Source organism: Enterobacter sp. WPR_3_1, assembly GCF_003635055.1.
Taxonomy (GTDB): Bacteria; Pseudomonadota; Gammaproteobacteria; order Enterobacterales; family Enterobacteriaceae; genus Enterobacter; species Enterobacter ludwigii.
In genome coordinates this window covers 113,686-573,874 of the sequence record NZ_RBXU01000009.1, presented here as the reverse complement: position 1 = coordinate 573,874, position 460,189 = coordinate 113,686, and the positions used below count along the sequence as shown (strand labels likewise).

Genomic DNA, 460,189 nt, shown 5'->3' with positions numbered 1-460,189 from the left:
GTAAAAATCTCTCTCACAATTATGAGCTGCTTGCGCGCTTATCGGAATTCCATCATTTCGACCTGCCATTGCTGGTTGGTATGTCGAGAAAGTCGATGATTGGTCAGTTACTGAATGTAGGGCCGAGCGAACGTCTGAGCGGAAGCCTGGCCTGCGCTGTAATTGCGGCGATGCAGGGTGCGCACATTATTCGTGTCCATGACGTTAAAGAAACAGTAGAAGCCATGCGTGTAGTGGAAGCTACACTGGCAGCGAAGGAAAACAAACGCTATGAGTAATCGTAAATATTTTGGTACCGATGGTATTCGTGGGCGCGTGGGTGATGCGCCAATCACCCCTGATTTTGTACTGAAACTGGGCTGGGCAGCGGGTAAAGTCCTTGCACGTCATGGCTCTCGTAAAATCATCATTGGTAAAGATACCCGTATCTCCGGGTATATGCTGGAGTCAGCGCTGGAGGCCGGTCTGGCTGCCGCGGGGCTTTCCGCTTCCTTCACTGGCCCAATGCCAACGCCTGCTGTGGCATATCTGACGCGTACTTTCCGTGCTGAAGCAGGGATTGTGATTTCGGCCTCGCATAACCCGTTTTATGACAACGGCATTAAATTCTTCTCCATCGACGGCACTAAGCTGCCGGATGAAGTGGAAGAGGCGATCGAAGCGGAGATGGAAAAAGAGATCACCTGTGTCGACTCCGCCGAGCTGGGTAAAGCGAACCGCATTGTCGATGCCGCGGGTCGTTACATCGAATTCTGTAAAGGTACTTTCCCGAACGAACTGAGCCTGGCCCATCTTAAAATTGTGGTGGACTGCGCCAACGGTGCGACCTATCACATTGCGCCGAATGTTTTCCGCGAACTGGGTGCGAACGTGATTACCATCGGCTGTGAGCCCGATGGCCTGAATATTAACGAACAGGTGGGTGCGACTGACGTTCGTGCTCTGCAGGCACGCGTTCTGGCGGAAAAAGCCGATCTGGGCATCGCACTGGATGGCGACGGCGATCGCGTGATCATGGTCGATCACGAAGGTAATAAGGTCGACGGCGACCAGATCCTCTATATCATTGCGCGTGAAGGTCTGCGTCAGGGCCAGCTGCGCGGCGGGGCAGTAGGCACGCTGATGAGCAACATGGGTCTGGAGCTGGCGCTGAAACAGCTGGGTATTCCGTTTGTCCGTGCAAAAGTGGGCGACCGCTATGTGCTGGAAAAACTGCAGGAAAAAGGCTGGCGTATCGGGGCTGAAAACTCAGGCCACGTGATCCTGCTGGATAAAACCACCACCGGAGACGGTATCGTCGCTGCGCTGCAGGTTGTTGCCGCCATGGCGCGCAACCATATGAGCCTGCACGATCTCTGCAGCGGCATGAAAATGTTCCCGCAGATCCTGGTGAATGTGCGTTTCACCGCCGGTAAAGGCGACCCGCTGGAAAATGAAAATGTGAAAGCGGTGATGGCTGACGTTGAAGCCGCGCTGGGCAACCGTGGGCGTGTGCTGCTGCGTAAGTCTGGAACTGAACCGCTGATCCGCGTAATGGTGGAAGGCGAAGACGAGGCGCAGGTGAATGAATTTGCACACCGTATTGCGGATGCCGTAAAAGCTGCATAGTTTTTCACGTTAAGTGATTAAAAAGGCGGCGCTTGCCGCCTTTGTTGTGAGCAATTGATGGCTTTTTGCTGTTTTTTTCCGCAGTTGATACAATGCGTCAAAATTGCCCTTGCGAAGCACATTCGCTTTGGTTAGTATTCACACCCGCTTCAGTGGGAAACAAAAATCCTGCTAATTGGTCGAAGCATTGGTATGCGGCAAATCCGCAAGGAACAGGTTGATTATGTACGAAGCTCTTTTAGTTATTTTCCTTATTGTAGCCATCGCTCTCGTAGCGCTGATCATGCTGCAGCAAGGCAAAGGCGCTGATATGGGAGCCTCCTTCGGAGCAGGCGCTTCCGGTACGCTGTTCGGTTCAAGTGGTTCTGCGAACTTCATGACCCGCACAACGGCGATTCTGGCTACGCTGTTCTTCATCATCAGTCTGGCGCTTGGCAATATCAACAGCAACAAGACCAGCAAAGGAAGCGAGTGGGAAAATCTGAGCGCGCCAGCGAAAACTGAGCAGACTCAGCCAGCTGCACCGGCTAAGCCGACCAGCGATATCCCGCACTAAGTATTCAGTACCGAGGTGGTGGAATTGGTAGACACGCTACCTTGAGGTGGTAGTGCCCTAACGGGCTTGTGGGTTCGAGTCCCATCCTCGGTACCAATATTCCAGAAGAAAGACGTCGAAAGACGTCTTTTTTTTCGTCTGTAGATTTCGTCTGTAGAAGGGGCGTTTTCGTCGGCGGGTACGTTCGTGCCAGCGGGACCGGTTCTGTAGCGGTCGTAAAAAAGGCGCCCAGTGGGCGCCTTTTGCATTTCTGCGTAAGCCTTACTTCTTAACGCTGTGCTCCAGGTTTTCAACCTGCGGCAGGCCATTACCGGCGCTTGCGGAGAGCAGGCCATTCTCAACGTAGTTGAACAGCTTCTCACGGGTATCGGTGATGTCCAGGTTACGCATGGTCAGCTGGCCAATACGATCGTCCGGAGAGAACACGGATTCACCTTTCTCCATGGTCAGACGCTCTGCTTTATAAGTCAGGTTGTCGGACACGGTGTTCAGAATCGAGTAGTCATTCCCGCGACGCAGCTCCAGCGTCACTTCGCCGGTGATCGCGCTTGCCACCCAACGTTGCAGTGCATCACGCAGCATCAGGGCCTGTGGGTCGAACCAACGGCCCTGGTACAGCAGTTTACCGAGCTGACGACCATGAGAGTGATACTGCTCGATGGTGTCTTCGTTGTGAATACCGGTCAGGAGACGTTCATAAGCGATGTGCAGCAGCGCCATCCCAGGGGCTTCATAGATGCCACGGCTTTTTGCTTCAATAATACGGTTTTCAATTTGGTCGCTCATGCCCAGACCGTGACGGCCACCGATACGGTTAGCTTCCAGCATCAGTTCCACATCGTCAGAGAAGGTCTTGCCGTTCAGGGCAACCGGATGGCCGCGCTCGAAACGCACGGTAACTTCTTCCGCCTGGATTTTGACGTTTTCGTCCCAGAACTTCACACCCATGATCGGGTTAACGATCTTCACGCTGGAGTTCAGGAATTCCAGGTCCTTCGCTTCGTGCGTCGCACCCAGCATATTGGAATCGGTAGAGTAGGCTTTCTCAACGGACATCTTATAGTCGAAGCCACAGGCGATCATAAACTCGGACATTTCATGACGGCCGCCCAGCTCGTCGATAAAGTCGGTATCGAGCCACGGTTTATAAATCTGCAGCTCGGCGTTGGTCAGCAGGCCATAACGATAGAAACGTTCGATATCGTTTCCTTTATACGTACTGCCATCACCCCAGATGTTTACGCCATCTTCTTTCATGGCGGCAACCAGCATGGTACCGGTCACTGCACGGCCCAGCGGGGTGGTATTGAAATAGGTCAGGCCGCCGGTAGTATTATGGAAAGCACCACACTGAATAGCAGCAATACCTTCAGCGACCAGTTGCTTACGGCAGTCAATCAGGCGCGCGTTCTCTGCGCCATACTCTTTAGCGCGACGAGGGATTGCATCATAATCGTCCTCATCCGGCTGACCCAGGTTCGCAGTATATGCATACGGAACCGCTCCCTTCTGGCGCATCCACAGCAGTGCAGCGCTGGTATCCAGGCCGCCTGAAAAAGCGATGCCAATACGTTGTCCTACCGGAAGATGCTTGAGAATCGTCGTCATAAAATAAAACCCTGCTTGATTGACTGATTAAGAGACCGCTTTCGCTCTCGATGCATGTTTATGCAAAATAAGTGAGTATTCATTTAATCATCTTTTGTCGATGACCGGAAGAGACTCGTGCGTTTTTTGTAAAATTTTCCCTTTGTCTGACCTGGCGGAAACTGGCTTGACAGGTGGGGTTCACTATCAATATACTAAACGCCGATTTTACGTCCCGTCTTCGGTACCAAATCCCAGCATTATTTGCAAATTCTCTCCAAAACGCGTAGAATTTGCCACGTTTCAGGCGCGGGGTGGAGCAGCCTGGTAGCTCGTCGGGCTCATAACCCGAAGGTCGTCGGTTCAAATCCGGCCCCCGCAACCACTTTCCCATAAAGTTCTTTTTCAAATATACTGTGAAGACTTAGAGCCTTCGTAGCTGGATTTGAAAAAATTCTTTCGGAGAGTGCTCCAGGCCGCAGTTGCGGCTATAGGGTTCAGTTATCTAAAGCCCCGATTTATCGGGGTTTTTTGTTATCTGACTACAGAATAACTGGGCTTTACGCCCTTTTTTTATGTCTTGGGGGTGGGCTTGTCCACATTAGAGCAAAAATTAACAGAGATGATTACTGCACCGGTCGAAGCACTGGGCTACGAACTGGTCGGCATCGAATTCGTTCGCGGCCGTACATCGACGCTGCGCATCTATATTGATAGTGAAGATGGCATCAATGTTGATGATTGTGCTGATGTTAGCCACCAGGTGAGTGCGGTTCTTGATGTTGAAGACCCGATTACCGTTGCGTACAACCTGGAAGTTTCCTCACCCGGCCTCGATCGCCCGATGTTCACGGCCGAGCACTATGTGCGCTTTACCGGTGAAGAAGTGGCTCTCGTTCTGCGTATGGCCGTACAGAACCGCCGTAAATGGCAGGGAATTATCAAAGCCGTTGATGGTGAAATGATCACGGTTACAGTCGAAGGCAAAGATGAAGTGTTCGCGCTGAGTAATATCCAGAAGGCGAACCTGGTTCCCCACTTTTAACAGTCTGGATTGAGGTGAAAAGCCCGCGATGAACAAAGAAATTTTGGCTGTTGTTGAAGCCGTCTCCAACGAGAAATCACTGCCGCGTGAGAAGATTTTCGAAGCGCTGGAAAGTGCACTGGCTACAGCAACCAAGAAAAAATACGAACAAGAGATCGATGTTCGCGTAGAAATCGATCGTAAAAGCGGTGACTTCGATACATTCCGTCGTTGGGTAATCGTTGAAGAGGTGACCCAGCCGACGAAAGAGATCACCCTGGAAGCGGCGCGTTTTGAAGACGAAAGCCTGAACGTGGGTGACTATGTTGAAGATCAGATTGAATCTGTCACCTTCGACCGTATCACCACGCAAACCGCAAAACAGGTTATCGTCCAGAAAGTCCGTGAAGCTGAGCGTGCGCTGGTTGTCGATCAGTTCCGCGATCAGGAAGGTGAGATCATTACCGGCGTGGTGAAGAAAGTAAACCGCGACAACATCTCTCTGGAAATCAAATCTGAAGGGCTGCCAGGTAACGCTGAAGCCGTTATCCTGCGTGAAGACATGCTGCCGCGTGAAAACTTCCGCCCGGGTGACCGTATTCGTGGCGTTCTGTATGCCGTACGCCCTGAAGCGCGTGGTGCACAGCTGTTTGTGACCCGTTCCAAGCCAGAGATGCTGATTGAACTGTTCCGTATCGAAGTACCGGAAATCGGCGAAGAAGTTATCGAAATTAAAGCGGCTGCCCGCGATCCGGGTTCACGCGCGAAAATCGCGGTGAAAACCAACGACAAGCGTATCGACCCGGTCGGTGCTTGCGTAGGTATGCGCGGTGCGCGTGTTCAGGCGGTTTCTACCGAACTGGGCGGCGAGCGTATCGATATCGTCCTGTGGGACGACAACCCGGCGCAATTCGTGATTAACGCAATGGCTCCGGCGGATGTGGCGTCTATCGTTGTTGACGAAGACAAACACACCATGGATATCGCTGTTGAAGCGGGCAACCTGGCGCAGGCAATCGGCCGTAACGGTCAGAACGTACGCCTGGCGTCACAGCTGAGCGGCTGGGAACTCAACGTAATGACCGTTGATGACCTGCAGGCTAAGCATCAGGCTGAAGCCCATGCGGCGATCGATACCTTCACGAAATACCTGGATATTGACGAAGATTTCGCCACTGTTCTGGTTGAAGAAGGTTTCTCTACCCTTGAAGAACTGGCCTATGTGCCAATGAAAGAGCTGCTGGAAATCGACGGTCTTGATGAAGCCACCGTTGAAGCCCTGCGTGAACGCGCTAAAAACGCACTGACCACCCTGGCACTGGCTCAGGAAGAAAGCCTTGGCGATAAGAAGCCGGCTGATGACCTGCTGAATCTGGAAGGTCTTGATCGTGCGATTGCGTTCAAGCTGGCTGCCCGTGGTGTTTGTACGCTGGAAGATCTCGCTGAGCAAGGCGTTGATGACCTGGCCGATATCGAAGGTTTAACCGACGAGAAAGCCGGCGAACTCATCATGGCCGCACGTAATATTTGCTGGTTCGGCGACGAAGCGTAATAAACTGTAGCAGGAAGGAACAGCATGACTGATGTAACTGTAAAATCGCTGGCTGCTGAGATTCAGACCTCCGTGGACCGCCTGGTACAGCAATTTGCTGATGCAGGGATCCCGAAGTCCGCTGATGACTCGGTGAACGCGCAAGAAAAACAAACCTTGTTAGCGCACCTGAACCGTGAACACGGTTCGACGCCTGACAAGCTGACGCTGCAGCGCAAAACGCGTAGCACGTTGAATATCCCTGGTACCGGTGGTAAAAGCAAATCGGTACAAATTGAAGTCCGCAAGACACGCACCTTTGTAAAACGTGATCCGCAAGAGGCAGAACGCCTTGCTGCGGAAGAGCAGGCACAGCGTGAAGCGGAAGAACAAGCTCAGCGTGAGGCAGAAGCGACTGCCAAACGTGAAGCAGAATTAAAAGCTGAACGTGAGGCCGCAGAAAAAGCGAAACGCGACGCAAGTGATAAAGTGAAGCGTGAAGCTGCGGAAAAAGACAAAGTGAGCAATCAACAGACCGACGAAATGACAAAAACCGCCCAGGCTGAAAAAGCCCGCCGTGAAAATGAAGCTGCCGAGCTGAAGCGTAAAGCGGAAGAAGAAGCCCGCCGCAAGCTTGAAGAAGAAGCTCGCCGTGTAGCTGAAGAAGCGCGCCGTATGGCTGAAGAAAACGAGAAGAACGGTGTGAACCCTGCTGAAGCGTCTGAAGACACCAGCGATTATCACGTCACCACTTCTCAGCATGCGCGCCAGGCAGAAGACGATAACGACCGTGAAGTTGAAGGTGGTCGTGGCCGTACTCGCAGCACCAAAGCTGCTCGCCCAGCCAAAAAAGGCAACAAGCACGCTGAATCTAAAGCTGACCGTGAAGAAGCACGTGCAGCGATCCGCGGTGGTAAAGGCGGCAAGCGTAAAGGTTCCGCACTGCAGCAGGGCTTCCAGAAGCCAGCTCAGGCTGTTAACCGTGACGTAGTGATTGGTGAAACCATCACCGTTGGCGATCTGGCCAACAAAATGGCGGTTAAAGGCTCTCAGGTCATCAAAGCGATGATGAAACTGGGCGCAATGGCCACCATCAACCAGGTTATCGACCAGGAAACTGCGCAACTGGTAGCCGAAGAGATGGGCCACAAAGTTATCCTGCGTCGTGAAAACGAGCTGGAAGAAGCAGTAATGAGCGACCGTGACACCGGTGCAGCGGCAGAACCGCGCGCGCCTGTAGTGACCATCATGGGTCACGTTGACCACGGTAAAACCTCTCTGCTCGACTACATTCGTTCGACGAAAGTGGCCTCCGGTGAAGCGGGTGGTATTACCCAGCACATCGGTGCGTACCACGTAGAAACCGACAACGGCATGATCACCTTCCTGGATACCCCGGGCCACGCAGCGTTTACCTCTATGCGTGCTCGTGGTGCTCAGGCAACGGATATCGTTGTACTGGTTGTTGCTGCAGACGACGGCGTGATGCCACAGACCATTGAAGCTATCCAGCACGCGAAAGCGGCGCAGGTGCCTCTGGTGGTTGCAGTGAACAAGATCGATAAGCCAGAAGCTGACATGGATCGCGTTAAAAACGAACTCTCCCAGTACGGTGTTATGCCGGAAGAGTGGGGCGGTGAAGCGCAGTTCATCCCAGTATCTGCGAAAGCCGGTACCGGTATCGACGACCTGCTGAACGCTATCCTGCTGCAGGCTGAAGTTCTGGAGCTGAAAGCGGTTCGTAAAGGTATGGCGAGCGGCGCGGTTATCGAATCCTTCCTGGATAAAGGTCGTGGTCCGGTTGCAACCGTTCTGGTTCGTGAAGGTACGCTGCATAAAGGCGATATCGTTCTGTGTGGTTTCGAATACGGTCGTGTTCGTGCGATGCGTAACGAACTGGGCCAGGAAGTTCTGGAAGCAGGTCCGTCCATTCCAGTGGAAATTCTGGGCCTGTCCGGTGTGCCGGCTGCGGGCGATGAAGTGACCGTCGTACGTGACGAGAAGAAAGCGCGTGAAGTTGCACTGTATCGTCAGGGCAAATTCCGTGAAGTTAAACTGGCTCGTCAGCAGAAATCTAAACTCGAGAACATGTTTGCGAACATGACCGAAGGCGAAGTTCACGAAGTGAACATCGTTCTGAAAGCCGACGTTCAGGGTTCTGTGGAAGCGATCTCCGACTCCTTGCTGAAACTGTCTACTGACGAAGTTAAAGTGAAGATCATCGGTTCTGGCGTAGGGGGTATCACCGAAACCGACGCCACCCTGGCTGCTGCATCCAATGCAATCCTGGTCGGCTTCAACGTACGTGCTGACGCGTCTGCACGTAAAGTGATTGATGCTGAAAGTCTGGATCTGCGTTACTACTCCGTCATCTATAACCTGATCGACGAAGTGAAAGCTGCGATGAGCGGCATGCTGTCTCCAGAGCTGAAACAGCAGATCATCGGTCTGGCTGAAGTGCGTGACGTGTTCAAATCACCGAAATTTGGTGCGATCGCGGGCTGTATGGTTACCGAAGGTATCATCAAACGTCACAACCCAATCCGCGTACTGCGTGACAACGTGGTTATCTACGAAGGCGAGCTGGAATCCCTGCGCCGCTTCAAAGATGACGTTAACGAAGTCCGTAACGGCATGGAATGTGGTATCGGCGTGAAGAACTACAACGACGTTCGCGTTGGCGACATGATCGAAGTGTTCGAGATCATCGAAATTCAGCGTACGATTGCTTAATCATCGATGCAGGCCGGGTAAGCAAAGCGCCACCCGGTAATAATTTTAAAAGGGGCTTTTTGCCCCTTTTTTGTCTGGAGAATTTATTATGGCGAAAGAATTTGGTCGCCCGCAGCGCGTAGCGCAAGAAATGCAGAAAGAGATCGCCCTCATCCTGCAACGTGAAATTAAAGATCCACGCGTGGGTGTGATGACCACCGTGTCCGGCGTGGAAATGTCCCGCGACCTGGCGTATGCCAAAGTGTTCGTGACTTTCCTGAACGATCAGGACGAAGCCGCGGTAAAAAACGGCATTAAAGCGCTGCAGGAAGCCTCTGGCTACATCCGCTCTCTGCTCGGCAAAGCGATGCGTCTGCGTATCGTGCCTGAGCTGACCTTCTTCTACGACAACTCTCTGGTCGAAGGTATGCGCATGTCTAACCTGGTGACCAGCGTGGTGAAACATGACGACGAACGTCGTGTTAACCCAACGGACGACAGCAAGGAGGACTAATGAGTCGTCCTCGTCGTCGCGGTCGCGACGTGCATGGTGTGCTGCTGCTGGACAAACCCCAGGGCGCTTCCAGCAACGACGTGCTGCAAAAAGTTAAGCGTATTTTTAACGCCAACCGTGCGGGCCACACGGGCGCGCTCGATCCGCTGGCGACCGGCATGTTGCCGATCTGCCTGGGGGAAGCGACAAAGTTTTCCCAGTACCTGCTGGACTCCGATAAGCGCTATCGGGTCATCGCCCGACTAGGCCAGCGCACGGACACCTCCGATGCCGATGGTCAGGTGGTAGAAGAGCGTCCGGTGACCTTCAGCGCGGAGCAACTTTATGCCGCGCTGGAAAGTTTCCGTGGCGACACGCTGCAGGTACCATCAATGTATTCGGCGCTGAAGTACCAGGGTAAAAAACTGTACGAATATGCACGCCAGGGCATTGATGTTCCTCGTGAACCCCGTCCGATTACCGTGTACGAACTGCTCTTTATTCGTCACGAAGGCGATGAGCTGGAGCTGGAAGTTCACTGTTCGAAAGGCACCTATATTCGTACCATCATTGACGACCTGGGTGAAAAGCTGGGTTGCGGTGCGCACGTGATTTACCTGCGTCGCCTGGCTGTCAGCACGTACCCGGTTGAGCGAATGGTGACCCTTGAACATCTGCGCGAGTTGGTTGAGCAGGCGGAAGCGCAGGAGATTGCGCCTGCCGATTTGCTCGATCCGCTGCTAATGCCAATGGACAGCCCGGCGGCCGATTTCCCGGTTGTTAATCTTCCTTTAACATCCTCCGTTTACTTTAAGAACGGAAACCCGGTTCGTACCACCAGTGCTCCTTCTGAAGGTCTGGTACGCGTGACCGAGGGGGATGAAGGTAAGTTTATCGGCATGGGTGAAATGGATGGCGAAGGGCGCGTCGCGCCGCGTCGCCTGGTCGTTGAGTATCCGGTTGAAGCCTGATAGCGATAACGGCTCGCCTTGCGATAAGCAGGGGAGACGAGTAGAATATCGCGGCTTAACGTTCGGCAAATTGTTTAACATATTGCGGGACGTATACTGGGATTGCTGAATTAGAGATCGGCATCCTTACATTCTTTATATTCTGGAGTTTGAAAATGTCTCTAAGCGTTGAAGCTAAAGCTAAAATCGTTTCTGAGTTTGGTCGTGGTACTAACGACAGCGGTTCTACCGAAGTTCAGGTTGCACTGCTGACTGCACAGATTAACCACCTGCAGGGTCACTTTGCAGAGCACAAAAAAGATCACCACAGCCGTCGTGGTCTGCTGCGTATGGTTTCTCAGCGTCGTAAACTGCTCGACTACCTGAAACGTAAAGATGTTGCACGTTACTCCGCGCTGATCGAGCGTCTGGGTCTGCGTCGCTAAGTCTTGCGAGTTTCAGAAAAGGGGGCCTGATGGCCCCTTTTTTCAACCAGACGGCAGCAATTCACTGGAAACTATTGTATTGTTGCTATAAATGATCTTCATTGCAGAGGTTCGCGCGGCTAATGAGAGGCTTCACCCATGGGGGTGTTGGTTGTCATTAGTCGCGAGGATGCGAAGAAGGTCGGGTTAAATCGTCAGCACACCGGTGGTGTGCTGTCATACATTTAAGAAAGGACAGAACTTTGCTGAATCCGATCGTTCGTAAATTCCAGTATGGTCAACACACCGTCACGCTGGAAACCGGCATGATGGCACGTCAGGCTACTGCTGCCGTTATGGTAAGCATGGATGACACTGCGGTATTCGTAACCGTAGTTGGCCAGAAAAAAGCAAAACCAGGTCAGGACTTCTTCCCACTGACCGTTAACTACCAGGAGCGTACCTACGCTGCCGGTAAAATTCCGGGTGGCTTCTTCCGTCGTGAAGGCCGTCCAAGCGAAGGCGAAACCCTGATTGCGCGTCTGATTGACCGCCCGGTTCGTCCGCTGTTCCCGGAAGGCTTCGTGAACGAAGTGCAGGTTATCGCGACCGTTGTTTCCGTTAACCCACAGGTTAACCCGGATATCGTTGCGATGATCGGTGCTTCCGCGGCCCTGTCACTGTCTGGTATTCCATTCAATGGCCCAATCGGTGCTGCACGCGTTGGTTACATCAACGACCAGTACGTGCTGAACCCAACGCAGGAAGAGCTGAAAGAAAGTAAGCTGGACCTGGTTGTTGCTGGTACTGAAGCGGCTGTGCTGATGGTTGAATCCGAAGCGGAACTGCTGAGCGAAGACCAGATGCTGGGCGCGGTGGTCTTTGGCCACGATCAGCAGCAGATCGTTATTCAGAACATCAACGATCTGGTTAAAGAAGCGGGCAAACCACGTTGGGACTGGCAGCCTGAAGCCGTCAACGACGCGCTGAATGCACGCGTTGCTGCGCTGGCTGAATCTCGTCTGAGCGATGCTTATCGCATCACCGACAAACAGGAGCGTTATGCTCAGGTTGACGTGATCAAAGACGAAACTATCGCAACGCTGATTGCTGAAGACGAAACGCTGGATGCTAACGAGCTGAGCGAAATTCTGCACGCTATCGAGAAAAACGTGGTTCGTAGCCGCGTCCTGGCGGGTGAGCCGCGTATCGATGGCCGCGAAAAAGACATGATCCGTGGCCTGGACGTGCGTACTGGCGTTCTGCCACGTACTCACGGTTCTGCACTGTTCACCCGTGGCGAAACGCAGGCGCTGGTTACCGCGACCCTGGGGACAGCACGTGACGCGCAGAACATCGACGAACTGATGGGCGAGCGTACTGACAGCTTCCTGTTCCACTACAACTTCCCTCCATACTCCGTAGGTGAAACCGGTATGGTGGGTTCACCTAAGCGTCGTGAAATTGGTCACGGTCGTCTGGCGAAGCGTGGTGTGCTGGCAGTGATGCCGGATGCTGACAAATTCCCGTACACCGTTCGTGTGGTTTCTGAAATCACCGAATCTAACGGTTCTTCTTCCATGGCTTCCGTGTGTGGCGCATCTCTGGCGCTGATGGATGCAGGCGTGCCAATCAAAGCCGCCGTTGCGGGTATCGCAATGGGCCTGGTGAAAGAAGGCGAGAACTTTGTTGTTCTGTCTGACATTCTGGGCGACGAAGACCACCTGGGCGATATGGACTTCAAAGTTGCGGGTTCCCGCGACGGTATCTCTGCGCTGCAGATGGATATCAAAATTGAAGGTATCACCAAAGAGATCATGCAGGTTGCGCTGAACCAGGCTAAAGGTGCTCGTCTGCACATCCTGGGCGTGATGGAACAGGCGATCAACGCGCCACGTGGCGACATTTCTCAGTTCGCTCCGCGTATCCACACCATCAAGATCAATCCAGACAAGATCAAAGATGTTATCGGTAAGGGCGGTTCCGTTATCCGTGCTCTGACCGAAGAGACTGGCACCACTATCGAAATCGAAGATGACGGTACGGTGAAAATTGCAGCGACCGACGGCGAGAAAGCGAAATTCGCTATTCGCCGCATCGAAGAAATTACTGCAGAAATCGAAGTGGGCCGTATCTACAATGGTAAAGTGACCCGTATCGTTGACTTTGGCGCGTTCGTTGCCATCGGTGGCGGTAAAGAAGGTCTGGTTCACATCTCTCAAATCGCTGACAAGCGCGTTGAGAAAGTGACCGATTACCTGCAGATGGGTCAGGAAGTCCCGGTTAAAGTTCTGGAAGTTGACCGCCAGGGCCGTATCCGTCTGAGCATTAAAGAAGCAACCGAGCAGTCTCAGCCGGCTGCTGCGCCAGAAGCATCGGCAGCAGAACAGCAAGGCGAGTAAGTTGCATTTGCCCTCCGCTTCGGCGGAGGGCCTATTATCAGGCAGGACGCCTTGTTAAGCCGCCGGGGGACAGGACGTTCATCCAATAGTTGTCTTCGGGAGTGGGAAATGAAGCCTTTTTTGCGCTGGTGTTTCGTTGCGACAGCTTTAACGCTGGCAGGATGCAGCAACTCTGCCTGGCGTAAGAGCGAAGTCCTCGCAGTGCCATTGCAACCGACTTTGCAGCAGGAAGTGATTCTGGCACGCATGGAACAAATTCTTGCCAGTCGGGCTTTAACCGATGACGAACGCGCACAGCTTTTATATGAGCGCGGAGTGTTGTATGATAGTCTCGGTCTGAGGGCATTAGCGCGGAATGATTTCTCACAAGCGCTGGCAATCCGACCTGATATGCCTGAAGTATTCAATTACTTAGGCATTTATTTAACGCAGGCAGGCAATTTTGATGCTGCCTATGAAGCGTTTGATTCTGTACTTGAGCTTGATCCAACTTACAACTACGCGCACTTGAATCGCGGTATCGCCCTGTATTACGGCGGTCGTGATAAGTTAGCGCAAGATGATCTGCTGGCGTTTTATCAAGACGATCCTAATGATCCTTTCCGCAGTCTGTGGTTATACATCGTTGAGCAGAAGCTCGATGAGAAGCAGGCAAAAGAAGCACTGAAACAGCGCTTCGATAAATCGGACAAGGAACAGTGGGGATGGAACATTGTCGAGTTCTACCTGGGCAACATTAGCGAAGCAACGCTGATGGAACGCCTCAAGGCGGACGCAACGGATAACACCTCGCTCGCTGAGCATCTCAGTGAAACCAACTTCTATTTAGGTAAGTACTACCTAAGTCTGGGGGATAAGGACAGCGCTACGGCACTGTTCAAATTAGCGGTTGCTAACAACGTACACAACTTCGTTGAGCACCGTTATGCATTGTTGGAATTATCGCTCTTGGGCCAGGAGCAAGACGACCTGGCAGAATCGGACCAGCAATAGCTGACGACATAAACATCAGCCCGTAATCTTTTGATTGCCATCACCTTAACTGGTGAGGGCGTTGTTGTTCGTCAATACATCTACTTTGAGCCGGTTCACACTTTTCAATGAAAATTGCTAATCATTTTCACGATGAGCTAAGTAGACTGGCCGCCATTGACATTGAGGCACTCGTACTACATGGCTGAATTCGAAACCACTTTTGCAGATCTGGGCCTGAAGGCTCCTATCCTTGAAGCCCTTACCGATCTGGGTTACGAAAAACCATCTCCGATCCAGGCAGAATGTATCCCACATCTGTTGTCTGGTCGTGACGTGCTGGGCATGGCCCAGACTGGTAGCGGCAAAACCGCAGCGTTCTCGCTGCCGCTGCTGCACAACATCGATCCGGAACTGCGTGCACCGCAGATCCTCGTCCTGGCTCCAACCCGTGAACTGGCTGTTCAGGTTGCAGAAGCTATGACTGATTTCTCTAAACATATGCGCGGCGTAAACGTGGTGGCCCTGTACGGTGGCCAGCGTTATGACGTGCAGTTACGTGCCCTGCGCCAGGGTCCACAGATTGTTGTCGGTACGCCGGGCCGTCTGCTGGATCACCTGAAGCGCGGTACCCTTGACCTCTCTAAACTGAGCGGTCTGGTACTGGATGAAGCAGATGAAATGCTGCGTATGGGCTTCATCGAAGACGTAGAAACGATTATGGCGCAGATCCCGGAAGGTCATCAGACCGCTCTGTTCTCTGCAACCATGCCAGAAGCGATTCGTCGCATTACCCGCCGCTTCATGAAAGAGCCGCAGGAAGTGCGCATTCAGTCCAGCGTGACCACTCGCCCGGACATCAGCCAGAGCTACTGGTCTGTATACGGTATGCGTAAAAACGAAGCGCTGGTTCGTTTCCTGGAAGCGGAAGATTTTGATGCGGCGATTATCTTCGTTCGTACCAAAAACGCGACCCTGGAAGTGGCTGAAGCGCTGGAGCGTAGCGGCTACAACAGCGCAGCGCTGAACGGTGACATGAACCAGGCTCTGCGTGAGCAGACGCTGGAGCGCCTGAAAGACGGTCGTCTGGATATCCTGATTGCAACCGACGTGGCAGCACGTGGTCTGGACGTTGAGCGTATCAGCCTGGTTGTTAACTACGATATTCCAATGGACTCCGAGTCCTACGTTCACCGTATCGGTCGTACCGGTCGTGCGGGTCGTGCAGGTCGTGCGCTGCTGTTCGTTGAGAACCGCGAGCGTCGTCTGCTGCGTAACATTGAACGCACCATGAAGCTGACCATTCCAGAAGCGGAACTGCCAAATGCAGAACTGCTGGGCAAACGCCGTCTGGAAAAATTCGCCGCGAAAGTCCAGCAGCAGCTGGAAAGCAGCGACCTGGACCAGTATCGTGCGCTGCTGGCACAGATTCAGCCTACCGCTGAAGGCGAAGAGCTGGATATGGAAACACTGGCCGCAGCACTGCTGAAAATGGCACAGGGCGAACGTACCCTGATCGTGCCACCAGATGCACCGATGCGTCCTAAGCGTGAGTTCCGTGACCGTGACGAGCGTTTCGAACGTCGTGGCGACCGTAACGATCGTGGTCCACGTGCTGACCGTCCAGAGCGCAGTGGCGAAGAGCGTCCACGTCGTGAGCGTCGTGACGCTGGCGAAATGGAACTGTACCGCATTGAAGTGGGCCGTGATGATGGTGTTGAAGTTCGTCATATCGTTGGCGCGATCGCTAACGAAGGCGACATCAGCAGCCGTTACATCGGTAACATCAAGCTGTTCGCATCTCACTCTACTATCGAGCTGCCAAAAGGCATGCCGGGCGAAGTACTGCAGCACTTTACTCGCACCCGCATCCTGAACAAGCCGATGAACATGCAGCTGATGGGCGATGCCCAGCCACGTACTGATCGTGGTGGCGAACGTCGTGGCGGTGGTCGTGGTTTCGGTGGTGAACGTCGTGAAGGCGGTCGTAGCGAAGGCAACCGTGCTGGCGCAGGCGAAGGTCGTCGTTTCTCTGGCGAGCGTCGCGAAAGCCGTGGCCCACGTCGTGAAGAAGGTACCGCTCGTCGTCGTTTCGGTGACGCGTAAGACTTTCGTTTCTGACGTAAAGTAATCTATACAGCCCCGATAAACACTGTCGGGGCTTTTTTTATTCCTTTTGTACTCTTGTACTGGTACAGTGCTGCGCATTAACATGCATAACCGCATTATTGACTGGAGAAAAGGCTGTATGGCGACACTTACCACCACCCAAACGTCACCTTCGCTGCTTGGCGGCGTGGTGATCATCGGCGGAACCATCATTGGTGCCGGGATGTTCTCCCTGCCTGTGGTTATGTCCGGTGCGTGGTTCTTCTGGTCGCTGGCGGCACTGGTGTTTACCTGGTTCTGTATGCTTCATTCCGGGCTGATGATCCTCGAAGCCAACCTGAACTACCGCATTGGCTCCAGCTTCGACACCATCACTAAAGACCTGTTAGGCAAAGGCTGGAACCTGGTAAACGGCCTCTCCATTGCCTTTGTGCTCTACATCCTGACTTACGCGTACATCTCAGCAAGCGGCTCCATTCTGCATCACACATTCTCGGAGTTGTCGCTGAACGTGCCGGCAAGAGTGGCGGGCTTGTGCTTCGCGCTGGGCGTCGCGTTTATCGTCTGGATGAGCACCAAAGCGGTGAGCCGCATGACGGCGATTGTGCTGGGCGCGAAGGTGATCACCTTCTTCCTGACCTTCGGCAGCCTGCTTGGGCACGTTACGCCGGCCACGCTGTTCAACGTGGCGGAGACGAATACCGCTTACACGCCGTACCTGCTGATGACCCTGCCGTTCTGTCTCGCATCATTTGGTTACCACGGTAATGTGCCGAGCCTGATGAAGTATTACGGTAAAGATCCACGCACGATTGTGAAGTGCCTGATCTACGGCACGCTGCTGGCGCTGGCGCTGTACGTGATTTGGCTGCTGGGGACGATGGGCAATATCCCGCGTCCTGAATTTATCGGCATTGCGCAGAAGGGCGGTAACATTGATGTGCTGGTACAGGCGCTGAGCGGCGTACTGAACAGCCGCAGTCTGGATCTGCTGCTGGTGGTGTTCTCTAACTTTGCCGTCGCGAGCTCTTTCCTCGGCGTGACGCTGGGCCTGTTTGACTACCTGGCCGATCTGTTTGGTTTTGATGATTCTGCTATGGGGCGCTTTAAAACCGCGCTGCTGACTTTCCTGCCACCGATTGTTGGCGGTCTGCTGTGGCCGAATGGTTTCCTCTATGCCATCGGCTATGCCGGGCTGGCGGCCACCATCTGGGCGGCGATTGTGCCTGCGCTGCTGGCACGCAAATCACGTAAACGCTTCGGCAGCCCGAAATTCCGCGTCTGGGGCGGAAAGCCGATGATTGCGCTGATTCTGGTGTTCGGTATTGGCAACGCGCTGGTGCATGTCCTGTCGAGTTTTAACCTGCTGCCGGTGTATCAGTAACACCACCTGTCACCCTCTCCCGACGGGAGAGGGTGACAAACCGCGCTAACCTGACACTTCCTCTTTCACCTGCATCGCCAGGTCAAACGAATGCAAGCGTGCCTGATGATCGAAAATCTGGCCGTTAACCATAATTTCATCCGCCTGCGTCTCACGCAGCACCGCCTCCAGCCCGTGACGCACTTTTGCCTTATCCCCCACCAGCGACATGCTCAGCGCCTGCTGAACGCCATACTGTTCGGATGCCGACCACAGCTGATGCATATTCTCCACCGGCGGCGGCAGCTGGCCGGTCTCACCGCGACGCAACTTCACAAAAGCCTGTTGCATGGAGGTGAACAGGAATTCCGCATCGCGATTGCTGTCGGCGGCAACGATGTTGATGCACACCATCGCATACGGTTTTTCCAGACGCTCTGAAGGTTTGAAGTTTGTGCGATAGAGGTGAAGCGCCTGATGGAGCATATCTGGCGCGAAGTGTGAGGCAAAGGCGAACGGCAGCCCCAGCTGCGCGGCAAGCTGCGCGCTGTATAGGCTGGAGCCCAGCAGCCACACCGGGATCTTCTCACCGTAGCCTGGCACCGGGCGCACGTGCGGGTTAGGGTCACTCGCGTCAAACCAGTCCACCAGTTCAGCCACATCGCGCGGGAAGTTATCGATGTCGCCGCTCATATGGCGACGCAGGGCGCGCATGGTCGGCTGGTCGCTGCCCGGCGCACGGCCAAGACCCAGGTCGATACGGCCAGGATAGAGGGTATTCAGCGTACCAAACTGCTCGGCAATCACCAGCGGGGCGTGGTTCGGCAACATCACGCCACCGGAGCCAAGGCGCAGCGTGGTGGTATTCGCCGCCAGGTAACCAATCAGCACGGAGGTCGCCGCACTGGCGATACCAACCATATTGTGGTGCTCAGCCAGCCAGTAACGGTGATAACCGCGTTTTTCTGCCAGGCGAGCGAGATCGAGAGAGTGGGTAAAGGCTTCTCGTGCTGAGGAGCCTTGAGGGATCGGCGCCAGATCCAGCACCGAAAACGGAATGGTTTGATCAGTCATAACAGCTCACTTTGTCGACGGTGAATCTTTTAATAGTGCATTAAAATTTAATAACCGTTGTTAACAAAGTGAGCTTTTACATTTCTTCTTCAGCCCTGTAGCTCCAGCCCGGGGAGGCGTTTCCAGTAGCCGTTACAGTCGCTGTTAGCGGTTAACGGCAGCGGGGCATCACCGTTTTCATTGGCGCGGAAGGCATCCAGCATGGCGAATACGCCCGTATCCACCGGTGACAGGCGCACCATGTCGACCAGACCGTTCATCGACGCCAGTTCATTGCCGAGGTTATACACATAGCCGCTCATGGTCTGGATACCGTTCAGGACGAACACCTGCTGATTTTCCTGCGACAGCATGCTGCGCCCGTTCGGGTACTTGATGCAGCAGGTTTCACACTCGTCTTTCGGGCGGTCTTCAGAGCGGGCGGTGAAGCAGCGGGCAGAATAGGCCAGCGGCAGATGACCATAGCTCAGTACTTCCACCTCAAACTGATTGCGAATGCCCAGCGTTTCGCACTGGTTGAGCAGGTTAGCCAGCCAGTCGCGCGAGAGTTCGACCGGCATGCACCAGCGCGTCATCCCCTGTTTAAGCAGCAGGCGCAGCGTCACGGCGTTATAGCAGTTCAGCGCATGGCCTGCGACAAACGGCAGCCTGCGTTCGGCGCACATGTTCACTACGCCCAGATCGCTGGCTTCCAGCAGGAATTCACCGTTCTCTACGTAGCGTTTGAGTTCACCCAGTTCGGAGGAGGCCTGGACGAGGGCGAGCGTTGAGAGCACCACCTGTTTACCGCTTCCGGCGAGGCTTTTCGCCATATCCAGCCAGTCGCCCGCTTTGGTGGCGCGGCGCTTGCTGCATACCGCTTCACCGAGGTAAATCACATCTGCGCTGCTGGTTGCGGCCTGGTGGTAAAAATCTTCCAGCGTCTCTTTTGGCCAGTAGTAGAGCACCGGCCCTAATGAATATTTCATGATTATCTCACTGCCATTTACGGTGATACGCGCCAAGCGTGGTTTGTGTACCCTCGGACATCGCACCGAGTGTCTCCATCCACGCCGGTTGCGGTGCGTAGTTCTGCGGGTCTGCCATGCAGCGATCGATAGCCTGGCGCCAGACTTTCGCCACCTGGCTTACGTACGCCGGGCTGCGCTGGCGGCCCTCAATTTTCACCGAGGCGATATTGGCGGCCAGCAGTTCTGGCAGCAGTTCCAGCGTATTAAGGCTGGTTGGCTCTTCCAGCGCGTGGTAACGCTCGCCGTCTACCAGATAGCGGCCTTTGCACAGCGTCGGGTAACCGGCATTTTCGCCATCCTGATAGCGGTCAATCAGCACGTCGTTCAGGCGCGATTCCAGCCCCTGCGGCGTTTGTTGCCAGCGAACAAAGCGGGCGGGCGAGCAGGCCCCAACGGTATTGGGGGATTCGCCGGTTAAATAGGAAGAGAGATAGCAACGGCCTTCGGCCATGATACACAGGCTGCCAAAGGCAAAAACTTCCAGTGGTACTGGCGTGACGCGCGCGAGTTGCTTAACCTGATGAATAGAGAGCACGCGTGGCAGCACCACGCGGGCAACATCAAAGTGACGATGATAAAAACGCACCGCCTCTTCGTTAGTGGCAGATGCCTGAACGGAGACGTGACGCTCAATATGGGGATAGCGTTCTGCCGCATACTCAAGCATAGCGAGGTCGGCGAGGATCAGCGCATCGGCGCCCAGCTGTGCTGCCATATCCACCGCGCGTTGCCAACGGGCGTAGCCATCAGGATGGGCGAAGGTATTGATGGCGATATGCAGTTTGCGGCGGTGCTGGTGGACGAAGGTAACGGCTTCCTGAAGCTTTTTCTCCGTAAAGTTGAGGCCAGCAAAATGGCGGGCGTTGGTATCATCTTTCAGCCCGATATAGACCGCATCGGCCCCATTTTCGATGGCCGCCTTAAGCGCCGGAAGATTTCCGGCTGGGCAGAGCAGCTCCATAATTTATCCTGATGTAGTCGATCGCAAATTTGTTAACGAGCTGGGATTTTAATTAACCCATACGCGACAATTTTTGATTTAAGGCAGCTAATGGCGTATTGATGGCACCAATAATGAGGTACACCTGACGACAGTTTGTTGATTTACGCCGCTATGTTGTGCTTCGGATATGGCAAAATAGCAGGACTATAGCTATCAGGGAGTAAAGCTCGTGCTGGATAAACTGCGTTCACGTCTCGTACAATTTGGTCCATCAATGCTGAGCGTGCCGGTAAAACTGGCCCCGTTCGCGCTTAAACGCCAGGTGCTGGAGCAGGTGCTGAGCTGGCAATTCCGCCAGGCACTGCAGGACGGTGAGCTGGCGTTCCTGGAAGGGCGCTGGTTAAGCATTGACGTCCACGATATCGGGCTGCGCTGGTTTACCTCTGTTGAGAATGACCAACTGATAGTCCGTGAGTCCGCCGAGGCGGATGTGAGCTTTAGCGCCAGCGCCAGCGATCTGCTGATGATCGCCGCGCGTAAGCAGGATCCGGACACACTCTTCTTCCAGCGCCGCCTGGTTATCGAAGGCGATACGGAACTTGGTCTGTACGTGAAGAATTTAATGGATGCCATTGAGCTGGAGCAGATGCCGAAAGCGCTGCGTGTGATGTTGATGCAAATGGCAGATTTCGTTGAGGCGGGGCTGAAAACCCCGCCGGAAAGTAAACACACTTCAGTAGGTGAGCCATGCTGATTCGAGTCGAAATTGGGATTGATGCACCGAGTATCGATGCGTTGTTACGCCGCTCTTTTGCGCGGGATGACGAAGCGCAACTGGTCCACGATCTCCGCGAAGACGGCCTGATTACGCTGGGGCTGGTTGCCACCGATGACGAAGGTCAGGTGGTGGGCTATGTTGCCTTCAGCCCGGTTACCGTTCAGGGCGAAGAGCTACAGTGGGTAGGAATGGCACCGCTGGCGGTTGATGAGCACTACCGCGGCCAGGGGCTGGCGCGCCAGCTGGTTTACGAAGGGCTGGACTCGCTCAACGAATTTGGCTATGCCGCCGTGGTGACGCTGGGAGATGCTACGTTCTATGGCCGTTTAGGCTTCGAGCCGGCAGCGCATTACGATCTCCGCTGCCGCTGGCCGGGAACGGAATCCGCCTTCCAGGTGCACCGTCTGGCGGATGACGCGCTTAATGGCGTGAACGGTCTGGTTGAGTACCACGACCATTTCAATCGCTTTTAATCAGGCTCTCGCGAAGCGCCTCAAAGGAGCCGTCTCCGGTGACGAGGCGCTCTTTCTGACGCTTCGTCAGCTGCTTAATGCGGTATTCCATTCTGAGCGCCAGCGATCTGTCGCCAACGGGCGCTGAAAAGGCGAGCTGTAATTCCCCTTTCCCCCGCAGCGCTTTGGCACCTTTCCCCGTTTGATGTTGTAGAAAACGCCGCGCCACATCGGTAGTGATCCCGGTGTACAGGGCGTTATCGGCGGTACGAACAAGATAGAGAAACCAGCACACGGTAAACAGATTCAGTATGTTAAGGTGAACGCACCTTAGCATGAGAGAGAGCGAAAATGGAAACTCTGACCACCATTAACCGCTGGCTGGCAAAACAGCATGTCGTCACCTGGTGCGTGTATGACGAAGGTGAAATGTGGTGTGCAAACGCGTTTTATTACTACGATCCAGAGCGCGTCGCCTTTTATGTCCTGAGCGAGGATAAAACCCGTCATGCGCAAATGTCGGGTCCGCAGGCGAAGGTGGCGGGCACGGTGAACGGCCAGCCTAAAACGGTCGCGCTGATTCGTGGCCTGCAGTTTAAAGGGGAGATCCGCCGCCTGGACGGAGAAGAGAGCGACGCGCAGCGAAAACGCTACACGCGCCGCTTTCCGGTTGCCATTGCGCTAAAAGCTCCGGTGTGGGAAATCCGCCTTGATGAGCTGAAATTTACCGACAACACCCTGGGCTTTGGCACAAAGCTTCACTGGCTACGCGCCGAGCAGGCGTAGCGCTTCACGGTTAAACGCGGGCAGATCGTCCGGGGTCCTGCTGGTGATCAGCTGGTCTTTGTCGTTCACAACCTCCTGATCGTAAAACTCAGCCCCCGCATTTTTCAAATCGATAACGATCGGTTTTACGGCCGTGAGTTTACGCCCGCGCACGACATCTGCGCTGATGAGCAGTTGCGGACCGTGGCAGATGGCAAAGACCGGTTTGCCCGTCGAGACAAAGTCTCGCGTGAAGGTCACGAACCGTTCATCCCCGCGCAGGGAATCCGGTGAATGACCGCCGGGTAACAGCAGGGCATCGAAATCTGACGGGCTGACGTTATCGATGGTTTCATCGATGGTCACGCTGGCTTCGCCCTTATGGCCTTTCACCGTTTTACCCGCCTCTTTCTCAATGGTGATGACCTCATGTCCTGCCTTGCGAAATGCCTCGGCTGGCGAGGTGAATTCTGAATCTTCAAACTCGTCGGTGATCAAGACTGCGATTTTCTTGCCCATGCTTCCTCCGTTGTTTTGGCTTCAGACAGATTTTTCTCCGCTTGTGGTAAATACTTACCTGTAACAGACTTCTAAGTGTGGTCGACGACGCTGAGTTCGCAAACGGACAATTCTGTAAAGGGGAGATGAGATGAGTCAGGTACTGATTACCGGCGCGACCGGGCTGGTGGGCGGACATCTGCTGCGGCTGCTGCTTCAGGAGCACCGGGTTAACTATATTGCCGCCCCGACGCGTCGGCCTCTCGCGGATATCTCCGGCGTCTTTAACCCCCACGACCCGCAGCTTACCGACGCACTGGCGCAGGTACAGGATCCTGTTGATATCGCCTTTTGCTGCCTCGGTACAACGCTGCGTGAAGCGGGCAGTAAAGAGGCGTTTGTGCATGCGGACTACACGCTGGTGGTCGATACGGCGCTGACGGCTAAAAAGCTGGGGGCCACACATTTTGTGGTGATCAGTTCGCTCGGTGCCAATGCCGGGTCACCTTTTTTCTACAACAAGGTGAAGGGCAAAATGGAAGAGGCGCTGATTGCCCAGAAGTGGGAGCAACTGACCATTGTTCGCCCCTCCATGCTGCTCGGGCATCGGGATGAACGCCGTTTTAACGAATCGTTTTTCGCGCCTCTGTTCCGCATCCTGCCGGGTAACTGGAAATCCATTGAGGCAGCAGACGTGGCGCGGGCGATGCTAAAAGAAGGGCTCTCGCCATCGCAGGAGGGCGTGAATATCATCCCATCGGCAAAACTGCGTGAAATCGCACAGGGCGAGGCGTAAACTCCCCCGGCTAATAACCTACTACTCTCCGGGGAATGCTATGACTGGTCAGTCTTCATCTCAGGCGGCTTCACCTGTTCAATGGTGGAAGCCCGCGCTCTTCTTTCTCGTGGTCATCATCGGCCTCTGGTATGTGAAATGGCAGCCGTACTACGGTAAAGCCTTCACGGCCGCCGAAACGCACAGTATCGGAAAATCTATTCTCGCTCAGGCTGATTCCAGCCCGCTTCAGGCGGCGTGGGATTACGCCATGGTCTATTTCCTTGCCGTCTGGAAAGCCGCGGTACTGGGCGTCCTGCTGGGCTCGCTGATTCAGGTGCTTATCCCGCGTCACTGGCTGGTGAAAACCCTCGGTCAGCCCCGCTTTCAGGGTACGCTGCTGGGGACGATTTTCTCCCTGCCGGGCATGATGTGCTCGTGCTGTGCGGCGCCTGTGGCCGCCGGGATGCGTCGTCAGCGCGTCTCAATGGGCGGTGCGCTTGCTTTCTGGATGGGGAACCCGTTGTTAAACCCGGCGACGCTGGTGTTTATGGGCTTTGTGCTGGGCTGGCATTTCGCCTTTATTCGTCTGGTGGCCGGGCTGCTGACGGTGCTGGTCGTGGCGACCCTGGTGCAACATCTGGTGAAAGACAAAACCGTAGCGCCTGCGTCAGTTGACGTGGATATCAGCGAACCGCAGGGCGGCTTCTTCGCGCGCTGGGGCAGGGCGCTGTGGCAACTTTTCTGGAGCACCATCCCGGTCTATATCCTGGCGGTTCTGGTGCTGGGCGCGGCGCGCGTCTGGCTGTTCCCGCATGCGGACGGGGCTATCGACAACACGCTGCTGTGGGTCGTTGCAATGGCCGTTGCCGGTTGCCTGTTCGTGATCCCAACGGCCGCTGAAATTCCCATTGTTCAGACCATGATGCTGGCCGGGATGGGCACCGCGCCTGCACTGGCGCTGCTGATTACCTTGCCTGCAATCAGCCTGCCGTCGCTTGTCATGTTGCGTAAGTCATTCCCGGCGAAAGCGCTGTGGCTGACCGCGGGGCTGGTGGCGCTGAGCGGGGTGATGGTAGGAAGTATTGCACTGGTATAAAAAAAGCCCGGTAGCGTTACCGCTTACCGGGCTTTCTGTCAGACGTTCTGGTTACTTGATGTAGGTGAAGGCGGTGGTGACGTGTTTCACGCCGCTCACCCGGCTGGCGATATCGGCCGCCGCTTTTCCTTCACGGTCAGTGACCAGACCCAGCAGGAACACTTCGCCGTTTTCCGTTGTCACTTTCACGTTTGAGGATTTCACCTGGTCCGAGCCCAGCAGCTGGGAGCGAACTTTGGTGGTGATCCAGGTATCAGACGACGCGGTACCCAGGCTGATTGGCTGCCCCTGACGGATTTCATTGAAGACTTCCGTGGTGCCCTCAACGCCCATTGCGATCTGTTTTGCGCGGCTGGAGAGTTCGGTATTCGGCGACTGGCCCGTCAGCAACACTTTGCCCTGATAGGCCGTGACGTTGATACGCGCTTCTTTCTTGATTTGTTCGTCTTTCGACAGCGCACTGTTGACGCGCAGCTCCAGCGTACCGTCATCGACCTGTGTCCCTACGGAACGCGGGTCGGTTGCCGCTTTAGTACCAACCGCGGCGGTACCCACGACAGCCGCAGCGATACATCCCTGAAGCAGTAATGCAGACATAAGGACTGCGAGGGTCGATAAAGCCTTCATAAGAACTCCTTAATCATCCTGGTGAGGGAAAAGCGTGTTATCGATCAAATCGCATAAGCAGTTCACCGTGAGCATATGCATCTCCTGAATGCGCGCGCTACGGTGAGAGGGAATGCGGATTTCCACATCCTGCGGCCCAAGCAAACCCGCCAGCTCACCACCGTCATAGCCTGTTAAGGCAACGATAGTCATGTCGCGGGTGACGGCGGCTTCAACGGCTTTGACAATGTCCCGGCTGTTGCCGCGCGTGGAGATTGCCAGCAGAACATCTCCGGCATGACCCAGGGCTCGCACCTGCTTTGCGTAAATCTCATCATGCAGACGATCGTTAGCAATCGCTGTTAAGACCACATTATCGGTATTAAGTGCAATGGCGGGTAAACTCGGTCGTTCTGTTTCAAAACGATTGATCATGCTGGCAGCAAAATGCTGTGCGTTGGCGGCTGAAGTGCCATTGCCACAACAGAGGATTTTGTTGCCGTTGAGCAGGGATTGCACCAGCGTCATGGCGGCACGAGAGATAGCGTCCGGAAGGGCTTCCGCCGCTGCAATCTGAGTCTGGATGCTTTCAGTGAAGCACACTTTAATTCTTTCGAGCACGTTATCCCTTTTAAATCTTAATTATGCGTCTTCGCCAAAAGCGTTTTTCAGCCATTCGATCGCATTGCCGGTGAAGGCTACCACATCGAACCGGCAATCCACAGTATCAAAACTCCCATTATGGTGGGCAAGCCACAAGTGGGCAGTCTGTAATAATTTATGTTGTTTGGCGAGCGTCACGCTGGCGGCAGCGCCGCCAAAACGGGAAGACTGTCGGTAGCGAACTTCTACAAACACGATGACCTCACCGTCTTTCATGATGAGGTCGATTTCGCCGCCACGTCCGCGAACGTTAGCGGCGATAAAGTGCAGTCCTTTGCCTTCAAGCCAGCGACGCGCTTTTAATTCCCACGCGTCACCGGTCTCTTTACGGCTTAACTGGCCGGGACGATTTGCCCCTGCTGGTATTTGAGCCATGATAACTTCCTGTTAATCACACAATCCTGAGTGGCCGTCAGATCGCCGGTATTGCCGTTAAGCTCAAAGCCCGGCACCTGACGCATCTGGGTAAAGTGGTTCGCCAGCGCCCAGGCATCGACACCCATGGCATACAGACGTGCCAGAGAGTAGTCGTTGCGGACGGTGCTCAGCGCCTGCTGCATCAGTGCCGGGTTACTGCCTGCGAGCATGGGAATTTCGCTGTACTGCAGGCCGTCCATCTCCAGACGGAAATCCGGGCCGGCGGTACCTTGCGCGCTGCGTGAACTGGCGTACAGCGTTGCGCCGCTCTGGCTACCGTTACGCATTGCAATCATCGGTTTGATGAAGGCGATTTCCTGCGGGGTGGCAACGATATACGCTGCATCCACTTTACCGCCACCGCTGATCTGCGCGTCGGTAGGTGGCGCAGGGATCGACAGACCGCCAATGGTCACACTCTGCTGCTGCGGCAGGCTTGCGCTGACCGGGCTGCCGTTGAGGGCAATGCCCGCTCCACCATTGACGCCCGCGCGCAGTTCAGACGCGGAGCCGAATTTCTGCTGCAGCACAATGCCGCCGCCCAACTTCTGCCACTCATCGGCAAAAGCATTAGCAACGCGATCCCCCAGCGTACTGCGTGGGATAAGCAACAGCGGAGCCTGTTTACCCTGCTCGTGAATATGACGCGCCGCATCGCGGGCTTCATCTTCCGGCGACAGCGCGAAGTAGCAAATATTGGCACGGTTCTGAACCTGCTCTGGCTGGTTGAGTGCCAGCACGTTCAGCGTGGTATTGCTCTTCATCAACTCTTCGACATTGTTTTTCAGCAGCGGGCCGACAACGATGCTCGCACCATCCTGTTGAACCTGCGCCAGTACCTGGTCAAGCGGCTTCGAACTGGTGTCGTAGATTTTCAGCTCAGCACCCGGGTTTGCGCTGGTGGTGGCCACCGGCGGTGTTTGCGCGGCAGGTTGTGCCGTTTGTTCTGCGGGCGGTGCAGGCTGAACGTTCTGCGGTTGAGGTTGTTCAGACGCGGCGTCAGTCGCCGGAGCTGCTTGCGTTTCAGCCGGCGCTGGCGTTGCCGTCGTAGGGGCCGTTACCGGGTTCTGCATCGTTCCCTGTGCCGGCGTCTGCGCGGTGGTCAGGTCACTGGTTTCAGCGGCGGAAGGGCTAACCACGTCATTCACGTTTGCCGCCTGTGCCGCCTGGGTCGGCACTGCGCTGCCCGTCACTGGCGTCGTGCCGTTTTTCGCGGCTTCAAAACCCTGTTGAATAGTGCGACCGAATACCGCCGCCTGACCGTTTAAGGGCAGAAGGAGTGCAATCTTGCTGGTCGAGGCCGGCTTAAAGTTCTGCACGTTTACCAGCTGCGTCGGCAGCATTTTCGCGCCCGGATTCTGCGGGTAGCGGGTCTGCCAGTCAGTGATACCGGCTTTCAGCATCTTCGGATCGTTGCGGTTGTTAAACCACATCTGCTGCAGATCCAGCCAGCCCTGCAGGACGTTTTCATCTGCATTGATCACCAGTGCACGCGCCTGTTCCTGCGTCATAGAGGCCAGCGCCTGCCACGTGGCATCGATATTTTTCTGCTTATCAGCACCGCCGAGCAGAGGCTCCTGGGCGATCAGCGCACGGAGCAGCGTCAGGGAAGGGCGGCCCTGTTCAGCGGTAATGCCCGCCTGCCAGAAACGAGCCTGCTGATTTTTGTCCAGCGCGCTCACGTCGATATCCCCGAGGATCTTTTTCGCGGCTTCGTAATCTTTCAGCGCGACTTTCAGCTCGGCAGAGAGCAGGCTCTGCTCACGACGCTGAACATCATTCAGATCTTTTGGCAACTGGTTGAACAATTCGGCAGCCTGCTGGGTTTTACCCTCTTTCAGCAGTGCACGAATGGCGAGTAATTGCCAGTTGGTCTTGGTATCATTTGAGCTCTGCGACATTTGTTGCAGATAAAAGCCAGAGTCAGCCTGAGCAGAACCCTGCAAATGGGCGGTGCTCTGGTCGGGTGCCTGGGTGCCACAGCCTGCAAAGATCAGGGCTGCCAGCAGGAGCGGCACGCTGCGCGTGGCTTTTTTTCGAAGAAACGTTAACGGTACCATACTGTATCCAGTGATTTTTTTTACGCAATGCTCAATATTAAATCGGCAATACGGACGAAACAATGAAACAACACGAAACGGCAGATAATTCTCAAGGCCAGCTCTATATTGTACCTACTCCTATCGGGAATTTATCTGATATTACCCAACGTGCGCTTACCGTATTGCAGGCTGTTGATTTAATTGCCGCTGAAGATACCCGACACACAGGCTTACTGCTCCAGCACTTCGCCATTAGCGCGCGTTTGTTCGCGTTACACGATCACAATGAGCAACAAAAAGCCGAAACGCTGGTGGCGAAGCTGAAAGAGGGGCAGAACATTGCCCTGGTTTCCGATGCGGGTACGCCGCTGATTAACGACCCCGGCTACCATCTGGTGCGTACCTGCCGTGAAGCCGGGATCCGCGTGGTGCCGCTGCCTGGCCCATGTGCGGCTATCGCGGCGCTGAGCGCTGCGGGTCTGCCTTCCGACCGCTTCTGCTATGAAGGTTTCCTGCCTGCCAAATCCAAAGGACGACGCGACGTGTTAAAAGCGCTGGAAGCTGAACCGCGCACCCTGATTTTCTACGAATCTACGCATCGCCTGCTGGAAAGCCTGGAAGATATGGTGACCGTCTGGGGGGAAGCCCGCTACGTGGTGCTGGCACGCGAGCTGACCAAAACCTGGGAAACCATTCACGGCGCACCAGTAGGAGAGCTGCTGGCGTGGGTGAAGGAAGACGAAAACCGCCGCAAGGGCGAGATGGTGCTGATTGTCGAAGGACATAAGGCGCAGGAGGACGCATTGCCTGCCGATGCGCTTCGTACACTTGCGCTGTTGCAGGCTGAACTGCCGCTCAAGAAAGCGGCTGCGCTGGCGGCAGAGATCCACGGCGTGAAGAAAAACGCACTGTATAAGTATGCGCTGGAGCAGCAGGGGTAATATATCGGCCCGGCAATCACGCCGGGCCAGTTTATTTTACTTCGCGGGAATGGCCTCGTACACCAGCGTTTCCAGCGGCTGCAGCGTAATCACCACGGCCTTTTGATACTCTCCTGGTACGCTTGTGTTACTGCCGTACACGGCGTTCAGACTGAACTGCGCCATGCCCCCTGTTGGGATTTCAAAGTCTTTTGCCAAATCCAGATAATAGCTTTGCGGCTTATCTGACGGGTTTCGCAAGCCCAGAATGGCTTTGTCTTTGCTCCAGGAGGCCCAGCCGTAAACCTCAAGCGCCGTCGGGTCACCACCGATCCAATGCGTATCCACCAGCACGCTGGCGTTATTTCGCGCCCATTTTGCTGCCTGCGCCAGGGTGTCCCATTTCACCTTATTCAGCATTGATGGCGTGATATATAACTCCTGCAGTTGCGTCCCTGTGGCGAAGTAGCTCCAGACCTGATCGGCAAAATCGCTGTCCGTTTGCACCTTCTCCAGTCCGTAATAGGCATTTTCCGCGCTAACTATCCCGTGGTACATCAGCGAGTTCAGCGGGAACAGTGGGCCTTTACGCACAATAGAGCGGTATGTTTCAGCATCGCGGTAGGTCATCCACTGCTGTACCGGCGTGCCGGGGCCGTAAAGGTTGATGTCATCCCCCTGACGCCAGATGGAGTCGGCATAGAACAGCCAGGACGGGCTGGCGTCGGTACCGGTTGTCAGGTTGATAAACAGATTGGGGTTTGCGCTGCGCATGTTATGCAGCAGGGCGATAGACGCATCAAAATCGGACGCGAACTGGCTGCCAGTAATATGCGAGTTGGCGTTACCCATCCCGTCGAGCTTAAACGAGGTGATATGTTCGTTTTTAATCAGCTTGATGATCTGCTCATTGAAGTTTTTGAAGTAGCGCGGGCCCGAGAGAGCCAGCTTCCCGTCTACCGTTTCGAAGCCGTATTCTTTGGCGTGGGAGACGCGAATATCGCGCGGCTTATTATAACCTCCCCACGGTGAGAGCCACAGCCCGACGGAGCTGTGCAGACTGTCCGCTTTTTCCCTGACCTTACCAAAGCCGTGGCTGAAGGCCGGGCCAAACAGCCAGCGTCCGGTACGATCGTCCCAGCCATCGTCCAGCAGGAACGCATCCAGCGCCACGCCGCGTCCGGTGATAAATTCTTTATTCCACTCATCCATCCGCCCCAGCACATCCTGTTCGGTGTAGGGGTTAAAGAAGCCGATATCCATCCAGCTGTTGTAGTGCAGATAGGGTTTGTACGCCCGTGGGCGCACGGCGTCGATAAACTGGTTTACGCTACGGCGCAGCTGGCTGGTTTCCGGGAACGTGCCAAAGTAGGTAGTAAAGCTGATCGGCGCGTCGGGCTGAACCGGCGTTTTCAGCTCCACGTTCAGATTGGTCGTCGCTTCATAGGCATACGTATTAACGATGGGCTTATCCGGCAGGATAAAGAACGAATCAGCAATAATGGGCGAGCTGTTGATGGCACCATCAACGTACGGCGCCTGAGACTGTTTTTTCGTCGGGAAGAAGGTGATTTTCGCCACCTCTCGCGGCTGGCCGACGGCCGCAATGGTGTAATCAATACTGGCGTATTTTCCCTTCACCAGATTCAGCTTCACCGTCACGTTAAAATCCGGACGGGTGAAATCAATGACAATCGCGTTGTCCTGCTTTTCTACATGCTTAATTGTAAAGTCTGCAGTATGAATTTTGGTCTCATCCGGCAGGGTCAGAAAGAACAGCTCCTGCGGCGTAAGCGGATGGTTAGCCGTTTTGTCTTTCACTACTACCGTTGAACTGGCGTCATCAAACGAGAGGGTAATGGAGTCGTTATCGAGTGCGTATTGCGCTGCCGCCGCGCCATGAGAAACACACAAGGCAAGCATCGAGAGTGTGAGCACTTTTTTCATCAGGGTAAGATCCTTATTAGTAATGCTTCAGCATTCGGGTGATGGACTGCTCCAGCCAGTAGCGCTGGGTGCCGAAATTAATGCGCAGGTAGTGTTCGCCGTTTTGGACATAGTGGCTGCCATCTTCGAGGACGACGCCAGCCTGATGGGCGAAATGTCGGGTCAATTCAGTGGCGCTACGTTCATCTGCGCTGACGTCAACCCAGGCCAGATACGATGATTCCGGGTTCATCATTTTCCAGGCCGGAAAATGGGTCTGGATGGCCTCTGCCAGATAGCCAGCGTTACGGCGCAGATAACCATTCAACGCGTCGAGCCATGGCAGACCATGCTGGTAGGCAAGAATAATTCCCCATATCCCGAATATATTGGGTGAGGTGATGGCGTTCTTCTCAAGCTGGTGGCGAAAGCGCTGGCGCAGGGTGGCATCCGGAATGATGGCGTAGGAGGTTTTCAGCCCGCCAAGGTTGAACGCTTTATTCGGGGAGGTCAGCAGGATCAGATTGTCCTGCGCCGCGCAGCCGGATGCCAGACAGCTGACGAAATGACCGTCCAGAATATGTTCGGCGTGGACTTCATCAACCACCAGAAGGGTGCCGTAGCGTTGACAGAGGTCTGAAACCTGGCGTATCTCATCGGCGTGCCAGATCCTGCCGGAAGGGTTATGCGGCGAGCAGAAGAACCACAGTTTTGGACGGTACGTTCTGAGCTGTTCTTCCACCAGATTAAAATCAAGCTGGTAGCGATTTTCCCTCACGCACAGTGGGTTTGCCAGTATCGCTACCCCCTGACGCTGGGCGGCCATGGCAAACGGATCGTACACCGGTGTGTTCATCATCACCGTGTCGCCAGGTTTACAAAACGCCTGAACCGTATAATGCAGCGTGGAGACAGTACCGTACGTCAGCGTGATCCACGATTTATCGACGTCAACCTGATGTCGTTCGCGCTGAAAGGCGATAACCGCATCGTAAAATTCGTCAAAGCACCAGGTGTAGCCAAAGGTGCCATGCTCCACGATGCGCTGGAAACCTTCTGTCACGGCAGGTGGGGAGGTGAAATCCATATCGGCAATCCACAGCGGGATAAAGCCTTCAGGCACATCACCAAAGCGCGAGCGGACAAAGGCGTGATCCCATTTTCGACACCGGTCGCTTTTACGCTCAATGATTTCGTCAAAATTAAACACCACACCCCCCTGTTAAATTAAGGCTTCAATGCCGGTTTTTACGCTTTGCACCTGCGGGCCGATGATCACCTGGACGCTGTGCGCATCCAGCACCACGACGGACAATGCACCGGCCTCTTTTAACGCCTGCTGGTCGATGAGACTCATGTCTTTCACCACCAGACGCAGCCGGGTAATGCAATTATCAAGCGACTCGATGTTCTCTTTACCGCCGAGCGCACGCAGGATAAGCCCATGATCGTATTTCGATTTTCCGCGTGCCCGGGTATTGGCCTCGACGGCCTGCTGTGCACCCTGGATGTCCACTTCACGGCCCGGCGTTTTAATATCGTGTTTGAGGATGTACCAGCGAAAAACGAAGAAGTAGAGAGCAAACCAGGCAATGCCTACCGGGAATACCAGATACCATTTGGTCGACATCCCTTGCATGACCCCGAAGATAAGCAGGTCCAGAATGCCGCCGTCGGTGTTGCCGATGGTCACCCCCAGCAGAGCCATGACCATCAGGGCCAGGCCCGACATCACAATATGGAAGGCGTAAAGGGCAGGAGCGATAAACAGGAACAGGAATTCAATTGGCTCGGAGATCCCGGTGACGACGGAGACCAGCACGCCGGAGAGCAGCAGGCCTTTAATCACCGGGCGGTTTTCCGGGCGGGCCGTGCGATAGATGGCGTATGCCACCGCCGGTAAGCCGAAGATAAAGGTCGGCATAAAGCCCTGCGACAGGAACGCGGTAACGTGCGGGCTGAACGGCAGACCCGCTTTCAGTTCGGCGTAGAAAATGTTCAGCGCCCCGGCGACTTCATGACCATTGACCATTTCAATACCGCCCGCGGGCGTGAAGCGCACCATCGCCAGCAAAATATGGTGCAGGCCAAAGGGTTTGAGCAGTAGTACCCCCACGCCGTAGAGGAACGGGCCGAACACGCTGGTGCTCTGGATAATATGGCCAATCCCGGTAATGCCCAGCGCAACATACTCCCACAGCAGGGGAATAAACAGCCCCACCAGTGAGAGGGTGAGGGCGGTGATAATCGGCACAAAACGAATGCCGCTAAAGAAGGCGAACGCGTCGTGTAAAACGGTATCCTGAAAACGCTCGTGCAGGAAAAAGGTTATGACCCCAACCACGATACCGCCCAGCACACCCATCTCCAGGGTTTGAATGCCCAGTACCATCGATTGCCCGACTTGTCTCATGGAGGCGGCATCGGCAAGCTGGTGGGTCGCAATCAGGTAATAATTGATGCTCATGTTCATCAGCATATAGCCAACAAACCCGGCAAAAGCGCCCACTGCTTTGTTGCGTCTGGCCAGCCCCATTGGGATCGCCATGGCAAACATGAGGGGAAGATAGGTAAAGGCGAAGCCGCCGACCATGGCAATAAAGCCAAAGGTGAGCTGAGTTAATTCGCCGCCCAGAAAGGGGAAACTTTTGAGGGTGGAGGGGCTAGTAACAGAACTACCGATACCCAGCAATAACCCCATAAAGGCCAGAAGGGAGACCGGGAACATAAAGGTCTTTCCCAGACTCTGAAAAAACTCCCACGCTTTCGATTTAAACGACTTTTCCTGTGTCATGTAGGGACTCCTCGGAATTATTTATCGTAATGGAAGGCGCTGTCTGGCTTAAGGACGCGCCTTCATATTTGCGAGGCTTATAGTTATTTTTGAGTTATTGATGTTCTATGCGATGAGATCAGGCTTCCGCCGGGAGCAGCAATCGGTTCGCCGAGCCGCACACGGTGATTTTGCTTCTGACCACGTCTTTCATGGCATCCATGCCAACCCGCATGTAGAAACGTGGATCGTTGCCCTGCGGGTTCTCGGCAAACCAGGCCTTAACGGCGCCAGAGAACGCAATTTTTAGCTCGGTTGCCACGTTCACTTTGCAGACGCCCAGCTCTATGGTGCGGCGAACATCGTCATCCGGCACATCACTCGCCCCGTGCAGCACCAGCGGTACGCTCACCACGTCGCGGATTTCAGCCAGCCGCCGGAAGTCGATTTTTGGCCGTTTGGTATAAAGACCGTGAGCGGTTCCGATGGCCACGGCCAGGCTGTCGACGCCGGTCAGCGCAACGAAGCGTTTCGCTTCCTGCGGGTCGGTCAGAAACGCGCTTTCAGCGTCCACGCTCATGTCATCTTCCACGCCGCCCAGGCGGCCCAGTTCGGCTTCAACGCTGCAATCGTTGAGGTGGCAGAAGTCGACCACTGATTTCACCAGCTTTACGTTTTGCTCAAACGGATAGTGGCTGCCGTCGATCATCGCGCTGCGCACGCCCGCGTTAACTTTGCGACGAATGTCGACGAGTGATTCGTGATGATCGAGATGCAGTGCCAGCGGCATGTCGTAGGTGGTGGAGTACGCGCTGCACAGGGCGTAGATCTCTTCCAGGGCAATGTGCTTAAAGGTGCCCGGCGTGCCCGCGAGGATCACCGGCGATCGCATTTTACTACACACTTCGAGGATCGCCTGGATCGTCTCCGCGTTATGGATGTTGAACGCCGGTACGGCGTAGCCTTTCGCCTGGGCATCCAGAAGAAGATATTTTGTCGAAATAATACTCATGATCGGATCCTCTTAAGCCTGCCACGGATGAATAACGACGCCCTGCACGACACGGTTAACCGTGCCGCTGGCGGACGGTGTATCCGGGGTATTGCCCACACGAAGTGACTGAGACAGGGCAAAGACCTGGGCGTACATCAGGAAGCAGAAGGCCTGCTCCATATCGATAAACGTGCGGGCAGGGGGCAGCAGGATATGCGGGCCAGCCTCAACGACCGGATCGGTTTCGGCGGCAATGGCCACCACGCGCATGGCCTGACGATCGCGGCGCAGCTCAGCAAGCAGATCCAGATCGTACTGCCGCGTATAGGGGTGGCTGGAGACAAACACCACCACCAGCGTTTCGCGATCCACCAGCGATTTGGGGCCATGACGGAAACCGGTTGGGGAATCGTAGAACGCCGCCAGCTTGCCTGCCGTTAGCTCCAGCACCTTCAGCGCCGATTCACGAGCGGCCCCCTGCAGACCCCCGCTTCCCAGATAGACGATCCTTTTCCACGGATCGTTACCAAAGACGCTCTGGCTGAAATCGCCCAGTGACGTGAGGATCGTCTGGCAGCGATCGGCCACATCGCGGAAGGTGTGGCTGTTGATCGTCTCCGGGGCGAAGATTGCCAGGCAGCTTGCCATCATGGTGGTAATGCTGCTGGTCATCGCGAACCCGCGATCGTGTGTTTCGGCAGGCATCAGCAGCGCATACGCGTTATCGCTGTTTACCGCGGTCTGATAAAGGCTTCCCGCCTCATTACAGGTGATCGACAGGTGGTAGCACTCCGGCACACACTGGTTTGCCAGTTCAACGGCGGCTACGCTTTCCGGACTATTGCCGGAACGGGCAAACGACACCAGCAGCAGCGGGTGTGCGGCGCTCAGGTAGTCCATCGGATTCGTGACCAGATCGGTCGTCGGTACGGCGGTAATGTTTTTCCCGGTGTGGCTGGCGAGCCAGGGCGCAATGATGTCGCCGATAAAGGCCGAGGTGCCTGCCCCCGTCAACACGATCCGTAGCTCGTGCTTGCGCAGCAGCGGCGTCAGGAAGTTATCGATCGACGCGCGCAGGTTATCGATATTGTTGAGTGAGCGGATCCAGCTGGCAGGTTGCTGGCGGATCTCTTCTTCGGTCCATGTGCCGGTGGTGGCGGTAGTGTTGGTTTCTGACATAACTCAGTCCTTAGTCGTGTGAATTCCACATCAGACGCTGGCAAACGTGTCGCTATCTTTCGTTTCGTTTCACTTGTTCACTTAAGCAGTTAAATAAAATCTATAGAAAAGAAATCGAAAGTTCAATTAAAGAAAAGAAATAAAACGAAAAGTGTGATCGGCAAAGAAAAGGCAATGATTAAGGAAAGGAAAAGAAAGACCTTGCGATCGCTTGCCGCAAGGCCCAATAACGGGACAATGAAAGGTCTAAAGGGGAAGAGCCAAACCCTGGATCCAGATCTGCTGAAGGTATAAGCCTTCATCCAGCGCAATCATATTGGCACGCTTGCCCGGTTTTAATGAACCGAGCTGGTGATCAATACCCAGCAATCGGGCAGGGTGCAGCGAGGCCATATGGATCGCATCCGCTGGCGTTATTCCCGCCTGCGCCACCATATTGCGCACGGCGGCATCGAGAGACAGCGTGCTGCCTGCAAGCCCACCGGAAGCGGTGCGTACCACCCCACCGTGCATGTTGACCTCGTCGCCACATAGCCTGTAACGTCCGTCGGGCATCCCTGCGGCCTGCATGGCATCGGTAATCAGAACGATCCGCTCTTTGGCACCGCAGGCGCACAGCCGCAAAGCACCCGGGTGAACGTGATGCCCGTCGGCAATCAGTTCCAGCCATGCCCGCGGGTCCGTCAAGCCTGCACCGACCATACCGGGTTCACGATGATGGAGCCCGGTCATGCCGTTATAACAGTGCACCAGCCCATCAGCGCCCGCCTCAAAAGCGGCAAGCGTTTGATCGTACGTCGCGGCGCTGTGGCCGAGCATGACCCGTATCCCACGCTGCTTAAGGTGGCGAATGGCCTGCAACGCACCGGGTTTCTCCGGTGCCAGAGCGACAACCCTGAGGGTGTGTTGCGATACTTCAATCAGCGAGTCCAGTTCGCTGACATCCAGCTCACGAAACAGCGCAGGCGGATGTGCCCCTTTGTTCTGTGGCGTAAAATAGGGACCTTCAAGATAGCTGCCCAGTATCTGCGCGCCAGGACCCCCGGACATACAGCGCCGGGCGATGCGTGCGAGCACCCGGTGGACAGTCTCCAGCGGTGCGGTGACGGTCGTCGGTAAAAAAGCCCCTGTGCCTTCACGCGCTTTATGCATCGCCAGCGTGTCCAGCACCTCTGGGGCATCATCCATCACGTCCACACCCGCGCCACCGTGAACGTGGGTATCGATATACGCCGGGCAAAGCTGGTCGGCATCCCGGGCATGCACGCCAGCTGGGATCGGCTCGATGGCGGTGATAATTCCGCTCTCCATGCGTAGCTGGTGATCCTCCAGCCAGCCCTGCTCGGTCAGCAGACGACGCGCGCGCAGCACCTGACTCATATCCCTTCCTCAGCGGGGGCTTCCTCACGACAGCGCCCCAGCTCATCCACCAGGCTGGTCAGGCCGCGATGCCCGCATTCCAGGGCCTGCAGACGAAAGGCTTCGCTGCTTAACCCGTCGCGCTCCAGTACCATCTCAAGCAACAGTTGCAGGTTTGTACCGGTAATCACTTCGCTGCCGGGTCTTTTCATGGCGAGTGTTGATGCCACCCGGAACGGCGTCCCCCCGAGCAGATCGGTGAGAAACACAATATCGTGCTGCTCGTCCAGTTCACTGACTGCCTGTTCAAGCTGCGCGGTCAGCCGCGCGGTGGTGGAGCTTTCAGGAAAATCGATGGCGATAAACTGCGGCTGCTCGCCGAGGATTTGCTTCATCGCCTGTTCAAGCCCGCTGGCAAACCCGCCGTGACCCGTCAAAATAATGCCTAACATTGCGACCTCTTTGCTTTACAGGAAGTGACAGAACTTACCGACAACCCCCAGCACCACGGTGATACCGATCAGGCGCAGTGGGGTCCAGCCGCGACGAACCAGCCAGAACATGGTCAGGGTATAGACCAGCGGCAGGAAAGCGGGCATCAGTTTATCGATAACGTCGGCTTGCAGCTTGACCACCGCATCCCCGGCCTTGATTTCAAGCGTGGTGTTGAGACGTACGTAGGTTGCCACCAGCGCGCCAATGACCGTCATCCCCACGATGGAGGCCGCGTGGCCGACCTTTTTGGTATTGGCTTTAATCAGCGGGATGGCAGCCACACCCATCCGGTAGGCGTAATGTGCCAGGCCAAAACGCAGGCCAAGATGCACTACGTTAAACAGCACAATAAAGACCACCGCACCCAGTATGGAGCCTTGCAGGGCAAGGCTTGCGCCGATCCCGCCGCAAATTGGCAATAGCGTAAGCCAGAACATGGCATCGCCAATGCCGCCAAGCGGTGCCCCCACGGCAATCTTGGTGCTCTGGATACTGTTGACATCCTGCTTGGAGCGTTCCATCGCCAGGATGATGCCAATGACAAATGTCACCAGGAATGGATGCGTATTGAAGAAGCCCATATGGCCTTTCATGGCGCGGGCCAGATCCCGCTTGTTGGTATGGATCTTTTTCAGCGCGGGCAGGAGGCCATACAGCCAGCCGGAAGCCTGCATACGTTCATAGTTAAACGAGGCCTGCAGCAGCATCGAACGCCAGGCGACACGGTTAATATCCTTTTTCGTCAGCTCGGCACCAATATGTTGATCTTCATAGACGTTTTCATTCACGCCCGTGAGCAGCGTCTCTTCGTGGTCAGAAACGCCAGGCAGCGTAGTTTGATTAGATGCCATCTTCGAATTCCTCTTTCTGGGCTGCAGGTGTCGCCGGTTCAGGCGATTTACGCATCAGGTCAATCAGCGCCATTGCCAGCGCGGCCGCGGCAATCGCCAGCACCGGCATTTTCAACCAGGCTGCGGCAACAAAGCCGATGATAAAGTAAGGGATATAGACGTTTTTCATCATGATTTTCAGCAATACGGCGAAGCCAATCGCGGGCATGATGCCGCCGGCGACGCCGAGGCCGTCAATCAGACGTTCCGGCAGCACATCAATGGCGGTTTTCGCGTGTTCAGCGCCAAAGTAGATCGGCAGGAAGGCACACAGAAAATAGAAGATACCGAGCGCCAGCAGTGCCAGATAGTTGACCCTTTCGATGCCGTTCGTGTCCGCATTGGCTGCCATGCGGTCACAGCGGGACATCACTCCGGACATGACGGAGAACAGGAAAGTGATCCCCATCTGTACCGCAACCGCAAACGGGACGGCGACCCCAACGGCGACATCCGGCTTCACACCGGTGCTGATCGCAAACGTGGTGCCGACAATCGTGCCGATAATGACGTTTGGCGGTTGCGCGCCGGCCAGCGGAGCCAGCCCCATCCAGACCAGCTCCAGCGTACCGCCCGTTAAAATACCGGTGTGCAGATCGCCCAGAATGAGGCCAACCAGCGGCCCGAGCACCACCGGGCGGTGCATGTGTGTTAACCCGTTAAACATATCCAGGCCCGCGATAAAGGCGAGAATGCCCAGCGCGAATGCCTGCAAGAGACTAATTTCCATTGTGAATCCCTCAGAGCAGTTTAAAGAGATCCAAAGCAGTCTCAGTCGGAACACCCTGAACGAAGCATTCCACTCCGGCGGCTTTCAGGCCGTTAAATGCGGCAATATCGTTCGCATCGACAGAGACCGTTTTGGCAATTTGTTTTTTGCCACTGGCGTAATGCAGGTTTCCTACGTTGATACGGGTGATGGGCACGCCGCCTTCGACCAGCGTCAGAAAATCCGCGGGTGATTTGCAGACCAGCAGAATTTTCTGGCGCTCGGCAGCGCGATGAATGTTGTCGATCACTTTTTGCAGCGACCAGAAACGCACGGCGATCCCTTCTGCGAGCACCATCTCCATCAGGTTTTGTTGAACCGGATCCTCAGCGACTTCATCATTAGCGACCAGCACCAGGTTGGCCCCCGCAAACCCAACCCATTGCACACCTACCTGACCGTGGATCAGGCGTTCATCGATGCGGCATAAGACAATGTTTGGCATAGCGCTTTCCTCTTTTTAATTATGCGTTTTGAGTCGTTACGCCTTCGCAGGCGGCATGGTACTGCTGGAGTATGTCCTGAATGTGGTCGAGGATGAGGTCCCGTGGTGTCGACTTGAGAGCACCCTCGCGAACTTTGCTGTACTGCAACGGCAGGTACTGGCTGATCAGCGGCAGCGGGATCGGTTCGTCTGCCAGGTTGCGTACCAGTCGCGCAAAGGCTTCGTCAATCTGGCTGTCCGGCCAGTAATAGCGCACCCGATCGGAGTAGCTATACCCGCGTGCCAGGCGTCGCGCATTGCCATCACCGTGATAATGGCTTTGCCAGTATTCGGGGCGATCGAGCATCACGTTTTCCAGGACATGACGCAGGCCCGAACAGGCTTTTGCAGGCAGCAACTCTTCTTCAATGGCGGCCAGCGAGAACAACGCTTCACGCAGGGCAAAGGTCAGTGCCGGGCCAACTTTGAGGATGGCGAAGTGATCTTTCACCAGCTGGCGCAGCGCCTGCGGTGTCTGGTAGTCGGTAGAGTGCGCTTCAAATATCAGCGTGTCGTAAGCTTCAACCATATGGCTCAGGGCGACGGCGTTTTGCGGTTGATAGTCACACACATGTGCGTGGTCAAACTCAACGCCAGGCTGAACCACCAGGCCAATAATGCGTGGCCAGATGTCGCTTAACCCTTCTTTCTCGAACGCGTGGCGGTGAGCTTCAAGGGTGGCACGCGCGGCTTCAGGGGGCGTGACGGCAAGCTCGGTGAGCGTTTCATGCGCGCCGCCCGGAACCGGCACTTCCGTACCGATGACATAGACCAGGTCAGCGACATCAGCGTGCGCCAGGCTGGTTTTCTCCGCAATTTTCGCCAGGCGCGCCGCGCGCTCGGCAACGATGGCGTCGGTTAACGGAACCGGATCGTCTTCGCAGGACATGCTGCAGTCGAGGTGGATCTTTTTAAACCCGGCAGCGACATAGCTTCTGATCAGATCTTCGGCATTCGCCATCGCCTGCCGGGCAGGCAGGCTTTGCCAGCGGTTTGGCCCTAAATGATCGCCGCCGAGGATCAGTTGCGATGTCGGGAAACCAAGGGATTCCGCCAGCTTACAGACGAACCCGTGAAAATCGGCGGGCGTCATACCGGTGTAACCGCCAAATTGATCCACCTGATTAGAGGTGGCTTCAATCAGCAGCGGCGAGTGATGCAGTTGGGCGTAACGAATTGCGGCTTCAAGTACCAGTGGATGTGCGGAACAAACGGCATAAATCCCGTTCGCATTCCCCCGTTTATGTTGTTCCACCATTTCTGTCAGATGTTTCACTTTCCTCTCCATTTCGGATGGTGATGGTTTTCATCTTTCGTTTTGTTTCATTTAATCCTGCATCATGGTGATATAAAAATAAAACGAAAGATAATAGTTTTCCGATCTGTTTCACAAAAGAAACATAATGAAAGGTTTCAGCGACGAGAGAGTGCGCTGACTGGAAGCAGGCAGGGCTTGCATTCCCATAAAAGAAAGGCGTTAATAGACAAAACGAAATGAAACGAAAGACCATTTATTAAGGAGCTCGCATGAGCAGCACCGATTCATCCGCGGAGAAGCGCGTCACCGGCACCAGTGAAAGGCGAGAGCAGATCATTCAGCGGTTGCGGGCACAGGGAAGCGTGCAGGTTAACGATCTTTCTCATTTATATGGCGTTTCCACGGTGACGATCCGTAACGACCTGGCGTTTCTTGAGAAGCAGGGCATTGCCGTTCGTGCTTATGGCGGAGCGCTGATTTGTGAAGGCAATGCGCCTGGCAATGAACCCTCCGTGGAGGACAAAAGTTCGCTCAATACTGCAGTTAAGCGCAGTATCGCGCAGGCCGCCGCCGCGCTGGTGAAGCCGGGTCATCGCATCATTCTGGATTCCGGAACCACGACGTTTGAAATCGCCCGTATGCTGCGTCAGCACACGGATGTGATTGCCATGACCAACGGAATGAACGTGGCGAATGCATTACTGGAAGCGGAAGGGGTGGAGCTGCTGATGACCGGTGGGCACTTGCGCCGCCAGTCGCAATCTTTTTACGGCGATCAGGCTGAGCAGTCCTTACAGAATTACCACTTTGATCTGCTTTTTCTGGGGGTCGACGCCATCGACCTCGATCGCGGCGTCAGTACCCACAATGAAGATGAAGCCCGACTGAACCGGCGGATGTGCGAGGTGGCAGAGCGTATTATCGTGGTCACTGACTCCAGCAAATTTAACCGTTCGAGCCTGCATAAAATCATCGATACCCAGAGAATCGATATGATTATCGTCGATGAAGGGATTCCGCCTGAGAGCCTGGAAGGGCTGCGTAAGAGCGGGATAGATGTGGTGTTGGTGAAGGGATAAGTTGCCCCCCTCTCTTTGGGAGAGGGGGAAAACGATCACGTCACCGGTGCCGGGTTAAACACCGCCAGCTGGTTATGTAACCCCCATTGATCGGAGAATGTCTTCTTACGGCCGCTTGCCACGTCCAGAATGAAGTGGAACAGCTTCCAGCCGACATCCTCAATACTCTCTTCGCCAGTGGCAATGGTGCCCGCGTTGATGTCCATTAGGTCATACCAGCGGTTTGCCAGCTCGGTACGGGTGGCCATTTTAATCACCGGTACCGCCATCAGCCCGTACGGCGTGCCGCGCCCGGTGGTAAAGACCTGTACCGTAATGCCGGACGCCACCTGCTGTGTGCCACAGACAAAGTCGCTGGCAGGGGTTGCGGCGTAAATCAGGCCGCGTCTGGTGGGGCGCTGGCCCGGGGAGAGCACTTCAACAATGGCGCTCTGGCCGGATTTGGCAATCGAGCCGAGGGCTTTTTCCACCACGTTCGCCAGACCGCCTTTTTTATTGCCCGGAGAGGGGTTGGCGCTGCGATCGGTTTGTCCCATGTCGAGATAGTTATCGTACCAGGCCATCTCCTCAAGCAGGCGTTTGCCCACCTCTTCATTGATGGCGCGTGGGGTGAGCAGATGGATGGCATCACGCACTTCGGTCACTTCGGAGAACATCACCGTGGCGCCACAGCGGACAAACAGATCCGAGGCATAGCCCACCGCCGGGTTCGCCGTGACGCCTGAAAACGCATCGCTGCCGCCGCACTGAGTGCCTATCACCAGTTCTGACGCCGGGCAGGTCTCGCGCTGGCGCCGGTTCAGTTTTTCCAGATGGCGCTCCGCCACCTGAAGGATATCGTCAACCATTGAACGGAATCCGACGTGATGCGCATCCTGCAAACGAACAATGCTGGCCTCGTCGACCGGAATGGCATTCACATCTTCGGTGCCCTGCAGCAGACGCTCTGGCTGCAGCTTTTCGCAACCGAGACCAATGACCATCACTTCGCCACCGAAATTCGGGTTCAGGGCGATATTATGGATGGTACGAATCGGTACCACGGCCGCCGGAGCATTGATGGCCACGCCGCAGCCGTACAAATGGTTCAGACCTACCACGCCGTCGACATTCGGGTATTTCGGCAGCAGGTCGCGCTCAATGATTTTCACCACGTAATCCACCACGCCTGCCACACAGTGCACGCTGGTGGTGATACCGAGCAGATTCTTGGTGCCTACGCTGCCGTCCGCATTCCTGTACCCTTCGAATGTGTACCCTTCCAGCGGGGGCAGTGGCTCAGGAACCCGGGTGGCCAGGGGGAGCGTGTTCAGCGGCGGCGCTTCGGGTAGCTCAACCAGCGACTCCTCAATCCAGCTCCCCTGAGGAATGGCGCGAACCGCATACCCGATAATTTCGCCATACCGCACGATTTCACCGTGGGCCGGGATATCCACCAGAGCGACTTTATGCCCCTGCGGAATATGTTCAGTCAGCTCCAGCCCATCCGGGAAACGGGTGCCCGCTTTTAGACCGTTGTCGTTAACAATTATCGCCACATTATCCGTGTCGTGAACTTTGATATAGAACGCCGTCGGCGACGCTTGTCGAATTTCAATGTCGGCCATTGTTCAATATTCTCCAGCAAAATGTCTGATAGTAAATGCAGCCAGGGGATGTTTATTTTCTTATCGCAGAAATAAAGACGCAGCTTGAGTCAATAAAGAATGTCAGGAGACGAGATATCAAAATGTGATCCCGATCGCTCCTTAAAACCGACGCAGATGCCACCCGGCCAGCAATGCCTGATTCTGTGCATCAGCGCCCATCGCATTGTGCATATGCTCAAAATATTATCAAAACACGCCGCAATGCTTGAGCATTAAAACAATGTGCTGTCATGACGTGAGGATTATACTGAATGACGATTTTATAACGCCTAAATTAAGTCAGGAAATAAATATAAAGCTGACGCTGCGTCTGAAAATATAAATATGAACCTGAATAAGACTGCGGAATTAAAAAGGTAAACGCGATGAATAATGATATCTTCCCGAATAAGTTTAAAGCGGCCCTCGCGGCGCACCAGATCCAGATTGGCTGCTGGTCCGCGCTGGCAAGCCCCATCAGCACCGAAGTCCTGGGCCTGGCCGGTTTCGACTGGCTGGTGCTGGACGGCGAACATGCGCCGAACGATATCAGCACCTTTATTCCGCAGTTAATGGCGCTCAAAGGGAGCCATAGCGCGCCGGTGGTTCGCGTCCCGACCAACGAGCCGGTAATCATCAAACGTCTGCTGGATATTGGGTTTTACAACTTCCTGATCCCGTTTGTGGAAACGGAAGAGCAGGCGGTGCAGGCCGTGGCGTCAACACGTTATCCGCCGGAAGGGATCCGCGGGGTCTCCGTTTCCCATCGCGCCAACATGTTTGGCACCGTCCCGGACTACTTCACACAGTCCAACAGCAACATCACCATCCTGGTACAGATTGAGAGCCAGCAGGGGGTGGATAACGTCGACGCTATCGCTGCCACCGACGGTGTGGATGGCATCTTCGTTGGCCCAAGCGATCTTGCTGCGGCATTCGGCCATCTGGGCAATGCGGGTCATCCGGAGGTGCAGCGCGCTATTCAGCACATCTTTGCCCGTGCCAACGCGCACGGCAAACCGTGCGGCATTCTGGCGCCGGTTGAGGCGGATGCCCGCCGCTATCTGGAGTGGGGCGCGACCTTCGTTGCCGTCGGTAGCGACCTCGGCGTATTCCGCTCGGCCACGCAGAAGTTAGCGGACGCCTTTAAAAAATAACCATCATTGAGGAAACGAATTATGACGCTGAAAGTGGGTTTTATTGGCCTTGGGATCATGGGTAAACCCATGAGTAAAAACCTCATCAAAGCAGGTTACTCCCTGGTGGTTGCAGACCATAATCCGCAAGCCGTGGCCGAGGTGATTGCCGCAGGTGCAGAAACCGCAGCAAGCGCCAAAGCGATTGCTGAGCAGTGTGATGTCATTATCACCATGCTGCCAAACTCCCCGCATGTGAAAGAGGTGGCCCTGGGGGAGAACGGCATCATTGACGGTGCCAAACCCGGCCTGGTGGTGATTGACATGAGTTCTATCGCGCCGCTGGCAAGCCGTGAAATCAGTGAGGCGCTAAACGCGAAGGGCGTCGATATGCTGGATGCCCCGGTCAGCGGCGGAGAGCCCAAAGCCATCGACGGCACCCTGTCGGTGATGGTTGGCGGCGACAAAGCTGTTTTTGATAAATACTACGACCTGATGAAAGCCATGGCGGGCTCCGTGGTGCATACCGGCGATATCGGGGCGGGTAACGTCACCAAGCTGGCAAACCAGGTGATTGTGGCGCTGAACATTGCCGCAATGTCGGAAGCGCTGACGCTGGCCACCAAAGCGGGCGTTAACCCTGATCTGGTGTATCAGGCGATCCGTGGCGGCCTGGCGGGCAGCACCGTGCTGGATGCCAAAGCGCCCATGGTGATGGATCGTAACTTCAAGCCCGGTTTTAGAATCGACCTGCACATTAAAGATCTGGCGAATGCCCTGGATACCTCCCACGGCGTGGGCGCGCAGCTGCCGCTGACCGCCGCCGTCATGGAGATGATGCAGGCCCTGCGCGCGGATGGTCTGGGCACTGCCGACCACAGCGCGATTGCGTGCTACTACGAAAAACTGGCGAAGGTGGAAGTCTCTCGCTAATAAAAACGGACGCGGGAACGCGTCCGCTATTTTTGCCGAGTGCGGTAACAGGCGACAACTATGAAAATCGTAATCGCGCCAGATTCCTGGAAAGAAAGCCTTTCTGCCTCCGGGGTTGCTCAGGCGATTGAAAAAGGATTTCGGGAAATTTTCCCCGACGCACTTTATGTTTCGGTGCCGGTTGCTGACGGCGGGGAAGGTACGGTTGACGCGATGATCGCCGCCACCCAGGGCACTGAACAGTATGCTCGGGTCACGGGCCCGTTGGGTGAACAGGTAAACGCCCGCTGGGGTATGTCCGGCGATGGCAGCACGGCATTTATTGAGATGGCCGCCGCCAGCGGTCTGGCACTGGTCCCGGCCCCCCAACGTAACCCGCTCGTCACCACGTCCCGCGGTACCGGGGAGCTTATTCTCAGCGCGCTGGATAAAGGTGCCCGACATATCATTATCGGCATTGGCGGCAGTGCCACCAACGACGGCGGCGCCGGAATGATGCAGGCGCTGGGGGCCACGCTCCGCGATGCCAACGGTACTGAAATGGGTTATGGCGGCGGCAGCCTGATGGCGCTCAACAGCGTCGATCTCTCCGGCCTCGACGCCAGGCTAAAAGATTGCACAATCCACGTCGCATGCGACGTCACGAATCCGCTGGTTGGCGAGAGAGGCGCTTCCCGTATCTTTGGCCCGCAAAAAGGGGCGACAGAGGAGATGATCCTCACTCTCGACGCTAACCTCAGCCACTATGCCGATGTGATAAAAAAATCTCTGCGAATTGACGTGAAACAGGTTCCCGGTGCGGGTGCCGCGGGGGGCATGGGGGCGGCCCTGATGGCCTTCCTCGGCGCGGAACTGAAGAGCGGTATTGAGATTGTCACCCAGGCACTTAACCTCGAAGAACATATTCACGACTGCACGCTGGTACTGACGGGCGAAGGGCGCATTGACAGCCAGAGCATTCAGGGCAAAGTGCCCGTCGGTATCGCCCGTATCGCCAAAAAATACCATAAGCCGGTGATCGGCATTGCCGGCAGTCTGACCCGGGATGTGGGGGTCGTGCATCAGTATGGCATCGACGCGGTGTTCAGCGTGCTGAGCCGCGTCGAGTCGCTGGAAGAGGCTTACCGTGGGGCGTTTGACAATATTTACCGCGCCTCGCGCAATATCGCCGCCACTTTGCAGATAGGGATGCACGCCCAAGGGTGACAGCGGGGCACAAACCCTCTATACTGCGCGCCGAAGCTGACCAGACAGTCGCCGCTTCGTCGTCGTCCCCTTTCGGGGGGAGACGGGCGGAGGGGAGGAAAGTCCGGGCTCCATAGGGCAGGGTGCCAGGTAACGCCTGGGGGGGAAACCCACGACCAGTGCAACAGAGAGCAAACCGCCGATGGCCCGCGCAAGCGGGATCAGGTAAGGGTGAAAGGGTGCGGTAAGAGCGCACCGCGCGGCTGGCAACAGTCCGTGGCACGGTAAACTCCACCCGGAGCAAGGCCAAATAGGGGTTCACATGGTACGGCCCGTACTGAACCCGGGTAGGCTGCTTGAGCCAGTGAGCGATTGCTGGCCTAGATGAATGACTGTCCACGACAGAACCCGGCTTATCGGTCAGCTTCAACTTCTTACAAAACCCCGCTTCGGCGGGGTTTTCTTTTATCGGCCTTGCAAATTGCAAGCAAGTGCCACCCGATGCATCGCTCACACGACATCAATTATCACATTTGCGACATTAAGCACATTTCACTGCGTTCACCCCTTCAGGGTCTTTTTCACATCTGCTGGCGATCGTAATCACAAAATTTCGCGCTAAAGAATCCTGATTCTGCAGTATTGTTAATTTGTTATGAATGTTGCTTTTATGATCGTGAATGTTTTCTTATTTGATATATGTATATTGAATTCAAAAAGATTTAGCTCATGAATGTGTGATGCATTCCACTGTTTCCTGAAAGTCAGCAAAATCACCCCAGACAAATTTGATAAATTGAAAGAATGTTTTAAACGAATAACGGTTATTTATTAATCTTTAATTGCCTGAAAGATAGTCTTTATCGATTTTTTTAGCGCCGAAAAATTTACCTGTGTTATCGCCATAAAATAAATTTATTACTGCTCTTTTTGTTGATCAATATCAGCGTTATGACGTATTTATTTTAATGTAACTCATTGATAATAAGGTGTTTTAAAGGGTTGCCGTTATGCTGGTTAAGGGTGTGAAAAAGCAAATTGTGAGTAACAGCACATACCCCCGTCAGCCATATTGAGTAGAATCCACCCCGTCATAGGGAAATAAGCGCAGAATATTATGAACACTATTATTCTACCGAAAACACAGCACCTCGTGGTATTTCAGGAAGTCATTAAAAGTGGCTCCATTGGTTCTGCTGCAAGACAACTGGGCCTGACGCAACCTGCCGTCAGCAAAATTATCAGCGATATCGAATCTTACTTTGGCGTTGAAGTCATGGTGCGCAAAAACACCGGCGTTAAACTGACTGCGGCAGGCCAGGTATTACTCTCGTACTCTGAGTCGATCACCCGTGAGATGAAAAACATGGTGAGCGAGATTAACAGCCTCAGTTTCAGTACCGTCATGGATGTCTCATTTGGTTACCCGTCGCTCATTGGCTTCACCTTCCTGTCCGAAATGATCAAAAAATTTAAGGAAGTGTTCCCGAAAGCGCGTGTCTCGATGTACGAAGCTCAGCTGTCCTCTTTCCTGCCGGCCATTCGCGACGGCCGGCTGGATTTTGCCATCGGCACATTAAGTGATGAAATGCTGCTGCAGGATCTTCATGTCGAGCCGCTGTTTGAGTCTGAGTTTGTCCTGGTAGCCAACAAATCACGAACGTGCACCGACTCGACTACACTGGCATCACTCACGGATGAACAGTGGGTGATGCCGCAAACCGATATGGGCTACTACAAAGAACTTCTGACCACTCTGCAAGACAATCACATCAGCATTGAAAACATCGTTCAGACCGATTCCGTCGTGACCATTTATAACCTTGTCCTGAATGCCGATTACCTGACGGTTATTCCCCGCGACATGATTGCGCCATTCGGTTCCGACCAGTTTATTGTACTGCCGATGGAAGATGAATTACCCATAGCGCGTTATGCCGCCGTGTGGTCAAAAAATTACAGAATTAAGAAATCGGCGTCAGTATTAGTCGAACTGGCAAAACAATACGCGTCACTGACCAGTGAAAGACGACGATGATTAAATAACCCTCTGATAACGCGTTAACCTGTTTAAAAACACCCAGAGCTTATTTTATCCGTGCTCTGATACCCTGACTTTGCCTGAAGAAAATGAATTATTATAACGAGGATATTATGCATATTACCTACGATCTCCCGGTGACCATTGAAGATATTCAGGACGCCAGAAAACGACTGGCAGGCAAAATATATAAAACCGGCATGCCGCGCTCAAATTATCTCAGCGAACGCTGTAAAGGTGAGATATTCCTGAAGTTTGAAAATATGCAGCGTACTGGCTCCTTCAAGATCCGCGGTGCGTTTAATAAATTAAGTTCGCTGACCGAAGCTGAAAAACGTAAAGGTGTCGTTGCCTGTTCTGCAGGCAACCACGCGCAGGGCGTGTCGCTCTCCTGTGCAATGCTCGGTATCGACGGCAAAGTGGTCATGCCGATGGGCGCGCCGAAATCTAAAGTCGCCGCCACCCGTGACTACTCGGCTGAAGTGGTGCTGCACGGCGAAAACTTCAACGACACCATCGCCAAAGTCAGCGAAATCGTGGAGCTGGAAGGGCGCATTTTTATCCCACCGTATGACGATCCGAAAGTGATTGCCGGCCAGGGCACCATTGGTCTGGAAATTCTCGAAGATTTGTATGATGTGGATAACGTGATTGTACCCATCGGCGGTGGTGGTTTAATTGCCGGAATTGCAACGGCCATTAAATCCATCAACCCGACCATTAATATTATCGGCGTGCAGTCTGAAAACGTACATGGAATGGCCGCATCGTATCAGGCAGGAGAAATCATTAACCACCGCGTTACCGGGACATTAGCCGACGGATGTGATGTGTCTCGCCCGGGTAAATTAACCTTCGAGATTGTTCGTGAATTAGTCGATGACATTGTGCTGGTCAGCGAAGACGAAATTCGTAACAGCATGATTGCCCTCATTCAGCGAAATAAAGTGGTTACAGAAGGTGCTGGCGCACTGGCCTGTGCGGCGTTATTAAGCGGCAAGCTTGATCACTATATTCAGGGTCGTAAAACCGTCTGCATTATTTCCGGCGGCAATATCGATCTCTCCCGCGTATCCCAAATTACCGGCTTCGTTGACGCATAAAGGATGACCTATGAGCAACACAGAAAGCATTATCGTTGGCCAGACAAAAACGTCCTCCTGGCGTAAGTCTGATACCACCTGGACGCTTGGCCTGTTTGGAACCGCCATTGGCGCAGGTGTGCTGTTCTTCCCGATTCGCGCAGGCTTCGGCGGCTTGATTCCTATCCTGCTGATGCTGGTTCTCGCTTTCCCGATTGCGTTTTATTGCCACCGGGCGCTGGCACGCCTGTGTCTGTCCGGCAGTAACGTGTCTGGCAACATCACCGAAACGGTGGAAGAGCATTTTGGTAAGACCGGTGGGGTGGTAATCACGTTCCTCTACTTCTTCGCCATTTGCCCGCTGCTGTGGATTTACGGCGTCACCATTACGAACACCTTTATGACCTTCTGGGAAAACCAGCTCCAGCTGCCCGCGCTTAACCGCGGCGTGGTGGCGCTGTTCCTGCTGCTGATGATGGCCTTTGTTATCTGGTTTGGTAAAGACCTGATGGTGAAGGTGATGAGCTTCCTGGTGTTCCCGTTTATCGCCAGCCTGGTGCTGATTTCCCTGTCGCTGATCCCTTACTGGAACTCGTCGGTGATTGACCAGGTCAATCTGAGTGATATTGCGTTTACCGGGCATGACGGCATTCTGGTGACGGTCTGGCTGGGGATCTCCATCATGGTCTTCTCCTTCAACTTCTCGCCCATCGTCTCCTCGTTTGTGGTCTCGAAACGTGAAGAGTACGAACCCGAGTTCGGTAAAGCGTTTACCGAGCAGAAATGTTCCAAAATCATCGGTCGCGCCAGCTTGCTGATGGTTGCGGTGGTGATGTTCTTCGCCTTTAGCTGCCTGTTCACGCTCTCGCCGCAGAACATGGCCGATGCCAAAGCGCAGAATATTCCCGTGCTCTCTTACCTGGCGAACCACTTTGCGACCATGTCAGGCACTAAATCAACGTTTGCCACGGTGCTGGAATACGGTGCCTCCATCATTGCGCTGGTCGCTATCTTCAAATCCTTCTTCGGCCACTATCTGGGCACGCTGGAAGGGCTGAACGGCCTGATCCTGAAGTTCGGTTATAAGGGCGATAAGAAGAAAGTCTCCGTAGGCAAACTGAACACCATCAGCATGGTATTCATCATGGGGTCGACCTGGGTCGTTGCCTATGCCAACCCGAACATTCTCGACCTTATCGAAGCCATGGGGGCGCCAATCATCGCCTCTCTGCTGTGCCTGTTGCCGATGTATGCCATTCGTAAAGCGCCGGCAATGGCGAAATATAAGGGCAGACCCGAAAACATCTTCGTCACGGTTGTGGGCCTGCTGACCATCCTGAACATCGTCTACAAACTGTTCTAAACCCTGGCTCAGGAAGAGCGGAGTAACACCATGATTGAGTTTCCGGTTGTATTGGTTATTAACTGCGGATCGTCCTCTGTTAAGTTTTCAGTACTCGATGCCAGCAGCTGTGATGCCCTGATGACGGGCATTGCAGACGGGATTAACACTGAAAAAGCCTTTATTTCCGTGAACGGGGGTGAGCCAGCCAGACTGGCTCACCATGACTACGAAGGGGCGCTGGCAGCCATCGCCCTGGAGCTGGAGAAGCGTGACCTGATGAGCAGCGTGGCCCTGATTGGCCATCGTATTGCGCACGGCGGCGACCTCTTCAGCGAGTCGACCCTTATCACGGAACAGGTTATTGAGCAGATCCGTCAGGTTTCCTCGCTGGCACCGCTGCATAACTACGCCAATTTAAGCGGCGTCGAGGCAGCCGAACGCCTGTTTCCGGGCATACAGCAGGTGGCGGTGTTTGACACCAGCTTCCACCAGACGCTGGCCCCGCAGGCCTATCTGTACGGGCTGCCGTACCGCTATTTTGAAGAGCTTGGCGTGCGGCGCTATGGCTTCCACGGGACGTCCCACCGCTACGTTGCCGGGCAGGCGCATGCCTTGCTCGGGATTTCGCCTGAGGACAGCGGGCTGGTGATTGCCCATCTCGGCAACGGGGCATCCATCTGCGCGGTACGCAATGGTGAGAGCGTGGATACCTCCATGGGCATGACGCCGCTGGAAGGGCTGATCATGGGGACCCGCTGTGGCGACGTTGATTTCGGCGCCATGGCCTGGATAGCCCAACAGACCGGACAGTCATTTGAGGATCTGGAACGCGTCGTCAATAAAGAGTCCGGCCTGCTGGGGATCTCGGGAATATCCTCCGATCTGCGAACCCTCGAAAAGGCCTGGCATGAGGGACATCAGCGGGCACAGCTGGCGATCCAGACCTTTGTTCACCGTATCGCACGGCATATTGCCGGGCACGCGGCGTCGTTACACCGCCTGGACGGTGTGGTGTTCACAGGCGGGATTGGTGAGAACTCCAGACTGATCCGCACGCTGGTGGCGGAACACCTGGCCGTCTTTGGCATCACCCTCGATGAAGCCAAAAATGCCCTGCCGGGCAGCGCAGGTGAGCGTGTGATCACCACCGATTCGTCCCGCGTGGCCTGCGCGGTGATCCCAACCAACGAAGAAAAAATGATCGCGCTGGATGCCCTCCGTCTTGGGAAGGTCACTCCGGCTGCGGCTTATGCCTGACAGAGCGAGAAATTCATGAAAGTAGCAATCGATACGCGCGTTGCCCCTTACAGCGACGCATGGGCCGGGTTTCGCGGTGAAGAATGGAAAGACACCGTCAACGTGCGCGATTTTATTCAGCATAACTATACCCCTTATGAAGGCGACGAAACTTTCCTCGCGCAGGCGACGCCAGCAACGACGGCGCTCTGGGAGAAGGTAATGGTGGGCATTCGTCAGGAGAATGCCACCCATGCGCCGGTGGATTTTGACACCAACATTGCCACCACCATCACGGCCCACGGACCTGGCTATATTGACCAGCAGCTGGAGACGATCGTCGGCCTGCAAACCGATAAGCCGCTCAAACGTGCGCTGCATCCGTACGGCGGGATCAATATGATCCGCAGTTCATTCGAAGCCTATGGCCGCGAGATGGATCCGCAGTTCGAATATCTCTTTACCGAACTGCGCAAAACCCATAATCAGGGTGTCTTTGACGTTTACTCCCCCGAGATGATGCGCTGTCGTAAATCAGGCGTGCTGACCGGGCTACCGGACGGCTACGGACGCGGGCGCATCATCGGCGATTACCGCCGCGTGGCGCTGTACGGCATCCGCTATCTGGTGCACGAGCGTGAGCGCCAGTTCGCGGATCTGCAGGGCAAACTCGAACGGGGTGAAGATCTGGAGGCGACGATCCGCCTGCGTGAAGAGCTGGCGGAACACAAACGCGCACTGCTGCAGATCCAGCAGATGGCAGCGAACTATGGCTTCGATATTTCTCGCCCGGCGATGAATGCGCAGGAAGCGGTACAGTGGGTTTACTTTGCCTATCTGGCCGCGGTGAAATCCCAGAACGGCGGGGCGATGTCGCTGGGACGCACGGCTTCGTTCCTGGATATTTATATCGAACGCGATATGCAGGCGGGTCGCCTGAGTGAGATCCAGGCGCAGGAACTGATCGATCATTTCATCATGAAGATCCGCATGGTGCGCTTCCTGCGTACTCCGGAATTCGACACGCTCTTCTCCGGCGATCCTGTCTGGGCCACCGAAGTGATTGGCGGAATGGGGCTGGATGGCCGCACGCTGGTCACCAAAAACAGCTTCCGTTACCTGCATACCCTGCACACGATGGGACCTGCACCGGAGCCAAACCTGACGATCCTGTGGTCCGAACAACTGCCCGTCGCATTCAAGAAGTACGCTGCACAGATGTCGATCGACACCTCGTCGCTGCAGTATGAGAACGACGACCTGATGCGCGTGGATTTCAACAGCGACGACTACGCCATTGCCTGCTGCGTCAGCCCGATGGTGATCGGCAAGCAAATGCAGTTCTTTGGCGCCCGCGCTAACCTGGCGAAAACGCTGCTGTATGCGATCAACGGCGGGGTGGATGAGAAGCTGAAGATCCAGGTCGGGCCGAAAACCGCGCCGCTGCTGGATGAGGTGCTGGATTACGACACCGTGATGGCGAGCCTGGATCACTTTATGGACTGGCTGGCGGTGCAGTACATTAGCGCGCTGAATCTCATTCATTACATGCACGATAAGTACAGCTACGAAGCCTCGCTGATGGCGCTGCACGACCGGGACGTTTACCGCACCATGGCCTGCGGTATCGCCGGGCTGTCGGTGGCGGCGGACTCGCTGTCCGCCATCAAATACGCCACGGTAAAACCCGTACGCGACCATACCGGCCTGGCGGTCGATTTTGTGATTGAAGGGGACTACCCGCAGTACGGTAACAATGATGACCGCGTGGACAGCATTGCCTGTGACCTGGTGGAACGCTTTATGAAGAAAATTCAGGCGCTGCCGACCTACCGCAACGCGGTGCCGACCCAGTCGATCCTGACCATTACGTCGAATGTGGTCTACGGCCAGAAGACCGGCAATACGCCGGACGGACGCCGCGGCGGTACGCCATTCGCACCGGGCGCGAACCCGATGCACGGACGAGACAGGAAAGGGGCGGTGGCCTCGTTAACCTCCGTCGCTAAGCTGCCGTTCACCTATGCGAAAGACGGGATCTCTTACACCTTCTCCATCGTGCCTCAGGCGCTGGGCAAGGATGAGAGGGTGCGCAAAACCAACCTTGTAGGGCTGCTGGACGGGTATTTCCACCACGAAGCGGCCATTGAGGGGGGACAGCACCTCAACGTTAACGTCATGAACCGGGAGATGCTGATGGAGGCGATTGAGCACCCGGAGAACTATCCCAACCTGACCATTCGTGTCTCAGGGTATGCGGTGCGCTTTAATGCGCTGACGCGCGAGCAGCAGCAGGACGTGATCTCAAGGACGTTTACCCAGGCACTGTGATCGTCGTCTGAAACAGGCCCCCTTTGGTTAAGGGGGGTTTTTTGTCCGCGGAACATACAAAAATGTTTATATAATTACTCACACATCTTCATCCGCTTCTGAAAAACAATGCGCCTGCTTTTCCCCTGAAACAGTATATAAGGACAGTAAGATGATGAAAATGACCCGTATCACCCTGGTTGCTGCCTCGCTGGTGGCGTGCAGTTTTGCCGCACAGGCCGCTGACGTTGAAGCTGCCCCCTCTCCGGCGCAGGATCCGCTGGTGCAACACCTCAAGCTGAGCAACGATCAGATTAAGAAGATCGACGCGCTGCATCAGACGCTGGAACAAAATGTCAACAAGATCCCGATGACCGGCGTGAAAGACGGTGCGCTGATCGAGATGTTCCAGACCGGGAAATGGGATGAAAGCACGGTGAAAAACCAGCTTGCCGCATTCAGTAAAATTGAAGAGCAGACCCGCTATTACCGCGTCAAATACTACTTTGATGTCAGCCAGGTTCTGACAGCGGAGCAGCGTAAACAGGTGAAAACCGATATGGCGAACGCGCTGGCTAACTGATGACACACCCGCGCATGTCGCGGGTTTTTTATTTCTTGATCGGCATCACTTTTAGAAAAACCCATCGATTATTTATCATCTCAGAGTATTTATTTCTCTCGCTTGCGAAAAGCCTTATAAATATTGTGACTTTTTTCTCCCGCTCTCCACGTATGATTTGTCCATTCCAATAACACACACCTGCAGCAGTCTGGCTCATTATCGCTGGTGGTCAGAATCCCATAAAAACAACTGGTTACCCTACAAAATAAGCGAGTGCCTTATGGATACGGCAACAAACAGCAGTGTGATTGTGAACGATTCACCCGCGGCAAAGCGGGCAGGGATGAGTGAAAGCGAGTGGCAGGAGGCCATAAAATTCGACAGCACCGATACGGGCTGGGTCATCATGAGTATCGGAATGGCCATCGGCGCGGGGATTGTTTTTCTCCCGGTACAGGTGGGGCTGATGGGACTGTGGGTGTTTCTGCTTTCGTCAGTGATTGGCTATCCGGCCATGTACCTGTTTCAGCGGCTGTTTATTAACACGCTGGCAGAATCGCCGGAGTGCAAAGATTATCCAAGCGTCATCAGCGGCTACCTCGGTAAGAACTGGGGCATTTTATTAGGTGCGCTCTATTTCGTGATGCTGGTTATCTGGATGTTCGTCTACTCCACCGCCATCACCAACGACAGCGCCTCCTATTTACACACCTTCGGCGTGACGGAGGGGCTGCTCTCTGAAAATCCGTTCTACGGTCTGTTCCTGATCTGCATCCTGGTGGCGATCTCCTCCCGTGGCGAGAAACTGCTGTTTAAAGTCTCCAGCCTGATGGTGCTGACCAAGTTATTTGTGGTGGCGGCGCTCGGGTTGTCGATGATTGGCCTCTGGCATTTAGCCAACGTGGGCATGCTGCCACCCGTGGGGCTACTCATTAAAAACGCGATTATCACGTTGCCGTTTACCTTAACGTCGATTCTGTTTATTCAGACATTAAGCCCGATGGTGATCTCCTATCGTTCACGCGAAAGATCGGTTGAAGTGGCGCGCCATAAAGCGCTGCGGGCGATGAACATCGCCTTCGCGATCCTCTTCGTGACGGTCTTTTTCTACGCGGTCTCGTTCACCCTGGCAATGGGGCATGATGAGGCGGTCAAAGCCTACGAACAGAATATTTCCGCACTGGCAATTGCCGCGCAGTTTATCAGTGGCGACGGTGCCGGCTGGGTCAAAATTGTCAGCGTTATCCTGAATATTTTTGCCGTCATGACCGCGTTCTTCGGCGTGTACCTGGGCTTTCGTGAAGCGACGCAGGGCATTGTAATGAACATTCTGCGCCGCAAAATGCCGGCAGAGAAAATCAACGAAAACACCGTACAGCGCGGCATCATGCTGTTTGCCATTCTGCTGGCATGGAGCGCGATTGTGTTAAACGCGCCGGTACTGAGCTTCACCTCTATTTGCAGCCCAATCTTCGGCATGGTGGGGTGTTTGATTCCGGCGTGGCTGGTCTACAAAGTGCCGGCGCTGCACAAATATAAAGGCGTGTCGCTGGTGATCATTATCATCACCGGTCTGCTGCTGTGTGTTTCTCCTTTCCTCGCGTTTTCTTAAGGGCAAACAAGGTCGTAACGATGTCAGAGCAAACTCAATCTTTATGGAATCAATTTATTCGGGCGGTGCAGGAGGAAGTTAAACCTGCACTGGGGTGTACCGAGCCGATCTCTCTGGCGCTGGCTTGTGCGATGGCCGCGGAGCTTCTGCCGGGTGACGTCACACAGATTGAGGCGTGGGTTTCACCGAATCTGATGAAAAATGGCCTTGGCGTGACGGTACCTGGCACCGGGATGGTCGGGTTGCCGATTGCGGCGGCGCTGGGGGCCATTGGCGGCAACGCGCACGCCGGGCTGGAGGTACTGAAGGATGCCACTGCCGATGCGCTGGTGCGTGCCAAAGCGCTGCTGGACGCTGGACAGGTGCAGGTCAAGCTGCAGGAGCCGTGCGATGACATCCTCTACTCCCGCGCCTGCGTTCACGCCGGACAGGCCTCGGCGATGGTGACCATCGCCGGTGGGCATACGCGGGTGGTGGAGATTGTCTGTCAGGGCGAAACCCGCTTTACGCTTGATTCTCAACCCGATGAGAGGAACGACGATCCGCTGGCGGTACTTTCAAACGCCACGCTATCGCAGATCCTTGAGTTTGTGGAGCAGGTGCCGTTTGACGCGATCCGCTTTATCCTGGCTGCCGGACAATTAAATGATGCGCTCTCCCGTGAAGGTTTAAGCGGAAAATGGGGGCTGCACATTGGCGCGACGCTCAATAAGCAGCGCGCTCGCGGATGGATAGCGCAGGACCTGGGCTCGGACATTGTCATTCGCACCAGTGCGGCCTCGGACGCCCGAATGGGCGGGGCGACGCTGCCGGCAATGAGCAATTCCGGATCGGGCAACCAGGGGATCACGGCCACCATGCCGGTTGTGGTGGTGGCGGAACATGTCCAGGCGGATGATGAACGCCTTGCCCGGGCGCTGATGCTTTCACACCTTTCGGCTATTTATATCCACGCCCAGCTTCCGCGCCTGTCGGCGCTGTGTGCGGCTACCACGGCGGCGATGGGGGCGGCGGCAGGCATGGCCTGGCTGATGGGCGGAAGCTATCAGACGCTCTCAATGGCAATCAGCAGCATGATTGGCGATGTCAGCGGGATGATCTGCGATGGCGCGTCCAACAGCTGTGCCATGAAGGTCTCAACCAGCGTCGGCAGTGCCTGGAAAGCGGTGATGATGGCGCTGGATGATTCGGCGGTAACGGGCAATGAAGGGATTGTGGCGCACGATGTGGAGCAGTCGATCGCGAACCTGTGTTCGCTGGCGTGCCGCGCCATGCAGGCGACGGACCGGCAGATTATTGAGATTATGGCACGTAAAGTGTAACGGTTTCCTCTCTCCCCGCCGGGGAGAGAGGATTATCGGGTGTTAAACCGGTAAATCAATTAACAGCGCGCGCAGCGGCGAATCAGCAACCAGCGTGATATTCGCTTCGTCGCGAATAAACGCCCCGTCACCGCAGGTGAGCGCTTCTTTCTCTTCCGTATGCGTCACCGCATGCACCGTACCGTGAATCGATTGCAGATAGGCGCGCGGACCATGAAGCTGGAAGCTCGCCTGTTCCCCTTTCTTCAGTTCGATATGGTGCAGCCACACCTGCTGGCGCAACTGCAGGCTGCCTTGACTGCCGTCCGGGGAGGCTATCAGCTGCTGCCTGTCGCCCGTCAAATCTAACTTCTGTACCAGCGGGTTTTCCCGCTCAGGGCAGGCATCCAGCCACAGCTGCATACGGGTCAGCGTTTTATCTTTGCTGAGGTTATGCTCGCTGTAACTGATGCCCGGCTGCGTGGAGATTAATAATGCTTCGCCGGCCTTCGCCTGGACATGATTGCCCTCGCTGTCGCGGTATTCTGCTTCGCCTTCCAGGATCAGGTTCAGGATATCGACTTTCGGGTACGTACGCGGCTGGAAGGACGCGCCTGGGGCGAGCACTTCCTGATTCAATACGCGCAGTGAAGCGTAACCGAGCAGTTTAGGGTCAAAGTAGTGTCCAAAGGAAAAGGTGTAGCGGGCCTGCAGCCAACCGAAATCGGCTTGTCCGCACTGTTTAGCTGTTCTTGTCGTAATCATAAACTTGACCTCTCTTTACACTAAACAATGGTAAAGGTATGGACGCTTCATTGTTAGCCAGATATTCTGCCCGGTATGTTCAAATTTCCTGAATGAGAACGAGATGGCTAAAGAGAGAGCATTGACGCTTGAGGCGCTTCGCGTCATGGACGCAATTGACCGGCGTGGCAGTTTTGCCGCGGCGGCAGATGAACTGGGGCGCGTTCCGTCTGCGCTCAGCTATACCATGCAGAAGCTGGAGGAAGAGCTGGACGTGGTGCTCTTTGACCGCTCCGGTCATCGAACAAAATTCACTAACGTCGGACGGATGCTGCTGGAGCGTGGTCGCGTCCTGCTGGAAGCGGCGGACAAGCTGACGACGGACGCCGAAGCGCTGGCGCGCGGCTGGGAAACCCATCTGACGCTGGTGACGGAAGCGCTGGTGCCCACCGAGGCGCTGTTCCCGCTGGTGAACCGGCTGGCCGATAAAGCAAACACCCAGTTATCGATCATCACCGAGGTGCTGGCCGGGGCCTGGGAGCGACTGGAGACGGGCAGGGCGGATATCGTCATTGCCCCGGACATGCACTTCCGTTCCTCATCTGAAATCAACTCCCGCAAGCTCTACAGCGTGATGAACGTCTATGTCGCCGCACCGGATCACCCGATTCACCAGGAGCCGGAGCCGCTCTCGGAAGTGACGCGGGTGAAATACCGCGGGGTCGCGGTCGCAGATACCGCACGCGAGCGTCCGGTGTTAACGGTGCAGTTGCTGGATAAACAACCGCGTCTGACCGTCACATCGCTTGAAGACAAACGTCAGGCGTTGCTGGCGGGCCTGGGCGTGGCAACGATGCCGTATCCGTTTGTCGAAAAAGATATTGCAGAAGGGCGGCTACGCGTGGTCAGCCCGGAGTACACCAGCGAAGTGGACATCATTATGGCGTGGCGGCGCGACAGCATGGGTGAGGCCAAATCGTGGTGCCTGCGCGAAATACCCAAGCTCTTTGCCCATCACAACAAATAAAAAATCGAGCCCGGTACGCGAAACGCCACCGGGCTTTGTTTTATGCGTTGAGTTTTGGATCGGGCCCGAAGCGGTTTTCGCCCGGCGTGCCGGCCTGACAGTTGAAGACCAGAATGACCAGCCAGCCCACAATCGGGATCAGCAGCAGCAGTAACCACCAGGCTGAACGATCGGTATCGTGTAGCCGTCGGAACAGTACGGCCCATGAGGGAAGCAGGACCAGCAGGCCGTAAATCGTGGTGAGAACACCTTCACCGCCGGCTCGTTCCCAGCCAAGAATTTTATCGATAATGCCCAGCACCATGATGAGGATGAAGTTCACCAGAACGAACATCCAGTACTCTTTACGGCGAGCGCGGCCACCAAATCCAATGTAGTTGCGCAGTACTTTTAAATACCAGTCCATTTTCCTTGCCTCATTAGTCAGTCAATCACTTGTTTTTTAAGCGATCGAGGTAAGGATAGATGGAGATTGTGAATTAAAAAAGGGCATCAATTGATGCCCTTGATATTTATCCGAAACGCACGTCGCGACCGTGCGGTTCATCCAGGTCCTGCCACGGACCCACAGAGATAATACCCGTCGGGTTGATGGTCTTATGGCTGCGGAAATAGTGGGTGCGGATATGGTTGAAATCGACCGTTTCAGCAATGCCCGGCATCTGATAAATATCGCGCAGGAAACCGTACAGGTTCAGGTAATCGCTGATGCGGTGTTTATCACACTTGAAGTGGGTGACATACACAGGATCAAAGCGAACCAGCGTTGTCCACAGACGAATGTCTGCTTCCGTCAGGCGGTCGCCCGTCAGGTAGCGATGCTGGCCGAGGATCTGCTCAAGACGCTCCAGCGATTCAAACACTTTTCCCACCGCGTCGTCATACGCTTCCTGGCTGGTGGCAAAGCCGGCCTTGTACACACCGTTATTCACGTTGTCGTAAATCCAGCTGTTCAGCTCATCAATCTTATCGCGCAGCTCAACCGGATAGTAATCCCCGGCGCGGGCCCCGTGGGCATCAAACGCGGTGTTGAACATGCGGATGATCTCTGCGGACTCATTGCTGACAATGGTCTGGTTTTTCTTGTCCCACAGCACGGGTACGGTCACGCGTCCGGTGTAGTGCGGATCGGCGCGCAGATAGAGCTGATAGAGAAAATCGTGGTGGTAGAGGTCATCACCGGTGGCGGCCGGGAAATCACTGTCAAACGTCCAGCCGTTTTCCAGCATCAGGGGGTTGACCACCGAAACCGGAATTAAGGATTCGAGTCCTTTCAGCTTGCGCACAATCAGCGTGCGGTGCGCCCACGGGCAGGCCAGAGAAACATAGAGATGATAACGGTCTTTCTCAGCCGCAAAGCCGCCTTCGCCGCTTGGGCCCGGTGCGCCATCGGCGGTTAGCCAGTTACGGAAGGCCGAAACAGAGCGCTTGAAGCGTCCCCCGGTGGATTTGGTGTCATACCAGACATCCTGCCAGACGCCGTCTACGAGTTGTCCCATTTTTTTCTCCTCCGTCAATAAGCAAAAGCGAGGAGATATCTCCTCGCTTTGTGTTCATTCAGTATAGCGTGCTTACCACTTCTTATTCAGAACGCGGTCGATGCTGTATGCGCCTGGGCCAGTGATGGCCAGCAGCAGGAAGCCACCCGCGATGGTCAGGTTTTTCATGAACATCAGAGAGTTCACGCCTTCCGCAAAGTTACTGTGGAAGATGAACGCCGTCAGCAGGGTGAAGCCTGCGGTAAACAGTGCAGTGGTGCGGGTCAGGAAGCCGAACAGAACCGCCAGGCCGCCGCCGAACTCAAGGAGAATAGTCAGTGGCAGCAGGAACCCGGGAACACCCATGGCTTCCATGTATTGCTGCGTGCCCGCATAACCGGTGATTTTGCCCCAGCCTGCGGTGATAAACAGAACCGGCATCAGAATACGCGCTACCAGAACACCAACATCTTCTAATTTTTTCATTTTACTCTCCAGGAAACCACATCAGCGGCTGAACTTTATTTGTGTGCAAATTCGGGTAGATACCGCGTCTTTGCTGTCGATGGAGAGGAGTGTAAACGGGGCAGATGGGAATTGTTAGCAAGGAAAACTGTCAATCTTCTTCAAAGATATTGAGTAACGGGGAAGGGGGAAAGTGTGCCGGGTAAGCGAAACGCTACCCGGCATAAGAACTAACGCAGCTGTTGTTGACGAATCGTCGCTTTCACCAGACGCCAGGCGCTCCAGGCACCAAAGCCGCGGCGGGCCCAGCGGATCAGCATATTTGGATGACGAACCGTCCAGATAGCCATCACGCTGCTTCCGACCAGCGCCCATGAGCGCAGGCTCAGGAAGGTATTCCAGCCCCGGTCAAAACGACGCGTCGCGTCAACCCAGTCGCGACGACTGGCAGACAAATCCAGCCGTTGCTGCTGGATCTGACTGAGCAGGAATGCTTTTCGCTTCTGACGTTCGGCTTTATCGCTCACGGCTTGTCATCCTCCAGCAGGGCGCGATCGTTGGCCAGTTCCTGGCGCGTATGGCGCAGGAAAGTGGATTTGCGTGCTTTACGCATCGTCCATATGCCGCCAATCAATGCCGCAACCAGCAGAACAACGGTGGTGGCAATCATCGCGTTGAGTCGATATTGCGGGTCAATGGCCCAGATGATTAACACCATCAGGCTCATCAGACCAAACGCGGCGAAGAGCATGGTAAGCCCGAGCATCAGCAGCATCTGGAAAAGGTTCGCTTTCTCCTCTTCCAGTTCAACCACTGCCAGTCGGACGCGCGTTTCGGCAATCCCGACCAGCGTCGTCAGAATACGCTGGCCGATGCCGAGGACGTTATTAGCAGGCCCTTGTGCGTGACGAGGATCTTCCATATTAACGACGCGTCAGGAGGACACCCAGTACCACACCTACCGCGGCACCAATCCCTACACCCGTCCACGGATTATCGCGAACATATTCGTCCGCGCGAGCTGCCGCTTCGCGGGTCTGTTTCGCCAGTGCATCACCGGTTTCACCCAGGCGATAACGGCTCTCTTTCAGCGCCTGCTCAGCTTTGCTGCGCAGTTTGCTGACCTCTTCTTTTGACTTATCTGCAGAGGAGTTCAGCACCTCTTCCAGGGTATCGGCCAGGGATTTCAGTTCAGCGCGCAGATTTTCAGACGTCGTATCTTTTGACATGATTCTCTCCTGTTGAGATTTCCGTTAACTCAATAATCGCGAGCTTCCAGCGCTTTCAGGTCGTCCTGCGCTTCTTTCAACTTCTTCTCGCGCTTAGCAATTTTTTCCGCATCCCCTTTCTCTTTCGCTTCCTGCAGGTCGTGACGGCGCTCGGCTATCTCGTCCTTCTGTTCAGCGATTTTTTTCTGGTGATCGGCACGTAGCTTGCTGTCAGAACAGTTCGCTTTCACTTCGCTCAGCGCTTTTTTGAGACCCTCAACACGATGCTGATTGTTATGCTTTTCGGCATAACTGATCTCACGCTGAATATCCTGTTCTTTCTCCTGACAGAGAGAGTTGGCGAAGGACGCTGTGCTTAAAGAAAAAAGGGCCAGAGCCAGAGTAATGCGGAATTTCATTATCGAAACCTTCCATTGTGTTGCGGCGTGAGCCGCTATCCAGAGTCAAGCGGAGTACATTCATGGGGTGCTCCGCGTACTTAAGCATAGTAAGTAAACGGGGGATTCACCAAAGTGAGTGAAAAGATTCGGAATCCTGGTAATTATCCAAATCTATGCGACGAATCGCGAATCAATGACAGCCAGGCTGCAGGCTGGTTGTCATCTTCCTGCTGGGCAATGATATAACCGTGCGGCAGCGTACGGTCGAGCACCACTTTCGCGGCGGCACTCTGCGCGCGGGAATCAAACTTAATCAGTAAAACATCGTCCTGCGGGGTGATGCTCTTAAAGCGGATGCCGTTGGCATCAAGATGATGCCACACCGAAAAACCGTCAGGCACGCTGACACCCTGACTCACCGGGCGAATGGCCAGCGTCGATTCCTGATGCGAAAGCGTCGTCCAGGCCAGGAACATGAGGCTGAGCAAGCCCAGGGCAATCATGGCCACGGCAAAACGGCGCACGGCGAGCGGTGAGATAACCATCGTTAACCTCTGGCCCCGTATTTCTTCTTCCACAGCACCACCAGCGAGCCGACCAGACCAAAGACCAGCAGAACCACCGGTAACAGCATCAGGCAGGACATGAGCTGATCTTCATATTTCATGAAGACCGGCGTTTTGCCCAGCGCATAGCCCAGCGTGGTCAGGATCAGAACCCACAGCAGGCCGCTCATCCAGTTGAAGAACTGGAAACGGGTGCTGCTTAATCCGGAAAGACCCGCAATGGTAGGCAGCAGGGTGCGTACAAAGGCGATAAAGCGGCCGATCAGGAGCGCGGAAAGCCCGTGCTTATGGAAAAGATGGTGCGCCCGCTGGTGATAATGCGCAGGAAGGTGGGAGAGCCAGTTCTGCACCAGACGCGTATTGCCCAGCCATCGTCCCTGGATATAGCTCACCCAGCAGCCAAGGCTGGCGGCGATGGTCAGTAATAAAATGGTTTGCGGAAAGGCCATTGCCCCTTTGGCACACAGCACGCCGACGAGCACCAGTAAGCTGTCGCCAGGTAAAAAGGCGGCAGGCAGTAAACCGTTCTCAAGGAACAGAATCATAAATAAGACGAAGTAGAGCATGCCAATCATGGAAGGGTTGGCCAGCGTTTCAAAATCCTGCGCCCAGAGGGCATGCAGTAGTTGGGTCAAAAGTTCCATTCAGTGTTCCTGGAAATCGGTTAACGTCACGCCTGTTATCCGGGACAAACAGCACGGCGACATTGTTGTGATTTCATTATGGTCGCTCGCGGACACATTGAGGTGTGGCCAACACTGTTCCCTGTTAATTGGCTGGTTAGCAAGCACTAACTTACAAAATAACGAATTGAATCCAATTGTAACAAAGCCCAAGGTTCTGCGTCACAGAATTTGCAGGGGTGAGATGATTTTGGCGTAAGCCATGGAGGGGAGCGAGGGGATTTACAAAGGCTGACACTATATATGTTTTGCTTACCCACCTCTGCCAGAAGGCGCAGCGAAGCGCCTGCCAGCGAAAAGGTAAACTATTTTGCCGCACTGGCTGCCGTATCGAGATGAACGACAGGATTATCGGCAAAAAGATAGCGGTCAGCGTTAAATTCGAAGTCATCACTGGTTTCATTGAACAGCATCTGCTTGGTGTTTTCCAGGTGCTGCCACATGGCCAGTTTTGCCGCATGGGGATCTTTGCGAATCAGCGCTTTAAGGATCTGATCGTGATCGTCGCACCAGTTATCCACGGTGCGGGAATCGATGTGATCGTGCAGTTTTTTCCAGTACGGGTTGTGAACGCGCTGAGTCCACATTTTTTCCACGATTGCCGCCAGCGCCGTGTTTTGCGTTGCCAGCGCGACCTGCACGTGGAACTGCAGGTCCCACTCTGAATCACGGAAACATTTTTCCTTGCGCGCGTTTTCCTGGATTTCCATCAGCTTCATGATGTCCTGCTTGGTCACCTGAGTCGCTGCAAATTCCGCAATATTGCTTTCGATAAGCTGGCGCGCCTGGAGCAGTTCAAACGGACCGTAGCTGGCGAATTCGAGACTTTCGTCGGCGACCGGGGAGTGTTTCGGCTGATTAGAAATCACGTGAATGCCGGAGCCTTTGCGAACTTCAACGTAGCCTTCCACTTCCAGCATGATAATCGCTTCACGCACCACGGTGCGGCTTACACTTTTTTCATCAGCGATAAAGCGCTCAGCGGGGAGTTTATCACCGACAAGGTAGACACCTTGCTCGATGCGATCTTTCAGCTCGGCAGCAAGTTGTTGATATAAACGACGTGGTTCGGTGATTTCCATATGCGCTCCAGGCAGGGTACGGCGGATTATTTGTTATACCACTTTTGCGTGCCAGTCTCCAGATTTTGCCATGAAAAAAGCCGCCCGGAGGCGGCTTCTGTGACATCAGGAGGGGCGCTAACTTTGCGTTGCCGGTCCCCCCAGGGACTCTTTTAGCACCTCTTCTGCCGACTTACTTTTCAGCACCGTCCAGATAACCACTGCACCCATCAGGTCGAAGATAGCCAGTACGGCAAACAGCGGGCTGAAGCCAATGGTGTCCGCCAGCGCACCCACCACCAGAGCAAACAGGGTGCTCGCCGTCCAGGCAGCCATACCGGTCAGGCCGTTAGCGGTAGCCACTTCGTTACGCCCGAAGACGTCAGAAGAGAGCGTAATCAGCGCGCCGGACAGTGACTGGTGAGCAAAACCACCGACGCACAGCAGGGCGATTGCCACATACGGGCTGGTGAAGAGGCCGATCATGCCCGGGCCAATCATCAGCACTGCGCCCATCGTCACGACCATTTTACGGGAAACGATCAGGTTCACGCCAAACCAGCGCTGGAACAGCGGTGGCAGATAACCGCCCACGATACAGCCCAGATCGGCAAACAGCATTGGCATCCACGCGAACATCGCAATCTCTTTCAGGTTAAAGCCATAGACCTTAAACATGAACAGCGGGATCCAGGCGTTGAAGGTCCCCCAGGCGGGTTCGGCGAGGAAGCGCGGCAGGGCGATACCCCAGAACTGACGGGTACCCAGAATCTGCCAGACCGTCATTTTTTTGCCGTTGTTGGTCTGATGCTGAGCTTCCTGACCCCCAATGATGTATTCGCGTTCGTCTTCAGACAGTTTTTTCTGATCGCGCGGGTGTTTATAGAAAATCAGCCACGCCATGGCCCACGCAAAGCTCAGTACACCAGAGATAATGAACGCCATCTGCCAGCTGTGCATCACGATAGCCCACACCACCAGCGGTGGTGCAATCATCGCACCGATGGAAGAACCGACGTTGAAATAGCCGACGGCAATAGAACGCTCTTTCGCCGGGAACCACTCAGAGCTGGCTTTCAGCCCGGCCGGGATCATTGCCGCTTCCGCTGCACCTACCGCACCACGTGCCAGCGCCAGACCGCCCCAGCTGCCTGCCAGCGCCGTGGCGCCGCAGAAAATAGCCCAGGCGATGGCGAAGAAGGCGTAGCCGATTTTGGTCCCGAGAATATCCAGAACATAGCCTGCGACAGGCTGCATGATGGTGTAAGCCGCGGAATAAGCAGCAATGATGTAGGAATATTGCTGAGTGGAGATATGCAGCTCTTCCATCAACGTCGGGGCTGCGGCTGCCACGGTGTTACGTGTCAGGTAGCCCAGCACGGTGCCTAACGTCACCAGTGCGATCATATACCAACGTAACCCTTTAATTTTACGCATCTAAAACCTCATCGTTATGTTAATTCCGTGCCTTGCACGGCAACCTCTCGACCGTGTCCGGGAGCGGTTGTGTAACGGGAGGGGCTTAACCGGGAGATGTCCCGGAACGGCCCGAACCTTGCCATAAGTAAGCGTGCATAAGTCGGTATCCGTACCGTTAAAACCGATGTTTTCACACCGGGAATGCATTCCGTCGGCTTAGTGTTTGCGACGGCGAAAAGATAACTTGTCATACAACTTTAAAAGGTGAGTGACATCACAAATGCATGATTATTTGTAGGGACATTATGTGTTACGGATAAAGCCAGTTCTGGCGCGGCCTGGCGAAGGGTTTACCTCATTTGAGGTAATTAATTTGTCTGCGTTTATTGATCTAACTCACGAAAAAATGTTCTGTCTCTGGAAATTGGTGTGATAACTTTGCAGCATCTGAGCATAAGCTTTCTGACGCTCTCGTTACGAGGAAGACGATAATGACACCGTTTATGACCGAAGATTTTCTGTTAGATACCGAATTTGCTCGCCGCCTGTACCACGACTACGCCAAAGACCAGCCAATTTTCGACTACCATTGCCATTTACCGCCGCAGCAGGTTGCCGAAAATTACCGTTTCAAAAACCTGTATGACATCTGGCTGAAAGGTGACCACTACAAATGGCGTGCGATGCGTACCAACGGCGTGGCTGAGCGCCTGTGTACCGGTGATGCAAGCGACCGCGAGAAGTTTGACGCCTGGGCGGCGACCGTTCCGCACACCATCGGCAACCCGTTATATCACTGGACGCACCTTGAGCTGCGCCGTCCGTTCGGCATCACCGGAAAGCTGCTCTCCCCGGCTACCGCCGATGAAATCTGGGATCGGTGCAATGAATTACTGGCGCAGGATACCTTCTCCGCCCGCGGCATCATGAAGCAGATGAACGTGAAGATGGTGGGGACCACTGACGATCCGATTGACTCCCTGGAACATCACGCTGTGGTCGCCCGCGATACCTCGTTTGATATTAAAGTGCTACCAAGCTGGCGTCCGGATAAAGCCTTTAATATCGAACAGGCGACGTTCAATGATTACATGGCGAAGCTGGCGGAAGTGTCTGACACCGACATTCGTCGTTTTGCAGACCTGCAGAGCGCGCTGACCAAACGTCTGGACCACTTCGCGGCACACGGCTGTAAAGTCTCTGACCACGCGCTGGATGTGGTGATGTTTGCGGAATCAAATGAAGCTGAGCTTGATAGCATTCTGGCACGTCGCCTGTCCGGTGAATCCCTGAGCGAGCACGAAGTGGCACAGTTCAAAACGGCGGTGCTGGTCTTCCTCGGTGCGGAATATGCTCGCCGCGGTTGGGTGCAGCAATACCACATTGGTGCCCTGCGCAATAACAACCAGCGTCAGTTTAAACTGCTGGGCGCGGACGTGGGCTTCGACTCCATCAACGATCGCCCGCTTGCTGAAGAACTCTCTAAGCTGCTGAGCAAACAGAACGAGCAAAATCTGCTGCCAAAAACCATCCTCTACTGCCTGAACCCGCGCGATAACGAAGTGCTGGGTACCATGATCGGTAACTTCCAGGGTGAAGGTATGCCAGGCAAGATGCAGTTCGGTTCCGGCTGGTGGTTCAATGACCAGAAAGACGGGATGGAGCGTCAAATGACGCAGCTGGCACAGCTGGGTCTGTTAAGCCGCTTTGTGGGCATGTTGACCGACAGCCGTAGCTTCCTTTCTTACACGCGCCACGAATATTTCCGCCGCATTCTGTGCCAGATGATTGGCCGCTGGGTGACCGCGGGTGAGGCCCCTGCCGATATTCAGCTGCTGGGCGAAATGGTGAGAAACATCTGCTTTAACAATGCGCGCGACTACTTCGCCATTGAACTGAACTAAGGCCGTTTGAGGTTGATATGCAATACATCAAAATCCATTCGCTGGATAACGTTGCCGTCGCGCTGGCGGATCTGGCCGAAGGTGAAGTTGTCACCGTTGATAACCAGGCGGTAACCCTGCGTCAGGCGGTGACTCGCGGGCATAAGTTTGCCGTGAAGCCGATCGCCCAAGGAGACAACGTTGTTAAATACGGTCTCCCGATTGGTCATGCGCTGGCGGATATTGCGCCGGGTGAGCATATTCATTCCCACAACACCCGCACCAATCTGAGCGATCTGGACGAGTACAGCTATCAACCTGATTTAGCGGCGGAAGAAGCGCAGGCGGCGGATCGCGAGGTACAGATCTACCGCCGGGCGAACGGTGAGGTGGGGATCCGCAACGAGCTGTGGATCCTTCCCACCGTCGGCTGCGTGAATGGGATCGCGCGTCAAATCCAGACGCGTTTCCTGAAAGAGACCCACGACGCCGAAGGTACGGACGGTGTGCACCTGTTCAGCCACACCTACGGCTGTTCTCAGCTTGGCGACGACCACATCAACACCCGCACCATGCTGCAAAACATGGTCCGCCACCCGAACGCGGGCGCGGTGCTGGTGATTGGCCTGGGCTGCGAGAACAATCAGGTGGATGCGTTTCGCGACACGCTGGGTGAGTTTGACCCCGAGCGCGTGCACTTTATGGTGTGTCAGCACCAGGATGATGAAGTGGAAGCGGGCATTGAGCACCTTCACCAGCTGTATGAGGTGATGCGTCACGACAGGCGTGAGCCGGGCAAGCTGAGTGAGCTGAAGTTCGGCCTGGAGTGCGGCGGGTCTGATGGCCTGTCCGGGATCACCGCGAACCCGATGCTGGGCCGCTTCTCAGATTATGTGATCGCCAACGGCGGTACGACGGTGCTGACAGAAGTGCCGGAAATGTTCGGCGCTGAACGTATTCTGATGAGCCACTGTCGCGACGAAGAGACGTTTGAGAAGACCGTCACCATGGTGAACGACTTCAAACAGTACTTTATCGCCCACAACCAGCCGATTTATGAAAACCCGTCTCCGGGTAACAAAGCGGGCGGGATCACCACGCTTGAAGAGAAGTCTCTCGGTTGCACGCAAAAAGCGGGTGCCAGCCCGGTGGTTGATGTCCTGCGCTACGGTGAACGTCTGAAAACGCACGGTCTGAATTTGCTCAGCGCACCGGGTAACGATGCGGTTGCGACCAGCGCGCTGGCCGGCGCCGGCTGCCACATGGTGCTGTTCAGCACCGGGCGCGGGACACCGTACGGTGGCTTTGTGCCGACGGTCAAAATCGCGACCAACAGCGAGCTGGCAGCGAAGAAAAAACACTGGATCGACTTTGATGCAGGCCAGTTGATCCACGGTAAAGGGATGCCGCAGTTGCTGACGGAATTCGTGGATACCATTGTGGAGTTTGCCAACGGCAGACAGACCTGTAACGAGAAGAATGACTTCCGCGAACTGGCGATCTTCAAGAGTGGCGTGACGCTGTAAGTGTGGTGCGGGTGATGCCCTCACCCCTGTGGAGAGGGTCAAACACTAAAACGGCAACCTTCGGTTGCCGTTTTGCTTTACGTTTGTCACCGGGCTTTTGTTTACCCGCGTAACGCGTTCTTCGCTAAACGCGCGTCTTCCGCCTGGCATGCCGCTGCGGTGAACAGCACGTCCGTTGAGGAGTTCAGCGCGGTTTCGCAGGAGTCCTGCAATACACCGATGATAAAGCCGACGGCCACTACCTGCATGGCAATCTCATTCGGGATACCGAACATATTGCACGCCAGTGGGATCAGCAGCAGCGAACCACCCGCCACACCCGATGCACCACACGCACACAGCGACGCCACCACGCTCAACAACAGCGCCGTGGGCAGATCGACCGGAATGCCCAGCGTATGCACAGCCGCCAGCGTCAGCACGGTAATGGTAATTGCCGCACCCGCCATATTCACGGTCGCACCCAGCGGGATGGAAACCGAGTAGGTGTCGCGATCCAGATTCAGCTTCTCCGCCAGCGCCATGTTAACCGGAATGTTTGCCGCAGAGCTGCGGGTGAAGAATGCATACACACCGCTCTCGCGCAGGCAGGTTAACACCAGCGGATACGGGTTACGGCGGATCTGCCAGAACACCAGCAGCGGGTTAATCACCAGCGCAACCAGCAGCATGCAACCAATCAGTACCACCAGCAACTGCGCATAGCCCAGCAGTGCGCCAAAGCCGGTGGTCGCCAGCGTGGAAGAGACCAGACCGAAGATGCCGATTGGCGCAAAGCGAATCACGATTTTGACCATAAAGGTCACGGCGTTCGACACGTCGTTGACCAGGTTTTTCGTTGTTTCGTTGCCGTGACGCAGGGCAAAACCAAGACCGATCGCCCAGACCAGGATGCCGATGTAGTTAGCGTTCATCAGTGCCGTAATCGGGTTAGAGACCATGCTCATCAGCAGGCCGCGCAGCACTTCCACAATACCGGATGGCGGGGTGATATCACCCGCAGCGCTGGTCAGGTGCAGCGAGGACGGGAACAGGAAGCTGAAAACGACGGCTGTTAAGGCTGCAGAGAAGGTGCCCAGCAGATACAGGAACAAGATAGGGCGAATGTTGGTTTTTTGTCCGTGTTGATGATTGGCAATTGACGCCATGACCAGCATCAGCACCAGCACCGGTGCGACGGCTTTCAGTGCGCCAACGAAAATGGTGCCAAGCAGCCCCGTCGCTTCCGCAGCCGGTTTTGACACCATTGCCAGCAGAATCCCCAGTACCAGCCCTACCAGAATTTGTTTAACGAGACTGCCTTGCGCCAGGCGCGCAAAGAGACCAGTTGATTGTGTGCTCATAAAAATTCCTAAGTGAAATTGCGTTCCATCCTTTATGTGCTCTAAGTCACATTTATGTCCGGATGTAAGAAAATGTTTGCCTGGTTGAGTATAGGGAAACCGGATGCGGAGGGAAGCGTAAAATGCTGCATTTTACGTGTTGCGTCATAGTTTTTAACTATTCATTTACAAAAGTGTGCTGGCCCTCTCCCTGGGGGGAAGAGGGCCAGCGTAAAGGCAGCAGGAAGGACCGTAATTACTCCACCTGTTGCTTCTTATCGTGCTGACGATTAACCCAGGTATTGATAAGCAACGTCACGATCAGAATGCCAAACACCACACCGAGCGAGATAGCGATAGGGATGTGGTAGAAATCGACAATCAGCATCTTGATACCGATAAACACCAGGATCACCGACAGACCATATTTCAGCATTGAGAAGCGCTCAGCCGCGCCTGCCAGCAGGAAGTACATGGCACGCAGACCGAGGATGGCGAACAGGTTAGATGTCAGCACAATGAACGGGTCAGTGGTGACCGCGAAGATAGCCGGAATGCTGTCTACCGCGAAAATCACATCGCTCAGCTCAACCAGAATCAGCACCAGCAGCAGCGGCGTGGCAAAAAGCAGGCCGTTCTTACGCACGAAGAAGTGCTCGCTCTCGATCTTGTCGGTCATGCGCAGATGACCACGGATCCACTTCACCAGCGGACGGTCGCCAATGGCGGAGCCATCTTCTTTTGCCAGCGCCATTTTGATCCCGGTGAACAGCAGGAATGCGCCGAAGACATACAGCAGCCATTCGAACTGCGTAATCAGCCAGCTTCCGGCGAAGATCATAATCGTACGCAGGATAATCGCACCCAGCACGCCGTACACCAGCACGCGACGCTGCAGGGCCGCAGGCACGGCAAAGTAGCTAAACAGCATCAGCCAGACGAAGACGTTATCGACCGCCAGGGCTTTTTCAATCAGATAGCCGGTGAGGAACGCGAGCGCCTGAGGATCGGCAACCGCGCGGCCTTCCGTTGAGGCCAGGTACCACCAGAAGGCAGCACAGAAGAGCAGGGAGAGGGTGACCCACACCAGTGACCAGGCCGCAGCCTGTTTCATGGTCATGCCATGTGCGCCGCGACGCCCCTGCAAAAAGAGGTCGATCGCCAGCATGATGAGCACGACAACCGCGAATCCGCCCCACAACATGGGAGTGCCGACAGAATGCATACTATTTTCCTTACACATAAAAAACAAAAACGGCCATGGTCAGAAGACGATAGCCGTTAGCTTTTTATGCATAGACCTCGCCTTCCGGCAAGGTCTCACTTACAACCAAAAAGACGGGCTTTTTGATTGCCCGGCGACCGGATGCGGTTTTGCACGCATCGTAATGACGATCCACCGGCAAGGAAGTTACTCCCCTTTGCAGGTAACAAAATATGTCAGACCAGTGATTTCGTCAATGGTCTGCACCGTTTCATTACACAGCTTTACGCGATAGCTTCTGCGCCCACGCCATCTGCAGGGAAGACCACGCCGGTTTGACGGCGGATCTCGGTTTGCAGTTTCGCTGTGGTGCGGCTGACCGCCAGCCCAGGGTGATTTACTTCGTTGTCTTCCACCAGACGGGCGAAGACCTCTGCCTCATAGAGCATAGTGTTAATATGCTGAGGCTGCGTCAGCTCCTGCGCTTTGCCGCCGCGTGGGACAATGCTCAGCTTCTGACACTCGGAAATCTTCTCGATAACCAGTGAGCCCGCTTCGCCCTGAATTTCGCTGGGCAGAACGGAATCGCTCACCTTGGAGTGCTGCAGCGTAACGCTGAAATCACCGTAATCCAGCACCACGATGCCGTGCGCATCCACACCGCTTTCCAGCAGGCTGGCCGTGGCGGTGACGCTGTGCGGCTCGCCCCACAGCGCCACGGCAGAGGCCAGACAGTAAAAACCGATATCCATAATCGAGCCGTTAGAGAAGGCCGGGTTAAAGGTGTTCGGGTTTTCACCGTCCAGATAACGCTGATAGCGCGACGAGTACTGGCAGTAATTAATAAACGCTTTACGCACTTTGCCAATCTTCGGCAGAGACTGCTGTAACAGCAGGAAGTTTGGCAGGCTGGCGGTTTTGAACGCTTCGAACAGCACCACCTGATTGTCGCGGGCAAGCTGAATCGCGGCTTCCACTTCCTGAATGTTCGAGGCCAGCGGCTTCTCGCAAATCACATGTTTTTTATGGCTGAGAAACAGCGACGTTTGCGGAAAGTGCAGGGAGTTTGGGCTGGCGATGTAGACCGCGTCAATGGCGTCACTTTGCGCCATCTCATCGAGCGACGTGAACAGATGTTCAACCAGATAGTCGTTCGCGAAACTCTGCGCCTGCTCCAGGCTGCGGGAATAGACTGCGGTGAGCTTAAATTTGCCGGTTTCATGGGCGGCGTCGACGAACTGGCGGGTGATCCAGTTCGTGCCAATAACTGCGAAACGTATCATAAACGTTTACGTACTCCGTAGCAGGGAACCTTTAGCCACTGTAGCACGTGATTATTGCAAAACCAGTGCGCTACTGCGCATTACTCTTTAACGATAAATGCGTAAGCCATAAACGGGTATCGAACTCCAGCTGGTGGTACTGCGGCTCCATATGGCAGCACAGGGAGTAGAAGGCCTTGTCGTGCTCTTTTTCCTTCAGGTGTGCCAGCTCATGCACCACGATCATCCGCAAGAACGCTTCTGGCGCGTGACGAAACACGGTGGCAACGCGGATCTCCGCTTTCGCTTTGAGCTTGCCGCCCTGAACACGGGAAACGGCAGTGTGCAGGCCGAGCGCGTTTTTCAGCACATGGATCTTGTTGTCGTACATCACCTTATTGATGGGTGGCGCGCTCTTCAGATAGGTGTTTTTCAGATCCTGGGTATACTGCCAGAGCGCCTTATCGGTCGCGAAGTCATGCGTCCCCGGATAGCGTTTTTCCAGCACCGCGCCCAGCTTTTGCTCGGCAATTAAGCTGCGAACCTGAGAAAGTAAGTTCTCCGGGTAGCCCTGGAGATAAGTTAGTTGGTTCATCAACGCCCCAATTTGACAATAAAACGGGTATACTCACGCACCCTTTTCAGGGATAACGCCGAAATTTTACCATTCAGGAGGGCCGATGAGCCACTTAGACAACGGTTTCCGTTCACTCAACCTTAAACGTTTCCCGGAAACGGACGACGTTAACCCGCTTCAGGCGTGGGAAGCGGCGGATGAATATCTGCTGCAACAGTTGGATGACACTGAAATCAGCGGCCCGGTTTTGATCCTGAATGACGCGTTTGGCGCGCTGGGCTGCGCTCTGGCAGAACACACGCCTTACAGCATCGGTGATTCCTACCTGAGCGAGCTGGCGACGCGGGAAAACCTGCGCCACAACGACATCGACGAATCCAGCGTTAAGTTCCTCGACAGCACCGCGGACTATCCGCAGGCGCCGGGCGTGGTGCTGATCAAAGTGCCGAAAACAATGGCGCTGCTGGAACAACAATTGCGCGCACTGCGCAACGTCGTAACCCCACAAACGCGTATTATCGCGGGGGCCAAGGCGCGTGATATCCATACCTCAACGCTGGAACTGTTCGAGAAAGTGCTCGGCCCAACCACCACGACGCTGGCCTGGAAAAAAGCGCGTCTCATTAACTGTACTTTCAGTGCCCCGGAACTGGCCGACGCGCCAGAAACCCTGAGCTGGACGCTGGAAGGCACTGACTGGACAATCCACAACCACGCGAACGTCTTCTCCCGCACCGGCCTTGATATCGGGGCGCGTTTCTTTATTGAAAATCTGCCGGATAACCTGGAAGGCGAAATCGTCGATCTGGGCTGCGGTAACGGTGTGATTGGCCTGACGCTGCTGGCGAAGAACCCTGACGCGAGCGTTGTATTTAGTGATGAGTCGCCGATGGCGGTGGCCTCCAGTCGTCTGAACGTTGAAATTAACATGCCGGACGCGCTGGATCGCTGCGAGTTTATGATTAATAACGCGCTGTCGGGCGTTGAGCCGTTCCGCTTTAATGCCGTGTTCTGTAATCCCCCGTTCCACCAGAAACACGCCCTGACGGATAACGTCGCCTGGGAGATGTTCCACCATGCACGCCGCTGCCTGAAAATTAACGGCGAGCTGTATATCGTGGCGAACCGTCACCTGGACTACTTCCACAAGCTGAAGAAGATCTTCGGTAACTGCACCACGGTTGCCACCAATAACAAATTCGTGGTGCTGAAATCCGTCAAGCTGGGTCGCCGCCGCTAACGCGGGGCGCTGAGTTTACACCGGCCTGCCTCGCGTGCAGGCCCGGTGAGCGTTGCGTCACTCAGAGACTCAATGCCAGCGTTGTGCCCTGCGCAATGGCGCGTCGCGCATCCAGCTCCATCGCCACGTCGCATCCGCCGATCAGGTGTACCGTTTTTCCCGCCTCACGCAGCGGATCCACCAGATCGCGCTTCGGCTCCTGACCCGCACACAAAATCACATGATCCACCTGCAGCAGCTGCGGCTCACCGCCGATCAGCACGTGCAGCCCCGCGTCATCGATCTTCTGATAGCTCACCGACGGTATCATCTTCACCCCGCGAGAGAGCAGGGTTGCGCGATGGATCCAGCCCGTGGTTTTGCCCAGGCCTTCACCGGGTTTGCTGGCTTTACGCTGCAGCATGACGATCTGACGCGGGCTTTTCGGCAGTTGGGGTCCTTCCGGCCGCAAGCCGCCGGACTGGTTAAGGCTGGTGTCGATACCCCATTCCACGCAGAAGTCGGCAATGTTCTGGCTGGTGGGTTCGCCGGGCTGACTTAAGTACATCGCGGTATCGAACCCGATCCCGCCGCAGCCGATGATCGCCACTTTTGCCCCCACCGGCGCTTTGTCACGCAAAACGTCCAGATAGCTCAGGACTTTCGGATGATCGATGCCCTCGATCGCAGGCCTGCGTGGTGCGATCCCGCTTGCCAGGATCACCTCATCGTACTCCATTACATCCACCGGGTTTACAAACTGGTTGAGGCGCAGATCCACGCCCGTCAGGTCGATCATTCGGCGGTAATAGCGCAGGGTTTCGTAAAATTCTTCTTTGCCCGGGATCTGTTTGGCGATATTGAACTGCCCGCCAATCTCAGCGGCGGCATCGAACAACGTCACGCTGTGGCCGCGCGAGGCGGCATTCACCGCAAACGCCAGACCCGCCGGGCCGGCACCGACCACGGCCAGGCGTTTTTTATGCACCGCCGGGAAAATCGGCATTTTGGTTTCGTGGCAGGCGCGGGGGTTGACCAGACACGAAGTGACCTTGCCAACAAAAATCTGATCCAGACAGGCCTGATTACAGCCGATGCAGGTGTTAATCTCATCTGCACGCCCGCTCTGCGCTTTGGAAAGCAGCTCGGCATCCGCAAGGAACGGACGCGCCATGGAGACCATGTCGGCATCACCGGCGGCGATCACATTTTCCGCCACCTGAGGGTCGTTAATGCGGTTAGTGGTCACCAGCGGGACAGACACTTTCCCTTTCAGCTTGCGCGTGACCCAGCTGAACGCCGCGCGTGGCACCGGCGTGGCGATGGTCGGAATACGCGCCTCGTGCCAGCCGATGCCGGTATTGATGATGGTCGCGCCGGCGGCTTCAATCGCCTGCGCCAGCTGCACGGTTTCGTCGAACGTCCCGCCGCCTTCCACCAGGTCGAGCATTGACAGGCGGTAGATAATAATAAAATCCGCCCCGGCACGTTCACGCACGGCGCGCACCACTTCCACTGCAAAGCGCATGCGGCACGCGTAATCGCCACCCCACTCATCGTCGCGCTGGTTTGTGCGGGCCGCGAGGAATTCGTTGATCAGGTAGCCTTCCGAGCCCATCACCTCAACACCGTCATAGCCCGCTTCACGCGCCAGCGCTGCACAGCGGGCGAAGTCGTCAATCAGCGTCAGGATCTCATCGTGGCTGAGGGCATGGGGCGTAAAGCGGTTAATCGGGGCCTGAATGGCCGACGGTGCGACCAGATTCGGTTGATAGCTGTAACGCCCGGTGTGCAGGATCTGCAGGGCAATTTTCCCCCCCTCCCGGTGAACGGCGTCAGTGACCACGCGATGATGCGGCAGCTGGCTGGCGTCGTTCAGCACCGCACCGCCTTCCATCCCCACGCCAGAAGGCGCAGGAGCCACCCCGCCGGTAACAATCAGCGCCACCCCGTGACGTGCACGCTCGGCATAGAAGGCCGCCAGACGTTCGGCCCCGTCCGGATGTTCTTCAAGCCCGGTATGCATTGAGCCCATCAGCACGCGGTTTTTAAGGGTGGTGAACCCCAGATCGAGGGGGGCAAATAACGACGGGTAGTGGCTCATAGTCTCTTCCAGTGTAAAATTATTGTTATGTGGTCGGATGAGTTACTAATTTAGCCAGCGATGAGTAAAAGGGAAAAGGGGAATGCGGCGATTGTGATGGGATTCAAATATTGGTGTGGTCTGATGCCCTCTCCCTGAGGGAGAGGGGGCGTTATAGCTCTCAGGGAGAGGGGGCACGCACTAAGCCCGGTGCCTGCCACATCGATGTCGTCAGTCCGCTGTCCACCAGCCCAAGCTGGTCGGCATAAACGGCCTGCCACTTCTGCATCATACCGTCATACAGCTCCCGGTGCGCCGGGTTCGGCGTGAACTCGCGGCTCCATTTCACCAGCCGTTCGCCTGTCGCCGCCATATCCGAAAACAGCCCGGCTCCCGTTCCGGCAGCAATCGCACAGCCCAGCGCTGTCGCCTCTTTCACTTGCGGGACGCGCACCGGCAGACCGGTCACGTCGCTTAAAATCTGGCTCCACAACGCGCCTTTCGAGCCACCGCCTGCAAACACCAGACCGTCGAACGTTACCCCTGAGAACCGTGAGATCTGCGTCAGGTTACACGCCGAGACAATCGCCGCGTTCTCTTCCAGTGCACGGAACAGCGTGGCTTTGTTGCATTTTTCCGGGTCGATGGAGAGGTTAATAAACGACGGCGCGGCGTGATACCACTGCTTGAAGTGCATAGCATCTGAGAAGATCGGCATAACACCGTGTGAACCGGCAGGCACGCGGCTGGCCATCTCCTCAAGCAGGGAGTAAGTGTCCATTCCCATCCGCTCCGCGATGAGTTTCTCTTCCGCACAGAAGGCGTCACGGAACCAGCGCATGGTCAGGCCGGTAAAGAAGCTGATCGACTCCGCCTGCGCCATGCCGGGGATCACATGCGGATTCACGCGGATGTTCATCTCCGGGTCGGTGCGTACCTGCGGCAGGTTGACCACCTGCTGCCAGAAGGTACCGCCCAGCACGGCCGTTTGCCCGGCCCGCACGACGCCTAACCCAAGACAGCCAAGCTGCACGTCGCCACCGCCCATCACCACCGGCGTGCCTTCGCGCAGGCCGCTCTGCTGTGCGGCATCTTTGGTGATCGCACCGAGCACGGTACCGGTCTCCTTCACCGGAGAGAGGATATCGGCACGCAGCCCGGCCATGTCGAGCAGCGCCGGACGCCAGTCGCGGGAGAAGAGATCCAGCATACCGGTAGTCCCGGCATTGGACGGATCAACGGCCAGCTCGCCGGACAGTTTTGCCGCCAGCCAGTCGCTTATCATGGTGATCGTGGCGGCTTTGCGATAGATGTCCGGACGATGGTGCGCCAGCCACAGCAGGCGCGGCATGGCGCTCAGGGCCAGGGTCTGGCCGGAGACGTCATACACTTCGGACTCAAAACGGTAGTCGTGGATCTCTTTGAGTTCGGCTACCTCGCGGCTGGCGCGGGCATCGACGTTGGCGCACGCCCAGATGGCGTCGCCGTTGCGGTCATACAGCACGATCCCCTCGCGCATTGAGCAGCAGGCCACGGACTGGATATCCGCTGCGCTCAGGCGGGCGCGCTCCAGCGCCTGATGAATACACTGGCAGGTGAGCCGCCAGTTAATGTCGAGATCAAACTCCATCGAGCCCGGCACATTCTCCACGCTCAGGTGTTTCCACTCGGCCTGGCCAACGGCAACCTGGTTGCCCTGCAAATCGAAAATTACGGCGCGAACGCTGCCTGTCCCTGCATCTAACGCTAAAAGGTAACTCATGAGCATGCCTCGTGTCAGGCGCAGGACAGGCTCTTAGCTCGCCAGAGCCAGCACCGCGCGGGCTGTCGTCTCCTCCGTCACCAGGCCATTAATACGGCGGCCTTTGAGTGCGGCATAAATCGCATCGGCTTTCTCTTCACCTCCGGCCACGCCAACGATGGTGGGCAACTGCGCCAGTTCATCGAGCGTGACGCCCAGTAATTCCCGGTGGATCTCCAGCTCGTGCACGCATTCCCCTTCGGCGTTCAGGAAATAGCCAAGGATATCGCCCACCGCCCCTTTGCGGGCGTACATCAGCTGTTCACCTTCGCTGATATAGCCGGAGCGCAATATGGTGGCGTCCCGGCGCTGGTTTACTGAACCAATGCCTACCACCGCCACATCGGCCGCGGCGGCGGCGAGGATCACGTCCCGCACGCTGGATTCACGTTTTAGGATCCCGGCCACTTCGGCGGAGGAAACGCGAAGCGGGGCGGGGATCATGCTGACGCTGCAGGCGGCATCAAGCTGACCGATGCCCGTCATATACGGCCCAACGCCGCCGGAGAGCGTCACCAGGCGGATCTGCTGCGAGCTGATAAAACCGCTTAAGTGCTGCAGGCTGCTCATGGTGGTTTCACCAAATCCCACCGCCAGCAGCTGGCCGGGCTCCAGCACGCCCATCAGCGATTGCGCTGCGCCAATGCCCAGCCGGACATTCATGGGCGGGGTATTCAGGGCCGGCAACACGCGAACCAGCTTGAGCCCGAAGCGTTGCTGCAGCTCGGTTTCCAGCGCCAGACACCCCTCATAGCGGGAGTTGATCTGCACGCGGATCACCCCGGACTGGCGTCCTTTCTCCAGCAGACGCGAGATCTTCAGGCGCGGCAGTCCGAGCCGCTCGCCGATGTCGTTCTGGGTTAATCCGTCGTGGTAGTAGCACCAGGCGACGCGGGCAACCAGCTCTTCTTCCGCCAGTGCCAGCCCGGCAAAACGACCTTCTTCCGCAGTGCGTTTATCGCTCATAATTGAACTCTTATAAAAATTTAGATCATATGTTCGTGATCGCGCAGAAAGAAAGTGTGAACCACGCGACAAAACAGATCTTTTAGATTGATTTGTGTCTGTGTGGATCTTAATCGATAAATTTGTGATCCCTGCACGGTTCTAAATATAGTTCACCGTCTACGCTTTTGAACATTATTAAATCTAAAAATCATTTGTTCAATAGCGGAGCGATAATGACGCCACTTATCGAAGCACGTGATATCAGCAAGCAGTTCTCCGGCGTACCGGTCCTGAAAGGTATTCATTTCACGCTGCTTGCGGGTCAGGTGCATGCGCTGATGGGCGGTAACGGCGCGGGAAAATCAACGCTGATGAAAATCATCGCCGGGGTGGAAACGCCGGACAGCGGTGAACTTTCGGTTGACGGCCACGCGTTTGCGCGGCTTTCGCCCGCGCAGGCCCACAGGCTGGGGATTTATCTGGTGCCGCAGGAACCCCTGCTTTTCCCCAACCTGACGGTGCGGGAAAACATCCTTTTCCGCCTGCCGCGTGAGGCCGGTATGGGGGAACGGCTGGCGGAGAAACTCCAGCAGCTGCAGTGTCTGCTCAATCTTGATGCCACCGCCAGCACCCTGGAAGTGGCGGATCAACAGATGGTGGAGATCCTGCGCGGCCTGATGCGTAACGCGAAGATCCTGATCCTTGATGAACCCACGGCGTCGCTCACCCCGGGGGAAACCGAACGGCTGTTTCGCCAGATCCGCGCGTTGCAGGCGCTTGGCGTCGGCATTGTTTTTATCTCGCACAAATTACCGGAGATCCGCCAGCTGGCGAGCCACGTCTCGGTAATCCGCGATGGCGCGATCGTGCTCAGCGGTGAAACTGCACAGTTTGACGATAACGCCCTGATTGCCGCCATGACGCCGGTGAGCCGCGAAAAAGGATTAAGTGATGCACAAAAACTGTGGCTGGCGCTGCCGGGCAATCGCCGCACGCAGCCGCAGGATTTCCCGGTGCTGCGGGTGGAAGAGCTTACCGGTGAGGGGTTTATCGATCTCAGCATGGAAATCTATGCCGGGGAAATAGTTGGCCTCGCCGGGCTGGTCGGCTCCGGGCGCACCGAGTTTGCGGAAACGCTGTATGGGCTGCGCCCGGTGCGCGGTGGGCGAGTCTGGCTGGAAAATCAGGAAATAACCGGCGAACCCGTGGCGGCACGGCTGGAGAAAGGGCTGGTCTACCTGCCAGAGGACCGACAGGTTTCCGGCTTGTTCCTGGATGCGCCGATTCGCTGGAACACCGTGGCACTGAATGAGCCCTCGGTCTGGCAGCAGCGCAAACGGGAGTCGGCGGTGGTGGAGCGCTATCACCGGGCGCTGGGGATCAAGCTTAACCATGCGGATCAAACCGTGCGCACGCTCTCCGGCGGCAACCAGCAGAAGGTGTTGCTGGCGCGCTGTCTGGAGGCGAACCCGCTGCTGTTGATCGTCGATGAACCGACACGCGGAGTGGATGTGTCGGCGCGGGCCGATATCTATCAGCTCATCAAAAGCGTGGCGGCGCAGAACGTGGCGGTGCTGATGATCTCAAGCGATCTGGATGAGTTCCCCGGGCTTGCCGATCGCGTGCTGGTGATGCACCAGGGCGTGCTCAGCGGCGAGTTGTCCCGGCACGCGGTCAGTCTCGACAGAATGATGGCGCTGGCATTCGGAGGGCAGTCATGAAGACCTTACTGAAAAATCGCGAACTGAGTGCGTTCATCGCCATTCTGGCGTTGTTCGCGGTGCTGGTGGGGCTCAATCCGGCCTATTTCAGTCTGCAAACGCTGGGGATGATCTTCGCCAGTTCGCAAATCCTGATCCTGCTGGCGCTCGGCGCCGCGCTGGTGATGTTGACCCGCAATATTGATGTTTCCGTCGGCTCTACCGTCGGGCTGTCTGCCATTGCCGTGGGGGTGGCCCTGAACAGCGGCTACACCCTGCCGGTATCGATCCTCTTTGCGCTGTCGATTGGCGCACTGGCGGGAGCATTTAACGGTTTTCTGGTGGTGGGGCTGCGTATTCCGGCAATTGTGGCCACCCTCGGCACGCTGGGCCTCTATCGCGGGGCGATGCTGCTGTGGACGGGAGGAAAGTGGATTGAAGGGCTACCGCCGAGCCTGAAATCGCTCTCTGAACCTGCCGCTATGGGTATTTCACCGCTCGGAATGGGCGTGGTGTTTTTAGCCGCAGTCGGCGCATGGACGTTGTCGCGCACTGCCTTCGGACGCGATTTCTACGCCGTGGGCGACAACCTTGCCGCCGCACGCCAGCTGGGCGTGGCGGTGAACCGCACGCGAATGATCGCTTTTACGCTGAACGGCATGCTGGCCGCGTGTGCGGGGATTGTCTTCGCTTCGCAGATTGGCTTTGTACCTAACCAGACCGGCAGCGGGCTGGAGATGAAAGCCATTGCCGCCTGCGTACTCGGGGGGATCTCTCTGCTGGGCGGTACCGGGACGCTTATTGGCGCCTTCCTGGGGGCTTTTTTCCTGACTCAAATCGATACCGTGCTGGTGCTGTTCAGGCTGCCCGCGTGGTGGAATGACTTTATCGCCGGGCTGGTGTTGCTCGGTGTGCTGGTGCTCGACGGGCGCTTGCGCCAGGCGCTGGCCCGGCATCAACGGGCACTTAAGTACAGCCGCTTCCAGCCCGGTAACAAAGGGGGGAAGCATGTCACCCCGTTTACGAAACACAAAAAAGAGGTGGCGTAAATGAAGCTTAACTGGGAAAGCGCGCTGCTGATATTACTGGTGCTGGAAATCCTGCTCTTTGGGGCCATCAATCCGCGCATGCTCGATATCAACATGCTGCTGTTCAGCACCAGTGATTTTATCTGCATTGGCATTGTGGCGCTGCCGCTCACCCTGGTGATCATCAGCGGCGGCATTGATATTTCTCTCGGTTCGACCATCGGCCTGTGTGCCATCGCGCTGGGGGTGATGATGCAGGCGGGCTGGCCGATGGCGCTGGCGATACCGTTGACGCTGCTGCTCGGCCTGCTGTGCGGTCTGGTCAACGCTGCGCTGATCCACTACACCGGCATCAGCCCACTGGTTATCACCCTCGGCACGCTCTATCTCTACGGCGGTGGCGCACTGCTGCTCTCCGGCATGGCGGGGGCGACCGGTTACGAAGGCATCGGTGGCTTCCCGGACAGCTTTACCGCGTTCGCTAACCTCACGTTCCTGGGGTTGCCAATCCCGCTGGTGCTGTTCGCCGTGATTACCGTCTTCTTCTGGCTGATTACCCATCGCGGACGCTTTGGCCGCCATCTGTTTTTGATTGGGCAGAACCCGCGCGCGGCGCGCTATGCGGCGCTCTCGGTCAACGGGATGCCCTACGCCCTGTATGGCCTGGTGGGCGTCGCTTCGGCCATTGCTGCGCTGGTGATGGTCTCCTATTTCGGTTCGGCGCGTTCGGATTTGGGACGCGATTTACTGATGCCTGCACTGACCGCAGCGGTCCTCGGCGGCGCCAATATCTATGGCGGTTCGGGGTCGGTAATCGGTACGGCCCTGGCGGCGTTGCTGGTGGGGTATCTGCAGCAGGGTTTACAGATGGTCGGCATCCCCAACCAGGTGTCGAGCGCGCTGTCAGGGGCGCTGTTGGTTGTGGTGGTGATGGGACGTTCACTGAGTTTGCACCGTGAATGGGTGCGCTCTCTCCTCACAAAACATACCCGGAGCGTAAGATGAAAACAAAACTGATAGTCCTGGCGATGGCACTCAGCTTCGCGTCGGCACAGGCCGCGGACCGCATCGCCTTTATCCCCAAGCTGGTGGGCGTTGGCTTCTTTACCAGCGGCGGCAATGGCGCGAAAGAGGCGGGTAAAGATCTCGGCGTGGACGTCACCTACGACGGCCCGACCGAGCCCAGCGTCTCAGGCCAGGTGCAGCTCATCAATAACTTCGTTAACCAGGGCTATAACGCCATTATCGTTTCGGCGGTGTCGCCGGATGGCCTCTGCCCGGCGCTGAAGCGCGCGATGCAGCGTGGCGTCAAAGTACTGACCTGGGACTCCGACACCAAACCGGAATGCCGCAGCATCTACATCAACCAGGGCACCCCGGCGCAGCTCGGCGGCCTGCTGGTCGACATGGCCGGTAAACAGGTCACCAAACCGAATGCCAAAGTGGCGTTCTTTTACTCCAGCCCGACCGTTACCGACCAGAACCAGTGGGTGAAAGAGGCGAAGGCCAAAATCGAGAAAGATCATCCGCAGTGGCAGGTCGTGACCACGCAGTTTGGCTATAACGATGCCACCAAATCGCTACAAACCGCCGAGGGGATCTTAAAAGCGTATCCGGATCTGGATGCGATCATCGCCCCGGATGCCAACGCCCTGCCGGCGGCGGCGCAGGCGGCGGAAAACCTGAAGCGAGAAGGGGTGGCGATTGTCGGCTTCAGCACGCCTAACGTGATGCGTCCGTACGTAGAGCGCGGCACGGTGAAAGCCTTCGGCCTGTGGGATGTGGTGCAACAGGGCAAAATTGCGGTCAATGTCGCCGATCGGTTGTTGAAAAAAGGCGATCTTAACGTTGGCGACAGCGTGGACGTGAAAGATATCGGTACGCTGAAGGTCGAGCCGAACAGCGTGCAGGGCTACCAGTATGAAGCGAAGGGCAACGGCATTGTGCTGCTGCCGGAGCGGGTGGTGTTTACCAAAGAGAACATCAACAAATACGATTTCTGACGGGGGAGCAAATGGCTGATTTAGACGACATCAAAGACGGCAAAGATTTTGGCATCGGCACACCGCAGCAGAACGTGCCGTTTACCCTGAAGGGATGCGGCTCGCTGGACTGGGGAATGCAGTCCAGGCTGGCGCGCATCTTCAACCCAAAAAGCAACCGCACGGTGATGCTGGCCTTTGATCACGGCTATTTCCAGGGACCGACGACCGGCCTTGAGCGTATCGATCTCTCTATCGCCCCGCTGTTTGGGGAAACCGACGTGCTGATGTGCACCCGCGGTATTTTGCGCAGCCAGGTGCCTGTCGCCACCAATAAACCCGTCGTGTTGCGCGCCTCCGGCGGCAATTCGATTTTAGGGGAACTTTCCAACGAGTGCGTGGCGGTGGCGATGGAAGATGCGCTGCGCCTGAACGTCTGCGCGGTGGCGGCGCAGGTGTACATCGGCAGTGAATTTGAACATCAGTCGATCAACAACATCATCAAACTGGTGGATGCCGGTGCGCGCTATGGCATGCCGACCCTGGCGGTAACGGGCGTTGGCAAAGAGATGGCGCGCGACGCGCGGTATTTCTCGCTTGCCAGCCGTATCGCGGCCGAGATGGGGGCGCAGTTCGTCAAAACCTATTATGTCGACGAAGGGTTTGAAAAAGTAACCGCCAGCTGCCCGGTGCCGATCGTGATTGCAGGAGGCAAAAAGCTGCCGGAGCACGACGCGCTGGAGATGTGCTGGCGGGCGATTGACCAGGGAGCGTCCGGGGTGGACATGGGTCGCAATATCTTCCAGTCCAGCGCCCCGCTGGCCATGCTGAAAGCGGTTAAAAAAGTGGTACATGAGAACATGAGCGCGCGGGACGCGTTCCAGTTCTGGCAGGAAGAGAAACAGGGAGAAGCAAAATGAACGTGACATTAGTGGAAATCAACATCAAACCCGAGCGGGTCGATGAGTTTCTGGAGGTGTTTCGCGCTAACCACGAAGGGGCGATTCAGGAGCCGGGCAATCTGCGCTTTGATGTTTTACAGGATCCGCGCGTGAAAACCCGGTTCTTTATCTACGAGGCCTACAAGGATGAAGAGGCGGTGCTGGCGCACAAGAAAACCCCGCACTATCTGGCCTGCGTGGATAAGCTTGAGGACCTGATGTCAGAGCCGCGCAAAAAACGCAGTTTTGTCGGGTTGTTGCCGGCGTAACAGACCGCCGGGTAGCGCTTACGCTAGCCCGGCGATGCTCAGGCGAGGGCCAGATCCGCCAGGATCGCCGCCAGCGTTTCGCGCGGTTTCCCGCTCAGCGACGCAAGCGGGAACGGCAGTGCAGGCGCGGCCACTTTCCCTGACATTTCTGCTGCTGCGGCCATCACCCGCAAACTGCCGTACTGGCGGAACAGCGCCCACAGCGGTGCCAGCCGGTCAGAGGCTGCGGTGTCTTTGGCTCGTGCAATCGCCAGTGCCGTCTGCGGATAGAGCCCTGCGATAACCGAATACCAGACATCAAACCCGGCCTGCAGGGCTGACGCCGCCCGCCAGTCGCCGCTGATGCCCAGGGTGACGTTTTCAGGAAGACGGGCGCGCATGTGGGCTATATCGTCCGGTATGCGCCCGAGCTTGACGGATTTGACGTTCGGTAGCGCCGCCACGGCATACAGCAAATCGTCGTTAAACTCGAACCCGGTGGTGGCCGGGTTGTCGTAAATGCACAGCGGAACAGAGATCCGGTGGGTCACCGTCTCATACAGGGTAAACACTTCCTCTGCCGTCAGGCGCTGGTACGACACGGGGGCCAGTAACACCCCGCGGGCGCCGGCGCTTTGCGCCTCATCCGCCAGACGGAGAATATCGTCGAGGCGAAGCGCGCCAATACTTACGCTCACCGGGATGTTGTCGGCATGCGCCACGGCACAGCGGGTAATATGCGTGCGCTCTTCAGGCGTTAGATACGCGTAACTGCCCGTCGAACCGAGGATCCCCAGCGAATCGACACCGGCATCCACCAGCGGGCGCAGCAACTGCACAAACGCCTGCTCATCAAATTTCCCCTCTCGCAATGGCGTCAGAGGGAATGCGCTTAACCCGTGAAACATCCGCTTATCCTTTTAGAGTTCAATCAGTTGAAGGTGAGCAGTGGAGCCCGGCATCAGCCGCTGCAGGTTGCTGACTAACTCATCGCCAGCCTCCTGCAACGCCGATAACGGCATCGACGGCAGACTTTCGAGAATAAACCACATGTGTTGCGCCTGGCTATCGAGACGTGTACGCACGCCCTGGCGCCAGTTCCAGCGACGGCAGGTGACGCCGATATCATCGCGCCAGATAACTTCGCCCGCATCCGGGTATTCGATAACCGGCTGACCTTCTTTCAGGGTATCAAACGGTTCATTACCTTCGGCAAGCGTCAGACGCGGTGCGCCTGCATAAGCGGCAAGGTTCTCACCCCCGACGGGAATGGCGTAACGAATGCTGATGGCATTGTAAATATCGACCACTGGATCGAGCGGGGGCAGTGCGCCCTCCTTCAGCACTCGCTTACGCAGGGCCGATGCCGAGCAGGGCGTGCGTTTCGGTTTCGCACCAAACGCTCTGAACACGTCATCCCAGGCGCTGAGGTGCGCTTCCGCCCAGGCGACATCATCAGTGAGGACCTGCTGGCAGGCCTGTGCCAGCGCGGCAGAGGCCACGTCCGGCTGGGTTATCGGGGCGGCTTCAACCAGAATGCTCAGCGCCCGAAAGCCGGGGGCAATCCCGGTAAGACGCGGGTCTATTGACGGCGTAACGAGAGACATAAATAATCCTGTATTGACTGTTTTATACTATGGTAGTGACCAATGACTGATAAAGTCAATATAATGACCGATTCGGGTGCCGATATCGCCCAGGTAAGCCTGGCCGTCGCCACCCGCATTCGCAACTGGCGCAAAGAGAAAAAACTGTCGCTGGATGAGCTTTCACGCCGCGCCAGCGTCAGCAAAGGCATGCTGGTGGAGATTGAAAAAGGGGCGGCGAATCCCAGCATTGCCATTCTCTGCAAGCTGGCTGCCGCGCTGGGCGTTTCGGTGGCGGATATCGTTAACGTCTCCAGCGAGCCGCGGGTGCACGTCATAGAAGCAGCGGCGATCCCGGTTTTGTGGCAGGGCCCACAGGGCGGATATGCCCGGCTGCTCGCGGGCACGTCTGGCCCGGATATGATTGAACTCTGGCAGTGGGTGATGCATCCGGGGGAGCGTTTTACCTCGCCGGGGCATCCGGCGGGAACGTTTGAGCTGCTGCATGTCACTGAGGGAGGATTAACCCTGACGGTGGAAGAGACGGTGACGCAGGTGACGGCAGGCGCTTCGGCGGTGGCGAAAACGGAAGCGGCACACGGCTACGCGAATGAGGGCGAAAATGTGTTGCGGTTTACCATGACGGTGGCGGAGTTTCACCGCTAAAAACGCCCCCTCCGTCAGGAGGGGGAGGGGATATCACGCTTCTTCCACGCTTACCCGCAGGGCTGCCAGCGCTTTACGCGCCGCTTTCAGCACCTGCTCACACTGTTCAACCGTCAGCGTCAGCGGCGGTTCAATGCGAATGGTCTTCGAGTTGTTGAGCGTTCCGGCGACCAGGACCCGCTGGCGGAACATCTCGCTCGCGAAGCTGTAGCCGATTTCGTTGTCGACAAACTCAATGGCCATCAGCAACCCTTTACCCCGCGCATCCTGCACCAGATCCGGATATTCCCGGCCCAGCTGGCGGAAACCGTCCAGCAGCATATCGCCTTTCTGTTCCGCCTGTGCAGGCAGGTTTTGATCCAGTAGCACGTTGATGGTCGCCAGCGCGGCCGCGCAGGCCAGCGGGTTACCGCCAAACGTAGTGGTGTGCAGGAACGGGTTGTCGAACAGCACCGAGAAGACCTCTTCGGTCGCCACCGTCGCGCCAATCGGCATCACGCCGCCGCCCAGCGCTTTTGCCAGACAGAGAATGTCCGGCTGGACGTTCTCATGCTCGCAGGCAAACATCTTGCCCGTACGCCCCATCCCGGTTTGGACTTCGTCGAGGATCAGCAGTGCGCCAAACTCATCGCACAACTGACGCACGGCAGGCAGATAGCCCTGCGGGGGCAGGATCACGCCGCCCTCACCCTGAATAGGCTCCAGGATCACCGCTGCCACGTCGTCGCCGGTTTTACGGCATTCGCTCAGCATGGTGCGCATAGCGCTAATGTCACCAAACGGCACGTGGCGGAAGCCCGGCAGCAGCGGCATAAACGGTTTGCGGAAGGTGGATTTGGCGGTAGCCGACAGTGCGCCCAGGGATTTTCCGTGGAACGCGCCGCTGGTGGCGATAAACGTGAATTTGCCGCGCGGCGACTGGTACGCTTTGGCGAGTTTAATCGCCGCTTCGACCGATTCCGTGCCGCTGTTGCTAAAGAAGCTGTACTTCAGTTTGCCGGGCGTTAAGGCCGCGAGCGTTTTCGCGAGCATAGCGCGAAGCGGATCGAGCAGTTCCTGGCTATGGAGAGGTTGTTTCGCAAGTTGATTCTGTACGGCGGAAACCACAACTGGATTACGGTGCCCCACGTTGAAAATTCCAAAACCACCCAGGCAATCTATAAACTCCTGTCCCTGGGTGTCGACAAGCGTATTAAGACTTCCCGCTTGCCACTCTACGGCTCCGTAATCCCCGCCGGCGGTAACAGATTTGCGATACTCCAAAAACCCTGGATTGACATGCTCTTTAAAGTAATCGATGACCTCTCGGTTAAGTTGTTTCATCTCCTCATGATCAAGCGTTCGCTTCTCAATGAGATTCAGTGCGTGCGCGGTACAGGCAAGAGCCGAGGCGCTGGAAGGTAACCTGTTCAAAATGTGCTCCCGGGGATCGCGTATCACATGATACTGGATTAAGTATTGCAGGGATTACGCCACTTCAGATGCCTTAACGAAAATCAGGATAAACACCAGGTTAACATTATGTTGCGCAAAATTTAATCATGCCGATATAACCGATACGGGATTTAGCGGTACGGCGGAAAAGGCCTGGGGAGGTGCGATTAAAAGGCCATTGCACTTATAGAGTGCAGACGCTGCGACTTAAGTGGGCGTTAACGCGTCATGCTCTGCAGATAATTTCTCTACGAAAGTATTTGAAATCAATGAATTATAAAATCTCACAAAAAGTGCGGTTTAAGTGAAATCTGCGATCTCTATCAACTTTAACAATTAAAGATAAATTCTTTACCGCCGAAAAAACATTAATCCACAAAATTAACATTCAAATAACCTGCAAGGGATGCTCACGATGTCCGCTCCAACCTTTGTCACCCAGAATGAATATCCTCTGGACGATGACACCACCTTAATGTCGACCACCGATATCCACAGTTACCTGACCCACGCCAACGACACCTTTGTGCAGGTGAGTGGCTATCAGCTTGATGAGCTGATGGGCCAGCCGCACAATCTGGTGCGCCACCCCGATATGCCAAAAGCGGCGTTTGCCGATATGTGGTACACCCTGCAAAAGGGCGAGCCGTGGAGCGGCATTGTCAAAAACCGACGTAAAAATGGCGACCACTACTGGGTGCGCGCCAATGCGGTGCCTATGGTGCGTCACGGGCAGGTGACGGGCTATATGTCGATTCGCACCAAAGCCACGGCAGAAGAGATTGCTGGCGTGGAGCCGCTCTATCGGGCTCTGAATGACGGGCGCTGCAAGAAACGTATTCATAAAGGACTGGTGGTAAGGAAAGGCTGGCTGGGGAAACTTCCGGCAATGCCGCTGCGCTGGCGCGTGCGCAGCGTGATGGCGGGGCTGTTTGCGGTGCTGGCTGCCACGCTGGTGGCCACCTCAGCGGGTGCGTACCCGCTGGCTGCCGCCGCGGTAGTCATGTTGCTGGGCACGCTGCTGTTCGAGCAGCAGATTGTTCGTCCGATCGAAAACGTGGCGCGTCAGGCGCTGAAAGTCGCCACCGGCGAGCGCAACAGCGTGCAGCACCTGAACCGCAGCGACGAGCTGGGGTTGACCCTGCGTGCGGTAGGGCAACTGGGGCTGATGTGCCGCTGGTTGATTAACGATGTGTCAAGCCAGGTGGTGAGCGTGCGTGATGGCAGCGACAGGCTGGCAAAGGGGAATGAAGATCTGAACGATCGGACGCGTCAGACCGTGGCCAATGTGCAGCAGACCGTGGCGACAATGAACCAGATGGCCGCCTCCGTGCAGAGTAATTCAGAAACCGCCGCCGAAGTGGACAAACTGTCAGTGGCCGCCAGCAGCGCGGCGACCAAAGGCGGAAACGCGATGCAGACGGTGGTGAAAACCATGGATGACATCGCGGATAGCACGCAGCGGATTGGCTCGATTACCTCCCTTATTAACGACATCGCGTTTCAGACCAATATTCTGGCGCTGAATGCGGCGGTGGAGGCGGCAAGAGCCGGTGAGCAGGGGAAAGGCTTTGCGGTTGTCGCCGGCGAAGTGCGCCATCTCGCCAGCCGTAGCGCCAGTGCAGCCAACGATATTCGCAAGCTGATTGATGCCAGCGCCAGCAAGGTGCAGTCCGGCTCTGATCAGGTTCATGCCGCCGGTCGTACAATGGATGATATCGTCGAGCAGGTGAAAAACGTGACGCAGCTTATCGCGCAGATCAGCCATTCGACCTCTGAACAGGCTACCGGCTTGTCAGAGCTCACCCGTGCGGTGGCCGAGCTGGACAGCATCACGCAGAAAAATGCCGATCTGGTTGAGGAAAGTGCCCACATATCCGCAATGGTGAAGCATCGCGCCGGGCGTCTTAAGGATGCGGTCACCGTGCTCCATTGAGCCAGTAAGGTTCCAGAAAGCCGTTTATTTCATCAGGAATAAGCGGCTTTATTTTTTCTGAATGTAATTATTAATGTCTTTTATTGTTAACTTAATATTAAGTAACTAAAGAAAGCACATCAGATATTTACCCCAGCCTAAGTCCGTTTTCCCCGATGCTATTTTGGAAATGCCTCATCAGAGGGTGACGTAACGATCGATTTACGGATATTAATAGCCTACACCTATCCATTGTCGTGGTTATGAAATAAAAAAACGATCAAAGTCATAAAGTTAGCGGTTTCGTTACCGATAACGGTGATCGTCTGAGAAATAATCACATCGATGGAGAAAATATGTTCTTACATGACGTAAAGATCGGCACGAAATTATTTCTGGCGTTTGGATTCTTTATTGTCCTGATGGTGGTCAGTGCGAGTTTATCCTTGCTAAGCCTGAACCGGGCGAACAACGGAATGCAATCCATCATTACCCGTGATTATCCGACCACGGTAAAAGCGAACCAGTTAATCGACAACTTCCAGGAATTTATTGGCACTCAGCAACTGATGTTACTGGATGAACAGGGAACGTATACAGCGCAGTCACAGCAGCGTCTTAAAGCGATCAGCGAACAGATTACGGTGATCCTCGGCGAGCTGAATACTGCGCTGCAGGATCCTGAATCACAGCGGGTTCTTGCTGAAATACGCGGCGTGCGTCAGCAGTATCTGGACTCGCGTTATCGCATTTTGCAGGCGGTGCAGAATAACGATAGGGCGGGCGCTATTCAGGAGATGATGACCAACACCCTGAAGCTACAGCAGGCCTATAAAGCCAACGTGCAGGCGTTGATCGCGATTCAGAACCAGGAAATGCAAAGCGCAGGAGTGCAGGTCGAGGGCGATTTCAAATCGAACCGCCTGCTGCTGATCCTGATCACGCTCTTTAGCGTCGCGACCGGCAGCCTGATTGGCTGGTTTATCGTGCGCTCAATCACGCGTCCGCTGGGCCAGGCGGTGGATTTTGCAAAAGCCATTGCTGAAGGCGATCTGACCGGCAGCATCACGCCGCACGGTAAAGACGAAACCGGCCTGCTGCTGCATGCGCTGATGGAGATGAAAACGCGTCTGCTGGACATTGTGCAGCAGGTCCAGACCGGTTCGGAGAATATCTCGAGTGCCGCCGCGCAGATTGTCGCGGGGAACCAGGATCTTGCCGCGCGCACCGAAGAGCAGGCCAGCTCTGTTGAACAGACCGCTGCCTCGATGGAGCAGATCACGGCGACGGTAAAAAACACCGCCTCACACACCGGAGAAGCAACTCACCTCTCGGCGGACGCTGCCATGGTGGTCAAAAACAACGGCGAGATGATGAAGCAGGTCACCAGCAAAATGCGCCTGATTAACGAGACTTCTAACCGGATGTCCGACATCATCGACCTGATCGATGCCATCGCTTTCCAGACCAACATTCTGGCGCTGAACGCGGCGGTGGAAGCGGCACGTGCGGGCGAGCACGGTCGTGGTTTTGCGGTGGTGGCGGGCGAAGTGCGTCAGCTTGCGCAGAAGAGTGCGTCATCTGCCAGTGAAATTCGTCAGCTGATCGAAAGTTCTACCAGCCAGACGCAGGACGGGATGAACCTGGTCGAGAAAGCGAGCGAGTTGATTAACGGTATGGTCGGCAACGTGGAAGAGATGGACGTCATTCTGCGTGAGATCCGCCAGGCCAGCCATGAGCAGACGGAAGGGATCTCGCAAATTAACAGCGCGATTGGTCTGATTGATGCCACCACGCAGCAGAACTCCGCCCTGGTGGAGGAGTCTGTCGCGGCAGCAGCGTCCCTGAACGAACAGGCGATGCACCTGAAAGACCTTGTCCGCGTCTTCCGCGTGAGCGATCGCGTACTGGCTTAATCCAGCTGGGAGATCTCCAGCGCTGCGCGGTCGATCACGCCGATGATCTGCTTAAGCTGCGCATCGCTGAGTTCGCCCTGGTTCACCTTCAGGTCTAACACCGCTTTGAAGTTATCCAGAGCCCGCTTCATTTGCGGGTTTTTTCTCAGCTGGAAGCCGACGGAGCGCGCTTTGATACGCGCCTGAATTTGCGCCAGCTGCTCCTGATTTTCATCCAGCCACTGCTGACCGGCCACGGTAATCGCAATTCTCTTGCGGCCATTCTCTTCTTCGGTGATGGTGATATAGGTCTGATCCTGAAGGTAATCGAGGGTTGGGTAGATAACGCCAGGGCTTGGGGTGTAATTCCCCTGCGTCATGTTCTCGATCGCCTTGATCAACTCGTAGCCATGGCTTGCGTTGTGGGTCAGGATATCCAGTATCACCAGACGCAGATCGCCGTGACCAAAAAAGCGTGGTCGGCGTCCGCCGCCGTCGTGTTCGTTTCGCATACTCACCCCTTCAAATTGATATATCTAAACTATATCTTAGATATATTCAGATGCAATCTAAAAGATCTTGCATTCTTGCTGATTAGCAATCATTATCATTTAAAATTGATTTAGATATATCGTATTCACCTGAGAAGGGTCTCATCATGACATCCACCCGTTACCCACAACGTGTTCGTAATGATCTCCGTTTTCGCAAGCTGGACGTGCTTCGCGTTGAGCGTGTCAGCGCAGGTTTCCAGCGCATTGTTTTAGGCGGCGAGGCGCTGGAGGGCTTTAGCTCTCGCGGTTTCGACGACCACACAAAAGTGTTTTTCCCGGCTCCGGGGGCGACCTTTGTACCACCGGTTGTTACCGATGAAGGTATCGACTGGGGCGACGGTGTGCGTCCGCAGGCGCGAGACTATACGCCCCTGTACGATGCCGAACGGCATGAGCTGGTGCTCGATTTCTTCATACACGATAGCGGCGTTGCCAGCCACTGGGCGACAGAGGCAAAAGTGGGTGACACGCTCACGATTGGCGGCCCGCGCGGTTCGCTGGTTGTGCCGGAAGATTATGCCTGGCAACTGTACGTGTGCGATGAATCCGGCATGCCCGCGCTGCGCCGTCGCCTGGAAAGCATCGCAACACTGCCGGTTCGCCCGGACATTCATGCTGTGGTGACGGTCGGTGATGCGTCGTATCAGGACTATCTGGCCCATCTGAGCGCGTTCAACATCACCTGGGTTGTCGGCCACAGCGAACAGGCGGTGGCCGAGCGTCTGGCGGCGTTGACGGTGCCTGCGGAAGATTATTTTATCTGGCTGACCGGGGAAGGGAAGGTAGTGAAAAACCTGAGCCGTCAGTTTGAAACCGACGCAATCGACCAGCAGCTGGTGCGTGCCAGTGCATACTGGCACGCTAAATAATCAGGCTGCGGACTCCAGCTGCGCTTCGCTCACCTGATGTTCGAGCGAGGCGCGAACGTCGTGCAGCGCCTTCTCCTGCTGGGCAAAGTAGGCTTCCATATTGCTCAGCGACGAGACCAGCAGCCAGGACTCCTCTTTCTCCAGCTCCGCCAGCTCGTTCACTAACGTGTCAATCTGCTCGCGAACCTGCGCCATTTTTTTGCGGATACGTTCCAGATCGTTCAGCCTGTCGCTGGCCATCAGCGGCTCGAAGCCCTGCTGCAGACGTGCCACCAGCGAACGAATGGCTTTAACGTCACCACGCTGTTTGGCCTGGTTGAGTTGCACCATCATCGCGTTGGCTTCTTCTTTCAGATCGTCAGCGACCAGGTCCGGATGGCAGAGCTTGCTCGCCTGACGCCAGAGACGCTTCAGTTCGTTCTGATCTTCCTCGGAGAGGTTCTTACCTTTACGCAGACGCATTTCGGCATCGTGATGCTGCTCGCGATATTTCTCGTACTCTTCATTGGCCTCGTCGCGCGCCTGACGTGCAGGCTCTTCTTCGCGCGTTAAGCCACTCTCCAGCTCCAGCGCTTCGGCCAGCAGGTTAGCAATCAGATTGCTTTGCTGCTGCAGTTGCTTACGCGCCTCGGCGGCCTGTACGGAATCCGCAGGCAGATCGCGCCAGCGCTGGGTCAGCATCGCCAGCACCTCCACCGCCTGCGCCATATAGCGCTGGCAGCGACGGTAATCTTCCTCACGTCGACGCGCCTCCGCCTGCTGACGTCGCAGGTTCAGCTCCGCCAGCGTTTTACGCAGGGCGAGGATCTGCTGCATCAGCGGTCCGAGGCGGGAGAAATAGAGATCGTTGAATTCATCGAGCTGTTGCACGCGGGCATTGCGACGGTCAATCAAATCCCTGAGGCGCTCTTCCAGCGCTTTTAGCTCCATCTTGCTGGCCGCCACCTGCGGGTCACGCCATTGCGTCATGGCGCGCTGGCCCTGTAGCCAGGCAGCGATCGCCGCCATGGCAACGGTATAGTTTTTCTGCTCAAGCGCCGCGACGATTGCCTGTAGCTCATCGTCAAACGCTTCATTTTTCAGCCGTGTCAGCTGGCTCTGGATGATGTCGTCGTCTTCCAGTTCAATCGCATTTTTTATGATTTCTAGCCGTTTGATCGGTGTGCTCATGATGCCTTTCGCTTTGGCGCTTAAGTATTTGAGTTAAGGTTAATTGTTGTAAACGCTACAGGAAATAATACACACGGATGATGATCGGCGCGATGGGGGATTTCTTTAGTTTTTAGGGTTTGTGAAGAAGAGTGGCACGAACAGGAAGCCGAAAGGCTGGCGGGGGAGCGTTGGCCCCGGTTCTTGTTCTGCCAGTCCTGAAGGAATACCTAAGGCTGAATGCCCTGCATAGCGAAATCGAAAGATGCCATACGAACCATATGTACCGTCATCAGTTCACCTCGCTGTAGATGCCCACCACACGGCCCAGTGTTTTTATCTCATCGATACCGCATTCAAAGGGAACTTTGCCGCCCGCGACGTGGAGTTTTTTCCCCGGCAGCAGGGTTAAATCACGAAGACTGATAGTGCCTTCAATCTCAACCAGCCATAGCCCGTCGGTTAATGACGCCCCTTTTTCAACAAAGTGGAGCTTTGCCTCAGACCGGACTGCGATACCGCGAGTGAGCGGTTTGCTAAAGAGATGTGAATCGATACTCAAAGTGGAATTTTCTTCCAGCTGGCCATCACTGAGAGTGAATGTAACAACAGCAACGGGATCGCCAGGCGCAGGGTTACCTTCAAACTGGGCACCCTGTCCGGTCATCAACCAGCGCAGGCTGGCCCCTGTGTCCAGTGCACATTGTACCGCGAAGTCGTAGGAGATGGTGCCGCGCGCGTAGCGGTTCTGAAGGGAACTGGCGGCAATATTGAAGTGCCGGGCCAGCTGGATTTTTTGGGTAAAACCATATACCTGACAGATTCTATCGAGTAACTCTTCATTATTCACTTGAGAATCTAAAATCAAAATATATTCCTTTGGGTATTTACTAATGCTCAATTGAGTATTAGTATCAATGCGAATTCGGGCAATCAGCGGCGGACGTTGGCAAACAGAGGCTAATGATTGCAGACATTATCAAAATGGGAATCATGCAACATGGCTTCTGAAATCGCAATCATCAAAGTGCCAGCCCTGTCGTTAGGCTGGCGCAGTTCGCTGCGCTGGAAAGCGGCGTAACGCGTAGGCCAATCCCGTTTTCAGCCCGTTACGGGTGAGTAATTCACACAGTGTGAATCAACGCGAGGGTCGTTATGGCAATAGAAGCGACACGTGCAACGGTCCCACTCAAGGTGGGGGCACGTCTTTCCGGGCTGAATCACGTGGCCGAACTGCGTGCCAGGTATTGGGGCGATAACGAGAAAGCGCTGGCGCGGTTTTTGGCCGAGATGCGCGATAAGCGCGATCCCTGTTTTGAAGAGAATAACAGGGCGCTGGCGGCCATCTTTTTCCTGGCTAAATTACCTGCCGCCCGTCACGAATGCGGTATCAATGAGCTGACGACTGAGGAGAAAAGAGCGCTTATCGGAGCCATGAATCATTTCCGTGCAGTCGTGAGTTTATTTCCTGAACGGCTGACCATGCCGCTTTAATCCACCCCAAAACGTAATGGCGTAAACCCGCCGGGCATTTTATTGCCTGAATTAAGGAGAATGAGTGATGCGAAATAGCGAAAACCGCACTTTTCTGAACGGGCGCGAGGAACTCCAGCGCCTGCTGGTGCAGGCGAAGATGGAGGAGCGCAGGGCGCGCGCACTCGCCGTCTCCCTGCGTCTGGAGGCATTAGCCAGTCACATCTATAAAACCGGAATGTGTGGCGAAGACGCAGCGGAACTGCTGTGTCACGAGGCTGCCCGTTATGAACGCGAATCCCAGGAGCTGCACTGATGGCCGATTTTATCGATCTGGCGCAGGAGCGTGAGCTTGAAGATCGCGAACGTCATATTAATAGCGCCCGCCAGCGATGCGCATCGCCCTCGCGTTTTACCTGCGAGGAGTGCGACATCCCGATCCCCGAGGCGCGGCGAAAGGCGTTACCTGGAGTGGCCTTATGCGTCACTTGCCAGGAGATTACGGAGCTGAAAAACAAACATTTCCGGGGAGGATAAGTTGGTGATGTCATTTGTTTATCCGTGGAATGAACCCCGATCGGCTATTGCCAGCCCCTACCTGACTCACCCCCAATTACAGCGTCGCGACCGTCTGTTCGCGGCGCTGCTGCAAGCCAGAAAAGCGCTCGCTCTGCAGCCTGACTGCGTGCGTTTTGACGTCTGGCGCACGGTTGATGCTCTTGAACTCCATCAGGGCAGCCTGCGAGCCAATGCCTTTTTGATTCGGTTCTGCAACAGGGTATTACCACGTCTGCAGCAGGTCTCTGCACGGTATGCCTGTTCAGGTGTTGACCGTAACGTCTCCACCGCCGTTTTTGGTGGACACTTCGACACGCCGCTTTTGCAATATCTTGCATCGCGGATGGTTACGCTGATTGCCCGCTTCAACCGTCTCCCGGATATGTCCCGCGCCGATATTGATTTGCTGGCCGCTGACATCGCTGGCTTTATTCGTTCCGAGCTGGCGAATATCAATGACGCTGGCCTCGGCGAATTTCAAACCCTTCATGTCTGGTATCAGCGAGCTGGATTAATCACCCGCCAGTTCAATGTACTGCCTCCTCACTGGGAGCGCGTGTCGAAGATACTCTTTAACAAAGAGGACATTGCGCCAGCGGTGATCCGCATGTTTTCCGAAGACTGGTGGCGTGGACGACTGCGTCGCATGGCGGCCGCCTGGCGTGAGCATGTGCAGATTGCACTTGGAAACGTCAGCAAAAAGAAGTCTGCCTATGCGAGTAAACGCTGCATCACTGACTGGCGTGAACAGAAGCGGCGCACGCGTGAATTTCTTAAAGGTCTGGAACTGGAGGATGAAGAGGGCAACCGTATAAGCCTGATTGCCAGGCACGATGGCTCGGTGGCCAATCCCGCGATACGTCGCTGCGAACTGATGACCCGCATCCGCGGGTTTGAAAATATCTGCCATGAGCTTGGCTATGTGGGCGAGTTCTATACCTTAACCGCGCCGTCGAAATATCACGCCACCCTGAACACCGGCTATCGTAACGGTAAATGGAACGGGGCGAGCCCTGCGGATACACAAAGCTACCTGACAAAACTGTGGGCGCGGATCCGGGCAAAACTCCACCGGCAGGCGATTCGTCTGTTTGGCATCCGCGTTGCTGAACCCCACCATGACGGTACGCCTCACTGGCACATGCTGATGTTCATGCTGCCCGAAAACGTTGAGCGCGTTCGCCGCATTATGGAGGAATACACACAGGAGGAAGACGCTTTTGAACTGCAAAGCGATAACGCCAGAAAAGCTCGCTTTCACGCTGAAGCTATAGACCCGCAAAAGGGCAGTGCCACCGGTTATATCGCTAAATACATCTCCAAGAATATCGACGGCTATGCCCTTGATGGCGAGACTGATAACGAAAGCGGCGAGTTGCTTAAAGTGACTGCATCTGCTGTTTCGGCCTGGGCGGCGCGCTGGCATATCCGTCAGTTTCAGTTTATCGGTGGTGCACCGGTGACCGTCTACCGTGAGCTGCGCCGTTTGACTGATACGCAGGCCGCGCACGGTCTGAGCGTAGAATTTGCGGCAGCGCATGACGCCGCGGACGCCGGAGACTGGGCAGGATACGTCAATGCACAGGGAGGACCGTTTGTCCGTCGGGACGCGTTGCAGGTGCGCACGCTGTATGAGCCCCGTGCCGAATACAATCAGTACGGCGAAGAACGAGTCTGTATTCGCGGCGTTTACGACGCCGCACTCGGCCCGGGCTCGCCGATTTTGACCCGGCTCACGCAGTGGAAAATTGTGCCGAAGCGTGCCGTTGATTTGGCCGTTGACCTTAACGTCACCGCTGCGCGTTCTTGGAGTTCTGTCAATAACTGTACGGTGAGCGACGTCTCTCAACCCCTCAGCCGGCGTGCGAGACGCGCGTTAGCCGCACGCATAACCCTCCCCAGACCGGTTGCAAAGACTCCCTTTGTCTATGACAAGGATCCGCAGAACGGAGTGGCAGAGAGAGTGATTGATGAGATACGGCTCGCCACCGGAATATCGATCAGCCGGGGGGAAGCCCTGCATCTTATGGCGGGGGGCATTAGCCGTTTTAACGACAAATGGTGCCGGGGATCTACTGACGGATCGCTATTTCCTGCGGCACCGTCTTATCAGCAAAAGGCCCGGAAAATCCTTGAACGTATGAGGTATTTAACGCATCTGATAAGCAAAGGGATTCGCTAATCTTCATCGATATCATGTACATACCTCGCATGGTTCTGATTTTTTGCTTCACTCTTTTTATGAATACATGCTACTGTATGTTTATACAGTATCTCGTGGTGGAGGTTGTGTGGACAGAGAGTTGAACGAGCAAGTCATGATTGAACGCGTCGAGATGATTGCGCGGCTGACGACAGAAGGAACGTGTCAGGAAAGAGATCGTGAAATTGCCCTGAATTTGATCGCTGAGATTGCGAGAGGAAATTTAATCAGGAACAACGCGTTTACCGTGGTTTTCTCGGCATCACCCGTTCCGGACAGAATCAAAAAAGAGGCCAGCGTGCGGGTGAACATTACCCTGGATAAGGATCAGCTTATTGGTCCGTCCGTCGTGGAGGCGTTTCAGGACGAATTAACCCGCAGGATAAGATCCGTGTTTCCGTCAACGCTGGTTACCGTTAAAAAAGGATCCATGACCGGCGTGGAGTTGCAGGGGATTGAAAGAGAGGCCGATCGCGAAGCGCTGGACAATATCCTCCGGGAAGTCTGGGAAGACGAGAGCTGGCGCTAGGCCCTCTGCCATCTCGCGGGCAGTCTGTTGTGTCCGCGATTGTCCATCCTGCAGCGATAGCAAAAAGGGCGCCAGCGCTGGAAACTCAACGGTACCTGGAAATCCGGATGTTGGGAGCGTCTGATGAAAATCTATGCAATGCAGGGGGACACGCTTGATGCCATCTGTGCCCGTTACTATGGGCGCACGGCAGGGGTGGTTGAAACCGTTCTGAACGCCAATTCTGGCCTCGCGGAGTTGGGGGTCATCTTACCTCATGGCACGCCGATAGACATGCCAGAGGTTGATAGCGCACCGACTAAAGAATCAGTGAACCTATGGGACTGAGTCTTGAGAAAATCACCACGTTTATCGCCTACTGGCTGGCCGTAGCGCTGGCCTGGTTCGGGGCGATGTCTCCTGAAAAAGTCGCGCTATACGTGGGAAGCCTCTGCGCCATTTTTACCGCGCTGACGAATTACTGGTTTAAGCGGAAAACCTATCGCTATCTGACCTCTCTTGGACTCGATAAGAAGAGTATTCGTGAACTCAATCATTAAGCGTTGCAGCGCCGCGGGCGTACTGGCCCTGGCGGTACTGATGCCTGACTTCCGGTTACTGAACACCTCACCGGAGGGGTTGGCGCTCATTGCTGATCTCGAAGGGTGTCGCCTGTCGCCTTATCGTTGCAGTGCGGGCGTATGGACATCAGGCATTGGCCATACGTCAGGCGTCGTGCCGGGACGGGAAATTACAGAGCGTGAGGCGGCAGCGAACCTTGTTGCCGACGTGATGAACGTTGAAAGACGGCTGGCGGTATGCGCACCGGTGGAGATGCCACCCCGTGTCTATGATGCGCTGGTGAGTTTTGCCTTTAACGTTGGAACAGGGGCTGCCTGCCGTTCCACGCTGGTGTCATTCATTAAGCGTAAACAGTGGCCGCAGGCGTGCAATCAGCTTACCCGCTGGGTGTACGTCAATGGGGTCAAAAATGCCGGACTGGAAAACCGTCGAGCTCGTGAGAAGGCCTGGTGCCTGAAGGGGATGCCATGAAACCTCTCCTGCTGGTACTGGCCGTTCTGCTGGCCATCACGCTGTGGTTTCGTCATGACAACGTGAACCTGTCCCGCTCTCTTGCTAAAGCCAACCAGATCGCCCGCGATCAAAAAAACACTATCAACACGCTGCTTCAGCAGTTATCCGAAGCACAGCGGATTGCCAGGTCGAACGAAGATGCGCAGGTCAGGCTCCGCGAGGATCTTGCTGCCGTCGGCGAGGAGATGGCACGACGCGAAGCGGCTATCGGGAAATGGGTAAATGAAAATGAAGAGTTACGCCGCTGGTATAACGCTCAGCTGCCTGATGCTGTGCGCAGGTTGCACACCCGCGCCGCCTGCGCCTCCGCAGCACATTGTTTACAACGCCTGCCCGAAAGTGAGCGCCTGTCCGATGCCGGGAAGTGAGCCCATCACCAACGGTGATCTCAGTGCTGATATTCGTCGGCTTGAGCATGCCCTTATCGCCTGCGCGCTGCAGGTCGAAACCATAAAAGACTGTCAGGATAAACTCGATGCACAAACTCAACAGCCTGCGTCAGGCATTAATTGACGCCGTTCCCCAACTGAACGATCACCCTGATCATCTGCAGATGTCGGTGGGGAGCGGAAATATTGACGCCCGCCTCGCGTCCTCGCTCTCCTTTGAAAAAAAGTATGAACTGCAAGCGAATATCAGTAGCTTCGCCGGCGACAGCGAGGGGGTCTTCGTCCCGGTAATGGCCTGGCTGCGTGAAAACCAGCCAGATATTTTTACCCTCGATGACGGGCGAAAAAACGGGTTTCTCTTTAGCGTCACCATCAACGACGATGGTACGGCGAATATCAGCTTTAGCCTGCAGCTCACCGAGCGCATTCTTGTTTCGCAGGAGCAGGGAACGTTGCATGCCACCTATTCCCCGGAGCCGCCGTTACCAGAGCCCGTCACACGTCCGCTGGAGCTGTACATCAATGGTGAACTGGTCAGCCAGTGGAAAGCGTAAGTTCACCGCGCTGATGGCTGTCCAGCCATCAGCGTGAACGATTGTTGTTTCATCCCGCATAAAACCCCGTCTCGTTGCTGCCGATCCCCCTGAAGGGCATTCTCTTCTCATGAATACACTCACTTCCATGCACGGTATCGCTCGCGCGATCCGTAACCTGATTCGTATCGGTGTTGTCACCGATGTTGACCTCAACAGAGGGCTCTGCCGCGTCCAGTCCGGAGGGATGAAAACCACCTGGCTGAACTGGCTGACCTGTCGCGCCGGCCGTTCGCGCGTGTGGTGGGCACCGTCCGAGGGAGAACAAGTGCTGCTGCTGGCCATCGGCGGTGAGCTTGATACCGCCTTCGTGCTGCCAGGTATCTTTTCCGATGACCACCCGGCGCCGTCAGGTTCCCCTGACGCACTCCACGTCTCGTTCCCTGATGGGGCGGTTATCGAGTACGAGCCCGGGTGCGGAGCACTAACGGCCACAGGCATTAAAACGGCTGACATCACAGCCTCTGAATCACTCACCGCCACCGTACCGGTGGTCCTGGTGAAGTCTGAGACGCGCATCACCCTGGATACACCTGAGGTGGTGTGTACCAACAAGCTAATTACCGCCTCTCTTGAAGTGCAGAAGGGCGGGGTAATGGCCGGCAATATTGAGCATTCCGGCGGTAAATTCACCTCCAATGGGGTGCAGGTGGACAACCATGCTCACGGCAGTGTGCAAAGCGGCGGAAGCTGGACTAAGGGGACGCAATGACGGTGCGCTACAGGGGAATGAACAGTCAGACCGGGCTCAGCATTTCAGAGGCTGAACATATCAGACAAAGCGTGCGGGACATTCTGGTCACGCCGATTGGCTCGCGGGTGATGCGCCGCGAGTACGGTTCACTGCTGGCGGCAATGATCGACAGGCCGCAGAGTCCGGCGCTGCGCCTGCAAATCATGGCCGCATGTTACTCCGCTATCCAGAAATGGGAGCCGCGGATCAGCCTGACGGCCATCACTTTCGAACGTTCGGAGAATGACGGGACGCTGTATGTCGATCTCACCGGCACCCGCCAGATCTCCGGACATTCCTTTTCTATCACTATTTCATTGAGTTAAACGCTATGGCTATTGTTGATCTGAGCCAACTCGCCGCGCCGGATGTCGTGGAGGAGGTGGATTACGAAACGCTGCTGGCAGAACGAAAGGCCACTTTTGTCTCGCTCTATCCCGAAGAAGAGCAGGAGGCAATTGCACGAACGCTGACGCTTGAGTCAGAACCGATTGTGAAACTGCTGCAGGAAAATGCGTATCGGGAAGTTATCTGGCGCCAGCGCGTTAACGAGGCCGCGCGTGCGGTCATGCTGGCCTACGCCACCGGTAGCGATCTCGACCAGCTTGGTGCTAACGCTAACCTTGCGCGTCTGGTGATAACACCTGCCGACGACACGACGTTTCCGCCCACGCCGGCAGTGATGGAGTCTGACACCGACTTTCGTTTGCGCATCCAGCAAGCCCCGGAAGGGCTGAGCGTGGCGGGATCGACGGGGGCTTATCAGTTCCATGGCCGCAGCGCGGATGGCCGGGTGGCGGATATCTCTGTCATCAGTCCTCAGCCTGCGAACGTTACCGTCTCCGTGCTGTCCCGGGAGAATAACGGCGTGGCGTCTGAAGAGCTGCTGGCCATTGTGCGCAACGCGCTGAACGATGAGGACGTCAGGCCCGTTGCCGATCGTGTGACCGTCCAGTCCGCCAGCATTGTCGACTACAACATTGCGGCTTCTCTTTTTCTCTTCCCAGGTCCCGAAAGCGAGCCAGTGCTCAACGCGGCAAGGGCCCGGCTGCAGGCCTATATAACGGCACAGCACCGGCTCGGGCGGGATATTCGTAAGTCCGCCATTTACGCTGCACTGCATGTTGAGGGTGTACAACGCGTCGAACTGACCGCGCCTGCGGCCGATATTGTGCTTGATGAAACCCAGGCCTCATGGTGCAGCCAGTACAGCGTAACCGTTGGGGGTAACGATGAGTAATGCCCGATTGTTACCGGTGGGGTCGTCGCCGCTTGAGGTCGCGGCGGCGCGCGCCTGTGCCGACATTGAGAATACCCCCGTCCCGCTTCGTCACCTCTGGAATGCCGACACCTGCCCGGCAAATCTGTTGCCCTGGCTGGCGTGGGCGTTTTCGGTTGATCGCTGGGATGAAAACTGGCCGGAGGCCACCAAGCGCGATGTTATCCGCAATGCATGGTTTATCCATGCACACAAAGGAACGATCGGCGCAGTACGCCGCGTGGTGGAGCCACTTGGCTATCTGATCAACGTGACGGAGTGGTGGCAAACCAACGACCCGGCAGGCACGTTTCGCCTGGACATTGGCGTGCTGGAAACCGGCATCACCGAAGAAATGTATTACGAAATGGAGCGGCTTATTGCTGATGCAAAGCCTGCCAGCCGACATCTTATCGGCCTCAATATCATTCAGGACGTTCCGGGCTATCTCTATACCGGTGCCCTGAGCTATGACGGCGACATCATCACGGTTTACCCCGGATAAGTGAGAGCACAATGACAGTGAAGTATAAAACGGTTATCACCAAAGCCGGCGCCGAAAAACTGGCTGCCGCAACCGTCCCGAACGGGAAGAAAGTGAATTTTACGGCGATGGCGGTGGGTGATGGCGGCGGGCAACTCCCGACGCCAAATGCCAGCCAGACGAAACTCATCAATGAGGTCTGGCGTCATGCGCTGAACAAAATCAGCCAGGACAAAAAGAATAAAAATTATGTCGTGGCGGAGCTGCTGATCCCTCCGGAGATCGGCGGGTTCTGGATGCGTGAAATGGGGCTCTATGATGATACCGGGACGCTGATTGCTGTCGGCAATATGGCTGAAAGTTACAAACCTGCACTCGCTGAAGGATCTGGACGTGCGCAGACTGTGCGTATGGTCATCATGGTGAGTGATATCGCCTCCGTCGAGTTGACGATTGACACCTCAACGGTGATGGCGACGCAGGATTACGTCGACGACAAACTTGCCGAGCACGAGCAGTCCCGACGCCATCCTGATGCCTCTCTGACGGCAAAAGGTTTTACTCAGCTCAGTAGTGCGATCGACAGTGTCTCTGAAGTCGTTGCCGCGACGCCAAAAGCGGTGAAGGTCGCGTATGACCTGGCTAAGGGGAAATATACAGCTCAGGATGCCAGCACGGCACAAAAGGGTATCGTCCAGCTCAGTAGTGCGATCGACAGCGTGTCTGAGGTGCTGGCCGCAACACCTAAAGCGGTAAAGGCCACCTATGACCTGGCCAAAGGGAAATATACGGCTCAGGATGCCAGCACGGCACAAAAAGGTATCGTCCAGCTCAGCAGCGCCATTGACAATGTATCTGAGACACTGGCCGCGACGCCGAAAGCGGTGAAGGCTGCGTATGACAATGCTAATGGACGCGTGCCGTCAGGGCGTAAAGTAAATGGGCGGGCATTGACTAGCGATATCAATATTACGGCACAGGATATTTTTAACGGTCAGGCAGTGGGGATTGGCAATGCTGAAGATTTGAATGCCTACACCATGCCGGGACTATATTATCAGCCAGCGAATGCACAGGCCCAAACGGGTAAGAATTACCCAGAGTCGAATGCCGGTTCACTTGAGGTTTATAAACACGCGGGTATTACGCAGGTTTATCGGATCTACAACAACTCTCGCGCTTACATCCGCACGCTCTACAGTGGAACGTGGTCAGCCTGGACTAAACAGTATGATGCTGTAAATAAACCAACCGCTGGTGAAGTTGATGCTGTTTCAGCGTCACAAGGCGGAGCATTTCAGAGAACTGTAAATTTTAATGGCGGTCTGAGCGTGCGAAGTGCTACCGGGATTTTTTCTGGGGGCGATGCAGCAAGTTTTTCTGATAACAATATGCTATTGAAATCGTGGTATGGGATTGGATTTTATTGCACCTTAACCTCAGCAGGTGGTCCAGAAGCGGGTATTACAGGGTACATCAATACCCGCAACGGTCGCCTTGAGATGAAGGAGCGAATCATTCCAGGCGATTATGCCAACTTCGATGAACGATATCTCAAGTTAGCTGGGGGGAGGCTTAGCGGGAATCTGGAGATTAATAATAACGCGCCCATCATTACTTTTTCTGAATCCGATACTGGGAAAAAGTATTTTATAGTTGCTGATGGGAGTGGGTTTCGTATTAATGAAGATTCAACTGGCGGTAATTTTGTTATTTCTTATGCCGGGGCAAGCAAGCAACTAAGAACAATTGGTCAATTTGTGCCTGGTGATTATGCCAATTTTGACGCCCGCTATTACACGAAAGCGCAGTCAGATGCCGGTTATATGCCTAAAACCAGTGCGTATACAAAAACCGAAAGTGATGGACGTTTTCAGGCGAAAGGCAGCTACACACCTGCTGGCCAGGCTTATACCAAAGCTGAATCGGATGCTCGTTATGGAACGGGAAGAACCACGACGGGTAACAATAGTGCTTATTACACCCATGGCAATGGCACTGTTTTTATGCAGGCAGTTAGAAGTATTGCAGTCGGCAATAACACTGCTGTGACTGTCACCCTGCCAACGTCATTCCCTAATGGTATTTTAGGTACTGGTGTCAGTTATTTTGGAAGCGGTGGTAATAATTCCGATTCATTTTATCTTTGCACACCTGTTGGGAAAAATCAGGTGAAAATAGAAACGCATAACTGTAACGGTACATTTTCATTAATTGTGGCAGGCTATTGAGATGAAAAAATATTTTAGTAACTCAGATAGCAGCTTTTATCTTGAAGACACTATTCAGGTTTACGAAGCTCAAGGTATTGCTGTTCCTCCAGATTTGAAGAAGATCTCAGAACAGGAATACGAATCTTTCATGGTATCACCTGACAGGATGACTCCTCATTACAATGTTAATAAAAGTTGCATGGAATGGGTTGAAATTGCCCCGCCATCACATGAAGAGCATATTTATAATGCCCAGTCAATGAAGTCGAGGTTATTGTCTCTGGCGACACAAGCTATCTCACCTCTTCAGGATGCCGTTGATTTATCTATGGCGACTGAAGCGGAAATTCTCTCTTTACAGCAGTGGAAGAAATACCGGGTATTGCTTAATCGTATTGATACCAACAACGCACCAGATATTATCTGGCCTGACGCTCCGTCTAACAATTAACACAAAGCCCGCGTATGTCGCGGGCTTCATTTTTTCTTTCTTCTAAACACTAACCCATCATTACACTCTATCCTTCCCCGACAGCAACCGGCATTGTCATATCTACATTTTTCGCGAGATAAGATAAAAAACCTTCATGATTGCTTTGAGTAAGCATTTCGCCTTTTTTTAAACGCTACCGTCAATATTTTTTTCTGGCAAACCTACGTCCTGCCATTATGCGTTGTGCTGTAACTTCACCAACGGCATTTCATTTCTAATATTTCGAACTCACCACAAAATGATGACTCCACTACACCACGGAGTTAAACGGATGGGCGACTATCATCACGGCGTGGAAGTCATCGAAATCAACGATGGCACCCGCACCATTTCCACCGTCTCGACGGCAATCATCGGCATGGTCTGTACGGCCAGGGATGCGGACGACAAGACATTTCCTTTAAACGAGCCTGTGCTCATTACCAACGTGCAAACCGCGATTGCGAAAGCCGGGAAAATGGGGACGTTGTCCGCTTCCCTGCAGGCGATTGCCGATCAGTGTAAACCGGTTGTTGTTGTCGTACGTGTCGCTGAAGGCACCGCTGATACCGCTGAGGAAGCACAGAAAGAGACTATCTCTAATATCATCGGTACAACCGATGAAAACGGTAAATATACCGGTCTGAAAGCGCTCCTTACCGCGAAAACGGTCACTGGCGTTAAGCCACGTATTCTCGGTGTTCCGGGGCTGGATTCGCAGGAAGTGGCGACCGCGCTGGCCGCCATGTGCCAGAGCCTGCGCGCGTTTGGCTATGTCAGTGCATGGGGTTGTAAAACCATTTCAGCCGCTATCGATTACCGCAAAAACTTCAGTCAGCGCGAGTTGATGGTGATTCACCCTGATTTTCTGGCGTGGGATACCACCACCAACACGACGACCCACGCCTGGGCCACCGCACGTGCTCTCGGCCTGCGCGCCAAAATCGACCAGACGATTGGCTGGCACAAAACCCTGTCCAACATCGGCGTTAACGGTGTCACAGGTGTAAGCGCCTCCGTGTCCTGGGATCTGCAGGAACAAGCGACCGATGCGAACCTGCTTAACCAGGCCGGCGTCACCACGCTTATTCGTAACGACGGCTTCAAATTCTGGGGCAACCGTACCTGTTCAGACGATCCGCTCTTCGTCTTTGAAAACTACACCCGTACCGCGCAGGTGTTGGCCGATACCATGGCCGAAGCACACGCATGGGCAATGGATAAACCCATTACGCCAACGCTCATCCGCGACATCGTTTCCGGTATCAATGCCAAATTCCGTGAGCTGAAAACCAACGGCTATATCGTTGATGGCACTTGCTGGTATGACCCGGAATCCAATGATGCATCGACCCTGAAAGCAGGGAAATTGTACATCGATTACGACTACACCCCTGTCCCGCCGCTGGAGAACCTGACCCTGCGCCAGCGCATCACCGATACCTATCTGGCAGACCTGTCCGATTCGGTTAACAGCTAAGGAGCTGAAGCATGGCGTTACCACGCAAACTTAAATATCTGAACATGTTCAACGATGGCCTGAGTTATATGGGCGTTGTTGAGTCTGTCACCTTACCGAAGCTCACCCGCAAACTGGAGAAGTATCGCGGCGGCGGTATGCCGGGCTCGGTCTCTGTCGACCTCGGCCTGGACGATGATGCCCTGGCGCTTGAGTGGACCATTGGCGGTCTGCCGGACGTCGCGCTGTGGGCACAGTATGCCTCTCCGGGCGCGGACAGCGTGCCTCTGCGCTTTACCGGCTCCTTCCAGCGTGACGACACGGGCGAAATCTCCGCCGTCGAAATCGTCATGCGAGGCCGTCATAAAGAGTTTGATGGTGGTGAAAACAAGCAGGGCGAGAGCGGCACCACCAAGATGTCCACCGAGTGCGCTTACTACCAGCTGACCATCGATGGCAAAGAGATCATCGAAATTGACATCATCAACATGGTGCTGAAAGTCGACGGCGTCGATCGTCTGGCGGAACACCGTAAGGCGATTGGCCTGTAAACCTTTAACCGGCCGGGACTGCCGGCCGGTAAGTTAACTTTCTGAAGAGTAACCAAATGGAAAATATCAACGAGACCGTCATTAACGAAAGCGAAAACCCGAACACCATTACGCTCGACACCCCCGTTCTGCGCGGCGAGCAAAAAATCGAAAAGGTGACCGTCGCAAAACCCAACGCGGGGACCCTGCGTGGGGTATCGCTGGCGTCGCTGGCACAATCTGACGTCGATGCGCTGATTAAAGTGCTGCCGCGAATGACCTCGCCGGCCCTGACCGAGCATGAGATTGCGCGTCTGGATGCTTCCGATCTGCTCACTTTTGCGGGCAAGGTGATCGGTTTTTTGTCACCGTCTTCGGCTCGCTAAAATTTCCCGAAAACCTGTCGGTCGATGATCTGATGGCGGATATCGCGGTGATCTTTCATTGGCCGCCGTCAGAGCTGTACTCGCTGAGCATGACCGAACTCCTTATATGGCGCGAAAAGGCGCTGCAGCGAAGCGGAAACTACCATGAGTAATAATGTCAGACTTCAGGAGTTGCTTAAGGCAGTCGACCGGGCAAGCCGACCGCTTAACGCTATCCAGAACGCCAGCCTCTCTCTCGCGGCCAGTATCCGCGATTCAGAGGCGGCGTTGCGCGCGCTTGATGAACAGGCGGGCCGCATTAACGGCTTCAGAAAAGCCAACGAACAGCTCGCCGTGACGGGGCAGTCTCTTGCCCGGGCGAAACAGCAGACCGCTGAGCTGGCGCTCCAGCTCAAAAACACCCAGAACCCAACCCGTGACCAGGCGGATGCGCTGGCTGCAGCCCGCCAATCCGCCGCCGCGCTTAAGCTTGAGTACAACAATTTACGCCAGTCAGTGCAGCGCCAGCGCGGTGAGCTGGCGCAGGCAGGGATTAATACGCGCACGCTGTCGTCAGATGAGCGTCGTTTAAGACAGGGTATCAGCGAAAAAACGCTACAACTAAATCGACATAAAGAGGCGCTTGCCAGGGTCAATCAGCAACAGGAGCGGCTTAATACCGTTCAGAACCGCTACGAGTCTGGCAAACGTGTTGCCGCAGGTGTGCAGCAGTTTGCTAATGCGAGCGCAGTAATGGCAAAGGCGGGCTTTACTCAGACGTCCCGCTTTATTGCCCCAGGCATCCGTTTTGAAAAGCAGATGTCTGCCATACAGGCAAGCCTGGGTCTGCAGAAGGGGGATACCAGGCTGGAGGCCATTCGTCAGCAGGCACGGGATGTCAGCGTCAGTACAGGAACCTCTACAGATGTTGTCACCCGGGCGCAGGGCGAGCTGGCCCGATCAGGCTATGACGCCGACGGGGTGGTGGCCGCCACTGTGCCGACGGTCAACCTCAGCCTCGCAGGGAATATTGATGCCGCCAAAGCGGTCGACATCATCCGCAGCACGCAGGCCTCGTTTAACCTGGCGAATACGGATGTTGAACGCGTTGCAGATGTCCTTACCCGCGGTTTCACTGCGTCCAATACCAGTCTCACCGAACTGAGTACCGCCGTTGCATCCGCCGCACCTGCCGCCGGAGAAGCCGGCGCCAGCCTTGAGGAGACCACCGCGCTGCTTGGTATTCTGATGGAAAAAGGGATGAAAGGTGCCGATGCCGGCGCAGAGGTTAGCGCCATGTTGAGCCGCCTGCAGACGCCGGATGGGCAGCGTTCTGCAGCGCTGAATGAACTGAAGGTGCAAACCCGGGATGGCGAGGGTAATCCACTACCGACAGAGAATATCCTCAAGGCGATCTCTACCTCATTCGAAAACAGCAAAATCGGTGCGGCTCAACAAACGGAATACCTGAAGGCCATTTTCGGTGCGGATGCGATGCAAGGCGCAGGCGTACTGGTTTCAGCGGCTGGGAATGGAACACTGGATAACAAGCGCCAGACGCTCCAGGGCGCGAGGGGGAGCACCGCGCTGACAGCCTCGGTTCAGGGCGATAACCTCGAGGGTGATATCAGCAAGTTCCAGGCTGCATTAAACGGCCTGAAGATTGATGTCTTTGATAAGGCCGATGGTGCCCTGCGCACGCTGATCTCAACCGCGACCGGATGGCTTAGTACGCTCTCTCTCTGGATCAACGCTAACCCTGCACTGACGCAAGCCCTGGTCAGCGTGGTTATGGGCGCACAAGCCTTTGCCGGTGTCCTGGGCACGCTAGGTATGGTGGTCGCCCCCATTGTGTCAGGCCTGAATCTGGTGATAACCGCTGCCGGGATGCTGGGCACGGTATTCAGCGTAGTGGGGGGGAGCATCATGACGGTGCTGGGCGCCCTGAGCTGGCCCGTTATTGCTCTCGGAGCGGCAATTGCCGCCGGCGCTTTACTGATTCTTAAATACTGGGAGCCCATTAGCGCCTTCTTTGGCGGGGTGATTGAGGGGCTTTCTGCGGCCTTCGCGCCGCTGGGCGAGCTGTTCTCTCCGCTGTTACAGGCCTTTGGTTTCATTTCAGAAAAACTGGGCGGGATCTGGCAGTGGTTCATCGATCTGATTGCGCCGATTAAGGCGACGCAGGAAACGCTCGACAGCTGCAAAAATGTCGGCGTGGCGTTCGGTCAGGCGCTGGGAGATGCGCTAATGGCGCCGCTAAATCTCTTTAACAGCCTGCGCGGCAAGGCCAGCTGGCTGCTGGAGAAACTCGGCGTCATAAAAAAAGAGTCGGGCAATATCGACTCGGCTGTACCGAAAGAAGGCACCTCCTCTGCTGACGCCGGCAGTGCCTGGGACCCGGCGTCACCTGTTTACAGCGGCTTCATGGGATACCAGCCGATGGCAGCAGCGGGAGGACGTTCTTACATCGATCAGAGTAAAAGTGAATACAACTTCACGCTGCAGGGGAGCGCAGCCTCCGGAACGGATCTGACTCGTCAAATCCGGGAGGCTATAGAGAGCAGTGAGCAGGAAAAAGCGAGACGGCAGCAATCCAGCTTTATGTATGGTTAAGGAGAGAGAAAATGTTAATGGTGCTGGGTCTGTTTGTCTTTGAACGACGAACCTTACCGTATCAGTCAATGGTATTTACAAAAGACTACCGCTGGGCATCCAACGAACGCATCGGGAAACCCAAAGCCTGGCAGTACCTTGGCGAAGGTGAGACATCCTTTAACCTTTCCGGATTACTTTACCCGGAGCTCACGGGAGGGCGGCTTTCTCTCAAGGCGGTTGAGCTGATGGCGAATGAAGGGCGGGCATGGCCGTTGATAGACGGTACCGGCATCATTCACGGCATGTTTATCATTGAGAAAGTCACGCATACGCATTCGGATTTTTACAGCGATGGCACTGCCCGGAAAATTGATTTTACCCTGGTACTGAAACGCGTGGACGAATCGCTGATGACGACGTTTGGCGACCTGAGAACGCAAGCCTCAGAGCTGGTGGAAAGCGCACGTAATAGCATTGGAGGGCTGGTGGGATGATCACCGAAATGAATATCCGGGCGGGTGGGAAACTCGCCCCTGATTTTATGCTTAAGCTAGACGAGCGCGATATCACGCAAAATTTCAGCCATCGTCTTATCAGTTTGACCATGACCGACAAACGTGGGCTGGAAGCCGATCAGCTGGATATTCTACTGGATGATTCCGACGGGTTGTTAGACCTGCCTGCCCGGGGGGCAAGACTGTCCTTATGGCTGGGATGGGAAGGAACACCGCTCCAGCCGAAAGGGGACTTTACGATAGATGCGATTGAATTCCGGGGCACGCCGGACACGCTGACCATCCGAGGATGCAGCGCCGATTTTCGTGGGAAGCTCAACGTGCGGCGCGAACAGTCGTGGCATGACACGACGATCGGCGCGATAGTCAACACCATTGCTCAGCGTAACCGGTTTACCGCCAGCGTCGGGGCGGGACTTGCATCCATCGCCATTTCTCATATCGATCAGTCTCAGGAGACTGACGCGGCGTTTCTCTCCCGCCTGGCCGAACGTAATGGTGCATTTGTTTCAATCAAAGCCGGGAAGGTTATTTTTATGAAAGCGGGCCATGCCGTGACGGCCAGTGGCACACCGCTTCCCTTAATGATGATTGAACGTGGGGATGGCGATCGGCACCTTTTTTCCGTCGCTGACCGTGAAAATTATTCCGGCGTGACGGCAAAATGGCTGCAAACGCGTGACCCAAAACAACAAAATACTCAATTGAGTATTAATCGTCAGCCCGGGGGGCAGCCGACAGAAGGACTACAGCACCCGGATGCCGCTGCACCGGTAGCGGGAGCAGGAGGCAAGGCAGAGAAGCCGCAAGAGAGGCTGGTGGGGTCGGCGGAAAACGTTTTTGAGCTCACCACGGTTTATGCCTCTGAAGAGCAGGCGCTCAGGGCTGCGGAGGCGAAGTGGCGCGCGCTTCAGCGGGGTACCGTGAATTTTTCTATCCAGCTGGCGCTGGGACGCGCCGATCTGTATCCCGAAACGCCGGTGCTGGTCAACGGCTTTAAACGGGTCATTGACGAGCAGGCGTGGATTATCAACGAGGTGGTTCATACTCTCAGCGAGAGTGGATTTACCACGCAACTTAAGCTTGAGCTGAACGTCGCTGATGAAAAATTTTCCATCAAAAATGAGTAATGCATTTGCTATTGATTTCTTTTTGGGTATTATTAATTCACAAATTGTGAATTATGTGGAGAGGTACATGTTTCATTGTCCTAAGTGCAAGCATTCCGCGCATGCGCGTACCAGTCGCTATTTAAGTGAAAATACCAAAGAGCGCTATCACCAGTGCACCAATGTGGACTGCAGCTGTACGTTCGTGACGATGGAGTCCGTGGAGCGTCTGATTGCGACACCTGGCGCCGCTGAGCGTGTCCGAACGGCTTCGCAGACCCACGGTTAGCGACTGCGCCACCGGCTCAAAAAAACCAATAAAAAAGCCACTCAATAGAGTGGCTTAATCATTTGATTCTACAGCTAAATTTGGTGGCCCCTGCTGGACTTGAACCAGCGACCAAGCGATTATGAGTCGCCTGCTCTAACCACTGAGCTAAGGGGCCGTGGCGGTGAATTATAGAGGAACTCCCTTCAGCAATCCAGCCATTCACACCTGCCTGCTGTTTTTATAAACAATGCATAATCAATCCTTTATACTTCCATAAAGATGTATCAATGGGAGTAGAGATGATCAACGATATTCTGGCCCCGGGCTTGCGGGTGGTGTTTTGCGGGATTAACCCGGGGAAGTCCTCAGCGCACACCGGTTTTCACTTTGCCCATCCGGGGAATCGCTTCTGGAAGGTTATCTATCAGGCCGGGTTTACCGACAGGCTACTGAAGCCTGAAGAGGAGCAACACCTGCTGGATACGCGCTGCGGGATAACCATGCTGGTCGAGCGGCCCACGGTACAGGCGAGTGAGGTGAACCTGCATGAACTGCGCAGCGGTGGGCGGGAGCTGATTAAGAAGATTGAAGATTATCAGCCGGCAGCGCTGGCCATCCTGGGCAAGCAGGCTTACGAACAGGCGTTCAGTCAGCGCGGTGCGCAGTGGGGCAAACAGGCCATCACCATTGGCGTCACGCAGGTGTGGGTGCTGCCGAACCCGAGCGGGCTTAACAGGGCAACGCTGGATAAGCTGGTGGAGGCGTATCGGGAACTGGATGAGGCCCTGGTTGTGCGTGGGCTGTAGGGCGGTGTTTCCTTGTCCCTGAGGGGCGGAGAAAATGCAAAAAAAAAAGCTCCCCAAAGGGAGCTTTTTCACTGACAGGATCGATTAATCGTCCAGGAAGCTACGCAGTACTTCAGAGCGGCTTGGATGGCGCAGTTTACGCAGCGCCTTCGCTTCGATCTGACGGATACGTTCGCGGGTAACGTCGAACTGTTTACCCACTTCTTCCAGCGTATGGTCGGTGTTCATATCGATACCGAAACGCATACGCAGCACTTTTGCTTCACGGGCGGTCAGGCCAGCCAGAACGTCGTGCGTTGCAGCACGCAGGCTCTCGGTCGTTGCAGAGTCCAGCGGCAGCTCGAGGGTGGTATCCTCGATGAAATCACCCAGATGCGAATCTTCATCATCACCGATTGGTGTTTCCATGGAGATTGGCTCTTTGGCGATCTTCAGCACTTTACGGATCTTGTCTTCCGGCATCAGCATGCGCTCAGCCAGCTCTTCCGGCGTTGGCTCGCGGCCCATCTCCTGCAGCATCTGGCGGGAAATACGGTTGAGCTTGTTAATGGTCTCAATCATATGCACCGGAATACGGATGGTGCGCGCCTGATCCGCGATAGAGCGGGTGATAGCCTGACGGATCCACCAGGTAGCATAGGTGGAGAACTTATAACCACGACGGTATTCAAACTTATCAACCGCTTTCATCAGACCGATGTTGCCTTCCTGGATCAGATCCAGGAACTGCAGGCCACGGTTGGTGTACTTCTTGGCGATAGAGATAACCAGACGCAGGTTCGCTTCAACCATCTCTTTCTTCGCACGGCGGGCTTTCGCTTCACCGATGGACATACGACGGTTGATGTCTTTAACCTGCTCAATGGTCAGGCCGGTCTCTTCTTCAATCTGATGCAGTTTCTGCAGGCCGCGGAACACGTCTTCTTTCACGTCATGCAGTTTTTCAGACCACGGCTTGTTCATCGCGATAGCCGCGTTGAACCAGGTTTCGCTGGTTTCGTTGCCGGTGAAGAGGGTGATGAAGTTCTTCTTCGGCATTTTGCACTGCTCAACGCACAGTTTCATGATGATGCGTTCCTGGGTACGTACGCGATCCATCATCACGCGCATGCTGTTAACCAGGTAGTCGAACTGTTTAGGCACCAGACGGAACTGTTTGAAGACTTCAGACAGTTTCAGGATCTCTTCCTGTGCGGCTGCGTGGCTGCGACCTTTTGCTTTGATGGTGTCACGCGTGACTTCGTACTGGGTACGCAGCTCGGCAAACTTCTCGCGCGCCAGTTCCGGGTCGATGCTGTTGTCATCATCGGCGGTGTCGTCGTCGGCATCTTCCTCATCTTCGTCTTCGTCATCATCCATCTCTTCCTGAGACAGTTCAGATCCAACGTGAGTGGCGGTCGGTGCCATATCTTCTTCAGCGTTCGGGTCGACAAAACCGGTGATCAGGTCAGACAGGCGCGCTTCTTCCGCTTCAACACGATCGTACTGCTCCAGCAGATAGGTGATCGCTTCAGGGTATTCGGCAACAGAGCACTGAACCTGGTTGATCCCGTCTTCGATGCGTTTCGCGATGTCAATTTCGCCTTCGCGGGTCAACAGTTCAACGGTACCCATTTCGCGCATGTACATACGGACCGGGTCAGTGGTACGCCCGATTTCAGATTCCACGCTGGACAGGACCTGTGCAGCAGCTTCTTCCGCATCTTCGTCAGTGTTGTTGGAGGTTTCAGCCAGCAACAGATCATCGGCATCAGGTGCTTCTTCCATCACCTGAATACCCATGTCATTGATCATTTGGATGATGTCTTCGATTTGATCTGAATCGACGATATCTTCCGGCAGATGGTCATTGACCTCGGCATAGGTCAGATAGCCTTGCTCCTTACCGCGTTGGACAAGAAGTTTCAGCTGTGACTGCGGGTTTTGCTCCATAAGACGGTATCCACACTTAATTCGTTTGATTGGTGTCGGCGATGGGGCTGCCAACCTTTAAAGCGAGGGCGTACTTATATTTGTGCCGCTGCCTCTCAGTGCGGCTGCCGGGGGCTTCCCGATCGATATTCGGCACTTAAGCCGTTAAATTCATTTTTTTGCCAGCTCCTGGTTCAGCATCCAGAGTTCCCGGCGTTCTTCGCTGCTTAAGCCGTGTGTGCGCTCGCGAGCTATCAACTCTTCCTGGCGCAGCTCAAGCATCGAATCAAACATATGGTTGAGTGAGTCGGTGAACGTTTTTTCTGCAATGTCCTTATCTGCTATATCGTCCCACATCGACAGTTTTTCAAGGGTAGCAGCCTCTTTTGTGCCGCGATAATGTTCTAAAAGTTGTCCGGTGGTCAGACCTGGCTGAGACAAACAAGTGTTGACCAATTCTGAAAATAAGCCAAGCCCGGGCAATTTTTCGTGGTTCAAACCCGCCAGCGATGGCACTTGCGGAGCAAGTTCGGGGTTTTGAACCAGTAACCCTATCAGTATACGCATGGTTGTGCGTTTTAGCTGAGGCGCGGGACGAACCGCACCGTTTTCAGACTGTTTAGGCATTAAACGTTCAAGCTGGCTGTCATCCAGAATGCCGAGCTTGTTGCCTAGCTCCTGACGCAGATAGATGCGCAGCGTTTCGCCGGGCACCTGACTGATTAACGGCAGCGCCAGCGTGCTGAGCTGCGCGCGCCCGTCAGGGGTACTCAAATCGACCTGCGGCATCAGGCTGTTAAACAAAAACGTGGAGAGCGGCTGAGCCTGCTCCATCCGCGCTTCAAACGCCGCTTTGCCCTCTTTACGCACCAGCGTATCCGGGTCTTCACCGTCGGGCAGGAACATAAAGCGTAACTGACGCCCGTCGGTCATATAAGGCAGTGCGGTTTCCAGCGCACGCCAGGCGGCGTCGCGTCCTGCACGGTCACCGTCGTAACAGCAGATGACATTGTTAGTCACCCTGTACAGCAGCTGAATGTGATCGGCTGTGGTCGAGGTGCCCAGAGATGCAACCGCATAGTTGATGTCGTACTGCGCCAGCGCGACGACATCCATATAGCCTTCGACGACCAGAAGGCGCGGAGGTTCCGCGTTATCCTTCAGCGCCTCATAAAGACCGTAAAGCTGGCGACCTTTATGAAAAATATCGGTCTCCGGGGAGTTGAGGTACTTCGGCAGGGCATCACCCAGCACGCGACCACCAAAACCAATCACCCGGCCACGCTTGTCGCGGATCGGGAACATCACCCGTTCGCGGAAGCGGTCGTAGCTTCGTCCCTGGTCATTGGTGACCAGCATGCCGGCATCGATAAGAGACTTACGATCTTCGCTATTGCCGCCAAAACGCTTTAACACGTTGTCCCAGCCGGGCGGGGCGTAACCAATAGCGAAACGCGCAATCACATCGTCACTCAGTCCGCGCGCTGTCAGGTACTGACGCGCAGGCTCAGCAGCAGCGTGCTTAAGAGACTGTTGATAAAACGAGTTCAGACCATCCATCAGTTGGTACAGCGTCTGCCGTTGATGGCGCTCGATCTGGCTTGGCCCACTGCCTGCTTCATACGGCACTTCAAGGTTGTGCATCGCCGCCAGCTCTTCGACGGTTTCAACGAACTCGAGCTTGTCGTAGTTCATTAAAAAATCGACAGCATTACCGTGAGCACCACAGCCGAAGCAATGGTAAAACTGCTTTTCACCGTTTACGGTGAAGGAGGGGGTTTTTTCGTTATGGAAAGGACAGCACGCATGGTAGTTCTTGCCCTGCTTTTTCAGCTTTACCCGCGCGTCGATGAGATCGACGATGTCGGTTCTGGCTAGCAGGTCATTGATGAATACGCGTGGGATTCGTCCGGCCATATGCCCCAAAAATTTTAGTAACTCATAAACGAAAACAAGCCGCGCATTCCTTCCGGAAGCACGGCCTTACGACTACAACTCTGTCTGTCATTGAGGGCTGAGGCCCTCAACTGATTAGTACAGACGAGTACGGCGTGCGTTTTCGCGAGCCAGTTTCTTCGCGTGACGTTTCACAGCAGAAGCTTTAGCGCGCTTACGTTCGGTCGTTGGTTTTTCATAGAACTCACGACGACGAACTTCAGCCAGAACACCTGCTTTCTCGCATGAACGTTTGAAGCGACGCAGTGCAACGTCGAACGGCTCGTTTTCACGTACTTTAATTACCGGCATGTAACTCTCACCTTTGATAAATTCGGTTTGCCGCTGGCATCAACGCCAGCTTATTTCAAAATGGTGCGGAATTTTACTGCAAATGCTGCTGCTTTGTAAAGCACCGACGCGTTTTTGAAAGGGACTTTAATAAGGGTGAGGAGTATACACGAGGCTTCTTCCTGGGGCGAACAAAGTTTTACATCAATCCGCATTGGCCCTACACTGCGCGGTATTGAAACGAGGTAAAACAAGTCATGCGTGTACTGGGTATTGAAACATCCTGCGATGAGACCGGCATCGCCATTTACGACGACGAAAAAGGGCTTCTTGCCAACCAACTGTATAGTCAGGTGAAATTACACGCTGACTACGGCGGCGTCGTGCCTGAACTGGCTTCTCGTGACCACGTGCGTAAAACGGTTCCCCTGATTCAGGCGGCGCTGAAAGAAGCCGGGTTGAACTCTACTGATATTGATGCTGTAGCGTATACCGCAGGCCCGGGCCTGGTGGGTGCGCTGCTGGTCGGCGCAACGGTGGGCCGTTCGCTGGCGTTCGCGTGGGATGTGCCGGCCATTCCGGTTCACCATATGGAAGGGCATCTTCTGGCGCCGATGCTGGAAGATAATCCGCCTGCGTTTCCTTTTGTGGCGCTGCTGGTTTCAGGTGGCCATACCCAGCTGATTAGCGTAACGGGGATTGGCAAGTATGAGCTGCTCGGCGAGTCCATTGACGACGCAGCCGGTGAGGCCTTCGACAAAACGGCCAAACTGCTGGGTCTGGATTATCCTGGCGGTCCGATGCTCTCGAAAATGGCATCGCAGGGCACGGAAGGGCGTTTCGTCTTCCCGCGTCCGATGACTGACCGTCCAGGGCTGGATTTCAGCTTTTCCGGTCTGAAAACCTTCGCGGCCAATACCATTCGCAATAACGACGATAGCGAGCAGACCCGTGCTGATATCGCCCGTGCGTTCGAAGACGCGGTGGTCGATACCCTGATGATCAAATGCAAACGCGCACTGGAAAAGACCGGCTTTAAGCGTCTGGTGATGGCCGGGGGCGTCAGCGCCAACCGCACGCTGCGTGCAAAACTCGCGCAGATGATGCAAAAGCGTGGTGGGGAAGTATTTTATGCCCGTCCGGAATTCTGTACCGATAACGGGGCGATGATCGCCTACGCGGGTATGGTACGTCTGAACGCTGGCGCGACCGCCGATCTGAGCGTCTCTGTACGTCCACGCTGGCCGCTGGCGGAGTTGCCGGAGGCGTAATGTCTGACCCTCTCCCGCCAGGGAGAGGGGATTTAAACGGTTACACCCGCAACATCCCTTTCTCTTCCAGAAATGTCACGATCGTCGCCAGTCCGTCGCCCGCCTTCAGATTGGTGAAGGTCCACGGGCGCTCGCCGCGCATGCGGTTGGTGTCACGTTCCATTACTTCCAGTGAGGCCCCCACATAGGGGGCCAGGTCGGTTTTGTTGATCACCAGAAAATCGGATTTGGTAATCCCTGGGCCGCCCTTACGCGGGATCTTCTCCCCTTCAGCGACGTCAATCACATAGATCGTCAGGTCAGCCAGCTCCGGGCTGAAGGTGGCGCTCAGGTTGTCACCGCCGCTTTCAACGAAGATCAGGTCCAGATTGCCGAACTTTTCGCTTAACGCTTCCACTGCCGCCAGGTTCATTGAGGCATCTTCGCGGATTGCGGTATGCGGGCAGCCGCCCGTCTCCACGCCCACGATGCGCTCTGGCTCAAGGGCACCCGCTTCGGTGAGAATGCGCTGGTCCTCTTTGGTGTAGATATCGTTGGTCACCACTGCCAGGTGATAGGTGTCGCGCATTGCTTTGCAGAGTGCTTCCAGTAACGCGGTTTTGCCCGACCCCACCGGGCCGCCCACGCCCACGCGCAGGGGATGTTTGTAATCAGCCATGTTGTCTCCTCAGGAACGGAATAATCGTGAATATTGTGTTTCGTGGCGCGCAGAGGCGATGGCCGACAGCGGCGTTGCCGCACCCAGCGCGTCGTCGCCACGCAAAAAAGCCGGTTCAAGCCCGGCGGCAAAGTGGTCGCTCAGGTCGATAATCAGCTGCTGCGCCGTCTGTTGCCCGAACGGCACCAGCTTGACGCCCGCCATGACCGCGCTCTCAATCCAGCTGTAGCCCAGGCTCAGGGCCAGCTCATGGGCGCTAATGCCCCAGCGTACTCCGAGCCACGCCATGCCGCTGAGCTGGCTTTGCATAAACAGCGTCCGCCACTCTGCCGGACAGTCCGGCTCCCAGCTTTTGAGCAGGCGCGTAAAGGCCGCCCCGCGGTTGCGTTCCTCATCACGCAGTTCACGCGTTTCCCGGCAGGCGAGAAGGTAGGCCGTCCAGCGTGTTGCCGTCGCCAAATCGTTTTGCTCGCACGCCTGATAAAGTCGGGAAAACAGCGGCAGATCGACACAGAACAAGCTCTGCTCCATCTGCAGGATCTGCCAGTTTTTGAACGCCTCAGCATCGGGGACCCAGCCTGCTTCAACGGCCCACTCCAGCCCCTGCGACCAGGTGAATGACCCGACCGGAAGGCTGCTGCTGGAGAGCTGCATCAGGCGCAGCCGCTGGCGGACGTGCTCCATCAGCCCATCAGCGCCAGCAGCGCAGAGACAATCAGCCCGCCACCAAAGGTTTTACGTAACCCGTCGTGACGGCGCAGCAGCAACCCGGCGGCGAAGCTGGCGCACAGCACCGTGGCACTGGCAAACATAAAGCCGCTGGTGAAGAGCCAGAAGCTGTGGCCAGACATCTCTACCCCGTGCGCCCAGCCGTGGAACATTGCCAGCGCCGGCACGGCCAACAGCAGGCGATTTTCGGTTTTAAACATCATCGCGCCGCAGACCGCCAGCGAGGCGATAATCAGCATTTCCATGCCGCTAAAGCCGCCAAGCAGGCTGCCTGCAACGGCCCCGGCCAGCATCATGCCGAGAGTGGCAAGAGGCAGCAGCAGCTTGCGCCCGCTCAGGGCCGAAAGTACGCCCGCACCGGTTAGCATCAGCAGATGATCAAGACCCGTCAGCGGATGGAAAAAACCGGCCTGAAAGCTGTCTGTGCCGTGTCCGGGATGCGCCAGGGCAGGAAGAGAAAAGGCCAGCAGTAACAGAGGTAAAAACGTACGCATGATGAATCCTTAATGTGAATGAGCGTGAGAGTGACTATGGCTATGGCTGTGGGCATCGCTGGTATACGCCCCTGCTTCCGGTTCAAACGGGAGGGTGGCAAATGTCACCTCGAGCCCGAACTGGCGCAGCATGTCATCGAGCACATGATCGTGGTGATAGCGCAGTTCGCCGGGCATGATCTGCAGCGGCACGTGGCGGTTGCCGAGGTGGTAGCAGGCGCGGGCGAGCAGGAACGGATCGTCGCAGCGCACGACGGAGACTGATTCCGGCGCAGCGATCACCTCGATCACCTCGCTGCCGTCGTCAGTGGTCAGCAGATCCCCCCCGCGCAGTAGCAGGCCGCGCGGCAGCATCAGCCCGGCTTCGCGGCCGTCATTCAGCGCCACGCGGGCACGGCTTTTCACCCGGACATCAATCGGCAGCGTGACGCTGGCGGTTATCGGATGGGCATGGTCAAGGCGTTGGGTCAGGTAGATCATCGTCACTCCTTAAAACAGGAAATAGCGTTGGGCCATCGGCAGAACGTCTGCCGGCTCGCTGGTAATGAGCTCGCCATCAACGCGAACCTCGTAAGTTTGTGCGTCAACGGTGATGTTGGGCTGCAGGCTGTTGTGGATCATGTCGGCCTTTTTCACCGTGCGGCAGCCTTTGACGACGGCTATGCCGCTCTGCAGGCTGAGCTGGTGCGAAATGCCCTTTGCATCGGCAGCCTGGGAGACAAACGTCAGCCGTGTCGCATGGCGCGCGGCACCCAGCGTGCCAAACATCGGACGGTAATGGACCGGTTGCGGCGTTGGGATAGAGGCGTTGATATCCCCCATCGGCGCGCAGGCGATCATCCCGCCTTTCACAATGGTGGCGGGTTTGACGCCAAAGAACGCGGGGGACCAGACCACTAAATCCGCCAGTTTCCCGGCCTCAATCGAGCCCACTTCATGAGCAATCCCGTGGGTCAGCGCCGGGTTAATGGTGTATTTGGCGATATAGCGTTTCACGCGGTAGTTATCGTTGTTCCCGGTCTCTTCCGGCAGTGCGCCGCGCTGAACCTTCATACGGTGCGCCACCTGCCAGGTACGAATAATCACTTCGCCGACGCGACCCATTGCCTGGGAATCGGACGAGGTCAGCGAGAAGGCTCCGATATCGTGAAGGACATCTTCCGCAGCGATGGTCTCCCGGCGAATGCGTGATTCAGCAAAGGCGACGTCCTCGGCGATATCCGGGTCGAGGTGGTGACACACCATCAGCATGTCGAGATGCTCGTCGATGGTATTCACCGTGTAGGGCAGCGTCGGGTTAGTGGAGGAGGGCAGAATATTCGGGTGCGCGCAGGCGGTAATAATATCCGGTGCATGTCCGCCGCCTGCCCCTTCTGTATGGAAGGTGTGAATGGTCCGCCCGCCGATAGCCGTCAGCGTGTCCTCAACAAACCCGGATTCGTTCAGCGTGTCGCTGTGCAGCGCCACCTGAATATCCATCTCCTCCGCCACCGCCAGTGAGCAGTTGATGGCTGCAGGCGTCGCGCCCCAGTCTTCGTGGATCTTCAGCCCGATGGCACCCGCTGCGATCTGCTCGCGCAGGGCATCAGGGTTGGAACCGTTACCTTTGCCAAGCAGGCCGATATTCACCGGTAGTGTATCGGCCGCCTGCAACATTCGCGCGATATACCAGGGCCCCGGCGTACAGGTCGTGGCGTTGGTGCCTGCCGCAGGGCCCGTGCCCCCGCCAATCATGGTGGTGACGCCAGAGACCAGCGCCTCTTCCGCCTGCTGCGGGCAGATCCAGTGGATGTGCGTGTCGATCCCGCCGGCGGTGACAATTTTCCCCTCGGCGGCGATCACTTCTGTCGCTGCGCCAATCGGGATCGTGACCCCGGGCTGTATATCCGGGTTACCGGCTTTACCCACGGCAAAGATCCGCCCGTTTTTTACGCCAATATCGGCTTTAACGATCCCCCAGTGATCGATAATCAACGCGTTGGTCAGCACCAGATCCACGCAGCCGTCGGATGTCATCTGCCCCTGGCCCATACCGTCGCGGATCACCTTCCCGCCGCCGAATTTGACCTCTTCGCCGTAGACCGTGAGATCGTTTTCCACTTCTATCCACAGCTCGCTGTCGGCCAGACGCACTTTATCGCCAGTGGTGGGGCCGAACATATCGGCGTAGGCCTGGCGTGAAATTTCAGCCATTTTTCACCTCTCCCATCACCTCGCCGCGAAAGCCGAAAATACGCTGCGCGCCGCTGACCTGAACCAGCGTCACCTCGCGCTTCTGTCCGGGTTCGAAACGCACGGCGGTGCCTGCCGGAATATTCAGCCGATAGCCTTTGGTGGCTTCCCGGTCGAATTTCAGCGCCGGGTTAATCTCATAAAAGTGGTAGTGCGATCCCACCTGGATCGGCCTGTCGCCATGGTTTTCGACGATCACGTTTTGCGTGTCTCGCCCAACGTTGATCGCAATGTTTCCGGATTGGATCTGGTATTCGCCTGGGATCATCACGCGCTCCTTATACGATCGGGTTATGGACGGTGACGAGCTTTGATCCGTCCGGGAACGTCGCTTCCACCTGAATGTCGGGGATCATCTCCGGTACGCCTTCCATCACCTGGTCGCGCGTCAGGACGTGACGGCCCGCTTCCATCAGTGAGGCGACGGTTTCGCCATCGCGGGCGCCTTCCATAATAAACGCGCTGATCAGCGCGACTGATTCCGGGTAATTCAGTTTTACCCCGCGCGCAAGGCGGCGTTCGGCAACCAGCGCAGCGGTAAACAGCAACAGCTTGTCTTTTTCTCTGGGGGTCAGTTCCATAACGTTTCTCTTATGTCTGCCAGATACGCGGCGAACAGGCGGTTTTGGGGGTTAAAAGCGGGCGAAGCGACTGCCAGATATCGCGCATCACCCGCTGGCAAATCAGGTTGTCGTGGGAGAGAAAACGCACCGACAGCAGATCGTCTGTGAGCGTTGCCCCGGCAAAGTGGCTCAGCGGCGTCAGCAGCTCGCGCACCGTTTCGAGGTGCGCTTCCCTGGCCGGAAAGAACAGCAGCGTGCCGACCCACGGGAGACCTGCAACGGGCGTGAGATCGCCATTGCTGAGGTGCTGACGTTCAATCAGCCGTGGCTCATCGTCGACCCAGATCTCAAGGCGGCTTTCCAGCGTGCCGTGGCTGAAGGTTTCGCCGATCACCGGGCGACCCAGACAGTACAACTCCCACGCCAGCAGCGTACTGGAGGCCTTCAGATGAAAAACGGAACGCAGGGCGGCATTCGCACCGGGAAAGATAATGGTGTCCTGCGGCAGCCACTCCAGCGTAGCCTCATCGTCGAGCCAGAAGTGCTGATTGAGACAGGCCTGCGGGCCGCTGCTGCGATAGAACTTGCTCGCGCCGGGCATGGTGATCAGCGCATGGCTTTTCGCGTCCAGATGCACCGAAATATCCAGCGTATCGCCGCCGACTATCCCGCCTGGCGGGTGCAGTAAATACAGGTGGCAGGTGTCGCCTTCGGGATAAAAAGGTCGCTGTACGGTGAGGGGCCCGATGTGATGAGCAGCGTGCAGGAGGGTTTTCTCAGGGGTGTAACAAAACTGCAGGGCAAGCGATGCCTGCCAGCCTTTGTAAGAATTATCAGTGACCTGAGCTGCTAACATGCTGCATCCATCTGCTCATCATCGGGAGACGTTTCAGTATGCCCTGGCAGAAATGAAGGCTGTCATATGAGTCGCTTATGGATAAAAAAACCGGCTCAAGGAGCCGGTTGAGAAGGTTATCGATAATCCTCTGCATCCACATCATAGCCGGACGGTTCCCAGCGGATCGCCAGCAGCGAAGCCAGCCCGATAAACGGTGCCAGAGCGATCACCCAGAACACGGCGGTATCAAGAGAGGCCACCAGCAGCGGGAACAGAAACAGCGAGAGCGTAGAACTGCTGCGCATCAGCGTCTGGTTAAGGCCCACGCCCACGCCGCGCAGAGAGGTGGGATAGCTCAGGGACGCAAACGTCATGGTATGGGCACCGGGCCCAAATCCCTGACCGAACAGGAACAGCGCCAGCATCGCGACGGCGATAACGCCTTCCGATACGCCTTCCGGACGACCAGTCAGCGCCAGCCCCAGCAGAGCAACAAGCTGACAGGCGTAGCCCGCCAGTGACATCCGCCACGCGCCGAAGCGCGGAACATAGCGCACCGCCAGCAATCCGCCGACGAAGGCAAACAGCAGGTTTAGCACCAGCGAGATCAGAATAGTGGTCAGCATCGACTGCACAAAGAAGCTGGAGATAATGACCGGCAGACCAAATGCGACGGCGTTATAGGCGAAAGACGACACCACCGAGAGCAGGGTAGCGAGCGTGGTACGTCGCAAATAGACGCCACGGAACAGGTGCAGATAGTTTGCCCACTTCGCCTTGTTGACCACCGGTGCCGGTTGGTTAAGCGCATCCTGCGGCACGTGGGCGTTGATGTTATACGATTGCCGCAAGATAGCGGCCGCCTCTTTCAGGTTGCCCTGATTCGCCGCCCAGACCGGGGACTCGCTCATGTAGCGGCTACGAATGGCGATAATCACCAGCGCAGGCACCGCGCCAAATCCCAGGATTAAGCGCCACAGCCAGTCGCTGTGACTTTCTGGCAGTACGGCGTAGAAGAATAACACCAACAGGTAAGAGATGCTGATTGCGGCATACCAGGTTGGGCACCACATTGCCACGCTGGAGGCCTTGTTTCCGGGGCCTTTGAGCCTGGCGAACTCGCTAAGAAACGCCATCGCCACCGGCAGATCGATCCCCACGCCGAGGCCCATCACAAAGCGTGCGCCCGCCAGCGCATATTCGTTGGGTGCCAGTGCACAGGCGATGGCCGCTACCACGAAGAACAGCATGTCGGCCATAAAGACGCGGTAGCGTCCGATCTTGTCCGTGAGGTAGCCACCCAGCAGCGCCCCGACAATCGCGCCAAAGGTAATGGCCGAGGCCACCATGCCGGTACCGGCGGGGGTGAGATTAAATTCGCGGGTGATGTCTTTGATGCCGAACGCCAGCGCACCAAGGTCGTACGCATCGAGGAAAATACCGCCCAGCGCGATACCGACTACGATGCGGGCGTTGGCCCGACCCTGAGAACCGTCGTTGACCAGACGTGAAACGTCAGAGGCGTTACGTACCCACTTGATGTCGCCATCAGGCGAATGTCCTGCCGTTGAAAGGGGAGTTGTGTCTGTAATGTCTGCCATTTTCTTTTTGTGTGGTTGTGTTGTGTCATTAACAGTTACCACAGGCAGAGGGTGACCAAAATCACATTTGGTTATAAGGCATAACTAACCCCTTACGGGGCGTCTTTTTTCTTTCTCTTGAGCTTCGACCAGATTTTGGTCTCCTGGCGACGCCACAGGCGCTGAATATTATCGTGATGGCGCAGCAGGATGAGGCAGGAGAGCATCGACACCGGGAAGGTGAACTGCGGTTTGAACCACCAGACATAGAATGGCGCGATCAGCGCGCTGACGATGGCGCCCAGTGATGAGTAACCGCTCAGAAGAATGGTCAGTAGCCAGGTGCCGGCCATCACGCCGGTTAAGTCCCAGCCGATTGGGGCAATAGCACCAAAGGCGGTGGCGACGCCTTTACCGCCTTTAAAACCAAAGAATACAGGCCAGATATGGCCGACACAGGCGGCGATAGCAATGAGCCCCAGCCAGAACGGCGTTACGCCCAGCGCATACGCTCCCCAGACGGGTAACATTCCTTTCAGAACATCAAAAATCAATACCGCTACGGCTGCTCCCTTGCCGCCAATTCGTAGTACATTGGTCGCCCCCGGATTCCCGGAACCACTTTCGCGCGGGTCAGGTAACCCGGCAATGCGGCAGACCAGAATGGCGCTGGAGATTGAGCCGCAAAGGTAGGCGAGGAGGATCATTCCAGGCGCGATTGCACTCATAACGCTGTTCCGTTTTGAAAATGTATCTGTATTCTCAGCATCTGTGGATAATACGCATAATTCGCCGGAAGTGGTATCCGGTTTAGCCAAAAAGCAGGCAGGTCGTGATGGATATTGTATTTATAGAGCAACTTTCGGTAATCACCACTATTGGTGTTTACGACTGGGAACAGACCATTGAGCAGAAACTCGTGTTCGATATCGAAATGGGCTGGGATAACCGCAAGTCAGCAAAAAGCGACGACGTGAATGACTGTCTGAGCTACGCCGATATCAGTGAAACGGTCGTGGGCCACGTCGAAGGGCAACGTTTTGCGCTGGTGGAGCGTGTGGCAGAAGAGGTGGCCGAGCTGCTGCTGAGCAAGTTCAACGCACCGTGGGTACGCATCAAGTTGAGCAAACCGGGCGCCGTGGCGCGTGCCGCTAACGTCGGCGTGATCATTGAGCGTGGCACAAATCTGAAAGGGAAGATTTAACGTCATAATAGCTAAACCATTTTAGGTTATACCGGTCTTAAAGCTGTATCTTTCACGGTTGTCCGCGTGGGACACCGTTTTTTTATATCTTTTTAGGGGTTTATAGATGAGCGATATGCACTCGCTGCTGGTGGCGGCAATACTGGGTGTGGTCGAAGGATTGACGGAGTTTTTGCCGGTTTCCAGTACGGGCCATATGATTATCGTTGGCCATCTGCTGGGCTTTGAAGGCGATACCGCAAAGACGTTTGAAGTTGTCATTCAGTTGGGGTCTATTCTGGCGGTCGTTGTGATGTTCTGGCGTCGTCTGTTCGGGCTTATCGGTATCCACTTTGGCCGTCTTCCTCAGCGCGAGGGTGAAAGCAAAGGTCGCCTGACGCTTATCCATATTCTGCTTGGCATGGTTCCGGCAGTGGTTCTGGGCCTAGTTTTCCACGACACCATTAAATCGCTATTTAACCCGATTAACGTCATGTATGCGCTGGTCGTCGGCGGTTTCCTGCTGATCGCGGCAGAACTGCTGAAGCCGAAAACGCCACGCGCGGAAGGTCTGGATGACATGACCTACCGTCAGGCGTTTATCATCGGTTGTTTCCAGTGTCTGGCGCTGTGGCCGGGCTTTTCACGCTCAGGCGCGACCATCTCTGGCGGGATGCTGATGGGCGTTAGCCGTTATGCTGCGTCGGAGTTCTCGTTCCTGCTGGCGGTGCCGATGATGATGGGCGCGACCGCACTCGACGTCTATAAAAGCATTGGCTTCCTCACCACGGGTGACATTCCGATGTTCGCCGTGGGCTTTGTCACTGCCTTTATCGTGGCGCTGATCGCCATCAAAACCTTCCTGCAGTTGATTAAGCGTATCTCGTTTATTCCGTTCGCGATCTATCGCTTTATCGTGGCGGCTGCGGTTTACGTGGTCTTCTTCTGACCGACGGCCCTCAGTCTTTAGGCTGAGGGCAATGCTTTTCCTTCCAGTCCGTCACCGCCTGAATTCGACGTTTCGTCAGCTCTTCCCGGATTTCCGGTCCCTTGAAGCCCGCCTCGACAACCGCTTTAGTCGGTACCGCTTTTGCCACGTCCCACGCTGCGCGTAACAGCCGCCCCTGCGGATAATCGCAGGCTTCAAAACCGGTGCGGCCACGTACGTCGGCTTCGCTGGTCAACGCGATCTGCTCGACGCGCTGGGGTTTGCGCCATGCGTCGATGTTATCAAACAGCTTAACGATGGTGGCCGGTTTGAGGATCGGGAAGGTGTGGATCAGGTCGTGAAATTCCGCCACCAGTCTGGCGAGATCGCGGATCTCGTTGGGTACCCGCAGGCGCTGGCAAAGCCCTTCGACCAGCTTCACCCCGGCAGGACCGTGGCCATGGTGGCGCGGCCACATGGCTTTTGGCGTTAATCCTTTGCCGAGATCGTGGCACAGCGTTGAAAAACGCACATCCACCTCGGGGCTGAGCATGGCAGCCATACTCAGGGTCATCAGGGTATGCACGCCGGTATCGATTTCCGGGTGCCATTTCGCCGGGGCGGGCACGCCGAACAGCGCGTCAATTTCCGGGAACAGCACTTTCAGTGCGCCACAGTCACGCAGCACCTGGAAAAAGACCTGCGGGTTGCGGGTAGTAAGGGCGTTTTCCGTCTCTTTCCAGACGCGCTCTGGCGTGAGGTGGGCCAGTTCGCCCGCCTCGGTCATGGCGGTCATCAGTGCCAGGGTCTCATCGGCAATGCGGAAGCTCAGATGCGCGTAACGCGCCGCAAAGCGCGCCACGCGCAGCACGCGGAGCGGATCTTCAGAAAACGCCGGGGAGACGTGACGCAGCAGTCGATTACGCAGATCGTCCTGACCGCCATACGCGTCAATGATCTGGCCGTCTTCGTCCTGCGCCAGGGCGTTGATGGTGAGATCGCGACGCAGGAGATCTTGCTCCAGCGTGACGTCCGGTGCGGCATAGCAGGTGAAGCCGGTATAACCCGAACCGGATTTCCGTTCGGTACGCGCCAGGGCGTACTCCTCACGGCTTTGCGGGTGCAGAAACACGGGAAAATCGCGGCCTACCTGCTGGTAGCCCGCGTTAAGCATCTCTTCAGGTGTGGCTCCCACCACCACCCAGTCTTTATCTTTGACCGGCAGACCTAACAACGCATCACGTACCGCACCACCGACCAGATAACTCTTCACGCCCTGTACTCCCGTTTTCTCTTTTCGCAAGATAATACGTAAGTCTGGCAGAGAAGACGAATTAGTTCATCCAGCGGTCTTTACGCTTACGGCTTGGGATCAGGTGAGGAAGCACCAGACCCAGCACCAGGCCAACACCCAGCACACCGCCACCGTACATAAACCACTGCATGATGATGGTACGTTGTTTGTCATCAAGTTGCAGATTGGCGGCGTTCACCTTCTTCTGCGCGACAATCAGCTCGTTTTTCAGTTTCTGATTCTCGTCTTTCAGACCGTTAATCACGCTGTCGCTCTGGGCCACCTTCTGCTGCATTTCCGCGGTGCGCTGGTTCCAGGTACCGTCGATATTGTTCAGCTTGTCGGTCAGCGTTTTCACCTGATTTTCCAGATCCGGCACGCGGGTGCGCAGGCTTGGCACCGCGCTCAGCTCTTTCAGTGGGATCCAGGACGTGCGGCCGGTACTGTCGCGAACCTGACCATAATTGGTCTCCGCGTTGGTCTGTAACAGCGTCACTTCCTCGCCGGCATTGACCGTACCCACGAGGCGATAATTATCTCCAGGGCCACTGCGTACCCAGGTGTTCAGTTCGTCAGAAACGTAACGCTTCTCTTCAGCGTGCACGGCGGTTGCGGCGCTAAAAGCGAGGAAAGTAAGTCCAATCAGGCGTAATTTAAGCATCATTAGTCGTTATTTTCATAAATAGTGGAACGATAGTAGTGGCAACAGTGTCTCTACGCAAAGCATTCGTCAGCAATCAGAATCATCTGTGTCACGACCCTAAACATTTACGCCCGTCAAATTGCTCATTGCGTGGCAATTTGGCGCAAAATACTATGTACTGACAAACAAATGGCGAGGAAGTTCGCCCTCATTGACGCGTCTGTGACGCCTGCAAAAGTACAAGGCTATGGCTCAAGAAATCGAATTAAAATTTATCGTCGAAAAAGACAGCGTTGACGCACTCCGTCAGCATCTGCAGACCCTTTCCGGCGAACACCATGAACCGGTACAACTGCTTAATATCTATTACGAAACGCCAGACAACTGGCTGCGCCGCCATGATATGGGACTGCGCATCCGTGGCGCGAACGGGCGCTACGAGATGACGATGAAAATCGCTGGCCGCGTGGTCGGCGGTTTGCATCAGCGCCCGGAATACAATATCGACATCAATCAGCCAGAACTTGAGCTGGATCGTTTCCCGGCAGAAGTCTGGCCGGACGGCGTGCTGCCAGAAACCTTATCCGCTGAGGTGAAACCGCTGTTTAGCACCGATTTCTGGCGTGAAAAATGGCTGGTAACGGAAGGGAAAAGCCGCATTGAAATCGCCCTCGATCAGGGTGAGGTAAAAGCGGGTGAGCTTCAGGAGCCGATTTGCGAGCTGGAGCTCGAACTGCTGGAAGGTGAAGTCCAGGACGTACTGAAGCTGGCGCGTAAGCTGGTAAGTCAGCCGGGCCTGCGTCAGGGCAGCCTGAGCAAAGCGGCGCGGGGGTATCATCTGGCCGCCGGGAATGCGCCGCGCCTGCTGAAAGAGACGACTATTTTGCACGTGCCACCGAAAGCCAGCGTTGAGCAGGGCATGGAGGCGGCACTGGAGCTGGCGCTCTCACAGTGGCTATATCATGAAGAGCTGTGGGTGCGTAATGTGAAAAACGCAAAAGCGCACGTGTTAGCGGCGATGAGCCTTGTGCGTCATACCCTGGCGCTGTTCGGCGGCATCGTACCTCGTAAAGCGAGCGCTCACTTACGTGACCTGCTGACCCAGACCGAAGCGCTGCTGCTCTCTGACGTATCCGCACAAACGGCGCTCTACAGCCCGCAAAACGCCGCCGCCAGGCTGGCGCTGACCGAATTTCTGGTGACGCGTAGCTGGCATGCCTTCCTGGATGCAAAAGCGCAGGCCAAAATTGAAGATAACTTCAAACGTTTCGCGGATATCCATCTTTCACGCCACGCGGCGGAGCTTAAAACCACCTTTGCGTATCCGCTGGGAGACCAGTATGGCGATCAGCTGATCCGCCTGTCGCGCAATATCGACAGCATGCTGCTGCTGTCGGGTGCCTATGACGGCCCTAAAGCGCAGGCCTGGCTGGAGAACTGGCAGGGGCTGAAACATGCTATCGAAACCCGTCAGCACATTGAGATTGAGCATTTCCGCAATGAAGCCATTTCGCAGGAGCCGTTCTGGCTGCACAGCGGAAAACGTTAACTCTGGCAAGGAACCCTATAATGCCGCTTTCTTCGCAGTTACAGCAGCAGTGGCAGACCGTTTGCGAACGTCTGCCTGAGTCATTACCGGCGTCATCGTTAAGCGAGCAGGCCAGGAGCGTGCTCACCTTCAGTGATTTTGTGCAGGAAAGTATCACCGCTTACCCGGACTGGCTGGAGGCGCTTGAGAGCACCCCGCCGCAGGCAGACGAGTGGCGGCATTATGCGGGCTGGTTGCAAACCGCACTTGAAGAGGTCGCGGATGAAGCGACATTGATGCGCGTCCTGCGCCAGTTCCGCCGCCGGGTGATGGTGCGTATTGCCTGGGCTCAGGCGCTGGAACTGGTCAGCGAAGAAAGTACTCTGCAGCAGCTGAGCGAGCTGGCACAGACACTGATTGTTGCCGCACGGGACTGGCTCTATGCCGCCTGTTGTAAAGAGTGGGGCACGCCGTGCAATGAGGATGGGGTTCCTCAGCCACTCTTGATTCTGGGCATGGGCAAGCTTGGGGGCTGTGAACTGAATTTCTCCTCGGATATCGACCTGATTTTTGCCTGGCCGGAGAACGGCTCCACACGCGGGGGCCGCCGTGAACTGGACAATGCGCAGTTCTTTACCCGTCTCGGGCAACGTCTGATTAAAGCGCTGGATCAACCTACCCAGGATGGTTTTGTCTATCGCGTGGATATGCGCCTGCGCCCGTTTGGCGACAGCGGTCCGCTGGTGCTGAGCTTTGCGGCACTGGAAGATTATTACCAGGAGCAGGGGCGCGACTGGGAGCGTTACGCGATGGTCAAAGCGCGGATCATGGGAGACAGCGACGATGCCTACGCCAACGAGTTGCGCGCCATGCTGCGCCCGTTCGTGTTCCGTCGCTATATCGACTTCAGCGTTATTCAGTCGCTGCGCAACATGAAAGGAATGATCGCCCGTGAAGTGCGTCGCCGGGGTCTGAAGGACAACATCAAGCTCGGCGCGGGCGGCATTCGCGAAATCGAATTTATCGTTCAGGTCTTCCAGCTGATCCGCGGCGGACGTGAGCCTTCACTGCAATCCCGTTCGCTGCTGCCGACGCTGTCAGCCATAGAGCAACTGCATCTGCTGCCGGAAGGCGACGCGCAGATCCTGCGCAAGGCCTATCTGTTCCTGCGCCGCCTGGAAAACCTGCTGCAAAGCATCAATGACGAGCAGACCCAGACTTTGCCAGGCGATGACCTGAACCGGGCGCGGCTGGCCTGGGGGATGCACGTCGACGACTGGTCAACGTTGACCGGGCAACTGGATGCGCATATGGCCGGCGTGCGCCGTGTCTTTAACGCGCTGATTGGTGACGATGAAAGTGAATCGCAGGACGATACGCTCTCTGAACACTGGCGCGAATTGTGGCAGGACGCGCTGCAGGAAGATGACACCACGCCGGTGCTGGCGCACCTGAGCGACGACGATCGCCATCGTGTGGTGGCGTTAATTGCTGATTTCCGTCTCGAACTGAATAAACGGGCCATTGGTCCGCGCGGTCGTCAGGTGCTGGATCATCTGATGCCGCACCTGCTGAGCAACGTCTGCTCGCGTGCGGATGCGCCGGTCCCGCTGTCGCGCATGATGCCGCTGCTGAGCGGGATCATCACCCGTACGACCTATCTTGAGTTGCTGAGCGAGTTCCCGGGCGCGCTCAAGCATCTGATTACGCTTTGCGCCGCTTCGCCGATGGTGGCCAACAAGCTGGCGCGGTATCCGCTGCTGCTGGATGAGCTGCTCGATCCCAATACGCTCTACCAGCCGACGGCAACGGACGCCTACCGTGACGAGCTGCGTCAGTATCTGCTGCGCGTACCGGAAGAGGACGAAGAGCAACAGCTGGAGGCGCTGCGTCAGTTTAAGCAGGCGCAAATGCTGCGCGTGGCGGCGGCAGATATCGCCGGAACGCTGCCAGTGATGAAAGTGAGCGATCACTTAACCTGGCTTGCAGAAGCGATCATTGATGCGGTGGTGCATCAGGCATGGATTCAGATGGTGGCGCGCTACGGCCAGCCGAAACACCTTGCTGATCGCGAAGGCCGCGGTTTTGCCGTTGTGGGTTACGGTAAGCTCGGCGGATGGGAACTGGGGTACAGCTCGGATCTCGATTTAATCTTCCTGCATGACTGCCCGGCAGACGTCATGACCGACGGCGAGCGTGAAATCGACGGGCGTCAGTTCTACCTGCGTCTGGCCCAGCGCATTATGCATCTGTTCAGCACCCGCACATCATCCGGCATTTTATATGAAGTGGATGCGCGTCTGCGTCCTTCCGGCGCGGCCGGCATGCTGGTGACCTCAACGGAGTCCTTCGCTGAGTACCAGAAGAATGAAGCCTGGACGTGGGAACATCAGGCGCTGGTGCGAGCCCGCGTGGTGTACGGCGATCCGTCGCTGAAAACGCAGTTTGATGCCATTCGTCGGGAGATTATGACAACCCCGCGTGACGGCAGCACGCTGCAGACCGACGTGCGTGAGATGCGCGAGAAAATGCGCGCGCACCTGGGCAATAAGCATCGCGATCGCTTTGATATTAAAGCGGATGAGGGCGGCATTACCGATATTGAATTTATTACGCAATATCTGGTGCTACGCCATGCGCACGCTAAACCGAAGCTGACCCGCTGGTCTGATAATGTGCGTATTCTGGAACTGCTGGCGCAAAACGACATTATGGATGAGCAGGAGGCGCAGGCCTTAACGCGCGCCTACACCACGCTGCGCGACGAGCTGCACCACCTGGCCTTACAGGAGCAGCCTGGCCACGTCGCGCTGGACTGTTTCGCAACTGAACGCGCACAGGTCACCGCCAGCTGGCAGAAGTGGCTGGTGGAACCGTGCGTAACAAAACAAGTGTGATATTATCGCGCGCAAATTGTGAATCTTTCTGGAGTCAGGAATGAAAGTAACACTGCCAGAGTTTGAACGTGCTGGAGTTATGGTTGTCGGGGATGTCATGCTGGATCGCTACTGGTACGGGCCGACCAGCCGCATCTCTCCGGAAGCACCGGTACCGGTAGTTAAGGTCGACACCATTGAAGAGCGTCCTGGCGGCGCGGCAAACGTGGCGATGAACATTGCCTCTTTGGGCGCGCAGTCGCGTCTGGTTGGCTTAACCGGCATTGACGATGCGGCGCGTGCGCTGAGCAAGTCGCTGGCGGACGTGAACGTGAAGTGCGACTTCGTTTCGGTTCCGACACACCCGACGATCACCAAACTGCGCGTTCTGTCGCGTAACCAGCAGCTGATCCGCCTCGACTTCGAGGAAGGCTTTGAGGGCGTTGATCCTGAGCCGCTGCACGAGCGCATTAACCAGGCGCTGAGCACTATCGGCGCGCTGGTGCTGTCCGACTACGCCAAAGGTGCGCTGGCAAGCGTACAGCAGATGATTCAGCTCGCGCGTAAAGCCAATGTGCCCGTGCTGATCGACCCGAAAGGTACTGACTTTGAGCGCTATCGCGGCGCAACGCTGCTGACGCCAAACCTCTCTGAGTTTGAAGCGGTGGCGGGCAAATGTAAGACGGAAGAAGAGCTCGTTGAGCGCGGCATGAAGATCATTGCTGACTTCGAACTCTCCGCACTGCTGGTGACCCGCTCCGAGCAGGGGATGACGCTGCTGCAGCCTGGCAAAGCGCCGCTGCATATGCCGACCCAGGCGCAGGAAGTGTATGACGTGACCGGTGCCGGCGACACGGTCATTGGCGTTCTGGCGGCGACGCTGGCGGCAGGGAACTCTCTGGAAGAAGCGTGCTACTTCGCTAATGCTGCGGCAGGTGTGGTCGTCGGCAAGCTGGGGACTTCCACCGTTTCGCCGATCGAACTGGAAAACGCGGTGCGTGGTCGTGCCGATACCGGTTTTGGCGTGATGAGCGAAGATGAGCTGAAAGTGGCCGTTGCCGCCGCCCGTAAACGCGGTGAAAAAGTGGTGATGACCAACGGCGTGTTCGACATCCTGCATGCCGGTCATGTCTCTTATCTGGCCAATGCGCGTAAGCTGGGCGACCGTCTGATTGTGGCGGTGAACAGCGATGCGTCGACGAAACGTCTTAAAGGTGAAACGCGTCCGGTGAACCCGCTGGAGCAGCGCATGATCGTGCTGGGTGCGCTGGAAGCGGTGGACTGGGTGGTGTCGTTTGAAGAAGATACCCCGCAGCGCCTGATTGCCGGTATTTTGCCGGATCTGCTGGTGAAAGGCGGCGATTACAAACCGGATCAAATCGCAGGCAGCGAAGAGGTCTGGGCTAATGGTGGTGAAGTGATGGTGCTCAACTTTGAGGACGGGTGCTCAACCACCAACATCATCAAGAAGATCCAGAAAGACAGCAAATAAAGTCAGCCAATAAAAAACGGGCCATCTGGCCCGTTTTTTTCACCCTCTCTTTGCAGGAGGGGGGTATCTTCGCAAACAACCCGTTATACGCGGCTGTTATTCTGCTTCATCAACCGGTGGAATGGCCGGTGCCGGTTTTACTTCCGCTGGCGTATTGCGGTTTTCCAGCTCGTTCAGACGCTGCTCCAGCAGGGCCAGCTTCTCGCGGGTACGCAGCAGAACCTGCGTCTGCACGTCAAACTCTTCGCGGCTGACTAAATCAAGGCGAACCAACTGCGCCTGCAGCGTCTGGCGGATTTTCTTCTCTACGTCATCTCCAAACTCACGAATGCCTTTTGGCATAGACTCATGAACCTGACGCGCAATTTGCTCAATTTTCTTCGGGTCAATCATTGTGGCTTCCCTTGATAAGACGGTGTTAATGAACATTGTAGCGCGTCATGCCCCAGGATAAAGGAGATTTTATGTCTGCGCATTGCCCAGGGTAATCAATCGCGTTATAGTTATCTCGCTTATTCTCAGGGCGGGGCGAAATTCCCCACCGGCGGTAAATCAGCGTAACGCTGAAAGCCCGCGAGCGCTTTGGGTCACCACTCAAAGGACAGCAGATCCGGTGTAATTCCGGGGCCGACGGTTAGAGTCCGGATGGGAGAGAGTAACGATCAAGTCGGGCCTGGCCCGCTCACGTTATCTTTTTGCCGCTTATACGGCGCTCCTAAGACTGCCCTGATTCTGGTAACCATAATGTTAATGAGGTTTTTTTACCATGAATCAGACGCTACTTTCCTCTTTTGGCACTTCTATTGAACGTGTTGAACATGCACTGGATGCACTGCGCGAAGGCCGCGGCGTGATGGTGCTTGACGATGAAAACCGTGAAAATGAAGGCGACATGATTTTCGCCGCCGAAAACATGACCGTTGAGCAGATGGCGCTGACCATCCGTCACGGTAGCGGCATCGTGTGCCTGTGTATCAACGAAGACCGTCGTAAGCAGCTCGACCTGCCCATGATGGTTGAAAACAACACCAGCGCCTTTGGAACCGGTTTTACCGTGACCATCGAAGCGGCACATGGCGTCACCACCGGCGTGTCAGCGGCTGACCGTCTGACCACCGTACGTGCCGCGATTGCCGATGATGCGAAGCCATCAGACCTGCATCGTCCAGGCCACGTCTTCCCGTTGCGTGCGCAGGCCGGCGGTGTATTGACCCGTGGCGGTCACACCGAAGCGACCATTGACCTCGTGACCCTGGCAGGCTTTAAACCTGCGGGCGTACTGTGTGAACTCACCAACGACGATGGCACCATGGCACGTGCGCCGGAGTGCATCACCTTTGCCCGTCTGCATAATATGCCCGTGGTGACGATTGAAGATCTGGTGGAGTATCGCCAGGCGCACGCGCGCAAAGCCAGCTGAAAGGGCTGATGTGAAAAAGCCGGGGAAACCCGGCTTTTTTGTTGTGAGACGTTAATGCGCGATTGTCTTAGCCGATCCCTGCTGTTTGCAGCAGCACCAGGCTCAAGCCCATCACCGACATGCCGCACAGCACGCCATAGCTCGGGTTATTATTCGGATCGATCTCTTTCGCCAGCGGCATCAGCTCATCCACGGAGAGCGCCACCATTATCCCGGCCACGGCGGCCATGATAGCGGCCATCACCACAGGCGAGACCAGGCTGCCCAGAATCAACCACGCCAGCACGCCGCCGAGAATTTCGGCCATCCCCGAGATCCCCGCCCAGAAGACCGCGGTCCGTTTCGAGCCCGTGGCGGCATAAACCGGCCCGGCCACTGCCAGTCCTTCAGGAATATTGTGCAAAGCTACCGCCAGGGCGATACCAAAGCCCATCTCCAGATTGCTGCTGGCGGTGACATAGGTTGCCACGCCTTCCGGGAAGTTGTGCAGGCTTATGCCGAGCGTTAACAGAATGGCCGTGCGCTTAATATTGCGCGGCATCGGGGTCACGCTTTTTTGCATTAAATCCTGCGGATGCGCGTGCGGCAGCATGCGGTCGAGGGCAAAGTAGCCAAGCAGGCCGAATACAAACATGCCATACCCCAGCACCGGAGACATGCCTTCGGTGCCCAGTGCGGCAGGGAGCATCTCCATCAGAGAGATGAGCAGCATGATCCCGGCAGCAAAGCCCAATGAGAAGGCCAGCACGCGGTTAGACGGCTTTTGACCAAGCACACCGAGAATGGCACCGATGAACGTTGCGGCGCCCGCCAGTATAGTCAGGATCAAGGGGACTGACATGCATTGCTCCTTATGATAATGATTATCATTAATATTAATGGTTCATTTCGGTCAAAGCGAGAGGCGAAACCCTGCTTTACACATTCCTTACATTCAAATTTCCTGATGATGATCTTCACGCTTATCAGCGTTCATCCGGGCGAGATTGCGCGTAATGTAGAACCATTAAATTGACACCTTCTGTAAGGATATCACCATGACTTCTTCCCGTATGCCAGCACTGTTTTTAGGCCACGGTAGCCCAATGAACGTTCTGGAAGACAACGTCTATACCCGAGTATGGCGTCATCTGGGCGAGACGCTACCGCGTCCGAAAGCGATTGTGGTGGTGTCTGCGCACTGGTTTACCCGGGGCACGGGCGTGACTGCAATGGAAACGCCAAAAACCATTCATGATTTCGGCGGCTTCCCGCAGGCGTTGTACGACACGCACTATCCGGCACCCGGCTCGCCAGCGCTGGCCCGACAGCTGGTGGAATTACTCGCGCCTGTACCTGTGGCGCTGGATAACGAAGCCTGGGGCTTTGACCATGGCTCGTGGGGCGTACTGATAAAGATGTATCCCGAGGCGGACATCCCAATGGTGCAGTTGAGTATCGACAGCACTAAACCGGCGGCCTGGCACCTGGAGATGGGGCGAAAACTGGCGACCTTACGCGACGAGGGCATCATGCTGATTGCAAGCGGCAACGTGGTACACAACCTGCGGACAGCGCGCTGGCACGGTGAGAACACGCCATACCCGTGGGCGACATCTTTTAACGATTACGTGAAAGCAAATCTGACCTGGCAAGGGCCGGTTGAGGAGCATCCGCTGGTGAACTATCTGGATCACGAAGGCGGTTCACTCTCTAACCCGACGCCGGAACACTTCCTGCCGTTGCTGTATGTACTGGGCGCGTGGGATGGTCAGGAGCCGATCAGCATACCGGTCGATGGCATTGAGATGGGAAGCTTAAGTATGTTGTCGGTGCAGATTGGATAACGTATGCATGCCTTTCCCAAAGAGAAAGGGCCGGGGTGAGGGCTTCCGCTCGCACCCCGGCACACCCGATCACTCGACGAAAATGTGCGGATAGAACCGTGACAGATCCTGCGTGATCAGCGCGCGATCTTCGCGGATGCCAATCCCGGCTGGCTGATCGTTGATGAGCCAGCTGCCAATCAGGGTATAGCTGTCACCAAACTTCGGCAGTTGATAAAACGCCTGGACGATCATTCCTTCCTCGCCGTAAGGCCCTTCAACGGCTTCCAGCGTTTTGCCATTTTCAATAATCGACACGTTCGCCCCTTCGCGGGAGAAGATCGGTTTAACGACGTATTTCTCCATCGGCGGGTGATCGTCTTCTGCAAAGTAAGCCGGCAGCAGGTTCGGATGGTTCGGGAACATCTCCCAGAGCATCGGCAGCAGGGCTTTGTTGGAGATAATGCTCTTCCATGCCGGCTCCAGCCAGCGCACGCCGGCGTCTTCCAGCTTGGTGGAGAACATTTCACGCAGCATGTATTCCCACGGGTAGAGCTTGAACAGGTTGCTTATCACCTGATCCTGCAGGTCAGTAAACTGACCTTTCTCACCCAGGCCGATATCTTCGATATAGAGAAACTCGGTCGCCACTTCAGCTTCAGCCGCGCAGTCCTGCAGATATTGCACCGTGCCACGGTCTTCTTCCGTGTCGCGGCAGCAGGCAAGGTGCAGCAGATTAAAACCATGCTGTTCGCGCAGTTCAGCGAAACGCTCAATCAGCTTTTCCTGCAGGCTGTTGAACTGGTCGCTGCCTTGCGGCAGGTTGCCGGCATTGGCCTGGTCTTCCAGCCAGATCCACTGGAAGAACGCCGCTTCGTACAGCGAGGTTGGCGTATCAGCATTGTTTTCCAGAAGCTTAGGATCGCCCACGCCGTCCCACGCCAGATCCAGACGTGAGTAAAGCGAAGGCTGGTGGGTTTTCCACGACTGGCGGACGAAACTCCAGGTGTGCTTCGGAATGCGGAACTTCGCCATCAGCGCGTCGCTGTCGATGACTTTATCCACCACCTTCAGGCACATCTGGTGCAGCTCGGCGGTCACCTCTTCCAGTTTCTCCACCTGGGCAAGCGTGAGCTTGTAGTAAGCGTCTTCACACCAGTACGGCTCGCCGTACATGGTGTGGAAGTTAAAACCGTATTCGGTCGCTTTTTCGCGCCAGTCCGGGCGCTCGGTGATACTGACTCGTTCCATGATCAGCCGCCCATTGAGCGAGTGGACGTGCCTGACGCGCTACGCTGCATGCTGGTCTGTTTCGCCACAGACTCACCGAACCCGCCACGGGTAATGGTGCTGGTGGTCGCGGGCTTCGGAGCCATCGCCGTTTTCGGTACGGTTACGGAGCGGCCAGGGGTGGCTGCGCCATAGCCTTTGCCGCTGGCATCGGTATATTGACCATAAGCCGGGCTGGCCGGGTTTTTCGAGCTAAACAGCGGCTGCTGCTGGTAACCCGCACCACCACTCATCAGGCGGCCCATCATGTAACCTGCCATCAGCGGCATCCAGAAACTGCCGCTGGACTGGGCCTGTGCCTGGTTTTCAGGGGCCGTGCCTGCCTGAGCCGGTGCCTGCTGGCACTGACCTTCACCGAACTCTGCCACGCAGTCTTCACGTGAAGCATATTTCGGCGCAGTACGTTCCGCCTCTTTCAGGGCGTTGGTATATGCCGTTTTACACTCTGCGGCGTTGCCGGTTGCAGCAGAACAGTCGTCCGCGTTTTGATAAAGCGAAACTGTTTCATCGCTTTTCTCACAGCCTGCCAGCATAAAGACTGCCGTGACGGCCAGCGCAACAGGGGTGAGATGACGCGCGTTCCAGCTTTTGCGGAACGAAGCGTGATTGATAGATTTTGTCCGTTTCATCGTTGTCTTCCTGGACCCAGTGGTAATAACGCTCAGGATAGAGGATGAGTGGTTGAAAATGAAGCGATGATGGCCGGAATGAGGGGGATCTTTACGTTGGCTTACGTTCAGGTGTGATTTACGTACGCCCTCTCCCGAAAGGAGAGGGGTATGGCGAAGGCATCAGGCCGCAATGGGCCCGATGACATGCTTAATTGCGGAACGGATTGTTACCGCTGCTGGCGGGGGCAGTCGTACGTGCGGCAGCTGGCTGCGCGGCAGGTGCAGCACCGTTACCGTTGAAGTTATCAACGGCGGCAACCTGCTCAGGGTTCTCTGGCGCAACATTTTCCGGAGAAGTAGAGACAGGTTTACCCAGGGTGCTGTTTAGCATCTGCAGATCCTGCTCGTTCAACGTACCCAGCGCCTGTTTGATGTTCAGCTGGTTGATCAGGTACTGATAACGTGCGCTGGAGAGCTGCTGTTTCGCGTTGTACAGCGTGGTCGTTGCGTCCAGGACGTCAACGATGGTACGCGTACCCACGGAGTAACCCGCTTCCATGGCATCAAGAGAGCTCTGCGCAGACACTACGGCCTGTTTATAGGCGTTGATGCTGCTGATAGAGGCATTCACGTTGTTGAAGGACGAACGAACGGTCTGTACCACGTTGCGGTGGGCACTTTCCAGCTGTTCGCTCGCGCCAACAAAGTTGTACTGCGCCTGTTTCACCTGAGAGGTCACCTGGCCGCCCTGGTACAGTGGCAGCGAGAAGTTCAGACCCACTTTGTTCTGACCCATGTTGCTGTCGTCGTACTGGGAGGTGTTCGTTTTAGAACCACTGTAAGTGGTATCAGACACGCCGGTAGACGCGCTCAGGCTCAGGGTCGGCAGGTGGCCGTCCTGTGCCTGACGGATTTGCTCGCGGGCCAAATCCTGGCTCAGACGCGCCTGCAGTAACGTCAGGTTGCGGTTTTCCGCTTCTTTCAGCAGGGCGTTAACGGCCTGCGGTTTATCCGTTTTGAAGCTGTCGACGTTCAGCGACGCCAGCTCAGGGTAGTAATTCCCGGTAACCTGACGCAGGGATTCCAGCGCGTTATCGAGGTTGTTACGTGCGGTCACTTCGTTGGCCAGGACGCTATCGTATTGTGAACGGGCGTTCTGAACGTCAGTGATTGCCACCAGACCCACGTTGAAACGCTGGGTGGTTTGATCTAACTGGCGGTAAATCGCCTGTTTCTGCGCTTCGGTGTAGGAGAGCGAGTCAATTGCGCTCAGCACGTTGAAGTATGCGGTGGCGGTGTTCAGGATCAGCGTCTGCTGATCGGTCTGATACGTCACATCCTGGATGCCCGCGCTCTTTTCCTGCAGGGTCAGGGCACGCCATTTGGACATATCAAACAGCGTCTGTGTTAATTGCAGTGAGGCGCTGGTAGCATTGGAGTTAACGCCATTGGCGTCGCGGAAACCGTTGCTGTAGGTATAATCTGCACCTAAACCTAACTGTGGCAGCAATGGGCTACGCGCTTCGTTAATCTTTTCAAACGCAGCATCACGATCGGCCGCTGATTTACGTAAATCAGGGTTGCCCAGACGTGCCTGCTGGTAGACCTGTAACAGGTTTTCCGCCTGGCTCATTGCACTGAAGCCCGTCAGGCTCAGGCCGATAAGGATGGGGAGCAATTTCTTCATTTGCATTCCTTGTTGTGAAGCAGTATTAGCGCTGATCTAATTAAAAAATAATTGCCGATTCTAACAGAATCTTCCATACCAAAAGGTTGGCGTTACGTGCCATCTGGCGGTAATTTGCACCAATCTACCATATAGCCTTACAAACGGCAGCCAAACAGCCTTGAAATTCATAATTTCATCACCATTGCTACCAGGACTCGACTCATGCAAAAACCAGAAAACTTGCCCGTGACATTCGCGAAAAACGATGTAGAAATTATTGCACGAGAAACGCTTTATAGCGGTTTTTTTTCAATGGAACTTTACCGTTTCAGGCATCGCCTGTTTAACGGCGAAATGAGCGGTGAAATCAGACGCGAAATTTTTGAGCGCGGGCATGCGGCAGTCTTGCTACCCTTTGACCCAGTGCGTGATGAAGTCGTGCTGGTGGAGCAGATCCGCATTGCCGCGTATGACGTCAGCGCCAGCCCCTGGCTGCTGGAGATGGTGGCCGGCATGATTGAAGAGGGCGAATCGGTCGAAGATGTTGCCCGCCGCGAGGCGCTGGAAGAGGCGGGGCTGGTGGTTGGCCGGACAAAACCGGTGCTGAGCTATCTGGCAAGCCCAGGCGGCACCAGCGAGCGCTTGTCCATTATGGTGGGCGAAGTGGACGCCACGACGGCGGAAGGGATCCACGGTCTGGCAGATGAAAACGAAGATATTCGGGTTCATGTGGTGAGTCGGGAGCAGGCTTATCAGTGGGTAGAAGAGGGGAAAATCGACAACGCAGCGTCTGTCATCGCTCTGCAATGGCTGCAACTGCATTATCAGACTTTACGAAACGAGTGGAAAAAATGAAGCGTTATACACCTGACTTCCCAGAAATGATGCGCCTGTGCGAAACCAATTTCGCACAATTGCGCCGCCTGCTGCCGAAAAACGACGCACCCGGCGAAACGGTGAGCTATCAGGTGAGCAACGCGCAGTATCGATTAACGATAACAGAATCAACGCGCTACACTACGCTTGTCGAAATTGAACAAACGGCGCCCAGCATTAGCTACTGGAGCCTGCCGTCGATGACGGTGCGCCTTTACCATGACGCGATGGTCGCTGAAGTGTGTTCAAGCCAGCAGATCTTTCGCTTCAAAGCGCGGTATGATTATCCGAATAAAAAGTTGCATCAACGCGACGAAAAGCATCAAATTAACCAGTTTTTAGCCGACTGGCTAAGATATTGTTTAGCACATGGAGCAATGGCGATTCCGGTTTGTTAGCGTCATAAACCTACCTAAGGACACCATTTGGAAAGCCTGTTGAACCTGACTGTTGCTGGTGGGGCACCAGTCAGGATATTACAAATCACCGATACCCACCTTTTTGCCGAAAAGCATGAAACTCTGCTTGGGGTGAATACCTGGGAGAGCTATCAGGCGGTACTTAGCGCCATTCACGCTGAAAATCGCCCATGCGATCTGATTGTCGCGACGGGCGATCTGGCGCAGGACCAATCCTCCGCGGCCTACCAGCATTTCGCTGAAGGCATCGCGAGTTTTAGCGTGCCTTGCGTCTGGCTACCGGGAAACCACGATTTCCAGCCTGCCATGTACAGCTCGCTGCAGGATGCGGGGATCTCTCCGGCAAAATGTGTTTTTGTGGGTGACCACTGGCAGATCCTGCTGCTGGACAGCCAGGTCTTTGGCGTCCCACACGGTGAGTTAAGCGACTTTCAACTCGACTGGCTTGAGACCAAACTGTCTGCCGAACCTGAACGTCATACGCTGCTGTTGCTGCATCATCATCCTTTGCCGGCGGGCTGTAGCTGGCTTGATCAACACAGCCTGCGCAACTCTGCCGCGCTGGACAGAGTGCTGGCGAAATTCCCGCGGGTGCAGAATCTCCTGTGCGGACATATTCATCAGGAACAGGATCTCGACTGGAATGGCCGCCGACTGCTGGCCACACCCTCGACCTGCGTTCAGTTCAAGCCGCATTGCGCAAACTTTACCCTGGACACCATCGCACCGGGCTGGCGCTGGCTCGAACTGCATCCCGATGGCCTGCTCACCACGGAAGTCTGCCGTTTAACCGGCGCAAAATTCCGCCCGGACACCGCTTCAGAAGGCTATTGATGTCTACGCTCCTCTATCTGCACGGATTCAACAGTTCGCCGCGCTCCGCGAAAGCGACGCAGTTTCGCCAGTGGCTGAGCGAACATCACCCGCACGTTGAGATGATCGTCCCTCAACTGCCGCCTTACCCGGCGGAAGCCGCAGAAATGCTGGAATCGGTAGTGATGGAACACGGCGGCGAATCGTTCGGCGTGGTCGGTTCTTCGCTGGGCGGATATTACGCCACCTGGCTCTCGCAATGTTTTATGCTGCCTGCGGTGGTGGTTAACCCGGCGGTTCGGCCATTTGAGCTGCTGCGGGACTTTCTCGGGCAAAACGAGAACCCCTACACCGGCCAACAATATGTGCTAGAGTCACGCCATATTTACGATCTCAAAGTTATGCAGGTAGACCCGCTTGAAGCGCCCGATCTTATCTGGTTGCTGCAACAGACGGGTGATGAAGTGCTGGATTACCGCCAGGCAGTGGCGTATTACGCATCCTGCCGCCAGACTATAGAAGAAGGCGGAAACCATGCTTTCACGGGCTTTGAGAATCATTTCACCCAGATTGTCGATTTTCTTGGACTGCACAGCCACTGACAATCAATGCGAACTGCTAGTTTAAATCATGACGCAAACCTATAACGCTGATGCCATTGAGGTACTCACCGGGCTTGAGCCGGTTCGCCGCCGCCCTGGGATGTACACCGATACGACACGCCCAAACCATCTGGGCCAGGAAGTTATTGATAACAGTGTGGATGAAGCGTTGGCTGGCCATGCCAAACGCGTTGACGTCATCCTCCATGCCGATCAGTCGCTGGAAGTCATCGACGACGGACGCGGCATGCCGGTGGATATCCACCCGGAAGAGGGGGTGCCAGCCGTTGAGCTGATCCTCTGTCGTCTTCATGCGGGCGGTAAGTTCTCCAACAAAAACTACCAGTTCTCGGGTGGTTTGCACGGCGTGGGGATCTCCGTGGTTAACGCCCTGTCCAGACGCGTGGAAGTCAATGTCCGCCGCGACGGTCAGGTGTATAACATCGCCTTTGAAAACGGCGAGAAGGTGCAGGATCTGCAGGTCGTCGGCACGTGCGGCAAGCGCAATACCGGGACCAGCGTCCACTTCTGGCCTGACGAAAGCTTCTTTGACAGTCCTCGTTTCTCTGTTTCACGCCTGACGCACCTGCTGAAAGCCAAAGCGGTACTGTGCCCTGGCGTGGAAATTACCTTTAAAGATAACGTCAACAACACCGAACAGACCTGGCGCTATGAAGACGGTCTGAACGACTATCTGTGCGAAGCCGTTAACGGCCTGCCAACCCTGCCGGAAAAACCGTTTGTCGGTAATTTCACCGGTGATACGGAAGCGGTGGACTGGGCGCTGTTGTGGCTGCCGGAAGGCGGCGAGCTGCTGACCGAAAGCTACGTCAACCTGATCCCGACCATGCTTGGCGGTACGCACGTCAACGGTCTGCGTCAGGGGTTGCTGGATGCAATGCGCGAGTTCTGCGAATACCGCAACATTCTGCCCCGCGGCGTGAAGCTGTCGGCGGAAGATATCTGGGATCGCTGCGCCTACGTCCTGTCGGTGAAGATGCAGGATCCGCAGTTCGCCGGTCAGACCAAAGAACGTTTGTCCTCACGTCAGTGTGCGGCGTTCGTCTCCGGCGTGGTCAAAGATGCTTTCACCCTGTGGCTGAACCAGAACGTGCAGGCCGCCGAGATGCTGGCAGAAATGGCCATTTCCAGCGCCCAGCGTCGTCTGCGTGCTGCCAAGAAGGTGGTGCGTAAAAAACTGACCAGTGGCCCGGCACTTCCGGGCAAGCTGGCGGACTGTACCGCGCAGGATCTGAACCGCACCGAGCTGTTCCTCGTGGAAGGGGACTCGGCAGGAGGCTCTGCCAAGCAGGCGCGCGATCGTGAATATCAGGCGATCATGCCGCTCAAGGGTAAGATCCTGAACACCTGGGAAGTGTCGTCGGATGAAGTGCTGGCCTCGCAGGAAGTGCATGATATCTCCGTTGCGATCGGCATCGATCCGGACAGCGACGATCTGAGCCAGCTGCGCTACGGTAAGATCTGTATCCTCGCGGATGCGGACTCCGATGGTCTGCACATCGCCACGCTGCTGTGCGCGCTGTTTGTGAAGCACTTCAGGACGCTGGTGAAAAACGGTCACGTCCACGTGGCGCTGCCGCCGCTCTACCGTATCGACCTCGGCAAAGAGGTCTACTACGCGCTGACGGAAGAGGAAAAAGCGGGCGTACTGGAACAGCTCAAGCGTAAGAAGGGCAAACCGAACGTGCAGCGCTTTAAAGGGCTGGGCGAGATGAACCCGATGCAGTTGCGCGAAACCACGCTGGATCCAAACACCCGCCGCCTGGTGCAATTGACCATCAGCGACGAAGACGAACAGCAAACCAACGCCATGATGGATATGCTGCTTGCCAAGAAGCGTTCGGAAGACCGACGCAACTGGCTGCAGGAAAAAGGCGATATGGCGGATATTGAGGCCTGATGCCCTCTCTTTACTCCTCTCCCACCGGGAGAGGGGATGGAACGAAGGCCCGGTAGGCGCTAGCGCCACCGGGCTTTTTTACATCAAAATTCCATCTTCACCGTAAACTGCACTTCACGTGGATCGCCTGGCTGGTTGCCGAGGTTATTGGTCGCAATCGACGAGGTGTAGTAGGTCTTATCAAACAGGTTCTTCACGTTGACCTGCAGCGTCACCGGATACTGTAGCTTCATTTTATAGGCCGCAAAGGCATCAGCAACAACGTACCCTGGCAAATAATAATCCGCACCGTTGGTCGCGGAGCGACGGCTCACGCCGTGTCCACCGCCGCCGATTGTCAGGGTATTCCCGCCGATGACGTTGTGAATATCGTACGTCAGGAACAGCGAACCGGTATGGCGCGGCACGTTTGGCAGCGGTTTGCCGGCATAATCCGGGTCTTCAAGCACTTTCGCATCGGTGTAGCCATAGCTGGCAATAATATTGGTGTTCTCGGTCAGAGAGCCAGCCAGATCCACTTCCACGCCCTGCGAGCGCACGCGGCCAGCGGTTTTAGCAATGTTTTCACCCGCCACGCTTTCGGTGTACAGCACGTTGCGCTTGTGGATATCAAACAACGCGATGTTGGCGGTAATACCATTGAACAGGTCAAATTTAGCGCCGACTTCGTAGGCATTGGACGTTTCTGGCGGCAGGTCGCCAATGTAGCTCGCGATGGACGATTGCGGCATAAACGTCTGGGCGTAGTTAGCAAACAGCGAGACGGATGGCGTGAGCTTGTAGACCAGCCCCAGCTTTGGCGTCCACTGCTCGTCGCGGCTGTCGGTATTGACGTTGAACGGCCGGCCCTTGCCCGCGTACTGGGTGTAATACTGATAACGCAGCCCCGCGACGGCAATCCATTTATCCGTCAGGTACAGGGCGTCCTGAGCATAAGCGGAGTAACTCTCCTGTTTGAGCGTCTGATCGCTGTCCGCGGCGGAAACGGTCGTACACTTGCTCAGATTGCCGTAAGACGGATGGTAAATATTGAAATCTTTTACATTCTTACAGCGAATCATATCCGTGCGCAGCAGGTCGTAATTCTCATACGACACGCCGGTCAGGATCTCATTGTAAAATCCCGCGATATCCACGTTCCCCTGCAGGTCTGCACGGGTGGAATGCATGCGCTGCGTTGAGCCTTGCGTCGCATCGACACGACGGGTCAGGTTGCCGGTTTTCGCGTCATAGGCCATCACCCGCGCCTGGTTATCGCTGTATTTATCCTGGCTGTAGCTGTAATCGAACTTCGCCGTCCACTGGCTGTTAAGGCGGTATTCCGCGTTGAGTTGCGCCAGATCGGACTGGCCATCGGTAATGTTGAACGGCTCGTCAAAGCGGGTTTTACGGTCAACATTCACCGGCTGTTTGGTCGTGAGATCGAAGATCGTGCCGCGATCGAACGGCGTCTTATAATCACGATGTGAATAGAGCACGGTCACGGTGGCGTCATCGCCAAACCAGGTCAGCGAGGGCGCGATAAAGGTGCTGCGCGCCTTGCCGAAACTTCGCCAGTAATCTTCGTCCTGGTACTCGCCCGTCAGGCGGTAAGCCAGGCGCGTTCCTTCAATGGGACCTGTGACATCGAGCTGGCCGGTACCGCCGCCAAAACTTGAGGAGGTGCCCGAGATCGAACCGCCAAACTGTTTTTCCGGACGTCGGGTGACCACATTGATAAGCCCTCCCGGATCGAGGATGCCGTACAGCGTTGAGGCCGGTCCCTTGAGGACTTCCACACGCTCGGTGGCCGCGTTAAAGCTGCGCGGCAGCACGGTGCGCAGGCCGTTGGTCATGATTGAGCCGTCGCGGTTCGCGCCAAATCCACGGCGTACAAACGCATCCTGCGTGCCGCCCAGCGTGTTGGTCTGCACCACGTTACTGACGTTATAGAGGGCTTCATCCAGCGTGGTAGCGTGCTGATCTTCCAGCACTTTATCGCTGACAGTATTTACCACCTGCGGGATATCCAGCATCGGCATATTGGTCAGTGTGGCGGTGGAGGTGTTCAGCGGCTGATAGCCGTTGGTGGCATCGGCCACGGCATTAGGATCGGCGGTGACGGTAAGTGTTTCACCGTCCTGAGCCGCAGTGTTGTCTGCTGCCTGTACCAGCGGCGCCATAAACAGCAGTGAAAAGAGCGCGCGCCCTTTTACCCCAGAGAGCGAAGGAGTGAACGTAGCCATTACATCTGTTTTCCCGAAATATCCCGCGAATGAAGCGTCACGGAAGAATGTGTGAGTCATTGCCCTTTACGGTCTGCTCGTTAGCCATCGCTGGCATCGAACATGTAATTGAGAATCATTCAATCATGCGCTGATGTAGTAGTAAATGGAAAAAAGCAAAAATCGACTACAGCAGTACGTCCCCTCTGATGCTTAGCGAGGTAAGTAATTAACCTGTTGAAAATAAATTAATTAATGCGTTTAGCGGTTTTCCCGTTTCTGCACGATAACCCTGGGGTTTTAAGGGTGTTTCTTCTCTTGACTACTACATGGCGCAGCGGCAAACTCTCAAAAGAGAATGAGTTTTATTTTTATTTGTTAGTTTTTTATTAAGTTGGCGTTCACGTGGCTCACAACACGAATAAGTCAGGACTGGTTCTTGAGAACCTCTCTGCTGGCTATCAGAAAAAAATCATCGTCGATGAGATCTCGCTTGCGATCCCCCCACAGAAAATAACCGTTCTGGTGGGCGCGAACGGCTGTGGAAAATCCACGCTACTGAGCACGATCGCACGTTTGCTGCAACCGCTCGGGGGAGCTGCGCTGCTGGATGGCAAAGCCATTCATCAACAGCCAACCAAAGCGGTCGCCCGTCAGCTGGGCATTCTGCCGCAGTCACCGCTGTTGCCGGAAGGGTTAACCGTGTTTGAACTGGTTTCGCGCGGGCGTTTCCCCTGGCAAAATTTTATGCGCCAGTGGAGTGACGAAGACGAGCAGGCCGTGGAAGAGGCACTGCGCCTGACCGGTACGGCGGAGTTTGCCCATTTGCCGGTGGAAAGCCTTTCCGGCGGCCAGCGTCAGCGCTGCTGGATTGCGATGGCGCTGGCGCAGCAAACGCCCTATATCCTGCTCGACGAGCCGACAACGTTTCTTGACCTCCGCTATCAGGTGGAAATCCTTGAACTGCTGCATACGCTGACCCGTCAGCACGGGCGCACCGTCGTGGTGGTGCTGCACGATCTTAACTTCGCGGTGAACTACGGTGATTCCCTGGTCTTTTTACGCCAGGGGAAAGTAGAGGGCGTGCTTCACGAGGGTGATACCTGTACGCCGGAACTGATCAAAGCGGTGTTTGAGGTTGACGTACATATGTCAGTTAATCCGCTCACCGGCAAACCGTTCTTCATGCCGTTTCGCCAGGTCGCAGAAAAATCATGATGCGAACGTCACTGGCTTTTCTGCTCTTTGCGCTGCTGCTGGTGATGGGCGCAATTGCACATCTGGGCACGGGCGCGCGCGTTATTTCTCCCCTGACGGTCGTGCAGGCTTTTGTCGATTTCGACCCGCGCAATTTCGACCATAACATCATTATCAGGCTGCGCCTGTTACGCCTCCTTGCGGCCATGCTGACCGGCGCTGCACTTGGCGTGGCAGGCGTCTTGCTGCAGTCCGTTATTCGTAACCCGCTGGGCGAGCCGCATATTCTGGGGCTGAATGCCGGTGCCGCGCTGGCCGTCGTGCTGACAAGCGCACTCGGGTTCACCCTGCCGTTTGGTCGCCCGCTGATTGCCGCCGCCGGCGCCGCCGCGCTGTTTCTGCTGGTACTGATGCTCTCCTCTTCGGGACGCGGCGGGTTGACGCCGATGAAAGTCACCTTGTGCGGGGTGGCGATGTCGGCGTTCGCCTCCTCGATTACCGCCACGGTCCTGATCCTTGATGAGCAGACGCTTCTCGCCTTACGCACCTGGCTGGCGGGGGATTTGGCCGGGATAACAGAAGGAACGCTTCGCAGCGCTTCGTGGGCCGCTGGCGCGGGTTTCGCTCTTGCGCTCTGGCTGTCGCCGTCACTCAATATGCTGGCACTGGGGGACCGGATGGCCCAGGGGCTTGGCGTATCGCTTCTCAGGACGCGCCTGTTCGCGCTGCTGGCAATCGCGCTGCTGTGCGGCGCGGCAGTCTCCGTTGCCGGGCCGATTGGTTTTATTGGCCTCGTGGTGCCGCAGCTGATACGGCGTCTGGTGACGGTGGATCTGCGCGTGATGGTGCCGCTTTCAGCCCTGTGTGGAGGGTTGGTTTTGCTGCTGGCGGATCTCGCCGCCCGCACGCTGTTTACCCCTAATGAACTGGCGACCGGCATTATGACCGCGCTGGTCGGTGCTCCCGTCTTTATCTTTATGGCCTCGAGGGCGTTCAAATGAGCCGGGCCGGACTGCGCGCGTTGCGTATTGGCACCTTTTCAACGCTGGTACGCCCGAGGGCGCTGGCCTGCCTTGCGCTGATTTCACTCACGGCCTTTATCCTGCTCGGGTTTGGCCTGACGCACGGCTCGCTGCCGATCCCGACGTCGGCCATCGGACGGGCGCTGCTGTATCCGCAAAGTCTGGAGGCGGATATGCGCTACATCGTGATGGATATCCGTCTGCCGCGTCTGCTGATGGCGGTGTTATGCGGTGCCATGCTCGGCATGGCGGGGGCAGCGATGCAGTCTGTCACCCGTAATGGCCTTGCCGACCCGGGGCTTATCGGCGTGAAAGAGGGATGTAGCGCGGCGGTGCTGGTGCTGATTTTTCAGTTCCCGGCGCTCAGCCTGGCCTGGCGACCGCTGGCGGGAATGGCGGGGGGCATACTCACCGCGCTGCTGGTGGTGGCGCTGGCGCGCGATATTTCGCGGCCGCGATTTATCCTGACGGGGATCGGTGTTTCCTGGGCGTTTGCCGCGGCAATGGGGGTCTTTATGACCACCGCCGACGTGCGTGACGTGCAAACGGCGATGCTGTGGCTGGCGGGAAGCCTGCATGCCGCAAACTGGACGCTGGTGGGCATTGCGGCAGCCTGGACGCTGCCGGCATTTGCGCTATTGCTGTTGACCGCGCGCGCCGCAGACGTGGCCCTGATGGGCAACCCCACCGCAACGGGGCTTGGCGTACACACCTCACGGCTGGCGCTGCTGCGCGTGCTTGCCCCGGTGGTGCTGACCGCGGCCTGCGTCTCCTGCGTGGGCAGTATCGGTTTTGTGGGACTGATTGCGCCACATATGGCACGCCTGCTGCTGCGCGGCGGACAAACCGCGCTGCTGGCGGGAAGTGCCGTGCTGGGTGCGCTGCTGGTTCTGCTGGCAGATAACGTCGGACGTCTGGCTTTCCTGCCGCTGCAGCTGCCGGCAGGCGTAGTCATTTCATTGATTGGCGGACCGTTTTTCCTGCTGCTGCTCTGGCAGCGACGGGACAGATTTTAGGAGATGGTGATGCGTATACTTTTTTCGATGTTGTTGCTGGTGGGGTTTACCGTGAGTGCGTCGGAGCCGACGCAGACGTTTACCGACGATCTGAACCGCAAGGTGACTGTGCCCCTTCACCCGAAGCGGATTGTCTCGCTGCACGATCTGGATATCACCATTCCGCTGATTGAGCTCGGCGTGCCGCCAGTGGCAAGCCACGGGCGCACGCGGCCGGACGGTAGCCATTTTCTGCGCGCCAGCGGCATGCTGACGGGCGTTGATTTTGATAACGCCGACATCAAATTTATCGGCTCCGCGGATATCGACATCGAGGCCATCGCCGCTGCAAAGCCGGATCTGATCATCACCGAACCAACCCGTAACACGCCGGTTGAACAGCTGGAGAAAATTGCCCCGACGGTGAGTATCGATCATCTCGATGGCGGCGCGCCGGAGATCTACCGCAAGCTGGCACAGCTCACGGGCACCGAAGCCCGGTTGAAGATCCTTGAACGTCGCTATCAGGAGCAGATTAACGCCCTGAAAGCGACCATCGACACCCGCAACATCACCGTGTCGGTGATACAGGCCAACCAGGGCAAAATCAACGCCATGCACAGCTACCACTCGCTGGGGCGCGTGCTGCGTGACGCAGGATTCACATTCCCGCCGCTGATTGAGTCCATCCCTGACGGCGGTCGAATTGACGTCAGCGCCGAGCGTCTGCCCGAGCTGGATGCAGATTTTGTCTTTGCCACCTGGCGCGGGGATACCGGCGGCAAACCGCAGGATGAGCTGGCAGCGATGGATGCTGTGATGCCTGGCTGGTGTCAGTTCCTCAATGCCTGTCGCACCGGCCACTACGTACTGATCTCCCGTGAAGAGGCCATCTCGAACTCCTTTGCCTCCTTAGGCCTGATGGCCGCCCAGGTGCAGTCGCAGATTGCCGGTCGACCGCTGCCGGAGGCGTCACAGTGATCAGAAAAGACAAAGCCCGGGTTGATGTCTATGGCGACCGCTTTCGCTCGCGGGGGCACCAGCTCACGCCGCGCCTGCTGCAGGTTGCGCGTTACATCAATGAAAACCGCGAAGCGGTGATGGAGCAGACGGCGATGGAGATTGCCGCGTTGCTGAAAACCTCGGACGCTACGGTGGTTCGCGCCATTCAGGCTCTTGGCTTTGCCGGGCTGCGTGACCTGAAGCAGACTCTGGAGCAGTGGTTTGGGCCGGTGGTCTCCTCCAGCGAAAAAATGTCCACCACGGTGAATACGCTCACCAGCGACGTGAACGCGAGCATCGATTTTGTGCTGGAAGGGCATCAGCATACCTGTAACGTGCTATCCGAGCCGCACAACCGCTACGCAATGGCGCAGGCGGTGTCGTTGCTGGCGCAGGCACGTCAGGTCGCGATCTTTGGGATTGGGGCTTCCGGCATTCTGGCCGAGTACACTTCCCGGCTGTTCAGCCGTATCGGCCTGCCCGCTATTGCGCTCAACCGCACCGGCATTGGTCTGGCAGAGCAACTGATAGCCTTACAGCGCGGCGACGTGCTGGTGATGATGGCGCAAAAATCGGCCCACCGGGAAGGACAAACCACGCTGCGTGAAGCGAAACGGCTGGGTATTCCCACGATATTGCTGACCAATGCTACGGACTCGCGCTTCAGCAAAGAGGCCAGCGTGGTGATCCACGTTCCGCGCGGCGGTGAAAAGGGCAAAATTCCGCTCCACGGCACGGTGCTGCTGTGTCTGGAGATGATCATTTTATCTGTAGCGTCAACGGAGCCCCAGCGCACCATCAGGTCGATGAAGCGCATTAACGAATTTCATCGCGGGTTAAAACCGGGCAAGAAGAGCGGGTGAGGGGATCACGCCGCGCCATGATTTTTCCGGTACTGCAGCGGCGTCTCACCAATTCCTTTTTTAAAGGCGCTGATAAACCACGTCACGTCGGAAAATCCCACCCGCGCGGCAATCTCACGCACGCTGGCATCACTGTGAAGCAAGTACTCGCAGGCTTTTCGCAGCCGTAGCGTATTCAGATAGTCGTGGATCTTCTCGCCTGTTTCCGCATGGAATTTTCGCGATACATAGCTGCGTGATTTTCCCAGCTCAGCCGCCAGCGCATCCAGGCGAAATTTCTCCCGATAGTGCTCATCCAGCCAGAACATCACCTGGCTTGCCACCCCCTGACTGCTCCCCGGGGCACCGTCGTTATCATCCGGCAGCATGGCAAACAGGCTAATCAACAGCCCGGCAATGTTTTCGCTGTTCAGCGGCGGCTGATAACAGCCAAGAAGATAATCGATATGCTTCTGGCAATGCGCCAGGTCAGCGACCCAGGCCTCGCCGCCACGACGAGACAGCTTCTGCAGACGCTGCTGAGCCTGCGGAAAATCACGCAGGGTTTTCAGTACGGCATGCTGGTCGAGATGAATAATGGTGCGCCTGTAAAGGGCCTCTGCCTTCTCGTCCACCATCACCTTATGCAGGGTAAACGGTGGGAAGAAAAACAGCCGCCCGGGGCGCATGGTGTAGTGACGGTTATCGACAATCGCCACGCCAAAGCCTTCTTCCACATAGAGAATTTCCAGACACTGATGCCAGTGGTGATAGCGCACCGTATTGGCGAACAGGCGGCTAAACGACACCACGGTGTCATTTAAGGTAATCAGCTCCAGATGATCGGATGTTGGCGTGTCGCGCATAGTGCAATAAAACTCAACTTTTTCCCGTCAGAATCTCTTTATAAACCACCTTTTTAAATTTTCTTAACTGTGGGTTTATTCATCGCTCTTAGCTGTGACATGGCTAACATTTCTGCCCCGTGTGGATTCACTATGCTTTGCCGCAGTTGATTACGAGGGTGAGCGTATGTGGGCGGCAAATAAAGAAAAATCAAATCCGTTGTCTTCACGCCAGGATATCGTGGCGTCACTGAATACTCTGTTGAGTGCGCTGGATAAAGCGTTTGCGCCGGGCAGTTCACGATTTTCGCTGGGTGAAACCTGTGCGCATTACAGCACGGATATCGCGCAGATGGAGGGACTCTCACGTGCGCTATGGGGGCTGTTTCCGCTGCTGGCATCCGGCGATGCCAGCCCCTTTTGCGAAAAATATCTTACCGCGATCAAACTCGGCACCGATCCGCACAGTGACGGTTACTGGGGCGAAACCGGCCCCTACGATCAGCGTCTGGTCGAGATGGCGGCCTACGGTCTGGGGCTTGCCCTGCTGGGGGATAAACTCACCACGCACTTCACCGGGCGCGAGGTCATAAACCTGCACGCATGGCTCAACCAGATCACCCATGCGCAAATGCCGGACAGCAACTGGAACTACTTTGCCATTATGGTGCAGCTCGGTTTTAAGCGCGCCGGACTGCCGTATGACCAGACGGCGATTGACCGACGGTTTGCGATGATGGAAGCCTATTACCTGGGCGATGGCTGGTATTCCGACGGGCCGGGGCGGCCGAAAGATTATTACATCTCGATGGCATTCCATTTCTACGGCCTGATTTACGCCACCCTGAGCGGTGACGAGGAGAGGGCGCAGGTGCTGCGAGCGCGTTCGCGCCTGTTCGCCGAAGACTTTATCTACTGGTCAGCCGCCGACGGTGCCTCGGTACCGTTTGGTCGCAGCCTGACCTATCGCTTTGCAATGGTCGCCTTCTGGAGTGCCGTCGCCTTTTCCGGTCTGGAGGTGTTCACGCCGGGGATTGTGAAGGGCATCGTGCTGCGCCATCTGCGCTGGTGGCAGCAACAGCCCATCACCAATCGGGACGGTATTCTGACCCTCGGTTTTGCTTATCCGAACCTGGCGATGTGTGAGGACTATAACGCCCCCGGCTCGCCATACTGGGCGCTGAAAACCTACCTGATTCTGGCGATGCCGGAGGACCATCCGTTCTGGCAGGCTGAAGAGCAGCCGCTGCCCGCGCTTGCGGAAAAACGCGTCATCCCGCACGCGCAGCAGATCCTGATGCATGCCGGTCAGTCGCAGCACGTCACCCTGCTTACCGCCGGGCAGCTTGAGCTGAATAACTACGTGAATACGGAAGCCAAATACACCAAATTTGCCTACTCCAGCCGCTTTGGTTTCACGATTGAGCGCGGAAGGTTTGGCCTGAAACATGCCGCCTGCGACTCCATGCTGCTGCTGGCAGACGGGGATAACTATTTCCGCGGTCGCCGCGAATGTGAAGCGGTGCGGGTCACTGAAGATTATCTCTACTCACGCTGGTCTCCGTGGCATGACGTCCATATCGAGACCTGGCAAGTGCCGTTTGGTGAGTGGCACCTGCGACTGCACCGTATCAACAGCGCCCGTCGACTGAATACGGCGGAGGGCGGTTTTGCGGTGATGAACACTGAACCGCAGATCCGTGAGAACGGATGCTGGCTTGTCGCCGGTAACGGCACCAGCGTGCTGGTCGATCTCTCTCCGGTGATTAACCGTGAACCGGACAGCATTGTCACACCGCCGAACAGCAGCATCATGTTCCCGGAATGCGCTGCCATTCCGCTGTTGAAAACCACGCTTGCGCAGGGGGAGAGCTGGCTCTGTTGTGCCGCCGTCGCCGGCGAAAGCCAGCCGGTTATGGCAGTCCCACAACTGAATATTAGCGAGAACCGGGTTGTTATCCGCGAGCCCGGCGGTGAGCGACAGCTGTCGTTCTCATTATAAAAACTCTGACCCTACACGTCGGCGAGGATGATATGAAAAAGACCGCTACAACAAACAGAACTGAATATTACAAAATCAGCAGTTTTATATTTCTCTATTTCTTTACCTGGTCTGCCAGTATTGGCCTGCTGGCTATCTGGTTAGGCCAGAAAGCGAACCTCAGTGGTTCGGTGATTGGTACCGTATTTGCGGTGAACGGTATTTTCTCCGTCATTCTGAAGCCCATCTATGGCTATATTCTCGATAAGATCGGCATGAGCAAATACCTGCTCTATTTTGTGGTGGCAATGTCTGCCCTGATGGCGCCGTTCTTTATTTATGTCTATCAGCCGCTGTTAATGTCCAACACGCTGCTGGGGATTATTATTGGCGCACTCTATTTAAGCTTTGCCTGGTATGCGGGCGTGGCGGCGTGCGAATCCTATTCTGACCGGTTTAGCCGTTTAAACGGCATGGAGTTTGGTCAGATCCGGATGTGGGGTTCCCTTGGCTGGGCAGTGGCGTCCTCCTTCTCCGGCCTGCTGTTTAATCTCTCGCCAGCGTATAACTTTATTATGGGCAGCGTGGCATCGGTGGTGATGCTGATTGTCCTGTTGAGCCTGAAAGTGAACACTAACTCCGCACATGCCGGCGAAGTACTGACGAAAGAGAGAATTGCCCCGTCAGACGTTTACGCGCTCCTGCGTAACCGTAAATTCTGGGCCTTCTGTCTGTACGTGGCCGGTGTGGCGTGGATGATGTTTATCGCCGAGCAGCAGTTTTCGCGCTATTTCGTGACCTTCTTTGATGATATTCACCAGGGCAATGCGGTGTTTGGTTATCTGGGGACCGTGCAGTCGGGAATGGAGTTTATCATGTATATGGTGATCCCGCTGCTGGTGAACGCTATTGGCGCCAAACGTGGGCTGTTAATTGTCGGGCTGGTGGTCGGTGCGCGTCTGATTATTTCCGGTCTGTGTGATTCACATCTGTTAATTTCCATTCTTAAGCCGCTGTACGGTCTGGAAATTTGTCTGCTGCTGGTCTCCGTCTTTAAATATATTGCCGAACATTTCGATAAGCGCGTTAACGCCACCATGTATTTGCTGGGATATCAGGCGATGCTGTACGTCGGCAATGTCGTGGTCTCGTCGCCTGCCGGCTATATGTATGACCGCATCGGTTTCGAGAACACCTATATCATCATGGGCGCCACGGCGCTGATCTTCACGTTTATTTCTGCCTTTACGTTATCTGCCTGCCAGAGTAAATGGCGCGGCCCCCGCGCGCTGAACGTAGCAGAACCCTCATCACGATAATTAAGCCGTCAAAGAAGGAACCGAAATATGTTAAGTCGTATCGCAGAGGAACGCCTGCCCGCTATCCCCGTGCCCGTTGATTCGCGCGTATTCCGCGATGAACTGAGTTCAGCGCGCGACCATGTCCTTGCGCTGATTAGCCGCCATTTAACGGCGTTTGGTGAGCAGTTCCCGGCGGAAACCTGCCTGCAGGGTTTTTATCCGCTGACCGACAACGTGGAGTGGACCACCAGCTTCTGGACCGGGCAGCTGTGGCTGGCATGGGAGATGAGCGGCGAAGCGAAATTCCGCGCGATGGCGGAAAAACATGTGCGCTCGTTTGGCCTGCGTATCGCCGGGCGCCACGACACTAACACCCACGACCTGGGCTTTTTGTATACGCTCTCCTGCGTGGCGGCCTGGCGACTGACCGGTAACCGTGAGGCGCGTGGCTTCTCGCTGCTGGCGGCAGAGGCGCTGCTGGAGCGCTTCCACGAGAAGGCAAAAATTATTCAGGCGTGGGGCGATCTGGCTGACCCGGAACAGGCCGGGCGGATGATTATCGACTGCAATATGAACCTGCCGCTGCTCTACTGGGCGAGCGAACAGACGGGCGATCCGCGCTTTGCCGATGCCGCCAAAGCACACGTGATGCAGGCAGCGAGGTACCTTATCCGTGAAGATGCCTCAACGTTCCACACCTACTATATGGATGTGCACACCGGCGCGCCGCGCTACGGCAATACTCAGCAAGGCTATGCCGATGACTCCTGCTGGTCGCGCGGGCAGGCGTGGGGAATTTACGGCTTCCTGTTGAGCTACATCTATACCGGTGATGCGACGATGATTGCCCTGTCGAAACGGCTGGCGAACTACTTCCTCAACCGTCTGCCGGAAGATTACGTCTGCCACTGGGACCTGGCGCTGGTCGGCACGGATGCGCTACGCGACGCGTCCTCGGCGGCGATTGCGGTATGTGGCCTGCTGGAGCTGGTGAAGCATCTGCCGGTGACCGACCCGGATCGCGAGCGGTATTCTGAATGGGCAAAAGGAATGATGTCGTCACTGACGAAACACTACCTGATGGGCAAAGATGAGAAGGGAACTGGGCTGCTGAAGCACTCCGTTTATCATCTGGCAAGCAATAAAGGCGTGGACGAGTGCGCGAGCTGGGGAGACTACTTCTACGTGGAGGCGCTGGTCAGGTTTACCCAAAGCTGGAAGTTGTACTGGTAATATGCCTCCCTGACCCTCTCCCGAAAGGGGGAGGGCAGGAATCAGGAACAGGGTAAACTTACACCCCTTGCTCCAGAATGCGGATATGCGTTTCCAGCACATCGCCCTTCACCGCGTCGCTCCACGCTTTCATGTGCGCGGTCTGCAGGTGGGCTTCAAGATGGGCCACGGTTTCCCACTGCTCAATCATAATGATCGAGTCTGGGGCAGTAGCCTGGAAGCTGGCGGTGGTGGTGGCGTCGACCATCGGCGCGTAGCCGTGGCAGCCTTCTTCCTTCAGTACGGTGGGGATAATTTTCACGAACTCATCCAGCACCGCCTGGCGGTGATGTTGGCCTGGACGAGTACGGATTTCAGCAATAACAGTAAGCATGGTTAACTCCTTCTAATTCCAGGTTACCAGTTAAGCAAAAATTTCCGCGAGATGCTTGCGATATTCTGCGATATAGCGCGGGACGTCAGGCATTTTGATGACGTCGTTAACGATAAAGGTTGGCAGCGGCGTCATTCCGAGGAACTGGTTAGCTTTGTGGAACGGCAAATACGCGCCGTCAACGCCCACCCCTTCGAAGAACTGATCTTTCTCGGTGAACGCTTCCAGCGGTGCGTTCCAGGTCAGGGACAGCATATATTTTTTGCCCTGAATCAGGCCGCCAGAACCGTATTTTTTGGATGCGTCGGAGCGGGTGCGACCGTCGCTGGCGTACAGTGCGCCATGGCCTTCGGTGAAGACATCATCCATGTATTTTTTCACGGTCCAGGGGGCGCCCATCCACCAGCCAGGCATCTGCCAGATAATCACGTCAGCCCACAGGAAGTTCTGCACTTCCGCGTTGACATCGTAATCGCTGTCCGCGCGCACGACCTTAACATCATGCCCGGCGTCGCGCAGAAAACCGTCCGCGACCTCGGTCAGGGTGTCATTCAGCTGGCCTTTAGAGTGCGCAAATTCTTTTGCACCGTTGATAATCAGAATGTTGCTCATGAGGTGTCCTCGAAGATGAAAGTATGGCGAGGATTTTACGCGCGCGAGCGATGCGGTTAAATGAGCAAAATGTGCAAAGTCTTTTGCATTAAACGCAATAATCCCTTACCAGCTGACCTTCACTTCGAAGCCACCTTCTGCCGCATTGCCCAGCGCGACGCGCATACCATGCAGGGCGGCAATGCGCCTGACGATAGATAACCCCAGGCCGCTACCCGTTGCATCCTGTCCCGGTGGGCGATAAAAACGCTCGCCAATACGCGCCAGCGCATCGGTGGAAACGCCGGGGCCGGTATCACGCACGGTAAAACGCCGGCTATCCAGCGTGACGTCCACCACGCTGCCATGCGGACTATAACGCACGGCGTTGTCCAGCAGGTTACGCACCAGCAGGCTCAGCAGCAGCGGCTGGCCCTGACGTGTGACCTGTGGGGCATGAATGTTCAGGCGAATATCAATCCCGGCCTGCTGTGCCGGATGCCAGATATCCAGCACCGCCGATTGCAGGAGATCGGCCATCACGATCGGTTCGATATCGTCGAGGTTATCCAGCGAGTCCAGACGCGACAGCGTAAGGAGCTGATCCACCAGCCGGGATGCGCGATCGATACCCGCATGCAGCTGCGCCAGCGCTTTTTGCTGCGCCTGCGGATCGTCCTGATACAGTTGCGCCACGTCGGTTTGCACCTTCAGGGCCGCGAGAGGGCTGCGTAGCTCGTGCGCGGCATCTGAGGTAAAACGACGCTCGCGGGTCATCATCTCCTGGGTTCGCGTGAACAGATGGTTCAGCGAGTCGAGCAGCGGGCGCACCTCAGTGGGAACCCCCTGAGTCGGGAGCGCGTCGGTGGCATCCGGTGAGCGGGAGCGCAGGGTCTGCGCCAGTTTTTTTAACGGTTTCAGTTCCCGGCTCAGCAGAACGATCAGCAACAACAGCATCAGGGGCAGCGCGACCAGCCACGGGGTCAACTGGGAGCTGACCACATCTACCGCCATCTCCTGGCGATACTCCCACTCCTGGCCGACCACCACGCGGTACTTCCCGTCGGGTGAGGTGAGCCATAGAAAACGCCACTCGTCGTTGTCGCCCTGTAGCCGTCCATTATCAAACCCGTCACGGCGATAGTGGTACGGAATGTCCCGCCCGTTTTCGCCGTCATTTAACATCATCTTGCCGTCGGTGGCGTAGATGGCGAAGGCCAGCGCGTCGTCATCCAGACGACCATGCTTCGCTTTTTTGGGGATCTCACGCATCCGTTCGGGGGCCCGGATCTCATCCAGATCCATGGTCAACAGCCGTTTGGCAAACAGCATCTGCTGCGTATCGAACAGCTTATCCAGCGTGTGGGTGGTCTGCTGCCAGGCGACCAGGCTTGCGGCAAACCACGCCGTCAGCGACAGCACTAAAAAGAGGAGCGTCAGGCGCAGCTTCAGGCTCAGGCGTTGGGTCAGTTTCATGCGTCACCCAGGGTATAGCCGATACCGTGCACGGTGCGGATAAATTCGCTGCCCAGTTTACGACGAAGATGGTGGACGTGGACTTCAACGGCGTTGCTGGAGACGTCGTCGTCCCAGGTGTAGAGCTTTTCCTCGATCAGCTTGCGCGGCAACACGCGGCCCGCGTTACGCATCAGCAGCTCCAGCAGGGCGAACTCTTTCGGCTTGAGCGTCAGCGTTTCGCCGTCCAGCGTGGCCACGAGACTGGTGGGATCGAGCGTGACCTTTCCGTGGTGCAACTCGCTGCGGGTCTGACCGTGGCTTCGGCGCACCAGCGCCTCAAGGCGGGCAGCCACTTCGAGCAGTGCAAAGGGCTTGCACAGGTAATCATCCGCCCCCAGACGCAGCCCTTCGACACGCTGGTTCAACGCATCCCGCGCCGTCAGAATCAATACCGGCTCGCGGCGCCCGCTTTCGCGCCAGGCGCGCAGAATCTCCAGTCCGTCGATTTCCGGCAGCGTCAGATCCAGCACTACGGCATCATACGGAGCGGAATGAAGCGCGGTCTGGCCGGTTTTTCCGTCGGTGAACCAGTCCACGCTAAAGCCCATTTTGCTTAACCCCGCCTTGATGCCATCGCCGATCAACTTGTCGTCTTCAACCAGTAAAATGCGCATGTTCCCTCCTTGATAACGTCAGTAAACCCTCTGCATCAGCCTGCTGTACAGTAATAATAAATAAATTTTTCCCTTAAGAAGTTGTTAAGGTTTACCCTGTTAAATGGACTGCGAAACCACATTAAAGGGAGAGTTAATATGAAAAAATTCGCTGCGATTGCCGCCATCATGATGATGACCACTGCCCCTGTTTTTGCTGCACAGGGCGGATTTAACGGCCCCTCTGCCGCACAAACCCAGGCCCAGACGCAGGCGGGCGGTTTTGTCGATAATGACGCGAACCTCACCACCGCGGTGAAAGTGAAGGACATGAAGGACGACAGCTGGGTGAAGCTGCGCGGGAACATCACTCAGCGCCTGTCTGATGACCGCTACACCTTCCGCGATGAGACCGGTACGGTTAACGTGGAGATTGACCACAAGCGCTGGAACGGCGTGACCGTAACCCCGCGGGATAAGGTGGAAATCCAGGGTAAAGTCGATAAAGAGTGGAACGATTTTGAAATCGACGTGAAGCAGGTTATCAAACTGAACAAATAACCCCGAAAGGGCCGCGGATGCGGCCCTTTTTCTTTGTGACTCAACACGCCAGATAAGGTAGTATCTGCGGCAATATTGCCTGAAACCTTTCGGTTTCTGAGTTGAGGAATCACACATAATGAGCGATATGGCAGAGCGCCTCGCGCTACATGAATTCACGGAAAACGCCTACCTGAACTACTCCATGTACGTCATCATGGACAGGGCGTTGCCGTTTATCGGGGATGGCCTGAAGCCCGTTCAGCGCCGCATCGTCTATGCGATGTCCGAGCTGGGGCTGAATGCGACCGCCAAGTTCAAAAAATCCGCCCGTACCGTCGGTGACGTACTGGGTAAATACCATCCGCACGGCGACAGCGCCTGTTATGAAGCGATGGTGCTGATGGCACAGCCGTTCTCTTACCGTTATCCGCTGGTGGATGGTCAGGGGAACTGGGGGGCGCCGGACGATCCGAAATCCTTCGCAGCGATGCGTTATACCGAATCCCGTCTCTCCCGCTACGCTGAAGTGCTGCTGGGCGAGCTGGGTCAGGGAACCGTGGACTGGGTGCCAAACTTCGACGGTACGATGCAGGAGCCGAAAATGCTGCCTGCGCGTCTGCCGAACATCCTGCTGAACGGCACTACCGGTATCGCGGTGGGTATGGCGACGGACATTCCGCCGCACAACCTGCGTGAAGTGGCGAAAGCCGCCATCACCCTGATTGAACAGCCGAAGACCACGCTGGACGATCTGCTGGATATCGTGCAGGGGCCGGACTACCCGACCGAGGCCGAAATCATCACCTCGCGCGCGGAAATCCGCAAAATCTACCAGAACGGCCGCGGCTCCGTGCGCATGCGTGCGGTGTGGACCAAAGAGGACGGCGCAGTGGTCATCACCGCGCTGCCGCACCAGGTCTCCGGCGCGAAAGTGCTGGAACAGATTGCCTCCCAGATGCGCAATAAAAAGCTGCCGATGGTGGATGACCTGCGCGACGAATCCGACCACGAAAACCCGACGCGTCTGGTGATCGTGCCGCGTTCCAACCGCGTGGACATGGAGCAGGTGATGAACCACCTGTTTGCCACCACCGATCTGGAAAAAAGCTACCGCATCAACCTGAACATGATCGGCCTCGACGGTCGTCCGGCAGTGAAAAACCTGCTGGAGATCCTGAGCGAATGGCTGACGTTCCGTCGCGATACCGTTCGCCGCCGTCTGAACTATCGACTGGAAAAAGTGCTTAAACGCCTGCACATCCTTGAAGGTTTGCTGGTGGCGTTCCTCAATATCGACGAAGTTATTGAGATAATCCGTTCCGAGGACGAGCCGAAGCCGGCGCTGATGTCGCGCTTTGGCATCAGTGAAACCCAGGCCGAAGCAATCCTTGAGCTGAAACTGCGTCATCTCGCCAAACTCGAAGAGATGAAGATCCGCGGTGAGCAGAACGAACTGGAAAAAGAGCGCGATCAGCTGCAGGCGATCCTCGCGTCCGAACGCAAGATGAACAACCTGCTCAAGAAAGAGCTGCAGGCTGACGCCGATGCATTCGGTGACGACCGTCGTTCTCCGCTGCATGAGCGCGAAGAAGCGAAGGCGATGAATGAGCACGACATGCAGCCATCAGAACCAGTCACCATTGTGCTGTCTCAGAGCGGCTGGGTGCGCAGTGCTAAAGGTCACGATATCGACGCGCCAGGGTTGAGCTACAAGGCGGGCGATAGCTTTAAAGCGGCCGTGAAAGGTAAGAGCAACCAGCCGGTCGCCTTTATCGACTCGACGGGGCGCAGCTACGCCATCGACCCGATCACGCTGCCTTCTGCCCGCGGACAGGGCGAACCGCTTACCGGTAAGCTGACGCTGCCGCCGGGTGCGACGGTTGACCATATGCTGATGGAAGCCGATGACCAGAAATTGCTGCTGGCGTCTGACGCGGGGTACGGCTTTATCTGTACCTTTAACGATCTTGTTTCCCGCAACCGTGCCGGTAAGGCGCTGATCAGCCTGCCTGACAACGCGCATGTGATGCCGCCGCTGGTGGTGGAAAACGACAGCGATATGCTGCTGGCGATCACTGCCGCCGGACGTATGCTGATGTTCCCGGTCAGCGACCTGCCGGAATTGTCAAAAGGCAAGGGCAACAAGATCATCAGCATCCCGTCAGCGGAAGCGGCGAAAGGGGTAGATGGTCTGGCGCACCTCTTTATTCTGCCGCCGCAGAGCACGCTGACCATTCATGTCGGCAAACGTAAAATCAAGCTTCGTCCGGAAGAGTTGCAGAAAGTGGTGGGCGAGCGCGGTCGACGCGGCTCGCTGATGCGCGGCCTGCAGCGTATTGACCGCGTGGAGATTGACTCTCCTGCGCGCAGTACCGCGGGCGACAGCGAAGAGTAACGCCGTTATCTCCCCCTCTGTTCCGGAGGGGGAATTTCAATAAAATTTCCCGTAAAATCGTTGTTAATTCGTGCGTTGCGATTAACAATACGCGCTCGTAATAAAGTCCTTACCTGGCCACAGGTGAAGTATAATTGTCAGCTGTCAGGGCTTCAGAGGTCGCTATGCTATTCATTGTTCGTTTAATTCTTACCATTATTTACTGCATTCTGGTCTGTATTTTCGGCTCTATTTATTGCCTGTTCAGTCCGCGCAATCCGAAACATGTCGCCACCTTCGGCCATATGTTCGGCCGCCTTGCGCCGCTGTTTGGCCTGAAGGTTGAAAAACGCCTGCCGGAAGGGGCTGAGAACTTCGGTAACGCCATCTTTATCGCTAACCATCAGAACAACTACGATATGGTGACGGCCTCCAACATTGTTCTGCCACCGACCGTGACCGTGGGCAAAAAGAGCCTGCTGTGGATCCCTTTTTTCGGCCAGCTGTACTGGCTGACCGGTAACCTGCTGATTGACCGTAACAACCGCGCGAAAGCGCACAGCACTATTGCTGAAGTGGTTAATCACTTCAAAAAGCGCAGGATCTCAATATGGATGTTCCCGGAAGGGACGCGCAGCCGTGGCCGTGGCCTGCTGCCGTTCAAAACCGGTGCGTTTCATGCTGCAATTGCGGCAGGTGTTCCAATTATTCCTGTGTGTGTTTCCAATACTTCTAATAAGATTAATCTTAACCGCCTGAATAACGGGCTGGTGATTGTCGAAATGCTGCCGCCGGTGGATACCAGCAAATACGGTAAAGATCAGGTTCGCGAGCTGGCAGCACACTGCCGTGAACTGATGGCTCAGCATATTGCGCTGCTCGACAAAGAAGTCGCAGAGAGAGAAGCCGCCGGTAAGAAGTAAGCCGGCGTTAAAAGGGAAAACGAATTCCCGCGTTGTTAGTCGTTTCAGATGGAGCTTATATGTCATTCAGTCGGCGTCAGTTTATTCAGGCTTCCGGGATCGCCCTTTGTGCGGGTGCGCTGCCGCTGACAGCCAACGCCGCCGGGCAGCAACAGCCGCTGCCCATTCCGCCGTTAATAGAATCCCGTCGCGGGCAGCCGCTTTTCCTGACGCTACAGCGCAGCCACTGGTCCTTTACCCAGGGCACGCGTGCGCCGGTGTGGGGCATTAACGGGCGTTACCTTGGGCCGACCATACGCGTGTGGAATGGCGATGACGTTAAGCTGATCTACAGTAACCGTACGACAGAAAATGTCGCCATGACCATCAGTGGCTTACAGGTGCCTGGCCCGCTGCTTGGCGGCGCGGCACGCATGATGTCGCCTAACGCTGACTGGGCGCCCGTTCTGCCGATTCGTCAGAGCGCGGCGACGCTCTGGTATCATGCCAATACCCCTAACCGCACGGCCCAGCAGGTGTATAACGGCCTGGCCGGTATGTGGCTGGTGGAAGATGAAATCAGTAAATCCCTGCCAATCCCGAACCACTATGGCGTGGATGATTTTCCGGTCATTATTCAGGACAAACGGCTGGATAATTTCGGCACGCCGGAATACAGCGAGCCGGGCAGCGGTGGCTTCGTTGGCGATACGCTGCTGGTTAACGGCGCGCAAAGTCCGTATGTCGAAGTGTCGCGCGGATGGGTACGTCTGCGTCTGCTGAATGCCTCTAACTCGCGCCGCTACCAGCTGCAAATGAGCGATGGCCGTGCGCTACACGTCATCTCCGGCGACCAGGGCTTTTTACCGGCCCCGGTTTCCGTGAAGCAGCTGGCGCTATCGCCAGGTGAACGCCGCGAAATCCTTATTGATATGACCAATGGTGATGAGGTGTCGATCACCTGTGGCGAAGCGGCCAGCATTGTGGACCGCATTCGCGGTTTCTTTGAGCCGTCGAGTATTCTGGTCTCCACCCTGGTGCTGACCCTGCGTCCTACCGGCCTGCTGCCGCTGGTGACCGACAGCCTGCCGATGCGCCTGCTACCGCAGGAGATCATGAGCGGTTCGCCGGTGCGCAGCCGCGATATCAGCCTGGGCGACGATCCGGGGATCAACGGCACGCTGTGGGACGTTAACCGTATCGATATTACCGCGCAGCAGGGTACTTGGGAGCGCTGGACGGTTCGCTCGGACATGCCGCAGTCGTTCCATATCGAAGGGGTGAGTTTCCTGATCCGCAACGTCAATGGCGCGATGCCGTTCCCTGAAGACAGGGGCTGGAAGGATACCGTCTGGGTGGATGGGCAGGTCGAACTGCTGGTCTACTACGGACAGCCTTCGTGGCCGCACTTCCCGTTCCTGTTCCACAGCCAGACCCTGGAGATGATGGACAGGGGATCCGTCGGCCAGATGCTGGTCAACCCGGCACCCTAAACCACGATACGATTCCCGGTTCGCCGGGAATGTTTATGCCCGCCAGAAAAAGCGTGAGCACAGGATCAGCACCGGATAAATTTCCAGACGCCCCATAATCATCGCCGCACACATCAACAGCTTGGCCTCGTCTTTTAACGTCCCGAAGGTTGATGCCGTTTCGCCGAACCCCAGCCCCATATTGTTAATGCAGGCCGCAACGGTGGCAAATGACGTGAACAGATCGTATCCCAGCAGGTTCAGCGCCCAGACGAAAAAGCCCGTTATCATCACGTAGAGAAAAAAGAAGCTCCACACCGAGCGCAGAACGCGTTCATTCACGACGCTTTTGCCGACCTTAATGCTCAGCAGCGCGCGCGGATGCGCGAGTTGATTCATCTCCTGAATACACTGCTTAAACATGATGAGAAAACGCAGCGCTTTGATCCCGCCGCAGGTAGAGCCGACGCAGCCGCCAAAAAAGCTGGCGCTCAGCAGCAGGAAAATGGTGTGGGGAGGCCAGTGAGCGTAATCGGCCGTCGAAAGACCGTTGTCGGTCATCATGGAGCTGGCCAGAAAGAAGGCATGTACCAGGCTGTCGGTGCCGTTGTACATCCCCGCGTGCCACACCTGCCAGGCGGTGATGGCGATAATGACGGTGGCGGCACCGAGAAAGAATTTCACCTCCGGGCTGCGCCGAATCGGTTTCAGCGTGCGGCGCGCGATGACGACATACCAGAGGGTAAAGTTAAACGCGGAAAGCAGTGAAAAAGCCCCGGCGACAAGCTCAATCGCGTGGCTGTCGTAAAACCCGATGCTCTCACTTCGGGTTGAAAACCCACCCAATGAGACGGTGGAAAGCCCGTGACAGACGGCGTCAAAAAAGGGCATGCCCGCCAGCCAGTACGCCAGCGTGCAGACCAGTCCCAGCGCCAGATAGGTTACCCACAGCGTACGCGCGGTATCGGCGAGTCGGGGCGTCAGGCGCTCCTCCTTAAACGGCCCAGGCATTTCCGACTGATACAGCTTCATGCCACCGATACCGAGCAGCGGCAGGACCGCGACGGCCAGTACGATGACCCCTAATCCGCCAATGAAATTGAGCTGAGCGCGGTAATAAAGGTACGACTTCGGCAGGGCACTGACGTCTCCAATCACCGTCGCCCCGGTGGTGGTGATCCCTGAGACCCCTTCAAAGAGCGCATCGGAAAAGGAGAGTTGCAGACCGTCATCCATCCATAACGGCATGGCGCTAATCAATGAAAACAGCAGCCAGAACAGAACGATAATCACGAAACCGTCACGGGTGCGCAGCTGTATACCGGAATGACGTGTTGCCCGCCAGGTGAGTCCGCCAAGGGTAAAAAAGGTCAAAAAGGTGGTTAAAAAAGCAAAGTAGGTTCGCTCTTTATTCAGCAGGGCGATAACCATCGGCGGCAGCATGGACAGGCTGTACAGAAGAACCAGAAAACCGCAGAGGTGAAGCACAACCCGCAGCTGGGACACATGTAACGAATCGTTGAACTTCACAAAGAAACTCCGTGCCAGAATGCATCCCGGTAACTGATTACCGCAAGATATAGTGGATATTATGATCCAAAATTAACAGTGCGCTGTATTTTAACGGCTTCCAGGATTTTCTGTTTACTTCTTGCATCCTTTTCTTCAAATCCGGCGGACTAACAGCGTATAATCCCGCTCCTTTTGTCTATTTTTTCTTCGGAAGCACTATGAGCGCAATTTCCCTGATCCAGCCGGATCGTGACCTCTTCTCCTGGCCCCAGTACTGGGCGGCCTGCTTTGGACCGGCGCCGTTCCTGCCGATGTCCCGGGAAGAGATGGACCAACTGGGCTGGGACAGCTGCGATATCATTCTGGTGACGGGCGATGCCTATGTCGACCACCCGAGCTTTGGCATGGCTATCTGTGGCCGTATGCTTGAAGCGCAGGGCTTCCGGGTGGGGATCATCGCCCAGCCTGACTGGAACAGCAAAGACGACTTTATGCGTCTGGGGAAACCCAACCTGTTCTTCGGCGTGACCGCAGGCAACATGGACTCGATGATCAACCGCTATACCGCCGACCGTAAGCTGCGTCATGACGATGCCTACACGCCGGATAACGTCGCGGGTAAACGTCCTGACCGCGCGACGCTGGTCTACACCCAACGCTGCAAAGAAGCCTGGAAAGACGTGCCGGTTATCCTGGGCGGCATCGAGGCGAGTCTGCGCCGTACCGCGCACTACGACTACTGGTCAGACACCGTGCGCCGTTCGGTGCTGGTGGATTCCAAAGCCGATATGCTGATTTACGGTAACGGTGAACGTCCGCTGGTGGAAGTGGCGCACCGTCTCTCACAGGGTGAGCCGGTGAGCAGCATCCGCGACGTGCGCAACACCGCTATCATGGTGAAAGAGGCGCTGCCGGGCTGGAGCGGGGTGGATTCCCGTATCATTGATATGCCGGGTAAAATCGACCCGATCCCGCACCCGTACGGCGACGATCTGCCGTGTGCGGATAACAAGCCGGTAGAGCCAAAGAAAGCTGAAACCAAAGCTATCGTTGTTCAGCCGCCGCGCCCAAAACCGTGGGAAAAAACCTACGTGCTGCTGCCTTCCTTTGAGAAGGTCAAAGCCGATAAAGTCCTCTACGCGCATGCGTCCCGTATTTTGCACCACGAAACCAACCCGGGCTGCGCGCGTGCGCTGATGCAAAAGCACGGCGAGCGCTTTATCTGGATCAACCCGCCGGCAATCCCGCTTTCCACCGAAGAGATGGACAGCGTCTTCGCGCTGCCGTACAAACGCGTGCCGCATCCGGCATACGGCGAGAGCCGAATCCCGGCGTATGAGATGATCCGTTTCTCAATAAACATCATGCGCGGCTGCTTCGGCGGCTGCTCCTTCTGCTCCATTACTGAGCACGAAGGGCGCATTATTCAGAGTCGCTCCGAAGATTCGATCATCAATGAGATCGAAGCCATTCGCGATACCGTGCCTGGCTTCACCGGGGTGATCTCCGATCTGGGCGGTCCGACTGCCAACATGTACATGCTGCGCTGTAAGTCACCGCGCGCGGAACAGACCTGCCGTCGTCTGTCGTGCGTGTATCCGGATATCTGTCAGCACATGGATACCAACCATGAACCGACGATCAACCTTTATCGTCGTGCGCGTGACCTGAAAGGGATCAAGAAGATCCTGATCGCCTCCGGGGTACGTTACGATATCGCCGTGGAAGATCCGCGCTACATCAAAGAGCTGGCGACGCATCACGTGGGTGGCTACCTGAAGATTGCCCCTGAGCATACCGAAGAAGGCCCGCTGTCCAAGATGATGAAGCCGGGTATGGGCAGCTACGATCGCTTTAAAGAGCTGTTTGACACCTACTCGAAGCAGGCGGGTAAAGAGCAGTATCTGATCCCATACTTCATCTCCGCGCACCCCGGCACGCGCGATGAGGACATGGTGAACCTGGCGCTGTGGCTGAAACAGCGTCGCTTCCGTCTGGATCAGGTGCAGAACTTCTATCCATCACCGCTCGCAAACTCAACGACCATGTATTACACCGGCAAGAACCCGCTGGGTAAAATTGGCTATAAGAGTGAAGATGTGGTGGTACCGAAAGGGGATAAACAGCGCCGTCTGCATAAAGCACTGCTGCGCTACCACGATCCGGCTAACTGGCCGCTGATCCGTCAGGCGCTGGAAGATATGGGTAAAAAGCACCTGATCGGCTCGCGCCGCGACTGCCTGGTGCCTGCGCCTACGCTTGACGAGATGCGTGAAGCGCGCCGCCAGAACCGCCATACGCGCCCGGCATTGACCAAGCACACGCCGATTGTGCATCAGCGTTCAAACGGTAACGCCACTGCGAAGAAACCCGTGAAACGTAAAGCGTAAAAAATAAAAACCCCGGCGAGCCGGGGTTTTTTTATTCACCCGCCAAACTGATCGGGATCCGGGCCTAAACGCTTGCCCTTGTCCAGCTTCGCAATTTCACTCAGTTCATCTTTATCCAGGCGGAAATCCCAGACGTCGAAGTTCTCAGCGATACGCGATGGCGTGACCGATTTCGGGATCACCACCAGGCCGTTGTCCAGATGCCAGCGAATAACGATTTGCGCCGGCGTCTTGCCGTATTTATCCGCGAGATCGCGAATAATTTTCTGGTCGAACACCCCTTCACCGCCCTGTGCCAGCGGGCTCCAGGACTCGGTCTGGATCTTGTGCGTGGCGTTCCAGGCGTGAAGCTGACGCTGCTGCATCAGCGGGTGCAGCTCAATCTGGTTGATAACCGGCGCGACACCCGTCTCGTCAATCAGGCGCTGCAGGTGGTGAACCTGGAAATTACACACGCCGATGCTTTTCACCAGCCCTGCCTGCTGCAGCTCAATCATCCCTTTCCAGGCGTCAACATAGTGATCGATAGCCGGGACTGGCCAGTGCATCAGATAGAGATCGACGAAATCGAGCTGGAGTTTGTCCAGACTCTCCTGCAAGGCTTCGCGGGGGCGTTTTTGGTCGTCGTTCCACAGTTTGGTGGTAATGAAAAGGTCGTCGCGGGGCATGCCAGCGCTGGCCAGAGCCTTACCCACTCCGTCCTCATTTTTGTACGCGGCGGCGGTATCAATCGACCGATAGCCGACTTCCAGTGCTTTATGAATGGCGGAGACGACCTCGTCGTTACCGGCTTTCCATACACCTAGCCCCAGTTGGGGCATCACGTTGCCATCCTGCAGCTTGATTACGGTTTGGTTTGCCATTTTTCCTCCTTCAGGTGCTCATCGTCGGAGGGAACCCCCGACGATGTGATGTGCATTAAGTCTGGACGAAATGTCAAAAAACGAAAGGCGGGATGTCAAAAACGCTTAGCGTGCCGCTTCGTAGATACGACGGCTCACTTCCAGCGTAATGTCGCCGTGCTCGCCCAACTGGGTCATACCGTGTTCTTCAAGTTTCGCCAGCAGGGCAGGGATGGAGCTGCCATCCAGGCCATAGCCGGACAGACGCGTTGGCACGCCCAGACCTTCAAAGAAGCTGCGGGTTGCTTCGATAGCCGCGTCGATACGCGCATCGTCAGAACCTTCGGTGATGTTCCACACGCGCTCAGCGTATTGCAGCAATTTAGCGCGTTTGGTATCACGTTTTTCGTTCCACAGTGCAGGCAGGACGACGGCCAGCGTTTGTGCGTGATCCAGACCGTGCATGGCCGTCAGTTCGTGGCCCAGCATATGGGTTGCCCAGTCCTGCGGCACGCCGGCACCGATCAGACCGTTCAGCGCCTGGGTTGCCGCCCACATCACGTTGGCGCGCACATCGTAGTTTTCCGGCTCTTTCAGCGCTTTCGGACCGTCTTCAATCAGCGTCAGCAGAATGCCTTCCGCGAAGCGATCCTGAATTTTGGCATCTACCGGGTAGGTAACGTACTGCTCAACGGTGTGCACAAACGCATCGACCACACCGTTCGCGACCTGACGTGCAGGCAGGGTGTAGGTGTAAACCGGATCGAGGATGGCGAATACAGGCTGAACGTGATCGTTCATAAAGGCCTGCTTATCACCCGTGGTTTTACGGGAGATAACGGCACCTTTGTTGGATTCAGAACCGGTCGCAGGCAGGGTCAGCACGGAACCCATTGGGATCGCGCTTTTGATATCGCTGCCGCGGGTTTCCAGAATGTGCCACGGGTCAATACCGTCCGCGTAGTGCGCCGCAGCGGCGATGAATTTGGTGCCGTCCAGGACGGAGCCGCCGCCGACTGCCAGCAGGAAGGTGACTTTTTCATCACGGGCGATCTTGACCGCGTTCATCAGTGTTTCATAAGACGGGTTAGGCTCGATACCGCCGAACTCACGCACGTCCAGACCTTCCAGCGCGCTGTAAACCTGATCCAGTACGCCGGTTTTTTTCACGCTGCCGCCACCGTAGGTGATCAGTACGCGGGCATCAGCGGGGATCTGTGCGCGCAGGTCGGCGATAGCGCCTTTACCAAACAGAATGCGGGTTGGGGTGTGGAGATTAAAATTATTCATTGCTCGTTCCCTTATGTGGGTGAAAAACCGTGGTGGCGCTGAAGGCGACCTGATGCTGCACATTGTGGCCGTCCGGGGCTATCCTCTCAATGCACATTCCTGCCGATGTCTTGCCCATTTCTACAGAGCGCTGGAGAAAACACGGTAAACTGCGCACACTGTCAACGTCGGAAACCGTAGCCGGAGTAACGTAAAATGAACCGTGAAGCGATCTGCCTTCAGCTTACTGCGCAGATTAAAAGACTGATTGATAAAGAAAATGGCGTCGGTGACATGTTGCCTGACATTCGTCTTCTGTATGGGACGCAGCCAGGGACACGCACACCGGTCATGTACCAGCCGGGCATCGTTTTTCTCTTTTCAGGCCATAAAATTGGCTATATCAATGAGCGCGTGTTCCGGTATGACACCAATGAATATCTGCTGCTCACAGTACCTTTACCCTTTGAATGTGAAACTTTCGCGACAGAAGCGGTACCGCTGGCGGGTATTCGTTTAAATGTCGATATTCTTCAGCTGCAGGAACTGCTGATGGAGATTGGCGAGGACGCATTGTTCCGCCCGTCGATGCCCGCGAGCGGGATTAACTCCGCGACGTTATCCGAGGAGATCCTCTGCGCCATTGAGCGTCTGCTCGACGTTATGGAACGGCCGCTGGATGCACGCATCCTGGGCAAACAGATTATCCGCGAAATTCTTTACCATGTGCTGCTGGGGCCGGGCGGTGGGGCATTACTCGCGCTGGTCAGCCGCCAGACGCACTTCAGCCTGATTAGCCGCGTGCTCAAGCGTATCGAAAGCCAGTACACGGAAAACCTGAGCGTTGACCAGCTGGCGGCGGAAGCAAACATGAGCGTCTCGGCGTTTCATCATAATTTTAAGTCGGTGACCAGCACCTCGCCGCTGCAGTATCTCAAAACCTATCGGCTGCATAAGGCTCGTATGCTGATGATCCACGACGGCATGAAGGCCAGCGCGGCGGCGATGCGGGTGGGCTATGAAAGTGCGTCGCAGTTTAGCCGGGAGTTTAAGCGTTACTTCGGCGTCACGCCGGGGGAAGATGCGTCGCGCATCAGAATGATGCAGGGGACCTGAGGGGAGAGCCCAGCCGGGTAAGCGTAACGTCACCCGGCTTTTTTATATCACGCGCTGCAGTATTTCTTCTTAATCACGACCGCAATCGTCCCGAGCAGTCCCGCGACCAGCAGGAAAAGCGGGAGGATCATCAGGAAAGTCATTACCTGGTCTTCGTGGTGTTTCACAAAGGGGATCATATTCAGCGCGTAGCCAAGCGTGGTCACCACGCCTACCCACAGCAGGGCACTCAACCAGTTGAAGAACTGGAAGCGGCGGTTTGACAGCCCGGAAATGCCTGCCATGGTCGGCAGCAGCGTGCGAACAAACGCCAGAAAACGCCCGGCCAGCAGCGCCAGCAGACCGTGGCGGTCAAACATGCAGGTCGCACGTTGATGATATTTATGCGGTAACTGCGCCAGCCAGCCTTTCACGACGCGCGTATTGCCGAGCCAGCGGCCCTGCAGATAGCTCAGCCAGCAACCGAGGCTGGCAGCGGAGGTGAGTATGACCATCGTCGGCGTGAAGTCCATGACGCCTTTACCGATTAATGCCCCGGCCAGTAAAAGCAGGCTGTCACCGGGTAAAAATGAGGCTGGCAGTAATCCATTTTCCAGAAACAGGGTTGCGAACATCACGAAATAGACGATACCTACAACGTGAGGGTCCGCCAGCGCGGCAAAATCGTGTTGCCAGAGCGCCGCAATAATATCTTGAATAACAGCCATGGACTTTCCTGTGGAACAGCAGATGCAGATATAGCGCTATTGTACTCCCTAATTCGCCCGTGGGGTTTGATCGCGGGCGCAACTAATGCAGACTTTTCTGGTGGCAGTGTTCACAAAAGCGTCCAGGGAGTACATTTTCAGCATGCACTCTACACGATACGTTCAAACCCTGCCGCTAAATCCGCAATTAAATCGTCAACATCTTCTAAACCAATATGCAGTCGGATCAGCGTGCCGCTGAAATCCACTTCTCCACCGGGGCGCAGAGCCGCAATTTGCTCCGGCTGGTTAGGCAGGATCAGGGATTCAAACCCGCCCCAGGAGTAAGCCATGCTGAAGAGGGTAAAATGATCCAGGTAGTTCGCCAGTTCGTCGTTACTGAGCCGTTTTTTAAGAACAAATGAGAACAACCCGCTACTGCCCGTAAAGTCACGTTGCCAGAATTCATGGCCTTTGCTGCCCGGAAGCGCCGGATGGTTAACGCGCTCGACCTGCGGGTGCCGGGCAAGCCATTCGGCCACCTTCAGACTGCTTTCATGGTGCTGACGCAGGCGCACCCCCAGCGTACGGATACCGCGGCTGGTCATGTAGGCTGTATCCGCATCCACCATCTGGCCCATCAGGTAGGCATTCTCCCGAAGTTGATCCCAGCAGCGCGCGTTGGATACCGCAGTACCGATCATACCATCAGAGTGGCCAATCAGATATTTGGTCGCGGCCTGAATAGAGATATCAATGTCGAATTCCAGCGCCCTGAACAGCACGCCCGCCGCCCAGGTGTTGTCGATCATGATGATTGCCTCGGGGGCTTTGCTGCGCACTGCTTTCACAATAGCCGGGACGTCGTGCACTTCCATGGTGATAGAGCCTGGGGATTCCAGAAATACAATGCGCGTGTTCGGCTGAATAAGTTCAGCGATACCTTCGCCAATCAGCGGATCGAACCAGCCGGTGGTCACGCCGAGCTTGCTGAGGATTTTGGTGCAAAAATCCTGGCTTGGTTCATAAGCGGTATTGGTCATCAGAATATGGTCGCCCTGTTCCACAAACGCCAGAATGGTATTGGCGACTGCCGCCGCACCACAGGGGAACAGGGCGCAGCCCACGCCGCCTTCCAGTTCGCACATGGCTTCCTGAAGTGAAAAATGGGTTAGCGTGCCACGACGGCCATAGAACAGCCCGCCTTTGGCGCGGTTGCGCGTGGCGATTTTTTTATCCTCGACGGTATCAAATACCAGTGAGGAGGCGCGTTGAATCACGCTGTTGACCGATCCCTGAGTGTATTTTTTGCTGCGTCCTGCCTGTACCAGCGTGGTATCAAGATGCTTCTTTGTCATGTTCGCTAACCCTGTTTTTATACGTCTGGACGTCCAGACTACCACGATTGTAAAAATCTGCACCCGGGGGCTTATCGAATAAGCAGAAAATATTAGCAAAAATACGCATAAGAAATTTTTACTGCGTAAGCGCAAGGAAAGTGAACGAAAATTACGGCAGTATGTAAATACTAATGAGAACTACTATCAATTCGACGACGTTTTGATATTATTACGGTCAGATTTTGTGATTTGCGTCCTGGAGATACAGAGTGGGTAATAATTTGATGCAGACGGATCTCTCCGTCTGGGGCATGTATCATCATGCTGACATCGTGGTTAAGATTGTGATGATCGGCCTGGTTCTGGCGTCCGTGATCACCTGGGCTATCTTCTTCAGTAAGAGCGTCGAACTGCTGTCGCAGAAGCGTCGCCTCAAGCGGGAACAACAGCAACTGGCTGAAGCCCGCTCCCTGGATCAGGCCTTAGACATGACCTCATCCTTCCATGGAAAAAGCCTGACCACCCTGTTAGTCAACGAAGCACAGAACGAGCTGGAACTCTCCGCAGGCAGTGAAGATAACGAAGGCATTAAAGAACGTACCGGCTTCCGCCTGGAGCGTCGCGTTGCTGCCGTTGGCCGCCATATGGGCCGCGGTAACGGTTATCTGGCCACTATCGGGGCGATCTCACCGTTTATCGGTCTGTTCGGTACGGTCTGGGGCATCATGAACAGCTTTATCGGCATTGCGCAGACGCAGACCACCAACCTGGCGGTGGTTGCGCCAGGGATTGCCGAAGCGCTGCTGGCGACCGCAATCGGTCTGGTCGCGGCCATTCCGGCGGTCGTCATCTATAACATCTTCGCGCGTATGATTGGCAACTATAAAGCCACGCTCGGTGACGTCGCCGCGCAGGTGCTGCTGCTGCAAAGCCGCGATCTTGACCTCAATGCCAGCTCCGTTAAACCGGTGCATGCGGCGTCTAAACTGCGCGTAGGTTGATTGTATGGCGATGCGTCTTAACGAAAATCTGGACGATAACGGCGAAATGCATGAAATCAACGTGACGCCGTTTATCGACGTTATGCTGGTTCTGCTGATTATCTTCATGGTGGCTGCGCCGCTGGCGACGGTCGACGTGAAGGTGAATCTGCCTGCCTCTTCCAGCCAGCCGCAGCCGCGTCCTGAGAAACCTGTCTATTTGTCGGTGAAAGCGGATAAATCGATGTTCCTCGGCAACGACCCGGTGACGGATCAGTCTGTTATCCCGGCCCTGGATCAGCTCACCGGCGGCAAGAAAGACACCACGGTCTTCTTCCGCGCGGATAAAACCGTCGATTACGAAACCATGATGAAGGTAATGGACACGCTGCATCAGGCGGGTTATCTCAAGATTGGGCTGGTCGGCGAAGAGAAAGCGGCCGCGAAATAACAAAGAAGCTGGCGAAAGCCGGCTTTTTTTATGCGTGTCGGGCGATCAGTTTTTTGTCTCAGTGGACGCAGGTGCAGGCGCGTGGGACGCCAGCGCGTCTTCATCAAGCGCAACGCAGGTGACGTTTGACGTGCGGTACTCGCCGTCAGACAGTTTGCGCGTCAGACGCAGGGTGGCCACTTCTCTGGCGAGCAGATACTGATAATTGGCCTCCAGACGCCCGAGAAGCTTCTCTTTCAGCTCAGGCCGCTGTTCGATGAGGGTATTCATCACCGCGCCGTATATCTCTTCCTTCACCTGCAGAGGATAAATCTCGCGGCGATTATGCCATTTTAGGCGTACCAGCGTCGCCGGGATCGATACCAGGTCCTGAGTTATTCGCGTCATCTCGGCATTTTTTGTGTTTCGCAGTGCATCGAGATTTTGCTTTAAGATAAATTCATCACTTTTTTTGTTATCTAAAGCCAAATAAACGTCGTTATCTTTAATTTCTTTCACGTTACTCTTCCCCCAGGTTATAAAAAATAGGGTTGTTGGTTTCACGCGTAATTAGATTAAGCCAAATTTCATTGCCGGCTTCGTTTATTTCTTTGGTTTTTTCCGCGATTATTTGACTTAGTTTCTGGGCATCTATTTCACCTTCGGCCTGCAGGTCATTCAGCAGGTGGACAAAGGCTTCTATTTTAACGGCGCGAAATAACCGGTCCTTTATATGACGGTCGTGCTCTTCCAGTAACATATTACGGGATTTACCGGTGCGAGAAACGCCTATTAATATGTCAGACTCGTAATCAGAGAGCTTTCTTTTCCCCTGAGTGAAATTAGCCTCTTTTTCTGCTTCCGTCGTTTGCTGTTCCACAGGCGCAATGTGGTACTTAGCCGGGACGAGGTAGTCGGGCAGCATTTTAATTTCCTTTAATTACAACAGGGTGAGGTTGGTAAAGGCGTGAGATTCGTTGACAATATCATGAGGCAATTTTAAAATCAAAAAAAATGGAGCCTACCCATGAACAGCATTTTTTTTACGGTCATCACATTACTATTACTGACCGCTGGTGTTCTTTTATTGATGCAGGAGTTCAATAAAACGCAAGTGTCGAAAGACGCCAGTGAACCTCCGCTACCTGAACTGATGACAAAAGAGGAAGGTGAAGACCATTTCTCCGTATTGATGAACTCGGTTACACCGGTTTGGTACTGGCGGGTGAACCATGAATATATCGACTTTTTGCACGCGACAATTAAGCGAATGAAAATGTCGGAAATTAATGACACGCCTGGGTTGTTTGAAGCGCAGCGCCGCTGCAGCGACCTGAATTCCGCGGTGTATAAATATTATGACAATATCAAAAAGCGTTGCCTTAACGGTGAGAAGGTCTCCTGTTCCGATCTGGACGTATTAAACCTGCGCCAGTGTTTTCGTGAGTTCAGCCTGGAGGCGTATCCGGAACTGGTGGTGCTGGTCTGGCCGGAGTATGCGCGCCCGGACGTTAGTCCTGACAATGTCTGAACGTACAACGAGTGAGTTGTTGCAAACAGTCAGCGCCGTTGAGATATACTGGGCGCTGGTTTCGTTTGCAGACAGGACTTTATGGAACGCTTCTTTGAAAACGCGATGTACGCCTCTCGCTGGATACTGGCACCCGTCTATTTTGGCCTTTCGCTGGCGCTGATTGCGCTGACGATTAAGTTTTTCCAGGAAATCTTGCATGTTCTGCCGAACATCTTTTCCATTGCCGAAGCAGATTTGATTCTGGTTCTGCTTTCGCTGGTGGATATGACGCTGGTGGGCGGATTACTGGTGATGGTGATGTTCTCCGGCTATGAGAACTTTGTCTCTCAGCTCGATATCGACGAGCGCAAAGAGAAGCTCAACTGGCTGGGCAAAATGGATGCCTCGTCGCTGAAGAATAAAGTGGCCGCGTCGATTGTGGCGATCTCATCTATCCACCTGCTACGCGTATTCATGGACGCCAAGAATGTCCCGGACAACAAACTGATGTGGTATGTGATTATCCATCTGACGTTTGTGCTGTCTGCGTTCGTGATGGGGTATCTGGATAAGATCAGTAAGAAGTAATTTTCCCCCCTCTTCCCAGGGGAGAGGGGGGGCGTGAGCGCGACAGACCGCGCTATTTATCCGACGACGCCTGCCACAAATTCAATTCCCCATCCGCAACATGCTGGTCAATCCTTTTCAGCTCATCGTCGCTAAAGTGCAGGTTATTCAGGGCCTGCACGTTCTCTTCGATCTGCTCCGGACGGCTCGCACCAATCAGTACGGATGTCACGCGTTCATCCTTCAGCAGCCAGCTCAGTGCCATTTGCGCCATCGTCTGACCACGGGCCTGTGCCATCTCATTCAGTAAACGCAGGCTGTTCAGGTTGGCTTCAGTCAGCATGTTCTCCGTCAGACCGCGCACCTTCTTGCCTTCACGCTGCATACGAGAATCTTCAGGAATACCGTTCAGGTATTTTCCGGTCAGCAGACCCTGCGCCAGCGGCGTAAACGCAATGCAACCCGCCCCGTTTTTCTCAAGCGTATCCAGCAGGCCGGTGTGATCGACCCAGCGGTTGAGCAGGTTGTAAGATGGCTGGTGGATAAGCAGCGGGATCTTCCACTCGCGTAACAGGTCCGCCATTTTCTGGGTGCGCTCCGTGGAGTAGGAGGAGATACCGACATACAGCGCTTTACCGCTCTGCACGGCCTGGGCCAGCGCAGCGGCGGTCTCTTCCATCGGCGTATTTTCATCCACGCGGTGAGAATAGAAAATATCCACATACTCCAGCCCCATGCGCTTGAGGCTCTGATCGAGACTGGCGAGCAGGTATTTGCGCGACCCGCCCGACCCATACGGCCCCGGCCACATGTCATAGCCTGCTTTGGTTGAGATGATCAGTTCATCGCGATACGCGGCAAAATCTTCCCGCAGCAGACGACCCATGTTTTCTTCCGCGCTTCCCGCCGGCGGGCCGTAGTTGTTGGCAAGATCGAAATGGGTAATGCCGAGGTCGAAGGCTTTATGCAACAGCGCCCGCTGAGAGTCGAGAGGCTGTACATGGCCGAAACTATGCCACAGACCAAGCGACAGCGCCGGCAGGCGCAGGCCGCTTTTTCCGCAGTAGCGGTACTGCATATTTTCGTAGCGGGCGGGGTAAGGGTGCCAGGACATGATGTCTCCTTTCTTGTCGATGAATTTTCGAAACAACGTTTTCATTCTGTGCTTATCAAATCACAAATCCTGTTGATAAGCGATGACATGCCTGATCACCCTGAATGATTAAAGCCCGGCAGCATCAGACTGACCGGGCGTTCACTCGTCAGAAGCTGTAGCTCATCCCCGCCTGCACGCTGGCATCGTTGTCCACGTCACCGGTGCCGACATACACCCCGGTATTGAGCGTGAAGTTATGCGCGATGGTTGCATTGATGCCTGCTCCGAAGATCCCCATCGTGTTGTTATGGCCGGAGGTGGTGTGGTAATCCGCCGCCTGAATATCAGTATCGTCGCTGAACTCTTTCTGGAAGCGTGCGTCGATCCACGGCATCATCTGCACGTTCTTGCTCAGATCGCGAAGCGTTGTGGTGAGTCTCAACCCGACCCCACTGTTCCAGGAAGAGACCTGACTGTCGGCGAAGGTCACTTCACTGTCGGAGAAGCCGTTTGCTTTGGTTTGATCCCAGCCTAAGATGGCGTAAGGTTGCAGCAGGGTTTCACCTGGCAGCAACACGTTCACACCGGTACGCGCCTGCGCCATATACAGGGTGCCATCCGTCGAACCGTGCAGTGCTTCGGTCATGCCGCTGGTATTCCCCGTCACGTTATTCGCAGACAGGGTGTACCGCATATCGCCATAGCTGAAGCTACCGTCGGCAAACATACCCCATGTTCTGCCGTTAAGCGCCTGCTGCCAGCCACCGTACAGGCTGTAGTAATTACCGTAGACGCTGTCATTAAAGCTATCAGCGCCGTCATGGGTATCCTGCACGCGGCTGCGTGTCCATGCCAGTGCAATACCGCCAGTGACGCTATCACCGTTGTCCAGATGCGCCGTCCAGTCCACGCCACCCTGAGCGCCCTGGGTGATGCTCTTATAGTCAACATCATTGCTGAAATTGCCATTCTGATAGAGGAAATCACCCCAGACCTGCGCACCTTCCTCCTGCTTGCCGAGCAGGTTAGCCAGATGCACCTGATTCATATGGTTGCTGATATCATCAGCCACCTGATGTCCGGCCTGCTCGGCAGCGTCCAGACCGGCAACAAGGCCCTGAACGTCGCTCGCGAGGCTGCCCTTCTGGCTGTTAAATTCGATATTCCACGACTGCGTATTATCGGCGGTAAGGCGTGTCTGCGGCGCGGTATCTGCGGCCACAATATTCAGACTGTTGTCATAGTTATAAGCGCCGCTACGGTTTTCAACATTCTGTTGGCCATTTGTGAAGGTGGCCGCCGCATAATTTTGCGGGGTGCTGGTGCCTGAAGTGGTGAACGTACCCAGAATCACGTTCTGCTGATTTTGTGCCGAGGGAGTAATGCTGTTGACGACAACGGCGTTATTAACCCCGGTGATATTGCCGAAATCAACAAAGCTGTCGGTGCTCATATTTACCATCGCATTACTGCCGGTGGTAGTAGCGACAAGCGTTGAGCCATTTTGCAAACTCCAGCTGGTGGCATCGTTAATTTTATCAATGGCGATGCTGTTATTGCTGGTCGTGTTCACCGTCTCGAACTGACTAATTTCACCAGAAACAGAACTGCCGGCATCCATTGACAGCGTGTCGCTACCGTCACCGCCATCAACATTGCCGTTAACATGAGAATTATTGGTCAGCACGACCGTATCATCGCCCGCACCGGTTGTAATATCACCATTTACGGTGGCATTATTTTGCAGCGTGATGGTGGTATTGCCGCTGTTTTGACCGGTATTTACCGCACCATTAATAGTGCTGTTATCCACCAGAACAGAATTCGCTGAACTGCCGTTCAGGGTAATATTGCCATTCACGACGCTCTTATTAGTAAACGTAAGTGATGTCGACCCCTTTTCATTAATAACGCCAATATTGCCAGTGACGGTACTGTTATTCAGGGCCAGGGAATCGGCCTGGGTGCCGTACATGGCGATGGCAAGATCGCCCACGCCATCCAGGTTGATGTCACTGAACGGCTTATACTCGCTGAGTGTTTCGGCCAAATGTTCCATGTTCTGCGCGATTTCACTCTGCGAGGCATCGACGGTGGCTCCGGTCAGCGTAATGCGGGTATCCGATTGATCGCTCCCTGCATAAATACCGCCCTTATCCATTGTACTGTTGCTGAGGGTAATATCCTGTTCGCCAGCGCCGGCGCTTACAATGCTGCCGTGCAGCGCGCTCCCGTTCTCAATATTGACGGTGTGGTAGCCTTTATCCAGTGGATCGAGATAAATCGCTGAGCCCATCATATAGGTTTTATCACGCTGGTAATTGCCTGTGCTGTTTTCACCGTTCAGCGTCGCGCCATCAACCGTCACGGTGGTATTGGTGGTCGCGCCTCCGCTACCGACTTCAATCATATCGGCCGTAGCGCCGTTATTCAGGGTGATATTCGCGGTACCGCCGTTGCTTCCCTGGATATAGTGGCCTGACATATCCGTTCCGGATACCGTTAATGACTGCGTGTCGCCATCCCCTCGATGACCATCCATGAAAATATTATTCGCCGTGGCGTCGGCCATAACCGCATTTGTTACACCGGGATTTTGATAAAAGCTGTCATCGGTATATTTCGTTAATCCACAGGTTTGCGTCGTCACGCCATCCTCACACGGTGTCGCTGTCGTCATTGCTGCCTGGGTACCGAAAGAGGTTAAAGCCATTAAGACACACTGCGAAAGCAATGTGCGGTTCATAAATTTACGCATCTGAAACTCCGTTAATAAAAAATCGTCGACATCCTTGTAAAGGAATTTATTTAATTTAAGGAATTTCTCATAAGTAAAGGATGTAATGAAATTTAAAAGATAAGGAGTAAGTTATTGGGGTATTTAAATCAGGAAATCTGATAATTAGGTGTTAATATATTTGTGTGATAAATGGAACTGAATAGTTACCCTGCAAATTAAGCGGGTTTTCGAGAAAGGGTAGCGCTATTGATTGACGCAACCTGTTGATGATGTACTCCTCAGAAGGTATGGCCGTTAATTTAATGCGCTGCAGTTTTACATTTATTTATCCACTGACAAAGTAAAACACATTCTTAGCAGGGTAATTTTCCCCTTCTAAAATGTCTCTTTTTTCTGAATGAACGCAGGGGCAGTAAAAATTTTAATAAAAATAATGCGTGAAAGGTGATGAATTTGCTCATTCCTGCCGATAACGAGGGTAAGACTCGCCTCTGGGCGAATTCACCCTCACGGCAAGGAAGACTTATGAATATGTTGCGTAATTTTACGATCCGTTTCGTCATGCTGACGATTCTCGGGATCTTTTGTTTAATGTGGGCGGGCGTGGGGCTTTACAGCACCTGGTCTCTGTCACGGGTATCAGAGGGCAATGAGGTGGATCGCCAGCTGGTCAAACAGATGACCATACTCAGTCAGGGTAACGATCAGTATTTTCGCTTTGTGACCCGGTTGAGTCGCGCGATGGAAGTGAAAGCCGCGGGTGGCACACCGGACCTGGCCCCTGCCCAGCAGGCGCTGGACAATATGGGGAAGAAACTGGCTGAGATGAAGGCAATCTCACCAGGACCGATGGATGAGCAAGTTTCAGCTCAGGTGATCGGTAGCTGGCAGGCTTTGCTTGAGCAGGGCGTAACGCCGCAAATGCAGCAGGCGAAGCAGTCCTCTCTGGAGGGCTACCGTCAGCAGGCGAATAACATCACCCCTCCGCTGAGTCGTGCGTTTGGTGCTGCTGCGGAGAACTTTAACAACGCGGCCGCCCGGGCACTCGACAGCACCCGAGTGGTCGTGGACAGCCTGACCAGCATGACCCGCACGGTGATTATCACCGCCACGATTATTGGCCTGTTAATACTGCTCTTCACCGACCGTTACCTGGTGGCGATGCTGGTAAAACCGCTGGCTCGCATTCGCCAGCAGTTCCGCCAGATTGCCCAGGGCGATCTCAGTCAGCCGATTGAACCGTTCGGTCGCAACTGCGTGGGGCAACTGGTTCCCCTACTGAGCGCGATGCAGGATAGCCTGCGAGAAGCGGTGAGCTCTATTCGCTCCGGCAGCGAGAATATCTGGCGCGGCGCGACGGAGATCTCCAGCGGTAATAACGATCTCTCGTCCCGTACCGAAGAGCAGGCCGCCGCACTGGAAGAGACGGCGGCCAGCATGGAACAGCTGACCGCCACCGTGAAGCTGAATGCGGAAAGCGCGCGTCAGGCCAGCCAGCTGGCGGATGTGGCGTCAACAACGGCCAGCCGCGGCGGCTCGCTGGTGGAAGAGGTGGTGACCACCATGAGCGGTATTTCTGAGAGCTCGAAGAAGATTGCTGAAATCACCAATGTGATCAACAGCATTGCCTTCCAGACCAATATCCTGGCGCTCAACGCTGCCGTGGAAGCGGCGCGTGCGGGCGAGCAGGGACGTGGGTTTGCCGTCGTGGCCGGCGAGGTGCGTAACCTGGCAAGCCGCAGCGCCAACGCGGCAAAAGAAATTGAGGGATTGATTACCGATTCCGTTTCCCGCGTAGAGCAGGGCGCAAAGCTGGTGGGCGACACGGGCACCACCATGGATGCCATTTTGCGTGATGTGACGGAAGTGACGACCATCATGAAGCAAATCGCGTCTGCGTCTGAGGAGCAAAGTAAGGGGATTTCGCAGGTGGGTATTGCTATCACGCAAATGGATGGCGTGACACAGCAAAACGCCTCGCTTGTGGAAGAGGTCTCGGCAGCGGCCTCCGCGCTTGAACGTCAGACCGAAGAGCTCCAGCGGTCGGTGCAGAAATTCCGCCTCTCGGCTTAATCACTGTTAAAAGGCCGCCGTGTGCGGCCTTTTTTTCGGTTAAACGCAGGCGAGCCAAACGGAGTGCCGCCTGCACGTTTATCAGTGAGTGGCTTCACCAATCAGTGCGCCAGAGCCGGCACCGACGGCGGCCCCTTTCAGTACGCTGTTGCCTGTTACCGCCGCAGCACCTGCACCCACCACGGCACCCACCGCACCGCCTTTACGCGCAGCTTTACCTTTGTCGCCGTTTTTGAACATCGCACCGGTACCCGCGCCAACGACCGCACCGCCTACCGTGGATTTCAAATCTTTGCCCGTGGCTGCGCCAATTGCCGCACCGGCCACTGCACCGGCGGCGGTTTTATCTATCGCCATACCAGAAGTGGAAAAGATCAGGGTGCTGATAATCAGCGCTGTTTTCATCAATTTCATAACAAATCCTTTGTGACTGCTGTCGGTTGAGTCCGCTTTTCTCGTCATCTGATCTGAGAAAAACGTCCGCATAGTGCCAGTAATACCGGCTCAACCCTTAAGCAAATCATGCCCCTGGCAGGGATCCCTGTTGCCGGGCGGTGGTCCGCCCGGCAGAGCATTACGCCTGACGCTTGTCTTCCGTATTGGTCTCGAAGTCGCTCGCCGCGTGGCGTTCGTGGAGCTGCTCGTTGAGCTCGCCGCTGGTGCGGTTAACGATACGCCCGCGCTTCACGGCAGGGCGGTGTGCCACATCTTTCGCCCAGCGCTGAACGTTGGTGTACTTCTCAGCGTCGAGGAACTCGGCGGCGTTATACACGCTACCCAGCGCCACGCAGCCGAACCACGGCCAGACCGCCATATCGGCGATGGTGTACTCTTCACCGGCCACGTAGCGGCTACGCGCCAGCTGTTTATCCAGCACGTCGAACAGGCGTTTGGCTTCCATCGTGAAGCGGTCAATCGCGTACTCAATCTTCACCGGTGCGTAGTTATAGAAGTGGCCGAAACCGCCGCCGAGGAACGGGGCCGCGCCCTGCAGCCAGAACAGCCAGTTCAGGGTTTCCGTACGTCCCGCCGGATCTTTTGGCAGGAAATGGCCGAACTTCTCTGCCAGATAGAGCAGGATGCTGCCGGATTCAAATACGCGCGTGGGCGGTGTCGTGGAGTGGTCACGCAGCGCCGGAATTTTCGAGTTCGGGTTCACTTCAACAAAGCCGCTGGAGAACTGGTCGCCTTCACCAATGCGAATCAACCATGCATCGTACTCGGCACCCGTCACGCCAAGCGCCAGAAGCTCTTCCAGCATGATGGTCACTTTCTGCCCGTTTGGTGTGCCCAGAGAATAGAGCTGCAGCGGATGCGAACCCACGGGTAACTCTTTCTCATGCGTCGCACCGGAGATCGGACGGTTAATATTGGCGAACGCGCCGCCGCTGTTCTTTTTCCATTCCCACACTTTGGGTGGCTGATAGGTATTTTCGTCTGACATGTTGGCCTGCCTTTTTTGTGATGTGTTGAGGGAGTGTAGCAGGAGTTCATGGGAGGGTTTAGCGAACTGAGCGCAATACATTTCCCCTTCGCGCCACACTACACAGACAGCGGAACGGGTGTATGATAAATCCCACCTCTGTCAGGTTAATTACAACGTGCAGACGACGACAACCCTTTCAACATTGCCGCCTGCCCGTCTTAGGTTGGATACATGCGTAAAGGAAAGTTAAGCAGTGACGCGCCATTCGGGACGTTATTAGGTTATGCGCCGGGTGGCGTGGCGATTTACTCTTCAAACTACGGCAGTCTCGATCCGCGTCGTTATCCGGAAGATGCGGATTTTCGCAGCTATATTGGCAATGAATACATGGGCCACAAGTGGCAGTGTGTTGAGTTCGCCCGCCGTTTTCTGTTCCTCAATTATGGATGTGTTTTCACCGACGTCGGTATGGCGTGGGAGATCTTCTCTCTGCGCTTTTTGCGCCAGGTCGTGAACGATAACATCCTGCCGCTTCAGGCCTTTGCCAATGGTTCGAAACGCGCGCCGCAGGCCGGGGCGTTGCTTATCTGGCAAAAGGGCGGGGAGTTTCATGAGACCGGCCACGTTGCCGTGATCACGCAACTGTTAGACGATAAGGTGCGCATTGCCGAGCAGAACGTTATTCACTTCCCGCTCCCGCTCGGGCAGCAGTGGACGCGCGAGCTGCGAATGACCGTTGAGAACGGTACTTACACGCTGCATGACACCTTTAACGATACCGAAATTCTCGGCTGGATGATCCAGACGGACGACACGGAGCACAGCATCCCGCAGCCGGAACTCGACGGTGAACTGCTGAAAATCAGCGGTGCGCGGCTGAAGAATAAACGTCAGTTTGACGGGAAATGGCTCAACGAAAACGACGCCCTGCAGCAGGCGTATGTCCGCGCAAACGGCCACTTTATCAATAAAGATCCCTGCCAGTATTTTACCATTACCGAAAGTGCCGAGCAGGAGCTGATCAAAGCGACCAATGAACTGCACCTGATGTACCTGCACGCGACCGACAAAGTGCTGAAGGACGATAACTTACTGGCGCTTTTTGACATCCCTAAAATCCTCTGGCCGCGTCTGCGCCTCTCATGGCAGTGGCGTCGCCACCATATGATCACCGGTCGTATGGATTTCTGTATGGATGAGCGTGGCATCAAGGTTTACGAGTACAACGCCGATTCCGCCTCCTGCCACACGGAAGGGGGATTAATCCTCGAAGAGTGGGTGAAGAACGGTTACCGCGGTAACGGCCACAATCCGGCGGAAGGTTTGCTGGAAGAACTTACCGGCGCGTGGAAGCACAGCCATGCGCGTCCGTTCGTGCACATCATGCAGGACAATGACGTCGAAGAGGATTATCACGCGCTCTTTATTCAGCGCTCTCTGCTGCAGGCCGGGTTTGAAACCAAAATTCTGCATGGGCTTAACGCTCTCAGCTGGGATGCGGCCGGGCAACTGATTGACGACGAAGGCCGTCACGTTAACTGCGTGTGGAAAACCTGGGCGTGGGAGACGGCGATAGAGCAGATCCGCGAGGTGAGCGAAACCGAATACGCCGCCGTGCCGATCCGCACAGGGCATCCGGCGGGTGACGTACGGCTGATTGACGTCCTGCTGCGTCCGGAAGTGCTGGTGTTCGAACCGCTGTGGACGGTTATTCCCGGCAACAAGGCGATCCTCCCGGTGCTCTGGCAGCTGTTCCCGAATCACCGTTATCTGCTCGATACCGATTTCGAGGTTAACGACCTGCTGAAACAAACCGGTTACGCCATCAAACCGATTGCCGGACGCTGCGGCAGCAATATCGATCTGATTAGCGCCGGGGATGAAGTGCTGGATAAATCGAGCGGCAAGTTTGTCGATCGCAAAAATATCTACCAGCAGCTGTGGTGCCTGCCGAAGGTGGATGGCAAGCATATCCAGGTCTGTACGTTTACCGTGGGCGGTAACTACGGCGGCACCTGTCTGCGCGGGGATGATTCGCTGGTGGTGAAGAAAGAGAGCGACATCGAACCGTTGATTGTGGTGAAAGACAAGTAAGCCGTTCCGGCTGTCAACACACACCCGCAAGTGTTCCTTGCGGGTGTTTTTCGTTTTCCGGCGGCTCAGGGATGCTCGTCGTGCTGCTGACTTATCTTCAGGTCAATGATGCGGCCGATCTGGTCATGATAGACCGTCAGCAAATTGTACTGACTCATCTCTGAAATGATTTGCGGGGGGACGTTAAAGCTTCTCGCCAGTTCATCGTGACGCCAGGCATCGGGACGCCGCCGCCTTACCTGAGCGCGACGGCGATTGTATTGATACCACAGAATGAGCAACCAGCCGTTAAGCGCGGCGATCAGCAAATAGATCAGCACCGTATTAAACGAGGCAATAATAATGCCCCAGCGGTAGTTGCTCTCCTCGGTTACCTGCATCCACAGATTGGCATAGAGGAAAAACAGAAAACCTCCCCATGCCAGCAGCGTCAGCACCGCATCAAAAAGACGGGGCAATAGCCGATGTTCAGTCAGAATTAGCGTATTTTCGTTCATTGAATGCTTCCTTTTCCCCGGTCCGGACTGATCCAGCGCGCACGTGCACGCTGGCGTTTAAGCATGACTTTTGGAAAGGCGACGAGGGTGGTGAACAGACCAATCATCCAGTACACCATCGGGAACCAGATCACCCAGAAAAGCGAACTCGCCACGTTTCTTTCATAGCGTCGCTCGATATACAAACTGACGAGGAATTGCATCAGACACATGACCCCCAGAAGCAACCCGGTAAATTCAGGAGGAAACAGACTCTCGACGGTCAGGTTTGTGGGTAACGTAATGATATGGCTGACAATGAAAAGCAACACGGTCACCGCATAGGCGAATGCCCACAGCGTTGACAACGCGTACTCTAAAAACAGCGGCCACATGCGATGATGTTCCCAGCGCACGATCTTGCGAAGGTTAACCAGAAAGACCTCTGCACCGCCCTGAGCCCAGCGTAAACGCTGTTTCCACAGACCTTTTAACGTCTCTGGCATCAGGATCCAGCACAGCGCCCGCGGCTCAAAAAAGATATCCCAGTGTCGAAGCTGAAGCTTCCAGCTGATGTCGATATCTTCGGTGATCATATCCGGGCTCCAGTACCCCACATCTGCCAGCGCCTGTCGGCGAAAGGCCGCAATAACCCCGGAGACGGTAAAGACCCTGCCGTAGATCCGCTGCGTCCGTTTGATGAGACCAATAATCGACGAGAACTCGCCTACCTGAATACGGCCAATCAGCGTTGATCGTGTGCGAATACGCGGATTTCCGGTGACGGCCCCGACGTGGGGATACTTAATCAGCGGCTCTACCAGATAGGCTGCGGTATCACGATCGAGCAGGGCGTCGCCATCAATACAGACCAGCAGATCGCCGCGCGCCGCCGCCGCACCGGCCTTAAGCGCCACCGCCTTCCCCTGGTTTTCTGCGAGGTGAATGACGCGCAGGCGCGGCTGTTCCTGCGCCAGCTGCTGCAACACCTCTGCGGTGTTGTCAGAAGAACCATCGTTGATCGCGATAACTTCGATATGGGGGTAGCGCTGATCCAGCGCGGCGCTAATGGTCTCCCGGGCATTTCTTTCCTCGTTGAAACACGGGATCAGGATTGAAATTAACGGATCGCCGTCTAACGTGGGAGCGGGCGTCTGCTTATCCCATGACCAGTGCCGTTCAAGCTGAAACCAGAAATAGAGCCCCCCGGTTATCCAGAGCACGGACATGAACAGTGGCCAGAAGAAGACAAAATCCAGAATCAGTTCTCCGGTAAAGAGGGCTGCCACGCCCAGAGGCAACCCGAATACCAGGCATAAAATAGAGAATGCGATAATGCGATCAGTCATTGTCAGGGTACCAGTACGAAGAGAATTCAGGCCTGATGCGTGAAATATCAGGTTGGTTGTTGATGAAATCGTCGGGGTAGTAACCATAATTTTTGATGCCGTTCAGCTGGAGTACGCGCATCCACTGCGCCAGACGCGTGTCGGGCACGGCACGTTGAGGTTTCTGCTCCCAGTCCCGGGCCTGTAGCTCGAAAATGGTTTTATTGAGCGCACCGGGCCGTGCGGCAACGGCGGCGATCAACCGCGTGAGCCAGGCATCGCTTTCCTCGGCCGGAACGGATTCCATCAGCGGCATAGCCATCGGAACCGTCCAGTCGTAGGTCATCAGAAAATCATCCAGATTTTGTGCAAACCACGCTTCGCTCTCGGGCTGCAGGATGGGCAGGGCGAACATATTCCGCGCGGTTTTAATCTGCGGGCCGCGTATGTTTTTTACCGCCAGGCTAAGGCTGCGGGTAAAGCCGATGAGCGTCTGACTTTTAAAGCGACTCCAGGCGTGAAGGGTGGCCGGATCGTGTTGCATTGCGGCGATACTGCGGTTATTCCAGGCGCGCAGGGCATCCGGGCCGGCATCTTCAAAGTCTGTCAGCACCGCATCGTCGTGAAATAAGATCCCATTGAAGCTGGCGTAGCGGGCAAGATCTTCATAGATTTCCGTGACCTGCTGACGAACCTCGGGGTTCCACGGGGAGAGGCGGATGTAGGGGTCGGTAGCCTCGTGCAATTGGCCCGTTTGACGATCCCAGCGCTGTACCCGCGGGAGTGCGGGTGAGAGATCGAAAGAGAGCACCGGCATCCACGCATAGACTTTTACGCCTGCACGGGTTTGCAGCTGCCAGGCGACAAAATTAAACAGATCGGCGCGCACCGGAAGCCGGCTGTTAGGGAAGTAGAGCGCTTTGATCGTGCCATCGCCCAGCGGATCGGAAAACGCCTGTAGGAAAACATGACTGATTTTCATGTCGTAAACCCGCTGGACAAGTTTATTGATGTTGTTGGTTTGCTGGGCCGGATCGGGATCGTAGACATAATCGAGATCGACATGCATGACGCGCACGGGATCGGCCTCCTGAATCTGGCTGACCGTGCTGGCAAAGGATTTGAGCGAGGGATTTCCGGAAATCAAAAGACGCGGAATATTGCCGAGATCGCGCACATCTGCCAGCCCGTCTTCAAGGGTAAAGGCCAGTTGATAACCCTGCTTTCTGGCGATGGCGAGCGATGTGCCGTTCGCGGCGCCATAGGGCCAGACCCAGGCGCGGGGCGCTTTTCCTGTCACCCGGGTAATTTTGTCGGTAACTTTGCGCACGTCATCAGCGATCCGCTGGTTGAACTGCCGATCGGTTTCATAACGCCCCGTCGCTTTATCGTAAAAGCGGTTGGCGATGGCGGGTTCACGGCTTCCCTGTGGGTTAGCCGGTATGCCGTAATGCGAAGCCCAGGTATGCGAGCCAATCTCAACCAGCGGAGACTGGCTTAGCTCCCGCACCATATCCCAGGTTGCAAAGCGCTCGCGGGGCGTCATCAGTCCGCCGAAATTGACCTGCTGATTCGCTGGCGTATCTACCCAACTGCCCACCGGTGCCCACAGCGCAGGGACGTTCCAGGCCTGAAGAAGTGGCCAGACGCGGGTGTAGAAACTGCTGTAGCCATCATCAAAACTGAGTAAATAGGCTCTGGGCGGCAGCGTTTTTTTGCCCTCATGCGCATCCAGAATATCCTGCACGCTAATGGCGTGATAACCGTGATGCACAAGCCAGCCGATCTGCTCGTTTAGGGCGCTGGTACGAACGGACAGGTAGCGCTGATCGGCTGCATCATCTTCAACGTCATGGTAGGCCAGAACCAGAAAATGGTTTTTTGGCCAGGGTTTACTTGCCTCAGGCTGTGGCCGTTCCTGGGGGGGCGTAAACGAGAGGGCCTGAGCGCAGACGCTCGCGCTGAGGCATAACCAGCCGATAATTATCAGGCTCACAGAAAAACGTTTGTTCAGCATATTCATCCTTAAAAGCGTAAATTCGCATCAAACGTGACGGAGAGATTGCTTTCTCGTTTACCGTCGAAAGGGCGCTTGTCCCAGTTCAGCATCACGCCGCTATCAATGACGTTGTTCCATTGAATGCGCTGCCCGTAACCCAGCAGGGCGATGGCACCAGCGGGCTGATTTTTCTGCCAGTATTCCCCACCTCCGAGAACGACCTGCTGGCTCCAGAGCGTGTCGTAATGGCGGTACATCTGGTGATCGACGGACAGGGCCGCCGTTATGGACAGATCTCGCTCCGGGTTGTAATAGAGCGTGTCCCGCAGGGTGTTGGTACTCGCTGATATACCCGGTTCGAGATCCAGCGTCAGGGTGGGTGTCTGCCACAGCCGCTCTTTACCCGTAAGGGCGAACTCCTGGCGGCGGTTATGGTCGGAAAAGTGGCTGGCAGAGGCGTTAAACTGGTACTCACGGCGTTCGTTTTGATACCAGCGGACCCAGCCTTCTCCCCGGTTTGCGCTGACGCCATTACGCAGTGCCCGTAAAGGCGTCGTGCGTGAAAGACGTTCAAGGTTTCCGCCCACCTGCCAGCTATCGTTCAGGCTGTACGCCGCCGAGAGGCGAGCACCGGGCTTGTTTGCACCGTGATAATGGTTACCGGAGAGTTCTGCTTCGACCAGAAGGTCGCGAGGCCGCCATTCGACGCCGGCAAACAGGTGGCGGCTGCTGCCTTTGCCTTCGTCGAAATTGCCCTGCGCAAATCGGGTTCCACCAAACAGCCGCCAGTTATCCGCGATGGGCGGACCGTAGAGCGTGGCATCCCAGCTCAGATCGTGTGTGCCGCTGACGGGGTTATCAGAGTGCAGTCCTTTGCCCGCGTTCAAACGCAGTTCGGACAGATGATGGACGTCTCTGAGCCTGTCCAGACGTCGGGCGCTCCCGTCGACAGGCGCGCGGGCGATAACGTCATCGGCCAGTAAATCCATCTGTCGCCACTCCTGCAGATCCATTGCGACGTAGGCCTGCTGCCGTTCCAGCTCGATATTGGATGGCTCCAGCGTCTCGGCCATTTTGAGCTTTTGCTCCGCCGCCCGCGGCAGACCCCGCGCCTGAAGTAAGGTGGCGTAATCAATCTGTAATCCCTGATTTCCCGGCGCTGACGCAGCCAGACGTTGCGCCAGCTTTTCGGCTTGCGGAAGGGCATTGGTCATCAGCAAATAGTTAAAGGTGAGCGACTGCCCGATGAGCCATTGATCGTTGGGTTGCGGGGTTGGCGAACCGAAATCGTAGCGGGTCCAGGGCGTGTTACGGGTTATCTTCTCAACATACTGGCGAGCGGCCTGATACTGCCCGGTATCCAGCCAGGCGTAGAAAAGCGCATGATCGTCGTCCTGCGGATCCGGCGCATAGTCTGGATAACGTTTGAGAAGCGAGAGGGCGGCATCGGCATTTTTCTCCTCCAGATACGCGGAGATAACCCAGCCAATTGCCCAGGTCGGCACGGGATGCTGAGCCGACGTTAACGCCTGATATTCCCTGATGACCTGTGGATAATCTCCGTGGGCGTGAAGCGCGCCAAGCCGATCGACACGGGCCCGGATAACGTCCTCCGCTGCCTGGGGTTCGTTTTGCCAGCGGGACAGCAGCTCGTCATAGCGGTTCAGCGCCGCTTTCGCGAGTTGCAAACGCTCTGTTTCAGTACGGGCAGGCACATCGGCAAGGCGTACCATTTCGGCGGCGGCGTTGAGTGCCAGGCGGCGACGTTGCGCGGGGGGCAGCGTCACCGTTTGTGAAAGCCGCAGGGCAGGCGTGTCGGCCCGGTTGTCTGTTAACGCATCAATCAACTCAGTACGAAGGGCGTCATCCGCTGGCGCACTATTCAACGCACGGATGTCTGCCAAAAGCCGCTCCTGGTTTTTCCCCAGGCGTGAATAGACATAAGAGAGCGTCTGGAGGTGAGCCAGAGAGGGCTTTTCCACCACCCGTTGCCGGGCTTCCTGCAGAGCCAGTGTATCCATGCGGGCGTCGGCGAGGGTTTTGATGTAGCCGATGCGATAATCGTCGTTATCCGGTGCAAGGTTACACGCCTCCTTCCAGAGCATTAACGCAGGTTGCCACGCCTTTTGGTTTCGCCTTGCCTGAGCAGCAGCAGCCACGCCACGGGCAGGAAGAGCCATATAGACCTTGTAACGCAGCCAGACCTGAATAACGTCGTCATCACGACCCGCCCAGGACGCCACCTGCAACCAGTCCGCAACCTGCTCAGGCGTCAGGGCATGTTGCTGCTGATAACGCTGAAGATATTGCAGAAAAGGTGCGTAATTACCGTTACGCGCCTGCTGAATCTGTTGTTCATATACTGATTCTGCTGCCTGAACCAGAAAGGGGAAAAGTAATAACAGAAACAATAAAGCGGGAGCGCGGTAAAAGAATAACGTATTGAAGCGAAGTGATCTTTCCATATCTATTTGCCATTTGTTTATCATAAATCCATTGCATAACACGGCCGCCTTTAAGCACGGGGTTAAAGGCCATAAATGAGAACGTTTAATCTGAATGCAGTTACGTTATGGGGTACTTACTTAAAGGTAATTATGGGTCCTTATGGTCAGGGCTAAGTGGCTGGTAATGTACACCCGATATGTTGGCAGATAAATATGTTGAAAAGCAGGGTGGTTGTTTTGAGATAATTCTGTAATGAGCTGTCCTAAACGATTATTTTGAAATGAATTTATATTTATAACTTTATGATTTTATTTATTTTTATTTATATTGTGACAAATTTGTTTATATTTTTAATGTGCCTTATTGGTGTGAATTAAAGTACTTTCCGGTGCATGTTTGGGAAGTTTCATGACAAAAATTCTTAATATCCATAAAAGTGACTTTTCTGAGATTGTTTTTTACTTATAATTAATGGCAGCCATTGAATGATAGTCTATGGGAAGACGTATCAATGAATGTGCGAATTGAGGGTCAATCAAAGCCAGAATACATTTATCGTTAATATAAAAGCGCTATAAAACGAAGGCGGACTTCTTTCCGAAGGGGCGTTCTTGCTTTAATCTAAAAGGGATGGTTAGTGGCAACTTCAATAGTGTTAGTGACACAGGATCGCTACCTTGTCAGGGGGATGAGGATATTTTTTCCGGATATAATCCTGCTGGACTCCATTGACAGAAAGATATTTGATAACGGCGCAGATGAATATTCTGTATTGATTGATAGCCGTGCACCGCTGCGTTTATATGATTACCTGATACGCCATCCGGCCAGAACGAAAAAAACAATCTGCTGCGTTATGCTCGATATGCGGCATCGCGAGGAGAATCTGCTCAGCATGAAGTTGTTTATGAACACGTCGCTCACGGCACCCGATATGGCGTCGTTATTCAACCTGGTGCTCAACATGAAGGGCAAACGTCTGACAACAAAGTGGCTGCTGAACTTACGGCTGAGCACGCATGAAGCCATTATGCTGCGGTTGCTCAGGGCTGGCATGGCGATGGAAGAGGTGGCACAGGAACTGAATACGTCGATTAAAAGCCTCTACCGTAAACGGACCGCGCTCTCAGAACGGCTGGGGGCAGAGAACTTCAACGAGGCTTGTTTGTTTATCTTTAAAAATAAACTGCTGGATTCGGATGGGAACGATCCCTAGCTTTGCTTTACCCCAAAAGCAAAAACCCGCCACGAGGGTGCGCTACATTATAACTTGTTCCGTTAGTTTGAACCGGAGGTGGGGGCGTTCCATCTCGCAGAATTCAATTAGGTCACGTGGAAGGTTGAACCAGGCTTAAGGTGTACTATGTGTTCCATGAACATACTTTGGACTCTTCAGAGCATACAAGCATTTGAAAGTGGACTCTGATTTTGAACGAGTGTGACAAGGCAAATACCCCGGTGTAGCGAAGCAAGTTCGATCGCTAAGATATCGTAAATTCAAATGGTTATCGCCTAAACGGAGGGCGTGGCATCATGGTGACACCCCTCGGCACTGTAGTTAGCAAATTTTAATGATCATAAAAGCTACCATAAAATTTACCATCCTGATGGAACTGGTGGTCGTAATAAATGGGGTGGCGGGACGTCCTGCAGAAAATAGTGGAGGTTTAAATGATTGTCATTAATGGTTTTAACGAATTGCTACAAATGAAAGATGGTTTGCCTGATGTAGGTTGGCTGTATGTTTCGCCATCGTTCAGCCTTTCTTCAGAAGAAGATATAGTCAATGGTCGTTATTATTTTGCTGAAAACGAAGACGAAGAAATGGATTTTGAAGATAACTACGGCACTTTCCTTGAAGCGCCAATTTTTAAGGCGATCATTGACAAAAAGCTAGAGCATAATCCTGCCTCAGGGAATGGTGAGCTTCTCTCCGCGGTTCGTTACTACCTGGAAAACGATGATTTTCAGGACTGAAAACCGAAAACCTCTTTAATCGTATAAAGACTTCTTTGCAGGCTTGCTAAGCCCGTCGTAGCACCCCGTGTGGATTCTATCTATGCGGGAGTGCTCGTCATAGAAATCAGCACGTTGCTGACGGTGTTCCCTCGGTTGATGCTGGCACGGTACCTTGTACTGATTCTTACCTTCCCCTGAGGAACTGCTTGGCGGATATACTAAGCGCCGTTTCGGTATTTGGTGGGTTTTATCATAACGCCCATTTTGTACCACCGGGAAGTGGAGTTGGGGGAGAGGTAAGGGTGGTTACTTCTGGTGAACCAACAAGTTGTTGGCTCAGAAAGCAAAAACCCGCCACGAGGGCGGGTTTTCTGAAGAGTGGTGCCCGGACTCGGAATCGAACCAAGGACACGGGGATTTTCAATCCCCTGCTCTACCGACTGAGCTATCCGGGCAACGGGGCGCATTAAACCTGATATGCCCTCTGCCGTCAACGAAATTTGTTGTTTTCGTAACGGACTGCACACTCTCTCACCAGTTCGCCGTAAACTTAAGCAAAAAAGTGCGTCCAGAGCGCGGATAGCGGCATCGCAATCAACAACGCGGGCAGCATATTCACCACCGCAAACATCTTTATTCCGCATATCCGCAGCCCTGTCGCCAGCAGCAGCAGGCCACCGACGGCGGTGAAGTCGGCCATCATTGCCGGCGTGGTGAGAGGAAGGATCAGTGTGGCGCAGGTAGTGAGGGCCAGCTGGATAAGCAGCATGGGCACGCAAATCGCGGCGACGGCGATGCCGAGGGTCGTGGCGAAAATGGTGGCCGTGAAGAAATCAAGAAACGCCTTCGCAATCAATATGCTGGGGTCGCCAGTCATGCCTTCCTGCATTGAACCGAAAATGCCTGTGCCGCTGGCGCAAAAAAGAATAATTATCGCGACGTAGTTCTGAATAAACGACTCGTGAGTGCCGTTTTTCGCCTTGCCCGGGTGGGCAATCAGGTTTTTGGCTTTGCTGACCGCACTGTTAATACCCTTTTCCAGATAGCAGAACTCGCCAATGAGCGCGCCGAGCAGGGTAGCAAGCACCATCACCGGCAGGTTGGCGCACTTGATCACCAGTAAAATGCCGATACCTAACGAGGCCAGGCCGAATATTGAGGGCATGGAAGAGCGAATACGCTCCGGCAACCGCTGACTTAATACGGCGCCAAGAACGCCGCCCAGCAATACGGCACCGGCATTGATAAAGGGTCCGATAACCACCGTGAACTCCTGTTAGTTAATCATGGGTATTGCAGGATTATTACATGCCAGGGGCCTGTTAAGCTTAGGTTTAGGCGGGTTAACACATACTGATTGCTTCTTGCACCTCAAAATAAAAGGTGACATGATTGCGCGAAATTTCTCCTTCCTGTGTACGGAGCCGCCAATGATGATGTTGTCTGTCGCTGCGCGAACGCTCACCCGTATCGATATTATCTACTCCTGTCTCACCGTTCGGTGAGGGTAACTGCACTTATGAAAACCATGAAAATCGCCGTCAGCCGCGAGCTGGTCTCTACTGTGTCTACGCACCGCGAAAAGGTGACGCTGGATAACACTGATTTTACGGATGTGGCGGCAGTCGTCATTACCCCCGTGGAAAGTTGCAGCGGCATTCTGGCATTGCTTAAACGCACGGGCTTTCAGCTTCCGGTGTTTATTTACTCGCAAGAGCCGTCTGACGTTCCTGATGGCGCAACGGCAGTGATATCAGGTAAAGCTCAGGAGTTTCTGGAACTGGAGACGGCGGCCAGCCGGTATGAAGAGAATCTGTTGCCGCCATTTTTTGACACCCTGAGCCAGTACGTGGCGATGGGCAACAGTACTTTTGCCTGTCCGGGACACCAGCACGGTGCATTTTTTAAAAAACACCCTGCGGGACGGCAGTTCTATGAATTCTTCGGTGAGAACGTATTTCGCGCCGATATGTGCAATGCCGATGTGAAACTGGGCGATCTGCTGATCCACGAAGGCTCCGCCAAGCATGCCCAGAAGTTCGCAGCAAAAGTCTTTAATGCTGATAAAACCTACTTTGTGCTGAACGGCACTTCCGCTGCAAATAAGGTGGTCACCAATGCGCTGCTGACCCGCGGCGACCTGGTGCTGTTCGATCGCAACAACCATAAGTCCAACCACCACGGTGCGCTGATCCAGGCGGGTGCCACGCCGGTTTATCTTGAAGCGGCGCGTAACCCGTTTGGTTTTATTGGCGGGATTGACGCGCAGTGCTTTGACGACGCGTACCTGCGAAATCAGATCCGTGAAGTTGCACCGGAAAAGGCCATGGAGAAACGCCCGTTTCGTCTGGCGATCATTCAGCTTGGTACCTACGATGGCACGATCTACAACGCCCGTCAGGTGATCGACAAGATCGGCCATCTTTGTGACTACATCCTGTTTGATTCGGCCTGGGTGGGCTACGAGCAGTTTATTCCGATGATGGCGGAAACCTCGCCGCTGTTACTGGATCTGAACGAGAACGATCCGGGCATTTTCGTGACGCAGTCGGTGCATAAACAGCAGGCCGGGTTCTCGCAGACTTCGCAGATCCATAAAAAGGATAATCACATTCGCGGCCAGGCGCGTTTCTGTCCGCACAAGCGCCTCAACAATGCGTTCATGCTCCATGCCTCGACCAGTCCGTTCTATCCGCTGTTCGCGGCTCTCGATGTGAACGCGAAAATCCATGAAGGGGAGAGCGGGCGCCGGCTTTGGGCGGAGTGTGTTGAGCTGGGCATTGAGGCCCGCAAGGCGATCATTGCCAACTGCCATATGATCAAACCGTTTATTCCGCCAATGGTGGCCGGGCGTCCGTGGCAGGATCATCCCACACACGCCATCGCCAGCGAGCGCCGCTTCTTCAGCTTTGAGCCGGGGGCTAAATGGCACGGGTTTGAAGGCTATGCCAGCGAGCAGTATTTCGTCGATCCGTGCAAGCTGCTGCTGACCACGCCGGGTATTGATGCGGAAACCGGGGAATATACCGAGTTCGGCATTCCGGCGACCATTCTTGCGCACTACCTGCGTGAAAACGGCATTGTGCCGGAGAAGTGCGATCTCAACTCGATCCTCTTCCTGCTGACGCCTGCCGAAAGCAGTGAGAAGCTGGCGCAGCTGGTGGCGATGCTGGGTCAGTTTGAACAGCATATTGAAGACGATACGCCGCTCGCTGACGTCCTGCCGACCATCTACCAGAAATACCCGGTACGGTATCGCGATTACACCCTTCGCCAGCTCTGCCAGGAGATGCACGATCTCTACGTGAGCTTTGACGTGAAAGATCTGCAGAAGGCAATGTTCCGTAAAGAGAGTTTGCCAGAACGGGCGATGAATCCGCAGGATGCGAATCAGGCGTATATTCGCGGGAAGGTGGAGTTGGTGCGCATTCGTGATGCCGGCGGACGCATTGCCGCCGAGGGCGCGCTGCCGTATCCCCCTGGCGTACTGTGCGTGGTGCCGGGTGAAATCTGGGGTGGGGCGGTACAGCGTTACTTCCTGGCGCTGGAGGAGGGCATCAACCTGCTGCCAGGCTTCTCGCCGGAACTGCAGGGCGTTTACAGCGAAAAGGATCCCGATGGGATTAAGCGACTGTACGGGTATGTTTTGTCATAGTCGCCGTCATCCGTAATCCCGGCCCTCTCCCCAAAGAGAGGGTCAGGGCTCACACCGCACTTCTTTTATACATCCTCCGTGGATGCCCAATCTTTCCGTACAACATCTCTACGCTCAGAAACCCCGCCTCCACGCAGTGCTCCAGATAGCGTCGGGTGGTGGTTTTACTTAATCCTGTCTCCTGCACGACTTCGTCGACGGAAAAACAGTGTGTCGCCTTGTCGTTAAACAACGCCTGTACCCGTGCCAGCGTATTCTCCTCAATGCCTTTGCTGCCGTTATCCAGACGGTAGTTTTTCGCCTGCAGCTGGTAGAGCGAGTCGACGTTCTGCTGGTCGACAATCTTCCAGACCCGCTGTTGTTCGGCAAACTGCACAAAGCGTTCAAGCGACTGGCTGAGGCGTTTCCAGGAGACCGGCTTCAGGATGTAATCAAAGGCGCCATTCCGGATGGCCTGGCTGCAGGTGTCCATGTCGCTGGCAGCAGTAATGAAAATCACCGAACAGTTGGCGCGGGTGAGCATGGGGTCATTGATCAGTGTGATCCCTTTACCGTCCGGCAGATAGTTATCCAGCAGCATAAGCTGCGGCTGTTTGCTTTCAAGCTGGACCTGGGCGGCAGCGAGAGACGAGGCGATCCCTACCAGCCTCAGGCGCGGATGTTTACCGATAAGTTCCGCGTGCAGTTGCGCCAGTTCGTTCTCGTCTTCAACAATCAATACGTCGATAAGTTCATGTTGCATAGTCGGTATCTTCCAGTTGCTGGGCGGGACGCCGGGCGGGAATAAACAGTGAGAAAATGGCGCCGCGCGGGGTGTTATCGGCAATTTCTATCGCGCCGCCAGCCTGCGTAACATAGCTTTCGATCAGATACAGGCCAATCCCGTGATCGCCGCGTGCTTTGGTGGTGATGCCGCGTTCAAATATCCTGTCACGGATCTCCGGTTTGATGCCAACGCCCTGGTCGGCCACTTCGATAATAAGCTCCTGCTCGCTCAGTTTGATCAGCACTTCGACCGGTGCATGGGGAAGCGGTGAGCGCTGCGTCGCTTCGATGGCGTTATCCAGCAGGTTGCCGATGATTGAGATCAGCTCTTCTTCAGCCAGCGACGGGAACGGCCTGTCCAGCCGGCAGGCCGGGTCAAAACTGAGCTCGACCCCTTTCTCCCGCGCGCGGGCGGCTTTACCCAGCAGCAGGCCACACAGGGTCGGGGAGCTGAAGCGGGAAGAGATAAAGTCCAGCAGCTCCTGAGCATGTTCCGACTGCGCCTGAATATAGCCAATCGCCTCTTCATAGCGGCCCATGTGCAGCAGGCCGGACAGGGTGGTCATGCGGTTCAACTGCTCATGACGCATGATGCGCAGGTTATCGACATAGCGTTTAACCTGGCTGAGCTGGGCGCTAAGCGAGTCAATTTCATTCCGATCGCGGAAAGTGATCACCCAGCCCTGCAGCGAATCCTCAAGCATGATGCGCACCCGGCTGGCAATCACCGTGAGGGTGTTAAAACGGCAAATTTCATCATGGGTATCTTTCGCCAGCATCGTCTGCGTCGAGAAGAACGGGACAGGGTCGATAACCTGGCTAATCAGCTGCCCGCGCAGTTCACGGGCTGGCTGGCTCAGGCCAAGCAGCTTGCGTGCCGCCTGGTTTATTACCTCGATGCGCAGCTCATCATCAATGGCGATCACCCCTTCATAGATAGACTCCATCATCGCCTTTTGCTGGCGCACCAGCAGGCCGATTTCCCGTGGCTCCAGGGAGAAGATCTGCTTCTTGATACTGCGGGTAAAGAACCAGGAGAAGATAAAGAGCGCAATCAACAGCAGCACGGCGGCCAGCAGGATATTGACCACTTTACTGACGGTAATGGTATCAAGGTAGCTGGTGAGATAACCCACCGAGACAATCCCTACCACTTGCCCCGCATCGTTGAAGATGGGCGCTTTGCTGCGCAGCGAAATACCCAACCCCCCTTTGCGGATGGTGGTGGTGCTTTTTCCCTGCAGGACCTCCTCATTGTCTCCACCGATAAGCGTCTTGCCCACTCTGTCGGCAAAGACCGAATGAAAAAGATGCAGACCTTTATTATCCCCAATCACAATAAAGCTGGCATCACTGTGAGCGGCAATTTTCTGCATAAAATCATGGATGGCTTTGATATCTTTTTGTTCAACTTCATCACGTAATGAGGGAATAAGTGCGATCTCTTCCGCCTGTATTTTGGCTCGCGCACTCATTTCCTGATAAAGCTGCTTTCCGACATCGACGTAATAATATCCGCCCAGTAACGCAAAAAGTACTGAGAAAAAGGCGACCAGCGAAATAAACAGCTTAATCTGAAACGATACTTTCATAACTATCACGCGAGGTAGCAGCAAAGATTGCCAATATATCATCTTTTTTCGCGCGGATGCCCGGTTTGCCGAAAACTTGTGATCCCTTGCACAGCAGGCCCTGTAAAAGAATTTTCCGAATAGCCTATGCGCCTGAAGCCGTCTGGAGAAATGTTATTTGATTGTTCGTTTTAGAAAAGAAACCATAAAAACCACGGCAATAAATAAGGCGTAAATCACATTAAATAAAAGAAACCATTAAAACCATAGCTGCCATAAAAACTTCGCTTTTAATATGCCATCCCTCACATAAAGTAAGCCTTTGTGACTCTAAGCTGAACGCACAAAATAACTAAGGGGCTTATTATGAGCACAACTGACGATTCTTTCTCTGTTACCCACGACCCGATTGATATTCAGCGACCATCACTCAAAGAGCGCTGGTGGCATATTATGGATACGTGGAAAATCGGAATTATCCCTCTGCCACTTTTTGTCCTGGCCGGCGCGCTGATTGCCATTGATTGCCTCGGCGGCAAACTGCCCAGCGATATCGTGGTGATGGTCGCCACGCTCGCGTTCTTCGGTTTTGCCTGCGGTGAGTTTGGCAAGCGCCTGCCGATTGTCGGTAAACTCGGCGCGGCGGCGATTTGCGCCACCTTTATTCCTTCGGCACTGGTCTATTACGGTCTGCTGCCGGATGTGGTGGTGGAGTCCACCACGAAGTTCTACAAATCCACCAACATTCTGTATCTCTACATCTGCTGCATCATTGTCGGCAGCATCATGAGCATGAACCGCACCGTGCTGATTCAGGGCTTCCTGCGCATCTTCTTCCCGATGCTGTGCGGCGAAATTGTCGGCATGATTGTTGGCATGGGCGTAGGGATAGCGCTGGGCCTTGAGCCATTCCAGATCTTCTTCTTTATCATTCTGCCGATTATGGCGGGCGGTGTTGGGGAAGGGGCGATCCCGCTCTCCATCGGCTATGCCACCCTGCTGCATATGGACCAGGGCGTGGCGCTCGGTCGCGTTCTGCCTATGGTTATGCTCGGCGGCCTGACGGCAATCATCATCTCCGGCTGCCTCAATCAGCTCGGTAAACGTTACCCGCACCTGACCGGCGAAGGCCAGCTGATGCCTAACCGTGCGAATACTGATGAAACCACCGCACAGCCTGCGTTCTCCGGTAAAGCAGACGTCACCACGATCGCTTCTGGCGCACTGCTGGCCGTTCTGCTCTACATGCTGGGGATGCTCGGCCACAAGCTGATTGGCCTGCCCGCACCGGTTGGCATGCTGTTTATGGCGGTGCTGGTCAAGCTTTGCAATGGTGCTTCTCCGCGTCTGCTGGAAGGCTCTCAGGTGGTGTATAAATTCTTCCAGACGTCAGTAACCTACCCCATTCTCTTCGCCGTGGGCGTGGCCATTACCCCCTGGCATGAGCTGGTCGCCGCATTCACGCTGACCAACCTGCTGGTGATTGTCAGCACCGTCTCCGCGCTGGTGGCGACCGGTTTCTTCGTGGGCAAAAAGATTGGCATGCACCCGATTGATGTCGCCATCGTCTCCTGCTGCCAGAGCGGTCAGGGCGGTACCGGTGACGTGGCGATTCTGACCGCAGGTAACCGTATGAGCCTGATGCCCTTCGCCCAGATTGCTACCCGTATCGGCGGCGCGATTAACGTCTCTATCTCTCTGCTGATACTGGGCAACTTCCTCGTTTAAGTTTTCAGGAAAGAACAATGAAACTCGCAAGCTTTTTATACCAGGGAACACGCAGCTACGGCATCGTTCAGGCCGAAGGTGTGATTGATTTAGGTCGCCGTCTCGGCGACCGCTACAGCGACCTCAAAGCGCTGCTGCAGGGCAACGGGCTGGCCGAGGCCACCCGTTATCTCAACGACGCCGTGGATGTCCCTCTGAATGCCATCACCTTCTTACCGGTGATTGAGCAGCCGGAAAAAATCCTCTGCGTGGGCATGAACTACGCCGACAAACGCAAAGAGTTTGACCAGCACAACCCGGCGCCGACGCTGTTCGTCCGCTTCCCGGATTCGCAGACCGGCCATAACGAACCGGTGCTGAAGCCGCGTCACTCCAGTGAATTCGACTACGAAGGAGAGCTGGCGGTCATCATCGGCAAAGCCGGAGAGAACATCAGCCGTGATGAGGCGCTGCGCCATGTGGCGGGTTACAGCTGCTATATGGACGGCTCCGCCCGCGACTGGCAGCACACCTGGTTTACGGCGGGCAAGAACTGGCGTCAGACCGGAGCGTTTGGCCCGTGGATGGCGACGGCTGATGAGATCCCGGACCCGCACCAGTTGGCGATCCGCACCTGGCTTAACGGCCGTATGGTGCAGGAAGACAACACCAGCAGCATGATCCACAAGGTCGCGGAGCTTATCGAATACATCAGCACCTTTACCCGCCTCAGCCCGGGCGATGTGATCATCACCGGCTCCCCTGGCGGCGTGGGCAAAAAGCGCAACCCGCCGCTGTTCATGAAAGAGGGCGATCGCATTGAGGTGGAGATCGAGCATATCGGTCATCTGAGCAATGTGATCATGGAAGCGCCCGCCACCGGGCTTGCGGCAGCACACTGAGTAAAACGGCATGAACAGTCAACCCACTATCGATTTTCGCCACACCCTTGTGGCGAAACACCCGGAACGCTTAAGCCAGATCCGTTACCTGCTGGCAGACAGCGGCCTTGGCCTGGACAACGACATCACGCTGTTTGTCGAAGCCTGGTCCGGCACGCAGCTGGTGGGTTGTGCCGGGCTTGCCGCTAACGTCATCAAGTGCGTGGCGGTAAACGAGCAGCTTCGTGGGGAGAACCTCAGCGCACGGTTGCTGGCAGAGGTGGAAAACGCGGCGCTGGAGCGCGGCCATTTTCACCTCTTCCTCTGCACCCGTCCGTGCAACAAGGAGCGCTTTGGCCGCAGCGGCTTCTGGCCGATTGCCCAGAGCGGGAACAACGCGGTGCTGATGGAAAACACCCCGCAGGGGATCCAGCGCTACTGCCGCGCGCTCAAGTGTCAGCGCAAGGCCGGGAAGAAGATTGGCGCGATCGTGATGAATGCGAATCCGTTTACCCTCGGCCACCGGCATCTGGTCGAGCAGGCCGCGGGGCAGTGCGATGCGCTGCATCTGTTTGTGGTGCGCGAGGATGCCTCGTTCTTCCCGTTCAGCGCCCGGCTAGAGATGGTACGGGCGGGCGTGGCGCATCTGCCGAACGTGATTGTGCATGAAGGATCGCAGTACATCATCTCCCGCGCCACGTTCCCGGCCTACTTCCTGAAAGAGACCGGCAAAGTACAGCAGGCGTGGAGCGAAATCGATGTGCTGATCTTCCGGGACTTCATCGCCCCGGCGCTGGGTATTACGCATCGCTTTATCGGCTCGGAGCCGTTTTGCGATATCACCCGTCAGTACAACCAGACGCTGCACGACCTGCTGGCCTCGCAGATTGACGTGGTGGAAATGCCGCGCATCAAGGTCACCGGCAACGCTATTTCCGCGTCGGAAGTCCGCCGCTTGCTCAAGACACAGCAGTTTTCCCGGATCCGGGAGATTGTCCCGGACTCCACCTTCGCGCACCTCGAAACGCATTACCGTGCGAGTGCGGAAGTCGCATAACTATCAGGAATTTATCATGAAAATTGTAAGGGAGGCGCTGGCCGGTACGCAGGAGTCCAGCGACCTGATGGTAAAAATTGCCCCCGCTCAGGGTGAGCTGGAAATTATCATCCACAGTGAAGTGATTAAGCAGTTTGGCGAACATATTCGCCAGGTCGTTAACGACACATTGCGCGCCATGAACGTGCACCAGGGATTAATTATTGTTGAAGATAAAGGGGCGCTGGACTGTGTGATACGCGCCCGCCTGCAAAGCGCGCTCCTGCGCGCAGCCGATGAGCCGACACTCAATTGGGGGGCGCTGAAATGAGCAAACTCCGCCGCAGTATGCTGTTCCTGCCGGGCGCAAACGCCGCCATGCTCTCTACGGCATTTATCTACCGCCCGGACTCCATCATGTTTGACCTTGAAGACGCCGTCGCCCTGCGCGAGAAGGATACCGCGCGCATGCTGGTGTTTCATGCCCTGCAGCACCCGATGTATCAGGATATCGAAACCGTGGTGCGCATTAACCCGCTGAGCACGCCGTTTGGCTTGCTGGATCTGGAAGCCGCCGTGCGGGCAGGGGTGGACGTGATTCGATTGCCGAAAACCGACACCCCAGAGGATATCGATGAGCTGGAAGGGCATCTGGCGCGTATCGAGCGTGAATGCGGGCGCGAGCCGGGCTCGACCCGCGTCATGGCGGCTATTGAATCGGCGATTGGGGTGATTAACGCCGTGGCCATTGCCCGCAGTTCTCCGCGCTTAATCGGGATCGCGCTGGCCGCCTTTGATTATGTGATGGACATGCAGACGGAACGCGGGGATGGCACTGAGCTGTTTTATGCCCGCTGTGCCGTGCTGCACGCCGCCCGCGCCGCGGGTATCGACGCTTTCGACGTGGTGTGGTCGGACGTTAACGATGAAGCCGGCTTCCTGCGCGAGGTCGATTTGATCCGCAAGATGGGCTTTAACGGTAAATCGCTGATTAACCCACGTCAGATTGACCTGTTACATAACGCCTATGCCCCAACCCAGCAGGAAGTGGATCACGCGAAACGGGTGATTGAAGCGGCAGAAGAGGGGGAGCGTAACGGCCTGGGCGTCGTGTCGCTCAACGGCAAAATGGTCGATGCCCCTATTATTAACCACGCGCAGATGGTGCTGGAACGCGCGGCGGCCTCCGGCGTGCGTCGTTAAGGATTACACAATGAATCAGACAGAACTTCTCCATGTGAATTTCCCCCATCTGCGGGACTTAAAACCGTTTGATGCCGCCCACAGCGCAACACCATGGCTGAACAGCCCTGACGAAAAACACACCCGTAAGCTCTGTGCTTCGGTCGAAGAGGCGGTGTTACGCAGCGGGTTACAGGACGGGATGACCGTCTCCTTCCACCACGCGTTTCGCGAAGGCGACCGGGTGATCAATACCGTCGTGGCGCTGCTTGCGCGTATGGGCTTTAAAAACCTGACGCTGGCTTCCAGCTCGCTGATGACCTGTAACGACGCGCTGATCGAACACATCGAAAGCGGCGTTATCACCCGGATTTACACCTCCGGTATGCGTGGCAAGCTGGCGGACGCTATCTCACACGGGTTGATGGCCGAGCCGGTACAAATTCACTCCCACGGCGGGCGCGTGAAGCTGTTGCAGGACGGCGAGCTGAATATCGACGTGGCGTTTCTTGGCGTGCCGTGCAGCGATGAATTTGGCAACGCCAACGGCACGCACGGGAAATCGTGCTGCGGCTCGCTTGGCTATGCAATGGTGGACGCGCATTTCGCCCGCAAGGTGGTGCTGCTGACCGAAGAACTGTTGCCGTTCCCGAATATGCCCGCCAGCCTGGTGCAGGATCAGGTGGATTACATTGTGCAGGTGGAGAGCGTGGGTGATCCGGCGAAAATCAGCGTCGGTGCAGCTCGCGTGACCAGTAATCCGCGTGAGCTGATGATTGCCCGCTACGCGGCGGATGTGATTGAACATTCAGGCTATTTCAAACCCGGTTTTTCCATGCAGACCGGCTCCGGTGCGGCGGCTACCGCCTGTACCCGCTTTATGGAGGAGAAAATGGAGCGCAGCGGCGTGAAGGCGCGCTTCGCGCTCGGGGGCATTACCGGCAGCCTGGTGGATCTGCACGAGAAAGGCCTGATCGAAAAGCTGCTCGATACCCAGTGTTTCGACGGCCAGGCCGCGGCCTCGCTGGCACGAAATCCGAATCATGTGGAGATCTCCACCAACGTTTATGCCAACCCCGGCAGCAAGGCAGCAAGCTGCGACCAGCTTGATGTGGTGATCCTCAGCGCCCTGGAAATTGACGTCGATTTTAACGTCAATGTTATTACCGGCTCTGACGGCGTAATGCGTGGGGCATCCGGCGGACATTGTGATGTGGCCGCGGCGGCGAACCTGACCATCGTGGTCGCCCCCCTGCTGCGTAGCCGTATTCCAACCGTCGTGAAGCGGGTGACCACCCGGCTGACGCCCGGGGAGAGCATCGACGTGCTGGTTACCGATCACGGCATCGCGGTTAACCCGGCACGCCCGGAAATCCGCGAACGACTGCTTGCCGCAGGTCTCAACGTTGTCGATATCAACGCGCTTTTCGAGCGGGCGATATCACTGACCGGCGTACCAAAACCCATTGAGTTTACCGACAAAATCGTCGGTGTGATCCGCTACCGCGACGGCAGCGTCATCGACACCGTTCGACAGGTGAAGGAGTAATGATGACTGTAGCGACACCCGTGCGGGCGGGTGTCAGCCTGGAGGAGCTGCTGGCGGCGAAAGAGCGCCGTGCAGCACGCCAGACTGACTGGCTCACGCACTATCAACAACCGGTGATTTCTCTCACGCTCGTCACCCCCGGGGAGATCAAAGACAGCCTGCGCTATCGCAATACGATGGGCGTGGCATTGCAGATGTGCGACCAGCTGCTGTGGGAAAACCGCTGGCAGGTGCTGGACCGCCAGGTGCTGTGGCTGCCCACCGGGCCAGAAGCAATCTGGTGCGTGGCGCATCCGGCGGCGGAAATCAAAGCGCACTGTACGGATCTGGAGCAGACTCACCCACTCGGCAGGCTGTGGGATTTGGATGTGATCTGCCCGGTACAGGGGCATGTGGGGCGCCAGTCTTTAGGGTCACACCTCCGGCGCTGTCTGGTATGTGATGAGCCTGCCCACGCCTGTTCCCGTTCGCGTAAGCATCCTGTAGAGCAGGTGGTGGCTCGCGTGGAGAAGATGATCGATGACTGGTTTGCTCGCGACTAACCCGCAGCCATGCGATGTGCCAGGGCTCGCCGAAGAGGCGTTATGGCAGGAGCTGACGTTGACGCCCAAGCCGGGTCTGGTCGATAAGCTCAACAACGGTGCACACCGCGATATGGACCATGCGCTGTTTGCCCGCAGTATTGCGGCCATCACCCCGTGGTTTGCGCGCTTTGCAGAACTGGGTCATACCCATGCGGATAAACCCGCGGCGGAACAATTACGGATCATTCGCCCGATGGGCATTGCCTGTGAACAGGCAATGTACGCTGCAACGTGCGGGGTGAACACGCATAAAGGCGGCATTTTTGCCCTCGGTTTGCTGTGCTTTGCCGCCGGACGTGTGAAACACGCCACGGCTGAGAGCCTCTGTAGTGAGGTGAGTCACCTCTGTCGCGGGCTGGTGGCGCGTGAGCTGGCAGCGCGCAGTGGACAGGCGACGGCAGGGGAGCGGCAGTTTCAGCAGTATGGTTTAACCGGCGCGCGGGGCGAAGCGGAAAGCGGTTTTGCTACGGTGCGTGCAGCGCTGGCGCAATGGAACGGGCACGCGCTGCATGACCTGCTGCTGCGCCTGATGGCGATGAATCAGGACAGTAACCTGGTGTCGCGCGGCGGTATGGAAGGGCTGCGCTATGTGCAGGGGTATGCGCGGGCATTACTGACGCGTGGCTGGGATCGTGATGCATTAATACAGATGGACAATGCGCTCGTTGAACGGAATTTAAGCCCGGGGGGCAGTGCGGATTTATTGTCGGTAGGATGGGTGTTGGCGAAATTACCCCTCTCCTGAAAGGAGAGGGGATAATCATTAATGCGCGATAGGCTGCGCAGCGTGCGGTTCGCGTACGTGCTTGTACTTGAACAGTGCGATAAACGCGAAGAACAGTACCAACGAATACGCGGCGAAGATAAGCCACACGGGCTGCCAGTTGGTGATGCCGTTAGTGGTGTACGTCTCAACCACTTTACCGCTCACCACACCGCCCAGAATACAGCCGAAGCCGTTGGTCATCATCAGGAACATACCCTGAGCACTGGCGCGGATTTCAGGTTTCACCTCTTTTTCCACAAACACCGAACCAGAGATGTTGAAGAAGTCGAAGGCGCAGCCGTAAACAATCATCGACAGAACCAGCAGCACGGTACCGAACGGGCTTGGGTCGCCGTAGGCAAACAGACCGAAGCGCAACATCCATGCAGCGATACTGATCAGCATGACGTTCTTGATGCCGTAGCGGCTCAGGAAGAACGGGATGGTCAGGATGAACAACGTCTCAGAGATCTGAGAGATGGACATCATCACTGACGCATGTTCAACGATAAAGCTGCCAGAGAACAGCGGGTTATTGTCGAAGCTGTGCAGGAAGGTGTTGCCGAACATGTTGGTGATCTGCAGTTCCGCACCCAGCAGCATGGAGAAGATAAAGAAGATCGCCATACGTTTGTTTTTAAACAGCGCAAAGGCGTCCAGACCGAGCATGGTGCTCCAGCTCTGGTTTTTCTGCTGGTTAGACACCGGAATATGCGGCAGGGTCAGGGTGAACAGCGCCAGCACCACGGAGAGTGCCGCCCCGATGTAGAGCTGCATATGGCTCAGTTCGAAGCCTGCGAAGCTCACGCCCCACATTGCCATGATAAAGCCGATGGTGCCCCAGATACGGATTGGCGGGAAATCGGTGACGATTTCCATACCGGCAGATTTCAGGCGGTAGTAGGAGATGGTGTTGATCAGGCCAAGCGTTGGCATGTAGGCCAGCGAGTTAAACAGGATCACCATGAACATCGCCCCCGGCGTGGTGACCTGGGCTGCCATAAACAGCGTCCCCGCACCCACCAGATGGCAAAGCATGTACAGCCATTTCGCACTTAACCATTTATCCGCCACGATACCCAGCAGCGTTGGCATAAAGACAGCCGCAATGCCGAGCGAGCTGTAGACGGCACCGATAGACGCACCATCGAACTTGAGCGTCACAAACATATAGGAGCCGAGTGTAGTCAGCCAGCTACCCCACAGGCAGAACTGCAGAAACGACAATATTTTAAGCTGCAGCTTAAGGTTCATGTTACTTTCCTCACAAGTGAGCGGGAGATATGTTGTTATAGGAACATTCAGGGTTGTTATTTGATGCAATTCTATCAGCAGGCGAGGTTATGTTTTGTTACCTCCCGCAAAAAAATGCAATCCACATTAATTTGCAGTTTGGATTGTGATGCAAATAACATTTTCGTATGGGTGGGGCGGGGAGGGAGCGATCTGATGCCCTCACCCTGGCCCTCTCCCACAGGAAGAGGGCAGGGTAAAGGGTTTAGCGTCGACGGTAGTTTTTTTGCGCCGTGTTCACTTTATACAGATAACGACGGGATTCCGCAGACGGGTGTCGGGTGGTGAGCGTGGAATAGACATCCCCCGGCGCCATACTGTTGATGATATTCGCCGCCTGCACTTTGTCACTCGAGAAGACACGCAGGACGCTGCCCGCTCCGCCGTTATACGCGGTGATCACCGCATAGCGACGTGATGTCGGGTTATCAATTCCCCCCAGGTAGACATTGTTGAGCATCGCCAGGTAGGCGGTGCCGGTATCAATGTTGCTTTGCGGATCGAACAGATAACTGCGGCTCGGCGTACCGGATTTACCCTGAGCGCGGAAGACGTCTTTACCTGCGCTGTGTTGCACGACCTGCATCAGTCCCAGCGCGTCGGACCGGCTTACCGCGTACGGGTTAAACGACGATTCGGTCTGCATGATCGCCAGGATCAGCGACTCATCCACGCCGTACTTACGCGAGGCCTGACGCACCATGCCAATGTACTTATGCGCACGTTTGTCGAGGTGGTTCGGCACGAGGTTGATGGTGACGCTGTAGATGATCTTCAGGCCGTTAGAGCGACTTTTCAGGCGCGTCTGCAGCAGATAATCGGCAAATTTTGTGGCACGCCCTTCCCAGCGGATGGCCTGTCCGGTCTGATCGACAACCTGGCCGTACAGGAACGGTTCTTTGGAGATGGTGATGTCATCGGCGTCGGAGTAGAGATCGATTGAGCCTGGATCGTCACCCATCAGTAAGGTTTTCACGATCGCCTGACGTAACCGTGCGGCAGGTTCGGTGCCTGCGATGGTTTCAACCGTGATAGTCCCCTCGTCAAAGTTGATATGGCTTCGGGTCTGATAGGCGTCGGTGTACTTAACGTAGTCCTTAGGTCCGGCAATAAGAACTTCGTTAAATCCCCATATATTTTCGATGTTATGGGCAAACTGCCCCATCAAAATGTCAAAACCGTTGGTGTCCTTTATCCAGGCTTCGTTGTAATCATCGCCTTTTTTGGAAGAACAAGAGACAAGCAACGGCGCAACAAGGGCTAGCGCTAAAAATTTTTTCATCATTCCGGGAGTGCGTGTTGTGTTTGCTTGTACGGCGGAGTTGCCCCCGCACGCTGTTATTTTTCCGGCGGCGTATAGCCTTCAATGTGGACGTCTTTGCCTTCGAACAGGAAGTTCACCATCTCCTGCTCAAGCAGTTTGCGGTGCTCCGGGTTCATCATGCTGAGTTTCTTCTCGTTGATCAGCATGGTCTGTTTTTTCTGCCACTGTCCCCAGGCTTCTTTGGAAATTTCGTTATAGATGCGCTTACCCAGTTCGCCCGGATAAAGCTGGAAATCCTGGCCTTCAGCGTCACGCTGCAGGAAAGTACAAAAAATAGTTCTGGCCATACTCATTCCTCTGTTGGTGGCTGATGCTAAACCATTGCACCGGCACGTAATTGCTGTAACAGGCGCTCCACGGGAGCCGCCAGCCCGACTGATGGCGGTTGCGCTAAGTTATACCAGAGAGCCGCTCCTTCATCCATGCAGGCGGTGATTGAGGACACGGGAAGCCACATCGGTACAATATCCAGATGGAAATGGCTAAAGGTATGACGAAACGCGGTCAGCTGCGTCAGGTTATCGGCAGCGATGCCGCGCTGTTTAAGCCATTCCCGTAACAATTCTTCATCTTCAAACTGTGGGAAGCAGTATAGACCACCCCACAGGCCGCTCGGCGGCCGCTGCGCCAGAAAGACGCCTTCGCCATGCTGCATCAACAGCATGTAGCCGGTGCGCTCTGGCAGCGTCTGCTTTGGCTTTTTGCCCGGATACTGCGCCCATGCGTGGTTCGCATAAGCCACGCAGAGATTATTAACCGGGCAAAGTTCGCATTTCGGTTTTGATCGCGTGCAGACCATGGCCCCCAGGTCCATCATCGCCTGGTTAAAGCGCTCCACGCCTTTTGCCGGGGTAACCGCTTCGCTGATCTCCCACAGCCGTTTTTCGACCTCTTTTTTTCCCGGCCAGCCGTCAACGGCATAGCATCGTGCGAGGACGCGCTTCACGTTGCCGTCAAGGATCGGGAAATGCTTGCCTAAAGACAGGGAGAGGATCGCGCCTGCGGTTGAACGTCCGACGCCGGGCAAATCGGCCACTTCATCGAAGGTTTCCGGAAATGTGCCGTGGTGTCGGGTCGCCACCTGCTGCGCGGCTTTATGCAGATTGCGCGCACGGGCGTAGTAACCGAGACCGGTCCACAGGTGCAGCACCTCGTCTAATGGCGCATTGGCCAGGTCGGTCACCGTTGGGAAACGTGCCATAAAGCGCTCGAAGTAGGGAATCACCGTAGCGACCTGCGTTTGTTGCAACATCACTTCGGAGAGCCATACTTTGTAAGGCGTTTTTTCAATTTGCCAGGGCAGGGTTTTACGCCCGTATTTGTCGTACCAGTCCAGCACCTGGGCTGAAAATTGAGAGGCTTGCATGGTCATCGATTCGTATAATCAGGGACGCCGATTGCAGCACAGCGTCAATCTGCTGTAAACCGGATCTTTCCCATGCTTGCATAGAAGCCTTAACTTTGGATAATGCCCGTTTCCCGAACATTCTCACAAGCAGACAACTCTTTTATGAAAAACGACGTCATTTCACCGGAATTTGATGAAAACGGTCGCCCGCTGCGCCGTATTCGCAGCTTTGTCCGCCGTCAGGGTCGCCTGACCAAAGGGCAGCAACATGCGCTGGACAACTACTGGCCGGTGATGGGCGTTGAGTTCAGCGAGCAGCCTCTGGACTTTACCGAGCTGTTTGGCCGCGACGCGCCGGTAACACTGGAGATTGGCTTCGGTATGGGGTCTTCACTGGTTACCATGGCCCACGCGCGCCCGGAGCAAAATTTCCTCGGTATTGAGGTGCACTCGCCAGGCGTAGGCGCATGTCTGGCAACGGCTCATGAAGAGGGCGTTGAGAACCTGCGCGTTATGTGTCACGACGCGGTTGAAGTGCTGCACAAAATGATTCCTGACAATTCTTTGACCATGGTTCAGCTCTTTTTCCCTGACCCGTGGCACAAAGCACGGCATAATAAACGCCGTATCGTTCAGGCGCCGTTTGCTGAGCTGGTAAAAAGTAAGCTGAAACTGGGCGGTGTCTTCCATATGGCGACCGACTGGGAACCTTATGCGGAACATATGCTGGAAGTCATGTCGTCTCTGGACGGGTATAAAAACCAGTCTGCAAGCAACGACTATGTACCGCGTCCGGATTCACGTCCGGTGACAAAATTTGAACAGCGTGGCCATCGTCTTGGTCACGGCGTATGGGACTTAATGTTCGAGAGGGTGAAATAATGGCAAAGAATCGTAGCCGTCGTCTGCGTAAAAAAATGCACATCGAAGAATTCCAGGAAGTGGGCTTCTCCGTTGCGTGGCGTTTCCCGGAAGGCACCAGCGTAGACCAGATCGATCAGGACGTAGATGCGTTCATTAATGAAGTGATCGAGCCAAACAAGCTGGCCTTTGATGGTAGCGGTTACCTGGCATGGGAAGGTCTGATCTGCACCCAGGAAGTCGGTAAATGCACCGAAGAACATCAGGCGCTTGTGCGCAAATGGCTTGAAGACCACAAACTGGAAGATGTCCGCGTCAGCGAACTTTTTGACGTTTGGTGGGACTAATTAAGCAGTAAGGGGCCAGCATTAGCTGGCCCATTTTGTCTGAGGGAGTGTTTAAGATGCGCAAAACGTTGCTGGCTGTTGCCTTAATGGCAATCGGATTCACCGCTCATGCGGAGTATAAATGTAGCGTCACCCCGCGTGATGACGTGGTGTTAAGCCCGCAAACCGTGCAGGTCAAAGGCGAGAACGGTCATCTGGTGATTACGCCGGACGGGAACGTCACATTTAACGGTAAACAGTACAACCTGACCCCCGCTCAGCGTGAGCAGGCGAAAGACTACCAGGCCGATTTGCGTACCGCGCTGCCGTGGATTGATGAAGGTGCCCTGACGCGCGTAGAGAAGAGCCGCGTCGCGCTGGATAAGATCATCACCAAAGAGGTGGGTGAGAGCAGTAACATGCGCACCCGCCTGACGAAGCTCGACAAACAGCTGAAAGAGCAGATGAACCGCATTATTGAGCATCGCTCCGACGGCCTGACGTTCCATTACAAGGCAATCGATCAGGTTCGTGCCGACGGTCAACAGCTGGTGAACCAGGCAATGGGTGGCATCCTGCAGGACAGCATTAACGAGATGGGGGCTAAAGCGGTGCTGAAAGGCGGCGGTAACCCACTGCAGGGCGTGCTCGGTAGCCTGGGTGGTCTGCAGACCTCGATTCAGAACGAGTGGAAGAACCAGGAAGACGATTTCCAGCAGTTCGGCAAAGACGTCTGTAAACGCGTGGTGTCGCTGGAAGATAGCCGCAAGGCGCTGGTGGGAACGCTGAAGTAATTTCCCCTCACCCTAACCCTCTCCCCAAAGGGGCGAGGGGATGGTTTGCGCCCTCTCCCTTTTAGAGAGAGGGCCGGGGTGAGGGTTGCAGCATTTGCAGTGTTTCAAGGATCTTTTCTAACACCGCTTCTTCGTTATTCCAGAGTTCGTTGTTCCAAAATCGAATGACATACCAGCCTTTCTCGTTAAGCCAGCACGTTCTTTGACGATCGTATTCCTGCTTTTCATCATGTTGCCCGCCATCCAGTTCAATAGCCAGATGAGCCGCGCAGCAGGCGAAACCAGAATGTAGTGATCTACAGGATGTTGTCGACGAAATTTATAATTTTCGAAACGGCGGATGCGCAGTAGATACCAAAGCCGTCTTTCTTCTTTTGTCAGCTCCCGTCTAAGCTGTTTTGCATAAGTACGAGTAATATCCATCCCCACACTCTGCCAGCCTTTCCCTCAGCCGGCAGAATGGGGTGCAAAATCCTGAATCAGCCTTCAGGAATCTTCTGCGAGGAACAACTCAAGGAGGGAGTTTAAAAACAGTTTGCCGTGCTCGGTGATCTGCCAGTAATCCTCACACTCGGTGAGATATCCCTGCGCCAGCGCCTCGTCAATCTGCGGACGAATCGTGGCTTCCGGCAATCCGGTATAACGCGCAAACTCCGCACGTGGTGCGGGTTCCAGCAAGCGGAAGCGGTTCATAAAGAACTCAAACGGTTTATCCGTCGCCTCAACATCATGCTGACGTTCAAGGTAGCGGCCTTCCATGTAACCACGCGGATGACGCGTTTTGGCGGTACGCAGGATGCGCCCGTCAGGGAAGGTCACTTTACCGTGTGCGCCACAGCCAATCCCCAGATAATCACCAAAGCGCCAGTAGTTCAGGTTGTGCTGACACTGGTAACCCGGCTTCGCGTATGCGGAGGTTTCGTACTGCTGATAACCTGCTGCGGTCAAAAGCTGATGACCTTGCTCAAAGATATCCCACAGGGCGTCATCATCCGGCAGCACCGGCGGACGGGAACCAAACAGCGTGTTTGGCTCAATAGTCAGCTGATACCAGGAGAGATGCGGTGGGTTAAGCGCGATCGCCTGACGCAGATCGTCCAGCGCTTCCTCCAGCGACTGGTCCGGCAGGCCGTGCATCAAATCCAGGTTAAAGCTGCGCAGGCTTAAGCCAGTGGCCAGGTTTGCTGCTCGCTTTGCCTCTTCCGGGCCGTGAATGCGTCCCAGACGTTTCAGCTTCGGCTCGCTAAAGCTCTGGACACCGATCGAGATGCGGTTTACGCCTGCACGTTGATAATCGACAAAACGGTCGGCTTCAACGGTGCCGGGGTTGGCTTCCATCGTTATTTCAGCATCCGCGGCCAGGTTCAGGCGCGCACGCACGCCGTCCAGCAGCGTTTGCATCGCCGGGCCAGAAAGCAGGCTCGGCGTACCGCCACCAATGAAAATGGTCTTAACTTCACGTCCCTGTGCGTAAGGTACATCGGCATCCAGGTCGGCCAGCAGATGCGCAACGTAGTCATCATGCGGCACTTCACCTTTCAGCGCGTGCGAGTTGAAATCGCAGTACGGGCATTTCTGCACGCACCACGGGATGTGAATATAAAGACTCAGAGGCGGCAAATTAGCCATTACGCAGTGCTTCCAGTAACAGTTTCAGGGCGCGTCCACGGTGGGAAATCGCGCTTTTCTCTTCGCGGGACAGTTCCGCAGCGGTTTTGCCCTCAGACGGGACAAAGAAAATCGGGTCGTAGCCAAAGCCACCACTGCCTGCCGCTTCACGGGTAATCACCCCCGGCCAGCTGCCGTGGCAGACGACTGGCGTAGGGTCTTCGGCATGACGCAGATAGACCAGTACACAGTGGAACTGAGCCTGGCGTTTATCATCTGGCACGTCTTTCAGCGCGATAAGCAGCTTTTCCAGATTCTGCTGGTCGGTGGCATCGACGCCTGAATAGCGTGCGGAGTAGATACCCGGCGCACCGCCAAGGGCATCTACCGCCAGACCGGAGTCGTCGGCAATCGCGGGCAAACCGGTAATCTGTGCGGCATGGCGCGCTTTCAGGATCGCGTTTTCGATAAACGTCAGCCCTGTCTCTTCGGCGGAATCCACACCCAGTTCGGTCTGTGCAACGACATCCAGTCCAAAATCATTTAATAGCGAGGCCAGCTCGCGCACTTTACCGGCGTTACCGGTAGCGAGAACAACTTTCTGCATGGTTTAATCCTGCTCTGTCAGCGCCGCGACTTCCGTCGGGATAGATTGCGGGTTGAGAATTTTTACCTGTTTATGCCGCCCAAGTTCACCTTTCTCGATGATCACCTGGCTTTTGGCGACACGAAACTGTTTTGCCAGATATTTGGTCAGATGCGCATTCGCCTGGCCATCAACCGGTGGGGCAGTGATGGCGACTTTTAGCTCGTCGCCATGCAGTCCAACAATACTGTCACGGCTGGCTTTCGGCTGAATATACAGCCGTAAAACCAGCCCGTCAGCGCAGGTGCTCACTGCACTCATAGCGCCATCCACAGCCCCGGCAGCAGCATATCGCCCGTGGACTGTAACAGCTCAGCGATTCCCATATTCACGACGTACAGCAGCAGAACCAGGATCATCGGAGAGAAATCGATGCCGCCCATAGATGGAAGCAGGTTACGGATTGGACGCAGCAGCGGTTCAGCCAGCTGAATTAACGCGTACTCCACCGGGCTACGGCCCTGGCTTACCCAGCTCATGATCGCCATGACCAGCAGCACCCAGAAGATCAGCAGACCGACGGTTTTTATCAGGATCAGAACGGCGGCAATCCAGATTATCGGCTGGAAGGTGATAACCATAAACAGCACAATCGCTTTGATAACGCTCAGAATAAACGCGACCAGCAGAGAAGCACTGTCAATGGGGCCCATCGCCGGAATGACGCGACGCAGCGGTCCTACGATAGGTTGCGTGATTTTCACGACAAACTGCGAGAACGGATTGTAAAAATCACAGCGGGCCCACTGCATCCAGACGCGCAGTAACAGCGCCATCGTATACAGCTCAATGACCGTTGAAAGCAGGAAAGTCAACGTCTTCATGGCGTTCCTCAGGTTTCCTTATTATTGGTTGTAATCGCGCGCACCGAAAATTGCCGTGCCGATGCGCACCATAGTGCTGCCTGCCGCGATGGCGGCTTCCATATCATCCGACATGCCCAGAGAAAGCGTGTCTACCGTTTCATAGCGCCCTTTAAGCGCCTCAAATGCTACAGCCATTTGCTGTGCCACGGCAAACTGCCTTTCATAACTTGACTCCGGTGCCGGGATGGCCATCAACCCGCGCAGGGTTAAGCGCGGCAGTGCCGCGACGTCTGCTGCCAGCGCATCCAGTTCTTCCAGCGCAATACCGGACTTGCTGTTTTCGTCACTGATGTTGACCTGAATCAGCACATTCAGCGGCGGTAACGCTTCAGGGCGCTGGTCGTTCAGACGCGAAGCAATACGCAAACGGTCAATGGTATGGCACCAGTCGAAATGTTCAGCGACCAGACGGCTTTTGTTCGACTGCAAGGGGCCAATAAAGTGCCATTGCAGATCCGTCTTCCCCTGTTCCTGGAAGAAGCGAATTTTATCCACGCCCTCCTGCACGTAGTTTTCACCAAACGCATGCTGACCCGCCTCAATCGCATCTGCGATGGCGCTCGCAGGCTTGGTTTTACTCACTGCAAGTAACGTAATTTCTTCTGAAGCACGGCCGCAACGTGTTGCTGCAGCTGAGATTTTGTCCCGGACCTGTGCCAGGTTGTGCGCAATGTCGTTCATTTTCCGAGGAGTATTGTATGGATGTGGAAGAAATTGTGGCCCTTAGTGTAAAGCATAATGTCTCCGATCTACACCTGTGCAGTGATTCGCCACCGCGCTGGCGCAGATCAGGTCGTCTTGAACCCGCACCGTTTCCGCCGCCCGAAGTCGATACGCTATTAAAAGCGTGGCTCAACGATGAACAGCAGGGAACGTGGTGGGCGAACGGGCAGGTGGATTTTGCCGTTACCCTGGCGGGCAATCAGCGCCTGCGCGGAAGCGCGTTTAAACAGACAAGCGGCGTCTCAATGACGCTGCGGCTGTTGCCCGGGGTCTGCCCGCAACTCTCCGTGTTGGGGGTGCCCCGGGTTGTTCCTGAGCTGTTATCCAGTGACAACGGGCTAATTCTGGTCACCGGGGCAACCGGCAGCGGTAAGTCCACTACGCTGGCAGCGATGGTGGATTTTCTTAATCACCATACTGACGGGCATATTCTGACGCTCGAAGACCCGGTGGAGTTTCTGTACCAGAGCGAACGCTGCCTGATCCAGCAGCGCGAGATTGGCCAACACAGCCCGTCATTTGCCGACGCGCTGCGCGGGGCGTTACGCCAGGATCCTGATGTCATACTGCTGGGAGAGCTGCGCGACAGTGAAACAATCCGCCTCGCGCTGACGGCGGCAGAAACCGGACATCTGGTGCTCGCGACACTGCATACCCGCGGGGCAGCGCAGGCGATTGAGCGGCTGGTCGATACGTTTCCGGCGCAGGAGAAAGATCCGGTGCGCAATCAGCTGGCCGGCAGCCTGCGGGCGGTGCTGGCGCAAAAGCTCCTCCCCGATGCGCAGGGCGGGCGCGTGGCGCTTTATGAGCTGCTGGTGAATACTCCGGCGGCGGCGAATCTCATTCGCGAAGGAAAAACGTGGCAATTGCCCGGTATTATTCAAACCGGCCAGCAGGCGGGGATGCAGAACTTTGACCAGAGCCTGGCTGAAAGACGGGCGCAGGGGCAACTCTAGGCCCCGGCGCTCAATAACCCTGTTCGAAATAGCTTTCGAGAATGATGACAGCGGACGCGGAGTCAACGCTGCCTTTGTTGAGAGCCCTGAAGCCGCCGTGTTCAAAAAGACCTGCACGTGCTTCAACGGTGCTCAGACGCTCGTCGTGGAGCTTCACGGAGACGCCAAAGCGGCCATGGATTTTATTGGCGAACTTACGCGCTCGGGCGGTAAGCGGTTGTTCAGTGCCATCCATGTTCAGCGGTAACCCAACGATGACGTCATCCGGCTGCCACTCTTTTAGCAGGCGCTCAATGAGGTTCCAGTCCGGTGTGCCGTCACTGGCCTTCAGGGCCGTGAGTGGACGTGCGGTACCCGTGATTCGCTGACCCACGGCGACGCCTATGCTTTTGGTGCCAAAATCGAAGGCCAGAAGTGTTCCGCTCATCAGGCATGCCCCGCTACGCCAGGCATAGTCAGGATATCAATGCCGATCAGTTTCGCGGCGTCACGCCAGCGATCGGCAATAGGGGTTTTAAACAGAATGTTCATGTCCGCAGGCGCGGTCAGCCAGGCGTTATCGAGGATCTCTTGCTCAAGCTGGCCTTTCTCCCAGGAGGAGTAGCCCAGGGCCACCAGCACTTCCGACGGCTGCTCAGCGGTACCCAGCGTTTCGAGCACGTCGCGAGAGGTCGTAATGACGGTGTTGTCAGAGATGCGAATACTGGAAGAGAAGACCGGCGGCGTATGCAGGATAAAACCGCGATCCTCTGCGAGTGGCCCGCCCAGCATCACCGGTTTATCAAGCCTGATTTCCGGCAGACGCTCTTCAGCCGAAATTTTCAGCTTGTCCAGAATCCCTTCAACCTGCAGGTTTTCCAGCGGTTTGTTGATGATAATGCCCATCGCGCCGTCTTCATTGTATTCACAAATATAAACCACGGCGCGGCGAAAAATCGGATCCTGGAGAGCAGGCATGGCAATAAGAAAGTGATGCTGTAAATTCATTGTCAGAGGTACTGTTTCCTGGTTTAAAAAGCGACAGCCCCAGTATGCGGACAAACCGGGGTGCTGTCACTAATAGTATTGAAAGGTTATTTCTGTAAACGTTTCTCGATGGCGTCCATCAGCATTCCGGTGATCGAAATCGGGAATTCCGCTTCGATTTCACGAATACAGGTTGGGCTGGTCACGTTCACTTCGGTCAGACGATCGCCGATGATATCCAGGCCGACAAAAATCAGGCCCTTGGCTTTCAGTGTCGGGCCAACGCGGCGGGCAATTTCCCAGTCGCTTTCACTTAACGGGCGCGGCTCACCGCGGCCACCGGCCGCCAGGTTACCGCGGGTTTCGCCGCCCTGCGGGATACGCGCGAGGCAATACGGCACCGGTTCACCATCCACCACCAGAACGCGTTTATCGCCATCTTTAATGGCCGGGAGGTAGTTTTGTGCCATGCAGTAACGCGTGCCCAGCTCGGTCAGCGTTTCGGCAATCACCCCAATATTCGGGTCGCTCTCTTTCACGCGGAAAATAGATGCGCCACCCATGCCGTCCAGCGGTTTCATGATGATGTCGCCGTGTTTCTGCCAGAACGCTTTCAGCTGTGCCTTGTTGCGGGTCACCAGCGTTTCAGGCGTCAGGTCAGAGAACCATGCGGTGTAGAGCTTCTCGTTACAGTCGCGCAGGCTCTGGGGTTTGTTGACGATCAGCGTTCCTTTCTCTTCCGCGCGCTCAAGGATATAGGTGCAGTAGATGTATTCGGTGTCGAACGGAGGGTCTTTACGCATCAGAATGACATTGAGGTCGGCAAGGGCAATATCCTGCTCGGTGCCGAATTCATACCATTTGTCGTAATTCTGCTCGACGTTAACGATGCGGGTACGTGCGCGGGCTTCACCGTTGATCAGGTAAAGATCGTTCATCTCCATGTAGTGGAGTTCATAGCCGCGACGCTGCGCTTCCAGCAGCATCGCGAAGCTGGAATCTTTCTTGATGTTAATGTTTGCGATGGGATCCATCACGATGCCGAGCTTGATCATTTTCATCTCCGTTAAAAGCCTGAGGGCTCAGGCTTAGCGTTAACCCAGATCGCCAAAACGCACCTGTAGCGCGGTAATGGCTGTGAGTGCCGTTGTCTCAGTACGCAGAACGCGAGGTCCCAACAGAATATCAGTAAACTGGTAACGCGCCGTCATGGCAATTTCGTCAGCGGACAAGCCGCCTTCCGGACCAATCAGCAGGCGAACACGTTCAACGGGTAGCGGCAGCGTATTAATGCTGGCGCTGGCGCGTGGATGGAGATTGAGCTTCAGCCCACTTTCCTCTTCAGCACACCAGTCCTCCAGATCCATCGCCGGGCGGATCTCCGGAATACGGTTGCGGCCACTCTGTTCACAGGCAGCAATGGCAATTTTCTGCCACTGCTGGATCTTTTTATTCAGACGTTCCGCATCCAGTTTAACGCCACAGCGCTCAGAAAAAAGTGGCGTAATGAGGCTTACACCCAGTTCAATGGATTTCTGGATGGTGAACTCCATCTTTTCTCCGCGCGACATCACCTGTCCCAGGTGTATGTGCAGCGGAGATTCACGGTCATCCACTTCGCCGCGCAATATCGTTACATGCACGCTTTTTTTATCAGCACGCGTAATTTCCGCGTCGAAAACCTGATTAGAACCATCAAACAGCTGAATAGCTTGTCCTGCTCCCATGCGCAGTACGCGACCAACATGGTTGGCGGCATCGTCAGAGAGGGCAATTTCGCGGCCGATGGTAATCAGCTCAGGGTGGTAGATGCGAGGAATGCGCATAGTCAGAAATTCCATATGTCATGCGGTGTAAGCGAATTGCCGCTAGTGTAGGTTAGCTCTTTTGCGCCTGGCAAGCCCGCTGGACGTAAGGATTGTGATTACCCTGAACTTTCGCGATGCGCGCGTCACGCTGGCATTCCCATTCCGTCACCGGATATTGCTTGTCCCATGCGTTGAACAGCTGCGTCTGCTGGCGGGAAAGGTTGAGGTCGTAACGGTCACGCATATAGAAATAGGTTCGGGCGATACTGCCGCGCGCGCGGGCCGGGGGCTCAGCGACTTTCTCTTTAAAATCAACCTTCATGCCGCACTGGCCGTACTGACCCTCTCCGCCGTTCCACTGGCTGTACATAAAGTTGCCGCGATCGCCATTCACCTCGCCAACCGCGGGTTGCAGGTTGTGCATATCGCTTTCCATCTGGCGATAGACCGGATCTTTGGCGCAATTTTTACGACCGCCATCCTGCCAGCACTGACGCTGGTGGCCAAACTGCCATGCCGGCACCACATGTTCCCACTCGATGCGGCTGGCGCGGTTTTCATTCTTACGCACTTTATAGCCGCAGGATTCGAGATCAACGATCCCTTTTTTACCCTGCCAGTTAATCTTACAACCGCAATAAAAATCACCGGGAACATCCGCGTTGACCTTTACGCCCGCCGCTTTTGCCTGGGAGAAACTGTTAATACCGTCGGCCAGAGCCTGGCCGGAGAGTGCTGTCGCCAGAAAAACGACCGCGAGAGAAAAATTACGGGACATCTTACACTCCGTGTCAAAACGAGCCCGCAACGTAACGAATGTTGTTCCTGTATGCAATCAGTCAGATCAGGAAAGTTCCTGAAAGTTCAGTTGGTTATTCCGCGACCAGCGGTTCACCACATTTGACGCAACGGTAGGTGGCCTCGCCGCGCACCACGCGATTATGACGGCGGACGGTAAGCTGATGCTGCTGACACTGGCAGCGGTAGGGGAAGGTATTGCGGCGTACCGACTCAAGTTCAAACTGATGGGTTCTGCGTGCCGGAACGCCCAGCACGGCTTCCATCATCCACTTCCACTCTTTGCCGTGGGGTGCCACGCGGCCAAAGTGTTTCCATACCAGCAGGTGCGCCAGCTCGTGCGGCACCACTTCCTCAATAAACGCCTGCTGATTTTCCAGCATCAGCACCGGGTTCAGACGGATCTCATAGGATTCGAGCCACGCCGTGCCCGCCGCCGTGCCACGCTGTTGGTAGACGAGTTTCGGCTCAGGGTAATTCCGGCCGAGTTTCAGGTTGGCCTGGGCGAGTTTTTCCCGCAGGCTGCGCATAACGGCTTGCTGAAGGGCGATGGGGAGACGGGGTGCTTTCATAGGGGCAGAGCATAAAGCGCGAAGCGGGGAGGTGCAAGAGGCACCTCCCGCCAGAGAATTAGTCGTGTGCGCCAATCTCGCGCAGTGGACGACCTTTCATCAGGTTACGTTCAATATGTTCCAGTGACACGTGTTTGGTTTCAGGAACCAGCCACAGCGTCAGAACAATAAAGAAGATGTTCAGGCCGGAGTAGACCCAGAAGGTGTTCGCGTTGCCCAGCGTATTGAGCATGGTCAGGAACGTCGCACCGACAATCATGTTGGCAATCCAGTTGGTCGCGGTGGAGCAGGTGATACCGAAATCACGCCCTTTCAGCGGCTGGATTTCAGAGCACAGCACCCAAATCAGCGGACCGGCGCTCATCGCAAACCCGACGATAAACATCAGCAGCATCCCCACAGCGAAATACTGGGCGGTTGGAGAGTGAATCCCCACGTGCATCATCGTGCCGAGAACACCCATACCGGCGGCCATCACCAGGAAGCCCAGCGTCAGGGTTGGCTTACGGCCCCAGCGGTCCACCAGACCGATAGCGATAAAGGTCGCCAGAACGTTGGTCAACCCAACGATGACGGTCCCCCACATCTGCTCGGTGGTGTTGGTATACCCCGCCAGTTCAAAGATTTTTGGCGCGTAGTACATGATGACGTTCATCCCGGTGAACTGCTGCATCACCTGCAGGAGCACGCCCAGGAATACCGCACGACGGAAGTTGCTGTTCTCTTTAAACAGCGCCCAGCCTGACTGTTTTACCTTCAGGCTCTCGCGGATCTCTTCCAGTTCGTTTTTCGCTTCCGCGCTGGTATCGCGCAATCGCAGCAGCACGCGTTCGGCATCGACGAAACGACGCTTCGCTGCAAACCAGCGTGGGCTGTCCGGCAGGAAGAAAACGCCAATCAGCAGCAGAATGGCAGGGATAATGATCACGCCAAGCATCCAGCGCCATGCGCCGCTGTAGCTGAAGGCGGTATCGGAAAGGTAAGCCCCGAGGATGCCGATGGTGATCATCAGCTGGTACATCGAAATCATACTGCCACGGATTTTCTCGGGTGCGATTTCAGAGAGATAGAGTGGGGCGGTATACGATGCCACACCCACGGCCAGACCAAGCAGCACGCGAGAAAGCAGCAATACCTCAACGTTTGGAGCCGCTGCTGAGAAGAGCGAACCGGCAACAAACAGGATTGCACCGATCATCAGGCTCTTTTTGCGGCCCAGCCTGAAAGAGAGCCAGCCGCTGCCCACGGCACCCACGGCCGCACCAAACATCATGGAACTTACTACCCACTCCTGGGTGTGAGCGCTTATCTGGAACTCTTCAGTGATAAAGGGTAACGCACCGGCAATCACGCCAATGTCCAGGCCAAAAAGTAATCCTGCCAGGGCGGCGAGGAAGCAGACGAAAAATGTCATCGCCTTATTGGACGTACGCCCCTGTTTTTTATTGTCAGGCATTATGCCCTCCAGTTGGGTTATCAGTTTTATCGATGTTAAGGGTAAGTGAGCAACCCGGATAAATATGTGAGATAAATCACATTGGTGTAATCGGTTACACTGGTGTGTAACCGTAAATAAAATTAAAGCTTTGAAAATATAGAGGTAAATTAGTTGATGCGCATCGCGTTTGAATGAATTTCAGACTTAACTGAAAGGAAATGTAACAGCATAAGACATGCGATCATGCAAAGAGATTATTCTGAAAGCGAGGTATATCGGGTGGGGTGTAATCGGTTTCACGCAAAGCGCAATGTCAGGCTATCTGGCTGACAAAAGCAAAAGGCCAGCACGAGGCTGGCCTTTTTTAACATTCGCTGTCAGTTGATTATTTCAGACCGGCAGCTTCACGCAGCAGAGCGGCTTTGTCGGTTTTTTCCCATGGGAAATGTTCACGACCAAAGTGACCGTATGCAGCGGTTTCTTTGTAGATTGGGTGCAGCAGATCCAGCATCTGAATCAGACCGTATGGGCGCAGGTCGAAGAACTCGCGCACCAGCAGTGTCAGTTGCTCGGATGGCACTTTCTCGGTACCAAAGGTTTCAACCATGATGGAGGTCGGTTCAGCCACGCCGATAGCGTAGGAAACCTGAATCTCACAGCGGTCAGCCAGGCCAGCAGCAACGATGTTTTTCGCAACATAACGCGCAGCGTACGCAGCAGAACGGTCAACTTTAGACGGGTCTTTACCGGAGAAGGCACCGCCACCGTGACGCGCCATGCCGCCGTAGGTATCAACGATGATTTTACGGCCGGTCAGACCGCAGTCACCCATTGGGCCGCCGATTACAAAGCGTCCGGTTGGGTTGATGAAGTATTTGGTTGCGGAGCTCAGCCATTCAGTTGGCAGAACCGGCTTGATGATCTCTTCCATCACTGCTTCCTGCAGGGATTTCTGGTCGATCTCTTCGGAATGCTGAGTAGACAGAACGACCGCGTCAATACCGACGATTTTGCCGTCGTCGTACTGGAAGGTCACCTGGCTTTTCGCATCAGGACGCAGCCATGGCAGGGTGCCATTCTTGCGCACTTCAGCCTGACGCTGCACCAGACGGTGTGCGTAGGTCACTGGCGCTGGCATCAGCACGTCAGTTTCGTTGGTTGCATAACCAAACATCAGGCCCTGGTCGCCCGCGCCCTGTTCCAGCGGATCGGCACGGTCAACGCCCTGGTTGATGTCCGGAGACTGTTTGCCAATTGCGCTCAGTACCGCACAAGAGTTGGCATCAAAGCCCATATCAGAATGGACATAACCGATCTCACGAACCGTGTTACGGGTGATCTCTTCGATATCCACCCATGCGCTGGTGGTGATCTCACCGCCAACCAGAACCATGCCGGTTTTGACGTAGGTTTCACACGCGACGCGCGCTTTTGGATCCTGCGTCAGGATCGCATCAAGCACCGCATCGGAGATTTGGTCAGCAATTTTATCTGGATGTCCTTCTGATACGGACTCGGACGTAAACAGGTGTTTTGCCATGTTTTATTTCACCTAAAAGGAATTTGTTTAGCTCAAGCTGCTGTGTGGAATAGCCAAAGGAGATAATTCTACCAAGGCCTGCAGGTTAATGACACTGGCAGTCTGAGTGTTAATCAGTATGGATGGATTAACATCTGGATGGCTATTTTAGGTCAGTTCTTCGCCCGATTTCCAGTTTTTTTTGACTAACCTCTCACTGAGTTGAATTCGCTGCTGGAAATTTTTCCTGACGGCGCTGGCAACCCGCGCATTTATCTTTTGCAATTTACCCCTGTTCTCGGTATAAAACGCGGCGCGCGGCTCATACCAATAAGCGCTCGATGAACTCATCGTGTCGCCACTTCCAGCCGGGTTAAGCAGTGAACTTTTAGCTTTGGCTTGTGGTCCGTTTCAGCAGGAGCGGCCGTGGAGGTGATACGAGATAATGAACCAGTGTTTTTCGCTAATTCAGCGCAGCCGTTCTGGCGCGTACTTGATTCCCGCAACCCGCATTTCTAATCTGCAAACCTGCCGATGTTATACCCATCTCGGGGCTTCTCAGGATTCCAGGGCCGGTCACGCTTTGTGAAAACTGAACAAGGGCGCTCTTGTTAAGACAAGAGTTTTCTCGTGGTTTCGCCGAACGTTGTCATAATTAAGTTCGGACACGTGTTTACAATGATATGAATATGAAACCGGTCGCACGGTCTGGTTTTCAGCATAGTCTGCTGGGAAATGGATCCGTTTATGGGTTGTTATCGCCGTATAACGCTGCGATAGTAGTCAACTGTTTTACACTTAATACAAAGAGTTGAGGTTCGCTATGTCTGACGACATGTCTTCGCTTTCGCCTTCGTCAGCGGGCGAACAGGGTGTACTACGTTCCATGCAGGAGGTTGCGATGAGCTCCCAGGAAGCCAGCAAGATGCTGCGCACTTACAATATTGCCTGGTGGGGCAATAACTACTACGACGTCAACGAACTGGGCCATATCAGCGTTTGCCCGGATCCTGACGTTCCTGAAGCGCGCGTGGATCTCGCCAAACTGGTGAAAGCACGCGAGGCGCAGGGCCAGCGTTTGCCTGCACTGTTCTGCTTCCCGCAGATCCTGCAACATCGTCTGCGTTCCATTAACGCCGCGTTTAAACGCGCGCGTGAATCTTACGGCTATAAAGGTGATTACTTCCTGGTTTACCCTATCAAGGTGAACCAGCACCGCCGCGTGATTGAATCCCTGATCCACTCCGGTGAACCGCTGGGCCTGGAAGCAGGTTCCAAAGCGGAGCTGATGGCCGTGCTGGCACATGCTGGCATGACCCGTTCGGTGATCGTCTGCAACGGTTATAAAGACCGTGAATACATTCGTCTGGCGCTGATTGGCGAAAAGATGGGCCACAAGGTCTATCTGGTTATCGAGAAGATGACAGAGATCGCTATCGTGCTGGAAGAGGCGGAGCGTCTGAACGTTATCCCGCGTCTGGGCGTGCGTGCGCGTCTGGCGTCGCAGGGTTCCGGTAAATGGCAGTCCTCAGGCGGCGAAAAATCCAAATTTGGTCTCGCGGCGACCCAGGTTCTGCAGCTGGTTGAGATTCTGCGTGAGCGTGGTCGTCTGGACAGCATTCAGCTGTTGCACTTCCACCTCGGCTCGCAGATGGCCAACATTCGCGACATCGCCACCGGCGTACGCGAATCAGCACGTTTTTACGTTGAGCTGCACAAGCTTGGCGTAAACATTCAGTGCTTCGACGTGGGCGGTGGTCTGGGCGTGGATTATGAAGGTACCCGCTCGCAGTCCGACTGTTCCGTGAACTACGGCCTGAACGAATATGCCAATAACATCATCTGGGCGATTGGCGATGCCTGTGAAGAGCACGGCCTGCCGCACCCAACGGTGATCACCGAGTCTGGTCGCGCGGTTACCGCACACCACACCGTGCTGGTATCGAACATTATCGGCGTTGAACGCAGTGAAATTTCCGAGGTAACCCCGCCGGCTGAGGACGCGCCTCGTGCGCTGCAAAGCATGTGGGAGACCTGGCAGGAGATGCACGAGCCGGGTACCCGCCGTTCGCTGCGCGAGTGGCTGCACGACAGCCAGATGGATCTGCATGATATTCATGTGGGGTATTCATCGGGCACGTTCAGCCTGCAGGAACGCGCATGGGCAGAACAGCTTTATCTGAACATGTGCCACGACGTACAGCAGCAGCTGGACCCGAGCAACCGTGCTCACCGTCCGATTATTGACGAACTGCAGGAGCGCATGGCGGACAAAATGTACGTCAACTTCTCGCTGTTCCAGTCGATGCCGGATGCCTGGGGTATCGATCAGCTGTTCCCGGTTCTGCCGCTGGAAGGGCTGAACCACGCCCCGGAACGTCGTGCGGTGCTGCTGGACATCACCTGCGACTCCGACGGTGCTATCGATCACTACGTCGACGGCGACGGTATCGCGACCACGATGCCTATGCCAGAGTACGATCCGGAGAACCCGCCGATGCTGGGCTTCTTCATGGTCGGTGCTTATCAGGAGATCCTCGGCAACATGCATAACCTGTTCGGTGACACCGAAGCGGTTGACGTGTTTGTCTTCCCTGACGGCAGCGTGGAAGTTGAGCTGTCCGACGAGGGGGACACCGTGGCGGATATGCTCGAATACGTTCAGCTGGATCCGAAAAAGCTGCTGACCCAGTTCCGTGACCAGGTGAAAAATACCGGTCTGGACGATGCGCTGCAGCAGCAGTTCCTGGAAGAGTTTGAAGCGGGTCTTTACGGATACACCTATCTGGAAGACGAGTAAGTAAACCTGCCTCTCTCTGTTGGAGAGGGGCGGCGTGAGGGCAAGGGGCAATACCCTCGCCTATACTCACTTGAACCCGTATGAATTAGCGGCGATAATTCGCCCCAATAAGCGATTTACAAATCAATCCCTTCCTCGTCGGGTTTAACGACGCGGAGGGGATTTTTTTTCATCTGTTTTTAATGTATCGACTTTAAAGAGGTCAGGACATGAGCACTTTAGGCCATCAGTACGATAACTCTCTGGTATCTAACGCGTTTGGTTTTTTACGTCTCCCGATGAACTTCCAGCCGTACGACAGTGACGCTGACTGGGTGATCACCGGCGTGCCGTTTGATATGGCCACGTCAGGCCGTGCTGGTGGCCGTCATGGTCCGGCAGCTATTCGTCAGGTCTCCACTAACCTGGCCTGGGAGCACAACCGCTTCCCGTGGAACTTCGACATGCGCGAGCGCCTGAACGTGGTTGACTGCGGTGACCTGGTGTACGCCTTTGGCGACGCGCGCGAGATGAGTGAAAAACTGCAGGCCCATGCCGAAAAACTGCTGGCTGCCGGTAAACGCATGCTCTCCTTCGGGGGTGACCACTTCGTCACGCTGCCGCTGCTGCGTGCTCACGCGAAGCACTTCGGTAAGATGGCGCTGGTGCATTTTGATGCCCATACCGACACCTACGCGAACGGCTGTGAATTCGACCATGGCACCATGTTCTTCACCGCGCCAAACGAAGGTCTGATCGATCCAAACCACTCTGTGCAGATTGGTATTCGTACCGAGTTTGATAAAGATAATGGCTTCACCGTGCTGGATGCCGGCCAGGTGAACGATCGCGGCGTGGATGACATCATCGCTCAGGTAAAACAGATTGTCGGCGATATGCCGGTTTACCTGACCTTCGATATCGACTGCCTGGATCCGGCGTTTGCCCCGGGCACCGGCACGCCGGTGATCGGCGGCCTGACCTCTGACCGCGCCATCAAACTGGTGCGCGGCCTGAAGGATCTGAACATCGTGGGTATGGACGTGGTGGAAGTGGCTCCGGCTTACGACCAGTCAGAGATCACTGCTCTGGCAGCGGCCACCCTCGCGCTGGAAATGCTCTACATCCAGGCCGCGAAAAAAGGCGAATAAGCCTTACGCCCGGATTGCTGCTGCGCGACGCATGCGCAGCAGCAACATGCCTCCTGCCAGCAGGGTGATAACCTGCGAGACGACCAGCACCGAAAACCCTGAGCTGACTGAACCCACCGATTTCATCACCATCCCCATCAGCAGCGGAATAAACGCCGCGCAAATATTCCCAATCCCGTTGATGATCCCGTAGGCACTGCCAACGGCTTCCCGCGCCGCATGATGCTGGATAACCGCCGGAATGGCGGCCCCCTGAAGTCCCCAGAAAATATTGGCCGAGAGCATAAACAGCGCCAGCCAGCCGGGCTGGTGGCTCAGCATCAGCATGACGACGGAACTCGCCGTTAAGATCCCGCCCACCACAAACAGCAGCGGTGCCTGGTCCGGGCGCATTTTGTCGAGCAGCACACCGCCCAGAAACTTTGAGCCAAGACTCAGCAGAAAGGGGATAGACGCGAGAAAGCCGGTCGCGTGCAGGGAGAAGTGGTGTTCATCGCGCAGCCAGGCCGGAAGCCAGGCGCTGCTGCCCCAGAGATAACTCAGCGTGGCGATTTCAACCAGCAGGATCCAGCCCAGAAGCGGCGTCTGCCAGGCAAGCGTAAAGGTCTGCACAAACCCGGACGTTCGGCGCTTTTCCGTATGTTGAGGGGCCGGCAGGAAACGCCAGATTAACCCTCCACCCAGCGCCAGATTGATCGCCGCGAGGGCATAAAATGAGCCCGCCCAGCCAAGGTGTGCCATCAGCCAGGTGATCAGCGGAAAGCCTACCGCCAGCCCCAGTGAAACGCCCAGCGCGGTAATGGCGTTGGGCTTACCAATTTCCCCGGCGCTAAAGTTATCGCTGATAAAGCGTGTTTTCAGTGAAAAGAGTGGGCCTTCGGCAATGCCCAAAATCAGTCGGGCGATGAGCATGCCCATCAGCGACCCCAGCAGTGGCGAGATGGCGCAGACCACGGCCCATATCGCAATGCTGGTTAACAATCCCTGTCGGTAATGTAATTTGCTTTCGATAACTGGGGTCAATAGTAAAGCGGAAAAACCATAACCCAGCAAAAAGCAGGTCATGAGCATTCCTTGTAACATTCTGTTTTCATTTAGCTGAAAATGTTCGGCAAATTCAGGGTTTAAAATCATCACCGAGATATTTACGCGGTCAACGTAGGAAATAATAATGAGCACCAGAAGTGCCAACGTGCCTTGCCATCTTGCCGTCATTTAATCCGCCTTAATCGTGCTGTCTGTTTATATTTTTTATGAACGTTATTGTCACGTAACTAAAATGATTCACCTGTGAAACTCATTGTTTTAATGAGATAAATTAAATTAAAGTTTCACAGGTGAAACACCAGAGGTATGCGCGCATATAATTTTTAAGGAATAAAAATAAAAGAAGTCAATCTCTATTTTAAAAAATAAAAGATCATCAAAAAAATGTATTCATTCACGCCTGAATAATGAAAATTTCATATCGCTGCATTTTTTCGTGATCGCTTGCACACTTAGCTAATTAAACCTCTACTGATTAACAAATTCGTCACATTCGCGCTTGACGAAACATTCTTCGCTTTTATATTGACCGTATTAAATAAGAAACAAAGTTTCATATATGAAACAAAAGCCTGGAGGATCGTGATGAGCTGGATAGGCGTATGTGACGCAGAACAAGTACAGGAAGATTTCCCTTTTAGCGGTAACGTCGAGGGCAAAGAGATCGGCGTTTATTTGATTGATGGCGAATATTACGCACTGGAAGACGTATGCCCGCACGCTTACGCGCTGCTGAGTCAGGGTTTCGTCGAGGACGGTAAAGTGGAATGTCCGCTGCATGAGGCGGTTTTCGATGTCAAAACCGGACAGTGCCTGCACGGCCCCGGCGGACGTAACCTCAATCGTTACCCGGTTCGGGTATTTGAAAACCAGATCCAGATTACCTTCGTCGAGGAGACAGTGGCATGAGCGAAAGTCTGAACTTCAACCCGGCGCTGCCGGAAAGCCGTCAGTTTACCCCTCCGGCTGAGGGCGGTAACGGCGCCATCCATAAGCCCGGTGATTACCAGAACCTGATCTGGCAGACCCGCAGCCGCGTACCGGAAAACTGGGAAATCACGCTTATCTCCACGCTGGAGGACCTTTTCGAACAGGGGGCTGAAACCGTGCCGGAACTGGTCAACGGACTGAACGCGGTACGTATGCACGATCAGCAGGGCGAGCCATGGAGCGATGCCAGCTTCCAGGCTTTCTTACAGGTTAACGGCTACTGAGGGCAATGCGATGACGACTACCGTACAAAACTATCTTGATAAAGGTCTGCGCGGCCTCTGGTACCCGGTGCTGGCCAGCTGGGAAGTTCAGTCTGCGCCCGTGGGGATCACCCGTCTGGGCGAACAGATTGTGGTCTGGCGCAACAAAGATGGGCAGGTGCAGGCGCTGGAAGATCGCTGTCCGCACCGTGGCGCGCGTCTGTCGATGGGCTGGAATCTGGGCGATCGTATCGCCTGCTGGTATCACGGCGTGGAAGTGGCGGGCAACGGCGAAGTGAAGGATGTGCCTGCGGTGGACAAATGTCCGCTGGTCGGCCAGCAGTGTGTGCGCAGCTACAACGTGCAGGAAGTGCACGGGGCCATCTTCCTCTGGTTTGGCATTACCGCCGATCAGCAACCCGACGAACTGAGCTTCCCGGACGAACTGGCTGACACCGACGCCTACAGCAATTTTCTCTGCACCGCCGCGTGGAAATGCAATTACCAGTACGCACTGGAAAACGTGATGGACCCGATGCACGGCACCTATCTGCACTCTTCGTCGCACTCTATGGCGGAAGGGGATCGCAAAGCGGATATGGTTCTGCAGCCGACGAAAACCGGGTTTATCTTCGAGAAAAAAGGCCAGAGCGGCGTCAACTTCGACTGGGTTGAGCTGGGCAACAGCGGCACCTACTGGATGCGTTTGTCCATTCCTTATAAGAAGCGTTTCGGGCCGGGCGGTCACTTCTTCATTGTTGGCATGGTGGTGCCGGAAGATAACGATAACTGCCGCGTCTTCTTCTGGCGTATCCGCCGCGTGCAGGGCTGGCAGCGCGATATGTGGCGTTTCATGTACCGTAACCGTCTGGAAAAACTGCACTGGGAAGTCCTTGAGCAGGACCGCGTGGTACTGGAGAGCATGGCGCCAGATGCACGGGAACATGAATACCTTTACCAGCATGATGTGGGACTCTCGCGCCTGCGCCGCATGATGCAAAAAGCGGCGAAAGAGCAGCTGGCTGCGCGTGAAGCTCAGCAGGGAGCCGCCTGATGAATGGGCTGCTGAACGGGAAACGCATCGTGGTGACCGGTGCCGCGCGTGGGCTGGGCTTTCATTTCGCGAAAGCCTGCGCAGAGCAGGGCGCGGCGGTGGTGATGTGCGACATCCTTCAGGGCGAGCTGGCTGAAAGCGCGCATGGCTTAAGTGAGAAGGGCTATGCGATTGAATCACACGTTATCGATCTGGCCGATCCGCTCTCCATTTCGCGGGTGTTCAGCACCATTGGCAAACAGGGACCGATCGACGGTCTGGTCAATAACGCAGCGATGGCGACCGGGGTCGGCGGCAAGGACATGCTTGATTACGATCCGGATCTGTGGGACCGGGTGATGAGCGTTAACGTTAAAGGCACCTGGCTGGTTACCCGGGATGCGGTACCGCTGCTGCGCGAAGGGGCAGCCATTGTCAATGTGGCTTCCGATACCGCGCTGTGGGGCGCGCCGCGTCTGATGGCCTACGTGGCCAGCAAGGGCGCCGTGATTGCCATGACCCGTTCAATGGCACGTGAGCTGGGTGAAAAACGCATTCGTATTAACGCCATCGCCCCGGGCTTAACCCGCGTCGAAGCGACGGAATATGTTCCTGCAGAGCGGCATCAGCTTTACGAAAACGGCCGGGCGCTCACCGGGGCGCAGCAGCCGGAAGACGTCACCGGCAGCGTGGTCTGGCTGTTAAGCGATCTGTCGCGGTTTATCACCGGACAGCTGATTCCGGTCAACGGCGGTTTTGTCTTTAACTGAGGTAAAGCAACTATGGCAAGCGATCACGAAGTGAAGTACCTGGTGCCGGGGCTGGAGCGAGGCTTACAGCTGCTGCTGGCCTTTGGCGAGCAGCACCGTGAACTGACCTTTGCCGAGCTGCACAGGCTGGTCGATATGCCGAAAGCCACCGCCTACCGCGTGGTACAAACGCTGGAATACATGGGTTTTCTGGAGCGCAACACGCGAACCAATACCTTCTCGCTTGGCATGAACGTCCTGCGTCTGGGCTTTGAATACATCGCCTCACTGGATGTGGCGCAGGTCGGTCAGCCGGTCATCGAGCAGCTGCGTGACGTCAGCCAGTGCAGCAGTCATCTGGCGATCCGCGACGGGCGCGACATCATCTATATCGCCCGCGTCAGCGCCGCCGGTTCTCGCATCAATCAGGTGAGCATTGGTACCCGTTTGCCGGTGCACTGCACGTCGCTGGGGCGCATGCTGCTGACCGATATTTCGCGAGCCGATTTCGAACAGCTGTTCCCGCACGAGCGTCTGCCGGGCAACACGCCGGGCCAGATCCACGACCGTGAAGCGTTGTGGCAGATGGTGCAGCAGGACAAAGCACGCGGCTATGTGATCGGCGAATCCTTCTTCCGTCATGGCATCTCCTCCATCGTTTATCCGGTGTATGACCGCAGCGGAAGGGTGGCGGCCGTGGTGAGCATTCTGGTGCCTTCGGAGGAGATCCCGCAGACCGATCGCGAGCGCCTGCAAAACGATGTCCGCATGGCGGCGGATAAAATTTCTGGCTTCTTAGGGTATTTGTCACAGGCCAGTTAAATCATCAGGTTAACGCCAGGCGCTTCATTGCGTCGGGCATGTTTTACGCCCAATCTGGGCCAGACGAGGCAACGAACGATGTGTATAACCGGAATTGAAAAGCTGGAATTTGGCGTCGAAAACCTGACGCACTGCGCCAAATTTATGCGTGATTTTGGCCTGACGGGCGATGCCAGCGGCCAGCGTTTTACTACCCTGAGCGGCGCGCGTGTGGAGCTTAATCCTGTCGACAGCCCTGACCTGCCGCCAGCGTTTGAAGCAGGAAATACGTTGCGCCGGATGACCTGGGCAGTCGCCACCCGGGACGATCTGGAGGCGCTGCGCCCGAAGCTTGAGAAGCAGCCCGGTTTTCGTGAGGTGGGCGACGCGCTGGAGTGCCGCGATCCGAACGGCATGACCCTGCGCGTACAGGTCAGCCATCAGGTGCCGGTGGAGCTGAACGTCGAGCCGATTAACCAGTGGGGCGATGCCCGCCGTATCGACACGCCAAGCCCGGTCTACGATCGCGCCCAGCCTATTAACGTGGGCCACGTGGTGTTCTTCGTGGAGGAGCTGGCGGCGGTGGAGACGTTCTACCGTGAGGTACTTGGGTTCCAGGTGTCTGACCGCTACATCAACCGTGCGGTGTTCCTGCGCTGTGGCGTGCGCGGCGGGCATCACAACCTGTTCCTTCTTCAGCTGCCTCACCGTAAGCGGGGGCTGAACCACGTGGCCTTTACCGTACGCGACATTCACGAGGTGATCGGCGGTGGGATAGCGATGAACAAAAACGCCTGGAGCACCTTTATTGGCCCGGGGCGTCATCCGGTCTCCTCGGCCTATTTCTGGTACGTCAACAGCCCAACCGGCGGGGCGTTTGAATACTACACCAACGATGATTACCTCACCGAAAACTGGCAGCCGCGCGAGCTGGAACATTCGCTGGTGTCGTTCACCGAGTGGGCGGTTGAGGGTGGGATTGACCACGACACTCGCCGTCAGCAGAAAAAGCCGGAGGCGGTATGACCTCGCGCATTGTCATTATTGGCGGCGGTCAGGCAGGTGGCTGGGCGGCGAAAACCCTGCGTGACGAAGGCTTCGACGGCGAGATTTGCGTCGTGGCGGAAGAGGCGTGGGATTTCTACGAACGCCCGCCGCTGTCCAAGGCTGCGTTACTGGAGCCGGACGCGCCGCTACCGCGTCTCTTTCCTGAAGCGGCGCAACAGGCATTGAACCTGACATGGTGCCGGCCGGTGCGCGCGGAATCTCTCGATTGTCACGCGAAAACGGTGCGCTTAAGCAACGGTGAATGCCTTAGTTACAACATTCTTTTGATTGCTACCGGTGGTCGGGCGCGTCTGCCGGGCGACGCGTGGGCGGCCCACCCGCAGGTCTATACCCTGCGCCACTGGCAGGACGCACAGCGGCTGAAGGCGTGCCTGGCTGAGAGTCAAAACCTGGCGATTATCGGCGGAGGCTGGATTGGCCTGGAGATTGCGGCCTCCGCGCGTAAATGTGGCGTCGCCGTGACGCTGTTTGAGCAGCAGCCCGCGCTGTGCATGCGTTCGGTGAGCGCCGAGGTATCGCAGCAGCTGGAAACACTTCACCGGGAACAGGGCGTGGATATCCGCACCGGCTGCGGAGCGCTGGAGCTGGAAGATAACAATGGTCTGCCGGTCATTCACTGTGACGGCCAGCGTGAAACCTTTGATGCCGTGGTCGTCGGGATCGGTGTTGATCTCAATCTGGAGCTGGCGCGCGATGCGGGTCTGCAGACTGAGCGCGGGATCGTGGTGGACGCTCAGGGGCGAACGTCGGATCCGTTTATTTTTGCTGCCGGTGATGTGGCCCAGCACCATCACTATGGGCTGTGCATTCAGTCGTGGGCCTTTGCCCAGAATCAGGCGGTTGCCACGGCAAAGGCGATGCTCAATCCCGATGCCCCCGGCTATGACGACGCGCCGTGGCTGTGGTCGGATCAATACCAGCACAACATTCAGATCCTCGGTATTCCGCAGGCCGGCTGCACAACCCTTGCCCGGGATAATGCGCTGTTTTTCTCACTGGATGAAAACGGACGGCTGACCCAGCTGGTGGCGTTCAACGATGCGCGTACCGTCAAGCTGGCGAAGCGCTGGATGGCTGCCGGAAGGGATCTGTCCGATGTGCCGCTGGCTGACCCGACTTTTTCACTGATGTCATTGCGATAGCTAACCCGCACCCGTAGGGGGAGACATGACCACATTTGAGACTAACACCGCGCCGGTTGAGGCAAGCGGTGAGGGCACCCGCACGCCCGAAAAAGCGGTGCGCTGGACCATTCCGCTGTCATTGCTGGCCTGCGTGCTGCTGGCATTTTTCGACAAAATCAGCATTGCGGCGCTCTTTTCCGACAGCCATTTCCAGCAGGCGATGGGCATTGATTTTGACACCACGCGCCTCGGCATTCTGATGAGCGCCTTCCTGCTGAGCTACGGCTTCTCATCGGTCTTTTTAAGCGGACTGGGGGACAAGATTGCGCCGCTTCGCCTGCTCACCGGCATGATGGTGGTGTGGTGCGTGCTGATGGTGGCCATGGGGTTTACCCATAACTACACGGTCATGATCGTCCTGCGCATTTTGCTGGGCGTGGCAGAAGGGCCGCTGTTTCCACTGGCGTTTGCCATTGTGCGGCATAACTTCCCGCAGCATCTGCAGGCGCGAGCGACCATGTTGTGGCTGCTGGGTACCCCGGTAGGCGCGGCGGTTGGCTTCCCTCTTTCTATCTGGCTGCTGAATGCCTTCGGCTGGCAGAGCACCTTCTTTGTGATGGCGATGCTCACCGTGCCGGTGCTGGTGTTTGTGCGCATCGGCCTGCGCGGGATCCGTCTGGGTGCCAAACCGGCTGCGGATCGCGAATCACAGGATGAACGACGTGCCGCGCGGCGCGAGCTGTTTGTCAGCCCGTACTTCTGGATTATCTGCATCTTTAACATCGCGTTTCTCACCTACCTGTGGGGGATCAATGGCTGGCTGCCGGGTTACCTGATTAAAGGGAAAGGCATTCATCTTGAACACGCGGGCTGGCTGTCGTCGATGCCGTTTATTGCCATGCTGGCGGGTGAGGTGATTGGCGCATGGCTTTCTGACCGGGTCGATAAACGCGCGGTGGCCTGCTTTATCTCGATGGCTGGCGCGGGATTAGGCCTGACGGCGGTCATGCATCTTGATACCCCGCTGGCCGTTATCGCGGCGATGAGCTTTAGCACCTTTATGTGGGGCACCGGTGCGCCGAACATTTTCGCACTGCTGGCGAAGGCGACCCATCCCCGGGTGAGCGCGACGGCGGGCGGTATTTTCAACGGGCTGGGAAACTTTGCGGGCGCGCTGTCGCCGGCGGTGATGGGCGCGTTGATCGCCTTCACCCACAGCATGGATTCCGGGCTGATTTTTCTGGCGGTGATGGCGGCGGTGGGCTGCGTCCTGTTACTGCCGCTGCTGAGACGTTACTGAGGAGAGTGTCATGACTGATTCAACCGTAACTGCAAAACCAGGCATTAAACCTGACCATCTGACCATGGAAGAGTGGGTCGAGTCGCGCATTGCGCGCTTTGAAGGGCGTAAATATGACTGGAACGCGCTGAAGTTCCAGGCCGATTTCGATCCTAAATACCGCCGTGCGCAGATGCGCTACATCGGTACCGGGGCGACGGGCGTGGCAAGCGATACCAATACCGTGCCGGCTGAGCACTTTACCTTCTCCACCATGGTGCTGCCGTCGAAGTGCGAGGGACCATTGCATCTGCATGACGACGTGGAAGAGGTGTTCTTCATGCTTAAAGGGCAGATCACGCTGATGATCCAGGACGGCGATCACTACACCGAAACCGTGCTGCGCGAACGCGATCTGATCTCCGTTCCGCCGGGCATCTATCGCGGTCTGTTCAATCATGGTGAAGAAGAGGCGCTGATGTGCGTGATGCTCGGCACCAACAAGCCGGAAATCCCGACCTATCCGGCCGATCACCCGCTGTCGAAAGTGAAGCGGAACTAAGGGGGCGCGATGACGGGCTTTCGTGAACAGGGAAGCGGCATCCCGCTGATGCTGCTCCACGGCATCAGCTCCGGCGCTGCCTCCTGGCATAAACAGATGGCGCTGAACGGTTTTCGCGTGCTGGCGTGGGACATGCCCGGTTATGGCGAAAGCCCGATGCTGGCGGTTGAGCGCGCCAACGCGGGGGATTACGCCGACGCGCTAGCGGCCATGCTGGACCGCGCGGGCGTCTGGCAGGTCGTTCTGGTCGGGCATTCGCTTGGGGCCCTGGTGGCAAGCGCCTTTGCGGCGAAGTATCCCGAACGCGTACTGCATCTGGTACTGGCCGATGCCGCGCAGGGTTACGGCCAGGCCGAGCCGGCTCAGCGCGAGCAGGTCTGGCGTAACCGGGAGCAGCAGATGGCGCTTGGGGGCGAGATCCTGGCGCAAACCCGGGCCGCTAAATTATTACGCCCGGGCGCGCGTGAGGACGATATTGCCACCGTTGCGGCGGGCATGCGCAAACTGCGCCCGGAAGGCTACCTCGCTGCCGCATGGATGCTGGCACATGACGATATTCACGGCTGGCTGAAGCGTTACGCCGGTGACTTTGAAGTCTGGTGCGGCGAGCAGGACGCCATTACCCAGCCTGAGCTGGTTCAGGGGCTGGCGCTACGTTACGGCATGCCGTTTACCGCGATTCCCCTGGCCGGGCACGCCAGCTATCTCGATAACGACGCGTTTTTTAATCAACAGCTTTTACGTATCAACGAAGAGGTGCGCGATGAATGCACAAATTGACGGGCGCGTAGCGGTAGTCACCGGCGGTTCTTCTGGCATTGGTTTTGAAACACTGCGCTTGCTGCTGGGCGAGGGGGCAAAAGTGGCTTTCTGTGGCCGCGACCCGGACCGGCTTGCCAGCGCGTATGCGTCGCTGCAAAACGAATTCCCTGATGGCGAGATTTTCTCTCACCGCTGCGACGTGCTGGACGCAGACCAGATTCAGATCTTCGCCCAGGCCGTTAAGTCCCGCTTTGGCGGGACAGACTTGCTGATTAATAACGCCGGACAGGGGTATGTGGCGCACTTCAATGACACCCCGCGCGAGGCCTGGCTGCATGAAGCCGAACTGAAACTGTTTGGGGTGATTAACCCCGTGCAGGCTTTTCAGGCGCAGCTGGAGCAATCGGATATTGCCTCCATTACCTGCGTGAACTCGCTGCTGGCGCTGCAGCCAGAGGAACACATGATTGCCACCTCTGCAGCACGTGCCGCGCTGCTCAATATGACGCTCACGCTCTCGAAAGAGCTGGTGAGTAAGGGTATCCGCGTGAATTCCATTTTGCTTGGCATGGTGGAATCCGGCCAGTGGCGGCGTCGCTTTGAGAACCGGGCGGATAAAAGTCAGAGCTGGCCGCAGTGGACGGCGGATATTGCCCGCAAACGCGGCATCCCGATGGCGCGTCTCGGTAAGCCGCAGGAGCCTGCGCAGGCTCTGCTGTTCCTCGCTTCGCCGCTGGCTTCGTTTACCACCGGTGCGGCGCTGGACGTTTCCGGCGGCTTCTGCCGTCATCTGTAAGGACACATCATGAAAAAAATCATGTTAATCGGCTACGGTGCCATGGCGCAGGCGGTCATTGAGCGTCTGCCCGAGCAGGTGGCCATCGGCTGGATCGTGGCGCGCGAGACGCATCATGCCGCGATTCGCCAGCAGTTTGGCGATGCGGTGGTGGCACTGACCTCGCCCGCATTATGTACGGATACTCCCGATCTGGTGCTGGAATGTGCCAGCCAGCAGGCGGTGGCGCAGTACGGGGAAGCGATTTTACGCCGTGGATGGCATCTGGCGGTGATCTCCACCGGCGCGCTGGCTGACAGCGCGCTGGAACAGCGTCTGCTTAACGCAGGCGGAAAGCTGACGTTGCTCTCCGGGGCGGTGGCGGGCATTGATGGCCTGGCAGCAGCAAAAGAGGGCGGGCTTGAGAAGGTGACCTACCAGTCGCGTAAAAGCCCGGCCAGCTGGCGCGGCAGCTATGCCGAGCAGCTTATCGATCTTAACGCCGTGTCCGAGGCGCAGATCTTCTTTGAAGGCAGCGCACGTGAAGCGGCACGACTGTTTCCGGCCAACGCCAACGTGGCGGCGACCGTGGCACTTGGCGGCGTGGGGATGGATGATACCCGTGTGCAACTGATGGTTGACCCGGCCACTCAACGCAATACCCACACGCTGCACGTCGAAGGGATGTTTGGCGAGTTCCATCTGGAGCTGAGCGGGCTACCGCTTGCCAGCAACCCCAAAACCTCCACCCTGGCGGCACTCAGCGCGGTTCGCGCCTGCCGTGAACTGACGCAGCGCTGAGGAGCGACGATGGACGATCTTAACATTTTCATTGGCGGCAACTGGCGGCGTGGCGGTGGTAACCTGATGCAGAGCCATTTCCCGGCAGACGGTGCGGTGAACGCCACGCTCCACGCGGCAAGCCTGGACGATCTGCAGGAGGCTATCGACGCCGGAGAGCGCGCGTGGCGCGATCCTGCCTGGCGTAACAGCCTGCCGCATACGCGTGCAAAGATCCTGCATAAGGTGGCGGATCTGATTGAGTCCCGCGTCGATGAACTGGCCCGCATGCAGAGTCGCGACAACGGTAAACCGCTGGCGGAAGCGCGAGGGTTGGTGATGAGCGCGGCAGGCACGGCGCGTTATTTTGCCGCCGCCTGCGAGCTGCTGGAAGGTGAACTGCCGACCCCACGCCAGCCTGATGTGCTTACCCTCAGCCGATATGAACCGCTCGGTGTGGTGGCGGCTATCACGCCCTGGAATTCCCCCATTGCCAGCGAAATGCAGAAAGTGGCGCCGGCCATTGCTGCCGGTAACGCGGTGGTTCTCAAACCAGCCGAAGCCACCCCGCTGATGGCGCTGGAGCTGGCGCGTATTTTTGAGCAGGCAGGCTTACCCGCCGGGCTGCTGAGCGTGCTGCCGGGCAAAGGCTCGGTGATTGGCGATGCGCTGGCGCGTCACCCGAAAGTGCGAAAAATCTCCTTTACCGGTGGCACCACCACGGGCCGTCATCTGGCGCACGTGGCGGCGGAAAAATTGATCCCGGCCTCGCTGGAACTGGGCGGTAAATCCCCGACCATCGTGCTGGAAGATGCCGACGTTGAGCTGGCTGCGCGCGGGATCTGCTACGGCATTTTCAGCTCTGCAGGTCAGGCCTGTATTGCCGGTTCGCGGCTCTTTATCCATGAGCGCCTTTACGCCCCGCTGATGGCGAGGCTGCTGGAATTAACGCGCGGCCTGCGGGTCGGGCATCCCTTTACCGACGGCACCCATGTGGGACCGCTGATTAACGACGCGCACCGCAAGAGCGTGCAGGCTTACGTTGAACTGGCAAAGCGTGAAGGGGGCCGCGTGCTGTGTGGCGGGGAGAGTCCTGCCGATCCACTGCTGGCAAACGGCAGTTACTTCCAGCCCACCATCATTGAAGGCCTGACCAACAGCGCGCGCGCCTGTCAGGAGGAGATCTTCGGCCCGGTGCTGGTGGCGATGCCCTTTAGCGATGAAGCCGCGTTGATCCGTGAGGCGAATGACTCCGTTTATGGCCTTGCCGCCGGGATCTGGACGCGGGATACCGGGCGCGCCCTGCGCCTGAGCGAGCAGCTTGAAGCGGGCACGGTGTGGATAAACACCTACAAAGTGTTTGCAATTTCGACCCCGTTCGGGGGCTTTAAAGAGAGCGGTCTGGGCCGCGAAAAGGGCATTCAGGGGCTGAAAGCCTGGATGCAGCAAAAGAGCATTTATCTGGCGACGGGTAACAGCGTCAACCACTGGTGCGACTGAGAAAGGGTGAGTAATGAGCGAAATGATAACCGTCGGCGACGCCATCGCCAGAACGCTGGAGCAGTATCAGGTTGAGGCCATCTACGGCGTCATCTCCATCCACAATTTACCCATCGCCGATGCGGTAGGGCAGCGCGGGAATATTCGCTTTGTACCCGCACGTGGCGAAGCGGGGTCGGTCACCATGGCCGATGCCCACGGCCGTTTTTCCGGGCTCGGCGTGGCGCTGACCAGTACCGGCGCCGGGGCGGGTAACGCCGTCGGCGCGCTGGTGGAAGCCATGAATGCCTGCACGCCGCTGCTGCATATCACGGGCCAGGTGGAAAAAGCCTGGCTGGATGCCGACACCGGCTTTATCCACGAAACCCGCGACCAGCTGACCTTCCTGAAGGCCAGCTCAAAACGGGCATACCGCATCAGCAACGCGAACCAGGCGATAGCGATCCTTCACAAGGCCATTCAGGAGGCGCAAACTCCGCCGTGCGGGCCGGTTTCCGTGGAGATCCCGATTGATATTCAGGGGGCGAAAATCCCCGTGTCGCTGATCACCGCTCCGGTGAAACCGACGTCGGTTTCCGCGGTTGATACGGCAGTGGTCGACACGCTGTGGGCGCAGCTTAAACAGGCCAGACAGCCGCTGCTGTGGCTGGGGGGCGGAGCGCTTGGTAGCGCTGATGCGGTAAAAAAACTGGCGGATGCGGGAGTGACGGTTATCTCCAGCACCCACGCACGCGGCGTGCTGCCGGACAGCCATCGCGCCAGCCTGCGGGCGTTTCATAACTCGCCGTCAGTTGAGGCGTTGATCGCCCAGTGCGACTTTACGCTGGTCGCTGGCTCACGCCTGCGCAGCAACGAAACCCGCTCGTGGACGCTTGAATTACCGCATCCCCGCGTCCAGATTGATATCGACCCCGCGGCGGCGAGCCGCAACTATCTGATGGACACAACCCTTGTGGCCGACTGCGCGGCGCTGTTAACCGCGCTGGCGGCTAAAGCGCAGGGGCGTGAATGGGGCGATGCACAGTGGGATACACAGGTGCAGCAGGCGCTGGCGAAAGCCGTTGCGGGACTGCGTGAGCAGTGCGGTGCTTATGCGAAGCTCAACGACGCCATCGAGAACGCGCTGCCGCAAGATGGCCTGCTGGTCCGTGATATCACCGTATCCGGAAGCCTGTGGGGCAGCCGTTTGTTCCGCGCTAATGGACCGCTGATGAACATTCACTCGCTGGCAGGCGCCATCGGCATGGGGCTACCGATGGCGATTGGCACGGCGATTGCCAACCCGCAACGCAAAGTGGTGGGGCTGGTGGGTGATGGTGGCGTAAGCCTGAATCTGGGCGAGATGGCAACGCTGGCGCAGGAGAAGGCCAACGTGACGCTGCTGGTGATGAACGACGGCGGTTACGGCGTCATGCGCGGCATTCAGGATAAGTATTTCGGCGGGCGTCAGTATTATAACGAGCTGCATACCCCGGACTTTACGCAGCTGGCGCATGCGATGGGGTTACAGGCGTGGAGCGTCGAACGGGCGGAGGATTTTGACGCGGTGATGACCGAAGCGCTTGCCATGCCAGGACCATCGGTAGTGGAAGTGCGGATGGGACAGATTGGCGCGCTTAAGTTTGCCGGGCCGCCGCAGAAGACGTTGTATTAAGCGTGTTTACCCTCACTCCAGCCCTCTCCCTTAGGGAGAAGGGCGGGTGAGGGGCTTAATCAGAACACGTTAAACGGGTATTCCACGTACGCGCGGATCTCATCCCCGCCCACGTTATAGTCGCTGGCGTTGCTGGACACGCGCAGGACGGAGTAACGGAGTTTCAGTTTCAGATCTTTAGCCGGGCCGTCCTGCACCTGATACTGGAGCTGGTTAAACCATTCATGCTCTTTACCGTTGCTGGTTTCAGAGGTCTTGATGTTGTCGCCACGCACGTAAGCTGTGGTCCAGCTCAGGCCTGGTAAACCCAGACCGCCGAAGTCCAGTGCGTAAGAAGCCTGCCAGGAGCGCTCGTCTTCGCCGTTGAAATCAGACCAGTACGAGTTCGCCAGCCAGATGGTATTGCCGCCGTCACCTACGCCACCCTGATCGCGATAGCTACCATAGTGATAGCCGGTGCTGCCGCTGCTCTGCTGATACGCCACCTTGAAGGTATGAATATCCCAGATGTAGCTTGCCGCCAGGCTCCAGATGCTATTGCTGCGTCCGGTATCAAGGCTGTCTGCGTAGCGCTGATCCAGGCGTGAGTTATAGCCGTTAAAATCGAGCACCAGTTGTTGCCCGGTGCTGAACGGCTGTTTGAAGTTCATTCCCAGGTACTGCTTGTTCATCACCTCTTCCACATGAGAGGCATACAGCGCACCGCTGAACTGGTCGTTGAACTGGTAACTTGCACCGCCGAAGGAGAGGCTCTTCAGGCCGCTGTCGTGGCGGTCGTCACTTTTGCGCTGCTCATCGGTGAAGTAACCGGCGTTCACTTCCAGACCCGCGATCTCTTTTGAGGTCAGCATGGTGCCGGTAAAGCTTTCAAACAGCAGACGGGAATTGTCGGCATTAACAATCGGTAATTCCGGACGCTGGTTACCGTAGCTCAGCACGGTATTGGAAATACGCATTTTTGCTGTGGCGCCAAATTTCGCCAGATCGGATTTAGCCCGGCCATCGTCTTCCTGTTTAAAGAAGTCAATGCCGCCCGCGCCGCTCTTTCCACGACCGCCATCCAGACGCACGCCATACTGGGCAATGCCGTCCACACCAAAGCCAACCAGCCCTTCGGTATAGCCGGATTCAAACGTGGCAACGATACCCTGACCCCATTCGGCTTTGTCCTGCTGGCCCTGATGATAATCACGGCTGATATACGCATTGCGTAAAAACAGATCTAAATGGCTGTCATCAACAAAGCCTTTGCTGTCGGATTGCTGGCTTGCAACGGCGGGTAATGCGGCGAATAAACTTAACGCAATTAATGATAATTCTTTTTTCACGGAGGGAACGTCTCTGTCTTAATATTGTAAATTGAATTACTGCGAGCTCGATAATTACCCGAATGGTAAATGATTGCAATAATTATGTGACGAGACGTTTCAGGGCAATAAGCCAGTGTTTGCGCGGCTTAGAAAGGTACTAAAGTACTATTACCGATATGTGCGGTTAAATTAACAATTCATGCGAAATAAAAAGGAGGCAAATATGCCTCCTTTCGAATTATTTAATTCCGTCTGCGGCCATACGGTCGCGAATATGCTGTGCGCGCTCTTCTGACGCCGGGTGGTCATCAAACATAGAGCTCTGGCGACCGGCTTCCAGTTTGGCCAGTTTTTCGAAGCTGGTGGCTAAACCTGATGGATTAATGCCGCGTTTGCGCAACAGATCGTAGGAGTAGTCATCCGCTTCGGATTCCTGACGCTGCGAAAACTGAGAGTTAACCAGCTTTTCACCCACATCGCCAAGCTGCGACTGTGACAGGCTGCCGACGATACCGCCCGTAGACGCCGCCGCGGCGCGGATGGCGTTAGTGCCTAACGCAACCTGCATGCCTTTCTTCACGTGGCCAAGTGCAACGTGGCCCATTTCATGGCCGATAACCGCTTCAACTTCGTTGTCGGTCATCATATCCATCAGCCCGCTGTAAACGCGGATGCAGCCGTTCGCCATCGCGAAGGCGTTTACATCTTTGGCCATGTACACCTTATAGTTCACCGGCTGGCCATTAATGTTATCACCCAGCGCGGAGGCTATCTTATTCAGACGCTGCGTGTAGGTACTATTGGCCGGGGCAAGCGTGGCTTTTCCGTCCATATCTTTACAGGCCTGGTCGCTCAGCGCTTTAACCTGTGCGTCGCTCAGGGAGTAGGCCTGAAAGGCTTCTGCGCCTGAGGACATCAGGCCGTTAGAATCCATATTCTGACAGCCGCTCAGCAGGAGCGTTGTACCCAGGGCCAGCACTATTGCACGCATTTTCATGATGTCGCTTCCGTACTCGTTAATCTGAATAAAATCTGAAAAGTGCACCGGCAACGAAGCCGGGGTCGGGCTAAGTATAAGGAATATCTACGGGGCCGGGCGAGCAGATTGCGCAACATGCGAGCATGATCCAGAGATTTCTTAAGCTGCAAAAGAATGCTCCATGTACATGACATGCCGCTTGGGTTACATTGTTGGCACTTTTTTCCGGCGTAGCCCAAAACGCGCTGTCGTCAAGGGCATGGCCTTTAACAGTCCGATCTGGAGTTAAAATGTCCTCACGTAAAGAGCTTGCTAATGCTATTCGTGCGCTGAGCATGGACGCAGTACAGAAAGCCAAATCCGGCCACCCGGGCGCCCCAATGGGTATGGCTGATATCGCCGAAGTCCTGTGGCGCGATTTCCTGAACCACAACCCGCAGAACCCTTCCTGGGCTGACCGCGACCGTTTCGTGCTGTCTAATGGCCACGGCTCAATGCTGATCTATAGCCTGCTGCACCTCACTGGCTACGATCTGCCAATTGAAGAGCTGAAAAACTTCCGCCAGCTGCACTCCAAAACGCCAGGTCACCCGGAAGTGGGTTACACCGCAGGTGTAGAAACCACCACCGGCCCGCTGGGTCAGGGTATTGCTAACGCGGTGGGTATGGCGATTGCCGAGAAAACCCTGGCCGCGCAGTTCAACCGTCCAGGTCATGACATTGTTGACCACTTCACCTACGCATTCATGGGCGACGGCTGCATGATGGAAGGCATTTCTCACGAAGTGTGCTCCCTGGCAGGTACCCTGAAGCTGGGCAAACTGGTTGCGTTCTATGACGACAACGGCATCTCCATCGACGGTCACGTTGAAGGCTGGTTCACTGACGACACCGCGAAGCGTTTCGAAGCTTACGGCTGGCACGTTGTGCGTGGCGTTGACGGTCACGATGCTGACTCGATTAAACGTGCAGTAGAAGAAGCGCGCGCTGTGACGGACAAGCCGTCACTGCTGATGTGCAAAACCATCATTGGTTTCGGTTCTCCGAACAAAGCGGGTACCCACGATTCCCACGGTGCGCCACTGGGCGACGCGGAAATCGCTCTGACGCGCGAAGCGCTGGGCTGGAAATATTCTGCTTTCGAAATCCCATCTGAAATTTACGCGCAGTGGGATGCTAAAGAAGTGGGTCAGGCGAAAGAATCCGCATGGAACGAGAAGTTCGCTGCCTATGCGAAAGCCTTCCCACAGGAAGCGGCTGAATTTACCCGTCGTATGAAGGGTGACATGCCGTCTGACTTCGACGCCAAAGCGAACGAGTTCATTGCTAAACTGCAGGCGAACCCATCCAAAATCGCCAGCCGTAAAGCCTCTCAGAATGCGATTGAAGCGTTCGGTCCGCTGCTGCCAGAATTCCTGGGCGGCTCCGCTGACCTGGCGCCATCTAACCTGACAATCTGGTCTGGTTCTAAAGCAATCAACGAAGACACTGCCGGTAACTACATCCACTACGGTGTGCGTGAATTCGGTATGACTGCGATTGCAAACGGTATCTCCCTGCACGGTGGTTTCCTGCCGTACACCTCTACCTTCCTGATGTTTGTCGAGTACGCGCGTAACGCCGTGCGTATGGCTGCGCTGATGAAACAGCGTCAGGTGATGGTCTACACCCACGACTCCATCGGTCTGGGCGAAGATGGTCCAACTCACCAGCCGGTAGAGCAGGTGGCTTCCCTGCGCGTGACGCCAAACATGAGCACATGGCGTCCATGTGACCAGGTTGAGTCCGCCGTGGCGTGGAAATACGGTGTTGAGCGTCAGGACGGTCCAACCGCACTGATCCTCTCCCGTCAGAACCTGGCACAGCAGGAGCGTACTCCAGAGCAGCTGGCGAACATCGCCCGTGGTGGTTACGTGCTGAAAGATTGCGCGGGTCAGCCAGAGCTGATCTTCATCGCGACCGGTTCTGAAGTTGAGCTGGCTGTTGCCGCATGGGAAAAACTGTCTGCCGAAGGCGTTAAAGCGCGCGTGGTTTCCATGCCGTCTACCGATGCGTTCGACAAGCAGGATGCCGCCTACCGCGAATCCGTACTGCCTAAAGCCGTTACCGCGCGCGTGGCAGTAGAAGCGGGTATCGCTGACTACTGGTTCAAATATGTGGGCCTGAACGGCGCAATCGTCGGCATGACCACCTTTGGTGAATCTGCTCCGGCAGAACTGCTGTTCGAAGAGTTCGGCTTCACCGTTGAAAACGTTGTCGCGAAAGCAAAAGAACTGCTGTAATCGTTTGTAGGGGAGGGGCGCGAGCCCCTGTCCGTGCTCTCACTGAGAAGAGGGCGCAAACACCCTAAACGGTAACCTTTGGGTTACCGTTTTGTTTTTTCACGCTATCCGCTTTATATGTCCACTATTCCTCAAACATGTAACGTTCCTGTGAATTATTCCATCCAAAATGTGACGCAAGTCATATAGCGCGCTTATTGCTCTGGACAGACATTCCTTTTATTCACTGATTCGCTTATTCTAGCTGAAGCGTTTCAGTCGATTAAATGTTCGACAATTGACCAATCAATCGCAGTTTGTGACAGCAAGGATTCCCCTTCGGGCGTAGCTGGATTACTCTTTCAGCCACCTCAAACTCAGGGATAGCTTTGCAGGAGATCTATGACCGTACGCGTAGCGATTAATGGCTTCGGTCGCATCGGGCGTAACGTGGTTCGTGCTTTATATGAATCCGGGCGTCGGGCGGAAATAACCGTGGTGGCTATCAACGAACTGGCGGATGCTGCGGGCATGGCGCATTTGTTGAAATATGACACCAGCCACGGACGCTTTGCCTGGGATGTTCGCCAGGAAAGAGATCAGCTGTTTGTCGGCGACGATGCCATCCGCGTGCTGCATGAGAGCAGTATTGCCGGGCTACCGTGGCGTGAACTGGGTGTGGATATCGTACTTGACTGTACTGGCGTATACGGTAACCGCGAGCATGGCGAAGCGCATCTGACAGCAGGTGCGAAAAAAGTCCTGTTTTCCCATCCTGGCAGCAACGACCTCGACGCGACCGTCGTATTTGGCGTGAATCAGCATGAGCTGCAAGCCGAACACCGCATTGTTTCCAACGCCTCCTGCACCACCAACTGCATTATTCCGGTCATCAAACTGTTAGACGATGCGTATGGCATTGAATCCGGCACCGTAACCACGATTCATTCAGCGATGCACGATCAGCAGGTGATTGACGCCTATCATCCGGACTTACGACGCACGCGAGCCGCGAGCCAGTCAATCATTCCGGTGGACACAAAACTGGCGGCAGGTATCACCCGTTTTTTCCCGCAGTTTAACGATCGTTTTGAAGCAATTGCCGTACGTGTACCGACGATTAACGTCACCGCAATTGACCTGAGCGTGACGGTGAAAAAACCGGTAAAAGCCTGTGAAGTCAACCTGTTGCTGCAAAAAGCGGCACAGGGGGCATTTCATGGTATAGTTGACTATACGGAATTACCGTTGGTCTCAGTAGATTTTAACCACGACCCGCACAGCGCCATTGTCGATGGCACTCAAACGCGCGTCAGTGGCGCACACCTTATCAAGACGCTGGTCTGGTGTGATAACGAATGGGGCTTTGCTAACCGAATGCTCGACACCACGTTAGCAATGGCCGCTCAAGGTTTCAGGTAAGACGCATCGTGCGTCTGCAAAACTTTAAGAATCAACGAGAGGATTCACCATGTCTGTAATTAAGATGACCGATCTGGATCTGGCTGGTAAACGCGTTTTCATCCGTGCTGATCTGAACGTACCGGTTAAAGATGGCAAAGTGACCAGCGACGCGCGTATCCGTGCATCTCTGCCAACCATCGAACTGGCTCTGAAGCAGGGCGCTAAAGTGATGGTGACCTCCCACCTGGGTCGTCCAACTGAAGGCGAGTACAATGAAGAGTTCTCTCTGCTGCCAGTTGTTAATTACCTGAAAGACAAACTGTCCAACCCGGTTCGCCTGGTAAAAGATTACCTGGACGGCGTAGACATCGCTGCCGGTGAACTGGTTGTTCTGGAAAACGTTCGCTTCAACAAAGGCGAAAAGAAAGACGACGAAGCGCTGTCCAAAAAATACGCTGCACTGTGTGACGTATTCGTGATGGATGCCTTCGGTACTGCTCACCGTGCGCAGGCTTCAACCCACGGTATCGGTAAATTCGCAGACGTTGCGTGTGCCGGTCCTCTGCTGGCTGCTGAGCTGGACGCACTGGGTAAAGCGCTGAAAGAACCTGCTCGTCCAATGGTTGCAATCGTTGGTGGTTCTAAAGTTTCTACCAAACTGACCGTACTGGATTCGCTGTCTAAAATCGCTGACCAGCTGATCGTTGGCGGTGGTATCGCGAACACCTTCGTGGCGGCACAAGGCCATAACGTCGGTAAGTCCCTGTACGAAGCGGATCTGGTTGACGAAGCAAAACGTCTGCTGACCACCTGCGATATCCCGGTTCCAACGGATGTTCGCGTCGCGACTGAGTTCTCTGAAACAGCGACTGCGACCCTGAAATCTGTTAACGACATCAAAGATGATGAGCAGATTCTGGACCTGGGCGACGTTTCTGCACAGAAACTGGCTGAAATCCTGAAAAACGCGAAAACTATCCTGTGGAATGGTCCTGTTGGCGTGTTCGAATTCCCGAACTTCCGCAAAGGTACTGAAATCGTTGCTAACGCTATCGCAGACAGCGAAGCGTTCTCTATCGCAGGCGGCGGTGATACGCTGGCAGCAATCGACCTGTTCGGTATTTCTGACAAGATCTCCTACATCTCCACTGGTGGCGGCGCATTCCTCGAGTTCGTGGAAGGCAAAGTACTGCCAGCAGTAGCAATGCTCGAAGAGCGCGCTAAGAAGTAAGCCATTCAAGGGCAGGGAAACCTGCCCAATTTTCAGCGCGCTTTAAGAGCTCGCACCTTTTCTAACGGCCGAAGATACAGGACTAAGCAACATGTCTAAAATTTTTGATTTCGTAAAACCTGGCGTGATCACTGGTGATGACGTTCAGAAAGTGTTCCAGGTAGCTAAAGAAAACAACTTTGCTCTGCCAGCAGTTAACTGCGTTGGTACCGACTCCATTAACGCCGTACTGGAAGCCGCTGCAAAAGTTAAAGCACCGGTTATCGTTCAGTTCTCTAACGGTGGCGCAGCATTCATCGCTGGTAAAGGCGTGAAAACTGACGTTCCTCAGGGCGCGGCAATCCTGGGCGCAATCTCTGGTGCGCACCATGTACACCAGATGGCTGAACACTACGGTGTTCCGGTTATCCTGCACACTGACCACTGCGCGAAGAAACTGCTGCCGTGGATCGACGGTCTGCTGGACGCGGGTGAAAAACACTTCGCAGCGACCGGTAAGCCACTGTTCTCTTCTCACATGATCGACCTGTCTGAAGAGTCCCTGCACGAAAACATCGAAATCTGCTCTAAGTACCTGGCGCGCATGGCCAAAATGGACATGACCCTGGAAATCGAACTGGGTTGCACCGGTGGTGAAGAAGACGGCGTGGACAACAGCCACATGGACGCTTCTGCACTGTACACCCAGCCAGAAGACGTTGATTACGCTTACACCGAGCTGAGCAAAATCAGCCCACGCTTCACCATCGCAGCGTCCTTCGGTAACGTACACGGCGTTTACAAACCAGGTAACGTGGTTCTGACCCCAACCATCCTGCGTGATTCTCAGGAATACGTTTCTAAGAAACACAACCTGCCGCACAACAGCCTGAACTTCGTCTTCCACGGCGGTTCCGGTTCTTCTGCTCAGGAAATCAAAGACTCCGTAAGCTACGGCGTAGTGAAAATGAACATCGATACCGACACCCAGTGGGCAACATGGGACGGTATCCTGCAGTACTACAAAACGAACGAAGCTTACCTGCAGGGCCAGCTGGGCAACCCGAAAGGCGAAGACCAGCCGAACAAGAAATACTACGATCCACGTGTATGGCTGCGTGCTGCGCAGACTTCCATGGTGGCGCGTCTGGAGCAGGCTTTCAAAGAACTGAACGCGGTTGACGTTCTGTAATTTAAGCTCCTCATAGCATCAGAAGGCCCGCGAATGCGGGCCTTTTTTTATGCTTTTTCAATGGTCTGCCCGGTCCGTTTATGTGATCTGTTTGGCAAAACCGGTCCTTTTTGTTTACCCTTTACTGACCTGCCTGTCTCCATGGGGGATGGATTTTGTGTTTTTGGGATAACAAAAGGAAGACTAAATGGAACAACTCGATGTTGTAGACAGCATCAATAATGCCGGTAACTGGCTGGTGCGCAACCAGGCGCTGCTGCTGAGCTATGCCGTTAACATCGTCGCGGCGATTGCCATCATCATCGTCGGGATGATCGTGGCGCGTATCGTATCAAACGCCGTAAACCGCGTGATGCTGGCGCGTCACATTGACGCCACTGTGGCTGACTTCCTCTCTGCACTGGTGCGCTACGGTATTATTGCCTTTACGCTGATTGCTGCACTGGGGCGTGTTGGCGTACAGACTGCCTCGGTGATTGCTGTTCTCGGTGCCGCCGGTCTGGCCATTGGTCTGGCGCTGCAGGGGTCGCTCTCGAACCTGGCTGCGGGTGTGTTGCTGGTAACCTTCCGTCCGTTCCGCTCTGGCGAGTACGTTGACCTGGGCGGTATTGCCGGCACCGTACTGCAGGTGCAGATTTTCTCAACCACCCTGCGAACTGTTGATGGCCGTATCGTGGTGGTACCGAACGGGAAAATCATCGCGGGCAACATCATTAACTTTTCCCGCGAGCCGGTGCGTCGTAACGAGCTGATTATCAGCGTGGCGTATGATTCTGATATCGATCAGGTGAAATCGCTGATCGCCAATATCATTGCCTCCGACGATCGTATTCTGAAAGATAAAGAGCAGACCGTTCGCCTGAACGAGTTGGGGGCATCGTCCATCAACTTTGTTGTGCGCATCTGGAGCAAAAGCAGCGATCTGCAAAACGTTTACTGGGATGTTCTGGAACGTATCAAACGTGATTTTGATGCCAACGGGATCAGCTTCCCGTATCCACAGATGGACGTGAACCTTAAACGCGAGAAAGAAGCCGAGTAATCCTCTTCCTCAGGAGGCCCGGTGAGCGGCAACGCCACCGGGCCTTTTTATTAGCAATACTAATCACCAATTAACATTATCAATTTCCTCTAATAAGATTCTCGCAGTATAGTCAGCTCCCAGGACAACTTGCTGAGAATTTATTCATGTTATCTTATTATTTTCAAGGTCTTGCATTAGGTGCGGCCATGATCCTTCCCCTTGGCCCGCAGAACGCGTTCGTGATGAACCAGGGCATTCGCCGTCAGTATCATCTTATGATTGCCCTACTGTGCGCGGTGAGCGATTTGCTGCTGATCTGCGCCGGAATCTTTGGCGGCAGTGCGCTGCTGATGCAGTCTCCCTGGCTGCTGGCGCTGGTGACCTGGGGTGGGGTAGCGTTCCTGCTGTGGTATGGGTTTGGGGCGCTGAAAACGGCAATGAGCAGCAATCTCGAACTGGCGAGCGCCGAGGTCATGAAGCAGGGCCGCTGGAAGATTATCGTTACCATGCTGGCGGTCACCTGGCTCAACCCGCACGTTTATCTGGATACCTTTGTGGTGCTGGGCAGCCTGGGTGGGCAGCTCGACGTTGAGCCGAAACGCTGGTTTGCCCTGGGTACCGTCAGCGCCTCATTCCTGTGGTTCTTCGGTCTCGCGATTCTGGCGGCATGGCTGGCCCCGCGTCTGCGTACCGCTAAAGCCCAGCGGATCATCAATACGCTGGTGGGCGTGGTGATGTGGTTTATTGCCTTTCAGCTGGCAAAAGAGGGGATTCATCATGTTCAGGAATTGCTCAACTAAGCGTTGTCTTATGGACAACTGAGCGAGAGCCGCTAAGCTTGCTGGCATGCGCCCTGTTGTTGGGCACTCTTCGCAACATGGAGGAATGACAGTGAAGTTTAAAGTGATGGCCCTGGCGGCATTAGTGAGTTTAGGTGCGGTGTCGGTGCAGGCAAGTGAATTGCCTGATGGCCCGCACATCGTCACTTCAGGCACCGCAAGCGTGGATGCGGTACCCGATGTTGCAACGCTGGCAATTGAAGTGAACGTGGCCGCGAAAGATGCCGCTTCTGCCAAGAAGCAGGCTGACGATCGTGTTGCGCAATATCTCTCTTTCCTGGAGCAGAACGGTGTCGCTAAAAAAGACATCAGCTCTGCCAACCTGCGTACCCAGCCTGATTACGACTACCAGAACGGTAAAAGCATCCTGAAAGGCTACCGTGCCGTGCGCACCGTTGAAGTGACCGTGCGTCAGCTCGATAAACTGAACTCGCTGCTGGATGGCGCGCTGAAAGCGGGTCTGAACGAAATTCGTTCCGTCTCACTGGGCGTTGCGCAACCGGAAAAATACAAAGACCAGGCGCGTAAAGCCGCCATTGATGATGCAATCCATCAGGCGCAACAGCTGGCGTCCGGGTTCAACAGTAAGCTCGGTCCGGTATACAGCGTGCGTTACCACGTCTCAAATTATCAGCCAAGCCCGATGGTACGGATGATGAAGTCCGACGCGGCACCGGTGTCTGCTCAGGAAACTTATGAGCAGCCGACGATTCAGTTCGACGATCAGGTTGATGTGGTATTCCAGCTGCAGCCGACCCAAAGTCAGCAGACTGAGCCGGCAAAAGCGCAGTAATCCGTCTTCACTTTCCCCCTCTCCCGTCAGGAGAGGGGGATTGTTCCTTAATCCTGTCTCAACACCTTATGTCCATACGCCAACAGCGCGTCGGTGACGTTGCGCATCATGCGGCTTTCTGGCGCAAAACGGTGCCAGTAGAGCATCCGGCGCTGATACAGCCCCGGCGTTAAGTCAATCAGCTCACCGCTTTTCAACTCTTTCTCTATCTGCAGGTGCGGGATCATACAGCAGGTGGTGCCCTGACGTGCGAGCTGCACAAACGCTTCAGACGAGTTCACGATATGACATGGCACGCTGCCCGGCGGCAGATCGAAGTTTTGCTGCAGGAAGGCCTGATGCATATCGTCCAGATGGTCGAACGCCACCGCAGGGGCTTTCAGCAGCGCGGCGCGGGTGACGCCGTTCGGGAAGTAGCGCTCGGCAAACGCTTTTGAGCCGACAAACAGGTAGTCCAGTGCGCCCAGCTGATCGACAAGACAGCTCGGCAGCGCCTGAGGCTGGATACTGACCGCCCCAACCACTTCACCGCGTCGCAGGCGCTCCTGCGTACGGGTTTCATCTTCAACCTGCAGATTCAGGCGAATCGGGGAGTCTGCTAATACCGGCGCAAGGGCCGGCAATAGCCAGGTTGCCAGACTGTCGGCGTTCACCGCCAGCGAGAGCAGCAGCGGCGTTGAGCCGGTCTGTTCGTCACCCAGCCACTCATCTTCGAGCAGTTCAACCTGGCGCAGCAGGGCGAGGAGCTTTTGCCCTTGCTCCGTTGGACGCGGTGGAACAGTACGTACCAGCAGAGGCTGCCCGAACATGTTTTCCAGCTGTTTGATGCGTTGTGATACGGCGGACTGAGTGATACAAAGCTTTTGCGCTGCGCGCTCAAAACCGCGTTCACGAATAACTGCATCAAGTGCCTGTAGTGTTCTGTAGTCCGGACGTTTCATTGCTCTGGCTGACTCCTTAATTTTGCTTAATCTGCACTATGACACAATTTTCCCTTCGTGGCAGACGAAATCCACCCGACGTGTTCTATAATGCGGCCTACGTTTTCACACCACAGGCTAAACGATCATGACGCAGGATGAACTGAAAAAAGCAGTAGGATGGGCCGCTCTCCAGTATGTGCAACCAGGTACCATTGTCGGTGTTGGTACGGGCTCGACGGCGGCACACTTTATCGATGCGCTGGGCACGATGAAAGGGCAGATCGAGGGCGCAGTTTCCAGCTCCGACGCTTCCACGGAAAAGCTGAAAAGCCTTGGCATCACCGTTTTCGATCTGAATGAAGTTGACCGTCTTGGCATCTACGTTGATGGTGCGGATGAAATCAACGGCCATATGCAGATGATCAAAGGCGGCGGTGCGGCGCTGACGCGTGAAAAAATCATCGCCTCCGTGGCGGATAAATTCATCTGTATCGCCGATGCGTCAAAGCAGGTTGATATCCTGGGTAAATTCCCGCTGCCGGTAGAAGTGATCCCAATGGCGCGTAGCGCTGTGGCGCGTGAACTGGTGAGACTGGGTGGACGCCCGGAATATCGTCAGGGCGTCATCACTGACAACGGCAACGTGATCCTCGACGTTCACGGTCTGGAAATTCTCGACGCCATTGCGCTGGAAAATGCCATTAACGGTATTCCAGGCGTAGTGACTGTAGGGTTATTCGCCAACCGTGGCGCGGATGTCGCGCTGATCGGCACGGCAGATGGCGTGCAAACCATCGTAAAATGATCTGATGGGGGGAAACCTCCCCCCGCTAAAAAAATTTGAAAAGCTAAATTCGGTGACTTGTGTCACGCTTTTTACCTCTCGTTTGCCGATCCTGCCGCATTCGCAAATTTCTACAGCATTTTCCTCTGTCATTTTGCTCTGTATGACTTTTCTTCAGAGTGCCGACGCAAACGTTCATATTGCTGCAATAGTTTTTTTTGATATGTTGGCTACAGCGGATTTAAATCCAGCACAACATCAGTTCAGACAAAAACAGGGTCGGGTAAGGTAAATGGCAAAGGTATCACTGGAGAAAGACAAGATTAAATTCCTGCTGGTTGAGGGCGTGCATCAGAAAGCGCTTGATAGCCTTCGTGCAGCAGGTTACACCAACATCGAATTTCACAAAGGCGCGCTGGACACCGAAGAGCTGAAAGCGTCCATCCGTGATGCCCATTTCATTGGCCTGCGATCCCGTACCCAACTGACTGAAGACGTGATTGCCGCGGCGGAAAAGTTGGTTGCCATCGGCTGTTTCTGCATCGGTACCAACCAGGTTGACCTGAATGCCGCCGCAAAACGCGGTGTGCCTGTCTTTAACGCCCCGTTCTCCAACACCCGTTCCGTGGCGGAGTTAGTGATTGGCGAGCTGTTGCTGTTGCTGCGTGGTATTCCGGAAGCTAACGCCAAAGCGCACCGCGGCGTGTGGAACAAACTGGCTGCGGGTTCATACGAAGCCCGTGGTAAAAAACTCGGTATCATCGGCTATGGTCACATCGGTACTCAGCTGGGGATCCTGGCTGAATCCCTGGGGATGCATGTCTATTTTTATGATATCGAAAGCAAACTGCCGCTGGGCAACGCCACTCAGGTTCAACACCTCTCTGACCTGCTGAACATGAGCGACGTGGTCAGCCTGCATGTGCCGGAAAATGCGTCGACGAAAAACATGATGGGTGCTGAGGAACTGGCGCTGATGAAGCCGGGGTCACTGCTGATCAACGCTGCGCGCGGTACGGTTGTCGATATTCCGGCGCTGTGCGATGCGCTGAAGCGTAAGCATCTGGCGGGGGCGGCAATCGACGTCTTCCCGACTGAGCCTGCTACCAACAGCGATCCGTTCACCTCTCCGCTGTGCGAATTCGACAACGTGATCCTGACGCCGCACATCGGCGGATCGACGCAGGAAGCGCAGGAAAATATCGGTCTGGAAGTCGCGGGCAAGCTGAGCAAATACTCTGACAACGGTTCTACGCTCTCTGCCGTGAACTTCCCGGAAGTGTCTCTGCCGTTGCACGGTGGCCGTCGTCTGCTGCACATCCATGAAAACCGTCCGGGCGTGCTGACTGCGATCAACCAGATCTTTGCCGAGCAGAGCGTCAACATTGCCGCGCAGTATCTGCAAACGAACTCTCAGATGGGTTACGTGGTAATTGATATTGAAGCGGACGAAGATGTAGCGGAAAAAGCGCTGCAGAGCATGAAGGCTATTCCGGGTACCATTCGCGCCCGTCTGCTGTACTGATTCTGTTTCTGTGAGCATAAAGCCGGGTCGCTACCCGGCTTTATTTTACCAGCGCCAGGTTTTGCCCGGCGTCACTACCGCAGGCAGCGGGATATCCCACTTCTCTACCGGCAAGGCTTCCACGCCCTGACAGTCATGTGCGTACCCCACAGGCTGTAAATGATACTGCTGCCAGTTTTGCAGCGTCCTGTCATAAAAACCGCCCCCCATCCCTAAGCGCTGACCCTGCTCATCAAATGCAACCAGCGGCGTGATCAGTACATCCAGTTCTGAGAGGGGGAGGACGTCGCGGACGTCGAGTTTTGGTTCGGTGATTTTCAGACGATTCACCACCAGTTCGCTGTGCGGATGGTAGTGTAAAAACAGCAGATTTCCCTGGCTAAACGGATGCAGCACCGGCAGGTACACTCTCTTCCCGGCGCGCCACAGCTGTTCGATCAGCGGTTGAGTATCCAGCTCGCCATCAAACGAGAGGAACAGGGCGACGGTACGCGCCATCACAACAGGGGGATAGGCCATCATACGGGCTGCGCCTTGCTGGGCAAACTGTGCTTGCTGTTCGGGAGTTAACGCACGACGGCGTTGACGCATGAGCTGACGGATGTCCTGGCGTGAGGAAGAGACTTCAGGGAGTTGGGTCATGGTAGTCGGTAGAAGAAAAAGAGAGGGAATCTCCGAGATGCCGCCGCAGGCTGTAACCCTTGAACCCTTGGTTCAAGGTGAATGTGTCGTCATAGTTTTAAGGCTTCTCGGACGAACCGAGCATGCTCACCAACCATGGAGCGCCACATTCTTGTGGTATGAAATATCGGCTCAGGGGACTGGCCCGCTTGCGAACATCTCAGAGAAATTTTGTCTTCACAGTTACTCTACCATAGTCAACTGAGAAGTGTTATTCAAACTTTGGTCCCGGTCTTTCGGGATTGCGACCTTGATCAAGCAATGCCTGTTCTATGGTCTGCTGGAGCATTTTAATGCGCTGCTCCATGCTTGCCGCGTAATCGCGGGTCTTCGCTTTTTCCTGAGTCAGTTCATAACTGATGTTCAACGCGGCGATGAAAACCAGCTGCTCAGTATTTGTGACTCTAGTGCGTTCTTTGAGATCTTGCAACCGCTGATTCAAATCGTCCGCAGCCTGATTCAAGGCATCCCTTTGTTCAGGCGGACAATTCACTCGCAGTGAACGGCCAAAAATCTGGAGATCGACGGGTTGTGCAGACATGCCACCTTCCTGCTGATTGACTGCGCTGCCTTCGCTTACTGCCCCGGGGGCTGCGAAGGGGCGACACTATAGCTACCCTGATGTGAAGATACAAGCCCTTTTCTGGTATCACCAGGGTCCAAAGTGGTAGCATATCATGAATATTCCTCCCAACGATGACGAATGCGCATGTCTATACAGAACGAAATGCCTGGTTACAAGGATTTAAACCAGTTACTGAACCAGCAGGGAGTCGGTTTAACCTCTGCGGAAATGCACGGTCTGATCAGTGGCATGCTGTGCGGCGGAAACAGCGACAGCTCATGGCAGCCGCTGATCCACGACCTGACGAACGAAGGGCTGGCGTTTGGTCACGAGCTGGCGGAAGCCGTGCGTAAAATGCACTCCGCGATCAGCGATTCGCTGGAAGACGATGGCTTCCTTTTTCAGCTTTATCTGCCTGAAGGCGATGACGTCAGCGTCTTCGATCGTGCCGATGCGCTCGCAGGTTGGGTCAACCACTACCTGTTGGGGCTGGGCGTCACGCAGCCGAAACTCGATAAAGTGACCGGCGAAGCGGGTGAGGCGATCGACGATCTGCGTAACATTGCGCAGTTGGGCTACGATGAAGACGAAGACCAGGAAGAGCTGGAAATGTCTCTCGAAGAGATCATCGAATACGTTCGCGTTGCTGCTTTGCTGTGCCACGACCACTTTACGCGTTCGCAGCCGACCGCGCCGGAAGTCCGCAAGCCAACCTTACATTAAGAAAAATAACGCACAGGAGGGTGTCATGGTTATCTCAAATCAAGAGTATTCGCGCCGTCGTCAGGCGCTGCTGGCCAATATGCAGCCGGGCAGCGCCGCGCTGATTTTTGCTGCGCCAGAAGTGACGCGCAGCGCCGACAGCGAATACCCCTATCGCCAGAGCAGCGATTTCTGGTACTTCACCGGCTTCAACGAGCCGGAAGCGGTACTGGTGCTGATTAAGAGTAATGACACCCACAACCACAGCGTGATTTTTAACCGCGTTCGCGATCTCACAGCCGAAATCTGGTTTGGCCGCCGCTTAGGGCAAGAGGCTGCGCCAGAGAAGCTGGGGGTGGATCGGGCGCTGGCATTCAGTGAGATCAACCAGCAGCTCTATCAACTGCTGAATGGCCTGGATGTGCTTTACCACGCGCAGGGCGAGTATGCGTATGCCGATGAGATAGTCTTTACCGCTCTGGATAAGCTGCGCAAAGGTTCGAGGCAGAATCTGTCCGCCCCGGCCACCCTGACGGACTGGCGTCCGGTGGTGCATGAGATGCGTTTGTTCAAATCGCCGGAAGAGCTGGACGTGATGCGCCGCGCGGGTGAAATCAGCGCGCTGGCGCACACCCGCGCCATGGAGAAGTGCCGCCCGGGAATGTTTGAGTACCAGCTGGAAGGGGAAATTCATCACGAATTTAACCGCCACGGCGCGCGTTATCCTTCTTACAACACCATTGTCGGTGGCGGTGAAAACGGCTGCATTCTGCACTACACCGAAAACGAAAGTGCGCTGCGCGATGGCGATCTGGTGTTGATTGACGCCGGATGCGAATTCCAGGGGTATGCGGGCGATATTACCCGTACGTTCCCGGTGAACGGTAAATTCACCCCCGCACAGCGCGCGGTGTATGACATCGTCCTCGAATCGCTCGAGACGGCGCTCAGGCTGTACCGTCCAGGCACGTCCATTCAGGAAGTGACCGGCGAAGTGGTGCGCATCATGATCACCGGTCTGGTGAAGCTCGGTATCCTGAAAGGTGACGTAGATACCCTGATTACCGAGAACGCGCATCGTCCGTACTTTATGCACGGCCTGAGCCACTGGCTGGGGCTGGATGTGCATGACGTGGGAGCGTACGGTGCCGATCGTTCCCGCGTGCTGGAGCCAGGCATGGTATTAACCGTTGAGCCGGGGCTGTATATCGCGCCGGATGCCGACGTGCCGGAAGCATACCGTGGGATTGGCATTCGTATCGAAGACGATATCGTCATTACCGAAACCGGCAACGAAAACCTGACCGCCAGCGTCGTGAAAAATGCTGACGATATCGAGGCGCTGATGGCAGCGGCACGCGTATGAGCGTGATTATCGTTGGCGGCGGGATGACCGGAGCCACGCTGGCACTGGCCATCTCGCATTTTACGCAGGGAAAACTGCCGGTGCATCTGGTGGAGGCCGTTGCGCCAGAGGCCTCTGATCACCCCGGTTTTGATGCCCGCGCCATTGCACTGGCGCAGGGTACCTGTCAGCAACTCTCACGCATTGGCATCTGGCAGGCGATAGCCGACTGTGCGACGGCGATTAACACCGTTCACGTCAGCGATCGCGGTCATGCCGGTTTCGTTACCCTGGATGCGCATGATTACCGTATAGATGCGCTGGGCCGGGTCGTGGAGCTGCACGACGTCGGGTTACGCCTGTTCCGCCTGCTTAAGGATGCGCCAGGCGTGACCCTGCATTGCCCGGCGCGTGTGGCCAGCTTTAGCCGCAGTGACGCGTCGGTCAATGTGGTGCTGGAAAACGGCTCCGTCCTTGAAGGCCAGCTTCTGGTTGCGGCAAACGGTTCGCGCTCTTCGCTCGGCACGCAGTGCGGCGTGGAGTGGCGACAACAGCCCTACGGGCAGGTGGCCGTCATTGCTAACGTTTCGACAGCGGGCGCTCACAACGGCCGCGCTTTTGAGCGTTTCACCCAGCATGGCCCGCTGGCGATGCTGCCCATGTCCCACGATCGCAGTTCGCTGGTGTGGTGCCATCCGCAGGACAACGCGGCTGAGATACAGACCTGGTCTGACGAACGTTTTTGTACCGAGCTGCAAAAAGCCTTTGGCTGGCGGCTGGGACGTATTACCCACGCGGGAAAGCGGAGCGTATACCCGTTGTCGCTGACCACCGCCTCGCAGTCTATCTCCCATCGCATGGCGCTGGTCGGCAATGCCGCGCAGACATTGCACCCCATCGCCGGGCAGGGGTTTAACCTCGGGCTTCGCGACGTGATGAGCCTGGCAGAAACGCTTTCGCAGGCGTGGAGCGAGCAAAAAGACTGTGGTGCCTGGTCGGTGCTCAGCCATTACCAGAAGCGACGCCGGGCAGATAAAGAGGCGACGATTGGTGTGACGGATGGTCTGGTGCACCTGTTTGCCAATCGCTGGGCACCCCTGGTTGCAGGCCGCAATCTTGGGCTGATGGCGATGGAATTATTCATTCCGGCACGTGACGTGCTGGCGCAGCGGACTCTTGGTTGGGTCGCGCGTTAAGGAGTTATCACCGTGCAAAATGTTGATGTCGCCATCGTTGGCGGCGGAATGGTAGGACTGGCGCTGGCCTGTGGTTTACAGGGCAGCGGCCTGCGCGTTGCGGTACTGGAGCAAAACGTGCCTCAGCCTGTCGCGCAGGACGCGCCGCCGGAACTGCGCGTCTCGGCAATCAATGCGGCCAGTGAAAAGTTGCTGACGCACCTTGGCGTCTGGTCAGAGATCGTGGCGCAGCGTGCCAGCTGTTATCACGGCATGGAAGTGTGGGACAAAGACAGCTTTGGTCATATCGCGTTTGATGATGAAAGCATGGGCTACAGCCATCTGGGACACATCATCGAAAATGCCGTTATCCACCATGCTCTGTGGCAAAAGGCGCAGTCCTGCAGCGATATCACGCTGCTGGCACCGGCGCAAATCCAGCAGGTTGCCTGGGGAGAAAACGACGCTTTTATCACCCTGCAAAGCGGTGACATGCTGACCGCGCGACTGGTCGTGGGCGCTGACGGTGCCAACTCCTGGCTGCGTAACAAGGCGGATATTCCGCTGACGTTCTGGGACTATCGCCATCATGCTCTGGTGGCAACGATTCGCACTGAAGAGCCGCACGGTGGGGTGGCGCGCCAAATCTTCCACAATGACGGCATTCTGGCATTCCTGCCGTTGAGCGATCCGCACCTGTGTTCGATTGTCTGGTCTCTGGTTCCTGATAAAGCGCAACAGATGCAGGAGGCGACTCCCGAGGCGTTTAACCAGGCGCTGTGCGTCGCGTTTGATAACCGTCTTGGGCTATGCACCCTTGAGAGCGAGCGGCTGGTGTTCCCGTTAACCGGACGCTATGCGCGTCAGTTTGCGGCGCACCGTTTGGCGCTGGTGGGTGACGCGGCGCATACGATCCATCCGCTGGCCGGGCAGGGCGTGAACCTTGGCTTTATGGACGCGGCAGAGCTGGTAGAAGAGTTGCGTCGCCTGCATCGCGAAGGCAAAGATATCGGCCAGCATCTCTATCTGCGTCGCTACGAACGCAGCCGTAAGCACAGTGCAGCGGTGATGCTGGCAGGCATGCAGGGTTTCCGTGAGCTGTTTGCCGGCGCGAATCCAGCGAAAAAACTGCTGCGCGACCTCGGCCTTAAACTTGCCGATACCCTTCCGGGCGTAAAACCTCAACTCCTTCGCCAGGCGATGGGTCTTAACGACCTGCCGGACTGGCTGCGCTAATATAGACCCCCGTCACACTTTGTTTTCCCGGCCTCTGCGCCGGGGAAATTCGCTCGTTTGAAATAATCTAATTTCACCGCATTTTTCGCATTAGAAAATCTAATCTTACTATTTTTATGCTACGGAAATTCCGCCCGTTTTTCCGCATGAAATATCACCATCTGCTAAATCCTGTTAGAGCAATGTTAATTTTATGCGGGTTTAATCGCAGTTTGCCAGTGAATAACTCTGTAAGCTTTTTCGTGTTTTTAGGTCATAAGCTAATGTGATGGCCCGTTTTACCTTATGGTTAATCGCCGGTTTCGGTGGTAAGTTCAGGTAAAAGAGAACGTTTGCGTCGGGGTCCAGAAAGCGATCGCGGCGCCGGGTTTCGTGGCACTGTTCAGGTGTGCGAAACGCAAGACAGCCCTGCTTATTCAACGAGGAAAAGATGGCTCAACAGACTCCTTTGTACGAACAACACGTGTTATGCGGCGCACGCATGGTGGACTTCCATGGCTGGATGATGCCGCTGCACTACGGCTCGCAGATTGATGAGCACCACGCGGTGCGCACCGATGCCGGTATGTTCGATGTGTCACACATGACGATTGTCGACCTGCATGGCAGCCGCACCCGGGAGTTTTTACGTTATCTGTTGGCAAACGACGTCGCCAAACTGAAGACGCCAGGCAAAGCGCTCTACACCGGCATGCTGAATGCTTCCGGCGGCGTAATTGATGACCTCATCGTCTATTACTTCTCTGAAGATTTCTTCCGCCTCGTTGTAAACTCCGCCACCCGCGAAAAAGACCTCTCCTGGATTACTCAACACGCTGAACCTTACGCCATCGACATCACCGTCCGCGATGATCTGTCGCTGATCGCCGTACAAGGGCCGAACGCGCAGTCTAAAGCCGCCTCTCTGTTCAGCGATGAGCAGCGTAAAGCCACCGACGGCATGAAGCCGTTCTTCGGCGTACAGGCGGGCGATCTGTTTATCGCGACCACCGGCTACACCGGTGAAGCGGGCTATGAAATTGCCATGCCGAATGAGAAAGCCGCCGATTTCTGGCGTGCGCTGGTGGAAGCTGGCGTTAAGCCGGCAGGTCTGGGCGCGCGCGATACGCTGCGTCTGGAAGCCGGTATGAACCTCTACGGGCAAGAGATGGATGAAGGCGTGTCACCGCTGGCGGCCAACATGGGCTGGACCATCGCCTGGGAACCGGCTGACCGTGAGTTTATTGGCCGTGAAGCGCTGGAAATGCAGCGTGAAAAGGGCACTGAACAGCTGGTTGGCCTGGTGATGACCGAGAAAGGCGTGCTGCGCGGCGAGCTGCCGGTGCGTTTTACAGATGCTGACGGCAACCCGCGTGAAGGCGTGATCACCAGTGGTACCTTCTCCCCGACGCTGGGCTACAGTATTGCACTGGCGCGTGTTCCGGCGGGCATTGGCGAAACGGCAGTGGTGCAAATCCGCAACCGTGAAATGCCGGTCAACGTGACCAAACCGATTTTTGTTCGCGCCGGTAAGCCGGTCGCCTAATCATTTTTATCAGGAGAACTTCAATGAGCAATGTGCCAGCAGAACTGAAATACAGCAAAGAACACGAGTGGCTGCGCAAAGAGGCGGACGGCACTTACACCGTAGGGATCACCGAGCATGCGCAGGAGCTGCTGGGCGACATGGTGTTTGTTGACCTGCCTGAAGTCGGCGCATCCGTGGAAGCAGGCGATGACTGCGCCGTGGCCGAGTCCGTAAAAGCGGCTTCTGATATCTACGCTCCGGTAAGCGGTGAAATTGTTGCCGTGAACGACGCCCTGAGCGACTCTCCGGAGCTGGTGAACAGCGAGCCTTATGAAGGCGGCTGGATCTTCAAGATCAAAGCCAGCGACGAATCGCAGGTCGCCGCGCTGCTGGATGCCACCGCGTACGAAGCGCTGTTAGAAAACGAGTAAGCCTTAACCCTCTCCTCTTTGGGGGAGGGTAGGGTGAGGGGAACAGACGACACCCTCACCCCAGCCCTCTCCCTCCGGGAGAGGGAGAAAACACATTCACTGCACGTTTCAGGAACCATCGCTCATGACACAGACTTTAAGCCAGCTTGAAAACCGTGGCGCCTTCATTGAACGTCACATTGGGCCGGATGCTCAGCAACAGCAGGAGATGCTGAAGACAGTTGGCGCGGATTCATTAAATGCACTGATCGGCCAGATTGTGCCAAAAGACATCCAGCTTGCCACGCCGCCTCAGGTGGGTGAAGCCACCACTGAATTCGCCGCTCTGGCGGAGCTGAAGGCGATTGCCGGCCTGAACAAGCGCTATAAGTCTTACATTGGCATGGGCTACACCAACGTGCAGTTACCCCCGGTTATTCTGCGTAATATGCTGGAAAATCCGGGCTGGTACACCGCCTACACCCCGTATCAGCCAGAAGTTTCTCAGGGCCGTCTGGAAGCGCTGCTGAACTTCCAGCAGGTTACGCTGGATTTGACCGGCCTGGATATCGCGTCCGCTTCACTGCTGGATGAAGCCACCGCCGCCGCCGAAGCAATGGCAATGGCGAAGCGCGTGAGCAAACTGAAAAATGCCAACCGCTTCTTCGTGGCAGCGGACGTGCATCCGCAAACGCTTGATGTGGTTCGTACCCGTGCCGAAACCTTTGGTTTTGACGTGATTGTCGACGACGCCGACAAAGTCCTCGATCATCAGGATGTGTTTGGTGTGCTGCTGCAACAGGTCGGCACCACCGGCGACGTTCACGACTACAGCGCACTGATTGCTGAGCTGAAAGCCCGCAAAGTGGTTGTCAGCGTCGCGGCTGATTTTATGGCGCTGGTCCTGCTGACGGCTCCAGGTAAACAGGGCGCGGATATTGTTTTCGGTTCTGCACAACGCTTTGGTGTCCCGATGGGCTACGGTGGCCCACATGCGGCGTTCTTTGCCGCAAAAGATGAATTCAAACGCTCCATGCCTGGGCGTATCATCGGCGTTTCAAAAGATGCTGCCGGTAATACCGCGCTGCGCATGGCAATGCAGACTCGCGAGCAGCATATTCGTCGTGAGAAAGCGAACTCCAACATCTGTACCTCGCAGGTCCTGCTGGCCAATATCGCCAGCCTGTACGCTGTCTTCCACGGTCCGGTTGGCCTGAAACGCATTGCCAGCCGTATTCACCGTCTGGCGGATATTCTGGCCTGTGGTCTGCAGCAGAAAGGCCTGAAACTGCGCCACGCCCATTACTTTGACACGCTGTGCGTTGAAGTGGCTGACAAAGCCGCGGTGCTGGCTCGTGCTGACGCGGCAGAGATCAACCTGCGTAGCGACATCCATAACGCGGTAGGCATTACCCTGGATGAAAGCACTACCCGCGAAGATATCGTAAACCTGTTTAACGTCTTGCTGGGCGATGCGCACGGCCTGGATATTGATACGCTCGATAAAGATGTCGCGCTCGACAGCCGCTCTATCCAGGAAAGCATGCTGCGTGATGATGCGATCCTGACTCACCCGGTGTTCAATCGCTACCACAGCGAAACCGAGATGATGCGCTATATGCACTCTCTGGAGCGCAAAGACCTGGCGCTGAACCAGGCGATGATCCCGCTGGGCTCCTGCACCATGAAGCTGAACGCTGCGGCAGAGATGATCCCAATCACCTGGCCTGAATTTTCCGAGCTGCACCCGTTCTGCCCACCAGAGCAGGCGGAAGGTTACCATCTGATGATCAACCAGCTCTCCGACTGGCTGGTGAAGCTGACCGGTTACGATGCACTCTGCATGCAGCCAAACTCCGGGGCGCAGGGGGAATACGCGGGCCTGCTGGCAATTCGTCACTATCACGAAAGCCGCAATGAAGGGCATCGCGATATCTGCCTGATCCCAAGTTCTGCGCATGGCACCAACCCGGCGTCTGCCCAGATGGCGGGTATGGAAGTGGTGGTGGTGGCCTGCGACAAGAATGGCAACATTGACCTGGTCGATCTGCGTGCGAAAGCCGAGCAGGCGGGCGAAAAACTCTCCTGCATCATGGTGACCTATCCGTCCACCCACGGTGTGTACGAAGAGACCATCCGTGAAGTGTGTGAAGTGGTCCATCAGTTCGGCGGTCAGGTTTATCTCGACGGTGCGAACATGAACGCACAGGTTGGCATTACCTCTCCGGGCTTTATCGGCGCGGATGTGTCGCACCTGAACCTGCATAAAACCTTCTGTATTCCGCACGGCGGTGGTGGTCCGGGTATGGGCCCAATCGGTGTGAAAGCACACCTGGCGCCGTTTGTCCCAGGCCACAGCGTAGTGCAGATTGAAGGCATGTTGACCCGTCAGGGCGCGGTCTCTGCGGCACCGTTCGGTAGCGCCTCAATCCTGCCCATCAGCTGGATGTATATCCGCATGATGGGCGCGGAAGGGCTGAAGCAGGCAAGCCAGGTGGCTATCCTCAATGCTAACTACATCGCAACGCGTCTGAAAGAAGCGTATCCGGTGCTCTACACGGGCCGTGATGGTCGCGTGGCGCACGAGTGCATCCTCGATATCCGTCCTTTGAAAGAAGAGACAGGTATCAGCGAGCTGGATATTGCTAAGCGTCTGATTGACTACGGATTCCATGCGCCAACCATGTCGTTCCCGGTGGCGGGTACGCTGATGGTTGAACCCACCGAGTCTGAAAGCAAAGTTGAGCTGGACCGCTTTATTGACGCGATGCTGGCTATCCGCACTGAAATCGACCGCGTGAAAGCCGGTGAGTGGACGCTGGCTGATAACCCGCTGGTTAACGCACCGCACACCCAGAATGAGCTGGTCTCCGGGTGGGAGCACGGTTATACCCGTGAGCAGGCGGTGTTCCCGGCTGGCATAGCAAACAAATACTGGCCGACCGTGAAACGTCTCGATGACGTCTATGGTGACCGTAATCTGTTCTGCTCTTGTGTGCCAATGAGCGAATACCAGTAATCGTTCCGCGGTTATAATGTGTACAGGCCGGGTAGCGTTAACGCTACCCGGCTTTTTTTATAAGGAGACATAGATGGCAATTGCACTGGTCACCGGCGCCAGCCGCGGTATTGGTAAAGCCACCGCGCTGCTGCTGGCGCGCGAAGGCTACACCGTGGCGGTGAACTATCACCACAACATTAAAGCCGCGACGGATGTGATCACGATGATTACCGACGCGGGGGGTACCGCTTTTGCCGTGCGCGCAGATATCAGTGATGAAGCTCAGGTGCTGGCGATGTTCGACAGTATCGATAGTGAAGCCGGACCGCTTACCGCACTGGTGAACAACGCCGGGATCCTGTTTGAACAATCCACGATTGAACACCTCTCCGCTGAACGGATCAACCGCGTGTTAGCCACGAACGTGACCGGTTATTTCCTCTGCTGCCGCGAAGCGGTAAAACGCATGTCGTTCAGACATGGTGGCAAAGGCGGCGCGATCGTGAACGTGTCATCCGCGGCATCGCGCCTCGGTGCTCCGGGTGAATATGTGGATTACGCCGCGTCCAAAGGTGCTGTCGATTCGTTAACGACGGGATTATCGCTTGAAGTGGCAGCGCAAGGGATCCGTGTAAACTGCGTGCGTCCCGGGCTGATTTACACCGAGATTCATGCATCTGGCGGTGAGCCGGGCCGGGTGGATAGGGTCAAATCCATGCTGCCTATGCAGCGTGGCGGTCAGCCGGAAGAGGTGGCGCAGGCGATTGTCTGGCTGCTGAGCGAGAAAGCCTCGTATGTGACGGGAAGTTTTATTGAACTGGCGGGTGGGAAATAAACATCTCCTCTCCCCATCGGGGAGAGGAGAAAAGCGTTAAAGCGTCTCGCCGTTGCTGGCAATCACGTCTTTGTACCAGTTAAAGCTCTTTTTCCGCGAGCGTGACATATCGCCGGTACCGTCGTCGTGCTTGTTCACATAAATAAAGCCGTAGCGCTTGCTGTACTGGCCGGTAGTGAACGACACGCAGTCGATGCAGCCCCACGGGGTATAACCCATCAGATCCACGCCATCATACGTGACGGCTTTCATCATCTCTTCCACGTGCGCACGCAGGTAGTCGATGCGGTAGTCATCGTTGATGCTGCCGTCTTCTTCTACTTTGTCGTAGGCGCCAAAGCCGTTTTCCACGATAAACAGCGGTTTCTGATAACGCTCGTACAATTCGCACAGGGAATAGCGCAGACCCACCGGGTCAATCTGCCAGCCCCAGTCAGAGGCTTTCACATGCGGGTTCGGTACACTGCCTTCAAAGCCTGAGATAGCATCGCCAGTACCGCCTTCCGCTTTCACGGCGTTGGTCATGTAATAGCTGAAGCCCAGATAGTCACAGGTGCCTTCACGCAGGATCTGCTCGTCACCCGCTTCCATATGGATGGTGAAGCCACGGCGTTCCCATTCATTAAGCACATAGGATGGGTAGTAACCGCGCAGCTGGACATCGGTAAAGACATAGCGTTCACGCATGGATTCCTGTGCAAACATCACGTCCTCTGGTTTACAGGAGAACGGGTAGAGCGCCACCATTGCCAGCATACAGCCGACTTTCATTTCCGGGTTAATGCGACGCGCCGCTTTCACCGCCAGCGCGCTGGCTACGAACTGGTGGTGCAGCACCTGGTACATGGTCTCTTCCGGATTGTCATGCTCGGTATAAACCACGCCTGAGCAGCAGTAGCCAAACAGCGGCGCACGCCAGTTACGCTGGTTGTTGATCTCGTTAAAGGTCATCCAGTATTTGACCTTATTTTTGTAACGCTCAAACACCACTTCCGCGAAGCGCACAAAGAAATCCACCACTTTACGGTTGGTCCAGCCGCCGTACTCCTGCACCAGGTGGAGCGGCATTTCGAAGTGGGAGAGGGTGATGACCGGTTCAATATTGTATTTCAGCAGCTCATCGAACATGTCGTCGTAGAACTTCAGGCCTTCTTCATTCGGCTGTGTTTCATCCCCTTTCGGGAAGATACGCGTCCAGGCGATAGAGGTGCGGAAACATTTGAAGCCCATCTCAGCAAACAGTTTGATGTCTTCTTTGTAATGGCCATGGAAGTCGATAGCTTCGTGGTTCGGATAGTATTTCCCCGGCACGACTTCCTGCGTGATTTCGCGCGGCACGCCGTGCGCACCGCCCGTTAAGACATCGCAGATGCTCGGCCCTTTACCGCCTTTGTTCCAGCCGCCTTCAACCTGGTGAGCGGCCACTGCGCCGCCCCATAAAAAGTCTTTTGGTAGGGTAAGTTTTTTCATCGCTGCTATTCTCAGTAAATGACATATTGCGTTCGAGTCTAGCAAAGCGGAATTAAATGTCACGATATAACAATTCGCTGAAAATGTAATTTGTCACATCGAAAAAACAGGGTGTTTTATTCTGTCAATTTCTTCGCCAGTTTCCGGCCAAGCGATTCGAGAATATAGATGACGGGTATTTGTGTGGTGATATCGTACACGCCGCCTATCCGCGTCTGAGGGACATGCCAGGAGAGGTTAAAGTCCGCGAGCTTTGCCAGGCGCGAGTGCTCGTGGCTGGTAATGGAGAGCACTTTGCAGCGATGCAGGCTAAACTGGCTGGCAAAGCGCAGGATCTCTTCGGTTTCACCGGATACCGACAGCACAATCGCCAGCGCGTTTTTAGCCATATCATTGGTGACCGGGAAATAAGGATCGTCGATGTGGTTGCTGAATTTACCGATATTCGAAAAGAAGCGTGCGCCATATTTTGCCAGCGAGCCAGACGTGCCCGCGCCGACAAATATAATACGTTCGGAAGATAAAATAATATCGACCGCCTCATCTAATAAAGCATCGAACTCTTCGTTATTAACGCCTTTAAAGAAGCTGATAATCTCGCTGGCACCAAAATTTGCCTGCTGAGGTTCGTTCTGCTCTAAATAGAGCTTAAAGCGCACGCGGAATTCAGAGTAGCCTTCGCAGTTGAGTTTGCGGCAAAAGCGCAGGATAGTGGTCGTTGAGACGCCAGCCGCATCCGCCAGCTCGCGGATGGTCATGTACATGACTTTGTCACGATTTTTAATGACATAGTTGTAGACCATCATTTCCAGATTATTGAGACTGGCAATGGCGGCGTGGGTGAACATACTCACAATGGCGAAACTCTCATTCAGACATCATTTATCCATCATAACATGCAGCAAGTCGGCAGGATCCAATTTTATGCCCTTGATTCTTAATGATTAAATTTTAATGTGAACAAATGTTAGGTGAATAATTTGTTTATGTTCATGATTTATAGATAAAAATTATGTTTGTGAAATTATTTTAGCTAACAGGTGTTCACTGGAATCATTCTCAGTTAGCATAGACAGGTGATGAATATTCATCGTTAGTTTTCCCGGAGTTTTGTATGGTGAGCAGACCATTAATTGCACAGGGATATTCGCTGGCTGAGGAAATAGCCAACAGTATTAGCCACGGTATTGGCCTGGTTTTTGGGATTGTCGGTTTAGTGTTATTGCTGGTGCAGGCGGTGGATACGAATGCCAGCGCAATGGCCATTACCAGCTACAGTCTGTATGGCGGGAGTATGATCCTGCTGTTCCTGGCGTCGACGCTGTACCACGCTATCCCGCATCAACGGGCCAAGATCTGGCTCAAGAAATTCGACCACTGCGCTATCTATCTTCTTATTGCAGGTACCTACACGCCTTTCCTGCTGGTGGGTCTTAACTCGCCGCTGTCGCGTGGCCTGATGATTGTTATCTGGAGCCTGGCGCTGCTGGGGATCCTGTTTAAGCTGACCATTGCGCACCGGTTTAAGGTGCTGTCGCTGGTGACCTATCTCACGATGGGCTGGCTTTCGCTGATTGTGGTTTATCAACTGGCGATCAAGCTGGCGGTAGGGGGCGTGACGCTTCTGGCCGTTGGGGGCATCGTCTACTCGCTGGGCGTCATTTTCTATGTCTGCAAGCGTATCCCGTACAATCATGCTATCTGGCATGGGTTTGTGCTGGGCGGTAGCGTGTGCCACTTTTTAGCGATTTATCTCTATGTGGGGCAGGTTTAATTTCAGAACGTTGATCTTCTTGCCTCAGCCCTCTCTTTGTGAGAGTAAGCAAAAAAAAACGGTAACCGTCAGGTTACCGTTTTTTTATCTCGTCGCCGGGCAATGACGCCTTACTCTTCCAGCGAATACGGCAGTGGCTCAATGCTCAGCGTATTGGCATCGTCACGCACGCGGAACACGCTGTCGGCTTCCATATCGTTGTTCATGACGGCCTGAACCAGAAGGCGGCCATCATCCAGTTGAACTGCGGCTAACACCGTGCCGGTACGGCGCCAGTTCTCGCCCATCTTCAGCTCTAAATCTTCACCAGCGTCAGGCACGCGGCTGGCGTGGCCCGCCAGGGTCCACAGTGCGCGTTTGTTAGCTCCGCGGAATTTGGCGCGTGCCACCATTTCCTGGCCGGTATAGCACCCTTTCTTAAAGCTAATGCCACCCAGCGCTTGCAGGTTGGTGGCCTGAGGAATGAACTGCCCGCTGTTTGCGGCGTCAATCACCGGCAGACCGGCTTCAATGTTCAGCGCCAGCCACTGTTGGCTGTTATTAAACTGGGCTTCACCACGCAGCGCCTCGGTGACGCGTTCGGCGGTCGCGGTATCCGTGACTAACAGAAAGCGTTCCGCCGGGTGTTCAAACCACAGGATAGACGTTGCGCCTTCGCTGACGACCTGTTTCTGGGCATCCGGGAGTTCACTGAACAGATTTTTCAGCGCCGCACGGGCCTGGAAGCCTGCCACGCCCAGCAGAACGTGTTCATCATCCGCGGCGATAGTGACTTTTGAGAAGACCGCGTATTTTTTCAGCTCGGTGAGCTGCGCGTCCCGCAGGCTGCGGCGCTCAATAAAGGCAAAACCCTCCTGACGACGGAACAGGCGCAGGTTGCTCCACATCTTCCCTTTTGGATCGCAGTGTGCGACCAGCAGATGCTGATGTTCGTCCATCTGGCTGACGTCGGCGGTTACCTGGCCCTGCAGGTATTTTTCGCTGTCTGCACCGGTGAGTGTCGCCAGCGCCCAGTCATCAAGAGTAATAAGCGTCAGCGGCAGACGCGCAGAGGCGGCGGGCTGGCGAGGAGAAAATGGTGTAAAGGCCATAACGATATCCTGAATTGCTTAACGCTTTGATAATGCCTAATGGTAAAAGAGCCTGCTGGCATTGCAAGCGCTTTCAACAGGCCATTTGTGCCATAACCCGGTTATGCGTAGTGCCACGCAAAATAGTGTAATCCGCTGTCTTTATAGGGTTTATTGTGGAAGCGCGCTCGTGGTTCGCAATATTCCAGTAAAGAAACGGTCAAAAACACGTTACACTAGCTGGTGTCCCCGCAGAGAAATCAAGAACACTGGACGGGGTGCCGACTGTGCCAAACGTAATGCAGGAAACAGAACATGGATATTAACAACAAGGCCCGTATTCACTGGGCGTGCCGTCGCGGCATGCGTGAACTTGATATTTCCATCATGCCTTTCTTCGAATATGAGTATGACAGCTTAAGCGATGATGATAAGCGTCTGTTTGTTCGCCTGCTTGAGTCTGACGATCCTGATTTATTTAACTGGCTGATGAATCACGGCAAACCCGCCGACACCGAGTTGCAACGGATGGTGCAATTAATTCAAACACGGAATCAGGAACGTGGTCCTGTGGCAATCTGACCTTCGCGTCTCGTGGCGCTCGCAGTGGATGTCGTTGTTGCTCCACGGCCTGGTCGCGGCCTTTGTGTTACTGATGCCGTGGCCGCTTAGCTATACGCCTCTGTGGCTGCTGTTGCTGTCGTTTGTGGTGTTTGACAGCGTGCGCAGCCAGCGCCGCATTCATGCCCGTCAGGGGGAGATCAAATTACTGATGGATTCCCGCCTGCGCTGGCAGGGAAAAGAGTGGGAAATTCTCGGTATGCCCTGGATGATCGCTTCCGGCATGATGCTGCGGCTACGTAGCGTGGACAGCGGGCGTCGCCAGCATCTGTGGCTGGCCGCGGACAGTATGGATAGCGCTGAGTGGCGGGACCTGCGTCGGATGTTATTACAGCAGCTGACGCAGGAGTAATTCGCGTTAGCTAAACTGTTCTGCCATTTCGCCCAGAATCTGCTCACACCAGCTTTGCAGGCGCTCATCGCTGAGATCGTACTGGTTGGTTTCATCCAGTGCCAGCCCGACAAACAGCTGCCCATCGGCAATAATCGGTTTCTTACTGGTGAACTCGTACCCTTCGGTTGGCCAGTAACCGATAAACGTGACGCCCTTCGGTGCCAGTTTGTCGTGCAGCATGCCGAGTGCGTCCAGGAACCACTCACCGTAACCCAGCTGATCTCCCATGCCGTACATGGCAATGATTTTGCCGTCGAGGTTAAGCGTATCAAGCTGGTCCCAGATGGCTTCCCAGTCTTCCTGTATTTCGCCGAAATCCCAGGTCGGGATGCCGAGGATCAGCACGTCGTACTGCTCCATCAGCGTAAGCGCGTCATCTTTCAGGTTATGCAACGTCACCAGTTCCGGGCCAATGATGTCCCGAATTTTCTCTGCCGCCATTTCGGTGTAGCAGGTGCTGGAACCATAGAACAGACCAATATTCATCGCGTGACTATCTCAATTCTTGCTTTGACTTTGCGCGTAGTGTACCAGAAACCGGTAGCAATCAGGCATAATGGCCTGACTGCAGAATCAAAGGGGCTGATGTGGAAAAGGATCTCGCACTCATCGAACAGTTTCTCGATGCACTGTGGCTGGAGAAGAACCTGGCCGAGAATACGATCAGTGCCTACCGGCGCGATCTCACCATGCTGGTGGAGTGGCTGGCGCACCGCGGGCTGTCGCTGGCGAACGCACAAAGCGACGACCTGCAGGCGCTGCTGGGCGAGCGGATGGAAGGGGGCTACAAGGCCACCAGTTCCGCGCGTTTGCTCAGCGCAATGCGTCGGCTGTTCCAGCATCTCAACCGTGAAAAAATTCGCGAAGACGATCCCAGCGCGCTCCTGGCCTCCCCGAAACTCCCGCAGCGGCTGCCGAAAGATCTCAGCGAAGCACAAGTTGAGAGATTATTACAGTCACCCGCAGTTGACCTGCCGCTGGAGTTACGCGATAAAGCCATGCTTGAGCTATTGTATGCTACCGGTTTGCGTGTTTCTGAACTGGTCGGCCTGACGATGAGCGACATTAGCCTTCGTCAGGGCGTAGTTCGCGTAATCGGTAAAGGAAACAAGGAAAGGCTGGTGCCGCTGGGTGAAGAGGCGGTGTACTGGCTGGAAACCTATCTGGAGCACGGTCGTCCATGGTTGCTTAATGGCGCTTCAATCGACGTCTTGTTCCCCAGCCAGCGCGCACAACAGATGACGCGGCAAACGTTCTGGCATCGCATCAAACATTACGCCACACTGGCGGGTATCGACAGTGAAAAGCTTTCGCCACACGTTTTGCGTCATGCCTTTGCGACGCATCTGCTGAACCACGGCGCCGACCTGCGCGTGGTGCAGATGCTGCTGGGACATAGCGATCTTTCCACGACCCAAATTTATACCCATGTCGCGACGGAACGGCTGCGGCAGCTACACCAACAGCACCACCCACGAGCGTGAGTGCCGACGAATTAGGATCTTATATGAAAAAGTCTTTCGCACTGTTCACCCTGCTGGCAGCCTCATTTACCGGTTTTGCCCATGCGGATGACGCCGCTATCAAACAGTCTCTGGCGAAGCTAGGCGTCACCAGCAGTGATATCCAGTCTGCACCGGTTGCCGGCATGAAAACGGTTCTGACGAACAGCGGCGTGCTGTACGTGACCGAAGACGGAAAACACATTATTCAGGGGCCAATGTACGACGTAAGCGGTGCGCAGCCGGTCAACGTAACCAACCAGCTGCTGATGAAAAACCTGAACGCGCTCGAAAAAGAGATGATCGTTTATAAAGCGGCGCAGGAAAAACACGTCATTACCGTCTTCACCGACATCACCTGCGGCTACTGCCATAAGCTGCATGAAGAGATGAAAGATTACAACTCGCTGGGGATCACCGTGCGTTATCTGGCCTTCCCGCGCGCGGGCGTTGAGAGCAAGCCAGAGCAGGATATGAAAGCTATCTGGTGTGCGAAAGACCGCAACAAAGCCTTTGATGACGCGATGAATGGCAAAGGCGTACAGCCTGCATCCTGCGACATTGATATCGCTAACCACTACGCGCTGGGTGTGCAGTTTGGCGTGAACGGTACGCCAGCGATTGTCCTGAGCAACGGCTATGTTGTTCCGGGTTATCAGGGACCTAAAGAGATGAAAGAGTTCCTCGACGCGCACCAGAAACAGTTTGGTGGTAAATAATTCGCGTGAAAGCCCCAATAAAACTGCGCCGCCGCGAGGCGGTTGAACATGCTGATTTGCCTGACGACCTCCCGCCGCTGCTAAAGCGGCTTTACGCCAGCCGTGGCGTGCGTACCGCCGCCGACCTTGAGCGCAGCGTTAAAGGGATGTTGCCATGGCAGCAGTTAAACGGCATCGAAAAAGCCACAGAAATTCTCTACAACGCGCTGTGTGAAGGTACGCGCATTGTGGTGGTGGGGGATTTTGATGCTGATGGCGCAACCAGTACCGCGCTGAGCGTGCTGAGCCTGCGCGCGCTGGGCTGCGACAACGTGACATATCTGGTGCCGAACCGGTTTGAAGATGGTTACGGCCTCAGCCCGGAAGTGGTCGATCAGGCCCATGCCCGCGGCGCACAGCTTATCCTGACCGTAGACAACGGGATCTCTTCCCATGCGGGCGTCGATCATGCGCATCAGCTGGGGATCCCGGTGCTGGTTACCGATCACCACCTGCCGGGTGAAACGCTGCCTGCCGCGGAAGCGATCATCAACCCGAATCTGCGCGACTGCGATTTCCCGTCGAAATCACTCGCAGGCGTCGGCGTGGCATTTTATCTGATGCTGGCGTTACGCACGCTGCTGCGTGATAAGGGCTGGTTCGACGCCCGCGGTATTGCCGTGCCGAACCTGGCCGAGTATCTCGACCTGGTCGCACTGGGGACCGTCGCAGACGTGGTGCCGCTCGATACCAATAACCGTATTCTGACCTGGCAGGGCTTAAGCCGCATTCGGGCGGGCAAATGCCGTCCCGGTATCAAAGCGCTGCTTGAGATTGCTAACCGCGATCCGCTCAAGCTGGCGGCAAGCGATCTGGGCTTCGCTCTGGGGCCTCGCCTGAACGCGGCCGGCAGACTGGACGATATGTCCGTTGGCGTTGCGTTGCTGCTGTGCGACAACATTGGTGAAGCGCGCGTGCTGGCTAATGAGCTGGACGCCCTGAACCAGACCCGTAAAGAGATTGAACAGGGAATGCAGGTTGAAGCGCTGACCCTGTGCGAAAAACTGGAACGCAGCGGCGATACGTTGCCGGGCGGCCTGGCGATGTATCACCCTGAGTGGCATCAGGGCGTGGTGGGCATTCTGGCTTCGCGTATTAAAGAGCGTTTCCACCGCCCGGTCATTGCGTTTGCACCGGCTGGTGATGGCACCCTCAAAGGCTCCGGGCGTTCGATTCAGGGGCTGCACATGCGCGATGCGCTGGAGCGTCTGGATACCCTCTACCCGGGTCTGATGCTCAAGTTCGGCGGTCATGCCATGGCGGCAGGTTTGTCGCTGGAAGAGGCGAAGTTCGACGAGTTCCAGCGTCTGTTCGGCGAGCTGGTCACCGACTGGATTGACCCGGCCCTGCTGCAGGGCGAAGTGGTTTCCGACGGCGAACTCACGCCGGTTGAGATGACGATGGAAGTGGCACAGATGCTCCGGGATGCAGGGCCGTGGGGGCAGATGTTCCCGGAACCCTTGTTCGATGGCCGCTTCCGTCTGCTGCAACAGCGCATTGTTGGTGAGCGCCATCTGAAAGTGATGGTCGAGCCTGTAGGCGGTGGCCCGCTGCTGGACGGTATTGCCTTTAACGTCGATACCGCTGTCTGGCCGGACAACGGCGTGCGCGAAGTTGAGCTGGCATACAAACTGGATATAAACGAGTTCCGCGGTAACCGCACCCTTCAGATCATCATCGACAATATCTGGCCAATTTAGCGGCAGTAATCTCTATAAAAAAGGGCGTGGATTCGGTACAATCCCGCTCTTATCACCGCATTTTGACAAGTCCATAAAAGAAAACAGACCATGTTTGAAATTAATCCGGTAAAAAACCGTATTCAGGACCTCACGGAGCGCTCTGACGTTCTTAGGGGGTATCTTTGACTACGATGCCAAGAAAGAGCGTCTTGAAGAAGTAAACGCCGAGCTGGAACAGCCGGACGTCTGGAACGAACCTGAACGCGCGCAGGCGCTGGGTAAAGAGCGTTCCTCTCTCGAAGCTATCGTAGATACGCTGGATCAAATGGCTCAGGGGCTGGAAGATGTTTCCGGTTTACTGGAGCTGGCCGTCGAAGCTGACGACGAAGAAACCTTTAACGAAGCCGTGGCTGAACTCGACGTGCTCGAAGAGAAGCTGGCACAGCTTGAATTCCGTCGCATGTTCTCCGGTGAATACGATAACGCTGACTGCTATCTCGATATTCAGGCAGGTTCTGGCGGTACCGAAGCCCAGGACTGGGCCAGCATGCTGATGCGCATGTATCTGCGCTGGGCGGAAGCCCGCGGCTTCAAAACCGAAATCATCGAAGAGTCTGAAGGTGAAGTGGCCGGTATTAAATCTGTCACCATCAAGATTATTGGCGATTACGCCTACGGCTGGCTGCGTACCGAGACGGGGGTTCACCGCCTGGTGCGTAAGAGCCCGTTCGACTCCGGCGGCCGTCGTCACACCTCCTTCAGCTCCGCGTTTGTCTATCCGGAAGTTGACGAAGATATCGATATCGACATCAACCCGGCGGATCTGCGTATCGACGTTTACCGCGCATCCGGCGCGGGTGGTCAGCACGTTAACCGTACGGAATCTGCGGTGCGTATCACCCACATTCCAACCGGGCTGGTGACGCAATGCCAGAACGACCGCTCCCAGCATAAGAACAAAGACCAGGCCATGAAGCAGATGAAAGCGAAGCTTTATGAGCTGGAGATGCAGAAGAAAAATGCTGAGAAACAGGCGATGGAAGATAACAAATCTGACATCGGTTGGGGCAGCCAGATCCGTTCTTACGTCCTTGATGACTCCCGCATCAAAGACCTGCGTACCGGGGTTGAAACCCGTAACACGCAGGCGGTGCTGGACGGCAGCCTGGACCAATTTATCGAAGCAAGTTTGAAAGCAGGGTTATGAGGAACCAACATGTCTGAACAACAAGCACAGGGCGCTGACGCGGTAGTCGATCTTAATAACGAACTGAAAACCCGCCGCGAGAAGCTGGCAGCACTGCGCGAGCAGGGCGTGCCTTTCCCGAACGATTTTCGTCGTGACCATACCTCAGACCAACTGCACGCTGACTTCGACGGTAAAGAGAACGAAGAGCTGGAAGCGCTGAACATCGAAGTGGCCGTTGCTGGCCGCATGATGACCCGTCGTATCATGGGTAAAGCCTCCTTCGTGACGCTACAGGACGTTGGCGGCCGCATTCAGCTGTACGTCTCCCGTGACGACCTGCCGGAAGGCATCTACAACGAGCAGTTCAAGAAGTGGGACCTGGGCGATATCCTGGGGGCGAAAGGTAAGCTGTTCAAAACCAAGACCGGTGAGCTGTCTATCCACTGCACCGAACTGCGTCTGCTGACCAAAGCCCTGCGCCCGCTGCCGGACAAATTCCATGGCCTGCAGGATCAGGAAGCGCGCTACCGTCAGCGTTACCTGGATCTCATCTCCAACGATGAATCCCGTAAGACCTTCAAGATTCGCTCTCAGATCATGGCCGGTATCCGCCAATTCATGGTTAACCGCGACTTTATGGAAGTGGAAACCCCAATGATGCAGGTGATCCCAGGCGGTGCGTCTGCACGTCCGTTCATCACCCATCACAACGCCCTCGATCTGGACATGTACCTGCGTATCGCGCCGGAACTGTACCTGAAGCGTCTGGTCGTCGGTGGTTTTGACCGCGTGTTCGAAATCAACCGTAACTTCCGTAACGAAGGCATCTCCGTGCGTCATAACCCAGAGTTCACCATGATGGAACTCTATATGGCGTATGCGGATTATAAAGATCTGATCGAGCTGACCGAATCACTGTTCCGTACCCTGGCGCAGGACATTCTGGGCACCACTAAAGTGCCTTACGGTGAAGAAGTCTTCGACTTCGGCAAGCCGTTTGAAAAACTGACCATGCGCGAAGCGATCATGAAATACCGTCCAGAAACCAACATGGCCGATCTGGATAACTTCGACTCTGCGAAAGCGATCGCGGAAAGCATCGGTATCAACGTTGAGAAGAGCTGGGGTCTGGGCCGTATCGTGACCGAGATCTTCGAAGAAGTGGCCGAAGCGCACCTGATTCAGCCGACCTTCATCACCGAATACCCGGCAGAAGTTTCTCCGCTGGCACGTCGTAATGATGTGAACCCGGAAATCACTGACCGCTTTGAGTTCTTCATCGGTGGCCGCGAAATCGGCAACGGCTTTAGCGAGCTGAACGATGCAGAAGATCAGGCTCAGCGCTTCCAGGATCAGGTTAACGCGAAAGCGGCGGGCGATGACGAAGCGATGTTCTTCGACGAAGACTATGTGACTGCGCTGGAGCACGGTCTGCCACCAACCGCAGGTCTGGGGATTGGTATCGACCGTATGGTTATGCTGTTCACTAACAGCCACACCATCCGTGATGTGATCCTGTTCCCGGCGATGCGCCCGGTGAAGTAAGCCGTTAAGACAGTAAAAAAGCCCCGAAAGGGGCTTTTTTATTGCGCCGCGAAGGCCCTGAGCGCGTCGCGGGCGACCGTCGCTTCCTGCACCATCCACGGGCTAAAGCTCCAGGGGGCAGCGTCCAGTGCGCGGAACAACGCTTCCAGCTCGACCCATTCATACTCCATCACTTCATCGTGATTAATATGCAGTTCGCTGGTGACGCGTGCTGCGAATACCGGGCAAATCTCGTTCTCCACGATCCCCGAAGGATCGGCTTCACGGTAACGGAATTCAGCGGCTATGGGGGTGATATTGGCGATCTCTGCGCCAACCTCAAAGCGGCAACGGCGGATGATAGCCTGTTCCGTCTTTTCACCAGACTGAGGATGTCCGCAAACGGAGTTGGTCCAGACACCTGGCCAGGCTTTTTTGCTTAAGGCGCGTCGGGTAACCAGACACTCACCTCTGGCGTTAAAAAGCCACGATGAGAAAGCCAGGTGCAGCGGGGTGTGGGCGGTGTGGGCGGCGTACTTTTCCTGAGTGCCAATCACCATTCCCTGGTCATTTACCAAAATAACGTGTTCTTGAATACTCATTGATGCTCCAGTGCCAACGATGCGGATGGCTCAGCACCATCAGCAGCTGCATTATACCGCATTCCTCCATGCGCCGTTTGCTCTCAAGAGCGGAAAAGGGCTGACCCATATCAGTCTGGGCTGGTATCATAGTGCGCCATTCACGCTGACCGAGGATCTGTTTTGTTTGCAGGAAGCCTGACGAGAAATCCCATTACCGCCGTTTTTTGTCTGACGCTGACGCTATTACTGGCAGGCTGTTCAGGAAGCAAGTCGTCGGATATGGGCAGCTATTCCGGTGCGGTCTATACCGTTAAGCGCGGGGATACGCTGTATCGGATTTCGCGCGCAACGGGGACCAGCGTGAAGGATCTGGCGCGTCTGAATAACATCTCTCCACCCTACACTATCGAGGTGGGGCAGAAACTGAAGGTTAACGGTGGCGCGTCTTCAACGAAGAAATCCTCTAAAGGCAAAACAGCCAAAGTGACGCCGTCTTACGCGGTGCCGCAGTCCTCATGGCCTCCGGTCGGCCAGCGTTGCTGGGTCTGGCCTGCCAGCGGCAAGGTCGTGTTGCCTTACTCCTTGTCTGAGGGAGGCAATAAAGGCATTGATATCGCTGCTGCGCGCGGCACGCCAGTCTATGCATCAGGGGCAGGGAAGGTGGTCTACGTCGGCAACCAGCTGCGCGGTTACGGTAACCTGATCATGATTAAGCATGGGGAAGATTACATCACAGCCTATGCCCACAACGATACGATGCTGGTGAACAACGGGCAGAATGTGAAGGCTGGGCAGAAGATTGCCACCATGGGCAGTACCGGCACGGACTCGGTGAAGTTACACTTCCAGATCCGCTATCGCGCCACAGCCATCGATCCGCAGCGTTATCTTCCGGCGCCAGGCAGTAAGCCAAAGTGCTAAGTGATTATATAATCGCCATTTAGTTGCAAAGAGGCTTGTATGAAGAGGCGTAAGGTCTATAATGCCTTACGCACCTCAAAGCGGGCGTAGTTCAATGGTAGAACGAGAGCTTCCCAAGCTCTATACGAGGGTTCGATTCCCTTCGCCCGCTCCAGATCTATCCCTCTCTGAAGAAGCCCTTTAAATCCTTCTCTATCAGCAAATTAAATAGTTACCTGTTTTAGTCGCCTATGGGTTCTATCATTATGATCCGTCCCTGGTGGTAACTGTCACGCTAAGTTAGACGGTGAGAGACAGGATAACTCAGCGTTGGCGGCAGTTGCATCCTCACACCGCGATAGTAAAACGTGAAAAAAGCCTATCCTGACATTGTTATGTCATCGACAGAGTAATCACTCGCATTAAAGCCTGATATACAGGCTCTTCCAGCGCTTCGACAGATATACGAGCACCCTGATAAGGTGTGATCCTTCTGACAATCTGATGAAGTCGCTACGCTCTGCTTGTTGCTTGTACCACTAACGGGGCTTTATGGCTTCTATTGTCCAAAATCTGTTAGTTGCGCATTTTATGCACCCTGGATACCCTGAGATTAATCCTATTAACTCAAGGGTGAGCATGGCTATCGGGAAGAGACAGAACCAAAAAGAATTACCTGAAGAAGAGTTGGATCGCTTGCTGGATGATCTTGAACTCACACAGGAGCAACGAGAGTTTATAGAATCCATGCGGCAAAATAACGGGAATAAAAACAACGAGGAGTAGTGTTTATGGCGGGGATCTGTGAAGGGGCAGCCGTAGCTGCTAATCTTCATCTTTCTAAACAAAATGGGCTAAACTCTTTATTTGAGCTTTCTTCAAATACGCATCAGGCCTATTATAGAGTAAATTCTCCGCATCCTTATTTATCCATTGCTCATTCGATTAATCCTATAAGCGGAAATTTTTTAACTTAGATCGTTAAGCATATTGCAAGAGGCGAGAGTAAGCGGGATTAAAAATCCTCTCGAAAAGAAAAATGGGTGATAAATTATGTTATCTGAGAACATAAAGTTATTGATTCAATCTCGACGTTGGTAGTGTTATGATATAACTCAAGGGTGTAGTGATGCTTTGCTTTCTATATGAGTCGACCTTTCTTCTGATTTTGCTCAATTTTGTTTGCACATCAAGAACGGCGCTACTTTTTATAGCAGAAATCAATAAATTTATTAGATTAGTTGGTTTGTTATAAACTCCTTGTGCCAACTTGATCTTAAAAGACCTCATTAAATATTGAAAATATCGAAAGAATATACCCCTATGAATGGATTCCAAAGTGAGAGCGGGTGTTTTTATAACAAACAACGGAGAGGGTTTGTGTATCAATGTAGGAGATGCTTTAATTAAATTCCTACAGGGAAAATTAAAGCCTCAATGGGGGGTATTTTATTGAGTGTTTTTTGATTTTAATTAATGAATGATAATGCGCCGAAAATATTAATTTCCCAGATTTTTTAAATCTATTGTTCATATATATTTCATTAAATACGTGCCTACTCCTTTGCCAGAAAAATTATCGCCGGTGAGCTGTGGACGTCAGAGTGTAACCGGGAAGTGTACTCCATTCTCGTCAGCAGGGAATTGCCTGTATGAATCAGCACGGTGAACGGGGTTTGCCGCGCAACAGAGCGAAAACTAACATTCATTACAATTTGAGTTATCTACTGCAGCCTTATATAAATCAGGCTCGATGACTAAATCTTCACATTCCCGACCACTCCGTCAATAACTGTCTCTTTTGCCTCTTTACCGGGCCATTCATTGCCGCACAAATTCAGGGATCAGGACAACCGGATGCCGGTCATGTATATCTACCAGACCTTGAGCTGGGCCTCCGTACGCGTAAAATCGTCACCACGGCGTATGGCATCACCGAAACGCGCTTCCTGTGGCGGGGCTACCGCCTGTTGCAGGAGGAGCAGGAAACCAGGGGTTCAGCACTTATGTTTATGACCCGAATGAATCCTGTAGCCCGCCGGCTGGGATGAACATCTTCGTGACCAGAGCAGCGGTGAGATTTACTGGTTCAGTACCGATTTGAATGGTGCGCAACTGGAGGTGACCGATGCGCGTGGCGAGGTACGCTGGAGCGGCCAGTATTGCAGTTTTGGCGAAGTCCGCTATCAGACAGCAAGGGCTACAAAGCTTGTTCAGCGCACGGTGATGCCGCATCAGCCGTTTCGCTACGCTGGGCAGTATGCTGAGGTGAAACGGCTGCTCTATGTTCTGCTACTACCCTTTGCGCGCAGTCGGGCGACAGCAATAAGCCGAGCATGGGGAGAAGAAAGAGAACTGGTTGCGGCTGGAGGAGGAAGCCGGGACTGGACGGCCGCTGAACGCGAAGTAATACTAAGTACAAAAAATAATCGCCAATTATCGTCGGTTATGTCCGAAATGGGCTATACAGGCCATCATATCAATAGTGTGAAAGGGAACGGTGTTTTAGGAGGAAAATGGCAAGGCGATCCAAGGAATATTGTATTTCTCCAGAATGCTAATCATCCAAGCGGCTATGATGAACATTTACATGGTTTGCAAGGTCACCGAGGAAGTTATGACACTCCAGGTAAAGGACGATTGATAGACCGTAACCTGACCCGTAAGAATTTAAAGAGCTGTCAATAATATCAGTGAATGTGATAAATATGAGGTGTTATTATGAGTGAAATTGAAGAGTCATTAAAAAAATTTGTTGCTATTTGCAATAAATATTCACTGTCCGGGAGTTTCAATATCGTTAATGACATTGACAACGTATTCCCCTCCAACTTACCTCGCTCGGCAGAGTTGGATTATTTATATGGAAAAAATAATCCTGAGAAGTTAAAAATAGAAACAGGTTTTACGCCAATTAAATTTTATTCAGTCAGTGAACTTGCAAAAGCTCAAAGTGGTTATGAATACTTACCAGATAATTATCTTGTAATTGGCGATGATTTAGGTGGTGGTAAGCCTATAATTGCTGTTGTAGATGAAGGTAATACCTCTATTTATGCGTCTTATGACGTAGTTGAACCGTTTAAAATAGCTGATAATCTCTCTGGCTTTTTACTTTCACTAACAGAACTCATTGATTTGGTATATGGTTATTACGATATTTTTGATATAGCAGATGATAATGATGAAGTAAAAAAAGATTTTATGGATGAGTTAAAGGTAAGGGTTGTTACATTTATCGGAGATGAAAATTTCAATGCATTTTATGATTATTTTTATGGATGAATCTCTGTGTTTCCTTTGATGGGGGATGTGGGGGTATAATTATACGGGCCGTCTTGTAGGTGGTCCGCCTGATTATTTTTGATCTATAATACGATGCTTGATATTATTTTCTTGGAAAAATTATATTATTCCACGTCAGATGAAAGGTCATGAGCTAGTCAGCAAGTTACAGTTGAGTTGATAAGAAAATTTGACCCAGCCTGCGTGTGAATAACTGCACCCACTTTGCCTTCATCCCCATCTTCAGCGCTAATCGGGAGTTAGCCAATTCTACTACATCAATATCCGATTAGTCTCGCTTGATATCTACTGTAAGGACATTTCCCTTCGTAAATGCAAGCCTCATGCCGGTGCTAATTATTACTGGTACCTTTTCCGTATAGGTGCGATCGGTATAGTGGGGGAAATATTCACGTTAAGAGCAAAAGACCGGTTCATTAATGAAGATGTAAATGTTTGCCGGTCAAATGACTTAGAAAGTGAAATAGGAACGGTATTTTGCTCCGCCGCCCCCCAAAAAAACAGCATCCTATCTGCAATCAGGACTGTTTTGCCGCTTTACTCTGTGGGCAATCGTTGCCGCCCTGCATCACAACTTTTTCACTGCGCGCAGCATCGCCATACACGCATAACGTACCTTCATCGGTATGAATTTGCTCTTTCAGCGGCAGGGGCGTTTCCTGGGCGATGGCATAGCAGGAGAGCGCCGGGAAAAGGGTGAGGGCACTTATGAACAGAAAGGTTTTCATCATCTCGCTCCAGAACAGGGATAACGTTTATTGTGTTATCACACCCTTAAACCGGCAATCGCTGCGTACCCGCTAGCTTTTTTCCATCACCGACTGGCGAGGTGTGAGTTTACCAATCACGGGGGAGAGCTCTGACGTGCGAACAGGTCGGCCATCCACCAGGCTTTTAATGCGCTCAACGCACTGAGTGAGCAACTGATCCATTGGCCACGAGATACAGGTCAGCTGTGGATAGAGCTGGGTTGCCAGAGGTGAATCTTCCAGACTCAGCAGCGATACTTCCTGCGGAACGGAAATGCCAAATTCCCGGAACAGACGCATCGCTTCAGCGGCATAGGCATCACGTTTAACCACAATGGCGGAAAACTTGCTCAGGCTGTTGATGAGCGTCAGCAGCGCCTGTTCAACATCTTCATTCGCCGTTAACACCAGCTGGCGATTAAACGGCAAAGAGTAGTTTTGCAGGACGTTGCGATAGCCTTCCACCATCTTTTTACTGTTGTCATCGTGTTCGCTGTCAATCACCAGTGCGATATTGCGATGGCCCTTACCCGTCATGTAACGACAGGCGCTTTCCGTCGCAAAGGCAAAGTCATATCCCTGAGGTTTCGCATCCACCACGGGACGATCGAAGGAGATAACATTCTCTGCGCTACCGGCCGCAACCGGCCCAAAGACTACGACAGCAACGCACTGGCGCTGAAGATCATCGACGGTGACAGCCTGCTCAACAGGATCATTTACGTACTCTACGATGAGCGTTTTATTCAACGCTTTCATGGCGCGGGAGAGCGCAGGCAGCAAACGTGCTCCGCTGCTTTCATCCTTCGCAGAGAGAACCAGACCAACGTAGCTTGATGACTGACTTGCCAGGTTTTGCGCGGCAAAGCTTGGGCGATAATTAAGCTCTTCTACGGCGCGCAGCACGGCTTCACGGCTCTCTTCGCGCACGCCGCGCGTCCCCGTCAACACGCGTGAGACGGTTGCTCGTGAGACATTGGCTAATCGTGATACATCGTCAATCGTTGGCATAGCATTTTCTGCGTGGTGGGTTTTGGTTATCTTAACATAACCCACCTTAAGAATCTTAGCGCCCCCCACAGGCGGTTTCACGTTTGCGCGGCGTGCAAACCCGGTAGCCACGCCGCGCCACGCACGCCACTGGCGTCGCCGTAACGGGCCGGGACGATACGGGTACGGCAGCTTTCCGAGAAGATGTAGGGCCTGATGGCGGCCGGAAGTTCGTCGTACAGTTGGCTGACATTTGATAACCCACCGCCCAACACAATAACCTGCGGATCAAGAATATTGATCACCGAGGCCAGACTGCGGGCAAAAGCGTCGATAAAGTGTCGCCAGTGGGCCCGCGCGGTCAGGTCTCCCTGGGCCGCCGCTTCAATGATGGCCTGCGCGCTCAGTTCGCTGGGATAACGGCGGGCAAAGCCGGTGCCAGAGATAAAGGTTTCGATACAGTTATGTTTCCCGCAATAGCAGGGCTGCGCCGGACCATCCGTCTCGGGGGCATAGCCAGGCAACGGGTTATGTCCCCATTCGCCAGCGATGGCGTTTGGCCCCTGAAGCAGACGCTTATGTACCGCCACGCCACCGCCGCATCCGGTACCGACAATTACGCCAAAGACGGTTTCTGCTTCTGCGCCTGCGCCATCAACCGCTTCAGACAGCGTGAAGCAGTCCGCGTCATTGGCTATCCACACGGGCTGATTGAGCTGCTTTGCTAAATCATGCTTCAGGTCGTGACCGTTGAGCACCAGGCAGTTGCAGTTTTTAATCAGCCCGCTTTGTGGGTCGATGGCCCCCGGCAGGCCAATACCGATACTGAATGGCACTTCACTTACCGCGCGCGCTTCGCCGATAAACGCCAGCAGATGGTGCATAAAGGCGTCATAACTCTCTTTTTGCGTCGGACGACGCTCACGCCAAAGGCATTCGCCCTGAGGCGAAAGCAGGACGGCTTCCATTTTTGTGCCGCCAATATCGAGTCCAAGATAGTGCATACGTTCCTCGAAAAGGAGAGGCCAGCGCCTCTCCTGAATGGTTATGCCTGACGAGTGCGGTACAGTTCGATCAGCTCCGTCACCAGTTCTTTCGCCAGAATCGAGGTCATCAAATGATCCTGAGCGTGCACCATCACCAGCGTCATTTTAGTTTTGCCTTCCCCTTCGTCAGCTTCGATCAGTTGGGTTTGCACCAGATGCGCTTCACGGGCGAAGTGCGCCGCCTCTTTCATCCGCGCGTCGGCTGAGGCAAAGTCACCTTTTTTTGCGAAGCCAAGCGCTTCGTAGCAGAGACTGCGTGACTGACCGGCATTGATAATAATGCCCATGACCTGTTCTTCTAATTCCATCCGTAACCTCTGTGTTTTTACTATCAGGCGGACTGTGCCGCTTCTTCAGATTGTTCAACCGCATTTTCATGCTCTTGTTCCAGCAGCTGCTTCTCGTACGCTTTGAGGAACGGGAAGTACATGGCCGCTGAGGTCACCATGCACAGCAGGCAGAGGATCACCGGGCTAAAGCTCCAGTTGGCCGCCCAGGATGCGCCGATAGGGGCAGGCGTTGTCCACGGTGTCATCGAGACCACGCGACTGACCAGGTTGAAATCAAGGGCAAAGTAGGCGAGGGTGGCGTTGACCATCGGAACCAGCACGAACGGCAGGAAAAAGAGCGGATTCATGATGATAGGGGCACCGAATAAAATCGGTTCGTTGATATTAAACATCCCCGGCACCACGCCCATACGCCCAATGGTACGCAGATGCACCGCTTTGCTGCGCAGCAGCAGTAACGCCAGCGGCAGCGTGGAGCCGACCCCGCCAATCAGCAGGTAGTGATCCCAGAATCCCTGAACGTAAATGTGCGGGATCGCCTGACCGGCAGCCATTGCTGCCTGGTTAACCGACAAGTTCGCCATCCAGAACGGGTTCATAATTCCGGTGACAATCAGCGCGCCGTGGATGCCCGCAAACCACAGAACCTGGCACACCAGCACCGAGAGCAGAATGGCAGGCAGCGTATCGGAGGCGGCAACCAGCGGTTTCACCAGCGACATAATCGCTTCCGGAATAATCATGCCGAGCTGGGCCTCAATGAAGAGGTTGAGCGGGTGCAGAGTGACAACAATTGCCAGCACCGGGATCAGAATTTCGAACGAACGCGCAACGCCCGTAGGCACTTCTGGCGGCAGGCGGATGGTAATATTGTGACGCTTCAGGAAGGCATACAGCTCGGTAGAGTAGATAGCCACCAGAATGGCCGTGAAGATCCCTTGCCCGGAGAAATAGGCGGTAGAAATCTGCCCGTCTTTTAACGGCGCAGCCACCAGCAGAAATGCCATCAGCGACAGCATGCCGGCGGTAAGGGCATCCAGATCGTGATGTTTGGCCAGGCTCGCGGCGATCCCGACTGAAATGAAGATCGTCATGATCCCCATGCTGAAGTTGAACGGCAGCATCAGGGCTTCACGGTGATCCAAGGAGAATTGCAGCCATGCCCGGGCGAAACCCCAGGACGTGTCGGGTGAGAAGGGCGGGAAAATAAACACCAGCATAAAGGAACCGACGATCATGAACGGCAGGGCGGTGATAAAGCCGTCACGAATCGAGGTCACATACTTCTGCTGCCCGACGGCGCCTGCCATCGGGGTAATTTTCTGTTCAATGACCTGGATAAGTTTCGCGTAAAGAGAGCTCATGGGTTTTCCCTTCGTTATTTGTTATCTATCAGGGAGAGGGCGAAATCGAGAACGGCGCCCCCTTTTTGCATGCCGTAATCCATCATGTTGATAGGCTCAACACGGATCCCGTATTTATCAGCTTGTTTCTGAAGATCGCTTTGCATGTACTTCACCTGCGGTCCAAGCAGCACCACCTGATAGTGACCGACCTGCTCGGCGAATTCGGCCACGCCAAACGCTTTGATCTCCGCTTCCAGGCCACGCTTTTGCGCTTCGTCGACCATTTTTTTCACCAGCAGGCTGGTGGACATCCCGGCAGAACAACACAACATGATTTTTTTCATAACGTCTCCTTTGAACTTATGGCTGGAATATAGTCATCATGGAACAAAACGGAAAGCGCTTTCCGTTGGTGGATAAGGTAATTGTGACCGCGATCACCTGAGGGAATCTTTCACTTTGTCCGGATGTGCGAGATCATCGCGGCTATTCACGAACTATTAAGGTCGAGTTATGAACATTCATTTGATGAATGTTGCTGTGGATTTGATTGAGCAACGTCTCACACCAGCAGCCAATATAATCACCAGAAATCAACATATTACCGCGATGCGGGACGGCTTTTCCCTCGCCATGCCTTTTGTGATTGTGGGAAGCCTGATGGTGCCGCTGCTGTTTCCACCGTTCGCCATTTCAAGTGCATCGCGCCTCGGACACGTCTATCTGCTGCTGCGTCCGATGCTGTTGCCAACCTTTGAGCTGACGCTCGGACTGGTGGCGCTGATTGTCGCGTTTGGTGCCAGCGCCAGTCTGGCCAAGCAGTATCAACTGCCGGAACGGCTGTGTGGACTCACCGGTTGCCTCTCCTTTTTGCTGTTCATTGGCTTTCGGGATAACGGTGCAACGAATATTTTTCTGGGCGGGATGGGGCTTTTCACTGCGCTCATTTCAAGCGCTTACTCTATTGAAATAATAAGGTTTTTCTACAAGAGAGGGTGGTGCATTCGTCTGCCGGAGGAGGTGCCGGTGATGACGCGAAATGGTTTCCAGCTGCTGATGCCGCTGCTGGTGATCATGCTCTCCATTAGCGTAATGAATGCCGTGATGCTGCAGACGACCGGACAAATTTTGCCACAGCTGATTGGCGAGGCGTTACGCCCGCTTATCGTGGCATCTGATACCCTTACGGCGGTGCTTATCTCCTTGTTTCTGTGTAATCTTTTATGGTTCGTCGGTATTCATGGTGCCCTGATCATTACGGGCATCATGAACCCGTTCTGGCTCACCTATCTGTTTGAAAACCAGCGGGCCCTGGCCGCCGGGGAAGCCGTGCTGCCCCATATTTATCTGCAGGGATTCTGGGATTTTTATCTGCTGATTGGCGGTATCGGCTCTACGCTGCCGCTGGTCTTTATGGCGATGCGAAGCCGATCCCGGCAGTTGAAGAGCGTCGGGAAAATTGGCCTTCTGCCGTCGCTGTTCAACATTAACGAGCCGATATTGTTTGGTTTCCCCGTCATCATGAACCCGGTTTTTTTACTGCCCTTTGTGTTTGTACCGCTGATAAATGCCTGTATAGCTTGGTATTTAACCCAGCTTGGCGTGCTCGACAGAGCCGTCGCCATGCTGCCCTGGTCTATGCCTTCACCGCTGGGCGCAGCCTGGTCGGCGAACGGCAGCTGGAAAAATATGTGCATGTGCCTGTTCGCCTTTTTTAATGCATGGATGCTCTATCGCCCCTTCTTCAAGGTTCATGAACGCCAGTTGATGCAGCTGGAAAAATAATCCCCGCCTCCCTGCTTCTGCCCGTTCCTGATGGGCAGAAGATTATTTCGTGACATTCTTCACAAAAATTTTCTCTTTGATCTTAAATTTGTGATTCAATCCGGCAAACATGGAAAGCGCTTTCCGTTTGTGGATGTACATTTCCAGATTTGATCCTTACATTTCCCCTGCACGTTTAACCGTGAAAATAAAAATTCAAAGGGAACCTATGCAAACGTTAATGAAATCAATACCTCTGTCCTTGATTGCTCTTACTGTCATCAGCGGTTATGCCAGCGCCGATGAGAAATATGATTTCGCCCTCCACGGCTATTTACGCTCGGGTATTCTTGCCAATAGTGATGGCAACCGGGTCGATTCGGTGGGGCTGATGCCTGACGGGAAATGGCGTCTGGGTAACGAAGAAGATACCAAAATTGAGCTGATCCCGACGGTGACGCTGAAGTCGGATTCAGGTGCAGTCGCACGTATTCAGGCCAACCTGACGCACCAGACCAAATGTACCGCCGACTGGAACTGTACTGACGATGACGGCAAAGAGACCCAGTTCCGCGAAGGGTTTGCTGAATTAACGAATCTCGATTTTGCCCCGGACATAACCTTCTGGGCCGGTAAACGCTACAGCAGCTCCAACCTTTCCAGCCACCAGTTCGACTGGGAGTACATTCAGTACAACGGAACCGGGGGCGGGTTCGATAATCTGGATTTAGGCTTTGCGCGCTTTGATGCGGGTGTGTATGCCTTCTCGACCACCGACGAAGCCAAAGCTTATCCGGTAGATCTGGGGGATCAGGGCTATCCGGACGACTATTCGCTTAACCTGTGGTTTAAAAAGATCGGCGGCACCGGGCTCGACGTCGAACTTATCGGCCACCACATGAACCGCAATGAAAACCATCCTACCTCGGCTGAGAAGGGGTACGGCGTGACCGCGCTGTACAACTTTGACAGCTTCTACGGCCTGACCAACGGATACTCCCGCATCGCTTTCCAGTATGGCAAAGGCCTGGCCGCCGCGGATTCGCTGGGTAAAAACGGCTGGGGCTGGGCAAACCTTGAGGATACGCAATCCTGGCGCGTCGTGCTGGACAGCATGGCCAACCTGGGTGACGTGGAGGTATCGACCTTTGCGTTTTATCAGAAAGACAAAAACTACCGCTGGTGGACCAACGACGATGACGGCTGGGGACGCTCCATGTGGGTCGCGGGTATCCGTCCGTATCATCAGATAACCAAAAACTTCGCCATGCAATATGAGGTGGGCTACGAATATCTGGATGATAAAAACTACATGGGCGTAAACGGTAAAGGGAAAGGTGGCCTGACCAAGGTGACCATTGCGCCGACCCTGACCTTTGATTCAGGTTTCTGGAGCCGTCCGCAGCTGCGCTTCTTTGCCACCTACGCAAAATGGGATAAAGGCGTCTCGGATGCGATGGACAGAAATTACGACTGGAGCACTGGCACCCTGAGTCCGGGGGGATATTCACGTAGCGGCGATACCGATACGCTGAATTTTGGTGTGCAGGCTGAAGTCTGGTTCTGAGGAGAAAAGAGATGGCTTTCCCGATTCGAAAACTGCTTCTCGTCTCCTTACTCTCCGCGCTGGGAAGCGCGGGGGCTCTGGCGGCCGAGCAATCCCATTTTGAACACTTTATTACTCGCGATGGCGCAGCGTTAAAAGATGGCAATCGCGTCTTTCGCTTCGCCGGGATCCACGCCCCGGAGCTGCATCGTATAGAAGATGACGCGCGCGGAACCTGTAAGGCGGATCCGCGCGGCTGGGGGCAATACTTTAGATGGCCGACTGCTGAAGAGCAGGAGAACTGGATCAAAGCGCTGGTGCAAACCGGTGCTAAAGCACAGCGCGTATATGTGCTTTCCGTGCAGCAGGAAAATGATGCTGCCTGCGGACGTGAGACACATATTCTGGCACCGGCAACGCCGGACGGCATGCCGCGGCTGAATGAAACGGCCATGAAAGTGTATGACAACATGATTGCCGAGGCGGATAAGCAGGGGCTGCGCCTGATTCTGCCGTTTATTGACCACTGGTGGTGGTGGGGGGGACGGGAACAGCTGGCCGCGTTTTATCATGAAAAGCCGGAAGATTTTTATCGAACTGACAGTAAAACCTACCGTGCTTATCAGGATGTGATCCGTCAGGTGATTACCCGTACCAACACCATTACGGGACGCCATTACTACGATGAAAAGGCGATCATGGCCTGGGAAACGGGTAATGAGCTGGAAAACACCAATGCTGATTTCCTGCAGAAAACGTCGGCCTGGATCCGCAAGTGGGCGCCTCATCAGCTTGTCGTCGATGGTACCTATAAAAAGGTGAATGATTTCGCGCTCAACGATCCGAACGTCGACATCATCAGTAACCACTATTACACCAACGCCGAGAACAACCACCCCGAGCAGGTTCGTAAAGATCTGGAGGCGATTGGCGGCAAAAAGGTCTATCTGGTTGGCGAATTTGGTCTGCTCGATCAAAAAGACCTTAACACTATCATGCAGGCCATTGTGCATACCGAGGTCAATGGCGCGCAGGCGGCGGGGGGCTTTATCTGGGGCTTCCGTGGTCATCGCCATGATGGTGGTTTTTACTGGCACAAAGAGTTTACCGGGCACTACAGCTACCATCTGCCTGGCTTCCCGGTCGAGGGCAAAGCAAATCAGGAGATGGAGGTCGTCAATCTGGTGCGAACCGCCTCGGCGCAAATGGCGGGGCTGAGCCAGGCGCCGGCCCTGCCGGTCCCGGAAGCACCAAAGCTGCGCGAGAGCAACTCACCGTTTGCCATTAACTGGATGGGGTCCCCCGTCGGGCGTTATTACGATGTGGAGAGAGCGACTCAGCCACACGGCCCGTGGACCCGCGTTGGTCAGGATATCTCTGACGGCAAAAATGAGTGGGATCCGGCAAAAATGGATCTCTTCCGTGATGACTATCGCAGCCTGACGCTGGGCCAGACTTACTACTACCGGGTGATCGCAAAGAACGAAAGCGGTCAGTCTGCGCCTTCAAACGTGATTCGCCTTGAGCATACGCAGAAAAACCTGCCGCCGGTCATCACTCTGCAGGAGGCGCTCTCTACCACCGTGGATAAAGGCGTTCAGCTCACCGCGGCCTGGCAGGATGACAATCTGCCGGAGCCGAAGGTTAGCGTGGCATGGCATCACGAAGGCAAGGATAACGTCCACTTTTGTGACAGCACCAAAGCGGAAACCCGTGCCTGGTTCTCGGCTCCCGGTGACTATGCGTTGACCTTTACCGCTGACGATGGACTGCTGAAAAGCAGCAAGACGGTAAACGTTAGCGTGAAGGCCGCGGCGGGGCCCGTGCCGGCGGACTACTGTCATTTTGGCGGCGGAACGCTGGACGTCAGCAAGGGGAAACTGAACATCACCAAGAGTGATAAAGATACGTTAGCGATTGGTGAAGACGGTTTCCTTGGTCCTTTTGCCAATGACGGAGACAGCGTGACCTGGCAGGTTAACGCCCCCTGGGACGGTAAGTTTGCCCTGCATGTGAAATTTAACGGCAAATGGGGGAGTAAGAAAAACTCGTTCATTGTGAACGGCGGAACGCCGGTGAGCATTGAATTCCCGCAAACGGATGAGAAAGGCCAGACGATGGTCGTACCGGTCACGCTCAGGGCAGGGGACAACACCATTAGCTTTGGCAAGTTCTCTGGCGACTGGGGATATATGTTCATCAAATCAATTGAAGTCACTGCAGAGTAGTTATTTGGCTGCCCTGTTCGGGGCAGCCCTTTTTTTCATTCAGGAGGCGTTATGAACCGGTATCAATTCCCGGAAGGTTTTTTTTGGGGCGCAGCGGCATCAGGTCCGCAGACGGAAGGCATAGCCAATAAGCCGCACCGTTCTGTCTGGGACAGCTGGTTTGCCGAACAACCGGAGCGTTTTTTTCAGCAGATTGGTCCGCAGCACGTTTGTGAAACCTACAGTAAATATAAAGAAGACGTAGCCCTGATGAAGCAAACGGGGTTTAACTCGTTTCGAACCTCTATTCAGTGGTCGCGTCTGATCGATGATTTCAAAACCGGACAGCCAAACCGCGACGCCGTCCGCTTCTATAACGATTACTTCGATGAAATGATTGCCAACGGCATCGAGCCCATCATCAATCTTTACCATTTTGATATGCCCGAGGCGCTGCAAAAAGCATATGGCGGATTTGAGTCATCCTACGTAACCGAGCTTTTTGCCCGCTTCGCCCGCACCGCGTTCGAGCTGTTTGGCCATAAGGTGAAATACTGGATAACCTTTAATGAGCCGATCGTGCCGGTGGAAGGCGGTTATTTATATGACTTCCATTATCCGTGTAAAAAAGATGGCAAACTGGCGGCTCAGGTCGCCTTTAATATTATGCTGGCGCACGCCAGGGCGGTGAATGTCTACCGTGAAATGGGCTTGCCGGGTGAGATTGGTGTCGTGCTCAACCTCACGCCTTCTTATACCCGCAGCGACAGCGAGGCCGATAAAAAAGCAGCCTGGTATGCCGACCTGCTGTTTAACCGCAGCTTCCTCGACCCGCTGGTTAAACATGAATTCCCCAAAGAACTGTGCGAAATCTTAACCGCAAACGGCTGCTTACCAGAGGTTTCACGGCAGGATGTGGAGACGATCCTGCAGTCGAGAATTGATTTTCTGGGGGTGAATTATTATGTGCCGAGAAGGGTGAAAGCGCGGGAAAGCGTTTACGCGCTCGATTACTTCACGCCGGAAGTCTATTTCGAAAATTATATTGATCCTCAGGGACGGTTTAACCCTTATCGCGACAATAACGAGATCCACCCGGAAGCTATCTATGACATTGCCTGCAATATTCGCGATAACTACGGCAACATCAAATGGTATCTGGCGGAAATTGGCATCGCGATGGATCTGCAGTCCGAAGGGCCGGTGCAGGCCGATGGCGTAATAGATGACACCTTCCGTATCGCTTTAATGGAGGAGCATCTGGCTCAGCTGCATCGTGGTATCGCTGACGGCGCCAACTGTTTTGGTGTTCATCAGTGGACCTTCATTGATAACTGGTCCTGGATCAACAGCTTCAAGCGGCGATATGGCTTCTGGCGTCTGGATTTAGCCACCGGGGAGCGACAAATCAAACGTAACGCATTGTGGTTTGCGCAGCTGGCGGCTGAAAATGGCTTCACCCCTGGCGAATGTGAAAAGGATACGCAATGAGTCAGCCTTTTTACCGGATGCGTAACGGCATCAAAAATTACGCCTGGGGCAGTCGCGTAGCGCTTAATCATCTTTTTGGCCTGCTCAACCCTGACGATCAACCCCAGGCCGAGGTCTGGATGGGAAGCCACCCCGCAGGCTGCTCGGAGATTGAAACCGATACAGGGTTACGCTCTTTACAGGACCTTATTTCACAGAGGCCGGCAGAGATGTTGGGCGCGTGCGCGGGAGAAACTGCGGGGCAGTTGCCTTACCTGCTGAAGTTGCTGTCAGCGGAGTGCGCACTGTCGCTGCAGGTACATCCCAATAAGCGCCAGGCAGAAGACGGGTTCGCCCGTCAGGGCAACCTGCCCGGAGAGGATTACACCGATGCGAACCATAAGCCTGAGCTGGTTTTTGCCCTGACGCCTTTTATGGCCATGAACGGCTTCCGGCCGTATCAGGAGATTGCTAATCACTTTTTGCGCCTGGATGCCCCGGCCCTGACGTCCGCGCTGTCGCTGTTTCGCAACAACCTGCATGCTGAAGGGCTTAAGGCCTTTTTTACGCGTCTGATGGCGCTTGAGCCGGCGGAAAAAGAGGGCGTGCTGACGTGTCTGGAAGCGCGACTTGCATGCGGGGTGTTTGCTCCGGTAGCGCCCTTTATCGAACGGCTACTGCGAGATTACCCGGGGGACATCGGGGCTCTGGCCCCGCTGTATCTGCACTGCATTACGCTTGCGCCGGGTGAGGCGATGTTCCTGCGCGCCGGTACGCTACATGCCTATGTGAACGGTACGGCGGTAGAGGTCATGGCCAGTTCTGACAACGTGCTGCGTGCGGGCTTAACCCCCAAGAACATCAACGTGGCAGAGTTGGTGCGCTGTACGGTGTTTGACGAAACCCCAGCCGACCGCCTCAGGATGCATCCACAGCGGGAAGAGGGGATGCAGCAATACCCGATCCCGGTAACGGATTTTCGCTTTAGCGTCATTGAACATTGCGAGCAGCAAAGCATCCGGACAGACCGTGCGCAAATTCTGCTGGTGCTGAAGGGGAGTGCCACGCTCAGCCACGCCGAGGGTGCCACCATGACGCTGAACGCCGGTCAGTCTGCGTTCATCCCGGCGGTCACAACCTTATGGACGTTGACTCAGCGCGGGCAGTCTTGCCTGGTAAGCTGATGACGTAAGGCTTTCACTGCCGTGTGCAGGCAGTATGTCGGGCATAAAAAAGGCTGCTTATCGCAGCCTTTTTACATTTAGTTTTTCGGGAAGATCCACACGTGCTTTTCAGGCAGCGAAAGGTGGCAGTGCAGCGGGTCCCGGGCCTCGTGACCATAGGCGCGAATGACAAAATCATCCCCCGGCGTGCGGAACAGGTATTCCCAGCGGTCACCGAGATACATGCTGGTCAGTAACGGGAGCGCCAGCTGGTTTTCACCCGGCCCCTCGACCACCGCCACGCGCTCGACGCGGATCACCGCGGTGGCGTCTTCACCGCTTCGTACCCCTTCACCGGCCTGGCCCCACAGCACCCAGCCTTTGCCTTCGATACGCGCTTTGCCGTCGCGCACTTCCGTAACCTTGCCGTGCAGGCGATTATTGCTGCCCATAAACTCAGCGGTAAACAGCGTTTTCGGCGAGCCGTACATCTCCTGCGGTGTGCCCTGTTGCTCGATTTTACCGTTGTTAAGCAGCAGGATACGGTCGGAAATCGACATCGCCTCATTCTGGTCGTGCGTTACCATCAGCGCGGATAAGCCCAGCTTGATAATCAGTTCACGCAGGAATACGCGAGCCTCTTCGCGCAGCTTGGCGTCGAGGTTAGAGAGCGGTTCATCCAGTAAAATGACCGGCGGGTTGTAGACCAGCGCCCGGCCAATTGCCACGCGCTGCTGTTGTCCACCGGAGAGCTGGTGCGGGTGGCGTTTGCCCAGATGGCCCAGCCCGAGCTGGTCCAGCACGTCCTGTACGCGCTGCTGGATCTCTTTGGCCGGAACCTTGCGCAGCTTGAGCGGATAGGCCACGTTTTCAAAAACGGTTTTGTGCGGCCACAGCGCATATGACTGAAACACCAGGCCCAGGTTACGCTCTTCCGCCGGGATCTCACTGCGCGGCGTGCCGTCATAGACTTTGTTTTTGCCAATGATAATCGAGCCCTGAGTCGGTTTTTCCAGGCCCGCCACCGCACGCAGCAGGGTGGTTTTCCCGCTGCCGGAAGGCCCCAGCAGGGAGACCACTTCGCCGCGGTTGAGGTTCATGGAGACCCCTTTTAAAACAGGATTGTCGCCGTAGGTCAGGTGCAGATCGTTAACCGCTAATTCAATCATGTATTTTGACTCCGAAACGAAGGGCAATGCCCAGACCTACCACCACCAGCAGGATGTTAATAAAAGAGAGCGCCGCCACAATATCAATGGCTCCCGCAGCCCAGAGGGATACCAGCATCGAGCCGATGGTTTCCGTGCCGGGTGAAAGCAGGTACACACCCGTTGAATATTCGCGTTCAAAAATCAGGAACATCAGCAGCCACGAACCGATAAGGCCGTAGCGGGAGAGCGGGATCGTGACATGGCGGGTGATCTGGCCACGTGTAGCCCCCGTACTGCGGGCAGCCTCTTCAAGCTCCGGCGCGACCTGCAGCAGGGTGGACGAGATGAGTCTCAGCCCGTACGCCATCCAGACCACCGTATAGGCCAGCCAAACGCTGAAAATGGTGCTGCGCAGTGAACGTAGCCAGACAATCAGGTTTTCGCGCATCCAGTCGCTCCAGACGAACCCGGAAAGCCAGCCCGATTTCAGCGAGTTATCCAGCCACATTGGCAGGAACAGGAACACCCAGAGAAAGGCCAGACCCGCGAGCAGGCCAGGCACGGCGCGCGGCACCAGGACGCTGTAATCCAGGAAACGCGTGGTATTGTCCGGTTTGCGGTGCATGGCGATACCGACAAACAGGTAGCACGCCACGGCCAGCGCGCCGCCAATGACCCCAATGGACATGGAGTTGACGATGGCGCGCAGCAGGTTCGGCTGCGCCCATATCGTGCGAAAAGTACTGAGGGAAAGCTCGTCCCACAGCGAAACGCCCACGCCCCAGTTTGAGATAAACGCGCGCAATACCACGCCGAGCAGGGGAACGCCGATCGTGACGGTAAGCCAGAAGGCGACCACCGCGCCCGCCACCCAGCGCCATTTACCCAGAGGTAAGGCCCGGGCCTGAGACGCTTTGCCTTTCATGGTCACGAAACGGTTGGCGGTGCGCATCAGGCGACGCTGCAGCATGACCAGCGGAATGGTGATACAGATAAGCACCACCGCAACCGCCGCCATCAGGTGGTAGGAAGGGGTACCAAGCTTGTTGGTCAGCTGGTACAGGTAGGTTGCCAGCACCATGTTGCCTTCCGGATCGCCGAGGACCAGCATCAGACCAAACACTTCAAGACCGAGGAAGAACAGCAGAACGATGGCGTACAAAATGGACGGTCGCACCATCGGCAGGCTGACCGAGGTCATCACCTGTAACGGCGACGCACCCGCGGTACGTGCGGCCTCTTCCACATCGGAACCGACGCTTCGCAGCGCGGACGAAATATAGAGATAGGCATGCGGAACATGCGTCAGGCCAGCAATGACCACGATGCTCGACATGTCGTAGATATTCCACGGTACGAAACCAATCAGCGCCTGCGCCCAGAGGGATAAAAAGCCCACCGGACCGGCTGCCACCACGTAGCCGAATCCCAGCACCATTGGCGACACGAAAACCGGCACGAGGATCAGCGGTTCAATCAGGCGGCGGCCGGGCAGGTCGGTACGCACCATCAGAAAGGCCAGCACGCCCCCTAACGGAATGGCGATAATGACCAGCCCGAAAGCGAGAATAAAACCGCTTTTCAGCGCCTTATAGAAATCAGGATCGGTGAAGATAAAACCAAATGATTCAAGGCTCCACTCTTTTGCCGGTGAAAAGAACGGGGCGGACAAGAAGCTCTGTATCACGATAAACGACAGCGGCGTGTAGATAACCAGGGCGGTTATCAACACGACAATACCGCGCGGCAGGCTTTGCCACTTTCTGCGTAATGTATTCATGGGGTATCCCTGGTGTTGCAGCCCAGCAAAACGAACTCAGGTAACAGGAGCGCGACGGCCCGCGTCGCGCTCAGACGCTTATTTGGCGGCGGCGGTACGCCACTGTTTGATGTACTCCAGGCGTTTTTTCGGCTGCAGATACTCCAGCAGACTTTCATCAACCGGGATAGGTTTCAGCGCATTGCCGAGCACTTTCGTCAGGCCGTCGATATCATTTTTGCCGTCGATATCGTTACGAATGGACGGGATATCCGCCTGGCTTGCCAGAATACTTTGTCCTTTTTCAGACAGGACGTAGTCCAGCCACAGTTTCGCGGCATTGCTGTTTTGCGCCTGCTGGCTGATGAACGACACGCGTGATAACACCAGGGTGTAATCTTTTGGATAGGCGATCCCCAGCGACGGATCGTTCTTCGCACGCGCTTCCGCGTAGGATCCGAGGATATTAAAACCGATCAGGTTTTCCCCTGATGACACCCTCTCCATCATGGTGCCGGTTGAAGACTGAACGGCTAAACCCCCTTTGGCGATATCGGCCAGGGTTTTGAAGTAGTTAGGATCGGCCTTGTGATCCTGCACCGAGAGCATAAAGCCCAGACCCGATTTTTCGATGTCGTAGGTGGTGACTTTGCTCTTGAATTTATCCGTCAGGCTGGCAATAAGCTTAGCCAGCGCCGCATGGGAATCAGGCACGTCGCCCGCCGGGATCAGCCGTTTGTTGTAGATAAACACGACGGGCTCATAGGTGGTGCCGTAGGCTTTATCTTTCCAGACCGCCCATTTCGGCAGCTGGCTTTGCTCCGGTGATTTGTACTCCATGGCGTAGTCGGTAGCGAGCTTTAGCCCGGTGTCCATGGAGGAGCTCCAGACCACATCGCCGCTACCGCCACCCGAGGCCTGTTCGCTGATAAAACGGTTGTACAGCTCGGTGCTGTTCATGTCGTTATATTCAACTTTGATGCCCGGATAGGTTTTTTCGAAGCCCTCAATCAGCGGCCCGGCAGCTTTGGTGTCGGTGGTGGAGTAGATCACCACTTTGCCCTCTTTGGTCGCGGCATCGACCATTTTTTGATAGTCAGCAGGGTAGCCCTGCGGCAAAGCAGACAGTGCGGAAGCAGAACACAGTACGGTAGCGGTAATCAGAGAAATTCGGAAGATGTTCGACATTATAGTTAACCTTTTAGTTACATTTGAGGAACTAATTGTCAACATAGCGCATGACTCCGCGCCGACAATAGGGGGGCGCGGGTTGCGGTTCCGAAGTGTGATTGTCGGCGTCGTTTCAGCAATTAACACCATAAAATCCGCGACGCTTAGCAAACGAACGGTTGCGAATTACGTTTTCTCCGCCGCTTTGCGGTAAAGCCTTCTGGGATGACCGATATTGCCATACAGCATTTCAATGCTGATTAACCCACTTTCCACGCAGTATTCCAGATAACGGCGGCCCGTGGTTTTGCTGATCCCGACGTATTCCACCACCTCTTCCACCGACATTGTTTTTTCGGGGTGTTCCGCAAATAAACGCTTAATACGGTCCAGGGTGTGGGGCTCAATACCCTTTGTGGACGGGGTCTGCGAGGTGTCCGCGGCGGGGAGGTTAAACAGGCGATCCAGCGCATGCTGGTCGACAACCTTCACCTGCTGCACGGTGTGGATGAAACGCATAAAACGCTCCAGCGAGGCGTGCAGACGCTGGAAAAAAACGGGCTTAATCAGGTAGTCAAACGCGCCGCTGCGCATGGCATGGCTACAGGTCTGCATATCGCTGGCTGCGGTGATAAAGATCACCGAGCATTCATAGCTTTTCAGGAGCGGGTTATCGATTAACGCCACGCCTTTACCGTCCGGGAGATAATTGTCCAGCAGTATCAGCCTCGGCTGATGCTGGCGTATCAGGTTACACGCCTGCTCAATCGACGCGGCAATGCCCACCACGCGCAAATGGAAATTTTGCTCGATATACTCGCGATGCAGTTCCGCCAGGTGCGGCTCATCCTCAACAATCACAACATCAAGTGCTCGGGTCGTGGTCATGCGTTAGCCCTGTCGAACGGGGAGTGGATTGGGAATAAACACAGAGAATATCGTGCCTTGAGGAGCGTTATCCGTTATCTCAATGCTGCCGCCCGCCTTGTTGATATAGCCTGCCACCAGAAACAGGCCAATACCGTGCTCTGTGCCCACAATGTCGTTCTCGCTTTCCGGCTTACTGCTGAATCCCTGGCGAAAGAGATGCGGTTTCATCGCCTCATCCACCCCGCAACCCCGATCGGCCACCTCTATCAGCAACTCCTGGTTGCGATCGGAAATGTAAAGCTCTACAGCTGCGGGAACCGGGGCTTTCAGGGTGGCGTCAACGGCGTTATCCAGCAGGTTGCCAATCACCGATACCAGCTCCGTTTCCGTGATGCTGGCAGGCATGCGGGTGAGCTGGCAGGCGGGATCAAATTGCAGTTCAACGCCCTTTTCCCGGGCGCTGACATATTTCCCTAGCAGCAATCCGCACAGGGCCGGCGAGACAAAATGGGCTGAGACGAAGTCCAGCACGCGCTGCGCCCCTTCTGACTGTGCCTGGATGTAACGGATCGCCTCGTCATAGTGTTTCATCTGCAGCAACCCCACCAGCGTGGCGGTCCAGTTCAGCTGTTCATGACGCATAATGCGCAGGTTATCCGCATAGCGTTTAATCTGGCTTAGCTGGCTGCTGAGAGTGTTGATATCATTCTTGTCGCGGAAGCTATAAACCCAACCGCTTTCAACACCAGGTTCAACCTCAATCGCCACGCGGTTCACAATCACCTCGCGCTGGTTAAGCACCGCAATCTGGTCGTGACTTCCGCGGCTAACCGAGGCGTAGCGCTGAGATAAAAAACCGGGGGACGTTTGCAGAACGTCTTCCAGCGGTTTGCCGATAAGCTCTTTCTCACTTTGATGAATATCCAGCATCTCTCTGGCGGCACGGTTAATTAAAATCAGCTGCTTTTCTTCATTGACGGCAAATACCCCTTCATACATTGCTTCCAGCAGCGCGCGTTGCTGTAAGACCAGTTGCGCAATATCTTTTGGCTCAAGGCGGAACATCTGCTTTTTAAGGTTGCGGGTAAACAACCAGGAAAAAATAAACAGTAACAGCAACAGACCCATGCCGTATAACCCGAACTGCCAGAGAATACGCGCATTGATATTCGCAATGTACGACGTCAAATAACCGACCGAGACAATCCCAATCACCTGATGCTGCGCATTAAAGATGGGCGCTTTGCTGCGCAGTGAAACCCCAATCCCACCCTTACGCACCGAAATAATCGTTTTGCCTTGCAATACTTCCGCATTATCCCCGCCGATCATCGGTAAATTGATGCGTTCCGGTGATTCTGAATGATAAAGATGCTGTTCCCGGGTATCGCCAATGACAATATAACTGGCATCACTTTCGGCCCGTATAGGCTGAATTAAACGGGCGATGGCGGGGATATTTCTGGCCGCGACGTTTTCCGCCAGACCCGGCATTAACGCGATTTCGCTCGCCTGAACCCGGGCGCGCTGGCCGAGATCGTGATGCAATTGCCGGTCAATAAAATGAAACAGGATGGTTCCCAGCAGAACTAACAGCAGGCAGGAGAAGCACACCAGCGCTAAAAAAAGTTTTACCTGAAAAGAGAGTCTGCGTTTCATACGACCTGACGCGGGGAGTCTGATTAGAGCGGTCTGCGCAGACTGACATGAGGAAATGGGGGATGCAATCTGGCGAAAACAGAGTTGTGACCTGGCTTTTCGTTTTGGGGGTTATAGCTATCAGGATCGCGTAAGGCTATGCTTCATTCAGCACCCGAATAATTACAGAGGCAATGTCGTGGATAAAGCGCTACTGGATGCAGGCTACCGGGCCTATACCGGAGAGAAAATTGACGTTTACTTCAACACCGCGATCTGCCAACACTCAGGAAATTGCGTGCGCGGGAGCGCTAAGCTCTTCAACCTGAAACGTAAACCGTGGATTATACCGGATGAAGTGGACGTCGAAACGGTTGTACATGTGATTGATACCTGCCCGAGCGGTGCGCTGAAGTATCGCCAAAAATAAGCGAGGAACCATGGATATTCTGGAAGGCCATAACAAGTTTTACGTCAACGATGCTGACGGTAACCAGGTTGCAGAGATTGTCTTCGTACCGACCGGTGAACATCTGAGCATTATCGAGCACACCGATGTGGATCCGAGCCTGAAAGGGCAAGGTGTGGGTAAACAGCTGGTGGCAAAAGTGGTCGCGAAGATGCGCGGTGAAAACCGAAAAATTATCCCGCTATGCCCGTTTGCCAAACATGAGTTTGATAATACGCGGGAATATGACGATATTCGGGCGTAGAAACACACCGGCAATGGCCGGTGTTTTTTCATCTGATCTGTTCAAACAGCAGCACCGCCGCAATCACTACCATCATTCCCCCTGATGCTCTGCTCACCAGACGCGCGGCCTGCGGGCGGGTGGCCAGGATGGCTTTTGAACCGTATCCCACCAGCAGATAGACCAGCGTACAGGTGATGAGGTGTAGCAAGCCCAGCGCGGACATCTGCATCGCAACCGACCAGCTTCCCGTCGGGTCAGTAAATTGTGGAAGCAGGGCAAGGAACAGCAAAAAAACTTTCGGGTTAAGGCCGCTGATACATAATCCCTTCACCGCCCACTGTTTCCAGTTTGCCGCCGAGGTTGTGGCGCTTTCCGGTGCGCCAGGAGCGCGTAACAGTGAGATACCAAGCCACAGCAAGTAAAGTGCTCCCGCTATCGTCAGCCCGGATAATGCCAGCGGATGTTGCGCCATCATGACGCCCACGCCCGCGACCACAATCAGTGTCGCCAGCAGATGCCCGGACATGAGGCCCATCACTGCGGGTACCACGCGCCGCCCGTGGATGCCGGCGCTAATGGCGTAAGCCCAGTCGGCGCCCGGCGTCATGATGAGCAGGAAAGACACCACCCAAAACCCAGCCACAATACTCATTTCCATCGTCTGTAAAACTCCAGAATTTCACCCGTCAACAGGGAGAAAGCATATCGGTATCCGGACGAAATGAGTTTTCAATGTTATGCTCAAAAGATGGTGAAATTGACAAAATCTTCCACATGGACAGCATTGATCGAAAAATTCTTGCGCAGTTGCAGGCTGATGGCCGTTTATCTCTTACGGAGCTGGCTGAACGGGTGAACCTGAGCCTCTCGCCGTGTCACCGGCGCGTGCGGGCACTGGAGCAGAGCGGGGCCATTACGGGATACCGGGCCAGTCTCGATCCCGCCAAAATGGGGTTTAACTTTCTGGCGATCGTGTTTGCAACGCTGAAAGAGGGCGACAGAAAAGCGGTGAGCGCCTTTGAGGAGGCGGTGGAAGAGATCCCGCAAATTGTGCTGGCGCAGCGTTTATTTGGCGATCCTGATTATCTGATGCACGTCGTGACCCGCGACCTGCCGGCTTTTCAGAAACTCTATGATGATAAGCTCTCTGCGATGCCCGGCGTTCAGCATCTTCGCTCAACGCTGGTCATGAAAACGGTCGTGCAGGACAGGCCGTTTCCGCTCGACATCTCAGGGCGTGACGAATAACGCGCCCGGCAGAACGCCGGGCGCAGGGGCGTTTAGCCTACAAACATCACTGACACGCACAGTACGCCAACGATCAGCGTCAGCAGGTTGCCGACAGATCGGTACGGTTTCAGGGACGGGATCAGGTACGTCGACAGCGTCGGCATGATAAACAGGATCATGGCGATAAGCGGACCGCTGATGGCATAAATCATCGAAATGGCATTCGGGTTAATGCAGCACACCGCAAAGGTGATTAACGACACCCCCATGATGGAGATCGCGCGGTTAAAGGCGCGGCTCTTTTTCACGCCCACCTGGTTCAGCGATGACTTCACAATCTCCGTCGCCCCTTCGATCACCCCAAAATAGGTGCCGAGGAACGATTTCGACATGGCGATAATCGCCACAATAATCCCGGAAATCCCCAGCCATGCCGGAGAAGAGGGCATCATCGACAGCGCCGACAGAATGGTTACCCCTTCCTGTTTTGCCGAAACGATATAGGACGGTGGAATAGAGAGCAGGCAGCTGAACACGAAGAACAGCACGCTCAGGCAGATAATCAGGTACGCCACCTTCATGATTTTCTTGCACTTGTCCATGGCGGCGTCGCCAAACTTCTCACGGCGGTCAACGGCAAACGTCGAGATAATCGGCGTATGGCTGAAAGCGAATACCATCACCGGGATCGAAATCCAGACCTGATGCAGCGTATGGCGGTCAAATGCCATCTGGCTTGTGAGCAGCGCGGGTTGCCAGCTTCCGGTCAGATAGAGCGAGACAAACAGAAAGTAGGCGATCAGCGGAAACACCAGGAAGCCCATCACTTTTATGGTGATATGCCGTCCCATCAGGAAGATCAGATTTAACACCAGCACCACGCCAAAACTGACCAGCACGCGAACGGCGGTATCCACCGTCATGTGTTTTGCCAGCTGCTCAGTTAACGAGTTGGTGATGGCCACTGCATAAATCTGCACCACCACGAAGAAGGCGATGAAATAGAGCGTGGTGATCAGGTTGCCTATCTTCCTGCCGTAATAATGGGAGACGGCGCCGGTGATCCCTTCATTGCCTTTTGTTTTCGACGACAGGATGAATTGTGCCAGCGCGCGGTGCGGCCAGTAGGTTAATGGGTAGGCCACAAGGGCAGTGATAAACAGGACGATAGCGCCTGCGGAGCCCAGCTGAATGGGCAAGAACAGCGTTCCTGCGCCCACGGCCGTGCCATAGAGAGCGAAACTCCAGAGAGTCTCATCTTTTGACCAAATTTTCGACATTAGAGCAACGTATCAACTATCAAACCAACAGAATGGAGCGCAATTTACCATAATTATGGGTTGAGAGCGCAGTTGCTTCGAAGGAGTTTGGCCGGAGCGGGCGTCCGGCCAGAGGGAATTAGCCTGCGAGGGCGCGTCGCTGCTGGCGACGTTTAAGGAATTTCTCGCGCAGCGTATCGTAAGCCCAGTTATAGAACATGGTGTACGGCAGGAAGAACAGGAAGAAACCAATTTCCAGTGTGAATGCCTGCAGCAGCGTGACGCCCAGCACCGCGGCGACTATCGACACGCCGATCACAATAAACCCGCACTCGAATCCCAGCGCATGCAGTGCGCGGATTTTTGCCGTGCGTGTGATGCGGTGAACCGGCCAGAAACGGTCGAAGCCGACGTTATAGATAATGTTCCAGAGCATGGCGGTGGTTGCCAGAATAATGGTCAATCCACCCATCTCCACCACGGAACGTTGCATAAGCCACGCCGCCGTCGGGGCGAGGATCGCCGTGGCAATCCCTTCGAAACAGACGGCATGAAAGATCCGCTCCGGCAGTTTACGTTGGAGTGCATCCTGATGTTGCATAGTTTTAGACCTCGTGAATACGCATTTTGGCGTTGATGCGGCCTATTGTTATCGCTAAAGGTGATATATTAAAGATGGTATCCATCGATAAAGTAGATAGTGCATGCGTTATTCACCTGAAGCCCTTACCGCATTCGTTGAGACCGTCGCGGCTGGCTCTTTTTCTGCCGCCGCGCGTCGGTTACGTAAAAGCCAGTCGACCGTGAGCACATCCATCGCCAATCTTGAAGCCGATCTGGGCTTTGATCTGTTTGACCGTTCGGCCCGTCAGCCGGTGTTAACCGCCCAGGGCGAACAGGTGCTGGGTTATGTGCAGGCGATCCTCGCGGCCAGCACGCGGCTTGACGAACTGGCGGTGTCGTTAACGGCACAAACGGAGGCGCGCCTGACGTTTGTTCTTTCCGATACCCTCAACCCGGACGTGCTGGAAGACCTGATGAACCAGTTCGACCAGCGCTTTCCCCATACCGAATTTGAGTGCCTGATTGGCGAGGAAGAGGACGTTATCGATCTGCTGCAGAAGTCGCGTGCGCAGGTTGGTCTCACGGAAGCGCGTGACAGTTATCCGACCGATATTGGTTTTACCCGGTTGCCGATACAGACCCGGATGGCAATCTATGTCGCGACCAACCATCCTCTGGCCGGGCAGCAAGAAATCCAGGCCGAAGAGCTGCACGGCTGGCGGGAATTGCGGCTCAGCACCTATCTGGAGCGGGAGGCAACGCTCGCACGCGGACCCGTCTGGTCGGCACCCAACTACCTGTTACTGCTGAGTATGGCCGTGCAGGGATTTGGCTGGTGCGTGCTGCCGTGCGCGCTGGTGGATGAATTTGCCGCCGCGAAATCGCTGGTGCAGCTGAATGTCCCCGGCTGGCCACGGGCGATCGGTATCGATCTGCTCTGGAATAAACGATCCCCTCCCGGCGTTGCCGGAAGCTGGCTGCGGCAGTATCTGCAGGATGCGCGCTAATCCTTGTGATTAAACTCACTATTTTTAAACAATTAAGATAATTGCCAATAACAATCCACTACTATCGTCATGTCATTTAACACAGAGGTTGTGATGAAAGATGTCGTTATAGTGGGTGCGTTGCGTACGGCTATCGGCTGTTTTCAGGGGGCGCTTGCACGCCACTCGGCTGTTGATTTGGGCAGCGTAGTGGTAAAAGCGCTGGTGGAACGCAGCGGGATTGCAGCACATGAAATTGATGAGGTGATCCTGGGACAGGTGCTGACCGCCGGTGCCGGGCAAAACCCTGCCCGTCAGGCGGCGCTCAAGGGCGGCCTGCCCAATACCGTCTCCGCTATCACCATCAACGACGTCTGTGGCTCAGGGTTAAAAGCGCTGCATCTGGCGACGCAGGCCATTCAGTGTGGTGAAGCGGATGTCGTGATTGCCGGCGGACAAGAAAATATGAGCCGGGCACCACACGTGCTGACCGACAGCCGTACCGGCGCGCAGCTGGGCAACAGCCAGTTGCTCGACAGTCTGGTGCATGACGGTCTGTGGGATGCGTTCAATGACTATCATATGGGCGTGACGGCGGAAAATCTGGCACGTGAGTATGGTATCAGCCGTGAGTTGCAGGACGCTTACGCGTTAAGCTCGCAGCAAAAAGCGCGCGCGGCGATTGATGCCGGGCGCTTTCGGGATGAAATCGTCCCGGTCAGCACGCAGCGTCAGAACGGTGAGGTTGCCGTGGTGGATACCGATGAGCAGCCGCGCACCGACGCCAGCGCTGAAGGGCTGGCGAGGCTCAATCCTGCGTTTGAAACTCAGGGCTCAGTGACGGCGGGAAACGCCTCCTCCATTAATGATGGCGCTGCGGCCGTGATGATGATGAGTGAAAGCAAAGCCCTCGAGCTGGATCTGCCCGTCCTGGCCCGCATTAAGGCATTTGCCAGCGTGGGTGTTGATCCTGCGTTAATGGGTATCGCCCCGGTTTATGCTACCCGTCGCTGCCTGGAACGCGCAGGGTGGCAACTCTCTGATGTGGATCTGATTGAAGTCAACGAGGCCTTTGCCGCACAGGCAATCTCGGTTGGCAAAATGCTGGAATGGGATCCCCTGCGGGTAAACGTGAACGGTGGGGCAATCGCACTGGGTCATCCTATCGGCGCGTCCGGTTGTCGAATTCTGGTATCGCTGGTGCATGAGATGAAAAAGCGCAATGCCCGCAAAGGCATTGCGACGCTCTGTATCGGTGGTGGACAAGGTGTCGCCCTCGCCATTGAACGCTAAAATCCCGCCCGCATAAAAGAGCCTCCCTTCAGGAGGTTTTTTTTTACATAACGTATGACGAATTAACCGTTATTAGCACATTCTCACTCTGTTATTGAATAATTACGGCCTTAATTATTATCGTTGTTAATGTCTTAGTGTGATCCCCCTCCGATAATTTCACGCTAATACACCCTATTTGTTGATGGGTGTCACGTCCATCTTTGCCAAAAAAAATGAAACAAATAATTACGATCTTTGTCACTAAAATAATGTTCTTTAAAAAATAAACTGCAGTTTCATAAATAAGAGACATTATTTCAGTTGAGGGTTTTTTCATGTTTAAGAAATCTCTGGTCCTTACTTCCCTTATCGGTACGTCCTTCATGGCTCAGGCCGTTACCGTCGATCTGCGCCATGAATATATCGACAGTGGTGCCAATGCTGACCGTGTCTCGGTCTCACATCGCTTTGCTAACGGGGTCGGTTTTTCTGTAGAAGCTAAATGGAAATCCGGCGGTGATAAAGCCGACCAGCCGTTTGCGGATGTGGTGGGTAACGGGCATGAAGATCAAATTAGCTGGCGCTGGAAAGCGACTGAGAATATTGCACTGACGCCGGCGTTTACCCTTGAAAGTAACGACAGCCGCACAATATATAAACCGAATCTGCATCTGCAATATAGTTTCGACAATGGCTTTTATGTTGCCGCGCGTTATCGCTATGAATATACCCGCTACCCGTCAAGCTCGAATAAAGATGACGACAAAGTTAACCGTGGTGATGCCTGGGTTGGCTGGGTAATGGGTGACTGGCGTACCGAACTCAATTATGTTTATGCGAAGAGTTCTGAAGGTATGGTTCGTAATAATAACAAAGATTATTCCAACGAATATAACGCCAAGCTGGCGTATAAATGGGATAAAAACTGGGCACCGTATGTTGAAGTGGGTAACATCGGCGTGAAAGACACCGATGAACGCCAGACCCGCCTTCGTTTAGGCGTGGCCTATTCTTTCTGATATCACGTTATTCCGCTGAACATTGCCGGGTAGCGCCAGTGCCTACCCGGCTTACCCATGTCTGATAAGCGCCGCCCAATGGGCAAAAGCCCACAAAAAAAAGCCCTCCGAAACGGAGGGCAAGGCCAGTTACAGAAACACAAACTCAAATCATGCGTGCAACATTTCAGGTTGCTCAGGAAGTTTCGCGATATAGAGGGCGGGTTGACCGTCTTTATCGGAACTGAACAGCACCGCTTTCTCATCCGGAGTAAAGGAGGGATGCGGGTGGGTGACCTGGCGGCTATTTGCCACCGTTGCCCAGGAGGTGTCGTGACGGGCAATGCGGAAGTAGCTTTTTTTCGCCACGTCAAAGGCGTACAGATAAGGATCGTTATCGATGGTGTAACCGTGCGTATCCTTCACATCAACCGGCGTGCCTGAACCATCGCCCACCAGCAGGGAGCCGTCAACGTTGCTCATCAGATGGGAACAGGCGGGCATTTGCATGACTGCCTCATTGACGCCCGTATCCGGATTGAAGCTGCAGATGGTGCGGCCCTTTTGGCCCTTCAGATAAGAGACATACACAAGGGCAGAACCGTTCGGCACCCAGAATTCATGGGTACAGCTTTCGCCTTCCGCATGCGTTTTCACTTTGCGCACGTGCGTACCATCTTCGTTGACCAGCCACATGCGGGCGTCGACCAGGTCGTGCGGCCCTTCATGGCAAAACGCCACCGTGTTGTCATCAAACGGACGATAGATAGGGTGGCCAAGCCAGTTTTTCTCTTCGTGGATTGTGGTGCTTAAACCGGTTTTCAGATCCACCCGTAGCAGTCGACAGTGCGGCCCCTTATGGAAGAAGTCGTGGAAAATTTTCCAGTCGTTGAGCGGCGTCCAGTCACGTCGGGCGATTTCTATCCCAACCAGTTTGGTGCAGTCGCTGTTGGCGACCCAGGTACCGTAACCGACCCAGTCATCGGGGACACGGTACACCTCGCGTTCTACCAGGGTATGGAGATCCACCTCCAGCAGCGTGCGGTCGTTCTTCACATAGTAGAAGGATTTATCATCCGGAGAGAGGAACCCGCCAAAGGTATTATCCCCCGCGCCTTCCGTCAGCTGTACCGCTTCGGCCTTCTGCAGATCCAGCAGGTAGTAGTTCCAGTGACCGTCAAACGCCCCTGCGAACAGCAGGTGGCTGCCATCATTAAAGAAGCACTTCTGATAGAAGTAGTTGCGGTGACAGGTCACGTCGGGTGGGGTCAGGCGGGTGACTTCCACGCCTGTATCCGGATCGTGGCTGACCGCGTAGTTCAGCTTGACCCGCATACCTTTAGCCATAATGCACTCCTTTGAACGATAAAAGTAGATTAAAAAGTGAGTATTAAATTATCAAAACAATGTTTCATTATGTGTGACTGATGGCGCACTTTGTCTGTTTCATTGGCGAGATTAAAGTCTGGCTCTCTTTATCGTGATCCGAACGCCATTTCTGGTATAAACAAACAGAAAAAATGAAACGTTGTTTTAAATGTAATTGAAAACCCCCTTCTCTGGGGCTAGACTGTGCTTATCATGAAAACGGAACGTCGTTTCGTTAATTTTCTGCCTGCGGGCACGATCATTTCTGGAGGTTACGGTGGACGTCAGACAAAGCATCCACAGTGCGCACGCCAAAACGCTGGATACTCAGGGGCTGCGCAATGAGTTTTTAGTCGAGCAGGTGTTCGAGGCCGATAAGTACACCATGGTCTACAGCCATATCGACCGTATTATCGTTGGCGGGATTATGCCGGTGACGCAGACCGTCTCCGTGGGCGGAGAAGTGGGTAAACAGCTTGGTGTGAGCTATTTCCTTGAGCGTCGCGAGCTGGGCGTGATTAACATCGGTGGCCCCGGTACCATCACCGTAGACGGACAGTGCTATGAGATAGGTCATCGCGACGCGTTGTATGTCGGTAAAGGGGCGAAAGAGGTCGTGTTCGCCAGCATCGACAGCGGTAAACCGGCGAAGTTTTACTACAACTGTGCGCCCGCACATACCCCGTATCCCACCAAAAAAGTGACCCCGGCGGATGTCGCCCCGGTGACGTTGGGTGACAACCTCACCAGCAACCGTCGCACCATCAATAAATACTTTGTTCCGGATGTGCTGGAAACCTGCCAGCTCAGCATGGGGCTGACCGAGCTTGCTCCGGGCAACCTGTGGAACACCATGCCGTGCCATACCCACGAGCGCCGTATGGAAGTGTATTTCTACTTCAACATGGACGAGGACGCCTGCGTGTTCCACATGATGGGGCAACCGCAGGAAACGCGCCATATCGTGATGCATAACGAGCAGGCGGTGATTTCGCCGAGCTGGTCTATTCATTCGGGCGTAGGCACGAAAGCGTACACCTTCATCTGGGGTATGGTCGGTGAAAACCAGGTCTTTGATGACATGGACCACGTCGCGGTTAACGATCTGCGCTAGCCGCAGGCAGTTAAGCATAAACCTGCCTGTTGGTGACAGGCGCTGAAAGATTAAGGAACAAACATGATTCTGGATGCATTTTCTCTGCAGGGTAAAGTGGCTGTGGTGTCCGGTTGTGACACCGGGCTGGGTCAGGGTATGGCGTTAGGGCTGGCGGAAGCGGGCTGCGATATCGTCGGGATTAACATTGTTGAGCCTACTGAAACCATCGAGCGCGTCACCGCGCTGGGTCGTCGTTTTCTGAGCCTGACCGCCGATCTGCGTAAAATTGACGCCATCCCTGAACTGCTGGATCGCGCGGTGGCGGAATTCGGCCATATCGACATTCTGGTGAACAATGCCGGACTGATTCGCCGTGAAGACGCGATTAATTTCAGCGAGCGCGACTGGGACGACGTGATGAACCTGAACATTAAGAGCGTGTTCTTTATGTCCCAGGCGGCGGCGAAACATTTCATTGCCCAGGGGAAAGGCGGCAAGATCATTAATATCGCCTCTATGCTCTCCTTCCAGGGCGGTATCCGCGTGCCGTCTTATACCGCATCCAAGAGCGCGGTGATGGGCGTTACCCGTCTGCTGGCAAACGAGTGGGCGAAGCACAACATCAACGTCAACGCGATTGCGCCGGGGTACATGGCGACGAATAACACTCAGCAGTTGCGTGCTGACGAACAGCGTAGCGCGGAAATCCTCGACCGTATCCCGGCGGGCCGCTGGGGCCTTCCGGACGATCTCAAGGGGCCGATTGTATTCCTGGCCTCTCCGGCATCCGATTACATCAACGGCTATACCGTGGCGGTCGATGGCGGCTGGCTGGCGCGTTAATTGCGTATTCCGTCTTAAACCTCTGCCGGTGGGTGGAGGTTTTTTTTGCCCAAAAATTGCCATTATCCATATGGCTCAAGACGAAAAATCCATACTAAAAAATCATAAATGATATGCATCACAGTTTTATTGCTTAAAAATTAAATGATTAATAAAAACTGGCGGTATTTCATCGTTAGTTGAAATTGTAATGTCCATCACAGATCGCTATGCCACAGCGAAATAATCCATATCTTCGCGAATTACGGCCTGACACTTTTCCGCGCTATCTCGTAATTTCAGTTAACGAATTTCGCTGTTCAGGCAGGAAAATATGACATCTATAAATGACTCTACCCTTATGCCCGCCGCGTTGCGTGATACCCGACGCATGAATCAGTTTGTCTCCATCGCGGCTGCAGTGGCCGGTTTACTGTTCGGTCTGGATATTGGCGTGATCGCCGGGGCGCTGCCCTTTATCACCGATCACTTTACGTTGAGTAACCGCCTGCAGGAGTGGGTGGTCAGCAGCATGATGCTGGGTGCGGCCATCGGCGCGCTGTTTAACGGCTGGCTTTCGTTCCGCCTCGGGCGCAAATACAGTCTGATGGTGGGGGCGATTCTGTTTGTCGCCGGCTCTATTGGGTCAGCATTTGCCACGAACGTGGAAATGCTGCTGCTCTCCCGCGTGTTGCTCGGCGTGGCGGTGGGGATTGCCTCTTACACTGCGCCGTTGTACCTCTCCGAAATGGCGAGCGAGAACGTGCGCGGCAAGATGATCAGTATGTACCAGTTGATGGTGACGCTGGGTATCGTGCTGGCGTTTCTGTCTGACACTTATTTCAGCTACAGCGGCAACTGGCGCGCGATGCTGGGCGTGCTGGCGCTCCCGGCGCTGGTGCTGATTGTTCTGGTGATTTTCCTGCCAAACAGTCCGCGCTGGCTGGCGCAAAAGGGCCGTCATGTGGAAGCGGAAGAGGTGCTGCGGATGCTGCGTGATACCTCAGAAAAAGCACGTGAAGAGCTGAACGAGATCCGCGAAAGCCTGAAGCTGAAGCAGGGGGGCTGGGCGCTGTTTAAGATCAACCGCAACGTACGCCGCGCGGTGTTCCTCGGCATGCTGCTGCAGGCGATGCAGCAGTTCACCGGGATGAACATCATCATGTACTACGCGCCACGTATCTTCAAAATGGCGGGGTTCACCACCACGGAACAACAAATGGTTGCCACGCTGGTGGTGGGGCTGACCTTTATGTTCGCCACCTTTATCGCGGTGTTCACCGTGGATAAAGCCGGACGTAAACCGGCACTCAAGATTGGCTTTAGCGTCATGGCGCTCGGTACGCTGATCCTTGGCTACTGCCTGATGCAGTTTGATAACGGCACGGCCTCAAGCGGTCTTTCCTGGCTCTCTGTTGGCATGACCATGATGTGTATTGCCGGATATGCGATGAGCGCTGCGCCCGTCGTGTGGATCCTGTGTTCCGAAATTCAGCCGCTCAAATGCCGTGACTTTGGCATCACCTGTTCCACGACCACCAACTGGGTGTCGAACATGATCATCGGCGCGACCTTCCTGACGCTGTTGGATTCAATTGGCGCGGCAGGAACCTTCTGGCTCTATACGGTTCTCAACGTCGCGTTTATCGGGGTCACGTTCTGGCTGATCCCTGAAACCAAAGGCGTCACGCTGGAGCATATCGAGCGCAGGCTGATGTCCGGCGAGAAGTTGCGTAATATTGGCGTGTAATCTGTTGCCGGGTGGCGAAGAGGCCACCCGGCTTTTCGTTAGCGCATCGCGCGTTTCAGAATACGTTCAGCCTGACGCTGGAAGTCAGCGGCAGTCTCTTCCACGGATTTCTGTCCATAATCGATGTACTGCAGAGAGGTGCCGAACTGGGCCACAATCTGCGGATCGTCAAAGTAAGGTGACACGGAAAGTTTGGCTGGCAGAGACTGCGCCAGACGCAGCCCCGCGACAGACGGATCGCTCTCTTTGATGGTGCCGTCTTCGGTCAGGAACTGCACCGCGGCTTTACTCAGCGGCACGCCACGCTCCAGACCCAGCGTGTCTACTCCCTCTTTGCTGTTCAGCAGGAAGTTAATCAGTTTCGCCGCCGCTTCCGGGTTTTTGGTGGATTTACCAATCGAGAGCATCTGCGCCGGTTTGAAGAAAAGGCCCGCATCGGTTGCGCCCGGCAGCATCGGGTAACTGCCCAGCACCAGTTTTGCTGGTGGCTTCAGGTTGTCGGAATACTTGTTGATGGTGGAGTTCCACATGTAGGTTCCCGCCCATTCTCCCTGGATCCACGGCTTCATCTCATACATGTTGCTCTTACCAAACGACGCATAGTATTTGGTGTCCGGCATGACGTGGCTATCCACCAGCGTTTTGTAGGTCTGGAAGAATTCCACCCACTGCGCTTTGCTGTAGGCGAACTTCTTGGTTTTTTCGTCCACGGCAGGGATGTTGTACTTCTGAATCATGTACGAGTTCAGCAACGCCAGCGTGTCCTGATGCTCCAGCACGACCGGGTAGTACTGCTTGCCGAGTTTACTCTCGAAGGTTTTACCCGCCGCCATCAGCTCGTCCCAGGTTTTGGGGTATGCAATACCGGCTTTTTTCCAGGTCTCGTCGTTGAAGTAGAACACGCGTGCGGTGACGGAGATCGGAATGCCGTTCAGCTTGCCGTTGATGGTGGTGGACTGAAGTTCTTTGGGATCGAACTGGGTCAGGTCGATCACGTCTTTCATTTTGTTCAGGTCGTAGAACCCGTCGCCGGTTTTCGAGAAGATTGGCAGCCAGTTCCAGTTGGTCTGCATCACATCCGGCTCGGTGCCGCCCGCAATTTGAGTGGTCAGGCGGGAGAGGTGCCCATCCCAGCCGGTGTACTCTGCTTTAACGTTGATATCCGGGTTCTGCTTATGGAATTCCTCCAGCGCTTTCAACGTCACCTGATGGCGGCCATTACCACCCCACCAGGACATGCGTAATTCGACATCTTGCGCCATCGATGGCAAAGCGGTAAGGCCCAGCGTCGCGGAGATTGCTGCGCTTAAAAGCACTTTTTTCATTTTTATAAACTCCATCAGAGAGAGAGGTTCTGTTCAGTTTTTGCGTCAAAAATATGACATTTATTCATATCAAATTTGAAATACACCTTGCGATGAAGGCCTTTATCAATCATTGGCTTAGCTTCATCGGATGGAATTCTGGCGGTCAGTTCGTAGTCCGCAACCTTCAGATAGACGAAGAATTCGTGGCCCATGTTTTCCACGCGAACCATTTCGCCACTGCAGCCCCCGTCAACGAATGGTGCGTCGGAGAGGGAAACGAATTCCGGACGTACGCCGTAGTAAATGGCCTGCCCGGCATAAGCGGAGACTTTCTCCTGCATCCCGGCGTTCAGCGGCATGGTTTCATTGCCGATGGCGATGTGCAGTTTCCCGGCGCTTTCCACCAGCTGGCTTTGACGAATATTCATCTCCGGCGCGCCGATAAAGCCTGCCACGAACATGTTTTTCGGCTTGTGGTAGAGGTTGTCCGGGGTATCAACCTGCATGATGTGGCCGAGTTTCATCACGCAGATGCGGTCGCCCATGGTCATCGCTTCGGTCTGGTCGTGGGTGACGTAGACGGTGGTCGCCGGTTTACCGGATTTCTTCAACTGCTTATGCAGGTCGGAAATACGAATGCGCATTGAGGCGCGTAGTTTGGCGTCGAGGTTTGACAGCGGTTCGTCGAACAGAAATACATCCGGCTTTTTCACAATCGCACGGCCTACCGCCACGCGCTGTGCCTGGCCGCCGGAAAGCTGGCGTGGCAGGCGGTCGAGTAACTCTTCCAGCTCAAGGATTTTGGCCGCTTCGTTGACCTGAGATTCAATCTGATCTTTTGGCAGTTTGCTCAGCTTCAGACCAAAGGCCAGGTTTTCGCGCACCGTCATGTGGGGATAGAGCGCGTAGTTCTGGAACACCATCGCAATCCCGCGCTCTTTTGGCGCGAGGTTGTTCACAATCTTATCGCCGATGCGGACTTCACCCCCGCTGATGGTTTCCAGGCCAGCCAGCATGCGCAGGGTGGTGGATTTGGCGCAGCCGGAGGGGCCAACGATCACCATGAACTCTCCTTCAGCGATTTTCAGGTCAATGGCATGTACCGCTTTAAAGCCGTTGGAGTAGACCTTTTCCAGTTTGTTGAAGATAACTTCAGCCATAATATTTCCCTCTTAACCTTTAATTCCGCTGCTGGTGACGCCCTGGACGAAGTAGCGCTGTGCCAGGAAGAAGACAATGATGGATGGCAGAATGGAGATGCTCGCCATTGCCAGAATTTCGTTCCACGGCGCCCCTTCGGTGACGTCGATGGACATTTTCAGCGCCAGTGCAATCGGGTATTTATCCACGCTGTAGACATAAATCAGCGGCCCGATAAAGTCGTTCATTGACCACATGAACTGGAACAGGGCGACGGAGATAATGGCCGGTTTCAGGATCGGCACCACCACGTACCACAGCACCTGAAGCGAGTTACAGCCGTCAATTTGCGCCGCCTCCTCCATGTCACGCGGCACGCCGCGCAGGAACTGGATAAGCATGAAGACGAAGAACCCCTGGGTGGCGAAGGCCAGCGGCAGGTACAGCGGCATATAGCTGTTGAGCATGCCCATTTCACGGAACATCAGGTACTGCGGGATCAGCAGCACGGTGCTGGGGAGCAGCATGGTGGTGATGAGGGTGGCGAACCAGAATTTCTTCCACGGGATTTCAAAGCGCGCAAAGCCGTACGCCACGATGGTGGAGGAGATAATGGTCAGGATCACTTTCGGGATCACATACTTAAAGGTGTTCAGCATGTAATGGCCGAAGTTGTATTCGGTACCGGTTTTCCAGCCATTCACAAAACCATCCCAGGTCGCATGGGCAGGCCACAGGCTGAGAGTGGTGAAAATCTCGTGGTTCGGTTTAAACGAAGCCGAGAACATCCACACCAGCGGATAAAGCATCAGCAGGCCGACAAACAGCAGGATCACGTAGCGCACAGCGGCGTTAATTTTCTCTCTGCGCAGCGTGCGGGCGACTTCACGCTCGGCAATCGTCCTCGCCGTGGAAAGTTGTTGGATATCAGCCATTTTTGCCTCCTTTATCGGCGGAGTAGAACACCCAATATTTCGATGACTTAAAGGCGATACCGGCAAAAATGGCCACCACCAGGAACAGGATCCACGCCAGTGCTGCGCCGTAACCCATGTCAAAGTATTTGAACGCGGTGTCGTAGATGTAGAGTGAGAACAGATAAGTGGAATACGTTGGCCCGCCGCCGGTAATGACATACGGTCCGGTAAATTCCTGGAACGCCTGGGTGGTCTGCATAATGAAGTTGAAGAAAATCACCGGCGTGATCAGCGGCACGGTCACTTTCGTGAACATCTGCCATTTGGATGCCCCATCGATCATCGCCGCTTCATACTGCGACTGCGGAACGTTTTGCAGCGCGGCCAGGAAGATGACCATCGCGGAACCGAACTGCCAGACGCGCAGCAGGGTGACCGACATCAGGGCCAGCGAGGGCTCCCCCAGCCAGTTCACCGGGTCAAAACCAAATACGCCAATAAAGCTGTTCAGCAGACCATCAATGGCAAAGAGTGCGCGCCACAAAACAGCAATGGCCACGGAGCTGCCGAGGATCGACGGAATATAGTAGGCGGTACGGAAGAATCCAATACCGCGTAATTTAAAGTTCAGAACAAACGCAATCCCTAATGCAAAGGCCAGCTTCAGGGGGATGGTCAGAAATACATACGCAAACGTCACTCCCATTGATGTCCAGAAGAGCGTGTCTTCCGTAAACATGTAGCGATAATTTTCAATGCCGTTAAATACCGGCGGGCTCATCAGGTCGTAATCCGTAAAACTCAGGAAAAACGATGAGACGAAGGGGAAAGCCGTAAAGAGTATCAACCCAATGATGTAGGGTGATATCCACGCGAGCCCCAGCAGCTTGTTTTCATTCATACTTACCTACCTGGTAATCAATGGTTTAAAACGGAATCTGCGTCTGTAACAACCTTTCAGGCTGTCGAAACCGAGCCTGAACGGCAATGTTCTGGGTAATACGTGTCACGGTTACTTCATTTAACTTTGTTTTATAAGACTTTTTTCGATTTCATCGATGCGCGAAACGCCTGGATTTCAATACGGTAGAACTCGTGTTCCTGGATAATAAAACGCCGTTTTATTTTATATTATTGCTATTTGTTTCTGCGTCATTCGCTTAATAGCGGAAATGTGATCAAAGTCGAAACGGTGTTTCAATAAGGTGATGAGGATGGCATTTTTGCGCTATTTCAGGCGTTCAAAGAAGAGAGAGGAGGGCGGGCGGAAAGAACCGGATGATTAATAAAGACAATACCGTGGAGAAACTAACTACTAATTCTGATAGCAGGTCTACAGCTGGATCATTCTTTCGTTCAGATAATTCTTACTTTCTTGTATCATCGGACCACTGTAACCAATCAGGCAGAAATGGTCTGCACCCTCAAAAGAAGAATGGCTATGTCAGCAATGGATTTCAAAAAAAATACGGATCTCGACTTCCCCCATTACGCGGCCCCGGCAGTCAGTTCCAAAGAAATTGACCTTCTGGGACTGTTAGAAGTTCTTCTGGCGGCAAAAAAACGTATCATCGTGATTGCCTTCGCATTCGCACTGGTTGGACTGGCCATCGCGTTCTTACTGCCACAAAAATGGACCAGTAAAGCGGTGATCACACCGGCGGAACAGACGCAGTGGAACCCGCTGCGCCAGATGATGGTCGCCCTGCAGGTGCTCGACGTGGACGTGAAAATTACCCGTCCGGACGTGTTTAACCAGTTTATTAAAAAGTTCCAGTCGCAGTCGTTGCTTGAGGAGTACATGAAATCCTCACCTTACGTGATGGCACAGCTGGAAGGCACTGATGTGGATCCGCTTGAGCTGCATCGTGCGGTGGTCAATATCTCCGAAAAGATGAAAGCGGTAGATAACACCCTGGCAAAAGACGCGGATAAAGCGCCGTACGTCTCGTGGACATTGAGCTTCACCGCGCCGACGGCGGGGGATGCGCAAACGGTTCTTAAAGGTTACGTGGATTACATCTCGCAGATTGTTGAGCAGGAAACCATGGAGAATATCCGTAACCAGATCACCCTGAAAACCAAGGTGGTGGAGCAGCAGCTGGAGCTGGATCGGGTACGTCTGACGAATGTTCACAACACCAATCTGCAGCGTCTTAACTATTCTCTGGAAGTGGCCAACGCGGCTGGTATCAAAAAGCCGGTCTACAGCAACGGTCAGGCGGTTAAAGACGATCCGGATTATTCCGTCGCGCTCGGTGCCGACGGTATTGCGCAAAAACTGCAGATTGAAAAAAATCTCAAGGACATCGCTGAGCTGAACGCGGACTTCCAGAACCGGGAATACTACCTGGCGCAGCTGAAAAAGCTGTCGGTCGAAGACGTCAAACTTGAACCGTTCAAGTATCAGCTCTCTCCATCTATGCCGGTGAAAAAAGACGGTCCGGGCAAAGCCCTGATTGTGATCCTGGCGGGACTGCTGGGCGGGCTGTTTGCCTGTGGCAGTGTATTACTGCGTGAGGCCATGCTCAGCCGCAATCCTCTGGTCGAGCCTGTAACGGAATAAAAAACGCAGACGAGAAGGGCGCTGTCATCAGCGCCCTTTTTTTATTTCAAAAAATCCTCACGTACCGGCGTGAAGGTATCCAGCAGCGTGCCGGGTTTAAGACACACGCAGCCGTGCATCACATGTGGCTTTTTGTAGAGGGTATCCCCGGCCGTCACCACATGTTTTTCATCTCCAATCGTGAACTCAAACTCGCCGGACAGCACATAGGTTAACTGTTCATGAGGATGGTTATGCAGTGGGCCTGTCGCGCCCTGTTCAAAATTCACCTCCACCGCCATCATTTTACCGCCATGGGCAAGAATACGGCGCGTCACGCCGTTCCCCAGATCGTCAAGCGTGGTCTCGTTGTGGAAAATAAACATATCGTCACCCCAGAATGTATTAAAACAATGTTTCATTTAATTTATATCACCATGGGTTAAAAAGAAACGACGTGACAAAGAACTGGAAACACGATCACAAGTTTGCTTCACTGGGATAAACACATAAGGAGGGATGATGAAAACGATCGGCCTGTTAGGGGGGATGAGCTGGGAATCGACAATCCCCTATTACCGCCTGATTAATGAAGGGGTGAAGCAACGTCTGGGGGGCCTGCATTCTGCCAGCCTGCTGCTGCACAGCGTAGATTTCCATGAAATCGAAGCCTGCCAGTCGAGCGGTGAATGGGATAAAGCCGGGGAAATACTGGCCGAGGCCGCGCTGGGGCTGGAGCGTGCGGGAGCAGAGGGGATTTTGCTCTGTACCAACACCATGCATAAAGTCGCGTCCCATATCGAAACGCGCTGTTCGCTGCCCTTCCTGCACATTGCCGATGCAACCGGGCGGGCCATCACCGCATCCGGGTTACGTCGTGTGGCGCTGCTGGGAACGCGCTACACCATGGAGCAGGATTTTTACCGTGGTCGGTTGAGCAGCCAGTTTGGCATTGAAAGCCTGATCCCGGATGAGGCAGACCGGGCCCGCATCAACCAGATTATCTTTGATGAACTCTGCCTCGGCACCTTTAGCGAATCATCCCGGGCATATTACGTCAGCGTGATTGAAAAACTCGCGCAGCAGGGGGCGGAAGGGGTGATCTTCGGCTGTACGGAAATCGGTTTACTGGTGCCGGTTGAGCAAAGCCCGATTCCGGTCTTCGATACCGCCGCGATTCATGCCGCCGATGCCGTGGAGTTTATGCTGTCATAAACTTTGCCGATCGGATAAACGAAGCGCCACCTGACGGGCATGGGCTATCAGGTGCTCCGTAAACGCCTCCACCAGCGCTGAGACCGGGCGATGGAGGGGGCGGATCAGGCTCACGGTGAACGGGACTGACAGGCTAAACGGGCGGATGACAATATCGCGCCCGGCGTAATCCAGCGCCGTCAGTGGATTCACCACCGAAACGCCCACCCCGGCGCGCACCATGGCGCAAATGGAGGCCGCACTGTGGGTCTCGACCACCATCCTGCGCTTCACCTGATGCTCGGCAAACAGTGAATCCAGCAGCTGCCGGTAGCTGTCGGTTTGTGACAGGCTAATGTAGTTCTCACCGTGAAAATCCGCTGGCGTCAGGATCTGCTTGCGGGCAAGCGGATGCCCGGCTGGCAGCACGCACACCTCATCTAAAGAGAGCAGTTCCGTGCGTTCCGTTCCCGCGGGCGTAGAGAGGGTTTCGGTCAGGCCTAAATCATGGCGCTGTGCGGAGAGCCACTCCTCGAGCAGCGGTGACTCCTGCGGGACAATCGTGAGATTCACCTCCGGATATCGGGCCAGAAAAGGCTGGAGCAGCGTCGGCAAAAAAGACTGTGAAAAGACGGGCAGGCAGACAATCGATAGCTCGCCCTGCCGAAACTCGCGCAGGCTTTCCGCTGCACTGACAATGCGGTCCAGGCCGTACCATGAGCGCTGCACTTCCTCGAACAGGCGCAGCCCCTGTACCGTCGGGTGAAGCCTGCCCCGGGTGCGTTCGAACAGCTTCAGTCCCAGCACTTTCTCGAATCGCGCCAGCTCGCGGCTGACCGTTGGCTGCGAGGTATGGAGCATCTGCGCAGCCTCGGTGAGGTTGCCCGTGGTCATCACGGCGTGAAAAATCTCGATATGGCGTAAATTGACGGCGGGCATAGGTCACCTGAATACAGAGAACTGTCCATATCATTTTTGCATAGACTCGCGATAAAACGATATTTTTTATTCTCTTCCTGCTGTGGCGTAATCATAAAAAAATATCACCCCGGAGAAAGACCATGCCACGCCCGCTTAACCAGACTGATACCGATTTGAATGCCGAAAACCTGCTACGCCTGCCTGCCGAGTTTGGCTGTCCGGTGTGGGTCTACGACGCGCAGATCGTTCGCGAGAAGATTGCTGCCCTGCATCAGTTTGACGTGGTGCGTTTTGCCCAGAAGGCGTGCTCCAATATCCACATTCTGCGTCTGATGCGTGAGCAGGGTGTGAAGGTCGACTCCGTCTCCCTGGGGGAGATTGAGCGCGCGCTGGCGGCCGGGTTTGATCCGAAAACCGATCCTGACGCGATTGTGTTTACCGCCGATGTGATCGACGACGCCACGCTTGCTCGCGTCCATGAGCTACAGGTGCCGGTAAACGCCGGGTCCGTGGATATGCTGGAACAGCTTGGGCAGGTTTCTCCGGGCCACCGCGTCTGGCTGCGCGTGAACCCTGGCTTTGGTCACGGTCATAGCCAAAAAACCAATACCGGCGGCGAAAACAGCAAGCACGGTATCTGGTATGCCGATATGCCCGCTGCCCTGGACGTACTGCAGCGTTACAATCTGAAGCTGGTGGGCATTCATATGCACATCGGCTCCGGCGTGGATTACGCGCACCTTGAGCAGGTTTGTGGCGCAATGGTGCGCCAGGTGGTCGAGTGTGGTCAGGATCTGGAGGCGATCTCCGCCGGGGGCGGTCTTTCCATTCCTTACCGTGAAGGGGAAGAGGCGATCGACACCGATCACTATTACGGCCTGTGGAGCGCCGCGCGTGACCAGGTCGCCGCGCATCTTGGTCATGCCGTGAAGCTGGAAATTGAGCCGGGTCGTTTCCTGGTGGCTGAATCCGGGGTGCTGGTGGCGCAGGTTCGCAGCGTGAAAGAGATGGGCTCGCGCCACTTTGTGCTGATTGACGCGGGCTTTAACGATCTGATGCGCCCGTCAATGTACGGCAGCTATCACCACATTTCGGCTCTGGCTGCCGATGGCCGCGATTTAACTCACGCGCCGCGTATCGAGACGGTTGTTGCGGGCCCGCTGTGTGAGTCTGGTGATGTCTTTACCCAGCAGGAAGGGGGGAAAGTGGAAACCCGCGCGCTGCCGGAAGTTAAACCAGGCGACTATCTGGTGCTGCACGATACCGGTGCCTACGGGGCGTCAATGTCCTCAAACTACAACAGCCGCCCGCTGCTGCCAGAAGTGTTGTTTGATAACGGCAAGGCGCGGCTGATCCGCCGCCGCCAGACCATTCAGGAACTGCTGGCGCTGGAACTCGTCTGAGTGAAGTACGGCCCCGTCGTGACCGAGTCGCGTAATACCAGCGTACCGGTGAACGGCGGGATCGCGTCGACCGGTTGGTTTTTTGCCAGCCGGATCGCCTGATCGATAGCCGTAACGATCATATTGTCGATAGGCAGATAAACCGACGAGAGCGCTGGCTCCAGCCATTTCGCGCATGGGGCATCGTCAAAGCCAAACAGGGAAATATCCTGTGGGATCCGCAGCCCCGCCTGGTGTAGCGCCTTGGACGCACCCAGCGCCATATCATCGTTACAGGCAAACAGAGCGCTAAACGCTATACCGTCGGCAATCAGCTCTTTGCAGAGCTCATATCCTCGCGTCATTCCCGCATCGCCATACTTAATCCGCCGCTCGTCCAGACGAATGCCGTGCTTTTCCAGCGCCTTACGGTAGCCCATCAGCCTCGCTTTCCCGGTTGGCGTGTGGATCGGGACGGTGATACAGGCGATCTCCCGGTGGCCCTGGTTGATCAGGTAATCCACGGCCTTAAAGGCGGCATCCTGCTGTTCGAAGAACACGCAGCGATCGGGCGCCTGGCTGACTTCACGGTTGATGACCACCAGCGGGGTTTGCACCGAATGGATCAGCTTCATGATCGCTTTTTCGCTCATGTAGCGGGTGTAAAGCACGATGGCATCGCATTTGCGATCGGCCAGCATTTGTACCGCCTGCTCTTCCTGCTCCGGGGCGTCGTGACCATCCGTGACGATCAGCTGCTTGCCGTGGGTTTCCGTCTGTCGGGAGGCCTGCTGAAGAAGACGACCAAAGTAAAAACCATCAAAGGTAGAGACCACCAGACCAATGCTGTTGCTGGTCTGGTTTGCCAGCGAACGCGCAAGAAAATTTGGGCGGTAGCCCAGCTCTTCCATCGCATTAAACACCTGCTGACGCGTACTCTCTTTAACCTGACCTGTGCCGTTCAGCACGCGCGATACCGTGGCTTTCGACACGCCCGCGCGCAATGAGACATCCAGCATTGTTGCCATTAGACATTCCTGATTCCACGTAACGATCTGCAGTTTAACACAGACCATCCGGTGCATAAGCGATGCGGGAAGGGCAAAACTTCCAGCACGATCACGCTTTTAGGTAACGATCGGTCAGTTCGAAATACCGGGTTTTAAGTGGTATGCCAAAATCGATACAAACTGCATTTTGGAATACCTGTTACGTCCTTGAGAGCTTAATCACAGAACAAAACCCGACATGAAGCTATTTTTGGTATGCCAATAGTATCCGGCTGTACACCTTATCCAATAAAAGCCCTTTTACTGAGGTATTACCCTATGGCATTACAGGAAAAACTGATCGACGCTCTGGGCAGTTTTGCCACAAAATTCAACAGTTATCGCTATATCATGGCGATCAAGTCTGCCTTTATTACCTTAATGCCGGTCATCATCGTTGGGGCATTCTCTGTCTTGATCTCCAATATGGTACTGGATCCGAAAAATGGCCTGGCGAGCTTCCAGTCCCTCTCTTTTCTCGCCACGCTAAAACCCATCACCAGCGCGCTCAATTACGCCACCCTGAATTTCCTTAACATTGGCGCGGTGTTCTTAATCGGCATCGAACTGGGCCGCATCAACGGGATCAAATCCTTATTCCCTGGCCTGCTGGCGGTGATCTGCTTTATCTGCGTGACGCCGACAACCGTTGAGATGCTGGTGGATGGTGAAATGCACGTGGTGAAAGACGTGCTGCTGCGTCAGTTCTCTGATACCCGTAGCCTGTTCCTCGGCATGTTTATCGCGATTCTGTCGGTAGAAATTTACTGCTGGCTGGAAAACCGCAAGGGGCTGAAGATCAGGATGCCGGACACCGTACCGCCAAACGTGGCGGCATCGTTCTCCGCGCTGATCCCGGCGATCATCACCACTACCGCGATTGCCACATTGGGTTTCGTCTTCCATCAACTCACCGGCATGTATCTCTATGACGCGGTCTATCAGGTGGTGCAACAGCCGCTGGAGCGCGTGGTGCAAAGCCTGCCGGGCATTCTGCTGCTGATGTTTGTCGCACAGCTTTTCTGGGTGATTGGTATTCACGGCAACCAGATGATCAAGCCGATCCGCGAGCCGCTGCTGTTAGGCGCCATCACCGTTAATATGAGCGCCTTTGAGCAGGGCAAAGAGGTGCCGAATATCATCACCATGCCGTTCTGGGATGTGTATATGAGCATCGGCGGGTCGGGGCTGACCATCGGCCTGCTGATCGCGGTCATGATTGCCACCAAACGCAAAGAGATGAAAGAGATCGCCAAGCTTTCCATTGGTCCGGGGCTCTTTAACATCAACGAGCCGGTGATCTTCGGCATGCCAATCATGCTTAACCCAATCCTCGCCATTCCTTTTATTATCACGCCGCTGGTGACCGGCTCTATCGGTTACTTTGCCACCGTAACCGGCTTTGCCGGTAAAGCCGTGGTGATGGTGCCGTGGACCACGCCGCCGCTGATCAACGCCTGGCTCTCCACCGCCGGATCGATGGGGGCGGTCATCACTCAGCTTATCTGCATTGTGACTGCCGTCATTATCTACCTGCCGTTTGTGAAGATTGCTTCACGACGTGCCGAACAGGCCGCGCTGCAACAGGCGACCGACAATGCATGAGGATGTGATGACGACAAAACAGATAACCATTCCGCAGGATTTCATTCTGGGCGCGGCCGCGTCAGCCTGGCAAACCGAAGGCTGGAGCGGAAAAAAGGCGGGGCAGGATTCGTGGATCGATCTCTGGTACAAAAACGATCGTCACGTCTGGCACAACGGCTATGGCCCGGCGGTGGCGACCGACTTTATCAACCGCTTTCGTGAGGATGTGGCGCTGATGAAGCAGGCGGGGCTGACGCACTACCGAACCTCGATTAACTGGTCACGTTTTTTAACCGACTATGAAAAAGTGACGGTGGACGAGGAGTACGCCGCCTATTACGACGCGTTGTTCGATGAGATGCACCGTCAGGGTATTGAGCCGATGATCTGCCTCGAGCATTACGAGCTGCCGGGCGTGCTGCTTGACACTTACGGCGGCTGGGCTTCAAAGCAGGTTGTCGACCTGTTTGTCCGCTATGCGGAAAAAGTCTTTGAACGCTACCACGGTAAAGTCACCCACTGGTTTACCTTCAATGAACCGATCGTGGTACAGACCCGCGTTTATCTCGATGCGCTGCGCTGGCCCTACGAGCAGAATACCGGTAAATGGATGCAGTGGAACCACCATAAGGTTCTGGCGACGGCAAAGGTTGTACAGCTGTTTCGTGCCAAAGGCTACCCTGGCTCGGTTGGCTGTATTCTCAACCCCGAAGTCACCTATCCTCGATCGTGCGCACCGCACGATGTTAACGCCGCAGAGAAGTACGATCTGTTCTATAACCGCGTATTTCTCGATCCGCTGGTGCACGGGCGCTACCCGCCAGAACTCTTTACGCTGCTGGAACAGCATCAGGTGGCGTGGGACTACACCGCAGAAGAGCTGGAACTGATTGCGCAGAACACCGTCGATGAGCTGGGGATAAACCTCTATTACCCGCATCGGGTGAAAGCGCCGTCTCGTGCCTGGCACCCGGAGACACCGTTCCACCCGGCGTACTACTACGAACCGTTCGAACTGCCAGGACGGCGAATGAATAAATCCCGCGGCTGGGAAATCTACCCCCGCATTATCTACGATATGGCGATGCGAATAAAAAATGACTACCGCAACATCGACTGGTTCGTGGCGGAGAGCGGGATGGGCGTGGAGAACGAAGCGCAGTTTCGCAACAGTGACGGGGTCATTGACGACGAGTACCGCATTGCGTTCATTCGCGAGCACCTCTATTACACGCTGCTGGCGCGGGAGGAGGGGGCAAACTGTCATGGCTATATGCTGTGGGCCTTCACGGACAACGTATCACCGATGAACGCCTTCAAAAATCGCTACGGGCTGATTGAGATCGATCTCGATAACAATCGCGCCAGGCGGGCGAAAAGGTCGGCGAGCTGGTTCCGGCAGCTGCGCGATGCGCGCGTGCTCACGCTCCCGGTCGATGATGAATGGAAGTAAGCGAAAACCATGCTGGTTCTGGTAAAATAGCGCACAAACTGGCCGGGAGGACGCCCGGCCTGCGCATTAACTGAAAAAACAGGTGAAAACGTGGATAAGGCTGTCATCCTGCCGGAAAAAAAACAGTATCAGGAAATTGGCGAGGATTTACGGGCGCAAATTATCCAGGGGCACTATCCCGTAGGTTCCCGTCTGCCGCCCGAGCGTAATATTGCTGAGAAGTACGGCGTAAGTCGTACCATCGTGCGTGAGGCATTGTTGATGCTGGAGCTGCAGGGCACGGTGGATATCCGCCAGGGGTCTGGCGTTTATGTGATGCGCATTCCTGAAGAACACGAAAACGAAGAAGAACGTTTTCTGAACAGCGACGTCGGCCCCTTTGAGATCCTGCAGGCGCGCCAGCTCCTCGAAAGCAACATCGCCGCGTTTGCTGCCAAAATGGCGACACGCGCAGACATCGACAATCTGCGCCGTATTATTGAGCAGGAGCAGCGCGCCATTGCCGCCAACGATAACAGCCAGGACAACAATAAAATGTTTCACCTGGTGCTGGCGGGGGCAACGCAAAACCAGATGCTGCTGGCAACGGTAGAGAGTATCTGGCACCACATGGACAGCAGCCCGCTGTGGCAGCAATTCAATGGGCATATCGCCAGCCGTGCATACCGCCTGAAATGGCTGGGCGACAGGCAAACCATCCTCGCGGCGCTTCGTCGTCGTGATGTGATGGGCGCCTGGCAGGCGATGTTCCAGCATCTGGAAAATGTGAAAAAGAGCTTACTTGAACTCTCCGATGAAGATGCGCCGGATTTTGACGGTTATCTTTTTGAATCTGTGCCCGTGTTTCAGGGGAAGCTGGTGTGACTATTCTGCCTCTCTATACCGCGCCTCAGTATGCGGAACAGGTAACTGACTGGATCTGGCAGGCGTTCGGTGACGGGCTTACGCGGGCGTTTTTCCAGAGCATCGTTGAACATAGCCAGACGCCGGGCGCGTTACCGTTGACCTTTATTGCTCTGGAGGGCGAACAGCTTCTGGGTACGGTCGGGATCTGGCGCTGCGATTTAATCACCCGACAGGATCTTTGTCCGTGGCTGGCTGCGCTGTACGTTGATGAAGCGGCGCGTGGTAACGGACTGGCGGGAAAACTGCAGCAGCATGTTATCGCCTATGCCGCGCAGGCCGGGTATCACGAACTGCATCTGTGGTCTGCCTGCCGCGACTTCTACGAACGTTACGGCTGGCAATACATTGGCGATGCGCTCGAATACCCGAACAAAACGGTACATCTGTATCGCTATTCCTCTCCCGCTTCTGCTGGCGAACCTACGGAGTGACGGCGGACTAAGGTGGGGCTGAACAGGTGGGTGATATCCGGTGGCTGGCGTTGTTCGGCCAGCGCCAGTGCCAGCTCCGCAGCCTGCGTTGCCATTGTGATAATCGGGTAACGTACGGTGGTCAGGCGCGGACGCACGTAGCGGGACACCAGCACATCATCGAAGCCAATGAGTGAAATTTCTCCCGGCACCTCGATTCCGTTGTCATTTAACACCCCCATTGCCCCGGCGGCCATCGAGTCGTTATAGCTGGCAACCGCCGTGAAATTCCGTCCACGCCCCAGCAGCTCTGTCATTGCCTGTTCGCCGCCACTCTCATCTGGCTCGCCGTAGGCCACCAGCCGGTCATTACACGGCAAACCGTTTTCGCGCAGGGCATCGTAGTAGCCCTGCAGGCGATCTTCGGCATCGGAAATCGGGTGATTGGAGCAGAGATAACCAATGCGGGTATGGCCCTGCTGAATCAAATGGCGGGTAGCAAGCCAGGCGCCGTAGCGGTCGTCGAGTGCCACACAGCGTTTCTCAAAACCGGGAATAATTCGGTTGATGATCACCATGCCGGGGATCTGCTTCATCAGATGAATGAGTTCAGCATCGGGGATCATTTTGGCGTGAACAACCAGCGCAGCGCAGCGGTGGCGCATCAGCTGTTCGATAGCCTGGCGTTCTTTTTGTTCGTTGTGATAGCCATTGCCAATCAGCAGAAAATTGCCGGTCTGATAAGAAACCTGTTCAACCGCTTTTACCATGGCGCCGAAAAACGGGTCAGACACATCGCCCACCACCAGTCCGATGGTTTCAGTAGACTGTTGGGCAAGGGCGCGGGCGTTGGCATTCGGATGATAATTCAATGATTCCATGGCGTTTTGCACCGCCTGGCGTGATGCGTCACTGGCTTTAGGGGAGTCGTTGATCACGCGCGAGACGGTCGCCACGGAAACACCAGCCAGACGGGCCACATCCTTTATTGTCGCCATTACATACCTTCTTAGTGGGGGTAAGCGTTTACACACGAAATAGTGTTGCGGAAAAGCGCCGTGCATTCAAGGGGCGCGGGGTTTCGCCCTCCACAAACGTGACGCAGCACAACCCTGGCCGTGTAATCGTTACACGGGCAGTCATGTCTGAATAATGTCAATCTGAACCTTTAGTTACACTTTGCCTCAGGCTGTTGCGATTGTCCGATGGCGAGGATGAGGGGGAGATTGATAGAGTCGAGATCCCAGAGGTATTGATTGGTGAGAATTCTTAGTACGGTTTCGTACTCTTCTCTTGCACCAACCTGCGCGGATGCGCAGGTTTTTTTTCGCCTCAACTTTGCAGTCGCTCCCGTATCACTTCTCGTGTAATCTGCCACCATTTACTATCAACCCTTCACACTGGCTGGCAAAGGGAGTTGAGATGCTTTTTGGGTTCTTCCGTATACTCTTCCGTATTCTCTTTCGCATTCGCGTCACTGGCGATGCTCAGGCGCTTCGCGGCGAACGCGTTCTTATCACACCAAACCATGTTTCCTTTATCGACGGCATTCTGCTGGCGCTATTTCTGCCCGTGCGTCCGGTGTTTGCGGTTTATACCTCCATCAGCCAGCAGTGGTACATGCGCTGGCTCACGCCGCTGATTGATTTTGTGCCGCTCGACCCGACCAAACCGATGATGATTAAACATCTGGTGCGTCTGGTGGAGCAGGGGCGTCCGGTGGTTATTTTCCCGGAAGGTCGCATCTCGGTGACCGGTTCACTGATGAAAATCTACGACGGCGCCGGGTTTGTCGCGGCGAAGTCAAAAGCAACCGTGGTGCCACTGCGTATTGAAGGAGCGGAGCGCTCCTATTTCAGCCGTCTGAAAGGGCTGGTAAAGCAGCGCGTGTTCCCAAAAATTACGTTGCATATCCTGCCGCCAACGTCGTTACCGATGCCTGACGCGCCCCGTGCACGCGATCGCCGTAAAATTGCCGGAGAGATGCTGCACCAGATTATGATGGAAGCGCGTATGGCGGTCCGCCCGCGCGAGACGCTGTATGAATCCCTGCTGTCGGCACAGCACCGCTACGGCGCGAAGAAAAACTGCATCGAAGACATCAACTTTACCCCGGATACCTATCGCAAGCTGCTGACCAAAACATTGTTCGTGGGCCGTATTCTTGAGAAGTACAGTCAGCAGGGCGAAAAGATTGGCCTGATGCTGCCCAACGCAGGCATCAGTGCGGCGGTGATTTTTGGAGCCGTTTCCCGTGGCCGTATTCCGGCGATGATGAACTACACGGCGGGCGTGAAAGGGCTGACCAGCGCCATCACGGCAGCGCAAATCAAAACCGTCTTTACCTCCCGCCAGTTCCTCGACAAAGGCAAACTGTGGCATCTTCCTGAACAGCTTACCCAGGTACGCTGGGTCTTCCTGGAAGATCTTAAAGCGGACGTGACGACAGGCGACAAACTGTGGATTTTTGCTCATCTGCTGATGCCGCGTCTGGCCCAGGTGAAACAGCAGCCGGAAGACGACGCGATTATCCTCTTCACCTCTGGCTCAGAAGGCAACCCGAAAGGCGTCGTCCACAGTCACAAGAGTATTCTGGCGAACGTTGAGCAGATCAAAAGCATTGCCGACTTTACCGCGAAAGACCGGTTTATGTCAGCGCTGCCACTGTTCCACTCTTTTGGCCTGACGGTGGGGCTTTTCACGCCGCTGCTGACCGGTGCCGAAGTCTTCCTTTATCCAAGCCCGTTGCATTATCGCATTGTGCCGGAGCTGGTGTATGACCGTAACTGTACCGTGTTGTTTGGAACCTCAACCTTCCTCGGGAACTACGCGCGTTTCGCCAATCCCTATGACTTCTTCCGCGTGCGCTACGTGGTTGCTGGCGCGGAAAAACTGCAGGAGAGCACGCGACAGATCTGGCAGGACAAATTTGGTCTGCGTATCCTTGAGGGGTATGGCGTGACAGAGTGTGCGCCGGTGGTCTCTATCAACGTGCCAATGGCGGCGAAGCCGGGGACAGTCGGCCGAATTCTGCCTGGGCTGGATGCTCGTCTGCTGGCGGTGCCTGGTATTGAAGACGGCGGCCGTCTGCAGCTGAAAGGGCCAAACGTGATGAACGGCTATCTGCGCGTGGAAAACCCCGGCGTGCTGGAAGCACCGACCGCAGAAAACGTTAATGGCGAGATTGAAACGGGCTGGTACGACACCGGCGATATTGTACGTTTCGATGAGCAAGGCTTTGTGCAGATCCAGGGGCGTGCAAAACGCTTTGCCAAGATTGCGGGTGAAATGGTCTCGCTTGAGATGGTTGAACAGCTGGCATCGGGCGTCTCCGCCGACAAGATGCATGCCACGGTTGTGAAGAGTGATGCAAGTAAAGGCGAGGCGCTGGTACTGTTCACCACCGACAGCGAGCTTAAGCGCGACCAGTTACTGAGCTATGCCCGCGAGCACGGCATTCCGGAGCTGGCGGTACCTCGTGATATTCGCTACCTGAAACAGCTTCCGGTGCTCGGCAGCGGTAAGCCCGACTTCGTGACCCTCAAGGGCATGGTTGAACAGGCGGAACAACATAATGCGTGAGTCAGTACACACTAACACCTCTCTGCGCTCAAAAGGCATGATGGCGGTGATTGCCGCCCAGTTCCTTTCCGCCTTTGGCGATAACGCGCTGCTGTTTGCCACGCTGGCACTGCTCAAGGCTGAGTTTTACCCCGACTGGAGTCAGCCGGTTCTGCAGATGGTGTTTGTGGGCGCTTACATTATCTTTGCACCGTTTGTTGGACAGGTTGCGGACAGCTTCCCGAAAGGCCGGGTAATGATGTTTGCCAACGGCCTGAAACTGCTGGGAGCCGCCAGCATTTGTTTTGGTTTCAATCCGTTTATTGGCTATACGCTGGTCGGCATTGGCGCCGCAGCCTACTCCCCGGCGAAGTATGGCATCCTCGGGGAGTTGACCACCGGTAATAAGCTGGTGAAAGCCAATGGGCTGATGGAGTCCTCCACCATTGCGGCAATCCTGCTTGGCTCCGTCGCAGGCGGTGTCCTCGCTGACTGGCACGTGCTGGCGGCCCTCGGCGTGTGTGCTGTGGTGTACGGTGGCGCGGTAGTCGCTAACCTGTTTATTCCGAAACTGCCGGTGGCGCGTCCGGGGCAATCCTGGCGCTTTAAGCCGATGACCGGCAGCTTCTTCAATGCCTGCCGCGTGCTGTGGCGTAACGGTGAAACGCGATTCTCTCTGATGGGCACCAGTATGTTCTGGGGCGCAGGCGTTACGCTGCGCTTCCTGCTGGTGCTGTGGGTGCCGGTGGCGCTGGGGATCACAGACAACGCGACGCCAACCTACCTTAATGCGATGGTGGCGATCGGGATTGTGGTGGGCGCGGGGGCAGCGGCAAAACTGGTGACGCTCGACACCGTTGCTCGCTGCATGCCGGCAGGGATCCTGATTGGCGTTGCGGTGCTTTTTTTCGCGCTGCAACACGCGTTATTGCCAGCCTACGTACTGCTGATCCTGATTGGTATTCTGGGGGGCTTCTTTGTGGTGCCGCTGAATGCGCTATTACAGGAGCGTGGCAAGCAGACGGTCGGGGCGGGCAATGCTATTGCGGTGCAAAACCTCGGTGAAAACCTGGCGATGCTGCTGATGCTGGGCCTGTATTCGCTGGCGGTTAAAGCCGGTGCGCCTGTGGTGGGGATTGGCGTCGGGTTCGGTGGACTGTTCGCGCTGGCGATTGCCGGCTTGTGGGTCTGGCAGCGCCGCCGCTGATTCGGGTCGTCTTCAGCGCCTTTTCACAAGCGGGTGCAAACATTAAAAACGGCAACAGAGGTTGCCGTTTTGCTTTTTTTACGGTGCCGGATAGGTATAAACCTGATGCACCGCGTCAATCTCCGCCAGCACGTCCTCGCTCAGGTCCAGATGGAAACTCTCAATGTTGGTTTTCAACTGTTCCATCGTCGTTGCGCCCAGCAGGGTGCTGGCCACAAACGGCTGACGGCGTACGAAGGCCAGCGCCATCTGGGCAGGATCGAGCCCGTGGCGCTTCGCAATATCAACGTAGGCCGCGACGGCTTTCTGCGTCTGCTCGCCGCTATAGCGGGTAAAGCGGCTGAAGAGCGTATTACGCGCACCGGCTGGCTTCGCACCGTTCAGGTATTTACCCGTCAGCGTACCAAAGCCCAGGCAGGAATAGGCAAGCAGCTCAACCTCTTCATATTGCGTCACTTCGGCCAGACCCACTTCGTAACTGCGGTTGAGCAGGCTGTAGGGGTTCTGGATGGTGACAATGCGCGGCAGATCGTGTTTATCAGCCAGGTGCAGGTAGCGCATAACGCCAAAAGCCGTTTCGTTAGACACGCCGATGTAGCGGATTCTGCCCGCTCGCTGGCATTCGGTCAGCGCTTCCAGCGTTTCAAGCAGCGTAACGGCGGGAGCGCTTTCGTTCCAGCTGTAGCCGAGCTTACCAAAGCAGTTGGTTGGACGCTGCGGCCAGTGTACCTGGTAGAGATCAAGATAATCGGTTTGCAGGCGCTTCAGGCTGGCATCCAGCGCGGCACGGATATTCTTGCGATCGAGGATCTGGTTGGGGCGGATCCCGGCATCGCTGTTACGCGCAGGGCCGCTGACTTTCGAGGCGATAACCAGTTTTTCGCGATTGCCGCGTTTTGTCAGCCAGTTGCCGACGTAGGTTTCGGTAAGCCCCTGCGTTTCCGGGCGTGGAGGAACAGGGTACATCTCTGCGACATCAATCAGGTTAATGCCCTGGCTGACGGCATAATCGAGTTGTGCATGGGCATCGGCTTCGCTGTTTTGTTCACCAAATGTCATCGTGCCCAACCCCAGTTGGCTTATCTCCAGAGAGCTGTGGGGGATACGGTGATAATGCATAGCCGGCTTCCTTCAATAGACATGTAGACCGCGTCAGGAACCTCCCGACAAAGGAATATAAACATGGCAGAGGGGAAGCAAAAGGGGAAGAAAAAAATCAAAAAGGCCAGCAAGGTACTGACCTCTCTCTGTTTATCGCTCGATAATTTGCGAGACTTCGTCGCGATTGATCTGCATTTTATTCCCGGACTGATCGCGGTAGCTGACCAGACCGGTGTCATCATCGACTTCCGGCTTGCCGTCTGTCAGGATCATCCGGCCATCTTTTGTCGCCATCACGTAATCGCTGCTACAGCCCGATACTGCAAACGCTAATCCGACTGCTGAAATTAACACTGCCCATTTTTTCATCGTTATCGTCCTCACCTGGCTCGTATCAAATCATAGTGTAGTAATAACCCGATATTTCGACAGGAGGAAGCGGTAAAATCTTAAAAACCAGGTGATTATGTTTGAGAGCTCTCAAAATAAGTAAAAAACTACGTTTTGAGTAAGAAATGGCGAGCAAGCAGCGCCCCGGTAAAGTTCTTTTTGAGATAAAAACCGCGTGGCAATGTCAGTATCGGTTCGCCCCGGGCACCGATTGCTTCCGTGAGCGCTTTACTGTTCGCCGCCTTTGGCCGCAGCTGTAACACCTCTCCGTGTCGGGCGGTGATGCGCTCAACCTGACCGAGGACAATCATATCCATCAGCTCTTCCCAGTCCAGACGCAGCTGATGCTCTTCATCTTCATCCGGACTCCACAGCAGCGGTGCGCCAACCCGGCGTTCAGCCAGCGGGATCTGACGTTCTCCTTCTACGGGGACCCAAAGCACGCGCTTCAGTTTATGGCGAACGTGACTGGTTTCCCACGTCACACCGGTATTCCCGGTTAACGGTGCAACGCAGACAAATGTCGTTTCCAGGGGCTTGCCAAGGCTATCGATGGGAATGGTTTTTAACTCTACGCCCAGGGCGGCGAAATCCTGCTCCGGTTTACTCCCTGCGCTTGCACCCAGCCACAGCTCCAGCAGCATGCCGATCCAGCCTTTATCCCGCTTCAGATCCTGAGGGATCGGCAGGCCAGCCATTGCCGCCAGCTCGCCAAGCGAAAAGCCAGCCAGACGCTGCGCCTGCTGTAGCAACTGGATTTCGCTGGACGGCGGTGAAAGCAAGGGTAAAAGCGAATGCATGAAGGTAACCTTTTGATTAAAAAATACACTAAGAAATTGTCCCCTGTGGATAGAGTTTAACTTTTTCTGTACGAATATGCCATGTGTATGATTTATAGGTTTTTTTAGCACACTAAAAATGGATGGCGAAGGACAGAAATTCGGTTGTTCAATTCTGGTCACTGACAATGAACAGGATCTTACACCATGTTATCCACAGAAAAGTGGGATAACTGGGCATAACCCTGACTACTGTTTCAATTTACAGCCTTGACGTGCGACGAAAATCCAATTTTCAAACAAATTGTGCCTAACTTATTGGCACAATCTGTGGATAAAACCGACGCTGTTCGATCTTTCATCAGCACAACGATCCCTGATGTGACGATCGTCACGCTTAAGCGGTGTGGGTTGGTTTTATGACGATTAAGTTTATGAAAATAATGATTTTATTTTTTATTGGTAATGGAGGGAGATTGACGGCGGCTGAGGTTGTTCATCGGTAATCAGACACTTCTTCACAACTATATCCACAGAAAAGGTGAATAAAATTCCCCTCAGAGCCGCTCATCTGTTTATAACTCTGCCTGTATTTGTGAGTTATTCAAATGTTATTAAGTTGCAGCCCTGTAAGAGAGTGGTTTACCGCCTCCCTGTAGTGTGAAACAATCATTCATATATAAGGTTTAGTTTGGGGTAGTCCGGTGATTGATGACGATGGCTACCGCCCGAACGTAGGAATAGTAATTTGTAATCGTCAGGGCCAGGTGATGTGGGCCCGTCGATATGGTCAGCACTCCTGGCAGTTCCCGCAAGGCGGGATCAACCCGGGAGAGTCCCCAGAACAAGCGATGTACCGGGAGCTGTTTGAAGAGGTTGGTTTAAGCCGAAAAGATGTTCGCATCCTGGCTTCGACCCGCAACTGGTTGCGTTACAAGTTACCGAAACGTTTGGTGCGTTGGGACACAAAGCCGGTTTGTATCGGCCAGAAACAAAAATGGTTTCTACTGCAGTTGGTGGGCAACGATTCAGATATCAATATGCAAACCAGCAGTACGCCGGAGTTTGATGGCTGGCGTTGGGTGAGCTATTGGTATCCTGTTCGTCAGGTCGTGTCATTTAAACGCGATGTTTACCGTAGGGTGATGAAAGAGTTCGCAAGTGTTGTCATGCAGCTTCAGGAGATCCCGCCTAAGCCGCAGAGCGCACCTGCCTGGCGACGTAAAAGAGGTTAAGCTACGCAAATCATGCTCACCCGCTTGCGAGAAATAGTCGAGAAGGTGGCCAGTGCGCCGCGTCTGAATGAGGCGCTGAACATTCTGGTTACCGACATCTGTCTTGCGATGGAGACCGAAGTCTGTTCGGTGTATCTGGCCGACCACGATCGGCGTTGCTATTACCTGATGGCGACCCGTGGTTTGAAAAAGCCACGTGGACGCACCGTAACGCTCGCGTTTGATGAAGGTATCGTTGGTCTGGTTGGGCGACTCGCCGAACCTATCAACCTTGCCGACGCGCAAAAACACCCCAGCTTTAAATATATCCCCTCCGTAAAAGAAGATCGTTTCCGCGCCTTCCTGGGTGTGCCGATTATTCAGCGCCGTCAGCTGCTTGGTGTGCTGGTGGTACAGCAGCGTGAGTTGCGTCAGTACGATGAAAGCGAAGAGTCTTTCCTCGTCACGCTGGCCACGCAGATGGCCGCGATCCTCTCCCAGTCCCAGTTGACGGCACTGTTTGGTCAGTATCGTCATACGCGTATTCGCGCGCTTCCGGCGTCGCCGGGCGTTGCTATCGCCGAAGGGTGGATGGACGCCACTCTGCCGTTGATGGAGCAGGTGTACGAAGCCTCAACGCTTGATGAAGCGCTTGAGCGTGAGCGTCTCACCGCCGCGCTGGAAGAGGCGTCGAATGAGTTTCGTCGCTACAGCAAGCGCTTTGCCGCTGGGGCGCAAAAAGAGACAGCGGCCATTTTTGACCTCTACTCGCACCTTCTCTCCGATGCACGTCTGCGCCGCGAGCTTTTTGACGAAGTCGACAAAGGTGCGGTTGCGGAGTGGGCGGTTAAAAAGGTCATCGAAAAATTTGCCGAACAGTTTGCGGCACTGACCGACGGTTACCTGAAAGAGCGGGCCGGTGATTTACGCGCCCTGGGGCAGCGTTTACTGTTCCATCTTGATGACACTATTCAGGGCGCGAATGCCTGGCCAAAACGTTTTGTGCTGGTTGCCGATGAACTCTCCGCGACAACGCTCGCTGAACTGCCTCATGACCGCCTGGCGGGCGTAGTGGTACGCGATGGCGCGGCGAACTCGCACGCGGCCATTATGGTGCGTGCGCTGGGAATTCCCACCGTTATGGGGGCGGATATCCAGCCATCGGTGCTGCACCGACGTACCCTGGTGGTCGACGGTTATCGCGGTGAGCTGTTGGTTGATCCTGAGCCGGTTCTGCTTCAGGAATACCAGCGCCTTATCAGCGAAGAGAATGAATTAAGCAAGCTGGCAGAGGATGACGTTAATCTGCCCGCGCAGCTCAAAAGCGGCGAGCGAATCAAAGTCATGCTCAACGCAGGTTTAAGCCCCGAGCATGAAGAGAAGCTCGGCAGCCGCATCGACGGTATCGGCTTATACCGCACCGAAATCCCGTTCATGCTGCAAAGTGGCTTTCCCTCTGAAGAGGAGCAGGTCGCGCAGTATCAGGGCATGCTGCAGATGTTTAACGACAAACCGGTCACCCTGCGCACCCTTGATGTCGGGGCAGATAAACAGCTGCCGTACATGCCGATCAGTGAGGAAAACCCGTGCCTGGGCTGGCGTGGGATACGCATTACGCTCGATCAGCCTGAGATCTTCCTGATCCAGGTGCGTGCCATGCTGCGCGCGAATGCGGCGACGGGTAACCTCAGCATTTTACTGCCGATGGTCACCAGCATTGATGAGATTGACGAGGCGCGGCGTCTGATTGAGCGTGCCGGCCGTGAAGTCGAAGAGATGATTGGCTATGCGATCCCCAAACCACGAATTGGGGTGATGCTTGAAGTGCCGTCAATGGTCTTTATGCTGCCGCAGCTGGCTAACCGTGTCGACTTTATCTCGGTCGGTACCAATGACCTGACGCAGTATATTCTGGCCGTCGACCGTAACAACACGCGTGTTGCCAGCATCTATGACAGCCTGCACCCTGCGATGATCCGGGCGTTAGCGATGATCGCGCGAGAAGCCGAACAGCACGATATTGATTTGCGCCTGTGTGGTGAAATGGCCGGGGATTCGATGTGCGTAGCAATCCTGATTGGGCTGGGGTACCGCCACCTCTCCATGAACGGCCGTGCGGTTGCCCGCGTGAAGTACCTGCTGCGGCATATCGATATTGAGGATGCCCGCGAGCTGGCTGAACGCAGTCTTGAAGCGCAGCTGGCCGCCGAAGTGCGTCATCAGGTGGCTGCTTTCATGGAACGACGCGGTATGGGCGGCCTGATTCGCGGCGGTCGCTAATACGTACTTTTCACCTCACTCCGTCCTCGTCCTTTGTGACAGGGCGGAGGTGAGGATATAACACACTCCTCTATACACATCTTTTACATCTCTGGCGCATCCTCCGCGTCCGCCTTATGCTATGATTCGCAACTTTGGAGCCTCTGCTAACAGCAGAATCGCATTTCTACCGCTGTCCACTTTCAGCGGAATAACAACATCTTGTGGTGACAGATGAACAGTGGTTATCTGCATTTTCCGGAATTTGATCCGGTCATTTTCTCAATAGGACCTGTTTCGCTTCACTGGTACGGTCTGATGTACCTGGTCGGCTTCATTTTTGCCATGTGGCTTGCTGGCCGTCGCGCCAGTCGTCCCGGCAGTGGCTGGACCAAAAACGAAGTCGAGAACCTGCTGTATGCAGGCTTCCTTGGCGTGTTCCTGGGCGGCCGTATTGGGTATGTTCTGTTCTATAACCTCCCGGTATTCCTGAACGATCCACTCTACCTGTTCCGCGTCTGGGATGGCGGCATGTCCTTCCACGGCGGGCTGATTGGTGTGATCCTGGTGATGGTGATTTTTGCCAAACGCACCAAGCGCAACTTCTTCCAGGTGTCAGATTTTATCGCGCCACTGATCCCGTTTGGTCTGGGAGCAGGACGTCTGGGCAACTTTATCAATGGTGAGCTCTGGGGGCGTGTCGACCCGAGTGTCTCCTTTACCATGCTGTTCCCGGGCTCGCGTGCAGAGGACATGGCGCTGCTGCCGTCTCATCCTGAGTGGCAATCCCTGTTCGATACTTACGGTGTTCTGCCGCGCCATATGTCTCAGCTTTACGAGCTGGCGCTGGAAGGCGTGGTGCTGTTTATCATCCTGAATCTCTTTATCCGTAAACCGCGTCCGATGGGGTCTGTCTCCGGTCTGTTCCTGATTGGCTACGGTGCATTCCGTATCATCGTCGAGTTCTTCCGCCAGCCGGATGCACAGTTCACCGGCGAATGGGTACAGTACATCAGCATGGGGCAGATCCTCTCCATTCCGATGATTGTCGCGGGTGTCATTATGATGATTTGGGCGTATCGTCGTCGTCCACAGCAACAACTTTCCTGAGGAACCATGAAACAGTATCTTGAACTGATGAAAAAAGTGCTCGATGAGGGCACGCCGAAAAATGACCGTACCGGTACCGGCACGCTCTCCATTTTTGGCCACCAGATGCGCTTCAATCTGCAGGAAGGTTTTCCGCTGGTGACGACAAAGCGCTGCCACCTGCGCTCGATCATTCATGAACTGCTCTGGTTCCTGCAAGGCGATACCAACGTTGCGTATCTGCATGAAAACAACGTCTCTATCTGGGATGAATGGGCAGATGAAAACGGCAACCTGGGCCCGGTGTACGGTAAGCAGTGGCGCGCATGGCCTACGCCGGATGGCCGCCATATTGACCAGATCACCACCGTGATGAACCAGTTGAAAAACGATCCGGACTCGCGCCGTATTATTGTTTCCGCCTGGAACGTCGGCGAGCTGGACAAAATGGCACTGGCACCGTGCCATGCGTTCTTCCAGTTCTATGTGGCAGACGGTAAGCTCTCCTGCCAGCTCTATCAGCGCTCCTGCGACGTGTTCCTCGGCCTGCCGTTCAACATTGCCAGCTATGCGCTGTTAGTGCATATGATGGCGCAGCAGTGCGATCTGGAAGTGGGCGATTTCGTCTGGACCGGTGGGGATACCCATCTCTACAGCAACCATATGGAACAGACGCATCTCCAGTTGACCCGCGAACCGCGCGCCTTGCCTAAGCTGATTATCAAACGCAAACCGGAATCCATTTTTGATTACCGCTTTGACGATTTTGAGATTGAGGGTTATGACCCTCATCCAGGCATCAAAGCGCCCGTCGCTATCTGAGGCCGTCAATCGTGACATAACCGGTGCTGTTTAGCGCCGGTTTTTTTTCGCCTTCTTCCCGCTTTCCGACGCGTTATCCAGAACGTATGCAACGCACTGCAACCGCTTAACTTTCCTTGATAAGGGCTCGTAAAACGGTCATCCGTAGCTCGTCAATTCCAGGCCATTTCGCCACACTCCCGGCATGAAAAAAGAGAACGGTTTTACGCTTATCGAAACCCTGGTGGCTATCTCGCTGGTGGTCATTCTCAGCGCCTCCGGGCTATATGGCTGGGACAACTGGCAACGGCAGCAACGGCTCTGGCAAACCGCCGGGCAGGTGCGTGATTACCTGGTCTTTCTGCGTAATGACGCAAACCGGCACAACCGTGACCACCAGGTCACACTGCGACGCGACAGGGGCGTCACCTGTCTGATGAGCGCATTCGTGCAGGGCTGTGATAAGGGCAGTCCGTTTGTATTTATTCCCCTGTGGCCGGAGGTCACGGTAAGTGAAATAACGCCGTTATTTGGCTTCTATGGACTCAGGGATACGGCATGGGCAGGGCGAATACGCCTGCAAAGTCGTGCAGGAGAATGGCTCGTCATTGTCTCGAATGGAGGGCGAATCAGGATGTGCAATGTCACAGGAGAAGGTTCATGTCCCTAAACCAGCAGGGTTTCTCACTGATGGAAGTTCTGATTGCCACGGCGATCAGCAGTCTGTTACTGATAAGCGCCTCGCGCTTTTTACCGGGCTTGCAGCGGGCTGTTTTACAGCAGTCCGGTCAGCGGGAGCTTGAGGAGGAGGTGTGGCAACGCCTTTTTTCCCTCGGCAAACAGCTTCAGCGTGCGGGGTATTGCGCCGGAAACTGTGCGGGGCAGGGACTGACGATCGGCAGGCAAGGTCGCTGTGTCATTGTACGGTGGGATGCAAACAGTAACGGTAACTGGGATAGCTCGTCTTCGGAAAACGACAGCACAGGTTTTCGTCTGGAATCAGGTGCACTGGAGACCCTGCATGGGGCGACCTCGTGTGAGGGTAAGGGATGGGAGAAACTCACTGACCCCAACAGGCTTCTCATCCAGCACTTTGTGGTGAGTCAAGTTGAGCATGCGGGGTTTGCCCCCCAGTTGAATATTGAAATGACCGCCCTTCGTCAGGGCGAGCAGGGGGCGCCCTGTCAGGCTTTTTATGGCGTCACGGGGTACAACCTGTGAACCGGCAGCGCGGAATGTCCTCGCTGGCGCTGGTATTACTTTTACTGGTGTTGGGCACGCTGATCCTCACCGGCCTCAATCAGCAGCTGACCACGTTTAGCGCACTGGTGGGCGGTGAGAGCCGCTCGGTTCAACAGCAGGCATCCGTGCAGTCAGCGCTTGAATGGGGACGCGTTCAGAGCTGGTTGTCTGAGCCTGAGATCCAGTGCAAAAAGGTATCGGCATGGCGAGTTTGCCTGCGGCTACTGAATGAAACGCGTGTGCTGCTTATCGCCGGGAGTGATGACCTGCAGCTATGGCGCAGAGGCGAAATCATCGACGGTAAGATCCATTTCTCGCCACACGGCTGGAGTGATTTTTGTCCGCTTAAGGAGAGTGCGTTATGCCAGCTGCCGTGAGCAGAGAAAAAGGCTTTAGCATGGTTGAGGTGTTACTGGCGATGATGCTGCTGGTGATGATTGTCACGGCACTGTCGGGTTATCAGCGGGCACTGGCGACGCGGTTCTCCATGTTTAATCAGTATCGTCAGCTCTGGCACCATGCCTGGAATCAGTCTCAGCTTTCAACAATTGCTCTCCCGGCAGGCTGGCAGGTCAGTCGGGGGCAGACAACACTCTCTGGATGTGTCAGCATCACGGTTACACTTATTTCTCCTCTGGGGCGGCGCGGCGAGATGACGCGTCTGCATTGCCCGGTTAGCCAGTAGTCGGGAGTGTCTATGTTAAGGGTCTACCACTCAAATCGTCTGGATGTGCTGGAAGCGCTGATGGAATTTATCGTTGAGCGCGAGCGGCTTGACGATCCTTTTGAGCCAGAAATGGTGCTGGTGCAGAGCACCGGTATGGCGCAGTGGCTGCAAATGTCGCTTTCGCGTAAATTCGGCATTGCCGCAAATATCGATTTCCCGCTGCCCGCGAGTTTTATCTGGGAGATGTTTGTCCGCGTGTTGCCGGACATCCCGGAGCAGAGTGCCTTCAACAAGCAAAGCATGAGCTGGAAGCTGATGGCATTGCTGCCGGACATGCTGCAGCATGATGAATTCGTCATGCTGCGCCACTACCTCAATGACGACACCGATAAACGCAAGCTGTTCCAGCTGGCATCGCGCACCGCCGATCTCTATGACCAGTATCTGGTGTATCGCCCGGAATGGCTGACTCGCTGGGAAGCGGGCGAGCGGGTCGACGGGTTACCGGAGGCGCAAGTCTGGCAGGCACCGCTCTGGAAAGCGCTGGTGGAACACACTGAGAAACTCGGCCAGCCGAAGTGGCACCGTGCAAACCTCTACCAGCGGTTTATCTCCATACTGGAAAACAGCGCTGAGCGACCAGCCCGGCTGCCCTCTCGCGTGTTTATCTGCGGCATCTCGGCGCTGCCACCGGTGTATTTGCAGGCGCTGAGTGCGCTGGGTAAACACATCGACATACATATCCTCTTTACCAATCCGTGTCGCCAGTACTGGGGCGACATTCAGGATGAACGCTGGCTTTCGCGGCTGGTGTCTCGCCAGAGACGACGCCTGTTTGAAGAGCGTACCGTGCCACTGTTTAAAGACAGCGCGTCTGCCGCACAGCTATTTGATGAGCACGGCATTCAAAACCTGCCAAACCCGCTGCTTGCCTCTTGGGGAAAGCTGGGCCGTGACTACATTCACATGCTCTCAGACATCACGTCGTCAGGCGAAGGGGATGTGGATGCCTTCGTCGAGATCGCTCCGGATAGCCTGCTGCATAATATCCAGCTCGACATTCTGGATCTCGAAAACCGCGCCGTCATGGGCGTTACGGCGAAAGAATTTGAACGCAGCGACAGTAAGCGCAAGCTGGACGGCGACGATCGCAGCGTCACGATCCACGTTTGCCACAGCCCGCAGCGCGAGGTTGAAGTCCTTCACGATCAACTGCTGGCGATGCTGCAGGACGATCCTGAGCTGACGCCACGTGACATTGTGGTGATGGTGGCGGATATCGACAGTTACAGTCCCTTTATTCAGGCTGTTTTTGGGAGTGCGACGGGTGAACGCTACCTGCCGTACGCCATTTCTGACCGACGGGCCCGCCAGTCTCATCCGGCCTTGCAGGCCTTTATTACTTTGCTTTCATTACCGGATAGCCGGTTTATCTCCGAAGATGTCCTGGCATTACTGGATGTCCCAGTCCTGGCCGCACGTTTCAATATCAATGAAGAGGGGCTGCGCTACCTTCGTCAGTGGGTTAACGAGTCCGGCGTACGCTGGGGCATTGATGATGACAACGTTCAGGCGTTCGAGCTTCCTCCTACCGGCCAGCACACCTGGCGGTTTGGCCTGACGCGTATGCTGCTGGGCTATGCGATGGAAAGCAGCCAGGGCGAGTGGAATGAAGTCCTGCCCTACGATGAGTCCAGCGGGTTGATCGCTGAGCTGGTCGGTCATTTAGCTTCCCTGCTGATGCAACTTAACCGCTGGCGGCTTGAGTTGATGCAGCCGCGTCCGCTGGATGCGTGGCTCCCGGTTTGCAGGGCATTGCTCAATGATTTCTTCTTGCCGGACAGTGATACCGAAGCCGCTATGGCGCTCATTGAAACGCAGTGGCAGGCAATCGTCGAAGAGGGCATGAGTTCCCACTATAACGAGGCTATCCCGTTGTCATTGCTGCGCGATGAGCTGACGCAACGGCTCGATCAGGAGCGAATTAGCCAGCGTTTCCTGGCAGGCCCAATCAATATTTGCACCCTGATGCCAATGCGTTCTATCCCGTTCAAAGTGGTGTGCCTGCTCGGAATGAATGACGGTATTTATCCACGCGCCCTGGCACCACTGGGTTTTGATCTGATGAGTGCGAATCCAAAGCGGGGCGATCGTAGCCGTCGCGACGATGACCGCTATCTCTTCCTTGAGGCGCTCATTTCGGCTCAACGTCAGCTGTATATCAGCTATATCGGCCGCTCTATCCAGGACAACAGCGAGCGCTTTCCTTCTGTTCTGGTGCAGGAACTGGTGGATTATATCGGGCAGAGCCACTATCTGGCGGGGGATGAAGCCCGTAACTGTGATGAAAGCGCGCAGCGGGTGAAGGCGCATATCACCCGCTTCCATAGCCGCATGCCGTTTGACCCGGTGAACTACGTGGTCAGCGATCATCAGAGCTATGCCCACGAATGGCTGCCTGCGGCGAAAAAAGAGGGGAGAGCGCATACCGATTTCATTCAGGAGCTTGATCCTCGCCCGATAGACACCCTGACCTTTGAACAGCTTCAGCGGTTTTGGGGGCATCCGGTACGCGCTTTCTTCCAGCAACGGTTGCAGGTCAATTTCCGTTCTGAAGAGAGTGAAATTCCTGATGCAGAGCCGTTTACGCTGGAAGGGCTGGAGCGGTATCAGTTAAACCTGCAGCTGCTGAACGCGCTGGTTGAAGAGGAAGATGCCGACAAGCTTTACCGCCGCTACCGTGCTGCGGGGCAGTTACCCTACGGGGCGTTCGGAGAAATTGTCTGGGAGGCGCAGCGCCAGGAGATGGAAGCTCTGGCAGAACGCGTGAGGGAATGCCGGCAACCCGGAACCAGTATTGAAATCGATCTCAACTGCCAGGGTGTGCAGCTCACGGGCTGGCTAACTCAGGTACAGCCGGATGGGCTCCTGCGCTGGCGTCCTTCCATGCTTAGCGTTTCACAAGGTTTGCAACTCTGGCTCGAACATCTTGTCTACAGTGCTGGCGGCCATAAAGGCGAAAGCCGTATTTTTGTCCGCAAAGAGGGCGAATGGCGCTTTCCGCCGATGGACGCAGAGCAGGCGTTACGTTATTTATCCTTGTACGTTGAAGGCTATCTGCGGGGAATGAATAAACCGCTCCTGCTACTGCCCGAGAGCGGTGGCGCCTGGATAAAAGCTTGTTATGACGCACAGAATGATGCCATGTTAACGGATGACGCGTCACTGCAGAAAGCACGGAGTAAATTCATGCAGGCGTATGAAGGTAACATGATGGTGCGCGGCGAAGGTGAGGATGTCTGGTATCAACGTTTATGGCGAACGCTTGAGCCTGAATACTTCGAGGCTATCACGGAAGAAGCACAACGCTACCTGTTACCGTTGTTCAAATTTAATCAGTCCTGAGTGCTGTATAAAAATTGCGCAGCATGGGGGTGTTCATTTATGATGCACTTCTTATCACGGACTGATGTACCCAAAGAAAGAGATGTTGGTGAGTCCAGCACGCAGTTTGTTAATGATGTAGCCGTGATAAAGAGGTCGTAATGCCAGGCAGCACCTTGTTCAAAGCGTTTGTTTTGTTTGTCGCCCTTTGGGCACCTTTCACTCAGGCAGGCTCCGGTTGGCAACCCATTCAGGAAACTATCCGTAAGAGCGAAAAAGATACCCGTCAGTACCAGGCTATTCGCCTTGATAACGGGATGACTGTGCTGCTGGTTTCCGATCCGCAGGCGGTAAAATCCCTGTCGGCACTGGTGGTGCCGGTTGGGTCGCTGGAAGATCCGGAAGCCCACCCTGGGCTTGCACACTATCTGGAACATATGACGCTTATGGGTTCCAAAAAATACCCACAGCCAGATAGCCTGTCCGAATTTCTCAAAATGCATGGCGGCAGCCACAACGCCAGCACGGCGCCGTACCGTACAGCCTTCTATCTCGAAGTTGAGAATGATGCGCTGGAAGGTGCAGTGGATCGTCTGGCGGATTCTATCGCGGCTCCCCTGCTGGATAAAAAATACGCTGACCGCGAACGCAATGCCGTTAATGCTGAACTGACCCTTGCCCGTACGCGAGACGGGATGCGCATGGCGCAGGTGAGTGCAGAAACCATTAACCCGGCGCACCCGGGATCGCGTTTTTCCGGCGGTAACCTGGAGACGCTGAGCGATAAACCGAACAGCCCGGTGCTGGATGCCCTGCATGCCTTTCGCGATAAATACTACTCCGCCAATCTGATGAAAGCGGTCATCTACAGCAACAAACCGTTGCCTGAGCTGGCAAGCATGGCGGCACAGACGTTTGGCCGGGTACCGAATAAAAATATCGACCTGCCGCAGATAAACGTTCCTGTGGTCACGGACGCGCAAAAAGGGATCGTTATCCACTACGTTCCTGCACTGCCGCGTAAAGTGTTACGCGTTGAGTTCCGCATTGATAACAATACGGCGCAGTTTCGCAGCAAAACCGATGAACTGGTCACCTACCTGATTGGCAATCGTAGCCCGGGAACACTTTCTGACTGGCTGCAAAAACAAGGGCTGGTGGAAGGTATCCGTGCCGACTCCGATCCGGTTGTGAACGGCAACAGCGGCGTGCTGGCGATCTCCGCCACCCTGACTGACAAAGGTCTGGCTCACCGTGATGACGTCGTGGCGGCTATCTTCAGCTATCTCTCTTTGCTGCGCGATAAAGGCGTCGATAAACGCTACTTTGATGAACTGGCGCACGTGCTGGATCTCGATTTCCGTTATCCGTCCATTACCCGCGACATGGATTACGTTGAATGGCTGGCGGATACCATGATCCGTGTGCCGGTGGAACATACCCTCGACGCGGTCAATATTGCCGACCAGTATGACGCCGACGCGGTAAAAGCCCGCCTGGCGATGATGACGCCGCAGAATGCCCGCGTCTGGTATATCAGCCCGAACGAACCGCATAACAAAATGGCCTATTTTGTCGATGCCCCTTACCAGGTGGATAAAATCAGTGACCAGACCTTCGCCAACTGGCAGAAAAAGGCCGGTGAGATCGCGCTTAAATTGCCGGAGCTGAACCCCTACATTCCGGATGATTTCTCGCTGATTAAAACCACGAAAGCCTATCCGCACCCGGAACTTATCGTTGATGAGCCGACGCTGCGCGTGGTGTATACGCCAAGCCGCTATTTCGCGAGTGAACCGAAAGCCGATGTGAGCGTGGTTCTGCGTAACCCAAAAGCAATGAACAGCGCTAAAAATCAGGTGATGTTTGCGCTCAATGACTACCTTGCCGGTATCGCACTCGATCAGCTTAGCAATCAGGCGGCCGTCGGCGGGATAAGCTTCTCGACCAACGCCAATAACGGTCTGATGGTCAATGCCAACGGCTACACCCAGCGTCTGCCGCAGCTGTTCCAGGCGTTACTGGAAGGTTATTTCAGCTATACCCCGACGGAAGAGCAACTTGAGCAGGCCAAATCCTGGTATGCGCAGATGATGGATTCTGCCGAGAAGGGTAAAGCGTATGACCTGGCGCTCATGCCGACGCAAATGCTTTCGCAAATTCCCTATTTCCAGCGCGAAGATCGCCGGGCGCTACTGCCCTCTATCACCTTAAAAGATGTGCTGGCGTATCGTGATGCGCTGAAAACGAACACGCGTCCGGAGTTCCTTATCGTCGGAAACATGAGTGACGTACAGGCTAAAACACTGGCAGAAAATGTCCGTACGCAGCTTGGTTCGAAAGGCGACGAGTGGTGCCGCAACCAGGACGTACTGGTTGAGAAAAAACAGAATGTGATTTTTGAAAAGGCGGGTAACAGCACGGATTCTGCCCTGGCCGCTGTGTTTGTACCCACGGGTTATGATGAATTCACCAGTACCGCGCAGAGTGCGGTGCTGGGGCAGATTATTCAGCCGTGGTTCTACAACCAGCTGCGTACAGAAGAGCAGCTTGGTTACGCGGTCTTTGCCTTCTCCATGAACGTGGGTCGCCAGTGGGGGCTGGGCTTCCTGCTGCAAAGCAGTGATAAACAGCCTGCTTATCTCTGGCAGCGTTATCAGGCATTCTTCCCACAGGCGGAGGCGAAGCTGCGGGCGATGAAGCCGGAGGAGTTTGCTCAGATTCAGCAGGCCGTCATCGCGCAGGTGATGCAGCCGCCGCAGACGCTGGGTGAAGAAGCATCACAACTGAGCAAAGATTTTGATCGCGGTAATCTGAAATTTGATTCGCGTGATAAAGTAGTGGCCGAGATAAAACAGCTGACGCCGCAGAAGGTTGCTGATTTCTTCCACCAGGCGGTGGTTAAACCGCAGGGAATGGCGATTCTGTCGCAGGTTTCCGGTAGTCAGAACGGGAAAACGGACTACGTTAACCCGAAAGGCTGGACGATCTGGAAGAGCGTCAGCGCGCTGCAGCAATCTATGCCCTGGAGTAAGAAAGAATGACCGATACCGCTGAGCCCCTTAATCCCTTACGTTTACCTCTACAGGGTGAACGATTGATTGAAGCCTCAGCGGGAACGGGAAAAACCTTCACCATCGCCGCGCTCTATCTGCGTCTTCTGTTAGGGCTTGGTGGTAACGCCGCTTTTCCACGTCCGTTAAGCGTGGAAGAGCTGCTGGTGGTCACCTTCACCGAGGCCGCTACCGCTGAGCTGCGCGGTCGTATTCGTGCCAATATTCATGAGCTGCGCATCGCCTGCCTGCGCCAGACCACGGATAACCCTCTCTACGCCAGCCTTCTTGAAGAGATTGCAGATAAGCAACAGGCCGCCCAGTGGCTGCTGTTGGCGGAACGGCAGATGGACGAAGCGTCCGTTTTCACCATTCATGGTTTTTGTCAGCGCATGCTGAGCCTGAATGCGTTTGAATCCGGAATGCTGTTTGAACAGCAGCTCATTGAAGATGAATCTGTGCTTCGCTATCAGGCCTGTGCGGATTTCTGGCGTCGCCACTGTTACCCTTTATCGCGCGATATCGCTGAAGCGGTCCATGCGTTGTGGAAAGGTCCCGAAGAGCTTCTTCGCGCTATCGACCGTTATCTTCAGGGCGAAGCGCCGGTTATCAAATCTCCGCCACCTGCTGACGAAACGCTGGCTTCACGGCATGAAAAGATTGTCGGAAAAATTGCTGCGCTCAAGCAAAAATGGAATGAGTCTGTCGGTGAGATTGAGGCGATCATCGAAAACTCCGGGATCGACAGGCGTAAATTTAACCGCGGCAACCAGGGTAAATGGATCGAGAAGATCAGCGCCTGGGCGCAGGAAGAGACGCGCGGTTATCAGCTTCCGGACGCACTGGAGAAATTCTCGCAGCGTTTTTTAATTGAGCGGACTAAAGCCGACGGCATTGTGCCTGAGCATCCTCTGTTTGTTGCGATTGAATCGCTGCTCGCTGAGCCACTTACGCTCAATGACCTGATGATCACCCGCGCCATGACGGAAATTCGCGAAGCCGTATCACGTGAGAAACGTCGCCGTGGCGAACTGGGTTTTGACGATATGTTGAGCCGCCTTGATGCGGCGCTGTGCAGTGAAAACGGCGAAGCCCTTGCCTGCGCGATCCGTACCCGCTTCCCGGTAGCGATGATTGACGAATTTCAGGATACGGACCCTCAGCAGTACCGTATTTTCCGCCGCATCTGGCGACAACAGCCCGACACCGCGCTGTTGTTAATCGGCGATCCGAAACAGGCCATTTACGCCTTCCGCGGTGCGGATATTTTCACCTACATGAAGGCCCGCAGTGAGGTAGAGGCGCACTATACGCTGGATACCAACTGGCGCTCTTCCCCGGGCATGGTGCAAAGCGTCAATGCGCTGTTTAGCCGCATGGATACGGCGTTTATGTTCCGTGAGATCCCCTTTCAGCCGGTAAAGTTTGCCGCAAAAAACCGTTCGCTGCGTTTTGAATTCAACGGGGTGACGCAGCCCGCCATGAACTTCTGGCTGCTGGACGGTGAAGGCTGTGGCGTCGCGGACTATCAAAATGCCATGGCCCAGCATTGTGCCGCGCAGATCCGTGACTGGCTCAGCGCTGGTGCGCGTGGCGAGGCGCTGTTGTGGAAGGAAAATGAGTCAGCCCCCGTGAAGGCGTCTGATATCACGGTGCTGGTGCGCAGTCGTCAGGAGGCGTCGCTGATCCGCGATGCGCTTACCCTGCTGAACATCCCGTCCGTGTACCTCTCAAACCGTGATAGCGTTTTTGAAACCCTGGAAGCACAGGAGATGCTGTGGCTGCTTCAGGCCGTGCTGTCCCCGGAGCGCGAAAGTACGCTTCGCAGCGCACTAGCCAGCGCAATGCTCGGTCTGAACGCCCGTGACATTGATGCACTCAATAATGACGAAGCCGCATGGGATGCGGTCGTCGAAGAGTTCGTTCACTACCGTGAGCGATGGCAGAAGCGCGGTGTGATGGCGATGGTGCGCGAGCTCATGGCGAAGCGACACCTTGCGGAGAATATGCTCGCGACAGCAGGCGGTGAACGCCGTCTGACCGACATTTTACATATCAGTGAGCTGTTGCAGGAGGCGGGCACGCAGCTTGAAAGCGAACATGCTCTGGTGCGCTGGCTGGCGCAACAGATTGCCGACCCAAACAGCAACGCCTCCAGCCAGCAGATGCGTCTTGAGAGTGATAAACATCTGGTACAGATCGTCACGATTCACAAGTCGAAAGGCCTGGAGTATCCGCTGGTCTGGCTGCCGTTTATCGCCAATTACCGTGTGCAGGATCAGGCCTTTTACCACGATCGCGAGTCGTTCGACGCGGTGCTCGATCTCAGTAAAGCGGAGTCCAGCGTTGAGCTGGCCGAGGCCGAACGTCTGGCGGAAGATTTACGCCTGCTCTACGTGGCATTGACCCGTTCGGTCTGGCACTGCAGCCTGGGCGTGGCGCCGCTGTTCCGCCGTCGTGGCGACAAGTCGGGGGAGAGCGATTTCCACCTGAGCGCGCTGGGGCGACTCATTCAGCTCGGCGAGCCCAAAGATGCTGCCGGATTGCGCCAGTGCATCGAGTCGCTGTGCGGCGAGCATGTTGCCCTGCACATTCCGTCGCCACCCGATAACAGCCGCTGGCAGATGCCGGACTGGCGGGAATCTGAACTGGAAGCCCGGCAGATTCTGCGCACCATTGCCGACGACTGGCGCGTTACCAGCTACTCCGGGTTACAGCAGCACGGGCAGAGCATTGCGCAGGACCTGATGCCAAAGCTGGATATTGATGCCGCCGGAGCCGGTAGCGTACCGGTTGAGCCTGCGCTTACACCGCATCAATTTCCACGCGGCGCGTCACCGGGAACCTTTTTGCATAGCCTGTTTGAAGAGCTGGATTTTACCCAGCCTGTCTCTGACGAATGGGTCCTGAAGATGTTACAGAGTGGGGGCTATGATGCACAATGGCAGCCGGTCCTCACCGAGTGGATCCGCGCTATTCTGCACGCCCCGCTCACGGCAGAGGGCCTCTCTCTCAGCCAGTTGACCGCCAAAGATAAACAGGTGGAGATGGAGTTTTACCTTCCCATCGCCAGCCCGCTGCGGGCTGACGCGCTTGATGCGGTGATCCGCGAGTATGACCCGTTGTCCGCCGGTTGCCCGCCGCTGAACTTCCGCCAGGTGCAGGGGATGTTAAAAGGCTTTATCGACCTGGTTTTCCGTCACGAAGGGCGCTACTACCTGCTGGATTACAAATCAAACTGGCTGGGTGAGAACAGCGAAGCCTACACCCAGCAGGCGATGGCATCCGCCATGCAAATGCATCGCTACGATCTGCAGTACCAGCTCTATACTCTGGCGCTGCATCGTTATCTGCGCCATCGCATTGCTGACTACCGTTACGAAGAGCACTTTGGTGGGGTGATTTACCTTTTCCTGCGCGGTGTGGATGCGGCTGACCCGCGTTCAGGCATCTTTAGCACACGCCCGCATGCGGCACTGATTGAGAAAATGGATAACTTATTTGCAGCAAACACGGAGGAAGTGGCATGACGATGCAGGAATTGTTGCTGGAAGCGGTAGAACAGCGACTACTGCGCCACCTGGACGTACAGTTCGCCATGATGGTGTCCGGTGATGAGCCTGCCGTGATGCTCGCCGCTGCCATCCTGAGTAAAGACGCAGGGGAAGGGCACGTTTGCCTGCCGCTTTCGCGTCTGGTGATGGATGAGAAAATGCCCGCGGCCCTGCAGTCCTGTTTTGCACTGCTGGGAGAATCCGTGGACTGGCCGACGGTGTTGCACCGTTCGCCTGCCGTCAGCGCAGCCGATAGCCAGACACCCATGATCCTGACGGGCGATCGTTTGTATCTCAACCGACTGTGGCGTAATGAACTGGCGGTCGCGCGTTTTTTCAGCGAGACCAATGCGCCTCTTCCCTGCGATGAAGCCCAACTGCGGCAAACGCTGGATACCTTGTTTACCTCTGTTGAGGCGACAGACTGGCAGAAAGTGGCGGCAGCCGTGGCCTTAACACGGCGGATCTCCGTCATCTCTGGCGGCCCGGGAACCGGTAAAACCACCACCGTGGCCAAACTGCTTGCCGCCCTGATTCAGTTATCAGGTGAGCAAAAGTGCCGTATTCGTCTGGCGGCCCCTACCGGCAAAGCGGCGGCGCGCCTGACCGAGTCGTTAGGTGGTGCGCTGCAGAAGTTGCCACTCACCGGGGAGCAGCTTGCCCTTTTCCCAAACGAAGCCAGCACGCTGCACCGGCTGCTGGGCGCTCAGCCGGGAAGTCAGCGTCTGCGCTATCACGCCGGTAACCCGTTGCATCTGGATGTGCTGGTGGTGGATGAGGCGTCAATGATCGACCTGACGATGATGGCGCGGTTGATTGATGCTCTGCCAGCGCACGCCCGCGTCATTTTCCTGGGCGATCGCGACCAGCTTGCCTCGGTGGAAGCCGGGGCGGTGCTGGGAGATATCTGCACTTATGCAAGCCTGGGATATACCGCTGAACGCGCTGAGGAGCTGTCCCGTCTGACCGGCTGTTCGCTCGCCAGTGAAAACCATTCCCTGGCGGGGGCGCTGCGCGACAGCCTGTGCCTGCTGCAAAAAAGCTACCGTTTCGGCAGCGACTCGGGCATCGGTCAGCTGGCTTCGGCTGTGAACAGAGGCGACCGGCAGACGACCTGTGCGGTATTTGACGGTCAATTCACCGATATCGAGAAAAAATCGCTGCAAACCGGGGAAGAGTATCAGGCGATGCTTGATGACGCCCTGCAGGGGTATCAGCATTTTCTGACGGGTGTACAACAGCAATGCACGCCGGCACAGGCGCTCGCCGCCTTTGGCGAGTATCAGCTACTGTGCGCACTGAGGGAAGGGCCATTTGGCGTAAGCGGTCTGAACGACAGGTTCGAACAGTTGCTGGGCCAGAAACGCAAAATCCACCGCACCCCGCACTCGCGCTGGTATGAGGGACGCCCGGTGATGATCGCCCGCAACGATAGCGCGCTGGGGTTGTTTAACGGGGATATCGGGATTGCCCTCGATCGTGGACTGGGGCTGCGCGTCTGGTTCCAGATGCCGGATGGAAGCGTGAAGTCCGTTCAGCCCAGCCGCCTGCCTGAACATGAAACGGCCTGGGCAATGACGGTGCATAAGTCTCAGGGCTCCGAGTTCAACCATGCGGCGCTGATCCTGCCGACACAGCTTTCGCCCGTCATTACCCGCGAACTGATTTATACCGCCATTACGCGCGCGCGTCAGCGCCTGTCGCTGTATGCCGATGAGCGCGTGCTGCTACAGGCGATTGCCACCCGCACGGAACGTCGAAGCGGCCTGAGCGCGATATTTGAATCCCTTTAAGCGATAGCCCCCACCGGGTGGTGAGGGCTTCGTATTATCCCAGATCGGCCATCAGCACTTTTGATCGGCGCTGATAGTTGTACATCTCTTTCTTACTCTCCGGCAGTGATTCAATGTCCACCGGTGTAAATCCGCGCTCCTGGAACCAGTGAATGCTGCGCGTAGTCAGCACGAACAGCTTGTTCAGCCCCATCTGACGCGCCTGAGCCGCCACGCGCTCAAGCAGCATTTCACCCCGTGAAGAGCTCCGGTAGTCAGGATGCACCGCCACGCAGGCCATTTCTCCGATCTGCTCTTCCGGGAACGGGTAGAGAGCGGCGCAGGCAATGGTCAGGTTATCGCGCTGAATAATGGTGAATTTGTCGATCTCCATCTCCAGCTGTTCGCGGGAGCGCCGAACCAGAATGCCCTGTTGTTCCAGTGGGCGAATCAGCTCCAGAATTCCGCCGATATCATTGATGGTGGCGCGACGGATTTGCTCCGCGCTCTCCATCACTATCTGGGTGCCGATACCATCGCGGGAGAACAGTTCCTGCAGCAGGGCACCGTCTTCCTGATAGCTGATCAGGTGGCTACGGCGTACGCCGCTGCGGCAGGCCTTCACAGCACCGCGCAAAAAACGCACGGTACCCGAGTGGTAATCCCCTTCGGCTTCCAGCGCTTCCACGCGAGCCTGGGCCTCATTCGGGAAGAGCTCTGGCACAATCACCCCTTCATCATTCACGACGCCCTGGGAAGAGCAAAACCCAATCATTTTCTCCGCCTTCAGCTTGATGGCCAACTGAGTGGCAATCTCTTCTGAGGTGAGGTTAAAGCTTTCACCGGTCACGGACACTGCCACAGGCCCCATCAGCACGATGGCACCACTGTCCAGCTGGCGGTGAATGGCCTCTTCATCGATTCGACGAATACGTCCGCTATGGCAATAGTCCACGCCATCGTCCACGCCGAGAGGCTGAGCGATGATAAAATTGCCGCTCACAACGTTGATATGCGCGCCCTGCAGCGGTGTGTTGTTAAGGCTCATCGACAGGCGAGCGGTGATATCCAGCTGCAGCAGACCCGCCGCCTGTTTCACCAGCTCAAGGGTTTTCGCGTCCGTGACGCGGGTATGTTTATGGTAAATCGGCTCGTGGTGATGCGCGGCCAGGTTGGCATCAATCTGCGGGCGCGCGCCATACACCACAACCAGGCGGATCCCGAGGCTGTGCAGCAGGCCAATGTCATTGACGATGCTGGAAAAGTTTTCATGCTCAATGGCTTCGCCGCCGAGCATGATGACAAACGTTTTTCCCCGATGGGCGTTGATATAGGGAACAGAATGGCGGAATCCCTGGACCAGTTCGGTTCTACGTTCCTTCACCATGACACAACCCTTAATGAATGTTTATTCGTAATTTCTGTATTTTTATTCGATTGTGGCCGTGTGTGCAAGCCTAAATTTTCTGCGACCCACAGAAATTGATAAGTAATCCGTGCGTTAGCGTATGAATGTTTACCCTTTTATAGATGACAGTTTATGCGTCATTCGTTAAAGTTTTCGGTCAATTTAGCGATTTTGTAAATCAATCACTTTTCTTGCTCGGGAGAAGCATGTCGGGATCCAATTCAGCAATAAGCCGCCGCCGGTTGTTAAAAGGGGCAGGGGCGATGTGGTTGCTTAGCGTCAGCCAGGTGGGTCTTGCCGCCACCAGTCAGGTGGTGGCGGTGCGCGTCTGGCCGTCGTCGACCTATACACGCGTTACGGTAGAATCCAATCGGGTGCTGAAATATAAGCAATTTGCTCTCAGCAATCCTGAACGTGTGGTGGTGGATCTCGAAGGTGTTAACCTCAACTCTGTGCTTAAGGGAATAGCGGCGCAGATCCGCGGCGACGATCCGTTTATCAAATCGGCGCGCGTGGGTCAGTTTGATCCGCAAACCGTGCGCATGGTGTTCGAGCTCAAGCAAAACGTTAAACCGCAGCTGTTTGCCCTGGCACCTGTTGCGACGTTCAAAGAGCGTCTGGTCATGGATCTCTATCCGGCGAATGCGACGGATATTCAGGATCCGCTGCTGGCATTACTGGAAGACTACAACCAGGGCAACCTGGAGAAGCAGGTGCCACCGGCCCAGAGCGGTCCGCAGCCCGGAAAAGCAGGGCGCGATCGCCCGATTGTGATCATGCTTGATCCTGGCCATGGCGGCGAAGACTCGGGCGCAGTGGGGAAATATCGTACCCGGGAAAAAGATGTGGTGCTGCAAATCGCCCGCCGGCTGAAGGCGCTGATCGATAAAGAAGGCAATATGCGCGCCTATATGACGCGAAACGAAGATGTCTTTATTCCACTGAAAGTCCGCGTGGCGAAAGCCCAGAAGCAGCGTGCAGACTTGTTCGTCTCGATTCATGCCGATGCGTTTACCAGCCGCCAGCCGAGCGGTTCGTCGGTGTTTGCGCTCTCGACTAAAGGGGCAACCAGCACCGCCGCAAGATTCCTGGCTGACTCTCAGAACGCCTCGGACCTGATTGGCGGCGTGAGCAAAAGTGGCGACCGCTATGTCGACCACACCATGTTTGATATGGTGCAGTCGCTGACCATCACCGACAGCCTGAAATTTGGTAAAGCGGTGCTGGGCAAGCTAGGCAATGTTAATAAGCTGCACAAAAACAGCGTTGAACAGGCCGGGTTCGCGGTGCTGAAGGCCCCGGATATTCCGTCGATTCTGGTCGAGACCGCGTTTATCAGTAACGTGGAAGAAGAGCGTAAGCTCAGGACGGCAAAATTCCAGCAGGAAGTGGCAGAGTCGATTCTGGCAGGGATCCGGGCGTATTTCTCAGATGGGGCGACGCTGGCAAGGCTTGGGTAGTTGAGTGCGCCGGGTAACCGCCCGGCAGTTTCACACACCGCAGATACAAAAAAACACCCTGAAGGGTGTTTATTGTTTTAAGAAGTGTTGGTTGCGGGGGCCGGATTTGAACCGACGACCTTCGGGTTATGAGCCCGACGAGCTACCAGGCTGCTCCACCCCGCGTCCGTCTTTCTACTCTTGTAGAAACTTACTTCTTCAAATTTGATTGGTTGCGGGGGCCGGATTTGAACCGACGACCTTCGGGTTATGAGCCCGACGAGCTACCAGGCTGCTCCACCCCGCGTCCGTCTTCCTACTGTCGTAGAAGATACTTCATCAAATTTTAATTGGTTGCGGGGGCCGGATTTGAACCGACGACCTTCGGGTTATGAGCCCGACGAGCTACCAGGCTGCTCCACCCCGCGTCCGTGGAAGCGCACTATACTCGGTTAGGTTTGTGATGCAACCCCTTTTTCACATAAATCATTAACTTTGTATGTAAATTGAACGGCGTTGCGATATTTGGACTATTTTTTGCTCAGAATTTGCCAAAGGGCATGTGATTCCGTTTCTTTAGAACAGTGGGTTTGTTATCTTCATCACGCGGTAATGGGCAACTTTAAGACGAGATATAATGAAAGGACGTTGGGCGAAGTATCTAATGACAGGGGCAATGGTAGCCATTCTTGCGGCCTGCTCTTCTAAACCGACCGATCGCGGTCAACAGTATAAAGACGGGAAGCTATCCCAGCCTTTCTCTTTAGTTAATCAACCTGATGCCGTTGGCGCACCGATCAACGCCGGAGACTTTTCCGAGCAGGTTTACCAGATCCGCAACGCGTCGCCACGTCTGTATGGCTCACAGAGCAGCGTTTATAACGCGGTACAGGACTGGCTGCGCGCGGGCGGTGATACGCGCAATATGCGCCAGTTTGGTATCGACGCCTGGCAGATGGAAGGGGCGGATAACTATGGCAACGTCCAGTTTACCGGTTACTACACCCCGGTTATCCAGGCGCGACACACGCGTCAGGGCGAGTTCCAGTATCCCATTTACCGAATGCCGCCTAAACGCGGTCGTCTGCCGTCCCGCGCTGAGATCTACTCCGGTGCGCTGAGCGAAAACTACGTTCTGGCCTACAGCAACTCGCTGATGGACAACTTCATCATGGATGTTCAGGGCAGCGGCTATATCGACTTTGGCGATGGCTCCCCCCTGAACTTCTTTAGTTATTCCGGTAAAAACGGTCATGCCTATCGCAGCATTGGTAAAGTGCTGATCGACAGAGGCGAAGTGAAAAAAGAAGACATGTCGATGCAGGCGATCCGCGAGTGGGGTGAAAAACACAGCGAAGCCGAAGTGCGTGAGCTGCTGGAACAGAACCCGTCGTTTGTCTTCTTTAAACCGCAAAACTTTGCGCCAGTGAAAGGGGCGAGTGCCGTTCCACTGATTGGCCGCGCCTCGGTAGCTTCGGATCGTTCTATTATTCCTGCGGGCACCACGCTGCTGGCGGAAGTGCCTCTGCTGGATAACAACGGCAAATTTAACGGTCAGTACGAGCTACGTCTGATGGTCGCGCTGGATGTCGGCGGTGCGATTAAAGGTCAGCACTTCGATATTTATCAGGGCATTGGCCCGGATGCGGGGCACCGTGCAGGCTGGTATAACCACTATGGGCGCGTATGGGTGCTCAAGGCAGCCCCTGGCAGCGGTAACGTATTCAGCGGCTGATTGTGGTATTCTGAGTCGTACTGAATTAACAGAGAAGGGTGAGGAATAACCTCACCCTTTTGACATCTGAGGTTTTATGTCTGTAGTAATCAGCGATGTCTGGCGTCAGCGTTTTGGCGGCACGGCACGTCTATATGGTGAAAAAGCCCTGCAGCTGTTTGCGGATGCGCATGTCTGCGTCGTGGGAATTGGCGGTGTTGGCTCCTGGGCGGCGGAAGCGCTGGCGAGAACCGGCATTGGCGCGATCACGCTGATTGATATGGATGACGTTTGCGTCACCAACACCAACCGTCAAATCCATGCCTTGCGCGATAACGTCGGGCTGGCGAAATCTGAGGTGATGGCGGAGCGTATTCGCCTGATTAACCCGGAATGCCGCGTGACGGTGATCGATGACTTTGTGACGGCAGATAACGTCGCCGAATACATGAGTAAAGGCTACAGCTATGTCATCGACGCTATCGACAGCGTGCGTCCAAAAGCGGCGTTGATTGCCTACTGTCGGCGTTACAAGGTTCCTCTGGTTACCACCGGGGGGGCGGGCGGGCAAATCGATCCCACGCAGATTCAGGTGGCCGATTTGGCAAAGACGATTCAGGACCCGCTGGCGGCCAAGCTGCGCGAGCGCTTAAAAAGCGATTTTAACGTCGTGAAAAACAGCAAAGGCAAGCTGGGCGTTGACTGTGTCTTTTCCACTGAAGCCCTGGTCTACCCGCAGGCTGACGGTTCGGTGTGTGCGATGAAAAGCACGGCGGAAGGGCCAAAAAGGATGGATTGTGCCTCAGGCTTTGGCGCGGCCACCATGGTGACCGCCTCTTTCGGCTTTGTAGCCGTCTCTCACGCCCTGAAGAAAATGATGGCGAAGGCGGAACGTCAGGCCTGAGCCTGACGCGCGGCATCCTGTACCGCCTCACTGAGTGCGACCAGGCCCTGACCGCGCGAGGCGCTGAGCTGCGCCCGTAGCCCCAGCTCATCGAACAATGCCAGCGGCGAGTGCGTCAGCAGCTCCGCCGCGCTTTTCCCTTCCACGGCGGTTAACAGTACCGCCAGCAGCCCGCGAACGATACGCCCTTCGCTGTCGCCAAAGAAATGCAGTTTTTCATCGGATACCGTGCATCCCAGCCAGACGCGGTTCTCGCAGCCGGAAATCTCTTTCGCCTGCGCTTTGCGTTCGTCTGACAGCGCCGGCAACTGCTTGCCGAGCAGGATCAGCTGGCGATATTTATCTTCCCATTGCAACAGCGGGGCGAAAGTCTGTTTTAAGGTCTCTTCTGTGATGACCGTGCCAAACGGATGCTCGGCTAACGCTGAACTCGTCATTAATCCACCAGTATTTCAAGGGCGCGGTCAACGGCATCAACCAGCGCATCCACATCGCTTTGCGTATTATACGGCGCAAACGACGCACGCAGCGTACCGCTAACACCCAGCGCGGCCAGTAATGGCTGAGCGCAGTGCTGGCCGGCACGCAGGGCAATGCCATACCCGGCAAGCAGCGTAACCATATCGCTATGATGAACGCCGGCAAAATCAAAGGCCAGCAGGCTTGAGTCCTGCACGCGGAACGATCGAAAACCCGGACGTTTCTGCAGCGCTTCTTCTGCAAGCGTCGCCAGACCCCGGCTCCAGTGTTCTGCCTGAGCGATATCCGTTTCAGCCAGCCATTCAAGCGCGGCGCTGAGGCCGATGACGCCTGCGACGTTCGGCGTTCCGGCTTCCAGACGGTAAGGGACATCCTGAGTTTTAAAGCCCTCAAAGGTCACCTCGGTGATCATTTTGCCTCCCCCAAGCCACGGCGTCATTTGCGCCAGCAGGGCCGGTTTTCCGTACAGCACCCCGATCCCGGTTGGGCCGTACAGCTTATGTCCTGAGAAGGCATAGAAATCAATATCCAGCTTTTGTACATCAGCGGGGAAATGCACCACCCCCTGGGCACCGTCGACCATCACCACCATGTCGTTAGCGTGGGCCACGTCGATGGCCAGAGCCAGATCCGGGCAACCCCCTGTGACGTTCGACATTTGTCCGAGAGCCAGAATGCGGCTGCGGGGGGTAATGAGCTCAGATAAGCGCGCTACGTCTGGCAGAAGATCTGCACCCAGCGGCAGTTTCACAATGCGCGCGCCCGTTTGCTCAGCCACCATTAGCCACGGAACCAGGTTGGCGTGGTGTTCTGCCTCGCTGACAATAATTTCATCGCCGGGCTTTAGCCGCGGGCGCGCATAGCACTGGGCCACCATGTTAATGGCTTCAGTTGTGCCTCGCGTCCAGACGATGTTTTTCCCGCTTTCGGCGTTGATCAGGCGTGCGACCTGATCGCGCGCGGCTTCATAGCGCGCGGTTAATCGCTGTGCTTCGGCAAACTGGCTACGGTGCACGTTCCCGGCGCTCAGGCTGTAGAACTGCTGCGTCGCCTCAATGACTGCCTGAGGCTTAAGGGCGGTGGCAGCGCTATCAAGGTAAATACCGGCATCGGCCAGCGCCGGGAACTGTGCGCGAAACTGCGCGGGACTGAAAGCGTTCATGGAATTCCTCATCTCAATAGTGAGATCGTCGCGCAATTTCATCGGCAGGGCAAGGAGGTTGATATCTATCAGATTTGTCTGCTAATCCTTACTTATCCTGGCGACTCTGAAAAAGCAGGTTATGCTAAATAAGGTTAGGTGAATGTTTAAGCCTGTTATAAATCGATGTTTGAATAGCATTAATTGCTAAAGGAGAATAAGCATGAAAAAGACAGCCGCCATTATCTCTGCCTGTGCGTTGACCTTTGCCCTGAGCGCCTGTTCCGGTAACAACTACGTAATGCATACTAACGATGGCCGTTCTATCGTCTCTGAAGGGAAACCGACAACCGATAACGACACCGGTATGATTTCGTATAAAGATGCGAACGGGAACAAGCAGCAGATTAATCGCACTGACGTGAAGGAAATGAAAGAAATCGAGCATTAATCGATCGCAGGCGAAAAAAAAGCACCGCAAATTGGCGGTGCTACATTAATCACTATGGACAGACAGGGTAAATGTACAGGAAGTGAAAAATTGGTAGCGTTGCTACCGTGGTCTGAATCGCAGACCAATTGCAAACACAACAACACAACATCACAACCGTAAGCCAAAAGCCCTTCAGAACACGCATTCCGAAAAAAGCTCTTCGTTCCGGCTCAGGAAGTGCCGCCACTATAGGTATTTGCTGGTAGTTCCTCAACGGACAAATTATAATGGCTCAGATAAAAAAAACTAATAGGTTAAACATTGTTTCCTGTTTGTTAAATCTCGTTAACATCTAAGCCAGATAACCATGTCGAAGCGATTGCCACCCCTAAATGCATTACGTGTTTTTGATGCAGCAGCACGTCACCTGAGTTTCACGCGCGCAGCCGATGAGCTTTTTGTGACACAAGCCGCAGTAAGTCACCAAATCAAGTCTCTGGAGGATTTCCTGGGCCTTAAGCTGTTCCGTCGGCGCAACCGTTCATTACTGTTGACCGAAGAGGGGCAGAGCTATTTTCAGGATATTAAAGAGATTTTTTCCCAGCTCACGGAAGCCACGCGCAAGCTGCAGGCCCGCAGTGCAAAAGGCGCGCTGACGGTAAGTTTATTACCCAGTTTTGCCATTCAGTGGCTGGTGCCAAGACTCACAAGCTTTAACTCAGCTTATCCGGGAATCGACGTTCGAATCCAGGCGGTGGACCGTCAGGAAGACAAGCTGGCCGATGATGTGGACGTCGCCATTTTCTATGGCCGCGGTAACTGGCCTGGCTTGCGTGTCGAAAAATTATACGCAGAATATCTGCTGCCGGTCTGTTCACCGCTGCTCTTAACGGGCGAAAAGGCGCTGAAGACCCCCGCTGACCTGGCGCGACATACGCTTTTACATGATGCTTCTCGCCGTGACTGGCAAACTTATACCCGTCAATTAGGTCTTAATCATATAAACGTGCAGCAGGGCCCCATTTTTAGCCACAGCGCAATGGTGTTACAGGCTGCCATTCACGGGCAAGGCGTGGCGTTGGCGAATAACGTCATGGCGCAGTCCGAAATTGAGGCAGGCCGTCTGGTTTGTCCATTTAATGATGTGCTGGTCAGCAAGAACGCGTTTTATCTGGTTTGTCATGACAGTCAGGCAGAACTGGGTAAAATAGCCGCTTTCCGACAGTGGATTCTGGCGAAAGCGGCGAGTGAGCAAGAAAAATTCCGCTTCAGGTATGAACAGTAACTTTTGTGTGCCGGGCACGCATCACTTTAGGATTTAAACATGACCAGCCGATTCATGCTGATTTTTGCCGCGGTGAGTGGCTTTATTTTTGTTGCACTGGGCGCCTTTGGCGCACATGTATTAAGCAAGTCGTTGGGGGCGGTAGAAATGGGCTGGATCCAGACCGGCCTTGAATACCAGGCATTCCACACGCTGGCGATTTTTGGGCTGGCGGTGGCAATGCAGCGCCGCATCAGCATCTGGTTTTACTGGAGCAGCGTATTCCTGGCGTTAGGCACCGTGTTGTTCAGCGGTAGTCTGTACTGCCTGGCGCTTTCGCATTTACGCCTGTGGGCGTTTGTTACACCTGTCGGCGGCGTCAGCTTCCTGGCAGGTTGGGTATTAATGTTTATCGGAGCCATCCGTCTGAAACGCAAGGGCGTTGTTCATGAATAAGGTTGTTTTATATTGTCGCCCGGGGTTTGAGAAAGAGTGCGCCGCGGAAATTACTGATAAAGCGGCGAAGCGCGAAGTCTTTGGCTTTGCACGCGTTAAAGATAATGCCGGCTACGTCGTATTCGAGTGCTATCAGCCTGAGGATGCGGATAAACTCGCGCGTGAGCTGCCGTTCAGCTCACTGATTTTCGCTCGCCAGATGTTTGTTGCCGGTGAACTGCTAAAAGATCTTCCGCCGGAAGACCGCATCACGCCGGTTGTGGGTATGCTGCAGGGGGTCGTGGAAAAGGGTGGCGAGCTGCGTGTTGAAGTCGCGGATACCAACGAAAGCAAAGAGCTGATGAAGTTCTGCCGTAAGTTCACCGTACCGCTGCGCGCTGCACTGCGTGACGCTGGCGTGCTGACAAACTACGAAACGCCAAAACGTCCGGTGGTGCATATATTCTTTATCGCCCCTGGCTGCTGTTACACGGGTTACTCCTACACCAATAACAACTCTCCCTTCTTCATGGGCATTCCGCGTCTGAAATTCCCTTCAGATGCGCCAAGCCGTTCGACCCTGAAGCTGGAAGAGGCGTTCCACGTGTTTATCCCGGCGGATGAGTGGGATGAGCGTCTGGCGAACGGCATGTACGCGGTCGATCTCGGCGCGTGTCCGGGCGGCTGGACCTATCAACTGGTGAAACGCAACATGTGGGTCTCTTCGGTTGATAACGGCCCGATGGCCCAAAGCCTGATGGATACCGGACAGGTCACCTGGCTACGTGAAGATGGTTTCCGCTATCGTCCCACCCGCAGCAACATCTCCTGGATGGTGTGCGATATGGTTGAGAAGCCGGCAAAAGTGGCCGCGCTGATGGCCTCCTGGCTGGTGAACGGCTGGTGCCGTGAGACTATCTTTAACCTCAAGCTGCCGATGAAAAAGCGCTATGAGGAAGTCTCGCAAAACCTGGCCTATATCCAGGCGCAAATGGATGAGCACGGCATTAACGTGGAGATTCAGGCGCGCCAGCTGTATCACGACCGCGAAGAAGTGACGGTGCACATTCGTCGCTGGTGGGCTGCTGTCGGTGGACGTCGCGACGAGCGATAATACGCGTTACATTGCCCGGTGGCGTTTTGCTTGCCGGGCGATTCATCTGAAAACGATTTAACGTTCTAAGCGCAACTGCTGCAAGTTCCCGTCCAGCTGTAAATCCGTCTGTAACGTCGCCACATCCCGGCAGATAAAGGCCATCTCTTTATGCGCCTCCAGCTTCTTACGCCATTTTTCCGGGACCTCGTCCAGCCTGGCGTAAATCCCTTCCAGACTCTGAAAATCCGTCAGCAGCTGGGCGGCACTCTTCGGCCCGATGCCTGCCACTCCCGGAACCTTCGAGCTGCTTATTCCGGCCAGCCCCCAGTAGTCAGGAAGTTGTTCCGGCGAGACGCCAAACTCACTGGCGATAAAGGGGGCATCAAGCCAGCGCTTCTGGAAGTAATCGCGGATGCGGACGGTGGGCGAAAGCAGCTGGCAGTAGCCTTTATCGGTTGAGACGATGGTGGCCTGATGTCCGGCGCTCGCGACCTTGACGGCTAACGTGGCGGCCAGATCATCGGCTTCATTGCCATAGGCTCCCCAGCAGGGAACGCCGCGCTGTTCAAAGGCGGCGCGAATGGCCGGCATTTCGGCATGCAAATCGTCAGGCATTGGTGCGCGCCCGGCCTTATAGTCGGGAAGGCGCTGGTGTCGCCAGCCGCTGTTACGCGCTTCGTCATCAAAAACGGCAACCACATGGGTCGGTTCGCTATGGCGGATAAGTTGCTCCAGCGCGTGCAGACACGTGTCCTTACAGGGCGTACCTTGCACCGCATGGATCCGGCGAATGAGGTTGAGCGCATCGACGATAAGCAAATGAACAGCCACAGATAATCTCCCTTCTGTTTAATGGGGGAAGGGTAACATTGTCAGCGGTGGGAAACTATGTGTGGTGGGGAAAACAGGAAGAAGCCTCGCAAAACGAGGCTTCCTGAAAGGCTTAATCGCAGGTCACGATCTTCATCGCCAGGCCGCCGCGAGATGTTTCGCGGTATTTGGCGTTCATATCTTTACCTGTTTCGTACATGGTTTCGATAACTTTATCGAGGCAAACGCGCGGTTCACTGGTACGACGCAGCGCCATACGTGCGGCGTTGACCGCCTTCACGGAGGCGATGGCGTTACGCTCGATGCAAGGCACCTGTACCTGTCCGGCAACCGGGTCGCAGGTCAAGCCCAGGTTATGTTCCATGCCGATTTCAGCCGCAATACAGACCTGTGTCGGGCTTGCGCCCAGCAGTTCTGCCAGACCCGCCGCAGCCATGGAGCAGGCGACGCCAACTTCACCCTGACAGCCTACTTCTGCACCGGAAATGGAGGCGTTCATCTTGTACAGTGAACCAATCGCACTGGCGACCAGCAGGTAGCGTGCCAGCGAGTTGGCGTTCACTTCGCGGATAAACTTGTCGTAGTACGCCAGTACCGCCGGAACGATACCGCAGGCGCCGTTAGTCGGTGCTGTCACCACGCGGCCACCCGCAGCGTTCTCTTCGTTTACCGCCAGCGCGAACATATTGATCCAGTCAACGACCGCCATAGGGTCCGTGGTCGTTTTGTCGGTGCTCACGAGCATCCGACGCAGCGCTGCCGCACGGCGTGGTACGCGAAGCTTACCGGGCAGAACGCCTTCGGTAGTGATCCCGCGTTCGATACCGCCGCGCATGACTTCCCAGACGCTGGTGAAGTGCTGCTCCAGTTCCGCTTTGCTGTGCAGGGCCAGCTCGTTTTTCATCATCAGGCCGGAAAGGGAGAGCCCCGTTTCCTGGCAGTGACGCTGAAGATCTGCCGCGGTTTTGTACGGATAAGGCACGTCAACGGAAGATGTGCTGGTTTCACCAAAGTGGTCTTCGTCGACGATAAACCCGCCGCCGATAGAGTAGTAAGTCTGGCTGTATACCGCTTTGTCGCCTGCCAGTGCGGTAATACGCATTCCGTTTTCGTGCAGTGACAGGTTGTCTGCATGGAAATTCATGCAATGATCAACCGGGAATTCCACTTCATGTTCGCCATTTGCCAGCAGCAGGCGACCGTGGGTATTGACGTCCTGGATGAAACCAGGGATCGCATCAATATCAACGGTATCCGGCAGGTTTCCTGCCAGGCCCATGATAATGGCGATATCGGTATGGTGGCCCTTACCTGTCAGGGAGAGAGAGCCGTACACATCGACAACCACACGGGTTACGTCGTGCAAAATGCCGCGCGCAATCAAGTCATCCGTGAACTGCTTACCGGCTTTCATTGGTCCGACGGTGTGAGAGCTGGAAGGACCAATACCGATTTTGAAAATATCGAATACGCTAATCATGATGCGTCCATTGCTTTCAGTCAGAGGGGGAGGAGTGCGCCGTCCTGAGACGGCGCGGGTGATAATCAGAACATGGTGTACAGGGAGTAGAAGATTGCGGAGATAGCGATAAGCCCCATGATAACCACGAAGATATTGCTAATCTGACCGCTGTACTTGCGCATGGCAGGTACTTTCTGAATCGCGTACATCGGCATCAGGAACAGAATCATCGCGATAACCGGGCCGCCCAGGGTTTCAATCATGCCCAGGATGCTTGGGTTCAGCGTGGCAACTGCCCAGGTGGTGACCAGCATGAACAGCGCGGTCATCTTGTTCAGTTTGTTGACTTCAATGCTCTTGCCTTTACCGCGCAGAGATTTAATCACCATACCGTTGAAGCCTTCACGTGCGCCCAGGTAGTGGCCGAGGAAGGATTTGGTAATGGCGATGATCGCGATGATAGGTGCCATCCACGCGATGACCGGTGCGTTAAAGTGGTTCGCCAGGTAAGACAGAATGGTGATGTTCTGCTCTTTCGCTGCCGCCAGATCCGCCGGGGAGAGGCTCAGTACACAGCTGAAGACGAAGAACATAACGGTCAGCACCATCATGATGTGTGCACGCGCCAGGATGCTAGAGCACTTCTTCTCTGCACCGTCGCCGTACTCTTCACGCTTCGCCACTGCGAAGGAGGAGATGATCGGTGAGTGGTTAAAGGAGAATACCATCACCGGGATCGCCAGCCACAGGGTCATCAGCAGGCCGTTACCGGTCGCAGATGCGCTGCTCAGGGAGAGCGTTTCCAGCGCGGCACCGTGCCACTGTGGAATCAGATACAGCGCCAGTACCATCAGTGCAGCCACAAACGGGAACACCAGGATGCTCATCGCTTTCACGATCATCTGCTCACCGAAACGGACAATGGTCATCATGCCCACAATCAGGATCAGAGACAGAATGGCACGCGGTGGTGGCGTCATGTGCAGCTGGTGCAGCATGAAGCTTTCAACGGTGTTAGTGATTGCAACGCTGTAAACCAGCAAAATAGGGTAAATCGCGAAGAAGTAGAGCAGGGTAATCAGTTTACCTGCGCCCACGCCGAAATGTTCTTCAACGACTTCAGTAATGTCTTCGCCAGGATTTTTACCGGACAGCACGAAGCGGGTCAGGCCGCGGTGCGCAAAGTAGGTCATCGGGAAGGCAATGATAGCCATGATGATCAGCGGAATCAGACCGCCGACGCCTGCGTTAATAGGAAGGAACAATACACCAGCGCCGATAGCTGTGCCGTAAAGGCCAAGCATCCACATGGTATCTGATTTGCGCCAACCACTTCGGGATTCAATCGAAGCAACGGTGCTGGTTTGAGTGGTTTCCATCTGTATCTCCTGGAGGAAGCAAATTGTCAGGTTTGTAGTCAAATCCGATGAAAAAGTGCCTGACGGTAATATGAAATTCGTTCAGTGACGGTTTTTTAATAATTTTCGCCCGTAACTATTGGCGGGCGGAAAGATACATTCTCGTTATGAATCTATCAGTGATCCCGATCCCAATTGCAATAATCCACTTTTGATGTGGGCATCTTTAGACCATTTATCTATTAAAAAAACATCGAATAGGATTTACGGGCGCGAAGGCTACCATCAACAACATGTGAGCTAAAAGAGCACCCGCTAAGATAGGTGTCTTACGCTGTAAAGAAATGGGTTTTTAGGATTTTCCGGCAGGTAATTTAGTTTAAGGCTGATAATTTACGGTTGTAAAAACGAGGTAATCGTTTGCGTGGCGTCAGAGTTTGTAAAAGGTATAAGCAATATCTATGAGTTGTTTTGGTAATAAAAAAGCCGGGCCCCACAGCATCGTGGCCCGGCTTTTATCAGGAGAGTGAAAATGTTACGTGCAGATTTCGTAGCAAGGAATGTACGCCGACCCGGGTAGCTTCATGCGGTGCTGGGCAACAAAGCCCTGCAGCATGTCATCCATGCGGCGCATCATTTCGCGATCGCCATGGATCTTATACGGACCATACTTCTCGATAGCACGGATGCCCATCTCTTTCACGTTACCCGCCACGATGCCGGAGAAGGCGCGTCGCAGGTCGGCAGCCAGGACTTCTACCGGCTGGTCCGGGTACAGTTTCAGGTTGGCCATGTTTTCGTGCGAGGGTTCGAACGGGATCTGCAGGTCCGGCGCGATGCGGATTGACCAGTTAAAGCTGTAGGCATCTCCGGTGTCGCGACGGTTCTCTTTAACCAGCGGCATCGCTTTTTTCATCTGACGCGCCACTTCTGCCGCATCGTCAATGATGATGCGATAGTGACGACGCGCGGTTTCCCCCAGCGTATGCACGATAAACTCGTCCAGTACGCGGAAGTAGTCAGCGCTCTCTTTCGGCCCGGTCAGGATCAACGGCAGAACCTGATCTTTGTTAGCCGGGTTCATCAGAATACCCAGCAGGTAGAGCAGCTCTTCTGCGGTTCCCACGCCACCCGGGAAGATGATTATCCCGTGGGCGATACGGACAAACGCCTCAAGGCGTTTCTCGATATCCGGCATAATAATCAGTTCGTTAACCAGCGGGTTAGGTGGCTCAGCGGCGATGATCGACGGCTCGGTCATGCCGATAAAGCGCCCTTCTTTGTAACGCTGCTGAGCGTGTCCCACTGCCGCGCCTTTCATTGGCGCTTCCATCGCCCCGGGACCACAGCCGGTACAGATATTCAGCTCACGCAGGCCGAGCTGGTTTCCTACCCGACGGGCATAGAGATATTCGGTTTCGTTAATCGAGTGACCACCCCAGCAGACGACCATATTAGGGGCTTCGCCCACGTGCAGGGCGCGGGCGTTACGTAAAATGGAGAACACCAGATTGGTGATATGTACCGAGCTTTCCAGGTCGAGATGCTGGAAGCGCCCTGCGTTGTGGATCTGCCCGTTAACAAACAGGATGTCACGCAGCACGGCAAACAGGTTGGCCTGAAGGGAGCGAATGATGCGCCCGTCCACAAAGGCCTCTTCCGGCGGGTTGATCACTTCAAGTTTCACGCCACGCTCGCGGCGCAGCACGTTGATATCAAAGCTTTCGAAGCGGGACAGCAGCTCTTTACTGTTGTCGGTCAGGCTTCCGGAGTTCAGTACGGCAAGTGAACAGTTACGAAACAATTGATAAAGATCGCTGCTGGCCGTGCGTTTAAGCATGTCCACTTCCAGCTGCGACAACATATCCATTGAGCCAAGAGGGCTAATATGTGTAATCAAGTGAGCTCCTTACGGGACGATTATCGTCTTTCCCTGTTGATTACAATAGCCCTGGCTTACGACGTTTCACAACCTAAAGCGCGGAATAGACCGCGCATATTGCGAAAATATTTAGGTTACTGGCGTACAAGACGGCCGGTGGCAGGCACAAAGTCCGTGTTGGTGCGCCATGGATTGATATCCAGACCACCACGGCGGGTGTAGCGCGCATAAACGCTTAACGTTTCGGGATGACAGAAACGCTGAATATCATTAAAGATGCGCTCCACGCACTGCTCGTGGAATTCGTTGTGATGGCGGAACGACACCAGGTAGCGCAGCAGTTTTTCCCGGTCAATCTTCGGACCGCGATACTGGATCTGCACGGAGCCCCAGTCCGGCTGATGGGTGATCAGGCAGTTGGATTTCAGTAAATGACTTACCAGCGTCTCTTCAACGATCTTTCCGCTTGCCGCATTTTCGAGGTAATCGGTACTGAATTCGTAATTATCCACTGCGATATCCTGATCGTCGATGCAGGTGCCGTTGAAGTGGGCAACCGGCTGCCCTTCCAGCTCATTCAGACGATAGAGTGACACGCTCACCTTGCCCTGCGCGCAGGCGCTTAAATCCCGCTCCAGGGTATGCTGAACCTCTTCCTGACTGTCGAATTTGGTCTGGTTAAAGCTGTTGAGATAGAGCTTAAAGCTTTTGGATTCCACCAGGTTCTGGCTGGCATAATCCAGTTCAACATGGCCCACAGCAACCTGCGGCAGACCGCGGGCGTTGAGCCATGAGAGCTCGTACAACGTCCAGATATCACCGCCAACAAACGGCAGCGCGTCAGCGCGCAGGCCCAGAGGATCGCGATTCAGACTGCGCGGTACGCCCTGCAGCAGGCTTGCATCGTAGGTGTCGCGGTAATCGGTCGATTTACCCAGCGTTAAGCCCGTTAACGCCTGATGATTTTCGTAAGACATGTTTCATAGCCACTTTACAGGTACACTTATGGGCTGAGTTTATCCTGTCTTACAAGAAGAGAGAAATCGGTGGACATCGAAACTGCAAATGCCCTCACTGCCTTCACGACCCGCTATTGCGATGCATGGCATGAAACGCACGGCACATGGCCGCAAAGCACTGACTTATATGGTGTACCTTCGCCGTGTATTATCTCTTCTCCGGATGATTACGTTATCTGGCAACCGCAATCCCCGACGGGTGAGCAAAATGTAAATGCGGTTGAACGGGCAATGGACATTGTGGTACAACCAGCGGTTCACGCGTTTTATACCACGCAATTTGCAGGGGATATGCCTGCGCGATTTGCTGATATCACGCTGACGCTGTTGCAGACCTGGAGTGAAGACGATCTGCAGCGTGTTCAGGAAAACCTGATTGGTCATCTGGTCACGCAAAAACGCCTTAAGCTTTCTCCGACGCTCTTTATTGCCACGCTGGACAGTGAACTGGACGTTATCTCAGTCTGCAACCTGTCTGGTGAAGTGGTTAAAGAGACCATCGGTACCCGCAATCGCGAGACTCTCGCCCCCTCACTTGCGGAATTCCTCACCCGACTTGAGCCACTTCTGTAATCCACGATGCTATCGCGCGTGTGAGAGATCTCTTACAGAGTTGTGAGAGATCGCTGGATCATTCAGTATTACCTTATTTAATTAAGATTAACATTACTCTATTTTTCAATATGTTAATGAGGTATCGCCGCGTCCAGGGGGGCACGGGACGGCTTACAGCGCTGCCAGCATGGGTTGTAAGACGAAGCAGAATAGCGGATTCTAGTTGTGTCGACAGGACGCCGACACGAGAAACGAACATCAGGATGATGGCGTTTCTCACCAGGAACACGTCAGGATGACGCTGCAGGAAGGCTTCAGGATGAAGCAAAAGGATCGCGCAGGATGCGTAAGGGACACCTCCAGGAAGGGAGAATGAGAGCCGGTCAGGATGGTCGGTGGGTCAGGATGGCCAGGACGTTTCAGGATGAAACTAACACATCAGGACGATGTGAGCAGGATGCACAAGGTGAAGGATGACCAGGCCTTCGGGCTTCAGGAAAAGTTGTCACGGATGAGCAGGGAGCACGAATTGTAGCTGGATTGCTGCGGAACGAACCGGGAGCACTGTTTTTACAGTGCTCCCTTTTTTTATTTCTGTCTCCTGCAATGCTATGCTGCGCGCCGTTCACTTTTTCAGTTGAGGTTACTATGACGCAACACGATAGCGTTCGTGCCCGGTTGCACGCCATCGAGGCATTATTGCGCCAACATCAGCTGTGGCAGGAGACCGCGCCGCAGCCAGAAGCCTTCGCAAGCACTCAGCCGTTCTGTCTGGATACGCTGGCACCGTTCGAATGGCTCCAGTGGGTATTAATTCCGCGTATGCACGCGCTGCTCGACGGTGGCCACCCGCTGCCGCAGGCGTTCGCTGTTGCGCCTTATTATGAAATGGCGCTGGACGCGACCCACCCTGCGCGCGATGTCATGCTGATTGAGCTGGAAAAGCTGGATGCTGTGTTTGCCGGTGAAGATGCATGACGCTTGAGATCCTCTATCAGGATGAGTGGCTGGTCGCGGTAAACAAACCGTCTGGCTGGCTGGTGCACCGAAGCTGGCTGGACCGCGATGAAAAAGTGGTGGTGATGCAAACCGTGCGCGACCAGATTGGTCAGCACGTCTTTACGGCTCATCGTCTCGACAGGCCAACCTCCGGTGTGTTGCTGATGGGGCTTTCCAGCGAAGCGGGCCGCCTGCTGTCGCAGCAGTTTGAACAGCACCAGATCCAGAAACGCTACCACGCGATCGTTCGTGGCTGGCTGACGGAGAGCGCCACGCTCGATTATCCGCTGGTGGAAGAGCTGGACAAGATTGCCGATAAATTTGCCCGCGATGACAAAGGCCCGCAGCCTGCCGTGACGGATTACCGCGGCATGGCGACCACGGAAATGCCGGTGGCAACCAGCAAGTTTCCGACCACCCGCTACAGTCTGGTTGAGCTGTTGCCCAAAACCGGGCGCAAACACCAGCTCCGCCGTCACCTGAAACATCTGCGTCATCCGATTATCGGTGACAGCAAGCACGGCGATTTGCGCCAGAACCGCAGTGCTGCCGAACATTTTGGCTGCGACCGCCTGATGCTGCATGCCAGTGAACTGAGCCTGACGCACCCGTTTACCGGCGAACCGCTTACTCTCCATGCGGGGCTGGACAACGTCTGGATGCAGGCGCTGTCACAGTTTGGCTGGCTGGGGCAACTCCCCGAAAATGAAAGGGTTGAGTTTGTATCGGGCAACGTTCAGGATGAACAGCAAGCGCAATAATCAAGGAAATACATCATGGCTGAAGTGGGCATTTTTGTCGGCACAATGTACGGCAACTCGCTGCTGGTAGCAGAAGAGGCTGAGGCGATACTCGCAGGTCAGGGCCATAAAGCCACGGTCTATGAAGACCCGGAGCTGGCAGACTGGGAAAAGTACAAAGATAAATACATTCTGGTGGTTACCTCCACTACCGGGCAGGGCGATCTGCCGGACAGCATCGTGCCGCTTTTCCAGGCAATCAAGGATCAGCTTGGCTATCAGCCGGATGTTCACTACGGCATCATTGCTCTGGGCGACAGTTCTTACGCCAATTTCTGCGGCGGTGGTAAGCAGTTCGATGCGCTTTTGCAGGAACAGAGCGCGCAACGCGTCGGTGAGATGCTGCTGATTGATGCAGGTGAACACCCTGAGCCAGAGAGTGAATCGAACCCGTGGGTTGAACACTGGGCAACGCTGCTTAAATAACCCTCTGGCCGGGCAGCCCTTCGCATACCCGGGCCCCGCGCCCACGTGGCGCGAGCGCAAACACAAAACGGTAACGTCGGTTACCGTTTTGCTTTTCTCCCGCCTTCCGGCGAATTCCGTGAACTACCTTCCACTGCTTTGGGCTTATGCCCCAAACAACTTCTCATTGACCCCTCAATGTTGTGTTCATGCACGGTGAGGGACAGAGGCACTTCTCCCTATACTTTTCCGGTCAGTCATCAAAAAGGCAGTGCGCACTATAAAACGGCATCAAGCCGTACCAAAACTGCCAAATACTAACCCTCATTCTGGTTACCCTACCGGTGCTGTACAGAATGAACTGGCGAGAGCCTGGATTCAGGAGTGCAACAATGAGTACATTAAGCCACGCGGCGAGCAGCGCTGAGAAGCGCACAAATGCGCGCTACTGGATAGTGGTGATGCTGTTTATCGTCACATCCTTTAACTATGGTGACCGTGCCACGCTGTCGATTGCCGGTTCTGAAATGGCAAAAGACATCGGTCTTGATCCGGTTGGCATGGGCTACGTTTTCTCCGCATTTTCATGGGCCTACGTTATCGGCCAAATTCCTGGCGGCTGGCTGCTTGATCGTTTTGGCTCCAAACGCGTCTATTTCTGGTCCATCTTCATCTGGTCGGCATTTACCCTGTTGCAGGGCTTCGTCGATGTGTTCAACGGATTTGGCATCATCGTTGCGCTCTTCACCCTGCGCTTCCTGGTGGGCTTAGCCGAAGCACCTTCCTTCCCCGGTAACAGCCGTATTGTGGCGGCGTGGTTCCCGGCGCAGGAGAGGGGAACGGCGGTGGCAATTTTTAACTCTGCGCAATACTTTGCGACAGTGATCTTTGCACCCATTATGGGCTGGCTGACGCATGAAGTGGGCTGGTCACATGTCTTCTTCTTTATGGGTGGGCTTGGGATCATCATTAGCTTCGTCTGGCTGAAAGTGATCCATGAACCGAACCAGCATCCCGGCGTGAATAAAAAAGAGCTGGAGTACATTGCTGAAGGCGGGGCGCTGATCAACATGGATCAGAAATCGGCAAAAGCAAAAGTGCCGTTCAGCCAGAAATGGGCGCAGATCAAACAGCTCGTCGGCTCGCGCATGATGATCGGCATCTATCTGGGCCAGTATTGCATTAACGCCTTAACTTACTTCTTCATCACCTGGTTCCCGGTTTACCTGGTGCAGGAGCGCGGGATGTCGATCCTGAAAGCGGGCTTTGTGGCGTCAGTCCCGGCTATCTGCGGTTTTGTAGGGGGGGTGCTGGGGGGTGTGATTTCCGACTGGCTGATGCGTCGTACAGGCTCTTTGAATATCGCGCGTAAAACGCCGATTGTGCTCGGCATGCTGCTCTCCATGACCATGGTGTTCTGTAACTACGTCAGCGCCGAGTGGATGATTATTGGCTTTATGGCGATGGCCTTCTTCGGTAAAGGGATCGGTGCCCTCGGCTGGGCGGTCATGGCGGATACCGCACCGAAAGAGATCAGCGGCCTGAGCGGTGGACTGTTCAATATGTTTGGCAACATCTCCGGGATTGTGACCCCCATTGCCATCGGCTACATCGTGGGAACCACCGGCTCCTTCAACGGCGCGCTGATTTATGTTGGCGTACACGCGCTGGTGGCGGTCCTGAGCTACCTGGTTCTGGTGGGTGATATCAAGCGCGTGGAACTTAAACCTGTAGTGGAGCGCGGCTGATGACGACTCAATCAAGCCCGGTGATTACCGACATGAAGGTCATTCCGGTGGCCGGACAGGACAGTATGCTGCTCAACATCGGTGGCGCACATAACGCCTGGTTTACCCGTAATATCGTGGTGCTGACGGACTCCGCGGGCCACACCGGCGTTGGGGAAGCGCCGGGTGGCGAGGTTATCCACCAGACGCTGTTAGACGCCATTCCGCTGGTCGTCGGGAAAGAGGTAGCTCGCCTCAATAACGTGGTTCAGCGGGTGCACAAGGGCAATCAGTCGGCAGACTTTGACACGTTCGGCAAAGGCGCGTGGACGTTCGAATTGCGCGTCAACGCTGTCGCCGCGCTGGAGGCTGCTCTGCTTGATTTACTGGGTAAGGCGCTGAAGGTTCCGGTCTGCGAACTGCTGGGGCCAGGAAAACAGCGCGACGCGGTGACGGTGCTCGGTTATCTGTTTTATGTTGGCGATCGCAACAAAACCGACCTGCCTTATCTGGCGCATTCCCCTGGCGACCACGAGTGGTATCACCTGCGTCACCAGGAGGCACTTTCCGGTGAGGCGGTGGTTCGGCTGGCGGAAGCCGCGCAGGATCGCTACGGATTTAAAGATTTCAAGCTGAAAGGCGGCGTATTGCCCGGCGAGCAGGAGATTGAAACTGCCCGCGCGCTCAAAAAACGCTTCCCGGATGCGCGCATCACGGTGGATCCGAACGGTGCATGGCTGCTGGATGAGGCCATTGCCTTATGCAAAGGGCTGGACGACGTGTTGACCTACGCGGAGGACCCGTGCGGGGCTGAGCAGGGCTTCTCTGGCCGTGAAGTAATGGCGGAATTCCGGCGTGCCACCGGTCTACCGGTGGCCACCAATATGATCGCCACCAACTGGCGTGAAATGGGCCACGCGGTGATGCTGAACGCGGTCGATATTCCACTGGCGGACCCGCATTTCTGGACACTCTCAGGTGCCGTTCGCGTCGCACAGCTCTGCGACGACTGGGGACTGACCTGGGGTTGTCACTCCAACAACCATTTCGACATCTCGCTGGCGATGTTTACGCACGTTGGCGCGGCGGCTCCGGGCAACCCGACCGCCATTGATACCCACTGGATTTGGCAGGAGGGAGAAGCCCGCCTGACGAAAGAACCGCTGGTAATCAAAAATGGCAAGATTGCCGTACCAGATGCACCGGGGCTGGGCGTTGAGCTTGACTGGGATCAGGTTCATCACGCGCATGAGGCGTATAAAAAACTGCCAGGCGGCGCGCGTAACGACGCGGGGCCGATGCAGTACCTGATCCCCGGCTGGACATTTGATCGTAAGCGCCCTGTTTTTGGACGTCACTGATAAAAGGATTGAACGATGAGTACTTTTACTACCCCTGTAGTCACTTCCATGCAGATCATTCCGGTCGCCGGCCATGACAGCATGTTGATGAACCTGAGCGGAGCGCATGCGCCGTTTTTCACCCGCAATATTGTCATTATCAACGATAACTCCGGGCATACCGGCGTGGGCGAAATCCCCGGTGGTGAGAAGATCCGCAAAACGCTGGAAGAGGCCGCTCCGCTGGTGGTGGGAAAAACGCTGGGCGAATATAAAAATATCCTCAATACCGTGCGAAGCACCTTCGCTGACCGTGATGCCGGCGGTCGTGGTCTGCAAACCTTCGACCTGCGAACCACCATTCACGTGGTCACCGGTATCGAAGCCGCGATGCTGGATCTGCTGGGCCAACACCTGGGCGTTAACGTTGCGTCGCTGCTGGGCGAAGGCCAGCAGCGCAGTGAAGTGGAAATGCTGGGCTATCTGTTCTTCGTTGGCGACCGCACGCTGACGCCGCTGCCGTACCAGAACCAGGCGGATGAAAAATGTGACTGGTACCGACTCCGCCACGAAGAAGCGATGACCCCGGATGCGGTGGTGCGCCTGGCGGAAGCCGCGTACGAAAAATATGGCTTTAACGATTTCAAACTGAAGGGCGGCGTGCTTGCGGGTGAACAGGAGGCGGAAGCCATTACCGCGCTGGCAAAACGTTTCCCGCAGGCGCGCGTCACGCTCGACCCGAACGGTGCCTGGTCTCTGGATGAAGCTATACGCATTGGTAAACAACTGAAAGGCGTGCTGGCGTACGCGGAAGATCCGTGCGGGGCTGAGCAGGGCTTCTCGGGCCGTGAAGTGATGGCGGAATTCCGTCGCGCCACCGGTTTACCCACCGCGACCAATATGATTGCCACCGACTGGCGTCAGATGGGGCACACCCTGTCGTTACAGTCTGTCGATATTCCGCTGGCAGACCCCCACTTCTGGACGATGCAGGGGTCGGTGCGTGTGGCACAGATGTGTCATGAATTTGGCCTGACCTGGGGCTCGCACTCCAATAACCACTTTGATGTCTCGCTGGCGATGTTCACCCACGTGGCCGCTGCCGCACCGGGCACGATCACCGCTATCGATACCCACTGGATCTGGCAGGAAGGTAATCAGCGTCTGACCAGAGAGCCATTTGAGATCAAAGGAGGCATGGTGCAGGTGCCAACCACGCCCGGTCTGGGCATTGAGCTGGATATGGATCAGGTGATGAAAGCCCACGAGCTGTATCAGAAACATGGCCTGGGGGCACGCGACGATGCGATGGCCATGCAATATTTGATACCTGACTGGAAATTCGACAATAAACGCCCGTGCATGGTACGATAAACGCATTGGGACCGCTCCCATGGGCGGTCGTTTACGTGGTGTATGCTTAACGTAATGACTATGCGTAAGGATGGCTTATGAAGATTGTTATCGCACCGGATTCGTATAAGGAAAGCCTGAGTGCCCTTGAGGTAGCCACCGCGATTGAGCAGGGTTTTCGCGAGATTTTCCCCGCGGCTGACTTTGTGAAATTGCCGGTCGCCGATGGTGGAGAAGGTACCGTAGAAGCTATGGTGGCGGCGACGCAGGGGCGCATTGTCCATGCCTCTGTCTCAGGCCCGCTGGGTGAGCCTGTGGACGGGTTCTATGGCATCTCCGGTGACGAACAGAGCGCGTTTATTGAAATGGCGGCGGCAAGCGGTCTGGAGCTGGTTGCGCCTTCGCAACGCAATCCCCTTCTTACCACCTCCTGGGGGACCGGCGAGCTTATCCGGCACGCGCTGGATGCGGGCGTTAAGCATATTATTATTGGTATTGGCGGCAGTGCCACCAATGACGGCGGTGCCGGCATGGTGCAGGCGCTGGGGGTAAAGCTGCTGGATACCAACGAGCAGCCCCTTGGACAGGGGGGCGGCGAGCTGGCAAAACTGGCCCGTATCGACCTGAGCGGGTTGGATAACCGTCTGGCGGAGTGCCGGATTGAAGTCGCCTGTGACGTCACTAATCCGCTCACCGGCGACGAAGGGGCATCCGCGGTCTTTGGCCCGCAAAAAGGCGCCACGCCGGAGATGATTGTGACCCTGGATAACGCCCTGGCGCATTACGCGCAGGTCATTGCCCGGGATCTGGATATCGACGTCATCAACCTTGCCGGCGGCGGTGCGGCGGGTGGGATGGGGGCGGCACTCTACGCTTTCTGCGGTGCGCAGCTTCGTCAGGGGATTGAGATTGTCACCGATGCGCTGCATCTGGCAGAGCAGGTGGCTAACGCCGATCTGGTGATTACGGGAGAAGGGCGCATCGACAGTCAGACGATCCACGGCAAAGTGCCGGTGGGCGTCGCGAAGGTGGCTAAACGCTTTAATAAACCGGTCATCGGTATTGCGGGTAGCCTGACGGCGGATGTCGGGGTGGTACATAATCACGGCATCGACGCGGTATTCAGCGTGATTTATACCATCTGTTCGCTGGAGGACGCGCTGGAAAATGCCAGCGACAATGTGCGGATGGCCGCACGCAATATCGCTGCAGTGCTGAAAGTGGGGCAAGCGTTCAGGCTCTGAACGGCGGGCAATCCTGTTTGCCCTCTCCCGGCGGGAGAGGGCAACGCTAGTTACCTAACACCTTCATGGCTTCCCGCGTCACATTATCCATCTCGTCCAGCAGCTCCAGAAATTCCGGTTCAAGCTCTGTTTCCGGCGTGCCCGCGCGAAGCTGTTGCTCCAGCAACTGGCAGAGATTCTTCAGCCGCGGCACACCGCTGTAGCCGCAGCTACCGTGCAGCTTATGAATGGCTTCCAGCAGATCTTCCGGGTTTTCACCCACCAGCTGCTCTTCGACCTTATTACGAATTTCCGGCAGAAACGCGACCAGCATTTGCAGCATGTCGCGGGCCAAATCAGGCTTACCCGCCGCCTGGCGCAGCGCAAGCTGCCAGTCAAAGGTGGCGTTTTGATTGACGCTGATTTCCACCGATTCGGACGATACCGTGTACGTTCCGCCGATATGCCCCGGCTTATAGCGTAACAGCAGGCTATGCAGCTTCTCTTCGTCGATAGGTTTGGCCAGATAATCATTCATTCCGGCACTCAGCAGCTTCTCTTTCTGACCGGCCATCGCGTGGGCGGTGACCGCAATCACTGGCGTTTGCTGCTGATGCGGGAGCTGACGGATCAGCTCGCAGGCACGAATGCCATCCATGCCGGGCATCTGAATATCCATCAGAATTAAATCGAACTGCATCTGTTTCGCATGCTCAACCGCCTGCGCACCGCTGGTACACAGCTCTACGTGCTGAACCTGATCTTCAAGCAACACGCCAATCAGCTTCAGGTTGGCCGGATTATCATCCACCGCCATTACGCTCATCGGCAATTTTTGCTCATCGTCAATCAGCGGCAGAGCGTGCTGGCTCAGACGACAGTATTCCGTCAGTGCTGGCAGCAGGCGGGTCGCGGTAAGTGGCTTAAGCAGGCAGGCGGCGGCCCCGTCATTTTTTAACTCTTCTGCATTGATCTGGGCATGACACGGCAGGGCCAGCAGCAGGTAGTCGGTCATCGATGCGGCTTTCGCCAGCCGTTCCTGTTGCATGGTGAGCTCGCCGGTAAAGGTGACCGGGATCCCCAACAGCAGGATGTCGTAATGCTCCACGGCAAGCGCTGAGAAGGTAGGGCTGTAGATCACCTCCAGCGGCGTGGTGCTTAAGATATCAAGCGTACACTGCGCCGCTGCGGCGTTCGGCTCAACGTAGGCAAGGCGCATTCCTTTCAGGCAATTGGTTACCGGACCGTCGGTCAGCACGTTCGGGTTAAGGTCCAGATTGATATGGAACCAGAACGTGGAGCCCCGGTTTGGCTGGCTGTGGAAAGAGATATCTCCCCCCATCTCCTTAACCAGTTTCTGTGTGATAACCAGACCCAGCCCCGTGCCGCCATGACGTCTGGAAATACTTGCATCGGCCTGACGAAACGCCTGGAACAGACGGGACTGATCCCGCTCTGGAATACCGATGCCGGTATCGCGGATCTGAACTTCAATCTGAACCTTGTTATTACTGATGGAGCGCTTTTCCACCAGAATATCAATGTTGCCGCTTTCGGTGAATTTGATGGCGTTACCGACAAGGTTTGTAATCACCTGCTGCAGGCGCAGCGGGTCGCCAATGACGTTATCCGGCACGTCATTTTTAATGTTGAGCGTCAGCTCCAGGCCTTTATCGTGCGACGAGTGTGCGAGCAGCGTCACCACTTCATCGAGCGTGCTGCGCAGCGGGAACGGGATGCTCTCCAGGATCAGCTTGCCGGCTTCCAGCTTGGAGAAGTCCAGCACGTCGTTAATGATCGCCAGCAGGTTGTTGGCCGAGCGCTCAATGGTGTGCAGATGATCGCGCTGGGTTGGGTTCAGCTCGCTTTTTAGCGTCAGACGGGTAAAGCCAATCACGCCATTGAGCGGCGTACGCAGCTCGTGGGACATATTCGCGAGGAACTCGGATTTGATACGTGCGGCTTCCTGCGCGCGTTTTTTCGCCAGATCCAGCTCAACGTTCTGAATCTCCATCTGCTCCAGGGTTTCGCGCAGGTCAGAGGTCGCCTGGTCGACGTTGTGCTGCATCTCTTCGTGATACGCCGCCAGCGACATCGCCATCGAGTTAATGCCGTTTTTGAGCATATCGAGCTCGCCCAGCATAAACCCTTCCACCCGGCTGTCGAGCTGGCCCCGGCGAATGCGGTCGACGGTGTTAACCATGTTGCGAATGGGCCCCGTCACGTCACGCATCAGGCGCCAGCCGAAGATAAGTGCAATCCCGATACAGAACAGCATCATAACGCCGGAGATGAAAATTTCTTTGTACTGCTGCAGACGCACCGACTTGAGATCCAGCTCCAGCGCCACATATCCGAGCATATTGTCGCTGGATTTGGCGTCAGACTGGGCGGATTCATCGGGTGAATAGCTTTCCGAAATAATCGGGGTGCGCAGGATCATGATATCGCCGCGTCGCAGCACGGTGAGGTGGCGCGGGAAGGGCGTACCGTCAGGAATTTTCAGGGCCGCTGGATCCAGATGAAAATTCGAGGTGACAAAGAGGCGGTTATGCTCGTCGTAAACGGAGATAGCACGCACGATATCCGAATGACGGCGGTGCAGCACGCTGATTAACTGACCTATCGATTCGCGGTTTTGCAGGTTCATCCCATACTCACTGGAGACGGCCAGCGGTTCGATAATGCTGGCACCGGCATCTTCCAGTTGCCGCTGCAAATCGTTATAGCGGTGCACCACAAAAAAGATACTCAGCAGCAAACCGATGAGAACGGTGGGGGCGAGGATCAAAATCATCATGCGCGCGCGCAGGCTGTAGTTGGTCATGGCGTTCCGTTATGGGACAATTAGGATAATTATGTTTATGTGAGAAAAATCTCGGCGATGGCGCAATTCTACTCTGCAAAGCGACGCGTGACGACGCGTCAGATCATAACTGTTGAAGCCACTGACCTCGATCCCTTTGGCCAGGGGGTTGCGCGTCATAATGGTAAGACACTGTTTATAACAGGTTTACTGCCAACAGAACGAGCAGAAATTACGCTGACGGAAGATAAACGCCAGTTTGCACGCGGGCAGGTTAAGCAGCGTCATAACGATAGCCCGGACCGCGTGAAGCCTCGCTGCCCGCATTTTGGCGTCTGCGGTGGCTGTCAGCAACAGCATGTCAGCACAGAATTACAGCAAAAAAGTAAAAGCAGCGCCCTGGCCCGCCTGCTTAAGCACGACGTCAACGAGATCATCGCCGACCAGCCCTGGGGCTATCGTCGTCGCGCGCGTTTGAGCCTGAACTATCAGCCAAAAACTGAGCGGCTGGAGATGGGGTTTCGCAAAGCCAGCTCCAGCGATATCGTCGATATCAGGCAGTGCCCCATTTTGGTGCCCCGTCTTGAGGCATTGCTTCCTGACGTGCACGCCTGCCTCTGCGGACTGGACGGCGTTCGTCACCTCGGGCACGTCGAACTGGTCATGGCCAACAATGGCCCGCTGATGGTGCTGCGCCACACCGCGCCGCTGTCGACAAAAGATCGCGAAAAACTGGAACGCTTTTCGCATTCCCACGAGCTGGCGCTTTTCCTTGCCCCCCAAAGCGAGATACTTGAGCAACTGACAGGTGAAGCGCCCTGGTATGCGTCAAACGGGCTACGCTTAACGTTCAGTCCGCGCGATTTCATTCAGGTAAATGATGGCGTCAATCAGCAAATGATTGAGAAAGCGCTGATATGGCTCGATGTGCAGAAGAGCGATCGGGTACTTGACCTGTTCTGCGGAATGGGCAATTTCACGCTGCCTTTGGCCCGGCAGGCGGCAAGCGTTGTGGGCGTCGAAGGCGTTGAGGCGCTGGTGGCTAAAGGGCAGGAGAACGCACGACAGAACGGCTTGCAAAATGTGACATTCTTTCACCAAAATCTTGAGGAAGATGTGACGCAGCAGCCGTGGGCGACGCAGGGGTTTGACAAAATTCTTCTCGACCCGGCGCGCGCAGGTGCACCGGGTGTAATGCAACATATAATTAAACTCGCGCCCAGGCGCGTGGTCTATGTTTCCTGTAACCCGGCAACGCTTGCCCGAGACAGTGAGGCATTAATCCGTGCGGGTTACCAGATTCAGCGTCTGGCAATGCTGGACATGTTCCCGCACACTGGGCATCTGGAATCGATGGTGTTGTTTGAGCACATCTAATTAGTTTGGCTTGTCGACTTCGACAGGCCCTGGTCCCTAAAGGAGAGGACAATGGTTGCGGTAAGAAGTGCACATCTTAATAAAGCTGGGGAGTTTGACCCACAAAAATGGATAGCAAGTCTGGGGATTTCCAGCCAGCAGTCGTGTGAACGCTTAACCGAAACCTGGGCCTACTGTCAGCGCACCACTCTGGGGCATCCTGACGCCGAACTGTTATTGTGGCGCGGCGTGGAGATGGTTGAAATCTTATCCATGCTGAACATGGATATCGAAACGCTGCAGGCCGCGCTTTTGTTCCCTCTTGCCGATGCGGATGTCGTCACTGAAGACGTGCTGCGCGACAGCGTCGGGCAATCCGTCGTGGCGTTGATCCACGGCGTACGGGATATGGCGGCAATCCGCCAGCTCAAAGCCGCACATACCGATTCCGTCTCCTCTGAGCAAGTTGATAACGTTCGCCGGATGCTGCTGGCCATGGTGGACGATTTCCGCTGCGTGGTCATCAAGCTCGCTGAACGCGTTGCCCACCTGCGCGAAGTAAAAGATGCGCCGGAAGACGAGCGCGTACTGGCCGCGAAAGAGTGTACGAACATCTATGCACCGCTGGCGAACCGCTTAGGGATTGGTCAACTGAAATGGGAGCTGGAGGATTACTGCTTCCGTTACCTGCACCCGGCAGAATATAAGCGGATTGCAAAACTCCTGCACGAGCGCCGCATTGACCGCGAGCACTATATTGAGGAGTTCGTCAGCGGATTGCGCCAGTCGATGAAAGAAGAGAATGTGCGGGCCGAAGTCTATGGTCGACCCAAGCACATCTACAGCATCTGGCGCAAAATGCAGAAGAAACATCTCGCCTTTGATGAGCTGTTTGACGTGCGCGCCGTGCGCATCGTTGCAGAGCGTCTGCAGGATTGCTACGCCGCGTTAGGGATAGTACATACTCACTTCCGCCATCTGCCAGATGAGTTCGATGACTATGTCGCGAACCCGAAACCTAACGGCTATCAGTCTATTCATACCGTGGTGCTGGGGCCTGGCGGCAAAACGGTCGAGATTCAAATTCGTACCAAACAGATGCACGAGGACGCTGAGCTTGGCGTCGCGGCGCACTGGAAATACAAAGAGGGGACGTCAGGTGGCGTGCGCTCTGGTCATGAAGACCGTATTGCCTGGCTGCGTAAGCTGATTGCGTGGCAGGAAGAGATGGCGGATTCCGGCGAAATGCTGGATGAAGTGCGAAGCCAGGTCTTTGACGACCGGGTCTACGTCTTTACGCCGAAAGGTGACGTGGTCGACCTGCCAGCAGGCTCCACGCCGCTGGACTTTGCCTATCACATCCACAGTGATGTGGGGCACCGCTGCATCGGGGCGAAAATTGGCGGGCGTATCGTACCGTTTACCTATCAGCTGCAGATGGGCGACCAGATTGAAATCATCACGCAGAAGCAGCCTAACCCGAGCCGTGACTGGCTTAACCCGAACCTGGGTTATGTCACCACCAGCCGCGGGCGCTCAAAAATTCACGCCTGGTTCCGTAAGCAGGATCGTGACAAGAACATTCTGGCCGGTCGCCAGATCCTCGACGACGAGCTCGAACATATCGGCATAAGCCTGAAAGAGGCCGAGAAATTCCTGCTGCCGCGCTACAACTTCAACGAGCTGGATGAACTGCTGGCGGCGATTGGCGGCGGTGATATCCGTCTTAATCAGATGGTGAACTTCCTGCAGGCGCAGTTCAACAAGCCAAGCGCGGCGGAGCAGGATGCGGCGGCGCTGAAGCAGCTGCAGCAGAAAACCTATGCGCCACAGCAGCGCAGCAAAGACAATGGCCGCGTTGTGGTGGAAGGGGTGGGTAATCTGATGCATCACATTGCCCGCTGCTGCCAGCCAATCCCGGGTGATGATATCGTTGGCTTTATCACTCAGGGACGCGGGATTTCCATTCACCGTTCAGACTGCGACCAGCTTGCCGAGCTGCAGTCGCATGCACCGGAACGTATAGTGGAAGCGGTCTGGGGGGAGAGCTACTCGGCGGGGTACTCACTGGTGGTTCGCGTCACCGCAAACGACCGCAGCGGCCTGCTGCGTGATATTACGACCATTCTCGCGAACGAGAAGGTCAACGTGCTGGGCGTGGCCAGCCGCAGCGATACGCGCGAGCAGCTTGCCACCATCGATATGACCATCGAAATCTACAACCTGCAGGTGCTGGGCCGCGTGCTTGGCAAACTGAACCAGGTCCCGGATGTGATTGACGCACGTCGTCTGCACGGCGGGTAAGCCCACCTTTCTGTAAGCCGGGTAAGGCGTAGCCTTTACCCGGCATTTATTTTTAATCAGGACAGAATTATGACCCAAATTGACCGCCTGCTTGGCATCATGAAACGCCTGCGCGATCCGGAAAACGGCTGCCCGTGGGACAAAGAGCAGACTTTCGCCACCATCGCCCCGTACACCCTCGAAGAGACCTATGAAGTGCTGGACGCCATTTCACGCGAGGATTTTGATGACCTGCGTGGCGAACTGGGTGACCTGCTGTTCCAGGTGGTGTTCTATGCGCAAATGGCGCAGGAAGAGGGGCGTTTTAACTTCGACGACATCTGCGCTGCCATCAGCGACAAACTGGAACGCCGTCATCCGCATATCTTTAGCGATGCCACCGCAGGCGATAGCGCGGAAGTGCTGGCGCGCTGGGAACAGATTAAAAGCGCCGAGCGCGCGGAGAAATCCCAGCACTCGGCACTGGATGACATCCCCCTGAACCTGCCTGCGCTGATGCGGGCGCATAAAATTCAGAAACGCTGCTCCGCGGTTGGCTTTGACTGGACGTCTCTTGGCCCGGTGCTGGAAAAAGTGCATGAAGAGATCGACGAAGTGATGCACGAAGCGCAACAGGCCGTGGTAGATGAAGCAAAGCTTGAAGAAGAGATGGGCGATTTGCTGTTCGCGACCGTCAACCTTTCTCGCCATCTGGGTGTAAAAGCGGAAACCGCCCTGCAAAAAGCCAACATTAAGTTCGAACGACGCTTTCGCGAAGTTGAGCGGATTGTGGCCTCGCGCGGCCTGGAAATGAGCGGAATCGACCTCGATGCGATGGAAGAAGTCTGGCAAGAAGTAAAACGCCAGGAAACTGATCTCTAACGAAATTTTGCGATCAAGCGCAATTTGTGTGATTTTTTAAATGACAAGCGCTTGATTTGCGTCAAAAACATTTACCCAAAAGGGGCTATTTTCTCACTCCTTATGTTTGTCATTGGCTGGACAGGAGACGGAGAATGAAAGTTTGTGGCGCTCGCCGTGTTCGGGTATACTACTTTCCCGTCCTGGTTATTCCATCGTTTCACCCTAACTTCTCAGGTTCAGCATGACAACGAACTATATTTTTGTGACCGGCGGGGTCGTATCCTCTCTGGGTAAAGGCATTGCCGCAGCCTCCCTCGCAGCCATTCTTGAAGCCCGTGGCCTCAATGTGACCATGATGAAACTGGATCCGTACATCAACGTCGATCCGGGCACCATGAGTCCAATCCAACACGGGGAAGTGTTCGTTACTGAAGACGGCGCTGAAACCGATCTGGATCTTGGCCACTACGAGCGTTTCATCCGCACTAAAATGACCCGTCGTAACAACTTCACGACAGGCCGTATCTACTCCGACGTTCTGCGTAAAGAGCGCCGTGGTGATTATCTTGGTGCTACCGTTCAGGTTATCCCACACATCACTAACGCTATCAAAGAACGCATTATTGCGGGCGGCGAAGGCCACGACGTGGTGCTGGTTGAAATCGGCGGTACCGTGGGTGATATCGAATCCCTGCCATTCCTGGAAGCGATTCGTCAGCTGGCGGTTGATATTGGCCGTGAAAACGCGCTGTTCATGCACTTGACGCTGGTGCCTTACATGGCAGCCGCAGGTGAAGTGAAAACCAAACCTACTCAGCACTCCGTTAAAGAGTTGCTCTCCATCGGTATTCAGCCAGACATCCTGGTTTGCCGTTCCGATCGCGCGGTTCCGGCGAACGAACGCGCGAAAATTGCATTGTTCTGTAACGTGCCGGAAAAAGCCGTTATTTCAATGAAAGATGTCGATTCCATTTATAAAATCCCGGGCCTGTTGAAATCACAGGGCCTGGACGATTATATTTGTAAACGATTCAGCTTGAACTGTCCGGAAGCTAACCTGTCTGAATGGGAACAGGTTATTTACGAAGAAGCGAATCCGGCTGGCGAAGTGACTATCGGCATGGTTGGCAAGTACATTGAACTGCCAGATGCCTATAAGTCAGTTATCGAAGCGCTGAAACACGGTGGTCTGAAGAACCGCGTCTCCGTTAACATCAAGCTGATTGATTCGCAGGATGTTGAAACGCGTGGCGTTGAAATTCTGAAAGATTTGGATGCGATCCTTATCCCTGGCGGCTTCGGCTACCGTGGTGTAGAAGGCAAGATCGCCACCGCACGCTATGCGCGTGAAAACAATATTCCATACCTCGGTATCTGCCTGGGTATGCAGGTTGCGCTGATCGAATTTGCGCGCAACGTAGCGGGAATGGAAAACGCGAACTCTACGGAATTTGTGCCAGACTGTAAGTACCCTGTCGTGGCGCTTATCACTGAATGGCGCGACGAAGAAGGTAACGTCGAAGTCCGTACCGAGAAGAGCGACCTGGGTGGCACGATGCGTCTTGGCGCACAGGCCTGCCAGCTGTCCGACGACAGCGTCGTTCGCAAGCTGTATGGCGAGCCGGTTATCACCGAACGTCATCGTCACCGCTATGAAGTCAACAACATGTTGTTGAAACAAATTGAAGCTGCGGGTCTGCGTGTTGCGGGCCGCTCCGGGGATGATCAGTTAGTCGAGATCATCGAAGTGCCAAACCATCCGTGGTTTGTCGCCTGCCAGTTCCACCCGGAATTTACTTCAACGCCACGTGACGGGCATCCGCTGTTTGCAGGCTTTGTGAAAGCCGCCAGCGATTACCAGAAGCGTCAGGCGAAGTAAAAAAAGTTAGAACGGCAACGCGTACCCCTGGTACGCGTTGTTTGTCTGGAGTTTTAGTTTAACTTGTACTGAGGAAAATCTAATGTCCAAAATCGTTAAAGTCATCGGTCGTGAAATCATCGACTCCCGTGGTAACCCGACCGTTGAAGCCGAAGTTCACCTGGAAGGTGGTTTCGTCGGTATGGCAGCTGCTCCGTCAGGTGCTTCTACTGGTTCCCGCGAAGCGCTGGAACTGCGCGATGGCGACAAATCCCGTTTCATGGGCAAAGGCGTACTGAAAGCTGTTGGCGCCGTAAACGGCCCTATTGCTCAGGCAATCATTGGCAAAGACGCTAAAGACCAGGCTGGCATCGACAAGATCATGATCGATCTGGACGGTACTGAAAACAAATCTAACTTCGGTGCTAACGCAATCCTGGCCGTTTCCCTGGCGAACGCCAAAGCTGCAGCGGCTGCTAAAGGTATGCCACTGTTCGAACACATCGCTGAACTGAACGGCACTCCAGGCAAATACTCCATGCCTGTACCGATGATGAACATCATCAACGGTGGTGAGCACGCAGACAACAACGTTGATATTCAGGAATTTATGATTCAGCCAGTTGGCGCGAAATCCCTGAAAGAAGCAGTACGTATGGGTTCTGAAGTGTTCCACAACCTGGCTAAAGTTCTGAAAGCTAAAGGTATGAACACGGCTGTTGGTGACGAAGGTGGCTATGCGCCAAACCTGGGTTCTAACGCAGAAGCACTGGCTGTTATCGCTGAAGCGGTTAAAGCAGCAGGCTACGAGCTGGGCAAAGACATCACTCTGGCGATGGACTGTGCAGCGTCTGAATTCTACAAAGACGGTAAATACGTTCTGGCTGGCGAAGGCAACAAAGCGTTCACCTCTGAAGAGTTCACTCACTTCCTGGAAGACCTGACCAAACAGTACCCAATCGTTTCTATCGAAGACGGTCTGGACGAATCTGACTGGGATGGCTTCGCATATCAGACTAAAGTACTGGGCGACAAAATCCAGCTGGTGGGTGACGACCTGTTCGTAACCAACACCAAGATCCTGAAAGAAGGCATCGAGAAAGGCATCGTTAACTCCATCCTGATCAAATTCAACCAGATCGGTTCTCTGACCGAAACGCTGGCTGCGATCAAAATGGCGAAAGACGCTGGCTACACCGCTGTTATCTCTCACCGTTCTGGCGAAACTGAAGACGCTACCATCGCTGACCTGGCTGTTGGTACCGCGGCTGGCCAGATCAAGACCGGTTCTATGAGCCGTTCTGACCGTGTTGCTAAATACAACCAGCTGATTCGTATCGAAGAAGCACTGGGCGAAAAAGCACCATACAACGGTCGTAAAGAGATCAAAGGCCAGGCATAATCGCTAAGCCTTAAAATGAAAATGCCAGTCGCAAGACTGGCATTTTTTTTGGCTATTTAAAATCGACCGCCATTTGTTCCGGAATGGTCAGCCCCTGAGTGGTTTGCACGCAGCGGGCAATATAGTCCGTAAAGCGGGGTGGCTTAGGCATGCCCATGCTAAGCAGCTTATCATTGCTGAAGCGCACGTTGAGTGTGGCAAAAGCACCGTATAAACGCATTGCTTTCAGCATCAGGCGCTCGTTGCACGGCCCAAAAATATCCTTCAGTTCGCGGCGCATTCTGACCAGCGTTTCGTAACTCACCTGAGCGTATCGATCTCCGACAGGGGCTTTCTCCAGCGCCTGCGCCATTGCCTTATCAATATCAGCAAAGCGAACGCTGTTCTCTTCCCCGGCAGAAATATGTACCACTTCCCCTGAACGTGCATCACTGGTAAGCAGCATTAACAGCGCGTCGGCACAATAGTCCACCGGAACGACATCGATTTTGTCTTCCATCGAACACATGAATTTTTGCAGCATTAACCCCATGCTAAAGACCCAGAAAATACTGCTTGAAGGCGTGCAGCCGTGACGGGTATGGCCGACGACGATGGACGGGCGGGCGATGAGCAGCGGCAGATCAGGACAGTGCTGGCGCATCAGCTGTTCAATGGTGGATTTCGAATAGGTATATTCCACCAGATGCTCGGCGTTCTCTCTGAATTCTGCACTTTCGGCGACCAGCGAATCCTGCTCCGGCGTGCAGGACATCGCCGTGCCAACGTGCAGGAAGCGCTGTAGGGTCGACACCCGTTCCATGCGGCGCGCCAGCGCCAGGGTTCCCTCGACGTTCACCTTCCAGATAAGCGGATTGTTGCCAAATGACGCGACGGCCGCGCAGTTAACGACATGCGTCACCTGTTCAAGGCGCGGATCGTTCAGGAAGACTTCCGGCTGGCTGAGATCGCCAATGAGGATATTCTCCACGCTCAGCGAGGCCACTGCATGCTCAGGCACGTTGAACTTACGCATATTCTCCTGCACTCGCGCCAGCCCACCTTGCGGGTCGCTGGCGCGCGCAAGCAGAAGTAAATTTACGGCGCTCTCGCCGGTCAGGATTTTTTCAAGTACTGCACCACCCAGAAATCCGGTCACGCCTGTAATCAGTAAGGTTTTCATTGATACCGTCTCATTATGATTGATGAGGCGGATTGTAGGCGGGCGAAAGTAAACGGCGTTTAAATAAAAAAATGGGCAGCCTTACCGTTTCTTAAGCTTATTTTAAGGTAAGGAATTCAGGGGGTGAGATTGGACATTGCAGGAGGGAAGAAAATTCAGTTTATAAAGATATTTATTTTAAATTACTGATTTATATATTATTAATGTGCTTCCTGTGTCGTGGGAATATTAAGTCAAAATGTAATTATAAAAATACTTTGTAACATCATTCATTGATGCGGTAAATAATTTAACGGATGCTTAAGTACACTTAAAATAACGAACTCGCAGGCTATTGATATATAGCCTGCGAAGGTTTTTTACAGCAACAGCGGAAGCGTTGCGCTGGCGGTTTGTTGGCTGACCTCGCCGTAATGACCGTCTATTGCAATAAGGGAGTGGGTAAGCAACTCGACCAGCAACATAACGCCCACTTTGGCATTGAGTGCGCCTGCGCTAAGAGGCCCCTCGGGTTTGGCTGCAACCAGTAGCATATCGCTCAGGGACGCCAGCGGGCTACGCGGCGTATTGCTGAGCGCCAGCACGGGGACGCCACGTTTGCGCGCAAGTTTTACGACGTGAAGTAAATCCCGCGTTGAGCCTGAACTGGAGATGGCTACCACCAGCGACGCTTTAGAGAGGGTGGTCGCATTCATGGCTGCACGGTGCATATCGCTGAAGAGCTGCACAGGTTTGCCCAGGCGCAACAGCTTATAATGCAGATACTCGGCGAGGATCGCACTGGCAGCGACCCCATAAATCTGGACTGACTGCGCCTGATGCAGCGCCTGTGCCGCCTTTTCCAGCAGCGCTCTGTCGAGCAGTCTGGCGGTATCCTGCAGAGCCTGTACAGACTCTTCCACTACGCTATCAATTTCATCCCCGGCCTGACGCTCTGGCTGACCCTGCTGAATGTCCAGCGCAAGTGCCATTTTGAATTCCGTGTACCCCTTACAGCCCAGCGTGCGGCAAAGACGCGTCACGCTGGCCTCGCTGGTATGACTTTCGCGCGCCAGCTCAGTGATCGTCAGGTAAAGCACCCGGGCAGGATCGTTGAGGACAAACTCTCCCAGTTTTCGTTGCGTTGGGCTGTACCCGGAAGCCTCCTGGCGTAGCTTCAGCAGCAGGTTTTCATGGTCTGACATGCGAGATCCTTAATGCATTCTTCTGTCGACTAGTGTGGCGGAAAGCGGGGGAAAGATGCCAGTCATTTCGAAAAAGTATGATCGTCCTCCTGGTTATTGATGATAATTTTCACTATATATAATTAATATGGTAAAAATTTTCATCTTTACACGAGGGGATGAAAAAATGATGCAAATGTTCAGTGGGGCTTCTTCTGGCGGATGGTTTGAGAAAGCGCAGCGCTTTGGCAAATCATTTATGTTGCCCATCGCCGTCTTGCCCGCGGCGGGTTTGTTGCTGGGGATTGGAGGCGCGTTATCAAACCCCAATACCCTCACGGCCTACCCGTTTTTAGATGTCGCGTGGCTACAGGCCATCTTTACCATTATGAGCAGTGCCGGTTCGATTGTGTTCGCCAACCTCTCGGTGCTGTTTGCTGTCGGGGTCGCCGTCGGGCTGGCAAAAAATGATAAAGGAACCGCAGGGCTGGCGGCATTGCTCGCTTTTCTGGTAATGAATGCCACCATCAATGCGCTGCTGATCCTGACCGGAAAACTGGCGCTTGAGAACCCGGGTGCCGTAGGGCAGGGAATGACGCTGGGGATCCAGACGCTGGAAACCGGCGTATTTGGTGGGGTCGTCATCGGGCTTGTGACCTGCGCGTTACATCATCGGTTCAATAAGATCGCTCTTCCGCAGTTCCTGGGTTTCTTTGGCGGTTCACGTTTTGTACCGATCGTCAGCTCGCTGGCGGCAATACTTGTCGGGGCATTAATGACCGTCATCTGGCCGCATTTCCAGAAGCTGATCTTCGGTCTGGGCGGGCTTGTGGATGCCACCGGTTATCTGGGGACGATGCTGTACGGTTTCATTTTGCGCATGCTCGGGCCGTTTGGTTTACACCACATCTTCTATCTTCCCTTCTGGACGACCGCGCTTGGCGGCAGCGAGATCGTTAACGGTCAGCTGGTAGAAGGTACGCAGCGGATCTTCTTCGCCCAGCTTGCCGACCCGACAACACGCCAGTTTTATGAAGGCACGTCGCGTTTCATGTCCGGACGCTTCATCACGATGATGTTTGGTCTGCTGGGTGCCTGCCTCGCGATGTACCACACGGCAAAGCCGGAGAACAAAAAACGCGTCGCGGGGCTGTTACTTTCGGCGGCATTGACCTCGTTCCTGACGGGGATTACTGAACCTATTGAGTTCTCATTCCTTTTTGTTGCACCGGTGCTGTACGTCATTCACGCCCTGTTTGACGGGCTGGCGTTTATGCTCGCCCATATTTTACATATCACTATCGGGCAAACCTTCTCAGGCGGTTTTATCGACTTCGTGCTGTTCGGCATTCTCCAGGGCGAGGCCAAAACCCACTGGATGTTCGTACCGCTGGTAGGGGTGCCGTGGTTCTTCCTTTATTACTTTACGTTCCGCTATCTGATTAATCGCTTTGATTTTGCCACGCCGGGGCGTGAGAAAGAGGCGATGGCGGATGAAGTGACCGTTTCGCAGAGCGAGCGTGCCGTTGCAGTGATCGCCGGGTTAGGTGGCAAAGACAATCTCGAAGAGGTGGACTGCTGCGCGACGCGTCTTCGCGTCACGGTGAAGGATGGCAGCAAAGTGAATGAATCGGCGCTGAAAGCGACCGGTGCGCGCGGCGTTATCGTCCGCGGCAACGGTGTTCAGGTCATTTATGGGCCGCATGTCACGATTATTAAAAACGAAGTGGAAGAGATCTTATCGTAATGAAAACTGTACTGGATAACCTGAAGGGAAAACTGGTCGTCTCCTGCCAGGCGCTGGAGAATGAACCTCTGCATAGCGCGTTTATTATGTCACGAATGGCGCTGGCCGCCGCGCAGGGTGGTGCGGCAGCGATCCGTGCCAATAGCGTGGTGGATATCGAAGCCATCAAGCAGCAGGTAGTTCTGCCGGTTATCGGCATCATCAAACGCGATTATCCGGATAGTGAGGTGTTTATCACCGCCACGATGAAAGAAGTGGATGAGCTGATGACGGTCTCTCCGGAAATCATTGCCCTGGATGCGACTGCGCGACAGCGCCCTGGCGGCGAAGACCTGGCGACGCTGGTCGCGCATATCCGCACGCGGTACCCGTCGGTACGCCTGATGGCGGATATTTCCACAACAGAAGAGGCCGTGACGGCGCAGGCGCTGGGTTTTGATTGTGTGGGGACCACGCTTTACGGTTATACGGCAGAAACCGCAGGCCATGCGCTACCGGACAATGACTGCGCATTTCTGAAAGAGGTACTGGCTGCCGTCGACATTCCCGTGGTGGCCGAAGGCAACGTTGACACACCTGAACGGGCGGCGAGGTGCCTGGAACTTGGTGCCTTTATGGTCGTTGTCGGCGGGGCCATCACCCGCCCACAGCAAATTACTGCGCGGTTTATGGCAGCGATTGGCGCTCAAAGCACCGATGGAGCATGACCATCTGACGGGGATCTGCGATACTTATCGTTTATCCCCTTAACTGAGATGACTATGCAGTACCCGATTAACGAGATGTTCCAGACCCTGCAAGGCGAGGGTTACTTTACCGGCGTTCCCGCCATCTTTATTCGATTACAGGGATGCCCGGTTGGCTGTGCCTGGTGTGATACCAAACATACGTGGGATAAACTCGCAGATCGGGAAGTGTCGCTGTTTAGCATTCTGGCTAAAACCAAAGAGAGCGATAAGTGGGGTGCGGGAAGTGCAGAAGATCTGCTGGCGATCATTGGCCGTCAGGGCTGGACGGCGCGCCACGTGGTGATTACCGGGGGGGAACCCTGCATCCACGACCTGACGCCGCTGACCGAGCTGCTCGAAAAGAACGGCTACAGCTGTCAGATTGAAACCAGCGGCACGCATGAAGTGCGCTGTTCTCACACCACCTGGGTGACGGTTTCGCCGAAAGTTAACATGCGCGGCGGCTACGATGTACTCTCTCAGGCGCTGGAGCGTGCTGATGAGATTAAACACCCGGTTGGCCGCGTGCGTGATATCGAAGCGCTGGATGAACTGCTCGCCACGCTGACGGATGAAAAGCAGCGAATCATCGCGCTGCAGCCTATCAGCCAGAAAGAGGATGCCACGCGCCTGTGTATTGAAACCTGTATTGCCCGCAACTGGCGGCTGTCGATGCAGACGCACAAGTACCTGAACATCGCCTAAAAAAAAGCCCGGATATTCCGGGCTTTTTTTACTCACCGCGATAGATACAGCCCGCGGTGCAGGTCTCTTTGATCATCACCGCGCTCAGCAGAGGCACCTGCGGTTTCATCTGATCCCAAATCCATTTAGCCAGCACTTCACTGGTCGGGTTTTCAAGGCCCGGGATATCATTCAGATAGTAGTGATCCAGACGATCGTAGGTCGGCTTGAATGCCGCCTTCAGCTCGGCAAAGTCCATGATCCAACCGGTATGCGGATCGACGTCACCGGTTATCTCAAGACGCACCATAAACGAGTGCCCGTGCAGACGGCCACATTTATGCCCTTCAGGAACATGCGGAAGGTGGTGGGCGGCTTCGAAGGTGAAATCTTTAAACAGTGTGGTGGACATTATTGCTCTCAGTAATGCGGAAAAAACCGCCGCATAGTACCGGAAAGCACAATTTTTATCATTAACTAAAACGGCTCTGTTGCCGCAACGTGGTGCATACGAGAAAGGACTACTGTTTTATTACTAAATTTCAATGGGTTAGTTAATCGTTTTTATCGTTAAGAACGATAACTAAAACAGGTTAGTCCATTTGGTTATTTATTATTTCCATCCCTTCTTTAATTGTTATTATCCTCGCCGTTAACCTTATCTTCAGTTTGGATTTATTCGCTTAAAGTCCGCTTGGCTACTGGAACATAACGACGCATGACAACACAGGCCCCACCTTCAAATTTGCTTCCCCTGAACCCGGAGCAACTGGCGCGCCTTCAGGCTGCCACTTCTGATTTTTCTCCCACCCAGCTTGCCTGGGTCTCCGGCTATTTCTGGGGAATGCTTAACCAGCAACCGGGCGCTGTGGCTGCTGCACCGGCAACTGCGGTAGAAATTCCGGCGATTACGCTGATTTCTGCCTCGCAGACGGGCAATGCTCGCCGTGTGGCCGAAGCGCTGCGCGACGACCTGCTGGCCGCCAGACTGAACGTGAACCTGGTGAACGCCGGGGACTATAAATTTAAACAGATCGCGTCCGAAAAACTGCTGGTGGTGGTGGCTTCAACCCAGGGTGAGGGTGAGCCGGCTGAAGAAGCGGTGGCCCTGCATAAGTTCCTGTTCTCGAAAAAAGCCCCAAAACTGAACGGGACGGCGTTCGCCGTGTTTGGCCTGGGCGACACCTCCTACGAATTTTTCTGCCAGTCCGGTAAAGATTTCGACAGCAAACTGGCGGAACTGGGCGCTGAGCGCCTGCTGGACCGCGTTGATGCGGATGTGGAATACCAGACCGCCGCCGCTGAATGGCGTGCGCGCATCGTTGACGTGCTGAAAGCGCGCGTGCCGAAAGAGACCCCAGCGCAGGCTGCCGTCACCGCGGCGGGTGCAGTCAATGATATTCACACCAGCCCGTATACCAAAGAGGCACCGCTGGCAGCGAGCCTGGCAGTTAATCAGAAAATTACCGGTCGCGCCTCTGAGAAAGACGTGCGGCATATTGAAATCGATCTCGGTGATTCCGGTCTGCGTTACCAGCCGGGCGATGCACTTGGGATCTGGTACCAGAACGATCCGGCGCTGGTTAAAGAGCTGGTCGAACTGCTGTGGCTGAAAGGCGATGAGCCTGTCACCGTCGACGGTAACACGCAGCCGCTTTCTGACGCGCTGCAGTGGCATTTCGAGCTGACGGTCAACACGCCAAACATCGTTGAAAATTACGCTACCTTAACACGCAGTGAATCGCTGCTGCCTCTGGTGGGGGATAAGGCGAAGCTGCAGCATTACGCCGCGACGACGCCGATTGTCGATATGGTGCGTTTCTCTCCGGCACAGCTGGATGCGGATGCGCTAATTGGCCTGCTGCGTCCGCTGACGCCGCGCCTCTACTCCATTGCCTCTTCGCAGGCCGAAGTGGAGAGCGAAGTGCATATCACCGTGGGCGTGGTGCGTTATGACATCGAAGGCCGTGCCCGTGCGGGCGGGGCATCAAGCTTCCTGGCCGATCGCGTGGAGGAAGACGGTGAAGTGCGCGTGTTTATCGAGCACAACGACAACTTCCGTCTGCCTGCGAACCCGGAAACACCGGTCATCATGATTGGGCCGGGTACCGGTATTGCGCCATTCCGCGCCTTTATGCAGCAGCGCGCTGCAGATGAGGCACCGGGTAAAAACTGGTTGTTCTTCGGCAACCCGCACTTTACGGAAGATTTCCTCTACCAGGTTGAGTGGCAGCGTTACGTCAAAGAAGGCGTCCTGACGCGCATCGACCTGGCCTGGTCCCGCGATCAGCAAGAAAAAGTATATGTACAAGACAAACTGCGCGAACAGGGCGCAGAGCTGTGGCGCTGGATCAATGACGGTGCCCACATTTATGTCTGCGGCGACGCCAATCGCATGGCGAAAGACGTTGAGCAGGCATTGCTGGAAGTGATTGCCGAATTCGGCAGTATGGATGCCGAAACGGCGGATGAATTTTTAAGTGAGCTGCGCGTTGAGCGCCGTTATCAGCGAGATGTCTACTAATGAGCGAAAAACATCCAGGGCCACTGGTGGTCGAAGGTAAACTGACAGACGCCGAGCGCATGAAGCTGGAAAGCAACTATCTGCGCGGCACCATTGCTGAAGATCTGAATGACGGTCTCACCGGCGGCTTTAAAGGCGACAACTTTCTGCTGATCCGTTTCCACGGTATGTATCAGCAGGACGACCGTGATATCCGCGCCGAACGTGCAGAACAGAAGCTGGAGCCGCGTCATGCGATGCTGCTGCGCTGCCGTCTTCCGGGCGGGGTGATCACCACGAAACAGTGGCAGGCGATCGATAAGTTTGCGGGTGAAAATACCCTTTATGGCAGCATCCGTCTGACCAACCGTCAGACCTTCCAGTTCCACGGCATTCTGAAGAAGAACGTGAAGCCGGTACACCAGATGCTGCACTCTGTCGGGCTGGACGCGCTGGCCACGGCCAACGACATGAACCGTAACGTGCTCTGCACCTCGAACCCGTACGAGTCCGAGCTGCACGCCGAAGCCTATGAGTGGGCGAAGAAGATCTCTGAGCACCTGCTGCCACGCACCCGCGCCTATGCGGAGATCTGGCTCGATCAGGAAAAAGTGGCCACCACCGACGAAGAACCGATCCTCGGCCAGACCTATCTGCCGCGTAAGTTCAAAACCACCGTGGTGATCCCGCCGCAGAACGATATCGATCTGCACGCCAACGACATGAACTTCGTGGCGATTGCCGAAAATGGCAAGCTGGTGGGCTTTAACCTGCTGGTGGGGGGCGGTCTCTCCATCGAACACGGTAACAAGAAAACCTATGCCCGTACCGCAAGCGAGTTTGGTTTCCTGCCGCTGGAGCACACGCTGGCCGTGGCTGAAGCGGTTGTCACCACGCAGCGCGACTGGGGTAACCGTACGGATCGTAAAAACGCGAAAACCAAATACACCCTGGAGCGCGTGGGCGTAGAGACGTTCAAAGCGGAAGTTGAGCGTCGCGCGGGGATTAAGTTTGAGCCGATCCGTCCGTATGAATTTACGGGACGTGGCGATCGTATTGGCTGGGTCAAAGGCATCGACAATAAATGGCACCTGACGCTGTTTATTGAAAACGGCCGTATTCTTGATTATCCGGGCCGCCCGCTGAAAACCGGTCTGCTGGAAATTGCGAAGATCCATAAAGGTGAATTCCGTATCACCGCTAACCAGAACCTGATCGTTGCCGGCGTGCCGGAAAGCCAGAAAGCGAAGATTGAGAAACTGGCGCGCGACCATGGGTTGATGGACGCGGTGAAGCCGCAGCGTGAAAACTCAATGGCCTGCGTGTCGTTCCCGACCTGCCCGCTGGCGATGGCGGAAGCAGAGCGTTTCCTGCCGTCATTCACCGATAAGGTAGAAGCGATTCTGGAAAAACACGGTATTCCGGACGAGCATATTGTTATGCGTGTCACCGGCTGCCCGAACGGCTGTGGCCGTGCGATGCTGGCCGAGCTGGGTCTGGTGGGTAAAGCGCCGGGTCGCTATAACCTGCACCTCGGCGGCAACCGTATCGGAACGCGTATTCCGCGCATGTTCCGTGAGAACATCACCGAGCCGGAAATTCTTGATTCTATCGACGAGCTTGTCGGGCGCTGGGCGAAAGAGCGCGAAGCGGGTGAAGGCTTCGGCGACTTTACGGTGCGTGCGGGCATTATTCGCCCGGTGCTCGATCCCGCAAGGGATTTCTGGGAGTAAACACGAGAGGTAATTATGTCCGTACTCGATCTAAACGCCCTAAATGAACTGCCAAAAGTCGATCGCATTCTGGCGCTGGCAGAAACCAATGCGCAGCTTGAAAAGCTCGACGCCGAAGGCCGCGTGGCATGGGCCCTGGAAAACCTGCCGGGTGATTATGTGCTCTCGTCGAGTTTTGGTATCCAGGCAGCGGTGAGTTTGCATCTGGTGAACCAGATTCGTCCGGACATTCCGGTGATCCTGACCGATACCGGCTACCTGTTCCCGGAAACCTACCAGTTTATCGATGAGCTGACGGACAAGCTCGGGCTGAACCTGAAAGTCTACCGCGCGGAGCAAAGCGCGGCCTGGCAGGAGGCGCGGTATGGCAAACTGTGGGAACAGGGCGTTGAAGGCATTGAGAAATACAATGAGATCAACAAGGTCGAGCCGATGAACCGGGCGCTGAAAGAGCTTAACGCGCAGACCTGGTTTGCGGGGTTACGCCGCGAGCAGTCCGGAAGTCGCGCCACACTCCCGGTGCTGGCGGTTCAGCGCGGGGTGTTTAAAGTGCTGCCGATCATCGACTGGGATAACCGTACGGTTTACCAGTACCTGCAAAAACACGGACTGAAATACCACCCGCTCTGGGACCAGGGTTATCTGTCCGTTGGCGATACCCATACCACGCGTAAATGGGAACCGGGCATGGCGGAAGAAGAGACGCGATTCTTTGGACTCAAGCGCGAGTGCGGATTGCACGAAGGGTAAATTCTGTTCCCTTTTCCCTCACCCTCTTACAAAGGGTGAGGGACATGTTCTGTTCTACGCTTTCCCAGCTTTTGCCAGCTCTTTCACCAGTGGCAGCATCACTTTAACCACATCCCGACTGCGGTGTTCAATCCGCTGCGGCAGTGCGCTATCAATATGCTGCTGATTATCCAGCAGCACGTTATGCCAGCTCGTCCCGTCCGGGAAAGCCTTCGATTTCACCCGCTGCTGATAACCGTCTTTCTTACCCAGCATCCAGTTAGTGGCTTCCACGTACAGAACAGGAATGCCCGCTTTATCGAACACTTCACCATCGTTACAGCAGCCGGTTCCGCGAGGATAATCGGGATTCCCGCCCGGGTTGCTGGTGGCATACACCCCATGGCTGCGGGCGATTGCCAGCGCGCGGTCGCGCGTCAGTTTACGCACGGTACCCGGCGTACTCTGTCCGCTGTTGAAATAGAGCTTATCGCCGACGATCAGGTTATCGAGGTTAATCACCAGCAGCGTATTTTTCCTCTCCTCGGCACTCATGCGTTTCAGGAGATTCTCCGCGCCAAGTTTTCCCTCTTCTTCACCGCTGGTGGCAACGAAACGGATCCCGTATTGGGTTGGAATGTCTTTCATTCGCTCTGCCAGTTCGAGCATCACACCCAGACCCGCCGCGTTATCATCCAGCCCCTGTAACGTCAGCCCGCCGAGATTATTGTCGGTATCGGCGTCGCTCATTGGCGCGTAGGTGTCCAGGTGCGCCATGATAATGATCTGTTCCGCCGCGCTACCTTCATGGGCCGCAATGACCGTACTGCCGGTCACGTTATGCCAGTTTTTTGTTTTATTGCGCGAGGTATAGACGTAGCGGCTGTGAAACGATCGGATATCGCTCTGGTAACCCATGTCAGCAAATTGCTGGCGAATATAATCGGCGGAAAGCATTTCCGCTGGCGTGCCGGTCATACGACCCGGAAAGACGGTCGCAATATGCCGCGCCTGCATATTCGCGATTTCACCATAGGGCTGATTTTTTGCCTGGGCCGGAAGGATAAAGCAAACGCCGAGCGCCAGGGCAGCGATACGGTGGCGCGTTGCGGAAAACATAGTGAGTCCTTAAAAACAGAGCAAAATTTTAACCCGCCTAGTATGAAACTGTGATCGACCATACACAATTTGAATTGCTCTTAAATGCCCGAAAAATCGCGTGTTAAGCACTTTTTGATCTTTGCTTTTCCACGGCGTTATTCCATTGAGTAACTACTCATTCCAATTCGTAATTTCATTCGATCTAAGCCGCCCCCTATAGTCCCACTATTCCTTGTTGTTAGTGAGTTGTAGCTTGTGGACTATCTGCCCCTTTTTGCCGCGATAAAAGACAGACCTGTGCTGGTAGTCGGCACCGGTGAGGTTGCCGATCGCAAAATCGCGTTTCTGCAGCGAGCGGGGGCGCAGGTACGGATAGTCGACGAGGCGGATTTCGACGAGTCGCAAATCGACAGCGTGGTGCTGGTGATTGCGGCAACCGATAACCGTGAGCTCAACCGCCGTATTTCAGAGGCGGCTCAGGCCCGTCACCGTCTGGTGAACGTGGTGGACGATCGGCCGCTGTGTTCGTTTATCTTCCCGTCGATTGTTGACCGTTCGCCATTGCTGGTGGCCATCTCCTCCGGCGGGACCGCGCCGGTGCTGGCACGCGTGCTGCGGGAAAAAATCGAAGCGCTTTTGCCTACCAGCCTTGGGCGGATGGCGGAGAAAGCGAGCTTCTGGCGCAACCATCTGAAAACGCGCCTGACCAGCGTGACGGAACGCCGTCGCTTTTGGGAACGCGTGTTCCGCGGTCGTTTTGCCAGCCTGATGCATGCCGGGAATGAAACGGCGGCGCAGCAGATCCTCGAAGATGAGCTGGATAACCCTGGCAGTAGCGGCGGCGAGATCATTCTGGTCGGTGCGGGGCCGGGTGATGCCGGGCTGCTGACCCTGCGCGGCCTGCAGGTGCTTCAGGATGCCGATGTGGTGTTCTATGACCATCTGGTCACCGACGGGGTGCGCGAATTGATTCGCCGTGACGCAGAACAAATCTGCGTTGGCAAAAGGGCGGGCGAGCACTCTGTACCGCAGCATGACACCAACCAGATGCTGGTGGCGGCGGCAAAAGCGGGCAAAACGGTGGTGCGGCTTAAAGGTGGCGACCCGTTTATCTTTGGTCGCGGCGGGGAAGAGCTGCAGGCGGCGGCTGAAGCGGGCGTGCCGTTCCAGGTCGTCCCGGGTATCACGGCGGCTTCCGCAGTGACGGCCTACGCCGGTATACCGCTTACTCACCGCGATTATGCCCAGAGCGTGACCTTTGTCACGGGCCATTACAAGGCGGACAGCACCCCGTTTGACTGGTCGCATCTCGCCCAGAGTCGTCAGACGCTGGCTATCTATATGGGCACGATGAAGGCGGCGGACATCAGTGAACAACTTATTCAACACGGTCGAGAGGCAACCACGCCGGTCGCCGTAATTTCTCGCGGCACGCGCGTCGATCAGCATGTGGCTATCGGTACGCTACAGGATCTTGCCACCCTGGCGAAAGAGGCCCCTATGCCCGCGCTTATCGTGGTAGGGGAAGTGGTGCACCTGCACAGCACACTCGCCTGGTTTCAACATACAACAGACTCAGAGGGGTTTGGCTCCTCTGTGGTGAATCTGGCTTAAGGAACGGTTATGGACCAAAAACGACTTACTCACCTGCGGCAGCTCGAAGCGGAAAGTATCCATATTATCCGCGAAGTGGCAGCCGAATTCTCTAACCCGGTGATGATGTATTCCATCGGTAAAGATTCCAGCGTGATGCTACACCTGGCGCGTAAAGCGTTTTACCCGGGTACGCTGCCGTTCCCGCTGCTGCACGTTGATACCGGCTGGAAATTCCGTGAAATGTATGAATTCCGCGACCGTACGGCAAAAGCCTACGGCTGCGAACTGCTGGTGCATAAAAACCCGGAAGGGGTGGCGATGGGCATTAACCCGTTCGTGCACGGTAGTGCCAAACACACTGACATCATGAAAACCGAGGGGCTGAAGCAGGCGCTGAACAAATACGGTTTTGACGCGGCCTTCGGCGGCGCACGCCGTGACGAAGAAAAATCCCGTGCGAAAGAGCGTATCTACTCTTTCCGCGACCGCTTCCACCGCTGGGATCCAAAAAACCAGCGTCCGGAGCTGTGGCATAACTACAACGGACAGATCAACAAGGGCGAAAGCATTCGCGTGTTCCCGCTCTCCAACTGGACCGAGCTGGATATCTGGCAGTACATCTATCTGGAAAATATCGAGATCGTGCCGCTGTACCTGGCCGCTGAACGTCCGGTGCTGGAGCGTGACGGCATGCTGATGATGATCGATGACGATCGCATCGACCTGCAGCCAGGCGAAGTGATCAAAAAACAGATGGTGCGTTTCCGTACCCTCGGCTGCTGGCCATTGACCGGTGCCGTGGAGTCCAGTGCGCAGACGCTGCCGGAGATCATTGAAGAGATGCTGGTGTCGACCACCAGTGAGCGACAGGGCCGCGTGATTGACCGCGACCAGGCAGGCTCCATGGAGCTGAAGAAACGTCAGGGTTATTTCTAAGGAGCCGCCATGAACACGACCATTGCTCAACAAATTGCCAATGAAGGCGGCGTAGAAGCTTATCTGCACGCGCAACAACACAAAAGCCTGCTGCGCTTTCTGACCTGCGGCAGCGTCGATGACGGGAAAAGCACGCTGATCGGCCGTCTGCTGCACGACACGCGACAGATTTACGAAGATCAGCTCTCTTCCCTGCACAACGACAGTAAACGTCATGGTACCCAGGGCGAAAAACTCGACCTGGCGCTGCTGGTGGACGGCCTGCAGGCCGAGCGCGAGCAGGGCATCACTATTGATGTGGCGTATCGCTATTTCTCCACCGAGAAGCGCAAATTTATTATTGCCGACACCCCGGGGCACGAGCAGTACACCCGTAACATGGCGACCGGTGCGTCTACCTGTGAACTGGCGATCCTGCTGATTGATGCCCGTAAAGGGGTACTGGATCAGACTCGTCGCCACAGCTTTATCTCCACGTTGCTGGGGATCAAACACCTGGTGGTGGCGGTCAACAAAATGGATCTGGTGAACTTCAGCGAAGAGAAGTTTGATGAGATCCGCCAGAGTTACCTGACGTTTGCTGAACAGCTGCCGGGTAACCTGGATATTCGCTTTGTGCCGCTCTCTGCGCTGGAAGGCGACAACGTGGCTTCCCAAAGCGCGAACATGCCGTGGTATAGCGGCCCGACGCTGCTCGAAGTGCTGGAAACCGTGGAGATCCAGCGCGTGGTCGACACCCAGCCGATGCGCTTCCCGGTTCAGTACGTTAACCGTCCTAACCTTGATTTCCGCGGTTTCTCCGGCACTCTCGCGTCGGGCACCGTGGCGGTCGGGCAGCGCGTTAAAGTTCTGCCGTCTGGTGTGGAATCCACCATCAGCCGTATCGTCACCTTTGATGGCGATCTGCCGCAAGCCGGCGCGGGTGAAGCGGTCACGCTGGTATTGAAAGATGAAATTGATATCAGCCGCGGCGATCTGCTGGTGGACGCTCAGGAGACGCTGGCAGCGGTGCAGGGGGCTTCCGTTGATGTGGTGTGGATGGCTGAACAACCGCTGACCGCCGGTCAGAGCTACGACATTAAAATCGCGGGTAAGAAAACCCGTGCCCGCGTGGACGGTATCCAGTTCCAGGTGGACATCAATAACCTGACCCAGCGCGACGTCACCGAGCTGCCGCTGAACGGCATTGGTCTGGTCGACGTGACCTTTGACGAGCCGCTGGTGCTGGATCCCTACCAGCAGAACCCGGTAACGGGTGGGCTGATCTTTATCGATCGCCTCTCCAACGTGACCGTGGGTGCCGGTATGGTGCGTGAGCCAAATGAACAAGCTACGGTAGCCTCTGAGTTCAGCGCTTTTGAGCTGGAGCTGAATGCACTGGTGCGTAAGCACTTCCCGCACTGGGGTGCGCGCGATCTGCTGGGAGGCAAGTAATGGCCGCCCATGATGAGAACGTCGTCTGGCATCCTCATCCGGTCACCGTCGCGCAGCGCGAGAAACTTCACGGTCATCGTGGCGTGGTACTGTGGTTTACCGGGCTATCCGGCTCTGGTAAATCCACGGTAGCGGGCGCGCTGGAAGAGGCGCTACACCAGCAGGGGGTCAGTACCTACCTGCTGGATGGCGACAATGTGCGCCACGGCCTGTGCAGCGATTTGGGCTTCAGCGACGACGATCGTAAAGAGAATATTCGCAGGGTGGGGGAAGTGGCCAGCCTGATGGCGGATGCCGGGTTAGTGGTACTGACCGCGTTTATCTCACCGCATCGTGCCGAACGCCAGATGGTGCGCGAGCGCGTCGGGCAGGATCGCTTTATCGAAGTGTTTGTCGATACGCCGCTGGAAATTTGCGAAGCACGCGATCCCAAAGGGCTGTATAAGAAAGCGCGTGCGGGAGAGCTGCGAAACTTCACCGGTATTGACTCGGTGTACGAAGCGCCTGAATCGCCTGAAATTCACCTGGAAGGTCAACAATTGGTAACAAATTTAGTAAGCCAATTATTAGACCTGCTCAGACGGGACGATATTATCAGATCCTGAGACGGTATCGTTCGGGAGCTGTCTTCCCGAACGATGAGTCACGGTCACAGGATCAGCTATGCGCAACAGTGAGAACTACATTATTACCACCGGGTCGGAGCCGTTAGCGACCGACGACGAGACGACCTGGTCCTTTCCTGGGGCCATAGTCGGCTTCGTCTCGTGGTTGCTGGCCCTGGGCATCCCTTTTCTTATCTACGGCGGTAATACGCTGTTCTTCTTTCTCTATACCTGGCCTTTCTTCCTGGCGCTGATGCCTGTGGCAGTTGTCGTCGGTATTGCGCTGCACTCGCTGCTTAACGGCAAACTCCTTTACAGTACCGTGGTCACGATTGTGACGGTGGTTCTGATGTTTGGTCTGTTATTTTTGTGGCTCATGGGCTAACTTCAGCCATAATTCAAACCGTAAACAACTGTGTGACGATATTGAGCAAGGCGATTCTGCGGAAAAAATGTGGTACATTTGCCCGCGATGTTGCGGCATCTCTGTTACCCCGGCAAAGAGATCTGGGGGCGTTTTGGGATGATGATGCCGTTTTTCAGGGGGCAGGATGGGTAAACTAACGCTGCTGTTGCTGGCTTTGCTGATCTGGCTGCAATATTCGCTGTGGTTCGGTAAAAACGGACTGCACGACTATAGCCGGGTAAGCGATGACGTTGCGGCTCAGCAGGCAACAAACGCCAAACTTAAGGCGCGAAACGATCAACTCTTTGCTGAAATTGATGACCTCAATGGCGGGCAAGAGGCGATTGAGGAACGCGCACGCAATGAACTCAGTATGACTAAGCCGGGCGAAACTTTTTATCGTCTGGTTCCGGATGCGTCTAAACGCAATCAGGGCTCAGCACAAAACAATCGATAATCAGGCCCAGGATTACGACATGGCAGTAACTTTTTCGGACGTATGCGCCGTGGTGCCGGCTGCGGGTTTTGGCCGGCGCATGCAGACAGAATGTCCCAAGCAATACCTCTCTATTGGCGATAAAACGATCCTCGAACACTCTGTGGCGGCGCTGCTGGCGCATCCGCGGGTGACGCGCGTGATTATCGCTATCAGCCCGGGTGATGCGCGTTTCGCGCAGTTACCGCTGGCAAATCATCCGCAGATTACCGTTGTTGACGGCGGCGCCGAGCGTGCCGATTCCGTGCTGGCGGGCATTCAGGCCGCCGGTGAGGCACCATGGGTTCTGGTCCATGACGCTGCCCGTCCGTGCCTGCATCAGGATGACCTTGCGCGCCTGCTGGCGCTTAGCGAAACCAGCCGGGTCGGCGGTATTCTTGCCGCCCCGGTACGCGACACCATGAAGCGCGCTGAGCCGGGCAAGCAGGCTATCGCGCACACCGTTGAGCGCGTCGATTTATGGCACGCGCTGACCCCCCAATTTTTCCCCCGCGAATTACTCCACGACTGCTTAACGCGTGCGCTTAAAGAAGGTGCGACCATCACGGACGAAGCCTCGGCGCTGGAGTATTGCGGTTTCCATCCTGAGCTGGTTGAAGGACGCGCTGATAATATAAAAGTGACGCGTCCGGAAGATTTACAGCTCGCGGAATTTTATCTTACCCGTTCGACCCATCAGGAGAAGGCATAATGCGAATTGGACACGGTTTTGATGTACACGCCTTTGGCGGAGAAGGCCCAATTATCATTGGCGGCGTACGCATTCCTTATGAAAAAGGGCTGCTTGCGCATTCTGATGGCGACGTAGCATTACATGCCCTGACCGATGCATTGCTGGGTGCTGCGGCACTGGGCGATATCGGTAAGCTGTTCCCGGACACTGACCCGGCCTTCAAAGGCGCGGACAGCCGTGCGCTGCTGCGTGAAGCCTGGCGTCGTATTCAGGCGAAAGGCTACACCCTCGGCAACGTGGATGTGACGATCATCGCTCAGGCCCCCAAAATGCTGCCGCATATCCCGCAGATGCGCGTGTTCATTGCAGAAGATCTGGGTTGCCACATGGATGATGTTAACGTCAAAGCGACGACGACAGAGAAACTGGGTTTTACCGGTCGTGGTGAAGGGATTGCCTGTGAGGCCGTGGCGCTGCTGGTGAAGGCAAGCCAATGACGGACTTCGACAACCTGACCTGGCTGCACGGTAAACCGCAGGGGAACGGGCTGCTGAAAGCCAGCCCTGAAGATTTTGTTGTGGTGGAAGACCTGGGATTCGCGCCGGATGGCGAAGGCGAACATATCCTGGTACGCATTCTGAAAAATGGCTGCAATACCCGTTTTGTGGCCGATGCGCTGGCAAAATTCCTCAAAATTCATGCCCGCGAAGTGAGCTTTGCCGGGCAGAAAGATAAACACGCCGTCACCGAACAGTGGCTCTGCGCGCGCGTGCCGGGTAATACGATGCCTGATTTAAGCAAATTTGAGCTTGAGGGCTGTAAGGTACTGGAATACGCACGCCATAAGCGCAAACTGCGTCTGGGCGCGTTGAAGGGCAACCATTTTACGCTGGTACTGCGTGAGATTTCGGACCGTGACGATGTGGAAAAACGCCTGAACGCTATCAATGCGTGCGGCGTACCAAACTATTTTGGCGCACAGCGCTTTGGTATCGGCGGCAGCAACCTGCTCGGCGCACTGCGCTGGGCGCAAAGCGATGCCCCGGTTCGCGACAGGAATAAACGCAGTTTTTGGTTGTCGGCGGCCCGCAGTGCGTTGTTTAATCAGATTGTGAGCGAACGGCTGAAAAAACCGGACGCGAATCAAGTTGTTGTCGGCGATGCGCTACAATTAGCGGGACGCGGGAGTTGGTTTGTGGCAACGGCTGAAGAAATGGCCGATGTGCAGTCGCGCGTGGATACTCAAACGCTGATGATTACCGCAGCCTTGCCCGGCACGGGCGACTGGGGTACGCAGGGCGATGCGCTGGCTGCTGAGCAGTCTGCTGTCGCTGATATGCAGGCATTACAAACATTGCTGGTGCGGGAAAAAGTCGAGGCGGCACGCCGTGCGATGCTGCTCTATCCGCAACAGTTGAGCTGGAACTGGTGGGACGACGTAACCGTCGAGTTACGCTTCTGGCTGCCGGCAGGTAGCTTTGCCACCAGTGTTGTCAGGGAACTTATCAACACGTCGGGTGATTATGCGAATATTGCTGAGTAACGATGACGGGATCCATGCGCCGGGTATACAGACCCTGGCGAAACACCTTCGCGAATTTGCGGAAGTGCAGGTCGTGGCCCCCGATCGTAACCGCAGTGGAGCGTCTAACTCTCTGACGCTGGAGTCGTCGCTTCGCACCTTTACCTTTGAAAATGGTGATATCGCCGTCCAGATGGGCACGCCGACCGACTGCGTTTTTCTGGGCGTGAACGCGCTAATGCGCCCGCGCCCGGATATCGTCGTCTCCGGTATTAACGCCGGGCCCAATCTTGGCGACGATGTGATTTACTCCGGAACCGTGGCCGCCGCCATGGAAGGGCGCCATCTGGGGTTCCCTGCGCTGGCCGTTTCGTTAAACGGCCACACGCACTACGACACGGCGGCAGCGGTGACCTGTTCTCTCCTGCGGGCGCTCAATCGCGAGCCGCTGCGTACCGGGCGCATCCTCAATATTAACGTGCCGGATCTGCCGTTGAGTGAAATCAAAGGCATTCGCGTAACGCGTTGCGGAAGCCGACACCCGGCTGACCAGGTGATCCCGCAGCAGGATCCGCGTGGCAATACGCTTTACTGGATTGGTCCTCCTGGCGACAAGTGTGACGCCGGACCGGATACCGACTTTGCCGCCGTTGATGAAGGATATGTCTCGGTTACGCCGCTGCATGTAGATTTAACCGCGTATAGTGCGCATGATGTGGTGTCGGGTTGGCTGGATCGCGCAGGAGTGAACGCGCAATGGTAAGCAAACGTGTACAAACTCTTCTGGAACAGCTACGCGCTCAGGGGATACGCGACGAGCATGTGCTCGACGCGCTCGCCCAGGTGCCGCGTGAGAAATTTGTAGACGAGGCGTTTGAACACAAAGCGTGGGAAAACGTGGCGCTGCCTATCGGGCAGGGCCAGACGATTTCACAGCCTTACATGGTGGCGCGTATGACGGAGCTGCTGGAGCTCACGCCCCATTCGCGCGTGCTGGAAATTGGCACCGGGTCGGGGTACCAAACCGCGATCCTGGCGCATCTGGTGCATCATGTTTGCTCCGTTGAGCGTATTAAAGGTTTGCAGTGGCAGGCGCGTCGTCGCCTGAAACAACTTGATTTACATAACGTTTCGACACGACACGGTGATGGATGGCAGGGTTGGCAGGCACGCGCCCCGTTTGACGCGATCATCGTGACGGCTGCTCCACCTGAAATTCCCGCTGCTCTGTTATCGCAGCTGGATGAAGGCGGCATTCTTGTTCTGCCTGTCGGGGACGAGCAACAGCTCCTGAAGCGCGTTCGTCGGCGTGGCGGCGAGTTTATTATCGATACCGTGGAAGCCGTGCGCTTTGTTCCTCTGGTAAAGGGGGAGTTGGCCTGAGACTCAGAATTATCCAGGGTTATTAAGGCAAATTCAGCGTATGGTGTGGCGCGAAAGATTCGTGTCATCACGGTAAATTTTAAGTCACTGGTAGTTAACACATTCCTGGGGGATAAATGAGCGCGGGAAGCCCTAAATTCACCATCAGCCGTGTTGCGGCATTATCACTGGTTTCGCTCTGGCTGGCAGGCTGTACAAGTTCTAATAATGCACCTGCGCCCGTCAGTTCCGTGGGAGGATCCAGCAGCTCGGGTAACACGTCCAGCGGAATGTTGATCACGCCTCCGCCTAAAATGGGCACTGCTGCGGCACAACAAAATCCGCCCATTCAGCCAATGCAGCCTCCTGTTACGCAGCCAACACAAGTTCAGCCAGTGGAACACCCTGTGCAGACTCAAAATGGCCGCATAGTGTATAACCGCCAGTATGGGAACATTCCGAAAGGTAGCTATACCGGTGGGAGCACCTATACCGTAAAACGCGGCGACACGCTGTTCTATATTGCGTGGATCACCGGGAACGATTTCCGTGACCTGGCGCAGCGTAATAACGTCCAGGCCCCGTATGGTCTGGAAGTCGGCCAGACGCTCCAGGTGGGCAATGCGACGGGTACGCCGCTCACGCCTGGCAACACCGTTTCAGCGGCCGATGTCACTGCGCAAAATAACAGCGTTAAGCCTGCACAAAAATCCACCACGGTGGTTGCTTCACAACCGGTAATTACGTATTCTGAGGATTCAGGTGATCAGACTGCTAACAAAATGTTGCCGAATAATAAAGGGACTGCGACTGTTGTCACAGCACCGACTACGGCACCTGTGGTTAGCTCTACTGAACCGACTGCCAGCAGTATGACCTCCAGTTCGCCAATTTCTGCATGGCGCTGGCCAACTGACGGCAAGGTTATCGAAAACTTCTCTTCCTCCGAGGGAGGAAATAAAGGGATCGATATCGCAGGGAATAAGGGACAGGCTATTATCGCGACCGCAGACGGTCGTGTTGTATATGCCGGTAACGCTCTGCGCGGTTACGGTAATCTTATTATCATCAAACATAACGATGATTACCTGAGTGCCTACGCCCATAACGACACAATGCTGGTCCGGGAACAACAAGAAGTTAAGGCGGGGCAAAAAATCGCTACCATGGGTAGCACCGGCACCAGTTCTACACGCTTGCATTTTGAAATTCGTTACAAGGGGAAATCCGTAAACCCGCTGCAGTATTTGCCGCAGCGATAAGTTGACGGGGCATGCCAGCCAGGGTGTCTCGTTCAGGGATCACGGGTAGGAGCCACCTTATGAGTCAGAATACGCTGAAAGTTCATGATTTAAATGAAGATGCGGAATTTGATGAGAACGGAGCAGAGGCTTTTGATGAAAAAGCCTTAGTAGAAGAGGAACCCAGTGATAACGATTTGGCTGAAGAAGAGCTGTTATCGCAGGGCGCCACACAGCGTGTACTGGACGCGACTCAGCTTTACCTTGGGGAGATTGGTTACTCCCCACTGTTAACGGCCGAAGAAGAAGTCTATTTCGCACGTCGTGCTTTGCGTGGTGATGTTGCCTCGCGCCGTCGCATGATTGAAAGTAACTTGCGTCTGGTCGTGAAAATTGCCCGTCGTTACGGCAATCGAGGTCTGGCTCTGCTGGACCTGATTGAAGAGGGCAACTTAGGTCTCATCCGCGCAGTTGAGAAGTTTGACCCGGAACGCGGGTTCCGTTTCTCAACCTACGCGACCTGGTGGATTCGTCAGACCATCGAACGGGCGATTATGAACCAAACCCGTACGATTCGCCTGCCGATTCACATCGTCAAAGAGTTGAACGTCTATCTGCGTACTGCGCGCGAGTTGTCCCATAAACTGGACCACGAGCCAAGCGCGGAAGAGATCGCCGAACAACTTGATAAACCGGTTGATGACGTAAGCCGTATGCTGCGTCTCAACGAGCGCATTACCTCCGTTGACACCCCGTTGGGTGGCGACTCCGAAAAAGCGCTGCTGGACATCCTGGCCGATGAAAAAGACAACGGTCCGGAAGACACCACGCAGGACGATGACATGAAACAGAGCATCGTCAAATGGCTGTTCGAACTGAACGCCAAACAGCGTGAAGTGCTGGCACGTCGTTTCGGTTTACTGGGGTATGAAGCTGCAACACTGGAAGACGTCGGCCGCGAAATTGGCCTGACCCGTGAACGTGTTCGTCAGATTCAGGTTGAAGGTCTGCGTCGCCTGCGTGAAATCCTGCAGGGGCAAGGTCTGAATATCGAAGCGCTGTTCCGCGAATAAGCAATCTTTCATCAAAAAAGGCCCGTCGTGAGACGGGCCTTTTTCTTTTGCGTTACGGTTGTGCCGTTTCGTGCAGCAAACGCCACGTTATCTTGCCATCCTTCTGATTGAGCACGGCGGTTGACCAGCGCACATTGACGGGCTGATCCGGGCGAGTTTGCGTTTCCCGGTAGTGAAGCACTGCGCCGTTGGCCCACGTCTGTAGCGTCGTTATCTCATCAAGAACAATCTCCAGACCAGGACGGCTGCCGCGCTGAATGTCCAGGAAACCGACAAGCGCGTTATAGTCGAAATGGACGCCACCTGGGGTGAGCATCATAAAATCCGGCTGAAAGTGGGCAAGCAGGGCGTCAACATCCCCTTCGCCCTTACCCAACCAGTTCTCCAGCATAACGTGAACGTCGATAATGTCCTGTTCGAAATGGGTCATGGTTTCTCCTGTTGCACCTCTGAAAGCACCTGCGTGTTGTTAAGACGAAAGACGTACACGACGGGCAGTAATGTGATGGCCGCAGCAACACTAAACATCCAGTGCCATGCGGCGAGCGGCGTGAAAAACGCCAGTGTCAGGTTCAGCACCTGCGAGAGCAGGAATGCCCCGGCAAAAAAACTGATCTGACGATTAAGATTCCATAGCGCGCTGGCGTCAGGCATATCGTCGCGCGCCGTCGTTAAAAATGCGCTGCTTTGCGCCGTACTGCTGCAAAGACTGCCGCCCGCGCCCATTAACGTAAACGCGACGCCAGGTAACAACACTGTGGTAGTCGGGCTGACGTTAAGCAGCAGTAAAACGCCCAGCGCCTGTAACAGGCAACCCACGACAATGAGAGGCCGGGGACCCACGCGGTTAAAATAACGTCCGGTCGCGGTGATCGCCATAAACGAGGCCAGAGACCATGGCAGCATCAGCATCCCCGTTGCGGCCGGTGTCATGTGCGCCTCGCTCTGAAGATAATACATCCCCGTGACGTTCACCCCAATAAACATGCCGGGTACGCACAAATAGACAAGCATGGAAAAACGCAGCAGCGGGTCGGCCAGCAGGGGCAGGTTTAACAGCCTGCTCGCTTTCACGGGGGGCCTCTCATTCTTAAGCCACACGCAGGCCAGGAAAAACGTCACGGCGGCGACAGGCGTTGTGGCAAAAAATATCCATCGCCAGCTGAGTGCCTGAACCAGCACTCCCCCCACGGCGGGTGAGCATGCAGGCGCAAGCAATGCAACCAGCATGACCGCTGAGGAGAGCCTGGCACGCTCATGGGGTTTAAACTGTTGCCAGGCCAGCGCCTGTCCGACCGGGATCAGTAAACCCCCTCCCATGCCCTGCAGCACTCGCCAGGCAATCAGGCTCTCAAGTGAGGACGACAAACCTGCCGCAACGGAGGCGGCGCTAAAGAGAAAAAGCGAAAGCAGAATGACATGCTTCGGCCCGAGCCTGCGCGTCAGCAGGGTGCTGAAGGGGATGACGAGTGTCAGACCGGCAATATAGCCGTTACTGACCCAGGCAAGCGATGAGGGCGTGGCGTTGAACGCCTGAGCCATTGCCGGGAAAGCGACGCTGGCGATAAACATATTAATTAAATCAAGAAAAAAGCCCAGCAGATAGACAACGGCGACTTTGCTGCGATACGACATGGCGGCACCTCCAGTGAGGGGCGTATCGTATCGGGCAGAGAGGTACGGATAAACGTTATAAAGCGCGATATACTGTCAAAAAATTTTTGACAGTAATGGGGCTGACCATGATTAATTTGCAGCGTACCGCGATGTTTGTCGCCATCGCAGATACCGGCAGTTTCACCGCCGCAGCAGAGGCAATGGGGCTGACAAAAGCGGTGGTCAGCTTCAATATCCGCCAGCTGGAAGATGAACTGGGTGTCACCCTGTTGCTGCGTTCCACCCGTCGACTGACGTTAACCGAGGCGGGGAGGCTTTTCCATCAACGGAGCGTCGCGCTTTTAAAGGACGCGGAACGCCTGAAGGACGACGTCCGTGCAAACCATGCAGGTCTCACGGGGGAGTTGCGGATCACCACCACACCGGAGTACGGCTCGCAGGTTGTGGTTCCGTTACTGGCTGAGTTTAGCCAGCAACACCCGGACCTTCGCGTGCGTCACGTTTCGTCTTCACTGCATGCCGATTTGATTTCAGAGCGCTTTGATGTCGCCATCCGGCTGGGAACCCTTGCCGATTCACGCTACCACGCGGCATTGATAACGCAGTTCTCTATTTTCCCCGTAGCGACGCCCGGCTGGCTGCGTAACCATCCTGTAGAATCGCTTGAACAGTTGGCGAAAGCTGACTGGATTATTCATGAGCGCTTAGCCTCGCCGCTGCGCTGGCAGGTGAACGATGCCTGCGGTGAGCCCGCCACGCTGGAAATTAAAAAAGCACCGCGTTTGTTTGCGGACAGTGCTCAGGCGCTGATGGCCTTTGCGCTCGCGGGATGTGGCGTGGCGCTGTTGCCGGAGTGGCTGGTGCGCCATGCGCTTGATGACGGCAAGCTGGTGTCGGTTTTACCGGAATATACCTTTGCGCGGCAGGGCATCTATGCGGTTTATCCCGATGCCCCGCATGTGCCTGCGAAAGTGCGCACCTTGATCGACTTTATGCGCACCCGGGTTAACTAGTCGCGCATCATTTTTTTGACGAGTGCGGAGAATTGCGCCCGCTCGTCGTTGCTCAGCCGCCCTAAAAACGCCTCGTCCACGTCATTGCCGATCGGTTTACAGCTGGCAAGCAGCGCTTCACCTTCCGGCGTCAGGAAGACGAAACGACGACGCTTGTCCGCCGGATCGTGCTCGCGTTTTACCAGTCCACGCGCCTCCATGCGGCTCAGCATCTCCGCGAGCGTCGCCTTTGTGCTGACCGCCACTTCTGTCAGCGCAACTTGCTCAATCCCCGGATTTTCGGCAATAGACCGCAATACCGCGTACTGCGGTTTGGTCAGTTCCGGCAATGCATGTTGCCAACGGGCAGTATGCTGTTGAAAAAGCTGGCGTAACAGGTGAAACGCCTCTTGTCTCAGTTCCATGAACACTCCGACGAAAAATTCTCTCCCTATGATAGCCGCTCTTGCCCAGGATTTTAACGCGGCAATTTTTAGCAATTAATGTGATCGTGTACGAACAATATTGTCAGAAACAGGATCCGGGAGTAACGTACCTAACATGTTCGTATGCGAACGAATTAATTGAGGTGCTGAATGAGATTGATAGTTGGAATGACGGGCGCAACGGGCGCGCCGCTGGGCGTAGCGTTGCTGCAGGCATTACGTGACATGCCGGAGGTGGAGACCCATCTGGTCATGTCGAAATGGGCAAAAACCACCATTGAGCTGGAGACGCCCTACACCGCACAGGATGTGGCTGCGCTGGCCGATGTTGTCCACAGCCCGGCCGATCAGGCTGCCACTATCTCATCCGGCTCGTTTCGCACCGACGGCATGATCGTCATTCCCTGCAGTATGAAAACCCTGGCAGGCATTCGCGCAGGCTATGCCGAAGGACTGGTGGGCCGTGCGGCAGATGTGGTGCTGAAAGAGGGGCGCAAACTGGTGCTGGTTCCTCGTGAAACCCCGCTCAGCACCATTCATCTTGAGAATATGCTCGCACTGTCCCGTATGGGCGTGGCAATGGTGCCGCCGATGCCCGCGTATTACAACCACCCGCAGACCGCCGACGATATCACCCATCACATTGTGACCCGCGTGCTCGACCAGTTTGGTCTGGAGCACAAAAAAGCGCGCCGCTGGAACGGGTTGCGGGAAGCAAAACATTTTTCACAGGAGAATAAAGATGGCATTTGATGATTTGAGAAGCTTCCTGCAGGCGCTCGATGAGCAAGGGCAACTGCTGAAAATTGAAGAAGAGGTGAATGCAGAACCGGACCTGGCCGCGGCAGCCAACGCCACAGGCCGTATTGGTGACGGCGCACCGGCGCTGTGGTTCGATAATATTCGCGGGTTTACCGATGCCCGGGTGGTAATGAACACCATTGGTTCCTGGCAGAATCACGCCATTTCTATGGGACTGCCCGCGAACACCCCCGTCAAAAAACAGATTGATGAGTTTATTCGCCGCTGGGATAAATTCCCCGTCACGCCAGAGCGCCGTGCAGATCCCGCCTGGGCTCAAAATACGGTGGAGGGTGAAGACATTAACCTTTTCGACATCCTGCCGCTGTTCCGTCTGAACGACGGTGACGGCGGTTTTTACCTCGACAAAGCGTGCGTCGTTTCGCGCGATCCGCTTGATGCGGATAACTTCGGCAAGCAGAACGTCGGTATCTATCGCATGGAAGTGAAGGGAAAACGCAAGCTGGGTCTGCAACCGGTTCCGATGCACGATATCGCCCTGCATTTGCATAAAGCGGAAGAGCGCGGTGAAGATCTGCCGGTCGCGATTACGCTTGGCAATGATCCGATTATTACACTTATGGGCGCGACGCCGCTGAAATACGATCAATCTGAGTATGAGATGGCCGGTGCGCTGCGCGAAAGCCCCTATCCCATTGCGACGGCACCGCTGACCGGCTTTGATGTACCGTGGGGATCTGAAGTCATTCTGGAAGGGGTGATTGAAGGCCGCAAGCGCGAAATCGAAGGACCCTTTGGTGAGTTTACCGGGCACTACTCTGGTGGCCGTAACATGACGGTGGTGCGTATTGATAAAGTGTCTTACCGCACAAAACCCATTTTTGAATCCCTCTACCTCGGCATGCCGTGGACCGAAATTGACTACCTGATGGGCCCGGCTACCTGTGTACCGCTCTACCAGCAGCTGAAAGCAGAATTTCCGGAAGTGCAGGCGGTCAATGCCATGTATACCCACGGTTTGCTGGCGATTATCTCCACCAAAAAACGCTACGGTGGCTTTGCCCGCGCAGTCGGCTTACGTGCTATGACCACGCCGCACGGCCTGGGCTACGTGAAGATGGTGATTATGGTGGATGAAGACGTTGACCCGTTCAACCTGCCGCAGGTGATGTGGGCGCTGTCCTCGAAGGTGAACCCGGCGGGCGATCTGGTGCAGTTGTCGAATATGTCGGTGCTTGAACTGGACCCGGGCTCCAGCCCGGCAGGCATTACCGACAAACTGATTATTGATGCCACCACGCCTGTTGCACCCGACAACCGGGGCCACTTCAGCCAGCCGGTACAGGATTTACCTGAAACCAAGGCCTGGGCCGAAAAACTGACTGCGATGCTGGCTGCACGCCAATAAGGAGGAAAAGATGATATGTCCACGTTGTGCTGATGAGCATATTGAGGTGATGGCAACATCACCGGTGAAAGGGGTCTGGACTGTCTATCAGTGCCAGCATTGTCTGTATACCTGGCGTGACACGGAGCCGCTACGCCGGACCCACCGCGATCATTATCCGCAAGCGTTTCGCATGACGCAGAAGGATATCGATGACGCACCACAGGTGCCGACGATCCCGCCGTTACTGGCCGACGATAAGCGCTAAAAAAAGCCGGGTGGCGGTTTCGCCTTACCCGGCCTGTTTGTTTCAGATACCGCTACTTCCCGGCAGCCCCGGTAAGCATTGCGCCACCGGGTGCAGATTACACCAGGCTTTTCAGGCGATAAATCCACTCCAGCGCCTGACGCGGCGTGAGCGAGTCCGGATCGAGATTTTCCAGCGCCTCAACGGCCGGTGACGTCTCTTCTGCCGGGGCTAGCAACGACATTTGCGTGCCATCAATCTGCGTGGCCGCGGCATTCGGTGACAGGCTCTCCAGCTCACGCAATTTCTGGCGCGCACGTTTGATCACCTCTTTTGGAACCCCCGCCAGCGCGGCCACGGCCAGGCCATAACTCTTGCTCGCGGCACCATCCTGTACGGTGTGCATAAAGGCGATGGTATCGCCGTGTTCCAGCGCATCGAGGTGGACGTTTGCCACGCCTTCCATCTTTTCTGGCAACTGTGTCAGCTCGAAATAGTGGGTTGCGAACAGCGTCATTGCCTTGATCTTATTGGCAAGGTTTTCAGCGCAGGCCCATGCCAGTGACAGACCATCATAGGTTGATGTTCCGCGCCCGACTTCATCCATCAATACCAGGCTGTATTCGGTCGCGTTATGCAGAATATTGGCGGTTTCGGTCATCTCCACCATAAAGGTTGAGCGGCCGCTGGCCAGATCGTCCGCTGCCCCGACACGGGTAAAGATACGGTCGATAGGGCCAATCTCCACTTTTTGCGCAGGAACGTAGCTGCCGATATAGGCGAGCAGAGCGATAAGCGCCGTCTGGCGCATATAGGTACTTTTACCGCCCATGTTTGGACCGGTAATGATCAGCATTCTTCTCTGTGGCGACAGGCTTAGCGGGTTGGCGATGAACGGCTCGTTCAGCACCCGTTCCACAACCGGATGACGGCCTTCGGTAATACGAATACCGGGTTTATCGGTAAAGGTCGGGCAGGTGTAGTTCAGCGTTTCAGCGCGTTCTGCCAGGTTGACCAGCACGTCCAACTCTGCCAGCGCGCTGGCGCTTGACTGCAGGTCTGCAAGGTGCGGCATCAGCATGTCGAACAGCTCTTCATACAGCTGTTTCTCCAGCGCCAGCGCCTTGCCTTTCGAGGTGAGAACTTTGTCCTCATACTCTTTCAGTTCAGGGATAATGTAACGCTCAGCGTTTTTCAGCGTCTGGCGGCGCACGTAGTGGATGGGGGCCAGATGGCTTTGTCCACGGCTGATCTGAATGTAGTAACCGTGAACCGCGTTATAGCCCACTTTGAGGGTATCGAGCCCAAGGCGTTCGCGCTCGCGAATTTCCAGCTTATCCAGGTAGTCCGTGGCACCGTCGGCCAGCGCACGCCATTCATCCAGCTCTTCGTTGTAGCCCGGGGCAATTACGCCGCCGTCACGCACCAGAACCGGAGGGGCGTCAATAATGGCGCGTTCGAGCAGCTCGCGCAGCTCGCTAAATTCACCCATGGTTTCACGCAGTTTCTGCACCGGCGCGCTATCCACATCGGCGAGCAGGCTGCGCAATTCTGGCAACTGCTGGAAGGCATGACGCATGCGGGCGAGGTCGCGCGGACGTGCCGTACGCAGCGCCAGACGCGCAAGAATACGCTCCAGATCGCCGACCTGACGCAGCACGGGCTGCAGTTCACTGTAGCGATCCTGCAACGCGGCAATCGTCTGCTGACGACAGGTAAGCGTGCCGGTATCGCGAATGGGCATATGCAGCCAGCGTTTTAACATACGGCTGCCCATCGGTGTCACCGTGCTGTCGAGGACGGAAGCGAGGGTGTTTTCCACGCCTCCGGCCAGATTCTGGGTGATCTCCAGATTTCGCCGCGTCGCGGCATCCATAATGATGCTGTCCTGCTGACGCTCCATCGTGATCGAGCGGATATGCGGCAGGGTGGTGCGCTGAGTATCTTTGACGTACTGCAGAAGGCAACCCGCGGCACACAGTCCGCGCGGGGCGTTTTCCACACCAAAGCCAATCAGATCGCGGGTGCCAAACTGCAGATTCAACTGCTGGCGCGCGGTATCAATTTCGAACTCCCACAGCGGACGACGGCGCAGACCGCGGCGGCCTTCAATCAGCGCCATCTCGGCAAAATCTTCGGCATAGAGCAGTTCTGCCGGGTTCGTGCGCTGCAATTCAGCCGCCATCGTTTCACGATCTGCCGGTTCACTCAGACGAAAACGTCCGGAGCTGATATCCAGCGTCGCATAACCGAAACCTTTGCCGTCCTGCCACAGTGCCGCCAGCAGGTTATCCTGGCGCTCCTGCAGCAGGGCTTCGTCGCTGATCGTACCAGGCGTGACGATACGCACGACTTTGCGCTCAACCGGCCCTTTTGAGGTTGCCGGATCGCCGATCTGTTCGCAGATGGCGACTGACTCACCCTGATTCACCAGTTTCGCAAGGTAGTTTTCTACCGCGTGATGCGGAATACCGGCCATGGGAATGGGCTCGCCTGCAGATGCGCCACGCCGGGTCAGAGAGATGTCGAGCAGCTGCGACGCACGTCTGGCATCGTCATAAAATAGCTCGTAAAAATCGCCCATACGGTAGAACAGCAAGATTTCCGGATGCTGTGCTTTCAGCTTCAGGTACTGCTGCATCATCGGCGTATGTGCGTCGAAATTGTCGATTGTGCTCATGGAGTTATGATGTCCATTTCTTTGAAAATAATACGCTTTGGGCGGCTCAGTGGCCGTTAGTTCCTTCTATTGTCGCATGAAAAAAAGGTACGGCGCAGAAAAATGTCGCGGCTTTACGAGGTGCCTTCCTGCACTAACTCAATGACAATTTTTCCATGCTCAACCCCCACTCTGACCTGCGAATGGGTGGTAAACCCCGCTTTTTCAAGCCAGTCGCCCTTTAAGCTCAGCGCCGCATGCACGCTGTAGCGTTTGGGTATCTTGGTGTTACGGTCTTCATGACGCTTTCTGAAATACCCCACTTTCAAATGACGATAGGATTTGGTGATAGCGATCTCGTGCATACGGCCTCCGGACAACGTGGACAAGGGTCATTCCTGATGCTGTATAAAATACCAGTGATTTACTGCAGGCGTGGGCTTAATACTGGAATCAGCCTTCAGAAAACAGAATGCAACGCCTGAAATCAGTAGCTGAAAGGTGTATTATAAATGCACTTTATTGTCTGGTGAGCCGTTATGTCCGGAAAACGCATTGCACGTGAGAAAGCGACGATCGCGAAAATGATCGCGCTGTATGAAACACAGTGTCCCCAGGCTTCGCAGGAAGAGGGGCATTATCAGGCGCTGAAAGCGTATGCCAATAAGCGCCTGGATAAATGCGTTTTTGGTGAGGAAAAACCCGCCTGTAAACAGTGCCCCGTTCACTGCTATCAGCCTGCCAGGCGCGAAGAGATGAAGCAGGTGATGCGCTGGGCTGGCCCACGTATGTTATGGCGTCATCCCATCCTGACGGTACGCCACCTGATGGATGACCGTCGCCCGGTACCGGAATTACCGGAAAAGTATCGCCCGAAAAAGTAACCGTTCAGGCGCTTCGCTGACAACCGTATCCCAACGCCTGCATGCGGGATCTCAGCCAGAATGACGCTACACCAGGCTCTCTTTATCAATCCCGAGACGTTTCATGCGCGAGAGCAGCGTGGTGCGTTTTAGCCCCAGTCGCTGGGCGGCACCTTTCGGTCCGGCCACGACACCGTTAGTCTCTTTCAGCACGCGCATGATCAGCTGATATTCGTCTTCACCTTCCTGCGCCACGTCGGTGGCTGTAACCGGGGTTTCGGGCAGGGAAACTTCGGGCAGGGAGAGTTGCAGTACGTTACCGCGCGTCAGCAATACCGCGCGCTCAATGACGTTTTCCAGTTCACGGACGTTACCCGGCCACTCCATCGAGGAGAGGGTACGTAGCGTCTCGGCGGGGATACTGTCGATGTTGCGGCCCATCCGGCGGGCTATTTTGGCGGTAAACGCTTTGACCAGCAGAGGGATATCTTCCGGCCGTTCACGCAGGGGCGGCAGGCAGATTGGGAAGACGTTCAGGCGATAATAGAGGTCGCTTCGAAACTCGCGGTCGGCGACCATTTTTTTCAGATCGCGGTTGGTGGCGGCAATGAGCCGGACGTCTGTCTGGATAAGTTTGTTACTGCCAAGACGTTCAAACTCCTGCTCCTGCAGGACGCGAAGCAGTTTGGGCTGCAGCTCCAGAGGCATGTCGCCCACTTCATCAAGGAACAACGAGCTTTTGTCCGCCAGCTCGAAACGGCCCAGACGCTGGCTGCTGGCACCGGTAAACGCGCCGCGTTCGTGGCCAAAGAGATCGCTTTCCAGCAGGCCTGCGGGCATAGCGGCGCAGTTCATCTTCACCATGCGGCGGCTGTTACGGTTGCTGAGGTTGTGGATCGCACGGGCAATCAGCTCTTTACCGGTGCCGGTTTCACCGAGGATCAGCACCGTACTGTCACTTTGCGCCACCATCTCCACCTGTTTCAGCACGCTGTACATGGCATCGCTGCGGCCGATGATTTCGCCAAACTCGCTGTCCACGTTGTTGAGCTGTTCCGTCAGCGCCAGGTTTTCATCCACCAGCCGTTCTTTCAGACGGTGGATCTCCTGATAAGCCAGCGCGTTATCCAGTGCGATGGAGATACGCTCGGCAATCTGGCGCAACAGTTTCAGGTTGGCGGTGGTAAAGACGCCCTCTTCACACTGCGCCAGCTTCAGGACACCAAGCATAGTATTGCCGGACATCAGCGGCAGCAGGCACAGCGTCTGGATTTTATTCCCCCAGGTGTTAAACAGCATCCGCTCATAAGGCGCGAGCGCATCCTGTTCGTTGAGGTTGAGCAGCAGGATCTCTTTGCTTTTAAATACCCGCTCAGAGAGCGTGCCCGCCTCATCCACTTCACTCTGTTCGTGGGCGGGGTTTGCCTCATCAAGATAGTGGGTGGAGTAGATGTTCAGCTTGCCTTTCCGGTGGCCCCGGAGCGCAATACTGATGGCGTCGATTTTGAAATAGTGGTGGATCTCTTTTGAGACTTCGCTGACCAGCTCATCCATATCGAGGCGCGAAAGCACCGCGTTGGTGATGGCCACCAGGATCCGGAAATTGTCACGTTCGCGGCTCAGCAGGTCGTAATCCACATTATTGGTGACGCGGCTTTGAATTTGCTCCGCGACCACGGCCACAATCTGGGTGAAGGTGTGCAGACGCTCGTATTCCGCCTCGCTCCACGGCTGGTCGGTGTGACGAATAAACTCGCAGCCGCCGAAGATATGCCCTTCCACCGCCAGTGGCAGCAGGCTGTAATGGCCGAAAGGCGGGTATAACTGACTCTGCGCCAGCATCGGCCACGCCTCGCGGAATTCCTCAAAATTGCAGTGCAGCGCCTCCGGGCGGGAAAGAATACGCCGGACAGGACCATGAGCGAGGTAGGTTTCATCCTCGTACTCAAACGCTTTGCCATTGTCGCGCGTTGAATAGTAGCTCGCGCGATGGCTTGCGCTATGCCAGAGCACAATTGCGGCGCTGTCTGCCAGCGCTGATTGCCTGACCAGCCGCGTCAGGGCATCGCTCAGCGCGCCAAGATCGGGCTGCTGTAAAAGTGTGCGCGTAATGTCAAACAGGCCTTGCTGTCCAAGATCGCTCATCGGTGTATACGGCATATTGCTTTCCAATAGAAACTGGCAAAAAAGAGAAAGTCAGTGCTGACCGCTTTTGGCGCGGTTCTAGCAAATGCGGGGTAAAGGTTCCGCGTGCGGCAGATCCAGCGTCCGCTTGACGCCATACAGCCCGGTCAGGCGCACCCCTTTGCGCTCAACCACTTCACCAATCAGCGCGGCCTCTTTCCCGAAAGGATGTGCCCGCAGCTGTTCAAGTACGGATTCGGCCGCCGCGCGCTCCACGCCAATGACCAGCTTGCCTTCATTTGCAAAGTTTAGCGGGTCGAGCCCGAGGAGTTCGCACAAGCCGCGAACGGCAGGCTTAACGGGTAGCGCGCGTTCAGTGAGTTCAATACCCAGACCACAGCGTGCCGCGAACTCATGTACCACGGCGTTAACCCCGCCGCGTGTCGCATCGCGCAGGGCTTTCACGCCTGGAAGGGAACGCAGGGTCTGGATAAGCGGGGTCAGTACCGCGCAATCACTGCGTAATTCTCCGTCCAGCCCCAGGCCTTCACGCAGGTTCAGGATCGTCGCCCCGTGGCAGCCCAGCGATCCGCTGACGATCAGCACGTCGCCGACGGCAAGCTGCTGCGCGCCCCAGTGAATGTCGGCAGGGATCGCCCCCATGCCGGCGGTATTGATGAACAGTTTGTCGGCTGCGCCACGCTGGACCACTTTGGTGTCGCCGGTGACGATGGCGATACCCGCCTCGCGTGCCGTGTGCGCCATGCTGCTGACGACCGCAGAGAGCGTCTCCATCGGCAGCCCCTCTTCAAGGATAAAGCCGCAGGAGAGAAAGCGCGGAACAGCGCCGCTGACGGCCACGTCATTTGCCGTGCCGCAGACCGCGAGCTTGCCGATATCGCCGCCCGGGAAGAACAGCGGGTCAATCACGTAGCTGTCGGTGGAAAAGGCCAGCCTGTCGCCCTGCGTGGTCAGGGTGGAGAGGTCAATGCGGGCCTGATCCTCCTGCTCCGCCAGCCAGGGGTTATCAAACGCGTCCATAAACAGACGGTTTATCAGCTGCTGCATCGCCAGGCCGCCGCTGCCGTGTGCCATTTCAACCGTATTCATGCTTCAGACTCCTGATTGCGATACTGATACCACGCGGCACACGCCCCTTCGGAAGAGACCATCAGCGCGCCAAAAGCCGTTTGCGGGTTACAGGTGTTGCCAAATAACGGGCAGTGATGGGGTTTGCATTTGCCGGTGAGCACTTCGCCACAGCGGGCCCGCGGGTCGTCACACACCTGTTGCGGCTGCGGGCGGAAGTGGGCTTCGGCGTCGAACGACCGGTAGGCTGGCGTCAGGCGCACGCCGGACTCTGCAATCAGCCCCAGACCACGCCATTCGCTGTCGCCCTCGACGCTAAATACCTCGGCTATCGCCTGCTGGGCCACCACATTTCCACTGTCGGGGACGACACGGCGGTACTGATTTTCTACTGCACTCTGGGCTGCTATTTTCTGCTCAACCAGCATGGTCACGCCTTGCAGTAGATCAAGAGGTTCGAAACCAGCCACCACTAAAGGGCGTTCGAACTGTTCAGCGATAAAGCCGTAGGCCGCCGTCCCGATAACCATGCTGACATGGCCCGGCGCCAGAAAAGCGTCAATTCCGTTGTCCGGCTCTTCAAGCAGGCTGCGTAACGTCGGGATGAGCGTAATGTGCTGGCAAAAAAAGAAAAAGTTATCAATGTTGCGGGCTTTGGCCTGCTGCAGCGTGATGGCCGTGGCGGGCATGGTGGTTTCAAAACCAAGCCCGAAAAAGACGACCTTGCGACCGGAGTTATGGGTGGCCAGCGTCAGGGCATCCATCGGCGAGTACACGATCCTGATATCCGCGCCCCGGGCTTTTGCCTGCAGCAGCGAGCCGTTTTTGCCCGGCACGCGCATCGCATCGCCAAAGGTACAGAAAATCACGTCAGGCTGGTGGGCTATCTCAAGGCAGGCGTCGATGCGTCCCATCGGCAGGACGCACACCGGGCAGCCGGGGCCATGGATAAACTCGATGTTTTCCGGCAGAAGCTGGTCGAGGCCAAATTTAAAGATGGCATGCGTATGCCCGCCGCAGACTTCCATAATACGCAGCGGCTTTTCGGCGGTATAGCTCAGCCGTGCCGCCCGTGTTTTCAGATGTTCAATCAGCTGCATCACCTGCTCAGGCGCGCGATATTCATCAACGTAGCGCATGGTTTACCGCTCCTCGCCGTACAGCAATGCTCCGACGTCTGGCTCCACGTCGAACATATTTTGAAGGGCATCGAGCGTGTCGCGGGCCTCCGCTTCGTTGATGATGCTCATGGCAAACCCCACGTGCACCAGCACCCACTGACCGAGGCGTGAGGCGCCGGTTTCGTCGGTGCTGCCGACAAGCGTCAGGTCGACGTCGCGCAATATGCCACACACCTCAACGCGGGCCTGATTCCCGTCAATGGCGTGAATTTGTCCGGGGACGCCTATGCACATCGTTCGCTCTCCAGCCAGTTCAGCCAGGCGTCCATCCCGTCGCCGCGGGTGGCGGACACCAGCATGATGTCAATCTCCGGGTTCACTTCACGGGCATAAGCCATGCATTTATCCACGTCGAAATTCAGGTACGGCAGCAGGTCAACTTTGTTCAGCAACATCAGCGAAGCGGCGGCAAACATATGCGGATATTTAAGCGGCTTGTCTTCACCTTCGGTCACCGAGAGCACCGCGACCTTATGTCGCTCACCGAGATCGAAGCTGGCCGGACAGACCAGGTTGCCTACGTTCTCAATAAACAGGATGCCGTTGTCCGCCAGCGGCAAGCGCGGCGTGGCGTCGGCAATCATTTGTGCATCCAGATGGCAGCCTTTACCCGTATTAACCTGAATGGCGGGCGTGCCGGTTTCGCGAATACGCGCGGCGTCGTTCACCGTCTGCTGATCGCCTTCGATCACCGCGCAGGAGATGCGCCCGTTCAGGCGGTGGAGCGTTTGTGTCAGCAGCGTAGTTTTGCCGGAGCCGGGGCTGGAGACCAGGTTCAGGACCAGCTGTTTACGCGTGGCAAAGCGGGCGCGGTTGCGTGCTGCAATCTGGTTGTTTTTATCCAGAACGTTGATTTCCACCTCCAGCATCTGACGCTGGCTGAGCCCCGGCGCGTGGGTACCGGCGACGCCATGCCCGTAATGCAGGTCGCCCGCAGCGGAGTGTCGGGGGGCGAAGGTGATACCGGTTAATGCCGCTGCAGGACGAGGGGCAGGTGAAAAGGGTGCGGAGCGAAACGCGGCGTGAGGACGGTGTTCATCCCCTTCTATATACAGGTTGCCTTCAGCGCAACCGCAGGTACTACACATATTTTACTCCTTCTCGATTTCGAGACGTTGGATCTGCATGCCGTCATCCGCCACGATGCGAAGCTCGCTGCTCTGGCATTGTGGACAGCGCTGAACCTTCGAAGAAAGCAGAGTGACGTATTGCTGACACTGCGCGCACCAGCACTCCGCCTGCTGTTCTTCAATATGCAGTTCACAGCCTTCCGCCAGCGTGCCGCGGCACACCAGCTCAAAGCAGAAGGTCAGGGCGCTGGTTTCAACGCAGGAAAAGGCCCCGACCTGTAGCCAGACGCCGGTGACGCGTTTCGCATTGTTTGCCCGCGCCTGCTGTTCAATTAACTCGACGGCCCGCTGGCAGAGGGTGATTTCGTGCATGACGCCTCCTCAATGAATTGCCCCGATAATGCAATAACGGTGCCAGCTTGATTTTTGTTAAGGCGTGACGATGTCAATGCTGTCGAAATGACACGTCGACACGGCGCGATTGACACGCTTCTTTTGATTAAAAGAGTTAAAAATCAATGCATTAAAAACTGGCATGGAATCTGCTTAACAGCCGCTATCTCCATTAACCGGATACCTTTTATGACTATTTGGGAAATTAGCGAAAAAGCGGATTACATTGCGCAGCGCCATCAGCAGTTACAGGAGCAGTGGCACCTTTACTGCAACTCTCTGGTTCAGGGCATCACCCTGTCAAAAGCCCGTCTTCACCACGCCATGAGCTGTGCAGCGCAGGGGGATATGCGCTTTGTGCTCTTCGGCCATTTCACGATAAACGTCACCCTGGCCGACACCTTCAACAGCCACACCATCGAGTACTACGTCGAAACAAAAGAAGGTGAAAAACAGTGTATTGCGAAGGCGCAGCTGATGGCCGACGGGATGGTCGATGGTCACGTCAGTAACCGCGATCGCCAGCAGGTGCTGGAGCACTATCTGGAAAAAATCGCGCCGGTTTATAACGGCCTGTACGCCGCTGTTGAACACGATCTCCCGGTCAACCTGAAACAGCTGATGGATGGAAATCCCTCAGCGAACGTGGCCTGACCATTGCGTGTCGAGAAGTGTCGACAAGACAGTTTTTCGTCAAAAATGACTATCACCAGAGGATGACCCGGTGAACCGTTTTGTAATTGCTGACTCGACGGTCTGTATTGGCTGTCGAACCTGTGAGGCGGCCTGTTCGGAAACGCACCGTCAGCACGGGCTACAGTCCATGCCGCGCCTGCGCGTCATGCGTAATGAAAAAGAGTCTGCGCCGCAGCTCTGCCACCACTGTGAAGATGCCCCCTGCGCGGGAGTCTGTCCTGTTAATGCCATCACCCGTGTCGAGGGGGCGGTGCAGCTGAATGAAAGTCTGTGCGTGAGCTGCAAACTGTGCGGCATTGCCTGCCCGTTCGGCGCGATTGAATTTTCCGGCAGCCGTCCGCTGCATATCCCGGCGAATGCCAACTCCCCGAAAGCGCCGCCAGCGCCACCTGCGCCGGCGAAGGTGAGCACGCTGCTTGACTGGGTTCCCGGCGTGCGTGCCGTTGCGGTCAAATGCGACCTGTGCAGCTTTGATGAACAAGGACCAGCCTGTGTGCGCACCTGCCCGACGAAGGCGCTGATTCTGGTCAATATTCGCGACATCGTTCGCACCAGTAAACGTAAGCGTGAGCTGACCATTAACAGTGATTTCGGCGATCTTTCTCTGCTTCAGGCGCTGAACGAGGGGGCGAAATGAACGCGGTGATGATGATTACCAGCGCGGTGGCCTATTTTGCCGCCGCCGCTGTGTTGGCCTTGATCTTCTCTTTCCATAAAACCCTGAGCGGCTGGATAGCCGGTATCGGCGGGGCGGTTGGCAGCGTGATGACGCTGGTGGCCGGTGGCCTCGTGTTAACAGGCGGACAATCCGTCGAAGCGGTGATGCCGCTGATACGGCACACCGTTGAAATTACGCCGCTGAATGCCATCTGGCTGGTGACCTTTGGTCTGTGCGGCGTGTTTATCAGCCTGTTTAATATTGACTGGCACCGCCATCAGCACACCCAGCCCAACGGTCTGCTGGTCAATCTGCTGATGGCCGCGGCGGTCTGTACCGTGACTGCCAGCAACCTCGGCGCGCTGGTGGTGATGGCCGAGATCATGGCGCTGTGCGGCGTATTCCTTACGGGCTGTAGCACCTCCGGCAAACTGTGGTTTGCGCTGGGGCGTCTTGGCACGTTGCTGCTGGCACTGGCCTGCTGGCTGGTGTGGCAGCGCTTCGGCACGCTGGACTTCTCCGCCCTTAACGGTCAGTCGCTGGGGAATGATGTCTGGCTCCTTGGCGTGATCGGCTTTGGCCTGCTGGCCGGGATTATCCCTCTGCACGGCTGGGTGCCACAGGCACATGCACATGCCTCCGCGCCTGCCGCAGCGCTCTTCTCGACGGTTGTCATGAAGGTGGGTCTGTTCGGCATTCTGACGATAACGCTCACTGGTGGGCAGCCACCGCTGTGGTGGGGCGTTGTACTGCTGGTCGCCGGGATGATCACCGCCTTCGTCGGCGGCCTGTACGCCCTGATGGAGCACAATATCCAGCGTCTGCTGGCATACCACACCCTTGAGAACATCGGCATCATCCTGCTGGGTATTGGCGCAGGCGTTACCGGGCTGGCGCTCAATCAACCGGCGCTGATTGCGGCCGGCTTTATCGGCGGCCTGTATCACCTGATCAACCACAGCCTGTTTAAAAGCACCCTGTTCCTCGGGGCCGGTAGCGTCTGGTTCCGCACCGGTCATCGCGATATCGAAAAACTCGGCGGCATCGGCAAAAAAATGCCCGTTATCTCTCTGTGCATGCTGGTGGGGCTGATGGCAATGGCTGCGCTGCCGCCGCTGAACGGCTTTGCCGGCGAGTGGGTTATCTATCAGTCCTTCTTCGCACTCGGTCAGAGCGAGGTGTTTATCGCCCGGTTGCTCGGCCCGCTGCTGGCGGTTGGGCTGGCGATAACCGGTGCGCTGGCGGTGATGTGTATGGCTAAAGTTTACGGCGTGACCTTCCTGGGGGCACCGCGCACGCGTGAGGCCGAAAACGCCTGCTGTGCACCGGCATTGATGGGGGCGAGCGTTGTCGCGCTGGCGCTGTGCTGCATCGCGGGCGGGGTGGCCGCCCCGTGGCTTCTGCCGCTGCTGGGTAACGCCATTCCTCTGCCGCTCACCACGGCGCATACCGCGGTGTCCCAGCCGATGATTGCGCTGCTGCTGATTGCCGCGCCGCTGCTGCCGTTCGTGCTGATGCTGTTCTTCAGACGCGATCGCCTCTCCTCCCGCGCACGCGGTACCGCCTGGGCTTGCGGTTACGCACACGAGCAATCCATGGTGATCACAGCGCACGGCTTTGCCATGCCGGTCAAAGAGAACTTTGCCGCGGTGCTGAAACTGCGGGACTGGCTTAACCCGGTGGGGTGGGTGCCGGGCTGGCAGAGCGCTGCCGTGCCCGTGCTGTTCCGCCGACTGGCGTTGATCGAGCTGGCGGTACTGGTTGTGATTGTGATTTCACGAGGAGCCTGACATGAGTCTGTTACTGGCAATACTTCAGGCGCTGGTGCTATTTGCCATGGCGCCGTTGCTCTCCGGGGTGAGCCGCGTGGCGCGTGCCCGGATGCATAACCGTCGCGGGCCTGGTGTACTCCAGGAGTACCGTGATTTGTTCAAGCTGATGGGACGTCAGAGCGTTTCCCCGGACGCGGCAGGATGGGTCTTTCGCCTGACACCGTTTGTGCTGGCTGGCGTCATGCTCACCATCGCCACGGCGTTACCGGTCGTCACCGTCGGGTCGCCGCTGCCGGTGCTGGGCGATCTCATTACGCTTATCTACCTCTTCGCCATCGCGCGTTTCTTCTTCGCGATTGCCGGCCTCGATACCGGCAGCCCCTTTACCGGGATTGGTGCCAGCCGCGAGGCCATGCTCGGCGTGCTGGTTGAGCCGATCCTGCTGCTCGGCCTGTGGGTCGCTGCGCAGGTCGCGGGGTCAACCCATATCAGCTTTATCACTCATACCGTGTATCACTGGCCCGTGGACCGTTCCCTTCCGTTGCTTTTGGCGCTCTGCGCCTGCGCTTTCGCCACGTTTATCGAGATGGGCAAACTGCCGTTCGACCTCGCGGAAGCGGAGCAGGAGCTGCAGGAAGGTCCGTTGACCGAGTACAGCGGTTACGGCTTTGCGGTGCTGAAATGGGGCATCAGCCTCAAACAGCTGGTGGTGCTGCAGATGTTTGTCTGTGTCTTCTTCCCGTGGGGGCAGATGACGCACTTTTCCGCGGCCGGTCTGGTGCTGGCGGTGGTCGTTGCCGTGCTCAAGCTACTTGTCGGCGTGCTGGTGATTGCCCTGTTTGAGAACAGCATGGCGCGTCTGCGTTTTGTGGCGACGTCGCGCATCACCTGGGCCGGTTTTGGTTTTGCATTTTTAGCGTTCGTCTCCTTGCTGGTGGCGTGATTAAAGAGAGTTTTTATGTCTGAAGAAAAGAAAGGTCAGCAGTATCTCGCCGCGTTGCACCAGGCCTTCCCGGGCGTGGTGCTGGAGGAGTCCTGGCAAACCAAAGACCAGATAACGGTGACCGTGAAAGTGAACTACCTGCCGGAAGTGGTGGAGTTTCTCTACTACCAGCAGGGTGGCTGGCTGTCGGTGTTGTTCGGCAACGACGAGCGTCAGCTGTGCGGAAACTATGCGGTTTACTACGTGATGTCGATGGAGCAGGGCGAGAAGTGCTGGCTCACCGTGCGTGTCGAAGTGGATCCTAACAAACCGGAATATCCGTCTGTCACCCCGCGCGTGCCCGCCGCCGTCTGGGGCGAGCGCGAAGTGCGCGATATGTATGGTCTGGTCCCGGTTGGGCTTCCGGATGAGCGCCGTCTGGTGCTGCCGGACGACTGGCCAGACGAACTCTATCCCCTGCGCAAAGACAGCATGGATTACCGTCAGCGTCCGGCCCCGACCACCGACAGCGAGACTTACGCGTTCATCAATGAGCTCGGCAGCAAAAAGAACAACGTGGTGCCGATAGGCCCGCTGCACGTCACGTCTGACGAGCCGGGCCACTTCCGCCTGTTTGTCGACGGCGAGAATATTATTGATGCCGACTACCGCCTGTTCTACGTCCATCGCGGGATGGAAAAGCTGGCGGAAACCCGGATGGGATATAACGAAGTGACGTTCCTCTCTGACCGCGTGTGCGGTATCTGCGGGTTTGCCCACAGTACCGCCTACACCACCTCGGTGGAGAACGGCATGGGGATTGTGGTGCCGGAACGCGCGCAGATGATCCGCGCCATCCTGCTGGAAGTGGAGCGTCTGCACTCGCACCTGCTGAACCTCGGTCTGGCCTGTCACTTTGTCGGTTTTGACTCCGGCTTTATGCAGTTTTTCCGCGTACGTGAAGCCTCCATGAAGATGGCGGAGATCCTGACCGGGGCGCGTAAAACATACGGTCTGAACCTGATCGGCGGGATTCGTCGCGATCTGCTGAAAGATGACATGATCCAGACCCGCCAGCTGGCGCAGCAGATGCGTCGCGACGTTCAGGAGCTGGTGGATATGCTGCTCAGCACGCCGAACATTGAGCAGCGTACCGTCGGTATTGGCCGGCTGGATCCGCAAATCGCCCGCGATTTCAGTAACGTTGGCCCCATGGTTCGCGCCAGCGGCCACGCCCGCGATACCCGCGCCGATCATCCATTCGTCGGCTACGGCCTGCTGCCTATGACCGTGCACAGCGAGCAGGGTTGCGACGTTATTTCGCGTCTGAAGGTGCGTATCAACGAGGTCTTCACCGCGCTGAACATGATCGACTTCGGTCTGGATAATCTGCCGGGCGGTCCGCTGATGGTTGAGGGCTTCACCTACATTCCAAACCGCTTTGCGCTGGGGTTTGCCGAAGCCCCGCGTGGAGACGATATCCACTGGAGCATGACCGGTGACAACCAGAAGCTCTACCGCTGGCGCTGCCGTGCGGCAACCTACGCCAACTGGCCAACCCTGCGCTACATGCTGCGCGGCAATACGGTATCCGATGCGCCGCTGATCATTGGCAGCCTCGATCCGTGCTATTCCTGCACCGACCGCATGACGGTGGTGGATGTGCGCAAGAAGAAAAGCCAGGTGGTGCCATACAAAGAGCTGGAGCGCTACAGCATCGAGCGTAAGAACTCACCGCTGAAATAGGGGATTTTGTGCAGGCTGATGCCCTCACCCTGACCCTCTTTTTGATGAGAGATCCGGGGTGCGGAGCACAGGCAGCACATAAGCAGGAGTCAACATGTTTACCTTCATCAAAAAAGTGATCAAAACCGGGACGGTGACCAGTCGCTATCCGCTGGAGCCGATGCCGGTCGATAAAAACTTTCGCGGCAAGCCGGAGCACAACCCGCAACAGTGCATCGGTTGTGCTGCCTGCGTTAACGCCTGCCCGTCAAATGCCCTGACGGTGGAAACCGATCTGAAAACGGGCGAGCTGGCCTGGCAGTTCAACCTCGGGCGCTGCATTTTCTGCGGCCGCTGCGAGGAAGTTTGCCCGACGGTGGCGATCCGTCTTTCGCAGGAGTACGAGCTGGCGGTCTGGAAGAAAGAGGATTTTCTGCAGCAGTCGCGTTTCGCGCTGTGTAACTGCCGTGTCTGCAAACGCCCGTTTGCCGTACAAAAAGAGATCGACTACGCCATCGCGCTGTTGCAGCACAACGGTGATGCCCGCGCGGAGCATCATCGCGAAAGCTTTGAAACCTGCCCGGACTGCAAACGGCAGAAATGCCTGCTGCCGTCGGACCGCATCGATATTACCCGTCATATGAGAGAGGCCAGCTGATGGAAAACCTGATCGGCCCACGCGACGCTAACGGCATTCCGGTGCCGATGACGGTGGAGGAATCCATCGCCAGCATGAAGGCCTCGCTGCTGAAAAACATTAAACGTTCGGCCTATGTGTACCGCGTGGACTGCGGCGGCTGCAACGGCTGTGAGATTGAGATCTTTGCCACGCTGTCGCCCCTGTTCGACGCCGAACGCTTCGGTATTAAAGTGGTGCCTTCGCCGCGTCATGCGGACATTTTGCTGTTTACCGGTGCCGTTACCCGTGCCATGAGATCGCCAGCATTACGTGCCTGGCAGTCCGCACCGGATCCAAAAATCTGTATCTCTTACGGTGCCTGCGGCAACAGCGGCGGCATCTTCCATGACCTGTACTGCGTCTGGGGCGGCACCGATAAAATTGTTCCGGTGGATGTCTACATTCCCGGTTGTCCGCCAACGCCTGCGGCCACGCTGTACGGTTTTGCCATGGCGCTCGGGCTGCTGGAGCAGAAAATACATGCCCGTGAACCGGGTGAGCGCGACAACCAGGCTGCCGCAATTCTGCACCCGGATATGGTGCAGCCGCTGCGCGTGAAGGTCGATCGCACGGCGCGCCGGCTCGCGGGGTATCGCTATGGTCGCCAGATTGCCGACGATTATCTGCGTCTGCTGAGCCAGGGCGATCATCAGGTCACGCGCTGGCTGGAGGCGGAAAACGATCCTCGTCTTAATGAGATCGTCGCGAACCTGAATCAGGTGGTGGAAGAGGCGCGTATCCGATGAGTGAAACGGTGGTGTTCAGTCAGCTGAGCCGTAAGTTTATTGATGAGAACGATGCCACGCCGGATGCGGCGCAGCAGGTGGTCTATTACAGCCTGGCCATTGGGCATCACCTCGGGGTGATAGATTGTCTCGAAACGGCATTAAGCTGCCCGTGGCCTGACTATCTGGCGTGGATCGCCACGCTGGCGGAGGGCAGTATGGCGCGCCGCAAAATGGAAGGCGTGCCGAAGTACGGTGAGATCGTTATCGACGCCAACCACATTGCGATGCTCGCCAGTGCTTTCGACGCCGCGCTGAGCGTGCAAACCCCACAGCAGCAGGCCTGGAGCAAAATTTTGCTCAGCATGCTGCATGATATTCATCAGGAGAGTGCCATCTACCTGATGGTGAGGAGATTACGTGACTGATGTTTTACTGTGTGTCGGCAACAGCATGATGGGCGACGACGGCGCGGGCCCGCTGCTTGCACAAATGTGTGCCGCGCATCCGCAGGGCGAATGGGTGGTTATTGACGGCGGCAGCGCACCGGAAAACGATGTGGTGGCGATCCGTGAGCTGCACCCGGACAGGCTGCTGATTGTGGATGCAACCGATATGGGACTTAATCCGGGGGAAACCCGCCTGATTGATCCGGATGACATCGCCGAGATGTTTATGATGACCACCCACAATATGCCGCTGAACTATCTGGTCGATCAGATTAAAGACGATGTGGGAGAGGTATTGTTTCTGGGCATTCAGCCGGACATCGTTGGGTTTTATTATCCGATGACGCCGCCGGTGAAAGAGGCCGTCGAAGAGGTTTACTCCCGGCTTGCCGGATGGCGTGGGGACGGCGGTTTTTCCCGACTGTGAGCAGTGCCGGGTGGTGGTAGCTTCCACCCGGCCTGGACACTCCCTCGCCCTCGCCCTGTGGGAGAGGGCGAGGGCAATAGGCTACGCCAGATCCGCGCCGTTACTTGCAATCACCTTCTTATACCACCAGAACGATTTCTTACGCGTTCTGTCCAGCGTACCGTTGCCCGCGTCGTCGCGGTCAACATAGACAAACCCGTAGCGTTTGCTCATCTCGCCCGTGGATGCGGCCACCAGGTCAATGCAGCCCCAGGTGGTGTAGCCCATCAGCGGTACACCGTCTTCTATGGCATCGCCCATCGCACGAATATGTTCGCGCAGGTAGCTGATACGGTAGTCGTCATTAATCTCACCGTGTTCATCCATGACGTCTTTCGCGCCGAGGCCGTTTTCCACCAGGAACAGCGGCTTCTGATAGCGGTCGTACATCATGTTCATGGTGATGCGCAGCCCCAGTGGGTCGATACCCCAGCCCCATTCGCTGACCTGGATGTGCGGGTTGCGCAGGGATTTCACGATATTCGCCGCATTAGTATTACTGGCGTTCATGTCCGCCGACGCGCAGCGCGAGGCGTAATAGCTGAACGACACAAAATCGACGGTGTTTTTCAGCAGTTCATCGTCGCCAGGGTCTTTGACAATCACCACCCCTTTTTCGCGGAACACGCGGGCAGAATAGGCCGGGTAGCTGCCGCGCGCCTGCACGTCGATAAAGAACAGGTTTTCGCGGTCTTTCTCCAGCGCCATCCACACGTCTTCCGGTTTGCAGGAGTAGGGGTAGAAGTTGCCGCCGGCCAGCATACAGCCGACCTGGTTTTCCGGGTTCACCTCATGGGCGATTTTGGTCGCCAGGGCGCTTGCCACCAGTTCGTGATGCGCGGCCTGATATTTCACCTGATCTTCGTTCTCACCCTCTTCAAACACCAGACCCGCGCCGGAGAACGGGCTGTGCAGCATGATATTGATTTCGTTGAAGGTGAGCCAGTACTTCACCAGACCGTTAAATTCTTCGAAACAGGTACGGGCATAGCGGGCGAAGAAATCGACCATCTTGCGGTTGCGCCAGGATCCATACTCCGTGACCAGATGCATCGGTACGTCGAAATGGCACAGGGTGACCAACGGTTCGATGTTGTATTTTTTGCACTCTTCGAACACTGCGCGGTAGAAGGCAATCCCCTCTTTATTGGGCAGCGGCTCATCGCCGTTCGGGTAGAGGCGGCTCCAGGCAATTGAGGTACGAAATACCGTAAAGCCCATCTCCGCCATCAGGGCGATGTCTTCTTTGTAGCGATGGTAAAAATCAATCGCCTCGTGGCTCGGGTAAAACTCGTCGTCACGCAACGTAAAACGTTTTTCCTTACCGACCTTCACCGCCAGACGATCCGCGCCGTGGGGGATCATATCGACCGTCGTCAGTCCTTTGCCGCCTTCACGGTAAGCCCCTTCACTCTGGTTGGCGGCAAGCGCGCCGCCCCATAAAAATCCTTGTGGAAAAACAGACATCTTTACCTCGCTATAAATTTAGACTTGTGCTGCTTTGGCCTGAACCGGAGCGCTCTGCAGGGCGCGTGCTTTCTCAGCGTCGTCTTCGACCGGGATATCTTCAAAACCTAAAATCAGGGTCAGAACAAACGAGAGCACAACCGCCAGCGCCATGATCCCGAATACCCAGACGATGGTCATTGGGTTGGCCGGATCGAAGAACTGTACGCTGGTAAACAGCCCCGGCGCCGCCATTGAATGGCTGGCAAGACCGGCTATGCCAGCCACTGCCCCGCAGATGAAGCCGCTGATAAGGCTCGCAATCAGCGGGCGTTTCAGGCGTACCGCCACACCATAGAGGGCAGGTTCTGAAATGCCTGCCATGATGGCAGAAGCCGCTGCCGCCAGCGCCGTCTGGCGCAGTTCCGGGTTTTTCGTTTTCCATGCCACCGCCAGCGATGAACCGCCGAGCGACAGGTTGGCTCCGATTTCCGACGGCATAACCATTCCCTCTTTGCCCGTCTCGGCAATGGTCTGAATGATCGTCGGCGTAAATACGCGGTGCATCCCGGTCATCACCAGCAGCGGCCAGAGGGCGCCCATAATGGCCACGGAGAGCCAGCCCAGATAGCCGTGAATAGTGTAGACCAGCGCTGAAATCGCGCTCCCGATCCAGATCCCGAGCGGCCCTATCAGCACAATGGCGAGCGGGGCGGCAATCAGAACGATCAGCATCGGTTTAAGGAAGTTTTTCGTGACCGCCGGCGTAATACGATCAACCCAGCGTTCGATGTACGACAGGCACCAGGTCATCACCAGCGCCGGGATGACCGTGTAGGTGTATTTCACTGCCGTCACCGGAATAAAGGCGAATTCAACGTGCTCGCCCTGTGCGGCTTTCGCCATCAGTTCGATAAAGCCCGGGTGTACCAGCACGCCCGCGATGGCAATCGCCAGCGACATGTTGGTTTTGAATTTCACTGCGGCAGAGGCGGCGACCATCAGCGGCAGGAAGAAGAACGCGCCATCGCCAATCAGCGTCAGAAGGGTGAGCGTCGGTGCTCCTTTTTCCAGCGCGCCGGTCATCTCCAGGATCATTGCCAGCAGTTTGACCATTGAACCGCCGATGATCGCCGGGATCAGCGGTGACATGGTGCCGATCAGCGCATCGAGGATCCCGGCACCGATGCGGCGCAGGGTCATTTTCTGCGGGCCTTCCGGTACGGCAGGCTGCAGGTCGGTGGGCAGCAGGCTTACCACTTCGCGGTAGGCCTGAGACACGGTGTTGCCAATGATCACCTGGCACTGGTTGTCGTTGCGGACCACGCCGAGCACGCCGTTAATGCTTTTCAGGCGCGGGGCATCGGTGAGGCTTTCGTCTTTGAGGACGAAACGCAGTCGCGTCATGCAGTGGGTGACGGCGACGATGTTGTCTCTGCCGCCGAGCGCGCTGACAACGTCATTCGCCAGCGCAGCGTAATTTTTGGCCATCGGATGTAATCCTGTTATCGTTGTGAGAAATGTAGGAAACCGGTTCCACATAATCATCAATAGTTTCTTTGAATGAAACAAGATCACATTTTGTACATTTTTTCATTTCGTGATGATGATCACCTAGAGGGGTAAAAAGCGTGATATCGCCGCTGCGACAATTTTTCTGCAGTGCAGTACACTGCGCCCTGGTAGTTTCAAACGGAAGATTACGATGACCACGATGCTTGAAGTCGCGAAGCGGGCAGGCGTTTCGAAAGCGACGGTTTCCAGGGTATTGTCGGGCAATGGCTACGTCAGCCAGGAGACCAAAGACCGGGTGTTTCAGGCGATTGAAGAGAGCGGCTATCGCCCGAATTTGCTGGCACGAAATCTGGCGACCAAACGTACCCAGACGCTGGGTCTGGTGGTCACCAACACCCTTTATCACGGCGTCTATTTTAGCGAACTGCTCTTTCACGCCGCCCGCATGACGGAAGAGAAAGGGCGGCAGCTGATCCTGGCGGACGGTAAGCACAGTGCGGATGAAGAGCGCGAGGCCATTCAGTATTTGCTCGATATGCGCTGTGACGCGGTGATCATTTACCCGCGTTTCCTGAGCGTGGATGAGATGGACGACATCGTTGAGAAATGCGAACAGCCGATTATGGTCCTCAACCGCCGCTTACGGAAAAACAGCAGTCACAGCGTCTGGTCAGATCATAAAGCTTCCTGCCAGGACGCCGTGTCGCAGCTGATTCAGAAAGGGCACCGGGAGATTGCGTTTATCACCGGTTCGCTGGATTCCCCCACGGGCGTTGAGCGTCTCTCGGGCTACAAAGACGCCCTGGCACAACACCAGATCCCGCTGCGCCCGTCGCTGATTGCGCAGGGGAAATGGAACCCGGCCAGCGGTGCGGCGGCGGTGTCTGAGCTGCTTTCGCGCGGTGAAACCTTTTCGGCGCTGGTGGCGAGTAATGACGATATGGCGATTGGTGCCATGAAACAGCTGCATGAGCGCGGGATCGCCACCCCGGATGCCGTGTCGGTGATTGGCTTTGACGATGTGGCCATCGCCCCCTACATCGTCCCCTCGCTCTCCAGCGTGCGCATTCCGGTGACGGAGATGATCAAAGAGACCATTAGCCGCCTGATCTTCCTGCTGGATGGCGGTGAGTTTAAGTACCAGCAAACCTTCTCCGGCGAGCTTATCCTGCGTGACTCGGTTATTGACGGGCCTCACCGCTGATGTCGACAGCTGTCATCGTCAGAAGTGACGATGACAGCCCTGCTGTCATTTTATAAACCGCAGAAAATCAACAGGTTAATAATTGGCACGGTTTATGTATATCTCCGCGCAGGACTGTAATGCTGGAGAAGCAGATGAACCGTTTTATTATGGCCGATGCCAGTAAATGCATTGGCTGCCGTACCTGTGAAGTGGCGTGTGTGGTTTCCCATCAGGCGGAGCAGGATTGCGCGTCGCTCACCCCTGATACCTTTTTACCGCGGATCCACGTCATTAAAGGTGTGAATATCTCCACGGCCGCTATTTGTCGCCAGTGTGAGGATGCGCCGTGCGCTAACGTCTGCCCAAACGGGGCCATCAAACGTGAGAAAGGATTCGTGCATGTGATGCAGGAGCGCTGCATCGGCTGCAAAACCTGTGTGGTTGCCTGCCCGTACGGTGCGATGGAAGTCGTGGTGCGTCCGGTTGTGCGCAACAGCGGCATGGGGCTGAGCGTGCGCGCGGAAAAAGCGGAAGCCAATAAATGCGACCTCTGCTACCACCGTGACGCCGGCCCGGCCTGTATGGAAGCCTGCCCGACGCACGCCCTGGTCTGCGTGGATCGCGACAAGCTTGAGCAGATGAGCGCGGAAAAACGCCGTCGTGCCGCGTTCGACACGTCATCGTCACTGCTGTTTTAAGTCGCGATGGGCGATAACGGCGTACAGTTGCGGGTGCGCGGCAAGGTGCAGGGGGTAGGGTTTCGTCCCTTCGTCTGGCAACTGGCGCATCAGCTACAGCTGACGGGTGACGTTTGTAATGACGGAGAGGGCGTGCTGGTGCGTCTCGCGGGTAATGGGGGGGCCTTTACCGCGAGGCTGCATCAGGACTGCCCACCGCTGGCACGTATCGATGCTGTCGACAGCCAGCCGTTCACCTGGGCAACGGTGCCGCAGGCGTTCACCATTCGCCATAGCGCGGGCGGAGCGATGGACACCCAGATTGTGCCGGATGCCGCTACCTGCCCGGCGTGCCTGGCTGAAATGCGTGATCCCCGAGCGCGGCGTTATCGCTATCCGTTTATCAACTGTACCCATTGCGGTCCCCGTTTTACCATCATTCGCGCCATGCCCTATGACCGCCCGGCCACGTCAATGGCGGCATTTCCCCTCTGTGAGCCGTGTGAAACCGAGTACCGCAATCCCGCTGACCGCCGTTTTCACGCGCAGCCAGTAGCCTGTCCGGATTGTGGACCCGAGCTGGAATGGCGCGCGGGCGAGACCGTTGCCACCCGCGAGTCTGCGCTGAGTGCGGCGGTCCACATGCTCAAACATGGCGGGATTGTCGCCATCAAAGGGCTGGGCGGTTTTCACCTTGCCTGTGACGCATCCAACGCGCAGGCGGTGGCGACCCTGCGGGCGCGCAAACAGCGCGCGATGAAGCCACTGGCGGTCATGATCCCGCAGGCGGAGGGAGTGCCGGAATCAGTGCAAACGCTGCTGCGCTCGCCTGCAGCGCCCATCGTGCTCACGCCAAAAGCATGGTGTCCTCCGCTTCCTGACGCGATTGCGCCAGGGCTGGACACCGTTGGCCTGATGCTGCCCGCTAACCCACTACAGCATGTGCTGATGATGGACTGCCAGCGCCCGCTGGTGATGACCTCCGGCAACCTCAGCGGGCGTCCGCCGGCCATCACCTGCCAGCAGGCACTGGATGAACTGGGCGACATCGCTGACGGATTCCTGCTGCACAACCGCGACATCCTGCAGCGTATGGATGATTCCGTGATGGATCAGGACGGTATGATGCTGCGTCGCGCGCGCGGTTTTGTGCCGGATGCCATCACGCTGCCCGCCGGTTTCAGCGCTGTCCCGGCGATGGTGTGCACCGGTGCTGATATGAAAAATACCTTCTGTCTGGTGCGCGGTAACCAGGCGGTACTGAGTCAGCACTTTGGCGATTTGAGTGACGACGGTGTCGAGGCCCAGTGGCGTTCTGCGCTGTCGATGATGCAGCAGATCTATGCGTTTCAGCCGCAGCGCGTGGTATGCGACGCCCATCCGGGCTATCACGCCCGACAGTGGGCGCAAGCCCAGGCTTTGCCGATCGACACCGTGCTTCACCACCACGCTCACGCGGCGGCATGCATGGCAGAAAACGGCTGGCCGCTTGAGGGCGGAGATGTCATTGCCCTGACGCTGGATGGGATCGGCATGGGCGAAAACGGCGCGCTGTGGGGCGGGGAGTGCCTGCGGGTAAGCTATCTCGACTGCGAACGTCTGGGCGGTCTGCCTGCGGTTGCGCTGCCGGGCGGGGACAGGGCTGCCATGCAGCCGTGGCGCAATTTACTCGCCCACTGCCTGGCGTTTGTGCCGGACTGGCAGCAGTACCCGGAAACGCGTGACGTTCAGCGGCAAAACTGGCCGCTGCTGGCTACGGCCATTCAGCGCGGTTTAAACGCGCCGCTGGCCTCATCCTGCGGACGTCTGTTCGACGCGGTGGCCTGCGCGCTCGGCATCACGTCAGAAACCCAGAGCTATGAAGGTGAGGCCGCCTGCCGGCTTGAAGCGCTGGCCGCGCAGTGCCACGACGTTCAACATCCGGTTACGCTTCAGGCCGAAAACCTTACGCGCTTCTGGCAACAGTGGCTGAACTGGCAGGCGGAACCCTGCGAGCGGGCATGGGCGTTTCACGATGCGCTGGCGAAAGGGCTGGCGGAGCTTGTCACCTCCCATACCCGGCGACTGGGGCTTTCCACCGTATGCTTCAGCGGCGGCGTGTTACATAACCGTCTGCTGCGCGCGCGACTGCGCCATTACCTCTCAGACTTCACGCTGCTTTTTCCTCATCATCTGCCGTCAGGTGACGGCGCTATCTCCTTCGGGCAGGCGGTGGTTGCTGCCGCCCGGTCATGTTCACAAAGGATGTAAAATGTTACGACTCTTACGCAATGAACCCCGCGCGGCGTTTCTGCTGCTGGCTCTGGTAATGGCTAATCTTCTGGCATGGGGCTGGGCATGGCAAACCTTCAGCGGCAGTACGGCGCTGATGGCCGCCAGCCTGCTGGCCTGGTGTTATGGACTCCGTCATGCGGTGGATGCCGACCACATTGCAGCCATTGATACCGTCACGCGTAAGATGATGCAGCAGGGTAAACGCCCTTCCGGCGTGGGGGCGTGGTTCTCTCTGGGACACTCCACCATTGTGGTGCTGGCCTCCATTGCCATTGCGGCCACCGCCACGGCGTTTCAGAAGAATATGGCATGGTTTCATGAAACCGGCAGCCTGATTGGCACCGCCGTTTCTGCAACGTTTCTGCTGGCGATGGCGCTGGTCAATCTGGTGATTTTGCGCGGCGTGTGGCGTAATTTTCAGGCGCTGAAGAACGGTCAGGTCACGCGTGACGACATCACGCTTCCGGCATCAGGCGGAGTCATGAACTGGCTGTTTGGCGCAACGTTCCGCCTGGTGAACAAGAGCTGGCAGATGTACCTGGTCGGTTTCCTGTTTGGTCTGGGGTTTGATACCGCGACGGAAATCGGTGTGCTTGGGATTTCAGCCGCCAGCGCGTCAAACGGGATGTCAGTCTGGTCCATCATGATCTTCCCGGCGCTGTTTGCCAGCGGTATGGCGCTGGTCGATACCCTCGACAATCTGCTGATGGTCGGCGCTTACGGCTGGGCGTTTAACAAGCCGCAGCGCAAGCTTTACTACAACATGACCATCACCGGCACCTCTGTGGTGGTGGCGCTGTTTATCGGCGGGCTGGAAGCTCTGGGTTTGTTGATGGATAAGTTTGCCCTCAGCGGAGGCCTCTGGGATCGCATTGGCGCAGTTAATGACAACCTCGGTAACGCCGGGTTCGTGGTGGTCGGGCTGTTCGTTGCCTGCTGGCTGATTTCCATGATCAACTATCGCTGGCGCGGCTACGATGCGCTTGTCGTGCGCTCCTGACGCGGCGTCTGAACATCATTGTCGTTATCTGGCTAAACGACGTTGAAAAAAAAGCCCCGGGACATCGGGGCTGTGGACCATAAAATCCAAAGGTTACGTTAGCGTGGCAGGCAAATCAGCGTTAAGCGGGTAATGATTTCAGCAGAGCGAAAGCCTCTTTCATCCTGTCTTCGCTCACCACAAAGGCGCGCATCTGTCCTTCGCTGTCGCACCCACGAGCCACCATTCCCTGAGGTTCAATGGAGAGTTGCCAGTGCAGGTCCGGACGCTCGGTTTCGCCTGCCAGGTGTAGCGGGAGTGCCGGCGTTTTTACTTTTACCAGCATGGCGGGTAATTTCAGTGGCGCACTGCCGCCAGACAGGTTTTTCGCCAGGTACATGGCGCTCAGTTGAATGGGCTGCAGGAAGGGCAGGACCTGTCCGTTAATTTCAGCGCAGTCACCCAGGGCGTAAATATCGGGCTGCGTGGTTTGCAGGTAGCTGTTTACCTTCACGCCACGGCCTGTTTCCGCGCCGGCACGATGCGCCAGTGCCGTTTCCGGACGCAGGCCCGTGGCGGCAACCACCACGTCCACCTCAACGCTGCGGCTGCGGTCGAGCGTTGCATGAATCCCACTCCCGGTTTTCTTCAGGCTTTGCAGCTGGGATTTCAGCAGCAGATGTACGCCCATATCGGTCAGACGATGCTGTAAGCGACTACTTACTTCTGCGGGCATCAGCGCCGACAAAATGCTTGCCGCATGGTCGACCAGGGTGACGGTTTTGCCCGCCCGGCTAAAATCCATCGCCAGCTCTGTGCCAATCAACCCTGCGCCGACAATCATCACCCGCTTTGCGTCACGCAGCAGGGTTTCACTGGCCTGATACGCCTGCTGGCTGTTGAGGGTGATCATCAGTTCCCGGCCTTCCACCGGCGGCACAAAAGCAGACGCCCCTGTCGCCAGCACCAGTTTGTCGTACTGCCAGGTTTTGTCTTTTGCTTTTACCACATGGGCGGCGGCGTCGATATCGGTTATCCAGGTGTGCGGAAATAACCGCAGACTAAACTGTTCCGCGAACGCCCCCGCGGTCTGGCGGGTGAGGTCTTCGGCTCGCTGATTCTGGCTGATAACGTGGCTTAAATCAGGCTTGTTGTACTCGTCCATGCTGTCGGCGGCAATGAGCGTCAACGGCACGCTGGCATCTTGTTTGCGAATGTTTTTCACCAGTTGGCGGGCGGCAAAGCCCGAGCCGATGATAACGATACCGTGGTTCATTGTGCCTCCGTCGCCAGTTCGTCAAAGACCTCTTTTCCCAGGGAACATTCCGGGCAGAGGAAATTGTCCGGCACGTCGCACCAGGGGGTACCGGGGGCAACATCCTGCAGCGGCTCGCCCTGTGCCGGGTCGTAAATCCACTGGCAGACGCTGCACTGCATGCGAGGGCCACCGTCAGTGACCGCTGCGGCGCAGGCTTGTTGCGGCGCGGGGTTTTTGGCGTTCATGTCGGGGAGCGGCGCGAGCGCCCACTGACGCGCAATGTCACGGCCATGCTGGCGGCACAATTCAAGCGCGTCGATGTCCGGACGCCATTTCGCCTTCAGGCTCATGGACATCTCAAAACCGGCATCCTGCAAACGCGTGGAGAGCCGGTCTACTGCGCCGCCGCTCCAGCCGTGGGAGCCAAATGCACTGGCCCGTTTATTACGAAAGCGCAGGCCGGTCATCTCTTCCACAAGGCCCGCAATTTTCGGCATCATCACGTTGTTCATCGTGGAGGTGCCCACCAGCACGCCCTTGGAGCGGAAGACGTTGGTCAGGATCTCGTTTTTATCGCTACGCGCCACGTTGAAGATTTTCACCGCCACGTTCGGGTCGACTTCGTTAATACCCTGCGCAATGGCGTCCGCCATCATGCGGGTGTTATTAGACATGGTGTCGTAGAAAAGCGTGATACGGTCTTCCTGATAATCCGCGGCCCATTTGAGGTACAGCTCCACGATCTGGGTGGGGTTTTCGCGCCACACCACGCCGTGAGAGGTGGCAATCATATCCACGTGCAGGTTAAAGCCGAGGATTTCGGTGATTTTTGGCGTCACCAGACGGCTGAACGGCGTCAGGATATTGGCGTAGTAGCGCTGACACTGTTCGAATAGCTCGGTTTGATCCACTTCGTCGTTAAACAGGCGCTCGTCACAATAGTGCTGGCCGAAGGCATCGTTGCTGAACAGCACCGCATCGCCGGTCATGTAGGTCATCATACTGTCGGGCCAGTGCAGCATCGGGGTTTCAACGAAGATCAGCTGTTTGCCGTTGCCGATATCCAGCGTGTCGCCGGTTTTGACGGTGTGGAAATTCCACTCCGGGTGGTGGTGATGGCCGTTAATCGAGTCGATGGCGTTGGTGGTGCAGTAAATCGGGGTGTCGGGAATGCAGGACATTAACTCGGTCAGCGCCCCGGCATGATCCTCTTCCGCATGGTTAATGATGATGTAGTCGATATCCGCAAGATCGATTTCACTGCGCAGATTTTGCACGAACTCCCGGCTGAATTTGTGATCGACGGTATCGATGAGCACGTTTTTGCCTTCACGGATGAGATAGCTGTTGTAGCTGCTGCCGCGCAGCGTTTTGTACTCCGTTCCGTGGAAGTCACGCACTTCCCAGTCACGTTGGCCAACCCAATGAATGTTATTTTTAACCAGAATAGACATAGCAACCTCAATTAATACGGCGTTTTTCAAATAAGATGACTAGCCTTTATCAAGTTGCGTGCCAGTTTTTCATATTACTGTTTTATAAGGTTTTTAAATTTTATTATCCGTAATGGGTAGTCAATATGACTATCTGATTTATGGTCATTGTGACAATATGAATGGTCAAAATGACAGTGAGGCGCAGATGAGCTTTTCCGTGGACGTACTGGCAAAAATTGCCATTGAACTGCAAACCGGTATCGGTCATCAGGACCGTTTTCAGCGGCTGATTTCGACGCTGCGCCACGTGCTGGCGTGCGATGCGTCGGCGCTGCTGCGCTACGACGCCCGGCAGTTTATTCCGCTGGCTATCGACGGGCTGGCGCAGGACGTTCTTGGGCGACGCTTCTCCCTGGAAGGCCATCCGCGTCTGG

435 protein-coding genes, 8 tRNA genes, 2 other RNA genes, 3 pseudogenes and 1 riboswitch (2 of these 449 running past the window's edge) are annotated in these 460,189 nt (G+C 55.5%); of the genes and pseudogenes, 265 read left to right on the top strand and 183 right to left on the bottom strand.

Annotation, left to right across the window (positions count from 1 at the left end):
- The 4 genes from folP to BJ887_RS11110 all read left to right on the top strand — a co-directional run.
- Positions 1-278: the end of a dihydropteroate synthase gene (gene folP, locus BJ887_RS11125; protein WP_020883535.1), read on the top strand. It extends 571 nt beyond the left edge of the window; 278 of the gene's 849 nt are visible here — the last part of the coding sequence; its start codon lies beyond the left edge, outside the window; it ends in the stop codon at positions 276-278.
- The gene (gene glmM / locus BJ887_RS11120) at positions 271-1,608 is read left to right on the top strand and encodes a phosphoglucosamine mutase (protein ID WP_014171789.1); all 1,338 of its coding nucleotides are present in this window, start codon (positions 271-273) and stop codon (positions 1,606-1,608) included. The genes folP and glmM overlap by 8 nt, the downstream gene beginning before the upstream one ends.
- 223 nt (positions 1,609-1,831) lie before the next feature.
- On the top strand, positions 1,832-2,164 hold the full coding sequence (secG, locus tag BJ887_RS11115) for a preprotein translocase subunit SecG (RefSeq protein ID WP_020883537.1): 333 nt from the start codon (positions 1,832-1,834) through the stop codon (positions 2,162-2,164).
- Between the two features lie 9 nt (positions 2,165-2,173).
- Positions 2,174-2,260 (top strand) — tRNA-Leu (locus tag BJ887_RS11110).
- Positions 2,261-2,425: 165 nt separating this feature from the next.
- On the opposite strand, the gene argG is transcribed toward BJ887_RS11110, so the two are convergent.
- A complete protein-coding gene (gene argG / locus BJ887_RS11105; protein WP_020883538.1) occupies positions 2,426-3,772 on the bottom strand; it encodes an argininosuccinate synthase in 1,347 nt (448 codons plus the stop codon).
- Between the two features lie 287 nt (positions 3,773-4,059).
- On the opposite strand from argG, the gene BJ887_RS11100 reads away from it, so the two are divergent.
- From BJ887_RS11100 to mtr, 12 genes are all read left to right on the top strand, one after another.
- Positions 4,060-4,136 (top strand) — tRNA-Met (locus tag BJ887_RS11100).
- A gap of 207 nt (positions 4,137-4,343) precedes the next feature.
- On the top strand, positions 4,344-4,796 hold the full coding sequence (rimP, locus tag BJ887_RS11095) for a ribosome maturation factor RimP (protein WP_014833432.1): 453 nt from the start codon (positions 4,344-4,346) through the stop codon (positions 4,794-4,796).
- 28 nt (positions 4,797-4,824) lie between these two features.
- Positions 4,825-6,327, top strand: a complete 1,503-nt coding sequence (nusA, locus tag BJ887_RS11090) for a transcription termination factor NusA (protein ID WP_014171785.1) — start codon at positions 4,825-4,827, stop codon at positions 6,325-6,327.
- A gap of 24 nt (positions 6,328-6,351) precedes the next feature.
- Entirely contained in the window at positions 6,352-9,039 is a 2,688-nt protein-coding gene (gene infB / locus BJ887_RS11085) for a translation initiation factor IF-2 (RefSeq protein WP_014171784.1), read from the top strand.
- An 88-nt stretch (positions 9,040-9,127) separates the two neighbouring features.
- The gene (gene rbfA, locus BJ887_RS11080; protein WP_014171783.1) at positions 9,128-9,532 is read left to right on the top strand and encodes a 30S ribosome-binding factor RbfA; all 405 of its coding nucleotides are present in this window, start codon (positions 9,128-9,130) and stop codon (positions 9,530-9,532) included.
- Positions 9,532-10,482: a tRNA pseudouridine(55) synthase TruB gene (gene truB, locus BJ887_RS11075; RefSeq protein ID WP_121339877.1), complete on the top strand. Its 951-nt coding sequence runs from the start codon at positions 9,532-9,534 to the stop codon at positions 10,480-10,482. Before rbfA ends, truB begins: the two co-directional genes overlap by 1 nt.
- A 155-nt stretch (positions 10,483-10,637) precedes the next feature.
- Positions 10,638-10,907 (top strand): 30S ribosomal protein S15, encoded by a 270-nt coding sequence (gene rpsO / locus BJ887_RS11070; protein WP_013098914.1) that lies wholly within the window; start codon positions 10,638-10,640, stop codon positions 10,905-10,907.
- 242 nt (positions 10,908-11,149) lie between these two features.
- On the top strand, positions 11,150-13,288 hold the full coding sequence (gene pnp, locus BJ887_RS11065; RefSeq protein ID WP_014171780.1) for a polyribonucleotide nucleotidyltransferase: 2,139 nt from the start codon (positions 11,150-11,152) through the stop codon (positions 13,286-13,288).
- Positions 13,289-13,396: 108 nt separating this feature from the next.
- The gene (gene nlpI / locus BJ887_RS11060; protein ID WP_013098912.1) at positions 13,397-14,281 is read left to right on the top strand and encodes a lipoprotein NlpI; all 885 of its coding nucleotides are present in this window, start codon (positions 13,397-13,399) and stop codon (positions 14,279-14,281) included.
- Positions 14,282-14,388: 107 nt separating this feature from the next.
- Complete coding sequence (gene yrbN, locus BJ887_RS23330; RefSeq protein WP_100122156.1) at positions 14,389-14,469, top strand: protein YrbN; 81 nt, start codon at positions 14,389-14,391, stop codon at positions 14,467-14,469.
- Positions 14,462-16,366, top strand: a complete 1,905-nt coding sequence (locus BJ887_RS11050) for a DEAD/DEAH family ATP-dependent RNA helicase (RefSeq protein ID WP_020883539.1) — start codon at positions 14,462-14,464, stop codon at positions 16,364-16,366. The genes yrbN and BJ887_RS11050 overlap by 8 nt, the downstream gene beginning before the upstream one ends.
- 142 nt (positions 16,367-16,508) lie before the next feature.
- On the top strand, positions 16,509-17,753 hold the full coding sequence (gene mtr, locus BJ887_RS11045; protein ID WP_020883540.1) for a tryptophan permease: 1,245 nt from the start codon (positions 16,509-16,511) through the stop codon (positions 17,751-17,753).
- A 45-nt stretch (positions 17,754-17,798) separates the two neighbouring features.
- On the opposite strand, the gene BJ887_RS11040 is transcribed toward mtr, so the two are convergent.
- From BJ887_RS11040 to BJ887_RS11030, 3 genes are all read right to left on the bottom strand, one after another.
- The gene (locus tag BJ887_RS11040; RefSeq protein ID WP_121339876.1) at positions 17,799-18,806 is read right to left on the bottom strand and encodes a luciferase-like monooxygenase; all 1,008 of its coding nucleotides are present in this window, start codon (positions 18,804-18,806) and stop codon (positions 17,799-17,801) included.
- Positions 18,807-18,895: 89 nt separating this feature from the next.
- The gene (locus BJ887_RS11035; protein WP_121339875.1) at positions 18,896-19,774 is read right to left on the bottom strand and encodes a U32 family peptidase; all 879 of its coding nucleotides are present in this window, start codon (positions 19,772-19,774) and stop codon (positions 18,896-18,898) included.
- 7 nt (positions 19,775-19,781) lie between these two features.
- Positions 19,782-20,777, bottom strand: a complete 996-nt coding sequence (locus BJ887_RS11030) for a peptidase U32 family protein (RefSeq protein ID WP_020883543.1) — start codon at positions 20,775-20,777, stop codon at positions 19,782-19,784.
- A 211-nt stretch (positions 20,778-20,988) separates the two neighbouring features.
- Here BJ887_RS11030 and BJ887_RS11025 point away from each other — a divergent pair, with 211 nt between their 5' ends.
- Entirely contained in the window at positions 20,989-21,513 is a 525-nt protein-coding gene (locus BJ887_RS11025; protein ID WP_032679042.1) for an SCP2 domain-containing protein, read from the top strand.
- A complete protein-coding gene (locus tag BJ887_RS11020) occupies positions 21,507-22,010 on the top strand; it encodes a GNAT family N-acetyltransferase (protein WP_121339874.1) in 504 nt (167 codons plus the stop codon). The genes BJ887_RS11025 and BJ887_RS11020 overlap by 7 nt, the downstream gene beginning before the upstream one ends.
- Here BJ887_RS11020 and BJ887_RS11015 read toward each other — a convergent pair.
- Positions 21,997-22,326: a GIY-YIG nuclease family protein gene (locus BJ887_RS11015; protein ID WP_014171769.1), complete on the bottom strand. Its 330-nt coding sequence runs from the start codon at positions 22,324-22,326 to the stop codon at positions 21,997-21,999. The genes BJ887_RS11020 and BJ887_RS11015 overlap by 14 nt on opposite strands.
- A 14-nt stretch (positions 22,327-22,340) precedes the next feature.
- Here BJ887_RS11015 and BJ887_RS11010 point away from each other — a divergent pair, with 14 nt between their 5' ends.
- Positions 22,341-22,775, top strand: coding sequence for a YhbP family protein (locus BJ887_RS11010; protein WP_020883546.1), 435 nt, complete (start codon positions 22,341-22,343; stop codon positions 22,773-22,775).
- On the opposite strand, the gene BJ887_RS11005 is transcribed toward BJ887_RS11010, so the two are convergent.
- Positions 22,755-23,273, bottom strand: a complete 519-nt coding sequence (locus BJ887_RS11005) for a type 1 glutamine amidotransferase domain-containing protein (RefSeq protein ID WP_014171767.1) — start codon at positions 23,271-23,273, stop codon at positions 22,755-22,757. The genes BJ887_RS11010 and BJ887_RS11005 overlap by 21 nt on opposite strands.
- A 130-nt stretch (positions 23,274-23,403) precedes the next feature.
- Here BJ887_RS11005 and BJ887_RS11000 point away from each other — a divergent pair, with 130 nt between their 5' ends.
- Both BJ887_RS11000 and BJ887_RS10995 read left to right on the top strand, forming a co-directional pair.
- On the top strand, positions 23,404-24,048 hold the full coding sequence (locus BJ887_RS11000) for an NAD(P)H-binding protein (RefSeq protein ID WP_020883547.1): 645 nt from the start codon (positions 23,404-23,406) through the stop codon (positions 24,046-24,048).
- A 40-nt stretch (positions 24,049-24,088) separates the two neighbouring features.
- The gene (locus BJ887_RS10995; protein WP_032680201.1) at positions 24,089-25,126 is read left to right on the top strand and encodes a permease; all 1,038 of its coding nucleotides are present in this window, start codon (positions 24,089-24,091) and stop codon (positions 25,124-25,126) included.
- A 51-nt stretch (positions 25,127-25,177) separates the two neighbouring features.
- Here the strand turns inward: BJ887_RS10995 and dolP are convergent, their stop codons facing one another.
- The 4 genes from dolP to BJ887_RS10975 are packed head-to-tail and all read right to left on the bottom strand — an operon-like array spanning position 25,178 to position 28,872.
- Complete coding sequence (gene dolP / locus BJ887_RS10990; protein ID WP_014171764.1) at positions 25,178-25,753, bottom strand: division/outer membrane stress-associated lipid-binding lipoprotein; 576 nt, start codon at positions 25,751-25,753, stop codon at positions 25,178-25,180.
- Positions 25,754-25,762: 9 nt separating this feature from the next.
- Positions 25,763-26,353 carry a DnaA initiator-associating protein DiaA gene (diaA, locus tag BJ887_RS10985; RefSeq protein WP_003861754.1) on the bottom strand — a complete coding sequence of 197 codons (591 nt, stop codon included), beginning with the start codon at positions 26,351-26,353 and terminating at the stop codon, positions 25,763-25,765.
- A gap of 21 nt (positions 26,354-26,374) precedes the next feature.
- On the bottom strand, positions 26,375-26,770 hold the full coding sequence (locus BJ887_RS10980) for a YraN family protein (RefSeq protein ID WP_121339873.1): 396 nt from the start codon (positions 26,768-26,770) through the stop codon (positions 26,375-26,377).
- A complete protein-coding gene (locus tag BJ887_RS10975; RefSeq protein WP_121339872.1) occupies positions 26,728-28,872 on the bottom strand; it encodes a penicillin-binding protein activator in 2,145 nt (714 codons plus the stop codon). The genes BJ887_RS10980 and BJ887_RS10975 overlap by 43 nt, the downstream gene beginning before the upstream one ends.
- Before the next feature lie 62 nt (positions 28,873-28,934).
- Between BJ887_RS10975 and rsmI the strand changes: the two genes are divergently transcribed.
- Positions 28,935-29,795, top strand: a complete 861-nt coding sequence (gene rsmI, locus BJ887_RS10970) for a 16S rRNA (cytidine(1402)-2'-O)-methyltransferase (RefSeq protein WP_014171761.1) — start codon at positions 28,935-28,937, stop codon at positions 29,793-29,795.
- Positions 29,796-29,831: 36 nt separating this feature from the next.
- On the opposite strand, the gene BJ887_RS10965 is transcribed toward rsmI, so the two are convergent.
- The 11 genes from BJ887_RS10965 to kbaZ form a co-directional block, all read right to left on the bottom strand.
- On the bottom strand, positions 29,832-31,721 hold the full coding sequence (locus tag BJ887_RS10965; RefSeq protein ID WP_121339871.1) for an enterotoxin: 1,890 nt from the start codon (positions 31,719-31,721) through the stop codon (positions 29,832-29,834).
- 16 nt (positions 31,722-31,737) lie between these two features.
- Positions 31,738-32,910 carry a MalY/PatB family protein gene (locus tag BJ887_RS10960; protein WP_049023353.1) on the bottom strand — a complete coding sequence of 391 codons (1,173 nt, stop codon included), beginning with the start codon at positions 32,908-32,910 and terminating at the stop codon, positions 31,738-31,740.
- 12 nt (positions 32,911-32,922) lie between these two features.
- Positions 32,923-34,494 carry a maltose/glucose-specific PTS transporter subunit IIBC gene (malX, locus tag BJ887_RS10955; RefSeq protein WP_121339870.1) on the bottom strand — a complete coding sequence of 524 codons (1,572 nt, stop codon included), beginning with the start codon at positions 34,492-34,494 and terminating at the stop codon, positions 32,923-32,925.
- 118 nt (positions 34,495-34,612) lie between these two features.
- On the bottom strand, positions 34,613-35,485 hold the full coding sequence (gene kbaY, locus BJ887_RS10950) for a tagatose-bisphosphate aldolase subunit KbaY (RefSeq protein ID WP_121339869.1): 873 nt from the start codon (positions 35,483-35,485) through the stop codon (positions 34,613-34,615).
- 12 nt (positions 35,486-35,497) lie between these two features.
- Positions 35,498-36,646 carry an SIS domain-containing protein gene (locus tag BJ887_RS10945; RefSeq protein ID WP_121339868.1) on the bottom strand — a complete coding sequence of 383 codons (1,149 nt, stop codon included), beginning with the start codon at positions 36,644-36,646 and terminating at the stop codon, positions 35,498-35,500.
- 246 nt (positions 36,647-36,892) lie between these two features.
- Positions 36,893-38,026 (bottom strand): N-acetylglucosamine-6-phosphate deacetylase, encoded by a 1,134-nt coding sequence (gene nagA / locus BJ887_RS10940; RefSeq protein WP_121339867.1) that lies wholly within the window; start codon positions 38,024-38,026, stop codon positions 36,893-36,895.
- Complete coding sequence (agaF, locus tag BJ887_RS10935; RefSeq protein ID WP_106503516.1) at positions 38,023-38,457, bottom strand: PTS galactosamine/N-acetylgalactosamine transporter subunit IIA; 435 nt, start codon at positions 38,455-38,457, stop codon at positions 38,023-38,025. The genes nagA and agaF overlap by 4 nt, the downstream gene beginning before the upstream one ends.
- Positions 38,458-38,472: 15 nt before the next feature.
- Entirely contained in the window at positions 38,473-39,351 is an 879-nt protein-coding gene (agaE, locus tag BJ887_RS10930) for a PTS N-acetylgalactosamine transporter subunit IID (protein ID WP_025202940.1), read from the bottom strand.
- Positions 39,341-40,120, bottom strand: a complete 780-nt coding sequence (agaW, locus tag BJ887_RS10925) for a PTS N-acetylgalactosamine transporter subunit IIC (protein ID WP_121339866.1) — start codon at positions 40,118-40,120, stop codon at positions 39,341-39,343. Before agaW ends, agaE begins: the two co-directional genes overlap by 11 nt.
- A 10-nt stretch (positions 40,121-40,130) precedes the next feature.
- On the bottom strand, positions 40,131-40,604 hold the full coding sequence (agaV, locus tag BJ887_RS10920; RefSeq protein ID WP_014171751.1) for a PTS N-acetylgalactosamine transporter subunit IIB: 474 nt from the start codon (positions 40,602-40,604) through the stop codon (positions 40,131-40,133).
- 19 nt (positions 40,605-40,623) lie between these two features.
- Positions 40,624-41,919, bottom strand: a complete 1,296-nt coding sequence (gene kbaZ / locus BJ887_RS10915; protein ID WP_229216838.1) for a tagatose-bisphosphate aldolase subunit KbaZ — start codon at positions 41,917-41,919, stop codon at positions 40,624-40,626.
- A 251-nt stretch (positions 41,920-42,170) separates the two neighbouring features.
- Here kbaZ and BJ887_RS10910 point away from each other — a divergent pair, with 251 nt between their 5' ends.
- Complete coding sequence (locus BJ887_RS10910) at positions 42,171-42,980, top strand: DeoR family transcriptional regulator (RefSeq protein ID WP_121339864.1); 810 nt, start codon at positions 42,171-42,173, stop codon at positions 42,978-42,980.
- Between the two features lie 35 nt (positions 42,981-43,015).
- Here the strand turns inward: BJ887_RS10910 and garD are convergent, their stop codons facing one another.
- Entirely contained in the window at positions 43,016-44,587 is a 1,572-nt protein-coding gene (gene garD, locus BJ887_RS10905) for a galactarate dehydratase (RefSeq protein WP_121339863.1), read from the bottom strand.
- A gap of 407 nt (positions 44,588-44,994) precedes the next feature.
- On the opposite strand from garD, the gene garL reads away from it, so the two are divergent.
- From garL to BJ887_RS10845, 12 genes are all read left to right on the top strand, one after another.
- Complete coding sequence (gene garL / locus BJ887_RS10900; RefSeq protein ID WP_040018767.1) at positions 44,995-45,765, top strand: 2-dehydro-3-deoxyglucarate aldolase; 771 nt, start codon at positions 44,995-44,997, stop codon at positions 45,763-45,765.
- Between the two features lie 21 nt (positions 45,766-45,786).
- Entirely contained in the window at positions 45,787-46,677 is an 891-nt protein-coding gene (garR, locus tag BJ887_RS10895; RefSeq protein ID WP_041162871.1) for a 2-hydroxy-3-oxopropionate reductase, read from the top strand.
- Between the two features lie 60 nt (positions 46,678-46,737).
- Positions 46,738-47,883, top strand: coding sequence for a glycerate 2-kinase (garK, locus tag BJ887_RS10890; RefSeq protein ID WP_121339862.1), 1,146 nt, complete (start codon positions 46,738-46,740; stop codon positions 47,881-47,883).
- A gap of 32 nt (positions 47,884-47,915) precedes the next feature.
- An RNA gene (rnpB, locus tag BJ887_RS10885) (RNase P RNA component class A) lies at positions 47,916-48,294 on the top strand.
- A gap of 685 nt (positions 48,295-48,979) precedes the next feature.
- Complete coding sequence (gene tdcA / locus BJ887_RS10880) at positions 48,980-49,900, top strand: transcriptional regulator TdcA (RefSeq protein ID WP_121339861.1); 921 nt, start codon at positions 48,980-48,982, stop codon at positions 49,898-49,900.
- Between the two features lie 116 nt (positions 49,901-50,016).
- On the top strand, positions 50,017-51,006 hold the full coding sequence (tdcB, locus tag BJ887_RS10875; RefSeq protein ID WP_020883567.1) for a bifunctional threonine ammonia-lyase/L-serine ammonia-lyase TdcB: 990 nt from the start codon (positions 50,017-50,019) through the stop codon (positions 51,004-51,006).
- A 10-nt stretch (positions 51,007-51,016) separates the two neighbouring features.
- Positions 51,017-52,348 (top strand): threonine/serine transporter TdcC, encoded by a 1,332-nt coding sequence (gene tdcC / locus BJ887_RS10870; RefSeq protein WP_121339860.1) that lies wholly within the window; start codon positions 51,017-51,019, stop codon positions 52,346-52,348.
- Between the two features lie 30 nt (positions 52,349-52,378).
- Positions 52,379-53,587 (top strand): propionate kinase, encoded by a 1,209-nt coding sequence (tdcD, locus tag BJ887_RS10865; RefSeq protein ID WP_121339859.1) that lies wholly within the window; start codon positions 52,379-52,381, stop codon positions 53,585-53,587.
- A gap of 15 nt (positions 53,588-53,602) precedes the next feature.
- Positions 53,603-55,897, top strand: coding sequence for a formate C-acetyltransferase (pflB, locus tag BJ887_RS10860; protein WP_014171739.1), 2,295 nt, complete (start codon positions 53,603-53,605; stop codon positions 55,895-55,897).
- A gap of 151 nt (positions 55,898-56,048) precedes the next feature.
- Complete coding sequence (locus BJ887_RS10855; RefSeq protein ID WP_079231655.1) at positions 56,049-56,459, top strand: Spy/CpxP family protein refolding chaperone; 411 nt, start codon at positions 56,049-56,051, stop codon at positions 56,457-56,459.
- A gap of 262 nt (positions 56,460-56,721) precedes the next feature.
- Positions 56,722-58,053, top strand: a complete 1,332-nt coding sequence (locus BJ887_RS10850; protein WP_079231656.1) for an amino acid permease — start codon at positions 56,722-56,724, stop codon at positions 58,051-58,053.
- 20 nt (positions 58,054-58,073) lie between these two features.
- A complete protein-coding gene (locus BJ887_RS10845; RefSeq protein WP_020883571.1) occupies positions 58,074-59,375 on the top strand; it encodes a serine dehydratase subunit alpha family protein in 1,302 nt (433 codons plus the stop codon).
- A gap of 42 nt (positions 59,376-59,417) precedes the next feature.
- Here the strand turns inward: BJ887_RS10845 and BJ887_RS10840 are convergent, their stop codons facing one another.
- On the bottom strand, positions 59,418-60,119 hold the full coding sequence (locus BJ887_RS10840) for a pirin family protein (RefSeq protein WP_014171735.1): 702 nt from the start codon (positions 60,117-60,119) through the stop codon (positions 59,418-59,420).
- A gap of 103 nt (positions 60,120-60,222) precedes the next feature.
- Here BJ887_RS10840 and BJ887_RS10835 point away from each other — a divergent pair, with 103 nt between their 5' ends.
- On the top strand, positions 60,223-61,125 hold the full coding sequence (locus tag BJ887_RS10835) for a LysR family transcriptional regulator (protein ID WP_014171734.1): 903 nt from the start codon (positions 60,223-60,225) through the stop codon (positions 61,123-61,125).
- A 40-nt stretch (positions 61,126-61,165) separates the two neighbouring features.
- Here BJ887_RS10835 and BJ887_RS10830 read toward each other — a convergent pair whose 3' ends face one another.
- The 11 genes from BJ887_RS10830 to BJ887_RS10780 form a co-directional block, all read right to left on the bottom strand.
- Positions 61,166-61,531, bottom strand: coding sequence for a DUF805 domain-containing protein (locus tag BJ887_RS10830; protein WP_014171733.1), 366 nt, complete (start codon positions 61,529-61,531; stop codon positions 61,166-61,168).
- 106 nt (positions 61,532-61,637) lie between these two features.
- Positions 61,638-62,624 (bottom strand): glutathione S-transferase family protein, encoded by a 987-nt coding sequence (locus BJ887_RS10825; RefSeq protein ID WP_020883573.1) that lies wholly within the window; start codon positions 62,622-62,624, stop codon positions 61,638-61,640.
- Positions 62,625-62,696: 72 nt separating this feature from the next.
- The gene (locus tag BJ887_RS10820; protein ID WP_006178691.1) at positions 62,697-63,089 is read right to left on the bottom strand and encodes a DoxX family protein; all 393 of its coding nucleotides are present in this window, start codon (positions 63,087-63,089) and stop codon (positions 62,697-62,699) included.
- A gap of 209 nt (positions 63,090-63,298) precedes the next feature.
- The gene (locus BJ887_RS10815) at positions 63,299-63,595 is read right to left on the bottom strand and encodes a YqjK-like family protein (protein ID WP_020883574.1); all 297 of its coding nucleotides are present in this window, start codon (positions 63,593-63,595) and stop codon (positions 63,299-63,301) included.
- Entirely contained in the window at positions 63,592-63,990 is a 399-nt protein-coding gene (locus BJ887_RS10810; protein ID WP_013098867.1) for a phage holin family protein, read from the bottom strand. Before BJ887_RS10810 ends, BJ887_RS10815 begins: the two co-directional genes overlap by 4 nt.
- 1 nt (position 63,991) lies before the next feature.
- Positions 63,992-64,297 carry a YqjD family protein gene (locus BJ887_RS10805; protein ID WP_003862645.1) on the bottom strand — a complete coding sequence of 102 codons (306 nt, stop codon included), beginning with the start codon at positions 64,295-64,297 and terminating at the stop codon, positions 63,992-63,994.
- Between the two features lie 29 nt (positions 64,298-64,326).
- The gene (locus BJ887_RS10800) at positions 64,327-64,695 is read right to left on the bottom strand and encodes a DUF1090 domain-containing protein (protein ID WP_014171729.1); all 369 of its coding nucleotides are present in this window, start codon (positions 64,693-64,695) and stop codon (positions 64,327-64,329) included.
- Positions 64,696-64,838: 143 nt separating this feature from the next.
- Positions 64,839-65,222, bottom strand: coding sequence for an EnvZ/OmpR regulon moderator MzrA (gene mzrA, locus BJ887_RS10795; RefSeq protein ID WP_020883575.1), 384 nt, complete (start codon positions 65,220-65,222; stop codon positions 64,839-64,841).
- Between the two features lie 2 nt (positions 65,223-65,224).
- Positions 65,225-65,887, bottom strand: a complete 663-nt coding sequence (gene yqjA, locus BJ887_RS10790) for a DedA family general envelope maintenance protein YqjA (protein WP_014171727.1) — start codon at positions 65,885-65,887, stop codon at positions 65,225-65,227.
- A gap of 344 nt (positions 65,888-66,231) precedes the next feature.
- Positions 66,232-67,008 carry a transcriptional regulator ExuR gene (gene exuR / locus BJ887_RS10785; protein ID WP_014171726.1) on the bottom strand — a complete coding sequence of 259 codons (777 nt, stop codon included), beginning with the start codon at positions 67,006-67,008 and terminating at the stop codon, positions 66,232-66,234.
- Positions 67,009-67,125: 117 nt separating this feature from the next.
- Positions 67,126-68,424, bottom strand: coding sequence for an MFS transporter (locus BJ887_RS10780; protein ID WP_014171725.1), 1,299 nt, complete (start codon positions 68,422-68,424; stop codon positions 67,126-67,128).
- A 473-nt stretch (positions 68,425-68,897) separates the two neighbouring features.
- Between BJ887_RS10780 and uxaC the strand changes: the two genes are divergently transcribed.
- The gene (uxaC, locus tag BJ887_RS10775; protein ID WP_040018780.1) at positions 68,898-70,310 is read left to right on the top strand and encodes a glucuronate isomerase; all 1,413 of its coding nucleotides are present in this window, start codon (positions 68,898-68,900) and stop codon (positions 70,308-70,310) included.
- 17 nt (positions 70,311-70,327) lie between these two features.
- Positions 70,328-71,815, top strand: coding sequence for a UxaA family hydrolase (locus BJ887_RS10770; protein ID WP_121339858.1), 1,488 nt, complete (start codon positions 70,328-70,330; stop codon positions 71,813-71,815).
- Positions 71,816-71,916: 101 nt separating this feature from the next.
- On the opposite strand, the gene sstT is transcribed toward BJ887_RS10770, so the two are convergent.
- The 4 genes from sstT to BJ887_RS10750 form a co-directional block, all read right to left on the bottom strand.
- Positions 71,917-73,158, bottom strand: coding sequence for a serine/threonine transporter SstT (gene sstT / locus BJ887_RS10765; RefSeq protein ID WP_014171722.1), 1,242 nt, complete (start codon positions 73,156-73,158; stop codon positions 71,917-71,919).
- Between the two features lie 235 nt (positions 73,159-73,393).
- A complete protein-coding gene (locus BJ887_RS10760) occupies positions 73,394-74,362 on the bottom strand; it encodes a TerC family protein (protein ID WP_025202952.1) in 969 nt (322 codons plus the stop codon).
- Positions 74,363-74,625: 263 nt separating this feature from the next.
- Entirely contained in the window at positions 74,626-75,624 is a 999-nt protein-coding gene (locus BJ887_RS10755) for a Gfo/Idh/MocA family protein (RefSeq protein ID WP_047355843.1), read from the bottom strand.
- Positions 75,625-75,694: 70 nt separating this feature from the next.
- Positions 75,695-76,198, bottom strand: a complete 504-nt coding sequence (locus BJ887_RS10750) for a YgjP-like metallopeptidase domain-containing protein (RefSeq protein ID WP_025202954.1) — start codon at positions 76,196-76,198, stop codon at positions 75,695-75,697.
- A gap of 85 nt (positions 76,199-76,283) precedes the next feature.
- On the opposite strand from BJ887_RS10750, the gene rlmG reads away from it, so the two are divergent.
- On the top strand, positions 76,284-77,420 hold the full coding sequence (gene rlmG, locus BJ887_RS10745; RefSeq protein WP_121339857.1) for a 23S rRNA (guanine(1835)-N(2))-methyltransferase RlmG: 1,137 nt from the start codon (positions 76,284-76,286) through the stop codon (positions 77,418-77,420).
- 61 nt (positions 77,421-77,481) lie between these two features.
- On the opposite strand, the gene BJ887_RS10740 is transcribed toward rlmG, so the two are convergent.
- From BJ887_RS10740 to lsrR, 3 genes are all read right to left on the bottom strand, one after another.
- The gene (locus tag BJ887_RS10740; RefSeq protein WP_121339856.1) at positions 77,482-79,503 is read right to left on the bottom strand and encodes an NADPH-dependent 2,4-dienoyl-CoA reductase; all 2,022 of its coding nucleotides are present in this window, start codon (positions 79,501-79,503) and stop codon (positions 77,482-77,484) included.
- Between the two features lie 160 nt (positions 79,504-79,663).
- A complete protein-coding gene (lsrK, locus tag BJ887_RS10735) occupies positions 79,664-81,244 on the bottom strand; it encodes an autoinducer-2 kinase (RefSeq protein ID WP_020883580.1) in 1,581 nt (526 codons plus the stop codon).
- 33 nt (positions 81,245-81,277) lie between these two features.
- The gene (gene lsrR, locus BJ887_RS10730) at positions 81,278-82,249 is read right to left on the bottom strand and encodes a transcriptional regulator LsrR (protein ID WP_020883581.1); all 972 of its coding nucleotides are present in this window, start codon (positions 82,247-82,249) and stop codon (positions 81,278-81,280) included.
- A gap of 215 nt (positions 82,250-82,464) precedes the next feature.
- Here lsrR and lsrA point away from each other — a divergent pair, with 215 nt between their 5' ends.
- Genes lsrA through lsrG form a run of 6 tightly spaced genes read left to right on the top strand, consistent with a single transcriptional unit; the run spans position 82,465 to position 88,151 of the window.
- A complete protein-coding gene (lsrA, locus tag BJ887_RS10725) occupies positions 82,465-83,952 on the top strand; it encodes an autoinducer 2 ABC transporter ATP-binding protein LsrA (RefSeq protein WP_121339855.1) in 1,488 nt (495 codons plus the stop codon).
- Positions 83,949-84,980: an autoinducer 2 ABC transporter permease LsrC gene (gene lsrC, locus BJ887_RS10720; protein WP_121339854.1), complete on the top strand. Its 1,032-nt coding sequence runs from the start codon at positions 83,949-83,951 to the stop codon at positions 84,978-84,980. Before lsrA ends, lsrC begins: the two co-directional genes overlap by 4 nt.
- Positions 84,981-85,964 (top strand): autoinducer 2 ABC transporter permease LsrD, encoded by a 984-nt coding sequence (gene lsrD, locus BJ887_RS10715; RefSeq protein ID WP_014171712.1) that lies wholly within the window; start codon positions 84,981-84,983, stop codon positions 85,962-85,964.
- Positions 85,961-86,962 carry an autoinducer 2 ABC transporter substrate-binding protein LsrB gene (gene lsrB / locus BJ887_RS10710; protein ID WP_025202959.1) on the top strand — a complete coding sequence of 334 codons (1,002 nt, stop codon included), beginning with the start codon at positions 85,961-85,963 and terminating at the stop codon, positions 86,960-86,962. The genes lsrD and lsrB overlap by 4 nt, the downstream gene beginning before the upstream one ends.
- Before the next feature lie 11 nt (positions 86,963-86,973).
- Positions 86,974-87,861 (top strand): 3-hydroxy-5-phosphonooxypentane-2,4-dione thiolase, encoded by an 888-nt coding sequence (lsrF, locus tag BJ887_RS10705; RefSeq protein WP_014171710.1) that lies wholly within the window; start codon positions 86,974-86,976, stop codon positions 87,859-87,861.
- Complete coding sequence (gene lsrG / locus BJ887_RS10700) at positions 87,858-88,151, top strand: (4S)-4-hydroxy-5-phosphonooxypentane-2,3-dione isomerase (protein WP_020883586.1); 294 nt, start codon at positions 87,858-87,860, stop codon at positions 88,149-88,151. Before lsrF ends, lsrG begins: the two co-directional genes overlap by 4 nt.
- 38 nt (positions 88,152-88,189) lie before the next feature.
- Here the strand turns inward: lsrG and BJ887_RS10695 are convergent, their stop codons facing one another.
- Positions 88,190-89,038 (bottom strand): dihydrodipicolinate synthase family protein, encoded by an 849-nt coding sequence (locus tag BJ887_RS10695; RefSeq protein ID WP_121339853.1) that lies wholly within the window; start codon positions 89,036-89,038, stop codon positions 88,190-88,192.
- Between the two features lie 12 nt (positions 89,039-89,050).
- Positions 89,051-89,737: a B3/4 domain-containing protein gene (locus tag BJ887_RS10690; RefSeq protein ID WP_059306149.1), complete on the bottom strand. Its 687-nt coding sequence runs from the start codon at positions 89,735-89,737 to the stop codon at positions 89,051-89,053.
- Positions 89,738-89,779: 42 nt separating this feature from the next.
- Here BJ887_RS10690 and BJ887_RS10685 point away from each other — a divergent pair, with 42 nt between their 5' ends.
- Positions 89,780-90,382: a helix-turn-helix domain-containing protein gene (locus BJ887_RS10685; protein ID WP_047956134.1), complete on the top strand. Its 603-nt coding sequence runs from the start codon at positions 89,780-89,782 to the stop codon at positions 90,380-90,382.
- A 33-nt stretch (positions 90,383-90,415) separates the two neighbouring features.
- On the opposite strand, the gene ygjG is transcribed toward BJ887_RS10685, so the two are convergent.
- Positions 90,416-91,795 (bottom strand): putrescine aminotransferase, encoded by a 1,380-nt coding sequence (gene ygjG, locus BJ887_RS10680; RefSeq protein ID WP_020883590.1) that lies wholly within the window; start codon positions 91,793-91,795, stop codon positions 90,416-90,418.
- Between the two features lie 436 nt (positions 91,796-92,231).
- Here ygjG and BJ887_RS10675 point away from each other — a divergent pair, with 436 nt between their 5' ends.
- Together BJ887_RS10675 and BJ887_RS10670 are read left to right on the top strand one after the other, a co-directional pair.
- On the top strand, positions 92,232-93,752 hold the full coding sequence (locus BJ887_RS10675) for a PAS domain-containing methyl-accepting chemotaxis protein (protein ID WP_025202964.1): 1,521 nt from the start codon (positions 92,232-92,234) through the stop codon (positions 93,750-93,752).
- A 335-nt stretch (positions 93,753-94,087) separates the two neighbouring features.
- Complete coding sequence (locus BJ887_RS10670; protein WP_032679007.1) at positions 94,088-95,647, top strand: methyl-accepting chemotaxis protein; 1,560 nt, start codon at positions 94,088-94,090, stop codon at positions 95,645-95,647.
- On the opposite strand, the gene BJ887_RS10665 is transcribed toward BJ887_RS10670, so the two are convergent.
- Positions 95,644-96,138: a PadR family transcriptional regulator gene (locus BJ887_RS10665; RefSeq protein WP_032679005.1), complete on the bottom strand. Its 495-nt coding sequence runs from the start codon at positions 96,136-96,138 to the stop codon at positions 95,644-95,646. The genes BJ887_RS10670 and BJ887_RS10665 overlap by 4 nt on opposite strands.
- A 146-nt stretch (positions 96,139-96,284) precedes the next feature.
- Between BJ887_RS10665 and BJ887_RS10660 the strand changes: the two genes are divergently transcribed.
- Entirely contained in the window at positions 96,285-97,049 is a 765-nt protein-coding gene (locus BJ887_RS10660) for a siderophore-interacting protein (RefSeq protein WP_049023886.1), read from the top strand.
- Here the strand turns inward: BJ887_RS10660 and BJ887_RS10655 are convergent, their stop codons facing one another.
- Together BJ887_RS10655 and BJ887_RS10650 are read right to left on the bottom strand one after the other, a co-directional pair.
- Positions 97,050-98,219 (bottom strand): DNA repair protein, encoded by a 1,170-nt coding sequence (locus tag BJ887_RS10655; protein ID WP_047956131.1) that lies wholly within the window; start codon positions 98,217-98,219, stop codon positions 97,050-97,052.
- A 271-nt stretch (positions 98,220-98,490) separates the two neighbouring features.
- Entirely contained in the window at positions 98,491-99,066 is a 576-nt protein-coding gene (locus tag BJ887_RS10650) for a phage repressor protein CI (RefSeq protein ID WP_025202968.1), read from the bottom strand.
- 287 nt (positions 99,067-99,353) lie between these two features.
- Between BJ887_RS10650 and BJ887_RS10645 the strand changes: the two genes are divergently transcribed.
- From BJ887_RS10645 to BJ887_RS10525, 25 genes are all read left to right on the top strand, one after another.
- Entirely contained in the window at positions 99,354-99,692 is a 339-nt protein-coding gene (locus BJ887_RS10645) for a DUF5347 domain-containing protein (RefSeq protein WP_014171697.1), read from the top strand.
- A gap of 67 nt (positions 99,693-99,759) precedes the next feature.
- Complete coding sequence (locus BJ887_RS10640; protein WP_020883596.1) at positions 99,760-99,987, top strand: DUF2732 family protein; 228 nt, start codon at positions 99,760-99,762, stop codon at positions 99,985-99,987.
- Positions 99,987-100,208 carry a TraR/DksA family transcriptional regulator gene (locus tag BJ887_RS10635; protein WP_020883597.1) on the top strand — a complete coding sequence of 74 codons (222 nt, stop codon included), beginning with the start codon at positions 99,987-99,989 and terminating at the stop codon, positions 100,206-100,208. Before BJ887_RS10640 ends, BJ887_RS10635 begins: the two co-directional genes overlap by 1 nt.
- Positions 100,209-100,215: 7 nt before the next feature.
- Positions 100,216-102,411: a replication endonuclease gene (locus tag BJ887_RS10630; protein ID WP_121339852.1), complete on the top strand. Its 2,196-nt coding sequence runs from the start codon at positions 100,216-100,218 to the stop codon at positions 102,409-102,411.
- Positions 102,412-102,520: 109 nt separating this feature from the next.
- A complete protein-coding gene (locus BJ887_RS10625) occupies positions 102,521-102,961 on the top strand; it encodes a DinI-like family protein (protein ID WP_020883599.1) in 441 nt (146 codons plus the stop codon).
- 123 nt (positions 102,962-103,084) lie between these two features.
- On the top strand, positions 103,085-103,288 hold the full coding sequence (locus BJ887_RS10620) for a tail protein X (RefSeq protein WP_020883600.1): 204 nt from the start codon (positions 103,085-103,087) through the stop codon (positions 103,286-103,288).
- Positions 103,279-103,500, top strand: coding sequence for an HP1 family phage holin (locus BJ887_RS10615; RefSeq protein ID WP_014171693.1), 222 nt, complete (start codon positions 103,279-103,281; stop codon positions 103,498-103,500). The genes BJ887_RS10620 and BJ887_RS10615 overlap by 10 nt, the downstream gene beginning before the upstream one ends.
- Positions 103,484-103,993 carry a lysozyme gene (locus BJ887_RS10610; RefSeq protein ID WP_020883601.1) on the top strand — a complete coding sequence of 170 codons (510 nt, stop codon included), beginning with the start codon at positions 103,484-103,486 and terminating at the stop codon, positions 103,991-103,993. The genes BJ887_RS10615 and BJ887_RS10610 overlap by 17 nt, the downstream gene beginning before the upstream one ends.
- Complete coding sequence (lysB, locus tag BJ887_RS10605) at positions 103,990-104,403, top strand: Rz-like lysis system protein LysB (RefSeq protein WP_185806715.1); 414 nt, start codon at positions 103,990-103,992, stop codon at positions 104,401-104,403. The genes BJ887_RS10610 and lysB overlap by 4 nt, the downstream gene beginning before the upstream one ends.
- Positions 104,303-104,548 carry an Rz1-like lysis system protein LysC gene (gene lysC / locus BJ887_RS10600; protein WP_072126476.1) on the top strand — a complete coding sequence of 82 codons (246 nt, stop codon included), beginning with the start codon at positions 104,303-104,305 and terminating at the stop codon, positions 104,546-104,548. The genes lysB and lysC overlap by 101 nt, the downstream gene beginning before the upstream one ends.
- Positions 104,511-104,978, top strand: coding sequence for a phage tail protein (locus tag BJ887_RS10595; protein ID WP_121339850.1), 468 nt, complete (start codon positions 104,511-104,513; stop codon positions 104,976-104,978). The genes lysC and BJ887_RS10595 overlap by 38 nt, the downstream gene beginning before the upstream one ends.
- Before the next feature lie 109 nt (positions 104,979-105,087).
- Positions 105,088-105,729, top strand: a complete 642-nt coding sequence (locus BJ887_RS10590; RefSeq protein ID WP_121339849.1) for a phage baseplate assembly protein V — start codon at positions 105,088-105,090, stop codon at positions 105,727-105,729.
- Positions 105,726-106,076, top strand: coding sequence for a GPW/gp25 family protein (locus BJ887_RS10585; protein ID WP_121339848.1), 351 nt, complete (start codon positions 105,726-105,728; stop codon positions 106,074-106,076). The genes BJ887_RS10590 and BJ887_RS10585 overlap by 4 nt, the downstream gene beginning before the upstream one ends.
- Before the next feature lie 5 nt (positions 106,077-106,081).
- Positions 106,082-106,990, top strand: coding sequence for a baseplate assembly protein (locus tag BJ887_RS10580; protein ID WP_025202974.1), 909 nt, complete (start codon positions 106,082-106,084; stop codon positions 106,988-106,990).
- Positions 106,983-107,513, top strand: coding sequence for a phage tail protein I (locus BJ887_RS10575; RefSeq protein WP_040018803.1), 531 nt, complete (start codon positions 106,983-106,985; stop codon positions 107,511-107,513). Before BJ887_RS10580 ends, BJ887_RS10575 begins: the two co-directional genes overlap by 8 nt.
- Positions 107,514-107,524: 11 nt before the next feature.
- Positions 107,525-109,723 (top strand): phage tail protein, encoded by a 2,199-nt coding sequence (locus tag BJ887_RS10570; protein WP_121339847.1) that lies wholly within the window; start codon positions 107,525-107,527, stop codon positions 109,721-109,723.
- Between the two features lies 1 nt (position 109,724).
- Entirely contained in the window at positions 109,725-110,156 is a 432-nt protein-coding gene (locus BJ887_RS10565; RefSeq protein WP_121339846.1) for a tail fiber assembly protein, read from the top strand.
- A gap of 313 nt (positions 110,157-110,469) precedes the next feature.
- Positions 110,470-111,657, top strand: a complete 1,188-nt coding sequence (locus BJ887_RS10560; protein WP_121339845.1) for a phage tail sheath protein — start codon at positions 110,470-110,472, stop codon at positions 111,655-111,657.
- An 11-nt stretch (positions 111,658-111,668) separates the two neighbouring features.
- Complete coding sequence (locus BJ887_RS10555) at positions 111,669-112,187, top strand: phage major tail tube protein (RefSeq protein WP_014171681.1); 519 nt, start codon at positions 111,669-111,671, stop codon at positions 112,185-112,187.
- A 56-nt stretch (positions 112,188-112,243) separates the two neighbouring features.
- Positions 112,244-112,552: a phage tail assembly protein gene (locus BJ887_RS10550; RefSeq protein WP_121339844.1), complete on the top strand. Its 309-nt coding sequence runs from the start codon at positions 112,244-112,246 to the stop codon at positions 112,550-112,552.
- A gap of 32 nt (positions 112,553-112,584) precedes the next feature.
- Positions 112,585-112,704 (top strand): GpE family phage tail protein, encoded by a 120-nt coding sequence (locus tag BJ887_RS10545; protein WP_014171679.1) that lies wholly within the window; start codon positions 112,585-112,587, stop codon positions 112,702-112,704.
- Positions 112,697-115,144, top strand: coding sequence for a phage tail tape measure protein (locus BJ887_RS10540; RefSeq protein WP_121339843.1), 2,448 nt, complete (start codon positions 112,697-112,699; stop codon positions 115,142-115,144). The genes BJ887_RS10545 and BJ887_RS10540 overlap by 8 nt, the downstream gene beginning before the upstream one ends.
- An 11-nt stretch (positions 115,145-115,155) precedes the next feature.
- Positions 115,156-115,620, top strand: coding sequence for a phage tail protein (locus tag BJ887_RS10535; protein ID WP_014171677.1), 465 nt, complete (start codon positions 115,156-115,158; stop codon positions 115,618-115,620).
- Entirely contained in the window at positions 115,617-116,771 is a 1,155-nt protein-coding gene (locus tag BJ887_RS10530; protein WP_121339842.1) for a phage late control D family protein, read from the top strand. The genes BJ887_RS10535 and BJ887_RS10530 overlap by 4 nt, the downstream gene beginning before the upstream one ends.
- 67 nt (positions 116,772-116,838) lie before the next feature.
- Entirely contained in the window at positions 116,839-117,039 is a 201-nt protein-coding gene (locus tag BJ887_RS10525; RefSeq protein WP_025202983.1) for an ogr/Delta-like zinc finger family protein, read from the top strand.
- Between the two features lie 81 nt (positions 117,040-117,120).
- Here BJ887_RS10525 and BJ887_RS10520 read toward each other — a convergent pair.
- Positions 117,121-117,196 (bottom strand) — tRNA-Ile (locus BJ887_RS10520).
- A gap of 124 nt (positions 117,197-117,320) precedes the next feature.
- Here BJ887_RS10520 and mug point away from each other — a divergent pair.
- Positions 117,321-117,827, top strand: coding sequence for a G/U mismatch-specific DNA glycosylase (mug, locus tag BJ887_RS10515; RefSeq protein ID WP_025202984.1), 507 nt, complete (start codon positions 117,321-117,323; stop codon positions 117,825-117,827).
- 84 nt (positions 117,828-117,911) lie between these two features.
- Here the strand turns inward: mug and rpoD are convergent, their stop codons facing one another.
- The 3 genes from rpoD to rpsU form a co-directional block, all read right to left on the bottom strand.
- Complete coding sequence (gene rpoD / locus BJ887_RS10510; RefSeq protein ID WP_020883616.1) at positions 117,912-119,759, bottom strand: RNA polymerase sigma factor RpoD; 1,848 nt, start codon at positions 119,757-119,759, stop codon at positions 117,912-117,914.
- Between the two features lie 150 nt (positions 119,760-119,909).
- Positions 119,910-121,655, bottom strand: a complete 1,746-nt coding sequence (dnaG, locus tag BJ887_RS10505; RefSeq protein WP_025202985.1) for a DNA primase — start codon at positions 121,653-121,655, stop codon at positions 119,910-119,912.
- 114 nt (positions 121,656-121,769) lie between these two features.
- Complete coding sequence (rpsU, locus tag BJ887_RS10500) at positions 121,770-121,985, bottom strand: 30S ribosomal protein S21 (protein ID WP_001144069.1); 216 nt, start codon at positions 121,983-121,985, stop codon at positions 121,770-121,772.
- Between the two features lie 236 nt (positions 121,986-122,221).
- Between rpsU and tsaD the strand changes: the two genes are divergently transcribed.
- A complete protein-coding gene (gene tsaD, locus BJ887_RS10495; RefSeq protein WP_073396357.1) occupies positions 122,222-123,235 on the top strand; it encodes a tRNA (adenosine(37)-N6)-threonylcarbamoyltransferase complex transferase subunit TsaD in 1,014 nt (337 codons plus the stop codon).
- Positions 123,236-123,275: 40 nt separating this feature from the next.
- Here the strand turns inward: tsaD and ureG are convergent, their stop codons facing one another.
- The 10 genes from ureG to plsY form a co-directional block, all read right to left on the bottom strand.
- The gene (gene ureG / locus BJ887_RS10490; RefSeq protein WP_014171666.1) at positions 123,276-123,893 is read right to left on the bottom strand and encodes an urease accessory protein UreG; all 618 of its coding nucleotides are present in this window, start codon (positions 123,891-123,893) and stop codon (positions 123,276-123,278) included.
- A 9-nt stretch (positions 123,894-123,902) separates the two neighbouring features.
- The gene (locus tag BJ887_RS10485) at positions 123,903-124,577 is read right to left on the bottom strand and encodes an urease accessory protein UreF (RefSeq protein WP_014171665.1); all 675 of its coding nucleotides are present in this window, start codon (positions 124,575-124,577) and stop codon (positions 123,903-123,905) included.
- Positions 124,577-125,116: a HupE/UreJ family protein gene (locus tag BJ887_RS10480; RefSeq protein WP_073396361.1), complete on the bottom strand. Its 540-nt coding sequence runs from the start codon at positions 125,114-125,116 to the stop codon at positions 124,577-124,579. Before BJ887_RS10480 ends, BJ887_RS10485 begins: the two co-directional genes overlap by 1 nt.
- Positions 125,117-125,125: 9 nt before the next feature.
- On the bottom strand, positions 125,126-125,596 hold the full coding sequence (gene ureE / locus BJ887_RS10475) for an urease accessory protein UreE (protein WP_050737305.1): 471 nt from the start codon (positions 125,594-125,596) through the stop codon (positions 125,126-125,128).
- 9 nt (positions 125,597-125,605) lie between these two features.
- Positions 125,606-127,309, bottom strand: coding sequence for an urease subunit alpha (ureC, locus tag BJ887_RS10470; protein ID WP_121339841.1), 1,704 nt, complete (start codon positions 127,307-127,309; stop codon positions 125,606-125,608).
- Positions 127,302-127,616 (bottom strand): urease subunit beta, encoded by a 315-nt coding sequence (locus tag BJ887_RS10465; protein ID WP_020883624.1) that lies wholly within the window; start codon positions 127,614-127,616, stop codon positions 127,302-127,304. Before BJ887_RS10465 ends, ureC begins: the two co-directional genes overlap by 8 nt.
- Positions 127,617-127,626: 10 nt before the next feature.
- Positions 127,627-127,929, bottom strand: coding sequence for an urease subunit gamma (locus BJ887_RS10460; protein WP_003862556.1), 303 nt, complete (start codon positions 127,927-127,929; stop codon positions 127,627-127,629).
- A gap of 10 nt (positions 127,930-127,939) precedes the next feature.
- Positions 127,940-128,767 carry an urease accessory protein UreD gene (locus BJ887_RS10455; RefSeq protein ID WP_014171660.1) on the bottom strand — a complete coding sequence of 276 codons (828 nt, stop codon included), beginning with the start codon at positions 128,765-128,767 and terminating at the stop codon, positions 127,940-127,942.
- Between the two features lie 116 nt (positions 128,768-128,883).
- Positions 128,884-130,350, bottom strand: a complete 1,467-nt coding sequence (locus BJ887_RS10450) for an MFS transporter (RefSeq protein ID WP_121339840.1) — start codon at positions 130,348-130,350, stop codon at positions 128,884-128,886.
- Between the two features lie 92 nt (positions 130,351-130,442).
- Entirely contained in the window at positions 130,443-131,057 is a 615-nt protein-coding gene (plsY, locus tag BJ887_RS10445; protein WP_020883628.1) for a glycerol-3-phosphate 1-O-acyltransferase PlsY, read from the bottom strand.
- Between the two features lie 107 nt (positions 131,058-131,164).
- Here plsY and folB point away from each other — a divergent pair, with 107 nt between their 5' ends.
- Both folB and bacA read left to right on the top strand, forming a co-directional pair.
- Entirely contained in the window at positions 131,165-131,533 is a 369-nt protein-coding gene (gene folB / locus BJ887_RS10440; RefSeq protein ID WP_020883629.1) for a bifunctional dihydroneopterin aldolase/7,8-dihydroneopterin epimerase, read from the top strand.
- Between the two features lie 106 nt (positions 131,534-131,639).
- Complete coding sequence (gene bacA, locus BJ887_RS10435) at positions 131,640-132,461, top strand: undecaprenyl-diphosphate phosphatase (protein WP_014171656.1); 822 nt, start codon at positions 131,640-131,642, stop codon at positions 132,459-132,461.
- Positions 132,462-132,471: 10 nt separating this feature from the next.
- Here the strand turns inward: bacA and BJ887_RS10430 are convergent, their stop codons facing one another.
- Both BJ887_RS10430 and BJ887_RS10425 read right to left on the bottom strand, forming a co-directional pair.
- Positions 132,472-133,713, bottom strand: coding sequence for a multifunctional CCA addition/repair protein (locus tag BJ887_RS10430; RefSeq protein WP_032678983.1), 1,242 nt, complete (start codon positions 133,711-133,713; stop codon positions 132,472-132,474).
- 61 nt (positions 133,714-133,774) lie between these two features.
- On the bottom strand, positions 133,775-134,395 hold the full coding sequence (locus BJ887_RS10425) for a TIGR04211 family SH3 domain-containing protein (RefSeq protein WP_025203004.1): 621 nt from the start codon (positions 134,393-134,395) through the stop codon (positions 133,775-133,777).
- Positions 134,396-134,624: 229 nt separating this feature from the next.
- On the opposite strand from BJ887_RS10425, the gene BJ887_RS10420 reads away from it, so the two are divergent.
- Genes BJ887_RS10420 through hldE form a run of 3 tightly spaced genes read left to right on the top strand, consistent with a single transcriptional unit; the run spans position 134,625 to position 140,273 of the window.
- A complete protein-coding gene (locus BJ887_RS10420; RefSeq protein ID WP_047355862.1) occupies positions 134,625-135,926 on the top strand; it encodes an inorganic triphosphatase in 1,302 nt (433 codons plus the stop codon).
- Between the two features lie 17 nt (positions 135,927-135,943).
- A complete protein-coding gene (glnE, locus tag BJ887_RS10415; RefSeq protein WP_121339839.1) occupies positions 135,944-138,802 on the top strand; it encodes a bifunctional [glutamate--ammonia ligase]-adenylyl-L-tyrosine phosphorylase/[glutamate--ammonia-ligase] adenylyltransferase in 2,859 nt (952 codons plus the stop codon).
- Between the two features lie 40 nt (positions 138,803-138,842).
- Entirely contained in the window at positions 138,843-140,273 is a 1,431-nt protein-coding gene (hldE, locus tag BJ887_RS10410; RefSeq protein WP_020883633.1) for a bifunctional D-glycero-beta-D-manno-heptose-7-phosphate kinase/D-glycero-beta-D-manno-heptose 1-phosphate adenylyltransferase HldE, read from the top strand.
- 96 nt (positions 140,274-140,369) lie between these two features.
- Here hldE and ubiK read toward each other — a convergent pair whose 3' ends face one another.
- Positions 140,370-140,666, bottom strand: a complete 297-nt coding sequence (gene ubiK / locus BJ887_RS10405; protein ID WP_020883634.1) for a ubiquinone biosynthesis accessory factor UbiK — start codon at positions 140,664-140,666, stop codon at positions 140,370-140,372.
- Positions 140,667-140,783: 117 nt separating this feature from the next.
- A riboswitch (FMN riboswitch) is annotated at positions 140,784-140,934 on the top strand.
- Positions 140,935-141,039: 105 nt separating this feature from the next.
- On the opposite strand from ubiK, the gene ribB reads away from it, so the two are divergent.
- The gene (ribB, locus tag BJ887_RS10400; RefSeq protein WP_014171649.1) at positions 141,040-141,693 is read left to right on the top strand and encodes a 3,4-dihydroxy-2-butanone-4-phosphate synthase; all 654 of its coding nucleotides are present in this window, start codon (positions 141,040-141,042) and stop codon (positions 141,691-141,693) included.
- Between the two features lie 67 nt (positions 141,694-141,760).
- Here ribB and zupT read toward each other — a convergent pair whose 3' ends face one another.
- Entirely contained in the window at positions 141,761-142,534 is a 774-nt protein-coding gene (gene zupT, locus BJ887_RS10395) for a zinc transporter ZupT (RefSeq protein ID WP_014171648.1), read from the bottom strand.
- A gap of 196 nt (positions 142,535-142,730) precedes the next feature.
- On the opposite strand from zupT, the gene ygiD reads away from it, so the two are divergent.
- Entirely contained in the window at positions 142,731-143,519 is a 789-nt protein-coding gene (gene ygiD, locus BJ887_RS10390; protein WP_020883636.1) for a 4,5-DOPA dioxygenase extradiol, read from the top strand.
- 69 nt (positions 143,520-143,588) lie between these two features.
- Here the strand turns inward: ygiD and BJ887_RS10385 are convergent, their stop codons facing one another.
- From BJ887_RS10385 to tolC, 3 genes are all read right to left on the bottom strand, one after another.
- A complete protein-coding gene (locus BJ887_RS10385) occupies positions 143,589-144,749 on the bottom strand; it encodes a glutathionylspermidine synthase family protein (RefSeq protein WP_014171646.1) in 1,161 nt (386 codons plus the stop codon).
- 2 nt (positions 144,750-144,751) lie between these two features.
- Positions 144,752-145,417, bottom strand: coding sequence for a DUF1190 family protein (locus BJ887_RS10380; RefSeq protein WP_014171645.1), 666 nt, complete (start codon positions 145,415-145,417; stop codon positions 144,752-144,754).
- Positions 145,418-145,607: 190 nt separating this feature from the next.
- Positions 145,608-147,086, bottom strand: a complete 1,479-nt coding sequence (gene tolC, locus BJ887_RS10370) for an outer membrane channel protein TolC (RefSeq protein ID WP_020883637.1) — start codon at positions 147,084-147,086, stop codon at positions 145,608-145,610.
- A gap of 204 nt (positions 147,087-147,290) precedes the next feature.
- Between tolC and nudF the strand changes: the two genes are divergently transcribed.
- Genes nudF through parE form a run of 5 tightly spaced genes read left to right on the top strand, consistent with a single transcriptional unit; the run spans position 147,291 to position 151,699 of the window.
- Positions 147,291-147,923, top strand: coding sequence for an ADP-ribose diphosphatase (gene nudF, locus BJ887_RS10365; RefSeq protein ID WP_014171643.1), 633 nt, complete (start codon positions 147,291-147,293; stop codon positions 147,921-147,923).
- Positions 147,920-148,342: a DUF1249 family protein gene (locus tag BJ887_RS10360; protein WP_014833293.1), complete on the top strand. Its 423-nt coding sequence runs from the start codon at positions 147,920-147,922 to the stop codon at positions 148,340-148,342. The genes nudF and BJ887_RS10360 overlap by 4 nt, the downstream gene beginning before the upstream one ends.
- 27 nt (positions 148,343-148,369) lie before the next feature.
- The gene (gene cpdA / locus BJ887_RS10355) at positions 148,370-149,197 is read left to right on the top strand and encodes a 3',5'-cyclic-AMP phosphodiesterase (RefSeq protein ID WP_014171641.1); all 828 of its coding nucleotides are present in this window, start codon (positions 148,370-148,372) and stop codon (positions 149,195-149,197) included.
- On the top strand, positions 149,197-149,778 hold the full coding sequence (gene yqiA, locus BJ887_RS10350) for an esterase YqiA (protein ID WP_032680279.1): 582 nt from the start codon (positions 149,197-149,199) through the stop codon (positions 149,776-149,778). The genes cpdA and yqiA overlap by 1 nt, the downstream gene beginning before the upstream one ends.
- 28 nt (positions 149,779-149,806) lie before the next feature.
- Positions 149,807-151,699, top strand: a complete 1,893-nt coding sequence (parE, locus tag BJ887_RS10345; RefSeq protein ID WP_020883640.1) for a DNA topoisomerase IV subunit B — start codon at positions 149,807-149,809, stop codon at positions 151,697-151,699.
- 83 nt (positions 151,700-151,782) lie between these two features.
- Here parE and BJ887_RS10340 read toward each other — a convergent pair whose 3' ends face one another.
- Positions 151,783-153,924 (bottom strand): TonB-dependent siderophore receptor, encoded by a 2,142-nt coding sequence (locus BJ887_RS10340; RefSeq protein WP_047355865.1) that lies wholly within the window; start codon positions 153,922-153,924, stop codon positions 151,783-151,785.
- Between the two features lie 384 nt (positions 153,925-154,308).
- On the opposite strand from BJ887_RS10340, the gene BJ887_RS10335 reads away from it, so the two are divergent.
- From BJ887_RS10335 to BJ887_RS10315, 5 genes are read left to right on the top strand one after another with little or no spacing between them, the layout of a single operon-like run.
- The gene (locus BJ887_RS10335; RefSeq protein WP_014171637.1) at positions 154,309-155,121 is read left to right on the top strand and encodes an ABC transporter ATP-binding protein; all 813 of its coding nucleotides are present in this window, start codon (positions 154,309-154,311) and stop codon (positions 155,119-155,121) included.
- Positions 155,118-156,101, top strand: coding sequence for an iron ABC transporter permease (locus tag BJ887_RS10330; protein WP_121339838.1), 984 nt, complete (start codon positions 155,118-155,120; stop codon positions 156,099-156,101). The genes BJ887_RS10335 and BJ887_RS10330 overlap by 4 nt, the downstream gene beginning before the upstream one ends.
- Entirely contained in the window at positions 156,098-157,138 is a 1,041-nt protein-coding gene (locus BJ887_RS10325; protein ID WP_121339837.1) for an iron ABC transporter permease, read from the top strand. The genes BJ887_RS10330 and BJ887_RS10325 overlap by 4 nt, the downstream gene beginning before the upstream one ends.
- A 9-nt stretch (positions 157,139-157,147) precedes the next feature.
- Entirely contained in the window at positions 157,148-158,098 is a 951-nt protein-coding gene (locus BJ887_RS10320; RefSeq protein ID WP_025203153.1) for an iron-siderophore ABC transporter substrate-binding protein, read from the top strand.
- The gene (locus BJ887_RS10315) at positions 158,095-158,982 is read left to right on the top strand and encodes a MurR/RpiR family transcriptional regulator (protein WP_049023318.1); all 888 of its coding nucleotides are present in this window, start codon (positions 158,095-158,097) and stop codon (positions 158,980-158,982) included. Before BJ887_RS10320 ends, BJ887_RS10315 begins: the two co-directional genes overlap by 4 nt.
- A 5-nt stretch (positions 158,983-158,987) precedes the next feature.
- Here the strand turns inward: BJ887_RS10315 and BJ887_RS10310 are convergent, their stop codons facing one another.
- The gene (locus tag BJ887_RS10310) at positions 158,988-159,827 is read right to left on the bottom strand and encodes an AraC family transcriptional regulator (RefSeq protein ID WP_020883647.1); all 840 of its coding nucleotides are present in this window, start codon (positions 159,825-159,827) and stop codon (positions 158,988-158,990) included.
- 166 nt (positions 159,828-159,993) lie between these two features.
- On the opposite strand from BJ887_RS10310, the gene BJ887_RS10305 reads away from it, so the two are divergent.
- From BJ887_RS10305 to BJ887_RS10295, 3 genes are read left to right on the top strand one after another with little or no spacing between them, the layout of a single operon-like run.
- Positions 159,994-161,808, top strand: coding sequence for a DUF2264 domain-containing protein (locus BJ887_RS10305; RefSeq protein ID WP_121339836.1), 1,815 nt, complete (start codon positions 159,994-159,996; stop codon positions 161,806-161,808).
- Between the two features lie 32 nt (positions 161,809-161,840).
- Positions 161,841-163,106: an oligosaccharide MFS transporter gene (locus BJ887_RS10300; RefSeq protein ID WP_121339835.1), complete on the top strand. Its 1,266-nt coding sequence runs from the start codon at positions 161,841-161,843 to the stop codon at positions 163,104-163,106.
- A gap of 27 nt (positions 163,107-163,133) precedes the next feature.
- The gene (locus BJ887_RS10295; protein WP_121339834.1) at positions 163,134-164,321 is read left to right on the top strand and encodes a glycoside hydrolase family 88 protein; all 1,188 of its coding nucleotides are present in this window, start codon (positions 163,134-163,136) and stop codon (positions 164,319-164,321) included.
- Between the two features lie 58 nt (positions 164,322-164,379).
- Here the strand turns inward: BJ887_RS10295 and BJ887_RS10290 are convergent, their stop codons facing one another.
- The 4 genes from BJ887_RS10290 to qseB form a co-directional block, all read right to left on the bottom strand.
- On the bottom strand, positions 164,380-164,694 hold the full coding sequence (locus tag BJ887_RS10290) for a putative quinol monooxygenase (RefSeq protein WP_014171627.1): 315 nt from the start codon (positions 164,692-164,694) through the stop codon (positions 164,380-164,382).
- A 30-nt stretch (positions 164,695-164,724) separates the two neighbouring features.
- On the bottom strand, positions 164,725-165,306 hold the full coding sequence (locus BJ887_RS10285) for an NAD(P)H-dependent oxidoreductase (RefSeq protein WP_014171626.1): 582 nt from the start codon (positions 165,304-165,306) through the stop codon (positions 164,725-164,727).
- A gap of 105 nt (positions 165,307-165,411) precedes the next feature.
- Positions 165,412-166,761: a quorum sensing histidine kinase QseC gene (gene qseC, locus BJ887_RS10280; RefSeq protein ID WP_121339833.1), complete on the bottom strand. Its 1,350-nt coding sequence runs from the start codon at positions 166,759-166,761 to the stop codon at positions 165,412-165,414.
- Positions 166,758-167,417: a quorum sensing response regulator transcription factor QseB gene (gene qseB, locus BJ887_RS10275; protein ID WP_121339832.1), complete on the bottom strand. Its 660-nt coding sequence runs from the start codon at positions 167,415-167,417 to the stop codon at positions 166,758-166,760. The genes qseC and qseB overlap by 4 nt, the downstream gene beginning before the upstream one ends.
- Before the next feature lie 138 nt (positions 167,418-167,555).
- On the opposite strand from qseB, the gene BJ887_RS10270 reads away from it, so the two are divergent.
- The 4 genes from BJ887_RS10270 (at position 167,556) to ftsP (ending at position 172,708) form a co-directional block, all read left to right on the top strand.
- Positions 167,556-167,957: a YgiW/YdeI family stress tolerance OB fold protein gene (locus tag BJ887_RS10270; protein ID WP_121339831.1), complete on the top strand. Its 402-nt coding sequence runs from the start codon at positions 167,556-167,558 to the stop codon at positions 167,955-167,957.
- Positions 167,958-168,075: 118 nt separating this feature from the next.
- The gene (parC, locus tag BJ887_RS10265; RefSeq protein ID WP_014171622.1) at positions 168,076-170,334 is read left to right on the top strand and encodes a DNA topoisomerase IV subunit A; all 2,259 of its coding nucleotides are present in this window, start codon (positions 168,076-168,078) and stop codon (positions 170,332-170,334) included.
- A 164-nt stretch (positions 170,335-170,498) separates the two neighbouring features.
- Positions 170,499-171,236 (top strand): 1-acylglycerol-3-phosphate O-acyltransferase, encoded by a 738-nt coding sequence (gene plsC, locus BJ887_RS10260; protein ID WP_020883654.1) that lies wholly within the window; start codon positions 170,499-170,501, stop codon positions 171,234-171,236.
- Positions 171,237-171,295: 59 nt separating this feature from the next.
- Entirely contained in the window at positions 171,296-172,708 is a 1,413-nt protein-coding gene (gene ftsP / locus BJ887_RS10255; RefSeq protein WP_020883655.1) for a cell division protein FtsP, read from the top strand.
- 33 nt (positions 172,709-172,741) lie between these two features.
- Here ftsP and BJ887_RS10250 read toward each other — a convergent pair whose 3' ends face one another.
- On the bottom strand, positions 172,742-174,217 hold the full coding sequence (locus BJ887_RS10250; protein ID WP_014171619.1) for a TrkH family potassium uptake protein: 1,476 nt from the start codon (positions 174,215-174,217) through the stop codon (positions 172,742-172,744).
- Positions 174,218-174,417: 200 nt separating this feature from the next.
- Between BJ887_RS10250 and BJ887_RS10245 the strand changes: the two genes are divergently transcribed.
- Positions 174,418-176,589, top strand: coding sequence for a YgiQ family radical SAM protein (locus BJ887_RS10245; protein ID WP_014171618.1), 2,172 nt, complete (start codon positions 174,418-174,420; stop codon positions 176,587-176,589).
- A 35-nt stretch (positions 176,590-176,624) separates the two neighbouring features.
- Here the strand turns inward: BJ887_RS10245 and dkgA are convergent, their stop codons facing one another.
- Positions 176,625-177,452 carry a 2,5-didehydrogluconate reductase DkgA gene (gene dkgA / locus BJ887_RS10240; protein WP_020883657.1) on the bottom strand — a complete coding sequence of 276 codons (828 nt, stop codon included), beginning with the start codon at positions 177,450-177,452 and terminating at the stop codon, positions 176,625-176,627.
- Positions 177,453-177,557: 105 nt separating this feature from the next.
- Positions 177,558-178,721 (bottom strand): alcohol dehydrogenase, encoded by a 1,164-nt coding sequence (gene yqhD / locus BJ887_RS10235; RefSeq protein ID WP_044857771.1) that lies wholly within the window; start codon positions 178,719-178,721, stop codon positions 177,558-177,560.
- 195 nt (positions 178,722-178,916) lie between these two features.
- Here yqhD and BJ887_RS10230 point away from each other — a divergent pair, with 195 nt between their 5' ends.
- Positions 178,917-179,816, top strand: a complete 900-nt coding sequence (locus BJ887_RS10230) for an AraC family transcriptional regulator (protein WP_020883659.1) — start codon at positions 178,917-178,919, stop codon at positions 179,814-179,816.
- 47 nt (positions 179,817-179,863) lie between these two features.
- Here BJ887_RS10230 and yghB read toward each other — a convergent pair whose 3' ends face one another.
- The gene (gene yghB / locus BJ887_RS10225; protein WP_014171613.1) at positions 179,864-180,523 is read right to left on the bottom strand and encodes a DedA family general envelope maintenance protein YghB; all 660 of its coding nucleotides are present in this window, start codon (positions 180,521-180,523) and stop codon (positions 179,864-179,866) included.
- Positions 180,524-180,672: 149 nt separating this feature from the next.
- Positions 180,673-181,860, bottom strand: coding sequence for a cystathionine beta-lyase (metC, locus tag BJ887_RS10220; protein WP_025203159.1), 1,188 nt, complete (start codon positions 181,858-181,860; stop codon positions 180,673-180,675).
- Positions 181,861-182,111: 251 nt separating this feature from the next.
- On the opposite strand from metC, the gene exbB reads away from it, so the two are divergent.
- Both exbB and exbD read left to right on the top strand, forming a co-directional pair.
- Entirely contained in the window at positions 182,112-182,843 is a 732-nt protein-coding gene (gene exbB / locus BJ887_RS10210; protein WP_014171611.1) for a tol-pal system-associated acyl-CoA thioesterase, read from the top strand.
- A gap of 4 nt (positions 182,844-182,847) precedes the next feature.
- The gene (exbD, locus tag BJ887_RS10205) at positions 182,848-183,273 is read left to right on the top strand and encodes a TonB system transport protein ExbD (RefSeq protein ID WP_014171610.1); all 426 of its coding nucleotides are present in this window, start codon (positions 182,848-182,850) and stop codon (positions 183,271-183,273) included.
- 45 nt (positions 183,274-183,318) lie between these two features.
- On the opposite strand, the gene BJ887_RS10200 is transcribed toward exbD, so the two are convergent.
- The gene (locus BJ887_RS10200) at positions 183,319-183,771 is read right to left on the bottom strand and encodes a hypothetical protein (RefSeq protein WP_020883661.1); all 453 of its coding nucleotides are present in this window, start codon (positions 183,769-183,771) and stop codon (positions 183,319-183,321) included.
- Between the two features lies 1 nt (position 183,772).
- Positions 183,773-184,177, bottom strand: a complete 405-nt coding sequence (locus tag BJ887_RS10195) for a hypothetical protein (RefSeq protein ID WP_020883662.1) — start codon at positions 184,175-184,177, stop codon at positions 183,773-183,775.
- A 102-nt stretch (positions 184,178-184,279) separates the two neighbouring features.
- Between BJ887_RS10195 and BJ887_RS10190 the strand changes: the two genes are divergently transcribed.
- Both BJ887_RS10190 and BJ887_RS10185 read left to right on the top strand, forming a co-directional pair.
- Complete coding sequence (locus BJ887_RS10190; RefSeq protein WP_014171607.1) at positions 184,280-184,783, top strand: ESA_00282 family adhesion-associated protein; 504 nt, start codon at positions 184,280-184,282, stop codon at positions 184,781-184,783.
- Positions 184,784-184,864: 81 nt separating this feature from the next.
- The gene (locus BJ887_RS10185) at positions 184,865-185,353 is read left to right on the top strand and encodes a TIGR00645 family protein (protein WP_014171606.1); all 489 of its coding nucleotides are present in this window, start codon (positions 184,865-184,867) and stop codon (positions 185,351-185,353) included.
- 52 nt (positions 185,354-185,405) lie between these two features.
- Here BJ887_RS10185 and BJ887_RS10180 read toward each other — a convergent pair whose 3' ends face one another.
- Positions 185,406-186,446: an aldo/keto reductase gene (locus BJ887_RS10180; RefSeq protein ID WP_025203160.1), complete on the bottom strand. Its 1,041-nt coding sequence runs from the start codon at positions 186,444-186,446 to the stop codon at positions 185,406-185,408.
- Positions 186,447-186,594: 148 nt separating this feature from the next.
- On the bottom strand, positions 186,595-189,186 hold the full coding sequence (locus tag BJ887_RS10175; protein ID WP_121339830.1) for an autotransporter outer membrane beta-barrel domain-containing protein: 2,592 nt from the start codon (positions 189,184-189,186) through the stop codon (positions 186,595-186,597).
- Between the two features lie 507 nt (positions 189,187-189,693).
- Here BJ887_RS10175 and BJ887_RS10170 point away from each other — a divergent pair.
- Positions 189,694-191,241: a methyl-accepting chemotaxis protein gene (locus tag BJ887_RS10170; protein ID WP_032678967.1), complete on the top strand. Its 1,548-nt coding sequence runs from the start codon at positions 189,694-189,696 to the stop codon at positions 191,239-191,241.
- 81 nt (positions 191,242-191,322) lie between these two features.
- Here BJ887_RS10170 and BJ887_RS10165 read toward each other — a convergent pair whose 3' ends face one another.
- A complete protein-coding gene (locus BJ887_RS10165; RefSeq protein ID WP_020883667.1) occupies positions 191,323-191,655 on the bottom strand; it encodes a glycine zipper domain-containing protein in 333 nt (110 codons plus the stop codon).
- Between the two features lie 160 nt (positions 191,656-191,815).
- Positions 191,816-192,685 carry a glutathione-dependent disulfide-bond oxidoreductase gene (gene yghU / locus BJ887_RS10160; protein ID WP_121339829.1) on the bottom strand — a complete coding sequence of 290 codons (870 nt, stop codon included), beginning with the start codon at positions 192,683-192,685 and terminating at the stop codon, positions 191,816-191,818.
- 213 nt (positions 192,686-192,898) lie between these two features.
- Between yghU and gss the strand changes: the two genes are divergently transcribed.
- Positions 192,899-194,761, top strand: coding sequence for a bifunctional glutathionylspermidine amidase/synthase (gene gss, locus BJ887_RS10155; RefSeq protein WP_121339828.1), 1,863 nt, complete (start codon positions 192,899-192,901; stop codon positions 194,759-194,761).
- Between the two features lie 65 nt (positions 194,762-194,826).
- Here the strand turns inward: gss and pgaD are convergent, their stop codons facing one another.
- Genes pgaD through pgaA form a run of 4 tightly spaced genes read right to left on the bottom strand, consistent with a single transcriptional unit; the run spans position 194,827 to position 201,029 of the window.
- The gene (gene pgaD / locus BJ887_RS10150) at positions 194,827-195,258 is read right to left on the bottom strand and encodes a poly-beta-1,6-N-acetyl-D-glucosamine biosynthesis protein PgaD (protein WP_014171599.1); all 432 of its coding nucleotides are present in this window, start codon (positions 195,256-195,258) and stop codon (positions 194,827-194,829) included.
- Positions 195,255-196,586: a poly-beta-1,6-N-acetyl-D-glucosamine synthase gene (gene pgaC, locus BJ887_RS10145; RefSeq protein WP_032678962.1), complete on the bottom strand. Its 1,332-nt coding sequence runs from the start codon at positions 196,584-196,586 to the stop codon at positions 195,255-195,257. Before pgaC ends, pgaD begins: the two co-directional genes overlap by 4 nt.
- On the bottom strand, positions 196,579-198,582 hold the full coding sequence (gene pgaB, locus BJ887_RS10140; protein WP_121339827.1) for a poly-beta-1,6-N-acetyl-D-glucosamine N-deacetylase PgaB: 2,004 nt from the start codon (positions 198,580-198,582) through the stop codon (positions 196,579-196,581). Before pgaB ends, pgaC begins: the two co-directional genes overlap by 8 nt.
- Before the next feature lie 8 nt (positions 198,583-198,590).
- Positions 198,591-201,029, bottom strand: a complete 2,439-nt coding sequence (gene pgaA / locus BJ887_RS10135; protein ID WP_121339826.1) for a poly-beta-1,6 N-acetyl-D-glucosamine export porin PgaA — start codon at positions 201,027-201,029, stop codon at positions 198,591-198,593.
- A gap of 671 nt (positions 201,030-201,700) precedes the next feature.
- Between pgaA and BJ887_RS10130 the strand changes: the two genes are divergently transcribed.
- Together BJ887_RS10130 and BJ887_RS10125 are read left to right on the top strand one after the other, a co-directional pair.
- Positions 201,701-202,228 carry a LuxR C-terminal-related transcriptional regulator gene (locus BJ887_RS10130; protein WP_044857798.1) on the top strand — a complete coding sequence of 176 codons (528 nt, stop codon included), beginning with the start codon at positions 201,701-201,703 and terminating at the stop codon, positions 202,226-202,228.
- Positions 202,229-202,683: 455 nt separating this feature from the next.
- Positions 202,684-202,989, top strand: a complete 306-nt coding sequence (locus tag BJ887_RS10125) for a hypothetical protein (RefSeq protein WP_049023305.1) — start codon at positions 202,684-202,686, stop codon at positions 202,987-202,989.
- A 361-nt stretch (positions 202,990-203,350) separates the two neighbouring features.
- Here the strand turns inward: BJ887_RS10125 and BJ887_RS10120 are convergent.
- Positions 203,351-203,426, bottom strand: a tRNA-Phe gene (locus BJ887_RS10120).
- Between the two features lie 95 nt (positions 203,427-203,521).
- Positions 203,522-204,235, bottom strand: a complete 714-nt coding sequence (locus BJ887_RS10115; protein ID WP_121339825.1) for a DUF554 domain-containing protein — start codon at positions 204,233-204,235, stop codon at positions 203,522-203,524.
- A 255-nt stretch (positions 204,236-204,490) separates the two neighbouring features.
- On the opposite strand from BJ887_RS10115, the gene BJ887_RS10110 reads away from it, so the two are divergent.
- Positions 204,491-206,626 carry an ornithine decarboxylase gene (locus BJ887_RS10110; protein ID WP_047356735.1) on the top strand — a complete coding sequence of 712 codons (2,136 nt, stop codon included), beginning with the start codon at positions 204,491-204,493 and terminating at the stop codon, positions 206,624-206,626.
- A 49-nt stretch (positions 206,627-206,675) separates the two neighbouring features.
- Here BJ887_RS10110 and BJ887_RS10105 read toward each other — a convergent pair whose 3' ends face one another.
- Positions 206,676-207,368 (bottom strand): response regulator, encoded by a 693-nt coding sequence (locus tag BJ887_RS10105; protein ID WP_014171591.1) that lies wholly within the window; start codon positions 207,366-207,368, stop codon positions 206,676-206,678.
- The gene (locus tag BJ887_RS10100; protein ID WP_121339824.1) at positions 207,358-208,983 is read right to left on the bottom strand and encodes a sensor histidine kinase; all 1,626 of its coding nucleotides are present in this window, start codon (positions 208,981-208,983) and stop codon (positions 207,358-207,360) included. The genes BJ887_RS10105 and BJ887_RS10100 overlap by 11 nt, the downstream gene beginning before the upstream one ends.
- A gap of 345 nt (positions 208,984-209,328) precedes the next feature.
- On the opposite strand from BJ887_RS10100, the gene BJ887_RS10095 reads away from it, so the two are divergent.
- The 8 genes from BJ887_RS10095 to citG are packed head-to-tail and all read left to right on the top strand — an operon-like array spanning position 209,329 to position 216,646.
- A complete protein-coding gene (locus BJ887_RS10095) occupies positions 209,329-210,690 on the top strand; it encodes a 2-hydroxycarboxylate transporter family protein (protein ID WP_014171589.1) in 1,362 nt (453 codons plus the stop codon).
- 17 nt (positions 210,691-210,707) lie between these two features.
- The gene (locus BJ887_RS10090; RefSeq protein ID WP_014171588.1) at positions 210,708-211,571 is read left to right on the top strand and encodes a fumarylacetoacetate hydrolase family protein; all 864 of its coding nucleotides are present in this window, start codon (positions 210,708-210,710) and stop codon (positions 211,569-211,571) included.
- Between the two features lie 10 nt (positions 211,572-211,581).
- A complete protein-coding gene (citC, locus tag BJ887_RS10085; protein ID WP_014171587.1) occupies positions 211,582-212,607 on the top strand; it encodes a [citrate (pro-3S)-lyase] ligase in 1,026 nt (341 codons plus the stop codon).
- Between the two features lie 16 nt (positions 212,608-212,623).
- On the top strand, positions 212,624-212,917 hold the full coding sequence (gene citD, locus BJ887_RS10080; protein ID WP_020883681.1) for a citrate lyase acyl carrier protein: 294 nt from the start codon (positions 212,624-212,626) through the stop codon (positions 212,915-212,917).
- Complete coding sequence (gene citE / locus BJ887_RS10075) at positions 212,914-213,789, top strand: citrate (pro-3S)-lyase subunit beta (RefSeq protein WP_014171585.1); 876 nt, start codon at positions 212,914-212,916, stop codon at positions 213,787-213,789. Before citD ends, citE begins: the two co-directional genes overlap by 4 nt.
- Positions 213,790-213,799: 10 nt before the next feature.
- Positions 213,800-215,317 (top strand): citrate lyase subunit alpha, encoded by a 1,518-nt coding sequence (gene citF, locus BJ887_RS10070; RefSeq protein WP_121339823.1) that lies wholly within the window; start codon positions 213,800-213,802, stop codon positions 215,315-215,317.
- Between the two features lie 2 nt (positions 215,318-215,319).
- Positions 215,320-215,859 carry a citrate lyase holo-[acyl-carrier protein] synthase gene (gene citX / locus BJ887_RS10065; RefSeq protein WP_049023391.1) on the top strand — a complete coding sequence of 180 codons (540 nt, stop codon included), beginning with the start codon at positions 215,320-215,322 and terminating at the stop codon, positions 215,857-215,859.
- Positions 215,837-216,646, top strand: a complete 810-nt coding sequence (citG, locus tag BJ887_RS10060) for a triphosphoribosyl-dephospho-CoA synthase CitG (RefSeq protein ID WP_121339822.1) — start codon at positions 215,837-215,839, stop codon at positions 216,644-216,646. Before citX ends, citG begins: the two co-directional genes overlap by 23 nt.
- A gap of 18 nt (positions 216,647-216,664) precedes the next feature.
- On the opposite strand, the gene BJ887_RS10055 is transcribed toward citG, so the two are convergent.
- From BJ887_RS10055 to mutY, 4 genes are all read right to left on the bottom strand, one after another.
- A complete protein-coding gene (locus BJ887_RS10055) occupies positions 216,665-217,921 on the bottom strand; it encodes a nucleoside permease (protein ID WP_121339821.1) in 1,257 nt (418 codons plus the stop codon).
- Between the two features lie 244 nt (positions 217,922-218,165).
- Positions 218,166-219,242 carry a membrane-bound lytic murein transglycosylase MltC gene (gene mltC, locus BJ887_RS10050; RefSeq protein WP_025203253.1) on the bottom strand — a complete coding sequence of 359 codons (1,077 nt, stop codon included), beginning with the start codon at positions 219,240-219,242 and terminating at the stop codon, positions 218,166-218,168.
- 56 nt (positions 219,243-219,298) lie between these two features.
- Positions 219,299-219,571, bottom strand: coding sequence for an oxidative damage protection protein (locus tag BJ887_RS10045; protein WP_013098674.1), 273 nt, complete (start codon positions 219,569-219,571; stop codon positions 219,299-219,301).
- A gap of 26 nt (positions 219,572-219,597) precedes the next feature.
- On the bottom strand, positions 219,598-220,650 hold the full coding sequence (gene mutY, locus BJ887_RS10040) for an A/G-specific adenine glycosylase (protein ID WP_181012589.1): 1,053 nt from the start codon (positions 220,648-220,650) through the stop codon (positions 219,598-219,600).
- A 144-nt stretch (positions 220,651-220,794) separates the two neighbouring features.
- Between mutY and trmB the strand changes: the two genes are divergently transcribed.
- Genes trmB through BJ887_RS10025 form a run of 3 tightly spaced genes read left to right on the top strand, consistent with a single transcriptional unit; the run spans position 220,795 to position 222,613 of the window.
- Positions 220,795-221,514 carry a tRNA (guanosine(46)-N7)-methyltransferase TrmB gene (gene trmB, locus BJ887_RS10035; RefSeq protein WP_020883687.1) on the top strand — a complete coding sequence of 240 codons (720 nt, stop codon included), beginning with the start codon at positions 220,795-220,797 and terminating at the stop codon, positions 221,512-221,514.
- Complete coding sequence (locus tag BJ887_RS10030; protein WP_020883688.1) at positions 221,514-221,840, top strand: YggL family protein; 327 nt, start codon at positions 221,514-221,516, stop codon at positions 221,838-221,840. Before trmB ends, BJ887_RS10030 begins: the two co-directional genes overlap by 1 nt.
- A 56-nt stretch (positions 221,841-221,896) precedes the next feature.
- Complete coding sequence (locus BJ887_RS10025) at positions 221,897-222,613, top strand: DUF2884 domain-containing protein (RefSeq protein ID WP_121339820.1); 717 nt, start codon at positions 221,897-221,899, stop codon at positions 222,611-222,613.
- A gap of 61 nt (positions 222,614-222,674) precedes the next feature.
- Here the strand turns inward: BJ887_RS10025 and BJ887_RS10020 are convergent.
- The 6 genes and pseudogenes from BJ887_RS10020 to BJ887_RS09995 all read right to left on the bottom strand — a co-directional run bounded on the left by BJ887_RS10020 (position 222,675) and on the right by BJ887_RS09995 (position 226,414).
- Positions 222,675-223,036, bottom strand: a pseudogene (locus tag BJ887_RS10020) (endonuclease domain-containing protein).
- 63 nt (positions 223,037-223,099) lie between these two features.
- Complete coding sequence (hemW, locus tag BJ887_RS10015; RefSeq protein ID WP_121339819.1) at positions 223,100-224,242, bottom strand: radical SAM family heme chaperone HemW; 1,143 nt, start codon at positions 224,240-224,242, stop codon at positions 223,100-223,102.
- Positions 224,235-224,828: an XTP/dITP diphosphatase gene (locus BJ887_RS10010; protein ID WP_047956088.1), complete on the bottom strand. Its 594-nt coding sequence runs from the start codon at positions 224,826-224,828 to the stop codon at positions 224,235-224,237. The genes hemW and BJ887_RS10010 overlap by 8 nt, the downstream gene beginning before the upstream one ends.
- Before the next feature lie 3 nt (positions 224,829-224,831).
- On the bottom strand, positions 224,832-225,128 hold the full coding sequence (gene yggU, locus BJ887_RS10005; RefSeq protein ID WP_014885193.1) for a DUF167 family protein YggU: 297 nt from the start codon (positions 225,126-225,128) through the stop codon (positions 224,832-224,834).
- A complete protein-coding gene (locus tag BJ887_RS10000) occupies positions 225,125-225,691 on the bottom strand; it encodes a YggT family protein (protein ID WP_014171570.1) in 567 nt (188 codons plus the stop codon). Before BJ887_RS10000 ends, yggU begins: the two co-directional genes overlap by 4 nt.
- 21 nt (positions 225,692-225,712) lie before the next feature.
- The gene (locus BJ887_RS09995) at positions 225,713-226,414 is read right to left on the bottom strand and encodes a YggS family pyridoxal phosphate-dependent enzyme (RefSeq protein WP_121339818.1); all 702 of its coding nucleotides are present in this window, start codon (positions 226,412-226,414) and stop codon (positions 225,713-225,715) included.
- 17 nt (positions 226,415-226,431) lie between these two features.
- On the opposite strand from BJ887_RS09995, the gene BJ887_RS09990 reads away from it, so the two are divergent.
- On the top strand, positions 226,432-227,412 hold the full coding sequence (locus BJ887_RS09990; protein WP_121339817.1) for a type IV pilus twitching motility protein PilT: 981 nt from the start codon (positions 226,432-226,434) through the stop codon (positions 227,410-227,412).
- Between the two features lie 10 nt (positions 227,413-227,422).
- Here BJ887_RS09990 and ruvX read toward each other — a convergent pair whose 3' ends face one another.
- The 9 genes from ruvX to BJ887_RS23160 form a co-directional block, all read right to left on the bottom strand.
- Positions 227,423-227,839: a Holliday junction resolvase RuvX gene (ruvX, locus tag BJ887_RS09985; protein ID WP_014171567.1), complete on the bottom strand. Its 417-nt coding sequence runs from the start codon at positions 227,837-227,839 to the stop codon at positions 227,423-227,425.
- Positions 227,839-228,399: a YqgE/AlgH family protein gene (locus tag BJ887_RS09980; protein WP_020883695.1), complete on the bottom strand. Its 561-nt coding sequence runs from the start codon at positions 228,397-228,399 to the stop codon at positions 227,839-227,841. The genes ruvX and BJ887_RS09980 overlap by 1 nt, the downstream gene beginning before the upstream one ends.
- A gap of 86 nt (positions 228,400-228,485) precedes the next feature.
- Complete coding sequence (gene gshB, locus BJ887_RS09975; protein WP_020883696.1) at positions 228,486-229,433, bottom strand: glutathione synthase; 948 nt, start codon at positions 229,431-229,433, stop codon at positions 228,486-228,488.
- Positions 229,434-229,472: 39 nt separating this feature from the next.
- Entirely contained in the window at positions 229,473-230,204 is a 732-nt protein-coding gene (gene rsmE / locus BJ887_RS09970; RefSeq protein WP_121339816.1) for a 16S rRNA (uracil(1498)-N(3))-methyltransferase, read from the bottom strand.
- 52 nt (positions 230,205-230,256) lie between these two features.
- Entirely contained in the window at positions 230,257-230,964 is a 708-nt protein-coding gene (gene endA / locus BJ887_RS09965) for a deoxyribonuclease I (RefSeq protein WP_063156839.1), read from the bottom strand.
- A 94-nt stretch (positions 230,965-231,058) separates the two neighbouring features.
- Entirely contained in the window at positions 231,059-231,556 is a 498-nt protein-coding gene (locus tag BJ887_RS09960; protein WP_032670169.1) for a SprT family zinc-dependent metalloprotease, read from the bottom strand.
- A 58-nt stretch (positions 231,557-231,614) separates the two neighbouring features.
- Positions 231,615-233,012, bottom strand: a complete 1,398-nt coding sequence (galP, locus tag BJ887_RS09955) for a galactose/proton symporter (protein ID WP_014171560.1) — start codon at positions 233,010-233,012, stop codon at positions 231,615-231,617.
- 367 nt (positions 233,013-233,379) lie between these two features.
- The gene (gene metK / locus BJ887_RS09950) at positions 233,380-234,534 is read right to left on the bottom strand and encodes a methionine adenosyltransferase (RefSeq protein ID WP_014171559.1); all 1,155 of its coding nucleotides are present in this window, start codon (positions 234,532-234,534) and stop codon (positions 233,380-233,382) included.
- Between the two features lie 147 nt (positions 234,535-234,681).
- Entirely contained in the window at positions 234,682-234,864 is a 183-nt protein-coding gene (locus tag BJ887_RS23160; RefSeq protein WP_025203262.1) for a hypothetical protein, read from the bottom strand.
- A 332-nt stretch (positions 234,865-235,196) separates the two neighbouring features.
- Here BJ887_RS23160 and yqgB point away from each other — a divergent pair, with 332 nt between their 5' ends.
- The 3 genes from yqgB to speB all read left to right on the top strand — a co-directional run bounded on the left by yqgB (position 235,197) and on the right by speB (position 238,443).
- On the top strand, positions 235,197-235,328 hold the full coding sequence (yqgB, locus tag BJ887_RS09940) for an acid stress response protein YqgB (protein ID WP_071605459.1): 132 nt from the start codon (positions 235,197-235,199) through the stop codon (positions 235,326-235,328).
- Positions 235,329-235,336: 8 nt separating this feature from the next.
- Complete coding sequence (gene speA, locus BJ887_RS09935) at positions 235,337-237,313, top strand: biosynthetic arginine decarboxylase (protein ID WP_020883700.1); 1,977 nt, start codon at positions 235,337-235,339, stop codon at positions 237,311-237,313.
- Positions 237,314-237,522: 209 nt separating this feature from the next.
- Positions 237,523-238,443, top strand: coding sequence for an agmatinase (speB, locus tag BJ887_RS09930; RefSeq protein ID WP_014071686.1), 921 nt, complete (start codon positions 237,523-237,525; stop codon positions 238,441-238,443).
- Between the two features lie 3 nt (positions 238,444-238,446).
- Here speB and BJ887_RS09925 read toward each other — a convergent pair whose 3' ends face one another.
- Positions 238,447-239,658 carry an MFS transporter gene (locus tag BJ887_RS09925; protein ID WP_121339815.1) on the bottom strand — a complete coding sequence of 404 codons (1,212 nt, stop codon included), beginning with the start codon at positions 239,656-239,658 and terminating at the stop codon, positions 238,447-238,449.
- A 417-nt stretch (positions 239,659-240,075) separates the two neighbouring features.
- Here BJ887_RS09925 and BJ887_RS09920 point away from each other — a divergent pair, with 417 nt between their 5' ends.
- The 14 genes from BJ887_RS09920 (at position 240,076) to BJ887_RS09855 (ending at position 252,770) form a co-directional block, all read left to right on the top strand.
- The gene (locus BJ887_RS09920; RefSeq protein ID WP_013098654.1) at positions 240,076-240,399 is read left to right on the top strand and encodes a non-heme iron oxygenase ferredoxin subunit; all 324 of its coding nucleotides are present in this window, start codon (positions 240,076-240,078) and stop codon (positions 240,397-240,399) included.
- On the top strand, positions 240,396-240,704 hold the full coding sequence (locus BJ887_RS09915) for a recombinase-like helix-turn-helix domain-containing protein (protein WP_014171555.1): 309 nt from the start codon (positions 240,396-240,398) through the stop codon (positions 240,702-240,704). The genes BJ887_RS09920 and BJ887_RS09915 overlap by 4 nt, the downstream gene beginning before the upstream one ends.
- A gap of 10 nt (positions 240,705-240,714) precedes the next feature.
- On the top strand, positions 240,715-241,737 hold the full coding sequence (locus tag BJ887_RS09910) for an aromatic ring-hydroxylating dioxygenase subunit alpha (protein ID WP_121339814.1): 1,023 nt from the start codon (positions 240,715-240,717) through the stop codon (positions 241,735-241,737).
- Positions 241,737-242,486: an SDR family oxidoreductase gene (locus BJ887_RS09905; protein WP_032678944.1), complete on the top strand. Its 750-nt coding sequence runs from the start codon at positions 241,737-241,739 to the stop codon at positions 242,484-242,486. The genes BJ887_RS09910 and BJ887_RS09905 overlap by 1 nt, the downstream gene beginning before the upstream one ends.
- Positions 242,487-242,498: 12 nt before the next feature.
- A complete protein-coding gene (locus BJ887_RS09900; RefSeq protein WP_020883705.1) occupies positions 242,499-243,287 on the top strand; it encodes an IclR family transcriptional regulator in 789 nt (262 codons plus the stop codon).
- A gap of 78 nt (positions 243,288-243,365) precedes the next feature.
- A complete protein-coding gene (locus BJ887_RS09895; RefSeq protein ID WP_025203264.1) occupies positions 243,366-244,292 on the top strand; it encodes a VOC family protein in 927 nt (308 codons plus the stop codon).
- Positions 244,289-245,476: an NAD(P)/FAD-dependent oxidoreductase gene (locus BJ887_RS09890; RefSeq protein WP_121339813.1), complete on the top strand. Its 1,188-nt coding sequence runs from the start codon at positions 244,289-244,291 to the stop codon at positions 245,474-245,476. The genes BJ887_RS09895 and BJ887_RS09890 overlap by 4 nt, the downstream gene beginning before the upstream one ends.
- Before the next feature lie 25 nt (positions 245,477-245,501).
- Complete coding sequence (locus tag BJ887_RS09885) at positions 245,502-246,758, top strand: MFS transporter (protein WP_121339812.1); 1,257 nt, start codon at positions 245,502-245,504, stop codon at positions 246,756-246,758.
- A gap of 10 nt (positions 246,759-246,768) precedes the next feature.
- On the top strand, positions 246,769-247,299 hold the full coding sequence (locus BJ887_RS09880) for a cupin domain-containing protein (protein ID WP_014171547.1): 531 nt from the start codon (positions 246,769-246,771) through the stop codon (positions 247,297-247,299).
- Positions 247,300-247,308: 9 nt separating this feature from the next.
- A complete protein-coding gene (locus tag BJ887_RS09875) occupies positions 247,309-248,079 on the top strand; it encodes an alpha/beta fold hydrolase (RefSeq protein WP_025203266.1) in 771 nt (256 codons plus the stop codon).
- Positions 248,063-248,857, top strand: coding sequence for an SDR family oxidoreductase (locus BJ887_RS09870; RefSeq protein WP_121339811.1), 795 nt, complete (start codon positions 248,063-248,065; stop codon positions 248,855-248,857). Before BJ887_RS09875 ends, BJ887_RS09870 begins: the two co-directional genes overlap by 17 nt.
- A 9-nt stretch (positions 248,858-248,866) precedes the next feature.
- Entirely contained in the window at positions 248,867-249,637 is a 771-nt protein-coding gene (locus BJ887_RS09865) for an aspartate dehydrogenase (RefSeq protein ID WP_020883712.1), read from the top strand.
- A gap of 9 nt (positions 249,638-249,646) precedes the next feature.
- Positions 249,647-251,116: an aldehyde dehydrogenase gene (locus tag BJ887_RS09860; RefSeq protein ID WP_121339810.1), complete on the top strand. Its 1,470-nt coding sequence runs from the start codon at positions 249,647-249,649 to the stop codon at positions 251,114-251,116.
- A gap of 13 nt (positions 251,117-251,129) precedes the next feature.
- Positions 251,130-252,770 (top strand): thiamine pyrophosphate-binding protein, encoded by a 1,641-nt coding sequence (locus BJ887_RS09855; RefSeq protein ID WP_014171541.1) that lies wholly within the window; start codon positions 251,130-251,132, stop codon positions 252,768-252,770.
- Positions 252,771-252,829: 59 nt separating this feature from the next.
- On the opposite strand, the gene BJ887_RS09850 is transcribed toward BJ887_RS09855, so the two are convergent.
- Positions 252,830-254,098, bottom strand: a complete 1,269-nt coding sequence (locus BJ887_RS09850; RefSeq protein WP_063925575.1) for an OprD family outer membrane porin — start codon at positions 254,096-254,098, stop codon at positions 252,830-252,832.
- A 220-nt stretch (positions 254,099-254,318) separates the two neighbouring features.
- The gene (locus tag BJ887_RS09845; RefSeq protein ID WP_020883714.1) at positions 254,319-255,077 is read right to left on the bottom strand and encodes a M48 family metallopeptidase; all 759 of its coding nucleotides are present in this window, start codon (positions 255,075-255,077) and stop codon (positions 254,319-254,321) included.
- A gap of 272 nt (positions 255,078-255,349) precedes the next feature.
- Between BJ887_RS09845 and tkt the strand changes: the two genes are divergently transcribed.
- The 7 genes from tkt (at position 255,350) to BJ887_RS09810 (ending at position 263,782) form a co-directional block, all read left to right on the top strand.
- Entirely contained in the window at positions 255,350-257,341 is a 1,992-nt protein-coding gene (gene tkt / locus BJ887_RS09840; RefSeq protein WP_047956078.1) for a transketolase, read from the top strand.
- Between the two features lie 381 nt (positions 257,342-257,722).
- The gene (epd, locus tag BJ887_RS09835) at positions 257,723-258,742 is read left to right on the top strand and encodes an erythrose-4-phosphate dehydrogenase (protein WP_014171537.1); all 1,020 of its coding nucleotides are present in this window, start codon (positions 257,723-257,725) and stop codon (positions 258,740-258,742) included.
- A 49-nt stretch (positions 258,743-258,791) separates the two neighbouring features.
- Positions 258,792-259,955: a phosphoglycerate kinase gene (gene pgk, locus BJ887_RS09830; protein WP_014171536.1), complete on the top strand. Its 1,164-nt coding sequence runs from the start codon at positions 258,792-258,794 to the stop codon at positions 259,953-259,955.
- A 91-nt stretch (positions 259,956-260,046) separates the two neighbouring features.
- Complete coding sequence (fbaA, locus tag BJ887_RS09825; RefSeq protein ID WP_014171535.1) at positions 260,047-261,126, top strand: class II fructose-bisphosphate aldolase; 1,080 nt, start codon at positions 260,047-260,049, stop codon at positions 261,124-261,126.
- Positions 261,127-261,313: 187 nt separating this feature from the next.
- Positions 261,314-262,168, top strand: a complete 855-nt coding sequence (mscS, locus tag BJ887_RS09820; RefSeq protein ID WP_014171534.1) for a small-conductance mechanosensitive channel MscS — start codon at positions 261,314-261,316, stop codon at positions 262,166-262,168.
- Between the two features lie 146 nt (positions 262,169-262,314).
- Entirely contained in the window at positions 262,315-262,950 is a 636-nt protein-coding gene (gene argO, locus BJ887_RS09815; protein WP_014171533.1) for an arginine exporter ArgO, read from the top strand.
- 91 nt (positions 262,951-263,041) lie between these two features.
- A complete protein-coding gene (locus BJ887_RS09810; protein ID WP_121339809.1) occupies positions 263,042-263,782 on the top strand; it encodes an oxidative stress defense protein in 741 nt (246 codons plus the stop codon).
- A gap of 47 nt (positions 263,783-263,829) precedes the next feature.
- On the opposite strand, the gene argP is transcribed toward BJ887_RS09810, so the two are convergent.
- Positions 263,830-264,723, bottom strand: coding sequence for a DNA-binding transcriptional regulator ArgP (argP, locus tag BJ887_RS09805; protein ID WP_008499727.1), 894 nt, complete (start codon positions 264,721-264,723; stop codon positions 263,830-263,832).
- Positions 264,724-264,850: 127 nt separating this feature from the next.
- On the opposite strand from argP, the gene rpiA reads away from it, so the two are divergent.
- Positions 264,851-265,510 (top strand): ribose-5-phosphate isomerase RpiA, encoded by a 660-nt coding sequence (gene rpiA, locus BJ887_RS09800; protein WP_014171530.1) that lies wholly within the window; start codon positions 264,851-264,853, stop codon positions 265,508-265,510.
- Positions 265,511-265,781: 271 nt separating this feature from the next.
- Positions 265,782-267,014, top strand: coding sequence for a phosphoglycerate dehydrogenase (gene serA / locus BJ887_RS09795; protein ID WP_014171529.1), 1,233 nt, complete (start codon positions 265,782-265,784; stop codon positions 267,012-267,014).
- Positions 267,015-267,059: 45 nt separating this feature from the next.
- Here serA and BJ887_RS09790 read toward each other — a convergent pair whose 3' ends face one another.
- From BJ887_RS09790 to zapA, 3 genes are all read right to left on the bottom strand, one after another.
- Complete coding sequence (locus BJ887_RS09790) at positions 267,060-267,656, bottom strand: 5-formyltetrahydrofolate cyclo-ligase (protein WP_032670177.1); 597 nt, start codon at positions 267,654-267,656, stop codon at positions 267,060-267,062.
- Positions 267,657-267,681: 25 nt separating this feature from the next.
- A non-coding RNA gene (gene ssrS / locus BJ887_RS09785) (6S RNA) lies at positions 267,682-267,865 on the bottom strand.
- 41 nt (positions 267,866-267,906) lie between these two features.
- Entirely contained in the window at positions 267,907-268,236 is a 330-nt protein-coding gene (zapA, locus tag BJ887_RS09780) for a cell division protein ZapA (protein ID WP_006811891.1), read from the bottom strand.
- 168 nt (positions 268,237-268,404) lie between these two features.
- Between zapA and BJ887_RS09775 the strand changes: the two genes are divergently transcribed.
- The 8 genes from BJ887_RS09775 to BJ887_RS09735 all read left to right on the top strand — a co-directional run bounded on the left by BJ887_RS09775 (position 268,405) and on the right by BJ887_RS09735 (position 278,471).
- Positions 268,405-268,983, top strand: a complete 579-nt coding sequence (locus BJ887_RS09775) for a YecA family protein (protein ID WP_025203274.1) — start codon at positions 268,405-268,407, stop codon at positions 268,981-268,983.
- Between the two features lie 31 nt (positions 268,984-269,014).
- Positions 269,015-270,328, top strand: coding sequence for a Xaa-Pro aminopeptidase (gene pepP, locus BJ887_RS09770; RefSeq protein WP_025203275.1), 1,314 nt, complete (start codon positions 269,015-269,017; stop codon positions 270,326-270,328).
- On the top strand, positions 270,325-271,503 hold the full coding sequence (ubiH, locus tag BJ887_RS09765) for a 2-octaprenyl-6-methoxyphenyl hydroxylase (RefSeq protein WP_121339808.1): 1,179 nt from the start codon (positions 270,325-270,327) through the stop codon (positions 271,501-271,503). Before pepP ends, ubiH begins: the two co-directional genes overlap by 4 nt.
- Before the next feature lie 12 nt (positions 271,504-271,515).
- On the top strand, positions 271,516-272,718 hold the full coding sequence (ubiI, locus tag BJ887_RS09760) for an FAD-dependent 2-octaprenylphenol hydroxylase (RefSeq protein ID WP_040018861.1): 1,203 nt from the start codon (positions 271,516-271,518) through the stop codon (positions 272,716-272,718).
- A 430-nt stretch (positions 272,719-273,148) separates the two neighbouring features.
- Positions 273,149-274,243, top strand: a complete 1,095-nt coding sequence (gene gcvT, locus BJ887_RS09750) for a glycine cleavage system aminomethyltransferase GcvT (protein ID WP_020883724.1) — start codon at positions 273,149-273,151, stop codon at positions 274,241-274,243.
- A 23-nt stretch (positions 274,244-274,266) separates the two neighbouring features.
- Positions 274,267-274,656, top strand: a complete 390-nt coding sequence (gene gcvH / locus BJ887_RS09745) for a glycine cleavage system protein GcvH (protein WP_014171522.1) — start codon at positions 274,267-274,269, stop codon at positions 274,654-274,656.
- Between the two features lie 124 nt (positions 274,657-274,780).
- Entirely contained in the window at positions 274,781-277,654 is a 2,874-nt protein-coding gene (gene gcvP, locus BJ887_RS09740) for an aminomethyl-transferring glycine dehydrogenase (RefSeq protein WP_121339807.1), read from the top strand.
- Positions 277,655-277,727: 73 nt separating this feature from the next.
- Positions 277,728-278,471, top strand: a complete 744-nt coding sequence (locus BJ887_RS09735; protein ID WP_121339806.1) for an SDR family oxidoreductase — start codon at positions 277,728-277,730, stop codon at positions 278,469-278,471.
- A 36-nt stretch (positions 278,472-278,507) separates the two neighbouring features.
- Here BJ887_RS09735 and bglA read toward each other — a convergent pair whose 3' ends face one another.
- On the bottom strand, positions 278,508-279,941 hold the full coding sequence (gene bglA / locus BJ887_RS09730) for a 6-phospho-beta-glucosidase BglA (RefSeq protein ID WP_032678925.1): 1,434 nt from the start codon (positions 279,939-279,941) through the stop codon (positions 278,508-278,510).
- Between the two features lie 116 nt (positions 279,942-280,057).
- Positions 280,058-280,789: a MurR/RpiR family transcriptional regulator gene (locus BJ887_RS09725; protein WP_040018863.1), complete on the bottom strand. Its 732-nt coding sequence runs from the start codon at positions 280,787-280,789 to the stop codon at positions 280,058-280,060.
- A 266-nt stretch (positions 280,790-281,055) separates the two neighbouring features.
- On the opposite strand from BJ887_RS09725, the gene BJ887_RS09720 reads away from it, so the two are divergent.
- A complete protein-coding gene (locus tag BJ887_RS09720; RefSeq protein ID WP_014171517.1) occupies positions 281,056-281,715 on the top strand; it encodes a hemolysin III family protein in 660 nt (219 codons plus the stop codon).
- A gap of 110 nt (positions 281,716-281,825) precedes the next feature.
- Here BJ887_RS09720 and ygfZ read toward each other — a convergent pair whose 3' ends face one another.
- Positions 281,826-282,806: a tRNA-modifying protein YgfZ gene (gene ygfZ, locus BJ887_RS09715; RefSeq protein ID WP_020883730.1), complete on the bottom strand. Its 981-nt coding sequence runs from the start codon at positions 282,804-282,806 to the stop codon at positions 281,826-281,828.
- Between the two features lie 294 nt (positions 282,807-283,100).
- On the opposite strand from ygfZ, the gene sdhE reads away from it, so the two are divergent.
- A complete protein-coding gene (sdhE, locus tag BJ887_RS09710; RefSeq protein ID WP_003863437.1) occupies positions 283,101-283,367 on the top strand; it encodes an FAD assembly factor SdhE in 267 nt (88 codons plus the stop codon).
- The gene (locus BJ887_RS09705; RefSeq protein WP_014171514.1) at positions 283,348-283,758 is read left to right on the top strand and encodes a protein YgfX; all 411 of its coding nucleotides are present in this window, start codon (positions 283,348-283,350) and stop codon (positions 283,756-283,758) included. Before sdhE ends, BJ887_RS09705 begins: the two co-directional genes overlap by 20 nt.
- A 6-nt stretch (positions 283,759-283,764) precedes the next feature.
- On the opposite strand, the gene fldB is transcribed toward BJ887_RS09705, so the two are convergent.
- Positions 283,765-284,286, bottom strand: a complete 522-nt coding sequence (fldB, locus tag BJ887_RS09700) for a flavodoxin FldB (RefSeq protein WP_014171513.1) — start codon at positions 284,284-284,286, stop codon at positions 283,765-283,767.
- Between the two features lie 101 nt (positions 284,287-284,387).
- On the opposite strand from fldB, the gene xerD reads away from it, so the two are divergent.
- The 5 genes from xerD to lysS all read left to right on the top strand — a co-directional run bounded on the left by xerD (position 284,388) and on the right by lysS (position 290,476).
- Positions 284,388-285,284 carry a site-specific tyrosine recombinase XerD gene (xerD, locus tag BJ887_RS09695; protein ID WP_121339805.1) on the top strand — a complete coding sequence of 299 codons (897 nt, stop codon included), beginning with the start codon at positions 284,388-284,390 and terminating at the stop codon, positions 285,282-285,284.
- 23 nt (positions 285,285-285,307) lie between these two features.
- On the top strand, positions 285,308-286,021 hold the full coding sequence (gene dsbC / locus BJ887_RS09690) for a bifunctional protein-disulfide isomerase/oxidoreductase DsbC (protein WP_121339804.1): 714 nt from the start codon (positions 285,308-285,310) through the stop codon (positions 286,019-286,021).
- 5 nt (positions 286,022-286,026) lie between these two features.
- On the top strand, positions 286,027-287,760 hold the full coding sequence (gene recJ / locus BJ887_RS09685; RefSeq protein WP_044866092.1) for a single-stranded-DNA-specific exonuclease RecJ: 1,734 nt from the start codon (positions 286,027-286,029) through the stop codon (positions 287,758-287,760).
- A gap of 90 nt (positions 287,761-287,850) precedes the next feature.
- Positions 287,851-288,949 (top strand): peptide chain release factor 2 gene (gene prfB, locus BJ887_RS09680; RefSeq protein WP_104440355.1). Its coding sequence is split into 2 segments (ribosomal slippage): positions 287,851-287,925 and positions 287,927-288,949, totalling 1,098 coding nucleotides; the frame shifts between segments, so codons are not numbered across the junction.
- Positions 288,950-288,958: 9 nt separating this feature from the next.
- Positions 288,959-290,476 (top strand): lysine--tRNA ligase, encoded by a 1,518-nt coding sequence (gene lysS, locus BJ887_RS09675; RefSeq protein WP_025203283.1) that lies wholly within the window; start codon positions 288,959-288,961, stop codon positions 290,474-290,476.
- Between the two features lie 38 nt (positions 290,477-290,514).
- On the opposite strand, the gene idi is transcribed toward lysS, so the two are convergent.
- Complete coding sequence (idi, locus tag BJ887_RS09670; protein WP_014171506.1) at positions 290,515-291,057, bottom strand: isopentenyl-diphosphate Delta-isomerase; 543 nt, start codon at positions 291,055-291,057, stop codon at positions 290,515-290,517.
- A 25-nt stretch (positions 291,058-291,082) separates the two neighbouring features.
- Here idi and BJ887_RS23155 point away from each other — a divergent pair, with 25 nt between their 5' ends.
- The 5 genes from BJ887_RS23155 (at position 291,083) to BJ887_RS23150 (ending at position 292,916) form a co-directional block, all read left to right on the top strand.
- A complete protein-coding gene (locus BJ887_RS23155; RefSeq protein WP_153852832.1) occupies positions 291,083-291,238 on the top strand; it encodes a hypothetical protein in 156 nt (51 codons plus the stop codon).
- Positions 291,220-291,960, top strand: coding sequence for an amidase activator ActS (gene actS, locus BJ887_RS09665; protein WP_014171504.1), 741 nt, complete (start codon positions 291,220-291,222; stop codon positions 291,958-291,960). Before BJ887_RS23155 ends, actS begins: the two co-directional genes overlap by 19 nt.
- Positions 291,961-292,040: 80 nt before the next feature.
- Positions 292,041-292,114 (top strand) — tRNA-Gly (locus BJ887_RS09660).
- Between the two features lie 377 nt (positions 292,115-292,491).
- Positions 292,492-292,725 (top strand): hypothetical protein, encoded by a 234-nt coding sequence (locus BJ887_RS09655; protein ID WP_121339803.1) that lies wholly within the window; start codon positions 292,492-292,494, stop codon positions 292,723-292,725.
- A gap of 5 nt (positions 292,726-292,730) precedes the next feature.
- Positions 292,731-292,916, top strand: a complete 186-nt coding sequence (locus tag BJ887_RS23150) for a hypothetical protein (protein WP_229216837.1) — start codon at positions 292,731-292,733, stop codon at positions 292,914-292,916.
- A 798-nt stretch (positions 292,917-293,714) separates the two neighbouring features.
- Here the strand turns inward: BJ887_RS23150 and BJ887_RS23325 are convergent.
- Positions 293,715-293,826: pseudogene (locus BJ887_RS23325) on the bottom strand (SOS response-associated peptidase); the annotation flags it as partial.
- Between the two features lie 234 nt (positions 293,827-294,060).
- On the opposite strand from BJ887_RS23325, the gene BJ887_RS09650 reads away from it, so the two are divergent.
- Positions 294,061-294,627 carry a hypothetical protein gene (locus tag BJ887_RS09650; protein WP_229216836.1) on the top strand — a complete coding sequence of 189 codons (567 nt, stop codon included), beginning with the start codon at positions 294,061-294,063 and terminating at the stop codon, positions 294,625-294,627.
- 33 nt (positions 294,628-294,660) lie between these two features.
- The gene (locus BJ887_RS09645) at positions 294,661-295,224 is read left to right on the top strand and encodes a hypothetical protein (RefSeq protein ID WP_121339802.1); all 564 of its coding nucleotides are present in this window, start codon (positions 294,661-294,663) and stop codon (positions 295,222-295,224) included.
- Between the two features lie 539 nt (positions 295,225-295,763).
- Here BJ887_RS09645 and BJ887_RS09640 read toward each other — a convergent pair.
- From BJ887_RS09640 to BJ887_RS09615, 6 genes are all read right to left on the bottom strand, one after another.
- A complete protein-coding gene (locus BJ887_RS09640) occupies positions 295,764-295,976 on the bottom strand; it encodes a hypothetical protein (RefSeq protein WP_081308098.1) in 213 nt (70 codons plus the stop codon).
- 69 nt (positions 295,977-296,045) lie between these two features.
- Positions 296,046-297,005 carry a LacI family DNA-binding transcriptional regulator gene (locus BJ887_RS09635; protein ID WP_025203317.1) on the bottom strand — a complete coding sequence of 320 codons (960 nt, stop codon included), beginning with the start codon at positions 297,003-297,005 and terminating at the stop codon, positions 296,046-296,048.
- Positions 297,006-297,082: 77 nt separating this feature from the next.
- Positions 297,083-297,988 carry an ROK family protein gene (locus BJ887_RS09630; RefSeq protein WP_113656431.1) on the bottom strand — a complete coding sequence of 302 codons (906 nt, stop codon included), beginning with the start codon at positions 297,986-297,988 and terminating at the stop codon, positions 297,083-297,085.
- 41 nt (positions 297,989-298,029) lie between these two features.
- On the bottom strand, positions 298,030-298,362 hold the full coding sequence (gene chbA, locus BJ887_RS09625) for a PTS N,N'-diacetylchitobiose transporter subunit IIA (protein WP_223399221.1): 333 nt from the start codon (positions 298,360-298,362) through the stop codon (positions 298,030-298,032).
- Positions 298,362-299,684 carry a PTS sugar transporter subunit IIC gene (locus tag BJ887_RS09620; protein ID WP_063156824.1) on the bottom strand — a complete coding sequence of 441 codons (1,323 nt, stop codon included), beginning with the start codon at positions 299,682-299,684 and terminating at the stop codon, positions 298,362-298,364. Before BJ887_RS09620 ends, chbA begins: the two co-directional genes overlap by 1 nt.
- 14 nt (positions 299,685-299,698) lie before the next feature.
- Positions 299,699-300,010, bottom strand: a complete 312-nt coding sequence (locus BJ887_RS09615; protein ID WP_014171497.1) for a PTS sugar transporter subunit IIB — start codon at positions 300,008-300,010, stop codon at positions 299,699-299,701.
- A gap of 169 nt (positions 300,011-300,179) precedes the next feature.
- Here BJ887_RS09615 and BJ887_RS09610 point away from each other — a divergent pair, with 169 nt between their 5' ends.
- The 5 genes from BJ887_RS09610 to manA all read left to right on the top strand — a co-directional run bounded on the left by BJ887_RS09610 (position 300,180) and on the right by manA (position 307,837).
- Positions 300,180-301,451 carry a PTS sugar transporter subunit IIC gene (locus tag BJ887_RS09610; protein ID WP_020883745.1) on the top strand — a complete coding sequence of 424 codons (1,272 nt, stop codon included), beginning with the start codon at positions 300,180-300,182 and terminating at the stop codon, positions 301,449-301,451.
- Between the two features lie 208 nt (positions 301,452-301,659).
- A complete protein-coding gene (locus tag BJ887_RS09605) occupies positions 301,660-302,997 on the top strand; it encodes a carbohydrate porin (protein ID WP_063156823.1) in 1,338 nt (445 codons plus the stop codon).
- A gap of 11 nt (positions 302,998-303,008) precedes the next feature.
- Positions 303,009-305,204 carry a CBM35 domain-containing protein gene (locus BJ887_RS09600; RefSeq protein WP_121339801.1) on the top strand — a complete coding sequence of 732 codons (2,196 nt, stop codon included), beginning with the start codon at positions 303,009-303,011 and terminating at the stop codon, positions 305,202-305,204.
- A 51-nt stretch (positions 305,205-305,255) separates the two neighbouring features.
- Entirely contained in the window at positions 305,256-306,674 is a 1,419-nt protein-coding gene (locus tag BJ887_RS09595) for a glycoside hydrolase family 1 protein (RefSeq protein ID WP_032678911.1), read from the top strand.
- Complete coding sequence (manA, locus tag BJ887_RS09590; protein WP_121339800.1) at positions 306,671-307,837, top strand: mannose-6-phosphate isomerase, class I; 1,167 nt, start codon at positions 306,671-306,673, stop codon at positions 307,835-307,837. The genes BJ887_RS09595 and manA overlap by 4 nt, the downstream gene beginning before the upstream one ends.
- A gap of 77 nt (positions 307,838-307,914) precedes the next feature.
- Here the strand turns inward: manA and BJ887_RS09585 are convergent, their stop codons facing one another.
- The 5 genes from BJ887_RS09585 to BJ887_RS09565 form a co-directional block, all read right to left on the bottom strand.
- Positions 307,915-308,985, bottom strand: coding sequence for an ABC transporter ATP-binding protein (locus tag BJ887_RS09585; protein ID WP_020883751.1), 1,071 nt, complete (start codon positions 308,983-308,985; stop codon positions 307,915-307,917).
- Positions 308,978-310,747, bottom strand: a complete 1,770-nt coding sequence (locus BJ887_RS09580; protein ID WP_121339799.1) for an iron ABC transporter permease — start codon at positions 310,745-310,747, stop codon at positions 308,978-308,980. Before BJ887_RS09580 ends, BJ887_RS09585 begins: the two co-directional genes overlap by 8 nt.
- Before the next feature lie 78 nt (positions 310,748-310,825).
- On the bottom strand, positions 310,826-311,914 hold the full coding sequence (locus BJ887_RS09575; RefSeq protein WP_121339798.1) for an ABC transporter substrate-binding protein: 1,089 nt from the start codon (positions 311,912-311,914) through the stop codon (positions 310,826-310,828).
- 168 nt (positions 311,915-312,082) lie between these two features.
- The gene (locus BJ887_RS09570; RefSeq protein ID WP_014171487.1) at positions 312,083-312,784 is read right to left on the bottom strand and encodes a response regulator; all 702 of its coding nucleotides are present in this window, start codon (positions 312,782-312,784) and stop codon (positions 312,083-312,085) included.
- A 3-nt stretch (positions 312,785-312,787) separates the two neighbouring features.
- Positions 312,788-314,425, bottom strand: a complete 1,638-nt coding sequence (locus tag BJ887_RS09565) for a sensor histidine kinase (RefSeq protein WP_121339797.1) — start codon at positions 314,423-314,425, stop codon at positions 312,788-312,790.
- A 178-nt stretch (positions 314,426-314,603) separates the two neighbouring features.
- Here BJ887_RS09565 and yjdI point away from each other — a divergent pair, with 178 nt between their 5' ends.
- Together yjdI and BJ887_RS09555 are read left to right on the top strand one after the other, a co-directional pair.
- A complete protein-coding gene (gene yjdI / locus BJ887_RS09560) occupies positions 314,604-314,834 on the top strand; it encodes a 4Fe-4S mono-cluster protein YjdI (RefSeq protein ID WP_121339796.1) in 231 nt (76 codons plus the stop codon).
- 10 nt (positions 314,835-314,844) lie between these two features.
- On the top strand, positions 314,845-315,117 hold the full coding sequence (locus BJ887_RS09555; RefSeq protein ID WP_014171484.1) for a GNAT family N-acetyltransferase: 273 nt from the start codon (positions 314,845-314,847) through the stop codon (positions 315,115-315,117).
- 28 nt (positions 315,118-315,145) lie between these two features.
- Here BJ887_RS09555 and BJ887_RS09550 read toward each other — a convergent pair whose 3' ends face one another.
- Positions 315,146-315,757 (bottom strand): LysE family translocator, encoded by a 612-nt coding sequence (locus tag BJ887_RS09550; protein ID WP_086532147.1) that lies wholly within the window; start codon positions 315,755-315,757, stop codon positions 315,146-315,148.
- Positions 315,758-315,873: 116 nt separating this feature from the next.
- Between BJ887_RS09550 and BJ887_RS09545 the strand changes: the two genes are divergently transcribed.
- The gene (locus BJ887_RS09545; protein WP_229216839.1) at positions 315,874-316,347 is read left to right on the top strand and encodes an Lrp/AsnC family transcriptional regulator; all 474 of its coding nucleotides are present in this window, start codon (positions 315,874-315,876) and stop codon (positions 316,345-316,347) included.
- A gap of 32 nt (positions 316,348-316,379) precedes the next feature.
- Here BJ887_RS09545 and BJ887_RS09540 read toward each other — a convergent pair whose 3' ends face one another.
- Positions 316,380-317,609, bottom strand: a complete 1,230-nt coding sequence (locus BJ887_RS09540) for an amino acid permease (protein WP_032678908.1) — start codon at positions 317,607-317,609, stop codon at positions 316,380-316,382.
- A gap of 118 nt (positions 317,610-317,727) precedes the next feature.
- Complete coding sequence (locus BJ887_RS09535) at positions 317,728-318,189, bottom strand: multidrug/biocide efflux PACE transporter (protein ID WP_014171480.1); 462 nt, start codon at positions 318,187-318,189, stop codon at positions 317,728-317,730.
- A 103-nt stretch (positions 318,190-318,292) separates the two neighbouring features.
- Here BJ887_RS09535 and BJ887_RS09530 point away from each other — a divergent pair, with 103 nt between their 5' ends.
- The 3 genes from BJ887_RS09530 to BJ887_RS09515 all read left to right on the top strand — a co-directional run bounded on the left by BJ887_RS09530 (position 318,293) and on the right by BJ887_RS09515 (position 321,432).
- Positions 318,293-319,159: a LysR family transcriptional regulator gene (locus BJ887_RS09530; RefSeq protein ID WP_032680351.1), complete on the top strand. Its 867-nt coding sequence runs from the start codon at positions 318,293-318,295 to the stop codon at positions 319,157-319,159.
- A 93-nt stretch (positions 319,160-319,252) separates the two neighbouring features.
- Positions 319,253-320,431: an acetyl-CoA C-acetyltransferase gene (locus BJ887_RS09525; protein ID WP_020883759.1), complete on the top strand. Its 1,179-nt coding sequence runs from the start codon at positions 319,253-319,255 to the stop codon at positions 320,429-320,431.
- Between the two features lie 317 nt (positions 320,432-320,748).
- Positions 320,749-321,432 (top strand): porin, encoded by a 684-nt coding sequence (locus BJ887_RS09515; protein WP_014171477.1) that lies wholly within the window; start codon positions 320,749-320,751, stop codon positions 321,430-321,432.
- Positions 321,433-321,582: 150 nt separating this feature from the next.
- Here the strand turns inward: BJ887_RS09515 and BJ887_RS09510 are convergent, their stop codons facing one another.
- The gene (locus BJ887_RS09510; protein WP_059305874.1) at positions 321,583-322,758 is read right to left on the bottom strand and encodes an oligogalacturonate lyase family protein; all 1,176 of its coding nucleotides are present in this window, start codon (positions 322,756-322,758) and stop codon (positions 321,583-321,585) included.
- Positions 322,759-323,056: 298 nt separating this feature from the next.
- Between BJ887_RS09510 and kduI the strand changes: the two genes are divergently transcribed.
- From kduI to BJ887_RS09495, 3 genes are all read left to right on the top strand, one after another.
- On the top strand, positions 323,057-323,893 hold the full coding sequence (kduI, locus tag BJ887_RS09505) for a 5-dehydro-4-deoxy-D-glucuronate isomerase (RefSeq protein ID WP_025203329.1): 837 nt from the start codon (positions 323,057-323,059) through the stop codon (positions 323,891-323,893).
- A gap of 63 nt (positions 323,894-323,956) precedes the next feature.
- Complete coding sequence (gene kduD / locus BJ887_RS09500; RefSeq protein WP_014171473.1) at positions 323,957-324,718, top strand: 2-dehydro-3-deoxy-D-gluconate 5-dehydrogenase KduD; 762 nt, start codon at positions 323,957-323,959, stop codon at positions 324,716-324,718.
- 295 nt (positions 324,719-325,013) lie between these two features.
- Positions 325,014-326,447, top strand: a complete 1,434-nt coding sequence (locus BJ887_RS09495; protein ID WP_226777985.1) for a sugar porter family MFS transporter — start codon at positions 325,014-325,016, stop codon at positions 326,445-326,447.
- A gap of 38 nt (positions 326,448-326,485) precedes the next feature.
- Here BJ887_RS09495 and BJ887_RS09490 read toward each other — a convergent pair whose 3' ends face one another.
- The 4 genes from BJ887_RS09490 to BJ887_RS09475 are packed head-to-tail and all read right to left on the bottom strand — an operon-like array spanning position 326,486 to position 330,712.
- Entirely contained in the window at positions 326,486-327,772 is a 1,287-nt protein-coding gene (locus BJ887_RS09490; protein WP_020883762.1) for an ABC transporter substrate-binding protein, read from the bottom strand.
- A 14-nt stretch (positions 327,773-327,786) separates the two neighbouring features.
- Positions 327,787-328,914, bottom strand: a complete 1,128-nt coding sequence (locus BJ887_RS09485; protein WP_014171470.1) for an ABC transporter ATP-binding protein — start codon at positions 328,912-328,914, stop codon at positions 327,787-327,789.
- A gap of 12 nt (positions 328,915-328,926) precedes the next feature.
- Positions 328,927-329,829 (bottom strand): carbohydrate ABC transporter permease, encoded by a 903-nt coding sequence (locus BJ887_RS09480; protein WP_025203331.1) that lies wholly within the window; start codon positions 329,827-329,829, stop codon positions 328,927-328,929.
- Positions 329,822-330,712 (bottom strand): carbohydrate ABC transporter permease, encoded by an 891-nt coding sequence (locus BJ887_RS09475; RefSeq protein WP_014171468.1) that lies wholly within the window; start codon positions 330,710-330,712, stop codon positions 329,822-329,824. Before BJ887_RS09475 ends, BJ887_RS09480 begins: the two co-directional genes overlap by 8 nt.
- Before the next feature lie 540 nt (positions 330,713-331,252).
- Here BJ887_RS09475 and wzz(fepE) point away from each other — a divergent pair.
- Positions 331,253-332,377, top strand: coding sequence for an LPS O-antigen length regulator Wzz(fepE) (wzz(fepE), locus tag BJ887_RS09470; protein ID WP_073396462.1), 1,125 nt, complete (start codon positions 331,253-331,255; stop codon positions 332,375-332,377).
- Between the two features lie 41 nt (positions 332,378-332,418).
- Here wzz(fepE) and BJ887_RS09465 read toward each other — a convergent pair whose 3' ends face one another.
- The gene (locus BJ887_RS09465) at positions 332,419-332,742 is read right to left on the bottom strand and encodes a cupin domain-containing protein (protein ID WP_020883766.1); all 324 of its coding nucleotides are present in this window, start codon (positions 332,740-332,742) and stop codon (positions 332,419-332,421) included.
- A gap of 136 nt (positions 332,743-332,878) precedes the next feature.
- Here BJ887_RS09465 and BJ887_RS09460 point away from each other — a divergent pair, with 136 nt between their 5' ends.
- Positions 332,879-333,571, top strand: coding sequence for an aspartate/glutamate racemase (locus tag BJ887_RS09460; RefSeq protein ID WP_121339793.1), 693 nt, complete (start codon positions 332,879-332,881; stop codon positions 333,569-333,571).
- Here the strand turns inward: BJ887_RS09460 and BJ887_RS09455 are convergent.
- Positions 333,566-334,489: a LysR family transcriptional regulator gene (locus tag BJ887_RS09455; protein WP_014171464.1), complete on the bottom strand. Its 924-nt coding sequence runs from the start codon at positions 334,487-334,489 to the stop codon at positions 333,566-333,568. The two genes, BJ887_RS09460 and BJ887_RS09455, sit on opposite strands and share 6 nt — an antisense overlap.
- 122 nt (positions 334,490-334,611) lie before the next feature.
- Here BJ887_RS09455 and lysA point away from each other — a divergent pair, with 122 nt between their 5' ends.
- A complete protein-coding gene (gene lysA / locus BJ887_RS09450) occupies positions 334,612-335,874 on the top strand; it encodes a diaminopimelate decarboxylase (protein WP_047356704.1) in 1,263 nt (420 codons plus the stop codon).
- Here lysA and BJ887_RS09445 read toward each other — a convergent pair.
- Entirely contained in the window at positions 335,844-336,881 is a 1,038-nt protein-coding gene (locus BJ887_RS09445; RefSeq protein WP_032678896.1) for a LacI family DNA-binding transcriptional regulator, read from the bottom strand. The genes lysA and BJ887_RS09445 overlap by 31 nt on opposite strands.
- A gap of 300 nt (positions 336,882-337,181) precedes the next feature.
- On the opposite strand from BJ887_RS09445, the gene BJ887_RS09440 reads away from it, so the two are divergent.
- The 4 genes from BJ887_RS09440 (at position 337,182) to BJ887_RS09425 (ending at position 341,279) form a co-directional block, all read left to right on the top strand.
- On the top strand, positions 337,182-338,507 hold the full coding sequence (locus BJ887_RS09440; RefSeq protein ID WP_020883770.1) for a PTS sugar transporter subunit IIC: 1,326 nt from the start codon (positions 337,182-337,184) through the stop codon (positions 338,505-338,507).
- A 7-nt stretch (positions 338,508-338,514) separates the two neighbouring features.
- Complete coding sequence (locus BJ887_RS09435) at positions 338,515-339,942, top strand: glycoside hydrolase family 1 protein (RefSeq protein WP_032679731.1); 1,428 nt, start codon at positions 338,515-338,517, stop codon at positions 339,940-339,942.
- A 90-nt stretch (positions 339,943-340,032) separates the two neighbouring features.
- The gene (locus BJ887_RS09430) at positions 340,033-340,806 is read left to right on the top strand and encodes a GntR family transcriptional regulator (protein ID WP_014171459.1); all 774 of its coding nucleotides are present in this window, start codon (positions 340,033-340,035) and stop codon (positions 340,804-340,806) included.
- Positions 340,803-341,279: a GNAT family N-acetyltransferase gene (locus BJ887_RS09425; protein ID WP_121339792.1), complete on the top strand. Its 477-nt coding sequence runs from the start codon at positions 340,803-340,805 to the stop codon at positions 341,277-341,279. The genes BJ887_RS09430 and BJ887_RS09425 overlap by 4 nt, the downstream gene beginning before the upstream one ends.
- On the opposite strand, the gene galR is transcribed toward BJ887_RS09425, so the two are convergent.
- Positions 341,240-342,256, bottom strand: a complete 1,017-nt coding sequence (galR, locus tag BJ887_RS09420) for an HTH-type transcriptional regulator GalR (RefSeq protein ID WP_020883772.1) — start codon at positions 342,254-342,256, stop codon at positions 341,240-341,242. The genes BJ887_RS09425 and galR overlap by 40 nt on opposite strands.
- Positions 342,257-342,680: 424 nt before the next feature.
- Between galR and aas the strand changes: the two genes are divergently transcribed.
- Together aas and lplT are read left to right on the top strand one after the other, a co-directional pair.
- On the top strand, positions 342,681-344,840 hold the full coding sequence (gene aas, locus BJ887_RS09415; protein ID WP_121339791.1) for a bifunctional acyl-ACP--phospholipid O-acyltransferase/long-chain-fatty-acid--ACP ligase: 2,160 nt from the start codon (positions 342,681-342,683) through the stop codon (positions 344,838-344,840).
- A complete protein-coding gene (gene lplT / locus BJ887_RS09410; protein ID WP_121339790.1) occupies positions 344,833-346,026 on the top strand; it encodes a lysophospholipid transporter LplT in 1,194 nt (397 codons plus the stop codon). The genes aas and lplT overlap by 8 nt, the downstream gene beginning before the upstream one ends.
- A 78-nt stretch (positions 346,027-346,104) precedes the next feature.
- On the opposite strand, the gene BJ887_RS09405 is transcribed toward lplT, so the two are convergent.
- The 4 genes and pseudogenes from BJ887_RS09405 to BJ887_RS23145 form a co-directional block, all read right to left on the bottom strand.
- Entirely contained in the window at positions 346,105-347,145 is a 1,041-nt protein-coding gene (locus tag BJ887_RS09405; protein ID WP_121339789.1) for an NADP(H)-dependent aldo-keto reductase, read from the bottom strand.
- A 132-nt stretch (positions 347,146-347,277) separates the two neighbouring features.
- Entirely contained in the window at positions 347,278-347,496 is a 219-nt protein-coding gene (locus tag BJ887_RS09400) for a YgdI/YgdR family lipoprotein (protein WP_020883776.1), read from the bottom strand.
- A 128-nt stretch (positions 347,497-347,624) separates the two neighbouring features.
- A complete protein-coding gene (mutH, locus tag BJ887_RS09395; RefSeq protein ID WP_020883777.1) occupies positions 347,625-348,317 on the bottom strand; it encodes a DNA mismatch repair endonuclease MutH in 693 nt (230 codons plus the stop codon).
- A 154-nt stretch (positions 348,318-348,471) separates the two neighbouring features.
- Positions 348,472-348,537 (bottom strand): annotated as a pseudogene (locus BJ887_RS23145) (hypothetical protein); the annotation flags it as partial.
- Between the two features lie 463 nt (positions 348,538-349,000).
- Here BJ887_RS23145 and rppH point away from each other — a divergent pair.
- The 12 genes from rppH to recD all read left to right on the top strand — a co-directional run bounded on the left by rppH (position 349,001) and on the right by recD (position 367,352).
- Complete coding sequence (rppH, locus tag BJ887_RS09390; RefSeq protein ID WP_013098553.1) at positions 349,001-349,531, top strand: RNA pyrophosphohydrolase; 531 nt, start codon at positions 349,001-349,003, stop codon at positions 349,529-349,531.
- A gap of 12 nt (positions 349,532-349,543) precedes the next feature.
- Entirely contained in the window at positions 349,544-351,790 is a 2,247-nt protein-coding gene (gene ptsP, locus BJ887_RS09385) for a phosphoenolpyruvate--protein phosphotransferase (RefSeq protein WP_014171450.1), read from the top strand.
- A 213-nt stretch (positions 351,791-352,003) separates the two neighbouring features.
- The gene (gene lgt / locus BJ887_RS09380; RefSeq protein ID WP_014171449.1) at positions 352,004-352,879 is read left to right on the top strand and encodes a prolipoprotein diacylglyceryl transferase; all 876 of its coding nucleotides are present in this window, start codon (positions 352,004-352,006) and stop codon (positions 352,877-352,879) included.
- Positions 352,880-352,885: 6 nt separating this feature from the next.
- A complete protein-coding gene (thyA, locus tag BJ887_RS09375) occupies positions 352,886-353,680 on the top strand; it encodes a thymidylate synthase (RefSeq protein WP_013098550.1) in 795 nt (264 codons plus the stop codon).
- Between the two features lie 184 nt (positions 353,681-353,864).
- Positions 353,865-354,329 (top strand): prepilin peptidase-dependent protein, encoded by a 465-nt coding sequence (locus tag BJ887_RS09370; RefSeq protein WP_032680368.1) that lies wholly within the window; start codon positions 353,865-353,867, stop codon positions 354,327-354,329.
- Positions 354,320-354,880 carry a prepilin peptidase-dependent protein gene (locus BJ887_RS09365; protein WP_025203343.1) on the top strand — a complete coding sequence of 187 codons (561 nt, stop codon included), beginning with the start codon at positions 354,320-354,322 and terminating at the stop codon, positions 354,878-354,880. Before BJ887_RS09370 ends, BJ887_RS09365 begins: the two co-directional genes overlap by 10 nt.
- Positions 354,877-355,278 (top strand): DUF2509 family protein, encoded by a 402-nt coding sequence (locus BJ887_RS09360; RefSeq protein ID WP_121339788.1) that lies wholly within the window; start codon positions 354,877-354,879, stop codon positions 355,276-355,278. Before BJ887_RS09365 ends, BJ887_RS09360 begins: the two co-directional genes overlap by 4 nt.
- Positions 355,263-355,586, top strand: a complete 324-nt coding sequence (locus BJ887_RS09355) for a prepilin-type N-terminal cleavage/methylation domain-containing protein (protein ID WP_014171443.1) — start codon at positions 355,263-355,265, stop codon at positions 355,584-355,586. The genes BJ887_RS09360 and BJ887_RS09355 overlap by 16 nt, the downstream gene beginning before the upstream one ends.
- Positions 355,587-355,598: 12 nt before the next feature.
- On the top strand, positions 355,599-358,973 hold the full coding sequence (gene recC / locus BJ887_RS09350) for an exodeoxyribonuclease V subunit gamma (protein WP_121339787.1): 3,375 nt from the start codon (positions 355,599-355,601) through the stop codon (positions 358,971-358,973).
- A gap of 140 nt (positions 358,974-359,113) precedes the next feature.
- On the top strand, positions 359,114-361,996 hold the full coding sequence (ptrA, locus tag BJ887_RS09345; protein ID WP_121339786.1) for a pitrilysin: 2,883 nt from the start codon (positions 359,114-359,116) through the stop codon (positions 361,994-361,996).
- Positions 361,993-365,535: an exodeoxyribonuclease V subunit beta gene (recB, locus tag BJ887_RS09340; RefSeq protein ID WP_106503457.1), complete on the top strand. Its 3,543-nt coding sequence runs from the start codon at positions 361,993-361,995 to the stop codon at positions 365,533-365,535. The genes ptrA and recB overlap by 4 nt, the downstream gene beginning before the upstream one ends.
- Complete coding sequence (recD, locus tag BJ887_RS09335) at positions 365,532-367,352, top strand: exodeoxyribonuclease V subunit alpha (protein ID WP_020883785.1); 1,821 nt, start codon at positions 365,532-365,534, stop codon at positions 367,350-367,352. Before recB ends, recD begins: the two co-directional genes overlap by 4 nt.
- A 34-nt stretch (positions 367,353-367,386) precedes the next feature.
- On the opposite strand, the gene argA is transcribed toward recD, so the two are convergent.
- Positions 367,387-368,718: an amino-acid N-acetyltransferase gene (argA, locus tag BJ887_RS09330; RefSeq protein WP_020883786.1), complete on the bottom strand. Its 1,332-nt coding sequence runs from the start codon at positions 368,716-368,718 to the stop codon at positions 367,387-367,389.
- Positions 368,719-368,945: 227 nt separating this feature from the next.
- Between argA and amiC the strand changes: the two genes are divergently transcribed.
- The gene (amiC, locus tag BJ887_RS09325) at positions 368,946-370,199 is read left to right on the top strand and encodes an N-acetylmuramoyl-L-alanine amidase AmiC (protein ID WP_113656444.1); all 1,254 of its coding nucleotides are present in this window, start codon (positions 368,946-368,948) and stop codon (positions 370,197-370,199) included.
- Between the two features lie 88 nt (positions 370,200-370,287).
- Here the strand turns inward: amiC and BJ887_RS09320 are convergent.
- The 3 genes from BJ887_RS09320 to BJ887_RS09310 all read right to left on the bottom strand — a co-directional run bounded on the left by BJ887_RS09320 (position 370,288) and on the right by BJ887_RS09310 (position 370,606).
- Positions 370,288-370,364, bottom strand: a tRNA-Met gene (locus tag BJ887_RS09320).
- A gap of 44 nt (positions 370,365-370,408) precedes the next feature.
- A tRNA-Met gene (locus BJ887_RS09315) sits at positions 370,409-370,485 on the bottom strand.
- Positions 370,486-370,529: 44 nt separating this feature from the next.
- Positions 370,530-370,606: transfer RNA gene (locus BJ887_RS09310), tRNA-Met, on the bottom strand.
- A 209-nt stretch (positions 370,607-370,815) separates the two neighbouring features.
- On the opposite strand from BJ887_RS09310, the gene mltA reads away from it, so the two are divergent.
- Entirely contained in the window at positions 370,816-371,913 is a 1,098-nt protein-coding gene (gene mltA, locus BJ887_RS09305) for a murein transglycosylase A (RefSeq protein ID WP_025203349.1), read from the top strand.
- Between the two features lie 76 nt (positions 371,914-371,989).
- The gene (gene tcdA / locus BJ887_RS09300) at positions 371,990-372,796 is read left to right on the top strand and encodes a tRNA cyclic N6-threonylcarbamoyladenosine(37) synthase TcdA (RefSeq protein ID WP_063934233.1); all 807 of its coding nucleotides are present in this window, start codon (positions 371,990-371,992) and stop codon (positions 372,794-372,796) included.
- Here the strand turns inward: tcdA and csdE are convergent.
- Positions 372,787-373,233: a cysteine desulfurase sulfur acceptor subunit CsdE gene (gene csdE / locus BJ887_RS09295; protein ID WP_047956042.1), complete on the bottom strand. Its 447-nt coding sequence runs from the start codon at positions 373,231-373,233 to the stop codon at positions 372,787-372,789. The genes tcdA and csdE overlap by 10 nt on opposite strands.
- The gene (gene csdA / locus BJ887_RS09290) at positions 373,233-374,438 is read right to left on the bottom strand and encodes a cysteine desulfurase CsdA (RefSeq protein ID WP_113657004.1); all 1,206 of its coding nucleotides are present in this window, start codon (positions 374,436-374,438) and stop codon (positions 373,233-373,235) included. The genes csdE and csdA overlap by 1 nt, the downstream gene beginning before the upstream one ends.
- A 202-nt stretch (positions 374,439-374,640) precedes the next feature.
- Between csdA and BJ887_RS09285 the strand changes: the two genes are divergently transcribed.
- The 4 genes from BJ887_RS09285 (at position 374,641) to rlmM (ending at position 377,663) form a co-directional block, all read left to right on the top strand.
- Positions 374,641-374,868: a YgdI/YgdR family lipoprotein gene (locus BJ887_RS09285; protein WP_003862759.1), complete on the top strand. Its 228-nt coding sequence runs from the start codon at positions 374,641-374,643 to the stop codon at positions 374,866-374,868.
- A 349-nt stretch (positions 374,869-375,217) separates the two neighbouring features.
- Positions 375,218-376,135 (top strand): glycine cleavage system transcriptional regulator GcvA, encoded by a 918-nt coding sequence (gene gcvA, locus BJ887_RS09280; protein WP_014171433.1) that lies wholly within the window; start codon positions 375,218-375,220, stop codon positions 376,133-376,135.
- Positions 376,136-376,174: 39 nt separating this feature from the next.
- Complete coding sequence (locus BJ887_RS09275) at positions 376,175-376,570, top strand: DUF423 domain-containing protein (protein ID WP_008499646.1); 396 nt, start codon at positions 376,175-376,177, stop codon at positions 376,568-376,570.
- A complete protein-coding gene (gene rlmM / locus BJ887_RS09270) occupies positions 376,563-377,663 on the top strand; it encodes a 23S rRNA (cytidine(2498)-2'-O)-methyltransferase RlmM (RefSeq protein ID WP_113657005.1) in 1,101 nt (366 codons plus the stop codon). The genes BJ887_RS09275 and rlmM overlap by 8 nt, the downstream gene beginning before the upstream one ends.
- 57 nt (positions 377,664-377,720) lie before the next feature.
- Here the strand turns inward: rlmM and xni are convergent, their stop codons facing one another.
- The 5 genes from xni to queF form a co-directional block, all read right to left on the bottom strand.
- Positions 377,721-378,476, bottom strand: coding sequence for a flap endonuclease Xni (xni, locus tag BJ887_RS09265; RefSeq protein ID WP_113657006.1), 756 nt, complete (start codon positions 378,474-378,476; stop codon positions 377,721-377,723).
- 112 nt (positions 378,477-378,588) lie between these two features.
- Positions 378,589-379,956 carry an L-serine ammonia-lyase gene (locus tag BJ887_RS09260; RefSeq protein WP_020883793.1) on the bottom strand — a complete coding sequence of 456 codons (1,368 nt, stop codon included), beginning with the start codon at positions 379,954-379,956 and terminating at the stop codon, positions 378,589-378,591.
- Between the two features lie 65 nt (positions 379,957-380,021).
- On the bottom strand, positions 380,022-381,317 hold the full coding sequence (locus tag BJ887_RS09255; protein ID WP_020883794.1) for an HAAAP family serine/threonine permease: 1,296 nt from the start codon (positions 381,315-381,317) through the stop codon (positions 380,022-380,024).
- Positions 381,318-381,831: 514 nt separating this feature from the next.
- Positions 381,832-383,196: a nucleotide 5'-monophosphate nucleosidase PpnN gene (gene ppnN / locus BJ887_RS09250; protein ID WP_014171428.1), complete on the bottom strand. Its 1,365-nt coding sequence runs from the start codon at positions 383,194-383,196 to the stop codon at positions 381,832-381,834.
- Positions 383,197-383,312: 116 nt separating this feature from the next.
- Positions 383,313-384,155: an NADPH-dependent 7-cyano-7-deazaguanine reductase QueF gene (gene queF, locus BJ887_RS09245; protein ID WP_032680380.1), complete on the bottom strand. Its 843-nt coding sequence runs from the start codon at positions 384,153-384,155 to the stop codon at positions 383,313-383,315.
- Positions 384,156-384,224: 69 nt separating this feature from the next.
- Here queF and syd point away from each other — a divergent pair, with 69 nt between their 5' ends.
- From syd to BJ887_RS09205, 8 genes are all read left to right on the top strand, one after another.
- Positions 384,225-384,770, top strand: a complete 546-nt coding sequence (gene syd / locus BJ887_RS09240; RefSeq protein ID WP_040018897.1) for a SecY-interacting protein — start codon at positions 384,225-384,227, stop codon at positions 384,768-384,770.
- A gap of 630 nt (positions 384,771-385,400) precedes the next feature.
- The gene (locus tag BJ887_RS09235) at positions 385,401-385,730 is read left to right on the top strand and encodes a YqcC family protein (protein WP_032678877.1); all 330 of its coding nucleotides are present in this window, start codon (positions 385,401-385,403) and stop codon (positions 385,728-385,730) included.
- A complete protein-coding gene (truC, locus tag BJ887_RS09230) occupies positions 385,727-386,512 on the top strand; it encodes a tRNA pseudouridine(65) synthase TruC (protein WP_014171422.1) in 786 nt (261 codons plus the stop codon). Before BJ887_RS09235 ends, truC begins: the two co-directional genes overlap by 4 nt.
- Positions 386,513-386,527: 15 nt before the next feature.
- Positions 386,528-386,977 (top strand): flavodoxin, encoded by a 450-nt coding sequence (locus BJ887_RS09225; protein WP_014171421.1) that lies wholly within the window; start codon positions 386,528-386,530, stop codon positions 386,975-386,977.
- A 371-nt stretch (positions 386,978-387,348) separates the two neighbouring features.
- The gene (locus BJ887_RS09220) at positions 387,349-388,704 is read left to right on the top strand and encodes an MFS transporter (RefSeq protein ID WP_121339785.1); all 1,356 of its coding nucleotides are present in this window, start codon (positions 387,349-387,351) and stop codon (positions 388,702-388,704) included.
- The gene (locus tag BJ887_RS09215) at positions 388,704-390,044 is read left to right on the top strand and encodes an enolase C-terminal domain-like protein (RefSeq protein ID WP_121339784.1); all 1,341 of its coding nucleotides are present in this window, start codon (positions 388,704-388,706) and stop codon (positions 390,042-390,044) included. Before BJ887_RS09220 ends, BJ887_RS09215 begins: the two co-directional genes overlap by 1 nt.
- A 15-nt stretch (positions 390,045-390,059) precedes the next feature.
- Positions 390,060-391,397: a glucarate dehydratase gene (gene gudD, locus BJ887_RS09210; protein ID WP_059306448.1), complete on the top strand. Its 1,338-nt coding sequence runs from the start codon at positions 390,060-390,062 to the stop codon at positions 391,395-391,397.
- Between the two features lie 77 nt (positions 391,398-391,474).
- Positions 391,475-392,620 carry a glycerate kinase gene (locus tag BJ887_RS09205; protein ID WP_025203356.1) on the top strand — a complete coding sequence of 382 codons (1,146 nt, stop codon included), beginning with the start codon at positions 391,475-391,477 and terminating at the stop codon, positions 392,618-392,620.
- A gap of 46 nt (positions 392,621-392,666) precedes the next feature.
- Here the strand turns inward: BJ887_RS09205 and barA are convergent, their stop codons facing one another.
- Complete coding sequence (gene barA / locus BJ887_RS09200) at positions 392,667-395,426, bottom strand: two-component sensor histidine kinase BarA (RefSeq protein ID WP_121339783.1); 2,760 nt, start codon at positions 395,424-395,426, stop codon at positions 392,667-392,669.
- Positions 395,427-395,483: 57 nt separating this feature from the next.
- On the opposite strand from barA, the gene rlmD reads away from it, so the two are divergent.
- The 5 genes from rlmD (at position 395,484) to eno (ending at position 403,168) form a co-directional block, all read left to right on the top strand.
- Positions 395,484-396,782: a 23S rRNA (uracil(1939)-C(5))-methyltransferase RlmD gene (gene rlmD, locus BJ887_RS09195; RefSeq protein ID WP_121339782.1), complete on the top strand. Its 1,299-nt coding sequence runs from the start codon at positions 395,484-395,486 to the stop codon at positions 396,780-396,782.
- A 51-nt stretch (positions 396,783-396,833) separates the two neighbouring features.
- A complete protein-coding gene (gene relA, locus BJ887_RS09190) occupies positions 396,834-399,065 on the top strand; it encodes a GTP diphosphokinase (RefSeq protein ID WP_014171414.1) in 2,232 nt (743 codons plus the stop codon).
- Between the two features lie 69 nt (positions 399,066-399,134).
- Entirely contained in the window at positions 399,135-399,926 is a 792-nt protein-coding gene (gene mazG, locus BJ887_RS09185; protein ID WP_032680388.1) for a nucleoside triphosphate pyrophosphohydrolase, read from the top strand.
- A 223-nt stretch (positions 399,927-400,149) separates the two neighbouring features.
- Positions 400,150-401,787 carry a glutamine hydrolyzing CTP synthase gene (gene pyrG, locus BJ887_RS09180; RefSeq protein ID WP_014171412.1) on the top strand — a complete coding sequence of 546 codons (1,638 nt, stop codon included), beginning with the start codon at positions 400,150-400,152 and terminating at the stop codon, positions 401,785-401,787.
- An 82-nt stretch (positions 401,788-401,869) separates the two neighbouring features.
- Complete coding sequence (gene eno / locus BJ887_RS09175; RefSeq protein WP_014885045.1) at positions 401,870-403,168, top strand: phosphopyruvate hydratase; 1,299 nt, start codon at positions 401,870-401,872, stop codon at positions 403,166-403,168.
- A 52-nt stretch (positions 403,169-403,220) separates the two neighbouring features.
- Here eno and BJ887_RS09170 read toward each other — a convergent pair whose 3' ends face one another.
- Both BJ887_RS09170 and BJ887_RS09165 read right to left on the bottom strand, forming a co-directional pair.
- Complete coding sequence (locus BJ887_RS09170; RefSeq protein ID WP_121339781.1) at positions 403,221-404,330, bottom strand: SDR family oxidoreductase; 1,110 nt, start codon at positions 404,328-404,330, stop codon at positions 403,221-403,223.
- A gap of 359 nt (positions 404,331-404,689) precedes the next feature.
- Positions 404,690-405,514 carry a MurR/RpiR family transcriptional regulator gene (locus BJ887_RS09165; protein ID WP_104440332.1) on the bottom strand — a complete coding sequence of 275 codons (825 nt, stop codon included), beginning with the start codon at positions 405,512-405,514 and terminating at the stop codon, positions 404,690-404,692.
- Positions 405,515-405,680: 166 nt separating this feature from the next.
- Here BJ887_RS09165 and BJ887_RS09160 point away from each other — a divergent pair, with 166 nt between their 5' ends.
- The 3 genes from BJ887_RS09160 to queE are packed head-to-tail and all read left to right on the top strand — an operon-like array spanning position 405,681 to position 408,673.
- A complete protein-coding gene (locus BJ887_RS09160) occupies positions 405,681-407,240 on the top strand; it encodes a maltose/glucose-specific PTS transporter subunit IIC (protein WP_121339780.1) in 1,560 nt (519 codons plus the stop codon).
- Entirely contained in the window at positions 407,240-407,947 is a 708-nt protein-coding gene (locus BJ887_RS09155; RefSeq protein WP_032678870.1) for an N-acetylmannosamine-6-phosphate 2-epimerase, read from the top strand. Before BJ887_RS09160 ends, BJ887_RS09155 begins: the two co-directional genes overlap by 1 nt.
- 54 nt (positions 407,948-408,001) lie before the next feature.
- Complete coding sequence (queE, locus tag BJ887_RS09150) at positions 408,002-408,673, top strand: 7-carboxy-7-deazaguanine synthase QueE (RefSeq protein ID WP_020883810.1); 672 nt, start codon at positions 408,002-408,004, stop codon at positions 408,671-408,673.
- 28 nt (positions 408,674-408,701) lie between these two features.
- On the opposite strand, the gene queD is transcribed toward queE, so the two are convergent.
- Complete coding sequence (gene queD / locus BJ887_RS09145; RefSeq protein WP_014171404.1) at positions 408,702-409,064, bottom strand: 6-carboxytetrahydropterin synthase QueD; 363 nt, start codon at positions 409,062-409,064, stop codon at positions 408,702-408,704.
- 306 nt (positions 409,065-409,370) lie between these two features.
- On the opposite strand from queD, the gene cysJ reads away from it, so the two are divergent.
- The 3 genes from cysJ to cysH are packed head-to-tail and all read left to right on the top strand — an operon-like array spanning position 409,371 to position 413,638.
- Positions 409,371-411,176 carry an NADPH-dependent assimilatory sulfite reductase flavoprotein subunit gene (gene cysJ / locus BJ887_RS09140; RefSeq protein ID WP_121339779.1) on the top strand — a complete coding sequence of 602 codons (1,806 nt, stop codon included), beginning with the start codon at positions 409,371-409,373 and terminating at the stop codon, positions 411,174-411,176.
- Positions 411,176-412,888 carry an assimilatory sulfite reductase (NADPH) hemoprotein subunit gene (gene cysI, locus BJ887_RS09135; protein ID WP_014171402.1) on the top strand — a complete coding sequence of 571 codons (1,713 nt, stop codon included), beginning with the start codon at positions 411,176-411,178 and terminating at the stop codon, positions 412,886-412,888. The genes cysJ and cysI overlap by 1 nt, the downstream gene beginning before the upstream one ends.
- 15 nt (positions 412,889-412,903) lie before the next feature.
- Positions 412,904-413,638, top strand: coding sequence for a phosphoadenosine phosphosulfate reductase (gene cysH, locus BJ887_RS09130; protein ID WP_014171401.1), 735 nt, complete (start codon positions 412,904-412,906; stop codon positions 413,636-413,638).
- Positions 413,639-413,692: 54 nt separating this feature from the next.
- Here cysH and BJ887_RS09125 read toward each other — a convergent pair whose 3' ends face one another.
- Positions 413,693-414,736, bottom strand: a complete 1,044-nt coding sequence (locus BJ887_RS09125; RefSeq protein ID WP_032678868.1) for an aminopeptidase — start codon at positions 414,734-414,736, stop codon at positions 413,693-413,695.
- Positions 414,737-414,982: 246 nt separating this feature from the next.
- Between BJ887_RS09125 and cysG the strand changes: the two genes are divergently transcribed.
- The 13 genes from cysG (at position 414,983) to rpoS (ending at position 426,062) form a co-directional block, all read left to right on the top strand.
- Entirely contained in the window at positions 414,983-416,332 is a 1,350-nt protein-coding gene (gene cysG, locus BJ887_RS09120) for a siroheme synthase CysG (protein ID WP_194373031.1), read from the top strand.
- A gap of 9 nt (positions 416,333-416,341) precedes the next feature.
- Positions 416,342-417,250 carry a sulfate adenylyltransferase subunit CysD gene (gene cysD, locus BJ887_RS09115; protein ID WP_006811770.1) on the top strand — a complete coding sequence of 303 codons (909 nt, stop codon included), beginning with the start codon at positions 416,342-416,344 and terminating at the stop codon, positions 417,248-417,250.
- A gap of 9 nt (positions 417,251-417,259) precedes the next feature.
- On the top strand, positions 417,260-418,684 hold the full coding sequence (gene cysN, locus BJ887_RS09110; RefSeq protein ID WP_014171398.1) for a sulfate adenylyltransferase subunit CysN: 1,425 nt from the start codon (positions 417,260-417,262) through the stop codon (positions 418,682-418,684).
- Positions 418,684-419,289, top strand: a complete 606-nt coding sequence (gene cysC, locus BJ887_RS09105) for an adenylyl-sulfate kinase (RefSeq protein WP_014171397.1) — start codon at positions 418,684-418,686, stop codon at positions 419,287-419,289. The genes cysN and cysC overlap by 1 nt, the downstream gene beginning before the upstream one ends.
- 58 nt (positions 419,290-419,347) lie before the next feature.
- The gene (locus BJ887_RS09100; protein WP_014171396.1) at positions 419,348-419,674 is read left to right on the top strand and encodes a DUF3561 family protein; all 327 of its coding nucleotides are present in this window, start codon (positions 419,348-419,350) and stop codon (positions 419,672-419,674) included.
- 166 nt (positions 419,675-419,840) lie between these two features.
- Positions 419,841-420,152 carry a cell division protein FtsB gene (ftsB, locus tag BJ887_RS09095; protein WP_008499609.1) on the top strand — a complete coding sequence of 104 codons (312 nt, stop codon included), beginning with the start codon at positions 419,841-419,843 and terminating at the stop codon, positions 420,150-420,152.
- 19 nt (positions 420,153-420,171) lie between these two features.
- Positions 420,172-420,882, top strand: coding sequence for a 2-C-methyl-D-erythritol 4-phosphate cytidylyltransferase (ispD, locus tag BJ887_RS09090; protein ID WP_040018909.1), 711 nt, complete (start codon positions 420,172-420,174; stop codon positions 420,880-420,882).
- Positions 420,882-421,361, top strand: a complete 480-nt coding sequence (gene ispF / locus BJ887_RS09085) for a 2-C-methyl-D-erythritol 2,4-cyclodiphosphate synthase (protein ID WP_014171394.1) — start codon at positions 420,882-420,884, stop codon at positions 421,359-421,361. Before ispD ends, ispF begins: the two co-directional genes overlap by 1 nt.
- Positions 421,358-422,407: a tRNA pseudouridine(13) synthase TruD gene (gene truD, locus BJ887_RS09080; RefSeq protein WP_014171393.1), complete on the top strand. Its 1,050-nt coding sequence runs from the start codon at positions 421,358-421,360 to the stop codon at positions 422,405-422,407. Before ispF ends, truD begins: the two co-directional genes overlap by 4 nt.
- On the top strand, positions 422,388-423,149 hold the full coding sequence (gene surE, locus BJ887_RS09075; protein ID WP_020883819.1) for a 5'/3'-nucleotidase SurE: 762 nt from the start codon (positions 422,388-422,390) through the stop codon (positions 423,147-423,149). The genes truD and surE overlap by 20 nt, the downstream gene beginning before the upstream one ends.
- Positions 423,143-423,769, top strand: a complete 627-nt coding sequence (locus BJ887_RS09070) for a protein-L-isoaspartate(D-aspartate) O-methyltransferase (protein WP_020883820.1) — start codon at positions 423,143-423,145, stop codon at positions 423,767-423,769. Before surE ends, BJ887_RS09070 begins: the two co-directional genes overlap by 7 nt.
- 116 nt (positions 423,770-423,885) lie before the next feature.
- Positions 423,886-425,010, top strand: coding sequence for a murein hydrolase activator NlpD (gene nlpD, locus BJ887_RS09065; protein WP_020883821.1), 1,125 nt, complete (start codon positions 423,886-423,888; stop codon positions 425,008-425,010).
- Positions 425,011-425,069: 59 nt separating this feature from the next.
- Positions 425,070-426,062 carry an RNA polymerase sigma factor RpoS gene (gene rpoS, locus BJ887_RS09060; RefSeq protein WP_013098493.1) on the top strand — a complete coding sequence of 331 codons (993 nt, stop codon included), beginning with the start codon at positions 425,070-425,072 and terminating at the stop codon, positions 426,060-426,062.
- Between the two features lie 52 nt (positions 426,063-426,114).
- Here the strand turns inward: rpoS and BJ887_RS09055 are convergent, their stop codons facing one another.
- The gene (locus tag BJ887_RS09055) at positions 426,115-426,492 is read right to left on the bottom strand and encodes a DUF4440 domain-containing protein (protein WP_040018911.1); all 378 of its coding nucleotides are present in this window, start codon (positions 426,490-426,492) and stop codon (positions 426,115-426,117) included.
- Positions 426,489-427,697, bottom strand: coding sequence for an MFS transporter (locus BJ887_RS09050; RefSeq protein ID WP_040018912.1), 1,209 nt, complete (start codon positions 427,695-427,697; stop codon positions 426,489-426,491). The genes BJ887_RS09055 and BJ887_RS09050 overlap by 4 nt, the downstream gene beginning before the upstream one ends.
- Before the next feature lie 107 nt (positions 427,698-427,804).
- On the opposite strand from BJ887_RS09050, the gene BJ887_RS09045 reads away from it, so the two are divergent.
- Positions 427,805-428,692: a LysR family transcriptional regulator gene (locus BJ887_RS09045; protein WP_040018913.1), complete on the top strand. Its 888-nt coding sequence runs from the start codon at positions 427,805-427,807 to the stop codon at positions 428,690-428,692.
- On the opposite strand, the gene BJ887_RS09040 is transcribed toward BJ887_RS09045, so the two are convergent.
- On the bottom strand, positions 428,689-429,096 hold the full coding sequence (locus BJ887_RS09040; protein WP_025203368.1) for a MarR family winged helix-turn-helix transcriptional regulator: 408 nt from the start codon (positions 429,094-429,096) through the stop codon (positions 428,689-428,691). The two genes, BJ887_RS09045 and BJ887_RS09040, sit on opposite strands and share 4 nt — an antisense overlap.
- Positions 429,097-429,267: 171 nt before the next feature.
- Between BJ887_RS09040 and BJ887_RS09035 the strand changes: the two genes are divergently transcribed.
- The 3 genes from BJ887_RS09035 to BJ887_RS09025 are packed head-to-tail and all read left to right on the top strand — an operon-like array spanning position 429,268 to position 431,534.
- Complete coding sequence (locus tag BJ887_RS09035) at positions 429,268-429,870, top strand: non-oxidative hydroxyarylic acid decarboxylases subunit B (protein WP_014171383.1); 603 nt, start codon at positions 429,268-429,270, stop codon at positions 429,868-429,870.
- Positions 429,860-431,287, top strand: coding sequence for a non-oxidative hydroxyarylic acid decarboxylases subunit C (locus BJ887_RS09030; protein WP_025203369.1), 1,428 nt, complete (start codon positions 429,860-429,862; stop codon positions 431,285-431,287). The genes BJ887_RS09035 and BJ887_RS09030 overlap by 11 nt, the downstream gene beginning before the upstream one ends.
- A 10-nt stretch (positions 431,288-431,297) precedes the next feature.
- Positions 431,298-431,534 (top strand): non-oxidative hydroxyarylic acid decarboxylases subunit D, encoded by a 237-nt coding sequence (locus tag BJ887_RS09025; RefSeq protein ID WP_014171381.1) that lies wholly within the window; start codon positions 431,298-431,300, stop codon positions 431,532-431,534.
- Positions 431,535-431,631: 97 nt separating this feature from the next.
- Here BJ887_RS09025 and mutS read toward each other — a convergent pair whose 3' ends face one another.
- Entirely contained in the window at positions 431,632-434,193 is a 2,562-nt protein-coding gene (gene mutS / locus BJ887_RS09020) for a DNA mismatch repair protein MutS (RefSeq protein WP_121339778.1), read from the bottom strand.
- Positions 434,194-434,306: 113 nt separating this feature from the next.
- Positions 434,307-434,537 carry a SymE family type I addiction module toxin gene (locus tag BJ887_RS09015; RefSeq protein WP_020883826.1) on the bottom strand — a complete coding sequence of 77 codons (231 nt, stop codon included), beginning with the start codon at positions 434,535-434,537 and terminating at the stop codon, positions 434,307-434,309.
- Between the two features lie 174 nt (positions 434,538-434,711).
- Here BJ887_RS09015 and BJ887_RS09010 point away from each other — a divergent pair, with 174 nt between their 5' ends.
- Positions 434,712-435,056, top strand: a complete 345-nt coding sequence (locus BJ887_RS09010; protein ID WP_025203370.1) for a nitrous oxide-stimulated promoter family protein — start codon at positions 434,712-434,714, stop codon at positions 435,054-435,056.
- 66 nt (positions 435,057-435,122) lie between these two features.
- Here BJ887_RS09010 and flhA read toward each other — a convergent pair whose 3' ends face one another.
- The 6 genes from flhA to hypA all read right to left on the bottom strand — a co-directional run bounded on the left by flhA (position 435,123) and on the right by hypA (position 440,871).
- Positions 435,123-437,195: a formate hydrogenlyase transcriptional activator FlhA gene (flhA, locus tag BJ887_RS09005; RefSeq protein WP_020883827.1), complete on the bottom strand. Its 2,073-nt coding sequence runs from the start codon at positions 437,193-437,195 to the stop codon at positions 435,123-435,125.
- Positions 437,196-437,258: 63 nt separating this feature from the next.
- Positions 437,259-438,269, bottom strand: a complete 1,011-nt coding sequence (gene hypE / locus BJ887_RS09000) for a hydrogenase expression/formation protein HypE (protein ID WP_025203371.1) — start codon at positions 438,267-438,269, stop codon at positions 437,259-437,261.
- A complete protein-coding gene (gene hypD, locus BJ887_RS08995; RefSeq protein ID WP_121339777.1) occupies positions 438,266-439,387 on the bottom strand; it encodes a hydrogenase formation protein HypD in 1,122 nt (373 codons plus the stop codon). The genes hypE and hypD overlap by 4 nt, the downstream gene beginning before the upstream one ends.
- Positions 439,388-439,390: 3 nt before the next feature.
- Positions 439,391-439,663 (bottom strand): HypC/HybG/HupF family hydrogenase formation chaperone, encoded by a 273-nt coding sequence (locus BJ887_RS08990; protein WP_014171373.1) that lies wholly within the window; start codon positions 439,661-439,663, stop codon positions 439,391-439,393.
- The gene (gene hypB, locus BJ887_RS08985) at positions 439,654-440,517 is read right to left on the bottom strand and encodes a hydrogenase nickel incorporation protein HypB (protein ID WP_032680402.1); all 864 of its coding nucleotides are present in this window, start codon (positions 440,515-440,517) and stop codon (positions 439,654-439,656) included. Before hypB ends, BJ887_RS08990 begins: the two co-directional genes overlap by 10 nt.
- Positions 440,518-440,520: 3 nt before the next feature.
- Positions 440,521-440,871, bottom strand: coding sequence for a hydrogenase maturation nickel metallochaperone HypA (gene hypA, locus BJ887_RS08980; RefSeq protein ID WP_014171370.1), 351 nt, complete (start codon positions 440,869-440,871; stop codon positions 440,521-440,523).
- Between the two features lie 210 nt (positions 440,872-441,081).
- Between hypA and hycA the strand changes: the two genes are divergently transcribed.
- From hycA to hycI, 9 genes are all read left to right on the top strand, one after another.
- A complete protein-coding gene (hycA, locus tag BJ887_RS08975; protein ID WP_032680403.1) occupies positions 441,082-441,546 on the top strand; it encodes a formate hydrogenlyase regulator HycA in 465 nt (154 codons plus the stop codon).
- Between the two features lie 70 nt (positions 441,547-441,616).
- On the top strand, positions 441,617-442,225 hold the full coding sequence (locus BJ887_RS08970) for a 4Fe-4S dicluster domain-containing protein (RefSeq protein ID WP_014171368.1): 609 nt from the start codon (positions 441,617-441,619) through the stop codon (positions 442,223-442,225).
- A complete protein-coding gene (gene hycC, locus BJ887_RS08965; protein ID WP_032680404.1) occupies positions 442,222-444,036 on the top strand; it encodes a formate hydrogenlyase subunit 3 in 1,815 nt (604 codons plus the stop codon). Before BJ887_RS08970 ends, hycC begins: the two co-directional genes overlap by 4 nt.
- A 1-nt stretch (position 444,037) precedes the next feature.
- Positions 444,038-444,961, top strand: a complete 924-nt coding sequence (locus BJ887_RS08960) for a respiratory chain complex I subunit 1 family protein (protein WP_121339776.1) — start codon at positions 444,038-444,040, stop codon at positions 444,959-444,961.
- A 15-nt stretch (positions 444,962-444,976) separates the two neighbouring features.
- Positions 444,977-446,686 (top strand): formate hydrogenlyase subunit HycE, encoded by a 1,710-nt coding sequence (hycE, locus tag BJ887_RS08955; protein ID WP_020883834.1) that lies wholly within the window; start codon positions 444,977-444,979, stop codon positions 446,684-446,686.
- A 94-nt stretch (positions 446,687-446,780) separates the two neighbouring features.
- The gene (locus BJ887_RS08950) at positions 446,781-447,323 is read left to right on the top strand and encodes a formate hydrogenlyase complex iron-sulfur subunit (protein ID WP_014171363.1); all 543 of its coding nucleotides are present in this window, start codon (positions 446,781-446,783) and stop codon (positions 447,321-447,323) included.
- Positions 447,323-448,090, top strand: a complete 768-nt coding sequence (locus BJ887_RS08945; RefSeq protein WP_014171362.1) for an NADH-quinone oxidoreductase subunit B family protein — start codon at positions 447,323-447,325, stop codon at positions 448,088-448,090. The genes BJ887_RS08950 and BJ887_RS08945 overlap by 1 nt, the downstream gene beginning before the upstream one ends.
- Positions 448,087-448,497, top strand: a complete 411-nt coding sequence (locus tag BJ887_RS08940; RefSeq protein ID WP_121339775.1) for a formate hydrogenlyase maturation HycH family protein — start codon at positions 448,087-448,089, stop codon at positions 448,495-448,497. The genes BJ887_RS08945 and BJ887_RS08940 overlap by 4 nt, the downstream gene beginning before the upstream one ends.
- Positions 448,490-448,945: a hydrogenase maturation peptidase HycI gene (gene hycI / locus BJ887_RS08935; RefSeq protein ID WP_014171360.1), complete on the top strand. Its 456-nt coding sequence runs from the start codon at positions 448,490-448,492 to the stop codon at positions 448,943-448,945. Before BJ887_RS08940 ends, hycI begins: the two co-directional genes overlap by 8 nt.
- Before the next feature lie 81 nt (positions 448,946-449,026).
- Here the strand turns inward: hycI and BJ887_RS08930 are convergent, their stop codons facing one another.
- Together BJ887_RS08930 and ascF are read right to left on the bottom strand one after the other, a co-directional pair.
- Complete coding sequence (locus BJ887_RS08930) at positions 449,027-450,451, bottom strand: 6-phospho-beta-glucosidase (protein ID WP_121339774.1); 1,425 nt, start codon at positions 450,449-450,451, stop codon at positions 449,027-449,029.
- An 18-nt stretch (positions 450,452-450,469) separates the two neighbouring features.
- Positions 450,470-451,921 (bottom strand): PTS cellobiose/arbutin/salicin transporter subunit IIBC, encoded by a 1,452-nt coding sequence (gene ascF, locus BJ887_RS08925; RefSeq protein ID WP_073396500.1) that lies wholly within the window; start codon positions 451,919-451,921, stop codon positions 450,470-450,472.
- A 214-nt stretch (positions 451,922-452,135) separates the two neighbouring features.
- Between ascF and BJ887_RS08920 the strand changes: the two genes are divergently transcribed.
- From BJ887_RS08920 to BJ887_RS08905, 4 genes are all read left to right on the top strand, one after another.
- On the top strand, positions 452,136-453,149 hold the full coding sequence (locus tag BJ887_RS08920) for a LacI family DNA-binding transcriptional regulator (protein ID WP_049022820.1): 1,014 nt from the start codon (positions 452,136-452,138) through the stop codon (positions 453,147-453,149).
- A gap of 134 nt (positions 453,150-453,283) precedes the next feature.
- Complete coding sequence (gene hydN, locus BJ887_RS08915; protein WP_023308960.1) at positions 453,284-453,829, top strand: electron transport protein HydN; 546 nt, start codon at positions 453,284-453,286, stop codon at positions 453,827-453,829.
- Positions 453,830-453,835: 6 nt separating this feature from the next.
- Positions 453,836-456,058: a carbamoyltransferase HypF gene (gene hypF, locus BJ887_RS08910; protein ID WP_121339773.1), complete on the top strand. Its 2,223-nt coding sequence runs from the start codon at positions 453,836-453,838 to the stop codon at positions 456,056-456,058.
- A gap of 1 nt (position 456,059) precedes the next feature.
- Positions 456,060-457,082: a HoxN/HupN/NixA family nickel/cobalt transporter gene (locus BJ887_RS08905; RefSeq protein ID WP_040018923.1), complete on the top strand. Its 1,023-nt coding sequence runs from the start codon at positions 456,060-456,062 to the stop codon at positions 457,080-457,082.
- A gap of 121 nt (positions 457,083-457,203) precedes the next feature.
- Here BJ887_RS08905 and norW read toward each other — a convergent pair whose 3' ends face one another.
- Positions 457,204-458,337, bottom strand: coding sequence for an NADH:flavorubredoxin reductase NorW (gene norW / locus BJ887_RS08900; RefSeq protein WP_121339772.1), 1,134 nt, complete (start codon positions 458,335-458,337; stop codon positions 457,204-457,206).
- Positions 458,334-459,773: an anaerobic nitric oxide reductase flavorubredoxin gene (gene norV, locus BJ887_RS08895; protein WP_121339771.1), complete on the bottom strand. Its 1,440-nt coding sequence runs from the start codon at positions 459,771-459,773 to the stop codon at positions 458,334-458,336. The genes norW and norV overlap by 4 nt, the downstream gene beginning before the upstream one ends.
- Before the next feature lie 187 nt (positions 459,774-459,960).
- Here norV and norR point away from each other — a divergent pair, with 187 nt between their 5' ends.
- Positions 459,961-460,189, top strand: the start of a protein-coding gene (norR, locus tag BJ887_RS08890) for a nitric oxide reductase transcriptional regulator NorR (RefSeq protein WP_121339896.1). 1,286 nt of this gene lie beyond the right edge of the window; the window shows 229 of its 1,515 coding nt (coding positions 1-229); its start codon is at positions 459,961-459,963; its stop codon lies beyond the right edge, outside the window.

Coding starts and splice junctions, on each gene's coding strand:
- BJ887_RS08930 (WP_121339774.1), bottom strand. CDS start 450,451: ATGTCTGTTTTTCCACAAGGATTTTTATGGGGCGGCGCGCTTGCCGCC.
- BJ887_RS23150 (WP_229216837.1), top strand. CDS start 292,731: ATGGCGGGGATCTGTGAAGGGGCAGCCGTAGCTGCTAATCTTCATCTT.
- thyA (WP_013098550.1), top strand. CDS start 352,886: ATGAAACAGTATCTTGAACTGATGAAAAAAGTGCTCGATGAGGGCACG.
- cysC (WP_014171397.1), top strand. CDS start 418,684: ATGGCCGCCCATGATGAGAACGTCGTCTGGCATCCTCATCCGGTCACC.
- BJ887_RS09435 (WP_032679731.1), top strand. CDS start 338,515: ATGACGACAAAACAGATAACCATTCCGCAGGATTTCATTCTGGGCGCG.
- BJ887_RS11005 (WP_014171767.1), bottom strand. CDS start 23,273: ATGGGCAAGAAAATCGCAGTCTTGATCACCGACGAGTTTGAAGATTCA.
- BJ887_RS23155 (WP_153852832.1), top strand. CDS start 291,083: ATGGCTCAGCACCATCAGCAGCTGCATTATACCGCATTCCTCCATGCG.
- BJ887_RS10300 (WP_121339835.1), top strand. CDS start 161,841: ATGAAAAAGACCGCTACAACAAACAGAACTGAATATTACAAAATCAGC.
- lplT (WP_121339790.1), top strand. CDS start 344,833: ATGCGTGAGTCAGTACACACTAACACCTCTCTGCGCTCAAAAGGCATG.
- mzrA (WP_020883575.1), bottom strand. CDS start 65,222: ATGGTTATCTCACCGCTCGCCGTGCGCCGTTTTGCCGTGGCCATGATT.
- uxaC (WP_040018780.1), top strand. CDS start 68,898: ATGACACCGTTTATGACCGAAGATTTTCTGTTAGATACCGAATTTGCT.
- ygiD (WP_020883636.1), top strand. CDS start 142,731: ATGACTTCTTCCCGTATGCCAGCACTGTTTTTAGGCCACGGTAGCCCA.
- ureE (WP_050737305.1), bottom strand. CDS start 125,596: ATGATCTACCTGACCCAACGCCTTGACCATGCCCATCCGATAACCGCC.
- pgaA (WP_121339826.1), bottom strand. CDS start 201,029: ATGGAAAGATCACTTCGCTTCAATACGTTATTCTTTTACCGCGCTCCC.
- endA (WP_063156839.1), bottom strand. CDS start 230,964: ATGTCCCGTAATTTTTCTCTCGCGGTCGTTTTTCTGGCGACAGCACTC.
- BJ887_RS10635 (WP_020883597.1), top strand. CDS start 99,987: ATGGCCGATTTTATCGATCTGGCGCAGGAGCGTGAGCTTGAAGATCGC.
- rlmD (WP_121339782.1), top strand. CDS start 395,484: ATGGCGCAATTCTACTCTGCAAAGCGACGCGTGACGACGCGTCAGATC.
- BJ887_RS09575 (WP_121339798.1), bottom strand. CDS start 311,914: ATGTCGAACATCTTCCGAATTTCTCTGATTACCGCTACCGTACTGTGT.
- garK (WP_121339862.1), top strand. CDS start 46,738: ATGAAAATCGTAATCGCGCCAGATTCCTGGAAAGAAAGCCTTTCTGCC.
- hycE (WP_020883834.1), top strand. CDS start 444,977: ATGTCTGAAGAAAAGAAAGGTCAGCAGTATCTCGCCGCGTTGCACCAG.
- queD (WP_014171404.1), bottom strand. CDS start 409,064: ATGTCCACCACACTGTTTAAAGATTTCACCTTCGAAGCCGCCCACCAC.
- BJ887_RS10840 (WP_014171735.1), bottom strand. CDS start 60,119: ATGATTACGACAAGAACAGCTAAACAGTGCGGACAAGCCGATTTCGGT.
- sstT (WP_014171722.1), bottom strand. CDS start 73,158: ATGAGCACACAATCAACTGGTCTCTTTGCGCGCCTGGCGCAAGGCAGT.
- BJ887_RS09255 (WP_020883794.1), bottom strand. CDS start 381,317: ATGGAAACCACTCAAACCAGCACCGTTGCTTCGATTGAATCCCGAAGT.
- BJ887_RS09555 (WP_014171484.1), top strand. CDS start 314,845: ATGGATATTCTGGAAGGCCATAACAAGTTTTACGTCAACGATGCTGAC.
- BJ887_RS11040 (WP_121339876.1), bottom strand. CDS start 18,806: ATGACTGATCAAACCATTCCGTTTTCGGTGCTGGATCTGGCGCCGATC.
- BJ887_RS09530 (WP_032680351.1), top strand. CDS start 318,293: ATGCGTTATTCACCTGAAGCCCTTACCGCATTCGTTGAGACCGTCGCG.
- BJ887_RS09205 (WP_025203356.1), top strand. CDS start 391,475: ATGAAGATTGTTATCGCACCGGATTCGTATAAGGAAAGCCTGAGTGCC.
- BJ887_RS09010 (WP_025203370.1), top strand. CDS start 434,712: ATGTCCGGAAAACGCATTGCACGTGAGAAAGCGACGATCGCGAAAATG.
- speA (WP_020883700.1), top strand. CDS start 235,337: ATGTCTGACGACATGTCTTCGCTTTCGCCTTCGTCAGCGGGCGAACAG.
- manA (WP_121339800.1), top strand. CDS start 306,671: ATGAGTCAGCCTTTTTACCGGATGCGTAACGGCATCAAAAATTACGCC.
- surE (WP_020883819.1), top strand. CDS start 422,388: ATGCGAATATTGCTGAGTAACGATGACGGGATCCATGCGCCGGGTATA.
- BJ887_RS09475 (WP_014171468.1), bottom strand. CDS start 330,712: ATGAATGAAAACAAGCTGCTGGGGCTCGCGTGGATATCACCCTACATC.
- gcvA (WP_014171433.1), top strand. CDS start 375,218: ATGTCGAAGCGATTGCCACCCCTAAATGCATTACGTGTTTTTGATGCA.
- lsrF (WP_014171710.1), top strand. CDS start 86,974: ATGGCTGATTTAGACGACATCAAAGACGGCAAAGATTTTGGCATCGGC.
- BJ887_RS09630 (WP_113656431.1), bottom strand. CDS start 297,988: ATGCACTATCTTGGACTCGATATTGGCGGCACAAAAATGGAAGCCGTC.
- agaF (WP_106503516.1), bottom strand. CDS start 38,457: ATGTTAGGCATTATTTTGACGGGTCACGGCGGGTTTGCCAGCGGGCTT.
- yghB (WP_014171613.1), bottom strand. CDS start 180,523: ATGGCTGTTATTCAAGATATTATTGCGGCGCTCTGGCAACACGATTTT.
- BJ887_RS10030 (WP_020883688.1), top strand. CDS start 221,514: ATGGCAAAGAATCGTAGCCGTCGTCTGCGTAAAAAAATGCACATCGAA.
- BJ887_RS10630 (WP_121339852.1), top strand. CDS start 100,216: ATGTCATTTGTTTATCCGTGGAATGAACCCCGATCGGCTATTGCCAGC.
- hypA (WP_014171370.1), bottom strand. CDS start 440,871: ATGCACGAAATCACCCTCTGCCAGCGGGCCGTCGAGTTAATTGAACAG.
- BJ887_RS10690 (WP_059306149.1), bottom strand. CDS start 89,737: ATGTCTCTCGTTACGCCGTCAATAGACCCGCGTCTTACCGGGATTGCC.
- BJ887_RS10185 (WP_014171606.1), top strand. CDS start 184,865: ATGGAACGCTTCTTTGAAAACGCGATGTACGCCTCTCGCTGGATACTG.
- BJ887_RS08945 (WP_014171362.1), top strand. CDS start 447,323: ATGGAAAACCTGATCGGCCCACGCGACGCTAACGGCATTCCGGTGCCG.
- BJ887_RS10800 (WP_014171729.1), bottom strand. CDS start 64,695: ATGAAATTCCGCATTACTCTGGCTCTGGCCCTTTTTTCTTTAAGCACA.
- pyrG (WP_014171412.1), top strand. CDS start 400,150: ATGACAACGAACTATATTTTTGTGACCGGCGGGGTCGTATCCTCTCTG.
- plsC (WP_020883654.1), top strand. CDS start 170,499: ATGCTATTCATTGTTCGTTTAATTCTTACCATTATTTACTGCATTCTG.
- ureC (WP_121339841.1), bottom strand. CDS start 127,309: ATGGCTGAAATTTCACGCCAGGCCTACGCCGATATGTTCGGCCCCACC.
- BJ887_RS11010 (WP_020883546.1), top strand. CDS start 22,341: ATGGAAACTCTGACCACCATTAACCGCTGGCTGGCAAAACAGCATGTC.
- BJ887_RS10420 (WP_047355862.1), top strand. CDS start 134,625: ATGGCTCAAGAAATCGAATTAAAATTTATCGTCGAAAAAGACAGCGTT.
- nagA (WP_121339867.1), bottom strand. CDS start 38,026: ATGAGTCAGGTGCTGCGCGCGCGTCGTCTGCTGACCGAGCAGGGCTGG.
- csdA (WP_113657004.1), bottom strand. CDS start 374,438: ATGAACGCTTTCAGTCCCGCGCAGTTTCGCGCACAGTTCCCGGCGCTG.
- parE (WP_020883640.1), top strand. CDS start 149,807: ATGACGCAAACCTATAACGCTGATGCCATTGAGGTACTCACCGGGCTT.
- BJ887_RS09890 (WP_121339813.1), top strand. CDS start 244,289: ATGACCTCGCGCATTGTCATTATTGGCGGCGGTCAGGCAGGTGGCTGG.
- hldE (WP_020883633.1), top strand. CDS start 138,843: ATGAAAGTAACACTGCCAGAGTTTGAACGTGCTGGAGTTATGGTTGTC.
- BJ887_RS10285 (WP_014171626.1), bottom strand. CDS start 165,306: ATGAGCAACATTCTGATTATCAACGGTGCAAAAGAATTTGCGCACTCT.
- galR (WP_020883772.1), bottom strand. CDS start 342,256: ATGGCGACAATAAAGGATGTGGCCCGTCTGGCTGGTGTTTCCGTGGCG.
- ispD (WP_040018909.1), top strand. CDS start 420,172: ATGGCAGTAACTTTTTCGGACGTATGCGCCGTGGTGCCGGCTGCGGGT.
- BJ887_RS10330 (WP_121339838.1), top strand. CDS start 155,118: ATGATGCGAACGTCACTGGCTTTTCTGCTCTTTGCGCTGCTGCTGGTG.
- BJ887_RS10305 (WP_121339836.1), top strand. CDS start 159,994: ATGTGGGCGGCAAATAAAGAAAAATCAAATCCGTTGTCTTCACGCCAG.
- cysJ (WP_121339779.1), top strand. CDS start 409,371: ATGACAACACAGGCCCCACCTTCAAATTTGCTTCCCCTGAACCCGGAG.
- mutY (WP_181012589.1), bottom strand. CDS start 220,650: ATGCAAGCCTCTCAATTTTCAGCCCAGGTGCTGGACTGGTACGACAAA.
- BJ887_RS09275 (WP_008499646.1), top strand. CDS start 376,175: ATGACCAGCCGATTCATGCTGATTTTTGCCGCGGTGAGTGGCTTTATT.
- pgaD (WP_014171599.1), bottom strand. CDS start 195,258: ATGAACGAAAATACGCTAATTCTGACTGAACATCGGCTATTGCCCCGT.
- rpsU (WP_001144069.1), bottom strand. CDS start 121,985: ATGCCGGTAATTAAAGTACGTGAAAACGAGCCGTTCGACGTTGCACTG.
- BJ887_RS09925 (WP_121339815.1), bottom strand. CDS start 239,658: ATGACGGCAAGATGGCAAGGCACGTTGGCACTTCTGGTGCTCATTATT.
- yqhD (WP_044857771.1), bottom strand. CDS start 178,721: ATGAATAATTTTAATCTCCACACCCCAACCCGCATTCTGTTTGGTAAA.
- BJ887_RS10180 (WP_025203160.1), bottom strand. CDS start 186,446: ATGTCCTGGCACCCTTACCCCGCCCGCTACGAAAATATGCAGTACCGC.
- citF (WP_121339823.1), top strand. CDS start 213,800: ATGAATCAGACAGAACTTCTCCATGTGAATTTCCCCCATCTGCGGGAC.
- cysD (WP_006811770.1), top strand. CDS start 416,342: ATGGACCAAAAACGACTTACTCACCTGCGGCAGCTCGAAGCGGAAAGT.
- lysS (WP_025203283.1), top strand. CDS start 288,959: ATGTCTGAACAACAAGCACAGGGCGCTGACGCGGTAGTCGATCTTAAT.
- BJ887_RS09565 (WP_121339797.1), bottom strand. CDS start 314,425: ATGAAACGCAGACTCTCTTTTCAGGTAAAACTTTTTTTAGCGCTGGTG.
- BJ887_RS08905 (WP_040018923.1), top strand. CDS start 456,060: ATGTTACGACTCTTACGCAATGAACCCCGCGCGGCGTTTCTGCTGCTG.
- BJ887_RS09515 (WP_014171477.1), top strand. CDS start 320,749: ATGTTTAAGAAATCTCTGGTCCTTACTTCCCTTATCGGTACGTCCTTC.
- hypE (WP_025203371.1), bottom strand. CDS start 438,269: ATGAATACGGTTGAAATGGCACACGGCAGCGGCGGCCTGGCGATGCAG.
- BJ887_RS09235 (WP_032678877.1), top strand. CDS start 385,401: ATGACGCAACACGATAGCGTTCGTGCCCGGTTGCACGCCATCGAGGCA.
- qseB (WP_121339832.1), bottom strand. CDS start 167,417: ATGCGCATTTTACTGGTTGAAGACGACAAGTTGATCGGCGATGGCATC.
- BJ887_RS10810 (WP_013098867.1), bottom strand. CDS start 63,990: ATGGAAGATCCTCGTCACGCACAAGGGCCTGCTAATAACGTCCTCGGC.
- exuR (WP_014171726.1), bottom strand. CDS start 67,008: ATGGAAATCACCGAACCACGTCGTTTATATCAACAACTTGCTGCCGAG.
- BJ887_RS11000 (WP_020883547.1), top strand. CDS start 23,404: ATGAGTCAGGTACTGATTACCGGCGCGACCGGGCTGGTGGGCGGACAT.
- BJ887_RS09485 (WP_014171470.1), bottom strand. CDS start 328,914: ATGGCTGAAGTTATCTTCAACAAACTGGAAAAGGTCTACTCCAACGGC.
- BJ887_RS09600 (WP_121339801.1), top strand. CDS start 303,009: ATGGCTTTCCCGATTCGAAAACTGCTTCTCGTCTCCTTACTCTCCGCG.
- BJ887_RS10675 (WP_025202964.1), top strand. CDS start 92,232: ATGTCCGCTCCAACCTTTGTCACCCAGAATGAATATCCTCTGGACGAT.
- BJ887_RS09635 (WP_025203317.1), bottom strand. CDS start 297,005: ATGCCAACGATTGACGATGTATCACGATTAGCCAATGTCTCACGAGCA.
- BJ887_RS08950 (WP_014171363.1), top strand. CDS start 446,781: ATGTTTACCTTCATCAAAAAAGTGATCAAAACCGGGACGGTGACCAGT.
- queF (WP_032680380.1), bottom strand. CDS start 384,155: ATGTCTTACGAAAATCATCAGGCGTTAACGGGCTTAACGCTGGGTAAA.
- metK (WP_014171559.1), bottom strand. CDS start 234,534: ATGGCAAAACACCTGTTTACGTCCGAGTCCGTATCAGAAGGACATCCA.
- BJ887_RS10565 (WP_121339846.1), top strand. CDS start 109,725: ATGAAAAAATATTTTAGTAACTCAGATAGCAGCTTTTATCTTGAAGAC.
- speB (WP_014071686.1), top strand. CDS start 237,523: ATGAGCACTTTAGGCCATCAGTACGATAACTCTCTGGTATCTAACGCG.
- BJ887_RS09070 (WP_020883820.1), top strand. CDS start 423,143: ATGGTAAGCAAACGTGTACAAACTCTTCTGGAACAGCTACGCGCTCAG.
- infB (WP_014171784.1), top strand. CDS start 6,352: ATGACTGATGTAACTGTAAAATCGCTGGCTGCTGAGATTCAGACCTCC.
- BJ887_RS09610 (WP_020883745.1), top strand. CDS start 300,180: ATGAACATTCATTTGATGAATGTTGCTGTGGATTTGATTGAGCAACGT.
- BJ887_RS10025 (WP_121339820.1), top strand. CDS start 221,897: ATGCGCAAAACGTTGCTGGCTGTTGCCTTAATGGCAATCGGATTCACC.
- hypF (WP_121339773.1), top strand. CDS start 453,836: ATGGGCGATAACGGCGTACAGTTGCGGGTGCGCGGCAAGGTGCAGGGG.
- mutH (WP_020883777.1), bottom strand. CDS start 348,317: ATGCATTCGCTTTTACCCTTGCTTTCACCGCCGTCCAGCGAAATCCAG.
- lsrC (WP_121339854.1), top strand. CDS start 83,949: ATGAAGACCTTACTGAAAAATCGCGAACTGAGTGCGTTCATCGCCATT.
- ftsB (WP_008499609.1), top strand. CDS start 419,841: ATGGGTAAACTAACGCTGCTGTTGCTGGCTTTGCTGATCTGGCTGCAA.
- BJ887_RS10170 (WP_032678967.1), top strand. CDS start 189,694: ATGAATATGTTGCGTAATTTTACGATCCGTTTCGTCATGCTGACGATT.
- ispF (WP_014171394.1), top strand. CDS start 420,882: ATGCGAATTGGACACGGTTTTGATGTACACGCCTTTGGCGGAGAAGGC.
- BJ887_RS08920 (WP_049022820.1), top strand. CDS start 452,136: ATGACCACGATGCTTGAAGTCGCGAAGCGGGCAGGCGTTTCGAAAGCG.
- BJ887_RS10575 (WP_040018803.1), top strand. CDS start 106,983: ATGAGTAATGCCCGATTGTTACCGGTGGGGTCGTCGCCGCTTGAGGTC.
- BJ887_RS09220 (WP_121339785.1), top strand. CDS start 387,349: ATGAGTACATTAAGCCACGCGGCGAGCAGCGCTGAGAAGCGCACAAAT.
- BJ887_RS10570 (WP_121339847.1), top strand. CDS start 107,525: ATGACAGTGAAGTATAAAACGGTTATCACCAAAGCCGGCGCCGAAAAA.
- agaE (WP_025202940.1), bottom strand. CDS start 39,351: ATGGCATCTAATCAAACTACGCTGCCTGGCGTTTCTGACCACGAAGAG.
- ruvX (WP_014171567.1), bottom strand. CDS start 227,839: ATGAGCGGAACACTTCTGGCCTTCGATTTTGGCACCAAAAGCATAGGC.
- BJ887_RS09905 (WP_032678944.1), top strand. CDS start 241,737: ATGAATGGGCTGCTGAACGGGAAACGCATCGTGGTGACCGGTGCCGCG.
- BJ887_RS10580 (WP_025202974.1), top strand. CDS start 106,082: ATGGCTATTGTTGATCTGAGCCAACTCGCCGCGCCGGATGTCGTGGAG.
- BJ887_RS09015 (WP_020883826.1), bottom strand. CDS start 434,537: ATGCACGAGATCGCTATCACCAAATCCTATCGTCATTTGAAAGTGGGG.
- yghU (WP_121339829.1), bottom strand. CDS start 192,685: ATGTCAGACGAAAATACCTATCAGCCACCCAAAGTGTGGGAATGGAAA.
- BJ887_RS09025 (WP_014171381.1), top strand. CDS start 431,298: ATGATATGTCCACGTTGTGCTGATGAGCATATTGAGGTGATGGCAACA.
- BJ887_RS09720 (WP_014171517.1), top strand. CDS start 281,056: ATGGTGAGCAGACCATTAATTGCACAGGGATATTCGCTGGCTGAGGAA.
- BJ887_RS10010 (WP_047956088.1), bottom strand. CDS start 224,828: ATGCAGAAAGTTGTTCTCGCTACCGGTAACGCCGGTAAAGTGCGCGAG.
- tkt (WP_047956078.1), top strand. CDS start 255,350: ATGTCCTCACGTAAAGAGCTTGCTAATGCTATTCGTGCGCTGAGCATG.
- BJ887_RS10105 (WP_014171591.1), bottom strand. CDS start 207,368: ATGCAACATGAACTTATCGACGTATTGATTGTTGAAGACGAGAACGAA.
- cysH (WP_014171401.1), top strand. CDS start 412,904: ATGTCCGTACTCGATCTAAACGCCCTAAATGAACTGCCAAAAGTCGAT.
- BJ887_RS10590 (WP_121339849.1), top strand. CDS start 105,088: ATGAATACACTCACTTCCATGCACGGTATCGCTCGCGCGATCCGTAAC.
- recD (WP_020883785.1), top strand. CDS start 365,532: ATGACGATGCAGGAATTGTTGCTGGAAGCGGTAGAACAGCGACTACTG.
- ubiK (WP_020883634.1), bottom strand. CDS start 140,666: ATGATTGACCCGAAGAAAATTGAGCAAATTGCGCGTCAGGTTCATGAG.
- zupT (WP_014171648.1), bottom strand. CDS start 142,534: ATGTCAGTCCCCTTGATCCTGACTATACTGGCGGGCGCCGCAACGTTC.
- norV (WP_121339771.1), bottom strand. CDS start 459,773: ATGTCTATTCTGGTTAAAAATAACATTCATTGGGTTGGCCAACGTGAC.
- BJ887_RS08960 (WP_121339776.1), top strand. CDS start 444,038: ATGAGTCTGTTACTGGCAATACTTCAGGCGCTGGTGCTATTTGCCATG.
- dkgA (WP_020883657.1), bottom strand. CDS start 177,452: ATGGCAAACCAAACCGTAATCAAGCTGCAGGATGGCAACGTGATGCCC.
- BJ887_RS09900 (WP_020883705.1), top strand. CDS start 242,499: ATGGCAAGCGATCACGAAGTGAAGTACCTGGTGCCGGGGCTGGAGCGA.
- lgt (WP_014171449.1), top strand. CDS start 352,004: ATGAACAGTGGTTATCTGCATTTTCCGGAATTTGATCCGGTCATTTTC.
- yqjA (WP_014171727.1), bottom strand. CDS start 65,887: ATGGAACTTTTGACCCAACTACTGCATGCCCTCTGGGCGCAGGATTTT.
- BJ887_RS10665 (WP_032679005.1), bottom strand. CDS start 96,138: ATGCGAAACGAACACGACGGCGGCGGACGCCGACCACGCTTTTTTGGT.
- BJ887_RS10910 (WP_121339864.1), top strand. CDS start 42,171: ATGAGCAGCACCGATTCATCCGCGGAGAAGCGCGTCACCGGCACCAGT.
- citC (WP_014171587.1), top strand. CDS start 211,582: ATGAACAGTCAACCCACTATCGATTTTCGCCACACCCTTGTGGCGAAA.
- folB (WP_020883629.1), top strand. CDS start 131,165: ATGGATATTGTATTTATAGAGCAACTTTCGGTAATCACCACTATTGGT.
- rpsO (WP_013098914.1), top strand. CDS start 10,638: ATGTCTCTAAGCGTTGAAGCTAAAGCTAAAATCGTTTCTGAGTTTGGT.
- BJ887_RS10780 (WP_014171725.1), bottom strand. CDS start 68,424: ATGCGTAAAATTAAAGGGTTACGTTGGTATATGATCGCACTGGTGACG.
- BJ887_RS09990 (WP_121339817.1), top strand. CDS start 226,432: ATGGATGTGGAAGAAATTGTGGCCCTTAGTGTAAAGCATAATGTCTCC.
- tdcB (WP_020883567.1), top strand. CDS start 50,017: ATGCATATTACCTACGATCTCCCGGTGACCATTGAAGATATTCAGGAC.
- BJ887_RS10455 (WP_014171660.1), bottom strand. CDS start 128,767: ATGTTAGCAGCTCAGGTCACTGATAATTCTTACAAAGGCTGGCAGGCA.
- BJ887_RS09860 (WP_121339810.1), top strand. CDS start 249,647: ATGGACGATCTTAACATTTTCATTGGCGGCAACTGGCGGCGTGGCGGT.
- BJ887_RS10615 (WP_014171693.1), top strand. CDS start 103,279: ATGGGACTGAGTCTTGAGAAAATCACCACGTTTATCGCCTACTGGCTG.
- hemW (WP_121339819.1), bottom strand. CDS start 224,242: ATGGCTAATTTGCCGCCTCTGAGTCTTTATATTCACATCCCGTGGTGC.
- BJ887_RS09790 (WP_032670177.1), bottom strand. CDS start 267,656: ATGACCCAACTCCCTGAAGTCTCTTCCTCACGCCAGGACATCCGTCAG.
- epd (WP_014171537.1), top strand. CDS start 257,723: ATGACCGTACGCGTAGCGATTAATGGCTTCGGTCGCATCGGGCGTAAC.
- malX (WP_121339870.1), bottom strand. CDS start 34,494: ATGACACAGGAAAAGTCGTTTAAATCGAAAGCGTGGGAGTTTTTTCAG.
- truD (WP_014171393.1), top strand. CDS start 421,358: ATGACGGACTTCGACAACCTGACCTGGCTGCACGGTAAACCGCAGGGG.
- BJ887_RS10820 (WP_006178691.1), bottom strand. CDS start 63,089: ATGAAAAAATTAGAAGATGTTGGTGTTCTGGTAGCGCGTATTCTGATG.
- BJ887_RS09545 (WP_229216839.1), top strand. CDS start 315,874: ATGGACAGCATTGATCGAAAAATTCTTGCGCAGTTGCAGGCTGATGGC.
- BJ887_RS08940 (WP_121339775.1), top strand. CDS start 448,087: ATGAGTGAAACGGTGGTGTTCAGTCAGCTGAGCCGTAAGTTTATTGAT.
- BJ887_RS10045 (WP_013098674.1), bottom strand. CDS start 219,571: ATGGCCAGAACTATTTTTTGTACTTTCCTGCAGCGTGACGCTGAAGGC.
- BJ887_RS09585 (WP_020883751.1), bottom strand. CDS start 308,985: ATGATTGAATTAGCGGTTAACGATCTGCACCTGACCTACGGCGACAAT.
- agaW (WP_121339866.1), bottom strand. CDS start 40,120: ATGGAAATTAGTCTCTTGCAGGCATTCGCGCTGGGCATTCTCGCCTTT.
- lsrK (WP_020883580.1), bottom strand. CDS start 81,244: ATGAGTTACCTTTTAGCGTTAGATGCAGGGACAGGCAGCGTTCGCGCC.
- BJ887_RS09165 (WP_104440332.1), bottom strand. CDS start 405,514: ATGTCAGACCATGAAAACCTGCTGCTGAAGCTACGCCAGGAGGCTTCC.
- ubiH (WP_121339808.1), top strand. CDS start 270,325: ATGAGCGTGATTATCGTTGGCGGCGGGATGACCGGAGCCACGCTGGCA.
- sdhE (WP_003863437.1), top strand. CDS start 283,101: ATGGATATTAACAACAAGGCCCGTATTCACTGGGCGTGCCGTCGCGGC.
- BJ887_RS09980 (WP_020883695.1), bottom strand. CDS start 228,399: ATGAATTTACAGCATCACTTTCTTATTGCCATGCCTGCTCTCCAGGAT.
- norW (WP_121339772.1), bottom strand. CDS start 458,337: ATGAACCACGGTATCGTTATCATCGGCTCGGGCTTTGCCGCCCGCCAA.
- gcvT (WP_020883724.1), top strand. CDS start 273,149: ATGGCTCAACAGACTCCTTTGTACGAACAACACGTGTTATGCGGCGCA.
- tsaD (WP_073396357.1), top strand. CDS start 122,222: ATGCGTGTACTGGGTATTGAAACATCCTGCGATGAGACCGGCATCGCC.
- garL (WP_040018767.1), top strand. CDS start 44,995: ATGAATAATGATATCTTCCCGAATAAGTTTAAAGCGGCCCTCGCGGCG.
- BJ887_RS10295 (WP_121339834.1), top strand. CDS start 163,134: ATGTTAAGTCGTATCGCAGAGGAACGCCTGCCCGCTATCCCCGTGCCC.
- lsrB (WP_025202959.1), top strand. CDS start 85,961: ATGAAAACAAAACTGATAGTCCTGGCGATGGCACTCAGCTTCGCGTCG.
- BJ887_RS10995 (WP_032680201.1), top strand. CDS start 24,089: ATGACTGGTCAGTCTTCATCTCAGGCGGCTTCACCTGTTCAATGGTGG.
- BJ887_RS10835 (WP_014171734.1), top strand. CDS start 60,223: ATGGCTAAAGAGAGAGCATTGACGCTTGAGGCGCTTCGCGTCATGGAC.
- agaV (WP_014171751.1), bottom strand. CDS start 40,604: ATGCCAAACATTGTCTTATGCCGCATCGATGAACGCCTGATCCACGGT.
- dnaG (WP_025202985.1), bottom strand. CDS start 121,655: ATGGCCGGACGAATCCCACGCGTATTCATCAATGACCTGCTAGCCAGA.
- BJ887_RS10310 (WP_020883647.1), bottom strand. CDS start 159,827: ATGCGCGACACGCCAACATCCGATCATCTGGAGCTGATTACCTTAAAT.
- galP (WP_014171560.1), bottom strand. CDS start 233,012: ATGCCTGACAATAAAAAACAGGGGCGTACGTCCAATAAGGCGATGACA.
- BJ887_RS10425 (WP_025203004.1), bottom strand. CDS start 134,395: ATGCTTAAATTACGCCTGATTGGACTTACTTTCCTCGCTTTTAGCGCC.
- csdE (WP_047956042.1), bottom strand. CDS start 373,233: ATGACGAGTTCAGCGTTAGCCGAGCATCCGTTTGGCACGGTCATCACA.
- BJ887_RS10830 (WP_014171733.1), bottom strand. CDS start 61,531: ATGGACTGGTATTTAAAAGTACTGCGCAACTACATTGGATTTGGTGGC.
- BJ887_RS10190 (WP_014171607.1), top strand. CDS start 184,280: ATGAACAGCATTTTTTTTACGGTCATCACATTACTATTACTGACCGCT.
- BJ887_RS09895 (WP_025203264.1), top strand. CDS start 243,366: ATGTGTATAACCGGAATTGAAAAGCTGGAATTTGGCGTCGAAAACCTG.
- rpoD (WP_020883616.1), bottom strand. CDS start 119,759: ATGGAGCAAAACCCGCAGTCACAGCTGAAACTTCTTGTCCAACGCGGT.
- rlmM (WP_113657005.1), top strand. CDS start 376,563: ATGAATAAGGTTGTTTTATATTGTCGCCCGGGGTTTGAGAAAGAGTGC.
- BJ887_RS10090 (WP_014171588.1), top strand. CDS start 210,708: ATGAAACTCGCAAGCTTTTTATACCAGGGAACACGCAGCTACGGCATC.
- hydN (WP_023308960.1), top strand. CDS start 453,284: ATGAACCGTTTTATTATGGCCGATGCCAGTAAATGCATTGGCTGCCGT.
- BJ887_RS10480 (WP_073396361.1), bottom strand. CDS start 125,116: ATGCGTACGTTTTTACCTCTGTTACTGCTGGCCTTTTCTCTTCCTGCC.
- BJ887_RS09735 (WP_121339806.1), top strand. CDS start 277,728: ATGGCAATTGCACTGGTCACCGGCGCCAGCCGCGGTATTGGTAAAGCC.
- BJ887_RS09045 (WP_040018913.1), top strand. CDS start 427,805: ATGATTAATTTGCAGCGTACCGCGATGTTTGTCGCCATCGCAGATACC.
- BJ887_RS10855 (WP_079231655.1), top strand. CDS start 56,049: ATGATGAAAATGACCCGTATCACCCTGGTTGCTGCCTCGCTGGTGGCG.
- BJ887_RS09365 (WP_025203343.1), top strand. CDS start 354,320: ATGTCCCTAAACCAGCAGGGTTTCTCACTGATGGAAGTTCTGATTGCC.
- tdcA (WP_121339861.1), top strand. CDS start 48,980: ATGAACACTATTATTCTACCGAAAACACAGCACCTCGTGGTATTTCAG.
- BJ887_RS09615 (WP_014171497.1), bottom strand. CDS start 300,010: ATGAAAAAAATCATGTTGTGTTGTTCTGCCGGGATGTCCACCAGCCTG.
- BJ887_RS10695 (WP_121339853.1), bottom strand. CDS start 89,038: ATGTTTCACGGGTTAAGCGCATTCCCTCTGACGCCATTGCGAGAGGGG.
- aas (WP_121339791.1), top strand. CDS start 342,681: ATGCTTTTTGGGTTCTTCCGTATACTCTTCCGTATTCTCTTTCGCATT.
- argP (WP_008499727.1), bottom strand. CDS start 264,723: ATGAAACGTCCGGACTACAGAACACTACAGGCACTTGATGCAGTTATT.
- rsmI (WP_014171761.1), top strand. CDS start 28,935: ATGAAACAACACGAAACGGCAGATAATTCTCAAGGCCAGCTCTATATT.
- BJ887_RS10465 (WP_020883624.1), bottom strand. CDS start 127,616: ATGATCCCAGGCGAATACCAGATCCAATCCGGAAACATTGCGATCAAC.
- yqiA (WP_032680279.1), top strand. CDS start 149,197: ATGTCTACGCTCCTCTATCTGCACGGATTCAACAGTTCGCCGCGCTCC.
- garR (WP_041162871.1), top strand. CDS start 45,787: ATGACGCTGAAAGTGGGTTTTATTGGCCTTGGGATCATGGGTAAACCC.
- yrbN (WP_100122156.1), top strand. CDS start 14,389: ATGAAAATTGCTAATCATTTTCACGATGAGCTAAGTAGACTGGCCGCC.
- idi (WP_014171506.1), bottom strand. CDS start 291,057: ATGAGTATTCAAGAACACGTTATTTTGGTAAATGACCAGGGAATGGTG.
- BJ887_RS10645 (WP_014171697.1), top strand. CDS start 99,354: ATGGCAATAGAAGCGACACGTGCAACGGTCCCACTCAAGGTGGGGGCA.
- rsmE (WP_121339816.1), bottom strand. CDS start 230,204: ATGCGCATTCCTCGCATCTACCACCCTGAGCTGATTACCATCGGCCGC.
- BJ887_RS09960 (WP_032670169.1), bottom strand. CDS start 231,556: ATGAAAGCACCCCGTCTCCCCATCGCCCTTCAGCAAGCCGTTATGCGC.
- BJ887_RS11020 (WP_121339874.1), top strand. CDS start 21,507: ATGCTGATTCGAGTCGAAATTGGGATTGATGCACCGAGTATCGATGCG.
- ygfZ (WP_020883730.1), bottom strand. CDS start 282,806: ATGGCCTTTACACCATTTTCTCCTCGCCAGCCCGCCGCCTCTGCGCGT.
- ascF (WP_073396500.1), bottom strand. CDS start 451,921: ATGGCCAAAAATTACGCTGCGCTGGCGAATGACGTTGTCAGCGCGCTC.
- BJ887_RS08990 (WP_014171373.1), bottom strand. CDS start 439,663: ATGTGCATAGGCGTCCCCGGACAAATTCACGCCATTGACGGGAATCAG.
- secG (WP_020883537.1), top strand. CDS start 1,832: ATGTACGAAGCTCTTTTAGTTATTTTCCTTATTGTAGCCATCGCTCTC.
- BJ887_RS10230 (WP_020883659.1), top strand. CDS start 178,917: ATGAACCGTGAAGCGATCTGCCTTCAGCTTACTGCGCAGATTAAAAGA.
- BJ887_RS09580 (WP_121339799.1), bottom strand. CDS start 310,747: ATGAATACATTACGCAGAAAGTGGCAAAGCCTGCCGCGCGGTATTGTC.
- BJ887_RS09540 (WP_032678908.1), bottom strand. CDS start 317,609: ATGTCGAAAATTTGGTCAAAAGATGAGACTCTCTGGAGTTTCGCTCTC.
- BJ887_RS09455 (WP_014171464.1), bottom strand. CDS start 334,489: ATGCCCGCCGTCAATTTACGCCATATCGAGATTTTTCACGCCGTGATG.
- BJ887_RS09910 (WP_121339814.1), top strand. CDS start 240,715: ATGACGACTACCGTACAAAACTATCTTGATAAAGGTCTGCGCGGCCTC.
- ureG (WP_014171666.1), bottom strand. CDS start 123,893: ATGGCTGATTACAAACATCCCCTGCGCGTGGGCGTGGGCGGCCCGGTG.
- BJ887_RS10555 (WP_014171681.1), top strand. CDS start 111,669: ATGGCGTTACCACGCAAACTTAAATATCTGAACATGTTCAACGATGGC.
- cysI (WP_014171402.1), top strand. CDS start 411,176: ATGAGCGAAAAACATCCAGGGCCACTGGTGGTCGAAGGTAAACTGACA.
- BJ887_RS10545 (WP_014171679.1), top strand. CDS start 112,585: ATGGCGGATATCGCGGTGATCTTTCATTGGCCGCCGTCAGAGCTGTAC.
- argG (WP_020883538.1), bottom strand. CDS start 3,772: ATGACGACGATTCTCAAGCATCTTCCGGTAGGACAACGTATTGGCATC.
- BJ887_RS10550 (WP_121339844.1), top strand. CDS start 112,244: ATGGAAAATATCAACGAGACCGTCATTAACGAAAGCGAAAACCCGAAC.
- queE (WP_020883810.1), top strand. CDS start 408,002: ATGCAGTACCCGATTAACGAGATGTTCCAGACCCTGCAAGGCGAGGGT.
- rpiA (WP_014171530.1), top strand. CDS start 264,851: ATGACGCAGGATGAACTGAAAAAAGCAGTAGGATGGGCCGCTCTCCAG.
- BJ887_RS10655 (WP_047956131.1), bottom strand. CDS start 98,219: ATGAGCACACCGATCAAACGGCTAGAAATCATAAAAAATGCGATTGAA.
- truC (WP_014171422.1), top strand. CDS start 385,727: ATGACGCTTGAGATCCTCTATCAGGATGAGTGGCTGGTCGCGGTAAAC.
- BJ887_RS09880 (WP_014171547.1), top strand. CDS start 246,769: ATGACTGATTCAACCGTAACTGCAAAACCAGGCATTAAACCTGACCAT.
- BJ887_RS09995 (WP_121339818.1), bottom strand. CDS start 226,414: ATGAACGACATTGCGCACAACCTGGCACAGGTCCGGGACAAAATCTCA.
- citD (WP_020883681.1), top strand. CDS start 212,624: ATGAAAATTGTAAGGGAGGCGCTGGCCGGTACGCAGGAGTCCAGCGAC.
- amiC (WP_113656444.1), top strand. CDS start 368,946: ATGTCGGGATCCAATTCAGCAATAAGCCGCCGCCGGTTGTTAAAAGGG.
- BJ887_RS10975 (WP_121339872.1), bottom strand. CDS start 28,872: ATGGTACCGTTAACGTTTCTTCGAAAAAAAGCCACGCGCAGCGTGCCG.
- BJ887_RS11035 (WP_121339875.1), bottom strand. CDS start 19,774: ATGAAATATTCATTAGGGCCGGTGCTCTACTACTGGCCAAAAGAGACG.
- serA (WP_014171529.1), top strand. CDS start 265,782: ATGGCAAAGGTATCACTGGAGAAAGACAAGATTAAATTCCTGCTGGTT.
- BJ887_RS09050 (WP_040018912.1), bottom strand. CDS start 427,697: ATGTCGTATCGCAGCAAAGTCGCCGTTGTCTATCTGCTGGGCTTTTTT.
- fldB (WP_014171513.1), bottom strand. CDS start 284,286: ATGAATATTGGTCTGTTCTATGGTTCCAGCACCTGCTACACCGAAATG.
- BJ887_RS10095 (WP_014171589.1), top strand. CDS start 209,329: ATGAGCACAACTGACGATTCTTTCTCTGTTACCCACGACCCGATTGAT.
- BJ887_RS10340 (WP_047355865.1), bottom strand. CDS start 153,924: ATGGCTACGTTCACTCCTTCGCTCTCTGGGGTAAAAGGGCGCGCGCTC.
- tcdA (WP_063934233.1), top strand. CDS start 371,990: ATGTCTGTAGTAATCAGCGATGTCTGGCGTCAGCGTTTTGGCGGCACG.
- BJ887_RS09160 (WP_121339780.1), top strand. CDS start 405,681: ATGATGCAAATGTTCAGTGGGGCTTCTTCTGGCGGATGGTTTGAGAAA.
- mtr (WP_020883540.1), top strand. CDS start 16,509: ATGGCGACACTTACCACCACCCAAACGTCACCTTCGCTGCTTGGCGGC.
- BJ887_RS09460 (WP_121339793.1), top strand. CDS start 332,879: ATGAAAACGATCGGCCTGTTAGGGGGGATGAGCTGGGAATCGACAATC.
- BJ887_RS11030 (WP_020883543.1), bottom strand. CDS start 20,777: ATGGAGCTGCTCTGCCCAGCCGGAAATCTTCCGGCGCTTAAGGCGGCC.
- citE (WP_014171585.1), top strand. CDS start 212,914: ATGAGCAAACTCCGCCGCAGTATGCTGTTCCTGCCGGGCGCAAACGCC.
- yqgB (WP_071605459.1), top strand. CDS start 235,197: ATGAATATGAAACCGGTCGCACGGTCTGGTTTTCAGCATAGTCTGCTG.
- yggU (WP_014885193.1), bottom strand. CDS start 225,128: ATGAGTGCAGTGAGCACCTGCGCTGACGGGCTGGTTTTACGGCTGTAT.
- recC (WP_121339787.1), top strand. CDS start 355,599: ATGTTAAGGGTCTACCACTCAAATCGTCTGGATGTGCTGGAAGCGCTG.
- BJ887_RS10320 (WP_025203153.1), top strand. CDS start 157,148: ATGCGTATACTTTTTTCGATGTTGTTGCTGGTGGGGTTTACCGTGAGT.
- BJ887_RS09440 (WP_020883770.1), top strand. CDS start 337,182: ATGGCATTACAGGAAAAACTGATCGACGCTCTGGGCAGTTTTGCCACA.
- BJ887_RS10460 (WP_003862556.1), bottom strand. CDS start 127,929: ATGGAACTGACCCCCAGAGAAAAAGACAAGCTGTTGCTGTTTACCGCT.
- mutS (WP_121339778.1), bottom strand. CDS start 434,193: ATGAGCACAATCGACAATTTCGACGCACATACGCCGATGATGCAGCAG.
- BJ887_RS10535 (WP_014171677.1), top strand. CDS start 115,156: ATGTTAATGGTGCTGGGTCTGTTTGTCTTTGAACGACGAACCTTACCG.
- BJ887_RS09595 (WP_032678911.1), top strand. CDS start 305,256: ATGAACCGGTATCAATTCCCGGAAGGTTTTTTTTGGGGCGCAGCGGCA.
- BJ887_RS10530 (WP_121339842.1), top strand. CDS start 115,617: ATGATCACCGAAATGAATATCCGGGCGGGTGGGAAACTCGCCCCTGAT.
- BJ887_RS09400 (WP_020883776.1), bottom strand. CDS start 347,496: ATGAAAAAATGGGCAGTGTTAATTTCAGCAGTCGGATTAGCGTTTGCA.
- BJ887_RS09405 (WP_121339789.1), bottom strand. CDS start 347,145: ATGCATTATCACCGTATCCCCCACAGCTCTCTGGAGATAAGCCAACTG.
- BJ887_RS10770 (WP_121339858.1), top strand. CDS start 70,328: ATGCAATACATCAAAATCCATTCGCTGGATAACGTTGCCGTCGCGCTG.
- BJ887_RS09155 (WP_032678870.1), top strand. CDS start 407,240: ATGAAAACTGTACTGGATAACCTGAAGGGAAAACTGGTCGTCTCCTGC.
- BJ887_RS10595 (WP_121339850.1), top strand. CDS start 104,511: ATGCACAAACTCAACAGCCTGCGTCAGGCATTAATTGACGCCGTTCCC.
- parC (WP_014171622.1), top strand. CDS start 168,076: ATGAGCGATATGGCAGAGCGCCTCGCGCTACATGAATTCACGGAAAAC.
- BJ887_RS10360 (WP_014833293.1), top strand. CDS start 147,920: ATGAAGCGTTATACACCTGACTTCCCAGAAATGATGCGCCTGTGCGAA.
- BJ887_RS09605 (WP_063156823.1), top strand. CDS start 301,660: ATGCAAACGTTAATGAAATCAATACCTCTGTCCTTGATTGCTCTTACT.
- BJ887_RS10165 (WP_020883667.1), bottom strand. CDS start 191,655: ATGAAATTGATGAAAACAGCGCTGATTATCAGCACCCTGATCTTTTCC.
- BJ887_RS10175 (WP_121339830.1), bottom strand. CDS start 189,186: ATGCGTAAATTTATGAACCGCACATTGCTTTCGCAGTGTGTCTTAATG.
- BJ887_RS10850 (WP_079231656.1), top strand. CDS start 56,722: ATGGATACGGCAACAAACAGCAGTGTGATTGTGAACGATTCACCCGCG.
- BJ887_RS10945 (WP_121339868.1), bottom strand. CDS start 36,646: ATGTCAGAAACCAACACTACCGCCACCACCGGCACATGGACCGAAGAA.
- argO (WP_014171533.1), top strand. CDS start 262,315: ATGTTATCTTATTATTTTCAAGGTCTTGCATTAGGTGCGGCCATGATC.
- pflB (WP_014171739.1), top strand. CDS start 53,603: ATGAAAGTAGCAATCGATACGCGCGTTGCCCCTTACAGCGACGCATGG.
- gudD (WP_059306448.1), top strand. CDS start 390,060: ATGAGTACTTTTACTACCCCTGTAGTCACTTCCATGCAGATCATTCCG.
- BJ887_RS10055 (WP_121339821.1), bottom strand. CDS start 217,921: ATGAACCTTAAGCTGCAGCTTAAAATATTGTCGTTTCTGCAGTTCTGC.
- truB (WP_121339877.1), top strand. CDS start 9,532: ATGAGTCGTCCTCGTCGTCGCGGTCGCGACGTGCATGGTGTGCTGCTG.
- bacA (WP_014171656.1), top strand. CDS start 131,640: ATGAGCGATATGCACTCGCTGCTGGTGGCGGCAATACTGGGTGTGGTC.
- BJ887_RS09570 (WP_014171487.1), bottom strand. CDS start 312,784: ATGACCACGACCCGAGCACTTGATGTTGTGATTGTTGAGGATGAGCCG.
- kbaY (WP_121339869.1), bottom strand. CDS start 35,485: ATGAGTATTATTTCGACAAAATATCTTCTTCTGGATGCCCAGGCGAAA.
- BJ887_RS10130 (WP_044857798.1), top strand. CDS start 201,701: ATGAGGATATTTTTTCCGGATATAATCCTGCTGGACTCCATTGACAGA.
- BJ887_RS10245 (WP_014171618.1), top strand. CDS start 174,418: ATGAGCGCAATTTCCCTGATCCAGCCGGATCGTGACCTCTTCTCCTGG.
- trmB (WP_020883687.1), top strand. CDS start 220,795: ATGAAAAACGACGTCATTTCACCGGAATTTGATGAAAACGGTCGCCCG.
- BJ887_RS10325 (WP_121339837.1), top strand. CDS start 156,098: ATGAGCCGGGCCGGACTGCGCGCGTTGCGTATTGGCACCTTTTCAACG.
- BJ887_RS10110 (WP_047356735.1), top strand. CDS start 204,491: ATGAAAACCATGAAAATCGCCGTCAGCCGCGAGCTGGTCTCTACTGTG.
- pgk (WP_014171536.1), top strand. CDS start 258,792: ATGTCTGTAATTAAGATGACCGATCTGGATCTGGCTGGTAAACGCGTT.
- BJ887_RS09170 (WP_121339781.1), bottom strand. CDS start 404,330: ATGAAAACCTTACTGATTACAGGCGTGACCGGATTTCTGGGTGGTGCA.
- ribB (WP_014171649.1), top strand. CDS start 141,040: ATGAATCAGACGCTACTTTCCTCTTTTGGCACTTCTATTGAACGTGTT.
- BJ887_RS09125 (WP_032678868.1), bottom strand. CDS start 414,736: ATGTTTTCCGCAACGCGCCACCGTATCGCTGCCCTGGCGCTCGGCGTT.
- flhA (WP_020883827.1), bottom strand. CDS start 437,195: ATGCCGTATACACCGATGAGCGATCTTGGACAGCAAGGCCTGTTTGAC.
- gss (WP_121339828.1), top strand. CDS start 192,899: ATGCGTAAAGGAAAGTTAAGCAGTGACGCGCCATTCGGGACGTTATTA.
- BJ887_RS09490 (WP_020883762.1), bottom strand. CDS start 327,772: ATGAAAAAAGTGCTTTTAAGCGCAGCAATCTCCGCGACGCTGGGCCTT.
- lysC (WP_072126476.1), top strand. CDS start 104,303: ATGCTGTGCGCAGGTTGCACACCCGCGCCGCCTGCGCCTCCGCAGCAC.
- tdcD (WP_121339859.1), top strand. CDS start 52,379: ATGATTGAGTTTCCGGTTGTATTGGTTATTAACTGCGGATCGTCCTCT.
- BJ887_RS10845 (WP_020883571.1), top strand. CDS start 58,074: ATGTCAGAGCAAACTCAATCTTTATGGAATCAATTTATTCGGGCGGTG.
- BJ887_RS09915 (WP_014171555.1), top strand. CDS start 240,396: ATGAGCGAAAGTCTGAACTTCAACCCGGCGCTGCCGGAAAGCCGTCAG.
- lsrD (WP_014171712.1), top strand. CDS start 84,981: ATGAAGCTTAACTGGGAAAGCGCGCTGCTGATATTACTGGTGCTGGAA.
- citG (WP_121339822.1), top strand. CDS start 215,837: ATGACTGGTTTGCTCGCGACTAACCCGCAGCCATGCGATGTGCCAGGG.
- mscS (WP_014171534.1), top strand. CDS start 261,314: ATGGAACAACTCGATGTTGTAGACAGCATCAATAATGCCGGTAACTGG.
- garD (WP_121339863.1), bottom strand. CDS start 44,587: ATGGCCGACATTGAAATTCGACAAGCGTCGCCGACGGCGTTCTATATC.
- zapA (WP_006811891.1), bottom strand. CDS start 268,236: ATGTCTGCACAACCCGTCGATCTCCAGATTTTTGGCCGTTCACTGCGA.
- BJ887_RS10740 (WP_121339856.1), bottom strand. CDS start 79,503: ATGAGCCACTACCCGTCGTTATTTGCCCCCCTCGATCTGGGGTTCACC.
- mltC (WP_025203253.1), bottom strand. CDS start 219,242: ATGAAAAAATTTTTAGCGCTAGCCCTTGTTGCGCCGTTGCTTGTCTCT.
- BJ887_RS09035 (WP_014171383.1), top strand. CDS start 429,268: ATGAGATTGATAGTTGGAATGACGGGCGCAACGGGCGCGCCGCTGGGC.
- BJ887_RS09885 (WP_121339812.1), top strand. CDS start 245,502: ATGACCACATTTGAGACTAACACCGCGCCGGTTGAGGCAAGCGGTGAG.
- lysA (WP_047356704.1), top strand. CDS start 334,612: ATGCCACGCCCGCTTAACCAGACTGATACCGATTTGAATGCCGAAAAC.
- rpoS (WP_013098493.1), top strand. CDS start 425,070: ATGAGTCAGAATACGCTGAAAGTTCATGATTTAAATGAAGATGCGGAA.
- BJ887_RS09445 (WP_032678896.1), bottom strand. CDS start 336,881: ATGGCAACAATGCTGGATGTCTCATTGCGCGCGGGCGTGTCGAAAGCC.
- citX (WP_049023391.1), top strand. CDS start 215,320: ATGACTGTAGCGACACCCGTGCGGGCGGGTGTCAGCCTGGAGGAGCTG.
- lysB (WP_185806715.1), top strand. CDS start 103,990: ATGAAACCTCTCCTGCTGGTACTGGCCGTTCTGCTGGCCATCACGCTG.
- BJ887_RS10270 (WP_121339831.1), top strand. CDS start 167,556: ATGAAAAAATTCGCTGCGATTGCCGCCATCATGATGATGACCACTGCC.
- BJ887_RS10100 (WP_121339824.1), bottom strand. CDS start 208,983: ATGAAAGTATCGTTTCAGATTAAGCTGTTTATTTCGCTGGTCGCCTTT.
- lsrA (WP_121339855.1), top strand. CDS start 82,465: ATGACGCCACTTATCGAAGCACGTGATATCAGCAAGCAGTTCTCCGGC.
- BJ887_RS10195 (WP_020883662.1), bottom strand. CDS start 184,177: ATGCTGCCCGACTACCTCGTCCCGGCTAAGTACCACATTGCGCCTGTG.
- BJ887_RS10805 (WP_003862645.1), bottom strand. CDS start 64,297: ATGTCAAAAGATACGACGTCTGAAAATCTGCGCGCTGAACTGAAATCC.
- BJ887_RS10965 (WP_121339871.1), bottom strand. CDS start 31,721: ATGAAAAAAGTGCTCACACTCTCGATGCTTGCCTTGTGTGTTTCTCAT.
- BJ887_RS09510 (WP_059305874.1), bottom strand. CDS start 322,758: ATGGCTAAAGGTATGCGGGTCAAGCTGAACTACGCGGTCAGCCACGAT.
- metC (WP_025203159.1), bottom strand. CDS start 181,860: ATGACAAAGAAGCATCTTGATACCACGCTGGTACAGGCAGGACGCAGC.
- BJ887_RS09040 (WP_025203368.1), bottom strand. CDS start 429,096: ATGGAACTGAGACAAGAGGCGTTTCACCTGTTACGCCAGCTTTTTCAA.
- tdcC (WP_121339860.1), top strand. CDS start 51,017: ATGAGCAACACAGAAAGCATTATCGTTGGCCAGACAAAAACGTCCTCC.
- BJ887_RS09620 (WP_063156824.1), bottom strand. CDS start 299,684: ATGAGCTCTCTTTACGCGAAACTTATCCAGGTCATTGAACAGAAAATT.
- BJ887_RS10450 (WP_121339840.1), bottom strand. CDS start 130,350: ATGGCAGACATTACAGACACAACTCCCCTTTCAACGGCAGGACATTCG.
- BJ887_RS09865 (WP_020883712.1), top strand. CDS start 248,867: ATGAAAAAAATCATGTTAATCGGCTACGGTGCCATGGCGCAGGCGGTC.
- BJ887_RS10290 (WP_014171627.1), bottom strand. CDS start 164,694: ATGCTTACTGTTATTGCTGAAATCCGTACTCGTCCAGGCCAACATCAC.
- rlmG (WP_121339857.1), top strand. CDS start 76,284: ATGAGCCACTTAGACAACGGTTTCCGTTCACTCAACCTTAAACGTTTC.
- BJ887_RS09525 (WP_020883759.1), top strand. CDS start 319,253: ATGAAAGATGTCGTTATAGTGGGTGCGTTGCGTACGGCTATCGGCTGT.
- nlpD (WP_020883821.1), top strand. CDS start 423,886: ATGAGCGCGGGAAGCCCTAAATTCACCATCAGCCGTGTTGCGGCATTA.
- kduD (WP_014171473.1), top strand. CDS start 323,957: ATGATTCTGGATGCATTTTCTCTGCAGGGTAAAGTGGCTGTGGTGTCC.
- BJ887_RS10000 (WP_014171570.1), bottom strand. CDS start 225,691: ATGAAGACGTTGACTTTCCTGCTTTCAACGGTCATTGAGCTGTATACG.
- glmM (WP_014171789.1), top strand. CDS start 271: ATGAGTAATCGTAAATATTTTGGTACCGATGGTATTCGTGGGCGCGTG.
- hypB (WP_032680402.1), bottom strand. CDS start 440,517: ATGTGTAGTACCTGCGGTTGCGCTGAAGGCAACCTGTATATAGAAGGG.
- nusA (WP_014171785.1), top strand. CDS start 4,825: ATGAACAAAGAAATTTTGGCTGTTGTTGAAGCCGTCTCCAACGAGAAA.
- relA (WP_014171414.1), top strand. CDS start 396,834: ATGGTTGCGGTAAGAAGTGCACATCTTAATAAAGCTGGGGAGTTTGAC.
- mazG (WP_032680388.1), top strand. CDS start 399,135: ATGACCCAAATTGACCGCCTGCTTGGCATCATGAAACGCCTGCGCGAT.
- BJ887_RS10755 (WP_047355843.1), bottom strand. CDS start 75,624: ATGATACGTTTCGCAGTTATTGGCACGAACTGGATCACCCGCCAGTTC.
- BJ887_RS10560 (WP_121339845.1), top strand. CDS start 110,470: ATGGGCGACTATCATCACGGCGTGGAAGTCATCGAAATCAACGATGGC.
- BJ887_RS11050 (WP_020883539.1), top strand. CDS start 14,462: ATGGCTGAATTCGAAACCACTTTTGCAGATCTGGGCCTGAAGGCTCCT.
- eno (WP_014885045.1), top strand. CDS start 401,870: ATGTCCAAAATCGTTAAAGTCATCGGTCGTGAAATCATCGACTCCCGT.
- pgaC (WP_032678962.1), bottom strand. CDS start 196,586: ATGACTGATCGCATTATCGCATTCTCTATTTTATGCCTGGTATTCGGG.
- lsrG (WP_020883586.1), top strand. CDS start 87,858: ATGAACGTGACATTAGTGGAAATCAACATCAAACCCGAGCGGGTCGAT.
- BJ887_RS09215 (WP_121339784.1), top strand. CDS start 388,704: ATGACGACTCAATCAAGCCCGGTGATTACCGACATGAAGGTCATTCCG.
- BJ887_RS10640 (WP_020883596.1), top strand. CDS start 99,760: ATGCGAAATAGCGAAAACCGCACTTTTCTGAACGGGCGCGAGGAACTC.
- ptrA (WP_121339786.1), top strand. CDS start 359,114: ATGCCAGGCAGCACCTTGTTCAAAGCGTTTGTTTTGTTTGTCGCCCTT.
- BJ887_RS09655 (WP_121339803.1), top strand. CDS start 292,492: ATGGCTTCTATTGTCCAAAATCTGTTAGTTGCGCATTTTATGCACCCT.
- BJ887_RS09055 (WP_040018911.1), bottom strand. CDS start 426,492: ATGACCCATTTCGAACAGGACATTATCGACGTTCACGTTATGCTGGAG.
- BJ887_RS10585 (WP_121339848.1), top strand. CDS start 105,726: ATGACGGTGCGCTACAGGGGAATGAACAGTCAGACCGGGCTCAGCATT.
- recB (WP_106503457.1), top strand. CDS start 361,993: ATGACCGATACCGCTGAGCCCCTTAATCCCTTACGTTTACCTCTACAG.
- BJ887_RS09645 (WP_121339802.1), top strand. CDS start 294,661: ATGAGTGAAATTGAAGAGTCATTAAAAAAATTTGTTGCTATTTGCAAT.
- BJ887_RS10825 (WP_020883573.1), bottom strand. CDS start 62,624: ATGGGACAACTCGTAGACGGCGTCTGGCAGGATGTCTGGTATGACACC.
- BJ887_RS11015 (WP_014171769.1), bottom strand. CDS start 22,326: ATGCTAAGGTGCGTTCACCTTAACATACTGAATCTGTTTACCGTGTGC.
- BJ887_RS10750 (WP_025202954.1), bottom strand. CDS start 76,198: ATGAACCAACTAACTTATCTCCAGGGCTACCCGGAGAACTTACTTTCT.
- mltA (WP_025203349.1), top strand. CDS start 370,816: ATGAAAGGACGTTGGGCGAAGTATCTAATGACAGGGGCAATGGTAGCC.
- BJ887_RS10385 (WP_014171646.1), bottom strand. CDS start 144,749: ATGGAACGAGTCAGTATCACCGAGCGCCCGGACTGGCGCGAAAAAGCG.
- BJ887_RS10670 (WP_032679007.1), top strand. CDS start 94,088: ATGTTCTTACATGACGTAAAGATCGGCACGAAATTATTTCTGGCGTTT.
- nudF (WP_014171643.1), top strand. CDS start 147,291: ATGCAAAAACCAGAAAACTTGCCCGTGACATTCGCGAAAAACGATGTA.
- BJ887_RS09855 (WP_014171541.1), top strand. CDS start 251,130: ATGAGCGAAATGATAACCGTCGGCGACGCCATCGCCAGAACGCTGGAG.
- BJ887_RS09285 (WP_003862759.1), top strand. CDS start 374,641: ATGAAAAAGACAGCCGCCATTATCTCTGCCTGTGCGTTGACCTTTGCC.
- BJ887_RS09030 (WP_025203369.1), top strand. CDS start 429,860: ATGGCATTTGATGATTTGAGAAGCTTCCTGCAGGCGCTCGATGAGCAA.
- BJ887_RS10660 (WP_049023886.1), top strand. CDS start 96,285: ATGACATCCACCCGTTACCCACAACGTGTTCGTAATGATCTCCGTTTT.
- argA (WP_020883786.1), bottom strand. CDS start 368,718: ATGGTGAAGGAACGTAGAACCGAACTGGTCCAGGGATTCCGCCATTCT.
- hypD (WP_121339777.1), bottom strand. CDS start 439,387: ATGCGCTACGTTGATGAATATCGCGCGCCTGAGCAGGTGATGCAGCTG.
- BJ887_RS10760 (WP_025202952.1), bottom strand. CDS start 74,362: ATGCATTCTGTCGGCACTCCCATGTTGTGGGGCGGATTCGCGGTTGTC.
- BJ887_RS09725 (WP_040018863.1), bottom strand. CDS start 280,789: ATGTTCACCCACGCCGCCATTGCCAGTCTCAATAATCTGGAAATGATG.
- dsbC (WP_121339804.1), top strand. CDS start 285,308: ATGAAAAAGTCTTTCGCACTGTTCACCCTGCTGGCAGCCTCATTTACC.
- lsrR (WP_020883581.1), bottom strand. CDS start 82,249: ATGAGCGATAAACGCACTGCGGAAGAAGGTCGTTTTGCCGGGCTGGCA.
- exbD (WP_014171610.1), top strand. CDS start 182,848: ATGGCGATGCGTCTTAACGAAAATCTGGACGATAACGGCGAAATGCAT.
- hycC (WP_032680404.1), top strand. CDS start 442,222: ATGAACGCGGTGATGATGATTACCAGCGCGGTGGCCTATTTTGCCGCC.
- dolP (WP_014171764.1), bottom strand. CDS start 25,753: ATGAAGGCTTTATCGACCCTCGCAGTCCTTATGTCTGCATTACTGCTT.
- fbaA (WP_014171535.1), top strand. CDS start 260,047: ATGTCTAAAATTTTTGATTTCGTAAAACCTGGCGTGATCACTGGTGAT.
- qseC (WP_121339833.1), bottom strand. CDS start 166,761: ATGAAACTGACCCAACGCCTGAGCCTGAAGCTGCGCCTGACGCTCCTC.
- cysN (WP_014171398.1), top strand. CDS start 417,260: ATGAACACGACCATTGCTCAACAAATTGCCAATGAAGGCGGCGTAGAA.
- mug (WP_025202984.1), top strand. CDS start 117,321: ATGATCAACGATATTCTGGCCCCGGGCTTGCGGGTGGTGTTTTGCGGG.
- BJ887_RS23160 (WP_025203262.1), bottom strand. CDS start 234,864: ATGAGTTCATCGAGCGCTTATTGGTATGAGCCGCGCGCCGCGTTTTAT.
- BJ887_RS10620 (WP_020883600.1), top strand. CDS start 103,085: ATGAAAATCTATGCAATGCAGGGGGACACGCTTGATGCCATCTGTGCC.
- BJ887_RS09875 (WP_025203266.1), top strand. CDS start 247,309: ATGACGGGCTTTCGTGAACAGGGAAGCGGCATCCCGCTGATGCTGCTC.
- barA (WP_121339783.1), bottom strand. CDS start 395,426: ATGACCAACTACAGCCTGCGCGCGCGCATGATGATTTTGATCCTCGCC.
- BJ887_RS09640 (WP_081308098.1), bottom strand. CDS start 295,976: ATGATGAAAACCTTTCTGTTCATAAGTGCCCTCACCCTTTTCCCGGCG.
- BJ887_RS09845 (WP_020883714.1), bottom strand. CDS start 255,077: ATGAAAATGCGTGCAATAGTGCTGGCCCTGGGTACAACGCTCCTGCTG.
- BJ887_RS09775 (WP_025203274.1), top strand. CDS start 268,405: ATGTCTATACAGAACGAAATGCCTGGTTACAAGGATTTAAACCAGTTA.
- ptsP (WP_014171450.1), top strand. CDS start 349,544: ATGCTCACCCGCTTGCGAGAAATAGTCGAGAAGGTGGCCAGTGCGCCG.
- BJ887_RS09535 (WP_014171480.1), bottom strand. CDS start 318,189: ATGCAACATCAGGATGCACTCCAACGTAAACTGCCGGAGCGGATCTTT.
- BJ887_RS09550 (WP_086532147.1), bottom strand. CDS start 315,757: ATGGAAATGAGTATTGTGGCTGGGTTTTGGGTGGTGTCTTTCCTGCTC.
- BJ887_RS10380 (WP_014171645.1), bottom strand. CDS start 145,417: ATGAAACGGACAAAATCTATCAATCACGCTTCGTTCCGCAAAAGCTGG.
- hycA (WP_032680403.1), top strand. CDS start 441,082: ATGACTATTTGGGAAATTAGCGAAAAAGCGGATTACATTGCGCAGCGC.
- gcvP (WP_121339807.1), top strand. CDS start 274,781: ATGACACAGACTTTAAGCCAGCTTGAAAACCGTGGCGCCTTCATTGAA.
- plsY (WP_020883628.1), bottom strand. CDS start 131,057: ATGAGTGCAATCGCGCCTGGAATGATCCTCCTCGCCTACCTTTGCGGC.
- BJ887_RS09100 (WP_014171396.1), top strand. CDS start 419,348: ATGCGCAACAGTGAGAACTACATTATTACCACCGGGTCGGAGCCGTTA.
- BJ887_RS09870 (WP_121339811.1), top strand. CDS start 248,063: ATGAATGCACAAATTGACGGGCGCGTAGCGGTAGTCACCGGCGGTTCT.
- gcvH (WP_014171522.1), top strand. CDS start 274,267: ATGAGCAATGTGCCAGCAGAACTGAAATACAGCAAAGAACACGAGTGG.
- BJ887_RS09465 (WP_020883766.1), bottom strand. CDS start 332,742: ATGTTTATTTTCCACAACGAGACCACGCTTGACGATCTGGGGAACGGC.
- BJ887_RS10980 (WP_121339873.1), bottom strand. CDS start 26,770: ATGGCTCAAATACCAGCAGGGGCAAATCGTCCCGGCCAGTTAAGCCGT.
- BJ887_RS09355 (WP_014171443.1), top strand. CDS start 355,263: ATGCCAGCTGCCGTGAGCAGAGAAAAAGGCTTTAGCATGGTTGAGGTG.
- BJ887_RS09370 (WP_032680368.1), top strand. CDS start 353,865: ATGAAAAAAGAGAACGGTTTTACGCTTATCGAAACCCTGGTGGCTATC.
- BJ887_RS09480 (WP_025203331.1), bottom strand. CDS start 329,829: ATGGCTGATATCCAACAACTTTCCACGGCGAGGACGATTGCCGAGCGT.
- BJ887_RS10485 (WP_014171665.1), bottom strand. CDS start 124,577: ATGGAGCACGTCCGCCAGCGGCTGCGCCTGATGCAGCTCTCCAGCAGC.
- BJ887_RS09260 (WP_020883793.1), bottom strand. CDS start 379,956: ATGATTAGCGTATTCGATATTTTCAAAATCGGTATTGGTCCTTCCAGC.
- tolC (WP_020883637.1), bottom strand. CDS start 147,086: ATGAAGAAATTGCTCCCCATCCTTATCGGCCTGAGCCTGACGGGCTTC.
- BJ887_RS10540 (WP_121339843.1), top strand. CDS start 112,697: ATGAGTAATAATGTCAGACTTCAGGAGTTGCTTAAGGCAGTCGACCGG.
- nlpI (WP_013098912.1), top strand. CDS start 13,397: ATGAAGCCTTTTTTGCGCTGGTGTTTCGTTGCGACAGCTTTAACGCTG.
- rbfA (WP_014171783.1), top strand. CDS start 9,128: ATGGCGAAAGAATTTGGTCGCCCGCAGCGCGTAGCGCAAGAAATGCAG.
- ftsP (WP_020883655.1), top strand. CDS start 171,296: ATGTCATTCAGTCGGCGTCAGTTTATTCAGGCTTCCGGGATCGCCCTT.
- pgaB (WP_121339827.1), bottom strand. CDS start 198,582: ATGCTGAACAAACGTTTTTCTGTGAGCCTGATAATTATCGGCTGGTTA.
- bglA (WP_032678925.1), bottom strand. CDS start 279,941: ATGAAAAAACTTACCCTACCAAAAGACTTTTTATGGGGCGGCGCAGTG.
- gshB (WP_020883696.1), bottom strand. CDS start 229,433: ATGATCAAGCTCGGCATCGTGATGGATCCCATCGCAAACATTAACATC.
- BJ887_RS09225 (WP_014171421.1), top strand. CDS start 386,528: ATGGCTGAAGTGGGCATTTTTGTCGGCACAATGTACGGCAACTCGCTG.
- BJ887_RS10125 (WP_049023305.1), top strand. CDS start 202,684: ATGATTGTCATTAATGGTTTTAACGAATTGCTACAAATGAAAGATGGT.
- BJ887_RS10685 (WP_047956134.1), top strand. CDS start 89,780: ATGACTGATAAAGTCAATATAATGACCGATTCGGGTGCCGATATCGCC.
- BJ887_RS09920 (WP_013098654.1), top strand. CDS start 240,076: ATGAGCTGGATAGGCGTATGTGACGCAGAACAAGTACAGGAAGATTTC.
- BJ887_RS10525 (WP_025202983.1), top strand. CDS start 116,839: ATGTTTCATTGTCCTAAGTGCAAGCATTCCGCGCATGCGCGTACCAGT.